Origin of the sequence: Vibrio sp. SCSIO 43135 (assembly GCF_023716665.1) — a bacterium.
In the GTDB taxonomy this organism is placed as follows: domain Bacteria; phylum Pseudomonadota; class Gammaproteobacteria; order Enterobacterales; family Vibrionaceae; genus Vibrio; species Vibrio paucivorans.
The window spans coordinates 1321893-1783265 of sequence record NZ_CP071859.1; the positions used below are offsets into that span (position 1 = coordinate 1321893).

Below are 461373 nucleotides of genomic sequence, written 5' to 3' on the forward strand. Positions count from 1 at the left end.
TCGCGAATTAGACCATCCTCAGTCACCTCACGTGAATAGGTCGCTTCAACGTCTGTCACAATCGAAGTGATTAGGGTCACCATGTCTAAGTTACTCGCATGAAAATCCTTTGCGACTCGGGCAACATACTCTCGGCTTGGATTAGACGTCACCATTTTCTGGATAAAGAATTTGCTGACAAAAGGGGCGGTATTTGGGTGCTTACAGAGCAAACCAATAAACGCATCCAGATCTTGTTCACCGCTCAGGCCCGCAGGAATGGTATCCCCTAGTATAGTTTTGGATTGGGTATTATGAGCCGACTCGTTCATGGTCATCGGCCTGAGCCAGTCATCGTTATTGAGCGACCACCCTGTCATCACTTTTGCCGCTTGTTCTATATCTTGCTGAGTGTATGAAGGTATCGGTCGGTCGTTTGAGTCCTCAATTATTGAACCGTCCATGCGCAGCAGATTTGGCCCAATGGAAAACAACTGCATGACTTCGCGGGCAAAGTTCTCATCAGGAGCAATCCCTTCGACATGATCGTTTCCAAGATAGGTCAGGTATTGGCCCATGACTGGTGAGGTCGACATGACCTTGAGTAATGTGGGGAAGTTACTGAAGCAGTGCTCTGACAACCCATCGTAGTATTTAGAGAATGCCAGTCGCCGGTCTTTCTTCTTCAGCTCAGGGTTATTGTTACTGACGACAAACAACTGGGTGAGTATGTAGCTTATGCGGTGGCGAAGAATATCATTTCGGTTAAGCAACATATCTGTGTATGCAATGTTGAAGTGTACATCAGTCCAATTTTCATTGTGATGTTGTTCTTGCATATGATTCTGGCGGTTAACTAAGCTTGTTCGAAAAACATCGTGAACTTGCTCGTCAATCCAACTTTCAATGCTGCCTGCCTCCTGTACGTTTTTGATGTCGTGATATTTAAATCCCATCGTTGCTTGCAATAACAACTGCCTAGCGCGTTTATCGCTAATAGTGTTCATACCATCTGCCTTTTCTTTTATTAGATTCGAGTAAAAGATAGCGGCGGATTTTTAGAGCTTTATTGCTGGTATGTAAGCGCTTTGTCTGGCATTTCATTTCTTGAATCAAGGTAAATGAAAAAGGGAGCTTGTTGTTGCTGTTAGCAAAGTAAAATGAATAAAAATCATAAAGTTACCAATGGTAACAATAAAGTTTGATTAGGAAGGTCTGCGATAGTTGTAGCTAAAATCACCTGAGACAATACCTTTGATTAGTGGAGTGTCTCAGGCGAATAAGTGGAACTATGATTGGTGATTTTTGCTAGCGGGTAAGTTATGTAAACCCAGAAGTTGTTCAATGTTGATTAGCTCAAAATTGTGCTGTTCTAGAAAGGTTTTAAACTCCAGTGAGCTGACAATATCTAAATCAGTCTGGCGACATTGGGCTGCCCAGCGTGATACCGGCTCTTCAGGTAACGCTAGGGCATTTTGCTCTTCGTTATCTAGGGCGCAGTGGCAAATGACATGGTATATCCCTTCTTCGTAGCGAGAGAGTCTGCCTGTAATCTCTTCATAAGAAAGGTGGGTCATAGTGAAACTGTCATCAAAGTACTTCAATTTTCCATTTTCGACCGCGTAGGTGTAGATCAAACCGTATTCATTGGCGACTTGATCGACTGCGTCGGCAAGAGATTGGTATACCTCTGAACCTTTGAACAACAACTCTGGCAACATATGCGTTTCAACGTGAGTGGGCTGAACGCCACTCTTAATGACTCTATCGATTTGCGCTCGATACTCTCGTTTTACATCCTCGATGTTGAGAGTATCTAGCAGTTCTTCGTAACTGGCGTAAAAATACCCTAGCTCATTACTTAAAGAGGGCGCTGCGGTTATTGGACCACACGACATGTTGGTCCACTCACAAGTGAGCGTTAAGTGCACCCCAATAGGTAGGTTATGTTGTTTGGTCAGGCGAATGGCTTCAGGTAACCACGGGCCAGACGCCATGAAATTGGAACTATGCAGTAACCCTTTCTGAAAACCTTGCAAGATACCTTGGTTAACACTGTGGCTGATTGCAAAATCATCGCTGGTGATAAGTAAATATTTTTTGGTCATAAAACGGCCGAATAGTGATTCGTAGTGAGTAAAAAAGGCAGTGGTTGATCTGAGTTATTTAGTCAGTCGATACACATTGCCATTGTCGGTGCTAAAGAAAATATTGCCGTCAGGAGCGACTTCGATGTCGCGAATTCGTTCACCTAGGTCTTCTAGTAGTCTTTGCTCATCAACGGCATTGCCATCGGCGTCAAGTGTGACGACATTGATGTGAGTGAGTTTAAGTGCGCCAGAAAGCAGCTTTCCTTTTAGGCTGGGAAACTTGTCGCCTTGGTAAATGACTAGGCTGCCAGGAGCTATGGATGGAACGTATACTTTTACCGGGGACTCTATCCCGTCTTTTTCTTTGGCCTCTCCAACGCTAATTGGCCCCCAGTATTCTTTACCGTGAGACGTTATGGGCCAACCGTAGTTGGCGCCTTTCTTAATTAGATTGATTTCATCCCCACCTCTTGGTCCATGTTCAATTGACCAAAGTCTTTGGGTTTTAGCGTCGTAAGCAATTCCTTGAGGGTTTCGATGACCAAAGCTCCATATTTCATCCAATGCGTTACTGTCTTTGATAAAAGGGTTGTCTGTCGGAGTGCTGCCATCTGGGTTGAGTCGAACAATTGTGCCTGCGTGGGTTTGTCGATCTTGCCCGTTATCACGCTCGCCTCTGTCGCCAATAGTGAAGTAGAGGTATTTCTCGTCGAATGCGATTCGGCTACCAAAGTGCCGTCCGCCACCGGATTGTGATTGAGTAATGAGGAGATCCTGCCAATCTGAAAGTGTTCCGTTTTTGTACTGGGCCGTCGCGAGCGTTGTGGCAGCATCGCCATCAATATCCTTACTGTAAGTAAAATAAACGGTATTTTCATCGAAGGGGGAAAGTGCAACATCGAGTAAACCACCTTGTCCCTTTGCCCAAACATCACTGACCTGAAGAATCGGTGTGTGCTCTCCACTGGCGATATTAAGCTGTTTAATCACGCCATTCCGCTCCGTGACCAACATGGTATTTTGGTCAACATAAGCAAGCCCCCAGGGGATAATAAGGCCACTTGAAACCTTTTCGGCTTGCCAAGCAAAAGCGTTAAAAGACGCACATATCGAAAGGGTTAGGGCACTTAAGCGTTTGATGTATCTCATGGGGCAAAGATCCTCTGGCGACTTCATCGCCGCGGTAATTACGTCTTATGGGGTATAAACGGGTATGAAATACTAGAGAAGAAGCCTGTTCCTTCGACTTCCTCATCTAGCCTAACTGAATGTTGTTATTATAGTTTGTTGTATCTTCCTTGAAGGGATTTGTCACTAGGACTTTACTTTGCAGGGAGTTGTCTAGTTAACCTAGGCCTGATTCGCCGATCAAGACATTGGTTCTAGCGATTTGTTCTCCTCTGGGTATGGGTGGTCAGCGAGTGTATCTAGATAGAGTTGATAGGCATCGTAAGTGCAATCACCAATGGCGTGTCGTGGACAAATATGAACATTGGCTCTATCTACCAGTTCCGTGTGGCAGTTTGGGCAGTACTTTTCCATCATTACCTCCAGATTTGCTAACGTTTCTCCAAGTCGGGATTAACTTGGTGATTAAACTTTAGTCAAGGATTTCGATCTGGAACAGCGAGAAAACGGGTTATTAATCTTTGTTTACACTTTGTGTGAACTTGAGCCCAATACGGCCGTTTAATACCTTTGTTTTATTTAGAGTATGAATGCTTTAAGTTGTTGAAAATAATCGGTAATTAGGCGTGAAACTTATAAGGGCTGAAAACTAATAAGCCCCGAAAATATCGGGGCTTATTCATTGTATTAAGTGTTATTGAGCAACGACAAACCGCTTGGCAGCGCATCGCCAAAGATGCGTTTTGATTCATTCGCAGACAGCTCTTTGACTTGCTCGACAAGATCAACCCATGCATCAGGAACTTTGCTCTGCTTGAGCTTATCAAGCACCTGTTGACGGTAATCATCGGAGATATCAAACAGACGATCGCCTGTGCGGCGGCAAATCATGACGGCAGCAAATGCGATCATCGGTTCTTTTTGCCAATTTTGTTCCAACAACTTAGGCAACCACTGCTCTGCCTGTTCCCTTGGAATAACACTGTGTTGGCTTCCATAGAGAGGGGTGCGCGACGCAAGTCTGCCTAGTGCCCACCAATGTGCTTGCTCAAATTGATTGTGGTTGATGGCTTTGCTTAAGCACCAAGTAGAGAGCAGTACTTTATCTTCTACTTCCAAATGCTCAAGGGAGGCGGCGAGCCGAACCATAGATTCATAGCCCATGTCCTGAGCTACTTTAGCTGATTGCGGGTTTTTCATTGCCCCTGGGTGCAAGTATTTAGCAATGTCGGCAAGGATGGTTTCTTGCTGCTCTTGGCTCAGCCCACCTGCAATACGGCGCCAGAAGACCCACCAGTCAGTCCATCCTTGGTGGTTCTTAAATTGAATACCTTGCTGGTACAGCCCCCATACTTGCTCAATGCGCCACGAGTCGGTGGCATCACCAAACCCTGGACGAAGTGAGAAGCCTGCAAGGCGTAACCAGTTTTTCTCGTGTGCTTCAGAGCGGCGTCGACGTTTACGGCCCAATGCGAAGGTATCAAAAAGCTGACGCAGGGTTGTAAAGTCCCACTCATCACGCTTACCGAGCTTCTTCTCTAGCTCTTTGGTGAGCGTTTTAATCTCTTTTGAATCTGCGCTTTTTTTGTTGCCACTGTAGATACGCGCAATCAGTTCCTTACACTCAGGCAAACGAGGATGAAGGCTTTCTTGTTCGTTCTCTTCTGATTTCTGGTTTCGTACTTCGAACTCCAAGGCCCAGCGTTTGCTGTCATCGTCGACATGTACACACTCCATTTTGAGCGTGCCGACTTCTGTCAGTTGGCATGCAAGCTGAACTTCAACACGCTCTTTTTGGTTGGCTTGAAGCTCGACACCTTCTCCTTCTAGGGTTGAAATATAAGGAGGAAGCGGTGCGAATAAGTCTGGGTCAACATCCACCATAACGCCGTTTTGTACCGCAGTGTTATTGGAGAGCGCATCGTGTGTGGTTGTCAGAAGATTAAAGCGAACGGGCTCTCCCAAGGTTAGGGAAAAGCGTCGACCACTCAAACGGATCTCTTGGCCTTCTTCTGTCCCTTTTGATAGTAGGCACAACGCCTTGCCCATCTTGTTTTTTTCTTGGAGATGTAGGAAGTATGAGCGGGCTGCGCCGCCACCAATCTTCAACTGCGCTCCGCGTCGAGCTTTGCCAAATGCGACGGCACCTAACGCCACCGACCAATCAGGGTGTGGGTTATCTAGCACTGTCACCGGCTCGCCGCGCCATTTCTCTAGCAACTGAGTGACTCGCTCTGTCACGAGTTCACTGTTGAACACACCGCCGTTGAGTAGCAGGCCGACAGGAATTGCTGGTTTGCTGGTGTCTCCTTGGCCAAGCGCAGAGTAGGACACTTGCTGGTGTTGACTCAGGAACTCAGCTACGTGCTTACTTACTGCTGGGTCGGCGACATAAGGCAAACCAAACTCAACAACCGCACTGCGCCTTTTATCTGGAGTTTGGCTAAACTCGGTAGTCGGGAAAAAACCATCTAGCGCAATTTGATGCACTTCTTGTTTGGTTAACCCAATGCTTTTTGTTCCGCCAAGTAATTTCGAGCCACTACCCAGCATGGTGATTTTTACTTCATCGGGGGCATTGGCCGAAAGCAAGTTTTCCTTTGCTTTACGAGTCTGTTGAATCAGTTTGGTTAAGCTGGCAGCATTAAGCTTTTTGCTTTGACTAAAGCGCTGCTCAGCCAAATGAGCCAGTGCCAAATCGAGGTTGTCACCACCAAGCATTAAGTGTTCACCAACACCAATACGATCGAGTGATAGTTCTTCTTGCTGGTACTTGGCCTCGATCAAACTCAAGTCCGTAGTACCACCGCCGACATCGCAGACCAAAATGAGCGGCAGTTCTTTGAGTTCATCGGCGGCGGTTTGTTGGTGGCGTGCATACCAGTCGTAACAGACCGCTTGTGGCTCTTCGAGCAGAACTATTTTGCTCAACCCAGCGAGCTGCGCGGCCTCTAAAGTGAGTTTACGTGCGGTTTCGTCGAAGGACGCCGGAACGGTGACCACTACATCTTGGTTTTCTAGCTTGTTGCTAGGGTTACGATAATTCCAAGCGAGACGAATATGATTTAAGTAACTGGCACTGGCGATAACAGGGGAGACTTTCTCGACATCCGTTGCGCCTGCCCATGGAAGAATCTCGGAACTTCGGTCTACGGCTTGGTGAGACAGCCAACTCTTAGCACTGGAGACTTGCCGACCTTCAACTTTAGCACCCAGTTCACGTGCCCATTCACCGACGATAACGTGTTCGATATCACCAGTAACAGGTTTGTCGTCCCACGGTAGCGTGAGGTCAGAAGGGGATATTTGCCCTTGTGCTGGGTGATAACGGAATGAAGGTAGCAAAGGTTTGCGAACCACTTCACCGGGGCCGATTAATTGATCGATTTCAAATAGTGAAACAGGTGACTGTTGCAGTTGATCGGTGATTTCACAGAATGCGACAACCGTATTGGTTGTACCTAAATCTATACCGACTAAAAAACGAGGAGATGCCATATAACAAAACCTTATTTATCATGGAAAAACGGCACCGATAGGTGCCGCAGGATTTTCCGTATTTAAATTACTGTACTTGCTCTGAGCTAGAGTTTGCGTCTTCTCGCACATCAAACTCAACATGCCATTTTTGACCGTTGTCTGAGGCAATCGCTTCCAAGTAAAGAGTCCCTAACTCTGTTACTCGTGACGCTAAAGTAACTGGAACGACTTCGCCTTCACGTCGGCCTTCAGAAACGGGCAGGGTCACTTGAATTTCTGGTAGTTCTTCAAGTTCTTCTGGTGCCCAATGATCTAGGTGAGTACCAGCAAGATCTTCTCGGCGAACGGTAGAGCCAAAGAATTGGAAGTTTACCGGTTGACCAATGATTAGGCCAAACTCTTGGCTAGGAACATCAACACTCGATCCTTCTTCCATTCCAAATGGTGCAACACATAGCGCTTCCATCGGTGGCGCCATGCCTGGGATTGCCGGCATAGCACTTTCAATCCCAACGTAGTAGCTAGAGGCGATACCGCCACGAATTCGTACGCCCTGTCCACGGCGAACTGCGCCGTAGTAGGAGGCGCCACTTGCAACGGCAAGGTCAAGATCAACCCCAGTTAGACGTTGTGCCATTTCGTTGTCGGCATCAATCAGCCACTCGTTGATGGTTTCTTCTAAGCGGTTCGCGAGCAGGGTAGATTTCAGTACGCCGCCGTTAAATAAAATAGCAGTAGGTTTGATGAAATCGGCACTCGCCGTTTCTCCGCCCATCCCCGGCATGTTGGCAAACGGGTTGAAGCCTTGCTCTGGTTCGTTGAGAGCTGATGAAGTGCTTGAAAGTGCATTGGCTTGCTTGGTCAAGAAAGCTGCGATGTGGCGAGTGATGCCTGCATCTTGAGCGTAAGGTAGGCCCATTTGAGTCAGTGCCCCACGATTACGTTGAACTGGATGTTCAGATACGGCAACTTTCGGGAAGAAACCGTCTACCAACGTTTGCTGAACCTCTTGTTGAGTCAGCTCAGTCTTTAGAGTTGCACCAAGTAGTTTAGAACCTCGGCTTGGAACTACAATCGGCACAGACTGAAGTTCGCTATCGTTCAGAAGTGCTTCTTTAGCATCACGACAAGCGTGAGTCATCGCCTGAACTTGCCATGGCTGAAGTTCTTTACCTTCTTGCGCGAGTTTCATTTTCAAGCGGTAAGCTAGGGCAAGATCCATATTGTCGCCGCCCAGCAAGATGTGTTCGCCGACCGCAATACGATTGAGGGTTAGGTTACCTTCATCTTCAGTTACTTCTACAAGAGAAAGGTCAGTTGTACCACCACCAATATCGACCACGAGAACAATATCACCAACAGCGACTTCATCGCGCCACTTGTCGTTGCTGTTATCAATCCAGTTGTAAAGAGCGGCTTGTGGTTCTTCTAGCAGAGTTAGGTGCGCAAAGCCGACATTTCGAGCCGCTTCAGCGGTTAAATCTCGCGCTGCAGGATCGAAAGAGGCTGGCACTGTGATTGTCACATCTTGCTCTGATAGAGGCGTTGACGGGTTTGCGTGATCCCATGCTTGCTTTAAGTGCTCTAAATACAATTCGGTCGCGCGAAGTGGAGATACTTTTTCCACCTCTTCAGGGCTACCAGCAGGTAGAAAGGCATCGCGACGATTGACGCCACCATGGCACAACCAAGACTTTGCACTGGCAATCAGGCGAATTGGCGTTTTCGCACCAAGGTTACGAGCAATCGAACCCACAAGAGCCGTTGGCTCAGAGGACCAAGGTAGCACGCGCGATGCTGGATTCATTTCGTGCTCATGTGGTTGATACAAGAATGAACCCAGTTGGTTACGAGTTTCTACCGTACCCGGAGCTGTTAGCTGCGGGATTGCCATCACTTCTACTCGGGCATCTTCACTGGTGGCATCTACGTAAGACAGCACACAGTGAGTGGTTCCTAAGTCGATACCAACACTGAATTTTGGTGATTGAGACTCGTGATTGGCGGTGTTGTGGTTTTCCATTACAGCTCAACCTCTGCTGGTGCAATGATTGATGCGTCGTAGTTCTCTGCAAGTTTTGGCAGGTTCATTGAACTTGCTTTCCAGCCTTTGTGAACCAAAGTACCGTTGAATGGAGCGTTACCCGTGACATTCCCCGTTAGGCGAACTTCTTGTGGGTTGAAGCCTTCTTCGACGGTAATACGTGTTTCTTCGTCTTCGCTACGAACGTGCTCTAACGAAACGTAGTCTGCCAATACTTTTTGGCCACCAGTGTGAATAACGCGAGCCGCTGCGCCGACTTCTTCGTCTGAGAATGACGTTAGGTCTTCTTTCAGGAAGTCAATCAGGCGAGCTTCTTGCTGCATGATAGACAGAAGCTGCATGGCTGAGTCAGTCGATGCAGTCGCAAGCTTAGATTCTACTTCAACCACTTTCTCGATGACTTTTTCTACTTCGACGACTTTCTCTACTTCGACGATCTTCTCAACGGGTTTTTCTACTTCAACAATTTTCTCTACTGGCTTCTCAACCACTTTTTCAATCACTTTGGATTTTCGAGACACAGCAATGAGCAGAAGTAACACGCTAGACGCGGTTAAACCAGCATGCAGCATATCGAATGTTTGAGGGATCATTTGTAAATCGAAGTTCATATCGAATTCTCTTTAGGTCGTAATATTCAAAAAGAATAGATTGTTTGTGGCGCAAGTGAGATTTCCCTTACACAGGAACGCGCCATTCTTGTTCGTTAAATTGGGGCGAATAGTACCACATTCAAGGGATAAGGCTCGTAGAAAACGAGTATTCACGGGTGTTCAACAGTTTGAGTGGCGGCTTTTTAGTCAGCATTCGTGACGAATGGAGAGTATTTCCTGAACCTTACGGAAAATCGGTGGATTTAGCCTGAAACGTCAGTCGAGTTTTGTGCTTAACTGAGGTAGAATCTGGCGCTTTCAACGGGTTCACTCAATATTTAGCGGGTAACAAAGGCAAGAAATGAATTATAACCGAGTAGTTTGCTTCGATCTGGAAATGTGTTGTTGGAACGTCGATGGCGTTGGCACTACGGGTGAGATTATTGAAGTAGGACTGGCTGAAATTGATTTAGCGTCTGGTGAAATCGTTAAACGTGCTCAATACTACGTTAAGCCGGAGCACGACGAAGTGTCTCTATTTTGTGCGGAGCTCACTGGTATTACGCCTCGTAAGGTAGAGAAACAAGGCCGCCCGCTGGCGTCAGTCATTCAATCGATAGTGAAGAACTTTGGTGGCGCGAATAAGATTTTTGCATCGTGGGGCAGAGATGACCTGATTTTGCTCAACGAATGCCAAGAGAAAGGCATTGATGCACCTTTCAAAGAGTTTCTTAACCTAGCAACGTTGTATCGCATTCAAAATCGCCTGAAAGATAAGCGTATCGGACATCGAGCTGCGCAAGAAGAAAAGGGCATTGAATGGGAAGGTCGTCAGCACTCTGGTTATGTGGACGCCTACAACTTAGCAAAGTTGGCGCTGACAATGCTATAGGGCGCTAAATGAACAGCGTGATATCTGACATGGTTGGATAAAACGAACTGGGCTGTAAATAATGCAATAAATAAGGGTACGCAATGCGTACCCTTATTTGTTTAGTGTCGTTGATGGCCTCGCCTCAACTTACTCTCCTGTCACCGACAACTTCGCTCTAATGAACTCACTGTGGTCGACATAAAGCAATTCTGCGGCTTTACGAATGACGGCATCCTCTAGAGGGTCTATGTCTCCGTCTGCATGTGCAACTTCCCACATGGCTTTGATAAGTTCAAAACGCGTTTCTTGCGAAAGCTCCCTCAGTTGAGACGTAAAGTCGTAGAGAGACGCGGATTCTTTTACTTTCTCTTCCGCGTTACTTAAAAGCGCCTTTGATTCTTGCTCTGAAATACCTAATAAGCGAACTAATAGATCTTTTTTGGCGGTTTTCTCTGCATCCCCGATTTGGTGATCTGCACCGGCGACCTCGCACAGCAGGGAAGCAATCGCCAAATTTGGATTACTGGTTGGGTGTTTTCCTAGGTCTTGTCCGTCAAGCAACTGCTTGAACAAAGATGTAATGGCGTTGAACATAATTTGCTACCTAATGCGTGGGGCTATAGTTCTTATTTAGTGGTGCTCCCGCAAAATAACAAGTCAATATTATGTAAAACATTAATAAGGACGGTTTCTAGTCGCTGTCTGTCGGTAAGAAACCAATGACTTTTCCTGACGCGGTTAAGATAGAAATCTCACTTGGTTTACCATGATCGTCGAGTTTCAGTTCTCCGATTGCACTTTGGTTCACTAAACGTTTAGCGCCTGCAAATTCAGGCTCGCGCTTGGTGATTCTTAAACGCTTACGCTTGGTAAATAGGTTTAAGAACGAACGGGGAGAGTAGAGCATGCGATCCAGGATATCGCAGATACTAATAAGTGGCTCGGGGAACTGGTTTTTGAAGCCGCTACAGGTAATTTGGTAGATATTTGGGCTGTTGCGTCTAAAACGAAGTTTTATGTCATAGGCGAAAGAGTAATGGACGTCTCCCGACAAGATGACGAAGTTTGTTGGCGTTTTTGTATGCGTAAAAATGCTCAACAAGGTGTTAGCGCTGCCGGGGTGCGCCATCCAGTTTTCAGCGTCAATCAATAGCGGTTGCCCTGCCCAAGTCATGCCTCTTTGCAATGCTTCGATAAACTTGACCCCAAACATTGGGGCTGCTGACACCACAATCACTTTATCTTGATGCATCAGTTCTTGCTGGAATTCAATCAACGCTTCCCAGTCCATTAAACCAGACGGTTTGTTCATCTTTGACTCAGATCGCCATCTACGGGTTCGAGTATCTAACACAACGACTTTCGGTGAAGTATGAATGGTATAGTGCCATTGTTCGAACTTGTACAAGTGTTGCACAAAATCATCTTGAGCTTTGGGTTCGAGCGTCGTAATCGAGTTGTATGCTAAGTCCAAAAACTCTTGGTTAAAGTTGTCTGGTTCATTACCCCAACCTTGGCAAAGCCAGTAAGACATCAAGCCATTACCAATAATGCGGTGAGCAAAAGGGTTCCCATATGCGGCTTTTTCCCAACCGATGGTGAGGTTCCAATCGTCGGTGACATCGTGATCATCAAACACCATGTAGGTGGGAACATGAGCCATCAAACGTTGCACATTGCCCAAGCCTTGAACAAAGTTATCAATGATAGGTGCTTCTTTTTGCCATTGCTGCTGCCATTTTAATGGAAGAGTGGTCCCCGCAATTTGATAGCTTTGATTTGGAATGCGTTTAGCATCAATGTAGCGCCATAAAGTGGGTGACCACACCAGCAAGTACATGACAAAAAACTCGGCGAAACTTATTAGGTGATTTTCACTTTCGCGAGAGCTGAAGATTGGTCTTCGACGACTCGGTAGCCACTTTCCAAGCAGGGACTCATTGCTTGCATCGTGTGGAAGAATCTTATCTCGACCAAAATAACAATCAGGGTGAGCATACAGCGAAGCGCTATCTGGAACAGGCGCATTAGGAAGAACTTCGTTAGGCATTCCCAATAGCTCAATAGCTTGCTCAATGGCGTCTAGCGTGGGGCCAGCAACGTGATCGGCGTAGATTTGGTCACCGCTCATCATCAATAAGTCGGGTCTTTCTAATATACTCTGTGCCTCGACTTTTCTGTCTGCTGTGACTAGCGCATCTTCGCTAAAGTGGTGTGGATTTCGACATGAGCCGTGAAGAATGTAATCGGCTTTGGTCGAGATTTTAAATGTTGGGCGTTGTTCGTCTTGGTAGGTTAAATCAGGCACTAATTCAGACAAACCGCCGTGGGGCGTTACGAAGTCATAGCTTAGTGCTTGGTCTTGCGGGAACTCACTTTTGAATTGAGCAAGGACGACATAAGCATGTTCACCCACTTTTATTTGTTGGCACTTGGCGAGCGGTGCTTGGTAGATAGGCATTGAGTTGGTGTCGTCGTATAAGTGAAACTCACCCTGTAGCGGCTTGCTGGTGGTTAGCCAAAATACAATCTTGTTTGGAGTAGTTTTTCTTAACAGGGGGCCCGCCAAAATGAGCGGTAGTTCATTAGACAACTCAACTTTCCTCTACAACAGTGCCGTTAAGGCATGGGGCTATCTATCATCTGGTTGTGATGGCTCGTCTGGTACTTCTGGGTCTTCAAGCACTTCAATAATATCTGAGCTTGAACATTCGTGGCCCATCAAGAACAGCGCCAGCATAGCATCGGCTTTAGTTTTTGTATCTGTGGCATCATCTAGGATTTGCTCAAAGCGGTGACGAATCATCTCGATTTCGTGCTCGACAAATCCACGGCCTTCTTCATCACCTTGAGTTTCCTCTGGCGCATTATCAAATTCTAGAAACAAATACTCACCATCTAAACGCGCATTTGTTAGGCGTTCAGGCAACCATTCTTCTCCCATTACGACATCAATATCGCTATCATCAGGGAGTGAGTTTAGAATTTTTTTTAAATCAGATACTTTCACAATTTGTATACTTAAGCGATCATATATTCTTATTGTAACGGCGAAATACCTTTAAACATAAGAAATCCTTACTGGTAATCGAAAATAACAGCGATATCAAGTAGGAACAAAGAGAATTAACAGAATGATGAACAAAGCAGTTTGGTTAGCAGGTATCGCATGTACGGCGACGGTTTCCTATCCGGCGTTTTCCTCCGCGCAAGAAAGTGAACCTGTGAAAGAAGTAGAGCAGACCGTCACAACGAAGAAAGTGTCTGAGCAAAAATGGGGGCTAGCAGCCGTATCTCGGACGGCGAGCATTCCTTTTGAAAACGAAATTGGTGACGATTCAGTTACGACTTTCATCCCGATGATGTTTTTCGAGAACGATTACTTCTTCCTAGACGGGATTGAAGGTGGTGGTTTTCTGTACAAAGAAAAAGGCTCTCCTTATGAGCTAAGCGTCCTTACGCGTATGCGCTTTGTCGATATACCTGCGTCTATTCAAAATGAGTATGAAGGTGATACGGCGGACATCGGTATGCGTCTTCGCTACCATATTGATGAAACCTGGCAGGCAGACTTAGAGTTCATGTCTGACAGCAACTTCGATTGGCACAGTAACGCTAGAATTGAAGCAAATTATGAGTTTGGTGATTGGGAACTGAGTCCACACGCCAACTTACGCTATAAGAGCTCTGACTTTAACAGCACTTATTACGCGTTCGAGCAGTACACCAACGATCGAATCGGTGCAGGTTTCGATGCGACAGTCGGTTTAGGAGCTCGTTATCACGTATTCTCTAACCTTTACTTACTTGGCTCGGCGAATGTGACACGATTGGATGATAATGCCTACGATTATGAAGGTGTTAAAGAGCGCTACCAAGGCGAGTTATACCTGGGCTTCGGTTTCTTCAACGACAAAGCCAAAGCGCCTAAATCTGAGTTGTCGAACCCTCGTTACATTCGAATTGCCCATGGTTGGGCGACACCATCCAATATTGGTGACATCTTTAAGCTCAACTCAGAGAAAGACGAATTTAATAACCAATTGACGTCATTCTTCTATGGTCATCCCCTAACGGATGAACTGTTTGGTTGGCCAATTGATATCTACTTAACTCCGGGTGTCGTACACCACTGGTCGTCTGATGTTCAATCGTCAAGTACCGAATACGTGGCTGCGATTAAGGCTTACTACACCTTTAACTGGCCAACTAAGTGGCGCTTTGGTGTAGCAGAAGGTTTATCTTACATCGATAAAGTCACCTATATTGAAGCCACTGAGATGGAAGAGAAGAATAAAGTACCAAGCAACCTGCTTAATTACTTAGACTTCTCATTCGATGTGAATGTAGGTGATTTGTTCAATCAAAACGATCTTAACAACATGTGGGTGGGTTACTCGTTACACCACCGTAGTGCGATTTTCGAGAAAGCCTCTCAGTACGGCCGTATCAAAGGTGGCAGTAACTACAACACTATTTACGTTCAGTTCGATTTTTAGATTTAGATTCTAAAACAAAAGGCCGCAGGTAAACATTTACCTGCGGCCTTTTTCGTTTTTGAAGACGCTTTAGAAGTGGAATTCTGCGCTTAGGGCGTAGCTGTTTTCAACGACTTTTGCTTCATATTGAGTGTACTCTAGGGCCACTCGCGCAGGGCCAATTTTAACGCCAGCACCCACACCATAGTATAGGTCGTTGGTATCTTTAACATTGTTTTGGAAGTGACCCACACCCACTCGGCCATATAGGTCGAAGATAGTGATTGGTAGTGAAACTTTCGCACTCGCTAGCCAAGCGTTTGAGTAAACGTGCTCGAAATCTTTGTGAGTATCGACGAAATCAGCGTATCCACCTTCAATAGAAAGCAGAGAATTAAACGCGTAACCCGCGTATAGGTTGTATCCGCTGTTCGTGTCGCTTAGGTCAAGCGAGTCACTTTTGACTTGATAATCGGAATATAAATAGCTAGCACCGATGTACGGGTTAGCTAACGTTTGAGTGGCGAAAAGGATGGCTGCAATAGGTAGTAATTTAGTTAGTTTCATCATGTTTTTCAAAGTAGTAGTTAATGTTTGTATCAAAGAGTTTTAGTTGAATAGGAACAGAGGTTTCCCTTGTTCGATACGCATCATGTTGAGCTTGAACTTCGTATCTTCTATTCGTTTGCGTTGCTCCCTGCTGGCCGCCAAATTCCTTTTCTTTCTTATCCGGCCCTGAAGTGAAGAGATGCTTTCCAAAATATCTCTTGTTTCATCATCTGTCATAACTGACTCTGCTTTAGGGTTGTTACTTGTTAACGTGCAGTGAGAAGAGGACTTATTTCCTTCCCAAACGGACGGCGCTTATAGTCGTTTGTGATGTGGTGAGAGACATAAAATGAGAATCAAATAAATATAAAGAAGAGATAAATTGCATAATAAACAGATAAATATCCTTTATTATCAATTGTTTATTCTTTTCTAGTTTTTGTGTGAGATTCGGTCCATAAAGATTGTTTTTATTCCACAAGGCTGAAATTAATGTGAACTTTACCGTGCGCCACAGTTTTGGAGAGGTAGTTGAGTGGGTAAACAACTGTTCTAACCGATTTTATTGTGAGGTGTGATACAATCCGCGCAGTTTTGTAGACAGTAAAAATAGGTAATGCTTTGACTTCGTCACAGCCAGAAAATAATAAGCCGCAAGCCGATAATCATGGCCAAGTTGCACAAGCCAATAACGCAGCTTCGCTTCGCAAAGCGCTTAGCGAGTGTATGTTGCGAGATAGATTTCGCTTGAGTAAGCGTATTAGCGGTGCAAGTAAAATTAAAAAAGAAGCATCCAGAAATGCCGTGTTCGATGAAATCGCACTCGATATCGCCAAATCAATGATGGAAGTCGAGCAGCGCAGTAATGCTCAGCCAACCATTGAATACCCAGACATTCTGCCGGTTAGCCAAAAAAGAGACGACATCGCTCAAGCGATTGAGCAGCATCAAGTGGTGATCGTTGCTGGTGAAACCGGTTCGGGTAAAACCACTCAGTTACCAAAAATATGTGCAGAGTTAGGTCGTGGTAAATACGGCTTAATCGGGCACACGCAACCGCGTCGATTGGCTGCACGCTCTGTTGCTAATCGAATTGCCGAAGAAATGGAAACCAAACTGGGAGAGTTCGTCGGCTATAAGGTTCGTTTTAACGACCAGATTTCTGACAATACTCAGGTTAAGTTGATGACAGACGGTATCTTGTTGGCTGAAATTCAACACGACCGTTTCTTAAACCAATATGACACCATCATCATCGATGAAGCGCACGAGCGTAGCTTAAACATCGATTTTATTTTGGGATACCTGAAAGAGCTGTTGCCACGTCGCCCTGATTTAAAAGTGATTATTACCTCGGCGACGATTGACCCAGAAAGATTCTCTAAGCATTTCAGCAATGCTCCGATTATTGAAGTCTCTGGTCGAACTTACCCTGTAGAAACACGCTATCGTCCACTTCGTGGTGACGATGACGTGGATCGCGATCAACTTGAAGGTATATTCGAAGCGGTAGATGAGCTCTGCGATGAAGGTCTAGGCGATATCTTGATCTTCATGAATGGTGAGCGAGAAATTCGAGACACAGCGGATGCGTTGGGTAAACGTAATCTACGAGATACTGAAATTGTCCCGTTGTACGCGCGCCTTTCAGCGAGTGAGCAAAATCGTATTTTCCAACCTCATGCGGGAAGACGAATCGTTCTGGCGACCAACGTTGCTGAAACGTCTTTGACGGTTCCGGGCATCAAGTATGTTATTGACCCTGGTACCGCGCGCATTAGTCGTTACAGTTACCGTACTAAGGTACAGCGTCTGCCTATCGAGCCTGTATCTCAAGCGAGTGCAAACCAGCGTAAAGGCCGTTGTGGTCGTGTGGAGGAGGGGATCTGTATCCGCCTCTATTCTGAGGAGGACTTTGATTCTCGCCCAGAATTTACCGACCCAGAGATCCTAAGAACCAACTTGGCCTCGGTTATTCTTCAGATGACCGCGCTAGGGCTGGGAGACATTGAAGCGTTTCCTTTCGTGGAAGCTCCGGACAAGCGCAATATTCAAGATGGTGTTCGACTACTCGAAGAGTTGGGAGCGATTAACGAAAAGGCCAAAGATCCTAAGAAGCGCTTAACTGCGATTGGCCGTCAGCTAGCACGTTTGCCAATCGACCCTCGACTGGCACGTATGGTGTTAGAAGCACCTAAAAACGGTTGTTTGAAAGAGTTGATGATTATTGCGTCGGCGCTATCGATCCAAGACCCGCGAGAGAGACCTTCTGACAAGCAGCAATCTTCTGATGATAAACACCGTAGATTCTTCCATGAAGAATCGGACTTCCTCACATTTGTGAATCTATGGGACTACATTCAGAAGCAGCAAAAAGCATTGACAGGAAACCAGTTCCGTAAGCAGTGTAAGCAGGATTACCTCAACTACCTGCGCGTTCGTGAGTGGCAAGATGTCTATTTCCAAATTCATCAAGCCATGCGAGAGATGGACTTTAAGCTGAATGATGAAGCTGGTAGTTATGACAAAGTACACAGCTCAATACTGGTTGGTTTGTTATCGCACATTGGCGTGAAGGACCAAGAAAAAAATGAGTATCAAGGTGCTCGCAACGCGCGTTTCCATATCTTCCCTGCGTCTGGTTTGTTTAAAAAACAACCGAAGTGGATCATGTCGGCTGAGTTAGTTGAAACATCGAAGCTATGGGGACGGATTATTGCCAAAATTCAGCCTGAATGGGTTGAACCGATTGCTAAACATTTAATCAAGCGTAGCTACAGTGAACCTCATTGGTCGAAAAAACGTGCTGCTGTCATGGCTTATGAAAAAGTCATGATTTACGGCGTACCTATCGTGCCAAAGCGCCTAGTGAATTACAGTAATATCGATTCGACATTAAGCCGAGAAATCTTCATTCGTAGTGCATTAGTTGAAGGGGAGTGGGAAACCAAGCACGCATTCTTCAAGCAGAATAGAAAGTTGCTACAAGAAGTCGAAGAGCTAGAGCATAAGTCTCGTCGTCGTGACATTTTGGTTGACGACGACGAACTGTTCGATTTCTACGATCAGCGCGTGAGTACTGAGGTCGTCTCTGGTCGACACTTTGATACATGGTGGAAAAAAGCCTCGAAAGACAACAGTGAACTGCTGAACTTTGAAAAAGAGATGCTGTTCAAGGGCGATGCAAGCCATGTAACAGACTTGGATTACCCTAACTTTTGGCATCAAAGTGGGCTGAAGTTAAAACTGAGCTACCAGTTCGAGCCCGGTGAAGACAGCGATGGTGTAACCGTTCATGTCCCTCTGCCAATTTTGAACCAAATCGACCCTGTTGGATTTGACTGGCAGATCCCTGGGTTAAGGCATGAGTTAGTGGTGAGCTTGATTAAAGCACTGCCAAAAACATTGCGTAAAAACTTTGTGCCAGCACCTAATTATGCTGATGCGTTTCTAGCGCGCGTGACGCCAATGGAAATGCCCTTGCTGGATGCGCTTGAAAAAGAATTGCGTCGAATGACTGGTGTTGAAGTGCTCCGCGAAGATTGGAACCTAGATCAAGTGCCGGAACACTTAAAAGTGACATTCCGCGCGATTGATCATAGAAAACGCAAACTGAAAGAGAACAAAGATCTGCATGAGCTCAAAGAGAGCTTGAAAGATAAAGTTCAAGAAACACTCTCGAAAGTGGCAGACGATGACATCGAACAGCAAGGTCTGCATACGTGGAGCTTTGGCGAGTTACCTCAAGTGTACCAGCAGAAGCGTGGTGGTTTTGATGTTAAAGCATACCCAGCACTGGTGGACGGTAAAGACAGCGTCGAGATCAAGTTGTTTGAAACCGAGCAAGAGCAAACGACAGCAATGAAAGCGGGTCAGCGCCGCTTGATCTTGTTGAATGTGCCTTCTCCAATCAAGTATCTGCACTCGAATTTGCCAAACAAATCGAAGCTAGGTTTGTACTTCAACCCGTATGGCAAAGTGCTGGATTTGATCGATGACTGTATTGCATGTGGCATCGATAAACTGATCGAAGAGAAGGGTGGTCTTGTTTGGGATTCAGATAACTTTGAATCTTTGAAAGAGCATGTGAGAGCAGAACTTGGAGACACCGTTGTCGATATTGCACAACAAGTGGAAACGATTCTGACAACGGCGTTTAACATCAACAAAAAGCTTAAAGGTAAGATCGACTTTACCATGGCTTTTGCGCTGTCTGATATCAAAGCGCAGATCGAAAGTTTGATATTTAAAGGGTTTGCCACCGAGTGTGGTTGGAAGCGCTTGCCAGATATACTACGTTACATGAAAGCGATCGAACGTCGTATGGAGAAGTTACCGATTGACCCGAATAAAGATCGCTTACATATGCTGAAAATTGAATCCGTTACAAACGATTACAAAGAGCTGCTTAACAAAATTCCGAGAGGAATGGCAGTTCCAGAGAACGTCAAGGAAGTCCGTTGGATGCTAGAGGAATTGCGAGTGAGTTACTTTGCTCAGCAGCTAGGGACACCTTATCCGGTTTCGGATAAACGAGTTAAAAACGCTATTGATGCGTGTTAGTTGTAGGCACAGTGCTTGCATACTGTAAAAGCATCTTTATAATTTTGTCGCAATACGGCAACAGTGTGCCTTGTAGCGCTGTTGTGGGATAACACTTAGAAGGTTTAACATGAAAAAGACATTACTGGCACTAGCGTTAATTGGTGCATCTGCTACAGCTTCTGCGGACTCTTGGATTTATGGTGGTGCATCAGTTGGTCAATCTGATCTGAACTCGGAAGATGCAACAACATTCTCAATTCATGCTGGTACCGGTATTCTCCCGTTCATTGGTGTTGAAGCGGGTTACAACAACTTTGGTGAGTTCGACTTCGGTAACGGTACAGTAGAAGCTTCTTCGTTTTACGGTGCGATCAAGCCAAGCATCAACTTTGGCCCGCTACAGGTATACGCTAAAGGTGGTCTGCACTTCTGGGATCAAAAAGCAAATGCGAATGGTTACCAAGATGAAGACGATCTTGATTTAATGTGGGGCTTCGGTGCGGATTACGCAGTATTCGGCCCACTTTCGCTAGGTGCCAACTACATGAACTACACCATTGGTGACAACGATATCGGCACAGTATCTCTAACAGCTTCACTGAACTTCCTATAAGTTGATAAGCCAATGTTTAAAGGCCAGCTCATTGAGCTGGCCTTTTTATTATTGACTTAAGGTTATCCCCGCAGTATCCAATCGAGCAGAAGTAGGCTGCTGTTTGGACTGATACCATTCTTTAGGCATGGATTTTTCAAGGCCAAGTTTCTTTAGCGTGCCAAGTTCAGAACGGGTGATGACGACATAGTGCAGTTGACGTCCTAGTAATTCGCTTAATGCTTCAACTGTTAACTCACCATCTCTTTCTAACGCTTTGATTTGGCCAACTAACACTTCTTCTGGAAGCATTGGGACTAACAAGCCATCCTTTCGCTGAGCAAGATTGCTAGAGGCTGAGCAACGTTCGCGTGCGACCTCCCAACTTGGTTTGCCTTGTGAAGTGACAAAACCATTCTGATAACAGTAATATGGCAGAAAAAATCGCGAGATAGAATGCCAGCGCTGAAAGTTCGCTTCTAAGTAAATGTGTTGGAGTTCGAGTTGGTTATCGTTCATAAAAGGCCTACTGCCCATCGGAATGAATACCAAACAAAGATACCTTAGGAGTGTTTACAAGGCGAATGGATCCGCTATGGTAAATGATTACATTTTCGCCAATTGGATGAGTTTTGCTGATTATGGATAATCTTGCTCCTATTCTTTATCACCTATCAACCAGTAATATCCCTGAGCAGCAGGAAAAAGGTGGATACCTCGTTACGACCGCGCCGTTTATCTTCAAACATTGGAAAGAAAGCAACTCTACTTTTCGTGTATTTGAAAGCTGGAAGGAGGGGCCAGTATATTTACACCACGTGACGTGCAGCGGTAGGTGTCTCGAATTTCACGAAGATAGTCATAACGATATCGTTTCGAGCATAACGTTTGACGAATACGGGATTGAAGAAAGTGTAGATAGCGTACAGAGTTGGAACCTGTCTGATCTTAACGAAGTAGAGCAGCTTTTTGACTCTGACTTTGATGGACGATCAGGCCGGGCGTTGTTTTCAGACTCTACAGACTTTTTGGTGACGGTCATTTTAGCTTTACCCCAATCTGATATCGTTCCATGGGCAGAACAAAGCGAAATCGCTGAAACACGTAAACTCTCTTCCATCAAATTTGCTTCGGAGCGAGCCTTTATTAAGGTGGTCTCGGTTATCGATGTCGACCCCACAGTGTTGTATCAGTTAATTAAAGTTGATACGGAATGGTCGTCCTTAGTGGGACTCAGTGATTCCGATTTAGCTAAGGCGTTTGATAACAAATCCAGATACTCGGTGCTATCTGAGTCGCGACATGTCGTGGATTGGTGCCTCAGCGATTCGTTCACGTCGAGATTGGCGAGATATCCGTTACTCACACAGCGACTATTTGATTGGCAACTGGTCGTCGACCTAGAATCAGCAACGAGGCCGATTCTCGATGATGTGGAGCTATTTGTAACGTCAGAGTTATTGGTGTGCATGCTCAGGCTTGGTCGAACCGCGCAAATCATCGATTGCTTGGAGCGAAACCCGAATTTATCGTTACCGTCTTGCTCTGGTGAGCTCATCGCAGCGTGCGTGATATATCAAGATCATGTGATGCTTGAGTATCTGGTTAAGCAAGGCTTCCTAAAGCAAAAGGAATTCGCATATCAGATCGCTAGTATCTGTTTGTCGGCGCATGGGAGCTATTTCGCTGATTCCGCTGTTCCACTCCCTTCTGTAACAGACTTAATGAGTTGGCAGAGTGAGCAGAGCATAGGTGACTTAAAGCAAGCTGTGAGCAAAGGGTTGTCGTTACGTTGCCACGCGCTATTGGAATCTGGCGGAATCGACCAAAGAGAGTTAGATGCAGCCATTGTTTTAGCAGCAGAAAATGGCTTCACAGAACTGCTAAAACTACTCTACGATTATGGGGCTTCGTTAAGTGCTGGTGGATATTGGCCAATAAAATACGCGAACAAATTTGGACACTTAGCCATGCGAGACTTCTTGCTTTCGAAAGGGCAGCCTAATAAAAGCTTTAACTAGCTCGCTTTACCACTTGGGCAAGGAATTTGCTGATGATCTTGGCCCTCAAGGGCGAAATGGAAGCCAATTTGGGAAACAGCATCGAGGCCGCAATACTGCTGAGAAAGTATGTGCACCGACGGATTTTCGTTGTTCTCTATTAATGCTTGTGCTTTAAAGCTACCGCTCATAAAAAGTGAGGCCATAAAAATCGTGATAAACGTGGCTAACCCTGCAACCAAAATTCTAACATCTCCGGTTTGGGGTGTTGTTTTGGGTAATTTTAAAGCTTTAGACATGACAAATACTCAAGTGGTCACTCTGGATTGAGTGCATACGTTTATTGTACAAATTGGCCACAATCCATTGCTACCTAGTTACGCCTTACTAAAACGTTGGGACGTGATGAGCGCTGTAGTATGAAGTGCAATTGTTGTGATATCAATCACGATTTGCGATTTTGTTCATAAAAATTACGCTTACTAATTAGTTATTTATAAGTATTTGTTTGGTAAATGAAATGATCTCAATTAATTTCCTTGGGTTATTTATTCTTGTTGGTGGTTGATAACTAACCGCTAAATTAATGGTTGCTAATTTACTGTTTATTAAAGAATTGTTACGTGTCAACTCTCCTTACTTCCGAACAGCGGCCCTACGGTTTACTAATTTGCCTCTGTTAGTTCCTATCTCTATCTTTCTGATGCATTTGTATTACATGTTCAAGGATAGAAAAGATGAATAAAACTCTATTAAGCGTCTTGCTAGGTGGCTCGGTTGTATTGGCTGGTTGTGGGGGAGACTCTTCGAGTTCTTCAGATTCTTCCGGTTCTGGTTCATCAGGATCTTCGACAACTGCGCAGACTGGTCAGTTTATTGATGCCGCGGTTGCCAATATCAATTATGAAACAGAAACGTTGTCTGGTGTGACTGACGAAAATGGTAACTACCAATACGAAGAAGGCGAAACAGTCACTTTTTCTATTGGATCAGTGACTTTTCCTCCTGTATTAGCTTCAGGTGTTGTCACACCGCTCGATATTGCTGATAGTAACGACACCGAGGATGATCAGGTTGTAAACATCATTCGTTTCTTGCAAACTCTCGATACGGATGGCGACCCGAGCAACGGCATTACGATTTCCGATGATGTGAAAACAGCGGCAACAGAAGATATCGACTTTGATGTCAGCAAAACTGATTTTGAAAGTGATAGTGAAGTATTAGCGGTTATTGCTCAAGGTGGGCAAGAAAGTACGATCAGTGCGTTGATCGATGAATCTGATGCACTTTCCCACTTTGAAGGATCGTTGAACAGTTTTGATATCACTTTTGGTAAGTTCGTAGGCACTTGGCTCATCAGTGGTGACAACGAGAATGAATTATTGTTGTTTACTTTCTTTGAAGATGGCACTTACCTCCATGCTGAAATCGATACTGATCTAGAAAATGCCGAAAACCCTGATGAAATCAATGGTATGGAGTGGGGCGAATACGAAGTTAATGACCTAGAAGAATTCTTTAGTGAAACAACTTACTTCGATGAAAATGGCGATACAGGCCTGACTGATATCATTACCTCTGACTTAACTGACTCTCAAGATGGTGCAACAGTCGTATTTTCTTTCAGTGACGATGGTTTGACCCTCACGTTTAACATCACCGAGTATGAAAATGACGTTAACGTAGGCACTGACACAATGACATTCACTAAGCTAACCAGCAATGGCATCGTGGGCACTTGGTTGATTGCGGGTGAGAATGAAAATGAGCTGCTGATGTTCACTTTCCTTGATGATGGAACCTATGTCCATGCTGAGGTTGATACGGACTTAAGCACTGCAGAAAACCCAAGTGAAGACAACGGCTTGGAGTGGGGTAGCTATGAGCTTAACTCACAAACTAATGAAATGACGATTTCGTTTGATTCTCTGGGAACAGACTTGAATGGTGATACAGGTCTATCGGATTTTGCAGACAGTTCAGACAATCAACTGTTCGTTACAGTATCTGGCGATGTAATGACGGTTCGAGTCGTTGAGGGAAGCGATGAGGAGACGCTAACTTTCTATCGTCATTAAACATAGTGAGTTAACTGCATAGCAAAACGGCCACGCAATGCGTGTCCGTTGTTTGTTTAAGCCGACATTTGTATCTCTTAAATAGGCACGACCAAAATATCGACTGGAGATTTATCGATTAGATGTTTTGAGTAGGACACAATACGACTCCAAAAGTCGTGGTGGTGACCACAAACCAGCAAGTCGACATCATTCTCAACGATGGTCGCTTGTAGCTTACCACTCAAGTCACCGGTACCTACCAAAAACTGCTTCAATGGATGGTCGGCATACGACATAAAGCCACGTAACTGCTCCATCGCTTCGTTGTTTAGTGGGCCATCATCTGTACTTTGCTGCAAATCGATGAGTTCAGGATAGATTTCGCCATGGGTTCCATCAATATGGACAAATGAGAGTTGGGCACCCAACTGCTTGGCAAGAAATACGGCTCTATCGATGACGACATGGCTATCTTCTGACAGCTCGAGTGCAACTAGTATATGGTTATATTTCATCACAATACCCTCATGGTTGATTCACTCAATTTAGGATAGCGACATAGACATTTAATAGTGTTGAACTGCTCCCATAAAATCAAAAATGCTAGATTGTGCTGGATATTATGGGATCTTGTTCTTATTTTGTCCTCATTAGTGGCCGCTGGTCGCTAAGGAATGCTCTTCAACTTGTTGTGATATCAATGTTTGAAGACGTTGTGGCTAGGTATAATACCTAGCATTCTATTTCTAATTAGGCTGTTATGGCTCAAATACCTATTCAAGACACGATTGCTAGCTTTACTTGTATCGAAGAAGCTTTGGACTACTTTGAGATTGGTTTTGACCGACAATTCATAGAAGAGTTTCGCGAGCCGCTTACCAAACGTTTCGTTGGCAATTTATTGTTAGCCAAACCTGATGATTGGTTTTCTGCTAGAAGAGCATTAAAGAATGCCTATTGTAAAATTCAGCGCGGGCGCCTCGATCGTCATACACGCTCAGCATGCCGTGGTTGTACGACGTGCCAAAGGCGCTAACCGATCCGTGAACAATCATAATACCTTGTGGAGTAATGCTGGTTAGTACCTAAATCCAGTTGTAGATTTAGGTCATATTTCTATTTTAAATCAGCTTGTTACCTTGCAGATCCTCAAAGCATGTACCAACCTTATTTCATAACGTTTTATAAGGACTGGGTATGCGCTCCAACACTCTTAAGAACAACCAAGTGGTGGCTAAGGTTTTACTGCCATCACTACTTATTAACCTCCTTTCCTTAGCTGTTCCACTTACCGTCTTGCAAATCTACGATCGTATACTGCCAAACCAAAGTTATGGGACGGCAACCTTGCTACTTATTGGGGCAGCTGTAGCGGTTGGTTTAGAAGCGCTGATCCGTTTTGTGCGAAGTTGGATACTGTCGGCAGCGGCTAACAATACTGAAAACATGACGTATCAGCGGTTGATAGAAAAAATTGGCTGCGCGGAACCATCACAACTTCGTCATGCTGGAGTTGGTGGTGTTGAAGAAGGGCTAGGGTCGGTAAGCCGCGTCAAAGAGTGGTATTCCGGTGGAATAATCGCAGGGTTTATTGATTTACCTTTTGCCATCATATTTTTGGCATTGGTGGCCTACATTGGTGGAGAGCTAGTGCTGGTTCCAGTGGCAGTATGGCTCGCGACATTAGCGATAGTGTGGATTTCGTCCCAGAAAGCAAAATCGTTAGGGGAGCAGGCTTCCCGGTACGAACAAGATCGTAAAGGGTTTCTATTGCTACTTAGTCAAACCTTGCAAGGTATCAAAAGACAAGCGGTAGAGTCGCGAATATTCAGTCAATTCAAACGCTTGAACTATTCTCGCTCACTGTCGAAAGCGCGAGAGGAAGAGCAAAATGCGTTCGCTCAGGAGTGTATTCAGCTAGCGGCACTGGCGACGTCGGTTACCCTTGTAATCGTTGGAAGCTTGTGGGTATTGGCGGGAGATCTAACAACAGGTGGTTTAGCCGCTTGTTCGATTCTTTCCGGTAGAGCGGTGGCACCTCTTAGTGCACTTATCGGCGTTAGGGTAAAACTCAATACGATTCACACAGCCAACCAAGCGATAGAAAAACTAGAGCATTTAAGTGAAAACCACTTAGTACCGCAGCTAGCACAATCACTGGAAACATTGACGGTCAATAACCTTGTTGGCGAGCGCTATGGCAACCTGTGTGATGTCGGTTTTACTGCAAGCAAGGGGGACTTGGTACTGTTGAGCAGTGACGCTCGGCATGTTGACAGTTATGTCTTGGCGTTATTGGCTGGCATCGATGAGCCAAGCTCAATAGAAGTGCAGATCAATGAACAAGTTTCGTCCCAACAAAACCTTAGGAGCGAAATGGCATATTGTGGTGCAAAAGGGCAGTTAGTTGCGGGCACTTTGCTCGATAACTTATGTGGTTTTAATCCTGAAAATACCGAGCGAGCCAATCAGTATTCATTTGGATTAGGGTTATCGGCACAAATAACTCGGTTACCAGACGGCCTAGAAACGAAGATCGGACATACTCCATCTTCACCGCTTAGTATGGGGAGTATCAAGCTTTTAAATATTGCAGCGCAGCTTGCGACGTCAAAGACAGTAGTGCTGTTAGATAAACCCGATGCCTCACTTGATCTAGACAGCTTAGCAAAATTGGCTCAGGTCTTAGAACAGGAAAAAGCAAATGGCCGGATCATCATCATAGTGACGCATCATCCTAGTTTGCAGCAACTCGCGACAAAAACGGTCACGGTAGAGTCGAACATTGAGAAAGGAGAAGCCGCATGATGCCACTAGAAAAGCTTGGCCTTTCATTACTAAAAGAACTGGAAGTAAACGCCAACGTTCAGCTGTTTGCGAAGCAGTGGGTAGAAGAAAACAGTGTCACGACAATAGATGAGTTGTTTGCTCTGTTTGACAGGATTAACTTGCCTTACTTGCTAGCGCCTAATGCCAAGGGGGTAACGAAACACAAGAAAGTCATTGCCGTTTACAATGAAGGACGGCTTGAAGTCGGGGTATTTGAGGGCGGGCACTTTTTGTCTCCAGATACAGGAAGCAACAACGACACGGCTCAGTTTTATATTGTGATTCTCGATGTGCCATTGGAAAGTAATGCGAGTGATTGGGTAGGCTCTCGCTTGCATGCATTCAGGCCAATGATTCCGAAGTTGCTGCTGGTGAGTTTTCTCACTAACTTATTTGCATTGCTAGTGCCGTTTATCACCATGTCTATTTACGATCATGTGATTGGTGGTGATGCCGGGCATGAGCTGCAGGGTATCGCCATTGGTGCATTGTTGCTATTTCTGATGATGGGATGGTTGCGTACTCTCAGAAGTCGTGTGTTTGCCAGTGTCTCAAATCGCGTCAGCCGTGAAATATCACAAAGTTTGGTGCAGAAACTTCTCAAAAATAGCTATGCCTATAATCAGCAGATTTCCTCTTCGAGCCAGCAAAATCAATTGCTGCTTTCTGAGCGTATCTCGGGTGTGTTGGCTGGGCCACTCGGGAATGCCTTGTTCGATTTACCATTTATGATTTTGTTTATAGTTGCGATTGGTGTGCTTGGTGGTTGGTTGGTACTGGTTCCGATTGTGTCTTTACTGCTTTATTTTACTCTGGCAAAGCGCTCGATGAAGGTCAATACGCAGAGTGCTCAGCAATCGACAGTAGCAGGTACCAACCGACAGAATCTGACCAATGAATTCTCATCAAAACTTGTGTTTATTCGAAGTGCAGGCATTTTGCCGTATTGGGTACAAAGGTTCAAAAAGGCAAACTTGCTTGCCTCTAGAATTGGCTTTACTCAAGCAGTAAAACAAAATCGATATACATCCCTCTACTACATGATTAATGTGGGCTCAACACTTGCGGTTATGGGGCTTGGTATTGGCCTTATCTTTGAACAGGTGTTGACACCCGGTGGCCTGATCGCATCGATGATGCTTATTTCTAAAGTGACCGGGCCTGCGCAAATGCTGGCAAATAGCGCATTACGATTTACCAGTTTTAGGCAATCAAAATTACAGATCAATCGGCTGCTGTCTCAACCATCAGAGCGTGACTTTAGTTATCAGCACCAAGCACTTCCTCAGCAAGCTCCTAAGCTGAGATTGGACCAAGTCACTTTGCGTTATCCAAAGCAGAGCCGTCCTGCATTAAGTGGGGTGTCTTTTGACATTGAGCCCGGCGAAATTGTGGCGATTACGGGACCATCAGGCAGTGGGAAATCATCGCTATTGGATGTTGTTGCTGGGCTACATGATGTTCCGAATGGTATTGTTGAGCTCAATGATGTAAACCTTGCTCAGTATGATCCACAACTGTATCGGCACTGGTGTTTTATCCGTGCGGCCTACCCAGATTTGTTGACCCTTTCGGTGCGAGAGTGGTTGTCCGACGGACATGACGTAAGCGACGAAAAAATGATCGCTTGTTTGTCCAAAGTCGGTGGCACAGAGTGGTATTCCACTTTGGAACAAGGGCTGGATACTCAAATAAGCACACTTACACCAGATAGCTTGTTTGATTTACTTTCAGGTACGGTTGCGCAAATTCTCATTGATGCTAAAGCGTTAGTTTATGACTACAAGCTGTTCATTATGGATAACCCTGTTCCAGATTATCACCCTCGAGCGAAAGCCGTGTTTGGTGAGTTTTTAGCCAGTAAGCGCTCTCATGCCACCGTTATTTTCTCCTCTCATGACCCAGACTTAATCAAGTTGGCTGATAAAGTTGTTGTGCTCAATGAAGGGGCTGTGGTGTATGCCGGATCATTGGAGCAGGACGAAAGCGAACCGGAGGTAGTGAATGGACAATAATGTATACGGAGAGCTCGTTGAGTCTCAAACAACCGCTCGTTCGCTCAGAGTCGCGACTTGGTCAGTTGCTTTGTGTGTGCTGGTATTTGTGACTTGGTCTTTGGTGACTCAGGTAGATGAGATAGCAAAAGCGAAAGGCGCTGTGATCCCTGAAGGAGAACGCCAAGTTTTGCAAAGTGACATCGGCGGTAAACTTAAGCGCATTTTAGTAAAGGAAGGTCAGTTAGTGGAAAAAGGTCAGCCTTTGGTTGAGTTTGATGCCACATTTCAGCAGACCGCGTTGGAAGAGCTGAAATCACAACAAGTGACCTTACAAGCAAGTATTGAACGCATGAACGCTCTATTAGATCAAAGGGAGCCAGATTTCGCTCAATACGAAGTTGAGTATCCGGAGATTGTTAGTCAGCAAAGAGCTCAATTGAACGCGCAGAAAGCTTTGTTCTACCAAAAACGGATCGTTCTAGAGAAAGAAAGCGAACAAATCGCAGAGCAGTTACACAGTATTGAAAAAGCGTTACCTGCTTATGAGAAGCAGCTGAATGCAACAAAACAAGAACTCGCCATTTTGGAAAAAGGTTATAAAGCCGGGAATATATCGCGTTTACGTGTACTCGAAATGCGTCAAAAACTCGCGAGTATAGAGCAGCAGATAGAAGAGGCGCGAGGCAAACGATCGGTTCTACTAAAGCAGGCAGATGGAAACGAACAGAAAATAGAACAATTGCTGGCGGAAGCGAAAGTTGCGGTGAGTGATGAGCGCTCTAAAGCGGTTTCGGATTTATCTGCGTTGAACGCTCGTGTTCGTTCTAGTCAGGCGAAATTAAGTAACACGGTTATGCTTTCCCCTTTGCAGGGCTTAGTTCAGAGTATTCCAAGCACAAAAATCGGAGCCGTAATACAGCCTGGGGGAACTGTGGTCGAAATCGTTCCCATTGGTGGAAAGGCAGACTTTAAGGCGAGGCTGTCACCAAGAGATGTGGGTTTTGTGAGTGTTGGCCAAGCAGCAAGAATCAAAGTCGATGCGTTTGATTACAGCCGGTTTGGCGCTCTAAAAGGTTCTGTTGAGAGTATTTCACCAACAACCAGTCAGAATGAAAAAGGTGAGATCTACTATGAAGTCGTCGTGTCCGTCGATAAACCGTACTTTGGTGGTGATCCTGAAACATTCTCGATTTTGCCAGGAATGACAGGTGAAGCAGACATTACCACTGGGGAGAAATCTGTTTTCCAATACTTATGGAAGCCAATCTATACCAATGTGAGTGTGGCATTTGGCGAGAGGTAGCCAACCTGCTAAATAGTGAAAAGGGACAGCGTATACTGTCCCTTTTTTATTGAGCTATGAGTGATCAATAAAGCTGGATGGATCATGATGATTGTCTTGGTCATCAGGGCTGATCATATCGTGTTCATGCTCGTGCGAATCTGATGCTTCATGAGTGAGTGCATCCGACATATCGTGGTCGGTGTGAGTGCTCGCAGCTAAAGTATCACTCTCAGAAAGCACAATATCGATATCATCCGGTAGTGGAGCAGTTGTTAGGTCATGCTGCTGAACAACCGATGGAGCGAGCCCAAGAGCATGTAAGTACGCAGCTGCTCCGTGGTGCTGATCTTGATTGGTGTGAGCGAAAGAATCCAAAGGATTTAGATGTTCGTCCACACTGTCTAATGTGGCAAGCGACTCTCCAGCTATTGGTGTGCTTGTATCCGCCGGTTCATCCGATTGAACAAACTGTGGTGGGGGCGGCGGAGGTGGAGGGGCCAATGGGGCAACATCAATACCAGTCAGGGTGGTCATATCGATATGGTGTCCGCTATGGCCATGTACCGACTGTGAGTGAAGATGCAAGTGAACTTGTACTTGAGAGTTTTGAGTGCCCGCAAGTGTTAGAGTGAAAGTGTCTGTCTCATCAGTTCCAGAACCGTATGCCCCTCCAGTATGGGTTTTGATGACACCAGAAGATGCGTGGTAGTCGTAGTCTAATTGGCCGGTTTGAGCATTGACATGTAGCGTGCCGAATTGACCATGAAGGCTAGAGACAATGTGTCCGTTTCCGGTCAAAATTCCCCATCCTGTTTGTAAGTTAGGTGTTGCATGAGGCAAAGTTGGAGGTATGCCCAATGAAGCATGTAAATCTTGATGTCCTGCACTTCCCGTGATTTGAGCCGGAGCTACAATCGTAGGTGTTGGTGGCGCGTCTGTATGTCCGTTTATTACCATCTCAATGGCTTTTTCAACGACTCCACCTTTACCGTCGCTAACCAGTAACGAAAATGTATCTTTTAGTGTATCGCCGTTATTAAGTGCATTGACCGCAGGGTTATTATTGTTTAACGAATAGGTCCATGTGTGGGTTGACTCCTGAAAGCTGACGCTCCCATAGTGCGGCTGATGCTGACTAGAGACTTGTACTGAGTGTTGGTCGCTGTGATCAACGTCAGTAATGAGAATCTGCCCCTGCGCGGTGGCAATGCCATCTTCATCAACTGAATGAAGCGTTGGCGAGTGACCAGACTGATTGACCTCTGATACCTGTGGGATGTCGTTACTACCAGTTACAGTGATAGTTAAATGTTGGGTCGAACTCTGTTGGTGCTCGTCAGTGACTGTGACTGGAATATCTAGCGTTTGTTGCTCTCCCAAAGCTAAATGTTGATAACTGGAGTGGCTTGGATCGAAGCTGAAGCTTCCGTCATGGTTAAAGGTCAGTCCATCAATATTTTGTGCTATTCCGTAAGAAAGTTGCGCCCCATGGTCGATATCTTGACCTTGCATTTGTCCGGATAGAATCGCACCGTCTTCGCTGACTGTGTGGGTTTGAGCTAAGATAGTCGGCGCATCGTTGGTCCCCATAATGCTAATAGAGATAGTGTGAGTATCACCTCCCTGACTTTCAACCTGATATGTGATGGTTTGGGTTTCCCCTTCAGCAAGGTGTTGGAGGTTGGCGTTGGGTACACTGTAAGCCCAATCTCCGGATTTTCCGATAGTAAGAGTTCCGCCGTAAGGGTCGTTGACAGGGTGAGCATGTAAAGTGGCATGAAAATGCTGTTCGCCAGCATCTGGGTCCACTATGTTCAGCACACCAGTAGTGTATACAGTGTGCTGTGCATCTCCTTGAACGTGGTGATCTTCTTGAATTCGTCCGGTACTTTGGCCGGTAATTACCGCCGCATCGTCAGTGCCTTTCACTAGTACTTCTATGTGCTGTGTCGCCCGTGAACCATCGCTTGACACTGCGACGATGTCAAACCCTTCGGCTTTGCTATCACCGGCGCGAAGCGAGTTGGCTTTTGCGTGGTCTAAGTCGTAACGCCATTGGCCATCAGCATCAACATGTAAAGTGCCATATGACCCGATTTGTTGATTGGTTGAGTTGGCGAGTTCGAAATGTACTGTGTCTGCGCTATCGAGGTCGTGAGCTTGAAGTTGGCCACTAATAGTTGTCTTAGTATCTTCGATAGCAACACCTAGAGCCGCGGTAGTGGCTGCGGGTGTGTCGATGACAACATGGTCGTCAGTGCCGTTGATTGTCGCGGTGATTGGAATCCGAGTACCATCCGCAGTAATCAACACCATGGTATCGTGTAGCGAGTCACCACTCTGTAACCCTTGGATATCTGGATTGGTATTGTCGGCGGTGTAACTCCACTTATTGTGTCCATCAGTACTGTGTGTGGTACTGAAATAGCCATGATTCGCCTGCATGCTTAAAGCAAAATCTTTAGGAACGTTGTGTGTAACCCCATTAACTTCGATTTGAACTATGTTGGCTTCTTGTGGCCCATCCGGGTCCTGAGTATCTAGGTTGGTCCACCCCGACCATAGACGGTCTGTTCCTGAGACTGTATGGTCCTCGGTGACGGAAGCACTAGCCAAATTTGATGCTAGGGTACTGGCATCATTATTTGACGCTAAAATTGACGTTGCTCCGGTATGAGTGACCCCACTATGGGCATCTTTCACGTCATACGTAAATTGAACTTTGCCATTATAGTTGTGGTCGGGAGTAAAGGTGTAGGTACCATCTTGATTGTCACGAATAGTACCATGGTCAGCATGTAAGTTAGCGATGCTAAGTAGCCCTTTATCGTTGGCATCGACATCAACCGTATTCGCGAGCAATTCAGTGGTCGTGAGCGTTAGGGCCGTATCTTCTTTGCCCGATTGTAGCTGAACTTGTGAAGATATATATGGGGCATCGTTGTCACCATGGATGGTGATGACGATGTCGTGGCTAGTACCATCTTTTGAATACACAGTAATAGTGTCAGTTAATATTTCCCCTTGCCCCAGTTGGTCTATCGCTGTACCTCGTGTTGTACTCAGACCGCCAGTACTGCGTACTTGCCCTGTATCAGCATGGTAGAACCACGTTCCATCTTGCCTCAGAAGTAAATCGCCATACTTGCCTGCATAAGTAAATCCCAAACCGTGCGGATCAAATTCAGCCTCGCCGGCGTCTGGGTCCGTGATAGTAAGCTTACCGCTTGCATCGATAGTGCTCCTGACGAGGTGTGCCATACCTGGTTGAGCTTGATCGGGAGACATGTTGATGCCCGATTGATTCTCGTGCACATCACCGGTATCAACACCACCAATAGTCGCTGCATCTTTAACTGGAGCGATATGAAGAGTGTTACTGGTTTCAGCGGAATCGGTATGTCCATCGTTAACGGTATATTTGAAGGTCATGTCGCCATTAAAGTTTGTGGCTGGGACAAACTGTAGCTTAGTGATATCGGTAACTGACACTTGTTGACCCGCGGCTAGATCGTGGCCATTGAGAACAAACTTGCCTTGAGAAGCTGGTGGTAGATCTGTAATCGCAATGGAATGGAGTGTATCGCCCGTGTCGATGTCATGGAACCCGAACTGGCTTTGCTGCATTTGATAATGCGTATCCTCTAATCCATCGCTGAGAGAGACTTTTGTAGCTGTCGGTGCATCGTTGGTGCCTATCACATCTATATGCAACACGTAAGGTGTACCGTCATAGCTATGGACACGGTACACGACAGTCTCAGTTTGCCCCTCAGCAAGGTGTTGAATTGAGGCATTATTGACGCTGTAACCCCAGTTTCCAGCGCTATCTATTCTTAACGTTCCGCCGAAAGGGTCGCGAATGGCGGTTTCGCCAAATTGACTGAATTGAAACTTGTCTTCTCCGCTATCAGGGTCAATGACTTGAAGTTGTCCGTTTGCTAGTTGCGTTGTGACCCCCATGTTATGAGTATTATGTGGGCCATCTTCAACAATCTGGCCCGTAGAGACCTCGGATATTGTCGCCCGATCGGGTACGGCAACAAGAGTCGTTGTTGCAGACGTTGTAGTCACACCGCCATGTGCGTCAGTGACATTGTATGTGAACTGGACCTTACCATTGAAATTCGAGTCAGGCGTGAAGGTGAATGTACCGTCGTGGTGGTCGACTATGGTGCCATGGTCGGCTGATAGCCCCGTTACGGATAGCTGCCCTTGATCGTTGTGGTCTATATCGCTGGCGTGGGCGAGCAATTGTTGTTGCGTGATGGTAATCGAAGTATCTTCAGTACCGTCAGGAAGTTTTACCTGCGCGGTAACAAGTGGTTGATCGTTGGTTCCGTGAACAGTCACACTGACAGTTTTTGACGCGCTGCCATCTTTCGATGTGATAGTGAATGATTCAGTAAATGTTTCTCCACTGCCTAGGTTTTGCACCGCAGACAAGTGATTGTCAATGGTATACGACCAGCTACCAGAAGTACTTACGTTGAAGTGACCACCATGCGTTGTGGTTTCACGGTGTGCTATAGCTTGAGCCTCACCATGGTCAGGGTCATGGACGCGAACTAAACCCCCTGCATACAATACGTTGGGGTTACCTTGGCTGGTGTTATCTTCAGTGACATTTTGATGCGCTGGCAGCCACTTAGGATCAACGACTTCTAGATAGGCTTGGTTGTCAGTCCCGTGAATGGTAACCGTAATGTCTTTAGTTTGACCGTCGGTAGTCGGAATTTGGAAATGCTCGGTTAATGTTTCACCAGATTTGAGAGCAGCCACGGTGTTGTTTGCATGGTGGTTGCGGGCGGGGTCTACATAGTATCGATACTGTCCATCCGGCCATACCGTTAAATAGCCGACATTCTGAGACCCTTGTTCAATACTAAATTGAAACTGAGTCTTATCATGGGTATCGGGATCTTGTAGGGACAAGTTGCCCGAAAGGCTGGTGATGTTTTGGTAACTTTTAAGCGCTTCTGGCTCACTAATATCGATATTTGAAGAGACCAGTTGGGCTTTGTCGTCCGCGCCAACAATAGTGATGGTCGCCGTTTGAGCAGTGCTACCGCCATGGCCATCAGTGACTTGGTAATGGAAGGTCACCACTTCTTTCTCTCCTGCAGAAAGGTGCTGGAAGATTGGGGAAGTGGAGTCGACGATGAGTGTATGCCCATCTTTTGCAAAGCCAATGCCATTAGGTAGAGCCCCAGCATGACCTTGGTAGATGCACTGAATGTGCGATATTGAAAGAGTATCCCCTTCAACATCGGTTGCCCCTTGTAAGAAGTCGACCTGGTGATGGGTGTCCGTATCCTCAGTGACACTATCTGTTATCGGTGTGACTTTTGGTGCGTCATTGGTGCCCACCACCGTAATCACAAGGTTGGAGTGCGCAGAAGCATGGTGTTCATCAGTAACGGTGACAGGGACGGTGATTGTGAGAGTTTCTCCGTCTTTGAGATATTGATAGCTCGCATGAGATGGATCAAAGCTGTAGCTTCCATCAGAGTTGAATGTCAGCCCGTCGATTGAGGTTCCAGCGCTGTATGTAAGAGTAGTGGCATGATCGATATCTTGGCCTTGCAATTGGCCAGTTAGGTGCTGTCCATCTTCGTGGACGGTTTGGTGCTGTGCACTCAAGGTTGGGGCATCGTTGGTACCATGAATATCAACTTTGATGGTAAATGTTGTGCCGTCTTTTGCACGGATAATACACTCATCGGTGATCGTCTCACCTTGCTTTAGGTTTTGCACCAGTGGCTGATGATCTCGGATAGTATAGGTGTAGTGCCCGTCACGCATTAACAGAATGTGGCCACCTAGTTTTGTGTCATAACCAATGCCTTGATAGGTCTGAGGTCCTAAGTTGATATCGAACTCAGCTTCACCTTTATCTGGGTCGACAATGTTGAGTTTGCCATCAAAGTGCAGATTGTCATGGGTATCAATGTAGTTTCGGTCTTCAGTGGCGCCACTATGATGGTGGTCTGTTTTGTCATATGAAATTTGTGCGTTGTCTGCTGCTGGATTGAGTGTTGTTGTCGCGCTGGTGGCCACACTGCCACCGTGAGTATCGTTCACGGTATAGGTAAATCGCACAGGGCCGTTGTAATCTTTTTCCGGAATGAATTGATAACTGCCGTTGTGGTTATCAACGATAGTGCCAGCAGAGCTACCATCAGGCTTGATTGCGGATAGGTTACTAACTTGCAGTAGGGCAGCATCGCCATTATCAATATCTGTTGCGTTGGCAAGTAAATCTGAGCTGTGCAGAGTGTAAGGGGTGTCTTCCTTACCCGATGCGAGTGACACCGTAGAACTGACAACCGGGGCATCATTAGTGCCTACTACGTTGATTTGCAAATCTTTTTGGACGCTTGCACCTGCACTGTCAGTCACAATGACTTGAGCGTGTATCGTCTGTGTTGATCCCTCTGCAATCGATTGATAACTCGAATGGCTTGGGTTGAATTCGTAACTGCCATCTGGGTGGAAAGTCAGGCCATCAATGGGCTGCGAGAGCGTAAACTGCAAGGTGTTTTGGTCAACGCTATCTACATCAGTTGCAACCATCTGACCATGTAATACTGCGCCATCTTCTTTTACGGTTTGAGTCTGAGCCGACAGCGTAGGGGCATCGTTGGTACCTTCAACATTAATCGTCAGGTCTTTTCTTACAGAAGCACCAGCGGAGTCCGTTACTGTAACGGTTGTATGAAGCACTTTCACATCGCCAACGCTGAGATACTGATAACTCGAATGGCTTGGGTTGAATTCGTAGCTGCCATCGGGGTGGAAAGTCAGGCCATCAATGGGCTGCGAGAGCGTAAACTGTAAGGTACCTTGGTCGACGCTATCCACATCAGTTGCAACCATCTGACCATGTAACACTGCGCCATCTTCTTTTACGGTTTGAGTCTGAGCCGACAGCGTAGGGGCATCGTTGGTGCCTTCAACATTAATCGTCAGGTCTTTTCTTACAGAAGCACCAGCGGAGTCCGTTACTGTAACGGTTGTATGAAGCACTTTCACATCGCCAACGCTGAGATACTGATAACTCGAATGGCTTGGGTTGAATTCGTAGCTGCCATCGGGGTGGAAAGTCAGGCCATCAATGGGCTGCGAGAGCGTAAACTGTAAGGTACCTTGGTCGACGCTATCCACATCAGTTGCAACCATCTGACCATGTAGCACTGCGCCATCTTCTTTTACGGTTTGAGTTTGCGCCGACAGCGTAGGGGCATCGTTGGTGCCTTCAACATTAATCGTCAGGTCTTTTCTTACAGAAGCACCAGCGGAGTCCGTTACTGTAACGGTTGTATGAAGCACTTTCACATCGCCAACGCTGAGATACTGATAACTCGAATGGCTTGGGTTGAATTCGTAGCTGCCATCGGGGTGGAAAGTCAGGCCATCAATGGGCTGCGAGAGCGTAAATTGTAAGGTACCTTGGTCGACGCTATCCACATCAGTTGCAACCATCTGGCCATGTAATACAGCCCCATCTTCTTTTACGGTTTGAGTTTGCGCCGACAGAGTAGGGCTATCGTTAGTGCCTTCAACATTAATCGTCAGGTCTTTTCGTACAGAAGCGCCAGTGGAGTCCGTTACTGTAACGGTTGTATGAAGCACTTTCACATCGCCAACGCTGAGAGACTGATAACTCGAATGACCTGGGTTGAATTCGTAGCTGCCGTCGGGGTGGAAAGTCAGGCCATCAATGGGCTGAGAGAGCGTAAACTGCAAGGTGCCTTGGTCGACGCTATCCACATCAGTTGCAACCATCTGGCCATGTAATACTGCACCATCTTCTTTTACGGTTTGAGTTTGCGCCGACAGCGTAGGGGTATCGTTGGTGCCATTGATGACAGTAGTCACTGTGTGTGAGGTGCCATCTGAGGTATGAACCGTAAATTGCTCTTGCAACTGCTGGTTGACGCCAAGTTGCTGAACTTTGGAAAGAGTATTATCTAGGTCGTAAGTCCAACTCCCATCTTGATTGAGATGAAACTGCCCGTACTGACCTGCTATTTGTTCGGCTTGAAATTGGTTTTCGCCCACGTCTGGGTCGGTGACTAAAAGCTGCCCGCTAACATGTAACTGGGTGTCTTCTACGACGATACCGGAGTCAACACCGGTTACCAATGCATTGTCGTTGTCTCCACCGACTGTCATGTTCAACGTTTGAGCAGTACCATCGATAGTATGGATGACGAAACTTTCGTGAAGTTGAGTATTAGTAACCAGGGCTTGTATGTTAGTTTGCGAGTTATCGACTTGATATTGCCAATGGCCGTGAGAATCAATCGATAGCGAACCATATTTCCCAACAAGCGTCTCTGGCTGGACGCCACTTTCTCCCTGATCAGGGTCAAGGACGTCTACTTTACCTGATGTAGTCAGTAACCCATGCTGATTCACATTGTTGTCTTCAATTACGGAGCCCGAGAAGTCTCCGGTAATTGTCGGGGTATCTTGTTTACCTACCACCGGTATTTTCACTTCTAGTTTGTCACCATTCGTGAGGTGCAAAGTAAAATGATCGGTACCCGTTTGCTGGTGTTTCAGAAGAATATATTCCGGTGAGGTCGGGCGTAGGGTGAACGTGTAATGTCCATGATTGTCGACATGCAGTTCGCCAAATTTACCGACGAGAGTCTCTGCAATAAAGCCCACGGGTGCTTGTGGCTTAGGAGCATGAGGTGACTGCGGTGCTTTTGTCGGTTCAGGTTTATCCAAGTCTGGCATACCTAGCGCAGATGAGTATGGGCTGTCGGGTTTGTCTACACCTGGAAGGCTAGGTGCTTGAGTTGACGCTACATAGCTTACTTGTGGGTGCGCGGTCGGGAGTAGGTGGTGTGCAGGCGCTGCCGAGTGGGAAACTGACGTTGTGTAAATATGCTCTTCATCGGTTAACTCTTCCTGTGGGGCTACCGATTTAGCTGGATTCTCCATTCTGCTTTGTTGTGCATCGCCAGAGCTGGTTGTGGCACTTTGCGGCGTTACTTCGATAGCGATACCTGATCCAGATGACGTCTGTTTGGCTTCACCACCTGTTTCCTCATGCTCTGCGGAATGAAAAGAGGGTAGGATCAGCATTAGAGATTGAGGGACTGGAATCGAGATATTGAGCGCTGAAAAAAGGCGAACTTTTTTGGGCTCGCTTCGTCGCAGCTTAGGTTGGCCAGCTTGTTGCTGGTGACTAGTGATATTTTTAGTATTAAGAGTTTGTTTATTCTTATCTTTGTTGCTAGCCATATTCCTGATCCATAGTTGCATACTGTGCTCAATTTAGTTAAGTACACCGCTAAAGAATCTGCTACCTAATTAGATAATTTTTATGGAAAAAATCGATGTTTGCCGTCAAAAAGTGGCTAAGTGTTTTGGAAAAGTCCATATGGCGTTTTTGTCGGTTGAGAAAAACGTTAGATATTCACTAAATCTATTGAATATAAATCCTCTGTACCAGAAATGAATATTGTCCTTCTCCAGATTTGACTAAATAGAGCATAAACTCAAAACTCACTCTTGATGAGATTCGTTCTCATATAAAAAAGACAATAATCAATAAAGAAGAGTGAACTATGAACAAAGCAATAACGTCAGTTGGGGCTATTCTATTGCCGATCAGTTTAGCGGTTGCAGCCGAAACTCAACCTATGCAGGGGCTATCTCCTGAAATGGTGACCGCTGCTCAGGTACGAAGCGTCCAGTCAAAACAGACCTATACCTACGTCCGATGCTGGTATCGAACGAGCTATTCCTCAGACGATCCGGCGACTGACTGGGAATGGGCAGAAAACTCCGATGGCAGTTATTTCACTATCGATGGATATTGGTGGAGTGCAGTGTCATTCAAAAATATGTTTTACACCAATACCTCGCAAAGTGAGATACGAAAGCGCTGTGAAGAAACGTTAGATCTAGCCAATGATAATGCTGATATCACTTACTTTGCTGCTGATAATCGTTGGTCTTACAACCATACGATTTGGAGCAATGACTCCGAAACACAACCAGAAAAGATCAATAAAGTGGTCGCGTTCGGCGACAGCCTGTCGGATACCGGAAACATCTTTAATGCATCGCAATGGAAATTTCCAAACCCTAACAGCTGGTTTTTAGGCCACTTTTCTAATGGGTTGGTTTGGACTGAGTACATCGCTAAAGAGAAGCAGTTACCAGTCTACAACTGGGCGGTTGGTGGAGCTGCGGGTGAAAATCAATACATCGCCCTTACAGGTGTAGGGGAGCAAGTATCGTCTTATCTCACTTATATGAAAATGGCGAAAAACTACTTACCAGCTAATACCTTGTTTACTTTAGAGTTTGGCTTGAATGATTTTATGAATTACGGACGCAGTGTTGCTGAGGTGAAATCAGATTATTCGGAAGCCATGATTCGATTGACTGACGCAGGAGCCGAAAACTTACTATTGATGACGTTGCCTGATGCAACTCGCGCCCCGCAGTTCAAATATTCTTCGCAAGAGGAAATCGACAAGATTCGAGCGAAGATTTTAGAGATGAATGCTTTCATCGAATCACAAGCGCAGCACTACATCATGCAGGGGTACAAGATCACCTTGTATGATACATATACCTTGTTTGAGTCGCTTACTTCAGCCCCTCAGCAGCATGGATTTGTGAATGCCAGTGAAGCCTGTTTGGACATTAATCGTTCATCGGCAATCGACTACTTGTATCGTCATGGATTGCGAAATGAGTGTGCGAATCAGGGGGCCGACAAGTTTGTATTTTGGGATGTCACACACCCAACAACCGCGACACATCGTTATGTTGCTGAGCAAATGCTTGAATCAAGTAAGCAGCTGATGCGACATCCATTCTAACCAGTTCGAACTGCAAAGGTCCTCCATATGTGAGGGCCTTTTTAGTCTCTTCAATTAATTAATCACTAGGTTAATTTTGTATGAATTAAGTTTCTATTATTAAGCATATTGAAAGCGCTATTCTATAAATTCATTGCAATACAATAGTGTGATCGGCTCGCGCCTTACCTGATAAACTGAGGTCTATATGAAACGGCTTTTGATTTGCTCGGCATTTCTCGTCTTACTTACTGCGTGTTCTCCAAATGACTCTTCACAAGCGCTAGGTACTCTTGAACGAGACCGAGTGACTTTCACTGCGACAGCAAATGAAATTATTCGTGAGTTACCAGCGATAGAAGGGTCTGCGGTCCAGAAAGGTGATGTATTGGTAAGGCTCGACACGACAAGTCAAGAAGCGGTGCTTGCACACGCTGTTGCTGAGCAAAGTAAAGCCGAAGCCTATCTACTGAAGCTAACCAATGGTGAGCGCCCAGAAGACATCGCAGCCGCGCAAGCAAGCGTGAATCGCGCCGCTGCACAACTAACCGAAGCGCAAAAAAACTATGCTCGTAAAGCCGAATTGGTTGAGAAAAAGCTGATTAGCCAATCTGAAAAAGACACGGCTTTGGCGTCTCGAGACTCAGCGAAAGCCGAATTAGAATCTGCGAATGAAGAATTTAGCAAACTGACGGCGGGTTCGCGCCCTGAAGACATTGAACAAGCCAAGGCTCAGCTAGATGCCGCGCTAGCGGATGTTGCACTGCAGAAGCAAAAACTCAGCGAACTCACCATTGTAGCTACTCGTGATGGCATCTTAGATAACTTGCCATACAACCTAGGTGAGCGAGTTCCTGTTAATGGCGTGGTTGCGGTGATCCAAGCCAGTCGAGTTCCTTATGCTCGAGTCTATGTTCCAGCAAGTCATCGGATTGATTTCGTGCCTGGAAAATCCGTGCTAGTTAATGTCGATGGGCTTGATGCGCCAGTCGCTGGAAAAGTGCGTTGGGTAGCAACGGAACCCTCATTTACCCCTTACTATGCATTAACTGAAGATGAGCGTTCTCGCCTTATGTATTTAGCTGAAGTCGACTTGGAACCTTCGGCGCAAAATCTCCCTTCTGGTGTACCAGCCCAAATTGACTTAGCGGGAGAATAATAACGATGGAGTACGCAATTAAAGCGCACAATGTCGTTAAAAAATTTGGTGACTTCACCGCTATTGATGACATTACGCTCAACGTGCCAAAAGGCAGCATCTATGGTTTCCTCGGGCCAAATGGCTGTGGAAAATCCACGACGATTCGCGTGTTGACTGGGCTTTTGAGCCCGTCAGAAGGGGAAGTCGATGTATTAGGGCTAGAGATACCAAAACAATCTGAATTACTTCGGTTAAAAATTGGTTACATGACACAAAAGTTCTCGCTTTACGATGATCTCACCGTTGAAGAAAACTTGGAGTTTATTGGCCAGATATTTGGCATGGACAACCGGTCATTGAAGCAACGTATTCAAGAGCAGCTTGAGACATATGGTTTAGATCAGCGCCGTAAGCAGCGAGTCGGTGGAATGAGTGGAGGACAAAAACAACGTTTGTCCCTCGCGGCAGCCACGATGCATAAACCCGAACTTCTTTTTTTGGATGAACCGACATCAGCGGTGGATCCTGAAAACCGTCGAGACTTTTGGGAGCAGCTGTTTGACTTATCTGATCAAGGCACAACTATTCTGGTGACAACTCACTATATGGATGAAGCGGAGCGGTGCCACCGTTTAGCCATTATGGAAGCCGGGCGCATACGAGCGGATGGTGAACCAGAACAGTTGATGGCGGACATGGGAGTGAAGATTGTTGAAGTTAAGGCCGATAACTTAAGGGCATTAAAAGAGAAATTACTTCAGAGCCAAGAAGTTCGGTCTGCTGCTCAACTTGGTATTCGCCTAAGAGTGCTTATCCATCAGCATATCGAAGACCCGATTGGTTGGTTGCGTGAAAGCTATCCTGAGTTAGTCGATGCGGAGATGAATCTCGCGAGACCAAGTCTTGAAGACGTGTTCGTCACTGTGACAGGGGAGGGACGCCAATGATTCAGTCATTTGCTCGTATGAAAGCCATCATGATAAAGGAAATTCGCCAGCTCTCCCGTGACAGGATCACGTTTGGCATGGTGGTGATGATTCCTCTGATTCAGTTGCTCCTATTTGGCTTTGCCATCAATACCGACGTACGTGACATCCCTATCGGGGTAGTAGACCAAAGCCAAAGTACCGCAGGGCGAGTGATTACTGAGTCGGTTAAGGTTACGCAGGTTGTAGATGTAAAAGCCACGTACTCGACCGCTGAAGAAGCAGAAGTCGCGATTCAAAATGGTGAGGTTCGCGCCGCCTTAATTCTGCCTTCCGATCTCACACAACGTATGACGCAAGGTCGAGTATTAGGGCAGTGGATAGTGGATGGTTCAGATACCATGATCAGCTCTTCGATCTTGGCGTTGCAGAATATGCCGTTGACGGATTTCGATTTTGATATCCGTCCGGCACAAGCTAAGACGTTTGAAGTCGCACTATTTTATAACCCAAGTCGCCGCTCAGCTGTAAATATCGTACCGGGTTTGCTTGGGGTTATTCTTACTATGACAATGATTCTGTTTACCAGCGCGGCAATTGTACGTGAGAGAGAACGTGGCAATTTAGAGCTGCTGATTACTACGCCGATTCACTCGTTTGAGTTAATGGTGGCGAAGATAGTTCCGTATATCTTTGTCGGTTTGATACAGGTGTTCATCATCCTGGGCTTAGGTAACGTGATATTTGGTGTGCCAATTAATGGAGCCATAAGCCAGATATTGTTCGGCACCTTGCTGTTTATTTCTGCCAGCCTAACTTTGGGCTTGGTGATCTCAACCATTGCTTCTACCCAGCTACAAGCGATGCAGATGACGGTGTTTATTTTGCTTCCTTCGATTCTACTGTCTGGTTTCATGTTCCCTTATGAAGCTATGCCAAATGCGGCTCAATGGATATCGGAGGCATTGCCAGCGACACACTTCATGCGCTTGATCCGTGGCATCGTATTAAGAGGTGCTGATCTAAGTGGGATGTGGCATGACACGCTTTGGCTCGCATGCTTCACTGTAGTTGGATTGGTTGTCGCTTCCGCGCGATTCAAGAAGTCCCTCGATTAACCCGCTTATCTTATTGAAGATATTCAACGAACGCCTCACATCACACTGCCGATTTGGGGCGTTTTTTTGATAGAGAGCCCAGTTGAACAAACTCTGACAATTCTTAGCTGGTGTGCAAAGCGCACTCGTTATAGATCAAACAGAGTATTGAATTAACAACAAGTTAAGGTGAGTACCATGTTGGGCTTAGACTATTTGAGCAATAAGAACGTATTGGTGACAGGCGCGACATCAGGAATCGGTAAAGCTCTAGTAATCAAGTTGATTAATGCTGGGGCGAACGTCGCGTTTTGCGGACGTTCGGCCAGCAAGCTAGACGACCTAGTGAGTTTGATCTCAGAGAAAAATAATCAACTGGTTTATGAAGCGTTTGATATTACCGAATATCAAAAAGTCAGCGACTTTATTGCGCGCTCTAACACTCAGCTTGGCGGGATCGACTATCTGGTCAACTGTGCAGGTGTAAACTCTGCAAGAGCTGCAGTGAACGAGATTGAGTTGGGCGACCTAGAATGGATGATCAAAGTTAACATACTTGCTCCATTTGCGTGTATGAAAGAAGTGTTCAATCAGGCTATGCTGCCACAGGGAGCCGGCTCTATCATCAACGTGATGTCTACGGTATGCCTGTTCTCGAATCAAGGAATTGGGGCGTACACTGCTTCTAAATCAGGATTTGATGCATTAACAAAGGTGTTTCGTAAAGAAGCAAGGCAGCATGGTGTTAAGGTATGCAACATTTATCCTGGTGGAGTTGATACCCCATTTCGTGAAGCGGATAGGCCAGAATACTTAGCCGCTGATGATGTAGTCAGCGCAATTCTCACGATGATGCTACAATCGCCGTCCAGCTGCGTTGATGAATTTGTAATTAGACCGATGGTAGAGAGTAACTTTAGCTAACCTTTTGGTTTACATGCCCTTTTTAACTTTAGTGCCCAAATTTCTAGGAGAAATTTACAACTCAAATTGATTGATTTGGAAAATGCCAAGTTGATAAAGATATTTTGGTTGTGTATTAATGTTGGCGTTACTTCAGTTAGGAAAGGAAAGCCAATGAAGCGTACGTTAATTTGGGTATACATGTTGGGTGTCATAAGCTTATCCGCCGGAGCGAGCTCTTTTGATTCAAATTATAAGACCAAAGAATTTAAGCAGTATGTCTTTGAGACAGAAGCTGGTTGGAAATATTCTGTCTCCAGCCGGTCAACCGATCATTTTTCCGTATGTACGGTGTCTTTAAACGACGGGTTCGGGGCATTCGCATTTGCCGTGTTTCCAAGAAAAGAAACAGATATCGATGTGATTTATGAAGACTATGAAGGGGACGATGACTACGAAACTGCATATCGAATTGAATGTTTCCAGTACGAAATAGCTGATACGTTATCCATGCAGTCTGTTAAACGGTGGAAGGAAAGTATGGGGGACATGCGGTCTCTATTAGGTGAGTCGGGTGGTGTTCAGTCTGGTCGTAATCTTGAAGATAAACTTAACGACGACCTTTCTTACGAGGATGTCATGGATCTTGAAGTTGACGAACAAAATGTAGGGAACATTATTCGGCTTAGTAACGTGAACAAAGATACGCTTTATGTTTGCGCTGTTGATACAAGTAATACGTCAGATACTTTATACCTAATGCTACTTCCCAATACCTTACAAACGTTTCAAATTATGGCGGCCAAAAATGGTGACTGGTCAGCCAATGTTAAGGGCTGTTCAACGTTTAGCGTTGATATAGGCTACACATATCAAGAAATACGAGAACGAGTAAACAAGCAACTATAGGTTGAAAGATTGTAGTTCCCCACAAGGCAGCGAAGAGTATGCACGAACAATTTATGCTTAAAGCTTTAGAAACATCAAAGCGAGCGTTACCTGAATGCCAGCCTAATCCGCCAATAGGGTGTGTGTTAGTCAAAAATGGAAAGGTTGTGTCAGAAGGTCATACTCAAGCTATTGGCGGTAATCACGCTGAAGTGGAAGCACTGAATAGTTACAAAGGCTCACTAGAAGGTGTGTCGGCCTATGTCACGTTAGAACCATGCTCATTTGTTGGTAGAACGCCAGCGTGTGCGAGCACATTAGCGAATGCTGGTGTCAGGCGTGTGGTGGTTGCAATGCTTGACCCTGATCCACGTAACAATGGTGCAGGCATCACTATGCTAAGGGGAGCCGGCGTTGAAGTTGAAGTCGGCTTGTGTGGTGAGCAAGTGGCAGCTTTTCTGAGACCTTACTTAGGAAAGTCCTAGAGCCAAAAAGTAATGAGCTCCAATAGGAGCTCATTAACGTTACGCTTTAATGATGATGTCTTCGTTTTCTGTCGTAAATAGTACGGCTTTGTTCTGTTCGATGAGCTGAGAAGCGGATGATGGCGTGACGGCATGAATTTCTCCTTTCGCCCGAATGCTCAACGATTCCCAAGCTCTATCCCTGTATTTCCCTGTTTTTGTGTATTGAATTAGCACTTTCATGGTTTTCTCACTCTTAACATCTGCTAAATGTACTTCTAACATTAATCGCTTGATTTAGGTTGCGCACCTGTTAAAAATGAAACGTTAGATTAACCAAATCGTTGTAGAGACTGACTCTGCGTGTAGAGCTAATTGATTTAAAAGGTAATAAATGGAAGTTGAAATCTACCAAGTAGACGCTTTTACTAGTGAACTATTCAAAGGCAACCCTGCCGGCGTGTGTATCACCAAAGAGCCATTATCTGAACCTTTGATGTTATCGATCGCCAGTGAAATGGCATTATCTGAAACGGCTTTCCTGACGTTAAGTGATATGCGCTTGCGTTGGTTCACACCAGAAGTGGAAGTGAAACTTTGTGGCCATGGTACCTTGTCTGTCGTTAACGTAATGAAGGAGCAAGGGCTGGTTCAAGTGGGAGACACCATCGCTTTTCAGACCTTATCTGGCGAGCTGATAGCTAAGGTAGGGGAGTCGAGCACTGAGCTGGATTTTCCAGCGCCCGAACTAGATTTTACACTACCGGTTAATGAGGACTTATTGAGCAACTTGGGCCTTAGTCGGGATGATGTTGTAGCGTACTGTGGGTTTGCATCGAAGGTGTTAATTCAAGTGAAATGTGAGCAGGTAGTACACGACATAAAACCGAATTTTAGTGGGCTAAAGAGCATAGAAGGTAGGGGGGTTGCGGTTACTGCGTCATCAGAGCAATCTAGTTTAGATTTTGTTTCTCGTTACTTTGCACCTTGGGTGGGAATTGATGAAGATCCAGTGACTGGGTCTGCGCATTGTGGGTTAACCCAGTTTTGGGCTCAGGCGACGAGTCGAACTCAGTTTTCTGCGTACCAAGCGTCTGCTCGAGGTGGTTACTTATCTACTGAACTTACGCCAAATGGTAGGGTTAAGCTGGTGGGTGATTGCCGGACAATACTACGCGGCACGATGATCGTTGCGTAACTTAGATATTTAAGGCGAGCCAAGTGGCTCGCCATTTTTATGAAGCTTAGCCATCATGCTTGTCGGCGTCTTCTTTCTTAAGCACCTTGTGCCCGTCTTCGGTAACGCCTTTTTTCCAGTAACTACTTAGGTAGATGTTTTCACGTTCTACCGACTTTTCATTACGGAAGTATGTTCGCATTGCACGCATTGAATCAAATTCACATGCTGCCCATACCGATACGCTACCGTCTAGCCATGGCTGGTTACGAACTGTCTCAATCAAAGAATCCTGCTCGGTGACCCAGGTAACAGTCAGGCTGCTCGGTACCTGTAGGTTCTGAATATCGTCAGGGCTAGTCACCTGAATGACAGCATAGCCCTTAGCATCGCTGGGTAGAGCACATACTTTTGCAGACAGTGCAGGTAATGCAGTCATATCGGCAACCATAAAGAACCAATCAACATCGATATTAATGTCTGTGATTGCCCCTGGCCCAGCAATATTGATGGTATCGCCTATCTTTGCATTGATTGCCCAGCGAGCAGCAAACCCACATTGCAAATCTTGCGTTAAGTGGCGAACGAAATCGACAGTAATAGAGCGTTGCTGTTTGGAAAACTGTCGAATTGTGTAAGTGCGCATCGCAGGGCGAGCGTCTTCTTCTAGGCTTGCTAAGTTGGTTTCACCAGATTGGTTGAAAAGAAGTTTGATATAGCTGCCTTCGCAGTTTTCAGGGAATTCCGATAGGCCTTCACCGTGGAAAACAATGCGTTGCATATTTGGAGAGATTTGTTCGGTACTAGTGACAGTAAGCTGTCGAAATGTCGGCTTTTTCATAGTTAATTCATGATAATAGTTATCTTTTAGATCTAGATTAGCACCAAGTAAGCAGCGAAGATATTATCTTTAATAAATTTTACGTTTGTTACCGTCAAATTAGAAAAGCAGCCGGTGTCATGGCTGCTTTGTTTGATAGGAACTAGTTGATCAATAAAAGCCACCGTTTTTCATGTGCGCGAAGAGCAGTACTGAAGCAATAACCACTTCCAGTAACAGTGGAGGGATTACAGCTTTATCGAATCCGTCTAAGGCTAAGCCGACGACTCTTCCTACCGCGACGGCGAGCATGATAATTGCGACGAAGAAGTAGCCCTCAGTATCGCCGGAAATTAACCCTAGCGCCAGCATCGTTACACTCGCTAGAAATAGGCCACCGATAACAGAGCGAATGGTGTTGAGGCCTGCTTTACCCACGGGTTCTAGCGCAAAGTTGGCAATCATCTTGTGCGGGGCAAACATCGACATGATGCCAAGTCCTGTTAGCATTAGCGTTGCCAATCCAACTAAAATTTGAAGTGTCATATCCATCATTTTTCTCCTCTGGGTATCGAAATAAATCTAGGTAAATTGTTGAATTGCTTGGTGGGCATTGTCCTGCGCAAACGCATCACCAAATGAAGGGTCGATAGTGATCTGATCCACAACGGGGCCAGTTGGAGAACCCGCATGGCTTGCATAGAAGTGACCGCTTTCAAAGCGAGGATCAAACAGGCCATCTAAATAGCGCTTTGCCCCTTTCTCTACGCTGTGCATCATGCCAAGCATGGGCATTACCAGCCCGCCAACATATTTGAAAAAGACTTTTTTTAGGAAAGGTAGGTCGTCCATTCCGTTAGTACCCGTTGTGCCACCAGGGCTCATGGTCACGAAGCGAAGGTGTGGGTGTTGCCTCGCCATTGATGCCATCCATAACGTCCCCGTCAGCTTGATGGTTCCATAGATATCTAAAGGGTCGGCATTACTGTTGAACTTGCTACCGTCGGCGATAGAGGCAAATTCGTCGACGGACGATGATGCTAATTCAGGTTTCGCAACACCCATTTTAGGAATGCCTCGAGCAGTTTCTGACCCAGCATACAGGATGGTTGAAGTGACCAATTGGTGCTTAATCAGCTCTTCTACTAGAACTACGTGTCCGAGCACATTGGCTGCAAAAATGGTCGTCACGCCATCGCTGGTGAGTTGGTGGGGTGTACGTCCGCCTGTGCCGCCTGCATTGAGAACCACAGCATCGATAGGTGCGTTTAGAGTAGTGACGGCGCTGCGTACCGAGCTTGAATCAGAAACGTCTAGGATTAGGATCTCAAAAATACTCTTCCCAGTGAGAGCTTCGAGTTGAGCTTTGGCTTCTCTTGCTTTTGTTAGATTTCTGCAGCCTAGAATGATCTTGTTTATGCCGTCTTGTTGAGCAAGTTGTCGAGCTGACTCAAAACCAATTCCGGCATTCGCGCCGGTAATCAATACCGTTTTAATTGTTTTCATGTCTTTCTCCAATGGTGTGATTGTTGACATGGGATTAAGTTAACATGATTGAAAAATGGCCTGTATACGGGTAAAAGTGGACATGGTGTTTCAAAAATGAACCATGAGGATGCGAGCATGAGAACAGTCAGATTTGGCGCTAAGCATGTATAAACGGTACGCAGGGTTCGGCAATAGAAAGGTGGAGTGAACACGTGATAAGTAATGAAAGTTATGCGTTTAACTGGGATGATCTGAAGTATTTTCTAGCGATTGTTCGTGCTGGAACACTGCGTGGTGGGGCAGAGAGCATCGACGTGAACCACACCACTCTGACACGTCGAATCTCTGTCATGGAGGAAAAAGTCGGCAGCCGATTATTCGACCGTTCAAAGCAGGGATTGGTTCTGACCCAAATAGGCGAAGAGCTACTGCCTTATGCAGAGAGGGTTGAAGACGAAATGATATCGGCGTCGAGAATGATCATTGGCCGGGATGCCGATCCTGTTGGGACGGTGTATGTCTCGTTACCGCATGGGATCGCGATGACGTCTTTGATGGATGATTTTGCACTGTTTGCTGAGCGTTACCCAGACATCACTTTGAACCTGCAGTTTGGTAATGAAATTGCTAACTTGAACCGTCGTGAAGCCGACGTATCGATTCGTGTGGCCAATGAAGTGTATGACGACGCGGTAGGGCGTCGACTAGTACAAATGTCGCAAGCGGCGTATTGCACTCGCGAATACGCAGAAAAAGTAAAAGATAACGCAGGAGAGGGGCTCAACTTTATTGGCTGGCATGAACCAGAAGGCGATGTATCAGCAAAATGGTTGAAAGAGAGCTTTTATCCTAAAGCGACGCTAAAGCATCGAGTGTCCGAATTAGTGCCACTGATTTCGCTGGCAGCCTCAGGTTTGGGTATGGCATATCTTGCTTGTAACTTAGGAGACAGGCACCCGAATTTGGTTCGAGCGCCATTTCAAAAGCCGTTGCCTTATCGAAGCATTTGGTTGCTGCTGCATCGAGATCTACGTCGTACGGCTAGGATTCGTTGCTTTGTCGACTTTTTAGCAGAGCAAGTTCAGTCGAGAGAGAATGAGTTCTGGGTGGCTGGGACGGTTAAAGATACGTCACGTGTCTAGAGCACAACCTTTTGAGCCAAACACGATACTGCCACCACACATGCTAGTTTAGAGTGCCAGCAGCAAGGCTAACTGAAAACCGCAACGCTTTGTCGGCTAATCGCGACAAGCTCGCCTGTGTCGTTCCAAATATCAGCCTCTAAGTGGGCGTAGCCATTCCCGGCTTGGCGCGTAATCGCTTTATAGGCAAACCATTCTTTAGGGTCAACCGGCTTATGAGGGTGAATGAACTCTAGGTTCCACATCATAGTGCTCGCTGGTGCTGGCCCTTTCATCATTTGCAGCACCGCTGGTGGCCAAGCGTCAATTAGGCAGATCAAGTGAGCATCTGAGATATGAGTTGGTGGCTCTTTGAAGCGCATCCAACCATGCACATGAGAGTCTGGCTGCCCAGTATAAGGCATTGCACCTTCTTCAATCGCTAAATCGATATTGCCGATAAAACTTGGTGTCACGGATGGGACAAAAGGCACCAGTGGTAGTGAATTTGGCTGACTAAGGTTATGTGATTCTGAGTTAGCGACTTCAATTTCAGAGAAACGATCGATACCAAAACTAGCTTGCTGCATTACGGCCACGTCGCCATTCTGAACGAGACGGGCAGTGAGTTGGGAAGCATTTTTCCCTTCGCGCAGAACTTCCACTTCAAATGAAAAAGGTGTGTCGGAAAGCAGTGGGCCAACAAAGTTGGTCGTCAGCGATCGCAGAGGGCGGTCCGGTGCCACTTTGACTTTCATTGTGGTGTAAAGCAATGCAGCGGAAATGCCACCAAATGCTGTTCTTCCTTGAGCCCAGCTTTGGGGGAAAGTCATGGTCGTGCCGTTGTTAACGCAATCTTCGGCTTGTTGGAGTAGTTGATCAATGTGCATAGTGAGACTTTGTTATCAGAATGTAAAAATTGACATTAACTGGTCTAACCAGGTAGTTCAATCCATACCTTTATCTCTAAGTTGAAACTGTTAACTCGGTGGTAGTGACCGAGTTAACAGTATCTAGTTATTCAGTAACTAGGTCAGTTCCTTGCTGGTGAGATGAACGTGAATCGAGCTTTCCACTCAAACGAGTTAGGCATAAGGCAAGAAGAACAATCATCGCACCAATCCAAGGCGTGTGCATTAGGCCAACATTGGCAACGATGAGGCCACCTCCCCATGCTCCCAGTGCAATACCAACGTTAAATGCAGCGATATTGAGGCCGGAAGCGACATCGACCGCGTCTGGTGTGTATTGCTCTGCCAGCTTAACGACATAGACTTGAAGGCCGGGCACATTTCCAAATGCAAACGCACCCCAAATCAAGATAGTCATCACGGCGGTGATTGGGTTTACAGCCGTAAAATTAAACACCACCAAAATCGCGGCAAGGCCAGAGAAAATCACAGTTAGTGCTTTAATTGGCCCCATTTTATCGGCCATCTTTCCGCCCCAAATATTGCCAACAGCAACGGACACTCCGTAGACCAGCATGATCAAACTGATGGCATTGGCATCAAAGCCTGAAATACTCTCTAGGATAGGCGCTAGGAAAGTGAATGCTGTAAATGTGCCGCCATACCCAAGTGCAGTGATGGCATAAACCAACAATAACCTTGGCTGAGTGAGTACTTTGATTTGTGCCGACAGCTTTGCTGCGGGTGGCTGTTTCAAGTTACTAGGGACCAGTAATGCGCTGCCGATTAATGCGATGAGCCCCAAAATAGCGACGATTAAAAAGGTCGATTGCCAGCCAAATGTCTGTCCAATATAAGTACCGAGCGGTACACCAGTGACAAGTGCGACGGTTAAACCAGTAAACATTATAGCGATGGCACTGGCCGCTTTATCTTTAGCAACTAATCCCGTAGCAATGGTCGCTCCTATAGAAAAGAACACTCCATGAGCAAGGCCCGTCAATATTCTTGCGGTCACCAGTGTCGTGTAGCCCGGTGCTTGCCACGCTAGAATGTTACCCGCAACGAAGAGCGACATTACGGCGAGTAAAACATGTTTACGATTCCACTTTCCAGTGAGTGCCGTGAGTACAGGCGCTCCGACTGCAACACCTAGTGCATATAGGCTGACAAGCAATCCTGCTGAAGGAATGGATACGTTCAAATCGGCTGCCATAGTAGGAATCAATCCAACTATGACGAACTCTGTGGTTCCAATGGCAAAGGCGCTGAGCGTCAATGCTAGAAGTGCTAAAGGCATAATTTCTCTCTTTATTATCATCATCGCGAGCGGCACAAATTGGAGCTCATGTGCGTGAACGCGATATGTGCTGAACTTGGCGAGCATTATGCGCAGTTAGGTGGTTGCTAAAAATGGTGGTTTTAACAAATGACTTTTGTAGAAATTGCAATAAAATAAGTTAAGTACTTTATACGATACCGAGAGAGCTGATGAGAACACGTTCCGATGATCTGGAGATATTACTGACCGTGGTGGACAGTGGAGGGTTTTCTGCGGCGGCAGAGGTTCTAGATATCCAAGTTGCTCGTGTTTCGAGAGCGGTGAGTAAAGTAGAGAAGCAGCTTGGGGTTTCATTGCTCAACCGTACAACTCGACGTGTAGAAATGACAGATGAAGGTCGGCAGTTTGTTAAAGCCGTTAGAGAAGGCTTAGTTAAGATCCAGCAAGCCGAGGAAGAAGTGGTTTCGCGAGGCGAGTTACCTAAAGGGCGGTTAAGGGTCGATGCGGCTAGTCCATTTGTCTTCCATCAGTTGGTACCTTTGGTTCAGTCGTTTAATCAAGCGTACCCAGACATTCAGCTTGAACTGACGTCGAATGAAGGCTTTGTTGACTTGATAGAGAAGAAAACCGACCTCGCCATTCGCATTGGCAAGCTAGAGGATTCGACATTATATGCTCGTCCACTGGGAAAAAGCTTACTCTATTTAGTGGCATCGCCGGATTACTTAGCTCGCCGTGGTATTCCTAAATATGTGGCAGAGCTGAATGCTCACGATACGATAGGGTTTTCATCGCCCAAAACCCTAAATCACTGGCCGCTAAAAGGATTTGAAACCTTGAGTCCAACGTTCACCTCCAGTAATGGAGAGACAGTGAGAATGCTCGCGCTGGCTGGAAATGGTATCGCTTGCTTATCGGGGTTTATGGTCAAAAAGGACATTGAGGAAGGGCGTTTAGTGCCGATATTAGAAACCGAAAAGCTTTCCAATACCGACAGAGAGCAGGTGAATGCGGTCTACTACAAGTCTTCTTCTGTCGCGAAACGAATTTCCGCATTTATCGATTTCATTCAGCCTAAATTGACTCTATAACCCGAGTAATCTTACGGTGCATCGCAATGCTCTTTAGCCATTTGTGCCAAACACTGGCCTCAAAAGACCAGCGTTTCCCCGTCTTTAGGGATTAGGACTTTATCAGATAAGCCATGTGTCTCCAGTGAACGACGTAAAGTACCTCGATCAACCGGACAATGATTAAGCGCTTCCATATGGTTGGCGATGACTTTACCCGGTGACAAGCGAATGAACTCGAGCACTTCATTGGTTGGCATCAGCAAAGGTTGGCCAACATCCATTTGTGCTTGACCTGCTGCAACCACGGTGATGTCTGGTTTAAGTTCCGTTAGCGCGCGCTTGACGTCTTCGGTTAACACCGTATCACCGCTAATGTAAATGCTTGGTTCATTAGGAAGAGTTAAGAAGAAACCGCTACCGTTAGCCATGACTTTGTGAATCCAACCGTGCCCATGTTGAGCTGGTACTGCAGTAATCATCCCACCTAGGAACTCAGTAGCTTTCCAATCTTCTAATCCATGCGAAACAGTAATGCCATATTTCTCTAAATAGCGCTTGTCTTTGCTTGGCGTCGCTACCGGAATATTTCTCTCCGTGAGAAAGTTTTCGCCCGCAGCGTCTAGATGATCGCTGTGTTGCAAAGGTTTAAAGCCAAACGTTTGGCTATGAGTTATTAAAGTATGCGTCACTTTCTCTAGCAACTCATTGGCGATATTGGGCAAACTGACAGTAGGGTTACGCTCGAGTTTGAATCGCACCATTGAAAAGGGAGGGAGCGAACCTTTTTCGCCAAGCATTGGATCGATCAGTATGAAATGTTCATTGGTTTCGATGATAAAAGTTGCGCTGCGTAGGTGGTGAATTTTCATGCTAGTGCCTTCGTGATTCGAGTGGGTAGGAGTAGTATGCAAGATGAAAAATGTGTGCAAAACTGTCCTTAAGGACATCTAGCGCTCAAATCGGGTCAAAATGGGTATACCTAAAACTTACAAAGTTGCTCTGGTGGCATTTGAAGGCATCAGCGCTTTTCATTTGTCGGTACCTTGCTTAGTTTTTCAAGACGTTTTCATCGATCGTCGAGCACTGTTCGAGCTGGAAATTTGTAGCTTGAGCCAATACGATATTTCAAGCGCTTCGGGGTTTGATATTGTTGTGAAACATGACATCCAGATTATAGACAACTCGGATATCATCATTATCCCAAGTTGGCCTAACGCCTTACCTGATGTGCCGGCCAACTTAATCGAAAAGTTGCTTGCCGCGCATCAACGAGGGGCGACAATCGTTGGGCTGTGTTTGGGCGCTTTCGTGCTGGCACACACTGGTCTATTAAACGGTAAAACGGCCACAACCCATTGGGCGTTTTCAAAGCAGTTCGAACAACGTTTCCCAAACGTAATCTTTGATAATCAGCCTTTGTTTATCGACCATGGCCGACTGATTACTTCTGCAGGAACGGCTGCTGCGCTGGATTGCTGCTTACATATCGTGAGAAAGCTATGTGGTAGTGAAGTCGCGAGTGAGTTAGCTAGAGTGATGGTCACAGCGCCATTTAGAGCGGGCGGGCAGCAACAATATATCCCTACACCAATCAGCCCAAGGCCTGAAAATCCAACAAGCTTTACTCAAGTGATCGAACAAGTCGAAAGCCAAATAAATCAACAGCACAATATTGATACGCTAGCAGAGCGCTGTGCGATGAGCCGCAGAACGTTTACTCGCCAGTTTAAAGCCAACTATGGTTGCACGTTTGGCCAGTGGCTAATGAATCAGAGGCTTCAATTGAGTCAACGGCTATTGGAAAGTAGCCAATATCCCATCTCCCAAGTCGCCGAGCTATCGGGGTTTGGCTCGGAAAGCGTCTATCGCAAACACTTCAAAGCAGCATTTCAACTTTCCCCCTCACAATGGCGTGCCAATTTTAGTGGATAGCGAACGACATTAGGCTTCATTTTTCATTCCATCGTTATTGACTTATTAAGTTAACATTATTAAGTTATTGCCATTAACTTAATAATATTAACTAATTTAAGGCGACTAACAGTGAAATCGAACAAAGGGCGACCTGCACAAATTTCAAAAGAAGATGTAGTGAATGGGGCCCTGAGCATTGGTCTTTCAAGTGTCACAATGAACTCACTGGGTAAGCAGCTTGGTGTAAGTGCAACTGCTTTGTATCGGCATGTTAGTTCCAAACACGCGCTTATCTTGATGTGTAGCGACATGGTATTAGGCAAAGTCGCATTGCCAGAAGAGAGTGATTGGGAAGGCTACTTATACACATTCGCGGAACGATTTCGTCAAGCGCTACTATCGATGCCAGGTTCTGTCGAGTTTGTTCGTCATACGCAAGAATTTACACCTGCAACAAACGTGCTAGCTAACGACGTATTAAGAGTACTTGGTGATGCCGGCTTTGAACCTGAAATCGGGTTTATGGCCTTTGCGAGTGTATATACCCGAGTGACAGATCTTGTAGAGCACCAAGAAAGATCATCTATGGTGAAGGCTAATGAAACAAGTTCACAAGAAAACTCTGAAATGCTTTCTCAGCTGGATGAACTCCCATATCTGGCGAAGCTGCTGAGCAACACTCAGCCATTGGATTACGACCAGTATTTTAAAGACGGAATTAAGATAACCATTGAGGGTTTAAAAGCAGTGTACTGCTAACCCCTCAAATTTCTCCGGAGGCAATGATGTCACTATTTATTGATAACGCGATTGGAGGATGGATTCGCAACGCGGAAAAAACAGGGGAGTTGAAGAACAATGCATATAACGGCAAAGAGCTGGATTTAGAAGATTACTTCAAAACACCGGCGGAGCATCGTATGGGGATGAAAATCCTGAAAGATGCTAACGGTTTACCGCCGGCTGTAGAACTAATGAAGCAGATTGAGAAGAAGAAAGAACAGTTAAGTAACGAAAGCGGCCTTCAGACACAAGAGCAGCTGCGAAAAGAGATAACTGCACTAGAACTGAAAAAATCGCTATTGTTAGAGAACAACTAATTCATCCGACGACAGGTAGCTGAAATGAATCATGACGAGTTCAACCAATTTTGCAGCGCTTTAATTGCCACAACGCACGTGGTGCAGTGGGGCAATTCGGAGGTGTGGAAAGTTGGGGGTAAGGTATTTGCGATTGGTTTTCAGCTATCGGATGGAAAACCTGCCTACACATTTAAAGTCTCACCCATGAATTATGATTTCCTCAAAGAATACGATGGATACCGTCCAGCGCCATACTTCGCCAATCGAGGAATGAAGTGGATTCAACAGACAGATACCTCCGGCAAGCTGGACGATGACTTAAAATATTACCTTTCTGAGTCTTACCGAATCGTCGCCAGTGGATTAAGTAAGCGTAAGCGAGAAGAGCTAGGAGTGTCCATTTAAACTGAGCCAGATGACTTGGTGCGTTATTCGCGGTAATCGAGGTTCATTTAGTAACACCACTAAATGATAATAGTATTCAATTGCAGTTCACAATATCACAGTGTTCGAATATGATAGCGCCCTCCAAGCTCAGACGGCCCTGAAATCGATGCACCTCCTGACCCATAAAGACTATTTAAAAATTGCGTTTCCTTTCATTATTTCAACGGTGACCCAGCCACTACTGGGCGCGGTAGATACAGCGGTTATCGGCAAGCTAGGAGTGGCAGAGTTAATTGGTGGGGTTGCGATTGGCACAGTCGTTATGAATACCCTCTATTGGCTTTTCGGCTTTTTCCGAGTGAGTACTACTGGTCAAAGTGCGATCGCACTGGGTAAGAATAATCATGCCGATCAGGCCAGCAGCTTATTTAGACCATTTGTGCTTGCGCTGTGTGTCGGGTTAGCTTTTATCGCTTTGCAATCCGTGATTTGGAAAGCGGCAGCGTGGGTCATCTCACCTGATGCCGTTGTCGGACAAAACGCTAAGATTTACTTTGACATCATGATCTTCGGTGCGCCATTTGTTTTGCTGAACTACACCATTATTGGTTGGTTAATGGGGCAGGCTAAGGCTAAGGAGACCTTGTTCACTCAAGTATTTGGTAATGTACTGAATATTGTGTTGGATCTGGTGTTCGTTCTTTATTTGGATATGGGTATTGCTGGCGTAGCCATAGCGACTCTCATCGCCCAAATCACTACATTCGCAATAGGCGTGGCTTTTGTTCTGAAGACTTGCCAGTTCTCGCTTTTTGAACATATTCGCACCGCGAAAATGTCACGAAAAGACCTTAAGGTCATAGTCTCTTCGAACATCGATTTGCTGCTACGGACGGTATGCATTTTAGTGTTTTTCAATATGATGGCACGCGTGGGCTCTCAACTTGGGCCTGACGTACTCGCCGCAAATGCTATCCTAATGCAGGTAACGTTTCTTGTTAGCTATATGTTCGACGGTGTGGCGAATGCGTCGAGTGTATTTGCAGGTAAAGCCGTAGGGCAGAAGAATCCGACATTACTCGATAACGTGATTAAGTTGAACACGCAGTGGACAACGGGATTTGTTGTTGTTCTTACGCTACTGACTTTCCTATTCAATCAGTCAATTGTGACGCTGTTTACTACCTTACCTGAACTCGTAGATCTGTATTTGGACATGAGTGCTTGGTTGCTGGTGTTTCCGTTAGTCGCGGGTTATGGCTTAACTTTCTACGGAATATTCACAGGAACAGGTACCACTCGTCCAGTACGCAACTCGAGTTTTATCACGCTATTAGTGTTCTTAATAACGCAGTTTATAGCGGTTCAGCACTGGGGAAATCATGGTTTGTGGTTGGCGTTTACCTTGTTCTATGTTGGACGTTTTGTTTTCTTGTATCCATATATCGATCAAGTTAAGCAAAAGTGTGGTTAGTTTATACTCAAATTGTTTGTTCCATTACTCCGCCGCCCAGGGCGGAGTAACTCGCCTTCGAAGCTAAATTAAAGGGAACGGCGTTTAAATAACCCCTCTGAGTGGTTTTATTGCGCTAGCTCACATGCTACTATTTGTGATGTTATATTATTACATTTAGCTTGTTGTTGTGACTTCCTTGCCAATACTCTCTGTTAATCATCTCAGCCTTACAGACTCAGAACGTACACTTTTCAAAGACATTTCTTTTGAGCTGTTTCAAGGTGAAATTCTTGCCATTATGGGGCCTTCCGGCATTGGTAAATCCATGTTGTCGAAAGCCGTCGCAGGTTTTTTGCCGTCTGATGTTTGGGTGGGCGGAAGTATTCAGATCAACGGTAGTGAAGTGGCACAAACTGCCATGCTGCAGCGCAGTCAGTCGCAGCGACCTGCGGTCATTTTCCAAGATGCACTTAAAGCGCTGAACCCATTGGCGTCTGTCGAACAACAACTGTGTTTGGCGTTGACAGGCAACAAAACACGCTTGTCTTCAGCAAACCTAGAAACGGTGACTGCCTTGTTGTCTCAGCTCGGATTTGCGGATCCAAGAGCTGCATTGGCACAGCACCCAAGTCAGCTATCTGGTGGTCAGCGTCAGCGTATTTGTATTGCGATTGCGTTGCTTGGTAGTGCCAACTTGATCATCGCTGATGAGCCCACTAGTGCGCTCGATCCAATCACCGAAGCCGAGATTCTTGAGTTGTTTCGCAGTAGTGTTCAGCAACGTAACATCAGTGGTTTGTTGATTACGCACGATCTATCTGCAGCTTTAGCGTGCGACAAAATCTTGGTAATTGCGGATAACACCATGGTGGCGTATGGATCACCATGGCAAGCCATTCATCAAAGTTCACATCCTTTTTGCCAACAACTTGCGCAGCTACTGCCTTAACCTCATCTCTGGAGCCTATTTTGACTAAGCACAATTTGAGTCAGCCTAAATCGGCGGAGGTTCGTTTTGAGCAAGCCTGTGTCCACTATTACTCCAAACCCAGTTGGTTAGGGGGTAAACCATTTAAAGCGCTTGAGCAATTGGATCTGGCAATCGATACACAAAACATTGCGATTGTCGGGCCTTCTGGAGCGGGTAAGTCAACTTTGATTGAGCTGCTATTTGGCCTTCGCAAATCCACATCAGGAGAAGTCTATGTGTGTGGGTATCCGTTATCGCGTAGCTCGGCTAAACAACGTCAAGAGTTGTGTCAGCACATTCAATTGATTCCGCAAGAGCCTCAATCGAGCTTGAATCCGTATTACACCGTTCGCCAGATCTTACTGGAACCGCTAAGCAATATTGGTTTAACGCAAGGGTTAAACGATAAGGTGGAAAAAGTATTGGCGGATGTCGGTTTGGATCTCACCTTGTTGGATCGTAACGCGCAGCAGTTATCGGTGGGGCAAGCGCAACGTGTTGCTATCGCCAGAGCTTTGATTGTCGAACCTTGCGTGTTGGTTGCCGATGAGCCAACCAGCAGCCTAGACCCCGTCAGTCGTAAACAGATTCTCGACTTGTTGGCAGGCATTCAAAAGAGTCGTCAGATGCGCCTGATTTTGGTGACACATGACCTCGATGCTGCACAAACCCTATGCGATGAAATCCTAGTGTTAGACAAAGGGCGAGTCGTAGAGCACGGCACAGCACAAAGCGTGGTAAATAACCCATCGCACTTGATTACGAGAGCTTTGATGAGCGCTCAACATAAAAGTAATGAATTCACAAAAACCATTGGAGAGGTTTCTTATGCACCTTAGTACTCCCAAGTTAGCTTTGTCGCTGGCTTTAAGCGCACTGCTGACGGGTTGTTTCGACTCCGGCGAAAGTAAGCCAGAAGCGGAAAAAGCAGCAGCACCACAAGCGACGGAAATTCGCGTTGCAATGATGCAACCGCCACGCACAGGCTTGTCACCACTTTCAGATGACGCATTCAAGTTATCACGTTGGAGCACGGCAGAAACGCTGGTGAATCTAAACGACCAGTCGGTTGCAGAGCCTATGCTAGCAACAGAGTGGGAACAAGTTGACCCGATGACGTGGCAATTCACAGTACGTAAGGGCGTGAAATTCCACGATGGTTCTGACCTTGATGCCAACGCGGTTGTAAACTCTCTACAAAAAGCATTAGATGCAGCACCTAAGCCACGCATCTTGGACGGTATCGAATGGCAAGTTCGCGCATTGGACGACTTCACTGTTGAAATCAAAACGACCTTTAACGATCCATTGTTGCCAAGCCGTTTATCTAGCCCGCAATTAGCTGTTCTTTCTGGTGCTGCTTATCAAGAAAATGGTCGAGTTGTGCCAATCAATGCCGGTACAGGGCCATTCGTACTGACAGAAATCAACGGTACAACCAGCGCGAAACTGAAGCGTTTTGATGGTTACTGGGGTGAAAAAGCGAAAGTAGACAGCATCTTCGCTGAATACGTACCAAATGGCTTCGCTCGTGCTGCAGCACTGCGCACTGGTGAAGCAGATGTGGTTGAAGCAGTTACGGTATCGCAAATCGCGATGATGGAATCTTCACAGCTGCACGAAGTAGCTATGCCACGTACCAACACGCTTTACCTAAACAACAAATCAGATGTGTTTAGCCAGTTCGGTTTGCGTAAAGCAGCGGCTCAAGCGGTCAACCGTGAGCAAATCATCAAAACGGTTTACGAGAACCACGCTGATTCAGCGAAGGGCCTGTTAGGTCCTGCATTGGCTTGGGCTCAGCCAATTCGTGATGCGAACCCGCGTATGGAAACGATGGAGATGCGTTATGCAGATGGTGAGAAGATAACAATAGGAACTTTCACTGACCGTGCAGAGTTACCAGAAGTAGCGGTTCTATTGAAACAACAACTTGAAGCGGCTGGTTTTGTAGTCGAGCTTGACGTTCGTGAATACGCACAAATTGAAAACGACGCGCTAGCGGGTAAGTTTGATGCCTTCTTGCTATCACGTGCAACAGTACTGGATTCGGGTGATCCAGTGGCGTACATGCAAAGTGATTTCAGTTGTAAAGGATCATACAACCTCGGTCAATTCTGTTCTGACGAAGTGGATGCTGCACTGAAACATGCTGATCTTCAGCCATTAGGCGAGAAACGCCAACAAGCGATCATCGAGGCAGAAAGCAAAATCCTTGAGCAATATGCTGTGATTCCACTGCTGCACGAGCGTGTAATTCAAGGTGAGAGTAACCGCATGAAGAATGTACAACGTGACCCGCGTGAGCGTCGCCTGATCGACCAGTTTACTCAGGTGAACTAACGCGATGTTGTCTGTTGCCAACATGCGCTCTCGTTTGAGTGCTTGTATGCCTGAGTGGGTTACGCGCTTTTTGTCGCGTGTCTTGTCACTCGCTGTAGTGGTTGTGCTGGTGGGGTTGATGCCAGATATTGCTGGTATCGATCCAAGCCAATCAATTCTCCGTGCCCGCGCGGGTGCTCAGCAATTACTGACGGCAGAAGCTCTGCAAGCGATTCGAGAAGATCTTCAACTCGACCGCAGCGCTGCTGAGCGACTGTGGGATTGGCTGACGCTTGCCATGCAAGGTGACTTGGGTGTCTCTTGGGTAAGCGGTGCATCTGTGATGGAGAGCGTTCAGCAAACCGCAAAAACGTCGTTGTTACTTATGGTAACAGCGCTAGGCATGGCATCTGTAATGTGCATGATAGGTGTGCTTTATACAGTGCGTCGTTGGCAACAGAATCGTCTAGCTACTGAAGGTTTGGGGCATCATGACACGTTTAGCTCTGTGTTGGTCTCACTGCCTGAGTATGTAATTGCTTCATTGCTTATTATGGTGTTCTCCATTTGGCTAGGATGGTTCCCGCCATATGGTTGGCAAGGTACACAGAACCTTTGGTTACCAAGTTTGGCAATGGCATTGCCTGCTGCTGGTTTATTTGGTCGTTTACTCAATGACAGTTTGAAGCGTGTACTGGACGAGCCGTGGGTCATCACTTGGCTATCGGCGAACGTGAGTAAGTTCCAGATATTACGTTTCGCATTATGGCGTGCTGTCAGTAACTTGATTCCACAAATTGCTATGACGGTAATTGGTCTGACTGGCGGTGCAGTTGCTGTGGAACAAGTGTTCTCCATTCCGGGTATCGGAAGATTGATCTTAGGGGCTGCAAAGTCACAAGATTTGCCAATGTTGCAAGGTGGTTTATTGGTGCTATTAGTGTTCTCAATGTTGATCAGTAGTACGAGTATCCTACTGCAACGTTGGTTATTGGGGCACAGTGTCACCAGCGGCAAGCTTATCAGCAGTCATAGCACGTTTCGTTTCACGCAAAGCACTACCAAACGTATCATCAGCGCAACTATTTTTGTCTTGTTAATTGGTTGTGCCGGTTGGGCATTAATGCGAGATCCTTATACCATCCAATTTACTCGCCTTGAGTCGCCGAGTTTAGCTGCGCCCTTTGGTGCTGATGCTGTTGGGCGAGATCTACTTGCTCGAGTTGGCGGCGGTATGATGTCGACGATTAAGATGGGCGTTATTGCAACCTTCTTAAGTTTAGTGGTTGGTTTGCTTTTGGGTTTTGTAACTCGCTTTAGCCAAGGGCTAATCGAGATCACCAAAGGCGTACCATACATCGTCGCGGGCCTTCTGATCGCGGGTCTTACAGGGATGAATCCGAACAGCGCTCTTATTGCGATTGTTCTCGTTTCTTGGGCACCGCTTGCAGCGCACTGCGCAAGTTTGTTAATGGAAGCCAAGGCGCAGCCGTACACGCATCTAGCGCCAATTTGGGGAACCAGTCAGTGGCGAGTACTGCGTTATTATTTGTTGCCTTATGTGCTGCCGCCGCTGTTGCGTCATGCATTCCTACGTCTTCCGTACATTACACTCAGCCTAACTTCTTTGAGCTTTATTGGGCTTGGTGTGAAGCCACCAGAACCTGAGTGGGGTTTATTGATTGCTGAGAACTTGCTTTATATCGAACGTTCACCGATAGGGGTGTTAATGCCTATTCTCGGTTTGGTCATGCTGTCTATCGCAGTGAACCTGATGTTTGACGACTAGGAGCTCAGGACTCTTTAAAGCTTGCCTATATTATCAGTCGTCACTTTATGCTTACTCTCGTACTCGTGATTAAGTGAATCACACCGTATAGGTATACGACTGCTATTCCGACGCTGACAACCCTCAGTTGAAAGCTGTCCAAAATACTAAAGCCAACATTGTCTGACTGAATGAGCAATATCGCATAGGGAGAAAGCATGAATTTGCCGAGAGGCTTCCAATTAGAGCAGTAGATAATGACGCCCAGTATCAAGGTAAACATGAATGTTAAACACAGCTCGATGGCGACGCTAGGACCGAACTTAAGGCTAATCAAGGCATATGAGTAATAACCTAGCACGGCAAGCCCACCACCAATCAGGTTAGCATATACATAACGTAAGCTGTCTTGCCTAATTATTGCTAAATCTGGTGTAAGCGTTAGAACACAAATTGCGACTAATACGACATAGTAATGCGATAGGTCAAACAGAATAAAAGAGAAAGCTGCGGGCAAAAATATCGCAATTGCTTGCCATTCATTGGAGAAAAGTTGAGGAGTGGAGCTCACCTGGGTGTTTGTAGTGTTTGCCTCATCATTAGGTGTGAGCCGCCGCGTTACGTAGGAAAATGCTTTGTCTAACGCGAAGCATAATGACATCGCAAACAATAAGTTAGCGACTAGGTAATAGCTAAAGTCCGCAACGATCGAATGATTTGCAAAAGTCACTGCACAGACAAGAGCAAAGCTAAGCACTCCTATTGCAGTATGAAGTTGGTTATGGCTGTATCGTTCCCACCAATACAGCAAAAACAATACTAACGCAGTGGCGAGCACAAATAGAAGCGTGGAAGTGGAATAGAGTGTGCTGATTGCCAGCCCTAATGCAATACCGCCTAGGGCAACCAGAAATAATGATGCATACTGCTTGACTGAAAGTTCGGTTAACTCGTTATATCGGATGTGCAGACACAACAGCGGAAAGAAAAACGCGTAGGGCCATGTATAGAGATAAAGGACTCCAACCGCAATAGTAAAAGTCACGGCTAAGTGAATGGTGTTAACTAGGCTTTGCTGTTTTATCACATTCTATCCAATAGTCTCGCAAATATGGCAACCTAGAGCCAATACTGACTCTAGGCTAAACAGCGGCCGACTAACGAAGGTATCTGTTTTTTAGGTGTGTTTTGAAGTACTCGGCATTGAGGGTTTCACCAGTTGCACCTTTCACCAGCTCATCCGTCGTTAATAAACTCCCTTTACTCCAAATATTATCAGACAACCAAGTGAATATTGGGCTTAGATCACCACTTTGGATTGCCCCATCAACATCAACGGTTTTCTGCATAGCTGCCATAAACTGAGCCGCGTACATTGCACCAAGCGTATAGCTTGGGAAGTAGCCAAATGCGCCGTCTGTCCAGTGAATATCCTGCATACAACCGTTTTTGTAGTTGCCTTCGGTACTTAGCCCCAAGTACTGCTGCATTTTTTGGTTCCAAAGCTCTGGTACATCGGTATGTTTGATCGCACCGTTCATCAGATCGCGTTCGATTTCGTAGCGAAGGATGACGTGAGCAGGGTAGGTGAGTTCATCAGCGTCCACTCGGATGAAGTCTTTCTTCACTCGGGTATAGAGTTTTTGGAAGTTCTGCTGCGAGAATAGTTCGGCATTGTGACCATTAAAGTGCTGGCCCGCTAAATGAGCAAGGTGTTCGATAAACGCATCACTACGTCCCACTTGCATCTCAAAAAAGAGCGATTGTGATTCATGGATACCCATCGAACGCGCTTCACCCGACGGTAAGCCTGAAAGGCTCTTTGGGAGGCCTTGCTCGTAACGAGCATGACCCGTTTCATGTACGATACCCATCAACGACTGAACAAACTCGCTTTGATCATAGCGAGTAGTGATTCGTACATCACTTGGCACACCACCACAGAATGGGTGAACACTTTCGTCTAAGCGCCCGTGCTCAAAATCAAACTGAAGCAGTTTCATGACATCGAGGCCAAGCGCTTTTTGTTGCTCGGTCGCGTAAGTGCCTTGAGGTTGAATAAACTGCTCACTCGCCTGCTTATCAAGCGCCTGGTCGATAAGGTCGGGCAGCCAGCTTTTCACATCGTTGAACAGAGTATCTAGAGACTGTGAGCTAGTCCCAGGTTCATAGATATCAAGCATGGCATCGTATGGCGACAACCCGGTTGCTTCTGCGCGAATCTGCGCTTCTTCTTGAGAAAGCTTAACGACCTCAGCCCAGTTTTTTTCAAAACCTTGCCAATCGTTGTCACCACGTTGTGTTCGCCAAGCATGTTCACACTTTGATCCCGCAAGTGATTTTGCTTGAACCAAAGATTCTGGTAGTACATTGGCTTGTAGCCATTGGCGCTTAAGTTCGCGAAGTGTGGCGCTATCTTGTGTTGAAAGCGCTTCGCTTTCTGCTTGTGCAAACCAATCGCTGAGCTGAGGTTGAGTCAATAGTCCATGGATATGAACAGAGAGCTCGGCCATTGCTTCAGAACGAGCTTGGTTACCACCTGCAGGCATAACGGCTGCTTGGTCCCAGCCACAAATAGCAGCTAAGTGATTAAAATGAGAGATTTTTTTAGAATGTTGTACTAGTTTGTCGAATGCACTCATAAGAAGCCTTCCGTGACGTATAAAGGTTCAATGAGTGTATCAATATCATTGGGCGGAAAGCTATAGCCAAATAGCGGCTAACGTGTTGTTAAGCCAGAACTTGGTAGAGCAGGGCAGACAGCCCTGAACAGCGTCTAAATTGATTACCTAGACCATCGGTGATGGTTTGGCAGTCGTTAAATCCAAACAGCAGCGCCAGTGCAGTCACTATGATGAAAGCGATGAAGATCAATTTTAACACAGGGATTTCCTAAGGTTTCGTGCCGCTAAACGAGTTATGGGATTACTTGATGACTGAGCGGGTAAAAAGGAGCCACACCACGAGAGTTCAAAGAAACCGGAAATAGGATGTCGTGAAGTGGAGTGTGGCTCAATAGGGGGCGGTAGTGCCGCGAAACTTAGCTTAGTTTAGTGCTACGTATTTTTTATCGACCATACAGTTACGAAGTACGGTTTTGTATGATTCTAGGTTTTGCTGCTCGGCCGCTTGTGCGCCACGGTTACCTTTGACGCGTCCGCCAACAACACCAATTGCTGCACCTGTTTTTGCTGCATCAGAACCTGAACCACCGCTGATAGCACCGATTGCTGCGCCAGCCGCGGCTGCTTTAGCTGCACCACGTACGCCGCTACCTTTACTGCTTTCTACTGGTTGCTGAGTGCTCTGTGCGAGAGTTTGACACTCTTGAAGCTCGGCTTGTGCTTGTTCTTGAGTCACGTTGTCGTAATCGAAGATCAAGTTAGTAGTCGGGTCAGTCACCGCACCACCTTGGGCAAAAGCGAATTGGCTTACTAGTGCGAGTGATAGGCAAGTTAGGGTTTTCTTCATCGGAAGTACCTTAGTGTGAAGCTAAATTTAGTAGGCGGTATTCAAACAAATAGATGAGCTCAGTTTTGATAATGCTTATTATCAGCATTGAGTTTTAGGCACTAATCACCAAGACGCTGGTAATTTTATAATGATGGCGTTACCTTGAAGGTTACGCCTAGTGGGCGGTCTACTGCCTAGAGTTGGCAGTGAAATGATTTAGGGACGAACATGCTTATTCAAAACTTCGAAGCGTTTATTATCGCAATCACTATTCTTACGCTCACCCCAGGGTTAGATACCGCACTGGTTATTCGCAATACCTCGCGGGGCGGTTTTGTTGATGGTGCCGTCACCAGTGTTGGCATTTGTAGTGGCTTGTTTGTTCATGCTCTGTTCTCAGCCATTGGTATTTCTGCGATTTTGGCTCAATCAGCCGAGCTGTTTAATGTCATCAAGTGGATTGGTGCGGCGTATTTGATTTGGTTAGGGCTATCTAGTTTGCGTACAACACTCAAGTCTTCGAGTGGCCTTACCATCCAAGAAGGTTCACAACACACATTCAGTGGTAGAAGATCGATGCGTGAAGGGTTTCTATCTAATGTATTAAACCCTAAAACAGCGGTGTTTTATCTCGCGTTCTTGCCTCAGTTTATTGATCCAGCAGGTTCTGCGCTGATGCAGTCGATGTTTATGGCGGGGCTTCATTTTGTTATTGCGATGCTTTGGCAGTGTGGCCTTGCGGGCGCTTTAAACAAAGCGAAATCGCTGTTGAACAACGGCAGTTTTATGCGTTGGATGGAAGGGACAACGGGCGCTGTACTCGTGTTGCTGGGCGTTAAGTTGATGACGGAGGACAACCCAGTTTAGTCCGGCTGTTATTTCGCACTTATTATCTGAAATCGGGTCTTTACAAAGAGAACATCAGCTAGTTAAAGCATGAAAGAGCAGTTGGCTAGCTGGTGGCATATTTTTCATTGATACCCAACGCCACATCAAGGTTATCCAATAAAGTGTCGACGATGTGGGTGTCTAAATGATTGCCGCGCGATTCTTTCAATACTTTAATCACATCTTCAATTGGCCAAGCAGGTTTGTAGCATCGTTCGTGAGTGAGCGCATCAAACACATCGGCAACAGCGATAATCCGTGCTTCGATACTGATCTCGTCACCTTTTAGCCCTAAAGGGTAGCCACTGCCATCAACTTTTTCGTGGTGTTGATGAGCAATAGTAGCCGCGGTTTGTAAAATCTTACGCTTAGAGCCCGCCAGAATGTTATGCCCGATCTCGGAGTGGGTTTTCATCACTTCCCATTCTTCGGCATCGAGTTTTCCCGGCTTGAGTAGCACGGAATCAGGAATCGCAATTTTACCGATGTCGTGCATAGGTGCGGCTTGACGAAGCAAGTTTGCCCGCTCTTCTGAATAGCCAAGCAGCAAGCATAACTCGTAACTGAGTTCCGACATTCGGCGCACATGATTACCCGCTTCCTCTGAGCGGGATTCAACCACATCACCAAGACGATAGATAAGCTCACCCTGGGTATCGATGATTTCTTGGCTAAGGGAGATGTTTTCAAAGGCGAGGCTAACACTGTAAGAAAATATAGTAAGGAGTTGGCTTTCTAACTCGGTGATCTTTCGCGCCCCTTTTAAATACAGCAGGCTGACTGCACCAGAGCTAGTGGCGAAGTAACCAACAAAAATATCACCATCGATAATACTTTGTTTCTTGGCGATCGCTTGATCGAGATACTCACGCACTGCAGGATCAACAGTGCCTTCTTGGTCTTGACCTATATGAGCGAGTACTCGATAGCCTTCATGGGGCTGTTGAATCGTAGTAAGCCCTTTTACACTGACCAGCATACTTTGATCGTTCATCCTTAATAGAGAAAGAACTTGCTGCAATATCCCATTTGAGAAAGTGTTTAGAGTGTGTTGTTGGAATATGACGGAAGTAGACTGAATGACACGTTCTAGTCCAAGGCGATAATTAGTTTCTAAGTCTCTCGCGTGCTCAATCTGCATTATGTCTCGATAAGAACGAATTGCTGTTAATACAGTGGTGAAGAGCTTTTGGCTAGTGAGTTCGGTTTTCTCTTTATAGTCATTGATGTCGTAATCGGTCACAACAGATTGCTCAGGAGCTTGCCCGGGCTGCCCGGTGCGAAGAACGATTCGGGTTTTGTGGTTACCGAGATCTTGTCGTGTCCAACGCGCTACTTCCAACCCAGCATCATCGGTTTCCATTACAACGTCGAGAAAAATCAGCGCGATATCATCGTGAGTAGAAAGCTTTTCTTTCGCTTCTATCCCGGAATAGGCGTGTAAAAACTCGAGTGGTCTATCATCCAACTTGAAGCGTTTTAGTACCAGCACGGTAACCTGATGAATGTCGGCATCATCGTCAACAATCAGCACTTTCCATGGTGGTTGGCTCGGTTCATCAAGCTCTCTAAGCAGCTTAAGTGGCATAGTCCTCTCCCGTTGTTCACTCCAAAGCAGGACAAAGATCCGAATTTTGTCCCTCAATAGTTAGGGTATAGGCAAGGTTTAGGCGATTTACAAGTTACTCAATAGTCAAGCTTCGTTAATGATTTTTGGGAAATTAATGGTGTACGACAACCCCTCCCCAGGGGCGGTTTTAATCTCGATATTGCCTCTCATTTTACGGGTTATCAGTGTATGGATAAGATGCGTCCCTAGGCCACTGCCACCTTGATTGCGTTTGGTGGTAAAGAAAGGATCGAACAGACGTTTTGCGTCTCCTTCCTCTAGGCCTTTTCCATCGTCTTGGAATTGAATTTCCACTTCGTTAGTGCGGTTTTCAATTCGAATATTGATATTGCCTTTTTGTTCGGGGTGAAAGGCGTGAATAATGCTATTCATAATCAAGTTGGTAAAAATCTGTGAGAGTGTCCCGGCGTAGGACGAGCAATGCACCTCTTGCGGGCAGTCTACCGTAATGGTATGCGGCACTTTTTTGAGCTGAGGACGAAGTGAGAGCATGATTTCTTCAAGGTAATGTTTGAGTTCAAACTGACGCAGTTCATCGGAAGATTGGTCGACCGCAATGCGTTTGAAGCTGCTGATTAACTCAGACGCTCGTTCGTTGTTTTTATGGATGATCAGCGCTGATTCATCACACAGTTCGAGAAAATCTAACAGGTCTTGCTCACTCAGTTGTTCACTACTGTAGGCTTTTTTCAGCGCTTTCACTTCTTCTTGCAAATTGGATGACGCCGTAACACAAATCCCAATCGGTGTATTGATTTCGTGCGCAACCCCAGCGACTAGTCCACCTAATGACGCTTGCTTTTCTTTCTCTACCAGTTGGCTTTGAGTTTGTTGCAATTTGCACATGGCGTCTTGCAGCTCATTGGTTCGTTGATCGACTAGGGTTTCCAGCTGCTCGTTGTATTCTTGTGCCAGCAGTTCTTTCTCTTTGGCGTAATTGAGCTGTTGCCTTAAATGGAGAGGGTTTATTTTGAGCTGGGTAAGCAGTTGGCTGTAGGTTTGTTCGAGTTCATTCATCTCTTCTTCAGTAAAGAGCAAAGAATCTCGAATCAATACGTGTGCCATCGCTGCGCCAGTTGCACCGCTTAAATGACGCTCGGCTGCTTTCTCCAAATTAGCAAGCTCTAAGGTAGTAATTTGGCTAGCATCGCCAAGTTTTGCATCGATAAGGCTATATTCCAACTTCTGCGCGGCTTCGGTTTTAGGGAAGTAGCGCTCGAATAACTCGGTGAGAATTGCTGTTTTTGGTGCTAGCTCAATACTTTTTGGTAAGTCTAACGCGACCACATCTTCTTCCGACTGATTTTGCGTCATGGTGTCGATGAACTCGGCGTTGTAGCGTGTCTCTTGTTTGCTTTCTTTACAGAACAAACTGCCGAGCACGACACCGGAAATATTCGCCAGCATCGACCAAAACGCCCCGTGAGTCACACGACTCATACTGCTACCAAATAGGTGCTCTGGATGCAGCCACATGATTCCGAAAGGCCCAGCTTGGAGCAGACTATCGTCTATCCAGCCACTTTTCATCAGGGACGGGATGAACAAGCAGTATGCCCACACAAGGAAACCCGCAGACAGACCGATGACTGCTCCTTTTGAGTTGACGTCTTTCCAGTACAGACCTGTGAGCATCAAGGGTAAAAATTGAAGCGCAGCACAAAAGGAGATCATTCCCATATTGGCCAGCAGATACGACTCTCCAAGGAAAAGATAGAACGCTTGTCCTGCACCAAGCACTAAGAACACAGCAAACCAACGTATTTGTAGCAAGTATTGGCCAAAGTTACGTTGTGGCGAATAGCGTCTCAAAAGGGGCAGGGCAAGGTGGTTACAAAACATGGTGGAGAGCGTCATACCCGATACCATTAGCATCGCCATTGAAGCGGAAAATCCGCCGATGAATACCAGTAAAGTCAGTGCGAATTGTCGCTCTGACATCGGCAACGCCAACATATACGTATCAGGGCTATCCGGCCCGAGCAGCAAAATGCCCGCTGCGGATATCGGCATCACGAACATCGTCATCAAAATGAGATAGATGGGCAGTTTCCACTGAGCTTGGCGAATGTATTTGATTTTTGGGTTCTCGATGACCATTACGTGGAACTGGCGAGGCAACAAGAAGAAAGCTGAACCTGCCAGTAATAGGTAACTTATCCAGGTCATGAAATCGGGAGTTTGTGCCATGGCTTTGGCTGCTTCGGGTTGCTGCATTTCCAACATGCTAAAGATCTGGCTTGGGGAATCAAATAATACAAAGCATACAAACAGCCCAACAGCGAGCATCGCGAACAATTTCACTAAGCCCTCAACTGCAAGCGCAAGCATCATCCCTGGGTGGCGTTCGGTTGGGTCGATATGGCGAATACCAAATATGATCGTAAACAGCGCGACGCCAAACCATATCACCCAAGTGATCGCAGCACCTGTAGTTTCGGTGCCCAGAACGACCATTATGGTGTTGTTGATCGACTTGAGCTGCAATGCAAGATAAGGGACGATACCTATCATAGCAACAATTGACGTTACCCCGGCTAAGTACAAACTGCGATTAAAGCGAGCAGATAAAAAGTCAGCGATACTATTTACGTGGTAGGTCTGTTTGATGAGCAGAATACGCCGCATTAACGGCCACAGCATTATCATGAGCAGCGTTGGGCCGAGATAGATGGTGTAGACAATAATCCCGCTTCGAGATGCTAAGCCCACACTGCCATAGAATGTCCAACTGGTGCAGTAAACAGCAATGGAAAGAATATACACCGTGGCACTTGAAGACCAACGTTTTGCCAATGGGCTAGAAGACTCAGCCCAGTTTGCAATGGCGTAGAGCACCCCAATGTAGCCCACAATGATAACGATCAGCGTTGTGGTGCTGAACATGGCTTAACTACCGTGACAACCCGATAAGCGTTGCCACCAAAACCAACCAAATGCCTAGAACCGTAGCGGTGATGGAAGCGACAGTAAATGACGAGCTGATCACCACCGGCCAAGATACCAGAACAAGAGCGAGCGTCAGCAGTAACAAGCGAAGAGATAATTGGTTCTGAATCGGTGCCTGCATATAGAATCCTTACGTCTTTGGATTAGTACTAGCATAGGACATACTACAAAAGTTTAGACATGGATTATTTTGTCATTGCTCATCGAGCGACGAGGAATAAAAAAGCAGCCCCGTTATGGACTGCTCTTTCAAGTGTTTAGCTAGGCGTTAAATGACATCAACAACCTTGTTAGTATGAGGTTATGACGTCATCTAACAGCGATTAAGCTCGACTTAGTGTCATTTTGTCTGCGGCTACTTGGCTGAAGTAGCGCTTGGTTTCTTCAATCACAACTTGGCGTAAGGCGATTAAACCAATTAAATTTGGAATTGCCATAAGCCCGTTCACGATGTCGGCGATAATCCAAATTAAGTCCAAATGCAGGAATGCGCCAGATGCCACTAGAGCAACGAATACCACTTTATATGGCAGTACCGCTTTGGTACCAAACAAATACACCACGCAGCGTTCACCGTAATAGTTCCACCCTAAAATGGTCGTGAATGCGAAAAACATCAAACCAATAGACACAGCCATTGGACCAAGTGTGTCGGAGTTCAACCCTTGTGCGAACGCGTAGGTTGTCATGGCGGCGCCCGAGAAATCACTTTGCCAAGCTCCGGTTAGAATCAGCGCTAGACCGGTCATGGTACAGATGATGATGGTATCGAAGAAAGTTCCTGTCATCGAGATAAGGCCTTGCTTCACGCAAGAATCAGTTTTTGCCGCAGCCGCAGCCATTGGGGCGCTACCTAGGCCTGACTCATTGGAGAACACACCGCGCGCAATACCAGACTGAATCGCTAACATGATGCTCGCACCTAAGAAGCCACCTGTTGCAGCCGTTGATGTGAACGCTGAAATAATGACCAGTTCAAAGGCGTCCACGAGTTTGTCGGCGTTTAAGATGATGACGCTGGCACATGCCACAACATAGAACACAGCCATTGCTGGCACGACTTTTCCTGCAACATTTGCAATCGACTTGATACCACCTAAGGTGACGAAAGCAACTAACAAAGTCAGAACGGGTGCAGAGAATTCACGAGAAATACCAAATGAAATTTCGCTAGCATCCAGAATAGCGTTAACTTGTGGAAAGGTGCCGATACCAAAACAGGCAACGCCTAAGGCAAATACAGCAAACATAACGGCAAGGGCTTTAGAGCCTACACCGTATTGAAGGTAGTACATTGGACCACCGATCATTTGGCCTTTGTCATCAACTTTACGGTATTTTACTGCCAGTAAACATTCGGCGTATTTGGTCGCCATGCCGAATAGGGCAGCCAGCCACATCCAAAACAGCGCTCCTGGGCCGCCGAGTTTGATCGCAGTCGCAACACCAACAATATTACCGGTACCGATAGTGGCAGAAAGGGCAGTACACAGCGCTGCAAAGCTAGAAACATCCCCGTGAGTGGATGATGATTTATCTTTACTAAACACCAACTTCAACGCAGTTGGCAGGTGTCTAAATTGAAGTAAGCCTAAGCGAAAAGTGAAGTAAATACCGGTTCCCACGAGCAAAATGAGTAGTGGTGGACCCCAGACAAAGCTGTCGATGGTTTGTAGCAAAGATTGAAGGTTATTCATGGTTTCGGTTTCCCCTTAATAAAACCAATTCCATCAACTATTTGTCCCAATTTATTTGATCAAAATGATTCTTGAACAGACGGTATATCTGAACAAACTAGGAGCACATAATTAATAGCGTTGGTATAAACAACATATAAGGAGAAGAGGGAAAGGGATCGCACTGCCTAAAAAGCAGCACAATGGCCAATGGTACTCGCAGTAAGAATCTGCCAGAACACGATCAGATTGATTTGTAGCCTTTCACTCCTCTGTCCTTTTGCCTGAGAGTTTCACTTTACGTAGCGTAAAGCTTGCTCCTTCGGCGACCGATTTCTACAACGAGGTAGTACGGTTCTCTCCAGAGGTTCCTCCAACTACAGTCCTTACTTTTCCGTACGGAATAAAGCACCTGAAATAGTTAATTCTTCGGCGGGTAATGCTAACCAAAATGTTAAGGTTTGGTTAAATACCACTCTCCTGTAGCCTTCATTGGAACAATTACCTATTTATCTAGGTAATCTGTAACGCGGATATTAGCGGAAAAAAGAATGTGATGTCACCCTCAAAAAGACTGTTTGCGCAAATAAACGCCAAAGGGATTCAAAAAGACAGTTTTTCTGACTCATTAGAAATGAATTAATGATATAAAATGAAACAATATCTGCAGCATTAACCCGTTCATTTGGTTCATAATGTATGTAATACCAATGCGTATTGCATGGTGTACAACAAAGGAGTGGTTATGACGAGATTAGTCGCGATTGTGTTTTTAAGCGCACTGGCTTTTTTATTGATCCGCTATCGAGCGAATGAAAAAGTGCAAAAAGGTGTGGTATTGACCTTGGTCGGAGGCTTTCTAGTCTATGTTGCGACATTAATGATCGCTGAATTGACTCGCTAAAGTTGTCACTGGGAGCAAAAACGTTGAATAAGCAAACTGAAATCGAAGAGCACGACGACGATGTTGTTGTTATCGAGGAACGAGATAAACGCACGCATATTTACATTGCTCTTGCGGGAGTACTGGGGCTAGCGTTGGGCGGCCTTGGTGGCTCTATGATGACAGCAAATAAGTGGGAGACCACATACAACAAGCTTGAAGAAAAATACCAAACTGTTCAGCAGGATAAAAAGCAGTTAGTGGTTGAAGTCGAAGAGAAAGTTGCGAAAGTCGATCACCAACTTGAGCTCAAACTTCAAAAAGCGCTTGAAGAAAAAGACGCAGAATACCAAGAGAACTTGGCCAAAATGGAAGCACAGGTCAAAGAGCTAGAAACGGCGAAAAGCAATCTAGAAGCGCAGATTGCGGAGCAGAAAGATCAATTAGCGCAAGAGTCTGCGCAAAACAGCAGGCTTAATCGTCAAGCCGATATGCAAGCAACGATGCTAGAGCGCTCACGTGAACTGTTTCAGCGAGAGCTGAAGATCAAACAAGAATTAGCGTCGCTAGAAAAAGAGCGAGAAGACTTGCTACCGAAAATACAAGCACTGAAAAAACAGTGTGATGTCTATCTAGAAGGGACATCTTGGGATGCCAAGTCTGATTCATGTGATAAGCAAGATGAAGCCAACTCGCGCATTAGCCAAATTGATCAAATGATCCAAGTGCATAGAATGGACTTGAAACAGATCGAATCATTATCTGAAGATATCGGCCTGTAACGTAAATCTTTCGAAAAGCCTCGCCAATGCGAGGCTTTTTTTTCATGTAACCTACCAGTACTCAAGTGTTTGATAATTAAGCACTCGCGCCAACCTTTCAAGAGCAATCTCCATTTTTGATCTACCGATGCAAAATGTTGAGTATAGATAAACAGTTTTTCATACGGTAACATTGACAGGGTTAGATGTGAGGTTTCTGTGTTAAAGACAATGAGCTGGGTAGAAAATCGATTCGATATGCGTTATCTCGCTTACGGGGTGTTTGCGCTGTTTGTCTCTCTGGTGACGTATACTTTAGTCTCGGAACATTCCACAACGCGTTGGCTTTTCACTTTCTATCCTTTTCTAATGTTCGCCGCATTATTTGCTAATAAGAAGGCGTATAAATCGCGTTTTGCCGTTGCATCATTAGCCATACTACTGGGTGGTGGAATGATTGAACCATTTGAGTTGGATGCGGTAGAAGAAGCCTTCATTCTCATTCCTCTTAGTTACGTGATGTTGTTTCCTGGTTCGCTGTGGCCGATCGCCAGTGCAGTGTTGCTTTGTTTGAGCTATCTCTATCAGTTACCTGAAGAAGACTTTGACGAGTTTATCGAAGATGCCATAGAGTTGGTGGCCATTACGGTGTTTGCGAGTCTGATGGTTTACTATCAGGTAAAACTCAAGCTTCAGATGGAACGCTATCAGCGCGATAGCTTCACCGATTTCTCTACGGGTGTACTCAACCGTACCGCGTTTTATCATCAATTGGACATCATTCAGCAAAAAGACGATGCAGACTATGCGCTAATGCTGATTGATGTTGATGACTTCAAATACGTCAATGATAGCTTGGGTCACTCTACGGCCGACAAAATCCTGATTGACTTAGCTCAACGCCTTAAGAGTCTGCTTCCAAGCTATGTGACGCTCTATCGTCTAGGAGGCGATGAGTTTGTGGTTCTAGTCAAAGGGGAAGGGCTTCTGGGAGATAGGCTGAGCTGTGTTGAGTTTATATTTCGCAATGACTACATCGCCAAATATCCAGTAAATAAGGCCACGTACAAAGTCACTTTTAGTACCGGTGTTGCCTTACTTGAAGACGCATCCAATGATGTCGAGTTGTGGTGTAAAAACGTCGATATTGCGCTGAAACGCGCTAAATCTCTTGGCGCTGGATCTATTCAATGGTACGACTCGGATATGCTAAGCGAAACTGTGCGTGCTCATCAGATTGAGAAAGAGATTACTTACGCCATAGAAGAATCGCAATTTAGTTTGGCTTATCAGCCTAAGGTCAGCACGGATACCAATCAGCTAATGGGAGCTGAAGCATTGCTGCGTTGGGTGCATCCGGAACTTGGCGTTATTTCTCCTGTAGAGTTCATCGCAATTGCTGAAAAGAGCACACAAATTGTGCCGATTGGACGTTGGGTGATAAATGAAGCTTGTCGGCAGGGAAAGGAGTGGTTGCAGCAGGGGCATCAGATTGCTATTTCAATCAACGTATCAACGGTGCAATTTGTCCATGACGATGTATATAAGGTCGTGAGCGAAGCATTGGTAAAACACGCATTTCCTGCCCATTTTCTGGAAGTGGAGATTACAGAAACCACCTTGATGAAACAGTACGATAAGGTAGTAGAAAACTGCAATAAGCTGCGTAAATTAGGTGTCACCGTGGCAGTAGATGACTTTGGCGTTGCGTACTCGTCGTTAAACTACCTGAAACGGCTGCCTATTGATGTGCTGAAAATCGACAAGTCATTTATCGATGAATGTGTGGAAGTTCATACCGATCATATGTTGGTTAAAACCATCATCCAAATGGGGCAGAACATGGGCAAACGTGTTGTCGCAGAAGGGGTTGAAACAGCCAAGCAGCTATCTTTGTTGCAAGAGGAACAGTGTGATTGGTATCAGGGATATTTGTTCTCTAAACCGCTTTACCCTGATGAGTTCTCAAAATTGCTCGATAGTGCATTTATAAACAATATTATGAGTGGTTATCAATGACACTAAAGAGTCAAAAAGACTGTGTTTTCATGTGTGTCATTATGACTTTATTTCGATGTTGTTTTTATATAATATCAATAAAAACAACAATATAAAAACTTGGCACGTATCCTGATTATAAGTAAGAAAAACAATCATACTTATAAGAGGTGCATTATGCCTGCTCAACAAATTCGATTCTTCAAACGCCTTCTTTCAGTCTCTAATGGAGCATTATTTCTAACCACACTAGTGCTGGTTGCGAGCATCATTATTTCTTATCCACTTGCGGATCATTTTACGCTAAATCAGCAGATAGCGGCTCATATATCGACCATTATTATCGCAGCGTTTCTCAAAATCAGTTATGTAACACGTTGTTTAGCCCAATATAATCTAGGATTAGAAGTACGTTAGTGCGCTAGTCAGTAGTGGGAGGAGGGCGTATGGAGCAAGTTCCTCGCGACTTGGTATTAGGCCAAGTCGTCGATAAGGTCGACTGGAAGCCAGGGTTGTTTAGCCTGTTTGTTAAAGCGGATATTGGCAGTTACCAAGCTGGTCAGTTTACTAAGCTCGCTTTGCAAGAAGAAGATGGTCGCTGGTTAAAACGAGCCTATTCGATGGTATCCAGCTTCAAATCATCTGGGCATGAATTGGAGTTTCTTGTTGTAACGGATCCAACAGGTCGGTTATCTCCGATGCTTGAAGCACTTAATGTGGGCGACGATCTCTATGTAGGACAAACCGTATCGGGCTTCATGACCGCCGATGAGTTACCCGACTATGCGAAAGAGCTATGGTTACTTTCGACCGGTACGGCAGTGGGCGCATTTTTGTCGCTACTTCGAGAGCCCGAGAAACTGAATCATTTGGATAGAATCGTTTTGGTGCATGCCGTTCGCTACGAAGGGGATTTAGTCTATCAAGATTTGATCAAATCGATGGCGGAGCACTATGGAGAGAAGTTCGCTTATGTACCTATCGTGAGCAGAGAATCGATAAATGGCGCGCTCCAAGGCCGTATCCCAACGCTATTATTGGATGGGCAGTTGCAGCAAAGAGTGGGGCTTCAAGTAGAGCCAAACCGAAGCTTCGTCTATTTGTGCGGTAACCCTAATATGATTCATGACGCATCCGACGCTTTAAAGGAGCTCGGTCTCACCAAACATTTGCGTAGAAAGCCGGGTCACTTTGCTAGCGAAAACTATTGGTAGTGCCTAGGGTTTAGCCGAATATATTTAACAAATAAAAAAGCCGCTTACTGAGCCTGAGTAAGCGGCTTTTACCTTTATCAGGAGTGGGGGATTAGCGAACGATTAGGCCAAGTAGGATACCTACAGCACCGAAATCTGCGTCACTAAAGGTTGTGTTAGCAAAGCCTAGGTCGCCAAGAACTGGCATTAGGAATACTGGTAGGAACGTAATCAGCAAGCCTTGAGCAAATGCACCTAAGATTGCACCGCGACGTCCACCTGTAGCGTTACCAAATACACCTGCTGCAGCGCCCACGAAGAAGTGAGGAACAACACCTGGGATGATGACAGTTAAGCCCATGATGTAAAGTAGGAACATACCGATAAGACCAGCGGCAAAGCTCGATAGGAAGCCCACTAGTACTGCATTTGGTGCGTATGGGAATACCACTGGACAGTCTAGAGCAGGCTTCGCGTTTGGCACGAGCTTGTCTGAGATGCCTTTAAATGCGGGTACGATTTCCGCGATAACCATGCGCACACCTTGCAGGATAACGTACACACCACCAGCGAACGTGATTGATTGCATGAGTGCGAACATAAACCAGTGCTTACCACCGCTCACTTCACGAACGAAATCACCGCCAGCGAAAATACAGGTCACCATGAAAATGATACCCATAGTAAACGAGATAGCGACAGGTGTATCACGTAAGAACAGTAAGCTCTTTGGTACATTCATCTCTTCAGTAGAATGCTCTTTGTTACCAAACTTGCTACCGATGAAGCCAGCTAGTACGTAAGAAAGCGTAGAGAAGTGACCAATTGCTACGTCGTCTGAGCCTGTTACTTGCTTCATGTATTTATGAGCAATCGAAGGGAAGAACACCATAACTGAACCAACAACGACAGAGCCTAGCGCAATCAGTGGTACACCGCTCATGCCGCTTGAAGACAAGATTGCCGCAACCATCATCGACATAAACAGGGTGTGGTGGCCGGTTAGGAAAATGAATTTCCAAGGTGTTAAGCGAGCAATTAGAATGTTCACCAGCATCGCGAAGAACATGATCATCGCCATCTCTTTACCAAACGCTTCTTGCGCGATAGAGACAATGGCTTCGTTGTTTGGAACTACACCCGTGATGCCGAATGCTTCTTGGAAGATCGTTGCAAAGTCACCGAGTGAACTAACAACAAGACCAGCACCAGCACCAAGAATGATGAAACCAAGGATGGTTTTTACCGTGCCTTTAATGCACTCGGTGACCGGTTTCTTTTGGGCAATCAGGCCGATAAGAGCGATCAAACCTACCAGAACCGCCGGTTCGGATAGGACGTCGTTCATTAAGAAATTGAAAAATTCCATCACGCTCCCCTTATAGTGCGCCTAGCTCTTTTAGAGCGACAGACAAGCGTTCTTTCATTGCAGCTTTGTCTACCATGTTGTCTAGGCTAACGATCTTAGGTTCTACACCTAATGACTTTAGCTGATCCGTGATGTCGTTTGTGCCGATAAAGATATCGCAGTCTGTACCTTTAGCAGAGCCAAGGTCGATATGATCAACATTCGCATTGATTTCCAGTTCCTTAACAATGCTCTTGATGCTCATTTCCATCATTAGGCTAGTACCAAGACCGTGACCGCAAACAACCATAATTTTCATAATTCGTACCTTTTTGTTTCTAAATTGAGTTCTTGTTTTAGTAGTGTTTGATGATGTTCATGACATCATCGACATTTTGTGCGTTGCAGATCTGTTCAACGTGTTCGTCGTTCATAAACAGCTCTGCCAGTTTAGATATTGCGCCAACATGGCTATCGCTATCTGTTGCGGCAAGCGTTACCAGCATTTTCACTGGGTCATTACCGTCAGAGTCGAAGTTCACCCCTTGCTGAATCACCGTGATGCCAATAGACAAACGGTTTACACCATCTTCTGGGCGAGCGTGTGGCATTGCCATACCCGGCCCAACGACATAGTAGGGGCCTAGCTCTTCATGAGATTTGAAAATCGCGTCGACATAGCGAGGTTCGATCGCTTTGGTATCGATAAGCGCTTGGCAAGATTTGCTGACCGCATCTTTCCAATCGTCCGCTGTAGCATGGACACGAATAACTTCTGGAGTAATCAGTTCACTTAACATTGTATTGATCTGCGTTATTGGTTGATGGCGCTACTTTACTGATCAAATTGTCAGAAAAACCGGACTATGATCACAAATGGTAGCGCTATCTGATAGCGCTATCATAAATTGTGATAGCGCTACCATTTTCGTATTTCAAACAGTTTCATACCGATGCCGTTAACAAGTTATGCGCTAATATGGAAAAACCTACTCAGTGCTGTGTTAAGATGGCGCCGCAAATAAATGGATAGTATTTAAGAACTAATGAGCGAACCGCGTAAACGCAGAAGTACCGGGAAAGTCACCATCGCTGATGTCGCAAAGAAAGCGGGCGTGGGGACAATGACCGTTTCGCGTGCATTAAGAACACCGGATTTGGTGTCAGAAAAGCTAAGAGAAAAGATCCAATTAGTGGTCGATGAACTCGGCTACATTCCCAATAAAGCAGCAGGAGCTTTAGCCTCTGCAGAAAGCTACTCGATTGCCTTGATTCTTCCATCGTTGGTGGAAAAATCGTGTGCTCATTTCTTACCAAGCTTTCAGCAAGCACTCAACAAAGCTGGCTATCAACTGTTGCTTGGTTACAGTGATTACTCGCTCGATCAGGAAGAGAAGTTGCTGTCGACTTTTCTAGAAAGCCGACCTGCTGCGATGGTTCTGTTCGGTAGCGAACATAGCGAGCGTAGCCATCAGTTGTTGCAAGCATCCAACCTGCCAGTAATGGAAATCGCTGAGCTTACCGGAGAGAGCCATTATCTCAATATTGGCATCGATCATTTTGAAGTCGGCAAGTCTTGTACTAAGCATCTTGTCGATGCCGGTTACAGCAATATCGGCTTCATTGGAGCGCGTGGAAATCATTCGGTATTACAGCGGAAACTTCACGGCTGGCAAAGTGCGATGATCGAAAACTATTTAACGCCTGATCACTTCCTAACAACGCATGAAGCGCCGTCTTCGCAATTGGGCGCAGAGGGGTTAGCGAAGTTGTTACTGCGTGATTCGACATTGGATGCCTTGGTGTGCAGCCATGAAGAGGTGGCAATTGGTGCGTTGTTTGAGTGCCATCGACGCTTGATTAAAGTGCCAACCGATATGGCCATCATCTGTTTAGATGGAACCGCAATGTGTGAACACGCATTCCCAAGTTTGTCTTCTGCTCAAGTCGATTACGAAAACATGGGCGCTCAAGCGGCTGAAAAACTGCTTCGCAGTATTAAGCAGGAAGAGGTTGAACCTTCTACTGACATCGGTTTCTCTCTGTCTTCTCGCGCTAGTACGGTTAAACGTTAATTGATGAACAACGAGCCTTTGACCATTGCACTGCCTTCCCTGATACACCGTATTGGTGGGAATGTGGTTAAGCGAGCCAAATTATCCGCTGCTGAGCACGGCTGTGAGCTTAAGCGAATTCGCCGCTCGCGAAACTGGCAAGCAATAGGCCAAGCAACCGATATAAAGTCCTGGTGTCAGTGGCTCACCCGCGAAGAGCCAGAAACGACGCGCTTTTTGATAACTAAGTTAGAAACCGCTTTGGCTGCCAATCCAACTATGCTCGAAACCATTGAAGAAAAGCTGATCAAGCTTGTTCTAGCTGATCCTAATATCACCTTAGCGAACCTTATGGAGCAAACCAACTGCACTCTGGCACAAGCTAGAACCGCACGCTTTGATGCAGAAGTGCTTTAGCGGATGTAGGAAACATCTTACTTCAGTGTCGAGGTTTTTAGGTGAAGATCACAACAGATTGTAAATCAAGGTAAAGCGACTCCTTCCACTCATCTACAAAGCTGATAATCCTGTTGAACGACATAAAAATAATAAACTGGAGTAGATTATGAAAAAGGTGGCGTTAGTCATATTGGCGGTGCTTGGCTTAATGGCTGGAACTGCCTATGCGTTTGGTGGTTGGAATGGCCATTTAGGTTGGCATAACCATGGAAGTACATCGGATTTTAATTTGTTCGATGATACTCATGGAAAACATGGCGAAAATTGCCTTAGTTGCTCACATCATTAGAGAGCGCTGTTAACGACTATAAATAAAAGCCGCTACTGAAAAGTAGCGGCTTTTTTGTATAGATATGGTTATGTTCTTTAAGTGATTATAGCGTTTTAAGAACGGTGCTGAGTCGAGATACTGCTTCGACTAACTCGTTTGGTTCGGCGTTGGTGAAGTTTAATCTTAGAGCCGGAGTAGCCTGAGATTCGTCTGGGTAGAAAACTGGGCTAGGGACAACGGCAACGCCGTTCGCCAGCAGTTGTTTCGCTAGTGCAAAGGTGTCGCATTCAGGTAGCGTCACCCAAACGAACATACCGCCATCAACATCTTTTACTTCACAGCTTTCTGGCAGCTGTTTCTTCAGCTCTGAGTTCAATACTTGGTAGCGTTCGTGGTATAGCGCCTGAATTTTTGACATGTGCAGCTCAAAGTTGTCGTGCTTTAACAGGCCATGAAGCAATGCTTGCATTGGTACGCTGGAATGCAGATCGGCACCTTGTTTTACTTTCACCAATGGCTCTAGGTAGCTTACTTTACCTGTCACGGCACCAATGCGTAGGCCCGGTGAGGCAATCTTAGAGAAAGAACGTAATACGATAGAGTGTTGCGGGCAGAAATCTGACACCATTGGTAGCGCTTCACCACTGAATCTCAGCTCGCGGTAAGGTGCGTCTTCAATGAAGGCAACATTGTATTGCTCACAAAGTTTGGCAACCGCTTTACGTGTATCTAAAGACCAGCACACCCCTGTTGGGTTATGGAAATCGGGTACGGCGTAAAACATTTTTGGTACTTCTGCTCTGAATGCTGATTCGAGCGCTTCTAAGTCTGGACCGAACTCGGTTTGCGGCACTGTCACCATATTCGCCTGCACCAAGCCGAAGACTTGCATCGCACCCAGGTAACTCGGCGCTTCCATAATGACGGTGTCACCCGGGTTAATGTAAGCACGAGCGATAAGGTCTAGGCCTTGCTGCGAGCCTGTCGTGGCAATAACCATGTGGCTGTCAGGTAGCTTGAACGTTTGTGTAAGGTGTTCTAACAGTGGGCCGTAGCCTGCAGTTGCACCGTATTGGAATACTTCAACCATATCTGGCATCGCCTCAAGCGTTGGGCGCATTAAGTCGATTGGAAACGTTTTTTCATCCGGCAATCCGCCTGCTAATGAAATGACATTTTTGTCTGTGGCAGCGGCTAAAATCTCTCGAATATAAGAAGACTGAATCTGTTGCAGTGAGTGTGCGATTTCCATGTGTATTCCTGTTGAGTTTTTTATTTTGTTTTTATATCCCCAGCAGCACTAAATGCGGACAAAGTAATTTAATGAGCAAAAGGGCAATACAAATACTAACGTTGGTTGAGTTTAGTTGTTTGTCCATTTATGCTTATAGATATGTCCATTTATGCTATTTAGAGCGATGAACCAGCATCACATATCAAGAATCAATGATGTGTTATTTCATATTCATCAAGACATTAGTAAAGAGTTACCAGCGAAAGAGTTGGCGAAAGTCGCTGCGTATTCGGAGCAGCATTTTCACCGTATCTTTAAACAGGTGGTGGGGGAGTCGATCCATCAGTATATTCGCCGAACCAGAATGGAATATGCTGCAAATCAGTTAATGTTTGATACCAAAGCTTCGGTGTTAGATATAGCCAATAATTGTGGATTCAATTCATTGTCATCTTTTAGCCGAGCGTTTAAATCAACCTTTGACATGTCGCCCGGCGAGTGGCGTAAGCATGATTTGCAGATTTCTCACAAACCTTATCTGTACGATGAAGAGATCGCTCGGGGTTATGAAAGAGCGGCGAAAAAGACATTACCTCAACCTAAGATTGTTGAAGTGCCAAAGCGGATGGCTGCGTATGTTCGACACACGGGTTACAACCGTTCGATACGTAATGCTTGGTTGATCTTAAAAGCTTGGGCAAACAGTGAGAATCGAGACTTTTCGACTCAGTTCGGCTTGCACCATTCTAATCCTGCTTGGGTCGCGCTGGATAAGTGCCGATACGTGGCATGTATCGAGATTGCTCGCCCGCTTAAACTGCGTGGTGTGGTGAATCAAATGGTGATACCGGGAGGGTTGCACGCTGTTTTTCGTTTACAAGGAGTATACGGAGAGTTGCTTCCTCAAATCAGCCAAGTGCTGGAAAAGTGGTTGCCTGAGTCAGGTTTCAAATTGCGCTCAACGCCGGCCTATGTGCATTATCACGACAACCATTTCGTCAACGATACTGAAGTGTTTGATTTGGACTTCTACTTGCCGATTGGTTTCTTCTAATATTACCTATCAAATAAAATCGCCAGCATTAAGCTGGCGATTTGAAAATGGATTAAAGTTACTGAGCAAGCCCGCCTTTTGTTAACTTACTTGGGTCGAGAAGTTGTTCAAGCTGCTCACGACTTAAATCGGTTTCTTCCTCTGCAACATCGACAATAGCTCGGCCTTGCTTATAGGCTTTCTTAGCGATGTCAGCCGCTTTCAAATAGCCAATCACTGGGTTAAGTGCTGTGACCAAAATTGGGTTCTTAGCTAACGCCACATCGAGGTTATCTTCCCGCACGATAAATGTTGCGATGGCTTTATCAGCCATAGCAGTGGCACTGTTAGTCAGTAGCTCGATACTCTCTAACACATTGTGTGCGATAACAGGCAGCATAACGTTCAACTGGAAGTTACCGGATTGCCCTGCAACGGTAATTGTGGCGTCATTACCAATAACTTGGGCGGATGCCATGGCAACGGCTTCAGGGATAACGGGGTTTACCTTGCCAGGCATTATAGAAGAACCCGGCTGTAAGCCTTGCAGTTCAATTTCACCTAACCCAGCAAGAGGGCCTGAATTCATCCAACGCAGGTCATTGGCGATTTTCATGAGTGCGACAGCTGTGGTTTTTAGCTGACCGGAGAGAGCAACAATGGCGTCTTGACTGCTGAGGTTAAAGAAGAAATCTTCACTCGGTGTGAATTCAGTTCGAGTGACTTGCGACAAGTTATCTGCAAAGGCTTTTGCAAACCTTGGATCGGCATTTATCCCGGTACCAACCGCGGTTCCTCCTTGTGCCAGTGCTTTCACTGCCGACAAACTGTGTTCAATTCCGCGAATCGCGTGCTCAATTTGAGACTGCCAACCGCGTAGCTCTTGGTTAAACGTAATTGGCATCGCGTCCATAAGATGGGTTCGGCCAGTTTTGACGAAGTGTCCCACTTCATCTCGTTTGTGGTTAAGTGCTTCGTTGAGGTGTGACAGGGCGGGCAGAAGTTTCTGTTCAACGCTCAATGCTGAGCTCACTTGAATTGCCGTTGGAATCACATCATTACTGCTTTGCCCCATGTTCACGTGATCGTTTGGGCTAACGTCATCCCCAAGTTTTTGGCTTGCTAGCGTTGCAATCACTTCGTTCGCATTCATGTTTGAACTGGTCCCAGAACCGGTTTGGAATACGTCGACAGGAAACTGGCCTAGGTGATGTCCCTCGATGATTTCATCAGCGGCTTGTTCAATTGCATTGGCAATATCCCCCTCAATGAGCCCGAGTTGAGCGTTGGTTTGCGCTGCGGTTTGCTTTATGTATGCCAATGCCTGAATGAAACTTACTGGCATGGTGTGTGAGCTGAAATGGAAGTTGTCGACCGCACGTTGGGTCTGAGCTTGGTAAAGGGCATCTTTTGGGACGTGTACTTCTCCCATACTGTCTTTTTCGATTCTAAATTGTTGAGTCATGAGGTCATCCTCTTGGGCTTATGCTTATTTTAATAGGGCGCTTTGATGCGCTGTAATTGTAGTTGTAGGGGTAAAAATTTGGCGTCACCATCCTCTTGCTGGTAATAGTGGCGTTTTAAACACATCAATGGCGTATATACAGAATCAAGGCAGACACGTCGAAAGGTGTGGCTTCGCTTAGGATCTTGAATCGCGTCGAGAAGGTGAAAATACACCTGCCTCAGGTACAACTCACACAGTAAAGGACTTTCGTGTTCCGCACCTGTCTCATACAACGACGACAACATCATTCCACTGTGTATGTAATCGTAGATCACATCAGGTTCAAAACCTCTTTCTAGGTACTGGTAGAGAAAGCGATCCTGAGCTTTGAAATACAAGTTGTAGAGTTGCTGTTGGCAGTCCATAAGTGAAACCTAGATGTATTTAATTTGTAATGATAATTATTATCATTTAATTATCGCCAACACAATACGTTCGAGTGGCAAGAGCGAGAAAAGTGGTAAATCTGTTCAATCTAAAGCGATTTCTGTAGCGGAATGGATAAATCTTGTTGAATTGTGGAATTTTGTGGCAGAGCGACCACACTTATTAACAAAACACGCAATAGATAATTGCACGCCTTGTAATCAAGGCACTCAACTTATTGAGGCAACGTTAATAACAAGGATGACACGATGAGAAACTTAGGATTCAGGAAACTATTGCTGATCGCCATCATAGGTTTGGTGGTGGCATCAGTATCGGTGTCGGGTTACGTCGCTTACATCAAAGAAAAAGAAACTATGGTCGAGTTAATCACTAAGGCCAATCAAGATTATGTGAAAAACAAAGCCGAGCAAATCGCGAGCCAGCTGAATGAGAAAGTCCAAGGGTTAGATAAGCTCGGTGGGCAGTTCGACAATAAACCCATGTTGGGTACTGCCGACGACTTCATTGAGTGGACGCATATCTTTTCTAAAGCGATGAACTTAAACAGTTCAGTCGTCGCATTCACTAATGGGGACGCCTACTGGAACCAAACCGCGAAGACTTGGCCGAACCACAAATATAATGGTGATGTGACGACTCGGAGCTGGTACCAATTAGGGCGACAAAGTCCATCCGCTGCAATGACTGAACCGTATCTGTCTAGCGATGGGGATGTCTATTGGGTTTCTATTGTGCGTAAAACCATGAGCGGCATGATTTCCGTCGACATGCAGTTAGATTTCCTCAACGAAGTAGTGAAGAGTGCTAACGAGATCCCCGGTGCAGTTGCGATTATTTTGAATCATGACAAAACGGTATTGGCCTATTCCGATGAAGGTGTGAAAGCAGGGGAGAAAACGGATAGCTACCCTTGGTTAAATGACGTCGCTAACATTGCATTAGGTGATGTTGATGTAGTGTTTGATGGGTATCTTGGTGACAAAGAGAAACTGTATTTCTCCCACCAAATCAGTGTTGGTAGCAAGAAATGGTATGTGGTTATTGGTTTAGAGAAAGACGTTGTGTTTGCTGCGTTAAGTTCTGCCAAACAAGCCGCTATTACAACGGCTCTTATCGCGACCATTATCAGTAGTATCCTTGCTGTTGCCATTCTTAATGTGCTGTACCGACCAATTCTAGTATTGAAAGAGACTATTTCGGGTCTAAGCCAAGGCGATGGCGATTTAACGCAGCGTATAGAAGTAAAAACCAAAGATGACTTAGGTGATATTTCAGAAGGGGTGAATGCGTTTATTGTCAACCTTCAAGCAATGATGCTGGAGATTCGTGAAGTGACGGATCATCTCAATGAAAACGTCTATCGGATGAAAGACCAAAGCCAGAGAAACAGCGATATTTTACAAAACCATGTGCAAGAAACCGAGCAAGTCGTTACGGCGATAGAGGAAATGAACTCGACCGCGGAATCGATGGCAACGGATGCGGCAAATACCGCAGATTTAACCCATCAAGCGAATGAGGCAAGTGCAACCTCTAAACACACTGTGACTCAAGCGCAAAACAATGTCCAAGAACTGGTGAACGATGTGAGTACCGCTTCGGACAACGTAAATAATATGGCATCTGAGACTGAGGGCATTAATACCATTTTGAGTGTGATTGGCGATATCGCAGAGCAAACTAATCTATTGGCACTTAACGCCGCGATAGAAGCTGCGCGCGCTGGTGAGCAGGGGCGTGGCTTTGCGGTGGTGGCTGATGAGGTTCGTAACTTAGCAAGTCGCACCAAAACCAGCACCGAAGAGATTGAACAAGCGCTGCAGAGCTTACTGCGTGGAAGCCAATCTGTAGTTGATTCCATGGATTCGACCAAACAGAAATGTGCGCAAACCGCGGACGGTGCAGGTGAAGTGGCTACTAGCTTGGATGTTATGACGCAGTTCGTGACTGAAATTAACGATCTCAGCACTCAAATAGCGACAGCGGCAGAAGAACAAAGCAGTGTGACACAAGAGCTCAGCCGGAACATGACGGCGATAAACGACATTGTCGGAGAGTTAGACAGTAACGGCCAACAGGCCTTGGAAGAAGCGAATAATATTTCAGAAATGAACCAGAAACTGACCAGTATAGTAGGGCGGTTTAAACTGTCTTAAACAGTAAAATACGAAAAAGCCCTCAAGCTACGTTAGCTTGAGGGCTTTTTAATTAGGTAAGGTTTATAGGGTATTTTTGAAAATCTTACCGTCTTTCATGATGAGATCCATTTCAGTTAGGTGAGAACCGTCTGGTTTGGCATCGTTGGTTAGCCATGTCTTACGACCACCGATTAGCGTGATGTCTTCTAGCGGGTTACCGTCAATCAGAAGGATATCGGCGTACGCGCCAACCTCTATTACACCAATCTTGCCGTCTGAGTACGGGTTGATCCAATCTTCCATCAGCTCTGCGGAAATACGACCGCCAGTCGACGTCATGGCGCGAAGTGCTGAGAAGTTGCCGAAGAATTTCGCATTTAAATAGATTTCATGAGAAATCTGCTTGGCACACATATCGGCGTAACCCACACAATCGGTGTTAAATGCACGGTAGTCTGGGTCGAGCTTTTGAATATTTTCGACGTAACTACCAAATGCTGCTTGTGCTGACTCTAGCTTCTTCTGAATACTTGGGTCTTGAACCACTGGGATTTTTGCGAGCTCAGGAGAAAACGCCGTTAAGTTTGTCACTAGGAAAGCGCCATTTTCTTTAAACTTCTTATGGTGGTTCTCGTTGAACATGAAACCATGCTCAATAGACTTCACTCCGGTATCTAGAGCTTGGTGAAGTGCTTTATCAGAATAAGCGTGCGTAGCAACATAAGAACCGTACGTCTCAGCAATGTCGACCGCTGCTTTCAGCTCTTCATCAAGTAAGGACTGGTACTGCCATGGGTCAAATTTAGACGACACACCACCAGACTGAAATACTTTGGTAAATTGTCCACCTTGGCGATAGTTGTAACGAGCTTGCTCATGAATTTCAGCAACGCCAGCAGGGGTCGACATAATGTTGAGTAGCTCTAGGTTTTGAGGGGAATCGCTCAAACGGCGAGACTGTAGACCTACATCTGAGTGTCCGCCTACAGGAGCGATAGGTGCACCTGATACGTATGTGCGAGGGAAATCAATTTTGCCTTGTTTCTCTAATTCAGTCCAAACACCGTCTGCACCACCAACGTCGCGAATAGTACCGAAGCCTAGATCCAGATACATTTCGCCAAAACCTTGGGCGTGAACCGCAATTTCAGACCAGCGCATATCGTTAGTGCCTAACAAACCTTTAGGCAGAGTTAAGTGCATGTGTGCTTCCACCAAGGCAGGCATTAGGGTACGGCCTTCACCATCAATCACCTTAGCGTCTTTCGGTACGTCGGATACTCCTTTGCTAATTGCGGTTATTTTGTTTCCTGTTACGACGACAGAATGATTTTGATACAGCTTATTCTCAGTTCCGTTGAAAATATTCACATTCTTAAACACGATAACTTGTGGCGCTTCAATAGCAGTAGGTGCTGCCTCTTGAACAGGTGCTGGTGCGGCAAACGCGCAAGCAGCAGTGAACGCTAAAGATGTGGCAATCAGTGTTTTCTTGAACATAAAGTACTCTCTTAGTTAGTAGTGGTGTTCTGAAATCTGGTGCCATAGTAGCTATTTAGATAATCAGTTAATTGCCATTTAGTGACATTTGGTTTGCAAAGTGTGCTTGCTACAACTGCTGCTATGAGTAGCCACTAGAATGAAATGTTTTAATATGGTCGCTATGCTTATCTATGTGTTCCAGTTGCTCGGATATCACATGAGAGTTCTTTTTTACTTGTTAGCATTGGCATTTCCCTTTACTAGTTTTTCGTCAGACCAGGTGATACCTGTGACCATTTATTCGGATGATGGCTATCCACCGTTCAGCTACAGTGTTCAGGGAAAAGCGGCAGGTATCTATCCAGATATCGTGCGTGAAGTGGCCTCCGCCATACCGGAGTTTGAGGTAACTATTAAGCCGATTCCTTGGCGTCGAGGTTTAATGTTGCTCGAGAACGGGCAGGGCTTTGCTTTGCTGCCACCTTATTCTTTCCCTAAGAAGAGGCCTTATATCGCTCCGTATTCTCAGCCTATTCTTGCCGAAGCCGTAGTGGTGTACTGTCACCAACAAGTTTCGGAAAAACTGAGTAAGCCACTTGATTGGCCAAGTAGTTTCGAAGGACTAAGAATAGGAATTAACAGTGGTTACGGTTTGGGGGGAAAGGCATTCTGGAAGATGGTACAAGACGGCAAAATAAAAATCAGAGAAGCAAAAGACACCAAAGCCAATTTATTAATGCTCGAAGCTAGGCGCAGCGACTGCTATTTACATGTGGATTTATCCGTGAAATGGGTGATGAAGCAGATCATCGTTCAAGATGAATTGAACAGTGCGAGTTGGTTAGTCGCTGCCATGGAAGTGGATTCGCAACACGGGTATTTGGGTTACACCGCGATAGCGGAGAATTACCCGTACAAGCAGGCATTCATTGAAAGGTTTAACCAAGTTCTTCTTGAGCAGCAACAAAATGGCGTGGTAGAAAAAATAGTTGGTACTTATTTGAATTAGTCATTAGAACTCATAAAGAAGGTTACTGAGTTCTAATGACGGATATTAATTGACTATTGTACTTTATAGCGATTCAGTTTTAGTTGAAATCAAGTCAATGAATAACCTTGAGACTTATTTACTTAACTATATTAGTTCAGACTAGATCTGACACTTCAATTTGAAAAGAAGAGAGTTACCCACTTTGATTAAAGGTGCTTAGTCATCAATCAAAGACAATAAGAGGTAACTCTCATGCTCATTCACGACAAATAAGCCAGTTTCTAAGTCTCAATCTCGTGGAGGTATTTGGTACAAAGTGGGCAGTGTTTACCACGATAAACAAACTTCGTTTGCCAGGCAGTTCCTACCTGAGACTGACCTAATGTAACTTTTTTCCATTGAGTTTTGTCGCTTCCAATTGAGGGAAGATATCACCTGCTTTGAGTTTTTGTGAGTATGTCATCTCGGCACCCTCAGCAACATTATGTTCATCAGAGTTACCAGTGCAGCTAAGTTCAAGCGACCTATAGCGCGTTCAAAGTACTCGTAATTGAACAGATAGATTATATTTTACTGACCGTATTAATTCTCTCTATCAGCCACTTAATATCAGGAGTTTCCCCAGCTCTGTCCCAAATGAGATAGTTACTAATAGGTTGATAACGAAATTCTAGTTTAGTGTGACCGATAGGAAAAATATTAGAGTATTGATCTATTAACTTTGTAGGTAAAACTGCTACGAGATCTGTTTTCGAAATAATGGCTATGATCGAGAGAAGTGAGTCGCCAACGAATTGAGTTTGTCGACTAGGGATTGGCGTTTGAGAGAACTCGCGTATGTGCATTTTGCTCTTATTTAGAGTTGCGTGTTTGAGAGATAGATACTCGTTTTGACTTACTGTTTTCTTCTTTAATATCGGGTGGTTAATGTTCGCTGCGAGTGCAACTTGAATCCTTTCCAGTTCCATGCTGTTTAAACTAGGGTCGGTGCTAGGCCTTGGGCTTATTACGCAATCCAAGCGTTTCGATTTTAGTACATCTCGAATACTTTTTTCTCCCTCTGATATTTGTTCATAAATACAGCATGTTAGCTCGGGTGAGCTCTCGTTGTGAAAAAACTGTACTAAAGGTAGAGCGTAGTATTCAGGGCAAGCGATATTGAAGGTTCTTTTTGTAGTTTTGGCGTCAAAGTGTTTGAGATTGGTTAGTTCATTTTGAAGTGAACATAGTTTGGGGGAAATTGTTTTGTATATTCTTTCTGCATCATTGGTTGGCTGGATCCCTCGCCCTTTCTTACTAAATAACGGCATACCATAGAATTCGCTGATGCATCTGAGGTGATTCCTTAGTGTGGATTGTTTGATGTTTAGCCGCTCAGCAGCTTTTTGCATGCTGCTTTCTTCGAATGTAACTAAGAAAGATTGTACGTGGTGTAGGTCTGGAAACATTTCAATAGTGTCAGTTAGGGGTTAGTAATAAAGGCCTAAAGTGGCCTTTGTTTGTTGTTATAAGGCTAGGATAATGTTCTCACAATTTCAAAGAGGAATAAAAATGAACTTGAAGCATGTAACAACAAAAGTCGCTATCGGTATCACAATAGTACTTGCATCCAACACCTTTGCATCAAACTTAGGTTTCGATGTAGATAAAGTTCAATTTGAACCTGTCGAATCTGTAGATGAGTTTCGTGAAGATCTATTCTATATACGTGCGTTTGAGGTTCTGAATTTCTATCGACCAGCTTCTCAAATGTGGGCGACGATTGATGAGCTAGCTAAGCACGATGTTCATGAAAACGATATTGCTTACATGGGCAGAATTCAAGATTCAGATTTTAAATGGCCAACGGCAAACGGAGCAACTCAGTTTGCACTTGGCTCATGGGATTTGGAAAATGGCCCAGTTGTTGTCGAAGTGCCTAAGTCAGGTGAGGTTGGTATTTTTGGAGTCCTAACTGATGCTTTCCAACGTCCAATGGTTGATATTGGTAATGATGGCGTTGAAGGTGGTAAAGGTGGTAAGTATTTCCTATACGCGTCAAACTATAACGGTCCGGTGCCAAAAGGATACATCCCAGTACCGTCTAAAACTTACACTGGCCACTCAGCAATTCGTCTGCTTGTTCCATCGCTAACGGAAGAGAACCAAGCGAAAGCTGTTGAGCACGCTAAGAAGATCAAGGTTTACCAATATGGTAAGAAAGAAGAGACAATAGGTAAGCACGTCGACTTAAGCCGTAAATTGCTAAATCTCTACGAACCATTAGGTTTCAATTCTTTCGAGCAGATCAAACGCATTATCGACAAAGAATTGGTTGATTCGACTGACAAGGGCATCCTAGGTATGGCATCTGAACTGGGCCTAGAGAAAGGCCAGCCTTTCAACCCTTCAGATAAAGAGGTCGCACTGTTTAAGAAGGCGGCAGACGCTGCACAAGACCACTTCCGTCACCGTTACCTTTTGGATATTCCTCCTTACTATGAAGGTCAGAAAACATGGCGTGCAACCTTTTCTGATGACATCTATGAGACGCGTTGGCAGTGGGAACATCCTAACCGTCTAGAGTACGAAGAGCGTGGGGCGATTTACCAGTACATCTACGGTTCAATCACACGTATTGCAGGTGTTAATTGGTACCTAAACGGTTATCAAGACAGCGATGGTGAGATCCTTGACGGTGGTAAGAGCTACAAACTAACGGTACCAGCGAACGTTCCAGCTCAACGCTTCTGGTCGACAACGCTAACTGATGATCAATTTGGTGTCTTCCTTGATACGCCGGAGAAAAAGCAAGCGGTTAATTCATACGACCAAGGCCTAGAGATCAACCAAGATGGCTCAACGACGATTTACTATGGTCCTAAAGCGCCGAAAGGTAAAGAAGCGAACTGGGTACCGACCCAGCCAGGCGTAAACTACTTTGTCATGTTCCGCTTTTACAACGCTGAGGCGCCAGCGACTGACAAGTCATGGAAGCTGAATGATATCGAAAAAGCGACTTGGTAAGGTGTAGTCAAAATATAAAGTACGGTACTTAGTGCCGTACTTTTAGTGTTGCCGTTGAGTATATAGTGCTGGAAAGGGGGCGAATTTAGCGAGTTAAGGACATCTACTCAACAAATTGCTTGTGATTTTATGTGAGTTTTAGCTGACGTTTAAGGTTAAGTCAATAATGTCATTCGGCAAATCAATGCTTTTATTAAACGCCTCCTTGATTCGAGACGAGACAAAGTTTATGCAAGAGAGTTTTGGAAATGCGTGATAAGTTTAATTATAGCTTGCTACCTTATGTGGTTATTTTATACGAGGAGCGAAGTACGGTTAAAGCTGCTATGCGCTTAGGTGTTTCTCAGTCATTGGTGAGTAAGTCCATTAAACGCTTGTCGGAATATTATTCTAGACCTTTGTTTCATCGTGAGGGGCAGATTATGGTCCCGACTGGCTTTACCGAATCGATTTATCCCAAGCTAAGATCTGGATTGAAAGACTTGGATTCGCTTAAAGTAGATTTGAAGCGATATAATCCTCAGAAGGTTGCTACTAAATTTAATATAGGCGTTGCTCCCGGTTTAAACCTGAATCTCGCTAGTTATTTTGCAAACTTGATTGAACGAGAAGCATTGGCCATGTGTGTAAACTTTAAATTGGTTGAGTCTACAGATGCGGAGCGATTGTTGAGTCAAGAACAGATTGATGTGATGGTTGACCTAAGCTCTCCAATATATGGAATGTTATCTCAAGATATTCTTTATTATGAACAACCGGTACTCTTACTTTCTGGTATGTCGAATAAGTTTTTAGAGCATACATCGATTGAGTTGTCAGACTTGTCAGATCAATTACTTATTGGTTTTTCTCGCCCTGCCATGGTTGATGGTGGAATTGAATTGCCAGGGTTGACCTTTCAACTAATTCAGCGTGTGATTGCTGATGGAGTTTCAGTCGAAGATGGTTGTCGAGCGATTGAGGAGACTGGTTGTATGGGGGTGGCGTTATCCCGCACGGCGAGTAGGTATGTATTAGGCCTAGGTCTCAGAGTGCTGTCTATTAAAGGAGCGCAGGACATCCCTATCATGATGTACACCCATAAGCGAATGAAAGGAGCAGCGCATATTAAGTGGCTTAAGGAAAAAATGGTTTCAGCGATAAAACTTTCCTGTTAAAAATTTATCTCGGTCAAATGTTATGATGACTCCTTGTCTGAGTTAAATATGGGAATACATCTAACCTGATTAGTTGAGAGTGTGTTCTGAAAGTTATGATATTTCACCCAAGTCGGCTAAAAGTTGACGCTAATCCCTTTATAAACACTGCAACATCATTAGATGTTGCAGTGTTTTTTAATTCGGATTGGATAGTGCTTATCTGGGTCTCGAATACATGCTAAACCTGTGTAAGAGCTCTGAATTCTGGCCTTATAAACGGGTTGTTAGATAGGTCAACTCCATGAAGCTTTCCATGCTCATTTACGACAAATAAGCCAGGTTCGGCGAAATTGTGGTCGGTCTCCTTGTCCGAGCGTGATACTGAGATATACACACAAAGAGTCTTCATTTCTTGTTCAGATAAATCGTAAGTTATTGGGAAGCTAATGTTGATCTGTTCTGGGTGTTGCTCTAATTGTTGATTTGAATCACCTGAGACTGCCAGAATATCGACGCCTGCATCAATGAAAGCCTGTATATAGGTCTCAATCTCGTTGAGGTATTTGGTACAAAGTGGGCAGTGTTATTGAACGATAAGCTGCTAAAGGTATCGCGTGCACTGAATATTTTCCGGTCTGTTTATCGATATTCATAACAATATCAAAAGCCCATTTCTATAAACGTTACGCATAGGTGCTAAAAAAGGGTTATACCTAATCTTATGTTGTTCAACGCTTTGCAAACCCAATGACGCTGAGAGAAATCCTTCACGTTCCAAATGTGCGCTACTTTTTGATGTTTCGTAGCAGCTATTTTGCACGCTTTTACTACCCAGTTTTTACATTGTTGTATTTGGACTACGGGTTAACACTTTCCCAGTTCGCGATGCTCAATGTGGTTTGGGCTGCCACTATTGTGCTGGCCGAAGTGCCTTCCGGCGCATTTGCCGACACTTTGGGGCGCAAGAAGTTAGTAGTCTTGTCATCGATTGTGATGTTTATTGAAATTGCGATGATTGCGTTTGTACCAACTGGAAACCCGACGCTGGTATTCGTGGTATTTTTGGTTAATCGGGTATTAAGTGGCTTGGCAATGGCACTTGCGAGTGGTGCGGATGAAGCATTGGCATACGATACGCTCAAAGAGCAAGGGCAAGAAGAAGTGTGGCCGCGCGTGTTACAAATTCAGCTACGTATTTCATCGACGGTGGGCATCTTTGTGACGCTTATTGGTGCGGCGATGTACGACGTAAACTTCATGGCGCACGTGTATCAGTTTCTTGGGTTCGCAGCTCCAGAAAGTACTCAGGATATTATGCGTATCCCCGTATACGCCACCTTGTTTGTCGCATTGATTGCTATGTACTCAGCTTTCAATATGAGAGAGGAGAAAAAGGGTCTGCCTAGCGCGAGCGGCAAGCTGTCGACGACGATTGCAAGCCTTAAATTGACGCTAAACACGGGGAAGTGGGTGCTTTCTACTCCTTACGTTCTGTTTATATTGCTGTATTACAGCCTGTTCGAACACACCTCACGAATGTTTCTTACGATGAACAGCCAGTACTACCGCGCCATCGATATTCCGATCATTTACTTTGGGCTTATTGGAGCGGGGATCAGCTTGTTGCAAATCGTTCTCGCGGGTCAAAGCCGCAGGCTAGCGGAAAGCATGCCACCAAAAAGTTTTATCTTAGTCATGGGGTTAGCCACCATAGCGACGTATTTTTGGATAAGTTTAGGTTGGTCGATTTACGGCGTGATACCAGCATTGATCTTGATTTTTATCATCATGACGATGAACATTTTTATTAGCTATCACCTGAACAAGACTACTGAATCACACAACCGAGCGACGGTGCTGAGCTTTAAAGGGCTAATGTTCAACCTTGGCTATGGATTGATTGGTGTGTTATACGCCTATTACTATAAGTTGGTGTCAGAGCGCTATACAGAAGAGCAGATTGAGCAACATATTGATTTTATTGCCTCGCTGTCATCATTTTTCTATTACTTTACGTTTCTATTCGTTGCCATCAGTATCCTGTTTTATGTCAAAGATCGGAAAACGCCGATCTTATAAGCGTGTAGAAAAAGAGGCATCAATGGATGCCTCTTTTTGAGATGGATAACTGCTTGTAATCACAAGTGTTTGGAATTACAAACTCATCGATTTCGTCATTCCCGCTTCAGCGTGACCAGGAATATTGCAAGCGAACTCAACGTTATTATCACCGTGGAAGTGCCATAGTAGCTGCTTCGCTTTGCCTGGCTTTACCGTGACTGTAGAACCGCTGTCGTGAGCGTGGGTGGGCATTTTCTTCATCATTTCACGATGTTCAAGCTGCTCTGTCGCTGAGCCAATCGAAAACTCGTGGTCGATTTTGCCTGTATTCATCACCACAAATTGCACTACATCGTTAGGTTCGATGGTGACGTCATTTTTAAAGCTAATGCTCATATCGTCGGCAAGGATCACGTGAACGACTTTGTCTGGTTTCGCCCCATTGGCTGGCATACCGACCTCAGACATGCCTTCCATATTCATCATATTGGAGTGGTCCATTTTGCTCATGTCCATCTTACTCATATCCATTTGACCATGGTCCATTTTGCTATGGTCCATTGTACTGTGATCCATTTGTGCAAAAGCTAACGGAGTTGAAAGAGTAAGAGCCAGTGCGATAATTGTTTTTTTCATGGTATATCCTTGTATATGTAATCGGGTAAATCACCTCTTAACGCTGTAATAAACAGCACTAAGAGGTTGTAAATTAGGGTTAAAGTTCTCGTTTTTTCCAAAGCTTAAACACGGCAGGAAGTACAAGCAGGGTGAGAAGCAGGGCAGACGCCATACCGCCAATCATTGGCGCTGCAATCCGCTGCATCACTTCCGATCCCGTTCCTTCGCCATACATAATTGGTATTAATCCGATGATGACCGTCAGTACCGTCATCATCACTGGTCTAACACGTAAGCCAGCGCCTTCTTGGATTGCGTGGGTCAGATCGTCTGCGTTGATGGACTGGTTGTTTTCCTCTGCATCGACTTTCTTGTAGTGCCATGCTTGGTTTAGATACACCAACATGATCACACCAATTTCGACGGCAACCCCCGCTAGCGCAATAAAGCCAACACCCACGGCGATAGAGAAGTTGTAGCCCAAGTAGTGCATTAGCCATAATCCACCAACCATCGCGAGTGGCAGGGTAGCCATAATGACCAGCACTTCACCAATGCGGCGAAAACTGAAGTAGAGCAGCAACATAATGATCATTAGGGTGATTGGTACAACTAAACTCAAACGCTCTTTGGCGCGTTCCATGTACTCGTACTGACCAGACCAACCCAGTGAGTAACCCGCAGGTAGCAGCAGTTGCTCGGCAACGACTTGCTGGGCTTCTTGTACATAAGAGCCTAAATCTCGGCCTTCGATATCGACAAAGACCCAGCCATTCGGGCGTGCGTTTTCTGTCTTAATCATTGGAGGGCCATCTTCGTAACGAATGTCGGCTACATCCGCTAGCGCGATACGCGCGCCATTAGGCGTCACCAGTGGTAGGTTTTGCAGTTTGACGACAGAGTCACGGTAGTCTTGAGGGTAACGAACGTTAATAGGGTAGCGCTCGAGACCTTCGACAGTTTCACCAACATTCATACCGCCCACGGCAGTGGATATCACCTGTTGAACATCTTTAATGCTTAAACCGTAACGGGCTGCTTGCCTGCGCTTAATATCGATGGTGACATACCGGCCACCGGCAACGCGTTCCGCGTAGACAGAAGCAGTACCATCAAGCCCGTTTAGAATTGGTTCAAGCTCAGCGCCAATTTCTTCGATGACCTTTAAATCGGCCCCCGCGATTTTGATACCAATTGGCGTTTTGATACCGGTTGCGAGCATATCGATACGGGTTTTGATTGGCATCACCCAAGCATTAGTTAAGCCTGGAAACTGAATCAGTTCATCAAACTCTTTACGCAATGACTCAGTAGTGACGCCGTCACGCCATGCGCTTTTCGGTTTCAACTGAATCACGGTTTCAATCATAGTCAGTGGTGCTGGGTCGGTGGCGGTTTCAGCACGGCCGATTTTGCCCCAAACAGTCTCGACTTCCGGTACGGTTTTGATCAGTTTATTGGTTTGCTGCAGTAGTTCGCGGGCTTTACCAATAGAGATACCCGGATAGGTAGTCGGCATATACATCAGGTCGCCTTCATCCAGAGGTGGGATGAACTCGCTACCCAGTTTGTTGAGCGGGTAGTAGGCCGATGCCATTAATGCCAGTGCGATAACAATCATCGACTTTGGGTATTTCAAGCTCAGATTGAGCAATGGGCGATAGAGTGCTACCAGCCCCTTGTTTACTGGGTTTTTGTGCTCAGGTAGAATTTTACCGCGAATGAAGTAACCCATAAGCACTGGAACCAGTGTGATGGCTAATCCAGCCGACGCCGCCATAGCATAGGTTTTGGTAAAGGCGAGTGGCGAGAACATCTTGCCTTCTTGCCCTTGCAACGCAAACACAGGAACAAAACTTAACGTAATGATCAACAGGGAGAAGAACAGCGGTGCGCCGACTTCTTCCGCTGCTTTACCTATCACTTGCCAGCGGTTTTTGTCAGTAAGCGGAGTACGCTCTATGTGCTTATGCACGTTCTCTATCATCACAATTGCACCATCGACCATGGCACCAATGGCGATGGCGATACCGCCCAAAGACATAATGTTGGCGTTGATCCCTTGCCAATGCATCACGACAAAAGCCGACAAAATACCCACGGGCAAACTTAGTGCGATGACTAAAGACGAGCGGATATGGAACAGGAAGAGTGCACATACCAAGGCAACAACAATGAACTCCTCGGCCAGTTTCTTCCAAAGGTTGTCGACAGCCGAATCAATCAGGGTTGAGCGGTCGTAAGTCGGTACTATTTCCACACCATCGGGCAGGCCACGCTCCAGCTCCGCCAGCTTCGCTTTGATATTGGTAATGACCTCACTGGCATTTTCACCAAAGCGCATGACGACGACACCGCCAACCGCTTCGCCTTCACCGTTTAACTCAGAAATACCACGACGCATCTGTGGACCCAAGTTGATATCGGCTATGTCGCCCAACAACAAAGGTGTGCCTTTGTCGGTAACGCGTAGAGGCAGAGATTTGATGTCTTCGACATTGGTTAAGTAACCAGTCGTTCTCACCATGTGCTCGGCTTCAGCGACTTCAATTACGGACGCGCCCGTTTCTTGGTTACCGTTTTGAATCGCTTGATTCACTTGTTGCAGGGTTAAGTCGTAAGCGCGGAGCTTTGCTGGGTCAATTTGTACTTGGTACTGTTTAACCATGCCGCCCACGGTGGCGACTTCTGACACACCATCCACGGTTTGCAATTCGTACTTTAGGAACCAGTCTTGAAGGCTACGCAGCTCTGCTAAATCGTGCTGACCTGTTTTGTCCTGCAATACGTAACTGTATATCCAGCCTACACCAGTTGCATCTGGGCCCAGTGTTGGTTTCGCACTGGCTGGCAGATTGGGTGCAACTTGGCTGAGGTACTCTAATACTCGAGAGCGAGCCCAATACATGTCAGTATCATCGTTAAAAATGATGTAGACATACGAGTCACCAAAAAATGAATAACCACGTACGGTTTCTGCACCAGGGACGGCAAGCATAGCGGTGGTAAGCGGGTAGGTAACTTGATCTTCCACTACCTGCGGAGCCTGTCCTGGATAACTGGTTTTGATGATGACCTGAACATCGGATAAGTCAGGTAACGCATCCACTGGCGTGTTTTTAACGCTGTAGAGACCCGCTAGGGTGAGAAATACTGTTGCGACCAACACTAAAAAGCGATTGTTGATCGACCAGCGTATAATGGCGGCAATCATTGATGACCTCCATGCTGCTCTGCGTCAGCGGGCTCGATTTTTTTCAAGGTCTCGGTTTGCTTCAAGGTCTCGACTTGTTTCAAGGTCTCAATTTTTTTCAAGGTATAGTCTGAACCGTCTTTCGCGACTAGAAACCGAACCTGTTGGCCTTCCTTCACTTCTGAAAGTGACACATCATCGCTGGTGGAGAAGTTCATCTCACCTGCATCCCAGCTCCACTGTGCAACGGGTAAATGCTTCACAGTGACCATACCAAAGTCTGCCATCAGCATAGTGATTTCACCTTCAACCCATACCTCGTTTGCAATGACGGTGTCATCAGCTTTGAAATCAACAATTTCATATTGGCCGGATGGGGATTTTTGCATTTCGAATTGTATTGATTTCCCTTTAGTCAGGGTTTCCCACTGCTTGTCGGAAATATCAACGGATTCCGCGAACGTAAAGTTCATCACCATACCTGGCCAATCCCATTCAGGAACAGGTTGGTGGTTAATCGTCAGCATTCGGTGGCCTTGCATTACGTCGGTAATTTCACCTGTTGCCCAAGCGGTTTCCGCAGCGGTTATTTCAGGGCCATTAATACGGCTTAAATCAGCGGTTTGGCTGGACTCTGAATCGAGCATGAAGTGTGCAGACGTAACGACTGTGTCTTCCTCTGCTAGCCCTTCAAGTACTTCCACCTTGTTATTGGCTTCGCGACCAGTAAGTATTCGAGCTGAGCGGTATTTCCCATTGCCTTCAGACAATACCACTCGGCTGATACCTCCAGAGCGAATCACGGAAGAAGATGGGACGGTGTAAACCATGTCTTCGGAGGTAGGCTGTAGCGTGATGTTGGCGAACATGTTGGGTTTCAGCTCGCCACTTGGGTTGGCGAACTTAAGCCTCATTCTTAGAGTTCGAGTGCTTGGGTCAAGGATCGGGTAAACGTAATCGACGCTGCCTTGCCACTCTTTACCGGGAACGGCATCAAGGTTCATCACGGCATCACTACCTGAAGTAATCCAGTGCGCTTGGCGCTCAAACACTTCAGCATCGACCCAAACTTCGTCGAGTGGGCCTGCACTAATCACGGCTTGAGCCGGTGAAAGGTAGCCACCTTCACGAATGTTTAAACTCGCGATAACGCCATTGGCGGGCGCTTTAACTTTGATGGTTTGCTGCGCTTTGCCTTTTTTACGTATTTGAGTGATTTGGTTTCTATCTACTCCCAGAGAAACAAGGCGCTCAGTTGCGGCTTTAACCAGTGAGTTACGGCCTGTGCGATACGCATTCAGTAGCTCTTCTTGGGCTTTTACCAACTCAGGAGAGTAAAGTGTGAATAGAACGTCGTCTTTCTTTACGACTTCGCCTACTGCATTGATGTAGAGTTTTTCAACCCAACCGCTGACGCGAATATTGGTTTGCCACAGTTTACTTTCATCGAAGGCGATATAGCCCACTGTATCAATGTTCGGCGACATCTGCTCCTTAGTGACAGGCGCCGTTTTAACGCCAAGGTTATTTTCGACCGACGCGTTGATAGTCACAGTGCCCGCTGGATCTTTTTCTCCAGCTAAGTCATCGGCATAGACAGGAATTAAGTCCATTCCCATTGGTGACTTGCCGGGCTTATCGCGTTGGTAATTTGGATCCATTGGTGCAACCCAGTACAGCGGCTCGTCACTATTTGAGCCGGCAGATTCACTTGCCATTACTGACATGTCGTGGCTAAACAAGTATTGATTGGCTGCAAAACCTAATGCGGCACCCACTAGCAAAGTAAGGCTCGCGACTTGGAATGTTTTCATGTGTTCTCCTATTACTCGCTAGTGTCTGAGTTTTGGTTGCTGGAAGGTTGGCGATTTACAGGCGTAGCAGCCTGATTCAGATTGAACTCGGGAGTATCCACCTGATAATCAAAGCCATTGAGCAGGTAAGCTAAATTGCTGTAGGCAATATTGAGATCGGTTTGAATACGGGCCTGTTCTAGCTGTAACGCCAGCTCGTCACTGGCCGCGGTGATAACGTCATTGAATTGGGCTGTATTGTTTTGGTATCCACGTTCAACCGCTTGGGTTCTTGCGTTGGCTTGAGTGAGTAGGGTGGTTTGGTAGCGGTCTAAGCGCTGCGCCAAATTGGTTTTGTCGACCAGAAGTGCATTCACTTTGGCATTCATTTGCGCCAGTAGCTGATCTTTTTGAAGCTTAGCCGCCCCGACTTGATATTCCGCAGCCGTGTAGCTTCTGTCTTGGCGATTGCCCGTAAACAGAGGAATGTCCATGGTGACGTACGCACTGACGAGATCCGATGCAGGTTCGCCCATCATGTTGTTGGCTTGTCGGTACGCGTACATGACTTCGACACCGAACTGAGGGTTATAGGCCTCTTGGGCAATGTCGACTTGGGTTTGGCTTGCCGCAATTGAAGCATCGGAAATACGAACCATCGGGTGAGTGGACAAGTGTTCATAGTGCTGAGTTAAGCCCTCTGAACTGCCCAACATAGCTTGTACCGAGCTCCAGTCGAGCTGATTACTCGCTTGTGTGGTTTGAGCGTGAGTATTGAGCCACTGATCGCCTAACCATTCTGAAAGCTGAGAGTAGACTCGGTTTTGCTGCTGTTGGTTAGCTTGTAGCTTTTCTTCTAGCTTGCTGACTTGTAGCTGAGCTTGCAGTAAGTCCTGAGCTTCGCTTTTACCAATTGCGTAATTGGTTTCGATAAAGCTGACCATTTCTTCCATCAGCTGTCTGTTTTGAACCAGTACGTCGCGTGCAATTTGCAAGTAGCCTAATTCCAGCCACAGCTGCGTCATGGTATTGGCGACTTCTAACTCGCGATTCTCAACTTGCAGCGCAATCGCATCGGCTTGCTGGTTGGATTTTTGTTGTTGCAGCTTGAGCGTAGAGCCTCGTTCGAACTGCTGCATCAATCCAACTGAGATATTGGTCATTGGGTCTTCGTCGAACTTGAAACTATCGACAGGCAATCCGCCAAAGCCTACTTTTAGCTTAGGATCCATCAGTGTTGCGCTCGCCACACCTGTTTCTCGCAATGATTGAGATTGCGCGTAGTACTGTTTGCGGCTTGCATCGTTTTGCAACGCTAACTCAATTAGGTGAGTTAGTGAGCTATTTGTCAGCGAATTTTGTGAGTGGGTGTTTTCTTCCAGTGGCTTGCTTGAATCAGCAATGGCTGGAATAGAAAACATGCTCACGGCACTTATAGAAAGTGCTAGCAAAGATTGTTTAATTTTCACGGGTGTTTCCAATCTAGATCGTATGGACAAAGCCATAAAGGCGAGATCCATAACGTTAAAATCAGTCACGAAGCTGAAGTTCAAGCTTTGGCCAATTCAATTTGAAGCAAAGGTTGAGCAAGCATAAACGGCGCAACAAAGAGCGGCGAAGATTGACAGCAACGTGGGTAATTTAGAGTTGGAAACTAGGCGATGGGAGGCCGAAATAGTGAGCGGGTAACGTTAACAGCGTTAACATGCGGTTCTAAGGGGATGAGTGCTAATTTGTAGGTGAGTGCAAATGACGAAAGGGGTTGTTTTGGGAATGCCAAAACATTGATACATGCAGCTAAGCAGCAGTGATGCATCGTTGAGTCCATCTCCGAAACACAAGAAGTAGGGCTGGATTCACTGACTTTCATGTCGTGATACATCATCGGACTGTTCATTCCGCTGTGGCAACTCATTGTCGTCATGCTCGAACCGGATTCGGCCGAGAGCATTTGGAATGTCATCAACGGTTCACTGGATGCGACAGTCGATAACAGTAACGCGAGTCCTGCTAGAGCTGAGATCCAAATTGTACGAAGTCGAGACAGATGCATCGTAATTCCGTTGATAGGATGAACAGGGTAAATATACACCTTACCCCTAGGGGAAGGTCAAATGGATTTCACATGATTTTTCATTCTCAGTGTTGATTTGAAGAGAAAATCACCAATCCCTGTCGCTGTCTCAAAGCCTGTTTCTACTTGTCCCGTCAACGTCTTTACATGGTTTCGGTTTCTTCGATCTTCTCATTGCCTAAGTCGGTGAGGTATTTGTTCAAAGTTTCAAACAAACGATGCGGTGTGACGGGCTTAGATAGGAAGTCATTCATTCCCACATCAAAACAGCGTTGTTTGTCCTCACTGACTACGTTAGCGGTGAGGGCGACAATAGGCACATCTTTGGCCCAAGGGCATTGCTTACGAATTTGTATTGTAGCTTCGTAACCATCCATAACAGGCATGTGGCAGTCCATCAAAATGGCGTCGTATTGGTTGTTTTTACACATATTCAATGCAATTTGCCCATGTTCGGCGATTTCGACTTTTAGCCCCAGCTTACCAAGCATGATTTTAACCACTTGCTGATTGATTCGAGTGTCTTCGACCACTAGAACCGTGTATTTGGAGGTGATAGCGAGGGTTTCTTCGATTCGCTCCATAGAGGTATGGCGAGGGAAGTCGCACACATTTGGCTTGTTTGATGATTCTGGCAACGTGTACTTAGTGCCATCTTCAGGCGGTTGCTTGGAAATCGGTAGTTGGATATTAAAGAAGAAGTTACTGCCTAAGCCGATAGAGCTGACAACCTCTAGCTCACCACCCATAAGTTGGACTATCTGTTTGCTGATCGCGAGGCCAAGTCCTGTGCCGCCGTATTTACGTGTGGTGCTACCATCCGCTTGCTGGAACTTTTCAAAGACATCTTGCAGTTTGTCTTTATCGATACCAATACCTGTGTCTCTTACGGAGAACAAGAGTGAGACATGCTCGGAGTGCATGGCAGACATTCTCACATCAAACGTAATGGCACCTTGAGAAGTGAACTTAATGGCATTGCTGAGTAAGTTGATTAATACTTGGCGCAGCCTTACGGAATCCCCAATAAGCATATTAGGGATGTGTTCGTCGACAGAGCATTCAAACAGCAGGTTTTTCTCTTTGGCGCGTACATTGAAAATGTCAGATTGCTGCTGGATAAGCTCATGCAAATCGAAAGCGGTATGCTCGAGTTCGAAGTGCCCAGCTTCGATTTTCGAGAAATCGAGAATGTCGTTAATGATGTCTAGTAAGGTATTGGATGAAGTAGTAAGGACTTGTAAGTATTCTTTTTGAGTCTCGGTCGCATCTTCGTCATCGAGCAACGATGCAACACCTACGATGCCATTCATCGGAGTACGGATCTCGTGACTCATGTTGGCAAGAAATTCACTCTTCTTCTGGTTAGCCACTTCGGCGCGAAGTTTTTCAGCCATTAAGGCGTTGTAGTTAGATTCTAAGTGATCTAAGCATTCGTTGTACTTTTGAGTCAGCATGGTGACTTCATCGTTAAACGTACGCTTGGGATCTGGCATGCGGCTAGGAATTGGACCGTCACCAAATTCGGCCATTGCAGTCGAGAGCGTGGTGATTGGCTTAACGACAAGTTTCATGGTGATGTACAGCAAGCAAGCGACAATCATAAAGGTTTCGACGGCTTGCATGAGCAATATGATTAAAAAGCTATTCCATAGTTTGGCATAAACAGGGGCGAGGTCACTTTGAATAGTAAGTGTGGCAAGGTGATAGGTTTTACCCCCCATTAGATGTTCCAGTTCCCAGTCTCGTTCGAGACTTTCCCCTTTGACTGGTACTCCTAATTCGACGATGGTGCCCAAATCGTCCTGAATTTTCAGATAGCTGATCTTAGGATTTTTCATTACGCCTTCAGAAAGAGTCTGCAGCTGCTCACGATCTTCGACCCATAAACTGGCGCTAAAGCTGGAGATATTACTTTCTTCCAGTTGAGTTAATTCGGCGTCGAGTTGAGCCCACTCTTCTTGGTAATCAAGATAGAAATTTAATGAGGCATTTATCAATGCAAAGACGATGCTAACAAGAACCGTTAATCCTACTAATTGCTTATCGATACCGAGTTGACGTTGTGTTCTATTTTTTTGAGTCATATGCAATCGTGTTTTTATATTTGCTGCTACTTTTAAAGATAGCCGCTATTGAGAAATAGTAAACACGTTGTTGAAACATGGAGGTTTTATGAGATTTAAGCAGTTAAGTTTGGTGGCTTTGGGTGGGTTGGCATTGAGTGCTGGGCTTAAAGCTGAAACCATTAACTACTATGTTATATCGCAACAAGCGCAGCCATTTCAGATAGAAGAGCAAGGCTCCAACCATTCAGGAATCGTAACCGATATCGTCAAAGCTGTTTTCGATGGCAGTGACTATGAACTGGCTTATCACACCTATCCATTTAATAGAATGATTACGGTATTGGAAGCCGGTGGTGAGGAGAATTGGGTCACTTATGGCAGCCCTAATTGGGGCAGTGTTCAGGCTGAAAATCTGTCCGATAAACCGATTTACACCGTAAGGCACACCTTAGTGACGAGTACAAAGTCGCCATTCAACTTTGCTGACATGAGCTCACTCAATGGTAAAGGTGTTGTGTTGTTACACGGTTTTGATTACCCAGAGTTGATCCCTTATATCGAGAAAGGGGACGTCGCCGAGATTCGCGTGAAGAACTACCAATCGGCTTTTCGTGTAATCCAAAGAACAGCCGGCGAAGCCGCGTTTGTCGAAATGTCTTCGCGCGTGAGTTACAACCTAGATAAGTTACAGCTTGATAGAGACTTGTATCGGATGGAGCCGTTTAGTCTGGTCATTCCCGATTACTACATCCATTTGGCGTTTTCGAAACAGATGAAGCCAGAGATTCAAGATTTTATTAATGATCGTTTAGAGGAAATGCGCACCTCCGGTGAACTGGACGACATTATTGGTAACTACATCTAAAACCCGACATAAGCTAGGGCCTGTGCCTTAGCTTTTGACCTATTCTCAATTCAAAAGAAAGCGCCAGCATTGCTGGCGCTTTTGGGTTGTACCGCTTTGGATGGATTTCAGCGTTACGATCATTATTTGATGAATGAGGCATCAAACATATGACCTAGTTTGGTCGCTTTAGTTTGTAAGTAGTGTTGATTATGTGGGTTGTTTCCCTCTTGTAATGCTACGCGCTCAACAATATTGATGTTGGCTTTTTGCAGGGCTTTCACTTTGCGCGGGTTGTTAGTCATTAAACGAACCTGTTCTATTCCAAGGTAACCTAACATGCCTTGGCAGAAAGTGTAATCGCGCATGTCAGCTGCGAAACCAAGTTGCTCGTTGGCTTGAACGGTATCGGCTCCATGGTCTTGGAGGTTATAGGCACGTACTTTGTTGACTAAGCCAATACCGCGACCTTCTTGACGTAAATACAACAACACACCGGCACCTTCAGCAACGATATTTTGTAGCGCACGAGAAAGCTGGAACCCACAATCACAACGTGCGCTGAATAGGGCATCACCGGTTAAACATTCGGAATGGAGTCGTATAAGAGGCGCGGATTCCTGCGAGATGTCACCGTACACAAGAGCAAGGTGCTCCTTATTGGTTTTGTGCTCGATGAACGCGCACATTCTGAACTCGCCCCATTGTGTGGGTAGCTTGGCTGATTCGATAAAAGTGACCAAATTATAGGGAGACTGTTGTTGTAGCTCCTGACGCACCTGCATCAGGATCTTGCCAAGAATGTTCTGTCCTTTTCCATCACCGCCATCGCCCCAGAAAGCATCTTTGTGTGAATGCTCTTTTAAATCTCTATCACCGGTGTTAACCAGGTAGTGAGCAAGCTGAGGGTTTTGGTAAAACTTCTCCTTCACGATTTTTTCCATGACTTGCACTCGAATATCATACCAATCGGCACGAGTATCTAGCTCGTACTTGCGGCTGAGCTCGAAAGCAACGTCTGGGGTCTCTGCCGAGAGGATTTCTTGTTGTAGTTCCGCAGAGATGAATTTTTGCGCTTGATAATAGTGTTCACTAGTTGGCCAACTGACGTCGTCGATTTTTATTTTTGAAGGGTAGAAGTTGGAAAGAAATCCATTTGAATCAAACGGTTCGTAGAATAGGATTGAATTGTCCATGATGATCTCCTGACGTCCTGTAGAATATGCAGCACATTTATATGCGCCTACATCAATAATGCTAGTTTGCATGCATATTGCCGTCAAACTGAGACAAGGTTCTCATCAGCGATTTTCATCCCAACTAAAAAGCCCGTAAGAACGGCATTTAATTTAAGTGATTGTTTAATCAAATCCATCAGGTCATCACACCTTCTATCTGAAGGTGAAAATTAATTGATAAATTTGTTAGGGTCTGTTGATCTTTCGCGGTTAAATTTTGTTCGAGCTAAAATCGTTTTAGGCGAGGCGAAGACTGTGTAGCCTAGTCATTCTAAGCCAATAGTCTTCAACGAAGCATAAAACGATTTTAACGGGGGCGCCTAGCTCGAATCCTTCGGGCAGCCTTTGTGGTTCATTTCTACTGCGTTATCAGCTTCTCATGTAGGCTAGCTACACATCAAAGCCTCTGCCTTGTAGAAATTTCCCACAAAGTGCTGCAAAAATCAGCTCGAAAGATCAACAGACCCTAGTCACATGGCCGTGAGGTGGCAAAACTTGAGCTTTGCGCACGGTATGTAGAGGTTGTGTATCAGTATTGTTTCCGCTCATTGATTGAAAGGTGCGGTTATGAACAAGGAACAGTTAAGACAGCAATCCCAATTGGAGTTCAGCGAAAGCGGGATAGACATCGTTGTTGGCAGCTTAGACGGTGTGGGTATTGATGTGGAAGAGCTCAAGGCAATATCGCGTGACTCTAGTTATGTAGAGCAGGTGTTTGATAGTGGACTCACCGCCGTTGTCTACAAACTCCGGCTAGCGGGCAAAGCTTGGACGCTCAAGTTAAAACGACCAACCAGTTTAGTTAAAAATATTGATGGCCAAACGTCGTTTCTTAATGAGGTGCAGCGTCGCAGGGACTTACAGCGCTTGAAAGCAGACAACCAAGACGCATTTCGCCATATTGTTGATACGCAATATGCCTCGTTTTTAGATGGAATCATCCTTTCTCCTTGGATAGAGGGTCAGCCTATTGAAAAACTCGATGACAATTTGTTTGAGCAAATCTTTTTTACGCTTTGTGAGTTAGAGAAGGCTGGTCTGTTTGAGTGGGATCTTTGCCCTGGTAATTTACTTTTGAACGATGAAGGGGAGCTGAAACTGTTCGACTTTGGCTATATGTATACCTTTGATCCTTTAACCGAGTTCAATAGTAATGGTATGGCCACGCCACTGTTTCATGGCGTCGAACGTTTTGAAACGCGCTTTCTGTTTACCTTATTACTCAGTCAGCAGGACCTCAGTGAAGATGAACAGTTTGAGTTGTACACGAAAATGAAAAAGGTTGCCGTGACGGCGTATCAACACAAACGGCAGGTTCTAGCTCAAAAGGGTGCTTCAAATGAAGTGCTACAGTGGTTAGATAATATAGTGGGAGAGTGGCGACAGGGCCTCTCGAGCGAAGGTGGGTTACGCAAGCTGTATCGAAAAGAGCGTTTTCGCTCTACCTTGCTGGATCTGCTTGATGATGTGCACGGAAAATCCTGTAATTCCGTTACGCTTAGCAAAGCGGACTACGTAATTGACGCTATAGAACGGCAGTACGATACACTGTTGGCACAAGGTGGATTGTTCTTTGGTGATGAAAAGCTGAGCCAAGAAGGCTTAGTCGCGAAATACCAAAAAATTAGAGCTGATGCAGTTCGCTATCAGCTCTAATTGATTTTCAATGCATGGTTAAGCGCTGAACAGTTATACCGTTAGATAGTGCTTAACGAACTCTGTCACTTTCACCATATCATCAATGGCGATGTACTCTTCTGTGGTATGCACCTTCGCCATGCCAGTAGAGATGTTAACCGTTGTTAGGCCTTTCGCATTAAAGTTGTTAGCATCGCTACCACCGCCGGTTCCTTTCGTGAAAGGTTCCGCGCCGATGGCTTCAAAGGATGCTTTCACTTCTTGGATATGCGGATGATCGTCGGCAATCACGAATGCGTTGTATGCTCGAGTCGACTCGATTTCCACTTCTGCACCATGCTTTGTCGCCGCTGCTTGGAAAGTTTCAATCATATGGTCAACTTGTTTGGTGAGCTTGTCGTCGTTCAGAGAACGAGCTTCAGCTACAATCTTGAGTTCTGGCATAACGATGTTGGTTGCCTGGCCACCTTCAACCACACCAATATTTGCCGTGGTTTCTTCGTCGATGCGAAGTAGGTTCATTTGCGTAATGGCATCTGCTGCAACGCTAATTGCGCTGATGCCTTCTTCTGGCGCTAAGCCAGCGTGTGCTGGGCGGCCTTTGATCGTTGCAACGATTTTTTGCTGGCCAGGTGCGGCATTTACGATAGTGCCAATTGGGCCACCGGTATCAAGAACAATGGCTTTGTTTGCTTGAATGTAAGACATATCGAAGTGCTCGGAGCCGAATAGGCCACCTTCTTCGTGCACGGTGAACGCAAGCTCAATGGTTTTATGATCGAGGTTTTCAGCTTGAATACAACGAACCGCTTCCATAATTGCAGCGATGCCCGATTTGTCGTCGCCACCTAAAATGGTGTTGCCTTTTGAACGAATGATACCGTCTTCGATAACCGGCTCAATGCCGTTGCCTGGAGTCACGGTATCCATATGGCAGCTTAGTACGATGCTGTCATCCAATTTACCGTCTAAGCGCGCGTAGACATTGAAGCCGTTAGAAACCTCTTCAGGTACAGGGAGTTTATGAACGGTAAAGCCCATCTCACCAAGTTGTTCAGCCAGCGTTTCTGCAATTTGTTTTTCGTAGCGAGATTCGCTGTCAATTTGGATTAATTGAAAGAAGTGGTCGACGAGTCGTTGTTGGTTTATTTGTGTCATTGTAATACCTCTTAGGGAACAGAGGCAGTTACCATAGCGCTTGTTACACGGGAGATTCCCTGAGTTAAATCAAGAAACCTCCCGATAGGTATCTATGCTAGTTGGGATATTTGGTTGAATATTCTCTACTCGATATTAATAGGGTTGGTGGTATCGAGCGAAAATTCATCGTCAGATTTGGGTTTAATTAGCGGCAGCACATGACGAAGTGTCATCGGTTTAAAATGATAGTAGCCTTGCTGATAGGGTACACCTTTCGCGACGAGATAACTGTGTTGCTCAGAGGTCTCAACACCTTCAGCGATGGTTTTTACATCAAGGTTATTAGCGAGTTCAATGATCGAATTGAGTACCGGTGCATTAACTGACGTGACGCCAATCGTATCTATGAAGCATTTATCAATTTTAAGATAATCAAACCTGATGTTCTGCAGTACTGAAAGGCTTGTGGTACCTGTACCAAAGTCATCGATGAGAATATCGATTCCAAGTGAATGCAGATCGGCGACGGCAAGTTGTCCTTGCTCATTGAGTAACTGCCTTTCGGTAATTTCCACACCCAGCTTGATGTTCAACGCAAGTAACTGGCTCTTAAAAACCTGCAGCCTTTTTAGGTTCTCTTCATCTGCAAGGTAACTTGGTGGAACGTTGATTCCAAGGTGCAGCAGCTTGTTCAAGTTAGTGTGTTTGAAGTCTGTCAACGCGCGCTCCAACACATAGTCAGTAACCGTGTTGATTAAGCTGCTTTCTTCGGCGATAGGAATAAAGATATCGGGCCGTACATACCCAAAAACAGGGTGCTTCCATCTCAGTAGGGCTTCGACACCACATACTTCATTCGTTTCGCTGGTAATGATGGGTTGGTAGACCAGAAACAGTTCTCTTTTTTTGAGCCCTTTTTCTAAGTGAGTTGCCATGGAACGATTGCGTTTTAACCATACTGCGATTAGACAGTAAGTTAGAGAAATAGTGACTGATATTGGCAGTGAGCCGAGAATAAATATTCCTAGAATTCGCCAAATGTAACTGGAGTTCGCTTCTATCGAGATTGAGTAATTGTATCGCTGAGAGCTCGCTTTAAATATCGTTGGTGACCATTCTTGTCGCTCGGTAGGGAGCTGTGAGTATCGATGCAAATGGAAGCTGAACTTCTTAACGCGAAGATCACTTGAATACCCTAATAGCGCGCGGAAATAGTAGCGGTCGACTGTAGACATCGCGCTCCACTCCGGATTGGTAGGGTTTGTATCTAATACAATGTAGTTTTGAATATGGTATTCGTCAGGAATGTTGAATGTGTATATACCAGATTCTAAACCAGCACGAGGACGGTACGCGGAGACTCGCTGACTGATTTCTCCCTCAAATGAAGAGCAGGTGATTCGGTCTTTGTTTACCAGAATAAGCTCTTCAATGGTGCTGGAGTAGCGCAGCGATTTCTGTATTTGCTCACAATTTCCAATGTTGTTGAGCGCCATTTTATTTTCCCGATGCATGTTGGTGACAATGACATCGATATGCGCGACATACCGTTCTATTAGAGCTCGGTATTCAGATCCAATATACAAGACAGAAACGATGCCACTTAGAAGTATCATCAGCGGGATAGGGAATATTAACCAGAATAGGCTGAACTGATTCGGTAATGCTCTATGGTTTTTCTTCATTGAATATTGATAGTGAATCCACTTCTTAATAATTCTATCAATGTCTCTTTCCTGAGACTTACCACCTTACGCCAATTTTGAGAGGCACACGCGAATTCAGGTTCGTTGGTTTGTTACTGATGAAAATTTGCACTAAATCTGTGAGCTGTAAACATAATGTTACTGTTTGAGGCGGATTTTACAGATGTAAAAGTTCTTTGAAATACAGTGCTGTAAACGCTTTTCTCTATTCAACGGCCATGGTGATGGTTAAATGTAATGAAAATGTTACTAAAATATAGATTAAGAGTAACGTTCTGAAGTTCTTCGATTCTATTTCTTTTTTGAACGAGATATTTCAAGTTAATAAAACGACGTGACGCACAGTGTTTATCGAAAAAGTGTCGTTGCTGGAAACAACGTTAATGCGAAAAGAATATGAAGCACTCAAGGAGTAGAGCATGACTGTATCGTACAACCCACTAGGTACTGATGGATTTGAATTTGTTGAATACACAGCGGCAAATGAAAAGGGGATTCAGGATCTAAAATCGCTATTTAGTTCGTTAGGTTTTGCCGAAGTGGCCAAGCATCGTTCTAAGGAAGCATGGCTTTATCGCCAGGGAGACATCAGTTTCATTGTGAATGCTCAGCCGCACAGCCAAGCCGAGGAATTTGCTAAGGTGCATGGGCCTTCTGTTTGCGGTATGGCCTTTCGTGTTCATGATGCGGCTGTGGCAATGGAACAAGCATTGGCAAATGGTGGCGAAGAGTACAAGACCGAAATTGGCCCTATGGAGTTGAGCATTCCCGCTATTTACGGAATTGGTGAGAGCCTGCTCTATTTCGTTGACCGCTACGGTAGCAATTCAATCTATGATGTGGATTTCAAATTTTACGAAGACGCCAAAGAGCGCCTTGCTGCTAAAGATGTCGGCCTTTACGAGATTGATCATCTTACGCACAACGTAAAACAGGGCAATATGGATGTATGGTCGGGTTTTTATGAGCGCATTGGTAACTTTAGAGAAATCCGCTACTTCGATATCGAAGGCAAATTAACAGGCTTAGTCAGCCGAGCGATGACAGCTCCTTGTGGCAAAATCCGCATCCCAATTAATGAATCTTCGGATGATAAATCGCAGATCGAAGAATTCATTCGCGAATACAACGGTGAAGGTATTCAGCATATCGCATTAACCACAGACGACATCTACGAAACAGTGAAAACGCTGCGTGATCGTGGCATGGACTTTATGCCAACGCCAGACACCTACTACGAGAAAGTCAATTCACGAGTTGAGGGCCATTCTGAGGACGTAGATAAACTGAAAGACCTACGTATCCTTATTGATGGTGCACCAATGAAAGACGGCATTTTGCTGCAAATCTTCACCCAAACGGTGATTGGCCCAGTGTTCTTTGAAATCATTCAACGCAAAGGGAACGAGGGCTTTGGTGAAGGTAACTTTAAAGCGCTGTTTGAATCTATCGAGGAAGATCAAATTCGACGCGGGGTGTTAAACGATGCATAAGTGGATTGCATTTCCTCATAAGGAAGGGGTGTGCTCTAAGCAAGCACACGCCGATTTTCCTGAAGAGGCTATTTATGAGCGCGAAGCGGGCAGGGAGGGCTTTTTTGGTCCTGCTGCTCACTTTCATCATCAACATGCGCCAACTGGCTGGAGTGAATGGGAAGGTGAACTCCGCCCTCGAGCATTCAATTTTAACCTAGTTGAGAAAGCGGTTCAGGTTTCACCATGGATTGTGCCAAATCTATTGCACAATGCCGATTGCAAGATTCGTGTTTGGCGCATGGACCAAGCGATGGACTTTTTGGTACGAAATGCCGATGGCGATGAGCTACTGTTCATCCACCAAGGGCAGGCCGACCTTTACTGCGACTATGGCCACCTTGAAGTCAAAGAAGGGGATTATGTAATGATCCCTCGTTCGACTAACTGGCGTATCGAACCAAAAGAACCGATGTTCATTTTGATGGTTGAAAACACAGGTTCTGCTTATTCATTACCTGAAAAAGGGCTGGTGGGTAATCATGCGGTGTTTGATCCAGCAGTACTGGAAGTCCCGTCTATTAACGACAAATTTAAAGCGCAGTATTCTGAGCAAACGACACAAGTGCAAATGAAGCGCCATGAGCAGGTTAACGTAATCACTTATCCATTTAACCCTCTAGATGCGATTGGCTGGCATGGCGATTTGTCGGTCGTAAAACTGAACTGGCGTGATATCCGCCCATTGATGTCGCACCGTTACCACCTACCTCCATCCGCACATACTACTTTCGTTGGTAAAGGTTTCGTGGTGTGTACGTTTGTCCCTAGGCCAATAGAAAGCGATCCGGGGGCGTTGAAAGTGCCGTTCTACCACAACAATGACGATTACGATGAAGTGCTGTTCTACCACGCAGGGGATTTCTTCAGCCGAGACAACATCGAAGCGGGTATGGTGACATTCCACCCGGCGGGCTTTACCCATGGGCCACACCCGAAAGCATTTCAAGCTGGGCGTGAGTACAAGAAGAAGTTCACTGATGAAGTGGCAGTAATGATTGATACTCGCAATGCGCTTAACTTCGCTGACGAAGCTCAGCAAGTGGAAAATAAAGAATACGTTTACAGTTGGAAGCAGCCTTAGCCCTTAGCGCAGGTCCAGACAGTCGTTTAATACGGCAGATTAGAACAACAGATTGAGCAAGGAAGTAATATGAAGTTAGCCACATTGAAAAATGGTACCCGTGATGGTGTGCTCGTTGTAGTCAGTAAGGATCTGTCTAAGTGCGTTGCTGTTGCCGAGATTGCAGGCACGATGCAGCAAGCTTTAGACAATTGGCAGCAGACTAAACCGTTACTCGAAGAAGTGTACTTGGGTTTGAATGAAGGGATCTTGCTACAAGAGATGCCATTCGACCAAGCTAAATGTGAGTCCCCGTTACCGAGAGCCTATCAGTGGGCCGATGGCTCTGCGTACGTTAATCACGTTGAGTTAGTGAGGAAGGCGCGCGGTGCTGAAATGCCACCAAGTTTTTGGACTGATCCGCTGATGTATCAAGGAGGTTCAGATGCGTTCATTGGTCCACGAGATGATATTCCACTGGGCAGTGAAGACTGGGGCATCGATTTTGAAGGTGAAGTTGCTGTGGTAACGGGGGATGTGCCGATGGGGTGTGCCTACGAGACGGCGGCAGATTCAATCAAACTTCTTATGTTGGTTAATGACGTTTCACTGCGAGGGTTGATTCCAGCCGAACTCGGTAAAGGGTTTGGCTTCTTCCAATCAAAACCCTCCTCAGTGTTTTCACCTGTCGCAGTGACACCTGATGAGCTTGGTGAGTCTTGGACGGAAAACAAAGTGCATTTACCGCTGCTTTCCACCTACAACAACAAACCATTTGGCTGTCCAAATGCGGGCGTAGATATGACGTTCGATTTTGCACAATTGGTCGCACACGCGGCCAAAACGCGTCCACTTTCAGCGGGGGCGATTATCGGATCAGGCACGGTGTCGAATAAACAAGGTACAGACTTTGGTACTGCGATATCAGAAGGTGGTGTTGGCTACTCTTGCATTGCGGAAGTACGCATGATTGAAACCATCCGAGACGGTAAGCCAAGCACTCAATTTATGCGCTTTGGCGATACTATTAAGATGGAAATGCAAGATCAACATGGCCACAGTATTTTTGGTAGCATCGACCAAACGGTCGTGAAGTATTCATAGAGCCGTTTGTAATAGGGAGATTAGATGTCTAACTTGACTCTTTATGGGTACTGGCGGTCTTCGGCCGCCTATCGAGTGCGCATTGCGCTAAATTTAAAGCAGCTCGATTATACCTCGGTCCCCGTTCATCTGGTGAAAGACGGTGGACAGCAGCATGCCACAAGTTATAGCAGTATGAATGCCAGTGAACTGGTCCCTGTCTTGGTTGATGGGGATCTACAACTGAACCAGTCCCTGTCGATCATTGACTACCTCGATGAAAACTACGCGGGGCCACTTTTAACACCAGAGAGTGGTGACCGCCGTTATTTGGTTAAGTCTTTGGCACAAGATATTGCTATAGATGTTCACCCCATTAATAACCTCAGAGTGATGCAGTACCTTTCAAAGGAAGTTAATGCAGACGATAACCAAAAGCTTAACTGGACAAGGCACTGGATTGAACTAGGTTTTCACGCGTTAGAAAAGAAACTGGCTTCCGCGAGTGGCACTTATTGTGTTGGCGATGAGATTTCGTTGGTCGATGTGTGTTTAGTACCGCAAGTTTACAACGCAGAACGTTTCGGCGTAGACATGAGTGCTTTCCCTATTATTCAACGAGTAGTGGAAGTACTGCGAGTGAATCCTGCTTTTATTAAAGCGGCACCTGAAAATCAACCCGATGCGGACTACTAGGCAGTATTAAAGGAAATAAAAAGGCCCTTATCTCGCAAGAGGTGAGGGCCTTTTTTCATGTTGTATATATTGAGCAATCTAGCTGTGGGGCACAGCTTGAACGTTCAAGTCTGCTGGTAGTTGAGCCTTATTGGTGTAAATACGCTCAAAATCAGCCAAAGGAGCGACTTTGATGGCGGTGGTTCTTTCCCATTTGGTTGCATCGGCGACCAGCCAAGTTTGGCGGCTGTTTCGCATGATAGATTGAGACAAGTCAGATTCTAACTGTTCGTGTTCCATCGCATAGTGGCTGCTGGTGACAGACGCACAGCCACAGATGCCCACATCGGCTTCAAACCCTGCAAAGAAGTTGACCGCGCTGCTGCCGACGAGATCTTGGTGCTCTCGGCGAAATAGTCCGCCTGCAAGATACACTTCGATATTCTGATTGGCCTCCAGAATCTTCGCAACTTGCAGGTTATTAGTCACCACACGTAATGTCGATTTGCCCAGCAGAAACTGAGCAATTCTTGTCACCGTTGTGCCGATGCCAATCATCACGGTTGCACCATCTGGTATCGCTTCGGCGACGGCGAGAGCAATGTCGTCTTTGGTTGTCGACTCCACTTCAGAGCGAAAACGGTAACTGGTATTAGTAAGAGTGGCAGGTAAACTGACCCCGCCATGAACTCTTCGCGCTAGCCCTTGTTCGCATAAGTTGTTCACGTCGCGACGAATGGTTTGAGTGGTCACAGAAAACAGCTCGGCCAATTGGTCGATCTGAACATCTTGATCCACTTTAAGGGTGGCTAGGATTTGTTTTTGGCGCTGGTTCAGTTCCATAGTCACTACTAAAATTCGTTTGGTTTGTCCGTGATGATGTAGTCAACACCTAAGTCATAGAAATCTTGTGCTTTCTCTGGCGCATTAAGAGTCCAGATTTTAAGCACGAGTCCCGCCTCTTTGATGGAATTCGCTATGTCGGCATTCAGAATCTGGTGGTCGATATGAACACTGAACAAATCCAATTCTTGCAGCGATTCTAAGCTGAAATCATTCCAAACTTCGCAAATGAATCCGCGTCGTACTTGCGGCAACTGAGCTTGGCAGATGGCTAAGGCGTCTTTGCTAAAACTGGAGAGTAGCAGCTTGTCTAGAGGGTAATTCTTCTGCTTTACCACACTGACAACCTGTTCAACCAACGTATCGATGGTTTTGTCATCGTAGGTTTTCAGTTCTAGATTCAATGTCAGATCGAGCTCGACACATTTATCCAGGGCTTCTTCTAATGTCGGTACTTGAGTCCCTTCAAACTGATTGCCAAACCAATTGCCCGCATCGAGGGTCTTAAGCGTTTCAAGGTCGAGTTCGGACACTTTACCTTCGCCGTCAGTGCAACGGTTTACCGTTTTGTCGTGAATAATGACGGGAATGTTATCCGCACTCAGTTGAGTGTCGATCTCTACCCAAGTCGCGCCCGACTGAGCTGCTTGCTCAATGCTTACCAGTGTATTTTCTGGTGCTAGCGAAGCGGCACCGCGATGGCCTGTAATCATAGTGTACTCTCAATGTTCATTTGAAAACCAAAGTGACAATAGCTTGGTTTTATTACAGTTTTATTATTGGTGGTTTGTTGTGCATTAATCTAGCTGAATTTCTGGGCTAGTGGCAACGTTTAATTGTCAAAAAGCAATAGTGAGATCTTATTCAAACTATGTTCATCTTAATGATGCAAATGTTCATATGAATGTAATAATTCACTCGCATACTCTACAAAAATTAAATATCACTCTCTACTTAAGTAAAAACAGCCATTAATAAGGTACTGAAAATGAAAAAGCTATTAGGGACAGTAATTACATCCGCTGCACTGCTACTTGCAGGTTGTGGGGAATCCGATAAACCTGAAGCTGCGGCGACGGCCGATCCGATCAACATTAATATGAGCCTTGTGTTCTCGCAAAACGAGCTGCTAACGCAAGAGCTGATTAAAGTGACCGATAAAATTCGTGAACGCAGTGAAGGTTCAGTAAACATCAAAGTATTCCCAGGTGGTCAGTTGCCTGTTTATAAAGACAACCTAGAGCAAGTTGTAAACGGCGCAAACTGGATTGCTGTTGAAGACCTAACGTACCTAGGCGATTACGTGCCAGATTTTGCAGCACTTGCTGGCCCTATGCTTTACAACACTTACGATGAATACCTAGCAATGATGGACACCGAGTTTGTTGCTGGGCTAAAAGAGAAAGCAGAAGAGAAGGGCATTAAAGTTCTAAATGCGGACTATATGTTCGGCTTCCGCCACATGATCACTAACAAAGAGATCGTGAACTCTGAAGATATGAAAGGCATGCGTATCCGCGTACCACAAAGTCAGCTGTTCATTAGCACGCTATCAGCGATGGGTGCTGCTCCAGCTTCACTTCCATTCCCAGAAACCTACGCAGGTGTTCAGCAAGGCGTAGTGGATGGTCTAGAAGGTTCTATCCTGACTATGTACTCAACTAAGATCTATGAAGTTGCGAAAAACATGTCTTTGACTAAGCACTTCCTAGGTACTGTGGGTATCTACATTTCACCTAAGCTTTGGGACAAGTTCACTCCAGAGCAACAGCAAATCATCAACGAAGAGCTAGAAGCGGGTGCACTTTCAAACACATCTGAGCTAGTGAAACTGGACGTTGAGTACACGCAAAAGCTAGAAGAGCTAGGCGTAACGTTTAACGAAGTTAACTCAGAAGAATTCAACCAGTTAACAGCAGATGTTTACAACCAGTTCCCTGCATGGAGTGAAGGTATTCACGCAACCATCATGCAAGAGCTAGAAACGATTCGCGCTGCTCAGTAATTCCACAAACAGTGACTAACCCAAATACGGCCTGAATTATTTCAGGCCGTATTGTTCCTAAATTATCTATTGTTTATGTAGATAATTTATTGGAGAAGATTTTTGTTTTTATTAAGAAATATTGAAGAGATCCTCGCTTCCATCGCTATTTCAATCACGGTACTGGTCGTGATTGTGAATGTGGTTTTACGTTATGGTTTCGGCTTTGTCGTGCCTTGGAGTGAAGAACTCTCTGTGATCTGCTTTATCTGGGCAGTGTATTTAGGTATCAGCTCTTGCTACAAACATAAACTGCATATGGGCGTTGATGTGATAGTGGCTATGCTGCCAACTAAGGCAAAACCTGCGTTCAAGCTATGTGTTTCAGTGTTCTTACTGGCACTGAATATTTTGATGGCAGTGTTGAGTTATCAATACCTGATGCTTTCCAACAAAGTGACGCCTGTTATGGGCTTATCGTACTTCGCCATTAATGGCGTGCTACTGCTTTGTTTTGTTCTTATGGCTATTCACACAGTGAAGTTCATTGTGGATGACGTCGCGTTGCTTAAGCGTTCACATAAATAGGTTCTGTCGATGGAAAGCTATCTGCCGATAATCATTCTTTTTGTTCTCTTTCTACTGAATATTCCCATCGCGTTTTCGTTGATCGCGTCGTCGATGGTGTACTTCTTATTCATCAACGATTCGATTCCTGTCAGTTTGGTCATGCAGCGTTTTATCAGTTCTGCTGAATCATTCCCGCTGTTGGCTATCCCGTTTTTTATTATGGTTGGTTCGGTGATGAACTATGCCGGGATTAGTCGCAGTTTGCTGGCGTTTGCAGATTCAATAATTGGCCACAAAACGGGTGGTTTAGCGCAAGTTAACGTTGCACTCAGTACGTTAATGGGCGGTATCTCTGGTTCGGCCAATGCCGATGCGGCGATGCAATCAAAAATCCTCGCGCCAGAAATGACTAAACGAGGTTATGATCTTCCGTTTACTGCTGCTGTAACTGCAGCTTCTTCGAGCATTAGCCCTGTTATCCCACCGGGGATCAACCTGATCATTTTCGCCTTACTTGCGAACGTTTCAGTACATCAGATGTTCATCGCGGGTTATGTCCCAGCATTTTTGATGGCTGCATCTCTGATGGTGACCATTGCATTTATCTCGCGTAAGCGTAAGTACAAGCCGTCTCGCTCGGAGCCTGCCACCGCCAAAGAGCGTTTTCATTACTTCCTAAAAGCAGTACCTGCGTTACTGATTCCATTTGGCATCATTTTGGGTATGCGTTTTGGCCTGTTTACGCCAACGGAAGCTGGGGCGATTGCGGTTCTGCTATGTATCATCATCGGTGCGTTTGTGTACCGTGAGTTAGGCTTTAAACACATTCCACTGATTTTGCGTGAAACGGTCCAAGGGACGAGTAGCGTAATGTTCATCATTATCGGGGCGATGGTGTTTGGCTATTACATGACGCTTGAGCAAATCCCACATAACGTTGCATCAGCATTGATTGAACTGACTGACAATAAGTTGATGCTGCTACTGCTTATCAACGTGCTTCTGTTGGTCGTGGGGATGTTTATCGAGGGTGGCGCTGCGATGATCATTTTGACGCCATTACTGCTTCCTGCTGTGTTGAATTTGGGTGTTAACCCAGTTCACTTCGGCATTATTGTCATTGTAAACATCATGATTGGTGGTGTTACGCCGCCGTTCGGTTCAATGATGTTCACTGTATGCTCCATTTTGAAGGTGCGTATGGTTGATTTTGTAAAAGAAGTAGCTCCGCTGTTACTAGCGCTGCTTACGGTGCTGATGTTACTGACTTTCTCGGAAAGCTTAGTAATGTTTTTACCGAATTTGCTTTAACACTTTGTTTTTAAAGAATTAGCTTTAAAAAAATTGTTTTTAAGAGATTTTGAGGTGTAGGAATGAATTCGGTAACGAATGAATTAAACCAAGATTGGAAACACGTTGACTGGGTTCTTACGGACGTAGACGACACACTCACGTGGGAAGGCCGTTTGCCACCAGAAACATTGATCGCACTACAGAAACTGCGAGATTCAGGAAAAAAAGTGGTTGCAGTAACGGGGGCATGTGCTGGTTGGTGTGATCACATCGCTCAGCTGTGGCCTGTGGACGCCGTGCTTGGTGAGAATGGTGCATTTATTATGGAGAAGAAAGGTGGCTACCTTACGTTACGCTCCGATGTGTCACTTGAAACGATTCGTCAGAATCAGCAACAGTTAAAGGGGCAAGTTGAAGAAATCCTACAGGATTACCCTGAGCTCGGGTTAACGCTAGATCAGTCTTATCGTTTGTGTGAAGTAGCGATTGATATTGGCCAAAACCGCCCACGAGTTGATGACGCTGTGATCGAAGAGATTGTTGCCAAAATCCATGCGTTGGGTGCTCACGCAACTGCAAGCTCAATCCACATTAATGCATGGTATGGAGAGCATTCCAAAAAGGCGACAGCGACGGCGTTTTTGGCAGAGAAAGGGTTGTCTCGCGAAGAGATGACCACCCGCGCATGCTACGTTGGTGACTCAATGAACGACCAATACATGTTTGAGATACTGCCAAACAGTGTTGGTGTGGCGAACATCAAACATTATTGGGACCGCTTGGCATTTCATCCTTCGGTTGTAATGGATCAGCCAGGTGGTTACGGTTTTGCTGAGTTTACCGAAAAACTGCTAGCAGCCGAGTAAGCGCTAAGTAACAAGTCTTGTATAGAAAAAGCCCCAGCAACACTGTGTTGTTGGGGCTTTTATCTTCAGTAGTCGCACGAATCCGTTGGTTTATCGACCGCGACAAATAACCAGCTCGGTATCATGAATTTGGCACAGTTGGTTAATGGTACTGTTTGGTTCATCGACAAACAGTCGCTGAATTTCACTCAACTGGCCGCTCACCACCGGCGCATATCGGCCAAGTTTAGTGGTGTCTGCCACTAACCAACACTGTTGGCTTTGTTGGATGATCGCTCGGTTGAGGCTGGCTTCATCGGGGGTAAAATCCAACAACTGGCCATGTTCACCTAATCCGCCGACCCCAAAGATGCCAATTTTGATATTGAATTGGCGATAAAACAGCGTAGTTGATTCGCCAACAGTATCTTCATCGGACGAACGGACCGCACCTCCTGCTAAATGAACCGAAAGGTTAGGGTTTCGACTTAATATAAGGGCTGCATTGATATTGTTCGTCACCACAGTCAGCCCTGGATGGTCGAGCAGAGCGTGGGCGACATTTTTGGGTGTGGTGCCAATGCCCAAAAATATACTGGTGCCTTCTGGTAGTGCTTTCGCGACTTGCTTAGCGATGCATTGCTTTGCCGAAAGGTTCAACATGTCGCGATTGCTGAATGATAGGTTGTCGTTTGCACTGGGCAGGCATATCCCGCCATGAACTCGGCGTACCATACCTTTGTCGCTCAAATCATTCATATCCTTGCGAATGGTTTGAACGGAAACAGAGAATTGGTGAGATAAAATGGCGCTTGAGAGCACGCCATTTGATCGCTCTAGATAGGTCAGTATCTCTTTTTGTCTGGAAGATAGACTCACATTTTGTCCTTTATCTCGATGTCTCGTTGCTCATCGTAATGTCTTCTATCTCGCTTAAGCGATGGCTTGCTGTGCATTCACAACAGGGCATAGTCGGTGCCCATTTGAGTCAAATAGGTGCAAATTGTCCTGACTTACATGCAGAGACAGTGGCTGACTAATATCGAACGAAACTTCTGCAGTGACTGCGATAAAAGGTTGTTTAGCAACAGAGCCGTGAACCAATTGATTTGGCCCGAGTGGTTCAATGACATTTATTGCCATTTCTAGAGCTAAGGCATTATCAATATGAGAGGTACTTGCATGCTCTGGACGAACGCCAATCATCACATCTTGGCTGACCACATTACGGTATTGGGCAAGGTAGAGCTGTTTGTCACCAAACTCTAAGTATCCCTCGTCGAGCGTCGCAGGGATGAAGTTCATGGCCGGGCTGCCCATAAAGCTTGCAACAAACTGGCTTGCTGGCTGGTGATAGACTTGGCTTGGTGTACCCACTTGTTCAATTTTGCCTTGATTCAGTACCACGATACGGTCTGCCAATGTCATTGCTTCGACTTGGTCGTGGGTGACATAGACGCTGGTTACTCCTAACTCTCTCTGCAGCTTTTTGATTTCTAGGCGCATGTGCGCGCGTAGCGCTGCATCTAAGTTCGATAAGGGTTCATCAAACAAAAACAGTTGTGGGTCGCGTACGATTGCTCGCCCCATTGCAACACGCTGTCTTTGGCCGCCTGAGAGCTTCGCCGGCTTTCGGTCTAGGTATTCTTCGATTTTAAGCGTCTTTGCTACTTTGGTGATTTTGGTCGCGATGGTTGCTTTATCAACCCCTCGGTTCTTTAAGCCGTAGGCTAGGTTGTCGTAGACACTCATGTGAGGGTAGAGGGCGTAGTTTTGGAATACCATCGCGATGTCGCGCAAGGCGGGTTTTACGGTATCGACACGTTTGCCCCCAAGGTGGATTTCTCCACCAGTAATCTCTTCTAAGCCTGCAATCGAACGTAAGATAGAAGATTTACCACAGCCGGATGGCCCCACAAGGACAATGAACTCACCACGCTTGATATCGAGTGATACTCCTTTAACTGCCTTGTGGCCATTTTCATAGGTCTTAACCAGTTGGTTGAGCTCCAACATGCTGAACTCCTGCTGTGCTTGATTCACTGAAATAGATTGGATGTTTTGGTTATTTTTCACTTTCGACTAATCCTTTTACAAACCAACGTTGAAATACCACGACCACAATGACTGGAGGAAGCATGGCAAGAATGACCATGGCAAATGCGTAGTCGTAACGAGGCGTACTGGTTTCGTTTATGCTGTTGAGTACTTGTTTTATGCCCATCACGATGGTGTTGTAACTTTCATCGGTGGTCATCATGATTGGCCACAAGTACTGGTTCCAACCCACCACGAACATGATGATGAAAATAGCCGCCATCATGGTTTTAGATAGGGGAAGTAAAATATCGATGAAGAATCGAATTGGCCCTGCGTTGTCTAACTGAGCCGCTTCCATGAGTTCGTCGGGTATGGTTTTAAAAAACTGACGGAAGAAAAAGGTCGCGGTGGCAGAAGCAATCAACGGCAGTATCAGTCCCGTATAGCTATTGAGCATGCCAAGCTTTGATACCACTTCGTAAGACGGAATAATGCGAACTTCCAGTGGAAGCAACAGGGTGATGAAGATTAGCCAGAACCACGCCGATGCGTAAGGTAGCCGGAAGTAGACTAGAGCATAAGCGGCGAGCAGAGCGATAAGGATCTTACCAATTGAAAACCCAAGGCCCATGATGAGTGAATTTATGATCATGGTACGAGCGGTAACATCGCCTGCAAAGCCTAAGCTACGGTTCCAAGCCTCGTGATAAACCGCGGAAAAATTGTCGCCGATCCACCACTGTAAACCTTCGCTGATGATTGTGTTAGGTTGATGCGTTGAGCTGGCAAATATCAACCAAATAGGTACCACCATAAACATCGCGCCAGCAATCAGAATTAGGTGGTCGGAAAGTTTGTTACTTTTCATGGTCTTTCCTTAGTAGTGAACGCGTTTTTCGACGAAACGGAATTGGATGAAAGTGAGGCTGAGAACAAGCAACAGCAGCACAACAGACTGAGCAGAGCTTCCACCTAAGTCGGCACCTACAAATCCATCGCGGTAAACTTTGTAAACCAGTGAAGTTGTGTTACCACCAGGTCCTCCTGAAGTCATGGTGTCGATCACACCAAACGTTTCGAAAAATGCGTAGGTCAGGTTGATAACCAACAGGAAAAAACCAGTCGGTGCCAGTAGTGGGAAAGTGATGGTCCAAAAGCGTTTTGAGTCGCTGACGCAATCGAGCATTGCTGCTTCTCTTACTGCGAGAGAAATCGATTGAAGCCCTGCCAAGAAGTACACAAAGTTGACGGCAACCTGCTTCCAAACAGAGACTAAAATCAGTGCCAAAGTGGCATCAACTGGGTCAGTTTGGAAGCTAAACTCCCAACCGATGTAGCTGAAGAAGTCGCTCAGCACACCAATATGAGGGTTAAACAAAAAGGCGCCAATAATGCCCGCTACTGCAGGAGCAACGGCGTATACCCAAGTTAACGTGACCTTGTAAGGACCTTGGCCGAGGATGATGTTATTGGCTTTGACTGCCAGTAACAGAGCAATCGCGAGCGAGAAAAATGACACGACAACCGCGAAGAGTAACGTAAAGCCAATTGAAGCGATGTAGTCGCTAGATTCGAACAAAATCTGATAGTTTTCGAACCAGACGAATGTAGACGAAAGCCCCCACGGGTCTTCTAGCATAAAAGAGAGATAGACAGCTTGCGCTGCGGGGTAGATAAAAAACACCGCAATGATGACGATTTGAGGCGCTAAAAAGAGATAAGGCAGCGCAGAGTGATGAAATTGTTGACGACGTTCCACAACAGTATCCAAATGATGATGAAAGTACAGCCCTTGAGTTTCCCCAAGGGCTGGGAGAGGGGATTATTGAACCGTGCGAGCAAAGCGTTTCAGAAGCTGGGTACTTTCTACTTCAACTTTGTCTAGGCTATTTTCCACGCTAGAGCGTCCCGCGAAGATGTTGTCGAACTCGCGGTGCATCACTTCTCGGATCTGCGTGTAGTAACCTAAACGGTAGCCTTTCGTCCATTCACCAGATGTGAGGCTCAACTGCTTAATGCCAACTTCAGCATCTGGTTGTTCTTTGTAGTAACCCGATTGCTTGGTTAACTCATAAGCTGCGTTAGTGACTGGTACGTAGCCTGTTGTTTTATGCCAGTACATTTGTGTGTCTGGTTGAGTGAGGTACTCAAAGAAGGCCGCCACGGCTTTGTCTTCGTTAGATTTGTGGCCGTTCAGAGCGAACAGCGCTGCGCCACCAATGAAGGTATGGCCTGCATTAGGGTTAACCGATTCCCAGTAAGGCAGGTAAGTGGTACCCAACTCGAATTGTACTCGGTTTCTTAAACCACCAAATGAACCTGATGAACCCATCCACATTGCGACTTCTTGGCGTTCGAAAGGTGTTTGGTTTGCGTCCCAGTCACTGCCGTAATACTTGTAGTAACCTTTGTCTGACCACTCTTTTAGCTTCTTGACGTGCATCAGCATGTCTTCAGTATTGAACATGATCTTGGTTGGCAAACCATCGTAACCGTTTTGTTTGTCTGCCAGCGGAAGGTTATGACGCGATTTAAAGTTCTCGAACATGATCCATGGCGTCAGCGATTGTGAAAAGCTTGCATAACCTTTGTCTTTTAGCTTCTGCGCTACCTGCTCAAGTTGTTCGTAGGTTTTTGGCGCTTCAACGCCGACTTTAGCTAGGATGTCTTTGTTGTAGTAAAGAACAGGCGTAGAGCTGTTAAATGGCATACCGATCATTTTGCCATTGTTATCGGCGTAGAAGTTTCTCACGCCAGCAAGGTAATCCTTCGACTGAAATGGGTAGCCAGACTCTACCATGATGTCTTGTACAGGCTTAGCAACGCCCGGAGCTGTCATGATGGTTGCAGCGCCAGCATCGAAGACTTGTAGAATGTTAGGCGCTTGCCCTGCACGAAAAGCAGCAATGCCTGCTGTCAGTGTTTCGGTGTAAGAGCCTTTATAAACTGGTGTGATTTTGTAGTCGTCTTGTGAAGCGTTAAAGTCAGTAGCGATTTGGTTTACGGTATCGCCTAACTGGCCTCCCATCGCATGCCACCAAGTAATTTCAGTTGCAGCAAATGTTGTCCCAGAAACAGTTGCTGTCAGTAAACCAGCCAACCATTTATTTCTAAAAGACAGTGACTTAAACCCGAATGTTTTAGCACCTGGTTTTTTAGAACATAGCTTTTTCATGTCAGTTTCCTTGTGAGTTTCGAACGAGACATTCTGTGTTTCGTTTGACGCTATGTTGGTGGAGTTTTATTGCAGATTCGTGAGTGTAAAATTTCATCTGTATGAAAGATTTATGGATCGCGTTACATAGGTCACGTTAATAGGTTTTATTAGTGACGGATTTCACAGTGATTATTTCGGATGATGGCAAATGGAAACAATGCGACATTATCAATGAATGAGTGCGAAGTTTGTCGCAACTATTGTGCAAATTTGGCATGATGCAACAGCGGTTTCTGACTGCAATGATTGTGATATTCCCGCTCTCTATCCTATTGAGCGTACAACTTCCCGAGCGTAGACATTGAATACTGAACGTAAAGCTGCACTTATCTTAGTGGCCACGACTCTGTTGGCTGCATTTGGTTGGATTTTCTCGAAAGAGGCCATTCAAGGATTGCCTCCTTTTGGTTTTATCGGCTTACGTTTTCTGATCGCTTCTTTGTGTTTACTGCCATTATGTTTTAAGGATCTGTTGCGAGCTAAATGGAAGGATATTGGTGCAGCGGCGCTAGTTGGCTGTCTCTTAGCTGGTTCTCTGATGAACTGGATACACGCCATTTCGATCAGCGATACCTTGGGCGAGGGCGCTTTTATCATCAGTCTTTCCATGCTGATAGTACCTATTGTCGCTTGGGCACTGTTTCGTGAAAAACCAAAACGTATTTTTTGGTTTTCAATGCCTATCGCGATTGCTGGATTAGCGTTTTTGTCGCTCTCTGGTGGCTGGCAACAATCGAGCAGCCAATTTTGGTTTATGGGATGTGCGGCGATGCTGGCGCTTCATTTCAACGTTAATAGTAAGTTCTCTCAGAAGCTGCCAGTCCTTTTGCTTACATGTATTCAGTTGTTTGTGACAGGTTGCCTCACCTTAACATTGTCGTATTTTACCGAGCAGTTCCCAGAAACAGTGTCTGCGTCGATATGGGGGTGGTTTGCGCTAAGCACTTTACTTGCAACCAGCCTTCGTTACGTGATGCAAACGATGGGGCAAAAAGGGCTTACTCCAGGTAATGCGGCCTTGATTATGTTACTAGAGCCTCTTTGGACGGTGATATTGAGTATTCTGTGGTATGGCGAAGTGCTGTCGACCAGTAAAGTGGTGGGCTGCAGTTTGATCTTACTGTCTTTGATCCTATATCGAACTGATGGACGTTTACTGCCAAGAAAACGTTTGACTTGATACTTGGAGCGCTAGGGCATCCTATTCCCAGTTAATTGAGTTGTACTTTCTTTATTTACTAGCTCTAAATGCCAGTAAAATTCTCTAATGCAAAATTAAATTAGAGTAATTGGCAGATTTGTTAGTAAACTATTATCTTTGAAAGGTGATATTGCCTTCCTTAGCAGCGTGTTTGCTGCGTTTAAAGAGACTCAAGGATAGAAGATGAAAATTGGTGTGATTGGCGCGGGAGCCGTTGGTGTTGGGATCTGCAATTACTTACTGACTTTAGGTAGTGTGAGTGAGTTGGTTTTATTGGATCAGAACCTTGATAGAGCAGAAGGAGAGGTATTTGATTTTCGTCATACCGCCGCCCTCACGTTTTCGAAGAACACCCATATAGTACCCACCGATGACTATTTAACCCTAATTGGTGCCGACATTGTCGTCATTACCGCTGGCGCGCAGATTAAACAAGGTCAAACTCGTATGGACCTTGCTGAAATTAATGCCAAGATTGGTGTTGATATTGCGAAGCAAGTAGAACGTGTTGCACCCAATGCGACACTCATCGTTGTATCTAACCCATGTGACATTGTTACCCATTTTATTGCTAAGAATACCCAGCTCCCAGCATCTAAAGTGATCAGCAGTGGTTGTGTTATTGATACTGCTCGCCTTATGTCGATAGTGGCAAACCGAGTCAATCTGGACCCTAAAAATGTGTTTGGCTATGTACTAGGCGAACACGGAGCCCACTGTTTTACTCCAAAGAGTTTAATCAGCATTGCTGGGCAGCCTGCAGATTACTACTGCGATACCAATCATATCGAGCGTATCTGCGCGGATGAATTGCTTGAATCCGTTAAACAAGCAGGTTACGAGATTTTTAAGCGTAAACAGAATACTACCCATGGGATTGCTGCAAGCGTGTTTCGTATCATACAAGCGATTAAAATTGATGAGCGCTCAGTATTGCCTGTCGCTACGCTATTGAATGGTGATTATGGTTTGAAAGATGTTGTATTGAGCTTACCAACAGTGGTGGGGGCTCATGGAGCGGAATCGATTCTGCATCACCCGTTTAGTGAAGACGAGTTAGCGACACTCAATGCTATCGCCGCCAACGTGGCCAAAGATGTGGAAGCGGTGGCGACAGCGACGGGTTTAGCCAAGTAGCTAAATGATGTCCGCGCACAACGAGGTGCAGTCTAATGTTAGAGTACAGGCTAATAGTAGAAAGGGGCGTGTTATCGCCCTTTGTTGATTTGAAAACAGAACACTACTTCTTGTAGTAGTCAATTTCCCAGATGTTTTGGTGCAAAACCATACGCCGATAGTTGATCTTGCCTGAAGGGGACACATCAAATTTCAACAGTACGCCATAATCTCTGTTTTCAAGCTCGAAGTCGCTTAGTGGTGACAGTGCTATAGCAGGTTGCCCTGTCCATTGTGCTTTTAGCTGTTCTCCATCGATAAACAACTTAGTATCGACACGCCAAGTGTGGGAGTAAAACTGTCCAACAAACTTCTCTAGCTCACTTTTAGTCAGTTTAATGGTTGGCCTATCGTAGTTAGGGATCTCAACCTCTTTACCAACATACAGGCCAATGATGGTTTTCATGATCTCGTTGACTTTGGTGTTGAGCCCGTTGGCATTGAATGCGATCGCTATATCTAGGTGATCGATGTAAATCAATTGCGAATGAAACCCTTCTATTAGCCCGCTATGACCCCATGCATGGTGGTGAAAGTAGGGAATGCTCCAAATGCCTTTTGTCGATCCATATGGGCTGGTTAGTCCTTTCATATCTTTCAGTGATTGCTGAGAAATCAGCTCTTCGTTAAACAGCGCGCGCATAAAGACGGTTAACTCACTGGGTGTAGAAATCATGGCACCAGCTGCGACTGATACGGTTGGAGACCAACGTGGTAGTGCTTCCCACTGGCCAGCTAAGTAGCTATAAGAAACGGTTTGATAGCCGCATTCAGTGTAATCAAGACACAGCATGGTGGATGTTAGTCCCAGCTTGTCAGTGATGTTGCGGCGTAAGTTTTCTTGATAACTTTTGCCCGTGACCTGCTCGATAATGAAGCCAAGCAGAACGTAATTAGTGTTGGAATATTCTTGATGAGTATTGGGTGGAAAGTGACCCGGGTTCTTCAGCAAGTGTTTAATGAGCTCTTGTTGCGACAGAGTTTGAGTGTAGTAAGAGTTGAAACTGGGTGAGTCGGTGTAGTTAAACAAACCACTTCGATGCGACAGCATCATTTCGATGGTAATGTCATTCGCGTTTTCAAACTCAGGAAAATACTGACTAAGCGGCGTACCTAATGACAGCTTACCTTGTTCAATTAACTGAAAAACTAAGGTAGCAGTAAACATTTTGGTAATCGAACCAATTTGGTATTGGCTACTTTCGTTTGCTGCTATGGGTTCATCGCTAGAAAACCAATGCTTTTCTTCATAGATAAACCCAGATTGCGCCTGATATGTCACACGCCCTTTATCGTTAATCACAAGGCTAAACATGGCTTTGTCATGTGACTCGATGCTTTCAACATACTGTTGGATGCTGTTGAGGTCTGGCACTTGTTTGCTGGCTGGGGCGTGTTGAGCAAAAGATGTTGCCGAGACGATCCAGCTAGCCACTATCAAGAGAAACGGAGCGATGCGTGGGTGGTAATAACAAAATAACGTATTGTTTTTCATCGGCTTACCTATGCTATGTGTCTAATCTCTATACTAGTCGTTCTGTATCAAACGTATAGGTGGCATTTATAGTTCTTTTTGGCCAATTGTTGCTATTTTTGACCTGCGTCGAGATTAATGTGGTGTCGTTGACGTGTCACAGAGTTGTGGTTGAGATTTTGTTGAAAGGGAAAAATAGTGCTAACTTGAACTGGTCTGATGAGGAGTTCGCAAGGAAGCGCAGTGCAAGTTCATACGATAAAAGGCTACATTCAAACGATTTATTTGGTGGAGTATCCCGATAAGCTCATGCTACTCGACGGGGCAAGCCGAGCCGATATTCCCTATCTAAAGCTGTTCATTGAAGAGACCTTACAGCGCCCATTTACAGACTTAAAAGTGGTGGTGGTGACGCATATGCACCCAGACCATGCTGGTGGGGCTCACCTATTGCGTAAGAAAACGGGATGCAAATTAGTTTCAGCAGATAAAGACAAAGATTGGTACTCAGGTTTTGATGGCTTTCTGATGCACCTCACCGATCTTGCTCTCGCGAAATGGATGGCTAATCGAATGGGCGCCAGACGCACCTTACTGTGGTACCCACGTAAGCTTAATCCGGATTATAAAGTGACCGATGGCGATGCGATTCCTGGGTTCGAAGATTGGTGTATTATAGAAACGCCCGGCCACACAGACCGGGATCTATCACTCCATTGCCCATCACAGGGGATGGTTTATATTGGCGACCTAATGGTGATGGTGAAACGAAAGTTAATTGCGCCTTTTCCTATCTTTCATCCCAACAAGTATCGTCAGTCTTTACAGCGGATCTACGACCTGAATTCGCCTAAAGTTCTTGCCGCACACGGAGGAGAAGTTTCGTTCGATCATGAAGCTTTGACTCATCTTCTCGATACTGCACCCCGAAGGCCAATCACTCATTGGCGAGTCACTAAAATCAAAGCGAAGCGTTTAGTTCGTTCGGTATGGCTGCTCGGCTTCCTCAAACGGAAACACTAGTTGCTCCGATTTGAACCCAGCTTGCTCGGCGATTCTTAGGTATTTATTCATTTTGTAGTCGGGCAGGTGGCTGGTACGGGACAATAGCCAGAATTGGTCGTTGTCTCCTGTCACTAAGGCGGTAGAGTAATCGGGCTCTAAATAAAACACGACATATCGGCCGTAAAATGGGCCAGAGAACGATACGTGCAGCTGTCCGACGGTTTGATCTTCTCCCAGTCTTACCTTGCCAATGGCTTCTTTCCATTGCTGACTTTCATCACTCCAACCACTGTTTATTACTCTAATATCGCCATCTTGATCGACGACGAATTGGGTTCGGGTGTGAGTTAAACCTTGAGCGTAGCGGCTATCTGATCTGGCAACTTCATACCAAGTGCCCATATAAGCGGCAATGTCGAACTTTTCTACCGGCATCAGGTATTGAGAAATACTGCTACAACCCAGGGCTAATGCACTTAAAAAACAAGCGACTAGAAACTGATTTAGTTGTCTCATCACAATCTCCTTAATGTATTGGGCAGGGAGGCAAAGTAAACGTAATGATTTGAGATGCATTTTTAGCGCCAGATTGAGTAATAAACAAACAGTGTTGCGACATGCTTCACCGTAAGCGGTTTATCAGCATTAATGAAAGATTGTGAAGATTAAATTTAAAAACTTTCTTTCCGATATGTAATAAAAGCACACAAAACGTATGTGTATTTCTAGTTGGAAAAAGCGCATTGATAACCATTACCATCAATATTTGTTGAATTCGTGTTATTTAGTACACCTTTTGAGCTATCCATCTACCCCTTTGGGGTAGTTCAAGTTCGTAATTGATTTACATCATGTATTCATTTTCTTTCACATTTGAAAATGGCGTCAGTTAAGCAACGTTTCCTTACGGAAACGGTTGCTAAGAAAAATAACCGTCAGGAATTCCTATGAGCAATTTGAAGCTAGTCGTTATTGGTAATGGTATGGTAGGCCATCGCTATATCGAAGATTTAGTCGAAAAAGCCGATGTATCTAATATGGATATCACGGTCTTTTGTGAAGAACCTCGAGTCGCGTACGATCGTGTCCATCTTTCTTCTTACTTCTCTCATCATACTGCTGATGAACTGTCTCTAGTTAAAGAAGGTTTCTACGAGAAACACGGTATTAATATTCTAATCGGTGAACGTGCGATTAATATTAACCGTGAGAAACAGACTGTTTACTCGAGCACAGGTCGTGAAATCCAATACGACAAGCTAATCCTTGCCACTGGTTCTTACCCATTTGTCCCACCAATTAAAGGTAACGAAAGCAAAGACTGCTTTGTTTACCGTACCATCGAAGACCTAAAGTCGATTGAAGCTACGGCGAAGAAAAGTAAAAGCGGTGTTGTTATCGGCGGTGGCTTGCTTGGCTTAGAAGCGGCGGGTGCGCTTAAAGCTTTAGGTGTGGAGACTCACGTTGTAGAGTTTGCACCAAAGCTGATGGCAGAGCAGTTAGACCAAGCGGGTGGTGATCAACTTCGTCAGAAGATTGAGCGCATGGGTGTTAAGGTTCACACCAGCAAAAACACGCTGGAAATTGTTCCAGAAGGTGAAAGCGCTCGTAACGTAATGCGATTTGCTGACGGTACGGAACTAGAAACTGACTTTATCGTTTTCTCGGCGGGTATTCGCCCTCAAGATAAGCTAGCGCGCCAGATGGGCCTAGGTATTGCACCTCGTGGTGGCATCGAGATTAACGACTTCTGTCAAACTACCGATGAAAACATTTATGCAGTCGGTGAGTGTGCTTCTTGGAATCGTACGTTCTACGGCTTAGTCGCGCCAGGTTACAAAATGGCAACGGTTGCAGTTGATCATCTTGTTGGTAACGAGAGTAAGTTTGAAGGCGCTGATATGTCAGCGAAGTTAAAACTACTGGGCGTTAAAGTTGGCTCAATTGGTGACGCAAACGGTCGTACACCTGGTTGTAAGAGCTACGTTTATCAAAACGAAGAGCAAGAAGTCTACAAGCGCTTGATTGTTTCTGAAGACAACAAGAAGCTTCTGGGCGCAGTAATGGTTGGCGATACGTCAGATTATGGCGATTTACTTCAGCTGATGCTCAATGAAATCGAATTGCCAGAACACCCAGACACATTGATCCTTCCTGCTCACGCTGGTGCAGAAAAGCCAACATTGGGCGCGGATTCACTGCCAGAATCAGCGGTTATCTGTTCATGCTTTGATGTAACGAAAGGCAAAATTGCTGAAGCGGTAGCTCAAGGTCACCACACTATTGGCGACATTAAAGCCGTAACAGGTGCGGGTACCGGTTGTGGTGGTTGTATCCCATTGGTGACATCAGTACTTAATGCCGAGCTTGCAAAAGCGGGTGTTGAAGTGAAAAACGATGTGTGTGAGCACTTTGCATACTCTCGCCAAGAACTGTTCCACTTGATTCGTATTGAAGAAATCAAAACATTCGAAGAGTTACTAGAGAAGCACGGTAAAGGTTATGGCTGTGAAGTCTGTAAACCACTTGCTGGTTCAATCTTAGCGTCTTGCTGGGGTGAGCACATTCTAAAACCTGAGTTGGTTAAGCTGCACGATACCAACGACAACTTCCTAGGTAACATGCAAAAAGACGGGACTTACTCTGTAATCCCTCGTATGGCGGGTGGTGAAGTGACTCCTCAAGCACTGAGCGTATTGGCTGATGTTGCGGCAGAATACAACCTTTACACGAAAGTGACGGGTGCTCAGCGTATTGGTTTATTCGGTGCTCAAAAAGACGACCTTCCAGAGATTTGGAAGAAGCTGATTGCTGCGGGTTATGAAACAGGCCAAGCGTACGCAAAAGCACTTCGTATGGCGAAGACATGTGTTGGCTCAACTTGGTGTCGCTACGGCGTTCAAGACTCAGTGGGTCTTGGTGTGATGATCGAAAACCGTTACAAAGGTATTCGTACTCCTCATAAGATGAAGTTTGGTGTATCTGGTTGTACTCGTGAATGTGCGGAAGCACAGGGTAAAGACTTGGGTATCATCGCTACCGACGCAGGCTGGAACATGTACGTGTGTGGTAATGGTGGTATGAAGCCGCGCCACGCTGACTTGCTTGCGACTGACTTAGACCAAGAAACGCTGATCAAATACATTGACCGTTTCATGATGTTCTACATTCGTACGGCTGCGCCACTACAACGCACGTCAGTTTGGATGGAAAACCTAGAAGGTGGTGTTGATTACCTGCGTGAAGTCATTATCGACAACAAGCTAGGCATCAACGAACAGCTAGAAGCAGATGTAGCGAAGCTGGTTGAAGAGTACCGTTGTGAGTGGACTGACACTATAAACGACGAAGCACAGCTAAAACGTTTTGCTCACTTCGTTAACTCTGAAAAGCGTGATGACAATGTCGTGTTTGTTCAGGAGCGTGCTCAGCACCGTCCTGCAACATACATGGAAAAACACTCAGACGATATTGCTTTGAAAAACCAAGGCGACATCATCCACGTAGAAACGGTTTAATAGGGAGTCGACATCATGGCATTTACCAAAGTATGCAAAATTGAAGACATCATCCCGGGTACTGGCGTGTGTGCGCTGGTGGACGGAGAGCAAGTCGCAGTGTTTCGCCCCTCTCAAGCTGAAGAAGTGTTAGCGATCAGCAATACTGACCCATTCTTCCAATCAAACGTACTATCTCGTGGTTTGATTGTGGAACATCAAGGTGAGCTGTGGGTGGCAAGCCCGCTTAAAAAGCAACGTTTCAACTTGAGCACGGGTGTTTGTATGGAAGACGAACAGTTTAGCGTTAAAGCCTACAAGGCCCGCGTAAGCAAAGGCTCGGTAGAAATCGCTGCGTAATAAGATTTGATAGTTCAAGGGTTCTAGCTTCCTTAATGCTAGAGCCTTTCCCTATCCGATTTTAACTTTTAATTTTTAAACTTTTAGTAAGGACGCATTTATGTCTGCTTTAAAACCTGTTGAATTTGTTCAAACCATGATTGATGTTGGTGAGGCCAAAACCAAAACCAGCACTCGTGATCTCATATTACGCGGCACAATGGCAGGTATCATCCTATCTCTAGCGGTTGTTGTAGCGATTACTACCATTGTTCAAACGGGTATCGGCATTGTTGGTGCTTTGGTATTCCCTGTCGGTTTCGTTATTCTGAGCTTGATGGGTTATGACCTAGTAACTGGTGTATTTGGTCTAGCGCCGCTGGCTAAATTTGAAAACCGTCCAGGTATCACTTGGGGCCGTATCTTCCGTTGTTGGGGACTTGTGGGATTAGGTAACCTAATTGGTTCACTGATTGTCGCTTTCTTAGTCGCCGTTTCACTAACGGGTAACTTTTCTCTAGAACCAAGCGCAGTGGTTAACAAGTTCATCGCGGTTTCAACGGCACGTACAGTTGGTTTTGAAAACATGGGCATGGACGGCTGGATTACGTGTTTCGTACGCGGCATTTTCTGTAACCTAATGGTGTGTCTAGGCGTTATCGGTAATATGACGGCTCGCACTGTATCAGGCAAAGTAGCGGCGATGTGGTTACCTATCTTTATCTTCTTCGCTCTAGTGTTTGAGCACACTGTAGTAAACATGTTCCTATTCCCACTAGGCATGATTTTGGGTGCTGACTTCGGTATTGCAACTTGGTTGAACTTCAACCTAATCCCAACCATCCTTGGTAACATTGTTGGTGGTCTACTATTTACTTGTATCCCGCTTTACCTAACACACGCAAAAACTGCACCTTCTATTGATAGTGAAGTGCTAAGCAACCAAGCTGAAGAAGCAAACGCAGAACCAGCTCTTGCAACCAAGTAAGGTTCATCTTACTTACCCAAGATAGATTAAGCCTCAAGTGACCGCTTGGGGCTTTTTAGTTTGGATTCCACGCAGATAGATCGTTTTGTTATAAATATTTCTTTCTTAATCAGAATTAAGTGTGAAATCCTGATAATCTAAACCAGCAGTCAGGGCAGGGTTTCTTTGAAAGCCTTGCGCTAGAAATAATTGAAGATTCGGAAGGTATCGAATCGTATTCGGAGCATAGCATGTCAGAAGTGTCGCAATCGGACGTTCAAAGAGCGGAAAAAGGATTTGTATCTTTGGTTGGAGCGGGGCCGGGTGATCCGGATTTATTGACCGTAAAAGGTGCTCGCATTATTCAACAAGCTGATGTTGTTGTTTATGACCGTTTGGTCTCGAAAGATATCTTAGCGTTGGCAAATGAAAACGCTGAAATGATATACGTTGGTAAAAAGCTCGATTTTCACTTTGTCCCACAAGATAAGATCAACCAACTACTGGTCGACAAAGCGAAAGAGGGCAAACATGTTGCACGCTTAAAAGGCGGTGACCCGTTTATATTTGGTCGTGGTGGAGAAGAGTTAGAAGAGCTCGCTGAAAATGGTGTTCGTTTTGAAGTCGTACCGGGCATTACAGCAGCAGCGGGTGCTACCGCATATGCAGGCATTCCACTGACTCATCGTTCCCATGCTCAGAGTGTTCAATTTATCACTGGGCATTTACAAAAAGATGGTCAGCAAATCGAGTGGCCGTCATTAGCTCAATCGAACAACACCCTTGTGTTTTATATGGGACTGAAGCAGTGCCCAGTGATCACTGAAAACTTGATGAAGCATGGCCTATCGCCAGATATCTCGTGTGCCATCATCGAGAAGGGTACTCGAGCTGAACAGCGCGTTTTTACCGGTGCACTGAGTGAGTTGCCGTCTCTAGCTGAGCAAGCAATCAGCCCAGCCTTGATTGTTGTGGGCAGTGTGACGTCTCTGCATGAGAAATTAGATTGGTTCAAACCGCAATAGGCGCTAGCTCGCTGGTGACTTGAACAGAAAAGAGGAGCTTAGTGCTCCTCTTTTTGATCCCGCTGGTGGTTAGCCTGGAATCGGCATCGGAATCAAGTTTGAAGATACGATAAGGTTCGCTTCGGTATGTGACTGAACGTCTTCAACAGAAAACTCAGGGGCAAGCTCTATAAGCTCCATCCCTAGTTCAGTGATTCTGAAGACCCCCATTTCAGTAACAATCAAGTTGACTTGCCCAGTTGCCGTGAGTGGCAGAGTGCAATGCTTTAGCAACTTCGCTTTCCCTTTCGCAGTGTGCTCCATTGCTACAATGACTTTCTTTGCCCCAACGACTAAATCCATGGCACCACCCATACCGGGCACCATTTTCCCGGGTATGATCCAGTTGGCAAGATTCCCCTGTTGGTCCACCTCCAGCGCTCCAAGTACAGTAGTGTCTACATGTCCACCGCGAATAATGGCAAACGAGTCTGCACTATCAAAATAACAAGAGCCCTGTATTGCAGTAATGCTTTGGCCGCCAGCGTTGACTAGATCAGTGTCTGAGTCTTCTTCACTGGCGAGCTTATCGATGCCGAGCAAGCCGTTTTCAGCTTGCAGTAGTAGCTCAATATTCGAATCCACTTCATTTGCTACTAACGTTGGTAACCCAATACCGAGATTAACAATGTCGCCATCTTTCATTTCTTTCGCAACACGCCAAGCGATCCTGCGACGAATCACGTCTTTATCGAGTTGTATTGTCATTACTGATTCTCCATAAAGATGTAATCTACATATAGGCTAGGGGTGTGCACTGCTTCAGGCATGATGTCGCCAAGCTCGACGATCTGTTCAGGTTCTACGATGACAATGTCAGCTGCTGTGGCCATTAACGGGTTAAAGTTTCGGGTGGTTTTGCTGTAGAAAATATTGCCTCGTTGGTCGACTTTAGAACCTCGAATTAACGCTAAATCGGCTTTTAGCGGCTCTTCGAGTAGGTAAGGTTTACCGCCTACTTCAACGACTCGCTTGTTCTCTGCGACTACCGTGCCCAATCCTGTTGGGGTCAACACGCCTCCTAATCCTGCACCAGCGCTACGAATACGTTCTGCGAGCGTGCCTTGAGGAACCAGCTCGACGCTCAGTGTTCCTTCGTTCATCTGTTTGCCGGTTTCTGGGTTAGTCCCAATATGCGAAGCATACAGCTTGGTTACTCGCTTTTCGGCAATAAGTCGGCTCGATCCACGCCCCGGAGAGCCGGTATCGGTTGTGATTAGAGTGATGTCTTTAATATCGTTTTTGATCAATAAGTCGATCAGGCGTTCGGGCGCTCCGTTAGCCATAAAACCACCAATCATAATGGTCATTCCATCGCGTAGTCGTTGCGAAATTTGTTCCGATGTCGCTGCTTTGTTCATGATTTAAACTCCCTGACAGCGCTTTAAAATTAAAGCTGTGCCCATACCGCCGCCGATACACAGCGATGCTAAGCCGTAGTTTTTGGCTGTACGTCGCAGTTGATAAACTAAGGTTGTAACGATTCGGTTGCCGGAGGCGCCAATAGGGTGGCCAAGTGCAATAGCGCCGCCACTAAGGTTAGTTCGATTCAGTAACCAATCGGGGGCGACTTGGTGCTGTTCAGAGAGAGAATGAACGACACCCAGCGCTTGCGCAGCAAAGGCTTCGTTCAGTTCGAACACTTCGATGTCTTTTAGAGATAGTTTTGCTTTAGTCAGTGTATTCTCGATAGCGGGGACAGGGCCTAACCCCATGAGCTCTGGGGAAATAGCGCCTTGGCTATATTCTACCACCTCTGCAAGAGGGGCTAGGTTGTAGCGCTTGACGGCGCTTTCTGATGCGAGCAATACCGCCGATGCACCATCGTTGATTCCGGACGAGTTACCTGCTGTCACACTACCTTGCTGATCAAATGCAGGCCGAAGTGCTTGCAGGCCTTCAATGGAACAATCGGCTTTTGGGTACTCGTCTACCTTCATATCATATTGATGCTTTCTATCTTCAACTGTTATAGGGGCAATTTCAGCATCAAAGTGACCATTTTCAATTGCAGCAATTGCCTTTTGCTGACTATTCAGTGCGAAGGTATCCTGGCTTTGGCGAGAGATTTGAAACTTTTTTGCGATGTTTTCGGCCGTAACCCCCATAGGGTAACCGTGAAAGGCGTCGGTTAGGCCGTCTTTGAGGATGCTATCTTCTTGAGTCTGATGACCTAGGCGGTAGCCACGACGAATTTCGCCACTCGAGACAAAAGCGGCGTTCGACATACTTTCCATACCGCAGGTCATGATCACTTCTGCATCACCAGCACGGATATGGCTTGCTGCGTCCAAGATAGCTTTCATACCACTGCCACAAATCATGTTGAGGGTATACGCTGGCACAGACTCGGGGATAGCTGCTTTCAGTGCCGCTTGGCGCCCAGGGCCCATTCCAATGCCAGCGGTGAGCACACTGCCGACGATCACTTCGTCAATAATCTCGGGGTTTATGTTGGCTTGCTGCAATGTTGCCTTCATCGCGTGAGCGCCTAATTCAATGCTGGAGAGTGGGGCTAAAGAGCCATTGAATTTTCCAATCGGTGTGCGCTTCGCTGCGACAATGTAGATGCGTTCCATAACCTTGTTTACTCCGTAATCGTGGTACAAGGTTCAGTGTAAAAAGTGCAATGAAATTGTTATATAGCGAAGATTTCAAACCCGCTTTGCAAAAATGCAAAGCGGTGGTGAGAGAGCGTTCAGGGTAAAGTCTTTAAAGTAAGGTTCTTGTAGATAAGAGGGTTTATCAGAGGAAGCTAGCCATGCAATAAAAACTCTTTGAACTTAATTGCGACTGGAGACGCTTTTTGAGGTGCGTGGTAATAAAGGTTCAAGCTCCAAAGGCTAGTTTCGTACTCGTTAAGTAGGGTGATGAGGTCACCTTTGGCAACGGCTTCTTCGACCACAAACTGGGGAAGGTAGGCAATTCCAGCGCCTTTTAGTGCGCCGCTTAAGAGAAGATCGCTGTCATTCACTTCGATGGTTTTAGGCACTTTCAAAATCAGGTTTTCTTCCGTTTGCCTGAATATCCAATCGTTGCTGCCCGTTAACGTTGTGGCCACGAGACAAGCATGGTTTTGTAGCTCTTCTGGCTTAGTTGGTGTGCCATGCAGGCTGAGATATTGAGGGGAAGCGACGACGGTAAATGGACAGTTCATCAACTCACGTTTAACCAACATGAGATCTTTTTCGCGGTAGCCTTGGAAATGCGCGTTGGCACTAATCATTACGTCGCTGCTACTTGCATGGTCGAGCGCCCAAGGCGTGACATTAATATTGAAGGTGACTTTGGGATTGCGCTTGGAATACTCTGCCAACTTATCCATTAAGTAATGATTGGCGTACACAGGCGTGCAAGCAATGTTTATCTGACCCTTTTCGCTGTCTTGAAAGTCTTCCAACTGACGGCTGATACGCTCCGCGCTATCGACTAATGGGGAGAACTCCTCATACAAGGTTTGTCCTGCCTGCGTCGCTTCGAGTAAGCGGTTGGAGCGATGACATAATGTTGTGCCGAAGTGCTGTTCCAGCTCTTGTAACCAGCGGCTACCAGCAGACACCGATACGTTGAACTTGCGTGCCGCGGAGGAGATAGAGCCATAACGGATTACATATACAAAGAAGGCCATCTTATCGAGCATGGGTTATCTCCGGAGTTAAAGGTCGTTTTCACTGCTGTTGAGAACAATAAGTGCAAGGTCATTTTATACACGTCGCTTGAACTCACTGCCAGCGAAGGCCTAGCAATATGAGAGGCTAGAACAAGTGGCAAAAAATTTGGGGAGCCTTTATAGCTCCCCTAAACGTATCTCGCTTATCAGTAGTCAGGACTATGAAGCTTTATTGAGAATTTCAAGGCCTGAATCAAAGTCAAACTCCTCCAGTGCATTGGTGAGCTGAACAAATTCGCCATTGTTTAACCCTATCACCGAACCAGACTTTAATTCGCCCAATATGGATAGTGCTTGAGTGTCATTTTGTTCAATGGCTTCTCTAAGTGCGGTAACAATCGAAAGGTCTATGCCTTGGTCTGAGTTATCTTCCGTTTGCTCTGTAAGCGGGGTAATCGCTTCGGCTATCCGCTTGGTGAGAGCCTCTAGTTGTTGAGTTACTGTAGCGATAAGTTTTTCGTCTGATGGGGTAGCCTCCAAGCTAACACATAACTCATGTAGCTCAGTTGCCCCAATGTTACCTGTCACGCCCTTGAGCGTATGCACGTAGCGTGTGGATTCCTCTGAGCTTACGTCGTCACTTGATTTTATATTTCGCACCACATTTTCACCGTCAGAGTAGGCGGCTACAAAACGATTAAGCAGTTTGAGATACAGCTGCGAGTTTTGGTTGGCTCGAGTTAATCCGAGTTTGATATCCAGACCTTCTACTTTAAGCGCGGCCTCTATGTTCGGGATATCATTGTGTCGGGTTTGTTGTTGGCTAACGGTTGAAACCGGGGCGGATGGTGTTATCCATTTTGCCAAGGTACTGAACATAGAACCCACATCGATTGGCTTGGCGATTATGTCGTTCATACCAGCTTCTTTGGCTTTGGTCTTATCTCGCTCCATTACATTAGCGGTCATCGCGATAATAGGGATTTTCTTATCATCGAGCTTGGTACGAATGAACTCGGTTGCTTCATAGCCATCCATAATCGGCATTTGGCAATCCATTAAAATGCCGTCAAAGTCTTGTGCTTTATACATATCAATGGCTTGTTGGCCGTTCTCAGCAATCGTGACTTTAATCTGTTGACCTTCGAGTAGCTCCGTTGCCAGCTCTTGGTTAATTTCATTGTCTTCAACTAATAGCAAATGAGAGCCAGCAAGTTGCTGAACGTTAGCTAGTTGCGTTTGTTCTTCGATATCACTTCGGCTAACACGGCCACTTTCGATGCCATAGAGGCTAACGATGGCATCAAATAAGTGTGACGATGTCACAGGCTTATCGAGAATACTCGTGGTCGGCAAGTTGCGCAGTGCCAGTGCTTCAGCCAATTCTTCGCGACCATACGCGGTAAGCATAAGGATGTTTGGCTGCTTGTCTGTGAATTCTGTCTGGATGGTTTCGACCAGATCGATACCGTCTTTACCCGGCATTTGCCAATCAGAAATGACCAGACCATAAGGTTCTGAATCCAATGCTTGCGTCAGTTCTTGCATTGCTTCATCAACACTTGGAACCGCATGGCATTGGAAGTTTAGTGATTCAAGAATGTCGTTGACGATGATACGGGCACTAGCGTTGTCATCCACCACAAGGATTTTAAGATTCCCGAGCGAAGTTGGGACTTTGATAGTTTCTTGCGTCAGAGCTTGGCTCACTTGGAGTTGGGTAGTAAACGTAAACGTAGAACCTTTTCCTTGCTCTGTTTCCACTGAAATGGTTCCACCCATCAGTTGACACAGCTCTTTACTGATAGCTAAGCCTAAACCAGTCCCACCGTATTTGCGGGTAGTGGAGGTATCCGCCTGAGTGAATTTACTAAACAGCTTAGCGGCTTGTTCTTGAGTCATCCCGATGCCGCTGTCAGAAACTGCGAACTTCAGGGTGATGTTATCTCCGTCCCGTTGTTCTACAGCGATAGAAATTTTCACTTCGCCTTTCTCTGTGAATTTCACCGCGTTATTGGCGAGGTTAATTAAGATTTGACCTAAGCGAAGAGGGTCGCCGACGAGGGTAGTGGGCACGTCGCGTTCGATGTGAATGAGTAATTCTAATCCTCGCTCCGAAGCACGCAGACCGACTAAGTTAGAGATGTTGTCGAGAACGTTCTCTAAATGGAAATCTACGGCTTCAATATCCAGCTTACCGGCTTCGATCTTAGAAAAATCTAGGATGTCATTGATGAGGCCAAGCAGCGAATCAGCCGAGAGCTTAACTTTGTGAATATAGTTTCGTTGTGCGCGAGACAGATCTGTTTTCAACGCTAAGTAACTCATACCAATGATCGCGTTCATTGGTGTGCGAATTTCGTGGCTCATATTAGCCAAGAAGTCCGATTTAGCTTGGTTGGCAGAATCAGCTTCATCTCTAGCAATTTCTAGCTTATCGGCAAAGCGTTCTAGCGCCGAGTGGGATTTATTTGCCAGCAAGCCGAGTAATAGTAAGGTGGCTAAGAACGTAACACCGCCAATGGCTAGGTACGTGGTGATGCTGCCAGAAGATTCGACCACACTTAATTGTGTTTGGTAGGTAGGTAAAATGAGTGAATCTAGCTGCTGATAAACGCTGTCTAGCTTCGCCAATTGAGTATTGGTATCTTCGCGTTGGCTGATTAGGTTTTCAAATAATGCTAGGTACTGTGATGTATTGTTTTCAATGTCTTGTAAAGTGGTCGCACCCACATCGTCGTGAGTTTGATTTCCCAAACTAGCGGTAAGTTTTAACACATAGTTTAGATAGCCGATCACTTCTTGAGAGTATTGGCGTTGGCTAGTCGCGGTCAGTGATAAGGAGTAATCTCGGTCGGCCTGTTGAGCGTCGCTGATGAGAGATTGAATCGACAATAGGTTGGCGCTAAATGCGAGCTGGTTACTGATCTCTACTTGTTTATCGGATACGTTGCGTTGGTATTGATCCAGTAGTTCATGTTGATATTCACGCAGTGCACTTGCTGAGCGGTTAAATTCTGCACCAGCCCTGTCGACGTGGCCGAACATGGTCGCTTTCATTTTATCATCCATGCTGCGAATACCACGCAGCGACACTAACGATGTCAAATAGCGGTTTTTGGCGTTGATGACTAGCGCCATTTTTTGTTGGCTTACAGGGTCAGTGAGTAGTGGCTGTAGTTCTTCGACGAGTTGCTCTGCTTTGTGCAGTTCGAACTGAATTTGACCGTAATCGTTCAAGTCGTTACTGAGCAAGAAAGCTTTCTCGTGATACTGTACGTTAGCGATTTGGCTAACCAGCTTTTGAGAAAGTAGGGTGTGCTCCGAGCTTTGAGTGACTTTACCGCGCAAGGTACTGACCTCAGCCATTTGTTGCTCAGTATGTGTTTCGTAATGCTGACGCATTTTTTCGATTGCGTCAGAAGCAAGTTCACCGTTAGCCGTTATCTCTAAGCGACTGTCTGCCTGCGCACGGTCTAACTCAATGTATTGAGAAAACTGCTGCTGGTATTGGTCGATCAGGTTAAGGATTTCTTCATCCATCCCTTGCTCAACGACTACACTAGCAGCTTGACGCGTTTTTTCTAACGTATCGAATGTCTGTTTCGCAATGGTAGGGTCCGAGAGCCGAACGTAACTTTGTTCATGGATCTTAACTTCATCGAGAGACGAAATTAGCTGCGCATTATTGGCATAATAATCCACAGCATCGAAGCGTTGGTTTAGGTTATACCAGCCTATGCTTCCAGCAATGACCAGCAGTACCGAGGCTAATATAAAGCCCGTTAAAATACGTTTCGAGTCCCACGCGTAATCTTGAGTCTGGTTCATTAAAAACCTCGATAGTTAAAACTTATCCTGGAAAGAGTCTCTTATTACCAATAGCTCATCGAGCTTATCGATGAAAATCGGCACTAAATTCGGGTCAAAATGTTTTCCGGCTTCTTCTTGAATCAGCCCGATTGCTTTTTCAATAGGCCATGCTTTTTTGTAAGGACGTTCACTAGTCAGTGCATCGAAAACATCGGCAATGGCGACAATTCGAGCACTAAGTGGAATGGCTTCGCCTGAAAGGCCGTGAGGGTAACCGCTACCGTCCCATTTTTCATGGTGATAGAGCGCGATTTCTTGTGCCATCTGAAGTAACAGAGAGTCGCTGTCACCGATGATGTCACCACCGATTTTTACGTGCTGTTGCATGACTTCCCACTCGTCGCCATCGAGTTTGCCAGGTTTACCGAGAATATTGTCGGGTATACCAATCTTCCCAATGTCATGCATCGGAGCAGCCTGATAGACCAGCTCTACCCAGCGTTTGCTGACATCGAGTTGTTGGGCAAGGATTTTGGCATAGTGACTCATGCGAATGACGTGCATGCCGGTTTCGTTATCTTTGTACTCGGCGGCGCGACCTAGGCGCTGGATGATTTCCAAACGGCTTTGTTCGAGCTGCTCAGTACGCTGTTGAACTTTGATAGACAGATCTAGGTTTTGGTCGTACAGCGCGATGTGTGTGCGAACACGTGCTTTCACAATCGGCGGGCTAATGGGTTTGGTGATGTAATCCACTGCACCCATTTCAAAGCCTTTTTGCTCATCAACGACTTCTGCTTTAGCGGTGACGAAAATAATCGGTATATCCGCGGTGAAAGGGCTAGATTTCAATTGTTCACAGACTTCATAACCATCCATTTCAGGCATCATGATATCTAATAGAATGAGGTGAGGTTTTGGAGTGCTATTTGCAATTTTAAGTGCACGAGCACCACTGGTCGCGGCTTTAATGGTGAAATCATCAGACAATATGCCTGAAAGGGTGTGTATGTTGTCTGGAATATCATCCACGACTAGTACTATCGGCTTAGCTTGATTTTCGTTGTTCATCGACTGCTCAATCCTTTGAAGCAATAGCTTTGTTTTATAGAATAGTTAGCAATTATAGTAATTTGTGTTGAATGTTAACAAATATTTAATTGATGAGAGGTCTGTTTACTTAGTAGTGCGTGGATCTTGACAATGGAGCGTTCTAGGAAAGGATAAAACGAAGGCATTAAAAAACCAGCCTAGGGCTGGTTTTTCGTTATTTCTGCAGCGATTGGCAACTAAACTCCGCACGCCACAACAATGTTTGGCCATCCTGCATGGTACTGAGTAACTCTCGACCGGACATTTGTGGATAGGCTTGCATGACTTTCACATCTTCACTTTGCTCGATAGTCTCGTAAGCTCTGACGTGAGTAAAAGTCGTTGTAAGATTGCGCGACAGCATGGATTTAGAAAGGCAAATCCCAAAAGTATCCCTTTGCATGGTGTATCCCTCTAGCATTGTCGTTCCTCGATATGAGTGAACGTACTGGCGTTACCGACAACGTATTAGGTTTTGTTTTAGGTCGTTGTTCGTAGGTTGCTCCCTTTGGCTGATTAAACATTATACGCCGATGTATAGGGCTTGTATAAAAAACAAACTAAATTTGATGTGATGAAGATCATATATGCAACTGTATTCTTTGCTGATGTTTCTTGATGATTTTGGTTGTGGATTAACCGCCTGCTTACGCTTTATCCATGCTATTCAGCAATATAGTGATTTCTTTAAATATTCTTCACAGATATCAGGTGCTTCTTTCGCATGAATACTGATTAAGTGTTAATTTTGTCAGAAGTAGTGTCCGCCACAACATTCACTGGAAGAATCACGGCGATGAAAGGAATCGATTAAAAGCAAATCAATGAAAGAACGTATGCAATGGAAAAACATCAGCTTTCGTAAACGGATGCTGATCATAATGACGCTTTCAGGCTTGATAGAACTGTTGCTTTTGGTCGCAGCAGGCTTTGTTTACATCAAGCATGCTCAAGAAGAAGAGATGGGGCTAAAAGCCTTAGGCGTCGCTACTTTCCTTGCAGATTCTCCTTATGTTCAGGAGTTAATAGAAGAGCGCAATATTGCCCCCCAACAACGCTTTCGCAATGTGACGGAAATGATTGGTGCCGCTTTCATTGTTATTGGTGACAAGAATGGTATCCGTTTGGTTCACCCGCTAGATGAGCGGATTGGTAAGCCGATGAAAGGTGGAGACAACCAACGCGCCTTAGTGAAGGGGGAATCTTATGTGTCTTTCGCCCAAGGCTCTTTAGGTTATTCCGTTCGTGGTAAGACTGCTGTTTTCAATGACAAAGGTGAGATCATTGGTGTTGTGTCGGTTGGCTATTTAGTTGAGCGCCTTCAAGACAAAGTCGAACCTTTCTTAGCCTTCTTATTATTTATGGCGCTACTGGTGGTAGCAGCCAATGCCATTATCTCTAGTTATGCTTCTCGTCGTTTTCAGAAAGCTATTCTTGGCTTTGAACCTGAAGAAATAGGCCGTTTGTACGTTGAGCTCGACGTAACCATGAGCACGTTAAAAGAAGGGATCTTGAGTATTGATGGCGAAGGACGACTGCGTTCTATAAACAAAAGTGCTTGCGACATACTTAATATTGACAAGAATTCAGCGCTAAACCAACCGCTGAGTAAAGTGATCCCAGAGAGCGATTTAGCGACAGTCTTAGTGACTGGCTCAACCGACCAAGACATCGACCTTTACCTAAACAAGCAGCGACTTATTGCCAACCGGAGCCCGATTATTGTAGAGGGTAAAATTGTCGGCGCCGTATCGAGTTTCCGCTTGAGAGATGAAATCAATGAGCTCACCGAGCAGCTTTCCCAAACCAAAGCCTATGCTGAAATGCTACGTTCGCAAACGCATGAGCACAGAAACAAGCTGAACACCATTAGCGGTATGGTTCAGATGGGCGAGCTGGAATCTGTCCAGCGACTCATTGGCCAAGAAACGGCACATTATCAATCACTGATTGAATTCTTACGTGAAACCGTAAAAGAGCCACTAATAGCGGGCATGTTGTTAGGGAAAACTGAACGTGCGCGAGAGCTGGGTTTAGAACTCATCGTTGAGGAAGGCTCGCGCTTGGAGGAACTTCCACAGCGAATTAACGCAGACGATGTAGTGACGATTCTAGGCAACTTAATAGATAACGCATTTGATGCCACGATGTCGGCAATTAAAGCAGAGCAACATTTTGCTTCGGAACGGCGCATGGTCGAAGTGTCGATTAGTGATTACGGCAACGAAATGATTTTAGAAGTAAGCGATCAAGGGGTGGGGCTACCAGAGCAAATTGCCCCTGAACGATTAATTGAAAAAGGGATTTCGAGTAAAGCCGCCAACAATCGTGGCGTAGGGTTATATTTAATTAATCAGCTTGCAACTCGTTATCACGGCCAGTTAGAGATGACGGAAAATAAGGAATTTGGTACCAGAATGACGGTATACCTACCCAAGGAAGAACAAATATGAGTGCGATGACTCGAGTAATGATTATTGAAGATGATTTGGCTATCGCAGAGCTGCATCATCGCTATCTTACTCAGATGGGTGGTTTTGAAGTCATTGGCATTGCCACATCAAGAGCTGAAGCAGAGATGCAATTGGAGGTGTTAAAACCTCAATTGGTGTTACTAGACGTGTATTTGCCCGACGGGACAGGCCTAGACATTTTGCAAAAAGTACGTGGCAGTAACCAAGGCTGCGATGTGATTCTAATCACCGCTGCGCGTGATGTCGAAACCTTACAACAGGCTATGCGCGGAGGCGTTGTCGATTACCTGCTAAAGCCTGTGATGTTCCCTCGTCTAGAAGCGGCACTGAAGAAATATCAAGCACAGCAGCAGGAGCTTGATAACGTAGCGGATTTAGATCAAGGCCTGGTGGATAAAATGCTGCAAGCCTCTAATTCGCAAGACAACAGCGCCAAACGGTTACCAAAAGGCATCGATAGCGTAACACTGGATAAGATCCGAGCTCTATTTTGCGAGCCTGTGAGCCTGACAGCCGATGAGGCTGGAGAGAGTATCGGTGCGAGTAGAACAACCGCGCGCCGGTATTTGGAGTATTTGATCAGCTCTGGTGAGCTGGAGGCAGACTTAAATTATGGAACTGTAGGTCGGCCTGAAAGAAGCTATAAAAAGATCAGTCGATAACCACGTATAGTAGGCGTATTCAAGCCCTTCAAACCGAACTAGGGCAAAGTTGAAAATCCCGCTGTGACTGGCTAGACGCCAGCCGTATCGCTACCTACCTTTAATGATAGATGTATAAATAGTCATTAGGGGGTTCTATGCGTACGTCGTCTGTATTGATCATGCTTTTTGCGCTGCTTTTAAGTGGTCAAAGCATAGCTAAACAACTGAATGAACTTACATATTTAACAGAGGAGTACCCTCCGTATAATTTTACCGAGGGAGCTAAAGTAAAAGGGATTGCGGTCGACTTATTACTAGCGGCGTCAAAAGAAAGCGGTAACGCAATCAACATTGACGATATTCATGTGCAGCCATGGGCGCGAGCTTATCGTTCGACCTTAATCAAGCTAGACACAGTGCTGTTTTCAACCACTCGTACTCAACTGCGAGAGCATTTGTTTCAATGGGTTGGCCCGCTTAGTACCACCCGTATAGTGGTGATGGCGAAAAACAGCACGGGTATCACCATTGATGAACCACGTGATTTGATTAAGTACCGTATAGGTGTCATTCGTGACGATGTGGGTGAGCAACTGTTACTGGAGCTTGGTGTCCCGAGAGATTCCATGCAGGAAAGCTCCTACGCCAAGACGTTAGCAGAACAACTTCAAAAAGAGCGCATTGATTTGTGGGCTTATGAAGAGAACGTTGCAAAATGGTGGATATTGCAAACAGGCTATAATCCAGATGAGTTTTCGCCTGTATTCGTTTTGCAGGAAGGTGAATTGTATTACGCTTTCAATAAAGATATCGACAGAGCACTCATAGATGAGTTGCAACAAGCTATAGATAAAGTAAAAATCACGGAAGATGATAACGGCGTAAGCCAATATCAAGCTATCGTAAACAAATATAAATAATACGAAGATGTATCAGCATGAGTCATTCTAGCAGCACAATTTTGACAGAGAGCGGCACTAACGAGCTCGAAATCATAGAGTTTCACCTGGTAAAACACTTACCAGACGGTAGTACCAAAACCTGTTACTACGGGATCAACGTTGCCAAAGTACGTGAAGTGATTCAAGTACCTGAAACGACGGATTACCCGAATGCACAACCTCACATGATTGGGGTTTTCTCGTCTCGAGATATTCTAACGCCATTAGTAGACCTAGGCGGTTGGTTGGGTGTACCAACAAGCAAAGAGTTAGACAGGAAGTTTGTCATCGTGACCGACTTCAACCGTATGACGAATGGCTTCTTGATAGATAGCATTAGCCGTATCCACCGTATTTCTTGGAATGACGTGGAATCACCAAGTCAATTTTTAGAGGCTGGTGAGCAAGATTGTGTCGTGGCTGTGGTACGTAAAGATGGCAACCTGATTATGATCCTCGACTTCGAGAAGATCATCGCTGACATCAACCCAGAACTGAGTATGGAAAAATACGATGTGAAAGGGGACAGAACCGTTGACTTGAACCAGCAAATGGTCACCAAGCGTAATGCGAAAACCATTATCGTTGTCGATGACTCTGCCTTTATCCGCAGTTTGATTCAAGACACTCTGACTTCAGCGGGTTACAACGTTATTGCGTGTAAAGATGGTGGTGAAGGGCATGACAAGCTGATGGAAATTGCAGAATATGCGAAAGCCGAAAGTTTGCCGGTGCACGAATTGGTGAATGCCGTAGTCACTGACGTTGAAATGCCGCGTATGGATGGCATGCACTTATTGAAGCGTTTACGTGAAAGCGATGCATATCAGACCACACCAATTGTTATGTTTTCCTCTCTTATGAGTGATGACAACAGATCGAAAGCATTAGCACTCGGTGCGAATGACACCATTACTAAACCAGAAATTGGTAAATTGGTTTCGATGATGGATAAATACGTATTCAACTAATACAAAGCACCATAGCGAACAACGCCACCCACATGGGTGGCGTTTTCGTTTCTAGCGCAAACCGAAACAGCAACTATATTTTTAAATGGGATAGCTAAAACGGGAGCTACTATGAGGTGGCTGGTATTGTTCTCATGTTTGCTTGTAAGTGTCGCTTGGGCGAAGCCTGCGTCAATCACACTGACCTTAGCGTCACAACAAGACAATGGTCATATGTATTACCACGAATTGCTTAAAGAAGCTCTGGCTGCGAATGGGATTGAACTGATTATCGAAACACCAGCGGAGCACATCCCGCAGAAGCGCGTGGTAAAAATGGTTCAAAACAATCAGTTGTCTTTAACTTGGTTGATTGAAACCAAACAGCGTAATCGCCAGTTTATTCCAATTAATGTCACGTTAACCAATGGCCTGATTGGACAACGCGTTTTATTAATACCAGACGGTGCTCAAGAGCTATTTGATGAAATAGAAACGTTAGAGCAACTAAAGGCCTCGGGTTTAGTCGCAGGGCTAGGCAAAGAGTGGTTCGATGTGGATGTTTGGCGTCATAACGGGTTAGGTGCTTACCTTCAAGATGGTGAATGGCGCGAACTGTATGCCAAATTGAGTGAGGATGGGGAAGTGAATTACTTCCCAAGAGGGTTTACAGAAATCTATTCAGAGGCACGTATTTACAGCCATTTAGAAATAGAAAAGCGTTTGCTGCTTGTATACGAACGAGACTTTAAGTTCTATCTCAGCCGTGAAGCAGCAATGCATAAACCGATGATTCAAGCGGCACTTAAAAAGGCGAAAAAAACGGGGTTGATGGACCGATTGATTAAAAAATATTGGTACGACTCATTTATCAAACTCGATCCGGATAATAGAACCGTTATCTTTTTGGACCTGCCTGATTAGTACGACTAACGAATGTCTAGGCTACTTACTTGCCGCTCTAAGCAACGCAATCAGTTCGCTTTCCGTTTTGGGCTCCCGTGCTAGCTCGAGTTTTGGTGAAGAGCCACCTTTGAGTACATATGCGTCAGTGCCACAATGATCGTAGTGATACCAGTAGCCATCGACACATACATCGGTGTAACAGCGTGGATCTTGTTTTAATTCCATTTTACAGCTCCTTGTTTTTTACACTTGTGTAACAGTTACGACACTAAATCATCACTCTCGGCTGGAAAATGATCTAAATCAATAAAGATTCTATTCAACGGATGCGATTTGGATAAATTCAGAGCGCTTATCTCTCATAAACTCAATCAGAGATAGCAAAAACCTCGAACTTCATATATTAATTAGTAAGTTATCTAGCATTGAGAATTCGAGACTAAATGGAAAACATTTTCATCATTGTTGTATTGCTGGTCGTGTTTTTTTTCTTCGTTCAAAAACGGCTCATCAAGACGGAAACGTATAAAGACTGCAAATACAAACGCAAAGGTGCTTTGCTTAACTCACAAGAAACGGCGTTTCTCAATGCATTGAAAACGGCGGTGGGGGAGCACGGTGTTGTGTTGGCAAAAGTGAATATGGCCAATGTAATTGCACCTGTTGCAACCAACAAAAAACAGTGGTTTGTGGCAAATTCAAAAATAGCCAAAAGTTACTTTGATTTTTTAATTTGTGACCCTCGCTCGTTAGAGCCTAGAGTGGCGATTGAATTGGACAATGGTAAAGAACTAGACAAAGGCAAAATGGAACGCCAGAAATTGCTGATGCACGTTTGTAAGTCGTCGAATGTCCCTCTCATTGGTGCGTCGATCAAACACAGCTATCAAGTAGGTCGTTTAAGACGTTTGCTGGCGGCACACATTGATTTGATAGAGCCAGATAAAGAAGTTCGTTTCTGTAAAAAATGTGGCAGCCCGATGGTGATCAAGATTGCTAGTCAAGGCGAGTTCAAAGGTCGACGTTTCTTCACTTGTAGCCGTCAGCCTCAATGTACTTACACCGAAAACTACAACGTTGTATTTGATGAACCGGAACCAGAAAATCCAAACCCAAATCAAATTGATTGGTCTTGAATGAAAAAAGCTCGCTATTGCGAGCTTTTTTATTGAGCGGATTGTGTTTGTTCTTTCAATGGCTTACTCAGCTGAGAGGCGCAAACCATAACCTGATTTCGCCCGTTCTGTTTGGCTCGATAAAGCTCACTATCTGCCTTAAGTAACACATCCTCAAGCTCTGTGATGCCATCACAGGCACACACGCCGATACTCACTGTCAGATTGATGGCTTGTGAGCCATGATGAAACTGATTAACGGAGACTTCATGTCGAATTGCTTCAGCAACCGCTTCAGCTTGTTTGAGATCAGTGTGCTGTAATGTGATACAAAACTCTTCTCCACCGATACGGAAAACTTGAGATTCTCCAACAAACTTTTGTAACAGTAAGGCTGTTTCGATAAGTACCTTGTCTCCAACAGAGTGGCCAAATTGGTCGTTTACTTGCTTAAAGAAGTCGATATCTAGAATCAACAAGCACAGCGGGGCGCTTTCTTTACGTTGAAGAACGGGAAATTGATAAGTGAGGGCCAATCGGTTGTACGTATTGGTTAATACATCCTTAGAAGCCAGAACCCCTAGGCTGACTTCCGCTTTCTTCCTGTTGGACTCAAAGATATGAGAAACCACCCAAATACTGAGGTAGCAAAATAGCAAGTTCAGGATAAGTGGAGTACCAATGAAACTTGTACCAAGTTGGATTTTGTATAGCACCACAGCTATCTGAATGATCGCCATAAAACCTGTCGCGAGCAGGCCGTTCTTCTTACCTAACAGTAAATAAAAGAAGATGGGGAAGAAACAGGTCCAAATAAATAGTCCACTTTCTAATGGGCGATTTAGTGTGCCGCCTAACACAATGACGGCCAAAAAGGCGACAAAGAGAATTATCGAAAGGTAATTGTGAGCCCGTTTTTTAGCTGCGGAGTATAACCAAAATGAGTAGACCGCAAACAAGGCTTCAGAGATCACAAGGAACCAGCCTGTCCCAACTGCGTAGTTGTACACAGCAAAACCGCTGGCGATAAAGCCAAGTGTAATACTGATCCAAGTTAGGATCGCTGCTCGCAACTTATGTGAGTTGCTCAGTACGTCTAAGTCCATGACTCAAGTTCGGTTAGGAAGCCTGTTTCCGTAAAGCGATTGGTAAAGTGCATACTAATCCAATTTGCATAATAAGCAATATAAAAGTGGAATCAAAATCACGTTTGTTTATGTTTTGTTCCGACAATGTAGGATCGATCAAATCAGTTTTGGGTTAAAAGTTCATCGCTTTGTCTATATCAACGCCAAACAGTTCAAAAATAGAGAATTTGCACTTGCGCCAGCAAAGAAGTCTCGCTAATATCGCCTCCGTTCCAAAGGAATGCGTCCGTAGCTCAGTTGGTTAGAGCACCACCTTGACATGGTGGGGGTCGGTGATTCGAGTTCACTCGGACGCACCATTCCTTACTGCTTTTAAAGCAGTGACAAAATTTGGGTCCGTAGCTCAGTTGGTTAGAGTACTACCTTGACATGGTAGGGGTCGGCGATTCGAGTTCGCCCGGACCCACCAAATTTAGTTCTTCGTGAACAATCAAAAAAGCCCGCTTATCGCGGGCTTTTTTGTATCTATTCATTCTCTATCGTGACAAACAGCTGCACCTAACAACTTCATCAGCCTCCACCGATAAGCGATGACATTCAAGTCTTAAAAACTTTACCTGTAGATTATTCCACCCCCAACAATCATTACTTTGTGATTCGGTGGTTTACTTCATTCCCAATATTTCTTAGTGCTAGCGAGCGAAATGTTCGTCTTTTCTCAAGACTCATCGTCTTACCATTGCGTTTACAAATTTCAACCGATTTTGGTGGGCGACTTTTTTGAACTTACAGCACATTTTTGTCATAAATTTTATTGATTGTTACAAAATGTAAACTGAGATCTTGGTTTTAAATCCATATTAAAATAGTGGTTAAAAGGTGCTGGAAATCTCATTTTGTACCACTTAAGGGGTGGTTTGTGGTTGTTTTTTGCCCGATATTGGCGGTTTAGGGTAGTTAACAATAGTTTACTGAATATTGTTTTAATACTTAAGGGGTAGTAATCTGAGTTCGTTAAGTAAACTTTTGTAAACGAAGATTATGAACCTAAAACAAGTCACTTTTTCGCAGCAAGACAGAGAACTTCTCGATAACTATTTTCGTATCGCAGACACCATTGCGGATCTGATTGGCCCACATTGTGAGGTGGTGATTCACTCGTTTGAAAGCTTTGAACAGTCGGTCGTGAAGATAGTGAATGGCCACCACACCGGCAGGGCAATTGGATCTCCAATCACCGATCTCGGTTTAAAAATGTGGAGCAACTATGAGAAGACAGGTGAAGTGTCGCCAAAGAGCTACTTTACCAACAGTAGCGATGGCTCTTTGCTCAAATCGACAACATGTATTCTTGCCGGCGCAGACAACAAAGCCATAGGCATGCTGTGTATCAACATGAACTTGTCTTTCCCATTCCCTGAAATTGTAAAAACGCTCATGCCAGATGTGTCGGTAGCGACATCTGTTGTGAATGAAAACTTCAGCACTAACGCGAGCGATGTCATTAATCAGGCTTTAACTAGTGCGATAGACGACATAGAAAAAGACGACTCGGTGAATACAAAAAGCCGAAATAAAGCGATCACAAAGCGTCTATATGACAACGGTGTTTTTGAATTGAAAGAGACCACGACACTTGTCTCTGAAAGGCTCGGCATTACTCGCCAAGCTGTCTACAAATTTCTACGCGAGTTCAAAGCTGAATTCGCGACCAACTAATTTTTTAAAATAGGGTGAAACAATGAAACAAAAAATCGATACCAAAGCAGCTCCAGAAGCCATCGGACCATATTCTCAAGGCATGATCTTCTCGGATTTGGTGTTTACCTCGGGTCAGTTACCGTTAGTACCTGAAACGATGGAGTTTGTACAAGGTGGGATCACGGAACAAGCAAGACAATCACTAGAAAACTTAAAAGCCGTTCTAGAAGAAAGTGGCGCGGGAATCGATACAGTGATTAAAACGACTTGTTTCCTGTCAGACATGGAAAACTTTGCAGCATTTAACGCGGTGTATGCCGATGTGTTCGGAACGGAAAATGCGCCTGCTCGTTCATGTGTAGAAGCAGCCAGATTACCAAAAGATGCATTGGTTGAAGTTGAAGCCATTGCGTACAAAAAATAACAATTTTCAGAATTTAAATGGGTATCAATAGGAGATTCTCATGAGCTTGTCATTCATTGGATTAAGCGTACTGTTTTTCGGGTTCTATGCGATATTAGCGAACTTCAAAAAACAAAAGAAAACCTTTAACTTCCGAGTGCTTAGCGCTCTTGCTGCCGGCTTGATGTTTGGTGGTGCGATTCAACTTGTATTTGGTGTGGGTAACGAAGCAACAGCAGGTTTTGCTGAACTGATTTCTGTGTTCGGTAAAGGCTACATCAAACTGCTACAAATGATCGTAATCCCACTAGTATTCGTGGCGATGATCTCGTCGATCATGAATGTAGAAGGTGGCGGTGCACTATCACGTATCGCGCCAAAAATCATCGGTATTCTACTTTTCACTTGTGCAATCTCAGCAGCTGTTGGTATCGCAAGTATTTACCTATTCGGTATCGATGCGAACGCGCTAGTCAGCACAATTGGTACTAACAGTGCGATTGAAGCACGTGGCGATTCATTGGTAGCAACTCAAGATGCAATGGCAAGCAGTGGCTTGTCTGGAATGGCACTATCAATCATCCCAACCAACATCTTTGACATGCTAACGGGCTCTCAACGTACTTCGACACTATCGACTGTATTGTTTGGTATGTTCCTTGGCTACTGTATCCTGCAAGTGAAAAACCGTAAGCCAGAGAAAGTGCAAAACTTCGTTGATTTCATCAATGCAGCTAAAGAAGTCGTACTTTCAATGGTACGTGAGATTCTTAAGCTGACGCCTTACGGTGTATTCGCTCTGATGACTACGTTCATGATGACCAACGATTTATTCGCTCTAGCAGAAATGGGTCGTTTCCTACTAGCAAGCTATGTGGCGATCGGTGTAATGTTCGCTATCCACTTCGTGATGGTGTCTATGTTCGGTCTGTCTCCAGCGAAGTTCATGAAGAAAATCTGGCCAGTGTTAGTATTCGGCTTCGGTTCTCGCTCTAGTATGGCGGCTATCCCACTAAACGTTGAAACTCAAACTCAACGTCTAGGTGTGGACGAAGAAACAGCAAACATGTCAGCAACATTCGGTACCAGTATCGGTCAGAATGGTTGTGCGGGTATCTACCCAGCAATGCTAGCAATTATGGCGGCTCAAGTGATGGGTATGCCAGTAGATTTAGGTTTCATCATTCAGTTGATTGCCGTTATCGCGATTGCTTCATTCGGTATCGCTGGTGTTGGTGGTGGTGCAACGTTCGCAGCAGTAGCGGTACTGACCATCATGGGCCTAGACATTACGGTTGTTGCGATTCTGGTTTCTATCGAAGCTCTGATTGACATGGCTCGTACCGCGCTTAACATCTCAGGCTCGATGTTGTCAGGTGTGTTAACCGCGAAGAAGAATGGCTCACTAAATGCAGAGCAATACAACGCTGATGTTGCAGAAACAGTATCAAAAGAAGCGGCTGTATAATTTCCAAACTTAATAAAGAGCACCCAATGCGGGTGCTCTCTCGTTTTTCCTGAGTTCAGGTTATTTAGGTAATAAATATGAAAGTTGTTGTCGTAGGCGGAAGCGCTGCAGGTATGAGTTTCGCAGCAAAATACAAACGTAATCAGCCATCGGATGAAGTGATTGTGCTGGATAAGCGTGATTACATTTCATTCGGTGCATGTGGTTTACCTTACTTTGCTGGTGGCATGTTCGATGACACCGAGCGCATGATCTCTCGCACGCCAGAACAAGCAATGAAATCAGGTTTGGATGTGCGTATCGAAACTGAAATGGTGGCACTAGACCGCGCTAAAAAGCAGATCACCGTTTGCCAGAAAGGCGAAGAGAGTAGTATCGACTACGATATGTTGGTGATCGCCACAGGTGCGCGTCCAATCGTTCCTTCATTCGGCGAGTTCAACCCAGAGCGTGTGTACACGCTAACCAGCATGGAAGATGGCTTGGCAGTAAAAGAAGCGCTTAAGGACAGCAACAACCAACGCGTATGTGTGATTGGCGGTGGCTTTATTGGCCTTGAAGTGTTCGATGCAGCGCATGAGCTAGACAAGCATGTGACTATCATTGAGCGCGAACAGCATGTAATGAGCCGCCAGTTCAGCCCTGAGATGATCGAAGTGGTCGAAGGTGCGATTCGTGAGTCAGGTGCTGAGTTAAAAACGGGTACCAGCGTATCGGCTATCCGCGACGCAGAGCAGGGTGGCTATATCGTAGAGACGGATAACGGTACAGTTGAAGCCGATGTGGTGATCATGTCACTTGGTTTCAAACCAAATACAGAGGCTTTCGAGTTACCAAAAGCCGCTAACGGCGCTCTACTCGTCGATGAGTTTGGTGCTACGGAAGATGCACACATATTTGCTGTTGGCGACTGTGCTGTTGTCCATCATTTAGCGCTTGGCAAATCGGTTTACGTTCCATTAGCAACGACCGCAAACAAACAAGCACGTATGATGGCTGACAAACTTGCAGGCAAAGACACGTACATGAGTGGCTTTCTAGGTTCATCGTGCCTGAAAGTTCTGGATTATGAATTAGCGTGCACGGGCGTCAATGAGCTTCTGGCAAAAGAGCACAATTTGGACGTCAAAGCTTCTACCATTTCTGATAAAAACCAAACCGATTACTACCCAGGCCAAGAAGACATCAAAGTGAAACTGGTTTATCACCCAGAAACTAAGGTGTTACTTGGTGGTGAAATCGTCGGTAAGAAGGGGGCAGTAGGCAGAATCAACGCCCTTGCAGTTGCTATCACTGCGAAGATGACCACACAGCAGCTAGGTTATATGGACTTTTGCTACGCGCCACCATTTGCGCGTACATGGGACGCCCTGAACGTGGCAGGCAACGTAGCAAAATAAGCATGTTGTCATTACTAAAAAGCCAACCGTAAAGGTTGGCTTTTTTGCATCTGGATTCTGGCAATACGCTTCGCATGCAAACGACTAACGAAACAAATAGGGGAAAAGTTTTCTTTGTTCTTCAGCGGTTAGAGATTCAACTCGAGCGATATTGGTATCTGGAATGGCTTCAGGATTCGGGTAGTGCTTAAGCACCTTTTCCATACTTTCTTCACGAATCAAGTGGAAGACAGGATAAGGAGAGCGATTGGTTAAGTTTTCCGCATCTTCTGGCTCTGTGCCCCCAAAACAGTAGTCGGGGTGAAAAGTTGCAAGTTGATAAACACCTTCCCAGTTTTGCTGCTTAATCAGTGCTTCTACCCAATCTATAAAAAGATTGTAGTCGTAAAAGTCAGCGAGCATATTAGGTGAAACCACCAATGTGGTCTCGAGTTGCTCTGCGGTGTGTTGTTCTAGATTGAGCAATTCGTTCAGTATGTCTTCCAGCAACTGTTCTTCAGTGACGGCGTCACTCACAAAGATCTTTATCTGTTTGTTACGTTGTGGCTTGGCGGCAAACGGGCATAGGTTCAGGCCGATCACAACATCGTTCAGCCATTGATTGACTTGTGATGCGATTTCATCGTTGTTAGGTGTTGAGCTTTCAGTAGCCATGGTTTTATCTGGTGCTATTGCTTTTGTATGTGCGGGCAAGAATAGCAGAATCCTGTGACGAATGATGACTCTTTATTAGCTGTATTCACCTACATTACTTACACATTTGAATGTCTATGGTCTCGACTTCTGCTTTGTCCCTTTGCTCAATTCTAGACAATACGTAACAGAGTACGAATATTATCGCATACAGAATCAAACCACCGGCTACAACCGCAGGCCATTGGCCGTGTTGCCAACAATAAATCAAGAAGAACCCTCCTAGGCTTCCCCCAGTGTAGTAGTGAACCAAGTAAAGCGCCGTTGCTGTTGCTTTAGCGTGTGTGGCGTTTTGGCTAACCCAAGCATAGGCAAGAGTATGAGTGAAAAATGCGCCAAAACTTATCAGTGCCAGCCCAATTAACATGAATGGAATAGAGTCGACCAGTGCAACCAACATTCCTAGCATGCTGATGATGGTACCTGTGACCATACCTGAAATTGGGTTTTTACGTTGTGTCCAATTTCCGGTTAGTTTAGAACTAACGGTTCCAGCTAAATAACAAACAAAGATCAATGACGCTAGGCCAATAGGCAGGTTGTGTGGCTCACTCACTAATCTAAAGCCCATCACCGAATACAGGTTTACAAACAATGCGAAATTCACACCACCAATGAGCATTGCAGTCCAGATGGTTTTGTTCTTAATGTGTTTGATTAGAGCACGGTTATGGTGGAAAAAAAGGCCTCGTTGAGGGGTGAAGTTTTTCTGCGCAGGCAACATATAGTTGACCAACAGCGCGCAAACTAGGGTAAACACAGCCATAGATGCAACGGCAACTTCCCAGCCATAGGCATCGGTGAGTATGCCCCCAGCGATACGTCCAGCTATTCCACCCAATGAATTCGCCGCAATATAACCTCCAATGGCTCGCGCGAATGCTTTAGCGTCCAGTTCTTCCACCATATAGGCGACCGCAACTGAAGCAAACGCTGCTATGGCAATGCCCATTAATGCCCTTGCCGCAACAAGCAACCACAACTGTTGGGTTATTAACATTAAACCGCCTACTATTGGCATTGCAAACAAGCCGATTAACATGACTTTTCGACGACCAAACGATTCTGAACCTACTGCCCATGGAACTAAGCACAGGGCGAGCGCAAGAGTAGATGCGGCGAGAAGCCAGTTAATTTGGGTTTCGGACACAGTAAAATGCTGTGCCATAAATGGCAGCATTGGCTGGAACAGGTATAAGTTACAGAAAACCAGAAAGGAGCCGAGTGCCAGACTCCATGTGACTTTCTTATACTCAATACTGCCATATTCAATCATGTTGCTTCTTCTTATCGTGTGACTGCGTATTTGTAGCCGCAGATGGTGGGGATGTGATCAAATTATCAGTTGCCTCCTGATTAATGAAATATATTGAAAATATCAACCTCATATATTTTGTTAATGGCATGGATATACGTCAATTAAAGCATTTTGTAGCTGTCGCGGAACACGGTCATTTCACAATGGCAGCGAAGTCGTTGAATATCGCCCAGCCTGCATTGAGTATCTCGATTAAGAAGTTTGAGCAGCAACTTGGTGTTCAACTGTTTAAACGTTGTGAGCGACATATAGAACTTACGTCAGAGGGAGAGGTTTTATACCCTCACGCAAAGCGCATACTTCAGCAGATCGATGATGCGAAGCTCGCGATGGACGAGTTAATTGGCCTAGAGAAAGGAGAGGTGAGGCTGGGGGCTCCTAGTATGATGGGGTCGTATTTTTTCCCAGAAATACTAATGGCGTTTAAGACTCATTACCCAAACCTTAAACTTACGCTTATTGACGCGGGTACCCAGTCGATCAGGAAAATGTTATTAGCTGGTGAATTAGACATTGGCGTGATTGTTGACCAAGACATTCCTGATGATCTTGAAGTGGATCATTTGGTGGATGTCGAAATGGTAGGGGTGGTTGGCGAACATCATCCGTTGGCCCAGAATGAATCAATCTCATACGCCGACTTCTTTGCCAATGAATTAGTGATGTTTAAGCCCGGTTACTTTCATAGAGATTTTATCGATAAGGTGTCTTCTGAATATGGATACACACCGAGGTTGTCGTTCGAAACAAACTTAATCCCCATGATTTTGAATATCCTAAAGCGTGAGTTTGCTATTACGGCCTTGCTCAAACTAGTGACAGACAATGAAACTGGTATCGTTGGAATACCGTTTGAAGAGAGAGTAGAGCTTGGTTTGGCATTAGCGTGGCGCAAAGAAGGTTATCAATCCAAAGCCGATAAAACCTTTATCGACTTTGTTAAGCAGTATGTGTGATAGAAAAGGCACGGGAGTTAAAAGCGCAGCCCAATACCAATGTTGAATGCACTTGCGTCACCAAAATCTGCATCGATATTTTTATAGCTCGCGTCAAAGAATACCTTGGTATTAGGGATAGAAGCTTGAAGGCCAACACCGTAGCTCAGGTACATTTCAGAATCACTATCTGGCGCTGTCGACGTCACATTACCTTTAAAGACTGAAGCGCCAACCATCGGGTAAACTCTCAGCCAATTCAGTTTCTCTGGGCGGTAAACGATCCCACCCATTACATCGTAGTAGGAAGCATCTAAAGCACTACTTGAAGAAGAGGCGTAGTCGGCGAGCAAAATCACACCAATCTGTTGACGCCTTTCAAATCGGCTGTAAGTAAAGCCAACACCATCCATTTTTTCGCTTTCAGATGCGTAAGACGCGTCTACTTGGGTATAACCCAGCGATAAGTAATGATCGAAGCTATTTGCCAGTGTGCTCGAAGAGAGTAACGCAGTGGCTAACGCAAGAGTCTTTTTCATGATGTGCCTCGTAACTGTCTGATTCAACGATGGTATATCAAGTGACTCTTAAGTGCACTTCGTTTGGTTATCCAATTGTAAGCGTTTAAGAGCGATAAATTTTATCGAAGTTACCAGGGTTCCAGCCGATCATGACACGATCGCCGATTTTCAACACAGGAACAGAGCGAGCACCTAATGCATCGAGCTCTTTTCGGCCACGTTGCATTTTTGCATTACACAGACGGTACTTAATGCCTTTTGACTCTAAATAGCGTTGTGCATCTTTGCAGTGAGGACATTTATCTTTGACATAAAGAACGACGCGTTTCATATGAGGCTCAATTTATAGGTTATGGCTAAATTATCGCGCGAAGTTTAACGGAAAACGTTGATTGGGAAAAGTATGGGTAAATCACTGGAAGAGCGTTAGGACAATAAACGCTATGATTCAGTAATTCAATTGGGCTAAACTTAGCGCCTTTCTACGCTGCTACGGTGATTTTTATGCACGCATTACTGCGTTACGTTCAAGGCTATCCAGAAAATATCGTCTCCCAAATTGATACATTAATTAGCAGCAACAAGTTGGTACCCTGGTTCGAGGCTCGTTATCCCGAAAATCACACTATCAAAAGTGAGAAGGCGTTATTCGAGTATTCGATTGAGATTAAAAATCGGTACATGAAGAAGACGGCACCGCTGAGTAAAGTGGTGTACGACAACAAAATTCACCTAATCAACAACGCGCTCGGGCTTCATACTTATGTGACAAAAAATCACGGTGGAAAAACCAAGTCTAAAAACGAAATTCGTATCGCAAGTATATTTAAGGAAGCACCAGAGCCACTGCTGCGAATGCTAGTCGTTCACGAGTTAGCTCATATCAAAGAAAAGAACCACGATAAAGCGTTCTATCAACTGTGCTGCCACATGTTACCTGACTATCACCAGTTAGAATTAGACGCACGATTGTTTATGATTTATCAAGAATTAAAAGAGAGATAACAGCTTGTCATCAGCAAAAAGATTGAAAGAGTTTACTAAGAAAAAGCAAGGCTCTAAGCCGCGAGACTTGAACGCTCAGGCTGCTTGTACAAAGGTGACTACCGTTAAGTCCAAAGCTGGCTTACACCCAAAGAATAAACATCATGGTCGTTATGATTTCAAAGCGCTAGTTGCGGTCTCTCCTGAACTCGAATCGTATGTCATAAAGAATCCAAAAGGCGATCAAAGCATCGACTTTTCCGATCCTATTGCAGTTAAGTTGCTCAATAAAGCGCTACTTGCGCTGCATTATGATGTGCAAGAGTGGGATATCCCTCAAGGGTATTTGTGCCCGCCAATTCCTGGTCGTGCAGACTATATTCATCGAGCGGCAGAATTGATCTCTCAAGAGTGCAGTCAAGTAAAACACGCTCTGATACGCGCGCTAGATATTGGTGTCGGTGCTAACTGTATTTATCCGATTGTCGGAGTAACGGATTACGGCTGGCAGTATGTTGGCAGTGATGTGGATCCGGTTTCCGTCGAGAACTCACAGCGCATTGCCGATGCAAACTCCACATTGGCGACCAATATAGACTGTCGTTTGCAATCGGATAGTCGTCATTTTTTCAAAAATGTCATCCGTGAAGGCGAGCATTACGACATCACAACCTGCAATCCACCTTTTCACAAGTCTCTTGAGGAAGCGCAGCAGGGCAGCTTACGTAAGGTGAATAATCTTGCGGCAAATAAGAAAAAACGAGGTCAAAAGGTCGATAGCCGTTCCATGGCTACAAAGGCGGAACTAAACTTTGGCGGCCAAAAAGCAGAGTTGTGGTGCCCTGGCGGCGAAGCGAGCTTTGTTAAAAACATGGCCTTTGAGAGCCGCGAGTTTGCTAAGCAAGTACTTTGGTTTACCACACTTATTTCCAAGAAAGAGAACGTTCGATGGCTGAGGAAAAACCTAGAAAAGGTTGGGGCATCCGAAGTTAGAATTGTCGAAATGAGTCAAGGCCAGAAGAACAGCCGATTTGTTGCTTGGACATTTAAAGATGAAGAAGAGCGACGTGAGTGGTTGAAAATCAAATGCTAAGCTTGTTGTAGGCATGGTAAGAGGGAAGAGTTATGGAGTTTGAAATCTATCTTCCCTGCAACCCAGAATGGGTATGCGACATCCTACTGTATGGCTTTGCGGGTGTGTTTGGCTTGGTGGTATTGGTGGTCGTGGCGTATATCATTCGTGAATACCGTGTGATTCACCGAGTGCGTGTTGTTCGTCGCCGAAAGCGAACGCGCCGAAAATAGGTCAACACGCCCTTGTATCAACTCACTTCCATCATTTGATCGAGTTGGTTTTGGTATTTTATCTGCAGTGATTTGTTACCTGCCGCTTTCTCTAATTGTATTAACAGCTGAAGTGATGGTTTCTGCAGGCCGTAGCGCTGGTGGATTTGCATCAATTTTATTCTCGCCTCCGTATACTCTCCGGCTTCAATTTCCAACTTTGCCAACTGTAAGATAGAGCGGACACGATTTGGATCGTGGTCGATGGTTCTTGCGAAGTAATATTTGGCTTGGTCTGTCTGGCCAGCTTTCAATGCACAAAAGGCCGCATTTTCATAGCTGGCTGATACTAAGTAGTAATAAGGCTGCTCGATGGCTTTATTAAAGTACTTATCAGCTTGTTGGTATTCGCCTTGTTTACATAGAAAAGTACCGTAATTGTTGAGTATGTTGCCATTCTTTGGGTGCTGACGAAGGGCTTTTCGATAGGTATTTCGTGCTGAATCCAACTCTCCAACTTGTTCGTAGTAGTGAGCCATAGAGAGTTGAGCTCGGTAGTAGGACGGCGCATGTTTTAGCGCAATTTCTAAGCTTTCTCTCGCTTTGAGCATGTTGCCTTGTTCTAAATAACCCAGCCCCAAGGTGATTCGTGATTCAGCCATATCAATTGGATCGGATTTAACTTCTGGTTTCCCATCTTGAGTGACCGTGACACAACCGAACAGGTTCGCAAGTAGAAAGAGGACCGCTGCGCGTTTCATTGGCAACACCTTTATTTGGGTAAGTTCATGATATTTCGCCCAATAATGGCGACAGCTTAGCTAGAAAAACAATGGCTCGCAGAGGGAATGCGATCGAGTTGGCAATAAAAATGGCCGCATACAGCGGCCATGATAAAGAGTCGAGACAGACAACAGATGTTTCCGTTGAGCTTTTGCTTGATAGAAACAGTCGTTGCTATAGATCTTTAGTGAACTTGTCTTCACTGAAGTGTTCGAGATCGTAAGGCGTTTGTTGGTAAACGCAGTAATTCAACCAGTTTGAGAACAGCAAATGTCCATGGCTTCGCCAGCTCGCGCACGGTTTGTTGTCTGGGTTGTTGTTTGGATAATAGTTAATTGGAATAGCAGGCTCCATACCTTCGCCCAAATCTCGAATGTACTCGTTATGTAGAGTCAATGCATCGTATTCTGGGTGGCCAGTTACAAACACGTTTCGTTTGTCTTTAGTCGCTGCCAGATAGACGCCTGCGATGTCCGAGGTGGCTAGAATATCGAGGTCGGTATGCTCTTCTAAAAATTCAGGTGAGAAGTCGGCATATCGAGAGTGCGGAGCAAGGAAAGTATCGTCAAAGCCCCTTAGAACAGGGTGGTATGGGTGATGAATTTGATGGTGATATACGCCTGACAGCTTCTCTTTTCGAGTTCGCTTAGGTAAGTCATAGAGCAACTTAAGGCCGGCTTGCGCCGCCCAACACACATACAAGGTTGAAGTCACATGTTCTTTCGCCCAATTCATGATGGTTTTGAGGTGATCCCAATACATCACATCTTCGAACTGAACTAAGCCTAGTGGAGCACCGGTGATGATCAGGCCATCGAAATTACGGTTTTTAACCATATCGAACTGGCGATAGAAGTTGTCGAGGTGCTCAGTTGGCGTGTTTTTGCTTGGTCGATCATCAATACGTAGTAACTCAACATCCACTTGCAGTGGGCTGTTGGAAAGTAGGCGTAAGAATTGCGTCTCGGTTTCAATCTTCTTAGGCATAAGATTTAGGATCAAAACCTTGAGTGGGCGAATCTCCTGAGTGGAGGCTCGTGACTCGGGCATCACGAAGATATTTTCTTCGCGTAGTACATCGGATGCAGGTAGTTGATCGGGGATCTTAATTGGCACAGCTTTCTCCCTAAGCTTTCTGGACGTCTATACATCCAAACTTAACTCAATAAGATTCAGATGTCGATAGCTATCTTTGATACAATTGAGGCTGTTTTTTCACTCGGTGTTGTTTATGTCATTAACACTGACTCTAATTCGCGGGCTGCCAGGCTCGGGAAAATCTACGTTGGCCAAGACCATGGGTGTTGCTCACTATGAAGCCGATATGTATTTCATTGATGCTGATGGTAACTATGTGTACGACGCCGCAAAAATCTCTCAAGCGCATGATTGGTGCCGTCAACAAACGGAACAAAGCTTACGATCAGGTAATAGCGTGGTAGTGGCCAATACGTTTGTACGGTTATGGGAAATGAAAGCCTATCGTGCGCTAGCCAAGCGCTATCGCGCTGAATTAAAAGTGGTGGAATGTACTGGGCAGTACAGCAACATTCATGGGGTCGCGGAAGAAACCATTAACAAAATGAGAAAGAGGTGGCAAACGTGGCCAAGCGCTCAGCAATCGTAGAAATGACATCCTACGGTGTGTATTCCACTTGGGATTCCAAATCCAAGCATCTACCTAAGATTCAAGAGTTCACCACAGACGTGTATGCGGAAGTGGATGTAGAATTTGGGTTCATCGTTAACATCAAGAAAGCGAAAGGTGCCTTGATACGTTACTGTATTGAACATCCTGGAGTATTAAGTAAGAAAGGGCAGGTGCTGGCCCCGTTTGACGGTGAGGAATATGTTGGCAGTAACGATTGGGATTTCTATCTAGGTGATACGATCCAACTTCTTTGCCCTGAAAATGGTTTGGAATCTAACATTGGTCATTGGCGAATGTCGATAGAGTTAGAGGGCAAAGAAGTTGCAGTAAAAACCTTTAATGTGCTCGCCAAAGACGAAGCACAGTTTTGGAAACATCGCGGGTTTTAATCTAATTTAGAGTCTTTGAACACCTGTTGTAGATCCGCAATGCCCATTGGTTTATAGAAATGATAACCCTGAAGGTATTGAACATCGAAGCCTGCTAGGTACTCGGCTTGCTGGGCGGTTTCTACACCTTCAGCAACAACCTTAACCTGCAGTTTATGCCCAAGTTCAATGATTGTAGTGAGTACTGGTGCATTAACGGTTTCTAAACCAATGGTATCAACAAAGCACTTATCAATTTTTAGATGATCAAACGCTGTGTCTTGCAAGATAGATAAAGACGTATGGCCAGTTCCGAAGTCATCAATAGAGATGATTAGCCCGCTGTCTCGCAGTTCTTTCAGTACGTCTCTACCGAGTTTATCGAGCATCTGCCTTTCTGTTACTTCGATACACAGCTTAATCCCAATGGCCTCAAACTGTTCTTTGTAGTGCGTCAATTCACTTACGCACGTCGAGGTATGTAAATAAGCAGGGGGAACATTGACCCCTAGGTGAATGTCGTTATCAGGCTGGAGGCTAGCAAGGTCGTAGAGTGCATGTTGCAATACATAGTCTGTTAGCGGAATGATCAAGTTTTGTTCTTCAGCGAGAGGAATAAACACATCAGGCCGCACTAATCCTAGCGTTGGGTGATTCCAGCGGATTAACGCTTCGACTCCGCCAATCTTATGGCCTTGGCTAGTGACGATGGGTTGATAGGCTAAGTAAAGCTCACCACGTTTTAGCCCTTTTTTTAAGTCATCGACCAATGAGTCGCGTCGTTTGAGTAGTCGGTTAGCGGCAAAAATCAGCAGGGAAATTAAAAGAGAAACTGGGACGCTGCCTGTTGCTGTGTAAAGCAGCCTAGCGTTGATGTAGTCTTCACTCGCTTCTGCAAGCATCGAAAAGCCATACTTTTTCGAAGTGTGGATATAGTGGTAGGTGTCGGATGTGAAAGTGGTATTCGCTGGGTAAACACGTGGCCCAAACTTTACTTTAACGTAACTGAGCCTGTCGCTTTCAATTCGTCCTAGCCTTTGTAGCAGGAAGTTTCGGTCGACAACAGAGAATGCACCAGAAAAACCATCTCCTTCAATGGTATCAACAATTACTATGGTTCTTTGAGTTGGGTCGCCATTGATATCAAACAAGTACTCGCCAGTTTTAGTCCCTTTTTTGCCGATGAGAAGGGATAAGTCTTGGTCAATTTCACCACGTTTAGACGAACAAATAGCGATCCCATCTCGCACGATGATCATTTCTCGCACTAGGCTTTCAAACAGTAAATCTTCACGGATCAGACCACAGCTATCTGGATGCTGCATTGCTTGTTTGTTTTCGCTGTGGAGTTCTGAAATGATATCGTCAACGCGGGTGCTGTAGGTATTCACAGTAGAGCGCAGGTTTGCTTGTATACCGTCGACGGCAACATAAAAAGAAGCGGGTAAAACGATCAATAACGGAATAATAAACACCGCTAGGAAAGACTTTATTTCAATAGTGAGTGTTGATCTAGAACTGCTGCTTTCCATAGATACCGCGATTTTAATTGCTTTAGTTATTTATTTTATGAATCAATTAATGATAGATGACAATAGTAAACTAAGCATTACAAAAAATGCGACCAACTTCATGATATATAACAGAAGTCTTACAAAGGAGAGGGCAAATCCGGGTGATAGATAAACGATTAAGCGCTCTTTCGAGCGCTTAGTGAATACGTAGCGAGCGACAGCCAGCCGACCGCTTGTAGCCATAGAGTAGAAAACTCTTGGCTGATTTGCTGCCATGATGCCCCCATTTGATTGGTTTTAAGAAAACCTTGAATGGCTGGAGTACTTGGAAATAACTGAGCAAGCCAATTAATGGGAGCTGGGATCATCTCCGTTGGCCATATAAAACCCGCCGAGAAAATGAGCGGCATTGAACTGATTAGGACAATTAGAGTGACGAGCTCTCTTCTCGGGGTAATTTGCCCTAGCCAAATCCCAATCGCACAAGAGCTGAGAAGGAAAGGAAACAAAAGCGCCAACAGTTGGGAAATATTGGCCAGTTGGTTAATACCATGCGAAGTAAAACTTGCGCCAAAATAGTACATGGAGAGCAAAGTATAGATTCCGCAAAACACTAAGCTTCTAATCAAGACAAGTTTGATTGCAGAAAGCTGGCTCCAATACCCAGTACCAAATTTTTGGCTGCCGCCCATTAGTCCAGACGCCATCGCTAGTGTTTGTTGCAATATCAGTACGAACACTGCGGGTACAACGTAATTAACATAACCCATGTTCGGGTTGAACGTTGGTTTCATATTTAAAGAGAATGCAGCGTAATGGTTGGATGCTAAAGAAAGCGGTTCTCCCTCAACTAACAGCTTGGATACTTTTGCTTGCGCGGCGAGCGTCCCACCTGTTTGGGCTAGGCCCTCGACTATTGTTCCATATACCAAGAAATAAGACGCATCACCTGCATACGCCAAAGTAGGGCTCTTACCCAACATCAAATCCTTGTAGAAGTGTTCTGGGATGACTAATAAACCCGTGATGTCCCCGTTTAAAAACGCTTGTTTGGCCGCTTCAATGGAGTGATCTCGCTGTACAACTTTTATTTGCGGTGTCGCATCCACCATACGTTCAAGCTGATAACTCACTTGGCTTTTATCAAGGTTCACCACACTAATCATCTGCTCACGTGGCGTTTGATTGGAGTATGGCAACGGATACAGAAACGAGTAGAAAATCACTCCACCAAATACGGTTAGTAGAACAACTGGATTTGATAGTAGCGCAGCTACTTCCGCTTTTATCGCTTGGACGAGGTTCATGATAGTTCCTCTGGCTGACTGGTTGTTTTTGGCTTTTCGCTCTTTATTGGTTGGCGAGTGTTGAGTTGCTCATTAGTCCAGTGTTTTTTAATCAGTAACACAGTTAGCCATGCGGGTAGGGCGTAGCCCAACATAGGAACGAGATGACTCAACGAAGCTGCGGCGCTAGCTCCGTAACTGACTTGGCTAACTTGTACCTCGATGTAGTGGCTGATAGGCAATAATGCTCGCCAAATCTGCGCTAGGTTATTCATATCTGTCACGGGAAAAGTTATGCCCATGAAGGCGAAACTCGGAGCTGTATAAGCACCGGCAAAACTCATGGCTCGAGCAGCATCAAGTGTGATGAAAAAGAAAAAGCTTCCCATGATCATGCAGGCGATGGTGGTGATGAGTTGAGCAAAAATGAGCGGTGCAAATGTGCCGTTCATCGGCCATTTCATCCCGTAATAGAACCAGCATAAAAAGGCGATGCCCTGCAGAACAAAGAGGGGTACATAGCCCAACAAGGTTCGGCTTACATTAACAACGTAGCGTGAACCTAGCCACTGTGTTAAACCGTAATGCCGATAGTTAGCGCTCAAAATCATGATCGTTGAGACGACAATGACCACTTGCCACAATGCCGGAATGATCGCAGACACCAAGAACTGCGCATAGTTTGAATTTTTATTAAACAATGGTGTGATTTGAGTTCGAACCGGTAGGGCTTGCCCGATGGCACTGAGCGGTGTGGAGTTACCCTTTGCCAGATCTTTTATGGTTTCGATTTGTGCGTTGAATGTCCCTTGTGCTTGCACAATGGCAGAGTTAATCAGCTTACCGATGAGAATGTATTGGCTGTTATAAAACACCGAAACTTGCGGTCGCTGAGCACTAAGAACCTGCTTATCAAACTGGCTTGGAATGATGATATAAGCGTAGATGTCGCCTGAAATTAAGGCATCTTTGGCCTGGCCAACGTCACTATAGTTATTGCTGATCTTAAGCGTTGAGGTGGAATCAATATAAAAGCTAAGCTGCCGAGACATTTGACTGTGGCTTAAATCCACTACGCCCACAGGCAAGTTACGCGCTATACCTTGAGAGAAAATCATCCATATCGATAGGGCTAACACCACTGGGACCCACGTTAAACACGACAGCAACCACTTGTCATGACGTAGCAATGGCGTTTGTGAATGTAGCCATAGCGTTTGTGCGTGGGATGTTGAACGCCGCATCAAAGAGCTCATGATTTACTTCACTTCTACTACTAAGCTCATCCCCATGCGTAGTTTAACGCTTGGGTCTACTGGACGCGCTTCTACTTCAAAGGTTCTAAGATCGAATCCTTGAGAAGAGTCGGTAGAGCGCCAAGTCGCAAAATCACCCATTACCGCAACATGGCTCACTTTAAACTCTAAGTTTCGGTCAAGTGCAGGTAAGTAGGCGTTGAACACGGCATCTTTTTCAAAGTGCTTTAACTGATCTTCTCGAACGTTCAACATTGCCCATGAATCTTGAGTATCGATGACGGTAACCACAGGGAAACCTTGTGGTGCTAGCTCACCGCTTTGCAACAAGACTTGAGATACCTCGCCATCGAACCAGCTTTCGATTTTAGTATCGGCCGCATAGGCTTCGACTTCCGCAACAGCACCAGCGGCCATGCGTGCTTTTTCCGCCGCAGCAGTTTTTGTCTCGCTACGAGCCCCTTCTTTGGCCATTTGATACATCTGGAATGCGGCACTTTCAGTGTATTTGGCTGCCTGCCACTGCGTTTGTGCTTCGTCACGCTTTTGCTCTGCCACCACACCATCGTTGAATAGGTTATTCACACGCAAGTACGTTTTCTCCATTAGTTCAGAGGCCGCTTTTGCTTTTTGCCATTGATCTTTGGCGGCTTGTACTTGTTGGTCACGTGCTCCTTTCTCTGCTTCTTTAGCGAGTGCTCCTGCGGCTTTTTGACCAGCAATGGCTTGAGCGAGTTTGGCATCTATTTCAGGGCTATGTAGTGTGAAGACCAAATCGCCTTTGTGGATTTCATCGCCTTTGCGAACCATGACTTGGTCAATTCGTCCCGGTACTTTGGACGAGATGCTGTATTGCTGTGATTCGATTTGGCCTTGCAGTCGAACTGGTTTTGGTTGGTAGGCTTGAAAAAAACTGAAGCCAACCCATAAAGCAATAGCAAGCGTAGAGACGGCAATAATGGCAGGTTTAACACGGTTCATGAGATATCCCTTAGTTTAGGTCGTTCTTTTGGTTTTATTGTTGGTCTAGTTGCTAATTGCAGTGGATTGATATTGGGTGAAAGTGTCCATCTCGCTAGTTAAGGCGAGAAGCTTTGTCAGTGATAATAGGTAATTGAAGCTCGCTGCGGACTGTTGGGTTTTTATACTGGCCAAATAGAGCTCGGCATCGACCACTTCCAAAGACGTTGATAGCCCTTGGGAGAAGGCTTTTTTACGCAGGGTAAGGTTTTCTTCCGCTAAATTAATGCTAGACAGCAATCCCTTTACTTCTTCCTGTGATTGTTCAGCTTCTAAATAGGTTTTCTGTACCAGCACTTGCAGGTCTTGCTTGGCTTGCTTACGCAGGTACTTCACCTGTGACACTGCGCTGTGCGCCGCCTTAACGTTTTGGCTGCGACCGCTCGATTCGATTAGCGGGATGTTAACGCCAACGCCAACTAGCCAATCAGGCTTCATTTGGCTGGCTAGAGAATCTTCTTCATACAGGCTGTAGTCACCGTATAGGTAGACTTCAGGATAGTATTTGCCTTTTTCTGCTTTGATTAAGCTGCTTGCTTGTTTTTCTTTGGCATCGAGTAAGTCTAACCCAGGGTAAGTCAGTAAGGTTTGATCGACGAATGCACTCAGTGGAGGCAGATTGTCGTTGATGAACAAGGTACCGTTTGGTTGCACTATCTCGCCAGTATTGAGTATTTGCGTCAGTGCTGACTGGGCTATATCCAGCGATTTCTGAGCTTTTTTACGTTCTACAATAGCTTTGTCTAATGATGCCTCTGCCTGCAAGCGTTCGACACGTGCTATCTGACCTTGTTGCTCAAGCTTAACGGCACTATCTCGGTGTTTCGTTAAGCCTTTCTCGACGGCTTGTCGAGTTGAAAGCACATCCTGAGCGAGAAGCACACTGAAGTAATACTTGCTGAGATCTTCAAATCGCGCTTGAGTTTCCATAGCAAGCTGGCTTTTTGCTTCTTCGGTTTTGCCTTCTGCAGCAGATTGAGCTGCGCTAATGCGCCCACCAGTAAAGATCGGCCAGATGGCGCGAATTGAGGAGGTAAAAACATCGCGTTCAGTAATGGTTGAAGTGACATCATTAAATAGCGGTAAGATTGCCGCGCCGATAGGGGAAACATTGCTTAACGAGTCACTAAGTTGCTCGCCAGATAATGTTACGTCTGAGTCGAGGCGCGTGTAGTTGGCACCAATACTTACCGAAGGGAGGTTGAGGTTGTCGGTAGCACTTTGCATATGCTGATAACGTTCAACGTTGGCACGTTGCGCCGCTAATGAGTTGTTGTCTTTTTGTAGGATCTCCCACGCCTGTTCAAAGCTAATAGGAGCGGCGGCAATACTCGAACTAATGAGTAATCCGCAAGTGAGGGTGACAAGAGGGCGAAGCTTCATATGGGTCAAACCTACAAAAAATAAATTAGAGTATATACTCTAATTTATTAATCATCAATTGACGTTGTTTCCCATAAGACAAAAAGTTTAATTGAAGAAAGGTTTAATCAATGAAGCCGTTAACGAAAAAAGGAGCTCGAAAGCTCCTTTAGATTGCCGGAATCAACACTGATTCGTTACTGCGATACTTTTACTGGTTGCGCTCTAAAGCGTTGGAACAGCTTAACGAATATCGGACTCGCCAATACCAGTACTGCTAATACGGTGAACGTCAGTGTAATAGGACGCTCCCATAAGAAGCTTAGTTCTCCATCGCTGATCATCAGTGCACGGCGTAAGTTTTCTTCCATTAGTCCGCCAAGGATAAAACCAAGCAATAGCGGGGCAAGTGGGAAGTTAGCCAACCTCAGTGCAATGGCTGCCATTGCTACCAACAACATAATGAAGATGTCCATAGTATTGAAGGATACTAGGTAAACACCAGTGATTGAGAAGAACAAAATCATTGGAAGAAGAACCGTCCTTGGTACTGCCAATAGTTTTGAAATGTATGGGATAAGCGGTAGGTTCAAAATCACCAGTACGATGTTACCAAAGTACATAGAGATGATGACTGACCAAAATACATCTGGGTGTTCAACGAATAGGCGAGGGCCAGGTTGAATACCGTAAGCGATCAATGCACCAAGCATGATGGCTGTTGTACCAGAGCCTGGAATACCCAACGTTAGCAGTGGAACAAATGAACCACTTGAAGCGGCGTTGTTTGCAGATTCTGGGGCAACTAGACCACGGATACTGCCTTTACCAAATTCTTTCTTCTTGTCTTTTGGCGCTAGGTTACGCTCCATACCGTAGCTTAAGAATGCTGCAATGGTTGCACCCGCACCAGGAAGTACGCCGGTAAAGAAACCTAAGATAGAAGAACGAATCGATACTGGAGCGACGTCTTTAATCTCTTCTTTAGTTACCTTCATGCTGCCGATGTCACTCATTTTTTGCTGTTCTTCGCCGCGAGTATCTTCAGAAGGTTTTAGTACACCCATTAGAGTCTCGCCCAGAGCGAACGTTGCCATAGCAAGGAGTAGGAAACTAAAGCCATCCATTAGGTCGGTTAGGCCAAATGTGAAACGCTCAACGCCAACACCTTTGTCGATTCCCACGGTAGACAACATCAAGCCAAGAACGGTCATCATCCAAGCTTTGATGACTTGACCTGGGCCAGCAAATGCGGCAACTGCCGATAGACCTAGTAGCATCAGTGCAAAGTAGTCTGAAGACTGGAAGCTCAACGACACGCTTGCAAGAGCCGGCGCTGCGACTAGAAGCATGATTGCAGATAGCGTACCACCGGTGAAAGAAGAATAAGCCGCTAGCGCTAACGCTTTACCAGCTTGGCCTTTTTGTGCCATTGGGTAGCCGTCGAAAGCGGTAACAACCGTTGAAGAACAACCTGGAGCATTGATTAAGATTGATGATGTTGAACCACCAAATACTGCGCCGTAGTAAACACCAGCCATTAAGATTAAGCCAGACGATGGATCCAACCCGTAAGTGATTGGAATCATCAGTGCAATAGCAGAAATAGGGCCCAGACCTGGAAGCATCCCAATGAATGTGCCAACGAAACACCCAACGATCACCATCATGATGTTCATTGGCATTACTGCCGTAGACAGTCCTTGTAAAATTCCATCTAACATAATACGTCCTACCAGATAGTGAAGATTAAGCCTGGCTCAAGATAGATGTCTAGGCCTTGAGTAAGTAACAGGAAGAAAGCGATAACGAATGGGAAAGATGCGCCAAACAACACTTTCTTGCGGCGTTCGCCAAGTAAATAAAACCCAGCTAATAAGAAGAAGCTAGTTGCGATAACAAAGCCAACGTAGGTGAGGCCAATGCCGTACAACGCCATCAAAGCAATGAATGAAAGAAGAAGCTTCCAGTTAAAACCGACGACGGCACCACTTTGAGTGTCTGGTTGTCCTGTCACCAGCAATAGAATGGATAATCCAATACCTGCAAATGTGAGAAGAGTGGGCAGCGTTCTTGCTGTGAATGGTTCGTACTCGTCACCCGGGAATAACGGGATCAGTGAGGTTTGATAGCCATAACAAAGGCACACCAAAAGGAAAATCATTGCGCCGACTCGGTCGCGACAAAGAAGGTTTTCCTTGCTAAAGAATGAACTAGTTGGCAAATCCGACATATCCAACTCCATTTGCATAGTTTGTTTAAGAGGGGAAGAAAAAGGCCGTATAAAAGAGAGTTAATGAGTAGTTGTCAGGATATTCATCAACGTGAGTTTGCAGGTTTTACCTTCTATTTCATGTTGGGGGTTATTCCTATGAAACGGTCCGGTAACGGGGCAACCTCGAAAGTAAGCTGATTGCTGCTAGTCAAATTGGCTTACATGTTTATTTTCAACAAGCCGTGCCCAAAAAGCGTGGCTAAATAAACAAAGGAGTTTTTATGGACTCTATCTTAAACCGCAAGATAGAACTCTTTAATACGGCAAAACAGGGATGTAGGGTCGATTCCTCGACCCTACAGGGTCTTACTTAAGGAAACCAAGCTCACGCATTAGGTCACCCATTTGCTTCTCTTGATCTTCAAGGAAAGCGTAAAAGTCTTTATCGGCTTTGTAGTTGTCGATCCAACCGTTACGGTTACGAACAACTTCCCACTGATCGGTTTTGTACATTTTGGTTAAAGCCGCGTTCCACTCGTCGATTTTCTCTTGGCTAGCACCAGGTGCTGCGAAGAATCCACGCCAGTTTGCGAATACTGTTTCGTTACCGTATTCAGTAAGAGTAGGAATGTCTGGCGCTGCTTCTAGGCGTTTAGGAGCCGTCACTGCAAGGATTTTTACTTGGCCAGATTTAGACATCTCTAGCACTTCACCTAGGCCAGTTGAAAGCAGTTGCGTTTCACCAGAAAGCAGCGCTGCCATTGCTTTACCGCCTGCATCATAAGCGATGTAGCGTACTTTCTTCGCATCAAAGCCTTCGCCTTTAAACGCAGCGGCTACAACTAAGTGGTCCATACTGCCGCGTGCCGAGCCGCCTGCGATCTTCACTTTACGTGGGTTAGATTCGAATTCTTTAACCACATCTTCCCACGTGTTGTATGGAGAGTCTGGCGACGTAACGATGGCACCGTAGTCAGCGATAGTTGCTGCAACAGGTGTTAAGTCGCGGAAAGATTGAGGGAAAATTCCGGTAAGTGAGCGAACCACGATAGGAGTTGAGTTAACCATTAGCGTGTCTTCTTGACGCTCTGCTGTTTCAATTAGGTGAGCAATTGCTTTACCACCACCGCCACCAGAAAGGTTTTGGAAAGAAACATTTTCTACGATGTCTTCTTTAACGAGTACATCACCAGTACCACGAGCTGTCATGTCCCAGCCACCGCCAGCACCACCTGGAATTAAGAAGTGGATTTTCTCGACGTCTGCAGCAAAAGCGCTGAAAGAAAAGGTCGCTGCAATAATCGATGCGGCTAGTGTTGGTTTCATTACCTTAAACATGATTCACGTTCCTTATGTAGGCGCACCAAAGTTCGTGATGGTGCGTATTGTTATCATTTCACTGCATTGATGGGAAGGGACTCATCAATGAAGATGTGTTTAAGGTTAAATAAGTGTTAATAAAGTGTCTCTAATGCGTAGATAAAAAGAATATTGAGCATATTGGAGGTTTTGTTCATAAAGTTCACGCTGGTATGAAATGCTTTTATCCATTCAGGTTTTTGATATGCATCCGGTTTTCTGCTTAATTTGAGTTCTACAATAGATTCGATTTATAGGATGTTGTATTGATATATAAATCGTTGAGTTTAATAATCATTATGAATCTCGGGATTGAGATGTCAGTCGGATTGGAAATTGCCATGGAGGCATAAGGATGAACACACCGCTTAAAGGGCGTCGTAAGTATTCAATAAAGTTTACTGTCGGCAGTATGTTCTTGTTTGCGACAACAGTGACTGCCTGTGTGGCGATTGGTATGCAATACTATTTTGGTAAGCAAATGTCCCAAGAAGCTGTTTTGTCCAAACTGACGAGTGCCTCCACCAACGTAAGCGAGTATCTACAACAGGTGGAAACCAATGCGACCAGCAGCGTTAAAATACTCCGCGGCGTCGCAACCAGTATTGAGCACGCATTTACCGAAGTCGAGATACGAGACATTTTCAGCCAAATCCTTTCTGATAACCCACTTTTCTACAGCCTGTATTTCGGACGCAATGATGACCGGTTTTTTCAAGTCATCAACCTAGAGTCTTCGCCTATTGTTCGAGAGCGAATAAAAGCTGCGCCTAACGATAGGTGGGTAGTTATCAAGATCTTCAACGAGGATGATAAACGCACGCGTATTACCAACTACTACACAGACGACTTTTCGCTGACCAAAAGTACTACTGAAGAAAGCAACTATTATCCAACCCGCAGGCCTTGGTATGTTGGAGCGGAAGGTACAGATGTTTTCAAAACGGAACCTTACCTGTTTAAGCACTTGAAGATCACCGGTCAAACCTATTCGATTGGTAGCCCTAAAGGGGCGATAGGGATTGATGTGGTTTTGTCGGCAGTAAATCAAAAAATCACAGCGACACAACTTGGTCTGGAAGAAGGGACGGACGCAGAATCGTTCATTTTTAACAGCAAAGGGGAAGTGATCGCTTCTAATCGTCAACTGTTTAATGAAGTGTTGATTCCTTCATCGGCACCTTTAGCAATGAGTGAGGAAGAGCGTGCACTGATTGAGCAGTCTCCACCATTACTGGTGTCGAATCAAAATGACTGGGGCCCATATGATTATGCTCAATCGGGTATGCCAAAAGGGTATGCCGTTGATGTGCTAGAGCTGATTGCCGACCAGACAGGACTTACTTTTGAATTAATTAATGGCTTCACCAGCGTTGAACTCGCCGAGAAATACCGGATAGGCGACCTCCAGATATTGCATTCTGTTCCGGCAAACTCCGTAACACCAGGAATTAAGAGCGATTTACTGTTTGAAGGGCAACTGGCCATTGCTGCAAAAGTGATTCGTAAAATACCTAAAAATTTGAACTCGCTGACGTTTGATAGGATTGGAGTAGTAGGCGGGTTTGGTATGAAGTCATGGTTACTAGAGCGATACCCTAAACTGAATATCGTTGAACTGGCGAGTCTCGATGAAGCGAAAGAGTCACTGATGAGTGGAGAGCTGGATTACCTTATCGATACTTACCACACTTTGAGTGAACTCAACGAGTTGGTTGTTGAATCGACAGTTTCTGTGACTGGGCTAAGTCAATCGGACCCTATTTCATTTCACCTCTATATGAAAGAGGAAAACCAAGCGTTAATAGCAGTTATCAACCAAGCGATCGCCGCAATTTCGCCTCAACAGCGAAGAGCCTTAAAAGCAAAATGGCTAGATACGAATCAATGGCGTGGTAGCTTCGTTCCCTATCCAGAGTTGTATCAGGTCACTCAACAACAAATCAACCATGACAAGATGATTGAAATGGAAATCGAAGGCGAGCGTCGATTTGTGTTTGTCACTCAAATGGGTTCGGGTGAATTTGGATATGAATACTTTGCGGTCGTTGTTCCGAACTCAGTAGTCACAGAACAAGTGATTCCAAAGTTAATGACTTCCATCGCAGCTACAGCACTAGTCATGTTTGCGTTAATGCCACTTGCGTGGCGCTTTAGTGCGCCAATCGTTAAGCCTATTCGTGCATTGCGGCTGGAAACCAAGAAGGTAAAAGCGCGTAAGTATAGTGATGTTGGCTTAGTTAATACGCGAATCAAAGAGGTGTATGAGCTGTCGGAGTCCATCGCCAAAATGGGTGACGAATTACAGCAACATGAGAAGCAGCGAGAAGAATTTGTAGAGGCGTTCATTAAGCTCATTGCGCAGGCGATCGATGACAAGTCGCCGTACACTGCAGGGCATTGTAATCGCGTACCTGAAATCGGCATGTTACTCGCAAAGGCCGCAGAAGAGAGCAGTGAGGGTAAGTTTAAAGACTTTTGCTTCGCGAATGATGCTGAACGAAGAGAATTTAGGATAGCCGCTTGGCTGCATGATTGCGGTAAAATTACCACTCCGGAGCACATCGTAGACAAAGGCACCAAGCTAGAAGCGAACTACAATCGCATTCATGAAGTTCGAATGCGATTTGAAGTGCTATTGCGCGACGCGGAAATTGAATATTTGAAGACCCTGCAGGAAGGTAGCATCGATAAAGAACAAGCGTTGTCACGTTTGAACAAGACTAAAAAAACGCTACAAGATGACTTTGAATTTATTGCTCGTTCAAATGTAGGCGGAGAATTTATGGGCGAGGCGGAAGTTGAGCGTATACAAGCGATCGCACTTAAAACTTGGAAGAGACATTTTGACGATAGCATTGGCTTATCACCATTTGAGGAAATGAGCAAAGTTAAAGCAGACGTGACGTTACCAGCAGGGCAGTCGTTACCTGTCGAAGAGCCACTCCTTTCGGACAAGCCTGAACATATTCACCGGCGTGTTCACCCTCTGGAGTTTGAACCGCATTTAGGTATCAAAGTAGATGTCCCTGAATATCAGTACAATTTGGGTGAAGTGTATAATCTCTCAATTTCACGCGGTACGTTAACAGCCGAAGACCGATTTAAGATTAATGAACATATGATCAGTGGGATCAAGATGCTTGATGCACTGCCATTCCCTCCGGAGCTGAGTCGGGTTCCTCGCTATGCCTCCACCCACCATGAAACTCTCAAAGGGACGGGCTACCCACGTAAGCTAAGTGGTGAAAGTCTATCTATCCCAGAGCGAATTCTGGTGATTGCCGATATCTTCGAAGCGCTGACGGCAGCTGACCGTCCGTATAAGAAGGCTAAGCCTATAAGTGTCGCCATCGATATCATGCACAAAATGGCACTGGATGAGCATATTGATAGGGACTTGTTCATTTTGTTCTTAGAGAGCGGTTGTTACTTAGAGTATGCCCATGCGCATTTGCCAAGCGCTCAAATTGATGAAGTCGATATTAGTCAATATGTGTCGCCCAGCGAGGTTGCCTAACTCCATAATCGAACTGTCGACACTTTGGTTGTTAGTAGTAGTGTTAGCTTGAGCGAGAATGAAAAGGCCAATACACATGTTGTATTGGCCTTTTTGTTTAAAACCCTTGTATATAAGTAGATTTCGCCACAAGTTTCCATAGCGGGCCCACCAATTGAAAAATCATAGCGACTCATACCTTAGTCTAAATTGTCGACAGTTCACTTGATTGTCGACACATTAATAGTCTATTTTATATTCAAGTTAAGGAATTGTTGACAATCTAATGAGTCAACACAATAGGTAGCTTGATTATGAATACGATGCTTACTTCCTCTGTCGAGGGTAAAAGCGACAAAGAAAATACTAAGTCTGAAAACCTGACCGAGTATTTGATTGAAGCGATTGTTGGCGGTGATATTGAACCAGGAAGCAAAATATCAGAGCCAGAGCTTGCCAAGCGATTTGAAGTCAGCCGCGGCCCACTGCGCGAAGCCATAATGCGCGTTGAAGGCTTAGGTCTTATCGAACGCATTCCACATGTCGGTGCCAAGGTCATTACCTTTTCAGCGGAAAAGCTCCTCGAATTGTATTCCGTGCGCGAAGCTCTAGAGGGTATGGCGGCACGACTAGCAGCAAGGCACATTACTGAAGAAGAACTCAATGGGCTTGAAGACGTTCTTTTTCGTCACTCAAAACACATTGATGACGTGGAGGGGGCTTCATACTTTCACCAGCATGGAGACTTCGATTTTCATTATCGAATTATTAAAGCGAGCAGAAACAGCAAGCTGGTTTCACTGCTATGCAATGAGCTCTATCACTTACTACGCATGTATCGCTACCAATCTCCACGCGCTCAGTCTCGGCCAAAAGAAGCCTTAAGGGAGCACGAATTTATTCTTCAAGCGATTAGAAATAGAGATGAAGAGCTGGCTGAGATGCTGATGAGAAGGCATATCTCAGGCAGTCGTAAGCTAATAGAACAACAGATATCTATGTAAATAAGAGACTAATGGACTAGAGGGAAAAACTATGAGTCATTCTCCGGGGGCGAAGTTCCGACTCGCTGTAAAGAACAATGATCCACTGCAAATTGTCGGCACGATCAATCCATACTGCGCCATGATGGCAAAGAACTTAGGTCACCAAGCGATATATTTATCCGGTGGCGGTATCGCCAATGCGTCGTATGGCTTACCTGATCTAGGTATTACAACCTTAAACGATGTGTTGGTGGATGTTGACCGAATCACTAACGCTTGTGACTTACCGTTGCTGGTGGATATCGATACTGGATTTGGTGGCGCATTCAATATTGCTCGGACAATCAAAGGTATGGAAAAGGCGGGCGCTGCTGCTGTTCATATGGAAGACCAAGTAGCGCAAAAGCGTTGTGGACACAGACCTAACAAAGCGATCGTAAGCCAACAAGAAATGGTCGACCGTGTTAAGGCCGCAGTAGATGCTCGTAACGATGAGGATTTTGTGGTGATGGCTCGAACGGATGCGCTAGCGGTTGAAGGCATCGATAGAGCTATTGAACGTGCCATTGCTTGTGTTGAAGCCGGTGCCGACATGATCTTCCCTGAAGCAATGAACAAGTTAGAGCAGTATGTTCAATTTTCGACAGCACTTGAATCTGCGGTCGGAAAGCACGTTCCCATCTTAGCCAACATCACCGAGTTTGGGCAAACACCGCTCTATAATTGCAGCGAGCTGGCCAAATCGAAAGTGGATATGGTGCTTTACCCGCTAAGTGCGTTTAGAGCCATGAATAAAGCGGCAGAGAACGTCTACAAGCATTTGCTAGTTGAGGGAAATCAGGAAGCGTTGCTAGAGACGATGCAGACTCGTAAAGAGCTTTATGAGCACCTGAACTACCACGATTACGAAGATAAACTTGATCGATTGTTCGCTGAAGACAAATAGACAATAGAAGCCCAAGAATCTTCTTACTTAGATATGAAAAATTATAGATAAACCTAATCCAATAACGTGAAATCAGTTTGGTTACAACCGTTCCAAAGAGAACACAGCCAAACGAAAAGGAGTTCAATCATGCCTAACCAAGCATTAGGTGGCGCAGGCCTTCGCGGGCAAAGCGCTGGAAGCACAGCACTGTGTACTGTCGGTAAAACGGGGACGGGTCTAACCTACAGAGGTTACGACATCACTGATTTGGCTAACAATGCTCAATTTGAGGAAGTTGCGCACTTGCTGTTACGTGGTCACTTGCCGAATCAGAAAGAGTTGGATGATTATAAGACTTTGCTGGTGAGTTTACGTGGCTTACCAAAAGCGCTTAAAGAGGCGTTAGAGCTAATTCCTGCCGACGCTCACCCGATGGATGTTATGCGTACAGGCTGTTCAATGTTAGGGAACCTTGAGCAAGAAACTGACTTTTCTATGCAGCAAGCCGCGACTGAACGAATGCTGGCATTATTCCCAGCCATCATTTGTTACTGGTATCGATTTAGCCATGATGGCGTTCGTATTGATACGGAAGATCAATCTCAAGACTGTATCGGGGGCTATTTCCTAAAGCTATTGACGGATAAAGAGCCAAGCGCATTACACAAGCAAGTTATGCACTGTTCGCTGATTCTGTACGCAGAGCACGAGTTTAACGCCTCAACGTTTGCTGCTCGAGTGTGTGCTTCGACCTTATCTGATCTTCACTCGTGCATTACCGCGGCGATTGGCACATTACGTGGGCCACTACACGGCGGCGCGAATGAAGCGGCAATGGAAATGATTCAAGATTGGCAAACCCCTGAGGAAGCGGAAAGTAACATCATGCAGATGTTAGCGAACAAAGACAAAATCATGGGATTTGGTCATGCAATTTACCGTGAGAGTGATCCTCGCAATGCATTGATTAAGCGCTGGTCTAAAGAGCTTTCGGATGCGGTTGGTGACAAAAGCCTCTATGTGGTGTCAGAAAGAGTTGAATCGGTGATGAAACGCGAGAAAGGCCTATTCTGCAACGCGGATTTCTTCCATGCTTCTGCCTACCATTTCATGGATATCCCAACCAAATTGTTCACACCGATTTTTGTAATGAGCCGGCTGACAGGCTGGGCTGCACACGTTTATGAACAGCGTGCAAACAATCGAATAATCAGGCCGAGCGCAGATTATGAAGGACCTGATCACCAAGATTGGGTTCCAATCGAGCAAAGATAGCCAGCCTTTTTATCGAGGCTCTGTAGAGCCTGAAATAGGGCTCTTCAGAGTCCGCTGTACAAAAATTCATGGATGAAAGTTATGACGATATCCAATGTAAACATTCCCTCTAACTTCAATCAGTACCGCAAGCGTCTGCCTGACTCCGACTTAGAGTATTACGACGCTCGTGAGGCGGTGAACGCACTCAGCGAAGGCGCATACGAGTCTTTGCCGTACACTTCACGAGTGTTGGCGGAACAATTGGTGCGTTGCTGTGATCCGAGCCAGTTAGAGCAATCGTTGCTGCAGCTCATCGAGCGAAAACGAGACTTAGATTTTCCTTGGTATCCTGCTCGCGTAGTTTGCCACGATATTCTTGGCCAAACAGCGTTAGTTGACCTTGCGGGACTGCGTGATGCAATTGCCGATCAAGGCGGTGATCCATCAAAGGTCAACCCTGTGGTAGAAACACAGTTGATTGTCGACCACTCGCTAGCAGTAGAACATGCAGGCTTTGATCCCGAAGCTTTCGAGAAAAACCGACAAATTGAAGAGCGACGTAACGAAGACCGCTTCCATTTTATTGAGTGGTGTAAAACCGCGTTTAAGAACGTTAGCGTTATTCCTGCTGGGAACGGCATCATGCACCAAATCAACTTAGAGAAAATGTCCCCTGTGGTGCAAGCCAAAAATGGTGTCGCTTTTCCTGATACCTGTGTTGGTACCGACAGTCATACGCCACACGTAGATGCTCTGGGCGTAATAGCTATTGGAGTCGGTGGACTAGAGGCTGAAACGGTGATGCTAGGTCGGCCTTCGATGATGCGCTTACCCGATATCGTTGGTGTTAAACTGACGGGGAAAAGACAGCCTGGGATTACGGCAACTGACATTGTATTGGCGATTACAGAATTTTTGCGAGAGCAACGAGTCGTATCCAGCTACTTAGAGTTTTTTGGTGAAGGCGCACGCGATCTTACTATTGGTGATAGAGCAACGATCTCAAACATGACGCCTGAGTATGGCGCGACAGCTGGCATGTTTTATATCGATGAGCAAACTATCAACTACCTGAAACTGACCGGGCGTGAGCCAGAGCAAGTCGAACTTGTCGAACGTTACGCGAAACATACAGGCTTATGGGCGGATGATTTAGAAACGGTTCAGTACGAACGTGTGCTTGAGTTTGATTTATCCATGGTTCAGCGCAACCTAGCTGGGCCGTCGAATCCACATCGACGCCTCCCAACAACAGAGCTCGCTGAACGTGGTATAGCTGGTAAGTGGGAGCAAGAAGAGGGCTTATTGCCTGATGGTGCTGTGATCATTGCCGCGATTACTTCTTGCACCAATACCAGTAATCCTCGAAATGTTGTTGCCGCAGGCTTGGTGGCGAAAAAAGCAAATGCACTGGGCTTGACCCGAAAATCATGGGTTAAGACTTCATTCGCACCAGGCTCTAAAGTGGCGAAGCTTTACTTGGAAGAAGCGGGGTTATTGCCTGAACTTGAGCAGTTAGGGTTTGGAATCGTTGCTTACGCTTGCACGACCTGTAACGGTATGAGTGGGGCGCTGGACCCCGATATCCAAAAGGAAATCATCGAGCGAGATGTATATTCCACGGCGGTGCTTTCTGGTAATAGAAACTTCGACGGACGTATTCATCCTTATGCGAAACAGGCATTTCTCGCATCACCTCCATTAGTGGTTGCCTACGCTTTGGCTGGAACCATTCGTTTCGATATTGAAAAAGGCAGTTTAGGTAAAGATCGCGACGGCAATGATGTTTTCCTGAATGATCTATGGCCAAGCGATGAAGAAATTGATGCGGTTGTTAATCAGCATGTAAAACCTGAACAGTTCAACCAGGTCTATATTCAAATGTTCAATCTTGATGACCAGAGTGAGAATACTAACCCACTGTATGACTGGCGACCGATGAGTACTTATATTCGCCGCCCTCCATACTGGGAGGGGGCTCTTGCCGGAGAAAGAACCTTAAAAGGCATGCGTCCGTTGGCCATCCTAGGCGATAACATCACGACAGATCATTTATCCCCTTCAAATGCGATTTTGGCCTCCAGTGCGGCAGGCGAATACCTAGCCAAAATGAAGGTGCCTGAGGAGGATTTTAACTCCTATGCGACTCACCGCGGAGACCACCTGACGGCTCAGCGAGCGACATTTGCGAACCCGAAACTGTTCAATGAAATGGTGATTCAAAGTGGAGAAGTACAGCAAGGCTCCTTAGCGCGAATAGAGCCAGAAGGCAAAGTGACAAGAATGTGGGAAGCGATTGAAACCTACATGAATCGAAAGCAACCGCTCATTGTGGTGGCAGGCGCCGATTATGGTCAGGGTTCATCGCGCGATTGGGCGGCTAAAGGAGTCCGATTAGCAGGAGTAGAAGCGATTGTTGCCGAGGGCTTTGAACGAATCCACCGGACTAACTTGGTTGGAATGGGTGTGTTGCCTCTGCAGTTTTTATCGGGAGTAAATCGTAAATCATTGAAATTGGACGGCACCGAACTTTATGACGTGTCTGGTGACATAAAGGCTGGTGGTGAGCTTAGTTTGATCATCACTCGAAGTGATGGTTCGCAGGTAGATGTCCCAGTGTTATGTCGCCTGGACACAGAGGACGAAGTGAGCGTGTATCGAGCGGGCGGTGTGCTACAGCGTTTTGCTAAAGATTTCTTAGCGCAGTAGGAGGGAGTGATGGAACACGGAAAACAGATCAAAATCCCGGCAACCTACATGCGCGGTGGAACCAGCAAAGGTGTATTTTTTAACTTGGCGGATTTGCCGATGGAAGCGCAACAAGCGGGAAGCGAACGAGACCGTTTGTTGCTCCGAGTAGTTGGAAGCCCAGATCCTTATGCCAAACATACAGATGGCATGGGCGGAGCGACTTCAAGCACCAGTAAAGTTGTCATTGTCTCAAAAAGCGAAAGAGCTGATCACGATGTCGATTACCTTTTTGGGCAGGTTTCTATCGATTCACCGTTTGTAGACTGGAGTGGTAACTGCGGCAATCTCTCGGCGGCTGTTGGACCATTCGCAATTCACAGTGGTTTGGTCGACAAAGATAAAATCCCGCATAACGGCATTGCTGAAGTAAGGGTTTGGCAAGCCAATATCAGTAAAACCATCGTGATTCACGTTCCAGTTCATGAGGGAGAGGTGCAAGAGCTAGGTGACTTTGAGCTCGACGGAGTGACATTTCCGGCAGCAGAAATACAGGTAGATTTCGAAGACCCTGCAGACGGCGAAGGTGCAATGTTTCCAACCGGAAATATCACAGACGTATTGGAAGTACCGCTACTGGGAGAGTTAGAGGTCACGCTGATCAATGCTGGAATACCGACTATTTTCGTTGATGCGAGTGCGATTGGTTATCTGGGAACTGAGCTTCAAGGTGACATTAACAGTGATGAAGATGCGTTAGCACGTTTTGAGTCAATCCGCGCTTACGGTGCGGTGAAAATGGGCTTAATCGATAGCATTGAACAAGCAGCATCACGGCAACACACACCAAAAGTCGCTTTTGTTGCGCCAGCAAAAAGCTATCAAGCCTCCAGTGGTAAATCGGTCGATGAGAGCGACATAGACGTGCTGGTTAGGGCGTTGTCAATGGGGCAACTCCATCATGCCATGATGGGTACGGCAGCGGTTGCTATAGCATCGGCAGCAGCTGTTCCCGGAACAATAGTCAATAGAGCATCAGGTGGTGGTGAAAGAGAGGCGGTAACATTTGGTCACCCATCTGGAACGCTGAAAGTTGGGGCAAAAGCTCAGATGTGTGAAAACAGCTGGAAGATAGAGAAGGCGATTATGAGTCGTAGCGCCCGAATACTAATGGAAGGGTGGGTACGTGTACCAAAGCACGCTACCTCATAATGTGAATGGAGAAGCACTATGTCTGCTTATCAAACTGAATATCAATGGGCACTAAACGAACCAGAGCAGTTCTGGAAAGCCCAGTCGGAAAAAATTGATTGGTTTACAGCGCCAAAAACAACGTTACAGCCTGATGAAAATGGTATTGAACGATGGTTCCCCGATGGTGAGCTCAATACTTGTTGGTTAGCTTTGGATTACCATTGTGCCAACGGTCGAGGAGACAAAACGGCCCTGATTTACGACTCACCGGTAACCAAAACCAAACAGCAATATACATACAAAGAGTTAAAACAGAGAGTAGCCCAAATCGCTGGAATGTTAGTAGAGCAGGGCGTTGGCATGGGAGATCGAGTCGTGATCTACATGCCGATGATTCCAGAAGCTGCAATGGCGATGTTGGCTTGCGCACGAATTGGGGCAATTCACTCTGTTGTATTCGGTGGGTTTGCACCCAATGAACTCGCAGTAAGAATTGAAGACGCTGAACCCAAGGTTATTATGACGGCATCTTGTGGCATTGAAATCAACAAGGTGATTCCATATAAACCTTTAGTTGATAAAGCCGTAATGGATAGCCGATGGAAGCCAGAACAAGTCGTGGTGCTTCAACGGCCGGAATGTAAAGCGGATTTAAATCAATCTAGAGACCTTGATTGGCATAGCGCCGTACAGCAGGCGCAGCCGCATGATTGTGTTCCGGTGCGTTCTACACATCCGCTATATATACTCTATACCTCTGGTACCACAGGAAAACCAAAAGGTGTGGTGCGAGATAATGGTGGTCACGCGGTTGCGATGAAGTATTCCATGGGCACGATCTATAACATGCCCCAAGACGGTGTATTTTGGGCAGCCTCCGATGTCGGTTGGGTTGTGGGCCACTCCTACATTGTCTATGCACCTCTAATTCATGGTTGCGCTACTGTGCTGTTTGAAGGTAAGCCTGTTCGAACGCCAGATCCGGGTGCTTTCTGGAGAGTGTGTGAAGAGTACAAGGTAGACGTTCTGTTTTCGGCACCAACGGCATTTCGCGCGATTAAGAAAGAAGACCCAGAAGGTGAACTGCTGTCGGATTACAATTTATCCACTCTCAAAACCATATTCATGGCTGGTGAAAGGCTAGATCCTCCAACACTAGAGTGGGTAGAAAGCAAAACAGATAAACCTGTTGTTGACCATTGGTGGCAAACAGAAACTGGTTGGGCAATTGCCAGTAACCCTACTGGGTTAGAGCTTATGCCGATAAAAGCGGGGTCTGCGACTAAACCAGTGCCAGGTTATCAAGTCGAGATTCTTGATGAGTTGGGTGAAGCTGCCCAACCCAATCGACAGGGCTTTGTTGCTATTAAGCGTCCTTTGCCGCCGGGCTGCTTGCCAACGGTATGGCGTAATCATGATCGTTTTGAAAGTGGGTATTTGACGCAGTTTCCTGGGTATTACGTGTCGGGTGATGGTGGGTACCTAGACGAAGACGGTTACTTGTTTATTATGGGGCGTATTGACGACGTGATTAACGTTGCTGGGCATAGGTTATCTACTGGTGAAATGGAAGAGATCGTAGGCGGACACCCCGCTATTGCCGAGTGTGCAGTGGTAGGGGTTCACGATGACTTGAAAGGGCAGTTACCACTAGGGCTAGTTGTTCTCAAAGACGGTGTAAAAGTCGATGACATAGAGTTAGAGGGGGAGCTAGTCGGCAAGGTGCGTGAGCAGATCGGAGCGGTAGCTTGTTTTAAGCATGCTCTAGTTGTTGAGCGGTTGCCTAAGACTCGTTCGGGCAAGATTCTGCGTAAAACAATACGACAGATTGCGGATGGCGAGCAGTACACGGTGCCATCAACGATTGATGACCCAACGAGCCTTGGCGAAATTGAGCGAGTACTCAATGAATCTTAAATGAAAATTTGTCAAAAAATATTAACTTAGCCCCTATTTGTAGGGGCTTTTTTATTAAAGATTCTATACAATCAAGCCAATTCAATAGTTTATTCGTGAAGCGAATATATCATGTCGACGATAGCGATTACTGCAGCTCAAGCTAAAGATCTCGAGACTCTCAACGAGCTGATGTTCGATTTGCATAATGAACACCATCTAGCTTGCCCTGAACATTTCAAAACGGCGGAAGAGATCGAGCAAGAAAAGAGTATTGCTCGCTACTTGGATGATCCGGAGTGTTTGGTATTAATCGCGAAAGTCGACAATAGAGTGATTGGTTTCATTACTGGGCATTTTTGTGAGCTTGTTTCCACAGTCAGCAAACCAATCCCAATGGGGAGTATTGATGAGCTTTATGTTGCTCCCAAATACCGTCAACATAAAGTGGCACACAGGCTGTGCCGACAGTTGGAACAGCGATTTAAGGAATACGGTGTTCAGCAAGTATTTGTTGAAGTTTGGAACTTCAATCAAGTAGCGATCGATTTTTATAAACACAGTGGTTTTGAACATCATATTCATTGGCTAAGAAAAGCACTGTAATTATTTGTTTTAAGGTTTTCACGTGATATCACGACTATTCGTACTGGCAGTTGGATGTATTTCATTACTTTTTTCTACTCTATCCACTGCAAATGAAACTGCTTTACCTGAAGGAATTAAGGGCTCTCTTTGTATTGTGAGAGCGGATGACCGACTAGTGTTGGTCAACGAAATTCTAACCAAACAGATCTCCCTTCCAGGAGGTACCATTTCTTCTGGTGAAGATCCAAAACTGACGGCACAACGAGAAACTTGGGAAGAAACCGGTTTGGTCGTGACGGTCGGTGATGTTCTTGGCTACAGTGAAACCGCAGTCATGTATGACTGTGTATCCGACTCCGATGTTATCGCCTACGATTTCAATAATGCATTAGACGCGCACGAATTACCTATTTGGTTTGCACCTCACTATGGTGTTGAAGTCTCAGGAGCGATGTTACTGGACCCTAGTAAGCTAAAGGATTCTGATTACCGTTACCCTGAGCAGTGGCCTGTAATCAAAGAAATGTACAGCCGTGCGTCAAATCAATCGGTAACCTACGTTCCACACCTTATCGATGCTGCCCCTCAACTTAACCAAACGGAGTTGAATTGGATAACCGGACTGCAACAGTGGGTTTCTGGGGCTCCAGCACCTATCAAATCTACATTGCTGGGGCTTAATCTCGCGTTAAATCAATTAACGCAACCGCTGATGCTTATCTTTTTATTCCCTATATTGTTTTGGCGTTTTGGCAAGGAATTCACTTACAAAGTCTTTTTTGCCCTAACGGTCACTTCTATTTTGAGCCTAGTGGCTCAGCAAGGGTTTGCTCTGCCAAGGCCTCATGTTTATATCCCTGCATTGGAGCTCGCGCCAAGTTATGGCTATAGTTTTCCAAGCTTGCCAATTGCTGTTTGGTTTACGGTTGGAACAATTGTTTTGTTAGCGCTGGAAAAGCTTTCGATTAATCGCTACTCGATGAGTTTTCTAGGGTTGATGTTTTTGGTGGGGTTAACCAAGTTCTACAGTGGTTCAGCGTTTATATTGGACATGATTGTTGGAGCGCTACTAGGAGCATTAGTCGCTTGGCATATCATTAGGCTTGAGTCTAAGCCCGATCTCAATGTATCTGAACTATTGAGCTCTAAAGGTGTGTGGATCGCTTTATCTGCAGGTATGGTAGTGTTAACGGTGATTTGGCCAATTCCGACTTTTACTGCATGGCTGGCTGTTGTTATTACGGCGTCGGGTCTGGTGATGACATTTAAGCCGAACGAAACTCAACCTGCTGTACGCGATATAGTCTCGATTGTTGTAGGTCTCTTGTTTATATACCTATTGATTAGCTATATCGGCAGCTTCGTCTCTTACAGTGGCATCATGTCGCTAGTAATCGAATCGGTTCGTTACCCAATATTGATGCTGGCATTTGTGTTGCTAAGTAGAAAGTTCGTCCGCTAACCAACCTTCATTCATTACCAAAATTAAACGCCTCGATTATTGAGGCGTTTTTTCTATTAGTTGAGCAATCTATTAGCACCAGTTGTCAGAACTTAAATCGGTCACGCACTTAGCACGATTGAACTAAAAATGAGTTTGATGTTTCTTGTTATTCAAATGTTAAATGTAATAATAGATCCCTGATTACATTACAAATATGTGCGGTTACACGCTTTCGGCACTGTGAATGATAAGGAAGACAGTCAAATGGCCAAAACGGACTTAGAACGATTCAATCAAGGAATAGGGGCCTTACTTACTTTAGGCGCTAAAAATCCAGCGATCTACAAAGCTTATTTCGGTGTTCTCGAATGGATGCAGGCACAGCAAGATGTTCCGAGAGCGAAGGAGACTATTGGCGCAAAGTTAGCGTTAGGTGGATATGCCCTTCATACTGAGAATGCTAAAGCACACCGGAATGCAGTGCGAGGCTACATGTTGCTGATGGCCACGCGCTACGCCAACACTGATGATCAGCTGGCGACAATAGCCGAGGGACATAAGTCGTATAGTAATGCTCAAAGCACTCAAACAGTGGTCAATAAAATTGTAGAAAAGTCGACAGGTATTATTGTTGCTCAAGGTGGTATCGTCGTAATGCCTGAGGTCTATGATGTTGGGCAAGAGAAAGGACTAGCAGGCGAAGCGTTAACTCGGAATATACGTAAGTCCAGAGATGAAGCGAAGCGCATTATCCAAGCTGGCTTATCTAATATTTCGCTCAAGGATCCAGATGAACATATGAAGCGATGGTTCGGAGCTTTGAGCAATCAGCAAAAAGCACAGTTAAAGCAAAATCTAACCAATATGCTGGATGGGCTGAACTCGAAATCTATTCAGTTTAAAGTAGCAGTTAAGAAAAAAACGTATGGGACAGCATCCCCCCAAAGTTTTGAAAGTTTGATGCAGCAGCAGTACATCAGAATCAATCTTGGACATTACTTCTTCACCAGTTCGGGCGACCATTCAAACCAAACAGTGCATGACCAAGCTTTTTACGACAGAGTGCTAGGTACACATATGGCTTTAAAAGACGAGCGTGCTGAAGTCCAAAGTCAGTTCTTTAAAGATATTAAGGGGAAATCTTCAGCGGAGGTTGATGTGTTACAGCAAGAATTCGATAGAGCATCGAAAGAGATCAGAAGAAAAATCAAACAGAATGCTGCGCAACTTCCAACAGAAAATGATTCAATTATTTCGTATGCTGGCGTGGTCGTACACGAGGCCACGCACAATATGATAGAAACGGAAGACGTGACGGTCAGTGGACACATGATGTACGGACCTAACTCTTGTTTTTGGCTAGCAGCTCGTCACCCGGACAAGGCACTGAACAACGCGGACAATTATCGCTTGTACTGTGAATGCTTTCTTTGATTGGAAGCGGTAAAGGGGTAGGGATACTACCCCTAATTATTTCAAGTATTACTGTTCAGAGAGTATGAACTTCTCAATCACCTTCGCTACGCCGTCTTCATCATTAGTTGAGGTGATGTAATTGGCTAGTTGTTTGGTTTCTTCCATTGCATTTTCCATGGCGACACCAAGGCCTGCAAACTCAATCATGTGGTTATCATTTTCAGCGTCGCCAACGCAAATGACTTCGTGGGCTTTTATGCCTAAGTGATTGGCGATTGCTTCGACGGCAATGCCTTTATTGGCATTTAGACTCAGAAACTCTAGAAAAAATGGGGCACTTTGCACCACAGTAAATCGAGACTTAATCTCTTGAGGTATCTTTGTTACAGCTTGGTTTAGTTTACTTGGTTCACCGACGATCATCGATTTTATAATAGGATGATTGTCTTCGAGCGATTCAAAGTCTAACTCGGTTAGCTCAAGCTGATTAAATGAAACCTCGAGGTGGGTGTATTCATTGTTGCGAGGGCTAATTAGCCCATGTTCAGTGCTAAAGGCATGAGTAAACAATCCAAATTGTTGAGCGAGACGAGCAACTTCCTTGGCGGCTTTCCCATCAATAATCTCATTATGAATTACTTGTTGTGTACCTAAGTCTTTCACTAAAGCGCCATTGCAATAAACGACAAACTCATCGCTGCCCGCAATGTCGAGTTGATCGAGCTTACTTTGCATTCCCTTAAGTGGCCTTCCAGATGCGAGCACCACCTTTACACCCGCTTCTCTTGCAGCGGCAATCGCTGCTTGGGTACGTGGAGAAATTTGCTTTTCACTGTTGAGAAGCGTGCCATCCATATCTAATGCAATGAGTTTGTACATGACTTACCTAAACAATTGTTGAAGAGAAATTAGCTTATTGAAATTTATCGGCTAATGCTAGTTGTTAGGTAGCTTTAGACACTTTTGGAGAGGGTTTTGATTTGACCTTGAGCGACTTGTCATTTAAGGTCTCGTTCCTAATTTAAAAGCTCAGGTTTTACAAAGTTGTACAAGATTAATGAAATGTTCGAAACCATTCAGGGGGAAGGTGTATTTACCGGCGTTCCTTCGGTGTTTGTTCGTCTACAAGAATGCCCTGTGGGATGTGCTTGGTGTGATACTAAGCAGACATGGGAAGCGGAGCCTGAACAAGAGCGACCATTAAATGAAATCTTAGTAAAAACTGAAGACAGCCCTACGTGGTGTTCGGTCACTGCAGACGAGATCGTAGAACAGTACCGAAAATCAGGTTTTAATGCGAAGCACATCGTGATTACTGGTGGCGAACCCTGTATTTACGACTTGAAACCACTTTCTGCTGCCTTTGAAGCTATCGGTTGTCAGTGTCAGATCGAAACGAGCGGTACGTCAGAAGTGCGTACGTCTGACGCAACATGGGTTACGGTGTCACCAAAAGTGGCCATGAAAGGTAAGCTCCCAGTGCTAGATAGTGCAATGATTCGTGCAAACGAAATTAAGCACCCTGTTGCGACTCAAAAAGACATCGACCATCTAGATGCGCTGTTAGACAAAGCAAACGTGGGCGAAAGCACTATTATCGCTTTGCAACCAATCAGCCAAAAATCACGAGCAACGCAATTGTGCATCGACACTTGTATCGAGCGAAACTGGCGTCTCTCCATCCAAACCCACAAATACTTGAGCATTGCCTAGGTAGATTAAGATGAAAAAAGCGGTTGTAGTATTTAGTGGTGGTCAAGATTCGACTACCTGTCTGGTTAAAGCTCTCAAAGAGTTTGATGAAGTTCATGCGATTACTTTTGATTACGGTCAAAGGCATCGATTAGAAATTGAAGTGGCAGAAAGCCTAGCGAAAGAGCTTGGTGTAGCCGCACATAAAGTCATGGATGTTACTTTACTTAATGAGTTGGCTATAAGCTCGTTAACACGAGACGATATTCCTGTGTCTCATGAACTTCAAGACAACGGGTTACCGAACTCATTTGTACCGGGAAGAAATATTCTATTTCTCACGTTAGCTGGTATCTATGCTTATCAGATTGGTGCAAACTCGGTTATAACGGGTGTGTGTGAGACAGATTTTTCTGGCTATCCTGATTGCCGAGATGAGTTTGTTAAAGCAATGAATAACGCTTTGGTCCAAGGCATGGACAGAGACCTTACCATCGCTACTCCATTAATGTGGTTAAACAAGGCGGAAACATGGGCGATGGCGGATCATTACGGTGCACTAGACCTAGTGCGTGAGAAAACGCTGACGTGTTATAACGGACTGATCGGTGATGGCTGTGGTGATTGCCCTTCATGTGATCTACGCCGAGCGGGTTTAGAGGATTATCTAAATAACCGTGAAGCAGTGATGGTTGATTACATTAAGAAGTCACAGCCATAGACAATGTAATTGGATCTTTGTAAGCATCGACAATACAGTTTCGTCCGTTAGCCTTTGCTTGATATAAGGCTTGATCCAATATGGCATAAAGTTCATCGAAGTCGCTGAGCGAGCGAGGGGTTGCAATAAAACTCATGCTTGCTGTGATGCTCAGTGACTCCTCTGTTGATGTTTCAAATACACAATCCGAGATGCTTTTATGTATTTGTTCGACCCGACTTCGAACATCAATATCTTCTACATTGTGTAGGTAAACAATAAACTCCTCACCACCAAGTCTGCCTAGTGCATCTCTGTCTTCTAGTTGCTCGGCAATCGCCTTGGAAATTCTTCTAAGGGCTAAGTCCCCAGTAGGGTGGCCATGCTCATCATTCACTTGTTTGAATTTGTCTAAATCTAGCAGTATCAAAACATTATTTCTGTTGAAGTGTCGTGTAGATGGCTGGCTTTTGATATGACGAATAGCAGCACCCCGGTTAAAAGCGTTGGTTAAGCTGTCGATACGGGCTCGTGCTTTATTTCGTTTTTGCGAAAAGTAAAGTAAAGCGAGGCAGATCAACAGTGAGAAAATCACCAGATTATAAATTAAGCGGTACTGACGAGCTGAGTAAAGTGCATTCTCTTGCTCTAGTGTTTTATTTTTAAGTTGTTCGTACGCTAACTGCTGTTGAAAATTGTTTTTTTCAATTTGTAACGCTTCGAACGATTTTTGATTCTCAGTGTTTCGAATACCGATTTCACTTTCGCTGTATTGGCGAAAAAAGGCTAATGCGCTCTCAAAATCTTTGTTTTGCTCTGCTATGTCTGCCAGCAAGCTGAGCGAGCGCGCACGTAGGCGTTCACTGCCTATTTGCATGGCGAATTGCTGTGCTTTCTCTGCATAGTCTTTCGCGGGTGAGAGTTGCTGCTGTTGTAAGTATTGTAGGGCCAATACGATGTAGATATCACCACGTAAATTATCATTGTTCTGAATTTCGGTGAGCTCCAGAGCTCTAAGCAAGTAAGGCAGTCCTTTGTCGAACTGACCATCTTGCACTAGCGCTTTGCCTAAACCGAGATTGACATAGGTTAGGCCATACTTGTGGTCCTGCATTTTAAGAATTGCGAGCGACTGTTCTAAGTAATCGATCGCTTTAGTGATGTTGTCTTCAGCGAGGTAAACATCTGCCAAACTGTGGTAAACCTGAGCCTGTTTGAGTGGCTCTGATTTTTGTTCACGGATATCTAGAGATTGGTAAAGATAGGTTTTGGCTTCATTCGTTCGACCGAGCTCTTTTAACAGCAGGCCAATGTCATTATATAGGCCTGAAGGGTCTACATATTCAGGCATTAGTGACAGTGTTTGCTGATAAGTGTCTAGAGCGGAAGCGTACTCACCGAGGAACTCCTGATTATTACCAACAATACGGTAGCCTCGATATTTGGGGAACAGGGGAGCTTTTGTATCGTCCAAGCTGCCTCTTAATGCCGAGCAATAGTATTGAGCTTGGTGATATTGACCTTGTCGATTCAGCAACCGACATAAATGGTATTCGAATAGAGTTCTAGCTTCTAGATTATGGGCTAAGTTTGCTTCATTCCACAGTTCTTCATAGCTTGAACGAGCTTGCTCGAAGTTAAGCCGTTCTTCGTCGTTAAGTGCAGATATAAATGTGTGTTCTTGCTCTGCGTAATCACTGTTTCGAATGCTAGCACTTCCATGAAACGGTTGGCCTCTTAAAGTCATGAAACCATGAATCTTGGAACTCACATAGAGCTTTTCAGCACTTGGTGGTAGTGAAGCATATCTTGACTGCAACATCTGCAGCGCACCAGATTCATCGTTATTTTTTAGCTTATTAGTATAAATCGATTCCCAGTTACCACTCTCTGCCGCTGTGACGGAAAATGATGACAGCAATGTGAATGAGGCAATAGCAATTTTAAAATGCGATAACATACTGAAAGCTCTGAATAAATCTAAGAACACAAGACACTATATCTATAAAACTAACAATGAGCTTGGTTCAAATGAACTCACAAGCAAGTTTTGTGAGTTGACTCATAACCGCTGAAACTATGAACAAATTAGTGCTGATTCAATGAGGTAGAAGATAGAGAAACGCCGCTGAAATAGCGGCGTTTAGAAAGGTATGAGCTATGAAATTAGCTTAGGTACATTTTTGCAAGATCTGAAGGCTCTACTTCTTTACCTTCCAACGTCTCGTTCCAGTTCGTACCAACAAGAACACCGTCCTCTGCAAGAGTTAGCAGCCAATCTTCTACAAAAATATCCAGCGGAATTTCTAGCACTTCAAAGTCAGCCCACTCTTCTACATTGTGAGTTACCGCATCTTCTTTCGCTGACCAAAACGGCATTACTTCGCTTTGCTCAAACTCAGTAGAATCAACAGCAAGCCATCCTTCTTCGTTACGAAGACCCCAAACAAGCTTAGTTTCCTTAGTTTCGGCAACAAACAATTCCAAGTTCTTTTGGATGTCTGAAGTTAATTTGCTCATAGCATTATTCTCTGTAAGTTAGACGCTGTAAGAGTAGCATTTTAAACGATGTATCACACTCAATAATCAATAAAAAAGGGCGCTAAGCGCCCTTAAGAAAAGTTAAGACCTTTATTTTTCGATCTTATTGAATATGGTCCATTCTTCTTTGACGGAGCCTTTGTGTCCAACCACTGTTGCAACAACTTTCCGGTTCATCGCATGGCTAACTTCGTCGTCGCCAAGTTCTTCAAGGTTGGTGTCACCAAATCCAAGAATTTGGATTCGAGAATGACTGATACCATTGTTGATAAGTGCCGACTGAACTTCTTGCGCGCGCTTTTCAGACAGCTTTTGGTTGTACTTATGATTACCAACTTTACTTGCGTAGCCTTGGAGTTCAATTGAAGTCGATGGGTAATCTTTAAGGAATTTTGCCATTGAGCGAATTTGACTCAGAAATGCAGGATTGATATTCGATGAGTCGTTAGCGAACAAGATGTGCAATTGCATTGTCTGCTCAGTTTTCACGTAGGTTGCACAGCCGTCGTTATCTATCTCAGCTTTCAGTGGTGTTTCTGGACACAAATCTCGTGCATTGATAACGCCATCACGATCATCATCAATAAGGTCGTCTATTTGCTCTGCGACAGGAGTCTCGAGGTATTCAAACTCATCAATTGAAGTGTCACTCTCGGCAGAGGCCACATTACTGGCTAGCAATAAAATAGTTAGAGGTAAAATCGCTGTTTTCATTTTAGTACTCCACCTCTTTGTTCCATTCTTCTGGCGTATCGACGCGCAGCGACTCTAACAAACTACCTGTCGCATTCATCACACGATACTTAGCGTACTGTTCAGAATATTTGGCATCTAAATAGCCTTTACGAGCTTCGAACAGTTCATTTTCGGTGTTGAGTAGATCGAGTAGAGTTCGTTTACCTAGTTTGTATTGCTTTTCATATGCGATAACCGTGTCTGATGCCGAGTCTACGTGGTCAGCCAAAAACTCTTTTTGTTGAACGGTTAGGTCCAAAGCGCTCCAAGATAATCTCAGTCCTTCTTCAACCGTACGGTAAGTTCTGTCTCTCAGGTCTTTTGCTTTGTTAAGTTGGTATGCAAAACTTTCCGCACGATCTGAGTCTGAACCGCCGTTATAGAGGTTATATCTCATACGAAGCATCGCTGTGGTTTCATCACTGCCACCTTCGATGCCTCCAGCATCATCACGCCACGTCTGAGCTGCCTCAATAGAGAAAGTAGGGTAGTTGACCCCTTTTGATTGTTTATATTGGAACTTAGCTGAATCGACATCTGCTTGCGCGATTTTGATTACAGGGTGGTGGCTGAATGCTTGGTTAAGAGCATCATCCACGGTGAATGGAATCATGTTTTGATCAGCTCGTGGGAAGATTAACCCTTGAGGAGACTGGCCAACAATTCTTTTGAACTGAGTGTGAACATCGTAAAGGTTGTTCTGCGCAGCGAGAAGGTTACCGTGTGCTTTAGCGATACGCGCTTCAACTTGAGACATATCCGCGGTTGAACCAATACCTGAATCTACTCGCCTTTTGATGTCTTTGTATATCTCTTTGTGTATCGCGAGGTTACTCTCGGAAAGTGCTAAGACTTCATACGCTTTAGTGGCGTCTAGATAAATCTTGGTGACTTCCAGTGCAATATCTTGAGCGTCTGATAGCAATTGAAAGCGAACTGATTCAGCGTCTGCCGACGTACGATCCATATCGTTTAGCGTTGCAGAGCCATCCCAAAGAAGTTGAGTCAGAGTGATAGTTGCTTCTTTACGAGTGAGCTCATTTTCGGTACCGGAAGCGAGGTCGACCGCTTCATAACCAATTCCTGCGTCTAAGTCTATACTTGGTAAGTATGCGCCACCTGATGCATCTGCTAAGTAGGATTTACTTACAAACTCATTAAAAGATGCTTTGATTTCAGGGTTTGTTTTTAACGTGTGCGCTACAGCTTGTTCTAGGGTTTGGCTGTGAGCAGGAAAACTCAAAGCTACAAGGCAGCTTAGTGTTTTCAGTCTATTCCAGTTCACTCTGTCTCTCCTTGGACAAATTCTTTAGAGGGTGATACTACGAGATTGCTTGTCTCATTATTGAGATGAAGGTATCGAAATCGTCAATAAAGTAACACAGAAAAATAAAAACACTAATTAGTTTGTACCAGAATTTGTAACGCAATCGTTAACGGAATTCTGTGTTGTTTATTGAGTTCATTTAGAGCAAATTTAATACTTTGGATGAAAATACATCAGAATTACGTGATCTTGCTTCATGGAATAGTTGTGATCAGTGTCATTTAGTGGAGTGAATTTGTTGCTGTCAGGTTACAGATTTCTTCTGTTTGACATTCGAAAATGATAAGTTATCACTAGGATTAATGATAATTAATGAATTGCCAAGAAATTGACATAGTTCTTTAGTGGCAGTTCACATAGGTTAGAGGCTCATATGGGATTTGGTGCTCTTATCGCTGCAGGCAACTTAGCAGCAGGACAAGTAATGGTTATTGATGTAAATGGTAACCTGAAAGTACTAGAGGAAGGTCAGGCACTTCAGCCTGGTGAGGTGCTGCTAAATGCGGATGGAACATTCGACGCGGACACTCAACCAGATATAACCGTTCAGCTTGCTGATGATAATGGTATTCCTCAAGACATCACTGATGAAGTCGACGATATTCTTGCGGCGTTAGAGCAAGGGGAAGACCCGACTCAGCTTGGAGATGAATTTGCAACTGCCGCAGGTACTTCGTCTGGCTCAAGTCTTACCGACTCTGCTAGTGTTGCTAGAGATGGCACCGAAACCATAGCCGAAACTGATTTCGCGACCCAAGGACTAGAAAGACTTGGCTTATCGCAAACTCAAAGTTTAACCCTACTGGAGCAGTACCAACAATATTCCCCGGTCTTTGTGGATGCAGCGACCAATGAACTCGGCAGCGAACTTGGAATCGATACGGACGAAGATATTCCTTTAACAGGGCAACTCCTTGCTACTGACTCCAATAATGACTCTTTAATATTTAGTGCTTTGGAAGGCCCAGAGAACGGTGTACTAACTCTTGACCCCGATGGTTCATGGGTTTACACACCTGATGCCAATTACAATGGTTCCGATAGCTTTACTGCTCAAGTAAGCGACGGTACGGGATTTACCGATACCATAACCATCCAAATTACCGTTAACCCTGTTAATGACGCCCCTGTCTTAGTCGATGAGAATAGTATACCTACTGGCGAAGAAGAGTCGGTGACCACGAAGGAAGATTCTTCAGTTAGTGGAAAAGTCCAAGCAGAGGATGTTGATGGAGATGAACTGACTTACGCGATCTCAACACAACCTCTAAATGGTACTGTCTTATTAGATGGAGCGGGGAATTGGGAATACACGCCGAACGAAGAATACAATGGCTCAGATCAATTTGATATTCAGGTAAGTGACGGTAACGGTGGATTTGATACGGTAACTGTCAATGTTGATGTATTACCTGTCGCTGAACTTACCGTAGTCCCGCAAGATCCTGTTGTTGAAGCCGATAACGCTTACCTTGGTTTTACAATCAACTTAGATCAAGCAGTTACTGAAAATGTAGCGCTTGAACTAACGCTTGGCTCCGATAGCGATACTGCTACAAAAGGTGTCGACTACCTTGATGGCCTCTTTGTCGAAGATGGCAATGGTGGTTATAGACCTATCACAGATAGCGATCTCGAAATAGTATCGGGAGAGACACAGCTAAGCATCTATGTTCAGGTCATAGATGATAAGTTGCTCGAAAACTCTGAAAGTATTTCCTTATCCGTCACAAGCCCTAGTGAGTACCTTGAGAATAGTGAAGCAACAGGGGCAAATACTATTGTTGATGAGTCGGAGCCTGCGGCCGAAGACACCGTCTACGCCCAAATCTCGGTGGATGAAGCCAGCATTGAAGAAGGCGGTGCACTGACGTACACCGTCACGCTGGTTGATGCAGCGGGTAATGCGCTGAGTGATTTACCAAACAACACGTCTGTGGAAGTCGAACTCAACTGGAGCGGCGCTGCGTCTTTAGGTGACGATACCAATTCGTTACCGAACTCAGTGCTCGTGGGTAGCAGTGGTACCGCAAGTTTTGTGGTGCAAACCACCGATGACTTCTTAAATGAAGGCAGTGAAGAGCTTAGCATTGCTTTAGGTGAAGTAGCGGACAATAACAGCAGCTTTGAAGCGGTCGATGCGTTATCTGGCAGTGACTCTGCATCGAGCCAAATTGTTGATGAAGCCGTTCAAGGTGAAGAAGATACTGTCTACGCACAAATCTCGGTGGATGAATCCAGCATCGAAGAAGGCGGTGCACTGACGTACACCGTCACGCTGGTTGATGCGGAGGGTAATGCGCTGACTGATTTACCAAACAACACGTCAGTGGAAGTTGAACTCAACTGGAGTGGCGCTGCGTCTTTAGGTGATGACACCACTACGTTACCAAACTCAGTGCTCGTGGGCAGCAGCGGTACGGCAAGTTTCGTCGTTCAAACTACCGATGACTTCTTAAATGAAGGCAGTGAAGAGCTTAGCGTGTCATTGGGTGAAGTAGCGGATAATAACAGCAGCTTCGAAGCGGTCGATGCGTTATCTGGCAGTGACTCTGCATCGAGCCAAATTGTTGATGAAGCCGTTCAAGGTGAAGAAGATACTGTCTACGCACAAATCTCGGTGGATGAATCCAGCATCGAAGAAGGCGGTGCACTGACGTACACCGTCACTCTGGTTGATGCAGCGGGCAATGCGCTGACGGATTTACCAAACAACACGTCTGTGGAAGTTGAACTCAACTGGAGTGGCGCTGCGTCTTTAGGTGACGACACCAATCCGTTACCGACCTCAGTGCTCGTCGGCAGCAGCGGTACAGCAAGCTTCGTCGCTCAAACTACCGATGACTTCTTAAATGAAGGCAGTGAAGAGCTTAGCGTGTCATTGGGTGAAGTAGCAGATAATAACAGCAGCTTCGAAACGGTCGATGCGTTATCTGGTAGCGATTCTGCATCAAGCCAAATTGTGGATGAAGCCGTTCAAGGTGAAGAAGACACCGTCTACGCACAAATTACCGTGGATGAGTCACGTATTGATGAAGGTGGTGAGCTGACTTACACCGTGACACTAGTCGATGCCGACGGAAACCCACTGACGGACTTACCAAGTGATACTTCTATCGACGTAGCGCTTGATTGGAAAGGCAAAGCGTCGCGTGGTGACGATACTGAAACATTACCAGACAGCATCACCATCAATTCTACAGGTGAAGCGCAGTTTACTGTGCAGACTGTCGATGATTACCTCAACGAAGGTACCGAGAAGCTTAAAGTCGAAATTACGATGTTGATGATGTGAAAACAGCTTTGAAGCGGTGGATGCACTGGATGGTGCAGACAAAGTCAAAGTGAAGATCGACGATGAAGATACGCTTGGCACAGAAGATACTGTCTACGCCCAAATCTCCGTGGATGAAGCCAGCATTGAAGAAGGCGGTGCACTGACGTACACCGTCACGTTGGTTGATGCAGCGGGTAATACGCTGACGGATTTACCAAACAACACCTCAGTGGAAGTTGAACTCAACTGGAGTGGTGCGGCTTCTTTAGGTGACGATACCAATACGTTACCGAGCTCAGTGCTCGTCGGCAGCAGCGGTACGGCAAGTTTTGTGGTTCAAACCACTGATGACTTCTTAAACGAAGGCAGTGAAGAGCTTAGCGTTGCTTTAGGTGAAGTAGCGGACAATAACAGCAGCTTCGAAGCGGTCGATGCGTTTATCTGGTAGCGATTCTGCATCAAGCCAAATTGTGGATGAAGCCGTTCAAGGTGAAGAAGACACCGTCTACGCACAAATTACCGTGGATGAGTCACGTATTGATGAAGGCGGTGAATTGACTTACACGGTGACACTAGTCGATGCCGACGGAAATCCACTGACTGACTTACCAAGTGATACTTCTATTGACGTAGCGCTCGATTGGAAAGGCAAAGCGTCGCGTGGTGACGATACTGAAGCATTACCAGACAGCATCACCATCAATTCTACAGGTGAAGCGCAGTTTACTGTGCAGACTGTCGATGATTACCTCAACGAAGGTACCGAGAAGCTCAAAGTCGAAATTACCGATGTTGATGATGTGAATAACAGCTTTGAAGCGGTGGATGCACTGGATGGTGCAGACAAAGTCAAAGTGAAGATCGACGATGAAGATACGCAGGGCACAGAAGACACTGTCTACGCCCAAATTTCGGTGGATGAAGCCAGCATTGAAGAAGGCGGTGCACTGACTTACACCGTCACGCTGGTTGATGCAGCGGGCAATGCGCTGACGGATTTACCAAACAACACGTCTGTGGAAGTTGAACTCAACTGGAGTGGCGCTGCGTCTTTAGGTGACGACACCAATCCGTTACCGACCTCAGTGCTCGTCGGCAGCAGCGGTACAGCAAGCTTCGTCGCTCAAACTACCGATGACTTCTTAAATGAAGGCAGTGAAGAGCTTAGCGTGTCATTGGGTGAAGTAGCAGATAATAACAGCAGCTTCGAAACGGTCGATGCGTTATCTGGTAGCGATTCTGCATCAAGCCAAATTGTGGATGAAGCCGTTCAAGGTGAAGAAGACACCGTCTACGCACAAATTACCGTGGATGAGTCACGTATTGATGAAGGTGGTGAGCTGACTTACACCGTGACACTAGTCGATGCCGACGGAAACCCACTGACTGACTTACCAAGTGATACTTCTATCGACGTAGCGCTTGATTGGAAAGGCAAAGCGTCGCGTGGTGACGATACTGAAACATTACCAGACAGCATCACCATCAATTCTACAGGTGAAGCGCAGTTTACTGTGCAGACTGTCGATGATTACCTCAACGAAGGTACCGAGAAGCTTAAAGTCGAAATTACCGATGTTGATGATGTGAATAACAGCTTTGAAGCGGTGGATGCACTGGATGGTGCAGACAAAGTCAAAGTGAAGATCGACGATGAAGATACGCTTGGCACAGAAGATACTGTCTACGCCCAAATCTCCGTGGATGAAGCCAGCATTGAAGAAGGCGGTGCACTGACGTACACCGTCACGTTGGTTGATGCAGCGGGTAATACGCTGACGGATTTACCAAACAACACCTCAGTGGAAGTTGAACTCAACTGGAGTGGTGCGGCTTCTTTAGGTGACGATACCAATACGTTACCGAGCTCAGTGCTCGTCGGCAGCAGCGGTACGGCAAGTTTTGTGGTTCAAACCACTGATGACTTCTTAAACGAAGGCAGTGAAGAGCTTAGCGTTGCTTTAGGTGAAGTAGCGGACAATAACAGCAGCTTCGAAGCGGTCGATGCGTTATCTGGTAGCGATTCTGCATCAAGCCAAATTGTGGATGAAGCCGTTCAAGGTGAAGAAGACACCGTCTACGCACAAATTACCGTGGATGAGTCACGTATTGATGAAGGCGGTGAATTGACTTACACGGTGACACTAGTCGATGCCGACGGAAATCCACTGACTGACTTACCAAGTGATACTTCTATTGACGTAGCGCTCGATTGGAAAGGCAAAGCGTCGCGTGGTGACGATACTGAAGCATTACCAGACAGCATCACCATCAATTCTACAGGTGAAGCGCAGTTTACTGTGCAGACTGTCGATGATTACCTCAACGAAGGTACCGAGAAGCTCAAAGTCGAAATTACCGATGTTGATGATGTGAATAACAGCTTTGAAGCGGTGGATGCACTGGATGGTGCAGACAAAGTCAAAGTGAAGATCGACGATGAAGATACGCAGGGCACAGAAGACACTGTCTACGCCCAAATTTCGGTGGATGAAGCCAGCATTGAAGAAGGCGGTGCACTGACTTACACCGTCACGCTGGTTGATGCAGCGGGCAATGCGCTGACGGATTTACCAAACAACACGTCTGTGGAAGTCGAACTCAACTGGAGTGGTGCTGCGTCTTTAGGTGACGACACCAATCCGTTACCGAACTCAGTGCTCGTGGGTAGCAGTGGTACGGCAAGTTTTGTGGTTCAAACCACCGATGACTTCTTAAACGAAGGCAGTGAAGAGCTTAGCGTTGCTTTAGGTGAAATAGCGGACAATAACAGCAGCTTCGAAGCGGTCGATGCGTTATCTGGTAGCGATTCTGCATCAAGCCAAATTGTGGATGAAGCCGTTCAAGGTGAAGAAGACACCGTCTACGCACAAATTACCGTGGATGAGTCACGCATTGATGAGGGCGGTGAACTGACTTACACCGTGACACTTGTTGATGCCGACGGAAATCGACTGACTGACTTACCAAATGACACCTCTATCGACGTAGCGCTCGATTGGAAAGGCAAGGCCTCGCGTGGTGACGATACTGAAGCATTACCAGACAGCATCACCATCGACGCTACAGGTGAAGCGCAGTTTACTGTGCAGACTGTCGATGATTACCTCAACGAAGGTACCGAGAAGCTTAAAGTCGAAATTACCGATGTTGATGATGTGAATAACAGCTTTGAAGCGGTGGATGCACTGGATGGTGCAGACAAAGTCAAAGTGAAGATCGACGATGAAGATACGCAGGGCACAGAAGATACTGTCTACGCCCAAATCTCCGTGGATGAAGCCAGCATTGAAGAAGGCGGTGCACTGACTTACACCGTCACTCTGGTTGATGCAGCGGGCAATGCGCTGACGGATTTACCAAACAACACGTCTGTGGAAGTTGAACTCAACTGGAGTGGTGCGGCGTCTTTAGGTAATGACACCAACCCGTTACCGACCTCAGTGCTCGTCGGCAGCAGTGGTACAGCAAGCTTCGTCGTTCAAACTACCGATGACTTCTTAAACGAAGGTAGTGAAGATCTTAGCGTCACGTTGGGTGAAGTAGCGGACAATAACAGCAGCTTCGAAGCGGTTGATGCGTTATCTGGTAGCGACTCTGCATCGAGCCAAATTATTGATGAAGCCGTTCAAGGTGAAGAAGACACCGTCTACGCACAAATTACCGTGGATGAGTCACGCATTGATGAAGGCGGTGAGTTGACTTACACGGTGACACTAGTCGATGCCGACGGAAATCCACTGACTGACTTACCAAGTGATACTTCTATTGACGTAGCGCTTGATTGGAAAGGCAAAGCGTCGCGTGGTGACGATACTGAAGCATTACCAGACAGCATCACCATCAATTCTACAGGTGAAGCGCAGTTTACTGTGCAGACTGTCGATGATTACCTCAACGAAGGTACCGAGAAGCTTAAAGTTGAAATTACCGATGTTGATGATGTGAATAACAGCTTTGAAGCGGTGGATGCACTGGATGGTGCAGACAAAGTCAAAGTGAAGATCGACGATGAAGATACGCAGGGCACAGAAGATACTGTTTACGCCCAAATCTCGGTGGATGAAGCCAGCATTGAAGAAGGCGGTGCACTGACGTACACCGTCACGTTGGTTGATGCAGCGGGTAATGCGCTGACGGATTTACCAAACAACGCGTCAGTGGAAGTCGAACTCAACTGGAGTGGTGCGGCTTCTTTAGGTGACGACACCAATCCGTTACCGAGCTCAGTGCTCGTCGGCAGCAGCGGTACGGCAAGTTTCGTGGTTCAAACTACCGATGACTTCTTAAACGAAGGCAGTGAAGAGCTTAGCGTCACGCTGGGTGAAGTTGCGGACAATAACAGCAGCTTCGAAGCGGTTGATGCGTTATCTGGTAGCGATTCTGCATCAAGCCAAATTGTGGATGAAACCGTTCAAGGTGAAGAAGACACCGTCTACGCACAAATTACCGTGGATGAGTCACGCGTTGATGAAGGCGGTGAGCTGACTTACACCGTGACACTAGTTGATGCCGACGGAAACCCACTGACTGACTTACCAAGTGATACTTCTATCGACGTAGCGCTCGATTGGAAAGGTAAAGCCTCGCGTGGTGACGATACTGAAGCATTACCAGACAGCATCACCATCAATTCTACAGGTGAAGCGCAGTTTACCGTGCAGACTGTGGATGACTACCTCAACGAAGGTACCGAGAAGCTTAAAGTTGAAATTACCGATGTTGATGATGTGAATAACAGCTTTGAAGCGGTGGATGCGCTGGAAGGTGCAGACAAAGTCAAAGTGAAGATCGACGATGAAGACGTGGCGGACGTAGTCACGGTATCGCTGTCTGGACCTTCGATAGTGCTAGAAGGTGAAACAACAGATCAATTTGAAGTGACGCTAGATCAGTTTGCTCCTGAAGGTAGTGTGGTTACGTTAGCATACACGTATACGAATGCAGATGATGAAGACATTACTGAAGTTCACACCGCTACGGTTGGGGCTGATGGTGTAACTGCCACGTTCACTATAGATACCATCAATAATGATGTGTACGAAGAAAATGAATCTTTTGAAGTGTCTGTTGTATCCGTTACAGCTCCTGAAACAGATGAGAATGTATTTGAGGCGATTGATGTTTCAAGTGCCAAACAATCGGTAGTGATTGATGACAGACATGATAACCCGCCCGAATCAGAAGACTTTACGGTTGGTGTTGCTGGCAATGGGCGCACGCAAGTTATCTTCGATAGTGCGGATGAAAGCCTAGATCATATTTCAGACAATGAAGATGATGCGACTGGAGCACAAGTCGGTGTAGTCATCACTGAGCTACCTGAATCTGGTACGTTGTTTTACAAAGGCGTAGCTATTACAGCCGCTGATTTGTATAGCGAAGGTGATGATGATACTCAGTACACAGTGTTTGATCCGAACTTCATCGAATATCAAGCGGACTCCAACTCTGAGGGCTTCTCTTTAGGACTAAATAGCCAAGTGGAGGTCTCTCCACTTGGTGAGGAAGATCAAAACCCAAGTCAGACTGACTTCTATAACTGGGGTGAGAAAGTAGATAGCCATACTCGCGAGTTGGAGCTAGATAACGGTGACATTGTCACGATATCAAGCCCTGATGGTAGACTTGTGCAATACCGTGGAGATGAAAATGAAGGTCATGTAGGGCATGGTATTGGGGTCCAAAACAATAAGGGAATAAATAGTGATGAGACGCTGTCGATCGAGTTTTCAAGTCGTCCAGCTGATTCTGTCACTTTAGGCCTAGACGGTTTGGGTGCTTTTTTCTACGAAGGCACGAACAACGGATTTGAGTCTAGTGTCCAAATTACGGTGTTCTTCGAAGGTGGTAGCGAGACATTTGAATACCAAAAAGAAAGTCCTGGTGATGCCAATCTGTTACACGAAATTGTTATCCCTTCAGACGACTTCGAGTTGCCAGATGGTGCTGAAATCACTCGAGTAGATGTCTCAACCGTTGGTAAAGGCAACTGGGAACTACGTTATTTGGAAACTGATAATAACGACTCTTTCGACTACCGTGCTATTGATGCCGACGGTAACGTGAGCGAAGAATCGACCGTCACGATTGATGAGCAAAACCAAGCTCCAGTGGCAGTCGATGATCCTGTTGGTTTCCAAGTAAGCTTAGGTTCATTTAACAATGGCTCTTGGGATACTGATGGTGCATCTATTAGTGCTAGTTACCAGGATGAATCCAGAGATATCACGGAGCAAGGCGTTAAGCGCGGCGTGAGTGGTCATGAAAACGGTGGTGTTGCTGCTCAAATTCAGTACAACCGTGAAGATGGTGAATCAGAAAAATTCGAGATACAACTAGATAAGCCCGCGACTAAGTTTTCGTTCGAAGTCTCCAACCTTTTCCTAAACGAAGGTGGTTCAGGTAATGATGAACAAGGTATGTGGGTTGCGTATTTGGATGGTGTCCCTGTATCCAGCGGTTCATTTGTTGCTAATCAAGGAAGTAATAAAGGTAGTTACGATATCGACTTAGACGGTACGGCTTTCGACAGTATCGTATTTGAAGCGATTGAATTTGATAATGTTCCTGCAAGAGGAAACGATTCATCAGATTATTTCCTAACAGGCTTCGAAGCATCTAATGAAGAAGGCGCTTACGCGGTTAATCAAGGTGGCGTACTTGCTATACCTGTTGATGAACTGCTAGCTAACGATACGGATGCAGATGGAGATTCGTTGCGTATCACTTTCGTATATGGCGAACAAAACGGCGAAGCTTATATCGAAGACGGGATAGTGTATTTCGATTTGGACGATTCGTTTGTTGGTACCACAGAGTTTAGCTACCAAATTACCGATGATAAAGGTGGTTTCAGTGAAGCGTCAGTTGATGTGATTGTAAACCCTCTACCAACCTCTCCTGATGTAAGTGGAATTGAATTGCTGTCCAACAGTGTTCAAGAAGGTGAATCTCTGGCCTATAAAGTTTCTCTAGATGGCGGAGCATTAGTTGAAACTAGATATCCTTTGGAGCTTGGTTCTAGCCTGATTGATTCTGCTGGCGAACAGGATGTAGACCTTTCTCAAATCGTGTTCACCAATGGTGTGAAATACGACGAATCAACTAAAGAGGTAGTTGTTCCAGTTGGAGTATCGGACTTTACGGTATTAATCCCAACTGTGGAGGATGGTATTTACGAAAATACCGAGACGTTCACCATTGTAGTTGATGGGCATAGTAAGTCTGGCTCTATAGAGAATATAGATATTCCAACTATTGAAGTTCAAAACTCCTCAGATGTTAGTGAAGGTAGTAGTGCAGTCTTCGACGTGACTTTATCCAAAGACACAGAAGTACCTGTCACTATCAATGTTACGGTAGTTCATGGTTCCACTGATGCACAAGATTTGGGTAATACTGAGGTACAGCACTTCCTTAATGGCAGTTGGACCAAGTTACCGATAGAGAATAATGGGGATGTCGTCATTCCTGCTGGCATTACAGAACTACGAGTTGTTGTAGAGACAGTAGACGATAGCGGAGCGCCTATTTATGAAGGCGTCGAAGATTTCTCGATTGTGGCTACTGGTGTCGTTGGTGTTCAGGGACAAGATACAGGTACGGCTATTGTTAAAGATGATGGTAGCATCGACCCTGATGGTAACGGGCCTGAACGCGCTGATGACGACAGACCGTTGGTTGAGGCGATTGAGGATATTAGAGTTGAAGAAGGCCAAGTTGCCGTGTTTGACGTTCAAATTTCGAACCCAAGTTTGTCGTCTACGATAGTTAATCTATCTTTGGCTGAGCATTCAGCGACTTCACCAGAAGACTTTAATTCCGCTACTGTTCAGGTCGTAATTGATGGCGTGGCGGAAACATTGCCTGTGGTTAACGGCCAGTTTGACGTTGAACTACCGCCACAGGTTACTTCCTTTGAGGTTCACGTAGTAACAAGCGATGACTCAGTTATGGATGATGGTGAACGCTTTACACTTTCAGCTTCTACTGCTCATCAAACGGCAATGGTTACTGGTGTTGCAACCATTGTTGATAACGAGAAGCCGACCATCGATCTTGATGGAAGTGAGTATCAGTTTGAGTTTGTTAGCGAAAGCGCAGGTTACGACAATGTGTTTGGCTACTATGTGTGGGATGAAGCGTCTCAAACCCAAGAGCTTCATGTGTTGCTAGAAAACTCGCACGACGTGTCAGAGCCGAATCTGGGCACAATCAACTCATTGGATAATGTAGGGTATTTCTTGATCCCTAATGGCGCATCGCTTATCAGTGGCTCAAGCAAACTGGAGGTTAACTCAGACGGTAAACTAGTTGTTGACTCGGTTGTTAAAAACGTCGAAGTGTTTACCAGCCATGATGAAGAAGGTCAGATTCGTATTTCAGCTGACGAACACGGCGACACCATTATTGGCTTCGACGATCAAAGAGGTATTGCACAGGATGACAATGACTTCAATGATTTAGTGATCAAGCTAAGTAAAGTTGATACGAGTGATAGTTTTGAAACTCACTATGAAGAAGGTGATGCCGGTGTCTCTATTGCAGCTGCGAATGCTGATATCTTTGATGATAAAGACTCAATTTCTTCGCTGACCATATCGCTTACCAACAAACAGGAAGCAGATAGTCTTTCTTGGGATAATACACTCGGTTTTGATGTTCAAGTAACTGAAGACAGCGGTTCCATTACGTTAGTGATTACGCATCAAACCGAAAGTGAAGTATCAGCATCAGGTTTTGAAGCTTTCCTTAACTCGGTGACGTTTAGTAACAACAGTGATAGTCCATCAGAGCAGCCTAGAGAAATCGAGGTGAGTGTTGTTGATGGGAATGGGCTTCCATCTAACACCGCGACTTCAACTATCAATGTAAATGGTGTTGACGACATCATCGTGACAGAGTCCTCTGTTGGTGCAGAAGATAGCAAGATTGAGGTTTCTGTTGAGCTTCCTGATAGCTCGTCTGTGAGCCAGTTGCTCGTCGCTTCAATCCCTTCTGGAGCTAAATTATTCCTTAACGGTGCAGAAGTCCCAGTTTCTCAAGGTGAAGCTACTATTTCGTTCAGCAACGGCGACAAATTAGAAGTTCAACCACCAGAAGATAGCGATGAAGATTTCGGACTTATCGTCCAAGGCCTTGATTCAGATGGTTCAGAAGTTGAGACTGCTCAGGTTGTAAATGTAGAAGTGACACCTGTTGCGGACATGCCATCCCTATCAATTTCAGATCCTACGGTAATTTCGTCAAATGACTTTGAGCATATCGATTTGGGAAGACGCTCGTGGCGCGGCAATGTATCTGAAGATGAGTTAACTGATGGTGCAGTTGGTGATTGGGGCACAGAAAATGCGAGTTCACGTGTAGAAGTAGGTAGAGAAGGTGTCTATTTAGGTAGAGATGCCGACGACCGACAAAATAAGCTGTTTGAGATCGAAGGCGGCAGAAACGATACCACTTTATCAACTGAATTTACTGGGCAGGGTGGCTCTTTCTACACTATTTCATTTGATATTGCTGCACGAAGAGTCGGCTCTTCTCCAGTCACGTTATTGCTCGTCGATTCCGAAGGGAATGAAACTACTGTCTACGATTATGAAAACCAAGTCCGAGAATGGTCGACAGAGACGGTTACCTTTGAAGTTCCTGAAGATGGTGATTACAAACTGGTATTCCAATCATCTCAGAGCGATACCTATGGCGCGTTGCTGGATAATATTGAACTTACTGAAGTTGATAATTACGGCTATGAAGATACGTTTATTAACTTAAGTGATCTTGTCATTGGGGCGTCTAAAGATACCGATGGTTCAGAAGAACTGTCGGTGATACTTGAAGGGTTACCAGAAGGTTCTATCGTCCGTACTGTTGGTGAAGAAGACATTGTCGTTGGCGCTGATGGTGCTGCGGATATCTCTGATTGGTCTGACTTCGTCAACTTACAAGTGCTAATCGAAGAGCCTGGGGATTATCCGGTTACCGTTACAGTGACTTCAACCGAAACGGATACGAATTACGATGTACCTAGTGCGGAAGTCAGCAATGTCATTAATGTTACTGTATTGCCAGTGGCTGTGGCTCCAGATGCGCTGAGCAAAGAGATTAGTGGAGATGAAGATACCGCTATTATCCTGAGCTTGGATGACTTTGGGGTTACTGATGTGGCAAGCCAAGTAACACTTCAGTCACCATTAGATAATGGTGTATTACAACTCAAAGATGGTGACAGCTGGGTAGACATTACGGCAGAGCAAACAATTGACGCCACAGTGATTCGCTCGGGAGAGTTAAGGTTCGTACCAGAACTTAATGAATCTGGGACTAACGAATACAATTCTGACGGCTCTGGTGACCAGTTGAATGACTACGTCGTTATCGATTTTACCGTAAGTAAAGATGGTGTTTCATCTGATGTGAAACAGCTTACTATTGATGTTACGCCGATAGCAGACGACCCCGTTGTTTCTATAGAGCTCGGACAATTAGAAACAAGCTATGTAGCACCTGAGTTCTCAACTGATCGCGATTCTATTATTGATGACTTCAACAATGGTGGAGTGCTGGATGTAGATGGTGACCTATACCGAGGTAAACACGAAGTAGGCGCAGGTGAATCTAGTGACTTGTATGTAGCTCAAGACACCTATCCAGGCGCTCCGGGAACGCCAGACGCTGCACATCAAGTAACATATACTGGGACGTATAACGGTTCGGATGTATTCGTTGGTGGTGGCTTAAACGACACTTTCCACGGTGCACAGACTTCTTTAGACCCAACAAACGCAATTGACACGGTGATTTACGAAGGTTCTATAGATAACTTTGAGATAACTTGGTTTGATAAAGCAGGCGGTGGTTATTGGCAGGTCGTTGATAAGACGCAAACTGAAACCAAGAGTGACAATGTCACACCTATTAACCAAGGTGATCACCTGTACTTTATTGAACAGATTGTTTTTTCTGACGCTATCATTCAACTGGACAATGAGAACCACGAGTATTCAGTTGCTACTGAGCAGAGAGTTACTGTCACTATCGATGTTTCATTGTCCGATACGGATGACAGTGAACAGCTTGATGGCCAAAGTGTTGTAGTGTCAGGTATCCCTGAAGGCCTATCGCTGTTCGTCGGTGGTGTGCTGATTTCACCGACGAGCACTGCTAATGGGTTAAATAGTTATCTCATTCCAGTTGCGTTGGATGTGAGTAAGTCGGGCACAATAGACGATGCCTATATTTCGATTCCACCTGACTACGCTGGCAGCCTTGATTTGAACGTAACAGTGACTGCGGTTGCAAACGAAGTCGTTGATGGACAAATCGTTGATAGTGCTTCGAATAGTGCTTCAGATAGCGCTAGCTTACGCGGTTACTCTTCTACCACTGGTGAAGCCGGAGATGATGTAATTGCCACTGCAGGTGATCACGATGTGATTATTGGCGATGTAAGTGGACTGCAGGTCATACCGGGCGAAGATTATAATATAGCGTTCGTGTTTGATACCTCTGGAAGTATGCATCAAACGATTACCCCTGCGAAAGCAGAACTGCAATCCGCATTTGATCAATTGTTCGATGCAACTCAGGGTGCCAACTCAGGTACGGTCAATGTACTGCTTACTGAATTTGGCTCAGAAGCATCTCGCGTCATTTCAATAGACCTGTCGGAGCCTAATCCTAAATTGGCGTTTGCTAATGCATTGAGCTCCATCGAAGATGATTATTGGGGAATGACAAACTACGAAGCAGGCTTTGAATCAGCGGTCGAATGGTTCAATAGTGTGTCGTCAGATAGTGCGACAAACCACAGTTTCTTTATTACGGATGGGTACCCTAATAGAGCTGTTGAAAACGATTTAGAGGCGGCAGAGTTCTCCAGTTTTTGGCTGTACGTTGATAAATCTACAGGTTCTGTTGAGTCTCTAGGTGATGTACTAGGTGATAACTTTGATATCGGTTCACTACAAAATAGTCCAATCACACGTGATGGAAATAATGTGGTGGTCTACGATGATGGTGAAGCTTTAGTCTATTCGCCATACACTGGTGAATTGTTAGGAACATTATCCGTAGATGGTTCTTCACTTGAGTTTGAAGATAGCAACTCAGAATCTGAAAATGTGACAGTTCAAGCTCAGCATATGTATCAAGTGCTTGCCAATATGTCGACGGTACAAGCTATCGGTATTGGTAGTGGCGTGGATGCTAATACACTCAAAGCATTTGACACGGATGGTGTAGTTGATCAGAACATCAATGTAGATCAATTGGCGGAAGCAATATGGGGCCATACTCAGGACGTTGATGCTGGTAAGGACACGATAGCTGCGGGTGCTGGCGAGGATGTTATATTCGGAGACAACGTTCAGTTCGATGGTATTGCAGGGCAAGGTATACCGGCTCTTCAAAGTTATGTCTCACAGCAGCTAGGCAAAGAATTAGCAGATGTTGATACAGAAACTATCCATAACTATGTTCGCGATAATGCCGAGTCTATAAGTAATGCATTAGTATCTAATCCAGCCAGCCAAACTGGTGATAAGGATGATGTTATATCAGGTGAGGCTGGTAACGACATCTTATTCGGACAAGAAGGCGATGATACGTTAATTGGTGGTATCGGTAACGATATATTGATTGGTGGAGACGGTGACGACATCTTTAAATGGGTAGATGGAGATCAATTCTCAACTCATGAAGATGTGGTTGCAGACTTTACTAAGGGCGAAGACCGAATCGATATCTCTGAGTTAGTTGATGTTGATGGTGGTGAAACTATGGAAGACTTGCTTAACAGTATCGACATCACCGTTGAAGATGACGATCTGAAATTGACCATGGAACATGGTGGGGAAACGCAGGTCATTGTTCTTCAGGATGCGGCGAGCCAGTTTGATAGTTTGCCGCAAGATAGTGCAGCATCGGTGGACTTCTTGAAAAACTTTATCGTGTCGCAAGACACCTAGAGATTAAGCGTTGATAAACAAAAAGGGCCAATAGGCCCTTTTTTATTGAATTCGATAAGTGAATTATAGGACTTTGCACGCAAAGCCCTTCAAGTAGAAACCTTCAGGGTAAGCAGAATCGGTTAAGTGATCCGCTGCTTGCTCAAATCGTTCTACAAATTTAACGCTACGGCCTGCATCTAGTGCTGCGTCAGCGATCACTTTTTGGAATAGATCTGCGCCCATTAGGCCAGAGCAAGAGTAAGTAAGTAAAGTACCGCCAGGTTTCAATATCTGCATGGCCAGCATGTTGATATCTTTATAGCCGTTTGCGCCAGATGTTAAGTTGTTTTTGCTTGAAACGAACTTCGGTGGGTCCATTATCACGACATCAAATTTAGTACCTTGGTCACGGTATTCACGTAGCAGTTTGAAGACGTCAGCGTTAAGGAAGACAGCTCTCTTTTTCGAAATATCAAACTCGTTGATTTGAGCATTGTGCTTAGCTGTGTCTAATGCAGGTTGGGATACATCTGCGTTAATAACACGCTTAGCGCCACCTTTTAGTGCATAGAGGCCAAAACCACCGGTGTATGAAAAACAGTTGAGCACTTCTTTGTCTTGAACGTATTTCATCGCTTGTAGTCGGCTATCGCGTTGATCTAGGTAAAAGCCAGTTTTATGACCATTGACGATATCAACACTGATCTTAACGCCGTTTTCTTCAATCACAACAGACTCTGGTGGGGTAGAGCCGTGCAGTACACCAACCGTTTCTTTTAAGCCTTCTTTTTTACGTACAGCAACGTCTGAACGTTCATAGACATGACAGTTCGGGAAGCACTCTATTAGAGCTTCAACTAACAAACTTTTGTTGTATTCCGCACCTGCACTTAGTAATTGGCAAACGAGGTAGTCTTGGTACTTATCAATTGTGATACCAGGAAGGCCATCTGACTCAGCTGCGATCAGTCTGTAGCCTGTAAGCCCATCACGTTTGATAATGTCTTCGCGAAGTAGCTGAGCATCTTGGATGCGTTTTACAAAGAATGATTTATCTATCTCAACGTTTTCAAAGCTCCACACGCGCGCTCGAATTTGAGAATTTGGTGAGTACGCAGCTTTCGCTAACCAACGACCATCTTTAGTCAATACGTCGACTGTTTCGCCCAGTTCTGGAGTACCTTCGACTTTGCTAATACCGCGAGAAAAAATCCAAGGGTGTTTACGTCGTAGAGATTTATCTCTGCCTTTTTCTAAGTAGATTGCCGAAGTCATTACTGTGCTCTATTGGTTTTGAAAGGTGGGTATTGTCGGGGAAGGGAGGGTGAATTGCAATTAAAGCCAAAATAAAAAGGCCACTAAGTAGTGGCCTTGGGTTCGTTATGCTTTAAGTCCAACCAAAAGTGATTCCATACGGTCACTTTGACTTCTTAGTTGATCAATATTGCTGTTGGTCGCATTGATTAAAGAGCACACATTGTCGGCTTGCACTCTTACTTCTTCGACGCTTGCGGCGATATTGTCAGCTACAACGCCTTGCTCTTCTGCTGCTGTCGCTATTTGAATGCTACTGTCGGATATCGACTGATTCTTATCTGCTAATGAACCTATTTCAGCATTGACTTCTGACATTAACGTTTGGCCTTCATTAGCATTGCTTACTGTCACATCCATCAACTTGGTTAGCGCTTGGCTATTACGCTGTAGTGATTCGATCATTGATTGAATTTCCACAGTGGCCTGTTGAGTTCGGCCTGCAAGAGCTCGAACTTCATCCGCAACCACTGCAAAGCCTCGGCCTTGTTCACCAGCACGAGCCGCTTCAATAGCTGCGTTCAAGGCGAGTAGGTTAGTTTGCTCCGAAATCCCATTGATGGTTGTGACCACTTCATCAATCTGAGCCGCGTTTGAATCCAATTCCCCAACTGCCTGAGAGGCCGATTGGATCTCACTTGATAGGCTAGAAATCGACTCTAATGTATGACTTACTTTCGATTGCCCTAGTTGAGCAACACTTTTCGCATCTTCAGTTTGGGTACTAGAGTCATGAGCAAGCGTTGCCACTTCACGAATGGTTGAAGCCATTTGTTCTGTTGCACTCGCTAGCGAGTTTAGATGCTCTTGTTGGGTGTTTGACATATCCGAGCTTTGTTGAGTTGAGAGATTAAGCTCAGAGCTAATTTGTTGCATTAAAGCAACCGATTCTTGGATAGATTGAACCAACGTCTGTTCGCGCTCTGCTACTTTATCAATAGTAATTGCGATCGTGCTGAATTCATCTCTCACTTTGAAAAAGTTCATTCGACTGGTTAAGTCGCCATCAGCCAATGTAGATAGCGCTTTGTTCATGGTAAACATGGCGCCACCGATAAAGGTCATAATGTAGTAAACACCTAAAGCGATTAAGCCAAGTGTAACTAAAACGACTGTTAGATGCGTCGTGGAAAGAGAAGTCCAGATATCTTGCTCATGGTTTGAAATAAGGCTAAAGGCGCCGTTGGCGACCGATATCGAACCTTCTCCGGATCCAATTTTGATGGTATCTGAATTGGCGATGAGCGCGGACACTTGTTGTTGGCTTAAATTGCCTGCTTCGATTAGACCTTTCATCAGAACCAGCTCATTTTTGTATAGGTTATCGAGCATAGCGTCAGATGAACTGTCTAAAACTAATGTAAGAACGGCGAGAGCAATGATGGGTAGAATAAAGAGAAGATAGAATTTTTCTTGTATTTTTAAGTGAATGAGATATTTGTCGATCCAGCGAAATGGTATTTCTTTCATAATAATTGTACTCATTGAGAAACCCTCTTTCCATTGAGGGTGGGAATAGAACTGGGGAATATATCACCCTAATGAAATGAGAGGTATAGATATGAATAAAAAGTGCGAGAAATTCACGGTATCTGGGAGGGTGCAGGGTGTCGGGTTTCGCTACCATACTTCACATCAAGGGTTGAAGTTTGGGCTGACGGGGTACGCTAAGAATTTAAATAGCGGTGATGTTGAAGTAATGGTTTGCGGAGAGAGCTTGGCGATTGAACAGATGGCAAACTGGCTTGAAGAAGGCCCCCGTACAGCCGCAGTCGAAAGTGTGCAGCGAGAAGAGGCCATAATGAGGGAGTTTAGAGGGTTCGAGATACTCTAGTCATTTTTATAGACATTTAGCTGGCTTAGGTAAGCCAGCAAGTTTTGTTGCTTGCTTCGCTGGACCTTTTTTAAACAGCTTAAATAGGTATTTGCTATTCCCTTTTTCAGGGCCATGAGCTTTTTCCATCGCCTTTACCAACATTCTTACCGCTGGTGAAGTGTTGAATTCTTCATAAAAGTCACGAACAAAATGTATCACTTCTAGATGAGCGTCGGTTAATTCTATGCCTTCATCTTCCGCTAAGATATTTATCATTCCTTCTTCCCACTGGGTGTGGTCAAGAAGGTAACCTTGCTCATCAGTTTCAATTTGCTTGCCGTTATATTCGAACATGTTGTTTGGCTCTAGGTGTTAAGGAACATGAATAGGTTAGCGTGCACGTCGGGCTGCTTCAATAGAGCAGAAATAAAAAAGCCCAAAAGCAAGAGCTTTTGGGCTTTCTTTAAACAACTAAACGAGATTAGTCGTTGTTCATAATACCTAGAATACTTAATAGGCTGATGAAAATGTTGTAGATAGAAACATACAGCGTGATAGTTGCTGAGATGTAGTTAGTCTCGCCACCACGGATAATGCCCTGTGTTGTCATAAGAATAGCCATTGTAGAGAACACAATGAATAGGCTGCTCAGTGCTAGGTGCAGTACCGTAGATTGGATAAAGAAGCTTGCAATCATACCTACAACAAGAACAACGAATAGTGACAACATTAGGCCACCCATCATTGAAAGGTCACGGCGCGTTGTCAAAGCGTAAGCTGAAGCGGCCATAAACGATAGTGCAGTACCACCTAGAGCAGTAAGAACAACATCGCCCATGCCAGCGCCAATGTACATGTTTAGCAGAGGACCGACTGTGTAGCCTAGGAAACCAGTGAACAAGAACGTGAACACAAGACCCATGCTATTGTTGCGGTTTTTCTCTGTTAAGAAAAGCAGGCCGTAAAAGCCAACAAGCATTAGGATGATGCCAGGACGAGGCAAGTTCATTGCCATTGAAACGCCTGCTACGACAGCAGACCATAGTAAAGTCATTGAAAGTAGAGCGTAAGTGTTACGCAAAACTTTATTTGTTTGGATTGCACTTTCTTGTGTAGAAGTGCGGCTAAACATAGGGCTGTTCATAATCTTCCTCATGAGGGTTTATGTTTATAAGTACATTTATGGGGCTGAATGTAACAAAAATCAAGCCCTGCGTACTATCTTTCTACTTAAAATAATAATGTAAATATGCACTTAAGTATTTTCTAAGATGTAACACAATATAACAACTAAAAAGAGGCGATAGAATCGCCTCTTGGTTCAGTGCTTTAGCTTTAATGATGGAGGATTTGTGCTAAGAAGTTTTGAGTTCGATCGGACTGTGGGTTCTCAAAGAAATCAACTGGGTTGTTTTCTTCAATAATCTCACCTGCATCCATGAATATGACTCGGTCAGCGACTTCTTTCGCGAAACCCATTTCGTGTGTTACACACAGCATTGTCATCCCTTCTTCTGCAAGTTCAACCATTACATCGAGTACCTCACGCACCATTTCTGGGTCGAGTGCTGATGTTGGTTCATCAAACAGCATTACTTGAGGGCTCATACATAGAGAACGTGCGATAGCAACACGTTGTTGCTGACCACCAGATAGCTGACCTGGGTACTTATCGGCTTGATCTGGGATCTTAACTCGCTCTAGATACTTCATCGCGATGGCTTCGGCTTCCTCCTTAGGCATTTTCTTTACCCAAATCGGAGCCAGAGTACAGTTTTCTAGAACCGTTAGGTGAGGGAACAAGTTAAAGTGCTGGAAACACATGCCTACTTCACGGCGAACTGCTTCGATGTTTTTAAGGTCTTCGGTAAGTTCATTACCAGAAACAATAATTTGGCCTTTCTGATGTTCCTCGAGGCGGTTGATACAGCGAATCATGGTCGATTTGCCAGAACCGGAAGGGCCACAAATTACGATTTTTTCACCTTTACGGACATTAAGGTTGATGTTTTTAAGTACGTGAAACTCACCGTACCACTTGTTCATATCCTTAATTTGAATCATCGGTTCTTGTGAATCATTCGATTGTTGTTGCGTCATAATACGTCCTTGAGCTTTCTATTATCGTTTGTGACCGGTATGAAGTTTGTTTTCAAGCCATATCGAGTACCTCGACATGCCAAAACAAAATACCCAGAACACTAACGCGACAAATACATAACTTTCTGTTGCAAAGCCTAACCACTCTGGGTCGGTGTTTGCAGCTTGACCTATACCTAGTACATCAAACATACCAATGATTAGAACTAGACTGGTATCTTTAAATAGACCGATAAAGGTATTTACGATTGAAGGAATTGTGATTTTTAAAGCCTGAGGCAAAATAATAAGCCCCATTTTTTTCCAGTAGCTTAACCCTAGAGCATCAGCTGCCTCGTATTGGCCTTTAGGGATCGCTTGTAAACCGCCGCGAACCACTTCTGCCATATAAGCGGCACTGAACATCACCACACCGATTAGTGCACGTATCAGTTTGTCAGTTTCTGAACCTGCAGTTAGGAACAGTGGCAACATTACTGAAGCCATGAACAGAACAGTAATCAGCGGAACACCACGCCAAATTTCAATATAGACGGTACAAATACTACGGATGATCGGCATTTCAGAGCGTCTACCAAGTGCAAGTGCAACACCGATTGGCAGAGATACCACAATACCAACGAGAGCGATGATTAGTGTAACGAGTAAACCACCCCACTTATGTGTTTCCACAACCTCTAGCCCGAATACGCCACCGTAAAGTAACCCGGCGATAATGAACGGATAAATGTTGACGAAGAACAACCAAATCCAAAGTCTTTTTGGCGTTTTTTCATACGCCAGCAATACGGTGAATATAGCTAAAGTGATGTAGAACAGGCGAGGGCGCCATAACTCGGCCTCTGGGTAGAAGCCGTACATAAACTGCTCCCAGCGCACGCTAATGAACACCCAGCATGCTCCTTCTCGAGTACAAGCGTCGCGAGTTGTTCCTACCCAGTCTGCATTGAGAATAGCCCAGTCAAAGATGTACCATGCTAGAGAAAAGGCAAAGTAACCTAAGACTAAAGTTACTATTGAATTTACCGGCGTATTAAACAGGTTTTTACGTAACCAGCCTACAACACCAACAGTATTTGCTGGAGGCGGAAGATCTGGCTGAAATTGATGTATGCTCATCGTTATCTCTCCACCAAGGCTACTTTACGGTTATAAACGTTCATCAATGCTGAAGTTAGCAAGCTCAGCGTTAGATAAACCCCCATCGTCATAGCGATAATTTCTATTGCTTGACCGGTTTGGTTAAGCGTTGTTCCTGCAAATACAGATACCAAATCAGGGTAACCAATTGCCATCGCCAAAGACGAGTTTTTGGTCAGGTTTAAGTATTGGCTCGTTAGTGGAGGAATAATGATTCGCAAGGCTTGCGGAATCACGACCAGTTTCAGCGTTCTTGAGCGGGGTAAACCCAGGCTCATTGCCGCTTCAGTTTGGCCATGGCTTACCGCATTAATACCAGATCGAACAATCTCCGCGATAAATGATGCAGTATAGATAGACAGTGCGAGCAACAATGCTGCTAACTCTGGAATAATGCTTATACCGCCGCGGAAGTTAAATCCTTTCAGTTCTGGCATTTCTGCACTAATAGGTGAACCCATTAAGAAATAAACGACAACCGGTAGGCCAACGCATAATCCAAGAATAATACGTCCCATAGGAGTCTGTTGACCGGTCAGTCTTTGCTTATTATTCGCCCAGATATTAATGACGATAGAAGCGATAATACCGAAAACCAATGCAGCGATGACTATCCCACTGCCTTGTTCAAAAACAGGAGCAGGGAAATAAAGTCCACGAACATTTAGGAAAACAGCTTCACCGAGACTCATACTTTGTCTTGGAGACGGGAGTGCCTGCAAAACTGCGAAGTACCAGAAAAAGATTTGTAAAAGTAGGGGTACGTTTCGGAAAATCTCAATGTAAACCGCAGCGAGTCGACTAACTAACCAGTTAGATGATAAGCGAGCGACACCCATCACGAAACCAATAACGGTAGCCAGAATAATACCTAGGAAAGATACTAGGGCAGTATTGAGTAGGCCGATAACGAAAGTACGTCCGTAAGAGTAGGTTTCATCGTATTCAATGAGCGTAAGGCCAATCCCAAAGCCAGCTTCTTGATCAAGGAAACCAAAACCAGTGGCGATACCACGAGCGTCTAGGTTTGTAAGGGCGTTATTAACAATGGTGTAGAAGAAAAAGATCAGCGCTAAAATCGCAATGATTTGAAAAACGACAGATCGAAAGGTGGGATTGTATATAAGGCTTGTGCTTTTGGCTGATCCGTTATCAGCCTGAGAAGCAACAGTATTAGTAGGTTTCATACAGCTATAACCTCAAATCCATTTTACAAAAAGGGCGGCCTAAACCGCCCAATTTTTATTTAGATGTTGCTTAATTAACGGATTGGTGGCGCGTACATGAAGCCACCAGCATTCCACAGTGCGTTAACACCTCGTGAAATTTGTAGCGGAGAGCCAGTACCAACAGTGCGCTCGAAGCTTTCACCGTAGTTACCAACTTGTTTCACTACTTGATAGCCCCAATCGTCACGAATGCCTAGGCCTTTACCTTTAGGGCCATCAACACCTAAGATACGCTTAACGTTTGGATCTTTTGATTTAAGCATTTCGTCGGCATTCTTCGAAGTAATGCCGTACTCTTCTGCGTTAATCATTGCGTTAAGTGTCCACTTAGCAACGTTAAACCACTTGTCATCATCTTGGCGTACAACTGGGCCTAGTGGCTCTTTAGAAATGATTTCTGGAAGTACGACTGCTGATGAAGGATCTTTCAAGTTAAGGCGAAGTGCATATAGACCTGATTGGTCAGTTGTTAGTACGTCACAACGACCGGCATCGAAACCTTTTGAAGTTTGCGCTGCTGTATCAAATACAACCGGCTTGTATGCCATGCCTTGGTTACGGAAGTAATCTGCTAGGTTTAGCTCGGTTGTTGTACCAGACTGAACACAAACAGATGCGCCGTCGAGCTCTTTAGCGCTTGAAATACCAAGATCTTTCTTAACCATGAAACCTTGACCATCGTAGTAGTTAACGCCTACGAAGTTTAGGCCTAGTGCAGTATCACGGTGAAGTGTCCAAGTGGTGTTACGAGATAGAACGTCAATCTCGCCAGATTGTAGGGCTGTAAAACGCTCTTTCGCTGTTAGCGGAACATATTTAACTTTCGTTTTGTCGCCAAGAACCGCTGCTGCTAGAGCTTGACAATACTCAACATCGATTCCTTCCCATTCGCCTTTAGAGTTAGGGTTAGAGAACCCTGGCAGACCAGTACTTACACCACAAGTTAAAAAGCCTTGTTTTGTTACTTTGTCCAGGGTGCTTTCTGCTGCTGATGCAGATGTTGCCATCATTGCAGTAGATGCAGCTACGACTGAAGCAAGAATTGTTAGTTTATTTGCCATTTGTATCCTTCCTGTATGATCCGTGTTAAACCAGGTGACCCCTGATACAACTTACTCATAAATGTTGTGTTTTATAATTTGTCGGTCAACTTGGTGATTAGTAACAATCAACTAAATCAACCATTTATAAGCGTAGGTAAGGATTTGTGTTTTCTCAAATGTATAATTTAAAAAGATTTTTGATGGAACTCACAAACCCAAACTGTAATTAGAATGACGAAATGTTACGCGAATGTAAATAGTGCAACAGTTCACACTATTGGGGCAAAAGGATTTATCGATAAAATTAATAATTAACACTTGTGTAACATTTTATAATGGGTAGTTGTGTTGGAAGTATTGACTAAAGATCGTATTAATTTTGGTGAATAATTGTATTGATACGAATAAATAGATGATCGTGGTGCCCCAATTTTGGTAGCATGTTATTGATAGTGTTTTGAATTAACTAGGGACGTAGATGCAGTATTTTCCGCTTTTTATGGATTTGTCCAATAAGCCAGTTCTGGTTGTTGGTGGCGGTGAAGTCGCGAGCCGTAAAGTCGACTCATTGATTCGGGCTGGTGCACAGGTCACTATTGTGTCTCCAAATATCGAGCCATACCTAAGAGAGTTGGTTGACAATAAGCGCTGTACATGGGTACAAAACTTTTATTCAAGTGATTTACTTGATAAGTGCTTTGTTCAGGTTTGGGCGACGACCGACAATCCAGAGCTCAACCATAAAGTACATAAAGATGCCAAATCTCTTGGGCTATTAGTTAATGTGGTTGATGATCTTCCGTATTGCGATTTTATAACTCCCTCTATGATCAATCGGGGGCGTATTCAGCTCGCCATATCAAGTGGTGGCGCTTCTCCTGTACTCGTTCGCAATATTCGAGAATTGCTAGAAACGGTTCTTCCGCAAAACTTGTCGCTGCTCGCTGACTTTGGTGCTTCGAAACGCAACTCGATAAAAGAAGCGTTACCGAATGTAACTCTAAGAAGAAAGTTCTGGGAGCAATTTCTACGTAACCCTGAAGTCGAAAATGCAGTCTCGCGCGAGGCTCTCGAGGCACTTTACCAACAAGCACTCAACACTAAACTGGAAAGTGAAGGCAGTTGCAGTTGGTTGGAATATGGTGACGATGTTGAGCGTTTGTCTCTTAAAGCTCTGCGTCTGATGCAGAAAGCTGAAATCGTTCTTCATGAGCAGCATTGCCCATTTGACTTTGTAGACTTATCTCGAAGGGACGCAGAGCGCAAAAGCTTTAAAGATGCGGTTGAGCTGTCGGATATGCTGACTAAAGCGAGAAAAGAGAACTTAAGAATTGTTGTATTTGTTCCGTCAAATAAGAGTGACTTTACCTTATTGATAAACAATGATGCTTATTTGAAGCTTGCTGAAGTCTTGTAGCTGATATTGAATTGACTTTGAGACAATAAAAATCCCGCTTTATTAGCGGGATTTTTGTGTTTAATGCTAATTAGGCAGCGTGATTAGTCACGGAAATTTTCAAATTGGAAAGGTTGGCCCAATTCGGCAGACTTCACCAACGCCATAACTTGTTGCAAGTCATCGCGCTTTTTACCTGTTACGCGTACTTTTTCGCCTTGAATAGCGGCTTGTACCTTAATTTTGGCATCTTTGATTGTCTTTACGATCTTCTTGGCTGTGGCTGCATCAACCCCTTGCTTAAACAAAACGTTCTGATGCCAGTTTTTACCAGTTTGCTCAGCATTTTGAGATTCCATCGCATTGACGTCTACACCGCGTTTGGTCAAGTTGCCGCGTAGAATATCGCGCATCTGCTTGAGCTGAAAATCACTCTCACAACTTAGTTTTACGGATTCGTCTTTAGTGACTTCAAAACTTGCTGTTACGCCGCGAAAGTCGAAGCGAGTCGACAATTCACGTGAAGCGTTGTCTACTGCGTTACGCAGTTCAACCGTATCAATTTCAGAAACAATATCAAAAGAAGGCATTTTTGGTCCTCGTATCCTTTATTGGCGAGCTTTTACAGCGTCGGCTAACATATCAAGCATTTCTACCGTGTCTTCCCATCCTAAGCAAGGATCGGTAATCGATTGACCATAAGTTAAGTTATCTAAATCACACATCGGCTGATTGCCTTCGATGATAAAACTTTCTGCCATGATGCCTGCAATATAGCCTTTGCCTGATTTAATTTGCTCACACACATCTTTAGTCACTTCTAACTGCTTACGATGTTGCTTTTCGCAATTAGCGTGGCTGAAGTCGACGACAAGTTTCTGTGGCAGGTCGAACTGTTCTAGTTGCTTACATGCTGCTTCAACAGATTGCGCATCGTAGTTTGGACCAGTGTCTCCTCCACGCAGGATGACATGTCCATACGGGTTGCCACTTGTGCGGTAAACCGTCATTCGTCCATTCTTGTCTGGAGAGTAGAAATAGTGTGATGCTTTTGATGCGCGAATTGCGTCGATTGCGATTTTGATGTTGCCGTTCGTACCGTTCTTAAATCCAACAGGGCAAGAAAGAGCAGAAGCCATTTCACGGTGGATTTGAGATTCAGTTGTACGAGCACCAATTGCGCCCCAAGTGATTAGGTCAGCAATGTATTGGCCCGTAATCATATCCAAAAACTCAGTCGCTGTTGCAAGGCCAAGTTTGTTGATATCAAGTAGCAGTTTACGCGCTTTGTTTAAACCTGTTTCTAATGCATATGAGCCGTCTAGATTTGGATCCGTAATTAGGCCTTTCCAGCCAACAACAGTTCGAGGCTTTTCGAAGTAGGTACGCATGACCACAAATAGCTGGTCTTTGTATTGCTCCTGAATGGCCGCGAGTTTACCCGCGTAGTCCAATGCTGCATCAGTATCGTGTACAGAGCACGGACCAACAATAACAAGAAGGCGATCGTCTTCTCCGGTTAAAATACTTTCAATTTGTCTACGCGACTGAGCTATTCGCTGCGCTACATCATCAGTAATTGGGTGCGCGCCACCTAACTCTGCAGGTGTTGGCATTGGTCCCAGTGGTTGTGTTCTTAATTCATCTGTTTTTAATGGCATGCGAAAGCCTGTACTTTTTATTGCGAAGCGCTAAAGATAACGGAATTGAGCAGAGGAATAAACTCCTTATCAATAAACTTCTCTTATCATAGCGGCTAGATTAAAAATTTATGCAGTTCAATGAGCTAAATATGCTCGATTGGGCTTGTATTACGTGCTGCCAATGGTATTTTCGTTTACAAAGACGATTATAATTTTGACACGGAGCAGTAATGAATCTCGATAATAACAACCGTTTGCATCCAGAACTCATATTAGGTGATTCAATTCCTTCATCTGAGCAGGAAATGGCGGGACCACATGTCTATATTTCGATAGCGGATTTGATTGCTGAGAAGGTGTTTTATCATCCATCAATCTCACAAGTGCAAGACTCCCTATCTGCTATAGAAGCGTCTTCGTTAGAGGCAATATTGGGCGGCAATGATGTAGCTGAGCATTTTGTGTCGGTATTAGTTGCCGAATTATCTGCATCTATCCAACCATCTCACCAAGCAGTACGTGTTTGTCTAAGCAATACCGATAGTGCAGGTTTTTCTGCCTTAATAGGAGGGAAGGTAGAATCGGATGAAGTTAACCCTGCATTAGGCAGCCGAGGCGTGATTCGCTATGCGTCAGAAGCATACAACCCTGCTTTTGCGCTAGAGTGTCAGGTGATCAAAGTGCTACGTGAGCAAGGTATAAACGTCGAAGTTGTCGTTCCTTTTGTTAGAACACTTGCAGACGCAGCGACAATTATCGATAAGCTGGCTGAGCAAGGCCTACCACGTGGTTTGAATGGGTTACGCGTACTATTCTCTGTTGATGTGCCGTCATCTGCATTACTGGCTGAACGTCTGCTTCACTATTTCGATGGTGTAGTGATCAACCTAGACAACTTAGCGCAATTTACATTGGGAATTGATAGAACATCAGCAGAACTTGAACAAAGCTTCGATCCCGAGAATGAATCAGTTATTCAGCTATTGGACATTACGGTATCCGCAGCAGCACATGCTAAGAAGCCGTCACTTGTCGTATCGCATGGTTTAGAATCGAGCCCTAAAGTACAAGAGTACTTGTTGGAGCATCGCAACGTAGCCGCTGTAACTGGCGCTTAATATGTCTTTAGCGTAATCAGTTTTAGTACACAGAAATTTCACTCTTACTCGGCGCTTTTCTGCGCCGAGTCTCTTGTTTGTTAACGAAATGTTGACATCTACTCATGTTTTATATGAACTGGTCTGACTACTTTTGCAGCTCATAGGTTGTTTCATGTTGTCACCACTACAGAAAGCAAACTTTTATCTCAATATGTTTGGCTTTTTCAAAGTTCCTTTTATCTGGCTATCGCGCCCTAAAATTCTTCGTTTGGACGAGCAAGCGGTCGAAATCAAAATCCCTTTGAAACGTCGTACTAAGAATCATCTGAACAGTATGTATTTTGGTGTATTAGCCGTAGGTGCAGATGTAGCAGGTGGCTTTATGGCGATGAGCAAAGCTCAAAAGCGAGGTGAGAAAATCTCATTGGCGTTCAAAGCCGTTGAAGGGCAGTTTTTAAAACGACCTGAATCGGATGTTCATTTCGTTTGTCATGATGGTGAACTGATTGATGAGATGTTGGATGAAACCATCGCTACTGGCGAACGTGTGAATAGGGCGGTTAAGATTACCGCCATCTGCCCTGAGTTACACGGTAACGAGGCGATGGCGGAATTTATGCTTACTCTGTCTCTAAAGCGGCTCTAGGCAAGGTGGTTTCAGCGAGCTCTATTTGTTCAATAGCCACGATTTTGCTTCGATTGAGGATGATCTTCCATCGATAAAAGTTGACTTCACCTTTATGGTTGTCTTCCTTAACAATCATGTTGAGCAAATGTCTTTTCTCTACCGATTCTTTGGTCACTTGGCCGTTGTTGTGTTGATAAATCTTGTTAGAGCGCTTATCCATCAGGCGCGTTAGCGCACGCATGTTAACTTGAAGCGTTTCTCGTGTCTCTTCGTAGCCACTCATAAACCGCGACGTTGTCATTTCAGTTTCAGAACGATAGTGCAAAACTTGTTCTTCACGCTGAACGACACGTTTTTTACGGATTTGAGTAATGCGATCGGGGAGCTTGCTCAATGAAGTATAGTCAAGCCATTCGAGCTTTTGTCCGACTGCTTTATTTGTTGTCGGGTCGATGTAACGGCGTCGCCATTTAGGTTTCCCTTTGCGGATCACTCTCCATAAAACATCGCGCAAGTCATCTTTGAAGATTTCTCGTAAGGCATACAAAAAAGACATCGCAATAATAAATGAGGCGGTGATTTCCCCCCAATAATCGCGTGCCATGATTGCTGTAATTGTAACGAATACCATCACTAAGCCGGTCGCGATGCCTTTTACTGCTCGCTTCATGTTTTTGCCCAGCGAAGTCACCTTCTCATTAAGTACGATAGGGTGCTCGATCAAACGGCGTAACAGGCGCATTTTGTTACTCATCCTCGTTACGTCGTCACGTACTTTCTTTGAGTTATAGTTGTTGAGCTTTCGATGTGCGGTTTCTTTCTCTACGATAGCAAGTAAGCGCTCTTTTAAGGTTTTGTAATCACCTTCACGAGGCATATGGGCGATTAAAGAGAGAAACTTTTGGCCGGTATACCAAGATAAATAATTATCTATGTTCGCGTAGTAACGCTTTAAGCTCTCTTCAAATGGAATTGCTCGGCGCAGTCGTTTCAAAATATCGAGTGCTAGCTCGATAACTTCGTCAACTTCTTCTGTCGTGATGACGTCTTTTTCATGCTTGTTCAGCTCTGCGACAGCTTTGTCTAGGGCAATTACGTATTGGTAAGCAAACAAACTCAAACTTACTCGGTATTGAGTCGTAGAAAGTCGGCCGCGTTTGGCGAGTCGGCTATGGACGAGTGGCAATAGCGTTTTGTCACTGAAATAGGCCCGTTTTTGATGAATTGAGCTGTAATAAAAGGCACTTTCGCTCATGACTTCGGGGGTTAATCCGAGTTCGCCAGGGACAAAAAGGTAAATATCTAAATCGGACTTTTTGGTCGCTGCCATCGCATGGGAAATTTTTAGAGTTATAGCGTCTTGTTTGTCGACCGAGACCAAGAAATGCTCCTGATAATAAAGTTAAATTTCTTTGTAGATTTACGGAAAGAATAACAGAGTTTGGTTATAATCTCCGTAAATTTAAAAAGAGACAGATGAAATGATTAAAGTTGGTCAGATGAACCGCTTGGAAATTGTAAAGCGGGCTGATTTCGGCATTTTTTTAGATGCGGATGACTTTGGGACCACATTATTGCCTAACAGACATGTACCAGAAGGTGTCGAAATCGGCCAGTACATCGACGTATTTCTTTACTTTGATTCAGATAATCAACTTGCAGCGACTACAGAATCACCGATTGCCAAAGTGGGTGAATGGGGAATGATGAAAGTTGAAGGTGTCAATAGCACCGGTGCTTTCGTAAGTTGGGGAATCAAAGAGAAAGACTTGCTAGTCCCATACAGTGAGCAGCGTGGTCGTCTACGTGAGGGGCAGAACATTCTTGTGTATGTTTACACAGATAAAGCGTCCGGGCGAATTGTTGGTACCACTAAATTCAATAAGCTATTAGATAAAACGCCAGCGAACTATAAGCAAAACCAGCAAGTAGATTTGATCATTGCAGAGAAAAGCGACCTAGGTTACAAAGCGATTGTAAATGGGACGCATTGGGGAATGATTTTTCCATCTGACGTGTTCGGTAAGCTTTTCATTGGTAAACAGTTGAAAGGGTTTATTAAAAATGTTCGCGATGACGGCAAAATAAACTTGTCGCTACAGAAGATTGGCACCGCGAAGATGGATGATCTTAGCTCGAAAATACTGGATTTGTTGGAAAAGAAAGAGGGTTTCTTACCACTGAACGATAAATCGTCGCCAGAGGCTATCTTTACGGCATTTAGAACCAGTAAAGGCACCTTTAAGAAAACGATTGGTGGCTTGTTCAAACTGGGCAAAATCACAATGGAAGCTGATGGTATCCGTTTAAAGAAATAGCCGCAATTTGTTTAGACTGCACACCTAAAAAAGTGGCCCAACACTTCCTGTATTGGGCCAAGGGGAAGGGCTCTTGAAGAGCCTGCGCTAATCTCAGAACTACAATAGCTGTATACCTCTATTGTAGTTCATCATAGCGTCTAGGCGACTAATCTATAGAATTTCATACTATAGTCTTAGGTGTCAGAATAGATTTTTATCTCTGACTAGCTCTCTAGGAAGGCCATTCTTAATTCTGTTTCCAACCCATTTCCCTAGTCCAATCACATCGTTACCCAGTTTTACTAGCACTTCACCTTTGCCGCTAAGTCCCTCTGGACGTACATCTCTACCCATGAACCACTCACGAGCATCATCAACAGAAAGTGCTATGGATTGGCTTTCATTTCCTGACGCCAAGGCGGTAGCGACTTGGTGTTGCCAACGGTAGCCTTTATTAAAACTCTCGGCGATTTTGATTCCCATACGAGAGAAACGCAGCTCGCCAAGCATAGGTTCTAGGTTGTTTGGGAATAGCCAAACGTCTTTATCTCTAATCCAAACAGAGCTATCTTTTGGCAGAGATACCCCTAGTGCCTTAAATAGTTGCTCAGCAATGTCTTTCTGAGTTTTAGCGGGCGCTTTTTCAAACGGAAATTTGCCTAGTCGCTTCTTAACGGTTGGAGCAGGTACTGAGCCCGTCTTCTTAATCTTAGCGACAAAGAATCCTTCGCAATCGTATGTTTGAGGGAATATATGTAGAAAGCCTTCTTTTGTAATTGAGAGCTCTGCTTTATCAAATAGGTTTTCCAGAGTTTCAAATTCTACGTTATCGCCGAACGTTTCTTTCAAATGTAGGCAAACGTGCTGGTTTTCTTCAACGCTGAGTGTGCAAGTAGAGTAGACAAGAGAACCACCCGGCTTCAGAGCGTGAAAGGCACTTTCAATGAGATCTTTTTGCGTATTAGAGATAGACAGAACGGAAGCTTTACTCCAGTTCTTCATGGCATCCGCATCTTTGCGGATAGTGCCTTCACCAGAACATGGCGCATCGATCAATACGGCATCGAATTGTTCCGGTAGCCAACCACCAAAAACGCGCCCATCAAAGTTGCTTAGTGCAGTATTTCTAACGCCACACCGCTCTATATTGGCATGCAGTACTTTCACCCGACTGGCGGAGAACTCATTTGCAACCAGTACGCCGTCATTTTTCATCAGAGCAGCGATTTGGGTGGTTTTTGAGCCTGGAGCCGCTGCCATATCAAGAACGGAATCGTAAATGATACTGTCGTCTTCAAACAGTGCTGATACAGGCATCATGGAACTGGCTTCTTGGATATAGAATAGCCCAGCCATATGTTCTGCGGTATTGCCTAATGGAACGGTTGACTCATCAGCCTCAATCCAGAATCCAGTAGGGCACCAAGGTACAGCTTCAAGTATCCAGCCCTTATCATTTGCACGTGTTTTAAACTCTTCGACGCTAATTTTAAGCGTATTCACACGGATACTTTTGCGCAGAGGGCGCTGACAGGCTGCGACGAAATCTTCCATATTGAGATGAGAGGGCATAATGGCTTCCATCTCACTAAGAAATTCAGCTGGGAGTGTAATGTTTGAATGCAAGGGAGAATCTCGGTGGTCTTTGTTTATCGCGGGATTATAGCGGAGATAAACAATAAATATAAAAAAATGCAGCGTAAAGCTGCATTTTTCTTACTTTGAGACTGTGCTATGGCCGAGGAATTGGGGTTCGCCACTTTTTCCAGTCGTCTTGAGCAGTCGCATACAGGTAGAAGGACTGTTCTGGCTGAGCTGGTGGCTGTAGTTGTTTTTCCTCTGGTGTGGCGAAAGTAATGCCGCCTTTGACTATGCTGTCTATTGTACCAGAGCGGATATTCGCCCCTGATAAGCCAATGGAAACATCAAGCCCTGAGGTATTCCAGAAAATACTATTTGAACGCACTAAATAGGCATACTCGCTATCAATCACAATGGTTGAAATGACGCGATCTGAAAACTCACCAAGCTTAACATCGGTCACTTGTCCGACGGTCATGTCACGGAACAAAATTGGTGTACCCACTTTAATTGAGCCTCGAGTTTCACTCTGTAAACTGAATACCGTGCCCATTTCCTTAGCTGGTGCGTCTGTTAGGGCAAACTCATAATGAGGCTTTCCTTTGCCTGGGGTCACATTAATTGTAGGGCTAATGATGTTCTCTAAGTTGCGCACACCCGATAGCCCTATCTCTGGTTTAGCGACCCAAAAATGACTTCCTTGTTTCGCGATTTTTTGTGCGTATTCAGGGAGAATACGTACTTTTATCTGTACTTTGTCACTGTTGAAATCTGGCGCGACAAGAGTTACTTCACCTACTTGAACACCGTTGTATTTGATAGTGGTACCAACAGCGGCATTGTTGGCGGTGTCAGCGGTAAGAGTAATCACATGGCCAAATTTTCGGGCGTCTTGGAAGTCTTTGTATAGCTTCCAGTGCTTATTGATTTTGTTTTCCACTCCAGCCAGTGAGTCAAAGGCAATACCACCTTGAACTAGAGTTTTGAGTGGTGCTGCTTTGACACTGATGCCACTTAACGACGCATCGACTTCAACACCTGAACGATTCCAAAATACCGATTGTTCGGTGATAAGGTGCTTGTACTGATTCTCAATAGTCGCATGGATGAGTACGCCACCATCTCTCAGTTCGAAATCGGAGATACTTCCCACCTGTAGGTTTCGATATAGAAGCGGGCTACCTTTTGAAATTGGAGGCAGTTCGTTGGCAAACATTGAGATTTTCATGGAGCCTGATTGATTATACTTGGCTAACTCGGCAAGTGATTTACTCGCATAAAGTGAGTAACTTTCTTGGGCATTGTTAGAACCTTCGCTTACAAAGCTAATGGAACCTGTAAGAAGTTGCTTGGCGGGTGGTACAGAAATACTCAGGCCGGATTCAGTAAGTTCTGCGGTAGCGCTGCCCGTTACGTAAAAACGGTTGTTTGATTTAATTAATTCGGAATAGGTGTTATCAATCAACGCTGAAAGGTGAACCGAGTCGTTCACAAGGCTAACTTGAGTGATCGAACCGACTGGAATCCCTCGGTATAAAATATTAGCGCCCACGTCCAATCCAAATGAATTATCCGAAACAAGAGTAATCGCAACAGAACGTTCTTGCTGTTCGTTGAATTCATTTTTGCGAACGGCTGTAAAGTGTCGAGAACGATCACCGTCACCAGGTACTAAAGTTAAGAAGTTACCTTTGACAAGGTTGGCGATGTTTTCCACACCTGATAGGGAAACCTTAGCCTCTTCTAGGACAAACCGGCTCTGCGTCGTAAGCATATCGCTGAATACAGGTTGGATTGCGGCAGAAGCGACAATGTCTTCACGGCCTTCACTTAACCTTACGTTGGTCACTTGGCCGATCTCAATGCCGCGATAGACAATAGGGGCTCCAGAAGCACTGATCTTGCTGTCATCTGGTAAAACGATTTGAATAGGAATACCACGACCTGCCGTTTTGAGGTCTCGATATAATCGAAATTGGGTATTATCCGCAACAGGTTGCCCTCCATCTGGAGAATCTACTGCTATAGACCCACCAATTAATGCGCTTAAGCTTTCTAGGTGGACATCCACGCCATCAAACCCGATATTTGCACCGATACCGCTTACATTCCAAAAACGGCTTTCGTCGGTAATGATTTTGCGATATTCGTCTTTGATCGACGCTTGGATGATGACGTTTTTGGCGTTGCTGTCTAACTGGTAGTTGTATACTTCACCAATCGGGATTTTTTTGTAAACAATTTGAGAGCCAATCGAAATTCCACCCAAGTCGCGAGCACGAAGAGTGATATTTAGGCCTTTATCCGCCAACAAGTCGGGCGGGGCGCTTTCTAAAGCAGTAAACTTAGTCTCGAACTCCGCACCACTATCGCTAGGTTGTATCGCAATATAGTTACCTGATACGAGAGCGTCTAAACCAGATATCCCGGAAAGGCTAGCGGTTGGTTTGACCAACCAAAAGCGAGTGTCTTCAGATAGTAATTTTGTCGCTTCAGGGTATATGTCGGCATCCACGTATATACTGCCCAAGTTTTTAGACAGCGTAATGTCGCGCACCATACCGACCTCTAGGCCTTGATATCGTATGGTTGTTCTACCAGCGACCAGTCCTTGAGCGTTAGAGAAATAGATTTGAATCCTCTGTCCTGCATCATGGATTGCCTTTGCGACTAACCAACCGGCGAGCAACATAGTGAGAATAGGCAATATCCACAGTGGCGAAATACCACGATTGCGTTTCACTTTCGGTGAATAGGAAGTTTGAGGGGATAACTCGTCACTCATTAATTAACTCATCCTTAGAAGGCTCGCGATAATTAGACCAGATAAACCTTGGGTCTAAACTCTCTGCTGCAAGCATAGTAAATACGACGACTAAGCCAAATGCGACGGCGCCGTAACCTGGAGTAAAATTCAAAATCTGCCCACGATCAACCAGTGTGAGCATGATAGAAATTACGAACAAGTCCATAACTGACCACTTGCCAATCCAGCGGACTGCGAAGTAAATAAACATGCGTTGGCGGTGGTAGACTGCTCGCTTAAAGCGAATCGCAAGTAAGATGTAGCCTAATCCCAAAATTTTGGCGACAGGTACGACAATACTTGCGACGAATATAATTAAGGCAATGCCTTCTTGCTCAGTATTCACCAACGACGCTACACCCGACAAAATGGTGTCTTCTAAGCGCTGCCCGTTAGTGATAAGAATCGAAATCGGAATGACGTTTGCTGGAACGATGGCAATACTAGCAGCAATCAGATAAGCCCAAGTCTTCTGAATTGATCTAGGCGTTTTGTGGTGGATTGGTTGGTGACATCGAACACAACGTTCACCATTAGGTTGAGACAGGTGACAATTGTGGCAATGAATCTCTTTTACTGAGAACGCATGGTTGCGCTCTGGGTCCCACATTTCCCAATAGCGACGAACACTGACTCGGCTGATCAACAAAACGGTAAAGATTTGTAGCAGAATCAATCCGAATAAGCCCGGGCCAACAAAAATGTCGGAATAATCCTGAAGCTTGAAACAAGACACCGCGACGCTAACAAGGAAGACGTCAATCATTACCCAGTGTTTAAGGTGTTGAATCGTCGTTAGAGAGTATCGTAATCCAGTAAATGACTTGAAATGCAGGCTTAAATGCGCACCAACAACTGAGGTACAGACGAGCAGTGGGGCGATAGAGCTACAGAACAGAATCAGTAGTGCCAAAGCAACAAAGCCTTCTTGCATCATAATGATAACGCCTGAAGGCAAAGTGGCGGGAATCATCACTCCTACAAGTCTGATACTAATAAAGTCGAAGAAATGAGACGGAATAAAAAGAAGTAGGCAGGTTATAGCTACTGCGAGGTTTCCTGATAATGAGGGTTTGCCGCCACGATACAGTTGAGTACCACATCGTGGGCAATAGGCGCTTTTGCCATCTTTAATTTCGATAACATCGACGGGGAGCTCACAGCCCTGACAAAGCCGGACATGTGAAGATTGCGCCTGATGTGCTTCCATGTGCTTACAAGACACGGCACAACCTATTGATGCTAGTTACAGGGTCACTATTAAGCGTTCGACTGCAAAGTTCCATATAATGTTTGATATAAACCTTCTTGTTCAACCAGTTCTCCATGTGTCCCTGTTTGGCTAACCTGTCCATCTTCTAACACATAAATCATGTCGGCTTGTTTTACTGCTGAAAGCCTGTGAGCGACAATCAATGTCGTTCTTCCTTTAAGGAACTCAGTCAGGGCTTTATGAAGTGCTGACTCCGTAGCAGTATCTAATGCAGATGTTGCTTCGTCCAAAATAACAAACTTAGGATCGGTTAATACCATCCTAGCAATTGCTAGCCGTTGGCGTTGCCCACCCGAAAGGCGAATTCCACTTCGACCGATTTGAGTTTCAAGTCCGTCACTAAGCTGAGAAATAACATCATGCATTTGAGCAACTTCTAGAGCACGCCAAAGTGACATGTCATCGTAGTCGCCGCCGAGGGTCAGATTATGCCTTAAGCTATCGTTAAAGAGTATAGGTTGTTGTAAAACAACGGCGATTTGCTCACGAATGACATCAAAACTTATGTCGTCAGATGATTCTCCATTGAAACGAATGATGCCTGAGCTCTGGCGATAAACGCCTATCAGCAACTGTATGAGTGTCGACTTACCACCACCACTTGCACCTACCAACGCGACTTTTTTCCCTGCTGGGATAATAAGGCTCAAGTCGTTAAGTACCTGACTTTCATTATTGTAGGAAAAATTGACATTCTCGACTCTGACTTCGACTTCTCGATCAGAAGTGAATGGATTGACTTTACTTACTGGGCGATACTCTTCTTCAAGAGTGAGAAGGGTATTAATACGGTTTAGAGCTGCTTTGGCGCTATACCAAGAAAATTGAATCCCTAACAATTCTTGTACTGGCCCAAGCATAAACCAAAGGTAGCCAAAGACTGCAAAGATTTGGCCTATCGTCAGGTCACTGAACAGCACCATTAGCATAGCCACAGCGCGGAACAACTCGAAGCCAAGCAGGAACAATAGAAATGATAGACGGCCTGCAGCTTCTGATTGCCAAGCATATTTGTCAGCATCAACACGGATCTGGTCGGCTTGGCCTTTCAGCTCCCTTAGAAACTCGCGCTCTTTGTTAGCTGCACGGAGTTGATAGATGCCATCCAGTGTTTCAACTAAGCGATTCTGAAACCTTTCAAAAGATTGATTTTCTCTTTTTTTAAGGTGCTTTACACGGCTACCCAGTTTACGAGAAAAGTAGATAACAACTGGGTTTACCAACAAAATAAACAGCCCTAGGCGCCATTCGAGCCATAGAAGTACAATTGCGGTACCGAGCACTGTGAGTAGGCTAATGATGAACTTAGACAGTGTACTGCCAATGAATTGATCGATCGTTTCTATGTCGGTAATGAGATGGGCGTTAATACCGCCGCTTCCTTGAGTCTCGTACTGCTTAATACTAATGCGGCCGAGCTTATCTAGCATTTTCGTTCGCATTTTGTAGGTAATAGTTTTGGATACAAGGGTGAACTGCCTGCCTTGGAGTATGTTCAAACCTTGGCTTACGGTACGCATTAAGATAACGAGCAATAGAGTTAAGGCAATATAACCAGTAGGAGTTTGAACCGAATCTGGCAACAGCATATTCATGTACTCAAGCCCAGTGCCAGGCTGGTTTAAAAGCACTTCATCAACCATTAGAGGCATTAATAATGGGATAGGGACACTAATTAGTGTGGCGAGTATGGCTATAGCATTAGCAAACAGAAGCTTAGACTTGTGCTTTTTTACTTGTTTTAGAAGCCAAGAGCGGCTAATAGTATCACTTGAATCGAACATTTTGATGAGAATGCATCCTATTTGTATTTTGTGGGCATTGTACGGATAACGATGATGTATGTCTCTAATTTTCAAATGGAAGTAATAATGAAAATAGAACATTACCACCGACTAACCAAACAAGCAGTTGCGCTTTTGGAATCTGAAACCGATCTAGTTGCTAATCTTTCTAACTTATCGGCACTTCTCAACATGGAATTAGAGGAACTAAACTGGGTTGGTTTCTATCTAATGAAAGAAGGGGAGCTGGTGTTAGGTCCATTTCAAGGAAAACCTGCGTGTGTGCGTATTCCGGTTGGGCGTGGTGTGTGTGGAACAGCTGTCGCTACGAACACTGTTCAGCGTATTTACGATGTACATGAGTTTGAGGGGCATATTGCTTGTGATGCTGCGAGTAACTCCGAATTAGTAATCCCTTTCTCAATTGGGGGAGAAGTCGCGGGGGTACTTGATATAGATAGCCCAAATATTGGTCGATTTAGCGAGATTGACGAGCAAGGTTTGACATTTTTAATGGTTGAAGTAGAAAAGCTGCTTAATTCGCATACTAACAAAGCATAAAATGACTCTTTACTGTGGTTTTTCGCTTGCAGGTCACTATAATACCTGAAATATTTATCTTAATGCCTGCGGACAAGCTAACCGCAACAACCAGGAATCCTCATGGAAAACACTGAAAAGTTAAAAAACAGCAAAGAAGTTATCGCATACATTGCTGAATGTTTCCCTAAGTGCTTTACTTTAGAAGGTGAAGCAAAACCTCTGAAAATTGGTATTTTTCAAGATCTTGCTGAGCGTCTTAGCGAAGATGAAAAAGTAAGTAAGACTCAACTTCGTGCAGCGTTAAGACAATACACGTCATCTTGGCGTTACCTACACGGCGTTAAACCTGGTGCCACTCGTGTGGATCTAGATGGCAACGCATGTGGTGAGTTAGAAGAAGAACATGTTGAGCATGCTAAAACTGCACTAGCAGAAAGCAAAGCTCGTGTACAAGCTCGTCGTAAAGAGCAAGCACAGAAAAACCGTGAAGAAGCGAAAGCAAACAAGCCTAAGGCGAAAAAACCTCAAGCTCGTCGTGCTCAGCCTAAAACACAAAAAGCTCCAAGTAAGCCAGTTGAAACACGTGCTCTGAATGCCGACGAAGTTACTGTTGGTAATCAAGTAAATGTGAATATGGGCAAAGGAAACATGGCTGCGACCATTGTTGAAGTAAATAAGGAAGATGTGCGTGTTCAACTAGCAAACGGCCTGCAAATGGTTGTGAAAGCGGAGCACTTACGCGCATAAAGGAGACACTCCTACGCATGAAATGCCGTTCAAGATTGACTCTGATAGCTGCTAGCCTTTGGCTGGCAGCTTCATCAGCTCAGGCTCTAGAAGCCAAACTTACCAAAGAGGACTTACCGGTTCTCGCTCCAGAAGTTCAGCATGAAACCGCAAGCAAGCGGATCACATCACGCTTTACTCGTTCTCATTACAAACACTTCACTCTCAACGATCAGTTCTCTCAAGCTATTTTCGACCGTTATATCGAAATGCTGGATTACAATCGTAATATCTTCACCCAAGCAGATATCGATTCATTTCAAAAATGGTCGGTCGGTATTGATGACCAATTAAAAGCGGGTAACAACCAAATTGCTTTTGACGTTTACAACCTTTCGATTCAGAAACGTTATGAGCGTTTTAAGTACGCGTTATCCTTGCTTGACGAAGAGATGTCTTTCGATATCGATGAAACGATAGAGTTAGATCGCTCAGAAGCTGCTTGGCCGAAAAACCAAGACGAAGTGGATGAGCTATGGAGAAAGCGCGTAAAATACGATGCGCTGAATCTAAAACTAACGGGTAAAGAGTGGCCTGAAATTAAAGACGTGCTTGGTAAGCGATACAACAACGCGATTAAGCGCATTAGCCAAACTCATAACGAAGATGCGTTTCAGCTGTACATGAATGCATTTGCCCGAGAAGTTGATCCGCACACGAGTTATTTATCACCACGTAATGCAGAGCAATTCCAGTCTGAGATGAACTTGTCTTTAGAAGGTATTGGTGCCGTTCTCCAAATGACGGATGACTACACCGTGATTCGCTCTTTGGTCGCTGGTGGTCCAGCTTCAAAAAGTAAGCAACTCGGTGAAGGTGACCGCATCGTAGGTGTTGGCCAAGATGGCAAAGAAATTGTTGACGTTATTGGTTGGCGCTTAGACGACGTGGTTCAGCTAATTAAAGGGCCTAAGGGCACGAAAGTTAAGCTACAAATCTTGCCTGATGGTAATGATGTGAAAAGTCACGTTGTCACAATTGTCCGAGACAAAATTCGTTTAGAAGATCGTGCAGTTAAGTCTGAGCTCATTGAAAAAGATGGCAAGAAGATTGGTGTTTTAGAAGTTCCTAGCTTCTATGTCGGATTGTCTAAAGACACTGACAAGTTAATCACTGAACTGAAAGAGAAAGAAGTTGACGGTATCATCGTCGATCTTCGTAACAACGGTGGTGGTGCGTTAACTGAAGCAACATCTTTATCAGGTTTGTTTATTGAAAGTGGCCCGGTTGTCCAAGTTCGTGATAGCTACGGCCGAGTTAATGTAAACAGTGACACAGATGGCAAGATCTCTTACCAGGGGCCGTTAACGGTTCTAGTGAATCGCTATAGTGCATCAGCATCAGAAATTTTCGCCGCAGCGATGCAAGACTATGGTCGTGCGATTATTCTAGGTGAAAACTCTTTCGGTAAGGGGACTGTTCAACAGCATCGCTCTTTGAATCACATCTATGATTTGTTTGATAAAGAGTTAGGTTACGTGCAGTACACGATTCAGAAGTTCTATCGAATTGATGGTGGCAGTACGCAAAACCGAGGTGTGGTTCCTGACATTCCATTCCCAACGCCAATTGAACCTAGCGAAACAGGTGAAAGTGTTGAAGATAACGCACTCCCTTGGGATCGCATAGATCAAGCGAAGTTTAGCCCGCTGAAAAGTAATGAAGAACTGATTCAGCAACTAACAACGAAGCATCAAGCTCGTATCGCCAACGACATGGAATTTGGTTTTATCCGCGACGACATTGCGAAGTACAAGGCAGAAAAAGACGAGAATACGATTTCTCTCAATGAGAAAACTCGTAAGGCTGAAAGTGATGAGGCAGACGCCAAACGTCTTGCGCGGATCAATCAGCGTCAGAAAGCCGAAAATGCAAAAGAGTTTAAGTCATTAGATGATGTGCCAAAAGACTATGAGGTACCTGATGCGTACTTAGACGAGTCGGTTGCCATCATGGTTGATATGCTCAACTAACCAGCCAATTTACAGTGTAATTTAAAGCGAACTCGAAAGGGTTCGCTTTTTTTATGACATTAAATAACGTGATTTAGATCAAAAATTTCGCGTTATTGTGAAAGCAATCCTAAGCTTAAAGAAAAAAGTGAGGAGTGCGCTATGAAATGGATGGTAATAATACTCGCTTGTTTCAGCTTTACAGTATCAAGCAATACCGTAGTCGAAGAGGCTACTAAAGACACTGATAAATCGAACAGTGCCGATTTAACACAGTTTGATCTGCCATTTCTTCTTGGCGATTGGTATTTGATTAATCCAGATCCGGAAAACTCCTCTGAGAATTTTGTAGCGATTAAACTTACTCTAAATTCCAATTATTCATTTCAAATAGATATTCAGAAGAAAGATTACAGTGTCGACCATTGGGAAGGGCTCTACGCTGCAAACGAAGATACCATTATTCTAGGACTGAATACCTCTCAACCTCAGGTCTATAACTACGAAGGCAACCACAATTTACTAAATATGAACGGTGTTACGTTTACCAAAGCGTTACCAAATGCACTGGCGGGTATGTGGTCGAGTGAGTCTTTGTCTGGCGACGATTTGCTTGCTAGCAATGTGAGCCAGATGGACTTGGTATTGCAGCCAGATTTTGTCTTTTTGTTTAGGGTGAGTAATAGTGATGGAGAAGAGGCAGTACATAAAGGTGTCTACTATACAGAGGGCAATAACTTGGTACTGCTTTATGAAAATGGTGAGCACAACACAACTTACACGCTGCAAAATGACCGGTTAACCCTTGAAGAGGAAGGTGGCGGCATGTTTGCCGTACTCAATCGAATCCGATGAAACGATTAACTGACCAGTCTATCTGAATTAGCTGATTGTATATTTATTGTTTATTAATTCAGCACTTATACGAGGTATTTAAGGCAAATACCTCGTATTTTGTATTTAGGAGTTGTATCGTAACCGTTAAATCATAAAGTGATATTTCACTCTTATCTCTCGTCAAAAGGATCAAGACAATGGCTCAAACTCCTACGGCCAAGTACCGCAAAGATTATCAAACTCCGTCGCACAGTATTTCAGAAATAGATCTAACCTTCGACTTATATGATCAAGCCACAACTGTGACTGCTATTTCTACAGTAAAGCAATTAGGCGAGCAGAATGCGCTAGTTCTAGATGGAGAAAGTATCGAACTAAAGTCTCTGAAAGTGAATGGAACAGACTGGGCAAATTATACTTTGCTTGATTCTAAGCTAGAGATCAAAGATCTGCCTGAGCAGTTTGAGTTATCAATAGAAACGTTGGTTAATCCTGAAGCGAACACGGCTTTGGAAGGCTTGTATAAATCTGGTGGAGCATTCTGTACTCAGTGTGAAGCAGAAGGTTTCCGAAGAATTACATACTACCTAGACCGTCCCGATGTCTTAGCGAAATACACTACGAAGGTGATTGCCGATAAGCAGCAATATCCATATTTGCTAAGTAACGGAAATCGAGTGGCTGAAGGTGATTTAACAGATGGTCGTCATTGGGTTCAATGGCAAGATCCGCATCCTAAACCAGCGTACCTGTTTGCATTGGTGGCAGGTGATTTTGATGTCTTACGCGATCAATACAAAACACAATCTGGACGAGACGTAGAGTTAGAGATCTTTGTCGACAAGGGAAATCTTGATCGAGCAAATCATGCAATGGTGTCTTTAATCAACTCCATGAAATGGGATGAAGAGCGATTTGGACTCGAATACGATTTAGATATTTACATGATTGTAGCCGTTGATTTCTTCAACATGGGTGCAATGGAAAATAAAGGCTTGAACGTATTTAACTCTAAGTACGTGTTAGCCAATGAACAAACGGCAACAGATACCGACTACCTTGGTATTGAAGCTGTGATTGGGCACGAGTATTTCCACAACTGGACGGGTAACCGAGTTACTTGCCGTGATTGGTTTCAGCTTAGCCTTAAGGAAGGGTTAACTGTTTTCCGTGATCAGGAATTCTCTTCTGATTTGGGTTCACGTGCCGTAAATCGAATTAATAATGTACGCATTATTCGTGGTCCTCAGTTTGCTGAAGACGCGAGCCCGATGTCACACCCAATTCGTCCTGAAAAAGTGATTGAAATGAATAACTTCTATACATTGACTGTCTACGAAAAGGGCAGTGAAGTTATTCGAATGATGCACACGCTTCTTGGTGAGGAAGGTTTCCAAAAAGGCATGAAACTTTATTTTGAACGCCATGATGGAACGGCAGCGACTTGCGAAGATTTTGTTTCAGCAATGGAAGATGCTTCTGGTGTTGATTTAGCTCAGTTCCGCCTTTGGTACAGCCAATCAGGAACACCAACGTTATCGGTATCCAGCCAATACGACTCTGAAGCAAATACATATACACTTAAAGTGAGCCAACATACAGAAGCAACTCAAGACCAATCTGAGAAGCAAGCCCTTCATATTCCATTTGATGTTGAGCTGTATGACTCCAAAGGCCAAGTCATCGCGCTTCAATCTAATGGCCAGCAACTCGATAACGTTCTTAATGTGACTCAGTCTGAGCAAACATTCATTTTTGAAAATGTTCAAGAAAAGCCAGTGCCTTCAATGTTGAGAGAGTTCTCGGCACCTGTGGTTCTCGACTACGGATATTCTGACGATGAGCTTATTTTCTTGATGGTCCATGCGAAAAACGAATTTGCTCGTTGGGATGCTGGGCAAATGTTATTGGCGAAATACATTAAGAGTAATGTTTCTCGCGTACAAAATGGTGAGTCAATAGAGCTTGCTGAATCCGTCATCGATGCATTTAGAGGCGTACTGCTCAGTGAATCCTTGGAACCAGCATTCATTGCTGAGATGATGGCGCTGCCAAGTCACAACGAAGTATCTGGTTGGTATAAGCAAGTTGACGTAGATTCTATCGCAATGGTATTGAAGACAATAAAAGTGAACATAGCTGAAGCACTTGAAGATGAGCTTAAAGCGGTTTACAACCACCATGCCCAAGAGAGCTACACAATTGAGCATGCAGCGATTGGTAAACGCGCATTACGCAACATTTGTTTGTCATATCTGGCATTCACATCTGAAGGTAATCAGTACGCGCAAGCCCAGTATCAAAAAGCTAACAATATGACTGACACGATTGCTGCTATGAATGCAGCCAACAGTGCGAAACTCCCTTGCCGTAGTACATTGATGGATGATTACAGCGAGAAGTGGAAGCATGATGGATTAGTCATGGATAAGTGGTTTGCGCTGCAAGGTACCAACCCAGCAGATGATGTTTTAAGCATTATAAAAGACACCATGAACCATGAGGCGTTTAGCTTAAAGAACCCGAACCGTACACGAAGTTTGATTGGGGCTTTCCTAAATATGAACCCGGTTCAGTTCCATGCTAAATCAGGAGCAGGCTACCAATTTGCTGGTGAGATCTTAAGGGAGCTTAACAACAGTAACCCTCAAGTGGCTTCGCGCTTGATTGACCCACTGCTCAAATTCCGTAAATACGATGATGAGCGCCAATCTCTGATCAAGAAAGAACTTGAGTCTCTGCAGTCTTTAGATAATCTTGCGAAAGACCTGTTCGAAAAAGTAAACAAAGCGTTAGAGTCTTAGTCAATAAAAGAGGTGGTAGCCACGAGCTACCACCTCATTACCACTGTATAAAATTCCAGTAAGAGTATGAACCAGTACTATTTCAGTCTTAACATCAGCTATCAAAATTTTGTTGTACATTACTCTGGTGCAGCGAGCCAGGTGCAAGTCATTACAGACAATGGTTTGAGGCTACAACTACCCGCAACCCGGTTTAGACCTTTTCTTAGCCAAATTGGCGTAAAAGGGCGCTTTAGGCTAACAACTGACCAAAACAATAAGTTTCTAAAGTTAGAAGTTCTGTGAGTAACTGATTTCATAGATGTTTAAATAGAACTTTAATCACATTATCAAACATTTCACCTCTTACCACCTGTAAAACAATTAACTATTTATCAATAAAGCTTTTACAATAACTCTGCATTACCCGAAGTAGGCACTATGCTTACACCATCCCCTACAAAAAACATACAATTCTAATTGTGGAGTGTGAATATGACCGCGCGTGAAACTTTAATGCCGGTTCTGCTTGAAAAAGTGTATAAGCTTATTCAAGACAAACTCGAGCTTGCTCATCAACCTTTAGTTACACAACTCGCTCAGCATCTTTTTAGCAATATTGCACAAGATGACCTGATGGAAAGAAACGAATCGGATTTATACGGTGCGGTTGTCAGCCTTTGGCACCATATCAATGAAAAGAATCCGGAAGAGATTTCTGTACGAGTATTCAATCCAACAGTTAGCCGCCAGGGTTGGCAGTCAACACACACAATTGTAGAAATGGTCGTTCCAGACAGCCCATTTCTAGTCGATTCAGTAAAAATGGCACTCAGCCGTTTAGATCTTTCTTCTCACTTAATGCTTCATGGTCCAACTCAAATAGAGCGTGATGATAAAGGCGTCATAAAAGGAATTAACTCAGGGGAAGGTGGTTTCCAATCGCTGTTCCACGTTGAGGTTGACCGTCTAAGTAGCAAAGAAGAAATGGCTTCGCTGAAAAACGAACTTCTTAGTATCATGAACGATACGGGACTGGTTGTTAAAGATTGGTTGCTGATGGTTGAAAAGCTAGAGCAAGTGACCAACGAAGTCGAAGCACAAAAAGACAAAATTTCTATTGAAGGTGATCACTACGAAGACACCGTCAAGTTCCTACGTTGGTTAGGAAATCACAATTTCACCTTCATGGGCTATAAAGAGTACGACTTAGTTTCAGTCGATGGTGATACCGAGTTAAGGCCAACGAAAGATAAAGGCCTTGGTTTGTTTGCCAATGAGCGTCGAGTCCGTAGCGTAAAACTATCAGATTTCCCTGATTCTGCTCGTTTAGAAGCGAAAAAGCCTTTCTTGCTTATTGTTACCAAGGGCAACACTCAGTCACGTATCCATCGTCCTGCATACACCGACTACATTGGCGTTAAGAAGTTCGATAAGAACGGCAAGGTGATTGGTGAGCATCGATTTACTGGCCTTTATACCTCAGCAGTCTATAACCAAAGTGTTGAAAGTATTCCACTGATCCAAGAGAAAGTAGAACGTATCTTGGAGTCGAGTGGTTACCGAGACGGCTCATATTCATACAAAGCACTGCACAATATTTTAGAAAACTACCCACGAGATGAACTGCTACAAGCTAAAGAAAACGAACTGCTTGAAGTAGGTATGGGTGTCGTTCAAATGCAAGATCGTGACTTGCTTCGTTTGTTTGTTCGCAAAGACCCATTTGGACGTTTCTTCAGCTGTATGGTTTATGTAACGAAAGATCGTTATAACACGGAACTTCGTCGTCAAACCCAGAGAATCCTAAAGCAGTACTTTGGTTGTGAGCAAGAGGTTGAATTCACAACTTACTTCTCTGAAAGTCCACTAGCAAGAACTCACTATATTGTTCGTGTTGATAACAACAACATGGACGTAGATGTAAAAACAATCGAGCAAAACTTAATGGAAGCATCTTCTACTTGGGATGATCGTTTATCAGACGCGATTATCGCAAACTTTGGTGAAAGCAAAGGGTTACCACTTTCTAAAGAATATTTGCGTGCATTCCCTCGTTCGTACAAAGAAGACATGATGCCAGGATCTGCGGTTGCAGACATTGAGCGCTTAGAATCACTAAGTGATGATAACAAACTTGGTATGCTGTTCTATCGCCCACAAGAAGAGGCGGCGGATTCAAAAGCGGTGCGCTTGAAACTGTACCACCGTGATGAGCCAATCCACCTTTCTGATGTAATGCCTATGCTTGAAAACCTTGGCTTACGTGTGATTGGTGAATCTCCTTACCAAGTGAGTAAAACAAATGGCCAAACTTATTGGATCCTAGATTTCTCAATGCTTCATAAGAGCGAGAAAACTGTGGATCTACGTGAAGCTCGTGATCGATTCCAGCAAGCATTTGCTGCAATTTGGGCTGGCGATCTAGAAAGTGATGGCTTTAACCGATTGGTATTAGGCGCTTCATTAACAGGACGTGAAATCTCAATTTTACGTGCTTATGCTCGTTATATGCGCCAAGTTGGCTTCCCATTCAGTCAACAATACATTGAAGATACGCTGAGCCATTATCCAGATCTAGCAAAAGGCCTAGTGGATCTTTTCGCTAAGCGCTTTGAACCTAAATCGAAAGGCAGCCAAAAAGGTCAAAACGATCTTATTAAGAAGATTACCGAGCAGCTTGATCATGTTGAGAGCTTGGATGATGACCGTATCATTCGTCGCTATATGGAAATGATCACTGCGACTCTTCGTACCAACTACTATCAGTTGGACGATAATAAGCAGTATAAGCCTTGGCTATCGTTGAAGATGAAACCAAGTGATATTCCAGAGATTCCTCAACCGGTTCCAGCGTTCGAAATTTTCGTTTATGCACCAGACATTGAAGGTGTGCATCTGCGTGGTGGTAAGGTTGCGCGTGGTGGATTGCGTTGGTCAGATCGTCAAGAAGATTTCCGCACGGAAATTTTAGGTTTGGTTAAAGCACAACAAGTTAAGAACACCGTTATTGTTCCTGTTGGGGCGAAGGGTGGTTTCGTATGTAAGAGACAACATACTCTAACAGCACGTGATGAGATCTTCGCTGAAGGTCAACGTTGTTATAAGCGTTTCATCAGAGCATTACTCGATGTGTCAGATAACATCATTGAAGGTGAAGTTGCACATCCTAAGAACGTCGTGCGTCATGACGAGGACGACCCGTACTTGGTCGTTGCTGCTGATAAAGGCACAGCGACATTCTCTGACTTGGCTAACTCTGTTTCAGAAGAGTACAACTTCTGGCTAGGTGATGCATTTGCGTCGGGTGGCTCTAACGGCTACGACCACAAAGCTATGGGTATCACAGCGAAAGGTGGTTGGGAATCGGTTAAACGTCACTTCCGTGAGATGGGAATTAACTGTCAGACAACTGATTTCACGGCAATCGGTGTTGGTGACATGGCTGGTGACGTATTTGGTAACGGGATGTTGTTATCTAAGCATATCCGTCTGCAAGCCGCGTTTAACCATATGCATATTTTCATCGATCCAAACCCAGACTCAGCTTCAAGTTGGAAAGAACGTGATCGTTTATTCAAGCTGCCACGATCTAGCTGGGAAGATTACGATAGCAAGCTAATTTCTAAAGGCGGTGGTATTTTCTCTCGCCGCGCGAAATCTATTGCTCTAACACCAGAAATTCAAAAAATGCTTGGTACCAAGAAAGCGTCAATGGCACCAAATGATTTGATCAAAGCGATTCTTTCTATGGAAGTGGATCTACTTTGGAATGGTGGTATTGGTACTTACGTTAAAGCAGCATCAGAGACTCATACTGATGTAGGCGACCGTGCGAATGATGTACTTCGTATCAACGGTAGTGATCTGAAAGCGAAAGTGGTTGGGGAAGGTGGTAACCTTGGTATGACTCAACTTGGGCGTATTGAATATGCTCTAGCTGGTGGCCGTGTTAACACTGACTTTGTGGATAATGTTGGCGGTGTAGACTGCTCGGATAACGAAGTAAATATCAAGATCTTCCTAAATGGTTTGGTGACTAATGGTGATCTAACTGTTAAGCAGCGCAATAAGATCCTTGAGTCTATGGAAGACGAAGTAGGTGAAATCGTTCTAGACGATGCGTATTGCCAATCTGAGTCTATTTCTGTTACAGAACATCAAGGCGTTTCATTGGTTAAAGAGCAAATCCGCTTTATTCATACAATGGAAAAAGCAGGGCACCTTGACCGCGCATTAGAATACATTCCTGATGATGAGACCTTGTTAGAGCGTGAAAAACTTGGATTAGCGCTAACTCGTCCAGAGCTTTCTGTACTTATTGCTTATGGCAAAATGGTTCTGAAGGAAGAGTTGGTTCACGATGACATTGCTAATGATGAATTCCACGCTCAGAAGCTTATCACTTACTTCCCAACTGAGTTACGCCGTAACTATTCTCAGTACATGGACAATCACCCTCTTCGTGCTGAGATCATAGCGACAGTTCTTGCTAATCAAATGGTTAACGAAATGGGTTGTAACTTTGTCACTCGTCTTCAAGAAGAGACAGGGGCAAATGTTGTCGACATTGCTAATGCCTACGTCGCATCCCGTGAGATCTATGGTTTAGGCGATATTCTGACTCAAATCCGTGCACTTGATAACGAAGCGAGTGCTCAAACTCAATACGATGTGATGTACTACGTAAGACGTACATTACGCCGTCTGTCTCGTTGGTTACTTCGCAACCGTACAGGTAAACAGTCGGTTAATGCATTAATTGAGTTATACCAAGCGGACGTTAACACGATCAAAGCTAACTTAGATGATATGTTGGTTCCGGAAGAAGTCGCGGAGCACAATGAGATGGCCAACCGCTGGATCGAGCAGGGTATCTCTAGTGACATCGCAAACTATGTGGCTCGTCTGTCTAGCTTGTATTCAGTACTGGATATTTCAACAGTATCTCGAGAGAAAGGTAAAACAATCGAGCAAACAGCGAAGCTGTACTACAATTTGGGCGATCGTTTATCACTGCACTGGTTCTTGAAACAAATCAACGGCCAAGCTGTTGACAATAACTGGCAGGCACTGGCAAGAGCTGCGTTCCGTGAAGATCTTGACTGGCAGCAGCGACAACTTACGGGCCAAGTCCTAAGTTGCAGTTGTACGCCTGAAGAGCTTGATGTGATGAAAGCGCTTGATGATTGGATCTTAACCAATGAGCTGTCATTACATCGTTGGGAAAACATTTTAAACGAGTTCAAAGTGGGCTCGGTGCATGAATTTGCAAAATTCTCCGTCGCTTTACGGGAATTAATGCTATTAAATTTGAATTGTGCAGCAAATGAGTAAATAATAAGGCCCCGTTTATACGGGGCTTTTTTCTTTCGGAGGCACAATGCTTTACCGTCTAGCCAGGACTGGCTTTTTCCAACTTGATGCCGAAAAGGCACATGATCTAGCAATTAAAAATTTCAAACGATTCACCGGTACACCCCTCGATCTTCTCTATCGTCAACAGCTTCCACATCGTCCTGTTGAATGTATGGGACTTACCTTTAGAAACCCAGTTGGCTTAGCTGCCGGCCTTGATAAAAATGGCGAGTGTATCGAAGCATTTGACGCAATGGGTTTTGGTTTTGTCGAAGTGGGTACAGTAACTCCACGTCCACAAACTGGAAATGATAAACCGCGTTTATTCCGTCTTGTTGAAGCGGAAGGCATTATCAACCGAATGGGCTTCAACAATCTCGGGGTTGATAATCTAGTAGAGAATGTAAAGAACTCAAAGTTTAACTGTGTACTTGGTATTAATATTGGTAAAAACAAAGATACGCCAATTGAGAAGGGTGCAGAAGATTACTTGATTTGTATGGAGAAGGTGTATCAATACGCAGGATACATTGCTGTCAATATTTCTTCTCCAAATACTCCGGGGCTTCGCTCACTACAATACGGTGAGGCGTTAGATGAGCTGCTGTCAGAGCTGAAAGTCAAACAGAGCGAGCTTGCTGAAAAGCATGGTAAGTATGTACCTTTAGCTCTGAAGATCGCACCGGATCTAAGTGACGATGAAATCAGTCAAATCTGTGATTCATTGATCAAAAATAACATCGATGGTGTTATCGCAACTAATACCACGTTAGATAGAACCGTCGTTGAAGGAATGAAGCATTCTCATGAAGCCGGTGGTTTGAGTGGTCGACCTGTTCAATCGCGTAGTACAGAAGTTGTTCGTCGACTTCACGAAGAGCTTGAAGGCAAACTACCTATCATTGGTGTCGGTGGGGTAGATTCATTTGTCGCCGCTAAAGAAAAAATGATGGCAGGTGCAAATCTCGTTCAGGTCTACTCTGGTTTTATTTACCACGGACCAGCACTGGTAAGAGACATCGTTAAAAATCTTTAATTATGAGTGACATTGTCACAACTAGCTCTAGGCCAATAATTAGATGATATTGAGAGGAAATGAGTATTCATTTCCTCTTTTTTTTTGACTTATCCCACATAAAATTACCAAATCAACAGAAAGGTAATTAAGCGTTTACCTAGTTACTAACCAGAATAGAGATTGGAACGATGCTTAAACCCAGTGACAAATGGACTTGGTATTATGACGACAGGGAAGGCTATCTTATGCTGGACCTGGGTCAAGACATGGTATTCAAAACCAACTTATCTCGTAAACTTCTTGTCGATTGCGCCCTCGCGATCAACGAATTCTCTGTTGACGATGCTGCAGCGTTCGAAATTTTTCGCGAACAGCTATCCTATCTTTCTTTATCTGAACCTCGCCAAGCCGAACTTGCTCTATATTGTGTGGCTGCCAAACGGTTCCACAAAACGGTGCAGCCAAAGAGTTGGTTTTTTGATGGTCTAAGCTCTGGGGATGAATCACCGAAAGAGGGTGATTTAATACGTATGAGAAACGCCCACAGCGACGGTTATTTTATTGTATTAGAAGTAGGCGAGTCAGCTAGCTTATGTGCATGTATTGATTTAGACGGATTCAATCTAACCAGCACCAAATCACTAGTATTTGGTCAAGCAATTAAAGTCATGCATGACAGAATTTCTGTCGCTAACCACGAATTTCTAAGCCATCCAATTGCTATGGTAGGTTAGCGAACCACTCACATTATTCGTTCCTTCGTTTCATTAGAACTTTCTATCGGCCAATAGGCCGATTTTTTTTGTTCAAAATTCGGTGTCGCTAATTAGTTATCAAAGTTTTATTTGTGAGATTTATAGCGATATAGAAATTTTTTTGCCTCTCAACGGCGATTAAAAGTTGGCCTAAAGATGGCCAGTATCGCCATTTATTCCTCCTTTAATGCGTTTTTGTAAGTCAATTACAGTCAATATAAGTGTGTGGTATAGACCAATATTACCGAGAATAAGTATTCACTTCGCCTGTAGGCAAGTAAAAATGTAGATATAGAAAAACGGTAAAGACTATAAAGGCTAAAAAATAAATGAATAAATGCTGAGCAGTTAGCGGCGAAGAGTAAGAAAATTCGTTCTATCGTTTACTCTCAATAAGGATTGTCAGGTATAATGTGCAGTCATTTTTCAAAACTAAAGAACGCTATGCATCAATATCTTGCGGTAACCTCTAATGGTTTAGAGAACCTGTTAGCTGAAGAGCTTAAGAATCTTGGGATCACTAACGCTAAGCCTGTCCAGGCAGGGGTGAAATTTAAGGCTTCCAATGAGCAGATTTATCGCTGCTGCCTGTGGAGTAGGCTTGCCTCACGCTTTGTACGCGTTCTGTCTGAGTTCACGTGTCAAGACGACATGGACTTATACCTATCAGCTACGGCTATTAATTGGGTAAATCACTTCCATAGTAGTAAGAAGTTTGTTGTTGATTTCAATGGTACAAACCGTGAGATCCGTAACAGCCAATATGGTGCGATGAAAGTTAAAGATGCTGTAGTCGATTGTTTTGAAAAGAAAAATCTACCTAGACCTTCGATCAGTAAAGATCGTGCAGATCTTAGAATCCATGTTCGTCTTCATAAAGACAAAGCTTTGCTGGGCATCGATATGGTTGGCGGAGGCTTGCACCAACGTGGTTATCGTCCTGAATCAGGTCGCGCTCCACTACGTGAAACCTTAGCGACAGCTATCTTACTAAGAAGTGAATGGCAACATGATAAGCCATTGCTAGATCCTATGTGTGGTTCTGGTACCTTGCTTATAGAAGCCGCTATGATGGCTGCAAACATGGCTCCAGGAGTCAAAAGAGAGCGCTGGGGTTTCGAATCTCTAGAGGATTTTGAGCCTGAACTTTGGGCAGAGATTAAGTCGGAAGCCAAGGTACAAGCGAGAAGGGGCGTCAAAAAAGTTGACGCTAAATTCTACGGTTTTGATAACGACGAAAGAGTAATTAAAACGGCTCGTGATAACGCACGTAGAGCCGGTGTGGAATCTCTGATCGAATTCAACGTAGGTGACGCAGCAAAAGTAACGCGTCCTAGCGAGTTTGAGAATGGCGTAATTGTAAGCAATCCACCTTATGGTGAGCGCTTAGGTACTCATCCTGGCCTTATCGCGTTATACACCGCATTTGGTGCACAGTTAAAGGCTGAGTTTGGTGGTTGCTCGGCGTCTATCTTCTCTAGTTCTGATGAGCTATTAAGCTGCTTAAGAATGCGTGCCGATAAGCAATTTAAGCTTAATAATGGTGCGTTACCTTGTCACCAAAAGAACTATTCGATCTCTGAACGCAGTGGTCAGCAAGCTGGAAATCCAGATGCGTCTATCGAAATAGCACCTGACTTTGCTAACAGATTAAAAAAGAACATCGCGAAAATAGGAAAGTGGGCGCGTAAAGAAAAACTCGATTGCTATCGTATTTATGATGCTGACTTACCAGAGTACAACGTAGCAATAGATATCTATTTGGACCATCTTGTCATCCAAGAGTATGCAGCTCCAAAGAACATCCCAGAAGAAAAAGCGAAACGTAGACTGACTGATATCATTCGTGCGGCGATCCAAGTAACTGAAACTGATGCTAACAACGTTGTTCTCAAAGTACGAGAAAAGCAGAAAGGACGTTCACAGTATCAAAAACTGGCTCAGCAGTCTGAGCGACTAACCGTGAATGAGTATGGTGTTAAGTTGATAATCAACCTTCACGATTACCTAGACACGGGGTTGTTCCTCGATCACAAAATCACTCGTCGTAAGTTGGGTGAAATGGCGCAAGGCAAAGACTTCTTGAATTTATTTGCCTACACCGGTTCTGCTACTGTTCATGCAGCTTGTGGCGGTGCTAAGTCGACTACGACAGTCGATATGTCGAACACTTATCTTGAGTGGGCGAAAGATAACATGAAACTTAACGGTCAGGTTGGACGTCAGCACCAGTTTGAACAAGCTGATTGTTTGCAGTGGCTGGCTAACTCGAAAGGCCAATACGATCTTATCTTTATCGATCCCCCAACATTTTCTAACTCGAAGAGAATGGAACAAACATTCGATGTTCAACGTGACCATGTCACGTTAATGACTAACTTGAAACGTTTACTAAGAGAAGACGGTACTATCGTGTTTTCAAATAATAAGCGTCATTTCAAAATGGATAACGCAGCTTTGGAGGAGTTAGGCTTACAAGCTAAGAATATTTCTTCTCAAACACTGCCTTTAGATTTTGGTAGGAATAAGCACATTCATAATTGCTGGGTTATTACTCACAAATAAGATTGAAAGGATTCTATTTTGTTAACGCTATACAGCACTGAAGGGTGCCATTTATGCGAAATGGCTTTGGAATTGATCACAGAGGCTGGGTTAAAACGCAGCGTTGAAGTTATTGATATCGCAGGTAACGACGAGTTGTTTATCCGTTACGGTGTCACGATACCTGTAGTAAAATTTGAAGCGAATGAGCTCAATTGGCCATTTGATTTAGAACAGTTAAAGAATTGGTTGGATAATAATGGCATTACTTACAGTACATAACGCGCAGTTGGCATTTGGTGATCACCCATTACTCGATCACGCCGATTTTGCTTTACAGGAAAATGAACGTGTTTGTCTTGTTGGGCGCAATGGGGCCGGCAAGTCAACAATGATGAAAGTGCTGTCTGGAGAAATTGTTCTAGATGACGGCAAGATGCAAGTTACTCAGGATGTTGTTGTTTCTCGCCTCGAACAGGATCCACCGAGGAATCAAGAAGGCACCGTACTTGATTATGTTTCTGGCGGCTTAGCTGGCATAGGCGAACAGCTGAAGATCTACCAAGATCAGCTGGATCTGGTTGCTGTTGACCCTTCAGAAAGCAATATGAACAAACTGGCTCGTATTCAAGAGTCATTAGAACACGCCGGCGCTTGGCGTTTTGAAGATAGGATCAAAAACGTACTCGGGGCTTTGAAATTAGATGGGCATACTAAACTAACGGATTTATCCGGTGGTTGGCAGCGCAAAGCTGCGTTAGCTAGGGCTCTTGTATGCGACCCCGATGTTCTACTACTTGATGAACCAACCAACCACTTGGATGTCACCACAATTGAGTGGCTTGAAACCTTCTTAAAAGATTTCAGAGGTTCGATAATCTTCATTTCTCACGACCGTACTTTCATCAAGTCAATGGCAACGCGTATCGTTGATCTTGATAGAGGCAAGCTCAATTCTTTCCCTGGTGATTATGATAACTACTTAACCGAAAAAGAAGAGTTGCTCCGAGTCGAAGAAATGCAGAATGCGGAGTTCGATAAAAAACTTGCACAGGAAGAAGTGTGGATTCGTCAGGGTATTAAAGCTCGTCGAACACGTAACGAAGGCCGTGTAAGAGCGCTTAAAAAGCTTCGACAAGAGCGTAGTGAAAGGCGAGAAGTACAAGGTAAGGTAAATCTACAAATCGATGATGCTGCTCGGTCAGGTAAAATCGTGTTTGAAGCAGAGAACCTTAACTATACGATTGAAGGACAGAAGATCGTCGAAGACTTCTCCTTTAATATTATGCGTGGTGACCGTATCGCACTGATTGGGCCAAACGGCTGTGGTAAAAGTACATTACTAAAGCTGCTTCTTGATCAGTTAAAACCAGACTCTGGCCGCTTACACTGCGGAACTAAGCTCGAAGTCGCGTACTTTGACCAATATCGTGAAGTGCTCGATCCTGAAAAATCAGTCATAGACAACTTGGCTGACGGCAAGCAAGAAGTGATGGTTGGTGGTCGTGAAAGGCACGCATTAAGCTATCTACAAGATTTTTTGTTTGCGCCCAAACGCGCGCGTACTCCTGTAAAAGCTTTATCCGGTGGTGAGAAGAATAGGCTTTTACTTGCTCGAATTTTCCTCAAATCGAACAACCTGCTGATTCTAGATGAACCAACTAACGATTTAGATATAGAAACTTTGGAACTTTTAGAGGATTTGCTTGCCAACTATCAGGGAACGTTGTTATTGGTTAGTCACGACCGTGAGTTTGTAGATAACACCGTAACAACGAGTTGGATATTTGAAGGTAACGGAGTAATTGAAGAGTTTGTCGGCGGTTATCACGACGCTCAACAGCAAAGGGCTCAGGTAAAAGCATCAAGAGGTGTGCAATCTGCGCCAAAAGAGAAAAAAGTCGTTGAGGAAACTCCCAAAAATGCGCCACTAAACAATAAGCCAAAGAAATTGTCTTATAAACTACAGCGCGAGCTCGAATCACTTCCTTCGCTTTTAGAGGAATTGGAAGTTGAAATTGAAGCATTACAAGGCGAGGTTAATACCCCTGAATTCTTTTCAAAGCCTGTAGAGCAAACACAAACGATATTAGATAAGCTGTCTGCTAAAGAGCAGGAGCTAGAAATTGCGTTCGAGCGCTGGGAAGAGCTCGAAGCGATGCAACAGGAAAGTTAAGTACCGATGAGTAGTAAGTTATTTAAAGTTTCAGCAGTCGCAGCTACAGTATTTACTGCGCTGAATGCAAATGCGGCGTTGTATCAAATTGTCGAAGTCGCCCCTGAGGGGATAAGCGACGGCGAATATAGCGAAGTACATGGCGTTGCGATTCAGCCAAGTACTTTTGGCGGTGATATGGGTTGTTTTGGAACATCATGTTCAGCGTCTCAATTCAAGTTAGGTGGCGAAACATGGGTCGATGTTGAAGGCAATAGCTATCGTGAGGAAGTGCCGTGGGCGATGGATCGGACATTTGCTTATCTTGACGAACGCGGCGACTTTGAAAGCTATTGCTACCGAGAGTTACTTTACTCTACTTGTGAGTCGTGGGCTGATCAGCATTGGAAGGTGTGGGAAAGAGAACTAAATGGGAACCAGACTTCTAACGTGTTAGCGTTTGTAGAAGACGACCCTAGCGCATATGACAATGCCTTTAATAACGTTATCAATAGCCTTGCCGCAGATCCAACTGACCCAGCTAGTGCAGTATCACCGGTAGGTAACCAAAGTACAGCGCCTCAAGACTGGAATCAGCAGAACTCTGGCACTCGAAACCGCATCGTATCTCCAGTAACGCCTGATGGTGTTGCTCCTAATGATTGGTATCAGGGTAGAGCTTGGGCAGTAGATAGCACTAATACTTATGCTGTGGGAAGTATCGCAAGACAAGTAAGCAACGAAAATGGTGAACAGCATTCTTCGAAAGCTTCCATATGGAAAAACAATGAATCACCTGTCCAAATAGGGTGGGCTTCTAATGTCCCAGAAAAAGACGGTGAACTGATTGCACAGGGCAGCTTGCGTGATATCGTTGTAAAAGACGGAAAAATTTATGCGGTAGGCTACAACACCTACAGAGATGACAATTATTACAATGCTACTATCTTTTCTGTTACCGAGTCTGATTACGCGACCGCTAGTGCTTGGTCTAAGCGTGAGATTGACAAAGTTCAATCTAAGATCGATGGTGACTTCATCCACAGTAACTCAGTAGCTTCAGCGATTAACGATAACTTAGTTGTTGTTGGTACTGCAAAGCTATCTGGCAGTAAACCTCAAAACGGGGCGGCGGGTAACAAGATATTTGTTGTTGATGACGCATCAAGCTCAAGTCCGAAAGCAAGCTTCTTAAGTGGTGGCATCTTCTTTGATGGTGCTGGCGGTAAAGTAGGGGCTATCAACAACTATAACGAGATCGTTGGGCAACTTGACGCCGAAGATACCCGTGAGAATGATGGTAAGCCAAGGCGCAAGCGTGCATTCATTTATCCGTATAACGTTGATACTGATCGCAGTGCAATTATTGGTAATCAAGCTCAATTCCTCGATAACCTAACTAATGGTGGGTCGTATTCTGATTCAAACAACGAATATCGTATAATCGATGCTACTGACATCAATGACGCAGGCGTTATTTCAGGCACAGCCATCAAATGTGAAGGTGGATACGATGACACGACTCACAACTCATATTGTGGTGGTGGTTCACAAACAGAGACGATGGTTGCGGTAAAACTGATTCCGATTCAAGGAGCGAGCAATAGTGATATCGAACCTCGCGGTATTGATGATCCTGTTGTCGAACGTAGCGGCGGTTCTCTTAGCTGGTTGATGTTATCCGTACTTGGATTGCTAGGGTTCCGTAGAAAATAGGTTAAATTTTCATCTAGGGCACAACTTCACACTTTTGGAGTTGTGCCTTTTTTAATGCTTGTGAAAGGACGTTTTTTGATCGATTCTTAATTGTGGGTTAATAAAAGATCCACATAATTTTAATAGTAGTACGTTAGAACAAATTTTATGTATGAGGACGACACTATGAAGAGACAAAAGCGTGACCGCCTAGAAAGAGCGCAATCTCAAGGGTACAAGGCAGGGCTTAACGGACGTTCATCCGAAACGTGCCCTTACCAGCAGATGGATGCTCGGTCCTATTGGTTAGGTGGTTGGCGTGATGCCAGAGACGATAAACAAGCTGGCCTCTACAAATAACACAACCCTCCACATACAACAGAAGGAGAGCCCCTGATAAAGGGGCTTTTTAGTAAATATCTAATGCACTATAACTAAATATATTGAGAACAAAAAAGCGACTCAAATGAGTCGCTAATATCAATACATCATTTAGAACGCAGAAGTATCTTGGAAAAGACCTACTTTCAGGTCTTTAGCTACGTAGATTTCTTTGCCATCTACCAATACGCGGCCATCTGCTAGGCCCATTACTAACTTACGATTCACAACACGCTTCATGTGAATTTCATAAGTCACTTTTTTGGCAGTAGGAAGGATTTGCCCGGTAAATTTAACTTCGCCAACACCTAGTGCGCGGCCTTTACCTTTGCCTCCAACCCAGCCAAGGAAGAAGCCAACAAGTTGCCACATCGCATCTAAGCCAAGACAACCAGGCATTACCGGGTCTCCAGGGAAGTGGCAGTCAAAGAACCATAGATCCGGAGTAATATCTAACTCAGCCAAGATTAGGCCTTTACCGTAGTCGCCTTCCGTTTCCGACATTTTAGTCACTCGGTCCATCATAAGCATATTTGGCGCAGGAAGCTGAGGGTAACCAGGGCCGAACAACTCACCTTGGCTTGATGCTAGTAGATCGTCACGGTTATATGAATCACGTTTGTTTTGCATTATCAATTACTCCAATTTTTGATACGAGCATGTTAGTGAACAGGTGTACGCTAAACAACTCCGATCAGTGAGATCTAAACAAGTTTTTTAACTTGTCTAACACCGTGGGTGGATGCTCAAGTCTTTCAAAGTTTTCAATACGTTCCGCTATTTTGGCAATAACACTGTTCTCGTCTTCTCCACGGAATGGTTTATCCAACAATATTGGGGTCGCTTCATCGACATTGGAGACTGGCCACAAATGGAAGTCACCATTCTTTATGCTTTCAATGACATCTTTATGAAGTGCTAAATGCTTTAGGTTACTACGCGGCAAAATAACGCCTTGTGAACCAGTTAGGCCTTGGTGTTTGCAGACGTGATAAAAGCCTTCGATCTTTTCATTCAAACCGCCAACAGCTTGGACTCGACCGAATTGATCTACTGCACCTGTAACCGCAATCTGCTGATTAATTGGGTATTCTGAAAGTGCGCTGACAAAACAGCAAAGCTCTGCAAGTGATGCGCTATCACCGTCGACTTCACAGTAAGATTGTTCGAAAACGAGCGAAGCAGAGTAGGGTAAAGGCTCATCAAGATTCAGAGCACTGCTTACAAATGCTTGCATGATCATCATGCCTTTTGCATGTAGATTGCCAGCCAGCTCAGCTTTACGTTCAACATCAGAGACGTCACCATCGCCGAAGTGAATCACACAAGATATTCGAGCCGGCTCTCCGTAAGATTGCGGGTGACCAGGAACATCGATGACGGTTAATCCGTTGACCTGACCAACTTGCATACCTTCCGTTTCGATGATTACCTGGCCATCAAGGATATCTGATAAAGCTCGCTCAGGCAGATAAGATTCACGATAGAGTTTTTGGTCTATTGCTTGGTCAATATGTTGATATTCAATGTCACGCGTTTTTGAGACGAGAGCAGCTTCTTGTATTAGTGCGAGATGCCACATCAGGCAAAGTGGCGCATACCTTTGATCCTCTGTATATCTTGCGCCAGCGACCAGTAAGCGGTCTATCGCAGAATGGGTAAGAGTAGGGAGCTGATATTCTTTTACGAGCCACTTGAGGTATCCTAAATACAACTCTGTATTGGCGGCACTCAGATTGATCTCTAATTCAACTTCCCCAAACAAACAAAGACCGGTATGGATATCGGCATCAAGATAATCTATTTCTGCAAGCTGAGAACGATCCCCTACAATAATGATTTTCAGATCATAGCGACGGCCCTGAATACTCTGGCCAATTGCCTTAGAATCAACATTTATTGAAGAAACAGCTTCGCCTAATAACGCAGACTTTAACTTTAACCAACTTACTGGGTTGGACAATATAAAATTGGCAGACAAAATCAAGTAACCACCATGGGCCTTATCCAATAGCCCATCATGTTGCTCAATCGAACCACCTTCCATCACTTTGTATCGCCCGAATACCTCTAAAGGATCGAGTGTTTCACTCGCTACAATAGGTTTGTTGCCTATAATCTGGATCAACTTATTCGCAATAACTTTACGATAGAGCGCATTGTCCGGCGAATTCACCATCATTACGCGTGAAATACCGAACAACGAAACGAAATGCTCTAGTGCACTACACAATCGAGGTTGTGTTTGCATAAACTCGTTAGATTCGATCTCTTCAAATCGATTTAGAACAGACTGTATTTCATTGTATTGAGGGGTAACGGCGCGCCAGATCTCTTGATTCATGAAAACTTCAAAGTGATTTAAAAGGATGCAAAGTATAGCGGAAAAATGTAAACCGCTATATAGATAAATGATCTCTCTCCGGTTTTTGAAGTCGCAGATTGAACATCAACAAGGTATGGGTTACGCTGTCACCATAACTTGCAAGGAAACCATCATGAAATACCAACAGCTTGAAAATCTAGAGTGTGGCTGGAAATGGCAGTATCTAATTAAAAAGTGGAAAGACGGTGAAGCAGTAACTCGTCACATCGACTCCAGCGAAGTAGAGGCAGCGGTAAAGTTACTCCAAAAAATTGAACACGAACCGACTCTTGTTTTGGAATGGATCGACAACCATATGTCGCTAGAACTAGACAACAAGATGAAGCAGGCTATTCGTGCTAAGCGCAAGCGTCACTTTAATGCAGAGCAAATTCATACTAAAAAGAAATCCATTGATTTGGACTACCGTGTATGGGAGAAGCTTTCGTTTCGAGCTAATGAGTTGGGGTGCACGTTATCCGATGCTATCGAATATCTGTTATCAGAGGCTTCAAGAAGTGAAAAAGCAAGCAAGGCTGTAAGTAATTTAAAAGAAGACCTGAGTAAGCTATTGTCTGATTAAGGAGCAAGTATGCTTTATGTAATTCTTATTGCAGCGATCGTGGTTTTTTGGCTAGTAGCTGTAGATAGACCTGTCCTTAAAGTTAAGTTCCAAGCTGGTAAGATCGTAAAGGTCAAAGGGCATTTCCCACCGAAGTTTCGCCATAACGTTGAAGAAATTGCCGATATCGTCCCATTTGACGGAATATTTAAAGTTTATCAACAGCGCACTGGTATGAAATTGGTTTTTTCTGAAGCTGTACCAAAGAAAGTTCAGCAACGTATTCGAAATGTTTTTCCTCACCAAGGGTTTTCAAGCAAGCCAGGCTCAAAAAGAGCGTAATCTGGTGTTTGCAAAGTATGAAAGAAGCCAGGGCTGCTCGTGAAGGATTTAACTTAGATTGAGCGTATGGTAATACTTACTGATAATCGACCTCTAAATCTGGAGGTCGAATTGTATGAAGCTAATATTATTTGTACTGGTGTTCATTGGTTTTTCATTGCCAGTTCAATCCGACGACGCCGAGCACAACATTGCCGCTAAAACGCTTAAAAAGAAAGTAGAGCGTTATATAGATAAACGGCAACTCGTTCAGTTTGGTTACTGTGACATAACTTTCCAAATGGAACACAAACAGAACAAAGCTGTGGTCAAACGCATTCAAACTCGAGGAAGCACACAGCTTTGCAAACTCAGTAAGAAAGCCGTTAAGATTGGCCAAAAAGTGAAATATGAAGAGCCAGAGAAGTTCATTAGAATCCATATATCGACGAATAACTAAGGTTATAGTTGGTGCGCATTATGTATATTATGTTAAATCAAGTGTAGCATTTCATAGTATTACAGTCCGCCCCTCTATTTTTTAATATAACCGCCCTAAGCATTAAACATAAACGGATTTACCATAAAATACCTAATAATCAGTTAGTTAATCTTCGATTCTCAACTGATTATTAGCTTACAACCATCTTTATCGCTTTATGGATTTCTTTGCTTCTTATAGGTTTAGATACAAATGCGTTCATCCCTGCGTCCAAACACTTTTGTTTATCACACTCCATAGCATGAGCCGTTAACGCGATCACGGGCGTTATATTACACAACTTACGGATGTGTCTTGTCGCGGTCACACCATCCATTATTGGCATCGACATGTCCATTAAAATTAAGTCGACACTTTTTATGTTCCCTTTAAGATAGTCGAGCGCTTCCTGGCCATTGTTTAGGGTTATGACGTTGTAACCACTTCTTTCTAGCAGCAATTTGATAACCATCTGATTGGAATACGTATCTTCTACGACCAGAACATTCAGATTACTGCTTAACTCTATGTCAGGCGTGAATCTGATTGGAGAGCTTTCAATTGGTTTAGAGACTACAGGAAGTGAGACACTAAACTGCGAACCCTTGCCTTTCACACTCGAAACAGAAATATCACCATTCATCAATGTAGTGAGGTGTTTAGTGATAGACAAGCCCAAACCACTACCACCATACATACGTGTAATTGAGCTATCGGCCTGTTTGAAAGGTGTAAAGAGGTGCTCGAGCCTATCTCGTTCGATACCAATTCCACTATCTGCAACTGAAATTCGTAAGACATCGTTGTCGAGCTTTCCTTTGATAGAGACATATCCTTGCTCTGTGAACTTCACTGCGTTACCCACTAGATTAAACACTATCTGTATGACGCGAGTCGGATCGACCCATAACATTTCCCGTTCCGAGAAACTCAAATCCACATGAAACTCTAGGCCTTTATCTCGTGCGAGTTTTGAAAAATGTTCCAACATCACACTCAATTTACTGTGTAATTCGACCCACGTTTTTTGAATTGGGAAGTTACCGGATTCAATTCTAGTCAAATCGAGAATATCGTTGATCAATACCAACAATAGCTCAGCTGAAATCTCCATTTTGTCCAGAGCTTCCAAGTGTCGAGGGGTTTGGATATCTTCCTGTAACAAGTCTATAAAGCCGAGCACTGTATTTAATGGAGTACGTAATTCATGACTCATCATGGCAAGAAAGCGAGATTTAGCTTCGTTTGCTGTCTCTGCTTTTTGCTGCGCTAACTTAAGCTCTTGTGTTCTGAGCTCGACCAGTTCCTTAAGGCTTTCTTTTTGTTCTATATCTATGATTGCTCGCTCAAGCAAAGGCCTAAAACGTGACAACGTATCGCGCGTCTCTAAACTAAACTGCCCTTTCTTCGCTCCAAGTAGAAGTATGACCGATTCAGATATCGTCGTTTTAATGCCAGTGAGTAACACGCTCTGTATATGGTCTCTCAAGAAGTGATTTAGTTTGCTAAAACCCTGAAGTTTATTGGGCTCAAACAGGATTGTGCATTCACCATCAAGAACGCGTTCAAACTTTGGAGACTGCTCCCATTGCGCGTTAACAAATGCAGAGTTAGAAGTAAGAAAAGTTCGATATAAATCTTCTCCCTGAGTGCGACTAAGTACCACAAAGTCAGAAAAATCTATATGCAGAGAAAGCACGCGCTTCAGTTCATGAAAGATATGGTGCTTGTTATCCGCCCCGGTAATACTCGAAATTGCATCAAGAATCGCTTGGTTCTCTGCCGCTAGTTGCTTCTCTCTTTCTTGGCTTTGTTTGAGCTCTATAAGTGCTTCAGCCAATTCTTCTTTGTCTTTCAAACGCATAAATGCACCACTAAGAATAAAATACGACTGAGGAGATCATTAAATTACCATGAGCGTTTTCCCCACCGATGAAACGGCCCTGCTCACCAAATGTGAAAGGACAGATAAAAGGGGTATCTCCTAATTCGTCTACAATCATCGATTGAACTCGGTGAATGTCTTCACCTAAATACAACATTGGGCCAGCACAGAATATACTGAGTGCACCTGCAATCTGATCGCGTCTAAGTGAGTTCCTTTGCGCTTCTTTTAGTACGCGCGTTGCTCGCCCTACTAGCTTGTCTCGGTCCCCAGACATAAGTGTTACTTGATCACCTTCCGAAATATCACTGAATAGCAATAGCCCCTGCTCTTCACTAAAGCTGATCGGGTGAGACAATTTATAGTAAGGCTGTTCGTATAACGAGCCTGCAATGCGCCCTAGTGGATACTTAGTTACTAGTTCGAATACAAAGTGCTTAGGTACTTCGACACCAGCATGGTCACATACCCATTCTCGGTAGATCTGCTGCGCAGGTATATGATCAATCTCTAACAGTTCTCGTTGATTTGCACGGGTGACTGTTCCCACGAACTCGGTTGGTGAATAGCCAGCACTGAACCCGGTTGATAACGAACTGGAGGGAAAGAACACTTGCAACGCCACACCTTGTACGGTGCTTAAATCCTCATTAAATATCGACCAGTGTCCCTTAATATGATTATCTGCAGAGCTTCCACCTATAATCGGGACTTGCGTATGAAATGTATCATCAATGCATGCAATGATTTCTTCTTCGAGTCCAGGGGTCGCATGTAATAAGACAAACCCAGGTACTTCCCCTACTCGATCTGCTTTTTCAAGCGCTTTCTCTATCGCTAATTGCGTGGAGGTGGTGACATTGTCACAAGGTGCAATTGTAACGGTTGCTGTCCCATAAGAACTTACGCCGGAATCATAAATAGCCATAATTCCGATTACACAACCAAAGTGAACCCCTTTCTCAGTCATAACCCCTTTGCACGTTGATGCCCCCATAATAGGAACTCCTGGGAAATTATGACTTAATAGACTTCTTAACTTGTTTGCCGAATGATCCTGGGTGTAATAACACACTAGCGTCGTAAGGTGTTCGCGGTCTATTTCTGAAGCTAGTTCAGCAACTGCGTCAGGTTCATTGAGGGCTACGGAAATGTGGGTACTAAAGTGCATTAAAGATCACGTCGATTACTCGTACTGGTTCATAGTTTAGAAATCTATCACTTATAGTTTGTTAGCGCGAAATTTTCTTGTAAATACATTCAATTAAAACCTTATTTTGACATTGACTGCTTTGTTATCACCCAACTCAATTTGTAAAGGTAACTCCTTTAGAGCTTCTGGATAAGAAAACCTAACAACACGGTCATTTTTCTCAGTTTTCACTCTGGCATTTGAACTATTTACGCGCCATTCAGGCGGAAAATTATTGATTGATAATGTGCCACTTTCCAGACGTGCCACAATCTGATTTTCGTTTACATAAAAAATACATTCCTCTTTAAGAGAACATGTAACGATTTGTTCCTCTTGAAATGTAAAAGTTTTCCAAAAAAATGCCCCGACAAGGATCGATAACATGATGATTATTTGAACAAATCGTCCAGTTGTCAGCCGTTCTGCAGCCATGTGTTCAGTTTCTCCGTGTAACAAAGTTCAAAGTTTTGAAATAAAAGGCCAAAACCAGATGGAGTGTAAGGTTACTACTCTGTCATTGAAATGTTAATTCAAGTATAGTTGTCGGCTGAAAATGCCACTTTTATTTAAAATCGAAATGGAAATCGAATTTTCTGTAAAGATTTCAATTTTCAAGGGATTTGGGTGGCATTACGACATTTGTCGTGTTGGAAGTAAAGTGTAGTTAATTAAAAATTGGAAGCATGCAAATGAGCCAAGAAAAGCAGCTTGAACAAAACTACAACTATACGGTCGTTCGTCAGTTTACCCTCGTTACTATTTTGTGGGGAATTGTCGGTATGGCTGTTGGTGTTTTGATTGCCGCTCAATTAGTTTGGCCACAGCTAAACTTTGATACGCCGTGGTTGACGTACAGTCGCTTACGTCCTCTGCATACTAATGCGGTTATTTTTGCGTTTGGTACAAGTGCACTATTTGCAACATCTTATTATGTTGTACAGCGCACCTGTCAAACACGTTTATTTGGTGGCCCTCTTGTCGCCTTCACCTTCTGGGGATGGCAAGCGATTATTTTAGCCGCTGCAATCACACTACCATTGGGTTACACCTCTGGTAAGGAATATGCAGAGCTAGAATGGCCGATCGATATCGCTATCGCTATAGTTTGGGTCGCTTACGCTGTGGTGTTCTTTGGAACACTTATCAAGCGAAAAACCTCTCACATTTACGTAGCAAACTGGTTCTTCGGTGCCTTCATTATTACTGTTGCAGTTCTTCACATTGTAAATAGTATGGCTATCCCTGTTTCTTACGGGAAGTCTTACTCCATTTACTCAGGTGCAGTCGATGCAATGGTTCAATGGTGGTACGGTCACAACGCGGTAGGTTTCCTACTGACAGCTGGTTTCCTAGGTATGATGTACTACTTTGTACCTAAACAAGCAGAACGTCCGGTATACTCTTACCGTCTATCTATTGTCCACTTCTGGGCTTTAGTTTCTCTATATATTTGGGCTGGCCCTCACCACTTGCATTACACAGCGTTACCAGACTGGACTCAGTCTTTAGGTATGGTGATGTCTTTGGTTCTATTCGCTCCATCTTGGGGTGGTATGATCAACGGTATCATGACACTGTCTGGTGCTTGGCATAAGCTTCGCTACGACCCTATTCTACGTTTCCTAATTGTTTCTCTTTCTTTCTACGGCATGTCTACTTTTGAAGGCCCTATGATGTCGATTAAGACAGTGAACGCTCTATCTCACTACACAGACTGGACTATTGGTCACGTTCACTCTGGTGCGTTAGGTTGGGTTGCAATGGTATCTATCGGTTCGGTTTACCACTTAGTTCCACGTTTGTTCGGTCAAGAGCGTATGTACTCTGTTGGCCTAATCAACACGCACTTCTGGTTGGCAACGATTGGTACGGTTCTTTACATCGTAGCAATGTGGATTTCTGGTGTTATGCAAGGCCTAATGTGGCGTGCAGTTAACTCTGACGGCACACTAACGTACAGCTTTGTTGAATCTGTGCAAGCGTCTTACCCATTCTACTTTGTACGTTTCCTAGGTGGTTTCATCTTCCTAGCAGGTATGTTCCTAATGGCATACAACACGTACAAAACTGTTACAGCGCCAAAAGATAGCCTTAAAGCTATCCAGCAGCCAGCTTAAGGAGATTTAAGAATGAGTTCTAATTCGAATAATCGCCATGAAATCGTTGAACGTAACGTTGGTCTGCTAGCAATTCTGATCGTATTTGCAATCAGCTTAGGCGCACTTGTAGAAATCACACCACTGATTTTCCAAAAACAAACGACTGAGCCTGTAGAGAACCTACGTGCTTACACAGCGTTAGAAATGGAAGGTCGTGATGTTTACATCCGTGAAGGTTGTAACGTTTGTCACAGCCAAATGATTCGCCCTTTCCGTTCGGAAACTGAACGTTACGGTCACTACTCTGTTGCAGGTGAGCACGTTTGGGAACACCCATTCCTATGGGGTTCTAAGCGTACAGGTCCAGATTTAGCACGTGTTGGCGGGCGTTACTCAGATGAGTGGCACCGTGTTCACCTACTAGATCCACGTGAACTAGTACCTGAATCAAACATGCCAGCGTTCCCTTGGCTGGAAGAAAACGTATTGGATGGCAAATTGACTCAGAAGAAACTTGAGATCTTCCGCAATCAATTTGGTGTTCCATATACAGATGAACAAATCGCTAATGCGTCTAAAGATGTAGAAGGTAAAACCGAGATGGATGCCATCATCGCTTACCTTCAATCTCTTGGTCACGCAATGAAGTAAGGGGATGGTTATGGATATAGGTACTATTCACAGTATTTGGACCATCGTGTTGTTCGTTAGCTTTATCGGTGTTGTTTGGTGGGCATATGGCAAGAGCCGTAAGTCGCGCTTCGACGAGGCCGCTAATCTAGTCTTTGCTGACGAAGAACAAGCACCCTCAAAAGAAAAAGGAGTGACTAAGTAATGACTACTTTTTGGAGTCTTTGGATCATCGTAATCACCGTTGGTACATTACTTGGCTGTGCAGCAATTCTCCTTTGGTGTCTGAAAGATAAAACAGGCGTTGAAGAAGGTGCAGACATGGGCCATGAGTACGATGGTATTCGTGAGCTAAACAACCCACTACCTAAATGGTGGACGTATCTTTTCGTAAGTACATTTGTATTTGCCGCTATTTACCTAACGCTCTACCCTGGGCTAGGTAACTATAAAGGTCTATTGGGCTGGCAAAGTTCAGATCAGACTGTTCGTTCTTTAGAAGAGTCAAAAGCATCTATTGCTCGAGCTCAAGAGAACAAACAGCTGGTTCAGTATGCAAAAGAGCTAGACGATGCCGACACGTACTTTGGTGAAGCATTTAAGAAGCTTGCGTACCAAGAAGATGGCGAAACACTTCGTTCTCTTCCTGAAATCGCAGAAGATTCTGAAGCAGTAAAAGTAGGCCAGCGCCTATTTTTGCAGAACTGTTCTCAGTGTCACGGTTCTGATGCTCGTGGTCAGAAAGGTTTCCCTAACCTGACTGATGACGCATGGTTATATGGTGGAGAGCCAGAAGCTATCATTACCACTGTAATGCAGGGTCGAATTGGTCAAATGCCTGCGTGGAAAGATGCGCTTGGTGAGCAAGGCGTAAAGGAAGTGGTAAGCTACACGCTTAGCCTTTCAGGCCGCTCAGTGAACGCGCGTGAAGCAGAAGCAGGTAAAGCTCGCTTCGTCGTATGTGCTGCGTGTCACGGTACAGATGGTAAGGGTAACCCTGCAGTTGGTGCTCCTGACCTAACAGACCAAGACTGGTTATTTGGCGGTTCTCGTGCAGAAGTAACAGAAACAGTAATGAACGGTCGTTCTGGTGTAATGCCGGCATGGAAGGACATCCTAGGTGAGGATAAAGTTCAACTCGTCTCTGCCTATGTCTGGAGCCTCAGTAACTCAGATAAAGAGTAACATAACAATAACAGCCCCTTTTTAAGGGGCTGTCTTTCTTTTACAGTTAAAGCCTTAAGTATTTGTAAAACATTAGTTTTATTTCATTGTATATATTGAGAATAATAATATGGAACAGCCTTGGTATAAGCAGTTTTGGCCCTGGTTTTTGCTCTTCCTAACCGTTGGTGTTTCGATGCTAACGTTGGTTCGAGTCGCGATACTTACTAACCATTCAGTTCACCTCGTTACTGAAGATTACTACAAGAAAGGTAAAGGTATTAATGTCGACATCTCAAGAGTCAACGTTACGAAAGAGCTAGGTCTTGAAGCAGAAGTCCGTTCGGACGGTAACTCAGTTGTAATTCAGTTTGATAAAGGCGAATTAGAGCACTACCCAGCGATCACCGCTATGTTTGCGCATCGTACCCTTCCAGATCATGATTTCACTAAGCTTGTTACGTCAGATGCGCGTGGTCAATATCGAATTACCCTCGATAACGAACTTCAGGGGCCATGGTTTATTGAGCTTACCCCACACGATGAACAGTGGTTAATTCAAGGCCGTGTTGAGTTTCCAACGCAGTCAGCCGTGCAACTATCAAACTAAGAAACGTCTATGTGTAAATCGTGTTATCACTGCGGTGAAGAAGTACCAGTCAACACGGACTACAATGTTGAAATCCTGGGTGAGCTAAGGGACATGTGTTGCCCAGGGTGCGAAACGGTCGCACAAACAATCGTAGAAAGTGGATTAGTCTCTTATTATCAATACCGCACGGCACCAGCAGAGAAAGCTGATTTAGTGCCTGAGCAACTTCAAGCTCTAATTCATTACGACAACGAGGAAGTCCAATCCGAATTTGTCCGCAATCAAGATGACCAAGTAGAAGTTACGCTTTCTTTAGAAGGTGTATCTTGTGCCGCATGCGCATGGTTGATAGAAAAACAAGTCGCCAGTAAGCCTGGCGTTTTGTCGATTCGCGTTAATACCACAACTAACCGAGCCATTCTGGCTTGGGATAAGAACAAAACACGCTTAAGTGAACTTCTCTCCGTTATCCACCGACTAGGATATAAAGCCGCTCCTTTTGAAGCTGACAAACAAGAAGCTGCCTATCACTACTCTATGAAGCAATACCTATATCGACTCGGTATTGCAGGCCTTGCGACTATGCAGGTCATGATGCTAGCAGTGGCTCTATATTTGGAAGTATTTGGTGACTTAGAACCTGAGTTTAAAAACTACTTTCGCTGGGTCAGCTTAATATTTGCTACGCCAGTAATGCTCTACTCTGCCCTCCCTTTCTACATCAATGCTTGGCGAAGTCTTCGAAGCCGAACGCTAGGAATGGATGTGCCCGTGTCTCTCGCAATGATATTCGCTTACTTTGCAAGCTTAGTTGCAACGGTTACTGAACAAGGCGAAGTATTCTTTGAATCCATTTCGATGTTTGCCTTTTTCTTGCTCGTTGGCCGCTTCTTGGAAATGCGTGCGAGAAGAAAAGCCGCCGCAGCGAGTGGCAACCTACTTAAATTGGTGCCTGCGATTGCAAATACCCTTGATGGCGAACAGATCGCGGTACGTTCTCTTAAAGTCGGAGATAGAATTCGAGTCTTGCCAGGCGAACACATTCCTGCTGATGGCAAAATTATCAGTGGCCGTGTTCACATCGATGAATCCATGCTGACTGGTGAGTCAGTGCCTGTTGTTAAACGGATTGGCGATGCCGTCTTTGCCGGGACCCTTAACGGTGAAGAGTCCTTTGAACTCGAAGTGAGCTCAACTAAAGCAGATTCGATGATATCAAATATCGTTAGGCTTCAAGATGAAGCTCAAATGTCCAAACCTAAGATCGCTGAGATTGCAGATGTCGTTGCCCGTTATTTCGTGGCAGTCATTCTCGTGATCGCGGCATTTACGTGGTATTTCTGGCATGAGACTAGGCCAGATGACGCTTTCTGGATCATGCTGTCTGTGCTAGTCGCTACTTGTCCTTGTGCCCTGTCATTAGCCACGCCAACTGCACTAACTTGCGCCACGTCACGAATGGGCAATTTCGGAATCCTGCTGCGTAAGGGGCATGTCTTTGAAACTCTTTGTAAGGTTAATCACCTTATTGTTGATAAAACCGGCACACTGACCCATGGCGATATCGAAATTTCGAACGTTGATACATTTGCAGACTTGGATGAGAAACAATGTTTAAAGCTCGCTGCAGCTCTTGAAGCTCATGCAAACCACCCAATAGCTCGTGCGTTCCGTGAGTACGATGATAAGTCGACACAATTGGAGAATGTACAAAATATCATTGGTTCTGGCCTGCAAGGCGAGTATCAAAATAAGTTGGTTAAGATTGGTAACGCTGCTTTTGCGCTCACCTCTCCAGTAAGCCCAGAAGCGAATAGTGTTTACCTATCTATTGACGGTGTTCACACTGCTACTTTTGTGTATCGAGACCCAATCCGCTCAGAAAGTGAGAACTTCATTAATCAGTTCAAAGACGCAGGGATCAAAATATCGTTACTAACTGGTGACTCTGAACGCAATGCAAACTACGTCGCCGAAAGTATTGGTATCGACAATGTCATTGCCAATGCAAAGCCTAATGATAAGTTGGCTTACCTAAAATCACTCGACAGCAAAGAAGTCACCATGATGATTGGCGATGGTATCAATGATGCACCTACGCTAGCTGGCGCACACCTGTCGGTAGCAATGGGTGGCGGTACTGATGTGGCTAAAGCTTCTGCTGACATGGTTTTGCTTGGCGATAGGCTTGATCGTATTCTGCAGGCGAGAGAACTGGCGTTAAAGACACGAAAAATTATCCGTGAGAACTTGGCTTGGTCTTTAGGATATAACCTGTTGATCTTACCGCTAGCGGTTGCGGGTTTTGTTGCTCCTTATTTTGCGGTTGTAGGTATGTCTGCAAGCTCAATTATTGTAGTATCTAACTCTCTTCGCTTACTCAAAGAACAAGGAAAATAAATGGAAAGCCTGTACATCCTGATACCCATTGCAATTGTACTCGTCTGTGTAGCTGTTGCGATTTTCCTTTGGGCTGTGAAAAGTGAACAATTCGAGGATCTTGAGCGTCAAGGTCACAACATCTTGTTTGACGAAGACGACAAACAACCCGAGAACAAAAAGTAATGTCTGCAGATTGGCTAGCAGCATTTGGTATCGGATTAATTGGTGCTGGACATTGTGTCGGTATGTGTGGAGGGATAGCATCAATGCTATCCCTTGGCCATGCGAAGCCCAACAAATGGACACCTTTGTTCTATAACATTGGCCGATTAACAAGCTACATGATTGCAGGTTTAGTCGTCGGTAGCGCCGTATCAACTTTAGCCCAAGTCAGCCAGTTATCCCACTCCCTCGCTTGGCTCCGCCTCTTTTCGGCTTTGTTCATGATCGCACTAGCTCTGTACATTGGCCGTTGGTGGTTTGGATTACTGCATGTCGAAAAGCTAGGTAAATCGCTTTGGAAATACCTTTCCCCTATCGGTGGTAAGTTCTTACCACTGCGTTCTCCGGCTCATGCCATTCCATTTGGTTTTATTTGGGGATGGCTTCCCTGTGGCTTGGTGTACTCGACATTGACTTGGGCAGCCGTGTCCGGAAGCGCTTTTGGTGGAGCTATGGTCATGCTTTCTTTTGGACTAGGAACACTACCAGCAATGTTGTTTGTTGGTTATGGTGCGGAAAAGATCAAGTCACTCCAACAGTCAAAGTGGTTCCGTAATATTGGTGCACTTTGTATCCTTTTGTACGGTGTTTACACCGCATTCGATTCTTTGACCATACTATCAGTAAGTTTTTAACTCGATGACTCTACATACTTTTTTTCACTACCCTTTAGGGCTAATGAGTGTTAAAATATTGATGTATATCAAATAGTGAAAGGTTGTTATGATTTCTGAAAAACCTGCTACAAAACGCATCCAATCGGGTGGTTGTGCTATCCATTGTCAAGACTGCAGTATTAGCCAACTTTGTATCCCGTTCACGCTAAATGAGTCCGAATTAGACCAGCTCGATCAAATTATCGAGCGTAAGAAACCTATTCAAAAAGGACAAGAGCTTTTTAAAGCGGGCGATGAACTCAAATCACTTTACGCTATTCGTTCTGGCACAATCAAAAGCTACACAATCACTGAACAGGGTGATGAGCAAATCACTGCATTCCACCTTGCGGGCGATTTAGTGGGCTTCGATGCTATTACGGGTGATGCTCACCCTAGTTTTGCTCAAGCGCTTGAGACATCAATGGTCTGTGAAATCCCATACGAGATTTTGGACGACCTGTCAGGTAAAATGCCGAAGCTTCGTCAACAAATCATGCGTTTAATGAGTAACGAGATTAAAGGTGACCAGGAAATGATTCTTCTGCTTTCGAAGAAGAATGCAGAGGAACGTTTAGCTGCTTTCCTTTACAATCTTTCAACTCGTTTTTCTCAACGAGGCTTCAGCCCACGTGAATTCCGTTTGACAATGACACGTGGCGATATTGGTAACTACCTAGGTTTAACCGTAGAAACAATCAGCCGCTTGTTAGGTCGTTTCCAAAAATCTGAGATTTTGAGTGTGAAAGGCAAATACATCACAATTTTAGACCACCCAGCTCTTATGGAACTTGCTGGCGTATCTACAGAATCATAAGTAACTTCAATGATGTAGCTCTAAAATGAGCTACATCATACTTCTCCTAGTTTTCCTTTCTTTTTTCTAATACTCTCGATCTAATTACGCTACATTAGGTATATAAACTCCTCAAACCTTAGGAGAAATGATGAGTATTTATAGCAAAATCCTAGTTGTCGCCGACATCAATCATGACGAGCAGCCTGCGCTTGCTCGAGCTATTCAACTTGCTCAAAAGAGTACTTCGACCAGCAAGGTCACTTTCTTCCTTTCGATCTACGATTTTTCCTATGACATGACGTCAATGCTTTCTATCGACGAAAGAGATGCGATGCGTCGTGGAGTCATCCATCAACGTGAGCAGTGGATGAGAAAAGTTGCTGAGCCTTACGTATGTGATGGTATCGAGTTTGATGTCAAAGTGGTTTGGCATAACCGTCCGTATGAAGCCATTATTGCAGAAGTATTCGCCGGTTCTCACGATATTGTAATAAAGGGAACACGTAAACATGATGTGCTTGAATCGGTCATCTTTACACCTACAGATTGGCATTTATTACGCAAATGCCCTTCCCCAGTACTGTTGGTTAAAAACTCAGATTGGCCAAAGGATGCAAATATCATTGCGTCTGTTCATGTAGGCTCGGAAAACGACACTCATATTGATTTAAACGACCGTATGGTTGAGCAGCTAAATAGCTTGAGTTCTCGCCTCAATGCCTCGCCTTACTTAGTGAACGCCTACCCGGTTACTCCGGCGAATATTACCATCGAGCTACCTGAGTTTGACCCAACGACCTACACTGATGCTGTTCGCGGTCACCACTTAACTTCAATGAAAGCACTCAGACAGAAACATGGCTACGATGAGGAAAAGACGATTGTAGAGCAAGGTTTACCAGAGGATGTTATCCCTGAGGTGGCAGAGAAGCTCAATGCCGCAATGGTGATCTTGGGAACCACAGGCCGTACGGGGTTATCTGCAGTGTTTATTGGTAACACAGCCGAGCACGTCATTGATAAGATCAATTGTGATGTACTCGCGCTAAAACCAAATGGCTATGTCAGCCCACTCGATCCACAAACAGCAACCTAAATCGCTGGCGAGATTAGTCGAAAAGAAAAAGGAAGATAGTTTTGCTATCTTCCTTTTTAACTTTATACGTTGGTAACGTCGATAAACAGTGATTCATCAATATTGGTTGATGATACCGTTGCCTCACTGAATTCGTATTCTTCCCTCTCACCTTGCCTATCTAGTGGTAAGTTAACGAAGTCGAACAGTTCTTTATCTGCCAACTGACTCGGGCTAACGTTTTGAATCGATTTAAAAATTGCTTCAACACGCCCTGGCGTTTTCTTATCCCAATCGATAAGCATTGCTTTGATGGACTGACGCTGTAAGTTTTCTTGGGAACCACATAAATTACATGGAATGATCGGAAACGCTTTATGTTCAGCGTACTTGATGAGATCTTTTTCTCGACAATACGTTAATGGTCGAATAACTACGTTTCTGCCGTCATCAGAACGCAATTTCGGCGGCATTGCCTTTAAGCGTGAACCGTGGAACATGTTCAGAAACATAGTTTCTACAATGTCATCCATGTGATGACCAAGTGCTAACTTAGTTGCACCAATCTTTTCAGCGAATGAGTACAGTGTGCCACGACGTAGTCGAGAACACAGACCACATGTCGTTTTCCCTTCTGGAATTTTCTCACGAACAACGGAGTATGTATCTTTATCTACGATGTAGTAAGGAATGTTAAGCGTTTCAAAGTAATCAGGAAGGATGTGTTCAGGAAACCCTGGTTGCTTTTGATCTAAGTTAACCGCAACAACTTGGAACTTAATCGGAGCCGCTTTCTGTAAGTTAAGCAGAATATCCAGCATCGCAAATGAATCTTTACCACCACTGATACATGCCATGACAACATCACCTTCTTCGATCATGTTGTATTCTGTAATGGCATTACCCACATTTCTTCTTAGACGCTTTTGAAGTTTGTTGAATTCTAGGGTTTCTTTTCTTGTATCTACTTGGTTCATTGCGAGCTCTCACATTGCCATAGATGGCAGTATGACTTCCTAACATGGTTAATTGGGGCGTGGATTATACGAGCTTTTTTCTTAGGATTAAATGGCTGGGCTTGGTAATCACTCGATTATTTGCCCTACCATTGATTTGGCGTAGCTCATACCTGCTTTTGTACCAGCAACGCATCTAATGAAGTAAACGATTTGTAAACAGTTAAACTAGTTGAACCTAGTTAGAAAACTTCGTATATTTCGCTTGTCCTTCGGGCACACCCTACAATGTACGTCGCCATCCCGCTTCCATTGGTACATTGATATTGGTGTTTCTATCTTCATGCAAAACACACCTACATACTTCACTCGTTTTTATAAAGAATCGGGCGCTTTACTTCATCTGTCTATCCCTATCATTTTGATGCAACTCGCGACGCAGTCCATGGGATTCGTTGATACAACAATGGCTGGTCAAGTCAGTGCGGAAGACCTCGCAGCCATCGCCCTTGGTACTAGCCTTTGGTTACCGGTTTCATTAATCCTTCGCGGTATCATTATGGCTCTAACTCCGGTTGTTGCGTACCATCGAGGAGCTCAGAAGACAGATAAAATTCGAGCAGCCGTGATTCAGATGTTGTGGCTTTCATTCTTTGTTAGCGTCTGTTTGATTGTCTACTTGTCCTCTGGAGAGTTCATTCTTACTAGTTTGGGCGTTGCTAATGAGATCATTCCTATCGCGAGTGATTACGTAGTTGCCCTCGCCTTTGGTGTACCAGGTATTGCCTTGTTTTACACCCTCAACGGCTTTTGTGAAGGAATGAACAATACCCGTGCTCCTATGATCATTTCCGTTATCGGCTTGCTTGTTAACATTCCGGTAAATTACATTTTGATCTATGGTGAATTTGGGATGCCAGCCCTTGGTGCAGTTGGTTGTGGTTGGGCAACAAGTTTGGTTTATTGGATGATGTCTGGGTTGCTGTTTGGACACATTAAAGGCCATCATCATTATAAAAAAGTGATTCACTTTAAGCAGGCAAAACCATCTTTTGCCCAGATTATGCAGCTATTGAAGCTGGGCATGCCTATCGGGTTGAACATCGCAATCTGTGGCAGTATTTTCGCGGTGATTGCGCTTTTGATTGGTAGAATCGGGGCCGAAAACGTCGCAGCTGCGCAAATCGCTCTCAACATATCCAGTATGACTTATATGATACCGATGAGCCTTTCATTTGGTATCACGATAAGAGTTGGGCACGCTCTTGGCGAACAAAAACAATCTCTTGCGTCTGAACGAAGCAAAGTCGGTGTTATTACTGCTGCACTTATGTCATTAATTTCAATCGTAGGGTTTCTACTCTTCCCTGATTGGATTATTCGCTTGTATACCACTGATCCTGCTGTGTCAGCGACCGCGGCGACCTTGTTAGTATTCACAGCTATGTACCAGTTTAGTGACGCCCTGCAAACATCAGCAAACGGTGCTTTACGTGGCTATAAAGACACTAAAGTACCCATGATTTTAGCGGTCCTCGCATACTGGGGATTAGCATTACCACTGGGTATGATACTGGGCCTAACAGACTACATTGTCCCAGCGATGGGCGAGCAAGGGTTCTGGATTGGTATTGTGACCGGTTTGTCGACAGCAGCGATTGCAATGCTGATCCGGTTAGCCTCTATCGTTAAGCGCAACCAAGATATGACTACCCCTGCGGTGGCGACTTCTTAAGAGCAAATACAATACAAGTAATAATAGAAAGGGCCGCATTCAGCGGCCCTTTTTATTTAGTTTTCTTTCGGAATATAGGGTAAAACACGAATCGTCGCTTCAGGAAGCGTCATTGTTCCGCCCTCACCTAATTCTGCTAACGCGACTTGAACTTTGCCATCAACGATTGCTTTGGTTTCGCCGCTCGAAAGTTTAATCGATGAGTTTAGGTTATCGGCAAACTCCAAAGTTACGCCAGTGACATCCGGGGTAAACCAGCTCGCAAACATACCTCCTAACTGCTCAAGCATGACTTGCATTTGTGGCAGTAGGCTCTCAACTTGTTCGTAACTGACTTCACCTTCCATCGCTTCTTTAGTCATCACAACCATAGAAAAATCACATTGCTGGTTATCTGGAGTATGCACAAAGACCAGTGGGTTCGCCGATCGAAGGTTGCTATCTAGTGGCACAATAACTTCATTTGAAGGAGATATTTTCAACTCTTCATAGTGCTCTTCTTTTTCCATCCACGCTTTTTCAATGCTACACAACTGCTGGCTTACAGGGTCAAGAAAGAAAAAGCCAACCTTAACATCATCGTGGCCTTCTTTTGCATTCTGTTTCATGTGTGTATAAAGCTTCGAATACGTGAACATGTATTCTTGGGCAGACGCCGGCATCGCAGACGCTAGACTTACCGAAGCTGCCAGTAACATCGCTGGCAGCGTCTTTTTTATTATCATTATTGTTGTGTCCAATATTTGTTATTGTGGCGAATCATCGCTTGTAGGTCGTCGACATAGTCTTGTCCGCGTTCAGAGTAAGCTAATAAGCCGTCTGTAAGTGCAGTTGCAGTCGCTACGCTGAGCAAGTCTTCTCCTGCTAAATGCCTTTGATAGCGTATTTCACGCAAATCGTGGTACGCAGCGTTGCGGTTTACATTCATGAAGTAACCATGAATTGACTGTTGGACCGAGTCGAATTTAGCCACTTCATGCGTCATGCCTTCGCTACGTTGTAACGGGACAAGACCACAGCCTTTAGAATAACACCACTGACCAAAGTAGTTGTTGGCCTGCTCGGCAAAACGAGAAGTTCCCCACGCCGATTCGTTTGCAGCCTGCGTGAGAACCAGAGCTTCTGGTAATACGTCAACACGGTGTAGCATCTTATCGACCCATTCACCATCGACCCCTGAAGCTGGGACGTTAACCCGATACAACTTACCTAAACGCTTAGCATAGGCGTTATCTTCAGCGTTGAGCTCACTATCTAATAGGTGCTGCTGAATTTGCTCTAACCTTTTTCGTTCTTTGAGAACTCGTTGGTTTTCTAGTTCAATACCAGGCCTTAGGGCGGAGAAAAATCGGGATTTCTTCTCATCTACACTAATAACGGGTTCTGCTTTCTCAACCACCTTTGGTTGTTCTGGCTTTTCAACCTGTTCTAATTTCTGGGCTGCTTTTTTCTTTTCGCGCTCTTCGGCATATCGTTCTTCGTAGTCTTGTGCAATATACAAACTACCACCAACAAACAGACCGGCAGCGGCGATACCAATTACTTTACGCATCGAACACCTGTGAAGATTTATTGTTATTGTTTTGGTCATCATCGTTAGACTGATCGCTTGCGACAATCTTCAACTTAATTCCGAACATGTTTCGGTAAACAATACCTTTTACATGGAAGAAAAATGGCACAACAAAAATCAATCCGATTCCATAGAACATGGCAGCCACTACAAACATCAAAGTGACCATCAGATAAATGCCTGCCAATACCAAAATCTTCTTATTCACCGCGCGCAGTGATAGCAGCAAAGACTGCATCGGTGGAATGCGTTTTTCACAAATCAGTAGAATTGAGTTGCTGAATGCCAAAGACAAGTACATAGAGAGGAATGGCAAAATCATACCCGCGATCCCCTGGAGCATCAGGCTAAATAGCGTTGCTAAAATGACAGGGATAGTGAACTGCAGCCCTTTAGCAATATGTCGTGGTTTGGTTTGTAGCCCCGCAGCGTGGCTCATAGCCATTAGGCTCACACCCGCATAGATTGGCGCACTGACCACTTCATAACTAAAGTTAGCAACGAAAATCGCCTCTACAATTCGAGAATCAAACGCTTCAGGGTTTGTCAGGGCATCTAGAATCACCCCTGGGTTACCCAACTGCAATTTAAGAGCAATGTAGAAAATACCTAACTGTACAAATAGCAGCGCAATAATTGCTGGAGAAAAAGACAGGAAGTTTTTAATGGTGTAGCCCCAAGCCTCTTTAAATACGTCTCCGGCTTTTAGTTCGTAATCCCCGGATAAGGCTCGCTCTACACTACCGCCTAAGTTGAAATCTTTCTCGATGTCATTATTCATTATTGGGTCCAAGGTCAATCTTCTTTAGAAGAGCCCTAAGTTGTTGATAAAAAATTGGAGTCATTATACTCAATTGTCCTAAACACTAAAATCCGATTACTTATATCGGCTTGCTTTATCTCTTAGTTGGCTGATAATTAACCACTAAACTAACTTAATAAAGCGTAATTTGGGCATAAAATCAGTATGGTAAAAAATGTTTACTTTTACCTGCAAAAAATTTTCTGTTTCAAGATAAGAAAATGCTTTGAATTCACACTTTTGGTGATTATGATGCGCGCCTCAAAAGTGTATAACTACAGGTCACAATTTGGGGTACCCAAAAGACCAAGGTGGAGAAAAACAGACATTGAACGCTAAACAAAAAGCAGGACAACCTGTTATTCGATTAACAGGTATCAGTAAAAGCTTCGATGGTAAGGAAATCATCGGCAATTTGAATCTTGATGTTAACCATGGTGAATTCCTAACCATATTAGGCCCATCTGGTTGTGGTAAAACTACGGTGCTTCGAATGATCGCCGGATTTGAGTCTGCAGACAGCGGCCAAATCACCCTAGCGGATCAAGATGTTACACAGCTACCTGCTGAACAAAGGCACGTCAATACTGTTTTTCAGAGCTATGCGCTTTTCCCACATATGACCGTTTTTGAAAACGTCGCGTTTGGATTGCGCATGCAAAAAGTGCCAAACGACGAGATCGAGCCTCGTGTGATGGAAGCATTACGCATGGTACGTTTGGAAAAAATGGCGCAACGTAAACCACATCAACTTTCAGGTGGTCAACAACAGCGTATCGCGATTGCGCGAGCTGTGGTCAATAAACCAAAAGTACTACTACTTGACGAATCACTTTCTGCGTTGGACTACAAACTGCGCAAACAGATGCAAATCGAGCTTAAACAGTTGCAACGTCAGTTGGGTATTACATTCATCTTTGTAACCCACGACCAAGAAGAAGCACTGTCCATGTCAGATCGCATCATCGTAATGCGTGAAGGTGTGATCGAACAAGACGGCTCACCACGTGAAATCTACGAAGAGCCTAAAAACCTGTTTGTTGCTCGTTTCATTGGTGAAATTAACGTATTCAATGCAACGACTATCGAACGCATTGATGAAAAGCGAATTAAAGCCAGCATTGAAGGTGTTGAGTCTGTGGTATACCACGACAAGCCAGTAACAAGTGGCGATAAGCTACAAGTATTGCTTCGCCCTGAAGACTTGCGTATAGAAGAAATCAAAGAGTCCGAAGAGAAAGGCATTGTTGGTCACGTAACCGAGCGTACTTATAAAGGTATGACACTTGATTCGGTCATCGAACTTGAATCAGGTATGCGTGTGATGGTGAGCGAATTCTTCAACGAAGATGATCCTGATGTGGACCACTCTCTCGGACAAAAAGTCGCAATCACTTGGGTCGAAAGCTGGGAAGTGGTGCTAAAAGATGAGCAACAAGTTTAATCTACAAAATGCCATTATCGCGCTGATTGTCGGTTGGCTAACACTGTTCGTGTTAGTTCCAAACGTCATGATCATCGGAACAAGTTTTCTGACTCGTGACGAAGCAAACCTTATCGAGATGACGTTTACGCTTGATAATTACGCACGATTAATGGATCCACTCTACGCTAAGGTTCTGTGGCATTCGTTCTACATGGCTATCGTAGCGACACTGCTGTGTTTAGTTATCGGTTACCCGTTCGCTTATATCGTTGCGAAAATGCCAGTGAAATGGCGCCCTATTATGCGGTTTTTGGTGATTGTTCCTTTTTGGACCAACTCACTTATCCGTACTTATGGGCTTAAAATCGTACTCGGTACACAAGGCGTACTTAACAAAAGCTTATTAGCATTAGACATCATCGAGAAACCGATGCGTCTTATGTACACAGAGACAGCAGTGATGATTGGTTTGGTATACATCTTACTGCCTTTCATGATTCTGCCTCTCTACTCAGCGATTGAAAAACTGGATCATACCTACATTGAAGCCGCTCGTGACTTAGGCGCGAACAAGTTGCAAACGCTCACTAAAGTCATTTTGCCACTGACAATGCCTGGCATCATCGGCGGTTGTTTGCTTGTGCTGCTGCCAGCGTTGGGAATGTTCTACATTTCAGATTTATTAGGCGGCGCGAAGAACCTATTGATCGGTAACGTGATTAAGAGCCAAGTACTCAATGCTCGAGATTGGCCATTTGGTGCTGCGACAAGTATTGCACTAACGGTCGCAATGGCAATCATGCTGTATGCCTACTATCGAGCTGGTAAGTTGTTGAATAAGAAAGTGGAGCTGGACTAATGGGACGTACGATTAGATTTAGCTTTATGACATTGGTCTACGCGTTTCTTTATTTGCCAATCATCGTGCTGATTGTTAACTCATTTAATGCCAACAAATTTGGTATGAAATGGGGCGGCTTTACCACGAAATGGTACGAAACATTAATTAATAACGATAGTCTAATGCAGGCTGCATGGCACTCTTTAAACGTTGCCGTATTCTCTGCAACTGCGGCGACCATAATTGGTAGCTTAACGGCCGTTGCCCTATTCCGTTACCAATTTAAAGGTAAAGGTGCCGTAAACGGTATGCTGTTTGTTGTGATGATGTCTCCAGATATCGTAATGGCCATCTCGTTGTTAGCACTGTTTCTCGTACTGGGTGCTCAATTAGGTTTCTTTACTTTGTTGATTGCGCACATTACGTTCTGCTTACCGTTTGTGGTGGTCACGGTTTACAGCCGGCTCAATGGTTTCGACGTCAAAATGCTAGAAGCGGCGAAAGACTTAGGTGCCAGTGAATGGGTAATCTTGAAGCAGATTATTCTACCCCTTGCCAAGCCAGCGGTTGCTGCAGGTTGGCTACTAAGTTTCACCCTGTCACTCGATGATGTAATCATCAGTTCATTTGTGACTGGGCCAACATATGAAATTCTACCGTTGAAGATTTACTCAATGGTTAAGGTGGGCATTTCTCCAGAGGTGAATGCTCTTGCAACAGTGATGTTGATTGTTTCTCTTATCTTGGTCATAACGTCTCAGTTATTGGCCAGAGACAAAGTTAAGTAACGCAATAATCACTGTAATGACAAGACAGAATGGCCAAGGTCATTCTGTTTTTCTTTCTTATGCTTATAACAATAAGCAACGCTTGGTTTGGAGCTAACGTAAATGAAAAAATGGGCTACTTTATTAGCTGGTAGTGCATGTGCGCTTTCTTTGTTCTCAGGAACAGTGTCAGCGGACGAAAATAAAGAATTGGTGTTCATGAACTGGGGACCTTACATCAACAGTAACATCCTAGAACAGTTCACTGAAGAAACCGGCATCAAGGTTATCTACTCTACTTATGAGTCGAATGAAACCCTTTATGCCAAGCTAAAAACGCATAATAAGGGTTATGATCTTGTGGTTCCTTCAACGTATTTCGTCGCTAAGATGCGAGACGAAGGGATGCTACAGAAGATCGACAAATCTAAGCTAACCAATTTTAGCAACCTAGATAAAAACTATCTTGATAAGCCTTACGACCCAAACAATGACTACTCTATTCCGCATGTCGTCGCTATCACTGGCTTAGCAGTTAATACAGATATGTACGACCCAAGTGAATTTCGAAGCTGGGCTGACTTATGGAAACCTGAACTTGAAGGTCAGCTCATGCTTATGGACGACACTCGTGAAGTGTTCCATATCGCATTGAGAAAGCTTGGCTACTCAGGTAATACCACCGATGAAAAGCAGATTGATGAAGCCTATGCGGAACTGAGAAAACTTATGCCAAACGTATTGGTGTTTAACTCAGATAACCCAGGGGCACCATACATGTCTGGCGAAGTTGGCTTAGGTATGCTTTGGAACGGTTCTGCAGCCGCCGCGCAGAACGAAGGGTTACCAATCAAATTGGTTTTCCCTAAAGAAGGTGGCATTGGATGGGTAGATAACTTCGCAATCAGTTCGGGTGCACAAAACGTAGATGCTGCGCACAAGATGATCGACTTCCTACTGCGTCCAGACATCGCTGAGCAAATTTCTCGCGATACAGGCTACTTAACCGCGGTTGAAGAATCCAACGCTAAGTTCAAAGATATCGAGCCTTTGTTCCCGTCACAAGAGGATCTAGACAGAGTCGAATGGCAAGATGCCGTAGGCGACAAAACAGTGAAATACGAAGAATATTTCCTACGTTTGAAAGCTGGCCAATAACGCCATCGCAAACCATTGATACGAAAAATAGGCAGCCTCGGCTGCCTATTTTGCTATATGGCTGATATACTTAACCGTTGCGACGTTTATATTAATCTGCCCAGCTATGTGGGTCTAAGATGTTTAGGTATAGACGAATCTCACGCCTTGTCATACAAGCCTTAGTGCAATAACAAACAAGGCCCATGCAAAGTAAAAACGGAAAAGTAATGAAAAGTAAACTGTATGCTGGCGCACTTTGCGCTGCGACTCTATTCACTACCCCTGCGATGGCCGCTGATCAAGAACTCTACTTCTACAACTGGTCGGAATATATTCCTAATGAAGTACTAGAAGATTTCACTAAAGAGACTGGCATTAAAGTCATCTACTCAACTTACGAGTCTAACGAAAGCATGTACGCTAAGCTTAAGACTCAAGGTTCAGGTTACGATCTAGTAGTACCGTCTACTTACTTCGTATCTAAGATGCGTAAAGAAGGCATGCTTCAAGAAATTGATAAGAGCAAGCTGACTCACTTTGCAGATCTCGATCCAAATTACCTAGACAAACCATTCGACCCTAGCAACAACTATTCTATTCCTTACATTTGGGGGGCGACTGGTATTGGTATCAACGCCGATATGCTCGACAAATCATCCGTATCTAAATGGGATGACTTCTGGGATAGCAAGTGGGAAGGCCAGCTAATGCTAATGGACGACTCTCGCGAAGTGTTCCACATTGCACTAACTAAGCTTGGTTACTCACCCAAACACGACGAACCCTGACGAAATTAAAGCCGCTTACGAAGAACTGAAAAAACTGATGCCAAACGTATTAGTATTTAACTCAGACTTCCCAGCAAACCCTTACCTAGCAGGTGAAGTATCACTTGGTATGCTTTGGAATGGTTCGGCTTACATGGCGCGTCAAGAAGGTGCATCGATCGACATCGTATGGCCGGAGAAAGGCGCTATCTTCTGGATGGATAGCCTATCTATTCCATCTGGTGCTAAAAACGTAGAAGCGGCCCACAAGATGATCGACTTCCTACTTCGCCCAGAAAACGCGGCTAAGATTGCTTTGGAATCGGTTACCCTACTCCAGTTAAGACAGCTTACCCATTGCTACCTAAAGAGTTCGCAAATGACCCTAGTATCTTCCCTCCTCAAGAAGTGATGGATAGCGGTACATGGCAAGACGAAGTCGGTGAAGCTAGCGCGCTTTACGAAGAATACTTCCAGAAGCTAAAAGTAGGCAATTAATTGTCTATTCTCGAGAAAGCGACCTTAGGGTCGCTTTTTTTGATCTAAACTTTGGGTATTTAGTCACTACAAGGATTGTAGATGTACCGACTTAAAGTACCGGTATACATTCTTTCATTTATGATCGTGGGTTCGATCATTTTGATGTTACTCGGGGTTAGGGCTGAAGTAGATTCAAAGTACGACGTACTCTTTGAAAGTAACTCGTTAATGATCGTCACCTACATCTACTTTATCTCGCGAAAGCAAATTGGCTCCAATTGGAAAGTACATTGGGGAGCGTATCTTCTTATTTTTAATAAGCTTTATGATGTAGTGACTGAAATCGCTTATCTCGATGCCCTATCCGACCAATATGAGTTTATCGATACGGTAATCGAAGACGGATTCGCCCAGGTTGCGATCTTAATGATTGCACTCGGTGTTACTGAAATAACCTCAAAGCTTCACTATCAAAGCACTATCGATGAGCTGACTGGTTTATACAATCGCAAAAAGCTCGATGCCATTAAGCTGGTTCGCTTCGATCTCATTTACTTTGATATAGATGGATTAAAAGCAATCAACGATAGCGAAGGCCACTCTGCAGGCGATTTAGTCATTGTTCGGTTCGCTCAAGCGATAAAACAATCATTAGATAACTCAGAACAAGCTTTCAGGATTGGTGGCGATGAATTTTTGGTGATTGTAAAACGAAAGCGTGCGCAGAGGTTTATTAACGCACTACGATCTGATCTTAAAACTGAAAACATCCATTATAGCTATGGTGTGGAAAGTACTTCTATCGATGAGTTTTATGAAGCTCTGGAGAGAACCGACAGAGCCATGTATGAAATGAAAAACTCTCGACGACCTGACACCGAGAGTTCCTAATTACGCTTTACGCTTGTTGCTGCGTAGGTTGCTGTAAATCCAAAAGCTCTTCAACTAACTTGGCCACCTCTATGCTGGCTTTCCCGTAGCGTTTCTCTTCAAATTCACTTTCAACGGCACTTGGTTCTAGATTGATTTCAATGGTGTGCGCGCCGTGCATTTTCGCATCATGAACAAAGCCTGCTGCGGGATACACTACGCCAGATGTTCCGATAGAGATAAACAAGTCGGCCTCTTCTAGCGCCGAGTAAATGTCTCCCATGCGTAGAGGCATTTCACCAAACCATACAATGTGAGGGCGCATTTGAGACGGGATCTGACAACAGTGGCACATCTCACCAGTTTCAATATCGCCCTTATTTTCAATTACTTGATTAGACTCACTGCATCGCGCTTTTAACAACTCACCATGCATGTGAATGACGTTTTCACTGCCGCCACGCTCATGAAGGTTATCGATGTTTTGAGTGATGATAGTGACTTTACCATCGAGTTCTTGTTCTAACTTACCAAGTGCTTTGTGTGCAGCATTAGGCTGGATTGATTCCAACTGAAGTTTACGGCGACGTTGATTGTAAAACTCTTGTACTAAGTCAGGGTCACGCTGAAACCCTTCCGGCGTTGCAACGTCTTCAATTCGATGATTTTCCCATAGTCCATCTTGAGCACGAAACGTCTGAATACCTGATTCAGCTGAGATCCCTGCACCACTCAATACAACAATATTACGATATGGAAATTTCATAACTAGCCCCTTCCTTTGGCGTTTTCTAAAGATTAGCATTATTGAATTAACATCAGAAGAAGTAAGGGTTAGACCATAGTCGCAAGTCATAATACTAAGCAGCTATTCTGTGACATGAAACCAAAAAAGAGCAGCTAAGCTGCTCTTTATATGGAAGATATTTGAATTGGCTTAGTCTTCATTCACGGATGAGATCTTATGAATGGCTAAATCTGCTCCATTAAACTCATCTTCTTCGCTCATTCGTAATCCTGACACTTTATTCAAAATGCCATAGACGACAATAGAACCAGCCACAGCGACAACGATGCCAGCTAGCGTGCCGAGAAGCTGTACAGTCAAACTCACCCCACCAAGGCCACCTAATGATGCCTGACCAAAGATACCCGCAGCGATCCCGCCCCACGCACCACACACGCCATGTAATGGCCATACACCAAGTACATCATCAATTTGGGTTTTGTTCTGTAGATAAGTAAATAAGTAAACAAATAGTGCTCCGGCGACGCCACCCGTTACCAATGCTCCTAATGGGTGCATAAGGTCTGAGCCCGCACATATAGCGACCAAACCTGCTAATGGCCCGTTGTGGATAAAGCCAGGGTCATTCTTACCAGCAACTAACGCAGCAAGGATACCCCCGACCATAGCCATTAATGAGTTCATTGCGACCAAACCACTGATGCCGTTTAGCGTCTGAGCTGACATTACATTAAATCCAAACCACCCTACACAAAGGATCCAAGCTCCTAGTGCTAAGAATGGAATGTTCGATGGTGCAAAGTTGGTATGCTTGCCTGCTCTAACTCGGCCTTTTCGCATGCCTAAGAAGACAACCGCTACCAACGCAATCCATCCACCAACGCCGTGCACCACAACTGAACCCGCAAAATCATGGAACCCATAACCAAACCGAGTTTCAAACCATGCTTGAAGCCCAAAATTGCCATTCCAAATCATGCCCTCGAACAAAGGATAAACCAGACCTACGGTAAAGAATGTTGCGATAAGGATTGGATAAAAACGCGCTCTTTCAGCAATCCCGCCAGATACAATCGCTGGTATTGCAGCGGCAAACGTCAATAAAAAGAAGAACTTCACAAGCTCATAACCATTGCCCTGGGATAGCGTTTCTGCGTCTGCAAAGAAATTAGCGCCATAAGCCACCCAGTAACCAATAAAGAAATACGCGATTGCAGATACGCCGAAGTCAGCCAAGATCTTAACCAACGCATTCACTTGGTTTTTTCGCCTTACCGTACCCACTTCAAGAAAAGCAAATCCAGCGTGCATTAGGAACACCATGATGGCGCCTAATAGCAGAAAAAGTGTATCTGAACTTTGGGTCAGGGTTTGAACCGCTCCATGGACCTGACTTACAGTTTGACTCATTGTGATTGTTCTCCATTTGTTCGTGGCGCACTTATCCTGTGCGACAGACTTTTCCCTAGTCACCAAAACAGGGAAATCCAAAATTTGAACAGTGTGGAGCAAGATACATTCCAACCCATTGATATATTAGTTAATACTCAAAATAGAATTCACTTAATAAATAAAAACAACAAGTTATCTACTAATCAAACTTCACGCGTCGGCTTTAAGTAAAAGGAGTGCTGAAGAGTTATTGCACCGTTACAGGGAGAATGCCCCATAATAGGACGCACCAATATGGGGTTCGGTACTGCAGGAACAAAAAAGCCAGCACTCTAATGTGCTGGCTTTGTTAGTGTAATCACTATTACAGATTTGGGCCTTTAGAAAAGCTAAATGGTTGGTTCTCTTTTAGCTTTTTCATACCCTGGAACATACGTACGAACCAAATAAAGATGGCAATCAGGCCAAACAACATGCCCACATAAGGTATGTAGTAAGCAATGTCATCAATAATATGGTTTCGATACCAGTAGTCATTCACACCAATCAAGACACCATTAGCTGTCGCTACAGTGATAATAAGCACAACAAAGTACGTCAGATTGAGGAAAAAAGTACGAATGAGGCCGTAGTAATGAGAATCAACGACTTCTCCATCTTCGCCTTTATCTAATCGATAACCAGCATAGACAATCGCAATAACACCGGAAATCAAGCATGTAAATGGCGTTAAACAACTCAGAATGTAAGCAATCCAAATGCCCTTTTTAGGCTTGTTCATTGGCTTTAACTCCTTTCGGTTGTTCGATTGGTTCACTTATCTGCTCACCTTTTTCTTTTGCCATCACCTCTTCATACCAAATATCGTGATGTTCTTTCGCCCAAGTCTCGTCAACTTCCCCGGTAACCATACCTTCTAATGCCCCTTCCATACCAAACAAACCAATATAAATATGGAATACAAAGCCACAGATAAGGATCAGTGCAGCAAGCATATGAACTAAATTAGACAGCTCCATGTCGCGTCGAGTTTGACCAAAGATCGGAAAATCGAGAACCAAACCGCTTAACGAAACTACGGTGCCCACTACAATGAGCAGCCAAAACAGCGCTTTTTCACCCGCATTGGAGAACTCCGCAGAAGGATGAGATCCTTTATGTTTACCGACCATACCTCCTAGCTTCATAAACCATGCGATATCGACTTTCTTGAAGATCGACTTTCTCCACCACTTGATGAGAACACACATCAATAGAACGTAGAAAATCGGGCCAATATAATTATGGTATTGCTTGGCGAGCATAATAATGAATCCCCACAACTCGGTAGGAATATACGGTTTTAAGAAGTGTTTTCCATAAACCAACATTAAGCCGCTGAATGCCAAGGTAAGAAATGTGAACGCCATACTCCAGTGAAGAGCTCGGTCTAGCCTTGACCAACGTTTGATCTTGCGACCCGTACGCGGCGCGCTTAGCATCAAAGGACCAATTGCGATATACATCAGCGTCACGAACGCAATGCTGCCGAAGATCGCGACTGCACCAGCTGGAGACATCCATTTTTCTTTCAAGATGTACCATGTCTGGCCGGGTGTACTAATCAGCACTCCATGTTCTGCGGATTGAGAAGTTGTGTACCCTTCCTCTCCATCTCTGACTTGACGCCAAAAATCCGCTCCGGCCAGCTGCGTGATTTCACGCTCTGCCGTGTTAGCTTTAGTCTCAGATGCATGACTCATTGGAGACAGCATTATCAATGCTGCCATCAAAGGCAGCATGATAAGCGAGAGACGTTTAAACAATGAAAGCATACGTCTCTCCCAACTTAGCTCTTAGTCGCATCGTAAGAAAGATCGTTGCCATCAGTCCAACCTGCACCTTTCGCACCACGCTCAACCACACGTTGACGGAATACGTCAGATACTTTGTTTGCATCACCAGCCAACAAAGCTTTGGTTGAACAGAGTGAAGCACACATAGGCAGCTTGCCTTCCGCGATACGGTTTGCACCGTATTTTTGGCGTTCTTCTTCTGAACCTGCTTCGGTTTCAGGACCGCCAGCACAGAAGGTACATTTGTCCATCTTGCCACGTTCACCAAATGCTTCCTGCTTAGGGAATTGAGGTGCACCAAATGGACAAGCAAATAGACAGTAACCACAACCGATACAAAGATCTTTGTTATGCAGTACGATGCCATCTTCAGTACGTTCGAAACAATCTGCAGGGCAAACTGCCATACATGGCGCATCGGTACAGTGCATACAAGCAACAGAAATCGAGTTTTCACCCGGCTCACCGTCGTTAAGAGTGACAACGCGACGGCGCTGAATACCCCATTCTAATGCATCATCGTTTTCGTTCTTACAGGCAGTGACACAACCGTTACATTCGATACAACGTTTGGTGTCACATAGGAATTTCATATTAGCCATTATCCGACTCCTTACGCTTTACGAATATTACAAAGGGTGACTTTCGTTTCCTGCATTAAAGTAACAGGGTCATAGCCATAGGTTGTCGCGGTGTTCGCCGCTTCACCTATCACGTATGGGTCAGTGCCTTCTGGATATTTCGAACGTAAATCTTCGCCTTCAAACTTACCGCCGAAGTGGAACGGAATGAATGCTAAGCCTGGTTTAACACGACGAGTGACCATCGCTTTTACCTTAATTCGGCCTTTTTCTGCACCTTCAACCCAAACCTCGTCGCCATCTTTAAAGCCAATGTCATTGGCATCTTTTGGGTTCACTTCCACAAACATTTCTTGTTGAAGCTCTGCAAGCCATGGGTTTGAACGCGTTTCTTCACCACCACCTTCGTATTCAACCAAGCGACCAGATGTCAGGATGATTGGGTATTCACCTGACTTGTCTTCTTCTTGGATCGATTTGTAGAGCGTTGGTACACGGAAGATCGCTTCTTTGTCATCCCATGTCGGATAATCAGTGACAAGGTCACGTCTTGGCGTGTAGAGCGGTTCACGGTGTAGAGGCACACGGTCTGGAAACGTCCATACGATGGCACGTGCTTTTGCATTACCAAATGGGATACAGCCGTGTTTGATCGCAACACGCTGAATACCGCCAGACAAGTCTGTTTTCCAGTTCTTACCTTCCGCTGCGGCTTTTTCTTCAGCGGTTAAGTCATCCCACCACCCTAATTGTTTCAGCAGTTTGTCGCTGAATTCAGGGTAACCATCTTTGATCTCACTGCCTTTCGAGTAGCTGTCTTCTGCCAGTAGGCTCTGCCCCTCGAACTCAACACCGAAACGAGTACGGAAGTTGCCTCCGCCTTGAGCAACAGGTTTAGAGGTATCGTACAGAATATGAGTACCAGGGTGCTTCATTTCTGGCGTACCCCAACAAGGCCAAGGCATACCATAAGTATCACCGTTTGCTGGACCACCCTCTGCTTCAAGCGTTGTTTTGTGGAAAGTGTGCCAATTTTGTTGGTGTTCTTTCAGACGCTCTGGGCTCTGGCCTGTATAACCAATCGTCCACATACCTTTGTTAAACTCACGGGTAATGTCTTCGATTAGCGGTTGGTTATTCTCAACACGAATGTTTTTGAACAGCTTGTCTGCATAACCGAGCTTCTTACTCAGTAGGTACATGATTTCATGGTCTGGTTTGGAATCGAACAGCGGCTCAACGACTTTGTCACGCCACTGAATAGAGCGGTTAGACGCCGTCACACTGCCGTAGGTTTCAAACTGGGTTGTTGCTGGTAGTAAATATACGCCGTCAGTGCGGTCGTTCATCACGGCTGCTACTGTTGGGTATGGGTCAACAATGACCATCATATCCAGCTTCTGCATCGCTTTTTTCATTTCTGGGCCACGAGTTTGCGAGTTTACCGCGTGTCCCCAGTAGAACATGGCACGAATGTTTTCGCGTTGGCGGATGTTGTCTTTATCTTCAAGAACACCATCAACCCAACGAGAAACAGGGATACCTGCGCTGTTCATTGGTTTTTGACCGCCGTAGGCATTGTCGTCGAAACGGCTTTTCACCCAATCAAAATCGACATCCCACACTTTCGACCAATGACGCCATGAACCTTCAGACAGGCCGTAGTAACCCGGAAGCGTGTCGGAGAGAACGCCTAAGTCTGTAGCACCTTGTACGTTATCGTGACCACGGAAAATATTTGCGCCACCGCCCGATTTACCAATGTTACCGAGCGCGAGCTCAAGCACACAGTATGCACGAGTATTGTTGTTACCAGTGGTGTGTTGAGTACCACCCATACACCAAACGATACAACCCGGGCGATTTTCGGACAAAAGCTTAGCGGTTTGGTAAACATCGGCTTCGCTTACACCCGTAACACGTTCAACTTCTGCTGGTGTCCACTTCGCAACTTCGGCACGGATTTCATCCATACCAAAAACACGCTGACGAATAAACTCTTTATCTTCCCATTTGTTCGCAAATACATGCCATAGCACGCCCCAAATAAATGCGACGTCAGAACCTGGGCGTAAAGAAACAAAGTGATCAGATTTAGCTGCGGTTCGAGTACGGCGAGGATCCGCTACTACGATCTTACAGTTGTTCTTCTCTTTAGCGATCAAGATATGCTGCATTGCAACGGGGTGCGCTTCTGCTGGGTTCGAGCCAATAAACAGCATCGACTTACAGTTGTGCATGTCGTTGAAAGAGTTAGTCATTGCACCGTAGCCCCAAGTATTTGCAACACCGGCTACTGTGGTTGAGTGACAAATACGCGCTTGGTGGTCAACGTTGTTCGTGCCCCAAAGCGACGCCATCTTACGGAATGCGTAAGCTTGTTCGTTACTGTGTTTTGCACTGCCTAAGAAGTAAACTGAGTCAGGGCCAGATTCTTCACGCAACTGAAGCGCCTTATTACCGATTTCTTCAATTGCCTGTTCCCATGAAAGCTTCTTCCATTTACCGTTTTCAAGCTTCATTGGGTATTTTAGGCGGCGCTCACCATGACCATGTTCACGAAGTGCTGCACCTTTCGCACAGTGTCCACCAGCATTGAACGGGTGATCAAATGCCGGTTCTTGCCCTGTCCAAACCCCATTTTGTACTTCGGCGTAAATACCACACCCTACCGAACAGTGAGAACAGATAGTACGCTTCACTTCTGTTTTCGCGTCAGGGTCGACCGATTTGGCTTGTGCTTTCTTCATCATACCCGGTGCAAACAAACCGGCACCAACCACAGCACCACCAGCAGCGAGTGAGGTATTTTTCATAAAAGATCGGCGAGAGACGCCAAGCTGATTAGTTTCTTTGCTCACACTGTCGGAGCGTTTGACAAGTTTCATCCTTTATCTCCTAAAGTGTGTCGTAGTAATCACGAATATGTTGAGTTTCGCGATAGCCAGTCTTGTTTGTTTCTTTTTCTATTACTTCAACTGTTTCTGAAGCGGTTGCCACTTTGGTTGTGCCAGCGACAACTGCACCAGCAACGGCTGCAGTCGTTAAGCCTTTGAGTAGATCCCTACGGCTTGTATTCACTTCTTTGTTATCTTTCATCATTGCTTCCTTACCTTACGGTAGATCTTTTTGGAGGCTTACTGCCTCTCTATCGATATGATCGAGTACTGCTCGATTACTCGTAATCAGTGACGTTTTTCACATCAATTTTTAATTTGTGTTTTGCGCTTTTTGTGTTCACACTGAAGCGAACCTGCTCTAGCGTTAAGAATGCTTGGCACAACTGCGAAGCTGCGACATAAAACTTCGCGCTTTCCGCACGACTTAGTTGATCAGTGAATGAACTAAACCACGGTGCGATATGCTTGTTGAAAACCGCTTGTTGCAAAGCTTCTTCTTCCGTTGTGAGCATTGCCATCACTTCACACAGTGCTGCAATATGATCTTCAGGTTCTTTCACTTGATCACTACGCTCAATACCAAGCAGCTCTAAGTCGTGTCTGATATCCGCCAGCGGCTTTTCCATCATTGAGCCGGTGCGGTGCCATGAACCAAAAGGCACCACCTCGCCACGACCAATACCAATAAACAGCTCTTGGTACTCTTCTTCCAAGGCTTGCTGATCAGAATCGCTAGCCGCTCGCTGAATAGCGAGCCACGCCTTTTGCATTTCACTTTCTGCTTGCTCAACGTCCAGATAGGTTAAAAAGCCAATCATTTCTTGCGTAGGTGCGTTACGGAAAAGCGCAGAAAGAACCAAGTAAATCTCGGTTCTTAATGTCTGTTCATGTTCTTGCTTTTGATTGTTTTCCAACACAAGCTCCTAATATTTCAATTGCTTCAATGGGTCTTGAGCCATTGAGTCAAACATGTCGATCACACGGCAGTCCTCACACATCGCAATGCGGTTAATGGCTGCTTCATCAGAGAAATGAGAGTGACCGCGTAACTTATCTTGCAGCATATCAATCATCGATTGAGGTGCAAATGGCTTGTGGCAGCGAATACATTCAGCGGCTTTTTCTTGATGAATCACCACCGCCTTTTGTCGCTCCTCTTTCACCCAATTCATTCGTGGTGTAAGGCTAAGTACGTTTTCGGGACAAGCCTTTTCACACAGCCCACATTGAACACAATCTTGCTCAACGAATTTGAGCGACGGTGAAGTGCCATCTGTATGAAGTGCGCGCGTAGGACAAACCGCTACACAACTCATACATAATGTGCAGTCTTTGCTTTCACACGTCACATTACCGTACGGCGCATTCGCAGGAAGCGGAACAATGTTCTCAACCGGAATGCGTGACGCAGACATGGCATCTAAAGCACTGAACAAGCGCTGACGCTTATTCCCCTGCAAATCGCCAAGAGATAAGTCGAATGAGTCAGTGCATAACGTCGGCGCACCTTCACGCAGAGATTCTAGATAGAGAATATCGATTGTCTCTTTTGCAATCCCGAGTTGGCCGAGTAGCTCTTGAGCAATGCCAACTTCACTGTTAAGTACTCGAATAATGGTTTGTGGCATAAAACGAGATGCAGCAAATAGCACTTGAGTTGCGCCATTAACCAAAGCCGCAAACCAAGTATCAATTCCAATAGATGGAAGCTCTTCCACGACAACTGGAATCACGTTCTCTGGTAGCGCCTTTAATGCCATTACGTTGTATGACTCATGACGAGAGCTACAAATAAGAACGATAGGATCAACACCACCGGCTTGTTCATAGTTAGCTAACGTGCGCTCAATAAACTTTTGCGTATCGTCTGGATTAGGTAGCGCATAGTGAATGGCTTCGGTTGGGCAGCTGGTCGCACACGTTCCTACCCCTTGACACAAATACGGGTTTATTTCGATTTTGTGCCCCGTTCTGTCACTGCCTTCACTGGTTAACGCACCAGCTGGACAAGCATCAACACAACGCTCACAGCCTTTCACGCCACGAGAGCTGTGCGCGCACAAGTCGGTATCAAGGCGGAAAAACTTCGGCTTATCAAACGTGCCCATTAAGGTCGGAATCTCTTCCAAGGCTTCAGCAAGCTTCGGATAACCGCGTCCAACGGGGTAATATCCCGGGACAGGCACTTCCTCAGTCATGCAACTGCTTAGACATAAATCCAATACCACATCAAAGCAGTCATGATTAATCGCGACTTTAGCTAGATTGCTCGTACTGCCCTTATTTTCGATCAGCACTTCAAAGGTGCCTAAAAAGCCAGACACTTGAACTGAATTAGCGTAGTAGATTCCTGTTTGCTCACCTTTCTGCCCGTCAGTAGACAAGAGCGTTAAACTGGTTAACTCAGGAAGCTGTGCCGCAGCGCTTTCAATGATAGCCGTTGGGCCGATAATCAGCGTGTTACCACCACTTTCATAGCTTACCGTTGGTGGAATCAAATTGGTTAGCTCAACCGTATTCTCAAACGCATACAGTCTGGCTTGGCCATTTTTGGAAGTTGCTTCTTGTAGTAATTCTTTAAGCATTGCTCAGTTCCATTTGGGTATATGGATATTCTGTTCAACCTTCAGTGTAGTTAGCGTTAAGAAACTTGCTGAATAATCAACTGAGTAACGCTTGATTATTATGCACTCGATCGTGTTGCTAACTTACCTTAAAGTTGGTACTGAACAGCAATTTGCAATCTACGTGCCAAACAATATTTATTGAATATTCAATAAGATAGTGAAGAATTTAAGTATGACATGCATATTAAAAAGCCACTTGAGACAAAATGTCGCAAGTGGCTTATTGGTAATTCAGTCAAAATGTACCTATTTTTCGTGTGGTATATTTTGTCCCAAACTAACGCTGCCGTGTTGGCTTGTTATACGTTCTTGAGCAAGTAAAGTGTCTGAACCCTTAGGTACTGTGTTTTTATACAGACCACCTACCTTTCCCGTGTCACCAGCGCCTTCGTCACCCTCTACTACCGGTAAATCATCAGTATCACCATGCTCGGCTGACTCCTCTTTCGCCACCATGGCTTCTTCCACTACAGTGTCTTCATTTGGTGATTGTGCACTTTCTATTGACTCTTCAGGCTTGTCTTTAACCCAGTCTCTAAGTTTATCGGCAACACCCTCAGACAAGGATTGTAAATTGCTGTAATCGTCATCGTAATCATCAAGCCCATCGCGAACGTTAAACTCCTCAGACAAAAATAGCTTTCTCAATGCCGCTTTTTTGATGCTCTCAGAAGCTTCTGATGTCAGTAGGCTTGCCACAGACATTTGTTCCTCTGGTTCAGTCACCTCAGAAGCAATGGACGAGTCTACTGGCAGTTCAACATCAGTATTTGGCTCGACGGTATTAGCTTGCAAGCTCTCATCTTGCAGGTCGCTTTCTTCAGCAAGCTCGTTTGAACGTTCTTGAGGATCTTCTAACTTGCGCTGAGACCAGCGACTAAAGAAATTAGTTGCCATTCGCGCGCCCAGCCCCTTTGCGTTTTTTACGCCTTACTTCTAGCAATTCACCATGACGACCAATAAACGCTTCCATCCAAGCTTGTACCGGCAGAGGCATATCGAACGACAGCACTTGGTTGTCACCATCCATATATTGGCCAGCAACGGTTTGTGAAGCGGTGAGAAGCTGTATGATAGGCGTCTCGCCAGAATCTACATTATCCATAACTAAAAACAGCTTGGGTTGTTGGGAGCTAAGGTTAAAGCGGTAGTCTGTTCGCTCGTCTCTGTGCAGTTGCAATAAACACACATCTTTAGTGTCGCTGGTTGGGGCTAAATTGAATCCCGTTAACTGCCATTGAGTTGTTACCCAAATACCTGTCTTAATTTCCTGTTCGACACGTTGAACCCCGATGTCCCAAGTAGTGTCAGTTTTCTCGTATTGTCTTTCGATTTCGTTAGTTTCAGACATAGCCCTTCCACTTTCGGTTTTCAAGACCGGTTTTCGAGACAGATTGCGATAGGACATTCTGTCTTATTGTTTGGTCTAAAAGTTACTCTTTACTAGTACATAGCAATAACTACGCCACTGTCTTAATCAATGAAAAATTCGCCTGAACCCGCTGCATCGCATGGGCAAACGGGTTTACCTCTCACTTTTATTTGATAAATTTTAGAATAGTTCGCGGTTTTCGCCGTCTAGATTATGTTGGAATAGGAATTGCTACTCGCAAATAACGAAAATCACGCCCAGCACGAATCATCAAATAGGATATGAATGTGGTAAAGCCAAATATTATCAAAACCAGTGAAAACCCTCTCCAGACAATCGAAGTCGAAGTATTTGATGAATATGGCGAAAGACTAACAAAGCAAATCGCCTGTGAACGCCCATTGACAGTCATGCTCAATTGGAAAGAGATCGTCACGCTGATGACTTTAGGTTCACGCCCTGAAGCATTAGTTCTTGGCTACTTAAAAAACCAAAGCTTCCTTTCCGATCCTGAAGCCATTGAATCAGTCATTATCGATTGGGAGACACACAGTGCTGCAGTCGTTACCAAAGAAAATACCGACCATCTTGAAAAAGCGCTGAAAAAGAAAACTGTCACATCCGGCTGCGGACAAGGCACTATGTACGGGAATGTGATGAAGCAACTTGAGAACTACCAAGTGCCTCAAACGCAGATCAAACAATCTGAGATCTACGCTGCTCTTGAAGCGTTAACCCACTACAACGATACCTATAAAAAAGCGGGTGCGGTGCACGGATGTGCGATCTGCAGAGACGATGAAGTCCTTTCCTTCGTCGAAGATGTGGGTCGCCATAATGCAGTTGATACACTTGCGGGTGAAATGTGGCTTAACCAAGAGACGGGCGAAGACAAGATTTTCTACACCACTGGCCGCTTAACTTCGGAAATGGTTATCAAAGTCGCTCAAATGGGCATTCCTGTCTTATTATCGCGATCAGGTGTCACACAAATGGGACTCGACCTCGCAAGAAAATTCGGCATAACAACCATTGCTCGAGCGAAAGGCCTTAGATTCCAAGTCTTTACCGGAGCTGAAAAGATTCAGTTCGATGTAAAAGGTGAATCTAACCAAAATCAGTAATTTGCAAAACACCTCTCATAAGCTATTAGTTTTATAACCGCTGAAATAAAAAGTTCACATAAGATTCATATTCAGCGCAATTAGACGTCATTGGCTAAATGGGAGGTGTGCATGACCCGCTCACCCGATACTCAGCGTTTCTCGCTATCTATTCGAACTAAACTCGTACTTATCAACCTAACGCTTTTGCTTGGGGTTGTTCTTTATGCTTACTACGAACAAACCAGCCTCAATAAACTCGACTCTCTTGAGCACGCCGCAAACGAAAACTTAAATGCGTCGGTCGATCTCTTAATGCTCCGCCGTCATGAGAAAGACTTCTTAGCCCGCAAAGACAATAAGTACGTCTCTCGCTTCGATAGCACTTTCGAACAGCTCGATAAACGTATTGGCCAATTGGCCAATACCCTCACTCAACATGAACTCAATGTCACGCAACAAAGCGAAAAGATTTCATCAACGCTTAGCCAATATCAAAACCAGTTCCACCAATTAGCAAACCAAGTCAATTTGCTCCATGGTCCAGACTCGAGTTTAACGGCGTCATTGGCTACATCGCGAGACGAGCTCAAACAAACAGTTGCTACAGAGCAAGATTTCCTACTAAAAGTAGCACTTTTGGAACTCATTGAAGCCGATTTGAGCTACCTTGCTACCCCAACAAGCGAATCTATTTCAGATTACCGCAATGCTCGTAAACAGTTCTCACTCTATAGTGGTTTACCCAATTCTGTACTTAGCGCGTTCGAGCTGTATCAAAACGTGTCAGACAAACATATTGAAGCCGTTCAAGTACTTGGGTTAACCGCCAACAAAGGGCTACGCGGAGCATTGAGAAATAACGTGCATGTAACAGAACAAGCGATTTCCGAACTTCAGCAAGATATTACGGTCGCAATACAATCTGCTTCTGCCTCAATTAAGAACCAACTGCACTTAATCGGTGGTGCTATTGTCTTGTTGCTCAGCTGCCTACTCTATCTGATCGGCAGAAGTATCTTGGGCCGCATTAAAGCAATTAATGTGTTGATGAAGCAAATTGCTAGCGGTAACGGAGACCTCACCGTTCGCATGAATGCCAAAGGCAATGACGAACTTGCACAGCTGGCGAACTCTTTCGATATGTTTATCTCGTCTCTGCATGGACATATAAAAGAACTGGCTGGTGTAATGCATGTTCTTACCGAAAGCTCGTGTAGCTCAGAAAAAGCCGCTGTGCATAGTATGAAGAACGCTGAGCAGCAAAAAGTGGAATCAGAATCGGTGGCAACTGCGGTCAATGAACTGGTTATGACGACAAATGAAATAACGGCCAACATTGAGTCAGCTGCTCAGAATACCGAGCGCGTGACTGCAGAAGCGCAAAAGGCACTGGATATGACTCATGCAACTGGTGACAGAATCGATAACCTTGCGGTTAGCATTGAGGATTCTCAGTCGCATATCATGGAGCTAGAAGCTCAGAGCCGGGAGATCAATCAAGTAATTTCTACCATTCAAAGTATCGCCGAGCAAACTAATCTACTGGCACTCAATGCTGCCATAGAAGCAGCCCGTGCAGGTGAAAGTGGCCGCGGCTTTGCGGTAGTAGCCGATGAAGTGAGGCAGCTTTCGGTCATGACAAACGATTCTACTCACCAGATCGAATCAACCATTCAAGGTCTGACTCAGGGGATTTCAGACACAGTGTCGAAAATGCAGTCCAGCGCCGACCAAGCGAGAACAACGAATACTCATACCCATCAAGTAGTCGAAGCCATTGAAGGGATAAGTGCCCAGATCAGTGAAATATTCGACATGAACACCCAGATTGCTACGGCTTCGGAAGAACAGTCCATGGTATCGGTAGAGATTGACCGTAATATTACGCAGATCGCTCAACTTGCTGGTGACACGTTTGAAGTGGTTTCTGGTTCTGTAAAGTGTAGCGAGCAGGTGTCAGGAGTAAGCCACAAACTTGAATCCATCGTCGGACAGTTTAAATACTAGGCTCGCGTCTCCGTACACGTTAAACAGCAAGAAAATAAAATATAAAAGGCCTCAGACACACAATCTGAGGCCTTTGCTTTAGGCTATTTACCAGTTAACTTGAAACGAAGTTACCGTTGTTCAAACAAACGTTATTCAGCTAGCGCCTCTTCGATTAATCGAGTTCGCTCGTTAGTACCACGGTTGCGCACTTCATGCATAATGAACGTCTTAACTTCACGAGTCCAAGCCTGCCCCGATTCTGGATCATACTCATGCGGCAATTCGATACCCGCTGGGGCGTATGCGTCAATACCGAAATCTTTCGACGTATTAATGGTTCTTAAGCTGTGTTCATAAAATCCAACCACTACCGTTTTGCCCAGATCACCACCAGACATTTCTACCGCCGTTTCTGCCACACCAATGGTGCTCAAATAAGTTAACGAGCCATCTTTTGCAATCACAGGGTTAATGGAGTGAAGATCTTTTGCTGGAATTCGATCTCCAATAGACTGAGCAATTTCCCACTGGGCGTACACAGGTTTACCAGTTTGTTCGTAAATCTCTACGACGGTATCTGCTAACGCTTCATTCATTGGACCCGGTACTTGATTACCATTTGGCATTAGACGATTGCCAAATGCATAAGCAAGGATGCTATCAGCTTGGTCTAGGGGCAGCTCTTCCCCTTTCCAAGTCAGCAAGTTATTCATGATAAATTCAGCGGTGTATTGCGCCGCTTCTTTATTCTCTAGTTGAACTTCCAACTTTTTCACCATAGCCGCTTCTAGTTCAGCGTCAGTAAGGGCAAAAGCTGGGGCAGCGAAAACCGTAGCAAGCAAAGTAGGTAGAAGTAATTTTTTCATTATTAGTCGTTCCGATTGATTATTCGTGACGGGGTGGTCACCCTTCGAAAGTATCAATCCGTCGGACTACTTAAAAGCGGTTCAATCCGTCAAAGTTGATTTGTGTGAAATTCTGCCAACATGTGAAAACTCTGGCGCTTTACTGATTTAGACTTGATTGGAATCAATACAATCCCCCTACTGATGCCAGACACCATTTGATTGATTTTTAGAATGAGTTTGTCTTAGAAAACTCAAGACTAGAGCGCTTCAAACAACCGGAAAAACAAAAAGGTCCAGCACGATGGCTGGACCTTTTAGTAGTATCAATAAAGCGAGTTAGCCGTCGATTCCGCGTGCTTTTAGGAACTCTGCGTACGTGCCTTTAAAGTCAGTAATCTTGTTATCTTTAATTTCGATAATGCGCGTTGCTAGCGAGTCAACAAATACACGGTCGTGCGATACGAAGAACAAGGTGCCTTTATATTGCTCTAGAGCCGTGTTTAATGACTCAATCGACTCCATATCCATGTGGTTAGTTGGTTCATCCATCAGCAACATGTTCGGCTTATGCATCATTAGCTTACCTAAAAGCATACGACCTTGTTCACCACCTGAAAGCACTTTTACTGATTTTTTGATGTCATCTTGACCAAATAGCATGCGACCTAAGAATCCGCGAACAGTTTGCTCATCATCACCTTCTTGGCGCCATTGACCCATCCAGTCGGTTAGATTCATGTCTTCTTCAAAATCATGAGCATGATCCTGCGCGTAGTAACCAATATTGGCATTATCAGACCACTTAAATTCACCGGTTCGTGGTGCTAGCTCACCTGCCAGTGTATTAAGTAGAGTCGTTTTGCCGACACCGTTCTCACCAATGATCGCAACACGCTCGCCAACTTCAAAAATTGCGTTGAAGTTATTGAACAAATCCTCTTCGTAACCTTGGCTTAGGTTCTCTACGATAAGCGCGTTACGGAATAACTCTTTAGACTGTTCAAAACGAATAAACGGGTTTTGACGACTTGAAGCTTTAACTTCGTCCAACTGGATCTTATCGATTTGCTTAGCACGTGACGTTGCTTGTTTTGCTTTTGATGCATTCGCAGAGAAGCGAGCAACGAACGTTTGAAGTTCAGCAATCTGCGCTTTCTTTTTAGCGTTATCCGCAAGTAGGCGGTCACGCGCTTGAGAAGCCGCTGTCATGTACTCGTCGTAGTTACCAGGGAACAGGCGAAGCTCACCGTAATCCAAGTCAGCCATGTGCGTACATACTGAGTTTAGGAAGTGACGGTCGTGCGAGATAATGATCATTGTGCAGTTACGCTGGTTTAGCGTTTCTTCCAACCAACGAATCGTGTCCATATCCAAGTTGTTGGTAGGCTCATCAAGTAGCATGATGTGTGGGTCTGCAAATAGTACCTGAGCAAGCAGAACACGTAGTTTCCAGCCAGGAGCGACTTCACTCATTAAACCGTAGTGCTGCTCTTCTGGAATACCTACAGCAAGCAATAGTTCACCAGCTTTGGCATCTGCCATGTAGCCGTCCATCTCAGCGAACTGAACTTCAAGATCAGCCACCAGCATGCCTTCTTCTTCACTCATTTCTGGTAGAGAGTAAATACGGTCACGTTCTTGCTTTACTTCCCACAGCTCTTTGTAACCCATGATAACGGTATCAATAACCGTGTACTCTTCGTAGGCAAACTGATCCTGGTTCAGTTTAGCCACACGCTCATTAGGATCGTAGCTAACGTTACCGCCAGTCGGCTCTAGTTCACCACTTAGGATCTTCATGAACGTCGATTTACCACAGCCGTTCGCGCCGATTAAACCGTAACGGTTACCTTCGCCAAACTTTACTGAGATGTTTTCAAAGAGTGGCTTAGCGCCGAATTGCTGGGTGATATTCGCTGTGGAGATCAAAACCGTTACCTTAAATAGACAAAATCATTGTACAAAACCGCGCAACGGTACTGGTTCAGGCCCATAACTTCAAGTGTTGATTTCATTTATTCACTTCCCCGACGAGTTCCTACACCAGCAAACGTATCCTACTTTTGTGATCTAATGAGCTCAGTATCAATAATGAAACACTATTCATTAATGACATTTCATTGACATATGGAATGATGTAAGGTTTAAAGTATTGCGCTTTGTGTATAGGTGGCAAGTTTAATATTCAGAGTTCGCATAACGCCGCAAACCAACTACACTAACTCTAACCTTTTAAGTTATAAGAGATTTTTATGCATTTACTCATTCGAGTAGTCATCGCTATTAGCCTTTTGGTCGCTCTTCCTGCTCAAGCGCAATGGGAGTATGACTTCAAACCAGTACCAGAGGCGCAAGATATAGCGAAAGACATCGCTCAAGAGGTTTCCTCTCTGCCCGACCCGTTATTCATGAGTCCTCAAGATCGAAGTAAGGTGCGTCAGCTCCTAAATGCGGTGCTTGCCGAGCAAAAAAAGCAGATTGATATCTTCGATGAGCGTTTGAACCATTATCGTGATGATGCCAATGAGCAAACTTGGTTTGACACCGAAACCAGTTACCTGACGCTAAACAGCATCAGTTTAAGCAAGCAACGTCTTCTTGAGCTGACTTCAGCATCAAATCGCGACAAATTAACCGGTTTTGGCCCTTTTGGTGTTACCCAGTTTAAACAAGAATGGTCGCTGACAAGACTCAATGGCGAATACCTACTGTATTTTCAATTACGCAGCTTCAAGTCGCTTGTAAAAGACATCTTTATCTCGCCTATCCCGGTGATTTGGGCTGGGTTGAAGGTTTTCATTATTTATTTGGTATTAGCCTGGTGGCTGCGAAACGCACAAAGGATCATTACTCTTTTTCGCGAGAGCCAATTAGATAACGCAGCTCGACCGCCAATATGGATTCGTTTGATTTGGTATGTCAGTCGCGCACACCGTGCTATCGCATGGTTAATTGCCATTACGCTTTCACTTCGAGTACTTTCAGCTATTCCAAGCCTACAGCATTTGATCTTCCTAGAAATTTTTACTTGGTGGATTTTGGGTGGCTCGATTGCCATTAGCTTTATCTTAGAGTTTACCTATCGCAATAGTCGCAGTTCTAACCCAGAAGTGCTGGCACTGCGTTTATCAACGGTACGTCGCTACGTATGGAGCATCATTGTCGCAGGCGTTATTTTACAGATTTCGATGCGCACTTTAGGCAAAGGAACCATTTACTACTGGATTTATAGCGCCCTATTCTTCTGGTTTGTGCTCGTGACGATTTCAGTACTCAGAATTTGGCGCAACAAAGTGTTCGAAGTTGCCGAGAAGTTGGCCGATCGACCTGTATGGGTTAACTGGGCTATCAGCCGCAAAGACGTTTACATTGTCAGAATTGTCGGTACGGCCATCGCCGCACTATGGATTGCAGGACATACCTTTAAACACCGCATTGTCGCCATGCTGTCTCATTACACCATCTTTAGCCAAGCTCTAGCGTATTTATTCCGTATAGAGGTGGCCAAACAAACCGGTAACAAAAATGAGCAGCACAACCTGGTGCGTGTTAAAGGAGATGCCACATTCGAGTACGTACTGCCTGGCACGCACGACAGCGAGTTGTTCGACTACGCCACTGATGAATTTAAGCAACTGTCGCAATACTTGCTTAGCGACAGCCCTGCTATCTGTGTACTATCTGGAGAACGCGGTATAGGCACCACTACCATGCTCAAATCGATTTTGAACAAGGTGAAAAATGCCGAGCCGGTTTATCTAAATTGTCCTTATTCCGGATATCAGGAACTGCTGACACACCTTGCTGTCAGTCTTGGCTTAGACGAAGACGCAACAGAAATACAGATCCTCTCTTTCCTTAGAAAAAGTGATACTCGCTACCTAATTGCTGTTGATAACGCACAACGCCTTGTTAAACCTATGGTTGGCGGTTTAACTAGCCTTATTAAACTCACTAACTTATTACGCCGCTCTAAGAAGAACCACCGCGTGGTAATTGCAATCGAAAAAGCGAGTTGGCGATTTGTGGACAGAGCGCGTGGTGAACGCCTACTGTTTGATTGGGTTTCCTTCATGCCTAAGTGGAGCGAAAAACAAATTCAGCAACTGTTGGATAGCCGCGTCAATCAAGACATTGATACCCCACTTTCATTCGATGGCTTAGTGGTACCAAAACAGTGGGACCAAGAAGAAATCACTGAAGAAGAGCGCGCAAAGCAAGGCTTCTATCGAATTCTATGGCATTACTCAGATGGCAATCCAACCGTTGCCCTGCGCTTCTTTAGGCAATCGTTGCAGCGAAACAAGGAAACCGAGCAGGTCTTTGTAAGGCTATTCCGTGCTCCAGAATCACAAGAGTTAGAGAAAATGCCAAAACCCATGCTGGCGGTTTTACGCTCTATCGTCCAACTTGAAATTGCTTCGACTGAAGAACTATCCGAATGTACCCAGTTAAGTGTCGCCGAAGTACTTGGGACATTGCGCTATTTCCAAAGCCGTGGATTCATCGAATGGAGTGAAGATAAAGCTCGAGTATCCGATCACTGGTTCAGACACATTACCAATGTACTTGACCGTCAACACCTATTGGTGAAGTAAGATGATGAGACTATTTGTATTTCTAGTAACCCTAATCGCTAGCAGCTCTGTTTTTGCAACGGAAGAAATTGCCAACGTCGAGAACATTACTCAATTCGCTAGCTTGATCCGCTGGAGCGGCGTGTTCTTTTCTGCGATTGTGGTCGCGGCCACTTGGCTGTTACTCAAGTTCATGAACTCCATGGTGGAGAGCATTGGTAGTCAGTTTGTGCAGTACCGAATGCTGCTGCAAAAGCTTCAGTCCTTCATGCAGTTCTTCATCTATATGTCAGCGGGCTTGTTGGTGTTTATGATGAGCTTTCGCATTAACGACCATATCCTTACACTAATTGGAGGTACGCTTGCTGTATCAGTCGGCTTTGCACTCAAAGACCTTGCCGCATCCTTCATCGCTGGTATGACAGTTATGATCGACCGCCCATTCCAAGTAGGCGATCGAGTCACATTTGAAGGCAATTATGGTGACATTGTCACAATTGGGTTGCGCTCAGTCCGCATGCGCACCCTTAACGATGACATTATTACCATTCCAAACAACAAATTCCTTAATGAAGTCACCATGAGTGGTAACTATGGTGCACTGGATATGCAGGTGGTGATCCCATTCTATGTTGGAATGGAGGAAGACATTTCACTTGCCAGAGATTTAATTCAAGAGGCCGCTTCGTCCAGTCGTTATATCCACTTGCCTAAGCCTGTTGTTGTTTTGGTAAAACAGACCATCACCGATAACTATTTAGCGATTCAATTAACGTGTAAGGCATATGTAGTGGACACCGCATACGAGAAGCTATTTGAAACTGACATTACTCTGCGAGTAATGAAAGAGTTCAAAAAGCATGGCATCAACGCACCTAAAATTGCTTTAAGTTCTCAGTAAATCTTAGATGCAGCAAACAAAAAGGCCTCACCATAGGATGAGGCCTTTTTTATTGTCACGATGAGTTAGAAAAACAATTAAGAACTGGAAGAGACAAGAAGTTCTACTTCCGCTTTTTTCGGCAAATAAACGCTAAAACAGCTGCCTTTGCCATACTCAGATGTTGCTCTGATTTCTCCCCCCGTCTGGCTCAAAATACTTTGAGAGACAGAAAGTCCCAAACCAGTGCCATCTCTTTTGGTGGTATAGAATGGGTCGAAAATACGTTTAAGTTGCTCAGGCTTAATGCCACACCCTTCATCTTGCACATGGATCACCGCGCCAATTGCCTCGCCACTTTCTATCCAGTCTTCACTCGAGATTGTTAGCCTGCCCTCGCCGTTCATCGCATGAATCGCATTCATCTGTAGGTTAACTAAGATCTGCAGTAGCTGGTGGCGATTAACCTCAACCGAGGTGTGTGCATCAAGCCTAGAAATGAATTCCACATTGCGCTTTTTCGAGCCTGTTTTCACTAGCGTGATGCTCTCGTCAACAATCGGGTTAACATGTTGCCATGTAATTTCATCTTGCACGCCACCTTGCCTACTGTATTGCAGCAAGCTTCGAGTAATGTTTCTAATGCGATCAATCTGAGCCATGATGGCATCAATCTCTTCTTCCACTCGGCTTGATTCATCGCCTAATTCAAAACGCATCAATTCGACATTACCTAAAATTACCGCAACTGGGTTATTGATTTCGTGTGCAATCCCCGCAGTCAGTTCACCTAACGCTGCCAGCTTTTCATTGGTCACTAGCTTGTTACGGGTTTGATTTAGTAGCTTAATGTGGTGCTCTAGCTGCTCTGTTTTCTCTTTTAAACTCGCCGTTCGGTGTTGGACCTTGCATTCTAGTTCACCTGCGGCTGTTTTGATTTCTTGATTACGTTTATCAAGCAAATCGAGCATGTTATCGAACTGCTTGGCTAACTGAGCAAGCTCGTGCTTTTCATCGAGCCCTAGCTCCCCGATCCGCTGCTTTTTGCCGAGTTGAACTAACTTAACAACGCGGTGGATTCGCTCGATTGGGTGAAACAAATCTCGAGAACCGCGGTAAACCATCAACCCCGACACGAGTAGAAGAAATAAAGTGGTGATACTGATCTCAACAATATTCGTCAGATAAGCTTTAACGAACGGCCACATTAAATAGCCGGTGTACAACATACCAATCACATTGTCATATTGGTCTTTTATCGGCTGATATGCCGTGATGTACCAAGCGTCATATACAAATGCGCGGTCAACCCATTCGTTGCCTTCAACTAAAACTTCTTGATAAACCTCTTTTGATACGCGAGTACCAATTGCTCGGCCGACTCGACCAGAGCTGTCTAAAGGTACGTTGGTACTGACGCGAAGATCGTCGAGAAATACAGTGAGAGTGCCTACAGGGCGTAGGCTATCGTGCTTACCTGGGTAGATAAGATCACGAATTTGATCAACCAGTTGGGTACTATTGTTGAGTAATATCCCGCCATCGAGAAAGCCGATAATATCGTTATACTGATTCTTTACCGGTACCACTGTGCGGCTGATCAAACCACGCGTTTCAATCTCATCATCGCCCAATATTGGCGTTTGTGCTCGACGAGCCAAATCAGGGTCAAGCTGATTGAGTTGGTGTTCATCTAATCGGTCAAAAAAGGACTCGCGCTTTGTCAGATCCATAAACTGGAACTTCTGCTCGATAGTATCGACTCGGTGAAAACGCAGAAAGTCTAGATCATATCGATTCTTCTGTTGAGACACCCACTTCTCAATAGAAGTCGATGGATCACCATCGACCACTTTCTTGCGAAAGTCATATGATTCCGAAAATGCTCTAACATAGTTCGCCTGCTTTTGCTGGATAAGAACGATACTGTTGTTTGCTACGCCCAAGCGCTCTGATACATCGACCAGGGCGCTATTCCATGTGTAGTGAATCGACCAATAGATAGTGATGGCTATCAAGGCGATTAGAGTCAGGAAAATCGGCGCTGACGTTAAAAATAGCAGCCGATAGCGAACCATAGATTTAAATCTATAACGCCACTTTTGCCACAGTCCATAATCACTCGGCATAACTTGGCTCCTCGCCATCCCACTCTTTGTACTTGCGTTCTAACGTTTTTCTTGCCACGCCCAGCGTTCTAGAAGCCGCTGATTTATTCCCATCATGGAAGTTAACCACTTGTTGAATGTGTGATTTTTCAACATCTTTAAGTGTCCAGTTATTCGGATAGCCTTCGCCAAAATCGACTTTTCCTTCAGGAATCGATGGTATTTCTGCGCCACTGGAAACCGTCATTGAGACATGTGTTGGTGAAACACCACCGTTCAATTCGCGCCAATAATGCGCAGGTGGTTTCCCGAGCAAAATGCAACGCTCAATTAGGTTTTTAAGCTCTCGAATATTACCTGGCCAGTCATAGTCATTCATGGCCGAGATATCCTCATGAGCCCATTTTGGATCTGGCATCGCAAGCTCAGAAGTTAGCATCTTGGTAAAGAAAGGAACCAACTCAAGCAAATCACTCTTACGCTCTTTAAGTGGGGGCACTTCGATACGAAGTACATTGAGCCGGTAGTATAAGTCCGCTCGAAAATTACCCTTATCCACTTCCTCTTGTAGGTTGCGGTTAGTCGCTGCGACAACACGAACATCAACACTGATCTCTCTTTCTGAACCAACCGGGCGAATAGTTCGTTGTTCTAAAACACGCAACAGAGCGGATTGCATAGATAACGGCATTTCCCCTATTTCATCTAGAAACAACGTGCCACCATTAGCAACGCGAAAAAGCCCTTCACGGTTTTTCTTTGCGCCGGTGAAAGCGCCAGAAGTATGGCCAAACAGCTCACTTTCAAGTAATTCAGGTGCGATCGCACCACAGTTCACTGGCACAAATGGTCCTTTGCGTTGGCTTGCTTCATGAACACCACGAGCAACAAGCTCCTTACCCGTGCCCGATTCACCTTCCACCAAGACAGATGCTCGAGACGGCGCAAACTGAGTAATCAATTGCTTCAACTGCTTCGTTTTTTCTGATCCACCGACAATATCGGTTGTGAAGTGGCGTTTAAAGTCATGTTTAAGCGCAAACTGCATGCGCTCATTCAGGCGCTTGTCCATACAACGCTGAACCGCTTGTAGCATTTGGTCTAGGTTGAATGGCTTTAAAATAAAGTCCGATGCGCCAAGTTTTAAAGCCGAGATAGCCATCTCCAAATCGGCGTAACCGGTCATAAAGATCACATCACTTTTTCTCTCCGAATCATTGAATGCTTCTTCCCATTCAATACCAGAGCGACCAGGTAAATTGATGTCTAAAATAATAAGGTCATAATGACTAGAAACCCTGAGTACTTCAGCATCTTCGATACTGCCTGCCGTATCGACTTTGCTAAACCATTTACCGAGTGCCTTCTTTAAAATGGCTTGCATTCCCGCCTCATCGTCTACGACGAGCACTGAAAAAGCTTGGTATTGGAGGGCATGTTTAGAATCGATGGAAGGAGACATAATGTTCTCTTGGCTATCAAAAAATTGGGACAGAGTGTACCAACTAAATTTTTTTTAGCTTGTGCTAATGTGCGACATTTTGTCCTAACTCAAATTTTGAAGGGAATAAGTCGCTGATATATGGATCAAATTGACGGGGAAAGCCATTATTACAGTTGGCACTATGCTTGCTATACCATGTGTGCAATCCGGGTATCGATTGATACGGGCTGTCTATTGTCCATTACATAACGGAATAATAATTACATGAAAGCGACACATTTTACTTTGGCAGCAGCAACGCTAGCCTTCGTCAGTTTCACCGCCTCTTCTTCTGAAGAGTCCCAACACGTGCGTCTTGCGACCACAACAAGTACCTACCATTCGGGGCTGCTTGATTACTTACTCCCTAAATTCGAACAAGACACCGGCTATAAAGTTGATGTTATTGCGGCAGGTACCGGTAAATCACTTAAAATGGGTGAAAATGGCGACGTCGATTTAGTGATGACCCATGCGCCTAAAGCAGAAGCAACGTTCGTTGACAAAGGATACGGAGTATTACCCCGCAAATTGATGTACAACGATTTTGTCATCGTTGGTCCACAATCTGATCCAGCTAAAGTCTCCAATTCCCAAGATGTGGCAGAAGTATTCAAAAACATTGCTAACGCTAATGTCACGTTTGTGTCTCGTGGTGACGATTCTGGTACTCACAAAAAAGAAAAAGGTATTTGGGAACAAAGCAAAATTGAACCTAATTTTGGTGGCTATCGCTCAGTAGGCCAAGGCATGGGCCCTACACTTAACATGGCGTCTGAGATGCAAGGCTACACCATTACCGACCGTGGAACTTGGTTGGCATACAACAATAAACTAGACCTTTCTGTGCTATTCCAAGGCGACAAGAAGCTGTTTAACCCTTACCAAGTTATCTTAGTGAACCCAGAGCGCTACCCGAGTATTAATTATCAGGGGGCCAAAGTATTCAGTGACTGGCTCGTGAACCCGCGAGGCCAAGAACTCATCAACCAATTCAAACTCAATGGCAAACAACTGTTTGTTGCCAACGCAAACGAGAAATAACGCTCTATGAGCCTTTGGCAGACAACCTTAGAAGCACTCGCACTGCTGTTTAATTTCGACAAAGATCTTTGGCAGATCGTCGCGGTATCCTTTAGCGTTTCGCTATCGGCAATTTCGCTGGTCCTCCTGCCATCGATTCTTCTCTCGTTTATCCTTGCGTATACCGAGTTTCGTGGAAAATGGCTGCTTCTTTCAGTCATTAATACGTTACAAGCAATCCCAACAGTGGTGATTGGCTTACTTCTTTACATGATGCTTTCTCGCTCTGGCCCCCTTGGCGATTGGCAGATGTTGTTTACTCAGAAAGCCATGATTGTCGGCCAAATGATCATTTGTTTCCCTGTTCTTGTCTCCATGATGCACGGTGCATTGCAGTCCAGCGATCGCCGTGCCGTGGAAACATCTATCACTCTTGGGGTTTCCATTCCACGTGTTGCCGCAACCATGATATGGGAAACACGCTTTCCTCTAATGGCAGCAACCATCGCGGCATTTTCTCGTATCGTAACGGAAGTGGGCTGTTCAATGATGGTAGGCGGAAACATTATGGGCATGACACGTAACATTCCTACTGCTATCGCAATGGAAAGTCATAAAGGCGCTTTCGCACAAGGCGTAGCGTTAGGAATTGTTCTATTATCTCTTGCACTTATACTGAATTTTCTACTTACCAGTATGAGAGGCAAAGGTTATCTTCGTACTTAAGGGCGTTGTATGACGATCAAAATTACAGCTCAACAACTGTCGATGCGTTTCAAAGAACGCGTCCTGTTCCACATTCCAGAGTTATCCATTGGTCCGAACGACGCCATCTACCTTAAAGGCGACAACGGTGTAGGGAAAACAACGCTACTCAAAATACTGTCAGGATTATTAAAGCCAACGACAGGAAAGATAGCGCAACCTACTTCAAACTGGCTCAACCGCTTTTCAATGCGCACAGGACGCAAAGATGTCATCTATCTTCATCAGTCTCCGTATCTGTTTGATGGCACTGTCTATCAAAATATTGTGTACGGTATTCGCTACCAAAAAGAGTCAGCAAATGATAAGCGAGCTCAAGTTATCACGGCTTTGCGTATGGTAGGATTAGAAACTTTGGCAGATGAACACATATCAGTGCTATCTGGCGGAGAAAAACAGCGTGTAGCCATGGCCAGAGCTTGGATTCTCAAGCCTTCGATATTATTAATGGATGAGCCAAGTGCCTCACTCGATCACGAATCAATAGATAGGTTGGTCGTAATGGCAAAAGATCTGCTAGCACGGGGCTCAAGCCTGGTAATCACGAGCCACCAAACTAACGCGCTGACCGATTTATGTAGGAAACAGTGGTGGATAAAAGACACGACACTCGTCGAATCACCACTGCTTCAAGTAATTAAAGATACTTCTCAAGAGAAAACGTATGCTACTTCCAACGCAAACTAGTTGGGTTATTTTAGCTGGAGGCCAAGCCAGCCGCATGGGTGGTCAGGATAAAGGCCTTATTGAGTTAGACGGAAAGCCACTGATCGAGCACGTTCTGGATCGGCTTTCTCCTCAAGCATCTTCCATCACTATCAACGCAAACAGAAATCAACAACGCTATAAGCAGTTTGCTCCCGTTATCAGTGATACTTTCCCTGATTACCCAGGCCCGCTTGGCGGCATTCATGCAGGGTTGCTAAACAGTGAAACTGATTGGGTCGGCTACGTGCCTTGTGATAGCCCACAGATAAACACCGACTTGGTCGAGCGCTTCTGCTCTCAAGTTCAGCCTGACAGTGACATACTTGTTGCCCACGATGGTGAGTTTAAACAACCTGTTTTCACTCTTTTCCACAAACGTGTATTGCCAAAGTTAACCGCTTTTTTAGAAAGCGGCGATCGAAAAATCATCCTTTTGTATAAAGGCTGTAATACCAGCTATGTCGACTTTAGCGATTCACCTCAGTGCTTCGTCAACTTAAACACCCCGGAAGAACTTGCCCAGTTTGGCACGGTTCAATCGTAAAGAATCAAAGAGATAGTATTTGTTGCTATGAGTATTCAAACTCCTAATATCCCACTTCTTGGTTTTGCGGCCTACTCAGGTACAGGTAAAACTACCCTACTCGAAGCCTTACTTCCTAAGCTGACCGAAGCAGGGTTAAAAATCGGTGTGCTTAAACATGCTCACCATAACTTTGATGTCGATATCCCAGGGAAAGACAGTTATAGATTGCGTAAAGCCGGCGCGTCTCAGATGTTGATCTCTTCTCGAAATCGCCACGCGCTAATGACGGAAACGCCAGACTCAGAAGCAGAATTTGAATATCTTCTTACTCGTTTTGATACTCAAAAACTGGATGTCATTTTAGTTGAAGGTTGTAAGAATATTGAATTTCCTAAAATAGAACTACACCGAGAGGAAGTTGGAAAACCGTGGCTTTACCCAAATGATAGCAACATTATCGCCATCGCCGCCGATACTTCGGTAGAAAGCGAACTTCCTCAAATGAGTATCAACGACTTAGATGCGATTGCTCAATTCATTCTTAATTACGTTGCGAAAGGCACAACCAAAAAAGTATCTGAAGCGGCATGTTGTGACACCTTATCCCCTGCTTTCCTATCAGTTCAGCAAGGGCAAGATAAAATTCTCGCTGAAGTTTCTGCAGTCCAGTTGGTAGAACCTACTCATATTGCTCAATCATACGGCCGTATTCTGGGACATTCTGTAGCATCGCCAGTGAACGTTCCGCAGTACACGAATTCAGCAATGGATGGCTTTGCGATTCGTAGTGACGACCTAGGCCGTACAGAGTATCAAGTTGTTGCAGAGATTTTGGCTGGATATAGCTACGACAAACCTTTAGAAAAAGGCCAAGCGGTTAAAATTATGACCGGCGCGCCGACACCTGAGCATGCTGATACCGTGGTCATGCGAGAACAAGCTAGTGCAGAAGGTGACAAGGTCACATTCGGTGACGCAGTGATTAAGGCGGGTCAAAATGTACGTCAAGCCGGTGAAGACTTAGCTCTTGGCCAAACCGTGTTTGATGTTGGCACTCGGATAGAGTCTCCTGAAATGGGCATGCTTGCCTCATTAGGCTTTGAGCATTGTGACACGATTCGTAAGTTGAAGGTTGCCGTATTTTCAACCGGAGACGAAGTACAAGCGCCGGGAACACCGATTAAGCCTAACTCTATCTTTGACTCGAACCGATTCACGATCATGGGGTTACTAGAAAAGCTAGGGTGTGAAATTTTAGATTACGGCATTATTGAAGATAACGAACAGAGAATGGTAGAAGCGCTGGAAAAAGCAGCCACTGAAGCCGACCTGATTATGACTTCTGGTGGCGTGTCTGTCGGCGATGCTGATTACATCAAACTGGCTCTAGATAGACTTGGAAAAATCGATTTTTGGCGCATCAATATGCGCCCTGGCAGGCCGTTAGCGTTTGGTAAAGTGACTGGAAAACCGTTTTTCGGTCTACCTGGCAACCCAGTGGCTGTCATGGTGTCATTCATCAACTTCGTTGAACCTGCAATACGCAAAATGCAAGGTGAAGCGAATTGGCAACCATTGAAAGTGAAAGCGGTAGCAACAGAACCTCTGCGTTCTCGTCAAGGGCGTACTGAATTTAGCCGTGGCGTATACAGTGTTGATGAACATGGTCAACTGGTCGTAAAGACAACGGGTAAACAGGGTTCCGGCATTCTCCGTTCAATGAGCGAAGCCAACTGCCTAATTGAGGTCTCCCCTGCTGTCGACACCGTTAAAGTCGGAGAAAGCGTGACAATCATTCCGCTTCAAGGCAGAATCTAGACCAATTACTAAATTAAAGGCCAGTTCACTGGCCTTTTTCTTTGAGAAGACAAATATGGCTCGTACAATTCTTTACACGTACAAAGATGAAGAAAAGACCCTAACTTTTTCATATCAACAGCATAGAAACATCCACGAAGCCGTTGCAGAGGCTGAAGGCATCGATATTTCGGACTACCTTAAAATGGAACAACAGATTGAGGCGGTTTCTGACACTAAAGCAGTACGTAATTACCGCGACAATCACTTTCGTAAGTTAGGGTTTAGTAAGATTACGCTTCAGCAGAAAGAAAACCTTGGCGTGGGTAAAAAGAAGTAATCTCTCATTCAACGAAAAAGGGCTCGTAAATACGAGCCCTTTTTATTAGGTCAATTGGCACCTGCTACTTGATATTCAAGAACGCAGCACCACGTACACCACCTGAATCACCGTGTTTAGCTTTGATGATCTTCGGGCATTTAGCCACTGAAAGGAGATGTTTTGGTATACGCTTAGGCATTTCTTCGTAGATAAGTTCGAAGTTAGATAACCCGCCACCTAAAGCAACGACATGTGGATCGTTTCCAGTAAAGATATTTGCAAAACAAATCGCTAGAAGCTCCATGAATCGCTCTACATGCTCCACCGCTTTCTCTTCGCCTTCCGCATGAGCTTTGATGATCTCAATCGCTTTCTTCTGTTCACCAAAGTAATGCTCATAAATCAGCTCAAAACCACGGCCAGAAAGGTAGCTGTCTAAACAACCTTTTTTACCACACCCACAGCCTAGTAAAGGCGCATTATCTCCTAAATGGAACCACGCATCCAAAGGTAGGCGCATATGGCCAAGTTCACCCGCGACATTGTTACGGCCAGAGAAGACTTTACCGTCGTAAATCAGCCCGCCACCAAATCCAGTCCCCAAGATAAGGCCCATTACAGACGCTTCATCTTTAAGCTCATCATCCCACGCTTCTGAAAGAGCAAAACAGTTAGCGTCATTTTCAATCTTAACGCTACGACCAATCTTAGCTTCAAGGTCAGCGCGAAGTTGTTTACCTTTTGCAGCTGGAACATTTACAGTTAACACTTCTGACGTATCGGCATCTTCCATACCTGGTAGACCCAAGCCAATTTTGCCTTCACAGCTTAGTTCCGCATCGTACTTGTTTACTAAACCTGCAATGGTCTCAACCAATAGGTTATAGTCATCCGTTGGGGTTGGAACGCGTTCCGTTGCAACACGCTCTAGTTGTTCATTGAAAGCACCAAACTCAATTTTAGTGCCGCCGACGTCAAAGCCGTAATACATGCAAATCTCTCCTAGAAAAAGGTTCCAAAGCTAGAACCAAAAAGCATAACTTTGGGCATTATCCATATAGCTACGCCTACAAACCGTGACGTATAACATATTTATCTTGTAGGTAACTGCAACCGACCAATTGCTCACCAACTGATTACCATTTCTTAGAGGTGCTTCTCGCTTTTAGAATACTCCACGAAACGTTTCAGAAACGGGCGTGTTAAGTCGTGTTTCAAGCGAGTTTTACTGAGCAAGTAGCTTTCCCTAAATGCTTCGAACCAAAGCTCAAGCGTCTTCGAGGCTTGAGTTTCACCCGCTTGCTCTAACACTAAAGCCGCAACTTCTGCCGTTGACAAATGGTCTTCGTTCATCGACTTACGCATCAAGTATTGGGAAACACTATCTGGCTTAATCGATAACACAGGTAAGCCCGTTAAATATTCCGACTTTCTGAAAATCTTTCGCGCTTCACGCCAGCTACCATCAATAAAGATAAATAAAGGCTTACAATTTGGGGCCTTTTCTTTACGCAAATTAGTCGGTTCAAGGCTTGTTGAGGTGATGAGCCGTTGTTTATCATCAACATAGTCTTCAGGAAATACGATGATTGGTAGGTAGCTGGGGTCACTCAGCACCTTTAGCATTTCTGCGTCTGGTTCTGTACGGTTCCACTGATAAACAAACGTATCTTTAATCACATCCGCGATTAACTTACCCGTATTGCTTGGCTTAAATACCTCGTTGTCCGATACAATCAACATGGTAGCAATATTCGTATCGATGTCAGGCTGAAACTCACAAATGCAATGCTGGCTTGAGACTTGGCAATATTGGCAGCGGTTTACTTTCGCTCCTCGAGCATTGAATGCTTTGGTCGAGATAGATTGGCGGTATTGGAAAAGTCGGTGGAACGCGTGAATTCTCATGAGGCTACATCTGCATTAAACTGTGGACGTCTTTCGTTGTGGCGGCATTGTACTGACCACAGGTTAAGAATCAAATGGAGTTACACATGAATAGCCCAGAAACCATTCGTCTAGCCATATTCATAGCGGTACTTTTGCTATGTGCAATCTGGGAATTCACTTCACCACGTAAAGCCCTTACCCAAAACAAATTTCAACGCTGGCTGAGTAATTTAGGCCTAGTCGGATTTAACAGCATATGTATCAGCCTTTTGATGCCGCTCGTCGCGTTTCAAGCTGCTATAAACGCCCAAACAAGTGAGATCGGGTTGTTTAACATGAGTCTCTTTAATTCCGAAACGCTCCCTACTTTCGCAATTGTTATTCTATCCGTCGTTATCTTGGATTTTGCGATTTATATTCAGCATGTGGTGTTTCACCGAGTACCTTTGTTGTGGCGCCTGCATCAGGTTCATCACGCAGACCAGGATATTGACGTCACCACTGGCGCGCGTTTCCATCCGATTGAAATTATCCTGTCGATGTGGATTAAGATTGGTATTGTCGTCGCATTAGGGATTCCACCTGAAGCAGTACTGTTGTTTGAAATTATTCTCAACGCGAGTGCAATGTTTAACCACAGCAATGCTTTCCTAAACCTAAAAGTAGATTCTTGGCTAAGAAAGGTCATTGTGACACCTGACATGCACCGAGTTCACCACTCGATAAAAGTGAAAGAGACACACAGCAATTTTGGTTTTTTTCTATCGGTATGGGATCGTTGGGGTAATACCTACCGAGAACAGCCTGAAGACGGTCACGATAAGGTGACTATTGGTGTACCTTTGTTTCGCACTTCTCGTGAACAGTGGCTAGATAAAATGCTTACCCAGCCATTTAGAATCAAAAAGCGTTAGGAAGAGTCCGGACGGAAACTAGACCAATCTACACTACGTATTTGTGCAACATTGCCTGCTGATGACCAGCTATATCCGCCACCTGTTCGGAACTCTCGACCATTGAATCAAGCTGCAAGCGAGTATCTTCACCCTGCTCTGAAATATGAGCGATGGCACGGCTTACGTCTGCAGTTGCTCGCTCCTGTTGCTCTGTTGCCACAGTAATTTGCTCTATTCGAGCACGAATATGATTCACCGCGTCTTCAATACCTTCAAATGTCTGCTTAACTTCATGGCTTGAAGCGAGTGCATTCGACATCTCTTTCCTTGAATCCGCAACTGCCTCACGTGATTTCTCCGCAGCCGCAATAAGCTCACTCATTCGCTGCCTTATGTTTGACGTCTGTTGAGACGTTCCACTGGCTAGTTGACGAACTTCATCCGCCACCACTGCGAAGCCTCGCCCCTGTTCTCCTGCCCGAGCAGCCTCAATCGCAGCATTTAACGCCAACAAGTTGGTGTTTTCTGCAATGCCCGAAATGAGATCAACCATTGCACGGATTTGCTTAACCCGGTTGTCTAATTCCAGCATTGACTGTTCGTTGATATTTAGTGTTTTCTCGAGCTTTTCTAGGCTTGCATTATTCGATTCAACGACACTAACACCTCTCGACGAAGCTTCCGATGCGGTTACTGACTCAGAATAAGAACCGTTGGTCACCGTGGCGATTTCTTTGATAGAAGCCTCCAATTGAGTCACTGTCGCCACCATGCTATCTAACGAGTGGTTTTGTGTTTTGAGAGTACTTTTCGATTGCTCTGCCGCTTGATGGCTTACTTCAGCACTTTGATAAAGAGTTTCACAATTACGAGTGACGGAAGAAATGGAATCCCGCGTAGTTTCGATAACAGTGTTTAGATTGCTAGACAATATCTGAAGCTCCTTCGGGCCTTGAAGCTTTGCCGTTAGGCTGTAGTCGTAGTTCGTTAAAGCCTTAAGGCTATGGGTGATACCTTGTAGACCTCGGTTGATCCATGCTCTTAGCCCCAACCAACAAGTCAGAACGATACAACCAATCACTAGCCCCACTACAACCAATGTATATTTAGCCGACTCCATTACACTATCCACCACCATAGCCCGCTCGGTAATATCAACCTGTGCTCGCGTCGAGATTTCGTCAAGTAACGTAACCGTTTGATTAGCAACCGTAACTGCGTTGGACACCTTTTCTTGTAGTAATTCAGAATGCTGGAGTTTGTTTAAAATCTGCTTCAATACACCTTGTTCTTCAAAACCTTTCTTCACCATTTCATAAGGGGTAATTAGACTTGCAAATTCAACGACATCTGGGTGCCACTCCAAAAAGTCGTCGTACGCTAAGTTAATACCGGCCACACGATTACGCATCTCTTTGTATTCGAGTTCGGCTTTTTCGAGATCCGTTTGCATCATCAGCATTAAAAAGGTGCTTTCCATAGAGCTTGCACTGGCAATAAAACGGTTCGCTGCATCCGTTGACACGGGGTTATCTACCGAAAGAAAAGAGCTGATTCGATTCATTTCAGGACCAATAGAACTTAGCCCATATCGAAATCCCGTTACTTCGTCGGAAATCTGTTGTTGCATCTCAAGTAAGGCCGCTTTTGACTCCAAGATGGCCATTGAAGATTGGTTTAATCGCCCTATTTGCTCTTCAAGTGATTGGTGTTGAGCAAGGGCGTTTTCACCAAATACTAACCTATGGCTGTCATTCAAGAGTTCTTGATTAGTTTCAATAACTTGTGCAACAGAACCTTCGATCGACTGCAGCTCCGATGTCGACGTAGCTTGCGTACCGTAGCTCAATAATTTTGCTTGTTCGAGTATTGATTGAGTCAACTTTGCATTGTTTAGCGCTTGAGGAAGGGCTTGAGTTGATAAGGCTTCAAAGTTATTGCCTATCCGCTCAATGCTTTTAATACTGGTAAATGAAATCACTGCGACAAAAACTGTTATAGTGATGAAGATAGCGCTGATTGTATGAATCAGTGATAAAGGGCGTTTTGTTTTAGTTTTCATGATGAGTCTAGCCAATTGAAGCAATTGTTTGCTTGATGCTATTGCGCTTCAATGACAGATTCATTTCATTGATATTTCACTTGGGTTACATATGGATAAGATAGCCGTATTGGTGTTGGGTTTACTGATAGCAGGGTGTTCTACTGCGCCAAGCACTGTGGTAACTGGCTCAAAATCTGTGGTGGAAGGCCAACCGACATCTCTTCAGCAACGCAAGTTAGTCGAATCCTTTCTTACCGTTTTTGACCAATGGGAAGGAGCACCTTACCAACTTGGTGGTAGCAGCTTAGCAGGCATCGACTGCTCTGCGTTTGTTCAAATAGCCTATAGTTCAGCTACACAGCAAAAACTACCTAGGACAACCCTAAAGCAAAGCCAAGTCGGAACATACGTGAACTACGATCAAGCTGAAATTGGTGACTTAGTTTTCTTCAAAACGTCACGCACGACTAGGCATGTTGGCGTGTATTTAGGTAGCAAGCAGTTCATGCATGCTTCCACATCCAAAGGCGTAATCATATCTAGGATTGATAACCCGTACTGGGCTTCAAAATTTTGGCAGTTTAGGCGAGTAGCTAACTCGCCTGAAAAGATTTAAGAAAATCGAAAGGTGTGTTTGATTAGTCGTACGTCGCTACGGCAATATCGAAAAGGTTTTTTACCAACGCGATGTATTCATCCAGAAAGGTAATTTGTTCATTGGTGGCTGGCTTGGTCCAAACGCCAGCAAGCACTTCAGATAAGTCTTCTACTACCGAGTCGGCTTCTTTAAGTAGTTGAAAACGCACGCTTGAATGCAGCTCTGGATTCTGTTCGAAAATCGCCATGATATTGCTCGCTACCATATCAGTAACCACATCTTCGACACTTTCCGCGCCCGTATCACTGGTATCGGACGTAAATACATCTAAATTGAATGCTAGGTGCTCGATTAGAGCTAAGTATCCATCGGTTTCTACAACCACACTAAATTCTCCGCGTTACTGCTTAACTGGCTAGCGATAAGTATTCCTTCACTAATACTAAGACATATAGGCAGACTTTAACAATATACCCGCTCTCAGTTGGCTTTTTTTTACTCATAACCTGAACCAACTAACGCTTTTTATGGTTCAAGTCACACTCTAACTCATCACCAATAAGCGTAAAGTTTCATGAGCTTACTAAGTGTTTGCTATTTGAGAAATAGGAGCTGTACATATCGAAGCTAAGGTAAATCATTTATGATTTGGCTATAGAGGAATATCACACTTTGCCTAATATGTTATATGAATACGTGTGAATTAAATGAATCTTTGAAAAACGAATCAGATTTCCTCTTTGTCTTGTCCTAAACTTATGGCAAATAAGCATTTACTTGGCGGAGAATACTTATGTGGCAAGCTCTATCCCAACAGCTATCTGAAACTCTAATGTTTGATTTCAACATTAACGAACGTTCAAAAGTTCACGGAGGAGAAATTAGTGAGTGCTACATGATCAGTGATGGAGAACAGCGTTATTTTGTAAAAACCAACACGAGGGATTTTTTGCCACAATTCCAAGTCGAAGCGGAGAACATTCAAACCCTTCGCGACACCTCCACCGTATTCGTTCCCGAGCTAATTCTAACTGGCACCAGCAAAGACCACTCGTTTATCGTGCTCAATTACCTTGCGACCAAACCGCTGGATGACAATAAGCTCAGCTTCAAATTCGGTGCTCAGTTGGCCAAGTTGCATTTATGGGGTGAGCAAAAAGAGTTCGGTTACGATCAAGACAACTACATTGGAAATACACTTCAGCCAAACAAATGGGATCGCAAGTGGCACCGATTTTTCTCTGAGCAACGTATTGGCTGGCAATTGCAATTGCTACGAGAAAAAGGCATCGAACTCGTCAATATTGGCGAATTTGTCCAGTTAGTTGAAAGTCGGCTCGCCAGTCACACCCCCCGCCCTTCGCTTCTCCACGGCGACCTTTGGCATGGTAATGTCGCTAAATCCGCATTTGGTCCCATATGCTACGACCCTGCGTGTTATTGGGGTGACCGTGAATGTGATATTGCAATGACGGAGTTATTCGAGGGCTTCCAACCTGAGTTCTATCAGGGGTACGAAAGCGTTTTACCGTTAGACTTTGGTTATGCTGAGCGCAAGGACATTTACAACCTTTATCACGTACTGAACCACTACAATCAATTTGGTGGCCACTACCTTGCTGAAGCTGAATCAATGGTTGAGAAAATACTAAGCTATTAATTAATTCACAACAAAAATACACAAACCTCAAAACAGACGCCTAACTTATGCGTCTGTTTGTTTTTTCTGGGGCAAATCAAACTTTGTACTTAATTCACAACCATAACTAACTTGGCGGCTTACTATTGAAGTATCTCAAACATGAAGTAAGGAGATAGGCATGAGAAACTACACGGAACGAAAGGTAAAATGCCCTCACTGTGGTCATTCAATCGGTATTACGCTGGATGCGTCGAATGGAAGCCAAGAGTTTTATGATGATTGCCCAGCATGTTGCCACGCTATTCACCTCAATATGACGGTCGATGAAAGGCATAATAGTATCGAACTCTTTGTCGATGCCGACGATGAACAAGTCTTCTAAAATTTTCAAAAAGCGCCCTTTATGGGCGCTTTTTTATTAGCTCCACTTTTATTTTCATAACGCAGAACAAATCACACCACACCAAAACATTTGAAATAAAATCACTTTCTTACTTGATGTGCGATTTCTTTTAATTAATCATTAACATTAATTAAGGCGTACTTATAAAACTTGTTGACTTCATTTGCGCCTCAACTTCACAGGGATGTATATGGCTGATCAGTTTTCACCTTCAGCAAGTTCGATTTCTGCTGTCGACTCAAGTAATCAAGAACACAGTGTTACTGAATTTTCTGTTTCACAGCGTCTTTCCGAACCTTTTGTTATCGAGCTCATTTTGGTCTCGAAATCCTTTGATTTAGAAGCCCAGTTAGGCCAAAAGCTTACTGTGAGTCGTTATAATAACGAATCAGGGAGCCTTTCACTTTCCCGTTCATACAATGGTGTCATCACTCAGATACAGCATTTAGGCTTAGACGCCAACCTACAGTTTTCTAGCTATAAGGTTGTGCTAAGACCTTGGTTCTGGCTCTTGACTCATACCCATGGTTTTCGTGTTTACCAAAACCAATCGACCAAAGACATCGTTAGCGATATTTTCACCAATGCGGGTTTCAGTGGTTCATTTACCGCTAGTAATTTGCCTTCTACTAAACGTGAGTACTGTCTTCAATACAATGAGTCAGATTTTGACTTTGTTACTCGTTTACTGTCAGAAGAAGGGGTCCACTACTATTTCGAGCATTCTTCTTCTGATCATAAAATGATTCTTCAAGATGCTCAGACACCCTTTTCTAAAGCAAGTACTTCTAAGTTTGATATGGTCGAAGTTCCTTCGGGAAGTAATCCACTTATTCACTCATGGATGCCTCGCTCTGAGTTTCATGGTGCAAGTGTAGAATTGACTAGTTACGATTACTCACAAAGCAAACTTATTTCCAGCAAGGTGAAGAAATCCAGTCATACCATTTCGAACAATACTAAACTTACGCAAACACACTACCCTCCGTTAGGAATAAGTCGAGATCGCACTGACCTCGCAAGTAACTTGGTTAAGCGCCGTATTGAACAAATAGAACAGAATTACCAAAGTGTCATCGCAACAAGTCATTCTGACGAGTTTGAGCTAGGATCCTGGTTTTCTCTCGCGAATCACCTAGATAAGAACCAATTGGGTGATTATTCCGTCATTGGAATGACCGCTGCTTATAACAGCGAAGGTGAGTGCACGATAGAGATAGAGCTGATTCCACAAGCGACACCCCATTATCCTCCAGTGCTAAACAAACCCGTGGTTAATGGCTTACAAAGCGCACTGGTCGCAGGCTCAACGGCTGGTGATATAAACCAAGACGAACAAGGCAGAGTAAGAATACAGTTCCACTGGGACACTGAAACCTCTGGCGACAAAACAAGTTGTTACGTTCGAGTTGCACAGATGCTCGCTGGCAGCGGTTATGGTAGTCAATTTGTACCTAGAGCCGGGCAAGAAGTCCTTGTGGCTTTTATTGATGGCGATCCTGATCAGCCTGTAATCACTGGTAGTGTATACAACAGTAAGAACGCCCTCCCGTACCCAGAAGCCAATAGCACTAAATCTGGTTTTAAAACTAAACTTTCTGGGCAAAGCAATGAATGGTATTTCGATGACAAGAAAGACAACGAGTTGTTTTACGTGCACGCAGCAAAAGATCTTACCCAAGAAGTTGAAAATAACGTCACCGAAACGATTAAGGGTGAAGCCAGCCAAACCGTCACTAAGCAGGTGACGGTATCCACTGAAGATAATTACAGCCTCTCAGTCACTAAGGCACTCAGCCAAAAGGCAAAATCTATTTCCATCGAAGCCGACGACTCGATAGAGCTCACAGTAGGATCAAGCAAAATCAGTATTTCCTCATCTTCTATAAGCATAGAAGCTAGCAGTATCGAAGTTAAAGCATCCAACTCTCTATCGTTGCAAGGCACTAGCGTCGAAAGTAAAGCGACCTCTTCCAATAAGATAAGTGGCGCCACTACGGCTGTTGAAGCAACAAGCTCAAATAGCATTAAGGGGATGAGCGTTGCAATCGAGGCCCAAACTACGCTTAGCGCACAGGGGCAATTGAGCGCAGAGTTTAAGTCAGGGTTAAAGGCGACGTTTGATGGCGGTGTTATGGGCGAAGTAAAAGGTGCAATTGTAAAGGTTAACTAATGACGTTTAAAAAGATTCCGTACAATAGTAGTGCTCAAATACTACCTCGATTTAAAATTTCGGATGATGCGGCTGCCCTTATTGAGGAGGAAGCATCCGTTGAACAGACAATTCAAGTTCTTAATGATAATGCCCTATATTCAGACCTAGTTCAGTTCTTAGCTCATGCTCTGCCCGTCAGAGAAGCCATTTGGTGGGGGGCACTATGCCTCCAAACCCGTCAAAATGATTGGTCACCCGTACAGTTACAGTGCTTAAACTCCGCAAAAAACTGGGTCAAAGGGCCATCTGAAGAGCTACGCCGAAAATGTGAACTATACTCAAATCGCTTAGAGCTCAACTGTGGACCTTCATGGCTTGCTCAAGCCGTCTTTTGGAATGGCTCAGGAAGCATTGTATCGCCGGAGCTTCCAGCAGTACTGCCCGACCCGTTCCTGTATTCCAAGGCCGTTGCTGGCGCAGTTAACCATTCAGCCGCACTACCCGAATGGGACAACTACCAAGGATATATTGAATATGCCATCTCGACTGGGCTAGATATTGCTCGTGGCGGTAACGGAAAAGAGGATTAACTATGACATTAGCAGCTAGATTAACCGACATGCACGTGTGTCCCATGCAAACTCCAGCTGTTCCTCCCGTACCACACGTAGGTGGGCCGATAACAGGCCCTGGAGCACCAACTGTTCTCATTGGCAATATGCCGGCCGCAACAATGGGAGATATGTGCGTTTGCGTAGGCCCCCCCGACTCCATTATTAAGGGAAGTGCTACCGTTTTAATCAATAGTAAACCGGCAGTTAGGATGGGAGATACCACCTCTCACGGTGGGAGTATTGTGCTAGGAATGCCCACAGTTATGATCGGGGGTTAGTAAATATTTTCATTTACCTTTCACATTTAGCGTGACATCAGTCCAGTTTTTTAGATGAAGTTCAAAGTTTTTGGTAAATAATTATTTTCTCGAAGACATTTCATAAAAAAGTCCTAGAATTAACAAATGTTAATAAACCTTTAAACCTATTGATAATCATAATGATGCGTAGATTTTAACCACCACATTATCGATTAAGTTAATCATCAGGAATCATATGGTAGACACGGACAGTTTGCTGACGCCAATTTCGGAATCCGAGCCTTGTGGCGTATATTTAAAATTAGATCGAAGTGCCTACAGAGGCATTCGAAATGCATACAATGCATCTCAATCCTCTTTCCGTCAGTTAGTAGAAACACCTGATGCCTCATCTGATCAAGCTATTGTTGATAGCAATGAAGCCAACTGGCAATCTTTGCGTGAAATCACTGAAGACGCACTAAAAACAAAGACCAAAGATTTGGAGATACTAGGTTGGTACATCACCAGCCAACTGTTCACAAATCAGCCTTACGAAAACCTTTCCAGTTCTATCAGCCTAATTAAGTCCTATGCAGACACTTGGTGGGATGATCTGAACCCTAAAATGCCAGCGGAAAAGCTCAAGTCATCTGACGAAGCGGGTCAACAAAAAGAACAAGCCGAATTTAAGATTAAGCCTTTGCTCCAACTGGTAGGTGAGTCAAATGAGTCCACCTCCTTGTATATTCCGTTGCAAATGCTTGGCCTAGTGGATGACATTACATTTGCTGATTACCTAAGAGCTGAGCGACAAGGTGAAATCGCAAGCTTAAAGGAGAAAGCGCTAGGTTTATTTTCTTCCGATACTCAGCATACGTTGATGGCACTTTCCGACTGTTACGTGAACTTGGTAGAGGCAGAAGCGACCATTTCCACAAAATGTAATGAAATCGGCGTTTCTGCAATTAGCTTCAGGTTTATAAAGCAGAACATTGCTGACCTAATCAACGCAATTCAATTCTTGGTTGGCGACAAGTTCGCTATTTGGCCGTTAGATTCAAACTATCAACCTAAAGGCGATGAGCCTGAAGCAGAGCAGCCTGTTGAATCGGTGCAACCACAAGGCCCTGCACCTACTGCGGAAACAAGCAATGCTAGTCAACCGCAATCAACTAGCACACCAGCAGGTTCTCCAACACCAGCTGTCACCTCCTCAGTTAATGCGGTCACAACCAATACACCTATCGCTACAGGGCCAATAGCAAGTCGCGAGCAAGCATTTCACGAAATTCGCAAAGTTGCTGAATTCTTCAAAAAGAATGAACCGCACAGCCCTATCGCATTTTTACTCGAGCGCGCCATCCGTTGGGGACAACTCAGCCTACCTGAACTTTTACAAGAAATGGTCGGCAATGATTCATCGGCGTTAAATCACATCAACCTACTAACGGGTATGGACAACTTAGAAACAGCAGAGCTCGGTACCTATACAGCCCCTGCTGTTCCTACAATGAATTCAACAGAAGAAGTAAAGCACCAAGATGTTGAATCTCGTTCGAATCCATCGAGCGAGAGTACTGAAACTATGCAAAACACAGTTAACCAAAACTCTGAACCATCAAGTCAAGACTCAGGAAACCTGACAGATTTCGAATGGTAAGGAATTAATGCTAGCTAGCAAAGGAGAAAAGAATGGCTTCTATTTACATGAGAATTGACGGTACTACCCCTAAAGGCGCAGCAACTGTTGAAAAAATTGGTGGTAAGGACGGTTTTTTTGCAATTGGTAATGTCTCTTGGAGTGCTGTACGTGGTGTAGGTATCGACGTTGGTAACGCGAACAACGCAGACCAAGGTATGGTTGCATTAGGTGAAATCAACGTAAACCGCAGCTGTGATGGTGCGTCACCTTACTTGACGACTTTCCTTTATGCACCTGGTGCAGAAGGTAAAACAATTGAGATTGTTATGACTAAACCAAACCGCGAAGGTTCTGGTGCAGATCCATACCTAATCCTTACTCTTAAAGAAGCTCGTATGGCGAGTTACAACATGGGCGCAACTGACGGTAGCCTTCCAAGCGAGTCATTTAGCCTGACATACACTCAGATCTCTAAGGCCTACTACATCGAAGGTCAAAACGGCAAGATCGAGAAAGGCCCAGAAGTCGGATTTGACGCTACAACAGCGAAAGTGACTTCAACAGCGTCTTAATGTAATTAAGGAGAAGTACTGTGGCACTGAATTCCCAACATAAACGCGTAAGTAAAAACCGCGTAAGCATTACCTACGACGTCGAAACAAATGGCGCAGTAGAAACTAAGGAACTCCCATTTGTTGTGGGTGTGATTGGTGACTACTCCGGTCATAAACAAGACAAAGAAGATATTGAAGATCGCACGTTTTACAACGTAGACAAAGATAACTTCGACACGGTAATGAAGCGTGTTGGCCCTGAGCTATCGCTCAAGGTTGACAATGTTCTCGCTGACGACGACAGCCAATTTGAAGCTAGTCTAAAATTCGATTCGATGAAGGACTTCGAGCCTGAAGCCATCATCGATCAAGTAGAACCACTTAAAAAATTAGTTGAAACACGCAATCAGCTAAAAGTGCTTCTATCAAAAGCAGACCGTTCTCGTGACCTAGAAAAACTACTCAAAGAAGTCCTACAAAGTGCAGATACCATTAACGCTTTGTCTGATGAGCTTGGGATTAAGAACGAAGGAGCTGAGTAATGAGTGCAGAAACCGAAAATCAAGCGCAACCCGAAGCAGCAGAGGGTGCACTGAGTTTCCTTGACCGTGCCATTGAAGCAACAACTCAAACCCCTGCTGACACTACAAAAGAGTTGTTTTCCGTATTAGCTGAGCAAGCTTTGTCAGGAACGGTGACTTGGGACAAAAACTTAACTAAAACAATTGAAAATGCCATTTCAGAGATCGACAAAAAACTTTCTAGTCAGCTCTCTGAAGTCATGCAGCAAAAAGACTTCCAAAAATTGGAAGGTTCTTGGCGTGGTATTCAAAAGTTGGTTAAAGAAAGTGAGCTTGGCCGTGACCTTAAGATTAAAATGGTCGACTTCACGCAAGATGAGTTGCTAGAACAATTTGAAGATGCTCCAGCAATCGATCGCAGCCCATTATTCAACGCGGTATACCAAGGTGAATACGGTACTGCAGGTGGTGAACCATACGGTACTTTCATTGGTGACTACGAGTTTAGTGCTAAAGATGAAGACGTTGCCCTACTTCGTTACATGGGTGAAGTTGCTGCCGCTTGTCACGCGCCATTTGTGGCAGCTGCAAATGCTGAAATGTTCGAGTTCAATGACTTCACGACCTTTGATGAAGGTAAACCAGTAGCGGCAGGCTTTGATTCTCCAGCTTACGCTGCATGGAACTCTTTCCGTGAAAGTGACGATGCACGCTATGTCACACTGACTCTACCAAGAACACTAGCTCGCCTACCATACGGTGCAAAAGGTTTGGGTACGGAAGTCTTCGACTACGAAGAACTTGGTACTGATATGGATGGTAATCCTAAGCCGACCAGCAATGATCAATTAGTATGGTCAAACGCAGCTTACGATCTAGGCCTGAAAATGACTCAAGCCTATACCGCTTCTGGTTGGTGTACATCCATTCGAGGTTTAGACAATGGTGGTAAGGTTGAGAATCTACCTAACCTAACATACAAGTCTGAAGCAGGTGATTTACTTCAACAGTGTCCAACTGAAGTTAACCTAACCGACGAGCGTGAAAAAGAGCTAAGCGATCTTGGTTTCCTACCTCTAGTTCACTACAAAAACTCTAACTACGGTGTATTTATCGGCGGTCAAACGACGCAAAAACCGAAAACATACACAGACCCAGACGCTACAGCAAATGCTGCCATTTCTGCTCGTCTGCCATACATCATGGCAAGTAGCCGTATTGCGCACTACTTGAAAGTTATGGGCCGTGACAAGTTAGGTTCAAACCTTGAAGCTCCAGATATCCAAAGAGAACTACAACTTTGGATCGACCAATACACCAATGCTGGCGCGATTGGCAATGAGCAACGTGCGAAAACTCCTCTATGTGAGTCTCGTATTGAAGTAGTAGAACAACCAGGTCGCCCTGGTTCTTACTCTGCTGTTGCACACCTAAGACCTTGGCTACAACTGGAAGAACTGACTACGTCTGTTCGAATGGTTGCTAAGATCCCAGGTTAATGAGATTGGCCGGAGCAATCCGGCCTTTAATTTGTATGAAGTTAAATACAGATTGGCAAACCGCATTCAACCAACTAGACAGTAAAGACAACGCCTTTTTGAAAGAAGCGTTATCTTTATTTTCTGAATTGGACTCGAGCGCGCTTAAAAATAAGCAACGATTGATCACGAGTATCGCACAATTGATTGCGGCTCTAGATAAACAGCTTTCAAGTCAACTTGATGAAGTACTACACCACCAAGATTTTCAATTACTCGAAAGAAATTGGCGTAGCCTTAAAAACTTGTCTGCGCTACCAATAAACTACAACCGCACTAAGCTCAAAATGTTGGACATGTCTTGGGCAGAGCTTTCGACAGACCTAAACCAAGCTTACAGCACTAAATCGAGCGACCTGTTTAACAAAATTGGTAACCGAGAACTCAATACTCTCGGTGGCCAACCTTTTGGCTGTATCGCGTTTACTCACTCGATAAGCATGGATATTGATTTCGACTCTGAGTACGACGATCTGTTCACTCTAGAGCTGCTTTCCAAGCTGGGTGAAGCTACGTTATGCCCAATGCTACTCTCTCCAGCGATAAACTTCTTTGCTAACTCCGGTGCAGATTGGCTTTCAGATATCGGACGTATTGAAAAAATACTTGCTGGCCCAGATTATCAGGCATGGCGTGATCTGCGGGATAAGGCAAGCTCTCGGTTCCTTGGTTTGGTCATGCCTCAAGTTCAGCTCAGAGCGCCCTATTCAAATAGAAAGTCAGGATTTGTGTATAACGAGGAAGGTCAAGGGCTATGGGGAAATGCTGTTTTCCCTTTTGTATCTACAATCATGCGTGAACACCATAGAGTTAACTGGTTCGGTTTCTTGAAGTCACGTTGGAATGATAAGTACCAAGGTGCATTAGTGAATACACCACCCACGCACCGCACTACCCCTAGTTACTCTGAACCTATTGTCGATGTGGCTTTGTTTGGACAAATTTCTACATTTTATGCTCAAAGTGGGTTTATCCCATTAACTCGAAGTCCTTTAACCAACAAGTACTACTTTAACGGCAATAATTCTGCCTGGCAGCACGGTTCAGGGGACAATGAGAAAGTACTCACTCAAATTCAAACAAGTTTGATGTCTTGCCGTATTGCCCACTATTTAAAGGTCCAAGTCCGAGAAATGATTGGTAGTTTCAGCACAGCGGCTGAATGTGAGTTGTTTCTGACCCAATGGATAGAAAAATTCTCTAGTAACGTGTCATTTGCGAACGAAGAAACTCTCGCTCGTTACCCGCTGAGCTTCGCCAAGGTCAGCGTGCATGAGTCAACACACCAGCCGGGAAGTTACTCTTGTACGTTACGTATCGTTCCACAATATCAATACGATCATTTTAGCGGCGAAGTGGTGCTTACAACCGAAGTTGATGAGGTGGCGTAATGAGCTTTTGGAATACTTTTTTGTCTCCGAACACGGTTAAAGACAATCACATAGACGACATTAAATATCATCTGACCAAGCTGTTTGAAGCAGAAGCATCTTTGGTCGAGATCGACAACCGTTTAGGCGAAGTAAATCGCTCCAACTTTAGGTTTGGGATCGAAGATATTCAGTTATTGAGCGCTAGCCTCGACCAAACTCAACTAGCCAGACGCATCGAATCTTGGATTCAAAACTTTGAGCCGCGCTTGAGTAATGTATCGGTCGAGTTAATCGAGCGAAAAGAAGGCGAAAACGCCCTTTCATTCAATATCATCGCGAAAACAAAAACAGAATATGGGGACCAAGAGCTCGTATTCGATTCGAAGATTGCACTCAATGATTTAAGCACTTCATTGGATGAGGATAGTTATGACTGATCCCCTATTACGTTATTTTGAACAAGAGCTAGCATTTGTACGCCGCTCACTTGGGCAATTCGGCTCAGACTATCCTACTCACGCGGAAAGCCTGAACATTCACCAAGGAAAAGTTGAAGACCCAAGCATGGCACGCTTGCTCGATGGTGTGGCTCTGCTCAACGCAAATCTAGAGAAACAGCTTTCCGATCAACTACCTGAAGTGGTTGAAGGGCTTTTAGATGTGTTGTACCCATCGTACGTACAAACCGTCCCAAGCGTGGCCTACCTTCACCTCAATGACAACGAACCTATTACTGAAGCAGTTTCCTTACCAAAAGGGAGTCAGTTTGTCGGTTTAGCCAAAGGTGAAGAATGTATTTTCACAACGGTTGATAAAATAGAAGTATCACCATTTAGCATTGTTGATATTCAGGCTCTAAGCGCTCCTTTTAGCTTCAATAGACCGCAGAATGCGGCACGCACTTCTGCGGTGATTCAAATCTCTTTGTCGACGGGTGATCCTGAAGTGTTTTTTAGTCAGCTAGACATTGGTGACTTCGACTTTTTTGTTCAGGGTTTTGAAAACAGTGCTGATTCATTGGTCGAGCTACTTTTGAGTAATGTTTCAGCGATATCTCTATCCGATTCAACGTGTGAGAGTCATAGAGCTATTGAGAGCAACAACCTTAAAAATCGAATCAGTGATTTGGAGTTCAAGTTTTTACCCCAACACGGTAATCAGTTTTCAGGGTATCAATTACTTAACGAATACTTCTTCTTCAAAGAAAAACGGCAGTTCTTCCGCTTAAAACGATTTGGAGACTTTGCTAAACAGTTTTCCGAGTCTGAAATTATCGTCAATTTGTTTATGGATTCATTGCCATCTGAGTTCATTCGACTGTTCGATAAAGGAGTATTCAAACTTAATGTAGTGCCCGCTGTTAACTTGTTTGAACAGACTGGCGAACCCATTAACTATGACAATCGTAAACTGAGCGCTCCAATCAATGCTGACGCCCACAGTGATTCGACCATCAATGTCGTTGAAGTTAAAGAAGTCTATGAAATTACATCACAAGGTGAAAAAAAACTAACACCCTTGTTCAGAGACAAGTACGGTCAAGGCTCTTCAACTGATTATTGGCAATGCAAACGTGACCATGGCGATACACTGCAACTCTCCGTTAGCTTGTCTGATCCCAATAACATCGATTTTAACAAGTTATATGGAACTCGGTTACTGTGTACCAATGGTAAACAAGCCTGTGCAGCCGAAGGTGAATTTGAATGTATTGAAAGCATAGACTTACCTGCGGCTTTTTCGGCTATCTATCCGCCCTCTGCTCCTATTGAGCGTGAAAGAGATCAACACATGCACTGGCAGTTTGTCGGGCTATTAAACTGTAACTTTTCGTCCCTATTACAATCTCCAGAACCAGAAAATGAACTAAAGCAAATGTTGGCACTGTGCAGCCGAAGCCAAGTATCGTCATCGGAAATTCAGATGATTCGTTCTGTCAACTTTCGTTCTCAAGTCTCTGCGATTCGAATTATGGGTAAAAACGTATTTTCCCCAGGTACCGAGATAGAAATTACGCTTGATGCGAAAGGCGCTTACCACGTGTTTAGTGACGTATTGAATCGTTTCTTCCAACAATTTTGTAGCTTTGACCGCTATGTTCGCTTAAGTGTTCGAGTATACGGGCGCGATGGCATCGCCAAGCAGTACCCGAAGGTTCACGGGAGTCAGCTATGTCTTTAAATCTTGAAGTGTTTATAAACCTAGATGAGCTTGTAAATCTAGATAAGTTTGTACACCAATGCCCTAGCGTCCAATTAGAGGAGAGTCATTAATGAGCTTCATTCATGATATGTCTTCTCAGCCAGAGAAATACGATTTCGTTCAGGCGATGCGTTTGTTGAACTCGCTAGTGAAAGCGAACCCTCGTCATGTAAAAGTTGAGCTTAAAGCAGAGGTAATGCCTACCGGTGCACCCAATGAGATTCAGTACTTTTCGTTTAAAAACAGTAAAGCCAAGATCCGCCTAGCGAAACAAGCTCTTTCTGGCGTCAAAGGAGTGATTCCAAACTACATTTATGAAGAGTTACTCATCGCCCTTCACAAAGAAGATCATGCGCTGAAAGATTTCCTAGATGTGTTTAATCAACGTCATTTCGAGTTGGTGAATAAAGCCGACAGCCAACGTTGGTTACTGCTAGAAAATGAACTTTCCCCAGAAAAAACTCGCTTATTGAACCAGCTATCGGCGTTAAAAAGTAGCCATGGTCGATACTTTCAATACTCCATGTTGCTTGGCCACAAAACACGCCATATCGGCACATTAAAACAGATGCTGAACGACTATTTTCCTTACCGGATTGATGTTGAGTGTAATCCAAGTGAAAAACGTCAGTTACCGACCGATTCGCTAACTCGCCTTGGGAACAACGAAAAGTACAACTGCCGTATTGGGCAAGGTTTTTTGCTTGGCAAACACTGTGAGGCTCAATTCAATCATATTTCGATTTACATCGTACCAAGCAGCCGTACTCAGTTCACGCAAGCCCAGCAAGATGAACAACTCGGTCGGGAGGTACTCCAGCTTGCCGAACATTTTATTCGAGATAACACCCCTATCTCGATTTATCTAAGTGTGAAACGAACTTACCTAAACCAACCTGTACTGTCATCAGACTCGAAACAGGCAGCAAGGCTTGGTGAAGTAGATTGTCTTTCTCCAGAAAGAAAACCAAATGAAATCGTTAGAATCCTGATCAACTAACATCAACAAAAGAATGCTTAAAACCGTTCGATACAACCAGTATTAGCTACGCTGTTCTGCTTACTGAGATACAAGGAAATTTAGTATGACTCAAGTAACCCTCACCAACCTCGTTGGTAAGCTCGCTCCCGAGCTAAAACAAGCCTTAGAAGTCTCTGCCGGTGCAGCCATGAACCAAGGTGTGCCTGCGATTGAAGTTGAGCATTGGCTGCTACAGCTCATCTCTCAAAGTGATGCAAAGCTGCAAGCTCTGTTCGACTCGCAGAAGATAACGCAAGACACGGTCGTAAACGAGCTAACGACCAAGATATCGCGTCTACCAAAAGGAAGTGAAGGTCAACCAACACTCAGCCACTCTCTCACAGAGCTAGTTAAAGATGCTTGGATGATCGCTTCGGTAAACTATGGGCACGGCGAAATTGTCAGCTTGCACCTTGTTCAAGCTCTTATTCAACAAAACGTCATGGGCGTTAATACGTTACAGCTTGATAGCTTAAAGCCGGTATCTTTGGAATCACTGCAAGGTTTAATCTCGAAGACGCCAATCGCTCGCGCCAAATCTTCTTCCTCTCAAGCTGGCGGATCTGTTGATACCACACCATCGGGTAATGATGCTCTAAGCAAGTACACGATCAATCTTACTCAGCAGGCATTAGACGGAAAGATAGACCCTATTTCCGGTCGTAATGCAGAAGTACGCAAGGCTATCGATATCTTGTGCCGTAAGCGTCAAAACAACCCTATCATGGTCGGTGAACCGGGCGTTGGTAAAACCGCAGTGGTTGAAGGTTTAGCACTTCGAATCGCTGCTAATGAAGTCCCAGGTGCGTTGCAAGGCGTGCAAATTCACTCTTTGGATTTAGGCTTACTGCAAGCCGGTGCCAGTGTTAAAGGCGAATTCGAGAATCGCCTTAAAGACGTCATCAATGAAGTGAAAAACTCTGAAGAACCTATCATTGTATTCATTGATGAGGCACACACTCTCATCGGTGCGGGCGGCGCAGCTGGTCAAAATGACGCGGCTAACCTACTTAAACCTGCACTAGCGCGTGGTGAGTTCAAAACCATTGCAGCGACTACGTGGGCTGAGTACAAAAAATACTTCGAAAAAGATCCTGCACTAACACGCCGCTTCCAAGTCGTCACAATTGAAGAACCAAACGCAGAAGATGCGATGCAGATGTTGCGTGGTATTGCTGCTTCTCTTCAAAATCATCATGGCGCTTTCATTGCCGAATCTGCTATCGAAGCAGCCGTTAACCTCTCTATTCGCTATCTGCCAAGCCGACAGCTACCTGATAAAGCCATCAGCCTTCTCGATACAGCCAGTGCGCGTATCGCCCTGACTCAAGGTGCGAAACCAGAAGTAATAGAGACGTTAGAGCAAAAGATCCGCTATCAAGAGAATGAAAAAGTGGCGTTAGAAAAAGAAGAGGCACTTTTCTCTAATAGCGCAGAAGAGATTGAAGAGCTCACAGAGGAAATTAAAGCAAATAAACTCCGACTCGAGCAGTACCAGACTCAATGGGAACAAGAAGTTGAGTTGGTCGATCAAATTAAGGTCGTCCAAGAAGAAATCACTCAGCAACAAGAGCAAGATGCGGTTGAAGAAGCGAAACAAACACAGCTTACTGATCTAAGAAATAAGCTTTCTGCTCTGCAAGGCGAGGACCCACTGGTACATGCAATGGTAGACGACAATACCATTGCTCAAATCATCGCTAACTGGACAGGCATTCCAGTTGGAAACATGATGAGCGACGAAATCGCGAAGCTACTCACCCTTGAGGAAGAGTTGGATAAACGAGTCATTGGACAGAATGTTGCCAAGCAAGAGCTCGCGAAAGCAATTCGAATCTCGCGCGCGGGTTTGACCGACAGCCGTAAGCCTATCGGTGTCTTCTTAATGTGTGGTCCAAGTGGTGTTGGTAAAACTGAGACAGCAATGGCGCTTGCTGAGCAGCTTTACGGAGGAAGCAATGACCTTACTATCATCAACATGACTGAGTTCAAAGAGGAACATAAGATCTCGATGTTATTGGGCTCTCCTGCTGGTTATGTTGGTTTTGGTGAAGGTGGTGTGCTTACTGAAGCCATTAGACGCAATCCATACTCAGTACTTCTACTAGATGAGATGGAAAAAGCGCACCCTGGTGTGCATGACTTGTTCTACCAAATCTTTGATAAAGGGCATATCAAAGACAGTGAAGGCAGAACTGTCGATTTCAAAAATACCATCATCATCATGACGTCAAACGCCGCCGACCAAGCTATCTGTGATGCCTGTGCCGACTCGGATGAGCGTATGGAGAACGAAGAACTTCTCGAAGCTATTCGTCCAGACTTACAGCATTACTTCAAGCCCGCTTTCTTAGGCCGTACAACTATAGTTCCTTACTACCCACTTAATGATGAAGAGCTGTCTAAAATCACAGAGATTTCTCTCAACAGAATTAAGAAAAAACTTGCCGAACAATATCAAGCAACCTTTACGTGGGATGAGGGCTTCGTTCAATTTGTCGTGGGCAGAAACACCGACCCAACCACTGGCGGCCGTGCTGTAGAGCAAATCATTAATCGCTCACTGATGCCAAAACTTGCCGAAGAGTGTATTGGTCGATTAAGCCGACAAGAGCCAATCACACAAGTACGCGTAACAGCAGAAGATTCTGCACTTGGCTTTGCTTTAGAAATTGAATAGGTAATAAGAAAATGAGCAAGATGGACCTTGTTAACAACGACAAACGCAAATTTAGCTTCAGCTTAAGAGCAAAGCTATCGTTTGCCATTTTGTCTGTCTTGCTCTTTTCAATAAGTCTAAATACGGTACTCAATTACCTTAACTTTGAGAAGCGTATCGTTCAAACATCAGATTCAATCTACGACATTGTATTGGAGGAAACTGAAAACGATATCAATCAAGCTATTAGCCTTGGTTTACCTTTATCTGCGATCAGTAACATTCAAGCGTTGCTTGATAGGCGTATAAGTCTGGCACCTGGCATAACGTCAATTTCCGTTGAAGCCGCAAATGGCGCTGTACTATTTCAAGCTACGACACAAGAAAGCGAGTCCGACCGGGAACTCACCTCTACGATTACCAACACTTTTGGGGTTGTTGAAGGAAGACTAAAACTCCACTACTCAATTGATCAATTAGAAAAACAGACCGCTTTCATATTGAACATGCAGCTGTTTTACGCGTTGTTTTCGGTATTGGTAGCGTCTATTTGCGGATTTATTTTTCTTAAAGTGTTACTAGCGGGTATATCGAATCGCGTTAAAAAAGCCGACTCGATTCTAGCAAGCAGTGAAAACGTCACAGTAGAAACGCTGCAAGATGCTCACCGAGCATTATCGTTCAGTCAAAGTAAAAGCAAATGGAATCAAAAAAGAGAGAAACACTTCCCTTTGTTTGTGATTGTCCTGGCGATAGTACTGACTATCTCAGCCAATGTGACATCGTCGTACTTATCTCTTAACAAATTTTCGCAGCTTTACGAACTTAAACTTGAACAGAAATCGAATTTAATTGGAGACGCGCTGACAACAATGGTCGATAGACTTTTGTCTCAGGGAGTACCCATTGATCGCCTTCAAGGCCTAGAAGAAGAATTCGCATTCTACACCGAGGGACATGAAGAAATCACCGCAATTGCCTTGAGCAACGAGGATGCACATCTGTATCACTACCCAGAAACGACTGGTGATCTTTCCAATGCTAGTCATATCGAAGTTGGTAGCCGTAGTCAGATCCACTTAAATATATCGACCGACGAAAACATACTGTTGAAGATGCTGAAAGAAAGCCTGATGGATATGCTCACGGTGTTGGTTGCATCATGTTTGGTGGTAAGTGAAATCATTCTCTTCATGTGTAACTTCATGATCATTTCGCCGTGGCATCAAGTCAAAAAAGTCTTTATGACTATCAACAGAGACATTGTTAGCCATGTGGCTAAAGTGACCTCACGGGACGAAATTGGTCAATTACTAGAGCGGGCTAACTCGGCAATAGTAAAGCTTAACCCAGAACAAGAAACAAAGTTAATCGAGTCACAAGATTATCGATTCATTCGATTGCCGCTCTTCATGCTAGTTTTCGCCGAGGCGGCTTCTCTGGCGTTTTTTCCAAACTATGTGTCCTCACTTGAAAACTCTTATGGATGGATTCCTGAAAACTTAGTGACGAGCTTACCTATTTCTCTGTTTATGTTGTGCTGGGCACTCTCCCTGCCCTTTGCCGGATACTGGTCAGATAAAGTCGGCCGACGACACTCATTAATGGTCGGAGGCATCATCACCGGCTTGGGATTGTTTGGTACGGCAATCACTCAATCTCTAGAGATCCTACTCGTCACACGTGCCATTACCGCCGTTGGCTACGGTATCGTATTTATTTCTGCTCAAGGCTATGTTTCAGATACCACCAATGACAATAGTCGTACCAAAGGCATGGCAACCTTCTTATCTTCATTCTTTTCTGGTTCATTGTGTGGTGCTGCAATTGGTGGGATTTTAGCGGATAAACTAGGTTACTCCGCAACGTTTATATTTGCTGGCCTGCTGGCATTTGCAAGTGTTGCACTAGTATCTGTTTTCTTTGAGCGGACCAATGTAAATAACAACAGCCAACCCGTGAAGCTGTCCGATTTCAGTATACTGCTAAGCAACAAATACTTCGCGTTGATCACTATATGCAGTGCAATCCCCGCCAAAATCGTACTGACAGGTTTCCTCTATTACATATGCCCGGTTTACTTGCAGTTCTTAGGGGAAAGCAGTGCAGCCTCCGGTCGGGTCATGATGGCTTATGGTCTGGCAATCATTATTATCTCTCCTATCAGTGCCATTCTGGTTGATAAGTTTAATAACAAGATCGCGTTCATCTTTATCGGCGGCCTGATCTCAGCCCTTGCGTTGCTTAATATCTATTTTGTCCAAGGAACGTTGGGAATACTGATGATCGTAATCTTTATTGGTATTGCACATGGTGTATGTGTCTCACCACAAATACCCTTGGTCATTGAGCTTTTATCTAGTCAGGGAATCAACCGTGGCAAAGTCATCGGTATATTCCGCCTGACGGAGCGCATTGGCAATATTGCAGGACCGATGCTCGCAGGTTTAGCTTTGAGCGTTTTCGGATACAACTTCACAATCATGCTATTCGGTGGTGCACTGTTAGCAAGCTCCCTCGCTCTGCTGCTGTTTTTCTTTACCTTTACTCGTTTAGACCAAAAAAGTTTAGAGGTGTCATCATGAAAAAGTGGCTAACTTTTATTGTTATCACCTTTGCGTGTAATTTCATGGTTCAAGCCAGTGAAGAAAAGCACGTGGTCATGTTGTTATGGCGCGGTATTACAGAAGCAGAAAAAGGCTATATGAGCTATTTGTCTGAACGAAACTCTGTAAAGTTTACTGTTCTGGATGCAAATAGAGATAAAGCGACGTTGGCTGCACATATCTCTTCGCTTGAAGAGCATCAGGCGGATGTCATATATACGTTTGGAACAACGATTACTCGTACTCTACTTGGAACGGTAGACAATCCTTCTCCCTTTAGCCTAACCAGTTCTACGCCTGTCGTATTCAGTATTGTTACCGATCCTGTAGGGTCACGAATCACAGACAGTTTAAATAGCGACCATCGTAATTTTACTGGGGTGAGTCATATTGTTCCGCACAATGTTCAATTAAAAGCAATCAGCCAATTACCTAACGTAGATATTCTAGGCATCATTTACAATCCCCTCGAAAATAATGCGGTAATAACTGCAAACAATATTGCTGCGCTCGGCAGGAAGTTCAATATTCAAGTAAATTTGTACCCACTTGATATTGTCGATGAAAAGCCATCTGCTGGGTCGGTTGATATTATCAGTAGCAAAATGGCAGAGGATGGCGTTGATGTTGCTTATCTGCCACCGGACTCCTATATCATTGCTCAAGGTGGGGTTATCGTAGATTCTATCCATAATCAGGGAATACCAACCTTTTCTGCAACCGAGTCACCAATACGAAATTATGATGCACTGTTCGGTATAGTCAGCCGATATTACAATGTAGGACAATTTGCTGCATATAAAACTGAACAAATTTTGAATGAATCGATGAATATTAGTGATATTCCGATTGAAGCATTAAGCCAGTATTCGTATATTGTAAATATTAACGCAGCCAAACAGTTAGATTATTATCCACCCGTTTCTATTTTGAAGATTTCCGAAATTATAGGGAAGCAACAATGATGTTAGGACAGACCATAAATAAAAGACATCATGCTGTATTATTGCCTTTCCTCATACTATGGTCTGCTCACTCTTTCGCACAAAGCTCTGGCCTCTCAAGTCACGTAGGTCCAGCTCGGCTACAGCTCACCACACAAAATTGGGCGCCTTACCAAGAGTATACCGGCGGCCAAATGCACGGTATCGCGTTAGACAAAGTAAAATGTGCGTTAGGAAAAATGGGGCAACCATACCAAATCACGATGACCAGTTGGTCTGATGCTCAGCTTCGTGTCCATAGTGGCTCTCAGCACGGTTTTTTTGTGGCAACACAAACTACCGAGCGTGACGAATACGCAACGCTTTCCGATCCAATCGCTCAACAAAAACTCAGTTGGTATTTTGGCCCTGGCGTTGAGCCGAAGATTGATGAGTTGTCAAAGGTAAACCTTAAGTTTTCTGCCAAATTTGGGTCCAATAAATGGTTTTGGCTAAAACGTAATGGTTTTAACGTAGTCAAACAGCCTCGTGATGCTAAAGTATTACTAAGGCTTTTAAAACAAAGGGAAATTGATATTGCCTTAGAAGATGAGCTTGTGTTCAAAACTGAACTTCAGCAAGCCCTGCTTCCAGCAGATTTCTTTCGTTCTGAATTGCTCGATACAAAAGAGATGGGCGTTTACTTTTCTAAACGTTTTCTCAACCAATACTCAGGCTTCCTAGAAAGCTTTAATGCCGCTGTAGCACAGTGCAAAGGATAAAGATAATGCGAGGGATAAGTTAGTGGCAATCAGTGTTCATTTGATTTCTGTACCCGCTGAAGAGGTTGTTACCTCTCGTGTCGTATATCTACCGGAAAACGGTGGAGAATTTGGGCGCTCGCCATCCTGTGATATCGCCCTGCCCGATCAATCAAAACGCATTTCACGTGTACATGGTAAAATCGTTTTAAAAAACAACGCCTACTTTGTCAAAGATACCAGCAACAATGGCGTCCTGCTCAATGACAAACCGCTTGCTAAGGAAAGAGAATATCCGCTCAACGATGGTGACGTGCTCAAAATCGAAAGCTACACCATGTTAGTCAGTACATTAACCAGTACAACCAACGTTACTGAAACCAGCACAGCAACCGATGATGACCCATTCTCTGAAGGTTTCTCGCTAGATCTTAATGATGAGATGGATTTCTTAGAAGACAGTAAACCGATAGAAGTCGATAAAGAACCCGCTCAGTTTTCTAAACAGAACGTGCTTAGCGACGACCCTTTCTCTGCAGATCCGTTTGAAGACCTAGATCAAGATAAAGTCGTACCTAATATCGAGATAGACGAAGTTGAAAGTATTGATACGAATGGTAATTCCAGCAAAGAGCTAGAGTATTTACCTGTACATACTGAGCAGAACAATAGTCACATTGAAGCTTCCATCGATAAGCTTATCCACCTAACTGAAAAGAATCAGCGTTTCTTGCAGAACCCTCAGCTACAGCATGAAGCACTATTCAATGCGCTTGAGCAAACTGTGGAACAGTTTCTAAACGAGTTCGCTCCAACAAATCTAGAGAGTCAGTTTAGTGAATATGTCTCGTCAGGCATGTTTACCAGTAAAGATAAGAAATATTGGCGCATCTACCGTAAGCACTTTCAGCATCGACGCGATAACGGAGATTTCCGTCGTCAGTTTAAAGCGTTGTTTATGGAAAACATGCAGAAGCAAGGAGAAGAGCAATAATGGCTAAATGGTTTGTTGCTGTCGCGTTGTTTCTTGCAGGGTGTTCTTCAGACCCTGTGCCAGTAGTGACCAAGCATACCTTTAGTATCAAAGCCGATGCGACATTGAATACGTATCAGGGTAACCAAGCAAACCCCGTTATCGTTCGATTGTACCAACTGACAGACAAGCAAATGTTTTCTCAGTTAGCCTTTATCGATCTATATAACCAAGACATACAGTTGCTTGCCGCGAACTTAGTATCAAAACAAATTTTGCCAGCGGTGTTACCCAACTCTAATCAAACCATCGAAATTGATGTGAATAAGAATACCCAATACCTAGCTGTATTGGTCGAGTTTGCGGACTATCAAAACAGTGAAGCAAAGTCTGTAACCATGTTACCAACCGACGAAGATCAGTATGTAGAACTCTACTTGTCGGGAATTAAAGCTCAGCTCAACATCATCACGCCCGACTCTAGTTGGTGGCAGGTATTTTAATAAGAATAAACTATAGGGATATCACGTGGACGCGTTTAAAAAAGTAGTATGGCAAGAAGGGATGTTCATAGCCCCACAGCATTTTCAACAACAAGACCGCTACGTTCAAAACTATATTCGTCAAAATGTAGAAACTCTCGCTGGATTCTCTCCGTTTTATGGCATCACAGATTTTACTATCAACCACGACTTGCTAAAAATTGGCAAGTTGGCGCTACCGAGTTGTGCTGGCGTTTTTCCTGATGGTACTCACTTTGAAGTTAACAATGAAATCCTATTGGAAATTCCTCAGGGTACAATTGAGACGGTGGTATATATTGCTTTACCGATTTCGCTACAGGGTAACAACGACTACAGCGAAAATGAGCAAGATCAAAGCCGCTATCTCACTCACCCTATTAATGTCTTTGACACTTCAACGTCTGAGAACGCAAGCGTAGAAATAGATGTTGCGCGACTTAATATAACGTTGAAGCTTGAGTCAGACGACACTTCAGGCTTTACCCTTATTCCTGTATGTAAAATCCTAGAAAGTAATGAGTCTGGCGAGGTTGTATTAGACAGAGCATTTATTCCTGCTTGTTTACACTATGGCGCCTCAGCATTTCTAACCGAGCGAGTAAAGGAAATACACGCCCTGGTCAGTAACCGCGCGCAAAACCTTCTGAAACGGATTCAAGCAGGCCAGGGGCAGAAGAGTGCTCAGTCCTTAATGCAAGACTATCTATGGCTGCAGACACTGAATACATGGATGCCTTGGTTCGATCTCACGATTGCAAATTCAAAGCTTCAAACTCATCAGTTGTACAGCAAACTCAAACAGTTTGAAGCGCAAGTAATGGCGTTAACTCCTGCTATTCCAGATACTTGTGAGCCACTTAAATACCATCGTTTATACGATAGTTTTAACCCACTCTTTTCTAGCTTGCGAAATATGCTCACACTCGTCCAGCAAGACTCAGTGATAGAGTTCAATTGGGATAGTTCGCTGTTTGAAAAACGCCGCCTATTAAGAACAATCATCAAAGATGCAGCGAGCGTTGCAAATAGGCGTTTCGTTCTCAGCGTTAAATCTTCCATCAGCACATCCGATTTAAATGAGCTGTTCCCTATTTCTGCGAAACTGAGTAGTAATACTCGCATCGTTGAGCTAGTGCGTAACTCTTTGTCTGGTATCGCTTTATCTCCTCTTCCTCTCGCCCCAAGCGAACTCAAACCAATGCAAGGAGTGGCCTACTTTGAAGTCGATACCTCTGATAAAACATGGAAAGATATGCTTGAACAGCGTGATGCTATAGCACTGCACGTAGATGCGCGTATTCCAGAGCTCGAAGTCATGCTTTATGCGTTGAGGTAGCCTAGATGGACTATGTAGATGAAGAAACGCTCGTTTGGGATAGAGACACAGGCCAAGTTCAAGATGAAACTGATGGCCTTTCTCAGGTTAAGCAATCTCACGTAAAAGCCTCCAGCGCTCAAGTGGAGTTTCTGAGACACTTTGATAAAGCAGAAAACCAACTGATCAACATCAGTAGCGAATTGTTGTCTACCACTTTAAAAATCTCAACACTACCTGAGCCCGAAGATTTATCAGTTCTCCGCGAGCAACTGATTCAGAGTATCAACGATATCAAAGCAAAAGGCGCAGAACTTACCTACCCCGTGGCGGTTATAGATAAGCTTTGCTTCTTGTACGCTGTCGTTATCGACGAGTTCATTATTTATACTGAATGGGGCGAAAAGCGTGGCTGGGAAAACAAAACCTTATTGAGCCAATTGTTTGGAATGCGTAACGGTGGTGAGTTGTTTTTCTCAGTAGCGGAAAAAGCGGTAAGGCAACCACATAAGCTTATCGATTTGCTAGAGGTTATCTACATTTTCCTCAATATTGGATTTAAAGGCCAATATCGTGACTCTGGTAACGACCAATTAAAAGCCTTTGTTCATCAGCTCGAACAGGTTGTCAGCCAATACCGTCAAGGCAGTGGTATTCATTGTAATATCAAAACTAAAATGCCAAAGACACGTAAACCGACACGTCGTAAACGCTACCTAGTCACGACACTGTTTTTCGGCTGTCTGATTGCCACCAGCATAGGGTTAACCTATTTTTGGTACGATAAAACACACCCTCAACGCGCTCGTGATTTCAACTACCTTCAAGACTTCAGTCAACGTTACGTTCTTTCAGGAGAAGTAAACGATATTGTTTTCATTAGCAATGATCAGGATCTCGACGTACTCCCACAACGAGCAAGTAAAGTTGAGCTCGTTGATACTCCAGCGCCTCAGTCTCTTGCTACTAGCCAATCAAATTGGTTGGTTCAATTGGCAACATTCTCAGCCAAGAGCAATGCAGAAAATTACCTAAGCAATCTTTCGGCGTCTAAGTACGAACCGGTTATTGATCAATACAAAGCCTACTACCGCGTGATTGTACGAACGAAAACAGCGCAGCAAGCAAGAGAAATTAAAAATTGGTTTAAGGAAAACAACCAAATTAACGCCATCATCGTTCGCAATGAAAAAGCGCTACCTAGTGAAGAGAGTAAGTAAACTATGTCGTCAAATAGTCAGTCTTCAAGTAAAGATAGCAAGCAGCAAAAGAAAAGCGGCAAACTAAAAGCAGTCTTAGTATCTCTACTCATTTTCGTATTGGTATATGCACTCACTTCGGGTGGGCTTTGGTTTACTTCTTTCCAAGATCAGCTTGCAGCATTGTTAATCATTGGCTTTGTCACCGCCCTGATCGGTGCTTTTGTTACCTATTGGTTAATGACTAAATCAAAGCGAAAATCGGAAACTAATTCTCAAGAGCGAATCCTAATCGCAAAGCGTAAAAAGCTTTTAAGTCAGCATTTCGCACGCATGCTTAAACTTCAAAAGCGCAAGAAGCGCCTTAACAGCCGCTACGACCAACCTATTTACCTTATGTTGAGCTCCGATCCCCAGCAGGACAAAACGGTCATTACTCAGATGGGTTACGAAGCCTACAAGCTCGACGACTTTGGCAATGACATTGAGTTTCCTATCCTCTTTTGGCTAAGTGAACACTCGATCCTAATCTCAGTAAGTACTGGCGAAGATCAACATCCAGAATACCTTAAGACCCTTTGCCAATGTTTAATGAAGTGGCGTCCAAGACAGGCTGTCAACGGTGTATTACTCACTACTGAAGTGTCTCTATTACTCGATTCTAACGAAAGTATTTCGCAATATGCTGACGAAATGAAGTCGGTCATCACTACATTCAATCAGACCTTTGGGCTTTCACTACCTGTCTATAACGTGGTAACAAACTTGGGAAGCATCAGTGACTTCTGTCAGTTCTTCTCCGGTTTTGATGAGTCAAAACGTGACGATGTGTTCGGCGCAACTATCCCTTACCAGAAACATGGCGGGATCGATGCTAACTGGTTTAATGAACAATATGACCATTTGATTGGCCAGCTAATTGCAAATATGAGCAATGCTCTTTCCGGGCAACTAAACCAAGAATATCGAAACTCGATTGCTAGCGCGCCTTTTCAATTCGGACTTCTCAAACAAAATCTATGGCAATTGTTGCAGCGCCTGTATCGTGGAGAACAGCTGAGTGACGGTTTAATGTTTCGCGGGTTTTATTTCACCCACAACGGCCAAGACCATGAACAAAATGATCTGCTGGCAAGTACCATCAATTACTCTCTAGGCAATGAGTCATTCCAACAGCACGAGCAGATTCCAGTACACCAAACCTTGTTTGCGCAGCACTTGATGTCCCATGTTGTCCTTAATGAACACGAATTGGTTGGCGTCAATAAACGCAAAGAAAATTCCCTACTTTTTGCTCAAGTAGGCTACACCTTTGCGTGGGTCGGCCTTTTTGCTGCGACGCTCGCTGTACTTAAGCTCGACTTTGATTATCAGAGTCAACGTGAAGCACGAGCAGACGCAATGCTGGAGCGTTATAAAGAGGCCATCTCAGCTTCTCCTTATGACATTGAAAATATGGCTGGGAATATTCCTAATCTTTATTCCTTACATACAATCTACTCGCTATACCTTGAACCAGACCCTTGGTACACACTGCCCTTTATGCCAAGTTCGAGTATTAAAACTGACGTAGAAGAAGCATATTTTACTGAACTCGAGCAAGTACTTGTTCCATCCATGGAGAACACGCTAGAGAAAGACCTGTTTGTTTACGTGAATTTGGAAGATCAGGCAAAAACCCTGTCTTTGCTAAACAACTATCGTCTGCTGTTCAACGAAAAGCGAACCAATATCGAAGAGCTAAAAAACTACTTCGTAAACTCTTTGAAAGATCAAGGTGAAGCAGACAGTGCGAATGTTGCTCAATTGACTATCCTGCTTGATGAAGTTTTCGCTAGAAACCTTGTACCGATCAAAGCAAATACTGACTTAGAAAGTTTAGCGAAAAAGGTCATCAATCAAACGGGCGTCGAGACGCTGCTTTACGACCACATTCTAAATTCAGATTCATTTTCCAATCGTATCGACGTTAGAAGTGAGCTAGGTAGTAACTTTCAAACTCAATTCAGTTTCTCTCCAGAATACGTCGGCTACCTTGTCCCACATATTTACACTCCAACTGGATTTAATGAGTTAGATCTCTCTGTTGATTCACCAATACTTAGAGAAGCACTCCAAGCCTATGAAGGTGTAGCAGGAGCCTCTCCGAGTGCAGCTGAGTTGCACCGCATCAGTAGAGATTTGAAACAACAGTATCAAAACGACTACATCAATTATTGGCGTGATTTCGTGCGCCACATTGAAGTAACGCCAGTTACCACACCAAGCGATCTCAATAGAGCGGTCAATACGCTATCTATCGCCTCTGATAACCCACTCAGCAACCTGTATACAACCGTAAGTAAGTACACTTCTGTTGAGATCATGGCTCCGCAACCAGCTGACGCTGCGAACCCAGACGCGCCGAAAGAAGAACAACTTCAAGACGTTGATAAGAAAGAAGCCGCAAGACAAATCACGCTTAGCTTCCAGCACTATCACAAAATGATTAAACCCAATGAGCAGAATCAGAAGCCGATCGATATTTTGCTTGAATACTTCACCGCCAGTCAGAAATGGTTAACCAAGTTCTATGAATCGAACGAGCCAGAAAAGCTGGCTTACCAAACCCTGTCGGCAACACTAAAAGCAGAAAACCCAATTTTGGTTCTCTCTCAACAATCTTCAGGGCACCAAGAGGTTATTCAACAACTCATAAAGAACATAACCAACCAAGCTAATGAAATGGTTCTCTCACTTGCTCATGAACACCTGAACAGCTCATGGAAATCGGAAGTATATTCACCGTACCAGCAAACCCTTGCTTCTTTTTATCCATTTAATAGAAGCTCAAAAATTGATGCGAGTGTCGCGGATGTAAAAGCATTTTTTGCCAATGAGGGGACAATAGACACCTTCCACAATACGCGCCTGAAAGGTTTTGTTATTCAAGAAGACAACACGCCGTTTCTAGCGGGCCTTCTCGATAATAGTGGTTTGGCACTTGACCCAGAACTGTGGCAAATGATCGACAAAGCTAAAGACATTCGTCAGGCACTGTTTCTTTCCGATCCAAACAACGTGACGGTTCAGTTCAAACTAAAAGCAACCAGTATGAGCCCAAATCTAACAGAGTTTTCAATCTCTGCTGATAAGGCCATTTTTACCTATCGCCACGGCCCAACACTATGGAGTGAACAAGCATGGCTGGGTGACGCTCAGCTTGAAGAGAAGCTGAGTATTAACCTAAAAGCGCAAACAGCTTCAATAGCTAACGAAGACTATAGCGGTAATTGGAATTGGTTCCGTTTGATCGAACCACGAGTGAAAAGCGCCAACGCACAAAATACTCAAGTCGAGTTTGAGTACGGCGACAGTAGCGTAAGCTTATCGATTAAGACGGCAGGCCAAGCTAATCCATTTGTCCCTGGGTTCTTTTCCGGCTTTACGTTGCCAAATGATATCTAGCACCCCACCATTTAACGACGGGCCCACCGGAAAAACAGAAGTGAATAAGGAGCCGCCTTTTCAAACTATACGGGTACAGATTGAAAAGGCAGGCTACCAAATTATGGGGCAGCTCAAGCCTCATATTTGGTGCGCTAATCACAAAGCATATGGCAATGTCGTTATCAAACTGGCCTCAACACGATTGCAAAAGCTGCAACTAAAGCAAGAAGCCGAATTCTTAACCCGACATCAATCAAATCACTGGGTACCGATACTCGAATATGAACATTATTCGTTAGTAGATTGGGCCGTGTTACCACAAATAGATGGAATCAATTTAGGTTACTTCAGCCGAAAACATAAGCTTTCTAATAAATTAATCCGCTCCATTGAACGGGGGTTGCTCTCATTGCATCAATACGGTTATATCCACGGCGATATCAACCCAAGCAACATCATGGTATCTGCTGAAGACAGAGCAATGCTGATTGATTTTGGCGGAACAATGAAGCTAAACGCTCCCTACCCTAAATACGTGGCTGGTAATCCTAAATACTCTCGCTTCACCCACGTGATTGCGGACGATCAGTACCCTACAATTGAGCGTGATTGGTTTTCACTCGCTGTCACGTTAGCAAGCTGCACAGCCTCGCACCCATTTGGTGGCAACGAAATAGACACTGTCATTAAAAAAGGAATGCAGCCTCAAATGACTAACATTCCTTCAAGATATCAAATGATCTTGTTAAGTGGCATCAAAGCTCGAACTTAACCTAAGGCTAAACTAAAGAAGCTTAGTCTCTATCTGTTGCTTTCGACTATCTGCTTAGCGGCTAAGACTCGCTCAACGGTATCAACAATTGCTTGGGTTTGAGGATCAAACTCCACATTGATGTGATCGCCTACTTTTCGGTGGCCAAACAACGTGCGCTCCAGTGTTTCTGGAATCAAGTGGACGCTGAATCGGTTTTGTTCCACTTCCCCAATCGTTAGCGAACAACCATCCAAGCCAATGTAACCTTTGGCTAACACGTATTTCATCACATCCATTGGTAAAGTAAACCAAATGGTGCGATTGTTCGGCGTATCAATGACATCACTCACTTGCGCCTGAAGCGAAATATGACCAGACATACTGTGTCCGCCGATTTCGTCACCAAATTTGGCAGCACGTTCAATATTTACCGCGCCCCCTTCCTTTAGCTCACCTAAATTGGTAAGTTTGAGTGTCGCTTGCATCAAATCAAACGAAATAAGCTCACCATCTATCTTTGTTACTGTTAAGCAACAACCATTATGCGCGACCGACGCACCAATGGTTAAGCCCTCACTCATGCTGCTTTCCAGCCTTACTGTATGAGTTTGAAAATCTTGCTTTTTGTCGATGGCAACAACCGTAGCCATTCCTTGAACAATTCCAGTAAACATTTGAATAATCCGTGAGTTTTTGATGGTGCTTAGTGTGACATTTCTTTATTATGCCGAGCAACACCAAATAGCATTTTCTCACTTGGTGTCTCTTTTTACTCACTACCCTCGTGTCAACATCGATTGATTTCTTCCTGGGTCATATATAGGAGAAACGTGTGCATCGTTATAAAAAAGAAGCATCAAATCTAATTAAACTCGCCACGCCAGTACTCATTGCTTCGATCGCACAAACAGGGATGAGCTTTGTTGATACCGTAATGGCAGGTGGAGTTAGCGCAACCGATATGGCAGCTGTGTCAATCGCGGCTAGTATTTGGCTTCCTTCCATTTTATTTGGTGTAGGCCTTTTGATGGCGTTGGTTCCAGTTGTCGCTCAGCTAAATGGCTCCGGCCGCCAAGTTAAAATACCATTCGAAATTCACCAAGGTATTACGCTTGCCTTGTTAATCTCATTCCCAATTGTTGGCGTTCTAATGCAAACCCAAAATATTATGGGGTTGATGGATGTTGAGCCATTAATGGCTGAGAAAACCAATGGTTACATGGACGCCGTTATGTATGCTGTACCGGCATTCTTACTGTTCCAAACCCTACGTTCTTTAACTGATGGTCTGTCGATGACCAAACCAGCAATGGTGATTGGCTTTATTGGTTTGCTTATCAACATCCCGCTTAACTGGATTTTTGTATACGGCAAGTTCGGAGCACCTGCACTAGGTGGGGTCGGCTGTGGTGTTGCTACTGCTATCGTTTACTGGGTGATGTTTTTCCTAATGCTGGGCTACGTGCTGACTTCAAAACGAATTGCCCACATTAACGTGTTCAGTCAGTTCCACCGTCCACAATTCAAGGCCGTTAAACGCCTATTTAAGCTAGGCTTCCCAGTAGCAGCATCAATCTTTTTTGAAGTAACCCTATTCGCAGTTGTTGCCTTGCTGGTCGCTCCACTCGGCCCACTGATTGTTGCTGCCCACCAAGTCGCAATTAACTTCTCTTCACTCGTATTCATGTTACCGATGAGTATCGGTGCCGCAGTTAGTATTCGTGTTGGCCATAAACTAGGAGAAGAAAGCATTGAGGGTGCTAAAATTGCGTCTCATGTGGGGATCATGGTTGGTCTTGGAGCCGCGATGTTTACCGCTGTACTGACTTTGATCTTCAGCGAACAAATCGCACGCCTGTATACCGACAATGGCGCTGTAATCGCATTGGCGGTGCAACTACTCGTATTCGCAGCGGTTTACCAATGCACGGATGCCATTCAAGTTGTAGCAGCAGGTGCGCTGCGTGGTTACAAAGACATGACCGCGATCTTTAATCGAACCTTTATCGCCTACTGGATTCTGGGCCTACCAACAGGTTATATCTTGGGTATGACAGATTGGGTGGTTGAACCAATGGGTGCACATGGTTTTTGGATAGGCTTCATCGTCGGCTTGTCCTCTGCAGCACTAATGCTAGGTATCAGGCTGCGTTGGATGCACAAACAAGACGACAGCACCCAACTCGAATTCGCTGCTAAGTAGAATCAAAACTCAAACCCAAGTAACGATAAAGGCCAGTAACTCATGAGTTACTGGCCTTTATCATTGCATTCGAGCGGGCATTAGTACGTCACGCGCTCTCTAACATACCGAGCAAATTTGGGGACACCGTTTTGGGTTAGCCCGTTATAACGAAAAGTGATCACACTGCCTATCTTAGGTGGGTTTTGCCTTTCTAGCTCAGAAAAACCACTCCCAATATAAAACTCCAATCCCGAGTCCAGCCGAACTAATAGTGAGCCCATCATACCCGCAAACTTACCGTTTCCTACTTTATACCCCACCACGGTTGCTTCCGTATCTTGGTGTTTTTTAAGCTTTAGCATATCGGTACTTCGCCCTGCTTGATAACGGCATGAAATCTTCCGCAGCATAAGGCCTTCACCTTGTTTGTCGGTAATATTATCGAGGTGATGAAATAGCTCCTTCTCCGATAGTATCGGGGTGTGTTCAATATATTTGATGTGAGCTTCATCCACTTGCTCTACCCAATATACAATGTTGTAGTAGCGCTTCTGATAGTCTCCCGCAGCTTCTGGCATATCAAAGATCATAAAATCAATCTGCTTCCAGAGCGTATTATTTGGGTACTTATCTAATACCGTCTGCTGAACCACATGGAAATTTCCACGCCCAGCCCAAAGCTCACCTTCAAGAGGATAATTTGGGAGAGACTCTGTAAACCACAAGGGCGCAAAAATCCGATGACCGTTGCGAGTGACCAGTTGGCTTCCGGTCCATATCGCACGAATTCCATCCAGCTTTTCACTCTTCCAATAATCTAAAACGTTGATGCCCGCCTGATAACTCTTAGCATTCATGACAGCGAGATCATAACCGAGCTCTGCTTCCGAATGGCTAGGCAGAGCAATAAGAAGTGCAATGGATAATGTCGACAGTCGTAACCGCATAACAACCCTAGTGGTAATCAAATACCTGATTATTTTGCTTGGTTATTGGCCAAACTCAACCTGATTCCAACCCGATTGCGACTCACCTCTGATGGTTGCACCACTAACATACGCTTGTGTTTCAAGGGTAAAACATACCTTTCTCAACATTGAAATTTTCATTCTCAATTTGAGAATTTCGATATTTCAATTTGAGAAAACTCTCCAGACCACTCCTATCACATTGATTTTAAACACAATAATTAATGGCACAGAACCTGCTCCTAACCTAGAAACAACATAGGAGATACCATCATGGAAATGCGAAAAATTGAAGCAAGCGACACAATCCTAACTCTTGTCATCAGCGGTAATTTAGATGCCGACGGAAGTCGAGATGCTCAGCCCCATATCGACGACGTGATCGCGAGAGATGAACACAATGAAATCGAACTAGATTTCCGCGAAGTCGACTTTTTGGATTCATCTGGTGTCGGTGCACTTGTCTACCTATACAAGCGTTTAGTCGAGCGTGAACGTAATATGCGTATCGAAAACGTGCGAGGCCAACCATTAGAAATCATTAATCTATTGCGTATCGGCCAAGCAATCCCTGTTAACTCAAAAACGCACTGATCGCACAGTACAAGAATAACTATAAATCACTAACAGGGGACGTTGGCATGAACTCATTTATCACACACATAGCCCTAACTGTATCCGTAGCCACTTGTATTGGTTGTACTAGCCATGCAGAGCACGGTACGGGGGGATTAGCTGAACAGTACACTGCGGCAGACTTCTCACCAGTAATGCCTGATGAACCGCTAGGTCCTGAACACGGTTTACGTTTTGATTGGCAGCTCGCCAAGCTACACCTAGATTCACTTATCCGTGAAGGTGCGAAATGGTGCTTCCCAGCAGCAGTCGTTCAAGCTTTGGAAAAACAGAATCGAATTGCACGCGAACTTGAAGGCGGATTACTACTCGATGCTGCAAACGACTTAGTCATTCAGCGTAAACGTCTAAACGAACTAGAGCTGCAACTTGACTATGTGACTTCTCAAACACGCTGCCAACCTCCGATGAATCAAAGCCAGTTCCAAATGCAGCTTGCCATCATCGATCAGCTTTTTGACCTACTGAATGTCGATAACCAGTTTGCTTATGACTCGACAGAAATTAACCCAAAATACATGGGAAAACTGGCTCAAGCGTCCAATATTTTGCGTGAACACCCGACTCTCAACTTGTCCGTTACCGGCCATGCCGATTCCACAGGTGACGAATCATACAACCAAAAACTCGCCATGGGACGTGCTAAACAAGTAAAACGCTACCTAACAATCTTTGGCTTAGAACCTAACCGAATCAAAACAAACTCTCTCGGCTCAGCGCTTCCTCTGTTCGAAGGCGATACCCCTGGAGTTCACTTAACCAACCGTAGAGTAAGCATCGAAATTATCTCTACTCAGGACCACGCAGCGCAGCAGCAAGGAGGTCGTTATGAATAAGCTAAGTTTGCTACTGATTTTACTGTTCACTGTATTTGTAAATACCACCAATGCTGAGCAAGTAAACATGTCAGATAAGACTGTGGTTCAGGTTGGTGACCTTATTCAAGTTAACTTACCTGGTGAAAGTACCTTGAATCGCGGCTTCCAAGTTGATAAACGTGGCCGTATTAACCTACCGGAAATTGGCCCACTATTCGTTGCAGGCTATGACGAAGAGCAACTAGAAGTGAACGTCATCCGCGCACTAAAAACTGTATTTCGTGACCTGTCTAACGCCAGCGTTTTCATCGCAGAACAGCAAATCCTAATTTCGGTTCAAGGCTATGTGAAAAAGCCGGGGGAATACACGTTACCAAACTCTGCTGATGTGCAAATGGCTTTGCATGCTGCTGGCGGCTTACGCTCAGGTGCTCAGTTAAACAATATGTTGCTTAAACGAGGTGGAGAGAAAACTAACTTTAACTACAAAGCCTTTCTAGATACTGGCGACGAGTCCCAATTACCGCCACTACAATCTCTGGATACATTATTTGTCCCTGCCTCCCCACTCGTGAGCAATATCGAGCAAACCTTTGATCCAGCGAAGCTCGCAGATTCCGGTGACAGCTCAGATAGCCGCAGTGCGATTAAAGTGTTTGGTGAAGTCAACGCACCCGGTTCGTTCTCTTACAAAGAAGGGACTGACCTAGTCGATATTCTTATGCGCTCAGGTGGTGTAACCCGTTATGCCACGGTAGAGCAGATCCGAGTCATTACCAACAATACGCCTAAACTATTCAACTTAAAGCGCTACCTTGATAGTGGAGATGTAAGCCTATTACCTGAACTTACTCCTGGAGCCACCATCTTTGTACCAAAGCAAGAAGAAGAAATTAAATCTGGATCCAATATGGTTTACGTCATGGGCGAAGTGGCTAAACCAGGCGCATTCGAAGGCAAAAAAGGCGCTACCTTTATGGATATCCTTGCTAACGCTGGTGGCCCTACCCGTTTTGCAGAATCTCGCCAAATTCGTGTGATCAAAGCCAATGGTCAAGTTATTCGTTTCGACCTAACGGCTTATACAGAGGGTCTTCGAGGTGGACGTGTACCAACTATCGAACCTGGCGATGCGATATTCGTTCCTGAGAAAACAGACATGAACGAGAAGTCTTGGCTTAAAGTCGCACCTGATCGCGCCGTCAGCGTAATAGGTGAAGTGGTTCGCCCAGGGCGTATCGAGTGGTCAGATGAAATGGATTTAATTGACTTACTTGCACACGTTGGTGGCCCTACTGGCCGAGCAGACACCACCCGAATTGAAGTTGTGACCGCCAGCCGAAAAACTCATGTATTCGACTTAGATAGCTTCATTCAAAATGGTGCTCAACCCAGCGAACTACCACATATCTCTGCAGGCGCAATAGTCAGAGTTCATGATTTGCCACAAGATCCGTCTGACAACAAAGCACAATGGGTACGTCAAAGCTCTGATTCTTCTATCTATGTGTTTGGCCAAGTTAATGCTCCTGGACGTTACAAGTTTACTAAAGAAATGCATTTCCTCGACATTCTGTCTGCCGCTGATGGCCCGACCAAAGACGCCGATATTCACAACATCCGCGTAACTCATCGCGACAAAACTTACTCGCAAGTCAGTAAGCTAAACCTTTCACTTTACTTTGAAACGGGTGATGAAAGCCTACTGCCCAAAGTGACCATGGGCGACACTATCTACATTCCAGAAAAAGACCGCAATTGGCTAGACGACTCTAAGGAATCTACCGTCAGAGTCCTTGGTGCCATCAACAAGCCTGGCCGCTACAGTTTTGACGACAATATGACCATCTTAGATATTCTGGCTGAGGCCGGCGGCCCAAGCGACAATGCTTATTTGGAGAAAATTTCGGTTGTGAACATGTCGTGCTGTCAAGGACAAGCTCGCACCTTCGATTTAATCAATTTCAGTAAAACTGCAGACATCTATCAACTGCCAGTCATTAGAGCCGGAGACACCATCTACATCCCAGATCGACGTGAAAGCTTTATAGAAAAAGCGCGAGTTGGCCTAGAAGACATTCTACGCCTAACCACCACCATCGTATTGATAGGAGCTCTGTAATGACTATTCCAGCGACCCATGCAGAAATCGAGCAAATCTATCTAGCCGCTGAGTTAGCAGGATGTCGCTCACTGTGTATTACGGCTTGCCAATCTGGTGACGGCGTCACCTCTATCGCAAGTGCTTTAACAGAGCGTTACTTGCTCGCAGGCCATAACACATTGCTTGTTGACCTCAACATGTTCAACCCAGCCTTTCGCACGCTTGAACTCAGCGAAAGTGATGACCAAAGCCAAGCACTTTGGATTGAGCACAAAGAGTCGCATCAATTGTTTACCGGCGTAGCAATACCCAACGACCGCTCTACTCAGCTTGCTTATAAAGACCCTGCATTAATGGCTAAAGCCGTCACCGCATGGAATCAACAGTATGACCGCGTGATTGTTGACACTTCACCACTATTGCAAGTTAACAAAGGAAATATTCCCGCACAAAGCGTTGCAAGCGCATGCGAAAAAACCGTGTTGGTCGTACGTGGCGGCGTCAATACCACCAGCCAATTACAAGCAGCAACCGAGCTACTCAATTGTGGAAATATCGAGTTGCTTGGAAGCATACTGAACATTAAGGATCAGCCTTCACTCAGCTTAGAGATCATCCGTGAAATCAGGAGAATCCCCCTACCTCAGAAGCTACGTCAGAAAGTTGAATCGTGGTTCTCACGTAATGAGTTTCTGTCCCAATCCGCTTAGCAAGGAGCCCATGATGAAAGCACACCTAAGCCTATTATTGATGACGTTCCTTAGCCCTATCGCGCTGGCAGACCACATAACATTTGGTATCGTGCCACAACAGTCAGCACAGCGACTGGCCGAGCAATGGTCTCCGATCATGCAACATCTGTCAGAGCAAACAGGACATACCTTTACCTTTGAAACCGCGGCGGACATCCCCACATTTGAACAGCGGTTGAAAGACGGATATTACGACTTTGCCTATATGAATCCGTACCATTACACGGTATTTAGTGATACCCCGGGCTACAAGGCCATTGCTAAAGCGAAAGACAAACAAATAAAAGGCATCATAGTGGTCAGAAAAGACTCCAACCTCGAGAACCTCGAGCAACTTGATGGTGCAACACTCGCTTTCCCATCTCCTGCAGCATTCGCAGCATCAGTGCTTCCTCGCTCAGAGCTGAATGCTAAACAGATTACCTTTAAGCCCGACTACGTTTCTTCTCATGATTCCGTATATCTAGCCGTCGCTAAAGGGCTCTACCCAGCAGGTGGCGGCATTAAACGAACCTTTAATTCACTCGAACCCAGCATCCGTTCTGAGCTTAAGGTTTTATGGACAACACTAGGCTATACCCCCCATGCCATCGCTGTTCATCCAAGAGTCGCAACAGCTCTCGCAACCGATACTCAAGCCCTTCTTGCACAGCTACACACCACTGATGTTGGCAACAAGCAGCTTCAATCATTGAAGATACGTGCGTTTACCTACGCACAAGACAGCGACTGGAACGATGTTCGTGAACTAAATATCGATTTGATTAAGAAGTAGACTTAACTAAGGAAGGCAACAATGACTTTTCGCACTAAAACAATCGTAGGCATTGCGCTCATTGAAGTAGTGTTACTCATGGTGCTGGTGTTTAGCGCTATGTCTTTCCTTAAGCAATCCAACGAAAAACAGTTGATACAGCGGGCGAACTCGACTGCCACCATGTTCGCACATGCGGCGAAGGATGCGGTGTTGTCGACTGATATCGCTACATTGGAAGACCTTTCACGGGATTTCATGCAACTAGAAGATGTCCATTACGTAAAAATCGTTCGCCATGACGAAGTGCTCGCATGCGCGGGAGACATGGAATTATTGGAACGCACCATGAATGTCGACCAGAACTTAGGCAGTGTTGATGATGGTGTGTTTGATACTCGCGTGAATATAACCAGTGGTGGCATTCAATACGGTTACGTAGACATGGGCTTTGGCACTTCAGCAATCAGTGCCATGCTAGATAGTGCAAAGCGTTCGATTGTCGGCATCGCTTCAATCGAAGTCGTGTTAGTAGCAATTTTCTCATTTGTCCTAGGAACTTACTTAACCAAAAGCTTAGTTAGGCTCACGCGCGCAACTCATATTCTTAGAGAAAAAGGGCCTGGCTTCCAACTAAATGACAACTCAAAAGACGAGTTTGGAGAGCTGTCCAAGTCATTTGATTTAATGTCTCTACAACTCAAACAAAGTTACGAAGACCTCAAAGCTGCTCGCCAAGAGGCTGAGCACGCCTGTGAATCAAAAGGCCGATTTTTGGCTTCAATGTCCCACGAAATCCGCACGCCTATGAATGGTGTATTAGGTATTTTATCTCTGTTAGAAGAAACCAAACTCTCCAAAGAACAACAACAACTCGTCACTACTGCCACCCAATCTGGTGCATTCCTGCTCTCAGTAATTAATGACATCCTCGACTTTACGCGTATGGAGTCCAACACTCTACGACTCGAGCACCAACCTTTTGAACTAAAAACCTGCATTGAAGACGTCGTCGATAGTTTTGGCCCAAGTGCAAAAGCGAAAGATTTAATACTGCATAGCTATATTGAAGGTGACGTCCCTTCGTTGGTTGAAGGCGACGTCAATCGCGTTCGCCAAATTTTGCACAACCTCATCGGCAACGCACTCAAGTTCACTCAAGAAGGCAGTATCACAGTCAAAGTATCCGCTATACCGGCTTCTAACCAGCAGACCACCATCACTTGCAGCGTAATAGACACAGGTATTGGCATAGAGCAAAGTGCAATGGAATATCTGTTTGATGAGTTCACTATGGTTGACCAAACATATTCTAGAACGCAGGAAGGATCAGGACTTGGATTAGCGATATGTAAACGCTTGTGTGAGCTCATGGACGGCAACATTGAAGTCAACAGCGAGCCAAACCAAGGCAGTACTTTTACGTTCCAAATCACCCTTAACCTCGCCCAATCACTGACAAGTAACGTAGAGCCTAGCACGCATCAAATGGCATCCGCTTTGAGTGGTATCCGGGTTTTAGTAGCAGAAGATAACAAAGCAAATCAATTGGTTATCAAGAACATGTTTCTACATGCTGGTATTCAGATAGATCTTGTTGAGAATGGTGTACAGGCCGTTGAGCAAGTTCAAGAATATTCTTACGACATCGTGTTTATGGACATCTCCATGCCCCAAATGGACGGAATGACAGCTACACAAAAAATACGCGCACTAGACGACCCTACAATCTCCACGTTGCCGATCGTTGCACTCACAGCTCATGCCTTAACCGGAGATAAAGAACAATTTTTAAAAGCGGGTATGTCTGACTATTTGTCAAAACCTGTGCGATTATCACAACTAATTGAGAAAATTGAATTATTCTTAGTTAATGAAGAAAAAGAACCAGTAGAAGACACACATAGTAATAAAACGTTAGAGCCAATGGATTCAACTCCAGCTCCCGTTCAAAATACTTGTGTAGAGCAAAATAGCCACGCGACGGAAACAGAGCCTCACCACGGAGAAGCTGATTTGAATTTAGTTGATGAATCCATCCTACAACAAATGATTGAAGACACTAGCGCCGATGTCATCCCTTTACTGATTGACCACTATGTCGAAGAGTCCAAAGATCGACTCTCTAAAATACATGAGTCAGTCGCAGAGCAAAATGGCGACCAACTAGAGTTTGAAAGTCACACTTTAGGCAGCTCTGCCTTAGCACTTGGAAATCGACAGCTATCGAGCTTGGCAAGAGAAATAGAAAAGCTCTGCCTTGAAGGCAATGTTAGCGAAGCGTTTGCTCTCGAGCCTCAGCTCCAGCAGCTGGCTCAACAGTCCATCGACGCACTGCTCGTCAGGAAAGACCAAGGATTTGAAACTCCATCAAGTTCAAACATTTAGACGGAATACTTATCTTTTGCCACAGAGCTATGTTAAACAAAATAAGTAAGGCGTTTCATATTTAATTAAGGATGAGCTAATGAGACCAAAAGTATTATTAGTAGAAGATTCAACATCACTGGCTGTGCTCTACAAACAATATGTAAAAGATGAGCCATTTGATCTCTTTCATGTTGAAACCGGACGTGAAGCCATCGCGTTTATAGAGCGAAACGTACCTCAATTAATCATCCTTGATTTAAAACTGCCAGATATGTCAGGAGAAGACATTCTAGATTGGATTGCCGAGCATCAAGTTCCAACGGCAGTTGTTATCGCCACCGCACACGGCTCGGTCGACATTGCAGTTAGCCTAATTCAAAAAGGTGCAAAAGATTTCTTAGAAAAGCCGATCAAGGCTGACCGACTTAAAACGTCTATTGCACTTCACCTCAAACAAGCCAAACTCGAACACCTAGTTGAAGACATTGAAGCTAAGTTCGACAGAAATCGTTTCCATGGCTTTTTGGGATCTTGTTTACCAATGCAAGCGGTCTATAAGATCATCGACTCTGTCGCGCCCACCAGCGCGAGTGTATTCATTAATGGCGAAAGTGGTACGGGTAAAGAAGTCTGTGCAGAGGCTATCCACCAAGAAAGCCAGCGTAACAAGAAGCCATTCATCGCGATAAACTGTGGTGCTATTCCAAAAGATCTAATGGAGAGCGAAGTATTTGGTCATGTTAAAGGAGCATTTACTGGCGCAACAGCAGACAGAAAGGGTGCAGCCTCTTTAGCCGACGGCGGAACCTTGTTTCTTGACGAGCTGTGTGAAATGGACTTAGAAATGCAGAAAAAGTTACTGCGTTTCCTCCAGACTGGCACCTTTACGCCCTTAGGCGCGACGAAAGAAATGAAAGTCGATGTTCGTATTATCTGCGCGACCAACCGAGACCCATTGAAAGAAGTAGAAGAAGGCCGATTCAGAGAAGACCTCTATTACCGAGTGCACGTGGTTCCGATTGAAATGCCGGCATTGCGAGAACGCGGCAACGACATCGCCTTACTCGCTAATCATTTTCTTAAGATGTACGCCAAGGAAGACAACAAAAAGTTTTCAGGGATCAATCGCGATGCCGAAGCTTTACTTAAGAAATACAATTGGCCTGGGAATGTAAGGCAACTGCAAAATATCATTCGCAATATCGTGGTATTAAACGATGAAGCAAAACTGTCAGTATCTCACCTGCCAGAGCAAATTCTAAAACAGAGTGCATCAGCTCGGTCAAACCATACTCCGGCAGCGACAATTGCAGCGCGTGAAGTGATTGCGCCAACTATCAATGAGCAACCTATTCCAACAGAGTTAGAATCTTCACCACAGGCGATTGAAGCGGCTCCAACCGCGAACAAACCTCAAACGATTCGTCCAATGTGGCAAATTGAACGTGAAGCTATTCAAAATGCGATCGATTATTGCGATGGCAATGTACTCAATGCCGCAGTGCTGCTAGAGCTAAGTCCATCTACCGTTTATCGTAAAAAGCAAGCGTGGGAGTCAGAGGATGAAACCACAGCGAGCTGATACAAATTCTCCCCATTCGGTGTGGCTACTTATCGACAGCCTCACCTATGGTGGAATTGAGACTCACGTACTTGAGCTTGCAAAAGGATTGCAGGCTCATCAAGTCGCGACAACCGTTGTTTTTGTCGCACACTATCAAACCACACCACTGCTACAGACAAAGCTTGAGCACAACGGTATTCCCCACTTTTACCTTGACCAGTCATTTCCCGCACGCTCTGCACTGCATTCTTTAAAGTTGGCAATCGACACCCACAAACCAGCGTTAGTTCATGCCCATGGATATAAGGCAAGTTTGTATAGCCGCCTTATCAAATACGTATCAAAAAGCCGTTTCACGCAAGTCTCCACGTACCATGCTGGCGAAACCCCAAAAGGAAAAGTATGGCTATACGATTTTATCGACCGCTACAGTGCTTCTTTTTCCGATGCGTGTTTGGCTGTCAGCGCTTTGATTCAAAATAAATTGCCCTCGCGCTCGTATATGGTGAACAACTTTGTGTCTCTCGATGACGACCACCAACAACACGGTGAGCAGATAGCTTTCGTTGGGCGCCTTAGCCATGAAAAAGCGCCAGATAGATTTATGGATCTCGCTTTAAAATTCCCGTCGCAAACATTTCATTGCTACGGCAGCGGGCCGATGGTGGCTCAACTAGAGCAAAACAAATCGGACAACCTGATATTGGAAGGCCATCAGAACGATATGAATCAAGTCTGGGCAAAAATTGGGTTGCTGGTTATCTCTTCTCGTTATGAAGGCTTACCGATGGCCGCACTGGAAGCGATGGCAAGAGGAATACCGGTTATCGCGATGAATGTCGGACAACTACCGACTCTAATCAGTCATCAAAACAACGGCTATCTAGCCGATTCCCTTCAATCTTTGGAGCAATCTCTAAACGATTGGCTTGCATCTTCACCCACGCAACAAGCTCATATGCGTTCACTAGCCAAACAAACCGTAGAGCAACAATACTCACCTCAAAGTGTCATTCCCCAGCTACTTTCCATCTATCAAATCTGATTCTCATTTTGAGAACAGCTCATCCCCTTATAACTACCAAAATAAAATAACTATACCTTTCAATTAGATACAACAACCCCTACTAATTGGCACTGCTTTTGCAACGTTTATTGCATCGAGTTATTGCATCAAATTACTGAATCAAACAGTCGTCGTTAGAAAGTTGCATGTGAAGTGCTAAGGGGAGTTACCATGACTAAACAGAAGAACGTACTTTTCGTTCACTATGGTAATGAAAATATGCGTAGCAGTGAGCAAAGTTTATTGGATCTTATGACCAGTCTAGACTCACGCCGTTTTCGCCCTTTTTTATGGACCAATAATCCTGACCTGCATGCCCATGCTCAAAACCAAACCATACACAGTCAGCTTGATGAGCTAAATGTGCTATTTACTCAAGCAACCTCTCGTCTCAATTTAATGGCTTGGAGAAAGCAGATCCGCGCCGCACATACCTATATCGAAGACGCTGACATTGATCTTGTGCACGTCAATGGTGGCGAAGCCTGCCAATGGATGAGTATTGCAGCTAAATCACGCAATATCCCAATGGTTACGCAGTTGCATCGTGACTATTCATCGAGAGAAACACTCGCCTATGGCTTCCACTTCTCTCCTCGTGTGATCACCGCTAGCAGACCGATTGCGAGAGCACTCATGGCCGACTGCTACCCACTACAGAGATTGTGTGTTGTTCCTAGTGGTATCAACGTTCATCGTTTAAACCAGCATGCTCCGATCGATGCCAAAGGACACTTGGGTATCCCGATGAAAAGCTTTCTATTTGCCACATCAGGTTCGTTAAATCATACGCGCGGTGTTGACCGAGTGCTGTCTGCATTGAGGCACTTAACGCTTGAATACCCACATGTTCATTTGTTGGTCTTGGGTGATGGTCCGGCTCGCCGTCAATTAGAACTCATGGCCGAACACATGCACCTTTCTGAACATGTGCATTTTGTCGGTAACCAACACAATACCCATCGTTGGTTACAATGTGCAAATGCGTACATTTCTGGTGTTCGACATGCGCCTTATGCCAAAGATCTCGCTTATGCATCATTGGCTGAGCTTGCCATTGTCGCTCCTTGCGAAGGAAGTATCCCAGAAATTATCAAACACAAGAAAAACGGCTTGCTGTACAAAAACGCCGGTATTGGCCCAATGGTCAAAGCAATGCGAGCAATTATTCAGAACCCAACATTTTCCAAAGCGATTGCGGTAAGAGCGAAGGCCCACGTGCTCACCCACTACACCACCGCTCATACCACGCGCAGAATCGAGCACTTGTACCAGAAGATGACCACAGAGCCTGTTAGGCCACAAACGCCTTGGTGGCGAGGGCTATCGCCACTTAAATCAATGCTGACCGAACGTGTGGCCTAGCTACAGCTTAAAGCAATAACCACCCTGGCCCGCTGCTATGTATTGCAGCGGGCTTTTTACTTCCACAAGCCCCTTAGACTTACAGCTATCCCCACTTCTTCCAATTTCAGTTCACGTATTTACTATTTCAATTCGCTCAACGGCTTTGCAATTCGGTGGTCAAATTGAAATTAAGCCTCATGCAAATTTATTCTCAATTTGACACTCAACGGCTTAAATCTAAAAACCAACACCTAACCAACTGATTTTTAATGTTTTATATTTTGGCACAGTCTGTGTAATAGCTATCCATAACAACAGTAACAGAACCGAAAGGTGGTAATTATGGCTAGTCGTGCAAATGAACTGAAAGTTTGGTTACAACATCATCCAAACCCAAGCTATAGGAATATATTTCTGACACTCAAAAAGATTCGTCAGTTTGAAATCCCAACACCAACGTTTTACAACAAGTGTCTCTACTCACTGCACTCTCTCGCTTTAGCACTATGGCACGCTCCAGTGAGAACGCTCTACTCCACACCGGCTTTTAAAGGTCGAGTGAATCGCTGCGGTAAGCGTCTCTACTTATATGGCGGTGTGCCTTACGTTTCCGGTCCTGTAGAAATCAACCTTGGAAATGACTGCAGAATATCTGGACATACGACTTTTAGCGGCCGCCCTATGAGTGACAACCCAACACTAACGCTTGGCAACAACATAGATATCGGCTGGCAAACGACGATTGCTGTCGGTCGTAAAGTGACAATTGAAGATAATGTTCGTATCGCAGGCCGCGCTTTCTTATTCGGCTACTCTGGCCACCCACTCGATGCAAGACGCCGAGCGATGGGCGAAGGTGACGACGAAAGCCAAGTCGGTGATATTGTTCTTAAACGCGATGTCTGGCTAGGTACTAACGTTACTGTTCGCCAAGGCGTCACTATTGGTGAAGGTACAGTCGTCGCGGCTGGCAGCGTTGTCACCAAAGACCTCCCCCCTTATGTCATCGCTGCGGGTAATCCAGCGAAAGTCGTATCGACCGTTAAGCCACGCGCAAATGGAGGGTTTAGTCATGCATGATTTAATCGTATTTGGCGAAGACTTTGGCGGGCTTCCGTCAAGCACCCAACATTTAGTAAAACGCTTAGCTTCGCAGCGTAAAATTGTCTGGGTCAATTCGATTGGGCTTAGACAGCCAAAACTCAACAGTGGTGATATCAAACGCGCATTCAACAAGCTATTGGGCAAACAAAAAAGCGGATTTGGTCGAACCGGCACTACCAACGCGAATCACAACATGACCATTGTGGATCTAAAAACTATCCCAGCGCCTGACAGCGCATTCGCACGCCAAGTCGCCAAAGAACTCATGCTTCGTCAGCTGTTACCTGTAATTAGAAAAGCACAGCTACGCCAGCCTATATTATGGTGCTCACTGCCAACTGCAGCTGATTTGTGTGGCCATTTAGGAGAATCCGCTGTGGTCTACTATTGCGGGGATGACTTTGAAGCTTTAGCAGGTGTCGATCATCACATTGTTGCTAAACATGAGGCAAACCTAGTAGAGAAAGCCGATCTCATCTTTGGCGCCAGTGAAGAAATCTGTCGCAAGTTCCCTGCAGCCAAAACCCAATTACTACCACATGGTGTTGATACGGAGTTGTTCTCCTCTCCTGCGTTAAGAGCACACGATCTACCCAACAATGGCCGCCCAACAGCAGGCTTTTATGGAAGCCTCTCCGAATGGTTGGACTATGAGATGCTGCACGCAGTGGTTGAACAAAATCCAGAATGGAATTTCGTGTTCATTGGTCCTCAAGAACTGTCGAAAAGCCAATTACCAACGGCCACTAACGTGCACTACTTAGGCCCTAAACCTCACCACGAGTTGCCAGGTTACAGTCAGCACTGGGATGTCAGCTTACTTCCGTTTAAATCTAATCGCCAAATCGAAGCCTGTAGCCCGCTTAAGTTGATGGAGTACCTTGCTGCGGAAACACCTATCGTATCAACACAGTTCCCTGCTCTGGCTCCATTTAAGCGCTACGTACATGTGGTTGATGGCGCAGAGGAGATGACGGCAGCCCTTAAGCATGCACGCTATCAGCCTCGCCTACCTAAAGGCATCGTTACTCAGCACAGCTGGGATTCACGCAGCGAGTTTGTCAATTGGATGTTGGAGCTACTATGAATGAGCTTAAGTCGAGATTAGTGATCATCCTTGCCGGTGCATGGCGCAGGCGTTACCTGATTTGCATGCCGATTCTGGTTTTACCTTTTATTGGGTTTGGTATTGCAAAGCTGGCACCGACTACCTATCACTCACACACCAGTATGTTGATTCAAGAAACGGCCAAAATGAATCCATTTCTTGAAGATATTGCTGTCTCGACAATGTTGAAGGATCGGATTAACGCATTAAGCACGCTGCTAAAAAGCCGCCACGTGCTGTATTCAGTTGCTATTGAGCTAAACCTCATCAACGACCAAATGCCAGATGCCGAGCGAGACACCATCATTCAAGAAATCTCTCAGAGCTTAACTGTGACTCAACTTGGAAAAGATTTCATTAAGATACAGTTAGAATCCCAAGACCCTCAGGGCATGCAAGCGCTGCTCCAATCAGTCAGCAATCATTTCGTCGAACAACTGTTAGCGCCAGAGCGCTCATCCATCCAAGATTCAAGTGAGTTTTTGGCCTTTCATATTGATAAAAGAAAAGCGGAGTTAAGCGCAGCTGAAAACGCTTTGGCAGAATACACGAACGCGAATGCCACCGTTACCCCTGAAATTCAAGCACAAAGCCTTAACCGACTTGCGTCTTTGAAGCAAACTTTAGCGGAAAAAGAAGCGGAATTAGCAGGGGTTGAGAAGAGTCTCGGCAGCTTGGACCAACAATTGTCACGCACCAACCCTGTGGTCGGTAAAATAGAAGAACAGATCATCGACATTCGCAGTGAACTTACATTGCTGCGCGCCAAATACACCGACACTCATAGTGCTGTTCAAGCGAAAAAACGCGAGTTAAGCCGCCTAGAGTCAGAACGTGCAGAGCTTATCAAAGTCGAGCAACCTAGCCTCAACTCCGACCAACTTTGGGACATCGCCAGCAGCAACACTCTTGGGGATATTACTGAAGTCCAGCCACTGTTAGTCACTCAGCTGCACAGCTTACAATTAGTGCGCGGTAAGTATGAATCGCTCACCGAAGAGACGAAAAGCCTGCGAGAAATGATTACTGATTTAGAGCAAAAGGCGAACAACTTTGGTAACAACGCAAAACAAATGTACCGTCTACAGCGTGAAGTAAAGATTAAACGTCAACTCTATGATGAACTGACCGAACGCTATGAAATGGCGCAGCTCACGGGTTCATTAGGTGTGTTCGAGCAAAACAAACGAGTCAAAATTATTGATTTACCTTATACGCCTAGTGTCCCTTCCAACTTCCCGCCAATCGTATTTGTCATTGCAGGCTTATTCGCGGGGATTGGCCTTGGCGTTGGCTTAGCGATCGTCGTTGAACTGTTTGATACCTCAGTGCGACGCAAAGACCAACTAGAATCAATCCTAAACGCACCGGTAATTACCGTCATCCCCAACGTTCACCGTTAAGTGTGAGCCAAAATAGCAAACCTAGTCTCTAAAGATAACGCAGCCATTTTAGGCTGCGTTTTGTGTATATAACCAAGTGGCGCTTGTATTACTCGCCAACTCTTTCGTTTTTTGAGCGATACGATTTTTAATCTTTACGCACCTCTAACTCTGAATACAGCAATTTTTAGAAGCGCTAACTTTCAAGCTTCATTATGTCATTCATATCGATTCTCAATTTGGAAAATCCACCCAAAGCATTCGTAAGCACCTGTATTTAAACGAAATAAAACTTGGCACGCTCAATGCTTAGTACAGCTTAGATGGAAATATTCAGAGCAACACCCGTTGCGGGCTAACGTCAAAAAGGAACGATTATGAACACAATCAATAGAAGCTTAAAAGCAAGCAGAAACGTGGTACACGTCGTTCAACATTTGGCACCCGGTGGATTAGAAAGCCTTGCTCTGGATCTACTTACATTTGCAAATCCCGCCGACAAAGTGCTGATCATTAGTTTGGAAGGCAACAAAAAAGATGCTATCGAGAATTGGCCCCGTCTCGCTGAGTTTTCCAAGCAAATCATCTTTGTCGACAAGAAACCAGGAATTCACTTTCAAACGGTGCTTGCACTGAGCAAATTGTTTTCCTTAATCAAACCAGACGTCGTACATACCCACCATATTGGCCCCCTACTTTATGGTGGGTATGCTGCGCGTCTTTCTCGTGTGCCTGTACGTATCCATACCGAGCACGATGTGTGGCATCTCAATAATCAAAAACACAGAAACCTTCAAGCGCTCGCATTACGTATAGCCAAACCAACGCTAGTGGCCGATGCAGACAAAGTGGAACTTACCCTTAAACGCCATTTCGGTTACGAAAATACCGTCACGATTAAAAATGGTATCGACTGCGAAAAGTTCACGACCGGTAGCCAAATTCTTGCAAGGCAAAAACTAGGGATTACTATCGACAAAACCATAATCGGAACCGCAGGCCGTTTAGAAGTTGTGAAAGGCCATGACCTTGCGATTAAAGCCATGTCCCTATTACCTGATTCGTACCATTTAGTCGTCGCCGGTGACGGTAGCCAGCGCGCCAAGTTAGAACAACTTGTGCAACACTTAGGGCTTCAAGAACAAGTAACTTTCCTTGGCTTAGTGAGCGAAATGCCACGCTTTTATCAATCACTCGATCTGTTTTGTATGCCTTCCCGCTCAGAAGGCTTTCCCTTGTCACCACTCGAAGCACAAGCTTGTGGCATTCGTGCTGTCGTAACCGATGTTGGTGCTTCCAGTGAAACGCTTTGTCCTCAAACGGGCAGCGTCATGCAGCCAGAAAACATTGTTGCGATTGCAAGAGCTATCGCTAACAGCATGAACAAACCGAGCAATGTCAGCCCAAGGCAGTTTGTATTGAACAACAATGATGTACGCCAAATGGTTAAAGCTTATGAGCAATTGGCAACGGAGGTATTAGCATGATTGAACTAATGTTGATTATGGTCTGTGTCGTGAGTGGCTTGCTGATTATCTACCATCATGTTGGCTATCCACTGCTTCTGAAATGGTATTCAAGAACTCACCCTATCACGCCTTGTAAAAACGTATTGAGAGGGTATCGTGATATTCGAGCCGACCGCGTGCGTCCTTCCATTACCATTGTTGTCCCTGCATATAATGAAGAACGTTGGATCAGCGACAAAATTCGCAACTTAGCCAGCTTAGACTACCCTCGCAGCCAGCTAAAAATCATCATTGCATGCGATGGTTGTACCGATAAAACGGTTGAAATTGCACAAGACACAATCCAAGAAGCGATTTGCTGCGACACCCATTTTGAAGTGCTAGATTTCGCGGAAAATCGTGGCAAAGTCGCGATGATCAATCACGTTATGCTATCGGTATCGAGCGATATTACCGCACTGAGCGATGTTTCAGCGCTGATCTCAATTGATGCACTTCTTATCGCAGAGCAAAACTTTAGAAACCCGAAAGTCGGCGTGGTAAACAGCCGTTATCATTTACTGGAATCGAATAATGCGGGGGAAGCTAAGTATTGGCATTATCAAAGCCAACTTAAGCAAAATGAAGCATCGCTAGGCTCAACCCTTGGGGCTCATGGCGCACTATACTTCTTCCGAACTCACCTTTTTGCTCCGCTGCCAACCAACACCATCAATGACGACTTTATTCTACCAATGGAAATCGTTAAACAAGGCTACCAAGCCGCTTACGAAAGTCGAATGATGGCTATCGAACTTGAAGCAACCAATGAAAGCAGCGACTTCAAGCGACGCCTACGCATATCTGCTGGTAACATGCAGCAAGCGATACGATTAGCCAGTTTGTTTAGTCCCAAATACAAGGGTGTGGCGTTCGCATTTATTTCAGGTAAAGGGCTTCGTCTAATGATGCCTTACCTAATGATTATCTGCTTAGTGGGCTCAGTCGTACTGATGGATAATCCGCTATTTTTCGCAGCCCTAGTCGCTCAAATCGTGATTTATGCGTTGGCAATGCTAGGCTTTTTATTTCCTCACATTTTCAATTACAAGATTTGTCGACTTATCACCTACCTAGTCGCTGGACACTACGCCAATTTCATTGGCGGGTTACGCTACTTATTGGGTCTTGAATCTGGTCGCTGGACGCGAGTAAATCGTTAAGGAGAATGCTATGACTACTAACAAATCAACCCGTGCTTCAATCTGGTGTGGTAAACGCTTATTTGATTTAACAGCAGCCTGCTTTGGTTTACTGATTCTATCTCCAATCATGCCGCTGGTAGCGTTAGCCATCAAAGTAAACTCACGTGGCCCAATCTTCTATAAACAGTTGCGAGTGGGCAAATCAACACCGGAAAAAATGATGTTCTTCGAAATCATTAAGTTTCGCACCATGTATCAAGATGCCGAAGCTCGTTCTGGCGCCGTGTGGGCAACAGAAGATGATCCTCGAATTACTCCAGTAGGACGCTTCTTACGTAAAACTCGATTGGATGAAATCCCTCAACTGTTTAACGTTGTGAAAGGTGAAATGTCGCTAATAGGCCCGCGCCCAGAGCGCCCAAGCTTTTACAATAAGCTCGAAAATGCCATCCCATTCTTCGCTGATAGAACGTATGGTGTAATGCCGGGCATCACTGGCTTAGCACAGGTTAACCAAGGATATGACACCTGTATCGATGATGTACGCCGTAAAGTGGGCTTCGACCACAGTTACGCCCTTTCACTTTCTTCTGTGCGTTCTTGGATTGCAATGGACCTCAGCATCATGACCAAAACCATCGTGGTAATGGTCGATGGTCGAGGCCGTTAACCGCAGCACAAATTATCGGCATACTGCTGTAAAACACTGGTATGCCGATAGCGACTCTCCCTTTGCTTTGTTACTATTGCGTCATCGTGCGAATTATCGCTAAAAACAGAATTGACGGACTAAGCAAATGCACTTATCCAAGCTAACTCAAGAAATCTTCGATCACCTGTACCGTGATATCACTGAATTCCGTAGCACTTTCGACCTGCCAGTAGCAGACGTAGCCAGCCTAGATGCAAAAGCCGATACTCTGCACACTTCTCTAGCCATTGAAGAGCTGACAGAACTTGCAGAGGCAGACACCAAAACCGAGCAAGCAGATGCTATCGTCGACAGCGTGTATGTTTTGATGGGTCGCTTAGTTCACTTAGGTGACGCGAAAGTTGAAGACAATCTAGCAATCAGCTACCTCATCGACTTGCTGCTTAACGTGTCTGTAAACCGTGGTATCGACTTCATTCCTTGTTGGGACGAAGTTCACTCAAGCAACATGAGTAAAGTGTGCCGCAACGAAAGCGAATACGCAGACACCGAAGCGCACTACGCTAAACAAGGCATTAAGCTGATGGCTGTACAAAAAGGTGACTACATTATCGCTAAATGTGCAGAAGATTTTGTATCTGAAGGCAAAACGATTCGTCAGGGTAAAGTTCTTAAGTCGGTTTACTACCGCCCTGCAGACCTCGCGCCACTGACTAAATAAGTAACCGCAGTAGATATAAATAGAGCGTACATACTGTATTGGTGTGTACGCTTTTTTATGCCTGACGGATTAACAAGTATTTAAGGAAATGATCAAGTAAAGATACTAAAGCCCCGTCTGATGGTTGCGCTATTTAGGCTAGTAAGCACTAGGAAAAGTCATGCTAACGCCCATATTTTCGGCTGGTTTGGAGCGCGGCAGAAAACCAGCCAGACGACATGTGCTTGTTAGCAATAATAATTACCATCGCTCTCCTAACTCCCCATCTCTCAAATAGTACTTTTTCCCATCTAGGATACTTTTAAGTACTGCTTGGATGTGGATAGGTTGATTTGTAACATCTATTTTTCCAGCTTGATCTCTAAGCTTTTCTAAATCAATAACATCACCAAAAGTTTGTTCATCAATCTGAACATAAGGGCCATTGATAGAGTCACTGCCAGAGTTACCAATTATTTCAGCCACTCTAATTATGCCATTCTCACCACTCATGATGGCATCCATAAATTCAGATGTTTTATCTTTTGAGGATCTTTTTAACTCATAGAAAATGCGTGATTCAAGATGATTGTTAATATGCGTCCTATCGGAAAGGGATTTAATAGCCATCTTTTGATAGTCAACCTCAAGCTCATTCAGCTGTTCTTCAGAGACCCATGGTTCATCATAGCTTTCTCTGTAAATTTGAGCTCGAACTTTGTACAGAACGTCAGCAGCCAAAGGAGCACTTTCTTCTCTTCCAACAAGATTTTTTATCAGTGTATATTTATCGTCACTTTCAGAGATCACCTTATTTGTAAGCCAATTCATCTGGCGATAAAGATCCTTAGACATAAAACCATGATTACTTTCTAGAGACGATATTAGCTTTTCAGAGTTGAGAAATGCATCATAAATGCTAATCAATATATCAAAACTATTGCCCTTGCACTCTTTTGCATAACACGTCATCATTTCAAAGAATCGATCATCGGCATCTTCAGAAGCCGCTCGACTAAGAAACTCATCTCTATCAATGTTTCCATCAATAAAATCGAGAATCTCTTGATCCGAAAAATACCCCGTTGGAGTTTTATAATGAAACGCAACATGAAGCCTTTGCGGAGCTGAAACCCTGCCAGCAGCATCAGCATCCGAAACACCATAATGTGAATAACCACCAGAGTCTATAAGTGGAAAAATATCTCCCAGAAGCCCCTCTAATAGCTTACGCTCCCTTTCACTGAATGCTTTTAAAATTTGACTCCGATCTTCATTAAATGATTTTACCACTTCTTCAGGCTTGTCCATCATAAGGCCGTCATTTGAAAACCTTTTTCCGATATAAGCTTCTGGCGTCTTCTTGACATGTTCGTATATCGCATTGGCTTTTGTAGCAATTATTGATAACGAAAAAAGATCAGAAAAACACACTTGGCCTTCAACCTGCTCCAATACAAACCTCAAGTGGTTGAAAAACCTTTTTAATTCCCTAGGGTTCTTAATTAAATGCTTGAAGTAATGATGATAAATCCAGCTTAATCTCTCTTGGTCACTTTCAAATCTATCTGTTAAATTTTTGTCGCTTAGATTATCCAGCTCGACATTGGCAAGCTCATTCATCCCTCTTTCAGAAATTACAGGAAGGGGCACTCTGAGCTGTATTACCTTATTGATATATTCCGAAGCATTAACGATGTCATTCTTGTCCAAAACGGAGACAAGGTAGCTTGAGTCAAAAGCTAATAGAAACGACGTTCCAGAAAAATCTGCTACAGCCTTTACGAGGCGCAAAACTTGAAATGTTTCGGATGGGGTTAGCCTATCAATATCGTCAATGACTACGATTATCGGGGTTTTGATCTTTTCAATAGCAGAAACAACCTTTTTCTTTCTTCCTAAAAGGTCAAGTTTTTTTAATTCTGCAATCTTCTTAGTTGAACTTCCAAACTTAGAGAATACTTTTTCAACGATTGATGCCCATGGCTCTGCTCCAGGGACAAGCTTTGCGACACTAAAAAGACTAGAGTATGCAATCAGCTCCTTAGAAGCTTTTAGTGCCACCTCAGAGTTATCTTTAATATTAAGTTGAGATGAAAATTGTAGTAAGAAATCTTGAATTAACGACTCAGGCTTACCAGCCAGCCAAGGGTTATACTCAATGATGATAGGAGCAGCTTCTTTTTCATTTAAAGCTCCTTTGACAAGGTTTATTACTGATGTCTTGCCATACCCCCATTCCCCTTCCAAAGATACAGTTAGACAATCATCATCATGATTTAATAGAAGTACGTTTGCTAGGTGGTTAGCAAAATCAAGTCTATTTAGTAAGTCAGGGTCATTGAGTCCACCCTGTATCGGTTGGTCGTTATGGTAAGTTCCCATTCATAGATCCATTGTTTGTGGAGATTGCTAACTTTTGAATAGTGCCTATGCACGCTTTCCAAACCAATTATTTATTTTTTGAATAGCTAACTAATTGATATTAAAGCCCAAAAATTTTATGACAAGTGTGAGCGTGCACAGTTTTGATGATTGTTTGATAAAATATGAACTAAAATAAATAGCTTATTTTTCAAACGGAATTTCATCCATGATAAACATCAAGTCAGTAGAGCTATCTAAGATAACGAAAAATAATTAGAAACTAGATAAATAATTTATTAATGAGTGATTGCTTTAACAAGGTTTAGGGCATCACCAACCTACTCAAAAATCAGATATGGCTTGCCATTAATATCGACTTTTTGCACTTCTGTTCGATACACTTCAGAAAGCAGCGTTGGGGTCAGTACTTCGTTGACAGGCCCCACCTTTTGTAACACCCCATCATTAAGCAGCATCGCAGTGTCGGCATGGCGCAAGGTTCGATTGAGATCGTGGTTTGCCATAATGACACATAGCCCTAATCTCGCGACCTCATCAATCAACTTATAAAGCAGCGTTTCCTGCCCAATATCCAAAGGCGCGCCGGGCTCATCTAGCAACAGTACTTTCGCGTAAGGGTTAATCGTAGGCCAGACCTGCAAGCAGATCGCCGCTAGCCTGACTCTCTGCCATTCTCCGCCAGATAAATGATGGATTGAACGATGCAGCTTATCTTCAATTTCTAGCAGTTCGGTCAGTTGTCGGATCACGCCTTGAACTTCGGCATCTTCAATGGAGCAACAGCTCGGGATAGACAGGGCCAAATACTGAAATACTTCGATGTTAAATGCAGGCCTATCGCTTTGGCTCAAGTAAGAACGATGAAGTGCTAGTGTTGCGAGTGGGGTTTTGGCGACGTCTAACTCATCAAGACTCACATCACCTAAAAAATCCTGAACACCGGACAGTGCATTTAATAGCGTGCTTTTCCCGCTACCGTTAGGGCCTATGATGTGCATCACCTGCCCCGCCTCGCACTGAAACGACAGAGGCAGTAACCGCGAGCCAACATTGAGTGAATTAACGCGAATCATGATTCTTCACTAACATCCAGATAAAGATAGGTGCACCAATCGTGGTGGTGACAACCCCAAGTGGTAACTCCGCCGAGTCCAGCGCAAGCCGAGCAATAATATCGGCAAAGACAAGTAACAGCGCCCCACTCACGGCAGAGATCGGTAATAGGTATTTATTCTCGGTACCAAACGCTAACCGAAGTAAATGCGGAACCACCAGCCCAACAAAACCAATCACACCACCCAACGCTACAGCACCGCCTACTAAGACTGAGACAGCGACAATTAACTTCCAGCGAATGGCATCAACATCGACACCCAGCTGCTTCGCGTGAGTCTCTCCCATCATGAGTTTATCGAGCGCTGCCCCTTGAAAGCATAGCCACACCACCACAGGTAGCATCACAATAGTCACTAGGTGTTGGTACCAGCTTAACCCTCCGATGCTGCCCATCAGCCAATACATCAATTGACGTAGGCTAAGGTCATCGCTGAAGTAAAAAGCCCAAGTCACCACGGCACCAGACATAATGCCCAACGCAACGCCAACAAGTAATAGCCTTGCGGTTGTTAACTTCATCGCCCGAGCCATGCCAACCAATATCAAGGTAAACAACAGCGCGCCCAACACCGCTGCCAGCATAAATGCTTGAGGCGATGCCAATGCAGGGAACATGAACAGCACGATGACCATACCTAAGCTGGCACCGCCTGAAATACCCAGCACACCCGGCTCGGCAAGTACGTTGCCCAACAACACTTGCAGTACAGCGCCGGATACCGCTAACGAAGCACCAATAGCAATTGCGGCTAATAATCTAGGTAAACGTAATTGAGAAAGAAGCTGTAACTCGAGTTGGCTAAGATCACCAAATGGAGAAATGAATAGCTCACCAACCATAAGGTAAGCCGCACTGGTGACAAAGAGTGCGAATAGAAGGATGAATGCGTAGCGCATCCAGCGCTGATGCTTTTGGTGAAGAAGCTGAGAAAAATCCATGATCCAATATAGTCGATGGTTCAACCAATCTGTGCTGTACACAAGCGCCAGATACAATAATGGCTTAACCATAACGTTAAGCCATTAAATAAGCTATTAAAAACCACTCAGTTGAGACTAATCGTAGACAACTTGCCCATCTTCGTAGCGAATCGCAACTTCACAGACCATCAAAGCAGCTCGCTGCCCTATCGCAACATGGCGATTCGGGAACACAATGGCTTCGTCTTCATTTTTCGCCATTAGTGGTTTATCACCATCGTGGCCAAAAACTTCACCATGCTTAAATACCGTGAAGTTCTCTACATCATCTGAGAATAAGAAATCAAAATCTTCGTGTAAGCGCACGACCGTTCTGCTTACTCGGTACATGATTGCTTTCTTCGGCAGGTGTTCTGCTTTGGTATCACCAATTAGATCACGTAGGGACAGGTCAAATGCGACTAGCTTATCGAGTTCATTTTCACCAATGCGTGCGACACGGCCAAGTTCCATTGTCAGAGCCTGCGCGGCAAAGTTTTCAGCGCTATACCAGCTGAAAGTACTTGATGGCGCGTTAGATAACAGCACCGCTTCAACGTGGCCACTTTCTATAAATTCAAACAGCTCTTTACTGCGAACTGGATGTCGGGTTTTAGGGCTAACCGCAAACGAATAATGCTTTGATAATCGAATCGCACAGTGAAGATCTAAGTGCCAACGGCTCTCTTCGCTTGTACCTTGGTAGAAGTCAGTAACCAACAACTTTAGGTTGTCAGCAATAGCGACTTCTTTATTAGATTCTCTGGCTTTATCGTCGAACAATCGATTTAGGTTCTCTTCGATAAAACGCGTATGTTGATTGGTCGCTTCTGGGTGAGCGATGATAAATAAGCAGCGATGCTCAATGGTTTGAAAACCGGATAAAACGTCGTCGACGATTTTATCGACCAACTCCATTGGAGCGGTTTCATCACCGTGGATACCACATGAAATGATGATGTTTTTGCTTTCATCGGACTGCTGAGCCGGAATAATTTCAAGTACACCACGTTGGTGTACCTTCAATGATAGGCCACTAGGGAGGGTTAACTCACCCGCTGGCATATCTTGTTGTAAATCTAAGCTGTCTAAAAGAAAAGATTGGCGAAAGAGAGATTTCGTCATGCGCTACTCCTTTATTGCACAGCGGTATGTTAATGAATTGTACTGGCAATTTATGTAGCTGCGATCCCACTTATTGACAGGAATCGCAAAAATCATTGCCATGAATACGCCACTGAACAAAAAACAAACCGAGCATTGCTGCTCGGTGATAACTTTTTCTATAAGGTAATAATTTAAAGGGATTTTACCATATTTTGTAGGGTGTTACTTTTGATCTAGAAGGGATTCGAACTGATCTATTTTCTCTTTGACCATATCAATACTTTGCTGCCAGAAATCCGCTTGGGTTAAGTCCATACCCAGATGTTTTTCAACCACTTCCTCTGCCATCATGCACCCTGTATCACGCAGCAGAGCAACGTAATCTTTGTAAAAGCTGTCGCCTTTGCTATCGCGCTGTGCATAGACTCCTTTGCTGAACAAGTAGCCGAATAGATACGGATAGTTGTAGAAACTCACTTCCGAAATACTAAAGTGCAGTTTGCTTGCCCAGAAGTAGCGATCGGCTTCTTCCATTGAGTCGCCATACCATTCTTTCCAATGAGCACTCATTAGTTCGCATAGCTGCTCTGCTGTTTGCTCACCTTCAATTCTACGCTCATAAAACGCCTTTTCGAACTCGAAGCGAACCGGAATATTCACCATCAACGCGTAACACGTCGAAAGCTCTTCCCACAGCATTTCTAATTTTTCTTCGCGGCTTTGGGCCTGTTTAAGCAAGCTATCACGCACAATATTCTCTGCAAAGATAGAAGCCGTTTCAGCTAGCGTCATCGGGTAGCGAGTTTGACAAAGCGGCATATCCCGCATGATCCAGTTATGGAAAGCATGGCCAAGCTCATGAGCCAGAGTCATCAAGTCTGATCGGCTTCCTCCCCATGTCATAAACACTAGTGGAGAACGCGTCGCAGCGAATTTCGTACAGTAAGCGCCGAGTCGACGATTGTCACTTGGGGCAGCATCAATCCAACCATTTTCAACCATCAAGTCGACAAAATCCGCCATCTCAGGGCTGACCTCAGCAAATGCCGTTCTAATTACGTCTATCGCCTCTTCGAACGAATACACCTTGGCTTCGGCACTGCCTAAAACTGGCATCGCAGCCATATGATTCCATGGGGCCATGGTCTTTTGACCATGAACTTTCGCCATCAGGTTGCCTGCTTTTTGGCCTGTTGAACGGTTTTCTTTGGCCACCGACATCATTGCGTCCAAGGTCTCACTGGAGATCCGACTTTGATGTAAAGTTGGATCCATAAAGTGAACGTTTTTCACTGATGATCGCTTTTGATATTCGGTATGACGCCAGCCCGATAGAGCATTAAGAATCGCGGCAAAGCTTTCTTGATGAGTCTCCATAGCCTTTTGAATCGCTTTCCAAGCCGGCTTTTGTTTATCGAAATCAGCGCCATAAAGAAGACTTGCTGCTTGGGAAAAACCCATCGTTTCAGTGCTGCCGTCGTCATGTTCGAGCGTCACTTGCAGTGAACCCGTCAAGTTATCATACAACCTACCCCAAGCATCACGGCCATCCACCTGCATGGCAGAGAGCAATTGCTCTTCTTCTATCGACAACTGGGTCTCAGCTTCTTTCCTTAAACAGGCCAATTGAAAGCCTTGCCCAGCAACATCACCGCTGTCATGGTCTAGCACCTCTGCAATAAAGCTTTCTTCGGCGTGAGCCAATACGTTCTCGTATGGAGTGAAAGCTTGAGCAAGCAGAGAGTTTAGCTTAGCAATTTTACCCACCATCGCTTTGGCAGCTTCGTCAGTTGCGTTTACTGAAGCATGACACGTTGCAAAAGTATTGATGGTCGCTAGCAGTGTCCCTGCCGCTTCCGAAGTCTGAATCGCATTTTGCATTGCCAGTACGGTTTGGCGTTTATCAACATGCAGATGGAGTACTTCAATGCACTGCTCAATAAGCGCAATGTCTTGTGAAATCTTTGGGTCGTTCAAACTGCTGTAGGCAATAGTAAGGTTCCAACTTGGCGTTGTCATAGCGCGTCCTTTTGTAAATTGAGCAGTTCTCCGATCGATTGAATACGCGGGTGAATCTGCTCAGATTTTATAATCTGAATATGGGTAACTGATTGGTTTCTAATATTTAATGTCGAATATAATCGAGGGTTTTTCCAATCTAGGTTGAGTATATGAGCCAAAATCATTCTGATCGTTCCACCATGAGCAATCACTAAACAGTCCGACTCCTGATTCTCGATTAGAGCCTGCCACGCCCGTGAAACGCGTTGGTTGAAGCTCGCTAATGACTCACTCCCCTTAAATGAACAGCCAGCTGGATTTTGCCAAAACTGCTCGAGTTCTTCCCAGCGATCTTCAAGCTTGTTAAAGCTCACACCATCAAACTCGCCAAAGTCCATCTCTTGAAATTGTTCGTTAATCGAAACTCGCTGAGAAGAGTCTTGCTGACAAATCAGCTCAGCCAATTCGCGGCAACGCTTCAAGGGAGACGAGATGATGTGATGGCATGGTAATCCTAGTTCAAGCCACGCTTTAGCAATATTGGCTTGCACGTCAGGGTCTACACATACATCGGTGCGACCATTGAGTGCGGGTTCACCTAGCGTTTTTCCGTGTCTTAATAAATAGATGTTGATTGGCTTCATTTGTCACCCTTCATCACCAGAGGCAAGCCAGCTGCAACAAATTCCACTTTGTGCGCCGCTCTTGCGAGCGCTTGGTTCATCCAACCAGCATGATCAACAAACAAGCGTGACACTTCCCCCATAGGAACCACGCCCAGCCCGACTTCATTAGACACTAACAGTATGCTTGCGTCCGATGATTCAAGGGAAGTCACTAGGCCGCTTACCTGAGACTTAATGTCTTCATCGCTTGGCGTTGAAGTTCCGTTCGCAAAAATGATGTTATTGAGCCAAAGCGTTAGGCAGTCAATCAACACCACATCGTCTTTACCAAAAGTAGCAATTAGGTTGGCAAGCTCTGTCGGACATTCATGCTCTATCCAGCCAGTGCCTCTACTCTGCTTATGATGTTCGATTCGAGATCGCATTTCTTCATCAAATGGCTGGGCTGTCGCAACATAATGCAGGCGTCCGCTTTTCTTGTTCGCTAGTGACGTCGCACTTTGCTCTGCATGGCTTGATTTGCCAGAGCGAGCACCACCAAGCACTAATTGAATGGTCATGTGAGGTCCTTTTACCTAAATCAGTCTGGTTTACTGATCGTTTAGATGTAGTAATTAAAGAATAATGCCAGCAAAACAAGGTAGATAAGTAGCTCACTTAGCTGCTGAGCTGCGCCTAAACAATCTCCAGTAAAGCCTCCAATACGCGCCATCAACCAACGCTTAAAGCCAAAGCGAAATACAGTCAGTATCGCCAGCAAAATTAGGCCTGCAAAGGCTGGCAACCATATTAGCGACAAGCAGCCTGTCACGATCAGGAAAATGAGTTCTCCTTTACTTTGTCTGTTGGCAAGTGGCTTGCTTTTACTGGTGTCCAGATCGCTTACATAAGGCATATCGAAAATCAAAGAAGCAGCAACGGCACGGCTTAAGGTGTAAGCGGTGATAAGAACCAATACGAGCGGAGCTAAGGAATGCAGTTTAACCAACAGAATAAACTTCGCTAACAACGCCATGATAAGTGTTGCTGCACCATAAGTACCAATGCGGCTGTCTTTCATTATTGATAGACGGCGCTCTGGGGTCATGCCGCCACCGATTCCGTCCGCCATATCGGTAAGGCCATCTTCATGAAATGCACCGGTAAGCAGCAAGCTAAAAACCATCGTTATCAGAATGGCGATGGTCATGGGCAAAAATAACGACATTAAGCTGAACACGGCGGCACATAGCCCACCAAGTAACGCGCCCACTAGAGCAAAATAGCGGCCACTTCGATTCATGCGTTCTTCATCGTATGGTGTCGATTTTGGAATAGGAATACGCGAGAAAAAGCCAAGCGCTAACCAAAATAGTTCGACTTGATACCGAATTGCACGCACCATTAGACGGTGACTCCAGCATCTTCAAAGCTTGCCATGGTGTTGTAAAACTCGGCAGCGGCACGAAGTAACGGCATGGCCAGTACAGCACCGGTTCCCTCGCCTAGCCTTAATCCCAAATCGAGTAACGGCTGAGCGTCCAGCTTGTTCAAAACAAATTGATGCGCTGCTTCTTCAGACTTATGAGCAAAAATCATGTAATCGCGACATTGAGGATCAATCAGCGTTGCTACATAAGCTGCCACACTGACGATAAATCCATCCACCAACACAGGGGTTTGTCTTTTACCCGCCGCTAAGAACGCACCGACCATCTGAACGATCTCGAACCCTCCCACTTCAGCCAGTACTTGCTGTGGCGTGGCTGATTTACATCGCTCAACCCCTTTCGAAACCACATCGACCTTTTTGGCTAACTGCTGTGGATTAATTCCCGTACCTAAGCCGACCGCATCTTGTGGCTTAATATCACCTAACGCACAAATGATTGCTGACGCACTACTCGTGTTGCCGATGCCCATTTCACCAAACATGAGAATGTTTGAGCCAGAATCGATAACGCGTTCTGCGACCGATTGTCCAAGCTGTAAGCCACGCTGTACTGTCTCTGGTGACATTGCTGATTGATGAGCAAAGTTACTGGTTCCTTCCCCCAGCCTTTGTTCAATTAGCCGAGAAGAATCTGTTTGTATTAGTGACAATATGCCAGTATCAACCACCCACATATCAACATCGTTACTACGACAGAAACAGTTGATCGCCGCGCCACCAGCAAGGAAGTTATAAACCATTTGTTGAGTGACAGCGCTTGGCGCGATACTCACGCCTTCTTCAGCGATACCATGATCTCCAGCAAACACCAGAATCGTTGGTTTCGTCAGGCTAATATTTGTGACAGCATCACGTTTACCCTGACTTTGGATGAGTGCTAAATGGTGAGCAAGCTTCTCTAGTTGGCCTAACGCGCCTATTGGTTTGGTTTTTTGATCAATACGGTGCTGAATCACTTCAGAGTGAATGGTATCTAACATGCTATTTAACTTATGCGGTAAGAAATGGAGCCAAAGCACTATGCCACTACACTATGGCGTTATTCACCAACATAAGCCGATGATTCATAGTGCTTCCTTATTCTATGAATAGCTTGAGTCTAACGCGAAACCAAGATGTTCTCTAGAGGAACAACAAGGCTCAACACACTGAATTTCGTTTATGTTCTCACCTGGCTTGTCATTCTGAGTGTCAAAATAACTTGGCTAATATGAAATTTATCAACTAAGGTTTTAGATACCATCATAACTCATTCATTCTCAAACCTTTCTTGTAAACGGCATAGAAGATGCTTGTTTAGATTCACCATTAGACGCTTTCTATGTCGGTAACGTCTCTTGATGAGATAAGGAGTCACGATGTTTGCTAATCAAAGAGCGAAAAGTACAAAACGCACTAAACAATCAACAAACAAAAGTCAGAAAAAAGTCCCTCTTTCACTCACATAGCTCTGATGTTTAAACCAGCCAAATGACCTCGCATCGCGAGGTCATTGCGTTTCTGTAGTTCGTTGTGACAGTAAGTAACGGCTAAAATGAATTTCCTAAGCAACATTTATCCTAAATCACAGAAACTTCGGTTAGATTTGAGCTATCTTCAAATTCTGGCGATTAAAAAGGCATTTGAATGAGCATTATTGGTGACAACTCTACGGTAATCATTGCCGGAGGCAACGGCCTCGTCGGTTCTGAGCTTACAAAACTATTGCTCGAGAATGACCCTATTTCAAAGGTGTATGCACTTGTACGCCAGCCCCTCCCTTTCTTTCATCCTAAGCTCGACGCAATTCAAGATGATCAATTACGCGTACTGGAATGGAATGAAGAGCAGCCTATTCCTGAAATTGGCTTTATTTGCTTGGGAACAACAAAGAAAAAAGCGGGTTCGAAAGCCGCTTTAGAGAAGATCGACTATGAGCTTGTATGCGATGTCGCTCAATCTATGAAAGTGCTTGGTGTAAAAAAGATTGTTGTCGTTTCCAGCTATGGTGCATCGGTTCAATCGCTTTCACACTATTTGAAGTGCAAAGGGAAGATGGAACATGCAATATCCCGTTTGGATTTTGAAAATACCGTCTTCATCAGACCCGGTCCTCTGCGTGGGATCAGAGATGAGCCCCGCAACGACGAGCTCGCATTACAAGTCATCATGAAAGCGATTCGCCCATTGATGATAGGTAAACTGCGTAACCTCATTCCAATTGATGCCACTGATGTGGCGACAGCTATGCTCTACAGCGCATTCGATAACTCGCTCGGAAAACATAGCATCTTAACCACTGTCCAAATGCGTGAGCTGCTCGAAAAATATCTGCCATCTAATCACTAGATGGCAGTACGGAACTCATAACCTAACTTACTGTGGCGTTACTCTCTAGGCGTTGACGAGCTAGCTTTAAGGTGAGTAAAACCACCATAACACTAGTGAAGCCAACCAACACCATACCCAAGCTTTGCACCTTAGCCGCGACAAATAAGCCTAACCCAATCATTAGATAGTACATCAACCCAAACAGTGCCCCTGCACTACCAACCGCGTCTTTATAGCCAATAAGTGCACGACTCAGAATATTTGGAATTCCAATTCCAAAGCCAATCACAACGAGAATCATGGGTAGCAGAAACACTATGCTGCTTGATAGCGTATGCACTCCAATGGCTCCACACATAGATATGGCGACAGCAATAACAATTAGCTTGTTACTTTCTATACCAAGTTTTATTAATTGCTTGTTGGCAATGCTACCTGCAAACGTTCCTATCGCTAGAGCGATTCCACTATGGCCAAAATCGACAGAACTGAGCCCCAAAGATTTAAACATAAACGGGCCTTGGAGATAGTAACTGAACAAAGCAACGTTAAAGCATGCAACCAAACCAGCACTAAACCATATATCCATGTCGCTAAATAATTTCTTAGCAAGAAAACCAAGATTTAGTTTCGATAACTGGCTTGGTTTGGTCTCTGGTAGCTTAACAAAGCACGCAGCACCTAAAGTTAACGCCAATAAACACAGCGCAAAAAACACCGCCTGATAGCCATTCCAATCAACCAGATAACCGCCAAGTCCCATACCTAGTACAGGACTAATCGAAAGTCCGATTCCCATATAAGAGAAAACTCGGCTCAAATCAGGTCCTTGATAACTGTCTCGCAATATCGTTTGGCTTACTACCGATCCAACTGCAGCGCCAAATGCACTAATGACTCTGCACAGCATCAATGCGTCAAAGCTTGGGGCTAACAGCGCTCCAATTGCCGCCAAACCATATACAGCTAACCCTAAAAGCATCGTCGCTCGGCGACCTAGATAATCAGATAACACACCCCAGACAATGACACCAACAGCAAATGCGACGAAGTATATCGACAGTGTTTGACTTGCCATGCTAATCGATACCGAAAAGCCTTGGGCTATATCTGGCAAAGCTGGGCTATATATAGTTTCAACGATCTGCGGAAACATCATTAACGCAACCATCAACCCAACAGAAGGAGAAGTTTTCATACATCATTCCTCAATTGATTCAAAGTGCGCGCAGTGTAGTGTTATTTGCTATAGTCCCTATAACAACATTAAAACAATAAATATCGAATTTAGGACAAATGGCGATCATTGATGAAACCACCCGTTTCGATGCCGACAAGCTAGAGGCAAGCGTTATTGGTATTGCGGCAGAGGTGGGCAAGCACGATTCAGGTATGCACTCACACGGTAAAGCGCAGTTATTGTTTGCGCCGCAAGGTTGCATGACGATCACGCTGGATAACACCCAATGTATACTCCCTCCTACACGAGCTGCTTGGATTCCTGCTGGAGTCAAGCACTGTGCGAGAATGAACAACGTTGTGGCGTACCGCTCGCTTTACTTCGATCAATCTGTGAGTCCTGAACTCGAACATCAAGTTAAGGTATTCGATGTGAGCCCGCTATTCGTTGCTTTGATAGAACGAATGGCATTTTGGCCTTGGGATATTCCTGACAAACAAACGGCTAATACTGTTGCTCTATTTTTTGAAGAGCTGGCAAGCTTAAAAGAACAGCATTTGTCTCTACCTATGCCTACAGACAGACGCCTCGTGCCCTGGCTATCTCATTTGCAAATTGGCGATGCCATCGCCCCACCACTTAACACGCTAAGCCAAACCATTGGGGCAAGCAGTAAAACCATTACTCGAATTTTCGCCAAAGAAACGGGCATGCCTTATCAAAACTGGCGACAACGCTGGCGACTTCAAAAGTCGATAGAAATGCTCTCATCTGGGCTTCAAGTCAATGACGTCGCTTATCAACTCGAATTTTCCAGCGACAGTGCGTTCATTGCTTTTTTTAAACAGCAAACTGGGCTAACGCCACTGCAGTACTTATCGCCGAAGTGAACGGTCCCCTGCTGTCTGATACTTGGAGGGAAGAATCTTAGGCGACAGAATCCTTGCTGCAACTAAAACGAATTTTTCTCTAACAAAACTTAACCGGGAAAAGGCAACACACCTTAGGTTTGGTAGTCGAAAACAATGATGTCTTCGAGCAGCGGCCTAAACACTTCTTTCAATGCTTCATGCTCTCGGTGAGGAAGGTAATGTTGTCTGCCGGCCTCGTCCAAGAAGGTCATCAATACCGAATGAGTGTAACCTTTATTTTTTCCTTCTGGGCTATCGTTCTCACCCCACTCTACCGATACCACACCATCAACTTTATCGGTCATGGCTTCGAATAACCTCTGTAGTTTCGTAATCTCGGCATTTGTTGCCTCCTCTTTAAACTTGATTAGCAAAATGTGTCTGATCAATGTATCTCTCCTAGCTTGGTTCTGGGCTTTGCGACGACTAACAAGAGCTAAATACCCCCACACTCTATTTTCGCGAAGAATATGTACGTTAGAGCACTACCATCCCACCATTAAGTGACTGTCGCGACAGTACAGTTCTAGTAATATATTCCGCTAACATCAGCCTGAATACTGATTTTTATACCCTAAGTACGCGAATCTGTCTGGATTTACCTTGCTTTCCTATCCACGATTACGGGATACTTACAGCACTAGTAACCATGTTCACAAGCCTTTATACGTCAACGTATTAGAAGATAATTTTCTTTCTCTCGGAACCAAACTATTTGTGTGTTCCGCCGTGTAGCAAACTGCAACGCCAACAAGAACTTCTTACACGGCTACTAAGTCGTATGATCGTTACGTAACTAAAGAGCCACTGCCATGGTCGGTCATCTTTAAAATTTGGATATCAAAGCGCGGAAAGCATGAACAATAGCGAACAACCCACTTTTTTCTTCTTCGACTACGAGACTTGGGGCACCAGCCCAGCTAAAGATCGACCAAGTCAGTTTGCTGGAGTTCGAACCGATGCAGATTTTAATATCATCGGTGAACCGCTCGTCATTTATTGTCAGCCGCCTTCCGATTACCTTCCCTCGCCAGAAGCGGCACTCATCACCGGAATTACTCCGCAGAAAGCGTCATCGCAAGGGCTTCCTGAACCCGAATTCATTGCTAAGATCCACGCAGAGCTTTCCAAGCCTAAAACCACCAGCCTTGGCTATAACAGTATTCGGTTTGATGATGAAGTCACTCGATACACTTGTTATCGAAACTTTTTCGACCCTTACGCTTGGAGCTGGCAAAACGGGAACTCACGTTGGGACTTACTTGATGTCATGCGCGCTTGTCATGCCCTACGCCCAGAAGGCGTAGTGTGGCCTGAAAATGATGAAGGTTACACTAGCTTTAAGCTCGAACATTTATCCGTCGCCAACGGCATTGAACACGAAAATGCCCACGATGCGATGGCAGACGTTATCGCTACCATCGAAATGGCGAAAAAGCTAAAAGCAGCGCAACCAAAATTGTTTAACTATTTCTTAGATATGCGCCACAAGCGAAAGCTGAACGAGCTAGTTGATATCGTCAACATGACTCCACTCATGCATGTATCTGGAATGTTTGGCCGCGACTGTAATTACACCAGCTGGATTGTGCCTGTCGCATGGCACCCTACTAATCAGAATGCAGTGATTGTTGTCGATCTGGCTAAAGATCCACAGCCTTTAATCGATTTATCGGTAGAAGAATTACACACGCGACTTTACACCAAACGTTCCGAGCTTGGGCAAGATGAGCTGCCTGTGCCAATTAAACTGGTACATTTAAACAAGTGCCCGATTCTTGCGCCTGCAAAAACACTGACTGCCGAAAACGCTGAAACAATTGGAATCGACCGCGAGCAATGTCTTGCCAATTTGGCCATCATACGTAAGCACCCAGAAGTACGCGAAAAGCTGATTGGCTTATACAACATTGAACGTGAATACGAGAAGAGCAGCGATGTTGATACGCAGCTCTACGATGGCTTCTTCTCACCAGCAGATAAAGCCTCGTTGGATATCATCCGTGAAACTGACCCAAATAATCTAGCGGCACTGGATATCACTTTCAGTGACTCTAGAATCCAACCTTTGCTGTTCAAGTATCGCGCTCGCCACTATCCATGGACACTCGACGAAAGTGAACAGAGCCGTTGGGCAAACCACTGTCGTGAATACTTCGAGAACAACATTGAAAACTACATGCTGAACCTAGAAAACTTAGTTCACGAGCATGAAAGTGATGAAAAGAAGATTGCTGTTTTAAAATCGGTCTATCAATACGTTCAAAAGCTAACATCCTAATTAATACGCGGACCCATCGGTTCGCGATTGTGCTCCAATAACTTAATACATTGTCATTTATGGGTAATAAAATTCTAAAGTACATCGTCTCTATGGGGCTTATATTCCTCTGCCTCTTCGCTGGAACCGCTCTTCAGTCACTACTCGGAGTCTCGGTGCCAGGAAGTGTGTTTGGTATGCTAATGCTGTTTGGGCTTATGGCATCGGGACTTGTACCTGTCGACTGGGTTCAACCAAGCGCGAGTTTGTTTATCCGATTCATGATTTTGTTATTCGTTCCTATCAGTGTCGGCTTGATGGAGCACTTCGATATGCTTATCGCCAATGCTTTACCGATCTTAGCCAGTGCAGTTGGCGGTACCATTATCGTTATGGTTTCATTAGGCTTGTTCCTCGATCGTTTTTTAAAGAAGGGGAACAAGTAAATGTGGTTACTCGTTACCATCATCGTTTTTTTCTTTGCCCGTTGGGTGAGTCAAAAGTTCAATAACCCAATCTTGAACCCTCTACTCATAAGCGTTGCGATTATCATTCCGACACTCATCTATTTAAAAGTTCCTTTTGAGACGTACTACGCCGATAACACATGGATTAGCTACCTGCTTCAGCCCGCTGTAGTTGCGCTCGCCTACCCTCTTTATGAGCAGTTACCCCAAATACGAGCGAATTGGCGTATCATCATGCTCGCTTGTGGTGTGGGATCGATTATGTCTATGCTCACTGCCAGCATGATCGCCGTATCCATGCAGGTGGATTTAGAACTTATCGCCAGTTTGCTAGGTAAATCCGTTACGACACCTATTGCCATGGAAGTATCCAGCCACCTTGGTGGAGAACCTGCGATTGCTGCAATATTGGTGTTAATTGTCGGTTTGTTCGGCGCAATGTTCGCTTATCCGATCTATAACCTGTTAAACATTACCCATCCGATTGCCAAGGGCTTAACAATGGGGACAGTATCCCACGCACTAGGTACCGCTACCTGTGCAGAGAAGGATCCTAAAGATGCAGCGTTCAGTTCTCTTGCGTTAGTCGTGTGCGGTGTTATTACCTCAATCATTGCTCCGAGTGTTTTCGCACTGTCTGTCTGGTTACTTTCTCTATAAAGAACAACCTCTTTATCGCAAATCTCTTTTCAAACACGTCGAATGACTAGCCCCCATTCGACGTGCTTCACTTAATCTCGCAATGAAATCGATATCATGTGTGATCTCACTCTAATCATGCAACTTGAAAATTCATTACATTAATTATTGTGATTAAGATCTCAGCAATGTTTCATTTGTGTCATAGAATAGAGTTCAACGCTTAAATAAGGATTTCTAATGAAGAGCCGCATTGAACAGGCGCTAAAAGACGCGCCAAAGCCTATTACTGACTTTTTAGGTCCGATCCTATTAGCCGATGACTTTGACGCAACACTGTCTGCAGAGCAGTTCAATCAGCTTCTTAAAATCTCTGGCCTAGACGATGCGGAACTACGCGTAGCACTACTTCCATTCGCTGCGGCTTATTCTTACGCCCCTATATCTAAGTTTTACGTTGGTGCGATTGTACGCGGCTTGTCTGGTAAGCTTTATTTCGGTGCTAATGTTGAGTTCTCTGGTGCACAGCTAGGCCAAACGGTGCACGCCGAGCAATGCGCAATTAGCCACGCTTGGATGAAAGGTGAAAAAGGCATTTCTGATATCACCATCAACTTCAGCCCGTGTGGTCACTGCCGCCAGTTTATGAACGAATTAACCACTGCAAATGAGTTAATTGTTCAATTGCCTGAGCGCGACGAAATGACTCTACAAGAGTATTTGCCAGAATCATTTGGCCCAGCAGATCTAGGAATTGAATCAGGGTTAATGGCTGAAATCCACCATGGCAAAACGTGCGATGATCAAGATGAATTGGTTACGCAGGCACTAGCTGCCCTTAATCGCAGCCACGCCCCATACACGAAAAACCTTAGCGGTGTTGCACTCCGTTTAAATAATGGGAATTCTTACCATGGCGCATATGCTGAGAACGCAGCATTTAACCCAAGCCTACCTCCTCTACAAGTTGCTTTAATTCAGATCCTAATGGACGGACAATCGTTCGATAATATTGAATCAGCGGCCCTAGTAGAGATGGCAGACGGTAGCATTAGCCACCTTGCGGATACCCAATCGACGCTGGAAGTCATCAACCCAGATATCCCAGTATCTTATTTAGCTGTATAAATAAGCTTAGAGAAATGAAAAAACGCCTAGCAATTGCTAGGCGTTTTTATATCAGGAATGTATATCACTTTATTAGTTAGCACTTTCTTCAATACTCTCAATCGATATGCTATTCACAACATCTCCGAGTGCAAAAACCGCATCACTACCCAATACGACCTTAGTTTCATCGTCCATCGAGAATTCGAAATTTCCTGAAATCCAAACTCCGTTAATTTGCACACTACCACTCTGGATATACATATCAGCGGTACACACCTCACAAGAAATTCTCTTTATTTCAGCTACTTTCCAGGTAGCATCAGAGGGGACAGTATGCAAACCTTTGTTATCTAGTACTTCAGCAGAAACAGGTAACGGTATGATTGCCGACAGTACTAACAAACAGGCTATTTTAAGTCCCATGTAATGAACTTCATCCATTGCTAGTAATAAGCGCAATTTTGTAAAACACTCGATTCGCTATATAGGTCCGGTCCTTTGGAGCCAATTTCATTCCACGTGTATTTCACTGTTTCTCTATCCCAAAAACCTTTCCAGTGGATAACAAAGTCTCGTTCATTAACTCTTTCCAAAGTAAACATTGGATGTTTCGTACTGAAACCATTCCAATTTAAATATGCGCCTGCACGACCAACGGTATCTACCGACTGATAGAAAAACTCGCTATAATTTTCAGCTTTAACTTCTTTGGCTATTACGTAGATTTGGTTCGAGTTCACCTCAACCCGTGCCGTACCATTAGCTTGAAACGTTATCGAGAAATAGTTAACGCTGTTTGGTGCTTCTAAGTTACAAGATGCTTGTAGTTTGATCGGAGCGGAGTGAACCGAAAATGCTAAACCGCAAAGTACGATAAATAACTTGAGTTCTGGCATTACTTATATCTCGAGTAACTTCATTAAATCATGATTGGTTCCACGCTCTTTCGACAACAAATCATGCGATACGTTACTTTGCAAATTCCTCGCAAACATATGAAGCTTGCGCGATAGCAACATATCTATCACCATAAAGCCTGATAACAAAAGGGCTTTGAGCATTGTAGTTACCTTGCTTAGCTCGATCTAAAAAGCACACATGTATATCCGCACCTTTTTCTTCCATTATTTTTATCGAGTACAGCCAATATTCGTCTTCAATCTTTATCTCTTGGTCCAGATACTCTGGTTGTGGGAGCTGCTTAAAGTCTGAAAAGAGAGTTTCATCACTTACTCGCATAGGGCGCAAAGAGCTGTTAAAGCTCGTTATATCAAGTTTTTTGTATATATCTTCCAAGTTCGCTGCAGACGTAAATGTAGAAAACAACGCCAACAAAGCGACAAACATTTTACTCATAATAATTCCTTAATTCTTTTTGCTTCTTTTGTTCGCCTTGAAGGAAACTGATCTTCGAAATCCATTAGATTTGCATACATGGCTTCCCAATCTTGGGTGATTGCCTGCTGCCAGAACTTCGCTGCTCGCCTTGGTAAATACCCATACTGATAAGAAACAGACGCAATAACCGTTTGCGCTTGTTTAGGTAAGCACTCAAACTTGGTCGTACTTGAAGATGAGTTAAAAACGCTCACTATCTTTTCAGTTTCCGCTTTTTTCACCACCTCATTAACGATGGTAAGTTCTTCATTTGTAATAGTCAGTGGATTAGCTTCCAGCCGCTCCATTGCCTCATACCTTTTTAGCCCCAAATAAGGAGTAAATCTCACAACAAGGTTTTCAGGGAGACCTAAATTGACCAAGTCAGATACAGAGCGAGCGCCTAAATCAAACCCCGTAGCGATAGTGACTCCACTTTGGCTGATATCAGGCTCAGGAACGTACCCTTCTAACTTACTTCCTTCGAGTTGTTGGATAAACTCGTGATCAATATCTAACTTACATTTCGTTTCATACACCCAACCATCAACGAGCGCTTCGTCTAAACCAAGAATCGTGCCTTGGCCGACTATGCCATCGACGGCACCAACTTCGTAAGCTAGATGTGTGGAATGCGAAGGTTCATAACTACCTTGGAACAGCTTCACTTGCTTCTCGGTCATGGAGCCAAAATCGCCATCTGCACCTGCAGTGCCCAAATCGAAGCCGAGTTTAACTAAAGCTTGTTGAATATACTCCACTTCCTCGCCTTTAGCGCCTTTCTTGTATGAACCAGATTCACGATTTGCCAATTTATCTAGAGTAACTGATTGTTTTAACAATGAAGATTTCAAACGTTGAGATTCTTCCGTTAGTTCTTCAGTATCTTCTGGCCCATCTTGCGATGAAGAAGTCGATGCTGCACCTTCGTCCGTACTCATTGTATTTGACGTAGTGCTTCCACCTTGGTTAGAGAATGGAACTGACGAGTTGCTTGGCTCAAGGTCGGTAATCACATTTTCGGTGGCGGATTCTAAGGAAGCCTCTGCATTACTTGGCTCTTCGTGTAAAGACAGTGTATTGGGAACCAAGGCCGTTGGTTGCTCAGCCAATAAACCAGAAAATCCACTACCAACACCTGGGCTTCCGCCAGAGTTCAAGTTGACCCCACCACCGACTAAATGTACGCCAGCCGGGTCCACTTTCAGAAAACTACCCGCCGCTTTGACTGTAATTTCTGAACCTGCTTCGAGTACCACTTTATTGCCCGATTTAATGTGTATTTCCGAGCCTGAGTCATTTACCCAAACGGATCCGCTCATCAACTGCAAAGAACCATCAACGATAAGTGATTGGTTGCCCGTTACTGTGCTTCGTTGCTCTCCGTCGATGGTCGAATGGGAATTGCGTCCAACTCGGTCATACACATCATTTTCGATTGACGAATGTAGGTCGTTTGTGACGTGTAACGTGTCATCGTTCTGAACCAGTTTCTGCATGTCTTTCTGGGCATGTACATAGATTTGCTCTTCACCCGCTTGATCCTCAAAGCTGAGTTCGTTAAATCCAACACCTTGGTGGGATTCTGTTCTCAAAACGGTTCTCGTTTTGTTGTCCGGCAACGAATAAGGCGGAGTGTTAGTCGCATGGTAAGTACGACCGGTAACAATAGGTTGGTCTGGATCTCCATTTAGAAACTCGACAATAACCTCATGACCAATTCTGGGAATCGCCATCATGCCATATTGGGAGCCTGCCCAACCTTGAGCAACTCTCACCCAGCAGGAGCTGTTTTCATCTCCGTTACTGTATCGGTCCCAAGGGAAGTGCAGCTTTACTCGGCCATGTTCATCACAGAAGATTTCTTCTCCTTCCGGCCCTACAACCGTGGCTATCATTGGCCCATCAACTAATGGTTTGTTCTGAGGCTCCGACTGCCAGTTCTTGTCACCCGGAATCGCTACAAACTCGTTTGAATAGGTAGTAGCACCGCTCCCAGCCTCCTCTTCTAGAGCTTGGGGCTGTTTGCCCTGATGCAACACTCTGACCGCGACCCAATCTCGATTCATTTCTGCATCTAGGTGATCACATAAATCGAATTTAGCGCCCGCTCTAATTAACGCCTGATCGCTTTTTCCGTTTGCGGTATGTCCTTGACGACGCAAGTACTCCAATCGAACTTGACTGATAAGTTTGCCTGCATCATCCGATTTGTAACGCCCTGGATAATCATAATGTTGATAGGCTCGAGAGACGCTTTCCCCCGTTTCGCTTGATTGGGTTTGCGCCAGAGAATAGCTAGGCTTTTTAAAACTATAGTCGGTAAGGGAAGCTTGGTTTACTTCGACTCGTTTACTTGCTTCCCACGCACTGATATAGGGTGAATCAGCGTTTCCTCCCGCTTTCGCGTTATATGAGATAGGTGTAGCAAGCTTCTCTATAGTCTCTGACGCATCGTTAAAGATAAGAGTGTGCTTAGCATCATCGTGAGTAAAGTAATAGGAAATTCCCTCTTCCGCGATAAGACGGTGGACAAAATCCAAATCTGTTTCTCGATATTGAACGCAAAACTCTCGTTGCACGAGTTCATTTTTTAATGAAAAGGCATAGTCTTCGATCCCCATTTCTGAGAGCAAAAGAGAAACGATTTCTTGAGTTGTTTTTTGTTGGAAAATTCGGCTATTTTGACGAAGTGATAGGCGCTCAAGAGAAGGAACGATGACAAGAGAGTAGAAAGTATAGGAATGGCCTGTATCGCCTTTATCAAAACGTCGAACAATGCCATGTGTCTTCTGTACTGGCTCGCCGTTTCGCTTCACCGTTAACATGACACGTTTATCGATGATGTCTTCGGCAACAATCGTATGCTGGCGGCTAGCGATATCTACACAATAGCGAAAGCCGCTATAGCTTTCTCCCAAATCAGAGACACTCGCCGAGACAGATTCGTTACCCGTAAATTCTCTCACGACGAACGTGCTGCTATCGATTCCCTCAACAACTAAGTCAAACTGCAGTGTTGCCATCACTCGTTCCTTTGTTCTGTTACCAACTAAGCCAAATACGCTAAGTACTTTATGTACACATGAACGTATTTGGCTTAGTTAGAAAAAAGGCTCCCGCATTCTCGGAAGTGGTGTAACGCGAAAGCCCAAAACCATTAATTTACATAGGTCTTCAAAGCTGAGATAAGCTCTGAAGCCCTATGTGTTTCAGCAAATTAAGCTTCTACTGGTTTACGCCAGTCATCTGCACCAGATGTGCCAGCGTTGATGTGATCCCAGATGATTTTTCGGTACGACATCGATACCGTGACGTTCTGAGTAAAATCACTGTTAGTTGGGTCTTGGCAATGAGGCATTTCGCATTGAATATCAACAATTGACGCGTTTTCTAGGCTGGTTGTGAAGAAGTTTTCCTGCTTACCTTCCACTGAAGTACGGTACCACTTCAGTTCAACTGATTTCATTTTTTCACCTGAAGACAACGCGTTGTATAGCAGCGGAACCGCTTTGTTTAGTGCAACGGTGAACTTAAATGGTTTGTGTACACGTTGACCTGATGGCTGGCCAGATTGAGGGTCAGTAGGAACAGTGACAATATGGTCAAACTGCTGAACTAACATTTGATCTTCATGGCCTTCAACAAATGCATCACCGATAGAGTCTGTAGATAGTGCACCAGCAGTGATTAAGCCCTGAGTTTCACCTTCGATTGAGATATAACATGGAGTTGGCATGGGTAATTCCTTTTGTGTAGATTCTAGTGTGTTTTAATCTACAGCTAGAGAGCAAAGAACATTCCAACACCGAGCTCGTTATATATCAGACACTTAAGTTAAGTTTTACGTAAACCCAAGCAACAATTCATTACAAACGAGCAATAAATTGCTCAAACTCCCTTTTATTGCCTAAATTTGTGGCTGTACTCACCCCACTATTTCCCTCCTTATTTGATGACTCTGTCAAAAAACCCTGATAGGTTAAAAACATAGAAGCATAAGGGGAAAAGGAAACAGGATGTTCGAGCAAGTCGTAAATATACTTTTTCCTGTTATTGCGCTTGTACTCGTAGGTTTTAGTGTAGGCCGGTGGCTCAAACCCGACTTTGCTCCAATCAATAGAATCAATATGGACGTTTTCGTCCCTGCTCTAGTTTTTTCTTCTCTTGCCAGCATGCCCTTGAGCACAAACGAATTACCGCTTATTTACGCTGCGCTAGTCGCTTTACTCCTACCTGGGCTAGTCATGCTGCCTATTTGTCGTCTTACAAAGCTAAACTACAAAGCGTGGACACCGCCCCATATGTTTAGAAATAGTGGTAACCTCGCCATTCCACTATTTACTTACACTTTTGGCGAAGCAGCACTAGCACCCGCCGTTCTGCTGTTTGTTGTTTCAGCATGTATCCACATCACTGTTGGCCTAGCTTTGCTCAGCAACGGAAATCCATTCAAGCAAATTATTAAGATGCCTGTATTTCTAGCAACTGCGCTGGCAATGAGTTTAAACCTTTCCGATATCTCCGTCTGGACACCACTTTACGAAGCAACTTCCTTACTGGGTCAGGCTGCAGTGCCTGTCATGCTTCTCGCCCTTGGTTCGCAAATGTGTAATTTGAGGCTGAGTGGCTTAAAGGTTGGGATCTTGTGTTCGTTGCAATCCCTATTTACCGGTATGATTTCATTCGCCGTTATTTACTACCTAATCCCTTTACCGACACTCCAACTGCAAATGATGGTGCTGTTCGCTATGCTTCCTCCCGCAGTAATGAACTACCTGTTTGCAGAACGCTTCAACATCGAACCTACCAATGTCGCTTCAATGGTCCTATTTGGAAACTTTTTCGCCATATTCTCACTACCAATTTTGCTTGTTTTTGCACTCTCGCTGTAGATCCACACCCCCTCTAAGAGAAATAACCGTACTTCTGCCCTACGCTTACTAATAAAAAATAAAGTGAGCAAATGGAGTGAAGCATGAGTAAACCCGTGGTAGCCGATACTAAACCCATCAAAGTTGAACTCGTTGAAGGTCAGGATTATTATTTTTGCGCCTGTGGCCGTTCCAAAAAACAGCCATTTTGCGATGGTTCACATGCCGGAACGGCTTTCAAACCTATAGCATTCACCGCAGAAGAAAGCGGCAATGCTTATCTATGCCAATGCAAACACAGCGCGAATACGCCTTATTGTGATGGTTCACATAAACAGTTCTCTGCTGATGCAATTGGTAAGGAAGGGCCGGGAGTTCAAACTATTGCAGGCGATATCCCTATCGCAACCGCAACAACCGAAGAACCAACCGTTGAGTTTATTCATCAACTAGCTCGTGAAGGCTTATCCAAGTTAGGCCACCACGGCCCTATGACATCAATGGGAGTGCCCAGACATACACTCCCCCATTGGGACGACATTCAGATTATGGTCGCACAAATGGCAACTAAGCCATTATTGGAGCATGAACCAGTAGCAACAGAACTTGTCATTGGCCCTCAAGCGAGAAAACCTCTTACTTTGAACATTCCACTTTTTGTTTCCGACATGAGCTTTGGCGCTTTGTCTGAAGAAGCGAAAATATCATTAGCCAAAGGCGCAGAGCTTGCCGGAACTGGCATTTGTTCTGGAGAAGGAGGCATGCTACCCGAAGAGCAAGCCGCCAATTCACGTTACTTCTATGAACTTGCAAGCGCTCAGTTTGGTTACGACGAGTCAAAATTGAAGAACGTTCAAGCATTCCACTTTAAAGGCGGGCAAGGAGCCAAAACTGGTACTGGTGGACACCTTCCAGGAAACAAAAACATTGGCAAAATTTCACAGGTTCGAGGCATACCAGAGGGTGAGCCAGCTATCTCCCCACCGACATTTAAAGACTTACACACCGCTGCAGACTTTAAAAAATTTGCCGATCGGGTCAGAGAAGTGACTGGGGGCATTCCTATTGGTTTTAAGCTAAGCGCCAACCATATTGAAGAAGATATTCAGTTTGCCTTGGATGCCAGTGCTGATTACATCATCTTAGATGGTCGCGGTGGTGGTACTGGTGCCGCGCCCGAAATGTTCAGAGATCACATCAGTGTCCCAACAATACCCGCCCTAGCAAGAGCGCGCCGCTACCTTGATCAGCAAGGTGCATCTGGGCGTGTCACTCTCATTGCGACAGGTGGTTTAAGGGTGCCGATGGATTTTGTCAAAGCAATGGCATTAGGGGCAGACGGTGTGGCGATTTCGAACAGTGCTATGCAGTCTATTGGCTGTGTTGCAGCAAGAATGTGTAACACCAATAACTGCCCAGCAGGCATTGCGACTCAGAAGGCTGATTTAAGGCAACGACTCAACGTAGAAAAAGCCTCTAATCAACTTAAAAACTTTTTCTTATCTTCTGTAGAACTGATGCAAGTGATGGCTAGAGCCTGTGGGCATCACCACTTAAACCAATTTAACTCAAAAGATCTTGCTACTTGGAACACAGATATGGCGCGCTTGTCCGGCATCAAGTATTCAGGGTTGGAAAAACTGTGATAGTTTCCTGTACATTAAGTGCCAAAGGGAACGCAGCATGATTCAGTTTCAGCGCCTACTTATATCATTAATCGCAACGAGCAGTTTTGCCCATGCAAATGGGCAAGCTGATTCACTTCTGATCAATGCAAACATTTATGGGCACCCAACAGCGAACAGTGTAGCCATTACGCAGGGAAAAATTAGCTATATAGGCAGCGCAGATGGCGCTGCGACACTAAAAGGATCAGAGACTGAAATCATTGACCTCGGCAATGCATTCTTGTTACCCGGGTTCATTGATAACCATAACCATGTGTTTGAAGCAGCTTCTGAAGCCGGCGGTAGTTGCGAGTTATTAGAAGGAGGCACTCTTTCCGAACAGGTTCCTTATCTAAAAGATTGCCGGGAGATGAGCCCAACATCGGGTTGGATTACTGGGTACGGTTTTACTATCGAAAACCTCCTTTCCAGCCAAGACGAAACTACACCTCTGGAAGTACTCGATTCTCTTTTCCCAAATCAACCCGTTGTGTTTATGGAACAGACGTCTCACTCCATGTGGGTGAACTCTTTAGCATTTGAGTTATCTGGGTTTAACCATGAATCAATCGACCCGCCGGGCGGCAAAATTCTGAAAACAAAATCTGGAAAATTCAACGGGATATTACTCGATAACGCTGGTGATATAGTGATGGAAACCGCGTGGAATTCACTGCCTAATCAATTTGACCAAAGTTACCAAGGGTTGATGGCTGGGTTGGAGGAAGCGGCCGCTCATGGGATCACAACCATTGGTGATGGCCGGCTATACTGGAAACGCGGTTGGCTGGAGGTTTGGAAAGCCGCGGAAAAGTCGGGGGACTTAACTGCACGTGTTTCACTTCGCCCATGGATTTATCCAGAGGTAGGTAAGAAAAACCAACTTGAGTATCTAGAGAGTATTTACACTGATGACCACTCAAATCTTTTGTTGGTGAATCAGGTCAAGATGTACAGCGATGGCATTTTAGTCAATGGTACAGCAAAAGTGCTGGCCCCCTATCTGACGACCTACATCCCAAATCAACCTTACGGCCTTAACTATATTTCACCCAAAGATATGACGAACTGGCTCTCAGAATTAGCTCAGATTGGGTATAGTGCACACATACATGCTATTGGTGATGGCGCGGTCAGAGAATCCCTAAATGCAGTTGAAGCCATGAGGGAAAAGGGTCAGAAGCAACGTTATACTTTTACTCACGTAGAACTTGTCGATAAGGCCGACGTCCCTCGTTTTGCGAAGCTCAATGTGACTGCCGACTTTCAAGTGGGATCAGATTATGTCGCCTACAACGACCACACATGGGCAGAGGCGATCATTGGGATTAAGAAAGCCAAGTCGATGATGAACCTGAGTACCATGTTCGATCATCAGGTTAATGTTACTTTAAGTAGTGATTGGAATGTGCATGACATCAACCCGCTGGTAGGCATTGCCAATAGCATGAAAATGAAACCCTATGGTCTACCTGATATCAATGCCGCTATCGACGCCTACACCATCAACGCCGCTTACAGCCTTGGCTTAGAAGAACTCACTGGTTCCATCGATCTGGGTAAATCGGCAGACTTCGTGGTGCTCAGTGACGACATTACTAAAATGCGACTAGAAAGCATCCCTAATTCCCGTGTCCTAATGACTGTCCTTCAAGGAAACGTAATCTACAAATTCGAGTAGCTTTAATACACCCTTGCAATTATACGACTTTGTTCTTCCGCATTGACACGCCGCTAACAAAGGCACACAACTGTTATAAAGCCATCAAAGTAAGACCACTCTTGGTGATAGTTTTGTCATTCAGCGTCAATATCAAAGCTCTACCTCAGCGATACATCATCTCAATAGGATAAGGGAACCATTTATATACAATCCCATCCAACGGTTATTTTTGGATAAAATCATGAAACGTATATTAGGTCTATCTAGCATTATTGCGCCACTTTTACTAATTGGCTGTGGTAGCAACGACAGTAACGAAACACATCAAACTAATGTCTCTTTTTTGGTCTCCGATGCGCCCGTTGATTCTGCGGACGCGGTGAGTATTGGTTTTTCTCAAGTAGAACTCGTCCCTTCTTCTGGTGAATCTATCTTTTTGGATGTCGTACCCAACAACCCAAGCGACGACTATGCCCAAATCGATCTGCTTCAGTATCAAGGTACAGACTCTGCGCTAATTGTTAGCCAACAACCAGTTCCTGCGGGTCAGTATAAAAATCTTATTCTTCACATTACTAAAGAAAGTAACGTGAATTATGTCATCGACAATAATGGCCAACAGCCACTCAAGCAGCCTAGTAACAAACTTCAGTTGGGCAGTTTCAGCGTTGATGAACAAAATACACAAGAGTTCACAATAGAATTTGATTTACGCCAATCTCTTGTGATGCGAGGAAATGAGAATAGTAACAACGGCTACATACTGAAACCTCATGGCGTTACAATTTTGGACAACGATAATGCTGCCAGCCTAAGTGGAACGGTTGATCCATCTCTATTTTGCGCTGATGGTGCGGAGTCGGGATATGTCTACTTATACTCTGGCCTTGACTTAGCGGCCTCCATGCTAATCGACTTAGTCGATGAGCATGATTCAGAGTTTGATTCATCCGTACCAGTTCCAGAAGGTTCACACACGCCCGTCGCATCTACAGGGGTTGATGACTCAGGAGCTTATTCATTTGGGTACCTTTCTTCTGGAAACTACACTGCTGCGTTTGCGTGCGACGCTAAGGGTGATGACCCAATTCAATATGATGCGATTCCCATCGCGAACCCAGATGGTAGCGTGCATGAAACGACCCTAGAAACAGGGAAGAGTCACATATTGGACTTCAGCTAAACACCGCACAGGGCAAGCTTTTGAGCTTGCCCTTTTCATAAGTTCAATTAGAGAGCTACAGCCCCTGCGCAAACGTTTGCTTTTTAGAAAAACTTAAGTATCATGCCTGCAAATTTACTGTTCCCCTTTCAAAGTTTAAGGATTTTGTATGTTTGGTACTGCTACCCGTAAAAGTGCTACCCGCGTGCTGCTGCTTGGTTCCGGTGAATTAGGCAAAGAAGTAGCGATTGAATGCCAGCGTCTCGGCTTAGAAGTTATCGCCTGTGATCGCTATGAGAACGCACCAGCAATGCAAGTTGCTCACAGAAGTTACGTACTCGACATGCTTGATGGTGAAGCTCTGCAAGCTATCATAGAAAAAGAGCAGCCGGACTATGTTGTACCTGAAATCGAAGCCATCGCGACAGGCAAGCTAGTAGAGCTAGAAGCGAAAGGCCTTAACGTTGTTCCTACTGCTAATGCGACCAAACTCACCATGAACCGTGAAGGTATCCGCCGTTTAGCAGCAGAAAAGTTGGAACTAACTACTTCTCCATACCAGTTTGCTGACAGCTTTGAACAATTTGCTGCCGCTGTTGAACACGTAGGCATTCCATGTGTATGTAAGCCAGTCATGAGCTCTTCAGGTAAAGGCCAAAGTGTCATTAAATCTGAAGACGATATTCAAAAAGCATGGGACTACGCACAAGAAGGCGGACGTACGGGCGCAGGCCGAGTTATTGTCGAAGGTTTTATCGACTTCGATTACGAGATCACTCTACTTACTGTACGTGCCGTGGATGGTGTTCATTTCTGCGCACCTATTGGTCATCGTCAGGAAGATGGCGATTATCGTGAATCATGGCAACCGCAGGCGATGTCAGACATTGCACTCAAAGCTGCAGAATATACGGCAGAGCAAGTCGTTAACGCATTAGGTGGCTACGGTATTTTTGGCGTCGAGCTATTTGTTAAAGGTGACAAGGTCATCTTCAATGAAGTTTCCCCCCGCCCACATGACACAGGCCTAGTCACACTCATTTCTCAAGATACCTCTGAATTCGCGCTGCATGTTCGAGCTTTCACAGGAATGCCAGTTAACGCGATTACTCAGTACGGCCCTTCTGCATCTGCTGTTGTGCTTGGTGAAGGTAAATCTAACAACATCCAATTCGATGGTATGACAGAGGCCTTAGCCGCACCACAAACTCAGCTGCGCCTTTTTGGCAAACCAGACATTGATGGCCGACGTCGACTTGGCGTATCTCTAACACGCCGAGCATCGATTGAAAAAGCGGTGGAAGATGCCGTTGAGTGTGCGAGTAAGATTAAGGTTATCTACTAAAAATAAAAGGGCTGATTAATCAGCCCTTTTTCATTCCATTGTGCCGTCCTGAAATGTGTTTACACATTAAGAACGAATTATGACAATAGATGAGAATTAATCACTCTATTAGCCACACCTCTTCCGCAAAACGGCTCAACACTTTGTTTTTCGGTGGGATTGCGTTTTTATCGTCGCGATTTAAGTTCGTCACCTTATAGCCTTCGAACAAGGCTTCTATCTCTGCTTTAGGTACACTGAATGGAGGCCCCGACATTTCATCTTGTGGGTAATCTAAAGTAATCAGCAAGATACGCCCTTCCGGCTTTAACAATCCTTTGATTCTTTCTGCGTATTCGACGCGCATATCTTCAGGTAGAGCAATCAGTGCTGCGCGATCATAGATGATATCCGCACTTTGCAATGGCGCAGTGAAGAAGTCTCCCGTATAAATCGACAGTTCATCAAACTGATACAGTTCATGCTGCCCATTTAATGTGGTGACGGTTGGTGTATAAAAGTGCTCGGAGAAAAATGAACGTACAGCAATATTGCTTAGTTCAACGCCTTGAACCTCATTGTGCTTAGTGGCAAGCCATACTAAGTCTTCCGACTTACCACACAGCGGAACTAACACATTACTCTCTCTAGTAGGACGAGTGGCTTGCCAAAATTCAATCAGTAGCGGATTTACGTCTTCTAAATGGAAACCAATTTGGTTCGCTGCCCACTTATTGTGCCAAAATTCTTGGTCTCTCATTGCTGTACTCTCTTGTTGACCGTTGTGGACATAGCCTAACGGAAAATACCTCATCACCCAAGTCGATTTAAAGATGAATAGAACCGTTCATTTTGTATTAATCTTCGTTGGTTATAATTGCTTACAAGTTATGAGTGAACTTACTCACTATATGTCACTCAAACTAGTGTGAAATCAATATGTGATTGAGCGCAAGAATTTAAAATACTCGGGTGTTCAGAGGTTGTTTTGCTAACTTTGAACCCCATAAATTGAATAGCAACTCTTATTTGTAATGTTATTGGCGTCCTTTAAGTACTCCTTTTAACCATGACACTGCAAGTTAAGGAGAGTGAATGAGCTTATTTCTTCGTACTACAGCACTGATGCTATTGGTACTAAGCCGTGCACCTGCATTCGCAGCGATTCCAACCGCCCCAAGTGGTGAGCAAAACCGTTCTACGACAAGCCAGAACGAAGTCTGCTCTAAGCTATTCAAACACAGCTTGAGCGGTCTTTACGGCATTCAATCAACCGATGTTACACCTCTTCAACCGTATTCTGATTTCGATATTCTTTACAGCAAAGCTCACCAAGCTCAGCATGAGCTAGAAACTATTTGTAAAAGTACTGCGCTACTGACTTCTACTGATGCCTATTTCGCTGGTGTTAAATCTCAAAAGCGTGCAGAAGAAAAAATTCAGCATGAACTTGGCGGTAAACCAGAGCGAATTACAGACTTAGCTCGCGCAACAATCGTTGCTGACGATGTGGCAAGTTTAATGGAAGTTTATGAAGTGCTTAACCGAGAAACAACTGTAGTCAAAGTGAAAAACCGTTTTAAAAAGCCAGGTGATTCAGGCTACCGTGACTTAAACTTGCTGGTTCAACTTCCGAAAACCGACATCATTGCAGAAGTGCAGCTCCACTTAAAAGCGATCGCTGATGTTAAAAATGGTCCAGAACATGATTTATATGAAGTAATTCAAACCATTGAACGTAAAGCGGCGGCTGAAAACCGAACCTTTACTGAGTTTGAACAAGCTCAAATCGCCAATATGCGCCGTGAGTCTCGCGAACTATACCAAAACGCGTGGCAACCTTATATCACCACTCACTTACAAGCAGCATAGAAACGAAAAGCGGCCTACTGGCCGCTTTTTTTATGCGTTTTCGCTGTCATCCTAAGTCACTAGAACCAAGTAGCAGAGACAAAAAGACCACGCGCTGCGTGGTCTATTGCTTGGGCTACTTCTCAACCTTAATGTTTTCTACTCGGGCTTTTAGTTTTTGTCCCGGGCGGAATGTCACTACTCGTCGAGCAGAAATCGGAATGTCTTCACCAGTCTTAGGATTTCGACCCGGACGTTCATTCTTGTCACGAAGATCAAAGTTACCAAAACCTGACAGTTTTACCTGTTCGCCACTTTCGAGTGCCTTACGGATTTCTTCGAAAAACACTTCAACCGTTTCCTTGGCATCCCGTTTACTGTATCCAAGCTTTTCAAACAGGTTCTCAGCCAATTCGGCCTTTGTGAGCGCCATAAAACTTCCCTCAAAGCTGTGTTAAACATTGCTGTCTAAACGACAGCGCCAAAGCATTTCGCCTAGCCAATCAACAACATATCGGCTTTACCTTGGAAAGTGTATGCCAAGCTTCTGATTTTCGCCAACTTTTTTCTTGGGCGATTGTATATTAGCCAGCAAAAACAACCACATAACCACACAATAATTCAGTATAATATACTCACAATACTCTGATTTCACTGTCATTTTCAGACCATTCATCGGCTACTAATACATATATCAGCAAAACACTCTTACAGACTTTGTAGCAATATTTTTTTGCCTAGTTCACAAATAAATCCTAAAAACCTTAATAAATCAGTAAGTTGATGCTGACTTTAATATTAGTGTTGTTTCAGTTATATTCCTTTCACATTACGACATTTTATGCGTTTCTTTCGGGACCTCTAGGTACTTACGGCCATGACGACAATTTACCAAATTAGTGACTGCCATTTAGGTGATGAAACAAGTTATCGCAACCTTGCCCGTGCTCTAAAGCTGGCTCAAGATGATGCTGAATGTACACATATTCTTCTCACGGGTGATATTTGCTGTGGCCCCAAAGTAGGAAGTTACAAAAACTTAGTTAGCTTCATCGATGAATACATACAAGACAAAGTGATCATCGCAATCGCAGGTAACCACGATGATGATCTACTAATGAGAGTTGAGCTAAAGGGCTCTTCTATTTCCATGCCCAGCAAAACCAATATATCTGGCCGACAATTTCTATTTCTTAATTCCAGCAATAAACCAATCGATAATACCCATCCGTTGGGCTCGGGGCGTTTGAACAACCGAGATTTTGCAACGTTCAAAAAGCAACTTCGAAAATCGACCAACCCTGTCGTGGTCATTCACCATCCTATTATTCGAGTGGGCTCTGAATGGATGAAAGCAATTTGCTTGGAAAACGATACTGAAGTTTTCCAAGCACTTCAGAAGCATCAAGTTGAAGAGGTCATATGCGGCCATGGACATGATGAGATTGTAGAAATGCAGCAAGGAGTGACTCAATATATGGCGCCTTCCACCGCATATGGATTTGATCATTCCGTCGAGAAGTATAATCGAACAGAAAATATTGGAGTCAGCAGAGTTGTGGTTGCCCCAGGCAGACTCCATTACGAAGCCATTTATTTATAGGCACCGACAGACGACCTGAAAGGCCTGAAATAAAGCGAGGGCCATAAAAAAACCCTGCCGATTGAGCAGGGTTTTTACTATCTAATCAGAAATAATTAGTCACGAAGTGACGCACCAAACTTCTCAGATACGTGAGCAACGATAGCATCAACCGCGCCAGCGATATCTGCATCTTCAAGCGTACGCTCTACAGATTGTAGTGTTAGCGCGATAGCTAGGCTCTTCTTACCTTCTTCAACGCCTTTACCAACGTAAACGTCGAACAGTTTCGCATCTTTCAGGAACTCGCCACCTTGCTCTAGACACGCTGCAACGATGTCGCCAGAAGCCACTGCTTCATCAACAACTACGGCGATGTCACGACGGTTTGATGGGAACTTAGAAAGCTGTACTGCTTCTGGAATCACTTTAGTGTTGATTGCAGTCCATTCCACTTCGAATACGATAGTACGGCCGTTTAGACCAAACTTACGCTCAAGCTCAGGGTGAACTGTACCAATCACACCAACTTGCTTGCCATCAACGATGATAGCTGCAGATTGACCTGGGTGAAGCGCTGGGTTCGCTGCTTTATCTTCAGCAGAAAGCGCTGCGAAAGAGTACGCTGCTTCATTTGCTGTTAGCTCAAGAACCGCTTCTAGATCGCCTTTAAGATCGAAGAAATCAACGGTGTTAGTTTCAATGTCCCAGTGCTCTTCGCTGCGAGTACCTGCGATAACACCTGCAAGCATAGGCTCTTGGCGCATACCATTTTCAGCAGACTCACATGGAATGAAACGTAGGCCGTATTCGAATAGACGAACGCGTGGCTGTTGACGTTTCTGGTTGTGAACCACAGTGTTTAGTAGACCTTGGATTAGGCCTAGGCGCATTGCTGACATGTCCGCAGAGATTGGGAATGGCAGGATTAGTGGCTCAACACCTGGAACAACAAGCTTTTGCTGCTCTGGCTCAACGAAGCTGTAAGTGATTGCTTCTTGGTAACCACGGTCAACCAATAGGTTACGAACGCGTTTTAGCGGAATGTTCGCTTCAACGTGGTCGTGCATCTTAAGTGCTGCCGCTGGGTTCTGATTAGGGATGTTATCGTAACCGTAGATACGACCTACTTCTTCAATTAGGTCTTGCTCGATTGCGATATCAAAACGCCATGTTGGTGCTGTTGCAGTCCAACCTGCGTCAGTCGTTTCAACCGTTAGGCCAAGACGCTCTAGGATTTCAACAACATCGCTGTCTGCAATGTGGTGACCTAGTAGGCTGTCTAGCTTAGTGCGACGTAGTGATACTGTGTTTGCTTTTGGTAGGTCAGCTTCTGACTCTACTGCAACAACAGGTGCTACTTCACCACCACAGATCTCAACAAGAAGTTCTGTTGCACGCTCCATTGCGCTTGTTTGTAGTGCGAAATCGACACCACGCTCAAAACGCATTGAAGAATCTGTGTGTAGACCATAGCTACGTGCGCGACCACGGATGTGGTCTGGTGCGAAGAACGCACACTCAAGTAGTACGTCTTTAGTTTCAGTGGTTACACCAGACTCTTCACCACCGAAAATACCTGCGATAGCAAGTGCTTTGTTGTGGTCTGCGACAACTAGAGTATCAGCGTTTAGCTCAGCTTCGTTACCGTCTAGTAGAGTTAGCTTCTCGCCCTGCTCTGCCATACGAACAACGATGCCACCTTCAATCTTAGCAAGATCGAATGCGTGCATTGGCTGGCCTTGCTCTAGAAGAACAAAGTTAGTGATGTCTACAACTGGATCGATAGAGCGGATACCACAGCGGCGCAGTTTCTCTTGCATCCATAGTGGTGTTTCAGCTTGAACGTTTACGTTCTTAACCACACGGCCAAGGTAACATGGACATGCTGCAGTCGCTTTCACTTCGATAGAAACTGTGTCGTCGATAGCTGGTGCTACTGCGTTTACTGCAGGCTCAGTTACGTCAGCACGGTTTAGAACGCCAACTTCACGCGCCATACCACGGATGCTGAAACAGTCAGCGCGGTTAGCCGTTAGGTCTACGTCTACTGTTACGTCGTCAAGACCTAGGAATTCGCGGAAATCAGTACCGATTGCTGCGTCTTCTGCTAGCTCCATGATGCCATCAGATTCAACGTCGATGCCTAGTTCAGAGAATGAACACAGCATGCCGTGTGATGGTTGACCACGTAGTTTTGCTTTTTTGATTTTGAAATCGCCTGGTAGAACTGCACCAACAGTCGCTACAGCAACTTTGATACCTAGGCGACAGTTAGATGCGCCACAAACGATGTCTAGAAGTTCTTCAGCACCAACATCTACTTTAGTTACACGTAGTTTGTCAGCGTCTGGGTGTTGACCACACTCACTCAACCACTTTACCTACTTTAACGCCAGTGAAAGAACCAGCAACAGGTAGTACGTCGTCTACTTCTAGACCCGCCATTGTGATTTGGTGTGTAAGTTCGTCAGTCGATACCGCAGGGTTTACCCACTCACGAAGCCAAGATTCGCTAAATTTCATAGTGATGTATCCCCTGGATTACTTAAACTGTTTTAGGAAACGAAGGTCGTTCTCGAAGAACGCACGAAGATCGTTTACGCCGTAACGAAGCATAGTTAGACGCTCAACGCCCATACCAAATGCGAAGCCAGAGTATTTCTCAGGGTCGATGCCTACGCTGCGAAGTACGTTAGGGTGAACCATGCCACAACCTAGAACTTCAAGCCATTTGCCGTTTTTACCTTTCACGTCTACTTCTGCTGAAGGCTCAGTGAATGGGAAGTAAGAAGGACGGAAGCGAACTTCAACTTCTTCTTCAAAGAAGTTACATAGGAAGTCGTGCAGAATGCCTTTAAGCTGTGCGAAGTTTACGTTCTCGTCTACTAGCATGCCTTCCACTTGGTGGAACATTGGCGTGTGTGTTTGGTCATAGTCGTTACGGTAAACACGACCCGGAGCGATGAAGCGGAATGGTGGTTTACCATTTTCCATCGTACGGATCTGAACGCCAGACGTGTGAGTACGTAGCATTAGATCTGGGTTAAAGAAGAACGTGTCGTGGTCAGTACGCGCTGGGTGATCTTCTGCGATGTTTAGTGCATCAAAGTTGTGGAATGCATCTTCAATCTCAGGACCAGACTCAGTGTTAAAGCCTAGCTCACCAAAGAACTGTTCAATACGCTCAACAGTACGAGTCACAGGGTGTAAACCACCGTTCTCGATACGACGACCTGGTAAAGTCACGTCGATTGTTTCCGCTGCAAGCTTCGCTTCTAGCTCTGCACGTTGTAGTGCATCTTTACGAGCTGCGATCGCTTGTTGAACAACGCCTTTTGCTTTGTTGATCTCTTGACCAGCTTCACGGCGCTCTTCTGGTGGTAGTTTACCTAGGCTTTGAAGTTGAGCCGTTAGCTCACCTTTCTTGCCTAGATACTGAACACGCACTTCATCAAGTGCGACTAACGAATCTGCTGCTTCAATTGCTGCATTCGCGTTAGCAATGATCTCTTCTAGATGTTGCATCGTTTCCTCATCTACCTATGTTTGCACATAAGTGGTAGTGTCCATAAGGTTCCCGCAAGGGATTCTTGGGTATTTTCAAATAGCTGTACATAGTAGCGAAACCCGCCTACAAAGCCAAATTGAAATACGGTCACAAATGCCTAATGTGTAAAAAATCGCCTCTATTTCATCGAAACTTAATGAAACACAGCATTTTGATAATAAAACCCGGTGATTAACATCCGTATTCGTAAAATTAGATGGGAAAATTGAGCGCTTGTTGCAGGCCAGAGGATTGCAAATAATCCCCTAGCCTTTTGTTCTGGATAAGATCAAAAATAGTACTCTAAGGATACTTCAATAAAGTCGTCCTTACGGGCAAAATACAGTAAGTCATCTGGTGTTTCGTTTTCAAATAACCAACCATCCACTCTCCACTTCAGTTGATTAGTGATCCTGCTAGAAGCTTCCAGTTTAGCGCTATAGACATCGCTGTTATCCAAATCTTGAGTGATGCCTGTTAACACTTCAGTTCCATCCTCATCATTCAATGCGAACCTGAGTCCAGCAAACACATCATTCTGTCCTACAGATTGGGCATTGTTGCCTCGACTGTCGTATAGGTATTCAGCAATGAAACCGACATCCCAATACGATTCGAAAGGGCCAACCCAAGTGTATTCGAAACCTGTTACTACACCAGTATGGTTGTCGTAGCTATCTCGATAGATGGATTCAAGCTTCAATAGCCAGTCTCCCACAATGCCTTGTACATCCACGCCTACCTGCTGCATCTGAGCATAATATGGGTCTAAGCTGAATTGGTTACCTTCGCTCTGGTTCAAAAAGTAGTAAGGATCGCGGTTTGTCCCATTGAAATAGCTTACGCCCACATCCCAATCGCCAAACATTTGCGCATAGCGTAAAGCAAAATCCACATGCTGCTCCTCGCGAGATGACTCATAAAGCACTCGGTCTGATACAGGAATTGTGGGCCTCAGCCTTCCATCAACGCCAGCGAACGTTCGTTCACGAAAATACGGCAACACCATCGCATCAACTGTCCCCCAATCTTTGATAGCAGTGAAATGTACCATCGGTTGGCCCAGTTTATCTTCACCGTCTAACGCTTCTATTGCATCAGTCTGATTCACAACATCGACCAAATGCGCCGACTCTGTGACACCCCAAAACACTTTACCAACGCCAACTCGCAACTCATAATCATCCCAGTAGGTTAAGTAGAGTGCTTCACGAATGTCACCATGGCTACGTTCATCGTCCATGCTGTCAAAACGATAGAACGGAGTGAATGTGAAGCTACTCTCTCCTTGGCCAAACTCCCAATACAATTCGGGCTCTAGAACAACAGAGCTTTGCCCCTTGTCTTGGCCTTGTAACCCGTCCGAAATGAACTGCCGATGCTCAAGGTTAACTTGCCCACCTAAAGCCACAGCGTGACATTGTAACGACAACAAAGTTGCCACTACAATACCACTTGTGACTCCCACCTGAACCAATGTGTGCTTCCAACCATCCATACCCGGTTACCTTACACGCTTAAGCGTGTTTTTCTGGAAGTCACCATCATCTAACCCAGTTTGAAACGCTAACTCACTCGTCGTCAGTACAGTACTCTTACCCGTCTGATGATTCTGCATAGCCATTGTATGAGCTCGCCAGTATTGGTCGAGATACTGTTTATAGTCACTGAATGTCAGTGTTTTTAATAGCGAACCTTTACGGTCATAAAACTCAACTTTTAGAGGGCGATATTCTTGCTTCTCTAACCACACCAATTGCTTGGTATATCCCGAATTTTTGTCGGTTGGGATTTGCTCCATCACAAACACTTCTTGACCGTTGACCGTGTCATCCTTTAGGTAGTTAAAGGTATACTTCTCGAGCTCGAACGAACTTAAGTCTTCATAAGCAAATTCACTGCCCATGAAAGGGCCTGATTTGTTACGTGACGAGATACGCTTTACTCTTTTCAAAGCAGGCAAGTACAGCCACTGATCGTCCGATTTTACCGTGTGTGAGTGGTTAAGAAACGCGGTGCCTTTAACATCACGTGGCTCATCGAAAATCGTCAGGCCTTTGTCACCATCATCTTTCACTTCCAACGATTTCAATCGCATCAGCCTGGTACTGCTCTCCCCTTGAGCATTTTTAAGTAGCATCTGCATAGTAGCTACAGAATCACCCCAACCTTCGTCTCGAGCTTTTCGTTCTTTAGCTATTTCCAACCCTTTATCGGCGTCCGCAAATGCAGAGAAAGCACTCCCTGCCGTCAACGCCACCAACAAAAAGATTCCAGTGATTTTTTTCGAATATTGTATTGTCATCATCAGCTCCTTGAGCTCGTACATGTATGAGCGAAATTAGGTATTAATAAGCGGCTTGCGAGTAAGGTCGTCAGCGTCTTGTTTTACTTCGCTTTCAACCTGATACTCTTTTTTGTCAAACATCATCAGTAGAGCTGGTAGGAATAAGAAATCGACTACCAGCGCAATAAAGATCACCATCGCACTCAGTGAGCCCATGTCGGCATTAAGTCTGAATGTCGACATTGCAAGCACCGAGAAACCGGCTACTAACACCACAGTGGTGATCCAAAGTGCTCGTCCAACGGTATGAAATGCATAACGCACTGCTTCTACCGCAGACTGACCTTGCTTGCGCGCTCTTTGGTACTTGGATAGGAAGTGCACGGCATCATCGACGACAATCCCAAGCGTTAGTGTTACAACAACAGATAAGCCTAGATTGATTTCACCAGACACTAGCGCCCAAAGGCCAAAACCAATCACTGCTGGTGCAATGTTTGGCACCACACTTATCAAGCCAAGTCGAAGTGAGCGAAGTGCAAAAATCATCAATGCTGAAACGAGGATGAGTGTGATTGGCAGCGTTGATAACATACTCGCCATGTTCGTTTCCCCGATATGGGCAAACATTAGCGACGGACTCGATGCAACGACGTCATACTGAGGCGCGTACGTGGCAAACCATTGATAGATGCGATTCTCTAGCTCGACAAGTTCCACACTGCCCAAGTTATCTATGGTTAACACCATTTTGATTGACGATTTATCAACATTAATTTGGTTGTTTAGATCCAACCCGTACGGTAGAGACATTTCATACAGCAGCAGATATTGTGCGGCGAGCTCTCTATCCAGTGGCAGCTTGTAGTAGCTTTCATCGTCGGCGTGCATGTTTTTGTTTAAACGCTTATAAACATCAGAAAGCGTTGCAACATGATCAGTTTCAGGCTGCGCCCTTAGCCACTCTGTAAAATCGCCGATGGCTTGCATAAACACTGGATCAGCAATGCCTTGCGACTCATTGGTCTTTACTGCAATACTGATGTTGGTCATGCCGCTGATGCGGGCTTCCATAAAGTCGGCCGCTTGGCGGAAATCACTCCGAGAATCGAAGTATTTCACTGATTCATCATTAACTTTATTGAGTGGGATAAGCGCAGCTGATAATGCGATCACCGCGACAGAAAGAGGTAGCAATGGCTTACGATGCCTAACAACGAAATCACCAAGTCCATCCATAAATCGGTTCGAGGTAGTTTGTTGATTCTCCTTCACTTTCACAGGCAACCATTTAAGCAGCGCAGGTAACAGTGACACCGAGAGGAAACAAGCAATCATGACACCCAACGCTGCTAGATTACCGAAATCTCGCAGCACCGGAGAATCTGACATGTTCATCATTAAAAAACCGATTGCCGTGGTCACAGAAGTGATCAGGATAGGCATGAAGTTCACGGAAATGCTGTGGTCGATAGCGTATTGCTTTGAATAACCGTTTTGCATGTTATGACGCATTGTGGCAATCACATGCACACAGTCCGCAACCGCTAGAGTCATAACTAAAGTTGGAATATTTACCGTAGCCGTACTTAGAAACATTCCCGCCCAGCCGGAAAGCCCCATCGTTGCAGCCACAGAACCAATGATCACAATAAGAGTCGCAATCACACTTAAAATCGATCGCAGCATCACGGTCAAGAAGACTAAAACTACCAACAACATCGCAGGAACCAGTGTTGAGGAGTCTGACTGTGCGGCTTCCATGAATGCATTGTTCATCGCAATGATACCCGCTTTGTGGAATTCTACCTCTGGATACAAGCTCTGATACTTTTCAACTAATGCATTGACGCTTGCAATCACCTCCTGAACTTCAGCGGTTTTATCCACTTCCGGCAACTGAACAGTAATGTTCACAACCGTTACATCGCCTTTATCTGAAATCAGAGAACGAAGTAACACAGGCTCGGAAAGCGAAACCTGCTTAACTTTGGCAATTCTTTCGTCTGTCAGCACATATTCATCAAGCAATAGGTCTTCGACCAGTAAGTCATCTTCAGTGGCTTCAGTGTGTTGATAGTTCGCCAGAGAATCCACTCGGCTCGAGTAAGGGACTTGCCATGCATCGCTTGTCATTTGCTGCACCAAGGTCAACGTTTCGATATCGAACACATTCTGACTTTTTGGTGCAACCACAATCGCTAGGTTGTCTGTTTTGGCGAACGTAGTTTGAATTTCATCGAAGGCTTGAAGCTGCTTGTTCGTGCCCTCAAAAAAGATGTTGTAGTCACCGCGAAAATAGAGGTTCTTGGCCCCCATCGTTGCTGCGATAAGTAGTGATAACGTGGCAAGGACAACCCAAAACGTAAAACGTGTGGGCATCGTTAGCCAAGGGTTGAGGTTATTTGGTGGTGGACTAAGTGGTTTCATCACATTCTCCATTTGTGACGTTTCGTCAACTATTGCTCTAAAAAACCAGTAACTCACTGGCGATTAAGCAACACTTTGATATCAAAAAAGACCTACTAAAGAACTAGGTTTATTTTGACGATTCGTCATAAATGGTGATTTAAAAAGCCCAATTAATTGGGCTTGCCTGCGATTGACTTCACTTACTGATTGCAGTTAGCAACTAAATCCGGTAATACAAAACTATCGGCCAACCTGAGCCAAGTATTCCAGTTCTTGTTGGAACAATTCCTGTTCTACTCGTTGCCACGTTTTGCGGTAATCCCACTCTGTAGAAAGTGGTTGCCACGCGAGTCCATCTAGCAACATATTCGCATTGTGCAGTACAGTGTAAGGGTCTTGTAAGCGTTGAATACAGTGACTATTGGACGCATTTTGAGTGAGCGCGTTAGAACCAAAAGCAATAGACCAGTTAGCAAATACAATTGCATCTGAGCCAATACCAGGTGAAAACTTCAAGTCACCCTGTTCCACTGCATGATTCACGAGTTGATCCGCATGGCCGATAACCATTTCTTCTAACTCATTTAGCTCTTTCACTCGCTCTGGTGATGCTTTTTCTAATACCCATGGGCTTTTTGCCATGATGGCACAAGTCGATAACACCGGCTCCATACGAGCATATATCCGATAACCAACGTGCATTGCAATAACTCGTTCACGTGAGTGACCTTCAAATTCCGCCGCACGAGCAAATAAGATCGCCTCACTTTTCAGAGAATGAATACACAAAGCGATAATCACATCTTCTTTGCTCGAAAAATGATTGTATATCGTACCTTTAGAATAGGCACTGGCAGACGTTAACTTGTCCATTGTCAAGTTACTCCACCCCTGCTCTTGCACCAGAGATTTCGCTAACATCGTTAGTTCAACTTCTCTGTCTGCAATGGCTTGCTGCTTTTTGGTCATGCCAAATGAGCAACCTTGCCCTTCTTTCTTATCATTTTTCTTACAACCAAAACCAAACATGATTACCCAGTCCGTATCAAGCTTTACTCCCTTAATCTCAATATTGTAACACGAATACGAATAACGTGATAAATACCATTTATGACGCTTCGTCATTTTTGACACATCGTCATAATAGATCAATCATTGAGCATATCAAGTGTTTTTACAAAAATAATTAACTAGAGTTATAGGTTTAATATTACAAAGCCAAACCACAAGATTACTGATACTCTTTCCTCACCATAGTCAGTTGAGATTAACTTAATGAATACTGAGAAATTTTCATCCATTTATGCTCGAGCGGTAGAACGTAAAGGTGGTGTTCAGCACCTTGAAGCGCTGGTGAGAAAACCACTCTCGTCTAAAGAAGTTGCAGTGATACCCGATGACCGCTGGCTAGCAGCGTTCACCGAGAAGGTATTCCAGTGTGGGATCTCTTGGGAAGTCGTTCGTAAAAAGTGGCCGAATTTTGAAGAGGTCTTCTTTCAGTTCAGAGTTGAGCCTTTGCTAATGCTCTCGGATGAGATGTGGGAAGATAAAGCAAGGGATCCACGCATCATACGCCACCTCACTAAAGTGATGTCGATTCCTGCTAATGCCATGATGATACACTCAGCCAGGCACGAATTCGGTTCTTTTGGTGAAATGGTTGCTCAGTGGCCGAGTAACGACATCACGGGTTTATGGGAGTTTCTAAAGAAAAACGGTAAACGCCTTGGCGGTAACACGGGAGCATACTCGTTAAGGCAATTGGGCGTGGATACATTTATTCTTTCCTCGGATGTTGAAAACCACCTACGCAATTGCGGCGTAATTGATAGTGGTCGAAACACTAAACGCGCTATGCAGGCGTCTAACCGTGCCTTTATTGATTGGCAGCAAGAGAGCGGTCGCTCGTTGTCGGAAATCAGCCAAATCGTTGCTTATAGTTGCGGCGATAATCGGGTTCAGTGATAGGTTCGCTTAGTTCTCCAACACAGTAAAATGAAAGCGGCGAATAGGTATACCCTATTCGCCGCTTTCTTACGTTCAATTTTGAATTTACTTATTGGCGTGTTTATCGTAGACACCCGCTAGATAGCTGTCTTTCTCTTTCCATACGCCATTTAGCCAGTTGTGGAATCGACGCTTAAACGCTTTGTCTTTAAAATAGTCGCCACTGACATTCTCATCCATTGGATGCAGCTTCACTCTTACAACAACACAAGTCAGCTTGCCTTTGAGCATATCGATGAATGGAGATTCTTGGTTCTCTGGATAAGCCAACGTAACGTCTACAATCCCATCTAATAGCTCTCCCATTGCATCAAGAGCGAATGCAACACCACCTGTTTTTGGCTTAAGCAAATTATCGTAAGGTGTTTTGGCGGTTTGCAGCTTTTCCTGACTTGCACGTGTACCTTCAACAAAGTTAACCAAGGTAGTTGGTGCTAAGCGGAACTTGTCGCAAGACTTATTGATCGCATCAAAATCATCATTTCTACGTTCAGGGTGGCGCAGTAGATACTCACGAGAGTGGCGCTTCATGAAAGGCATGTCCAAACCCCAGCAAGCAAGGCCAACAAATGGAACGTACAACAACGAGTGCTTTAGAAAAAACTTAGTCGCTGGGATCTTGTCTTTTAGTACCGAAGATAGAATCACAATGTCCGCCCAACTGATGTGATTCGACATCATCAAATACCATTGAGATTTAGACAGGCCTTCCCCACCTTCAATTTCCCATTTGATGTTGTTGTTCGCATTCAGCATCCAAAGGTTCAACGTCGCCCAAAACCAAAATTGGCAGTTAGCTAAACGCGTGAACAACGCACGAGTGGCACGAAATGGCAGAATCAGTTTTAGCAGTGCTAAAACACTGACAACAAAAGCTGTCCAAGCGGTGTTTAGCGTTACGAACAACACATAGGCCGCTAAACGTAGGTTATCTAACATGGGCGTATTTTCTAAAGCAAAAGCGCGCAGTATACAGACTTGTCGGATAAATCTGAAAATTAATTGCAAAGATTACGAAAATATTAATAAACGTATCAATATATTGCACACTATCCCTCGGTAGCATCATCAAACGCTTCCATCGCTTGGCATTTATTGATTGATGTTTAACGGTAAACCCATCAGAATGGCCCACTTTTTCTTGGTTAGCGCTACTAAGTGCTATACCTAGAGAATCCCAAACTATTAACCAATCGAGAATCATATATATGGGTTTTGCCTCATTAGGTCTTTCTGCGCCAATCCTTAAAGCTATCCAAGAGCAAGGATACGACACCCCTTCACCTATCCAACAACAAGCGATCCCTGCGGTCCTTGAAGGAAAAGACGTCATGGCGGCGGCTCAGACTGGTACAGGCAAAACTGCAGGTTTCACATTGCCAATCCTTGAACGCTTAAGCCAAGGGCAAAAAGCGAAAGGCAACCATATTCGTGCACTAGTGTTAACTCCAACTCGTGAACTGGCCGCACAGGTTAATGAAAATGTGGTGAACTACAGTCGCCATTTACGCGTTAGTTCTAATGTTGTGTTTGGCGGAGTAAAAATTAACCCTCAAATGCTTAAACTACGCAAAGGTAGTGATGTATTGGTTGCTACGCCTGGGCGCCTGCTCGACTTATACAACCAAAACGCGGTTAAATTTTCTCAACTTGAAGTTCTGGTGCTGGATGAGGCCGACCGCATGCTGGATATGGGCTTCATTCGTGATATCCGTAAGATTTTGGATTTGCTGCCAAAACAACGCCAAAACCTTCTGTTCTCAGCCACCTTCTCAAATGAGATTCGCGACTTGGCAAAAGGGCTGGTGAACGACCCAGTTGAAGTGTCAGTTAACCCTGCTAACTCAACAGCGAAAACGGTAGAACAGTGTATCTACCCAGCCGATAAACGTAAGAAAGCACCTATGCTGGTAAAATTGATTCAAGACGGTGACTGGAAACAAGTGTTGGTATTTAGTCGAACTAAACACGGTGCCAACCGACTTTCTTACTACTTAAACGACCAAGGCATTACTGCGGCCCCAATCCATGGCAACAAAAGCCAAGGCGCGCGAACAAAAGCATTGGCTGATTTTAAATCTGGTGATGTTCGTGTGCTTGTTGCAACAGACATTGCTGCACGTGGCATCGATATTCCGCAACTACCTCAAGTCGTGAACTTCGACTTACCGCATGTTTCAGAAGATTACGTACACCGCATTGGCCGTACCGGGCGTGCAGGTGAAGTGGGCCGCGCGATTTCACTGGTTTGTGCCGATGAAGCCAGCGAACTATTTGGCATCGAACGACTAATTAAGCAATTGCTACCTCGCCACGAACTAGAAGGCTTCAAGCCGACTAATATCTTGCCAGAGTCTAAGCTCGATACTCGGCCAATCAAGCCCAAGAAACCGAAAAAGCCTAAGAAGCCAAAAGTTGATCATGCGGATGGTCAGCGTTCGGGTGACAACGCTCGAGGTCACAAGCCAGCAGGTAAAAACAAGCGTCACTTTGGTAACAAACCAAACACCAAAGGTACGAATGAAGGCCAAAGAAAATCGAGTAATGGTGGCAAGCCAAACGGTAATAATGCGCAAGGAAAGAAACCTTCGGGCGCTAAACCGAATCGAAATAAGCCACGCAGACCAAACGCTTCTGCGAACAAATAATCAAAAATCAACACGTAAAAAAAGCCGCGACGTTCGCGGCTTTTTAATGCTAGCAACTTGTATTAGCCCAAAGCAAACTCAGGAAACTTAAAGAGTCAAAACTCTATAGCTTGGTGAAGAGACAAAGCCAATAGCTGACCAATGCCTAATGCGCACCAGCTACATTCGCTATAAGTTGCTCGCATTCGTCTTGCTTCATGTACCTTGGCACGGGGTAGTTCCATTGCGCTTCCAATAATGCTTGTTTGGCAATGTCGGTAATGTGCTCGTTAAGAATATTGTCGAAAGACGCCGGTAGGCTGAGTTTTCGCTGTAGGTCACGAACATAGTCAATAAATGCTTGCGCTTTCATCTCTTGGCTAAGTTTCCCATCACAAGCACCCACTGCATCCGCGAGTTCCGCTAAACGTTCACTCGCTTCCTCTTTAGAAAATTCTAATACGTAAGGAAGAACAACGGCATTTGCCAACCCATGTGGCGTGCCATATTTTGCCCCCAGTGTGTGAGCGATGGCATGAACATAACCTAAACTGGCCTTAGTAAAAGCAAGGCCTGCATAGTAGGAAGCCAGTGCCATGTTCTGCCTTGCCGTTGTGTTCTGGCCAAACAACACCGCCTTTTCCAAGTTTTCGTTGATCAATTTAATCGCCGCTAGAGCGTATCGATCGGTTTCGGCCGTCGCATTACCTGAAATATACGATTCTATCGCATGAGTTAATGCGTCCATTCCTGTTTGGGCGGTAATTGCCGGAGGCAGAGCCAGCATCAATGAAGGGTCGAGAGCCGCTGCAATCGGTACGAGTTTAGGATCGACTAACGGGGTTTTAGTGTGTGTCACTGGGTCGGATACCACCGCAGCAACCGTCACCTCGGAACCGGTTCCCGCTGTTGTAGGCAATACAAACAACGGCGCTGGTGCTTTCCATACTTTCAGTAAACCCGTCAGCCGTTTAATCGACTTGTTGTTGGTAACGCGTGCGGCTATCACCTTGGCACAGTCTATTGAAGAGCCTCCACCAATAGCCACTATCCCATTGCATCGGTTTTGCTGATATAAAGACAGCCCCGCTTCTACTTGATGGTAAGTAGGATCAGGTATTACATCACTGTATACCACACACTGCACTCCCACCCTTTCAAACTCAAAGGTGAGCCGCTTAGCAAAGCCGAGTTGTTCGATACCTTTATCTGTCACGACTAAGACTTTATCGACACCCATGATGGCTACACTGTGACACAGCTGTTTCAGTGAATCTTTCCCAATAAAAAGAGTGGGTTTCGAAATAGGCAACACCTTGGCCGCAATTTTTAGCCCCTTCATGTAGATCTTATGCAGCAGGTAGTAAAGCCTCTGTTCCATCTTCGGCCTCAGATTTCCATAGTTGATAAGGTTAGACTAGGCAATACAACAGCTTATCTCTAGTTCACACCTCAAAGTTTTAAAACTTCGCTATACTTTTCTTATGGAGTTCAAATAAGGACAAGCACGCTATGGAACCTCTTGATAAAAATTACTTTGTCGCACCAAGCCATTGCCCTCAACAGGAAATTCGCAGCCTGTTTTCTGATCTCACCAATAAAGTACTCCATCACATCGACTATGGCAGCGATTTAACAGGCGCTAGAAAAATCGTTGAGCAGATCCTGCAATATGAGCGCTACCAAAACCTCGATGAGCCTATTCAACAACGTCTCGAAAACGACCTTCTCAGTACATGCCATTACTGGGAAGAGCTATATCGTTACGACCTCTGTTGGCCGATCATTCGTACGCTCTGACACCCGCTTCACCTCGACTTTGGTTGCTTAAATGTACGCTACAAGCATTGCTCGTTCAGCAATCTTTGTAGCATGCAGAGCCAACCTGGTTCATTTCAACGCCAGATTCCTATCCCGCTCGCTAAACGGTTTCCACATTCATTTAACCTTACTATGAGTGTTATTTTATTCTGTTTATTTGGCCAATACGCAGCTAAATGCACTACATATAAACTCTGAATATCTAGATAGATATTCAGAATTAGACCGTTCATCCTCCCCAAAAACACCCATTAATTGAATCAATAGATCAAATCAATTCATTTTTATCGCAAATTTACAAAACTTACGCCAGGTCAAAATTTCAGCGAAACATTTTGCGCCCAGCGTTTTATTCCGAATAATGCAAAACGTTACAAAAATGTAACCAAACGCAACATATTAAACATAAAAGATATAAGTAAATGGTTTTATATAACCAATTTCAGACAGGATGAAATATGAATAATCGATTATTACTCGCCTTATTGGGCAGTAGCTTGGCAACCAATGCTGCCGCTGAAGGCTTAGATGAGAAAATTAACGAAGTCGTCGCACCTATCGTCAACCCATTTGTAGGAATGATCTTCTCGACCATTCCTTTCCCTTTTACTGACGTACAGGTGCCTTGGATCGTTTTATGGCTGGTTGTCGCTGCACTGTTTTTTACCGTGTACCTAGGCTTTATCAACGTACGTGGTTTCAAGCATGCGTTGGAGTTAGTCTCTGGTAAGTACAGCAACCCTAAAGCCAAAGAAGATGGTGAGGTGTCACACTTCCAAGCGTTGACCACAGCACTGTCAGGCACTGTAGGTTTAGGTAACATCGCAGGTGTTGCTGTTGCTGTCTCTATTGGTGGTGCAGGTGCAACCTTCTGGATGATCCTTGCCGGTTTACTGGGTATGTCTAGTAAATTTGTTGAGTGTGCATTGGGTGTTAAATACCGTAATACCAACCCTGACGGTACGGTATCGGGCGGCCCTATGTACTACCTAAGTAAAGGTCTTGCGAAACGTGGTAATGCTGCGTTTGGTCGTACACTTGCAGTCCTCTTCTCCGTGTTTGCTATTGGTGGTGCGCTGGGTGGCGGTAACATGTTCCAAGCGAACCAGGCGTTCAAACAAGTGGTTGGTGTCACCGGTGGTGACGCATCTTTCCTTGCGGATAAAGGCTGGTTATTTGGTATCGTGTTAGCGGTCATCGTTGGGATCGTAATCATCGGCGGCATCAAGTCTATCGCGAAAGTCACCGAAAAAGTCGTGCCGTTTATGGCTGCGATCTATGTAGGTGCTGCACTCATCATTATCGCGATTAACTACGACCGTATTGATGATGCATTTGGCGCAATCTTCCACGGAGCATTTACTGGTGAAGGTATTGCGGGCGGTGTAATTGGTGTACTTATCCAAGGTTTCAAACGTGCGGCATTCTCGAATGAAGCTGGTGTAGGTTCTGCTGCGATTGCACACGCTGCTGTTAAAACCAAAGAGCCACTTTCGGAAGGCTTCGTGTCGCTGCTTGAACCGTTCATCGATACCGTTGTAATTTGTACGATGACAGCCTTGGTGATCATCATTACTGGTTACCTAGATACCGATACTGGCCTTGCAGGTGTCGAACTTACTTCTGCTGCATTTGGTAGTGCGATCAGCTGGTTCCCATACATTCTTGCAATCGCAGTTGTTCTATTTGCCTTCTCCACCATGATTTCTTGGTCGTACTATGGCTTGAAAGCATGGACTTACCTGTTCGGCGAAAGCAAAACAGCAGAACTTATCTTCAAAGTGAAATTCTGTGTGTTTGTGGTAATTGGCTCAGCAATGAACCTAGGCCCTGTTATCGACTTCTCTGATGCGATGATCTTCTCGATGGCATTGGTGAACATTATTGGCCTATACATCCTGGTACCAGAGATCAAGCGTGACCTTGCAGATTACTTAGCACGTCACAAGGCAGGGAAAGTTTACAACGTGACCCCTGTTAGCGACCAAGCTTAACAAAAGTTACTTATACCTATAGATAGGTTCAGTTATCTGAAATAACACAGCAGGCCAATTGGCCTGCTGTTTTTTATCCTAGTTTTTTTGGCCACTGGAGCTGTTGCCGATAACGGCTCGGAGTTAGCTTTTTATGCGCTTTAAAGTGGCGGTGAAACAAACTTACGTTGTTGTAGCCTGATTCATTGGCAATCACATCAATGGGTTTGGAGGTACTTTGCAGCAAGTAGCATGCATACCCTATCCGTAAATGTTGAATGAACTGCGAAAAACTCATCTGCATCGCTTTCTGAAAATGGCGCTTCAAACTGGCGCAACTAAACCCCGCAGCGATGGCGACTTGCTCTAATGACACTGGCTGCTGGTAGTGTCGGCTAATATATTCGATCGCACGAACTAACCTCGAATCATTTACCGTTGCCCCAATCTCGGCGACGTTACCTATCGACTCCGCATGGGTATCCTGCGTTAGGTAATGTAGAAGCTGAACAAATAAGGCAAAACGCAGCAAAGGTTCTTTTTCTTCACACAGAGCTTCAATAATAGGCTTAGCTCGCTCAATACACCCTAAACTGTATGACATGCCAGATTGACAATGATTAAAGTAGTCGATAAGTGAGTCAAACTCACCCAGTTGCGAGCGCCCTAGCCTATCAAACCAGTCACTGGGCACCATAATTATGTAGCTAGAAACCTCTGTATTCGGCAATGCCTTTGCATTCCATGTATGTAAAGTTCCAGGCCGAGTGAGCAGTAAATCGGCCCTTGATATTGGATGAATTTGCGTGCCAACGTACCTTTCCCCACTCGCATTCAGAGTCAGGGTCAGCTCCCAGTCTTGATGGTAATGCCAGTTAAACGTCAGAGAAGTACGCGTCTTTTTATACGCGGTTAAACTCAACCCATAGGGATATGTTTGTATTTCTTGTAGCGCCAATTTAAGCTCACCAAAGATATGATATTGAGCTAATAATACATAGATTCGCACTAATGCGAAAACTACATCGCTGGTGAGTTGCTATTGTCTATGTGTCACCCACAAACGAGATCGAACATGACTAAAATTCTCTTTTTGTGTTCTGGAAATTACTACCGTAGTCGTTTCTGCGAACTGTACTTTAATCACCTAGCCGCTCATCATGCACTGCCACACAGAGCAAGCTCTGCAGCACTGCTAAGGGATTTAGACAACACAGGAAATGAAGGCGCCATAGCCAAAGAAGTGCTCAACAAATTGAAAAGCTTAAACGCCCAGTTAATAGACGCCCATCGAATGCCGCGCATCGCCCATAACGAAGATTTAATAAACGCTGATTTAGTTTATGCCGCAAGTGAATCAGAACATCGCCCCATGGTGGCACAACACTTTCCACATATGGTGAACAAAGTGCACTTCTTCCAAGTCGAGGATGTACCAATCATGACACCAAACGAAGCATTTGCATTATTAACTGCAGAAGTCGACCAGTTAATTCATTCACTTCGTTCGGTGTAGTGAACGGTTAGAGTTGAGAGCGTTACGCTCTCAACTTAGTGAATGTTCTAAGTGTGCCAGTATTCGATTTCTCATTTTGGCTTTACTCTCTTCATCAACAAAACTCGCCTCAACGGCATTCAGTGAAAACTGAGCGAGACTTGCTGAGCCTAGCGAATGGCTTTGTGCTACAGCGATAAAATTATCGTTCATATAGCCACCAAAATAGGCTGGATCATCAGAGTTGATGGTTACGCATAACCCCTTTTCGAGTAACTCGCATACATTGTGTTGATCCATGGTATCGAACACTTTCAACTTGAGATTAGAAAGTGGGCAAACCGTTAGCGGCATTTGCAACTCCGCCAACTTTTCCACCAGCAAGGGATCATCAACACAGCGCACACCATGGTCAACTCGAGCAACATGTAGCAACGACATTGCGTTGCGTATGTTTTCCGACGAACCTTCTTCCCCTGCATGTGCCACGGTTAAAAACCCTTCCTGACGTGCTTTTTCAAACACTCGCTGAAACTTCTCTGGCGGGTGTCCTTGCTCCGAAGAATCTAAGCCAACAGCGATGATCTTATCTTTGTACGGCAGTGCTTGCTCTAGCGTCTCGAATGCTGCCTGTTCATCTAGGTGCCTTAAGAAACACATAATGAGCTGACTAGTTATACCGAGCTGAGATTCAGCATCACTCAGTGCCTTTGTTATCCCATTGACCACGGTTGAAAACGCAATACCTCTATCAGTATGAGTTTGAGGGTCAAAAAATATTTCAGTATGAATCACATTATCTTGCTGACAACGCAATAAATACGCCCATGTCAGATCATAAAAATCTTGTTCGTGGATCAGAACCTGAGCGCCTTGATAATAGATATCAAGAAATGATTGTAGGTTGCTAAATTGATACGCCGCGCGCACTTCTTCAGGGGATTGGAATGGCAAAGGTATTTGATTGCGTTTCGCCAGTTCAAACATCATCTCTGGTTCTAACGAACCTTCTATGTGTAAATGAAGCTCAACTTTTGGTAACTGACGAATGAAGTTTAACTGTTCCATGTACTTCTCCTCTCTCCATTCAAGCATTGCATAATGCAAATAACTTCAATGATTTATTGTTATTTATTGAAGATAGTATACGGCTGTAAAATTGGCGATACCTGAGCCCCAAATAACCTCAAGTTCCATATTTCATCGCGAGATGCTTTGCAGCTAAACTGCTCTTGGCGACACACAGCGGCAATAAAGCCTCGATGATCTTACTCAATCATCGAGACTTCAGGATTACTTCTGGCTAGCAAACCCTTGAACAGGTTTAGACGCAACTTTCGGGGCCCATACAATCAGCAGTATTCCTATTAAGAACATCCCACACGCTGCCATTTGAGCGGTCGATAGCAGTTCGTTATAAAACACATAACCACTCAGTAAACCAAATACTGGCACGAGTAAGGTTAACGGAGCCGCTGTGCTGAGTGGATACTTAATCAACATTTTATTCCACACCCAGTAGCCAAACAGTGTGGTGGGGTACGCTTGGAACATTACGGCGTAAGTGGTGTTCCAATCCCATGCAGAATAAGCCTGAGTTACGACCTCGCTGCCGTGGAGTAGCATCGCTAACATCACGAGTGGCACAGGTGCGAACAACATTCCCCAGATGTTAAATGCAAATGCTTGTTTTACTTTGGATGCTTTAACAATCACACCAATCAACGTCCACGACATGGCGCTAATCAAAATCAGCATTAAGCCAAATGAGGTCACATTACCATTAGTGCTCAATATCGAAATCAGAAGCCCAATTAGAGCCAACGAGACACCGACCTTCTTGCGTTTTGAAAGGACATCTTTGTAAACAACGATACCAACCACGATGCTAAATAGCACATTAGTTTGCAGTAACACCGACGACATCCCAGAAGATACGCCTGCCGTGATTGACCATGAAGCCATGCCCCAAACTCCAACACCGAACACCACTCCGTAGCTAATGATGTAACGCCAAGCCACATCGGGTTTGCGTACGAAAAAGACCAGAGGTATCACCGCGAGCGAAAAGCGTGCAGCAGTCATAATCAAAGGGTTTACCTCGGTTACACCCAGTTTGATCATTGTAAAGTTGAACCCCCAAATCAGCATCACCAATGCGGACAGTAAGAAATCCTTCTGAGTCATATTTCTCTCCCATTTCTCAAATTCTGACTAGAGTGTGACTTGTTCAGGCAAATCAATACAGATACAATTTTTGAAATAAAAAACAGTACAGTTAATTTAATCATGGCCAGATACAAACAACTTGCCGATAAGTTCGTCGAAGACATTCAACAAGGTGTATTGGCGGAAGGCAGTCAAATGCCCTCTTTACGCAAGCTCGCTCAACAACACTCCGTCAGCGTATCTACCGCCGTTAGCTGCTATCAAGAGCTTGAATCACAAGGCTGGATAGCATCACGTCCTCAAGCTGGGTTTTATGTCGCTTCTTCAAGAACTCAGCTCGCTTCACCGCAGTGGAGCCAGTTCGAAAGTAAAGTCTCTAATCCCGCAAACACGGTATACACAGGAACAAGCTACACTGGCCCGCTTGGTGTCTCGAATTCCACCATCGACAGCCTCGCTTTAACTGAGCTTGAGAAAAGTACCCGTCGGGTGGTTAAACGGATGGGTGCTAGACTCAGCCACTACCCTAGCCACCAAGGAGAGCCAACATTAAGACAAGCGCTTTCAGAACACTTCACTCAGTTAGGCTTTGGATTTCAATCCGACGCTCTTGTAGTAACGCACGGCTGTATCTCAGCGGTTAAAGCGGCATTAGAAGCATGCACTCAACCCGGAGATGCAGTCGCGATTAGCTCTCCATGTTTTAACGGGTTGATAGAGTTACTGGCTCAAATGGGGCGCAAGATTGTCGAAATTCCTTCCGCTAAAGATGGGATCGACTTACAACAACTGGAAATGCACCTAGAGCATGGCACCATTCAAGCAGGTTTGTTTTGTACTTCTCATATGAACCCGCAAGGGATAAGTATGACGGTTGAACAAAAGACCAAGCTTGCTTCTTTAGCCAACCAATACCAAACCCCAATCATTGAAGATGACGTGTATATCGAACTCTCACACAGCAACCATTTCCCTCTCCCCGCGAAGTATTACGATAAGGGAGGTTACATTATCTGGTGTGGTTCCGTCTCAAAGACGTTATCAGCCGGGTATCGGTTAGGTTGGTGTTTACCGGGAAGGTATATGCAGGCTTATCGTGATAAGTTCGCATCAGGCTGCTTTGGGGTGTCTACACCCATTCAATTAATTGTGGCCGACTTCATTGCGACAGGTCAGTACGCTAAGTATCTTCGCCGTAAGCGCTTCGATTTACTCAACTTTCGCCGAAGCTATATGGATTTTTTGCAACAGCATCTGCCCGCTAAAGCTCGTATCAGTAGTCCACAAGGTGGGCTGGTACTCTGGATTCAAATTCCAGGATTAAAAACCGACGCGTTCGCCCATGACATCGAGCAAAAACAAATTGATATTCGATTGGGTCAACTTTTTACCTCTTTACCTCTATACCGAGACTGCTTGAGAATCAACACCGGCCACGACCTCACAGACGAAATCAAATCCGAGTTACGAACCTTAACCCAATTAATCCATCAGCATTCTTAGCGTAACAAACTAAAACGCGCTGACTTTAAGTCAGCGCGTTGATATCGATTAGCTCAGACGTTTTCTGCGGCAGGTACCGAATAACCCGACCAAGCCCAACATAAAGAGTGAGACTGAACCACCGGAGCCAGAAGAAGAGCCGGTGCTGCGTTCACTTGACGTTTTGAAGTTCTTAACATAAACCGTATCGTCATTAGCGCTATCACTCGAGTCTTTTTGGTATACGAAAGTGACGGTATTGGTCTCCAAACCTAAATCCACGGTATAGCTCACATAGTCATTATCCTGACCAGACACCTGCTCGGTAGCAACACCATTCACATATACATACGCGATATCGAAGTTTTGCTCGCTAGACACTTGCATATCAAAGCTTAAGCTCCCTTCTCCTAAGCCCGCGATATGTAAAACAGAGGACTCACTGTGAGAGATACTGCCCGCTTGAACTGAGCTACCATTCACAACCCATGGGTTTTCGCTGACCAGCACTTCTTGCCCAACACCCACCAGCGAGGCGAGATCGCTACTAGCTGCATTCAATCCTTGGTAATACAAGGTGGTTGAGAAAGATGACACTGAAGAATGATCCGTTGTGTAACTCACTTCCGTCGACTCATACGCTAAGCTTGCTGTGTACTGCACGGTAATTTCACATGACTCATTCTGCGCGAGGGATGAAGTACAGGTGTTGTCCGTAATCGACGAGCCATTGGAGGCCGTTACATTTAACACATTAAACGTTTCAGAGCTGTAGTTACGAATCGGTAATGTAACCGTATGGGTACCGGTCGAAACGTAACCTAAGTAGTCGTTTTGAGTGTAACTCACACCTGATGTTTTATCAGCGATCCAGCCATTGTTGCTGAAGTAACCAACGTTTGCATACACACCGTACGCGTCGGCTTGCGCACAACCGTCTCCCCAACTGACTACCCCAATTTGTTTCGTTATGCCGTTGTCGTCATACACCAGCGGTCCACCGCTGTCACCTTGACAGGAGTCCTTACCGCCATAGGAGAAGCCCGCACAAATCGCATCATCGGACACGTTACTGTAGTTACCACCTAGAGCCTGACAAACGCCACGGTCTACGTACTCTAAATCGACTTCATATAGCGTTTCAGGATAAATAGGCTGACTATAAGAGTCATCTTCTTGATTACCCCACCCCATTACCGTGACTAAGTCGCCAGCATTAATAGCGTTCAGCTCAGCTTGCGTCGCCAAAGTGACTGAAGTGGCATTCACAGCATCAGCCAGTTCCAAGATGGCAATATCGTTAACGGTTGTAGACGCATCATACTGCTCGTGTGCATAGATAGTTTGCAGAGCAACACGTTGACCTTCAGATGCTTCATTAGTCAAATCATGAATCCCAATGGACACATCGAACTCGGCAGCGTTTTTTCCATCGATACAGTGTGCTGCAGTTAATATATATCGATCGCCTATGAAGCTTCCACCACATATCTGGCCATTAAATGCATCTTGTCCTTTTTTGATCAGAGCGACCATGAATGGCCAGTCGTTTTTTCCGGCCTCCGCACCGTTAATAATGCGTGTGGATGGAGAATCAACATCTGATGCAAATACCGATGTTGGGAGAGCCATGCTAACCAATAGCGCTGTTATAGATTTCTTCATGCTTAATACCTTTGTAATTATGTCTTTATAAGCAACAGAAACCATACACATCACAAAAAACTATGTAAGACAGAATGGCATTCATTTTTAAAATATTTCGTATAGATCTCGTCTTTACCACTTGCGGTTCGATATATTCCTCTTAATTTCAATACCTTAGAGATTTCTGATGTAGAAGTAGCTAAATGAGTCACCTCTAATTCACACTTTATTTAGTCAGACACAATAAAAAAGCTTCAGCCTTTTCAGGCTGAAGCTTTTTTATATTTCAGATAGGTTTATTGCGAGTTTTGTCAGCCTTAGAAGCTACCCGATACCATCAAGCCTAACGCCCAAATTGCCAGTAAAGTCAGTACGAAAACGCCTACTTTTTCTTTTACAGAAAAGATCACTAGCCCTCTTTCTCGCTTGGCTTTGATGTAAAAATACAAGCCTGGAAAATACAGTAGTACCGACATCAACAAGTAGCTTAGACCCGATGCATACAGCAGCCATACTCCATACAAGCTTGCACACAACCCAACCAACAACAATCCACCACGATTTTTTTGCTGGAGTGCCAGTTTCAGTGTGTAGGCCCCAACCAACAAATATGGCACCAGAATCATTTCAGAGGCGATTACCAGCAATGTATCGTAAGTGCTGCCCGCATACATCACCAATACCAGTGAGACCTGAATACAAACATTGGTTAACGTGAGCGCTTTAACAGGACTGCCCGCTTGATTCAATTTGCCATAGCTTTCTGGGAATACTTTATCTTTTGAGCCCAAATAAGGCACCTCAGATGCCAACACCGTCCAACTGAGAAATGCACCACATACGGAGATAATCAACCCGAAGCCAATCACGTACTTGCCCCATGGACCAACAATCGAAGTCAGCACTTTGGCCATAGAAGGATTTTGAAGTTCAGCTAACTCTGTGGGCTTAATAACGCCCATTGAAAGTAACGTCACCAACACATAAATGGAGATAGCGGTCAATAAGCCAAGTATTGTCGCGCGCCCAATATCTTTTCGGTATCTCGCTCGGCTAGAAACAACGACTGCACCTTCGATACCAATAAACACCCACACCGTAATCAGCATGGTCGACTTTACTTGATCCCACAGCCCATGTTCAGAGCCAAAATGCACGCCAGAGAAATCAACGGTAAAGGTGTCCCACTGAAACGCAAACAGCGCGAAGATAATGAACAAGATGAGGGGAACCATCTTGGCAAAGGTAGCAATTAGGTTAATGAACGCTGCGGTTTGAACCCCTCGAAGTACCAAGGCATGCACCATCCAAAGTAGCGCTGACGCACCTAGCATAGATACCCAAGTATTCCCTGCCCCAAACAGTGGCGCATCGGGGGAATCAAACAACATTCCCAATGTACTGAACACGATCACCAAGTACGAAACATTGGCAACCATGGCGCTAAACCAGTAACCCCATGCAGAGCAGAAACCCGCCAGATCGCCAAACCCATGCTTAGCGTAACCAAATACACCACTGTCTATTTCTGGTTTATTGGTCGCGAGATACTGAAACGAAAGCGCAAGAAAAATCATACCGATGCCGGTGATTAGCCAACCAATCATCACTGCTGCAGGGCTGGCAACTGCCGCCATATTTTGAGGTAAACTAAATACACCCGCGCCGATCATCGAACCGATAACCAACGCCGTCAACGAGCCAAGCCCGAGTTTATTATTCATGAGAGTTCCGAAGTCAATCAGCCTGAAGGCAGCAAAGGCGGCATTTTAAATGGAATTAGAGAAAGGTGCTGCTGGAAAATAGACAAGATTGAAGCACAGCTGCCACTGTTGGACAGTTCATTGTTGAAGATCAAATAGAAATGGAGTTTTTATTCAAAAAAATCGCCTAAAACAGGCGATTTTTTCATGATGTTAAATGTCTCTAATATCCAACTCATTTTGAATCAGAACAATACACTGAGAAGCAAACAACATTTTTGGTCCTAGGCTGATTTTTTCAGTGTTTAGGCGTTTAAGGCTATTAATGGTTTTCTTTGGCATCGGAATATGGTCAGTCAATAGGAAACACACGTCATTTGGCATTTCTATATCGCGCACTGACTCACCTTTCTTATCAAGCAAATACAGTTGATACGTTTCAGAAAGTCGTTTAACCAGTTTTTCAAAGCTAGTCGTTTCAACCGTTACACCAGATTCGACTTGTTTACTTTCTTCTTTGCCCATCCCTACCGATTTCTCTAGCGCCGTCGCAATCTTGCTGATGAGAGCCGCTTCATGGAAGCCACCTATATTACGTAGTTCATTCGACTCAAAACAAATGGTACGAGAGAAGTCTTTCGTACTTTCTAGAACTAAGTACACCACTACATCATCGCGATGCGATTGGGCAGTGAAGATAGCGTTCATCAACACATGAGCAAGGATTTCTGTGTGTGCCTCCTGCCCAACAGACGCCAAAAACATATCTTTATCGGTAGAAGCAGCACGCGCTCTGACAACAAAAGCTCTCATATTAACTCTTAGAAATTCAATTAGAAACGGGGGTTCGCCAACACCCTAAACAGGGGCTACACCATACACGGAAATTGAAGTTTCATCATTAACAATTGCAGCTATTCTATCCTCAGGTGGCTCTTAATCCTTTATCAGTAAATTGGGCTAGGCTATTGGCTCACTCTGTACGTAACTTAAACTGCTGCATACTCAGTTTTAAATCGTCGACCAACGACCCCATATCATCCACTAACGATTTAGATTGATGAGAGCTAGTTTGGACTTCCTCTCCGGTATCTCGTATCGAGCTAAGGTTTTGGTTTACCTCTTCGGCGGCTACCGACTGCTCTTCGCTGGCCGTTGCTATCTGGGCACTCATTTCACTAATACTGATCAGCATCTGAGATAGTGACTGAAATGATGTACCGGTATTTTCAGCTAGCCTTAGACCTTCACTAGAGCTGGTGAAACTGGATTCAATCTCAGAGACTGACGAAGACGCGTTCTCTTTGAGCTGTTCAATTAAAGCTTCTATTTGCTGAGTGGCCTGCTGACTTCGATTCGCTAACTCTCTAACTTCATCTGCAACCACCGCAAACCCGCGCCCTTGTTCTCCCGCTCTGGCAGCTTCTATCGATGCGTTCAGTGCTAATAAATTTGTTTGGGCTGAAATTTCGCTAATAGTGTGTACGAAACCCGATATCGCCTCGGTACTTTCACTTACGGAGCTGATGCTTCCTTTAGAAGACTCCATTTGATGAAGCAAGCTCTCTGAGGCCGACACATTACTGCTTACAACATCGCTGCCGGACGCAACCTGAGCATCAGCTTGATCAGTTAATTCACTCGCGCTCGCAGCACTGCTCGCTACTTCTGTAATCGCCGACGCCATTTGATTCATAGCAGCCGCGACCAGTTCTGTTCTTTGAAACTGTTGGTCTATAAGCACAGTGTTGTTTTCAGATTTGTCTGCAACTTGGGCCATAGCACTTTCGAGATGGGCAGTGTTCGCCAACACCACGCCAATAGAGTGATTGAGTTTGTCCGACATACTGCTCATGGCATTAATAAGATCGCCAATTTCATCTCGGCTACGGCTCTTAAAACTGTGGCTGAAATCGCCATTTGCCATATGGTTAGCCGCGGATTTGGCTAGGTTCAAACGTGTCGTGATATAGCGACTAACACCAAGCCCCATCACCAGCCCAGCAACCACAGAGATGACTGCAATGATGATCATCATTCTTAATGCCGCTTTCTCTTCTGATTCTGTAAATAGGATGCTTTGTTGAGTAACATTCTCAAGCTCCATGAGAAACGATTCTAAGTGGTGATTAAGTTGGTCTTGCTCACTTTCTAACGCTTTAAAGTCAGCTTCATTGTTCTCACCACGCATTAATGCACTTAGAACTTCAAATCCATGTACTTCGTAGTCTTTGTGCTCTTTGATTATCTCATCCAGTTTGGTCAACAGAATTAACTCATTCTGGCGAATTTCCTCTGTTAGAGCATGCTCTAGCGCGAGCTCGAGTAATTTACGAGCTTCAATAAACTCTTCATCAACGTGTTTACTGAGTTGGTGAAATTGCTCATCAATTTTGCTTAGATCCAAGCGATCATTGGCATCACTTGAACTGCCGAGTCGCAATGCTTTTTCAATTAGGATTGCTCCTTCTAGCTGCTTGATAGTGACATCACTGGTCAATTGAACGAGTGGAATATTTTCGTCGGCTATTCCGGAAAGCTCCTCACCAATTACGTTCATTTTGTAAATACTAAACCCAGCCATAATCGTCAGTAAGAAGATAAGAAAGAAAACCACGCCTAAGATTTTGAACTTGATAGCTAAGTGTTTGAACCAATCCATTTGTTATTCACCCATAAGCATATGATTGCATTAATCATAGGTGATATTCACGGAGTTACTAAATTAAGAAAATATTAAAGATAAATAGAAACTAAAAGAGCCGCTGAATGCGGCTCTAGGGTGGTTAGTGTTGAACGCCCGTAGGATTGGTTCCAAACTGCGACTGTTCGTAGACTTCTGCAAGTGTCTTCACTTTTTTACTCTTGATTGGTTTTTTAAGGGCTATATGAGTGCTTTCTACCTCTGATTTCAGCGCACTTTCATGTTCTTTAGCCGAATCAACAAACTCTGGATTGGCTAAAGCCTCTTGGCGTAAGCGGTTAACGCGTTCTAATGTTTCCCAAAACATACTTCACCTCCAGTCATTACTGTTTATACATCCAGTATAAACATTCTAACCAAGAGATCAAATTTTTACTGTGTTTTTATACAGCATTAAGTTAATGCCGTTTCTGAAAGGTCAAGTCAGAATAGAGTCAAACCTTGTAAAGTTTCCGACTCACTCGCAACTCTTTGCCACTAGCTGATGGCTAGCCTGAAACTATTGCGAATCAGCACATTATTGAATAGCAAGTTATGGTGAAATCGCGTTTTCTCTTGTGACCTGCCGGAGCTCACCGACATGCTAGATTTCAATGGTATTTGGACCCTATCTTCCCCTCAACACCCTGAGATATCAGTGCCCATGACGTTTCCAGGCGATCAATACTCTGCCCTAATTACGGCGGATATTATCCCTGATCCGTATTACGCTTCAAACGAGCAACAGGTTCAATGGGTAGGGTTGTGCGAATGGCGAGCTTCAAAAAGCCTAACCGTCACTGAAAATGATTTGGCCGCTGACAAACTTATACTCACAGTAAGCAAAGTCGATACATTTGCTACGTTATACATCAATGGCGATATCGCTTTAACTTGCTCAAACGCTTTCCAAATCTATCAAACTGATATTCAACCATTGTTAAAACTTGGCAGTAATCAACTCGAGTGGGTATTTCAGCCTACAGCACAAGTAGCGAAAGATCGTGCTAATAAGTTGCCATTCCCTATTCCTTGGGCAGAGGGAAATAATCAAATTCCATTCATGAATACAGTCAGGAAACCACAGTGCCATACCGGATGGGATTGGGGAGTCTGTCTGCCAGTATGTGGGATATTTTCCTCAGCTAGCCTGACTCCTATCAAGAGTGTGTATTTCGAACGAGTAGACGTTGACCAGCATTGGACCTCGGACACAAGTGTCACTCTCAAGCTGCGTTTACATCACTCCAACGGTGTAAGCCTGCCTTTTCATATCGAGGTTGATGGCAAGCACTACGAGGGTTCAACGCTTGCAGGCTGTAATAAGACCGAGTTTGAATGCGTGCTCAATAACCCTAAATTATGGTGGCCAAATGGCTATGGCGAACCACACTTGTATGAGCTGTCGGTACGTGTTGAACAACAGATCATCACAAAAGCGCTTGGGCTTCGCCGATTGAGCCTGAGAACGAATGCCGATGCTGTTGGCAGTGAAATGGTGTTCGTCGTTAATGGCAAAACCATCTCGTGCAAAGGTGCAAATTGGATCCCAATGGATGCCCTACCGCAGCGCACTCATCCTCATCGTTATGAACAGCTGTTAGGTGCCGCGAAAGATGCCAACATGAACATGATTCGAGTTTGGGGCGGCGGAGATTATGAGCACGATAAGTTCTACCAAACCTGCGACAAGCTAGGCCTGCTTGTCTGGCAAGATCTGATGTTTGCCTGTGCGCAATACCCGTCGACAACAGAGTTTTTGGACGACGTTAAGCAAGAAGTCACTCAACAAGTCCAGCGCCTTAAACATCACGCTTGTATCGCGCTATGGTGCGGGGATAACGAAGTCATTGGATCACTAAACTGGTATCCAGAGTCTCGCCAGAATCGAGAAAAATACCTAGTCAACTACGATAGGCTCAACCGCTCTTTAGAGCAGTGGTTACATGAACTGGATCCAAGCCGCCGATTTTGGGCCAGTTCGCCTTGCAACGGCGAGCTCGATTTCGGTGATGCATGGCATGACGATAAAAAAGGAGACATGCACTTTTGGGATGTATGGCATTCAGGCAAGTCATTCGACGCATATACTGAAGTAACGCCGCGCTTTTGCTCCGAATTCGGCTATCAATCATGGCCGTCGTTTAGCGAACTGACTAAATTCGTCCCAGAGGAAGACTGGAATATTGGTGCGCCTCATTTTGAAAACCACCAGAAGAATGCACGTGGTAATAGCATCATCACCGAAATGTTCACCCGCTATTTTCGATTCCCAAGCGACTTCGAACAAATGTTGTATTTAAGTCAAGTTCAGCAAGCATTAGCGATAAAAACCGCCGTGGAATCTTGGCGCTCAACTTCTCCCACTTGCCAAGGGATCTTGTACTGGCAGCTTAACGATAACTGGCCAGTCAGTTCATGGTCGAGTATCGAATACTCTGGCCGCTGGAAGCAACTCCACTATCATGTGAAACGCTTTTTCGAGCCAACTCTGGCGTGTTTTGAGCGCAGCGATATTGCCCTTATTTTACGTATTATCAACGACTCACCAGACGTTCAAAAATTATCAGGTAAGGTCCTCCAATTAGATTGGGATGGCAAAGAGTTGAATCAATGGAATATAGACTGTACGGCCGAACCCGAAAGCAACCAATCCGTTTGGCAGATTCCTTTCGACTCACCAGCAAGCCAACAAGGTGCATTTTACTATGTCGATAGTACAGATTCTCAACACAACTTCTGGCTACCCGATATTCCAAAGAAATTACCTATCAAAAAAGCGAATATAGATGTTAGAGTCGAGGGCAATGAAGTCTACCTTACTAGCGACAAACCTGCTCTGTTCGTCCATTTAGAGCACCCTGCCATACTGAGGTTTTCTGATTCCAGCTTCTTCTTGCTACCTGGCATCGAGCGAAGGGTCACTTATCAAGGAGAGTCAATCGATGCCGAGGGCTTAAAAGTCTACCAGCTCGCAGAAAGGTAAAGCCCTAAAATAAACCCAATCTACGCACACCGGATTCACTCCGGTGTGTGAGATCTGTACTAAACTCAACGTTAGCTATCCCAAACGAACGTGAGTAGGTGTGCGATGTCAGACGAGCCAAAGGAATTCAGACACTTCCAAACAGACCATCGCCTTTTTGTGACCTCTTTCCTGCTCAGCCTACCGCTACTATGTTTTTCTCCTCAAGTATTCTCAAATGAGGCCACTCCTGAAGCCGATGCGCTGGTTAATCAGTTTGCGGAACATTTTTCTTCATCAACCTTGCCACTCGCGGAACGTGAGCGCGAACTTAAGTGGTTTCAAAACGCTGCACAACCCTATCAAGGAATTAAGATCACTGTCGTATCAGAAGATATTCCAACCCACAGATACGAATCTTCCGAACTAGCTCGTATGTTCACTCAGTTAACGGGAATCCAAGTCGTCCACGAAGTTGTCGGTGAAGATGACTTAGTCAAACGACTACAGCTTCACATGCAAACAGGCATCAGTATCTATGATGGCTATATCAATGATACCGACTTTATTGGTACACACATTCGCAGCCAAAAAGTCATTCCCATCTCTCAGTTTGTAGATAAACAGTGGAAGCATGTCACCCTTCCGACATTAGATATCGACGATTTTATTGGCATTGAATTCGCTAAAGATGCACAAGGCACCGTATATCAATTGCCTGACCAACAGTTCGCCAACCTGTATTGGTATCGCCACGATTGGTTCAACCGTCCGGATCTCCAAGCTCAGTTCAAAGAAAAATATGGTTACCCACTAGCAGTACCTCAAAACTGGAAAGCCTACGAAGATATCGCGCATTTCTTTACACATGACGTCAAAACCATCGATGGAAAGAGGATTTGGGGTCATTTCGATTACGGCAAGTACGAACCTTCTTTGGGTTGGCGGATTTCAGATTCTTGGCTCAGCTTAGCTGGAGTCAATGATGTCGGCTTACCCAGTGGCCTCCCCGTTGGAGACTGGGGTATAAGGGCGGAAGATTGCATACCAGTAGGTTCTAGCGTTGCTAGAGGTGGAGCCCTTAATAGCCCTGCTGCTGTATATGCTCTCGAGAAGTATAAGTTTTGGCTAAATGAATACGCGCCACCTGAATCCAAAACGCTGACTTTCAGAACTACTGCTGATTTTCTTGCCCAAGGGCAAGTCGCACAGCAAATTTTCTGGTACAGCGCATTTATACCTACATTACTTGGCGAGAATTCTAAAGTGGTGGATGAAAACGGAGAGCCGGTATGGCGACTTGCCCCATCGCCACGTGGAAAATACTGGCAACCAGGAATGAAATCAGGTTATCAAGACGCCGGCTCATGGACCTTCCTCCACTCTACGCCAGAAAAGCAACGTGAAGCCGCGTGGCTTTATGCTCAGTTTACCGTTTCGAAGACGGTGAGCTTCGACAAGTTGTTAAATGGCTTCACGCCCATTCGCCATTCCGATATCCAGTCAGAAGCCTTTAGCCAGCTTAAACCCCAGCTAGGTGGTTTAGTCGAGTTCTACCAAAGTCACGCCAAACACGTCTGGACGCCATCGGGGGTCAACATCCCTGACTATTCGGTGATGGCAGCAATGTGGTGGCAACACATCGGAGACTACCTCTACACAGATATCAGCGCTCGCCAGACCCTCGACCAACTGTCAGGGAAATTCGATCAACACTTAGCTGCCCTTTCAACCGATAACTCACTGCGTTGTCGGCCTCAACTCAATAAAGAAAAGCCTGAAGATTATTGGTTAGCCCAGCCGGGATCTCCTTGGGCTGAATTAACCGATAAAGCCCAAGGGGCAACTCTCCCACTTTCCGAGGTTTATGCAGTATGGAATACATCAGAAAACTGATCGGGGTTTTCGTTCTATTCCACTCTTTTGCCTACGCCGAAAACATTCGGCTGATTACGTTTTATTCTCCGCCATTGGTTAATGAAGAAACCAACCCAAATGTCGGCGATACCTATGACACTGTCACTTTGATGTTTCAACGTGCTAGCGTGAACTTTGTTATTGGCCACTCTCCTGAACCACGAGCCATGAAATCAGCTCGCCTGCTCAGCAATGTGTGCTCCTTTCCAGTTGCACGCTCTCAATTGGTTGAAGCCGATTTCAACTGGGTTGGCCCCATCGCAATTAGCCAATATGCCCTCTATCAAAAGCGAAACAACGCCCCGCAACTATTTTCTCTGCAAGATGCAGCTCCGTACAAAATTGTGGCTTACGAAGGCTACGCGATCTCTCAACAACTTAAAGAACAAGGCTTCAACATAATGATGACGAAGGAAATCGCTGATGGACTTAAGATGCTCCGACGAGATGGCGTTGACTTATGGCTGTCGGATACTCGTTCAGCCATCGCACTCTCAGATGAGTTAGGCATCGAGCTCGCTAATCAGCCATTTATTTTTCTTACAGACATAAAATACTTGGCATGTAACAAGTCCGTCCCCGCAGCCCAAGTCACCAAGCTTCAACAAATCGTGAACAACATGATTAAGGCTGGCGAAATCAATATCTCTTTACGCTGACATCATAAAAAAGGCCACGAGCGAGTCGTGGCCTTTCATTTATACGTATTCGTGAGTGTGTTTAAGAGCCCTAGCCTAGCTCTACCCGGCCTTTTTTATTTCAGGGTCCGCGGCATGATCAACGAAGATTTCCGCAACGGCACTTCGTTCCAGCTCACCTTTCAGATTACCCTCTTCATCAACGACTGGCAGAGAATAGTCACACGCCATCGTTTCTGGGAGTACCGTTTCGATGGCAGCATCAGGCGATATCTCAGGAACGGTTTCGTAAATATCATCGCTAAAGCCATCCACCGACTTATCCAGTGACGCATCTTGCAGGCTCTCCTGCGTAACAATACCCTGATAACCGTCTTCAGTTACGTGGTAAGCATAATCACCTTTAAGCTTCTTCATTTGAACGAGCGCTTCGTCTATCGTTTCCGCTGTGATTCGATAAGCTGGTGGCTGCATAACGGTTTCGACCGTCAACGCGCGAGCTCGATTCACATCTTTAACAAACGCCTCGACGTATTCATCAGCTGGGTGAAGCAAGATTTCATCTGGAGTACCTTGTTGTACAAGCTCACCGTCTTTTAATATCGCGATGCGATCGCCCAGTCTCAGCGCTTCATCTAAGTCATGGGTAATAAAGATGATTGTCTTGTGAAGCTTCTGCTGCAACTCAATCAACTGATCTTGCATTTCGCTTCGAATCAATGGGTCTAACGCCGAGAAGGCTTCATCCATCAGCAAGATCTCAGCATCAGTACAAAGTGCACGCGCTAAACCAACACGTTGCTGCTGACCACCTGAAAGCTGGGATGGATACTGCTCACCGTAGCCATTGAGCCCTACTGTCTCTAGCCACTGGTTTGCCTTACTTAAACGGTCTTGCTTCGATAGCCCTTGAACTTCTAATCCATAAGCCACATTGTCGATAACATTACGATGCGGCATCAAACCGAAGCGCTGGAACACCATCGACATTTTGTGGCGCCTGAACTCTTCCAGCTCTTTGACACCAAACTTCATCACATCGGTACCTTCGACCAAGATCTGCCCCTGAGTTGGGTCTATCAAACGGTTAAAGTGACGAATCAAGGTCGATTTACCAGAACCAGAGAGCCCCATAACAACAAAGATTTCGCCCTTATTGATGCTTAGATTGATATCCTTGAGGCCAACAGTATGTCCAGTTTCAGCAAGGATTTGATCTTTGCTGTCGCCAGCTTGGACACGATCAATCACCGACTTAGGTTTGTCACCAAACACTTTGTATAAGCCACGGATTTCAATAAGTGGTTTAGTCATGCTTGATATCTCCTAGGTGTGCCTGAGTACGCTTTGCATAAGCTTGAGAAGCTCGGTCGAACAAAATCGCAAGCGCTACGATGGCGAAGCCATTCAGTAGTCCCAAGGTAAAATATTGATTGGTAATAGATTTGAGCACCGGTTGACCAAGGCCTTTTACCCCGATCATAGACGCAATCACGACCATGGACAGCGCCATCATGATGGTTTGGTTGATACCCGCCATGATCGTTGGCATCGCAAGTGGCAGTTGCACGCCGAGCAATCGCTGGCGCGTACTTGCACCAAATGCCGTCGCTGCTTCAAGCACCTCTTTGTCCACTAGTCGAATACCCAAGTTGGTTAATCGAATCACTGGTGGGATGGCATAAATAACCACCGCAATTAATCCAGGGATCTTACCAATACCTAGCAGCATCACCACTGGTATCAAGTAAACAAAAGCAGGCATGGTCTGCATGACATCAAGCAAAGGGGTCACCACAGATTGAACGCGGTTTGACCTTGCCATCGCTATACCGATCGGAATACCCAAACATATCGACAACATGGTACACACAGTGATGATACTGAGCGTTCTCATGGTGTCTTCCCACATGCCAAAATAGCCAATCAGCAACAGAGATACTAAGCACCCTACCGCCAACTTCCAAGAACGGCTCGCGACATAAACCAAACCGGTACAGATAGCCAGAACCAGCCACCATGGAGTAGAGATTAAGAGTTTTTCAAACCACACCAAAAATGAAAGTAGTGGGTCAAAGAATGACTCGATCAGATCACCATACTCTCGAGAAAAGTCTCGGTATGCGCCATCGAGTGTTTTACGGATACTTCTTAGATCAGAACGATCCATTTCGGGGAAGCTGGTCAACCAATTACTGTCAGCCATGGGGAATTCCTTTTTAGCCCAAGGCAAGACTAACGCCTTGCCTTGGTTTACAACTTAATACGGTGTTCCAACACCGTTACAACTGAGTTCTGCTATACCGCAGTTTTAGAGTGGCCTCTATTTATAGTGCACTTTGCACTTTCTTAGCCACATCTTCCGATACCCAACCTTGCCATACCGCTGGGAACTCGCTCAGGAAGTGGTACATACCTTCTTCACCGTCTGCTTGGTTATCTTCCATCCAAGCAAGTAGTTGGTTCATCTCATCATTAGTGAAACCACGTGTCGTTAGGTAGTCGTACGCTTGAGGAGAGCGAGAAGCAAATGCTTCCGTTGTCACTGTGTGAACTGGTGATGGTGGGTACATCGTTGCTTTAGGATCAGCACAATCTTCTTGAGTGGTACAGCCTACAAACTCTTCAAGGTTCACACCGCTGCCGAAATCTACCTTCACCATATCGTACTTACCAAGCACGGCTGTTGGTGCCCAGTAATAACCAAACCAAGCTTCTTTGCGCTCGTACGCTTTTGCGATCGAACCTGACAAGCCAGCACTTGAACCAGGGTCAACAATTTCGAAACCGGCACTTTCTAAATCCAATGCTCTAAATAGATTTCCGGCACTGATTTGGCAGTTCCAACCAGCCGGACAGCTGTAAAACGCTGATGAATCTTTGCTCTCTGGGTGTTCGAAGAGTTCCGCATGTTTAATGACACCATCGATCTTCGCCATTTCTGGATACTGCTCAACAAGATACTTAGGAACCCAAAATCCCTCTTCGCCACCATTAACAAGTGACTTACCTGCATAGCGAAGTCGCTTCTCCGCAACACCTTTATCAAGCGCATCTTTTAGCGCGTTACTCCAAAGTTCAGGGGCGATATCTGGTTGGCCTTTTTCGATCATTGAAGTGCCTGTTGGCATAGTGTCGCCTGGAACTAGCTCCGCGTCGCAGTCATACCCGTGTTCAAGGATAAAACGGTCAATATTGGCAATCAGACTTGCTGAACTCCAGTTCATGTCTGCGATGGTTACCGTACCACACTCATCGGCTTGTACCGTTGTAGACGCAGCCATCAAAGCTAAAGCGGCCATTTTGATCTTCATAGAGTTTCCTTCTCTCTTTTAACTATTTTATGCATCATGCGAGCACAATAATTTAGAACTCAAACCAAGCAAATTACTGCACCAGTGCGTAACTTATCACATTATTTAATCAGAATAGACGAAATTATCTTAATTTGTAGATAACAGGCTGATTGTTCGCCTATTTATGTTAACAAATTTAGAGTATTGCACACCATATCACGGATTTTATAGTTAGAACTCTAACCATTAGTGTTAGTAAGGATTTAAGAGCAGGGAAAACGAAAAAGGAGAGCCTAAGCTCTCCTTTTCTTTTGTAACGTTCTATCGTTAGGATACTGTTATTGCATCTGAATCAAATGTACGAGTCGATTTGCTCTGAAGCTGCTGCTTTTTCCTTAATTGAATGTGGCATAGCTCTAGAACCAATCCAAATGCCATCGCGAAATAGACGTAGCCCTTGTTAATATGCAGAGCAAAACCTTCTGCCATTAGCAATCCACCGAGTAGCACTAGAAACAATAGCGCTAAGGTTTTGAATCCAGGGTAGTCAGTCACCAAATTATTGATCTTCTCTGCTGTTAAGACCATGACTACAGCAGAAGACAGAATCGCGGCAACCATGATTGGAACTTCACTCGTTAAACCCACAGCGGTTATGACTGAGTCCATGGAAAAAACCGCATCCACAGCGACAATCTGCAATAGTACAATTGCCATGCCAGACGTCACTTTTGCTGAGTGACTAATTTCAGTGTGATTCAACCACCCCCACAACTCTTTCAAGCTTTTGAGTAGCAAGAATGCACCACCAGCGATCATAATCACATCGCGGCCAGTAAACTCGAAAGCACTAAACGAAACAACAGGCGCAGTTAGCGACATTACCCAGGCGATCGAAAAGACTAAGCCAATACGTGCGGCAACGGCCAAACCAATACCAAGGTTACGGGCAAGCTTTCTCTGATGTTTTGGCAAGCGTTCGCACAACACGGAAATAAACACGACGTTGTCTACACCGAGTACCACTTCTAACGCAAAGAGTGTGGCGAATATAGCCCAGGTTTCAGGCTGTAAGAATAGTTCTATCATGATGACGGCTCCTGAGAATGGGAACCAAAGGAAGTGTTCAGTCGACTAAAGGGGTCGTCCATTTAATGTGTATACCTCTGTTACTTAGGGATTTACAGTAGACCACTAATTTTCAGAGTCAGCAATAGCGCTATTTGTATCTAAATGTAAGCACCATTCACAAGTTTTCATGACCTGCATGCCGGTAGATGAACAGCCAAAGATTAGCGTTAAACTTCGTAGAATGGAGCAGGATCGAAGCTCAATGAATTGGGTGAGATCGCTTTAGCGATCTTAGCACCGCCACTTTTCAAATTGACAAAAGCCACATCAGTAAAGCGTTTAAACTTGTTTGAGTAAAAGCATTTCACTTCCGGCTTGAGCGATTCTTTCTCGTTAGAACTCCAAACTATCCCTACTCGCCCGTCATTTAACTCAACTAGAGAGCCTACAGGGTACACACCAATGCAATTGATAAATTTATACACCAAGTCTTTATCTAGATGGAAAGGCGTAAGGCTCAGAATGATCTTGAATGCCTCTGCGGAATTCATGCCTTTTTTATAACAACGGTCGGCCGTTAAAGCGTCGTATATATCGACAATACCACTCATCCGCCCATGGACCGGCATTTGCTCAGCAGTAAGGCCCAGAGGGTAACCGTTGCCATCCAGTTTCTCATGGTGCATCAGACAAACATCTCGACTGACCTGGCTTAAACCATTTACATTTTCGATGATGGCTTCTGCGTACACCTGGTGAAGCTTCATATGCTCAAACTCTTCTGGGGTCAGCTTACCTGGCTTATGCAGTACCTTGTCATCGACTTTAATTTTACCAACATCATGAATAATGCCGCCAATCGCCATCTGCTTCAGCGTTTCTTTTTCCATACCGAGAAAACGACCAAACGTCACCAACAAACAGGCAACGTTCACTGAGTGTTCCAGTAAATAGGCATCTTTTTTACGTAGTGCTGAAACACACTGCAGAGCATCAGGATCAATCAGCACGGACTCAATCATGTCGTCCGCCCAATCTTCAATAATATCCACTTCAATGACTTTGCCACTGAAAGTCATATTCATCAGCTTTTGAGCGAGGCTTCGCGCTTCAGTGATTAACTTTTTGGCTTTCTTTTGGTGATTATCGCGGTTGTAGCTTTTAGGCTTTTTAACGACGTCAGTAGAACTAGGAACACTGCTTGAACCCGCAGTTATGGCATGTTCTTGTTCACTTTGTTCAGACTCTCCCTCCGCTACAGGCACGAATTTACAACCTGCCGCAGAGAGGCTGACGTCAACCCATGCGAATTTAACGCCATTATCAATTAGCTGATTCACTGCTTTCTGATTTGATACTCGCCCAGCGTTGGCTAGGTTGACTCGCTTGTTATCCTCAATACCAGTAACAAACATCCCTATTTCTAGGTTGTGAATAGATAACTTGATGGAGTCTTCAACATTGAACTGCATGGTTAATAAAAACTACATTATTTGTTAATACAATTATCATTATACTGAATGAAATCCTGAGTGCACCTCAAATATTTTAATTGATTAGCCCTTTATCTAAAGCAAACTTGGCCAGCTCCGCCGTCGAGTGTAGATCCAGCTTGTGTTTAATGTTCTGCCTATGAGTTTCAACAGTTCGGTAGCTAATGTTGAGTAAAGTCGCGATTTTCTTGCTGCTGTTCCCCTCCGCTACCAGCTTAAGTACCGCTTCTTCTCTGCGACTTAATGGGTTAGGTTTCTGTGCAGCCGGCACCACTTCTTGGTTAAACAGCGTTTGCGTGACGGATTCACAAAAATAAGTCGAGCCTTGATTCACTGTTTTTATTGCTTGAACCATTCTGCGTGAACATATCTCTTTTAGCATGTAGCCCACTGCACCAGCCTGCATGACTTTCATAATGTATTCACGATTATCGTGCATGGTCAGCATCAATACTTTAGCTTCAGGGTGCTCTTCTCTGATTAGTCGGGTCGCGTCTATGCCATTCATCAGTGGCATACTGACATCCATTAAAATCACATCTGGTGTTAACTCGTTAACCACATCGATCGCTTCCATGCCATTACTGGCTGTTCCGACAACCTCTATTTCTGGCTCAAGCTCCAGACGAGCGATAAATCCATCCAATACAACTTGGTGGTCATCGACAATTACCACACTAATTGGTTTATCCATAAACGAGTCCATCTAAATTAAGTAATACGATTATCTCTGTGCCAAATCCAGGCTCACTCATGAGTTCAAAATCTCCACCGATAAACTCTACGCGCTCACGCATGTTACGTAGCCCAATACCTTGTCTACCACCTTGTGAGCCTCTAGCCTTAAACCCTACTCCATCATCTCGAATCATCAACTGCAGCATGTTACCCATCTGCTGTAAGATGATCGTGACTTTATTCGCATGCGCGTGCTTTTCGATGTTGTTCAATGATTCTTGAGCTACTCGATAAAGCGTAGTGGCCGCTTCTGATTTTAGCTTCCCTTTTTGCGTATCAAACAAGGTTTCGATTTCTATCCCTGAGTGCGAACGAAAATCCTGTAGCAATGTCGTGAGTGCAGCTTCTAGACCAATATCATCTAACGCACTTGGCCTTAGTTGATGAGAAATGTGGCGAACTTCATTAATAGCCGTCATTAACGAGTGCTGCGATTTATCTAAGTGAACTTTAAGGGCATCATCTTCTAGTTTATGCCCAAGCAGCTCTAGATGACACTTGCTCGACACGAGTAACTGATTAATTCCGTCGTGCAACTCACGCGCTAAATGTTTCTTTTCGTCTTCTTGAAACATCACTGTTTTATGCGCCAGCTCTTTGAGGTTTTTGTCCGCGACTCTGTGTTCATGCAGATTAATTGCTAATGTCAGTACGATGATGACCGCAACAGTCACCACTAAAATCACCACAATCGAAAAGAATGTTGTCTCTATGTTGTTGTTTATCGCCGCCTGCATATTGGCGACTTCTAAGCTAACATCTTCAATATATAGGCCAGTTCCAATCATCCAGTCCCATTTTTCCAACCAAGCCGCGTAGCTGAGTTTGGGTACAGTCTCGCCAGTTGAGGGTTTTTGCCACAAATATTGATGAAACCCACCTCCCGTTTTCGCCTGATGTAATAACTGCTCGATCAAAAAGTCTCCTTCTTCATCTTGAATGTGCAGCAGGTTCTGCCCAACAAGTTCAGGCAAGATTGGATGAACCAAATTTGTCCCAGTTTCATCGTAAGCAAAAAAGTAACCATCAGAGCCATAACGCAGTCGAGTCAAAATAGCTTTAACTTCCGCCTTAGCTTCTGCTTCTAGCGCATCGGGATCATTGTAGACATAAGAAATCGCATCAAACGCTAGATCAACGCTGTCTTTAAGTGCCGACTCTCGAGATTTAATGAGGTTATCCCGAAAAATCTCGACTTCTTTTTGGCCTAGCGTTTTCGCTTGATAAATGGAGATCCAACTGATGCTGATTGTCACAATCAGTAGTGGCAGCAGGGTCAGCAGTATCAGTTTGGCTTTTAGAGGCATTCCGTTTCCTCAATACAAAAACAGCTTACTCAACATCAAGTAAGCTGTTTCACTGTATCAACTCATTGCGCTTCAATGAATCCAGAAGATCACAATAATTACATTCCGTAGAACTCAGGGAAGACGAGAATCGAAATCAGGACGAAGATTTGGATCGCAATGAATGGCATGACTCCGCGATAAATATCTTGGGTGGTCACCCCTTTTGGTGCAACACCTTTTAAGTAAAACAGGCTAAAGCCAAAAGGTGGGGTCAAGAAAGACGTTTGAAGGTTCATCGCTATGAGAATAGCAAACCACGTCATATTGATACCCATCAACTCAGCGACTGGCGCAATAATCGGAACGATAATGAAACAAATCTCTACGAAATCGATGAAGAACCCAAGAATGAGTATCACCAACATCGTAATGATCAAAAAACCCCACTTTTCGCCCGGGAGTTGTAGCATCCACTCTTCGACTAAGTAATCACCGCCAGTGTAAGTAAATGCCATCGAGAATGCCGTCGCACCAAGTAAAATCGCGAACACCATAGCCGTTACTTTTACAGTTTCTTTCGAAGCCGCGTAGATCATCGACCAGCTAAACTGGCGGTACATCAATGACAATACGATTGCACCAGCACCACCTAGCGCAGCAGATTCCGTTGGCGTAGCGACACCAGCAAAGATGGAACCCAATACCACAACAATTAGCGCAAGAGGTGGAATAACAGCTTTAAGAGCAGTGATGACCTCTTCTTTACGGCTGATTGATTCATCGCGTTCGATCGGTTGTGCTGCCTGCGGGTTTAGCTTAGCGTAAATCAAAATGTATACGACATAGGCGCCCACCAGCATCAGTCCAGGCCATACGGCTGCAGCGAACAGATCACCGACCGGCACACCAAGTACATCACCCAGTAAAATGAGAACGATAGAAGGTGGGATAATTTGTCCTAAAGTGCCAGACGCACAGATAGTGCCGCAAGCAAGGCCCTTGTCGTAGTTGTACTTTAGCATCACTGGCAACGAAATGAGTCCCATCGCAACAACGGATGCGCCTACCACCCCCGTAGAGGCTGCGAGAAGTGCGCCAACAAGTACGGTAGAAATTGCGATACCACCACGCACACCGCCAAACAGCCTACCCATCGACTCTAAAAGTTGCTCCGCCAAGCGCGTTTTCTGCAGTACTAAGCCCATGAAGACAAATAGCGGTACAGCCATCAATACAGTGTTTTCCATGATTGACTGAATTCGATATGGCATAAAGGCAAACATTTCAATGCCTTCTGCCCACACACCAAATATCAGTGCGATACCACCAAAGGTAAAGGCGACTGGAAAACCAAGAAGTAGCGCAAACAAGGCTACAAAAAACATTACAATACCGATCATCTTGGAATTCCTTTTACGACTTATCCATGGACTGAGCGTGAACAAGGTGAGGGTTAAATATCTTGTTCAGAGAATGAAGCATTAAGCCAATACCACTGATGGCCATTAAGAAAAACGACAGTGGAATCATTGCCTTAATAATCCAGCGATAAGGTAAACCACCAGGGTCACCTGAAGTTTCGCCTAAGGAGTAACTTTCTTTGGCAAAATCGATACCAAACCAAGCGACTAACATACAGAACGGAAGTAGGAAGATTAATGTACCCAGTAGGTCTATCACTGCTTGAGCTTTGTTAGAAAGACGCTCATAGAAGATATCCACTCGAACATGGCCACCTGCTTTAATTGCGTAAGGAACTCCCAACAAAAATACCGCAGAGAATAAATGCCATTCCATTTCTTGAAAGGCAATCGACACGTCGTTGAATACGTAGCGCATAACTACGTCATACACGACGTTGGCGAGTAATAAGATAAATAGGATGCTCGATAACCATCCTAGGGTATCCCCTATTCGGTTAAACAATCGCTCGATATAGATAAGACTTCTCATTCCCGACTCCATGGAACGTTAAGTGTGTGCAGCGTATCGATTGGCTCGACCGCTGCACGTTATTTAGAATAGATTTCTTGGGCTTCTCGGTGAGCGCTACTCACCGAATTTTTATTATTTTGTTGTATAGGTACTTATTAAACAAATAGTGGTTTTATTGAGCACTGCTGTTTAGGTACGCACGGTGTGAAATATCCGTCCAAGAGCGAACCTGTTTAAGGTAGTCAGCTTGAGATTTTTGAATCTCTTTCGCCAGTTCATCTTTTTCAGCATGCTTAGCTAATAAGCGATCATTGGCTTCTTTAAGTGCAGACATTACTTCTGGTGGGAAGTCCTTAACTTGAACATCTGGATACTCAGACTTCATAGACGCCCAGTTCTTGCCACTTTCATGCGTCGCTTGGGTATACATGTCATACGCTGCTGTTCTCATTGCAACACGTAAGATTTCTTGAAGATCTTCAGGTAGACGATCCCAAGTACGCTTGTTCACTAAGAACTGAAGCTCTGAGCCAGGCTCATGCCAACCTGTGTAGTAGTAAGGTGCGATTTTGTGGAAACCCATACGCAAGTCGAGTGATGGACCAACCCACTCTAATGCATCAATCGTGCGGCGCTCTAGAGAAGTGTATAGTTCACCCGGTGCAATGTTCGTCGGCTTAGCACCTAGCTCAGCGAGGATTTCTCCAGCAAAGCCCGGAATACGCATTTTTAAGCCTTTAAGGTCGTCGACAGAGTTGATTTCTTTTTGGAACCAACCGCCCATCTGAATATCAGTGTTACCACCAGGGAAAGACATCAAGTTATGTGGAGAGTACACCTGCTCCATTAACTCCATACCACCACCATGATAGAACCATGCATACTGCTCTGCCGGAGTCATACCAAATGGCATAGACGTAAAGTACAGCGTATTGGGTACCTTACCTTTCCAGTAGTAAGAACCAGAGTGGCCCATGTCGTACTGGCCCGATTTAACCATATCAAACACGCCAAGTGGCGCTTTGTGTTTGTTGGCTGAGTCGATACGAATTTGTAGGCGACCATTCGACATTTTTTCTGCCATTGCGGCCATATTTTTTGTCGCATCACCAAACACAGGGAAGTTTGGTCCCCACGTTTCAGCAAGTTTTAGTCGATATACTTTATCAGCAGCTGTAGCCGAAGTCGCCAGCATAGCAAAGCAAGCTGCCGCGACGACAGCCGTTGTTTTCATGACTCTTTTTAGCGAGTTTTTGAATAAGACTCATTGTTCACGTCCTTTGTTTGATTCATGCCGTTATCAAATGGCACCGATGTTCCAAGACAAAGATGTGCGAGTTTTCTATGTTTGAAAATCAGCGTGAACACGCAGAAATTTACCTACCCTATTCTTTGTTCACACTTAAGTTTTACGTATAACTACGTAGGAATAAGTAGATATATTAAATTTAATTATTATTATTCATTAAGTTATGTTTTCTAAACTCTAGTGGAAAACAACAAAGATACGTACGGGATACTATTCACCAAGTTATTAATAATAGATTTCATAAATGTGACGAAGCACCAAATTGAATGCAGTGGTAACGATTTAAGCAAAGTATGTAATTGTTGGTTCAAGAATCGCTGACAGGCTTTGCACAGACGCACATTGAAGTGGCTCTACAGTGTATTTACGCTCTAATTTACGAATATTCCCCGAAACAAAGCAAACGTTTGCTTTTTATGTGGAAGCGGGAAAAAGTTCTGGTATGATGCCCACATATTCGAGCTCTAGTCGCATCAATTTAGCCGTGTACTAGAGGTACTCTCTGTTTGACGTTTTACAAAATAGGAATGTCTAATGAGCCTTGCAGATCAAGTTTTAGCCGTCAACGACGACCTTCCAATCCGCACAAATAAGCCAGTACACAGTGGTAAAGTACGCTCTGTTTACTGGTTGACTGAAGAAGATAGCCAGCGCCTTATCAAAGAAAAAGGCTACGATGTATCTCCAGATGCACCGCTAGCGATTATGGTTATTAGTGACCGAATTTCGGCATTTGACTGTATTTGGCACGGTGAAGGCGGACTGAAAGGCGTACCCGGTAAAGGTGCAGCGCTCAATGCTATTTCGAATCACTGGTTTAAACTGTTCAAAGAAAACGGTTTGGCGGACAGCCATATCCTAGACATCCCTCACCCGTTCGTATGGATCGTTCAAAAAGCCAAACCTGTCATGATTGAAGCGATTTGTCGCAAGTATATTACAGGCTCAATGTGGCGCGCGTATGAAAAAGGCGAGCGAGAGTTCTGTGGTATTGAAATGCCAGAAGGCCTAGAGAAAGACAAACAGTTACCAGAACTTCTTATCACTCCATCAACCAAAGGTATTCTAAAAGGTATTCCTGGTGTGCCTGAAGCGGATGACGTGAACATCACTCGTAAGAATATCGAAGAGAACTTCGCAGCGTTTAATTTCACCAAAGCAGACGACATAAACGTCTATGAAACGCTATTAAAAGAAGGTTTTGGCGTCATTAGCGAAGCATTAGCGCGTGTTGAACAGACGTTCGTCGACACCAAATTTGAATTTGGCTACGTAACAGATGCCGCAGGTAATGAAAAACTGATCTACATGGATGAAGTCGGTACGCCGGATTCTTCACGTATTTGGGATACCAAGGAATACAATTCAGGAAACATCGTAGAAAACTCAAAAGAAGGGTTCCGCCAATTCCTACTGAACCATTTCCCTGATCCAGATATCTTGCTCAATAAAGAGCGTATGCCTGAACGTGAAGCACTAGCGCGCGACAACGTGTTGCCACTAGATGCGCTAATGGATATTTCTAAGACCTACACAAGCATCGCAGAAACCATTACTGGTCAGCCAGTTGTTCTTAGTGATAACCCTAAGCAAGAGATCATCGATATCTTGAGCAGCCAATATGGTCTAATTGATTAACCTCGACTTCCATTCGTCATAAAAAACGCCAGCGTAATGCTGGCGTTTTTCGTTGGTCGCTTTTATGTCTTACAGTTTAAAGCGGCTAATTTCTTGCTCGAGTTCGTGCGATAGAACCGAAAGCTGAGAGGCTTGGTCAGCCGCTTCGTGAGCTTCGTCAGCTAATTCATTCGATACATCACGAATACCCACGGTATTGCGAGTGATTTCAGAAGTCACAGATGCTTGCTCCTCCGCAGCTGACGCAATTTGTGTCGCCATATCACTAATACGCTCAACGACTGTTTGAATCTGGATCAGGCTTGCCGCCGCGCTATTTGCATCATCAACACTCTGCCCTGCAAGCTGACGGCTGTCGTCCATAATACCCACGGCTTTACCCGTTGTACCTTGCAGAGTTTCAATCATGTTTTGAATCTCTTTTGTAGACGCGTGTGTGCGTTGGCTTAGAACGCGTACTTCATCTGCCACAACAGCGAAACCTCTACCCTGCTCACCGGCTCGAGCGGCTTCAATCGCGGCATTCAATGCAAGTAAGTTGGTTTGCTCAGCTATGTCTTGAATAGTTGAAAGGATTGTACTGATGCTGTTGCCGTGAGCTTCCAGCTCTTGGATAACGCCAGTCGCCACTTGCACTTCTTGCTCTAGGTTCTGAATAGAGCCCTGCGTTTGTGTCACTTGCGCTGCACCATGCTGACAAGCTGTAACTGCTTCCCCAGAGTTTTGTGCAGTATGATCAGCATTACCTGCAATTTCTTGAGTAGCTGCCGCCATCTCGTTAATTGCGGTTGCCACCATATTGATCTCGTCTTGTTGCAGGCGAATACGCGCGCTTCGCTCCTCTGCATTCGACGCTGTCTGCTTGGCCTGAGCAGAAAGAGAAGCCGACACTTCACCTAGCTTGCTGACCATGGTGTGCATATTACCCACGAATACATTGAAGTTTGTCGCCAATTGACCAACCTCATCATTGCTGCGCGGCTCTAATCGCTGAGTAAGGTCACCTTCACCTGATGCGATTTCTTCAAGTGCTTTTGATACACGAGCAAGATCTTGGAATAGGTAGTTAACTAAAAGTGACACTACAGCAATCACGATGAGAGTGATGACAACGGCAGTGATAACAAGGTCGGTAAGAAGCTCGGCGTGACCCGCTTCTTCTGTCGCTTGATCCATTTCGATGGCAAATACCCAGCTTGTGCCTGGTACTTTGTCAAAATAGAACAGCTTGTTCTCACCACCTACCACAAATGTTTCAATGCGTTCGGCATCGGCTGCTGATTGAATCCTATCAATCGTCAGTGATTCCGACAGTGAGTTGATAGGCTTCAATGAAAAGTTTTTATCTGGATGCGCGAGGAAAGTGCCATCTTGGGTATCTATCAGCATCGAGTAAGCATTCTTACCGACTTTTAGGCTAATCACGTCATTAATCAACTGGTCTATCAGTACATCTGCACCAACAACGCCGATGTACTTTCCATTTTGTCGAACAGGTTCAGCAATGGTGACAAGCAGAGCACCAGTAATGGCATCTTTGTAAGCTGTAGTAATAATTTGAGAGCCAGCTTTGTCAGCGTCGATGTACCACGGACGCTGTCTAGGATCATAATCTGCACGGTTGCGTTCTGGGTGTGAACGATACATTGCGCCTTCAGGTGTGCCTAGGAAAATGTCGTCAAACCCACCCGCTTTACGAGCTTGTTGTAAAAAGGGAACCACATCTGATTGTTGGCTGTAATCGTTAAATGCGGTAGCAATATCTTTGCGTATGTTTACCCAGTCAGAAATTCCTACTGTAGCAGTAGTCGCAATACTTACCGCTCGTGAATGAACACTATTCTGAGTTTGCTCATACAGTTGATCGGCAGACAACCAAGTCAATATCGTAGCCATGACCACCACTGCGGACAGGCTCGCCCCTATCAATTTTTGTTTTAAAGTCAGTTTCATCATTATTCTTATAAAATCCGGAACATTGGAAGCGCAGATATTAACCACATTTATAGAATCTTGCACGAGAAAGTTCGATTAGTGAGATCTATACTAACCTCATGTAATGTAAGGAAAATGTTACGACCATTTATTGACAGTCGACAAAAATGTATCGGCACTTTTCTAATGAATTACTAGCGCTATTTTTCCAATATTTATCCATTAGATTGAGATTGGTGTACTATGTAAAAAACAATGGATCTGGAGTCCTAAATGGAAGCCGAACTGCTTGAAATACAGAACTTTCTATCACAACACCCTCCCTTCGATGAGCTGCCGGAAGATGCATTAGAGCTCGCCACTCGAAATGTTGAAATATCCTACTATCGTCAAGATACGCCGATTATTCACTTCGGTGACAACATTCACGACCTCTACATTGTTCGAAGTGGCATCGTTGAAGTGTATAGACGTAAAGGTGAGCTTTATAACCGCCTTGATGAAGGAGCATTGTTCGGCCAAATGGGCTTACTTACCAATAATAAGGTGAGATTTCCAGCTAAAGCAATTGAAGATACTCTGCTCTACTGTATTCCAGAAGCAACGTTCCAAGAGCTGTACGATAACCATGACAGCTTTGCCGACTTCGTAGAAGTGGAAGACAACGCGCGTTTACGCCAAGCCGTATCCAGTACGAATGAGCAAAACGACCTCACCACTTCCAAGGTACGTACGCTACTCACCTCCGAAGCACCCACAATCGCC

General features: G+C 44.8%; 379 protein-coding genes, 2 tRNA genes, 5 pseudogenes and 1 riboswitch (2 of these 387 running past the window's edge). Of the genes and pseudogenes, 209 read left to right on the forward strand and 177 right to left on the reverse strand.

Annotated features, from left to right (window positions below; translation table 11 throughout):
• From J4N42_RS06085 to J4N42_RS06115, 7 genes are all read right to left on the reverse strand, one after another.
• A protein-coding gene (locus J4N42_RS06085; protein ID WP_252030517.1) for a DUF1800 family protein crosses the window boundary here: on the reverse strand, positions 1-986 show its 5' portion. 517 nt of this gene lie to the left of the window's left edge; only the first 986 of its 1503 coding nucleotides appear in the window; its start codon is at positions 984-986; the stop codon falls past the left edge of the window.
• Positions 987-1268: 282 nt separating this feature from the next.
• Positions 1269-2087 (reverse strand): carbohydrate deacetylase, encoded by an 819-nt coding sequence (locus J4N42_RS06090; protein ID WP_252030518.1) that lies wholly within the window; start codon positions 2085-2087, stop codon positions 1269-1271.
• Positions 2088-2141: 54 nt separating this feature from the next.
• Entirely contained in the window at positions 2142-3218 is a 1077-nt protein-coding gene (locus J4N42_RS06095) for a PQQ-dependent sugar dehydrogenase (RefSeq protein WP_252030519.1), read from the reverse strand.
• 219 nt (positions 3219-3437) lie between these two features.
• Positions 3438-3614 carry a hypothetical protein gene (locus J4N42_RS06100; protein WP_252030851.1) on the reverse strand — a complete coding sequence of 59 codons (177 nt, stop codon included), beginning with the start codon at positions 3612-3614 and terminating at the stop codon, positions 3438-3440.
• Positions 3615-3884: 270 nt separating this feature from the next.
• On the reverse strand, positions 3885-6695 hold the full coding sequence (locus tag J4N42_RS06105; RefSeq protein ID WP_252030520.1) for an Hsp70 family protein: 2811 nt from the start codon (positions 6693-6695) through the stop codon (positions 3885-3887).
• Positions 6696-6762: 67 nt separating this feature from the next.
• Positions 6763-8700, reverse strand: coding sequence for an Hsp70 family protein (locus J4N42_RS06110; RefSeq protein WP_252030522.1), 1938 nt, complete (start codon positions 8698-8700; stop codon positions 6763-6765).
• Complete coding sequence (locus J4N42_RS06115) at positions 8700-9332, reverse strand: DUF2760 domain-containing protein (RefSeq protein WP_252030523.1); 633 nt, start codon at positions 9330-9332, stop codon at positions 8700-8702. Before J4N42_RS06115 ends, J4N42_RS06110 begins: the two co-directional genes overlap by 1 nt.
• Positions 9333-9675: 343 nt before the next feature.
• Between J4N42_RS06115 and J4N42_RS06120 the strand changes: the two genes are divergently transcribed.
• Positions 9676-10206 (forward strand): 3'-5' exonuclease, encoded by a 531-nt coding sequence (locus J4N42_RS06120; protein WP_252030524.1) that lies wholly within the window; start codon positions 9676-9678, stop codon positions 10204-10206.
• A gap of 129 nt (positions 10207-10335) precedes the next feature.
• Here the strand turns inward: J4N42_RS06120 and J4N42_RS06125 are convergent, their stop codons facing one another.
• The 3 genes from J4N42_RS06125 to J4N42_RS06135 form a co-directional block, all read right to left on the reverse strand.
• Positions 10336-10782, reverse strand: a complete 447-nt coding sequence (locus J4N42_RS06125; RefSeq protein ID WP_252030525.1) for a tellurite resistance TerB family protein — start codon at positions 10780-10782, stop codon at positions 10336-10338.
• A 97-nt stretch (positions 10783-10879) separates the two neighbouring features.
• Positions 10880-12781 (reverse strand): alkaline phosphatase D family protein, encoded by a 1902-nt coding sequence (locus J4N42_RS06130; protein ID WP_252030526.1) that lies wholly within the window; start codon positions 12779-12781, stop codon positions 10880-10882.
• A gap of 39 nt (positions 12782-12820) precedes the next feature.
• Complete coding sequence (locus tag J4N42_RS06135; RefSeq protein WP_252030527.1) at positions 12821-13198, reverse strand: VC1380 family protein; 378 nt, start codon at positions 13196-13198, stop codon at positions 12821-12823.
• Between the two features lie 127 nt (positions 13199-13325).
• Between J4N42_RS06135 and J4N42_RS06140 the strand changes: the two genes are divergently transcribed.
• The gene (locus J4N42_RS06140; RefSeq protein ID WP_503034760.1) at positions 13326-14687 is read left to right on the forward strand and encodes a MipA/OmpV family protein; all 1362 of its coding nucleotides are present in this window, start codon (positions 13326-13328) and stop codon (positions 14685-14687) included.
• Between the two features lie 69 nt (positions 14688-14756).
• Here the strand turns inward: J4N42_RS06140 and J4N42_RS06145 are convergent, their stop codons facing one another.
• Together J4N42_RS06145 and J4N42_RS06150 are read right to left on the reverse strand one after the other, a co-directional pair.
• On the reverse strand, positions 14757-15233 hold the full coding sequence (locus J4N42_RS06145; RefSeq protein WP_353505352.1) for a porin: 477 nt from the start codon (positions 15231-15233) through the stop codon (positions 14757-14759).
• Positions 15234-15275: 42 nt separating this feature from the next.
• Complete coding sequence (locus J4N42_RS06150) at positions 15276-15452, reverse strand: hypothetical protein (RefSeq protein ID WP_252030531.1); 177 nt, start codon at positions 15450-15452, stop codon at positions 15276-15278.
• Positions 15453-15836: 384 nt separating this feature from the next.
• Here J4N42_RS06150 and hrpA point away from each other — a divergent pair, with 384 nt between their 5' ends.
• The gene (hrpA, locus tag J4N42_RS06155) at positions 15837-19778 is read left to right on the forward strand and encodes an ATP-dependent RNA helicase HrpA (protein ID WP_252030532.1); all 3942 of its coding nucleotides are present in this window, start codon (positions 15837-15839) and stop codon (positions 19776-19778) included.
• A 109-nt stretch (positions 19779-19887) separates the two neighbouring features.
• Positions 19888-20373 (forward strand): outer membrane beta-barrel protein, encoded by a 486-nt coding sequence (locus J4N42_RS06160; protein ID WP_252030533.1) that lies wholly within the window; start codon positions 19888-19890, stop codon positions 20371-20373.
• 48 nt (positions 20374-20421) lie between these two features.
• Here the strand turns inward: J4N42_RS06160 and J4N42_RS06165 are convergent, their stop codons facing one another.
• Positions 20422-20871 carry a hypothetical protein gene (locus tag J4N42_RS06165; protein WP_252030534.1) on the reverse strand — a complete coding sequence of 150 codons (450 nt, stop codon included), beginning with the start codon at positions 20869-20871 and terminating at the stop codon, positions 20422-20424.
• Positions 20872-20993: 122 nt separating this feature from the next.
• Between J4N42_RS06165 and J4N42_RS06170 the strand changes: the two genes are divergently transcribed.
• The gene (locus J4N42_RS06170) at positions 20994-22373 is read left to right on the forward strand and encodes an ankyrin repeat domain-containing protein (protein ID WP_252030535.1); all 1380 of its coding nucleotides are present in this window, start codon (positions 20994-20996) and stop codon (positions 22371-22373) included.
• On the opposite strand, the gene J4N42_RS06175 is transcribed toward J4N42_RS06170, so the two are convergent.
• On the reverse strand, positions 22370-22651 hold the full coding sequence (locus tag J4N42_RS06175; protein WP_252030536.1) for a hypothetical protein: 282 nt from the start codon (positions 22649-22651) through the stop codon (positions 22370-22372). The genes J4N42_RS06170 and J4N42_RS06175 overlap by 4 nt on opposite strands.
• 438 nt (positions 22652-23089) lie before the next feature.
• On the opposite strand from J4N42_RS06175, the gene J4N42_RS06180 reads away from it, so the two are divergent.
• Entirely contained in the window at positions 23090-24433 is a 1344-nt protein-coding gene (locus tag J4N42_RS06180; RefSeq protein ID WP_252030537.1) for a hypothetical protein, read from the forward strand.
• A 77-nt stretch (positions 24434-24510) separates the two neighbouring features.
• Here the strand turns inward: J4N42_RS06180 and J4N42_RS06185 are convergent, their stop codons facing one another.
• Positions 24511-24930 carry a universal stress protein gene (locus J4N42_RS06185; protein WP_252030538.1) on the reverse strand — a complete coding sequence of 140 codons (420 nt, stop codon included), beginning with the start codon at positions 24928-24930 and terminating at the stop codon, positions 24511-24513.
• A 245-nt stretch (positions 24931-25175) separates the two neighbouring features.
• Between J4N42_RS06185 and J4N42_RS06190 the strand changes: the two genes are divergently transcribed.
• The 4 genes from J4N42_RS06190 to J4N42_RS06205 all read left to right on the forward strand — a co-directional run bounded on the left by J4N42_RS06190 (position 25176) and on the right by J4N42_RS06205 (position 30544).
• Positions 25176-25451 (forward strand): nitrogen fixation protein NifW, encoded by a 276-nt coding sequence (locus J4N42_RS06190; RefSeq protein WP_252030540.1) that lies wholly within the window; start codon positions 25176-25178, stop codon positions 25449-25451.
• Between the two features lie 161 nt (positions 25452-25612).
• The gene (locus J4N42_RS06195) at positions 25613-27223 is read left to right on the forward strand and encodes an AAA family ATPase (protein ID WP_252030541.1); all 1611 of its coding nucleotides are present in this window, start codon (positions 25613-25615) and stop codon (positions 27221-27223) included.
• Positions 27220-29259, forward strand: coding sequence for an ABC transporter transmembrane domain-containing protein (locus J4N42_RS06200; RefSeq protein WP_252030542.1), 2040 nt, complete (start codon positions 27220-27222; stop codon positions 29257-29259). Before J4N42_RS06195 ends, J4N42_RS06200 begins: the two co-directional genes overlap by 4 nt.
• Complete coding sequence (locus J4N42_RS06205; protein WP_252030543.1) at positions 29249-30544, forward strand: HlyD family type I secretion periplasmic adaptor subunit; 1296 nt, start codon at positions 29249-29251, stop codon at positions 30542-30544. Before J4N42_RS06200 ends, J4N42_RS06205 begins: the two co-directional genes overlap by 11 nt.
• Positions 30545-30598: 54 nt before the next feature.
• Here J4N42_RS06205 and J4N42_RS06210 read toward each other — a convergent pair whose 3' ends face one another.
• Positions 30599-39787, reverse strand: coding sequence for a VCBS domain-containing protein (locus J4N42_RS06210; RefSeq protein WP_252030544.1), 9189 nt, complete (start codon positions 39785-39787; stop codon positions 30599-30601).
• Positions 39788-40113: 326 nt separating this feature from the next.
• Between J4N42_RS06210 and J4N42_RS06215 the strand changes: the two genes are divergently transcribed.
• From J4N42_RS06215 to J4N42_RS06245, 7 genes are all read left to right on the forward strand, one after another.
• Positions 40114-41382, forward strand: a complete 1269-nt coding sequence (locus J4N42_RS06215; RefSeq protein WP_252030545.1) for an SGNH/GDSL hydrolase family protein — start codon at positions 40114-40116, stop codon at positions 41380-41382.
• Positions 41383-41569: 187 nt separating this feature from the next.
• Positions 41570-42520, forward strand: coding sequence for an HlyD family secretion protein (locus J4N42_RS06220; protein WP_252030546.1), 951 nt, complete (start codon positions 41570-41572; stop codon positions 42518-42520).
• Between the two features lie 5 nt (positions 42521-42525).
• Positions 42526-43449, forward strand: coding sequence for an ABC transporter ATP-binding protein (locus J4N42_RS06225; RefSeq protein WP_252030547.1), 924 nt, complete (start codon positions 42526-42528; stop codon positions 43447-43449).
• Complete coding sequence (locus J4N42_RS06230) at positions 43446-44546, forward strand: ABC transporter permease (RefSeq protein ID WP_252030549.1); 1101 nt, start codon at positions 43446-43448, stop codon at positions 44544-44546. Before J4N42_RS06225 ends, J4N42_RS06230 begins: the two co-directional genes overlap by 4 nt.
• 177 nt (positions 44547-44723) lie before the next feature.
• On the forward strand, positions 44724-45449 hold the full coding sequence (locus tag J4N42_RS06235) for an SDR family oxidoreductase (RefSeq protein WP_252030550.1): 726 nt from the start codon (positions 44724-44726) through the stop codon (positions 45447-45449).
• 153 nt (positions 45450-45602) lie between these two features.
• Positions 45603-46337: a hypothetical protein gene (locus J4N42_RS06240; protein WP_252030551.1), complete on the forward strand. Its 735-nt coding sequence runs from the start codon at positions 45603-45605 to the stop codon at positions 46335-46337.
• Positions 46338-46375: 38 nt separating this feature from the next.
• Complete coding sequence (locus tag J4N42_RS06245; RefSeq protein ID WP_252030552.1) at positions 46376-46801, forward strand: bifunctional diaminohydroxyphosphoribosylaminopyrimidine deaminase/5-amino-6-(5-phosphoribosylamino)uracil reductase RibD; 426 nt, start codon at positions 46376-46378, stop codon at positions 46799-46801.
• Positions 46802-46840: 39 nt separating this feature from the next.
• Here J4N42_RS06245 and J4N42_RS06250 read toward each other — a convergent pair whose 3' ends face one another.
• Positions 46841-47023 (reverse strand): hypothetical protein, encoded by a 183-nt coding sequence (locus J4N42_RS06250; protein ID WP_252030553.1) that lies wholly within the window; start codon positions 47021-47023, stop codon positions 46841-46843.
• 151 nt (positions 47024-47174) lie between these two features.
• On the opposite strand from J4N42_RS06250, the gene J4N42_RS06255 reads away from it, so the two are divergent.
• Positions 47175-47978, forward strand: a complete 804-nt coding sequence (locus tag J4N42_RS06255) for a PhzF family phenazine biosynthesis protein (protein WP_252030554.1) — start codon at positions 47175-47177, stop codon at positions 47976-47978.
• Positions 47979-48024: 46 nt separating this feature from the next.
• On the opposite strand, the gene J4N42_RS06260 is transcribed toward J4N42_RS06255, so the two are convergent.
• From J4N42_RS06260 to J4N42_RS06270, 3 genes are all read right to left on the reverse strand, one after another.
• Positions 48025-48798, reverse strand: a complete 774-nt coding sequence (locus J4N42_RS06260; protein ID WP_252030555.1) for a siderophore-interacting protein — start codon at positions 48796-48798, stop codon at positions 48025-48027.
• A gap of 150 nt (positions 48799-48948) precedes the next feature.
• Positions 48949-49332, reverse strand: a complete 384-nt coding sequence (locus J4N42_RS06265) for a DUF4345 family protein (RefSeq protein ID WP_252030556.1) — start codon at positions 49330-49332, stop codon at positions 48949-48951.
• A gap of 27 nt (positions 49333-49359) precedes the next feature.
• Positions 49360-50283 carry an SDR family NAD(P)-dependent oxidoreductase gene (locus J4N42_RS06270; protein ID WP_252030558.1) on the reverse strand — a complete coding sequence of 308 codons (924 nt, stop codon included), beginning with the start codon at positions 50281-50283 and terminating at the stop codon, positions 49360-49362.
• Between the two features lie 194 nt (positions 50284-50477).
• Here J4N42_RS06270 and J4N42_RS06275 point away from each other — a divergent pair, with 194 nt between their 5' ends.
• Entirely contained in the window at positions 50478-51407 is a 930-nt protein-coding gene (locus tag J4N42_RS06275; protein ID WP_252030559.1) for a LysR family transcriptional regulator, read from the forward strand.
• Positions 51408-51475: 68 nt separating this feature from the next.
• On the opposite strand, the gene J4N42_RS06280 is transcribed toward J4N42_RS06275, so the two are convergent.
• Positions 51476-52276 carry an acyl-CoA thioesterase gene (locus tag J4N42_RS06280; RefSeq protein WP_252030560.1) on the reverse strand — a complete coding sequence of 267 codons (801 nt, stop codon included), beginning with the start codon at positions 52274-52276 and terminating at the stop codon, positions 51476-51478.
• A gap of 127 nt (positions 52277-52403) precedes the next feature.
• Entirely contained in the window at positions 52404-53597 is a 1194-nt protein-coding gene (locus tag J4N42_RS06285; RefSeq protein WP_252030561.1) for an MFS transporter, read from the reverse strand.
• 191 nt (positions 53598-53788) lie between these two features.
• On the opposite strand from J4N42_RS06285, the gene J4N42_RS06290 reads away from it, so the two are divergent.
• Entirely contained in the window at positions 53789-54670 is an 882-nt protein-coding gene (locus J4N42_RS06290) for a LysR family transcriptional regulator (protein WP_252030562.1), read from the forward strand.
• A 59-nt stretch (positions 54671-54729) separates the two neighbouring features.
• On the opposite strand, the gene J4N42_RS06295 is transcribed toward J4N42_RS06290, so the two are convergent.
• On the reverse strand, positions 54730-55521 hold the full coding sequence (locus J4N42_RS06295; RefSeq protein ID WP_252030563.1) for an MBL fold metallo-hydrolase: 792 nt from the start codon (positions 55519-55521) through the stop codon (positions 54730-54732).
• Between the two features lie 100 nt (positions 55522-55621).
• Here J4N42_RS06295 and J4N42_RS06300 point away from each other — a divergent pair, with 100 nt between their 5' ends.
• The 9 genes from J4N42_RS06300 to J4N42_RS06340 all read left to right on the forward strand — a co-directional run bounded on the left by J4N42_RS06300 (position 55622) and on the right by J4N42_RS06340 (position 64572).
• Positions 55622-56584 carry a GlxA family transcriptional regulator gene (locus J4N42_RS06300; RefSeq protein ID WP_252030564.1) on the forward strand — a complete coding sequence of 321 codons (963 nt, stop codon included), beginning with the start codon at positions 55622-55624 and terminating at the stop codon, positions 56582-56584.
• 111 nt (positions 56585-56695) lie between these two features.
• The gene (locus J4N42_RS06305) at positions 56696-57325 is read left to right on the forward strand and encodes a TetR/AcrR family transcriptional regulator C-terminal domain-containing protein (RefSeq protein ID WP_252030565.1); all 630 of its coding nucleotides are present in this window, start codon (positions 56696-56698) and stop codon (positions 57323-57325) included.
• 23 nt (positions 57326-57348) lie between these two features.
• The gene (locus J4N42_RS06310) at positions 57349-57666 is read left to right on the forward strand and encodes a DnaJ family domain-containing protein (RefSeq protein ID WP_252030567.1); all 318 of its coding nucleotides are present in this window, start codon (positions 57349-57351) and stop codon (positions 57664-57666) included.
• Positions 57667-57690: 24 nt separating this feature from the next.
• Entirely contained in the window at positions 57691-58053 is a 363-nt protein-coding gene (locus J4N42_RS06315) for an MmcQ/YjbR family DNA-binding protein (RefSeq protein WP_252030568.1), read from the forward strand.
• A 148-nt stretch (positions 58054-58201) separates the two neighbouring features.
• Positions 58202-59509: an MATE family efflux transporter gene (locus J4N42_RS06320; RefSeq protein WP_252030569.1), complete on the forward strand. Its 1308-nt coding sequence runs from the start codon at positions 58202-58204 to the stop codon at positions 59507-59509.
• A 169-nt stretch (positions 59510-59678) separates the two neighbouring features.
• On the forward strand, positions 59679-60440 hold the full coding sequence (locus J4N42_RS06325; RefSeq protein ID WP_252030570.1) for an ATP-binding cassette domain-containing protein: 762 nt from the start codon (positions 59679-59681) through the stop codon (positions 60438-60440).
• Positions 60441-60460: 20 nt separating this feature from the next.
• The gene (locus tag J4N42_RS06330) at positions 60461-61300 is read left to right on the forward strand and encodes an ABC transporter ATP-binding protein (RefSeq protein WP_252030571.1); all 840 of its coding nucleotides are present in this window, start codon (positions 60461-60463) and stop codon (positions 61298-61300) included.
• Positions 61290-62804 carry an ABC transporter substrate-binding protein gene (locus tag J4N42_RS06335; RefSeq protein WP_252030572.1) on the forward strand — a complete coding sequence of 505 codons (1515 nt, stop codon included), beginning with the start codon at positions 61290-61292 and terminating at the stop codon, positions 62802-62804. Before J4N42_RS06330 ends, J4N42_RS06335 begins: the two co-directional genes overlap by 11 nt.
• Positions 62805-62808: 4 nt before the next feature.
• Positions 62809-64572 (forward strand): ABC transporter permease subunit, encoded by a 1764-nt coding sequence (locus J4N42_RS06340; protein WP_503034690.1) that lies wholly within the window; start codon positions 62809-62811, stop codon positions 64570-64572.
• 40 nt (positions 64573-64612) lie between these two features.
• Here J4N42_RS06340 and J4N42_RS06345 read toward each other — a convergent pair whose 3' ends face one another.
• The 4 genes from J4N42_RS06345 to J4N42_RS06360 all read right to left on the reverse strand — a co-directional run bounded on the left by J4N42_RS06345 (position 64613) and on the right by J4N42_RS06360 (position 68022).
• Entirely contained in the window at positions 64613-65638 is a 1026-nt protein-coding gene (locus tag J4N42_RS06345) for a hypothetical protein (protein ID WP_252030575.1), read from the reverse strand.
• Between the two features lie 70 nt (positions 65639-65708).
• The gene (locus J4N42_RS06350) at positions 65709-67193 is read right to left on the reverse strand and encodes a carboxypeptidase M32 (protein WP_252030576.1); all 1485 of its coding nucleotides are present in this window, start codon (positions 67191-67193) and stop codon (positions 65709-65711) included.
• Between the two features lie 88 nt (positions 67194-67281).
• The gene (locus tag J4N42_RS06355) at positions 67282-67434 is read right to left on the reverse strand and encodes a hypothetical protein (protein WP_252030577.1); all 153 of its coding nucleotides are present in this window, start codon (positions 67432-67434) and stop codon (positions 67282-67284) included.
• Between the two features lie 162 nt (positions 67435-67596).
• Positions 67597-68022, reverse strand: coding sequence for a glycine zipper family protein (locus J4N42_RS06360; protein ID WP_252030578.1), 426 nt, complete (start codon positions 68020-68022; stop codon positions 67597-67599).
• Between the two features lie 210 nt (positions 68023-68232).
• On the opposite strand from J4N42_RS06360, the gene J4N42_RS06365 reads away from it, so the two are divergent.
• On the forward strand, positions 68233-68871 hold the full coding sequence (locus J4N42_RS06365) for a LysE family translocator (protein WP_252030579.1): 639 nt from the start codon (positions 68233-68235) through the stop codon (positions 68869-68871).
• Positions 68872-68956: 85 nt separating this feature from the next.
• Here J4N42_RS06365 and J4N42_RS06370 read toward each other — a convergent pair whose 3' ends face one another.
• The 4 genes from J4N42_RS06370 to J4N42_RS06385 all read right to left on the reverse strand — a co-directional run bounded on the left by J4N42_RS06370 (position 68957) and on the right by J4N42_RS06385 (position 75168).
• Positions 68957-70480, reverse strand: a complete 1524-nt coding sequence (locus J4N42_RS06370) for a DUF3369 domain-containing protein (protein ID WP_252030580.1) — start codon at positions 70478-70480, stop codon at positions 68957-68959.
• Positions 70481-70585: 105 nt separating this feature from the next.
• On the reverse strand, positions 70586-73408 hold the full coding sequence (locus J4N42_RS06375) for an ATP-binding protein (protein ID WP_252030581.1): 2823 nt from the start codon (positions 73406-73408) through the stop codon (positions 70586-70588).
• A 7-nt stretch (positions 73409-73415) separates the two neighbouring features.
• Positions 73416-73592, reverse strand: a complete 177-nt coding sequence (locus tag J4N42_RS06380) for a hypothetical protein (protein WP_252030583.1) — start codon at positions 73590-73592, stop codon at positions 73416-73418.
• 202 nt (positions 73593-73794) lie between these two features.
• Entirely contained in the window at positions 73795-75168 is a 1374-nt protein-coding gene (locus J4N42_RS06385) for an alanine/glycine:cation symporter family protein (RefSeq protein WP_252030584.1), read from the reverse strand.
• A gap of 241 nt (positions 75169-75409) precedes the next feature.
• Positions 75410-75522, reverse strand: a riboswitch (glycine riboswitch).
• Between the two features lie 370 nt (positions 75523-75892).
• Between J4N42_RS06385 and J4N42_RS06390 the strand changes: the two genes are divergently transcribed.
• The 5 genes from J4N42_RS06390 (at position 75893) to J4N42_RS06410 (ending at position 80003) form a co-directional block, all read left to right on the forward strand.
• Positions 75893-76051 carry a hypothetical protein gene (locus J4N42_RS06390; RefSeq protein ID WP_252030585.1) on the forward strand — a complete coding sequence of 53 codons (159 nt, stop codon included), beginning with the start codon at positions 75893-75895 and terminating at the stop codon, positions 76049-76051.
• A gap of 23 nt (positions 76052-76074) precedes the next feature.
• Complete coding sequence (locus J4N42_RS06395) at positions 76075-76812, forward strand: chromosome partitioning protein ParA (protein ID WP_252030586.1); 738 nt, start codon at positions 76075-76077, stop codon at positions 76810-76812.
• Positions 76813-77010: 198 nt separating this feature from the next.
• Positions 77011-78810, forward strand: a complete 1800-nt coding sequence (locus J4N42_RS06400) for a putative bifunctional diguanylate cyclase/phosphodiesterase (protein WP_252030587.1) — start codon at positions 77011-77013, stop codon at positions 78808-78810.
• 156 nt (positions 78811-78966) lie between these two features.
• Positions 78967-79206: a hypothetical protein gene (locus J4N42_RS06405; protein WP_252030588.1), complete on the forward strand. Its 240-nt coding sequence runs from the start codon at positions 78967-78969 to the stop codon at positions 79204-79206.
• A 29-nt stretch (positions 79207-79235) separates the two neighbouring features.
• Entirely contained in the window at positions 79236-80003 is a 768-nt protein-coding gene (locus J4N42_RS06410; protein WP_252030590.1) for a ferredoxin--NADP reductase, read from the forward strand.
• 91 nt (positions 80004-80094) lie between these two features.
• Here the strand turns inward: J4N42_RS06410 and ulaA are convergent, their stop codons facing one another.
• The 3 genes from ulaA to J4N42_RS06425 are packed head-to-tail and all read right to left on the reverse strand — an operon-like array spanning position 80095 to position 82130.
• Positions 80095-81351 carry a PTS ascorbate transporter subunit IIC gene (gene ulaA / locus J4N42_RS06415; RefSeq protein WP_252030591.1) on the reverse strand — a complete coding sequence of 419 codons (1257 nt, stop codon included), beginning with the start codon at positions 81349-81351 and terminating at the stop codon, positions 80095-80097.
• Positions 81352-81361: 10 nt separating this feature from the next.
• Entirely contained in the window at positions 81362-81649 is a 288-nt protein-coding gene (locus tag J4N42_RS06420) for a PTS sugar transporter subunit IIB (protein ID WP_252030592.1), read from the reverse strand.
• Between the two features lie 37 nt (positions 81650-81686).
• Entirely contained in the window at positions 81687-82130 is a 444-nt protein-coding gene (locus tag J4N42_RS06425; RefSeq protein ID WP_252030593.1) for a PTS sugar transporter subunit IIA, read from the reverse strand.
• Positions 82131-82376: 246 nt separating this feature from the next.
• Here J4N42_RS06425 and J4N42_RS06430 point away from each other — a divergent pair, with 246 nt between their 5' ends.
• The 3 genes from J4N42_RS06430 (at position 82377) to J4N42_RS06440 (ending at position 84132) form a co-directional block, all read left to right on the forward strand.
• Positions 82377-83405 (forward strand): LacI family DNA-binding transcriptional regulator, encoded by a 1029-nt coding sequence (locus J4N42_RS06430; protein ID WP_252030594.1) that lies wholly within the window; start codon positions 82377-82379, stop codon positions 83403-83405.
• 3 nt (positions 83406-83408) lie between these two features.
• Positions 83409-83801, forward strand: coding sequence for a ribosome recycling factor family protein (locus J4N42_RS06435; RefSeq protein WP_252030595.1), 393 nt, complete (start codon positions 83409-83411; stop codon positions 83799-83801).
• Positions 83802-83949: 148 nt separating this feature from the next.
• The gene (locus tag J4N42_RS06440) at positions 83950-84132 is read left to right on the forward strand and encodes a hypothetical protein (RefSeq protein WP_252030596.1); all 183 of its coding nucleotides are present in this window, start codon (positions 83950-83952) and stop codon (positions 84130-84132) included.
• An 85-nt stretch (positions 84133-84217) separates the two neighbouring features.
• On the opposite strand, the gene J4N42_RS06445 is transcribed toward J4N42_RS06440, so the two are convergent.
• On the reverse strand, positions 84218-85366 hold the full coding sequence (locus tag J4N42_RS06445; protein ID WP_252030597.1) for an aminotransferase-like domain-containing protein: 1149 nt from the start codon (positions 85364-85366) through the stop codon (positions 84218-84220).
• Between the two features lie 166 nt (positions 85367-85532).
• Between J4N42_RS06445 and J4N42_RS06450 the strand changes: the two genes are divergently transcribed.
• Positions 85533-86402 (forward strand): AraC family transcriptional regulator, encoded by an 870-nt coding sequence (locus J4N42_RS06450; protein ID WP_252030792.1) that lies wholly within the window; start codon positions 85533-85535, stop codon positions 86400-86402.
• Positions 86403-86460: 58 nt separating this feature from the next.
• Here J4N42_RS06450 and J4N42_RS06455 read toward each other — a convergent pair whose 3' ends face one another.
• Both J4N42_RS06455 and J4N42_RS06460 read right to left on the reverse strand, forming a co-directional pair.
• A complete protein-coding gene (locus J4N42_RS06455) occupies positions 86461-87846 on the reverse strand; it encodes a class II fumarate hydratase (RefSeq protein WP_252030599.1) in 1386 nt (461 codons plus the stop codon).
• Between the two features lie 29 nt (positions 87847-87875).
• The gene (locus J4N42_RS06460; RefSeq protein ID WP_252030600.1) at positions 87876-88253 is read right to left on the reverse strand and encodes a hypothetical protein; all 378 of its coding nucleotides are present in this window, start codon (positions 88251-88253) and stop codon (positions 87876-87878) included.
• Positions 88254-88523: 270 nt separating this feature from the next.
• Here J4N42_RS06460 and J4N42_RS06465 point away from each other — a divergent pair, with 270 nt between their 5' ends.
• The gene (locus tag J4N42_RS06465; RefSeq protein WP_252030601.1) at positions 88524-90434 is read left to right on the forward strand and encodes a methyl-accepting chemotaxis protein; all 1911 of its coding nucleotides are present in this window, start codon (positions 88524-88526) and stop codon (positions 90432-90434) included.
• Positions 90435-90497: 63 nt separating this feature from the next.
• Here the strand turns inward: J4N42_RS06465 and J4N42_RS06470 are convergent, their stop codons facing one another.
• On the reverse strand, positions 90498-91916 hold the full coding sequence (locus J4N42_RS06470) for an amidohydrolase family protein (RefSeq protein WP_252030602.1): 1419 nt from the start codon (positions 91914-91916) through the stop codon (positions 90498-90500).
• A gap of 271 nt (positions 91917-92187) precedes the next feature.
• On the opposite strand from J4N42_RS06470, the gene J4N42_RS06475 reads away from it, so the two are divergent.
• Entirely contained in the window at positions 92188-92907 is a 720-nt protein-coding gene (locus J4N42_RS06475) for a substrate-binding periplasmic protein (RefSeq protein ID WP_252030603.1), read from the forward strand.
• A 266-nt stretch (positions 92908-93173) separates the two neighbouring features.
• Here the strand turns inward: J4N42_RS06475 and J4N42_RS06480 are convergent.
• Together J4N42_RS06480 and J4N42_RS06485 are read right to left on the reverse strand one after the other, a co-directional pair.
• Positions 93174-93352, reverse strand: a pseudogene (locus J4N42_RS06480) (thioredoxin peroxidase); the annotation flags it as partial.
• A gap of 100 nt (positions 93353-93452) precedes the next feature.
• Positions 93453-94337, reverse strand: coding sequence for a LysR family transcriptional regulator (locus tag J4N42_RS06485; protein WP_286036665.1), 885 nt, complete (start codon positions 94335-94337; stop codon positions 93453-93455).
• A gap of 103 nt (positions 94338-94440) precedes the next feature.
• Between J4N42_RS06485 and J4N42_RS06490 the strand changes: the two genes are divergently transcribed.
• Together J4N42_RS06490 and J4N42_RS06495 are read left to right on the forward strand one after the other, a co-directional pair.
• Positions 94441-95895 carry a DUF1214 domain-containing protein gene (locus J4N42_RS06490; protein WP_252030605.1) on the forward strand — a complete coding sequence of 485 codons (1455 nt, stop codon included), beginning with the start codon at positions 94441-94443 and terminating at the stop codon, positions 95893-95895.
• 248 nt (positions 95896-96143) lie between these two features.
• On the forward strand, positions 96144-97052 hold the full coding sequence (locus J4N42_RS06495) for a LysR family transcriptional regulator (protein ID WP_252030607.1): 909 nt from the start codon (positions 96144-96146) through the stop codon (positions 97050-97052).
• 158 nt (positions 97053-97210) lie between these two features.
• Here J4N42_RS06495 and J4N42_RS06500 read toward each other — a convergent pair.
• A pseudogene (locus J4N42_RS06500) lies at positions 97211-97617 on the reverse strand (peroxiredoxin family protein); the annotation flags it as partial.
• A gap of 164 nt (positions 97618-97781) precedes the next feature.
• Here J4N42_RS06500 and J4N42_RS06505 point away from each other — a divergent pair.
• Complete coding sequence (locus tag J4N42_RS06505; protein WP_252030608.1) at positions 97782-99113, forward strand: MFS transporter; 1332 nt, start codon at positions 97782-97784, stop codon at positions 99111-99113.
• Between the two features lie 75 nt (positions 99114-99188).
• On the opposite strand, the gene copI is transcribed toward J4N42_RS06505, so the two are convergent.
• The 6 genes and pseudogenes from copI to J4N42_RS06535 form a co-directional block, all read right to left on the reverse strand.
• On the reverse strand, positions 99189-99731 hold the full coding sequence (gene copI, locus J4N42_RS06510; RefSeq protein WP_252030609.1) for a copper-resistant cuproprotein CopI: 543 nt from the start codon (positions 99729-99731) through the stop codon (positions 99189-99191).
• Between the two features lie 79 nt (positions 99732-99810).
• Entirely contained in the window at positions 99811-102927 is a 3117-nt protein-coding gene (locus tag J4N42_RS06515; RefSeq protein WP_252030610.1) for an efflux RND transporter permease subunit, read from the reverse strand.
• 80 nt (positions 102928-103007) lie between these two features.
• Positions 103008-104720 (reverse strand): annotated as a pseudogene (locus J4N42_RS06520) (efflux RND transporter periplasmic adaptor subunit); the annotation flags it as partial.
• Positions 104721-104731: 11 nt separating this feature from the next.
• Positions 104732-106204, reverse strand: coding sequence for a TolC family protein (locus tag J4N42_RS06525; protein ID WP_252030611.1), 1473 nt, complete (start codon positions 106202-106204; stop codon positions 104732-104734).
• A 149-nt stretch (positions 106205-106353) separates the two neighbouring features.
• On the reverse strand, positions 106354-106752 hold the full coding sequence (locus J4N42_RS06530) for a hypothetical protein (RefSeq protein WP_252030612.1): 399 nt from the start codon (positions 106750-106752) through the stop codon (positions 106354-106356).
• Between the two features lie 164 nt (positions 106753-106916).
• Entirely contained in the window at positions 106917-108860 is a 1944-nt protein-coding gene (locus tag J4N42_RS06535; RefSeq protein WP_252030613.1) for an ATP-binding protein, read from the reverse strand.
• A gap of 88 nt (positions 108861-108948) precedes the next feature.
• Here J4N42_RS06535 and J4N42_RS06540 point away from each other — a divergent pair, with 88 nt between their 5' ends.
• Positions 108949-109707, forward strand: a complete 759-nt coding sequence (locus tag J4N42_RS06540) for a substrate-binding periplasmic protein (RefSeq protein WP_252030615.1) — start codon at positions 108949-108951, stop codon at positions 109705-109707.
• Between the two features lie 122 nt (positions 109708-109829).
• Here J4N42_RS06540 and ribA read toward each other — a convergent pair whose 3' ends face one another.
• The gene (gene ribA / locus J4N42_RS06545; RefSeq protein WP_252030616.1) at positions 109830-110882 is read right to left on the reverse strand and encodes a GTP cyclohydrolase II; all 1053 of its coding nucleotides are present in this window, start codon (positions 110880-110882) and stop codon (positions 109830-109832) included.
• A 609-nt stretch (positions 110883-111491) separates the two neighbouring features.
• Between ribA and J4N42_RS06550 the strand changes: the two genes are divergently transcribed.
• The gene (locus J4N42_RS06550; protein ID WP_252030617.1) at positions 111492-112580 is read left to right on the forward strand and encodes a protein kinase family protein; all 1089 of its coding nucleotides are present in this window, start codon (positions 111492-111494) and stop codon (positions 112578-112580) included.
• 33 nt (positions 112581-112613) lie between these two features.
• On the opposite strand, the gene J4N42_RS06555 is transcribed toward J4N42_RS06550, so the two are convergent.
• A complete protein-coding gene (locus J4N42_RS06555) occupies positions 112614-113720 on the reverse strand; it encodes a M20/M25/M40 family metallo-hydrolase (protein WP_252030618.1) in 1107 nt (368 codons plus the stop codon).
• A 125-nt stretch (positions 113721-113845) separates the two neighbouring features.
• A complete protein-coding gene (locus J4N42_RS06560) occupies positions 113846-115387 on the reverse strand; it encodes an EAL domain-containing protein (protein WP_252030619.1) in 1542 nt (513 codons plus the stop codon).
• 440 nt (positions 115388-115827) lie between these two features.
• Here J4N42_RS06560 and hppD point away from each other — a divergent pair, with 440 nt between their 5' ends.
• From hppD to maiA, 4 genes are all read left to right on the forward strand, one after another.
• Positions 115828-116901: a 4-hydroxyphenylpyruvate dioxygenase gene (gene hppD, locus J4N42_RS06565; protein WP_252030620.1), complete on the forward strand. Its 1074-nt coding sequence runs from the start codon at positions 115828-115830 to the stop codon at positions 116899-116901.
• Positions 116894-118024 carry a homogentisate 1,2-dioxygenase gene (locus tag J4N42_RS06570; protein ID WP_252030621.1) on the forward strand — a complete coding sequence of 377 codons (1131 nt, stop codon included), beginning with the start codon at positions 116894-116896 and terminating at the stop codon, positions 118022-118024. Before hppD ends, J4N42_RS06570 begins: the two co-directional genes overlap by 8 nt.
• A 69-nt stretch (positions 118025-118093) precedes the next feature.
• Complete coding sequence (locus J4N42_RS06575; protein WP_252030623.1) at positions 118094-119107, forward strand: fumarylacetoacetate hydrolase family protein; 1014 nt, start codon at positions 118094-118096, stop codon at positions 119105-119107.
• A 24-nt stretch (positions 119108-119131) separates the two neighbouring features.
• Positions 119132-119782: a maleylacetoacetate isomerase gene (gene maiA / locus J4N42_RS06580; protein ID WP_252030624.1), complete on the forward strand. Its 651-nt coding sequence runs from the start codon at positions 119132-119134 to the stop codon at positions 119780-119782.
• Between the two features lie 78 nt (positions 119783-119860).
• Here maiA and J4N42_RS06585 read toward each other — a convergent pair whose 3' ends face one another.
• Both J4N42_RS06585 and J4N42_RS06590 read right to left on the reverse strand, forming a co-directional pair.
• The gene (locus J4N42_RS06585; protein WP_252030625.1) at positions 119861-120604 is read right to left on the reverse strand and encodes a DeoR/GlpR family DNA-binding transcription regulator; all 744 of its coding nucleotides are present in this window, start codon (positions 120602-120604) and stop codon (positions 119861-119863) included.
• A gap of 8 nt (positions 120605-120612) precedes the next feature.
• Positions 120613-121317 (reverse strand): glycerophosphodiester phosphodiesterase family protein, encoded by a 705-nt coding sequence (locus tag J4N42_RS06590; RefSeq protein ID WP_252030626.1) that lies wholly within the window; start codon positions 121315-121317, stop codon positions 120613-120615.
• A 275-nt stretch (positions 121318-121592) separates the two neighbouring features.
• Here J4N42_RS06590 and J4N42_RS06595 point away from each other — a divergent pair, with 275 nt between their 5' ends.
• From J4N42_RS06595 to J4N42_RS06610, 4 genes are all read left to right on the forward strand, one after another.
• Positions 121593-122609, forward strand: coding sequence for a C4-dicarboxylate TRAP transporter substrate-binding protein (locus J4N42_RS06595; RefSeq protein WP_252030627.1), 1017 nt, complete (start codon positions 121593-121595; stop codon positions 122607-122609).
• Between the two features lie 102 nt (positions 122610-122711).
• Entirely contained in the window at positions 122712-123176 is a 465-nt protein-coding gene (locus tag J4N42_RS06600; protein ID WP_252030628.1) for a TRAP transporter small permease, read from the forward strand.
• Positions 123177-123185: 9 nt separating this feature from the next.
• The gene (locus tag J4N42_RS06605; RefSeq protein ID WP_252030629.1) at positions 123186-124469 is read left to right on the forward strand and encodes a TRAP transporter large permease; all 1284 of its coding nucleotides are present in this window, start codon (positions 123186-123188) and stop codon (positions 124467-124469) included.
• Between the two features lie 62 nt (positions 124470-124531).
• Positions 124532-125317 carry an HAD-IIB family hydrolase gene (locus J4N42_RS06610; RefSeq protein ID WP_252030631.1) on the forward strand — a complete coding sequence of 262 codons (786 nt, stop codon included), beginning with the start codon at positions 124532-124534 and terminating at the stop codon, positions 125315-125317.
• Between the two features lie 90 nt (positions 125318-125407).
• Here J4N42_RS06610 and J4N42_RS06615 read toward each other — a convergent pair whose 3' ends face one another.
• The 5 genes from J4N42_RS06615 to J4N42_RS06635 form a co-directional block, all read right to left on the reverse strand.
• Positions 125408-126175 (reverse strand): DeoR/GlpR family DNA-binding transcription regulator, encoded by a 768-nt coding sequence (locus J4N42_RS06615; protein WP_252030632.1) that lies wholly within the window; start codon positions 126173-126175, stop codon positions 125408-125410.
• A gap of 54 nt (positions 126176-126229) precedes the next feature.
• Positions 126230-127372 carry a sn-glycerol-3-phosphate ABC transporter ATP-binding protein UgpC gene (gene ugpC / locus J4N42_RS06620; protein ID WP_503034725.1) on the reverse strand — a complete coding sequence of 381 codons (1143 nt, stop codon included), beginning with the start codon at positions 127370-127372 and terminating at the stop codon, positions 126230-126232.
• The gene (gene ugpE / locus J4N42_RS06625) at positions 127362-128204 is read right to left on the reverse strand and encodes a sn-glycerol-3-phosphate ABC transporter permease UgpE (RefSeq protein ID WP_252030633.1); all 843 of its coding nucleotides are present in this window, start codon (positions 128202-128204) and stop codon (positions 127362-127364) included. The genes ugpC and ugpE overlap by 11 nt, the downstream gene beginning before the upstream one ends.
• Before the next feature lie 9 nt (positions 128205-128213).
• The gene (locus J4N42_RS06630) at positions 128214-129095 is read right to left on the reverse strand and encodes an ABC transporter permease subunit (RefSeq protein WP_252030634.1); all 882 of its coding nucleotides are present in this window, start codon (positions 129093-129095) and stop codon (positions 128214-128216) included.
• Positions 129096-129158: 63 nt separating this feature from the next.
• The gene (locus J4N42_RS06635; protein WP_252030635.1) at positions 129159-130511 is read right to left on the reverse strand and encodes an extracellular solute-binding protein; all 1353 of its coding nucleotides are present in this window, start codon (positions 130509-130511) and stop codon (positions 129159-129161) included.
• 343 nt (positions 130512-130854) lie between these two features.
• Here J4N42_RS06635 and J4N42_RS06640 point away from each other — a divergent pair, with 343 nt between their 5' ends.
• Both J4N42_RS06640 and J4N42_RS06645 read left to right on the forward strand, forming a co-directional pair.
• Positions 130855-131733 (forward strand): DMT family transporter, encoded by an 879-nt coding sequence (locus J4N42_RS06640; protein ID WP_252030636.1) that lies wholly within the window; start codon positions 130855-130857, stop codon positions 131731-131733.
• Positions 131734-131937: 204 nt separating this feature from the next.
• Entirely contained in the window at positions 131938-132891 is a 954-nt protein-coding gene (locus J4N42_RS06645; RefSeq protein WP_252030637.1) for a lactate/malate family dehydrogenase, read from the forward strand.
• Positions 132892-132994: 103 nt separating this feature from the next.
• Here J4N42_RS06645 and J4N42_RS06650 read toward each other — a convergent pair whose 3' ends face one another.
• Positions 132995-134425: a serine hydrolase domain-containing protein gene (locus J4N42_RS06650; RefSeq protein WP_252030638.1), complete on the reverse strand. Its 1431-nt coding sequence runs from the start codon at positions 134423-134425 to the stop codon at positions 132995-132997.
• Between the two features lie 222 nt (positions 134426-134647).
• On the opposite strand from J4N42_RS06650, the gene J4N42_RS06655 reads away from it, so the two are divergent.
• A complete protein-coding gene (locus J4N42_RS06655; protein ID WP_252030639.1) occupies positions 134648-135427 on the forward strand; it encodes an MBL fold metallo-hydrolase in 780 nt (259 codons plus the stop codon).
• Here J4N42_RS06655 and J4N42_RS06660 read toward each other — a convergent pair.
• On the reverse strand, positions 135380-135925 hold the full coding sequence (locus tag J4N42_RS06660) for a lipocalin family protein (protein WP_252030641.1): 546 nt from the start codon (positions 135923-135925) through the stop codon (positions 135380-135382). The genes J4N42_RS06655 and J4N42_RS06660 overlap by 48 nt on opposite strands.
• Positions 135926-136356: 431 nt before the next feature.
• Between J4N42_RS06660 and nirB the strand changes: the two genes are divergently transcribed.
• The 4 genes from nirB to cobA all read left to right on the forward strand — a co-directional run bounded on the left by nirB (position 136357) and on the right by cobA (position 141237).
• Positions 136357-138927 carry a nitrite reductase large subunit NirB gene (gene nirB, locus J4N42_RS06665; protein WP_252030642.1) on the forward strand — a complete coding sequence of 857 codons (2571 nt, stop codon included), beginning with the start codon at positions 136357-136359 and terminating at the stop codon, positions 138925-138927.
• A gap of 15 nt (positions 138928-138942) precedes the next feature.
• A complete protein-coding gene (nirD, locus tag J4N42_RS06670; protein WP_252030643.1) occupies positions 138943-139266 on the forward strand; it encodes a nitrite reductase small subunit NirD in 324 nt (107 codons plus the stop codon).
• Between the two features lie 100 nt (positions 139267-139366).
• Positions 139367-140233: a formate/nitrite transporter family protein gene (locus tag J4N42_RS06675; protein WP_252030644.1), complete on the forward strand. Its 867-nt coding sequence runs from the start codon at positions 139367-139369 to the stop codon at positions 140231-140233.
• A gap of 230 nt (positions 140234-140463) precedes the next feature.
• On the forward strand, positions 140464-141237 hold the full coding sequence (gene cobA, locus J4N42_RS06680; protein WP_252030645.1) for a uroporphyrinogen-III C-methyltransferase: 774 nt from the start codon (positions 140464-140466) through the stop codon (positions 141235-141237).
• 69 nt (positions 141238-141306) lie between these two features.
• Here cobA and J4N42_RS06685 read toward each other — a convergent pair whose 3' ends face one another.
• The 7 genes from J4N42_RS06685 to J4N42_RS06715 all read right to left on the reverse strand — a co-directional run bounded on the left by J4N42_RS06685 (position 141307) and on the right by J4N42_RS06715 (position 150194).
• On the reverse strand, positions 141307-141984 hold the full coding sequence (locus tag J4N42_RS06685; RefSeq protein WP_252030646.1) for a 3-oxoacid CoA-transferase subunit B: 678 nt from the start codon (positions 141982-141984) through the stop codon (positions 141307-141309).
• Positions 141984-142637 (reverse strand): CoA transferase subunit A, encoded by a 654-nt coding sequence (locus tag J4N42_RS06690; RefSeq protein ID WP_252030647.1) that lies wholly within the window; start codon positions 142635-142637, stop codon positions 141984-141986. Before J4N42_RS06690 ends, J4N42_RS06685 begins: the two co-directional genes overlap by 1 nt.
• A gap of 3 nt (positions 142638-142640) precedes the next feature.
• Positions 142641-143855: an acetyl-CoA C-acetyltransferase gene (locus J4N42_RS06695; RefSeq protein ID WP_252030649.1), complete on the reverse strand. Its 1215-nt coding sequence runs from the start codon at positions 143853-143855 to the stop codon at positions 142641-142643.
• Positions 143856-144031: 176 nt separating this feature from the next.
• Positions 144032-144916 (reverse strand): LysR family transcriptional regulator, encoded by an 885-nt coding sequence (locus J4N42_RS06700; RefSeq protein WP_252030650.1) that lies wholly within the window; start codon positions 144914-144916, stop codon positions 144032-144034.
• Positions 144917-145105: 189 nt separating this feature from the next.
• Entirely contained in the window at positions 145106-148717 is a 3612-nt protein-coding gene (locus J4N42_RS06705; protein WP_252030651.1) for a response regulator, read from the reverse strand.
• 15 nt (positions 148718-148732) lie between these two features.
• Positions 148733-149770, reverse strand: coding sequence for a response regulator (locus tag J4N42_RS06710; protein WP_252030652.1), 1038 nt, complete (start codon positions 149768-149770; stop codon positions 148733-148735).
• A 196-nt stretch (positions 149771-149966) separates the two neighbouring features.
• On the reverse strand, positions 149967-150194 hold the full coding sequence (locus J4N42_RS06715) for a hypothetical protein (protein ID WP_252030653.1): 228 nt from the start codon (positions 150192-150194) through the stop codon (positions 149967-149969).
• Positions 150195-150627: 433 nt separating this feature from the next.
• Here J4N42_RS06715 and J4N42_RS06720 point away from each other — a divergent pair, with 433 nt between their 5' ends.
• The 5 genes from J4N42_RS06720 (at position 150628) to J4N42_RS06740 (ending at position 155724) form a co-directional block, all read left to right on the forward strand.
• Positions 150628-152244, forward strand: a complete 1617-nt coding sequence (locus J4N42_RS06720) for an ATP-binding protein (RefSeq protein WP_252030794.1) — start codon at positions 150628-150630, stop codon at positions 152242-152244.
• The gene (locus tag J4N42_RS06725; protein WP_252030654.1) at positions 152241-152927 is read left to right on the forward strand and encodes a response regulator; all 687 of its coding nucleotides are present in this window, start codon (positions 152241-152243) and stop codon (positions 152925-152927) included. The genes J4N42_RS06720 and J4N42_RS06725 overlap by 4 nt, the downstream gene beginning before the upstream one ends.
• A gap of 137 nt (positions 152928-153064) precedes the next feature.
• The gene (locus tag J4N42_RS06730; RefSeq protein WP_252030655.1) at positions 153065-153829 is read left to right on the forward strand and encodes a substrate-binding periplasmic protein; all 765 of its coding nucleotides are present in this window, start codon (positions 153065-153067) and stop codon (positions 153827-153829) included.
• Between the two features lie 17 nt (positions 153830-153846).
• Positions 153847-154821, forward strand: coding sequence for a chemotaxis protein (locus tag J4N42_RS06735; RefSeq protein ID WP_252030656.1), 975 nt, complete (start codon positions 153847-153849; stop codon positions 154819-154821).
• Between the two features lie 111 nt (positions 154822-154932).
• Entirely contained in the window at positions 154933-155724 is a 792-nt protein-coding gene (locus tag J4N42_RS06740; protein ID WP_252030658.1) for a hypothetical protein, read from the forward strand.
• A 21-nt stretch (positions 155725-155745) separates the two neighbouring features.
• On the opposite strand, the gene J4N42_RS06745 is transcribed toward J4N42_RS06740, so the two are convergent.
• Positions 155746-155931, reverse strand: coding sequence for a hypothetical protein (locus J4N42_RS06745; protein WP_252030659.1), 186 nt, complete (start codon positions 155929-155931; stop codon positions 155746-155748).
• A gap of 218 nt (positions 155932-156149) precedes the next feature.
• Between J4N42_RS06745 and J4N42_RS06750 the strand changes: the two genes are divergently transcribed.
• Positions 156150-156842: a DUF2726 domain-containing protein gene (locus J4N42_RS06750; protein ID WP_252030660.1), complete on the forward strand. Its 693-nt coding sequence runs from the start codon at positions 156150-156152 to the stop codon at positions 156840-156842.
• Between the two features lie 29 nt (positions 156843-156871).
• Here the strand turns inward: J4N42_RS06750 and J4N42_RS06755 are convergent, their stop codons facing one another.
• A complete protein-coding gene (locus tag J4N42_RS06755; protein ID WP_252030661.1) occupies positions 156872-157927 on the reverse strand; it encodes a GGDEF domain-containing protein in 1056 nt (351 codons plus the stop codon).
• 264 nt (positions 157928-158191) lie between these two features.
• On the opposite strand from J4N42_RS06755, the gene J4N42_RS06760 reads away from it, so the two are divergent.
• The 6 genes from J4N42_RS06760 to J4N42_RS06785 all read left to right on the forward strand — a co-directional run bounded on the left by J4N42_RS06760 (position 158192) and on the right by J4N42_RS06785 (position 162881).
• Positions 158192-158268, forward strand: a tRNA-Val gene (locus J4N42_RS06760).
• A gap of 33 nt (positions 158269-158301) precedes the next feature.
• Positions 158302-158378, forward strand: a tRNA-Val gene (locus tag J4N42_RS06765).
• 572 nt (positions 158379-158950) lie between these two features.
• Positions 158951-159628: a helix-turn-helix transcriptional regulator gene (locus tag J4N42_RS06770; RefSeq protein WP_252030662.1), complete on the forward strand. Its 678-nt coding sequence runs from the start codon at positions 158951-158953 to the stop codon at positions 159626-159628.
• Between the two features lie 22 nt (positions 159629-159650).
• On the forward strand, positions 159651-160034 hold the full coding sequence (locus J4N42_RS06775) for a RidA family protein (protein ID WP_252030663.1): 384 nt from the start codon (positions 159651-159653) through the stop codon (positions 160032-160034).
• A gap of 40 nt (positions 160035-160074) precedes the next feature.
• A complete protein-coding gene (locus tag J4N42_RS06780) occupies positions 160075-161481 on the forward strand; it encodes a cation:dicarboxylate symporter family transporter (RefSeq protein WP_252030664.1) in 1407 nt (468 codons plus the stop codon).
• A gap of 77 nt (positions 161482-161558) precedes the next feature.
• Positions 161559-162881, forward strand: a complete 1323-nt coding sequence (locus J4N42_RS06785) for a CoA-disulfide reductase (RefSeq protein WP_252030665.1) — start codon at positions 161559-161561, stop codon at positions 162879-162881.
• An 84-nt stretch (positions 162882-162965) separates the two neighbouring features.
• Here J4N42_RS06785 and J4N42_RS06790 read toward each other — a convergent pair whose 3' ends face one another.
• Both J4N42_RS06790 and J4N42_RS06795 read right to left on the reverse strand, forming a co-directional pair.
• Positions 162966-163535: a DUF1415 domain-containing protein gene (locus tag J4N42_RS06790; RefSeq protein WP_252030666.1), complete on the reverse strand. Its 570-nt coding sequence runs from the start codon at positions 163533-163535 to the stop codon at positions 162966-162968.
• A gap of 94 nt (positions 163536-163629) precedes the next feature.
• Positions 163630-164850: an MFS transporter gene (locus tag J4N42_RS06795; protein ID WP_252030668.1), complete on the reverse strand. Its 1221-nt coding sequence runs from the start codon at positions 164848-164850 to the stop codon at positions 163630-163632.
• Between the two features lie 128 nt (positions 164851-164978).
• On the opposite strand from J4N42_RS06795, the gene J4N42_RS06800 reads away from it, so the two are divergent.
• Positions 164979-165848, forward strand: coding sequence for a LysR family transcriptional regulator (locus J4N42_RS06800; RefSeq protein WP_252030669.1), 870 nt, complete (start codon positions 164979-164981; stop codon positions 165846-165848).
• A 17-nt stretch (positions 165849-165865) separates the two neighbouring features.
• On the opposite strand, the gene J4N42_RS06805 is transcribed toward J4N42_RS06800, so the two are convergent.
• The gene (locus tag J4N42_RS06805) at positions 165866-166366 is read right to left on the reverse strand and encodes an outer membrane beta-barrel protein (RefSeq protein ID WP_252030670.1); all 501 of its coding nucleotides are present in this window, start codon (positions 166364-166366) and stop codon (positions 165866-165868) included.
• A gap of 85 nt (positions 166367-166451) precedes the next feature.
• Complete coding sequence (locus J4N42_RS06810) at positions 166452-166679, reverse strand: glutaredoxin family protein (RefSeq protein WP_252030671.1); 228 nt, start codon at positions 166677-166679, stop codon at positions 166452-166454.
• A 173-nt stretch (positions 166680-166852) separates the two neighbouring features.
• Between J4N42_RS06810 and J4N42_RS06815 the strand changes: the two genes are divergently transcribed.
• Genes J4N42_RS06815 through J4N42_RS06825 form a run of 3 tightly spaced genes read left to right on the forward strand, consistent with a single transcriptional unit; the run spans position 166853 to position 168637 of the window.
• Complete coding sequence (locus J4N42_RS06815; protein WP_252030672.1) at positions 166853-167353, forward strand: YgjP-like metallopeptidase domain-containing protein; 501 nt, start codon at positions 166853-166855, stop codon at positions 167351-167353.
• Between the two features lie 22 nt (positions 167354-167375).
• Positions 167376-168425 carry a 23S rRNA (adenine(1618)-N(6))-methyltransferase RlmF gene (gene rlmF / locus J4N42_RS06820; protein WP_503034761.1) on the forward strand — a complete coding sequence of 350 codons (1050 nt, stop codon included), beginning with the start codon at positions 167376-167378 and terminating at the stop codon, positions 168423-168425.
• A gap of 32 nt (positions 168426-168457) precedes the next feature.
• Positions 168458-168637: a hypothetical protein gene (locus tag J4N42_RS06825; RefSeq protein WP_252030673.1), complete on the forward strand. Its 180-nt coding sequence runs from the start codon at positions 168458-168460 to the stop codon at positions 168635-168637.
• A 17-nt stretch (positions 168638-168654) separates the two neighbouring features.
• On the opposite strand, the gene pilW is transcribed toward J4N42_RS06825, so the two are convergent.
• Positions 168655-169377 carry a type IV pilus biogenesis/stability protein PilW gene (gene pilW / locus J4N42_RS06830; RefSeq protein ID WP_252030674.1) on the reverse strand — a complete coding sequence of 241 codons (723 nt, stop codon included), beginning with the start codon at positions 169375-169377 and terminating at the stop codon, positions 168655-168657.
• Between the two features lie 196 nt (positions 169378-169573).
• Positions 169574-170515, reverse strand: coding sequence for a homoserine O-acetyltransferase MetA (metA, locus tag J4N42_RS06835; RefSeq protein ID WP_252030675.1), 942 nt, complete (start codon positions 170513-170515; stop codon positions 169574-169576).
• A gap of 115 nt (positions 170516-170630) precedes the next feature.
• Here metA and J4N42_RS06840 point away from each other — a divergent pair, with 115 nt between their 5' ends.
• Together J4N42_RS06840 and J4N42_RS06845 are read left to right on the forward strand one after the other, a co-directional pair.
• Complete coding sequence (locus J4N42_RS06840) at positions 170631-171026, forward strand: ATP-binding protein (RefSeq protein WP_252030676.1); 396 nt, start codon at positions 170631-170633, stop codon at positions 171024-171026.
• Positions 171002-171439 carry a DUF3859 domain-containing protein gene (locus J4N42_RS06845; RefSeq protein ID WP_252030677.1) on the forward strand — a complete coding sequence of 146 codons (438 nt, stop codon included), beginning with the start codon at positions 171002-171004 and terminating at the stop codon, positions 171437-171439. The genes J4N42_RS06840 and J4N42_RS06845 overlap by 25 nt, the downstream gene beginning before the upstream one ends.
• Here J4N42_RS06845 and J4N42_RS06850 read toward each other — a convergent pair.
• The 8 genes from J4N42_RS06850 to J4N42_RS06885 all read right to left on the reverse strand — a co-directional run bounded on the left by J4N42_RS06850 (position 171436) and on the right by J4N42_RS06885 (position 181409).
• Positions 171436-172950 (reverse strand): EAL domain-containing protein, encoded by a 1515-nt coding sequence (locus tag J4N42_RS06850; protein ID WP_252030678.1) that lies wholly within the window; start codon positions 172948-172950, stop codon positions 171436-171438. The genes J4N42_RS06845 and J4N42_RS06850 overlap by 4 nt on opposite strands.
• A gap of 158 nt (positions 172951-173108) precedes the next feature.
• The gene (locus J4N42_RS06855; RefSeq protein ID WP_252030679.1) at positions 173109-174239 is read right to left on the reverse strand and encodes an ABC transporter permease; all 1131 of its coding nucleotides are present in this window, start codon (positions 174237-174239) and stop codon (positions 173109-173111) included.
• The gene (locus J4N42_RS06860; RefSeq protein ID WP_503034744.1) at positions 174236-175474 is read right to left on the reverse strand and encodes an ABC transporter permease; all 1239 of its coding nucleotides are present in this window, start codon (positions 175472-175474) and stop codon (positions 174236-174238) included. Before J4N42_RS06860 ends, J4N42_RS06855 begins: the two co-directional genes overlap by 4 nt.
• Positions 175475-175477: 3 nt before the next feature.
• Positions 175478-176455: an HlyD family secretion protein gene (locus J4N42_RS06865; RefSeq protein WP_252030680.1), complete on the reverse strand. Its 978-nt coding sequence runs from the start codon at positions 176453-176455 to the stop codon at positions 175478-175480.
• A gap of 45 nt (positions 176456-176500) precedes the next feature.
• Complete coding sequence (locus J4N42_RS06870; RefSeq protein WP_252030681.1) at positions 176501-177877, reverse strand: TolC family protein; 1377 nt, start codon at positions 177875-177877, stop codon at positions 176501-176503.
• A gap of 176 nt (positions 177878-178053) precedes the next feature.
• A complete protein-coding gene (locus J4N42_RS06875; protein WP_252030682.1) occupies positions 178054-179580 on the reverse strand; it encodes a tripartite tricarboxylate transporter permease in 1527 nt (508 codons plus the stop codon).
• A gap of 8 nt (positions 179581-179588) precedes the next feature.
• Positions 179589-180089: a tripartite tricarboxylate transporter TctB family protein gene (locus J4N42_RS06880; RefSeq protein ID WP_252030683.1), complete on the reverse strand. Its 501-nt coding sequence runs from the start codon at positions 180087-180089 to the stop codon at positions 179589-179591.
• 348 nt (positions 180090-180437) lie between these two features.
• Complete coding sequence (locus J4N42_RS06885) at positions 180438-181409, reverse strand: tripartite tricarboxylate transporter substrate binding protein (RefSeq protein ID WP_252030684.1); 972 nt, start codon at positions 181407-181409, stop codon at positions 180438-180440.
• Between the two features lie 376 nt (positions 181410-181785).
• Here J4N42_RS06885 and J4N42_RS06890 point away from each other — a divergent pair, with 376 nt between their 5' ends.
• From J4N42_RS06890 to J4N42_RS06935, 10 genes are all read left to right on the forward strand, one after another.
• Positions 181786-184950 (forward strand): HD domain-containing phosphohydrolase, encoded by a 3165-nt coding sequence (locus J4N42_RS06890; protein WP_252030685.1) that lies wholly within the window; start codon positions 181786-181788, stop codon positions 184948-184950.
• Positions 184951-185243: 293 nt separating this feature from the next.
• Positions 185244-185933: a GntR family transcriptional regulator gene (locus tag J4N42_RS06895; protein WP_252030686.1), complete on the forward strand. Its 690-nt coding sequence runs from the start codon at positions 185244-185246 to the stop codon at positions 185931-185933.
• Between the two features lie 31 nt (positions 185934-185964).
• Positions 185965-186861, forward strand: coding sequence for a methylisocitrate lyase (prpB, locus tag J4N42_RS06900; protein WP_252030687.1), 897 nt, complete (start codon positions 185965-185967; stop codon positions 186859-186861).
• Positions 186862-186990: 129 nt separating this feature from the next.
• The gene (gene prpC / locus J4N42_RS06905) at positions 186991-188118 is read left to right on the forward strand and encodes a bifunctional 2-methylcitrate synthase/citrate synthase (protein ID WP_252030688.1); all 1128 of its coding nucleotides are present in this window, start codon (positions 186991-186993) and stop codon (positions 188116-188118) included.
• An 81-nt stretch (positions 188119-188199) separates the two neighbouring features.
• On the forward strand, positions 188200-190809 hold the full coding sequence (acnD, locus tag J4N42_RS06910; protein ID WP_252030689.1) for a Fe/S-dependent 2-methylisocitrate dehydratase AcnD: 2610 nt from the start codon (positions 188200-188202) through the stop codon (positions 190807-190809).
• A gap of 9 nt (positions 190810-190818) precedes the next feature.
• Positions 190819-192000, forward strand: coding sequence for a 2-methylaconitate cis-trans isomerase PrpF (gene prpF, locus J4N42_RS06915; RefSeq protein ID WP_252030691.1), 1182 nt, complete (start codon positions 190819-190821; stop codon positions 191998-192000).
• An 18-nt stretch (positions 192001-192018) separates the two neighbouring features.
• The gene (locus J4N42_RS06920) at positions 192019-193899 is read left to right on the forward strand and encodes a propionyl-CoA synthetase (RefSeq protein ID WP_252030692.1); all 1881 of its coding nucleotides are present in this window, start codon (positions 192019-192021) and stop codon (positions 193897-193899) included.
• 111 nt (positions 193900-194010) lie between these two features.
• Entirely contained in the window at positions 194011-194484 is a 474-nt protein-coding gene (locus J4N42_RS06925; protein WP_252030693.1) for a GNAT family N-acetyltransferase, read from the forward strand.
• A 22-nt stretch (positions 194485-194506) separates the two neighbouring features.
• A complete protein-coding gene (locus tag J4N42_RS06930; RefSeq protein ID WP_252030694.1) occupies positions 194507-195928 on the forward strand; it encodes a bifunctional NUDIX hydrolase/phosphatase PAP2 family protein in 1422 nt (473 codons plus the stop codon).
• Positions 195929-196174: 246 nt separating this feature from the next.
• Complete coding sequence (locus tag J4N42_RS06935) at positions 196175-197344, forward strand: M35 family metallo-endopeptidase (RefSeq protein ID WP_252030695.1); 1170 nt, start codon at positions 196175-196177, stop codon at positions 197342-197344.
• A 48-nt stretch (positions 197345-197392) separates the two neighbouring features.
• On the opposite strand, the gene J4N42_RS06940 is transcribed toward J4N42_RS06935, so the two are convergent.
• Positions 197393-198205 (reverse strand): Cof-type HAD-IIB family hydrolase, encoded by an 813-nt coding sequence (locus tag J4N42_RS06940; protein ID WP_252030696.1) that lies wholly within the window; start codon positions 198203-198205, stop codon positions 197393-197395.
• A gap of 183 nt (positions 198206-198388) precedes the next feature.
• Between J4N42_RS06940 and queE the strand changes: the two genes are divergently transcribed.
• Both queE and queC read left to right on the forward strand, forming a co-directional pair.
• Positions 198389-199039, forward strand: coding sequence for a 7-carboxy-7-deazaguanine synthase QueE (gene queE, locus J4N42_RS06945; protein ID WP_252030697.1), 651 nt, complete (start codon positions 198389-198391; stop codon positions 199037-199039).
• Between the two features lie 10 nt (positions 199040-199049).
• Positions 199050-199739 carry a 7-cyano-7-deazaguanine synthase QueC gene (queC, locus tag J4N42_RS06950; protein ID WP_252030699.1) on the forward strand — a complete coding sequence of 230 codons (690 nt, stop codon included), beginning with the start codon at positions 199050-199052 and terminating at the stop codon, positions 199737-199739.
• On the opposite strand, the gene J4N42_RS06955 is transcribed toward queC, so the two are convergent.
• From J4N42_RS06955 to J4N42_RS06970, 4 genes are all read right to left on the reverse strand, one after another.
• Positions 199720-201678 carry a diguanylate cyclase gene (locus tag J4N42_RS06955; protein ID WP_252030700.1) on the reverse strand — a complete coding sequence of 653 codons (1959 nt, stop codon included), beginning with the start codon at positions 201676-201678 and terminating at the stop codon, positions 199720-199722. The genes queC and J4N42_RS06955 overlap by 20 nt on opposite strands.
• A gap of 206 nt (positions 201679-201884) precedes the next feature.
• On the reverse strand, positions 201885-202238 hold the full coding sequence (locus tag J4N42_RS06960; protein WP_252030701.1) for a DUF2750 domain-containing protein: 354 nt from the start codon (positions 202236-202238) through the stop codon (positions 201885-201887).
• 111 nt (positions 202239-202349) lie between these two features.
• Positions 202350-202973: an OmpA family protein gene (locus J4N42_RS06965; RefSeq protein ID WP_252030702.1), complete on the reverse strand. Its 624-nt coding sequence runs from the start codon at positions 202971-202973 to the stop codon at positions 202350-202352.
• A 1-nt stretch (position 202974) separates the two neighbouring features.
• Positions 202975-204279: a TolC family outer membrane protein gene (locus J4N42_RS06970; RefSeq protein ID WP_252030703.1), complete on the reverse strand. Its 1305-nt coding sequence runs from the start codon at positions 204277-204279 to the stop codon at positions 202975-202977.
• 415 nt (positions 204280-204694) lie between these two features.
• Between J4N42_RS06970 and J4N42_RS06975 the strand changes: the two genes are divergently transcribed.
• From J4N42_RS06975 to J4N42_RS06985, 3 genes are read left to right on the forward strand one after another with little or no spacing between them, the layout of a single operon-like run.
• Complete coding sequence (locus tag J4N42_RS06975) at positions 204695-207616, forward strand: Ig-like domain-containing protein (protein WP_252030704.1); 2922 nt, start codon at positions 204695-204697, stop codon at positions 207614-207616.
• 16 nt (positions 207617-207632) lie between these two features.
• A complete protein-coding gene (locus J4N42_RS06980) occupies positions 207633-208046 on the forward strand; it encodes a hypothetical protein (protein WP_252030705.1) in 414 nt (137 codons plus the stop codon).
• Positions 208030-220566 (forward strand): Ig-like domain-containing protein, encoded by a 12537-nt coding sequence (locus J4N42_RS06985; RefSeq protein ID WP_252030852.1) that lies wholly within the window; start codon positions 208030-208032, stop codon positions 220564-220566. Before J4N42_RS06980 ends, J4N42_RS06985 begins: the two co-directional genes overlap by 17 nt.
• 63 nt (positions 220567-220629) lie before the next feature.
• Here the strand turns inward: J4N42_RS06985 and J4N42_RS06990 are convergent, their stop codons facing one another.
• On the reverse strand, positions 220630-221823 hold the full coding sequence (locus J4N42_RS06990; RefSeq protein ID WP_252030707.1) for a class I SAM-dependent methyltransferase: 1194 nt from the start codon (positions 221821-221823) through the stop codon (positions 220630-220632).
• Between the two features lie 105 nt (positions 221824-221928).
• A complete protein-coding gene (locus J4N42_RS06995; RefSeq protein WP_252030797.1) occupies positions 221929-223332 on the reverse strand; it encodes a methyl-accepting chemotaxis protein in 1404 nt (467 codons plus the stop codon).
• 91 nt (positions 223333-223423) lie between these two features.
• Here J4N42_RS06995 and yccX point away from each other — a divergent pair, with 91 nt between their 5' ends.
• Positions 223424-223696 carry an acylphosphatase gene (gene yccX / locus J4N42_RS07000; protein ID WP_252030708.1) on the forward strand — a complete coding sequence of 91 codons (273 nt, stop codon included), beginning with the start codon at positions 223424-223426 and terminating at the stop codon, positions 223694-223696.
• Positions 223697-223702: 6 nt separating this feature from the next.
• Here yccX and J4N42_RS07005 read toward each other — a convergent pair whose 3' ends face one another.
• The 6 genes from J4N42_RS07005 to J4N42_RS07030 all read right to left on the reverse strand — a co-directional run bounded on the left by J4N42_RS07005 (position 223703) and on the right by J4N42_RS07030 (position 229208).
• The gene (locus J4N42_RS07005) at positions 223703-224032 is read right to left on the reverse strand and encodes a TusE/DsrC/DsvC family sulfur relay protein (protein WP_252030709.1); all 330 of its coding nucleotides are present in this window, start codon (positions 224030-224032) and stop codon (positions 223703-223705) included.
• Positions 224033-224159: 127 nt separating this feature from the next.
• A complete protein-coding gene (locus J4N42_RS07010; protein ID WP_252030710.1) occupies positions 224160-224822 on the reverse strand; it encodes a Bax inhibitor-1/YccA family protein in 663 nt (220 codons plus the stop codon).
• A gap of 191 nt (positions 224823-225013) precedes the next feature.
• Positions 225014-225778: an amino acid ABC transporter ATP-binding protein gene (locus J4N42_RS07015; protein ID WP_252030711.1), complete on the reverse strand. Its 765-nt coding sequence runs from the start codon at positions 225776-225778 to the stop codon at positions 225014-225016.
• Between the two features lie 21 nt (positions 225779-225799).
• Complete coding sequence (locus tag J4N42_RS07020) at positions 225800-226897, reverse strand: amino acid ABC transporter permease (RefSeq protein WP_252030712.1); 1098 nt, start codon at positions 226895-226897, stop codon at positions 225800-225802.
• Positions 226898-226899: 2 nt separating this feature from the next.
• Positions 226900-228105 carry an amino acid ABC transporter permease gene (locus tag J4N42_RS07025; protein ID WP_252030713.1) on the reverse strand — a complete coding sequence of 402 codons (1206 nt, stop codon included), beginning with the start codon at positions 228103-228105 and terminating at the stop codon, positions 226900-226902.
• Positions 228106-228179: 74 nt separating this feature from the next.
• Positions 228180-229208: an amino acid ABC transporter substrate-binding protein gene (locus J4N42_RS07030; protein WP_252030714.1), complete on the reverse strand. Its 1029-nt coding sequence runs from the start codon at positions 229206-229208 to the stop codon at positions 228180-228182.
• A 460-nt stretch (positions 229209-229668) separates the two neighbouring features.
• Between J4N42_RS07030 and J4N42_RS07035 the strand changes: the two genes are divergently transcribed.
• Positions 229669-230607 (forward strand): NAD(P)-dependent oxidoreductase, encoded by a 939-nt coding sequence (locus J4N42_RS07035; protein WP_252030716.1) that lies wholly within the window; start codon positions 229669-229671, stop codon positions 230605-230607.
• Between the two features lie 83 nt (positions 230608-230690).
• Here the strand turns inward: J4N42_RS07035 and J4N42_RS07040 are convergent, their stop codons facing one another.
• Positions 230691-231176, reverse strand: a complete 486-nt coding sequence (locus J4N42_RS07040; protein ID WP_252030717.1) for a YajQ family cyclic di-GMP-binding protein — start codon at positions 231174-231176, stop codon at positions 230691-230693.
• Between the two features lie 18 nt (positions 231177-231194).
• Positions 231195-232247 (reverse strand): 3-deoxy-7-phosphoheptulonate synthase, encoded by a 1053-nt coding sequence (locus tag J4N42_RS07045; protein WP_252030718.1) that lies wholly within the window; start codon positions 232245-232247, stop codon positions 231195-231197.
• Between the two features lie 212 nt (positions 232248-232459).
• Between J4N42_RS07045 and J4N42_RS07050 the strand changes: the two genes are divergently transcribed.
• Positions 232460-233347, forward strand: coding sequence for a putative PEP-binding protein (locus J4N42_RS07050; protein WP_252030719.1), 888 nt, complete (start codon positions 232460-232462; stop codon positions 233345-233347).
• Between the two features lie 154 nt (positions 233348-233501).
• Entirely contained in the window at positions 233502-233975 is a 474-nt protein-coding gene (locus J4N42_RS07055; protein ID WP_252030720.1) for a PaaI family thioesterase, read from the forward strand.
• Here the strand turns inward: J4N42_RS07055 and J4N42_RS07060 are convergent.
• Entirely contained in the window at positions 233950-235338 is a 1389-nt protein-coding gene (locus J4N42_RS07060) for a hypothetical protein (protein WP_252030721.1), read from the reverse strand. The genes J4N42_RS07055 and J4N42_RS07060 overlap by 26 nt on opposite strands.
• Before the next feature lie 100 nt (positions 235339-235438).
• On the opposite strand from J4N42_RS07060, the gene J4N42_RS07065 reads away from it, so the two are divergent.
• Positions 235439-236275 carry a CvfB family protein gene (locus J4N42_RS07065; RefSeq protein ID WP_252030722.1) on the forward strand — a complete coding sequence of 279 codons (837 nt, stop codon included), beginning with the start codon at positions 235439-235441 and terminating at the stop codon, positions 236273-236275.
• 183 nt (positions 236276-236458) lie between these two features.
• Here J4N42_RS07065 and rsmF read toward each other — a convergent pair whose 3' ends face one another.
• The 4 genes from rsmF to J4N42_RS07085 all read right to left on the reverse strand — a co-directional run bounded on the left by rsmF (position 236459) and on the right by J4N42_RS07085 (position 243701).
• A complete protein-coding gene (gene rsmF, locus J4N42_RS07070) occupies positions 236459-237883 on the reverse strand; it encodes a 16S rRNA (cytosine(1407)-C(5))-methyltransferase RsmF (RefSeq protein ID WP_252030724.1) in 1425 nt (474 codons plus the stop codon).
• A 106-nt stretch (positions 237884-237989) separates the two neighbouring features.
• Complete coding sequence (locus J4N42_RS07075) at positions 237990-240623, reverse strand: MlaD family protein (RefSeq protein ID WP_252030725.1); 2634 nt, start codon at positions 240621-240623, stop codon at positions 237990-237992.
• Positions 240616-241854, reverse strand: coding sequence for a paraquat-inducible protein A (locus J4N42_RS07080; protein WP_252030798.1), 1239 nt, complete (start codon positions 241852-241854; stop codon positions 240616-240618). Before J4N42_RS07080 ends, J4N42_RS07075 begins: the two co-directional genes overlap by 8 nt.
• 50 nt (positions 241855-241904) lie before the next feature.
• Complete coding sequence (locus J4N42_RS07085; RefSeq protein ID WP_252030726.1) at positions 241905-243701, reverse strand: ABC transporter ATP-binding protein; 1797 nt, start codon at positions 243699-243701, stop codon at positions 241905-241907.
• An 87-nt stretch (positions 243702-243788) separates the two neighbouring features.
• Between J4N42_RS07085 and msrC the strand changes: the two genes are divergently transcribed.
• The 14 genes from msrC (at position 243789) to rmf (ending at position 264487) form a co-directional block, all read left to right on the forward strand.
• Positions 243789-244262, forward strand: coding sequence for a free L-methionine (R)-S-oxide reductase MsrC (gene msrC / locus J4N42_RS07090; RefSeq protein WP_252030727.1), 474 nt, complete (start codon positions 243789-243791; stop codon positions 244260-244262).
• Positions 244263-244364: 102 nt separating this feature from the next.
• Positions 244365-244991: an RNA chaperone ProQ gene (proQ, locus tag J4N42_RS07095; RefSeq protein WP_252030728.1), complete on the forward strand. Its 627-nt coding sequence runs from the start codon at positions 244365-244367 to the stop codon at positions 244989-244991.
• Between the two features lie 17 nt (positions 244992-245008).
• Positions 245009-247003 (forward strand): carboxy terminal-processing peptidase, encoded by a 1995-nt coding sequence (prc, locus tag J4N42_RS07100; RefSeq protein WP_252030729.1) that lies wholly within the window; start codon positions 245009-245011, stop codon positions 247001-247003.
• A gap of 141 nt (positions 247004-247144) precedes the next feature.
• Entirely contained in the window at positions 247145-247837 is a 693-nt protein-coding gene (locus J4N42_RS07105; protein ID WP_252030730.1) for a hypothetical protein, read from the forward strand.
• A gap of 179 nt (positions 247838-248016) precedes the next feature.
• Entirely contained in the window at positions 248017-250623 is a 2607-nt protein-coding gene (gene pepN, locus J4N42_RS07110; protein ID WP_252030731.1) for an aminopeptidase N, read from the forward strand.
• A gap of 66 nt (positions 250624-250689) precedes the next feature.
• A complete protein-coding gene (locus J4N42_RS07115) occupies positions 250690-250908 on the forward strand; it encodes a DUF2835 domain-containing protein (RefSeq protein ID WP_252030733.1) in 219 nt (72 codons plus the stop codon).
• A gap of 189 nt (positions 250909-251097) precedes the next feature.
• Complete coding sequence (locus J4N42_RS07120) at positions 251098-255939, forward strand: NAD-glutamate dehydrogenase (protein WP_252030734.1); 4842 nt, start codon at positions 251098-251100, stop codon at positions 255937-255939.
• 46 nt (positions 255940-255985) lie between these two features.
• Positions 255986-256996: a quinone-dependent dihydroorotate dehydrogenase gene (gene pyrD, locus J4N42_RS07125; protein ID WP_252030735.1), complete on the forward strand. Its 1011-nt coding sequence runs from the start codon at positions 255986-255988 to the stop codon at positions 256994-256996.
• Between the two features lie 170 nt (positions 256997-257166).
• Complete coding sequence (locus tag J4N42_RS07130) at positions 257167-257712, forward strand: cell division protein ZapC (RefSeq protein WP_252030736.1); 546 nt, start codon at positions 257167-257169, stop codon at positions 257710-257712.
• A gap of 465 nt (positions 257713-258177) precedes the next feature.
• Positions 258178-260298, forward strand: coding sequence for a bifunctional 23S rRNA (guanine(2069)-N(7))-methyltransferase RlmK/23S rRNA (guanine(2445)-N(2))-methyltransferase RlmL (gene rlmKL, locus J4N42_RS07135; protein ID WP_252030737.1), 2121 nt, complete (start codon positions 258178-258180; stop codon positions 260296-260298).
• Positions 260299-260316: 18 nt separating this feature from the next.
• Positions 260317-260559 carry a glutaredoxin family protein gene (locus J4N42_RS07140; RefSeq protein WP_252030738.1) on the forward strand — a complete coding sequence of 81 codons (243 nt, stop codon included), beginning with the start codon at positions 260317-260319 and terminating at the stop codon, positions 260557-260559.
• Positions 260537-262453 (forward strand): ABC transporter ATP-binding protein, encoded by a 1917-nt coding sequence (locus tag J4N42_RS07145; RefSeq protein WP_252030739.1) that lies wholly within the window; start codon positions 260537-260539, stop codon positions 262451-262453. The genes J4N42_RS07140 and J4N42_RS07145 overlap by 23 nt, the downstream gene beginning before the upstream one ends.
• A 6-nt stretch (positions 262454-262459) precedes the next feature.
• Positions 262460-264148 carry a DUF3466 family protein gene (locus tag J4N42_RS07150; protein WP_252030740.1) on the forward strand — a complete coding sequence of 563 codons (1689 nt, stop codon included), beginning with the start codon at positions 262460-262462 and terminating at the stop codon, positions 264146-264148.
• A 165-nt stretch (positions 264149-264313) separates the two neighbouring features.
• Positions 264314-264487, forward strand: coding sequence for a ribosome modulation factor (gene rmf, locus J4N42_RS07155; protein WP_252030741.1), 174 nt, complete (start codon positions 264314-264316; stop codon positions 264485-264487).
• A 132-nt stretch (positions 264488-264619) separates the two neighbouring features.
• Here rmf and fabA read toward each other — a convergent pair whose 3' ends face one another.
• Both fabA and J4N42_RS07165 read right to left on the reverse strand, forming a co-directional pair.
• The gene (fabA, locus tag J4N42_RS07160; RefSeq protein ID WP_252030743.1) at positions 264620-265138 is read right to left on the reverse strand and encodes a bifunctional 3-hydroxydecanoyl-ACP dehydratase/trans-2-decenoyl-ACP isomerase; all 519 of its coding nucleotides are present in this window, start codon (positions 265136-265138) and stop codon (positions 264620-264622) included.
• 64 nt (positions 265139-265202) lie between these two features.
• Positions 265203-266852, reverse strand: coding sequence for a S16 family serine protease (locus J4N42_RS07165; RefSeq protein ID WP_252030744.1), 1650 nt, complete (start codon positions 266850-266852; stop codon positions 265203-265205).
• Positions 266853-267006: 154 nt separating this feature from the next.
• Here J4N42_RS07165 and matP point away from each other — a divergent pair, with 154 nt between their 5' ends.
• The 3 genes from matP to J4N42_RS07180 all read left to right on the forward strand — a co-directional run bounded on the left by matP (position 267007) and on the right by J4N42_RS07180 (position 268216).
• On the forward strand, positions 267007-267456 hold the full coding sequence (gene matP / locus J4N42_RS07170) for a macrodomain Ter protein MatP (RefSeq protein WP_252030745.1): 450 nt from the start codon (positions 267007-267009) through the stop codon (positions 267454-267456).
• Between the two features lie 9 nt (positions 267457-267465).
• Complete coding sequence (locus J4N42_RS07175; RefSeq protein ID WP_252030746.1) at positions 267466-267777, forward strand: DUF3634 family protein; 312 nt, start codon at positions 267466-267468, stop codon at positions 267775-267777.
• A gap of 115 nt (positions 267778-267892) precedes the next feature.
• Entirely contained in the window at positions 267893-268216 is a 324-nt protein-coding gene (locus tag J4N42_RS07180; RefSeq protein ID WP_252030747.1) for a hypothetical protein, read from the forward strand.
• Positions 268217-268388: 172 nt separating this feature from the next.
• Here the strand turns inward: J4N42_RS07180 and J4N42_RS07185 are convergent, their stop codons facing one another.
• From J4N42_RS07185 to J4N42_RS07195, 3 genes are all read right to left on the reverse strand, one after another.
• On the reverse strand, positions 268389-270101 hold the full coding sequence (locus tag J4N42_RS07185) for a response regulator (protein ID WP_252030748.1): 1713 nt from the start codon (positions 270099-270101) through the stop codon (positions 268389-268391).
• A 10-nt stretch (positions 270102-270111) separates the two neighbouring features.
• Complete coding sequence (locus J4N42_RS07190) at positions 270112-271224, reverse strand: FIST signal transduction protein (RefSeq protein WP_252030799.1); 1113 nt, start codon at positions 271222-271224, stop codon at positions 270112-270114.
• Positions 271225-271386: 162 nt separating this feature from the next.
• Positions 271387-271749: a hypothetical protein gene (locus tag J4N42_RS07195; protein WP_252030749.1), complete on the reverse strand. Its 363-nt coding sequence runs from the start codon at positions 271747-271749 to the stop codon at positions 271387-271389.
• 257 nt (positions 271750-272006) lie between these two features.
• Between J4N42_RS07195 and ccoN the strand changes: the two genes are divergently transcribed.
• The 10 genes from ccoN to uspE all read left to right on the forward strand — a co-directional run bounded on the left by ccoN (position 272007) and on the right by uspE (position 280957).
• Positions 272007-273434, forward strand: a complete 1428-nt coding sequence (ccoN, locus tag J4N42_RS07200) for a cytochrome-c oxidase, cbb3-type subunit I (protein ID WP_252030750.1) — start codon at positions 272007-272009, stop codon at positions 273432-273434.
• A gap of 12 nt (positions 273435-273446) precedes the next feature.
• The gene (ccoO, locus tag J4N42_RS07205) at positions 273447-274067 is read left to right on the forward strand and encodes a cytochrome-c oxidase, cbb3-type subunit II (protein ID WP_252030752.1); all 621 of its coding nucleotides are present in this window, start codon (positions 273447-273449) and stop codon (positions 274065-274067) included.
• A gap of 10 nt (positions 274068-274077) precedes the next feature.
• The gene (locus tag J4N42_RS07210; protein ID WP_252030753.1) at positions 274078-274251 is read left to right on the forward strand and encodes a cbb3-type cytochrome oxidase subunit 3; all 174 of its coding nucleotides are present in this window, start codon (positions 274078-274080) and stop codon (positions 274249-274251) included.
• Complete coding sequence (gene ccoP / locus J4N42_RS07215; RefSeq protein ID WP_252030754.1) at positions 274251-275231, forward strand: cytochrome-c oxidase, cbb3-type subunit III; 981 nt, start codon at positions 274251-274253, stop codon at positions 275229-275231. The genes J4N42_RS07210 and ccoP overlap by 1 nt, the downstream gene beginning before the upstream one ends.
• A 109-nt stretch (positions 275232-275340) precedes the next feature.
• Positions 275341-275820, forward strand: a complete 480-nt coding sequence (locus J4N42_RS07220) for a FixH family protein (RefSeq protein ID WP_252030755.1) — start codon at positions 275341-275343, stop codon at positions 275818-275820.
• Between the two features lie 9 nt (positions 275821-275829).
• Complete coding sequence (locus J4N42_RS07225) at positions 275830-278202, forward strand: heavy metal translocating P-type ATPase (RefSeq protein ID WP_252030756.1); 2373 nt, start codon at positions 275830-275832, stop codon at positions 278200-278202.
• Positions 278203-278367 (forward strand): cbb3-type cytochrome oxidase assembly protein CcoS, encoded by a 165-nt coding sequence (ccoS, locus tag J4N42_RS07230; protein WP_252027168.1) that lies wholly within the window; start codon positions 278203-278205, stop codon positions 278365-278367.
• Complete coding sequence (locus tag J4N42_RS07235; RefSeq protein WP_252027169.1) at positions 278367-279041, forward strand: sulfite exporter TauE/SafE family protein; 675 nt, start codon at positions 278367-278369, stop codon at positions 279039-279041. The genes ccoS and J4N42_RS07235 overlap by 1 nt, the downstream gene beginning before the upstream one ends.
• 88 nt (positions 279042-279129) lie before the next feature.
• A complete protein-coding gene (fnr, locus tag J4N42_RS07240; RefSeq protein WP_252027170.1) occupies positions 279130-279879 on the forward strand; it encodes a fumarate/nitrate reduction transcriptional regulator Fnr in 750 nt (249 codons plus the stop codon).
• A gap of 130 nt (positions 279880-280009) precedes the next feature.
• Positions 280010-280957 (forward strand): universal stress protein UspE, encoded by a 948-nt coding sequence (gene uspE / locus J4N42_RS07245; RefSeq protein ID WP_252030800.1) that lies wholly within the window; start codon positions 280010-280012, stop codon positions 280955-280957.
• 62 nt (positions 280958-281019) lie between these two features.
• Here uspE and ttcA read toward each other — a convergent pair whose 3' ends face one another.
• Positions 281020-281913 carry a tRNA 2-thiocytidine(32) synthetase TtcA gene (ttcA, locus tag J4N42_RS07250; protein ID WP_252027171.1) on the reverse strand — a complete coding sequence of 298 codons (894 nt, stop codon included), beginning with the start codon at positions 281911-281913 and terminating at the stop codon, positions 281020-281022.
• A 322-nt stretch (positions 281914-282235) separates the two neighbouring features.
• Between ttcA and J4N42_RS07255 the strand changes: the two genes are divergently transcribed.
• Positions 282236-283627 (forward strand): MATE family efflux transporter, encoded by a 1392-nt coding sequence (locus J4N42_RS07255; protein ID WP_252027172.1) that lies wholly within the window; start codon positions 282236-282238, stop codon positions 283625-283627.
• A gap of 56 nt (positions 283628-283683) precedes the next feature.
• Here the strand turns inward: J4N42_RS07255 and J4N42_RS07260 are convergent, their stop codons facing one another.
• The 3 genes from J4N42_RS07260 to J4N42_RS07270 are packed head-to-tail and all read right to left on the reverse strand — an operon-like array spanning position 283684 to position 285981.
• Entirely contained in the window at positions 283684-284325 is a 642-nt protein-coding gene (locus J4N42_RS07260) for a DUF2987 domain-containing protein (protein WP_503034762.1), read from the reverse strand.
• Between the two features lie 26 nt (positions 284326-284351).
• Positions 284352-285179, reverse strand: a complete 828-nt coding sequence (locus J4N42_RS07265; protein WP_252027174.1) for a glucosaminidase domain-containing protein — start codon at positions 285177-285179, stop codon at positions 284352-284354.
• Positions 285172-285981 (reverse strand): DUF2189 domain-containing protein, encoded by an 810-nt coding sequence (locus J4N42_RS07270; RefSeq protein ID WP_252027175.1) that lies wholly within the window; start codon positions 285979-285981, stop codon positions 285172-285174. The genes J4N42_RS07265 and J4N42_RS07270 overlap by 8 nt, the downstream gene beginning before the upstream one ends.
• A gap of 310 nt (positions 285982-286291) precedes the next feature.
• Here J4N42_RS07270 and potA point away from each other — a divergent pair, with 310 nt between their 5' ends.
• The 6 genes and pseudogenes from potA (at position 286292) to J4N42_RS07300 (ending at position 292314) form a co-directional block, all read left to right on the forward strand.
• The gene (potA, locus tag J4N42_RS07275; RefSeq protein WP_286036636.1) at positions 286292-287446 is read left to right on the forward strand and encodes a spermidine/putrescine ABC transporter ATP-binding protein PotA; all 1155 of its coding nucleotides are present in this window, start codon (positions 286292-286294) and stop codon (positions 287444-287446) included.
• Positions 287430-288287 carry a spermidine/putrescine ABC transporter permease PotB gene (gene potB, locus J4N42_RS07280; RefSeq protein WP_252027176.1) on the forward strand — a complete coding sequence of 286 codons (858 nt, stop codon included), beginning with the start codon at positions 287430-287432 and terminating at the stop codon, positions 288285-288287. Before potA ends, potB begins: the two co-directional genes overlap by 17 nt.
• On the forward strand, positions 288287-289057 hold the full coding sequence (gene potC / locus J4N42_RS07285) for a spermidine/putrescine ABC transporter permease PotC (RefSeq protein WP_252027177.1): 771 nt from the start codon (positions 288287-288289) through the stop codon (positions 289055-289057). Before potB ends, potC begins: the two co-directional genes overlap by 1 nt.
• A gap of 102 nt (positions 289058-289159) precedes the next feature.
• Entirely contained in the window at positions 289160-290194 is a 1035-nt protein-coding gene (locus J4N42_RS07290; RefSeq protein ID WP_252027178.1) for an extracellular solute-binding protein, read from the forward strand.
• 209 nt (positions 290195-290403) lie between these two features.
• A pseudogene (locus J4N42_RS07295) lies at positions 290404-291441 on the forward strand (extracellular solute-binding protein).
• Positions 291442-291522: 81 nt separating this feature from the next.
• The gene (locus J4N42_RS07300) at positions 291523-292314 is read left to right on the forward strand and encodes a GGDEF domain-containing protein (protein ID WP_252027179.1); all 792 of its coding nucleotides are present in this window, start codon (positions 291523-291525) and stop codon (positions 292312-292314) included.
• A gap of 7 nt (positions 292315-292321) precedes the next feature.
• On the opposite strand, the gene cobB is transcribed toward J4N42_RS07300, so the two are convergent.
• The 11 genes from cobB to J4N42_RS07355 all read right to left on the reverse strand — a co-directional run bounded on the left by cobB (position 292322) and on the right by J4N42_RS07355 (position 303727).
• Positions 292322-293098 (reverse strand): Sir2 family NAD+-dependent deacetylase, encoded by a 777-nt coding sequence (cobB, locus tag J4N42_RS07305; RefSeq protein WP_286036637.1) that lies wholly within the window; start codon positions 293096-293098, stop codon positions 292322-292324.
• Between the two features lie 132 nt (positions 293099-293230).
• A complete protein-coding gene (locus tag J4N42_RS07310; RefSeq protein ID WP_252027181.1) occupies positions 293231-294451 on the reverse strand; it encodes an ammonium transporter in 1221 nt (406 codons plus the stop codon).
• Positions 294452-294797: 346 nt separating this feature from the next.
• A complete protein-coding gene (locus J4N42_RS07315; RefSeq protein WP_252027182.1) occupies positions 294798-295214 on the reverse strand; it encodes a hypothetical protein in 417 nt (138 codons plus the stop codon).
• Positions 295201-296247 (reverse strand): formate dehydrogenase subunit gamma, encoded by a 1047-nt coding sequence (locus tag J4N42_RS07320; RefSeq protein ID WP_252027183.1) that lies wholly within the window; start codon positions 296245-296247, stop codon positions 295201-295203. Before J4N42_RS07320 ends, J4N42_RS07315 begins: the two co-directional genes overlap by 14 nt.
• Positions 296248-296261: 14 nt before the next feature.
• Entirely contained in the window at positions 296262-296870 is a 609-nt protein-coding gene (gene fdh3B, locus J4N42_RS07325) for a formate dehydrogenase FDH3 subunit beta (protein ID WP_252027184.1), read from the reverse strand.
• 11 nt (positions 296871-296881) lie between these two features.
• Complete coding sequence (locus tag J4N42_RS07330; protein ID WP_252027185.1) at positions 296882-299737, reverse strand: formate dehydrogenase subunit alpha; 2856 nt, start codon at positions 299735-299737, stop codon at positions 296882-296884.
• Between the two features lie 10 nt (positions 299738-299747).
• Positions 299748-299948: a twin-arginine translocation signal domain-containing protein gene (locus J4N42_RS07335; protein ID WP_252030802.1), complete on the reverse strand. Its 201-nt coding sequence runs from the start codon at positions 299946-299948 to the stop codon at positions 299748-299750.
• A 76-nt stretch (positions 299949-300024) separates the two neighbouring features.
• The gene (locus tag J4N42_RS07340; RefSeq protein WP_252027186.1) at positions 300025-300663 is read right to left on the reverse strand and encodes a TorD/DmsD family molecular chaperone; all 639 of its coding nucleotides are present in this window, start codon (positions 300661-300663) and stop codon (positions 300025-300027) included.
• Positions 300664-300672: 9 nt separating this feature from the next.
• Positions 300673-302334, reverse strand: a complete 1662-nt coding sequence (locus J4N42_RS07345) for a 4Fe-4S binding protein (RefSeq protein WP_252027187.1) — start codon at positions 302332-302334, stop codon at positions 300673-300675.
• Between the two features lie 288 nt (positions 302335-302622).
• Positions 302623-303273, reverse strand: a complete 651-nt coding sequence (locus J4N42_RS07350; protein WP_252027188.1) for a DUF3306 domain-containing protein — start codon at positions 303271-303273, stop codon at positions 302623-302625.
• On the reverse strand, positions 303263-303727 hold the full coding sequence (locus J4N42_RS07355; protein WP_252027189.1) for a DUF3305 domain-containing protein: 465 nt from the start codon (positions 303725-303727) through the stop codon (positions 303263-303265). Before J4N42_RS07355 ends, J4N42_RS07350 begins: the two co-directional genes overlap by 11 nt.
• A gap of 308 nt (positions 303728-304035) precedes the next feature.
• On the opposite strand from J4N42_RS07355, the gene fdhD reads away from it, so the two are divergent.
• Both fdhD and J4N42_RS07365 read left to right on the forward strand, forming a co-directional pair.
• The gene (gene fdhD / locus J4N42_RS07360) at positions 304036-304872 is read left to right on the forward strand and encodes a formate dehydrogenase accessory sulfurtransferase FdhD (RefSeq protein ID WP_252027190.1); all 837 of its coding nucleotides are present in this window, start codon (positions 304036-304038) and stop codon (positions 304870-304872) included.
• A 111-nt stretch (positions 304873-304983) separates the two neighbouring features.
• Positions 304984-306861 carry a methyl-accepting chemotaxis protein gene (locus J4N42_RS07365; RefSeq protein WP_252027191.1) on the forward strand — a complete coding sequence of 626 codons (1878 nt, stop codon included), beginning with the start codon at positions 304984-304986 and terminating at the stop codon, positions 306859-306861.
• 131 nt (positions 306862-306992) lie between these two features.
• Here the strand turns inward: J4N42_RS07365 and J4N42_RS07370 are convergent, their stop codons facing one another.
• Positions 306993-307709 carry a hypothetical protein gene (locus J4N42_RS07370; protein ID WP_252027192.1) on the reverse strand — a complete coding sequence of 239 codons (717 nt, stop codon included), beginning with the start codon at positions 307707-307709 and terminating at the stop codon, positions 306993-306995.
• A 318-nt stretch (positions 307710-308027) separates the two neighbouring features.
• Entirely contained in the window at positions 308028-309620 is a 1593-nt protein-coding gene (locus J4N42_RS07375; protein WP_252027193.1) for an ABC-F family ATPase, read from the reverse strand.
• 323 nt (positions 309621-309943) lie between these two features.
• Here J4N42_RS07375 and J4N42_RS07380 point away from each other — a divergent pair, with 323 nt between their 5' ends.
• Both J4N42_RS07380 and J4N42_RS07385 read left to right on the forward strand, forming a co-directional pair.
• A complete protein-coding gene (locus J4N42_RS07380; protein WP_252027194.1) occupies positions 309944-312289 on the forward strand; it encodes an ATP-binding protein in 2346 nt (781 codons plus the stop codon).
• A gap of 1 nt (position 312290) precedes the next feature.
• Positions 312291-313169, forward strand: a complete 879-nt coding sequence (locus J4N42_RS07385) for a mechanosensitive ion channel family protein (protein ID WP_252027195.1) — start codon at positions 312291-312293, stop codon at positions 313167-313169.
• 77 nt (positions 313170-313246) lie between these two features.
• Here the strand turns inward: J4N42_RS07385 and J4N42_RS07390 are convergent, their stop codons facing one another.
• On the reverse strand, positions 313247-315277 hold the full coding sequence (locus J4N42_RS07390) for a sensor histidine kinase (protein ID WP_252027196.1): 2031 nt from the start codon (positions 315275-315277) through the stop codon (positions 313247-313249).
• On the reverse strand, positions 315267-316718 hold the full coding sequence (locus J4N42_RS07395) for a sigma-54-dependent transcriptional regulator (RefSeq protein WP_252027197.1): 1452 nt from the start codon (positions 316716-316718) through the stop codon (positions 315267-315269). Before J4N42_RS07395 ends, J4N42_RS07390 begins: the two co-directional genes overlap by 11 nt.
• 246 nt (positions 316719-316964) lie before the next feature.
• On the opposite strand from J4N42_RS07395, the gene J4N42_RS07400 reads away from it, so the two are divergent.
• Genes J4N42_RS07400 through J4N42_RS07425 form a run of 6 tightly spaced genes read left to right on the forward strand, consistent with a single transcriptional unit; the run spans position 316965 to position 321898 of the window.
• Positions 316965-317783 (forward strand): ABC transporter substrate-binding protein, encoded by an 819-nt coding sequence (locus J4N42_RS07400; RefSeq protein ID WP_252027198.1) that lies wholly within the window; start codon positions 316965-316967, stop codon positions 317781-317783.
• 6 nt (positions 317784-317789) lie between these two features.
• A complete protein-coding gene (locus J4N42_RS07405) occupies positions 317790-318488 on the forward strand; it encodes an ABC transporter permease (protein WP_252027199.1) in 699 nt (232 codons plus the stop codon).
• A gap of 9 nt (positions 318489-318497) precedes the next feature.
• Positions 318498-319214, forward strand: coding sequence for an energy-coupling factor ABC transporter ATP-binding protein (locus tag J4N42_RS07410; RefSeq protein WP_252027200.1), 717 nt, complete (start codon positions 318498-318500; stop codon positions 319212-319214).
• Positions 319192-319779, forward strand: coding sequence for a molybdenum cofactor guanylyltransferase MobA (gene mobA, locus J4N42_RS07415; RefSeq protein ID WP_252027201.1), 588 nt, complete (start codon positions 319192-319194; stop codon positions 319777-319779). The genes J4N42_RS07410 and mobA overlap by 23 nt, the downstream gene beginning before the upstream one ends.
• Positions 319780-319806: 27 nt before the next feature.
• Positions 319807-321579 (forward strand): bifunctional molybdopterin-guanine dinucleotide biosynthesis adaptor protein MobB/molybdopterin molybdotransferase MoeA, encoded by a 1773-nt coding sequence (locus J4N42_RS07420; RefSeq protein WP_252027202.1) that lies wholly within the window; start codon positions 319807-319809, stop codon positions 321577-321579.
• A gap of 55 nt (positions 321580-321634) precedes the next feature.
• The gene (locus tag J4N42_RS07425) at positions 321635-321898 is read left to right on the forward strand and encodes a DUF2960 domain-containing protein (protein WP_252027203.1); all 264 of its coding nucleotides are present in this window, start codon (positions 321635-321637) and stop codon (positions 321896-321898) included.
• A 64-nt stretch (positions 321899-321962) separates the two neighbouring features.
• Here J4N42_RS07425 and nagK read toward each other — a convergent pair whose 3' ends face one another.
• Both nagK and J4N42_RS07435 read right to left on the reverse strand, forming a co-directional pair.
• Positions 321963-322871: an N-acetylglucosamine kinase gene (nagK, locus tag J4N42_RS07430; RefSeq protein ID WP_252027204.1), complete on the reverse strand. Its 909-nt coding sequence runs from the start codon at positions 322869-322871 to the stop codon at positions 321963-321965.
• A 155-nt stretch (positions 322872-323026) separates the two neighbouring features.
• Positions 323027-323788, reverse strand: a complete 762-nt coding sequence (locus tag J4N42_RS07435; protein ID WP_252027205.1) for a tRNA-uridine aminocarboxypropyltransferase — start codon at positions 323786-323788, stop codon at positions 323027-323029.
• Between the two features lie 86 nt (positions 323789-323874).
• Here J4N42_RS07435 and J4N42_RS07440 point away from each other — a divergent pair, with 86 nt between their 5' ends.
• Positions 323875-324684 carry a sterol desaturase family protein gene (locus J4N42_RS07440; protein ID WP_252027206.1) on the forward strand — a complete coding sequence of 270 codons (810 nt, stop codon included), beginning with the start codon at positions 323875-323877 and terminating at the stop codon, positions 324682-324684.
• 28 nt (positions 324685-324712) lie between these two features.
• Here the strand turns inward: J4N42_RS07440 and J4N42_RS07445 are convergent, their stop codons facing one another.
• Positions 324713-326728 carry a methyl-accepting chemotaxis protein gene (locus J4N42_RS07445; RefSeq protein ID WP_252027207.1) on the reverse strand — a complete coding sequence of 672 codons (2016 nt, stop codon included), beginning with the start codon at positions 326726-326728 and terminating at the stop codon, positions 324713-324715.
• Positions 326729-326819: 91 nt separating this feature from the next.
• On the opposite strand from J4N42_RS07445, the gene J4N42_RS07450 reads away from it, so the two are divergent.
• Complete coding sequence (locus J4N42_RS07450; RefSeq protein ID WP_252027208.1) at positions 326820-327326, forward strand: NlpC/P60 family protein; 507 nt, start codon at positions 326820-326822, stop codon at positions 327324-327326.
• Between the two features lie 22 nt (positions 327327-327348).
• Here J4N42_RS07450 and J4N42_RS07455 read toward each other — a convergent pair whose 3' ends face one another.
• A complete protein-coding gene (locus J4N42_RS07455; protein ID WP_252027209.1) occupies positions 327349-327693 on the reverse strand; it encodes a DUF3802 family protein in 345 nt (114 codons plus the stop codon).
• Between the two features lie 408 nt (positions 327694-328101).
• Here J4N42_RS07455 and J4N42_RS07460 point away from each other — a divergent pair, with 408 nt between their 5' ends.
• From J4N42_RS07460 to J4N42_RS07570, 23 genes are all read left to right on the forward strand, one after another.
• Positions 328102-328968: a fructosamine kinase family protein gene (locus J4N42_RS07460; protein ID WP_252027210.1), complete on the forward strand. Its 867-nt coding sequence runs from the start codon at positions 328102-328104 to the stop codon at positions 328966-328968.
• 160 nt (positions 328969-329128) lie between these two features.
• Positions 329129-329332, forward strand: coding sequence for a CPXCG motif-containing cysteine-rich protein (locus tag J4N42_RS07465; RefSeq protein ID WP_252027211.1), 204 nt, complete (start codon positions 329129-329131; stop codon positions 329330-329332).
• 211 nt (positions 329333-329543) lie between these two features.
• Positions 329544-331526, forward strand: coding sequence for a type VI secretion system Vgr family protein (locus tag J4N42_RS07470; protein WP_252027212.1), 1983 nt, complete (start codon positions 329544-329546; stop codon positions 331524-331526).
• Positions 331526-332098 (forward strand): DUF6931 family protein, encoded by a 573-nt coding sequence (locus J4N42_RS07475; RefSeq protein ID WP_252027213.1) that lies wholly within the window; start codon positions 331526-331528, stop codon positions 332096-332098. The genes J4N42_RS07470 and J4N42_RS07475 overlap by 1 nt, the downstream gene beginning before the upstream one ends.
• A 2-nt stretch (positions 332099-332100) precedes the next feature.
• On the forward strand, positions 332101-332400 hold the full coding sequence (locus J4N42_RS07480) for a PAAR domain-containing protein (protein ID WP_252027214.1): 300 nt from the start codon (positions 332101-332103) through the stop codon (positions 332398-332400).
• Between the two features lie 217 nt (positions 332401-332617).
• On the forward strand, positions 332618-334024 hold the full coding sequence (locus J4N42_RS07485) for a type VI secretion system protein TssA (RefSeq protein ID WP_252027215.1): 1407 nt from the start codon (positions 332618-332620) through the stop codon (positions 334022-334024).
• Positions 334025-334056: 32 nt separating this feature from the next.
• Complete coding sequence (locus J4N42_RS07490) at positions 334057-334578, forward strand: type VI secretion system tube protein Hcp (RefSeq protein ID WP_252027216.1); 522 nt, start codon at positions 334057-334059, stop codon at positions 334576-334578.
• 20 nt (positions 334579-334598) lie between these two features.
• The gene (tssB, locus tag J4N42_RS07495) at positions 334599-335102 is read left to right on the forward strand and encodes a type VI secretion system contractile sheath small subunit (protein ID WP_252027217.1); all 504 of its coding nucleotides are present in this window, start codon (positions 334599-334601) and stop codon (positions 335100-335102) included.
• Positions 335102-336580 carry a type VI secretion system contractile sheath large subunit gene (tssC, locus tag J4N42_RS07500; protein WP_252027218.1) on the forward strand — a complete coding sequence of 493 codons (1479 nt, stop codon included), beginning with the start codon at positions 335102-335104 and terminating at the stop codon, positions 336578-336580. The genes tssB and tssC overlap by 1 nt, the downstream gene beginning before the upstream one ends.
• Positions 336581-336615: 35 nt before the next feature.
• A complete protein-coding gene (locus J4N42_RS07505; RefSeq protein WP_252027219.1) occupies positions 336616-338010 on the forward strand; it encodes a type VI secretion system contractile sheath domain-containing protein in 1395 nt (464 codons plus the stop codon).
• Positions 338010-338429, forward strand: coding sequence for a type VI secretion system baseplate subunit TssE (gene tssE, locus J4N42_RS07510; protein WP_252027220.1), 420 nt, complete (start codon positions 338010-338012; stop codon positions 338427-338429). Before J4N42_RS07505 ends, tssE begins: the two co-directional genes overlap by 1 nt.
• Positions 338422-340173 (forward strand): type VI secretion system baseplate subunit TssF, encoded by a 1752-nt coding sequence (gene tssF / locus J4N42_RS07515; RefSeq protein WP_252027221.1) that lies wholly within the window; start codon positions 338422-338424, stop codon positions 340171-340173. Before tssE ends, tssF begins: the two co-directional genes overlap by 8 nt.
• A gap of 91 nt (positions 340174-340264) precedes the next feature.
• Positions 340265-341194: a type VI secretion system baseplate subunit TssG gene (locus J4N42_RS07520; protein ID WP_252027222.1), complete on the forward strand. Its 930-nt coding sequence runs from the start codon at positions 340265-340267 to the stop codon at positions 341192-341194.
• A gap of 85 nt (positions 341195-341279) precedes the next feature.
• The gene (gene tssH / locus J4N42_RS07525) at positions 341280-343895 is read left to right on the forward strand and encodes a type VI secretion system ATPase TssH (protein ID WP_252027223.1); all 2616 of its coding nucleotides are present in this window, start codon (positions 341280-341282) and stop codon (positions 343893-343895) included.
• 20 nt (positions 343896-343915) lie between these two features.
• Positions 343916-346459: an MFS transporter gene (locus tag J4N42_RS07530; RefSeq protein WP_252030803.1), complete on the forward strand. Its 2544-nt coding sequence runs from the start codon at positions 343916-343918 to the stop codon at positions 346457-346459.
• Entirely contained in the window at positions 346456-347445 is a 990-nt protein-coding gene (locus J4N42_RS07535; protein ID WP_252027224.1) for an ABC transporter substrate binding protein, read from the forward strand. The genes J4N42_RS07530 and J4N42_RS07535 overlap by 4 nt, the downstream gene beginning before the upstream one ends.
• Entirely contained in the window at positions 347445-348185 is a 741-nt protein-coding gene (locus J4N42_RS07540; protein WP_390903514.1) for a transporter substrate-binding domain-containing protein, read from the forward strand. The genes J4N42_RS07535 and J4N42_RS07540 overlap by 1 nt, the downstream gene beginning before the upstream one ends.
• Before the next feature lie 22 nt (positions 348186-348207).
• Positions 348208-349158, forward strand: a complete 951-nt coding sequence (locus J4N42_RS07545; RefSeq protein ID WP_252027226.1) for a type VI secretion system-associated FHA domain protein — start codon at positions 348208-348210, stop codon at positions 349156-349158.
• Positions 349158-349640, forward strand: coding sequence for a type VI secretion system lipoprotein TssJ (tssJ, locus tag J4N42_RS07550; RefSeq protein ID WP_252027227.1), 483 nt, complete (start codon positions 349158-349160; stop codon positions 349638-349640). The genes J4N42_RS07545 and tssJ overlap by 1 nt, the downstream gene beginning before the upstream one ends.
• 25 nt (positions 349641-349665) lie before the next feature.
• Positions 349666-350997 (forward strand): type VI secretion system baseplate subunit TssK, encoded by a 1332-nt coding sequence (gene tssK, locus J4N42_RS07555; RefSeq protein WP_252027228.1) that lies wholly within the window; start codon positions 349666-349668, stop codon positions 350995-350997.
• 5 nt (positions 350998-351002) lie between these two features.
• Entirely contained in the window at positions 351003-352196 is a 1194-nt protein-coding gene (icmH, locus tag J4N42_RS07560) for a type IVB secretion system protein IcmH/DotU (protein WP_252027229.1), read from the forward strand.
• A 3-nt stretch (positions 352197-352199) separates the two neighbouring features.
• Entirely contained in the window at positions 352200-355622 is a 3423-nt protein-coding gene (tssM, locus tag J4N42_RS07565) for a type VI secretion system membrane subunit TssM (protein WP_252027230.1), read from the forward strand.
• Positions 355623-355662: 40 nt separating this feature from the next.
• Positions 355663-356376, forward strand: a complete 714-nt coding sequence (locus J4N42_RS07570; protein ID WP_252027231.1) for a protein kinase domain-containing protein — start codon at positions 355663-355665, stop codon at positions 356374-356376.
• Between the two features lie 29 nt (positions 356377-356405).
• Here J4N42_RS07570 and J4N42_RS07575 read toward each other — a convergent pair whose 3' ends face one another.
• On the reverse strand, positions 356406-357032 hold the full coding sequence (locus tag J4N42_RS07575) for a riboflavin synthase subunit alpha (RefSeq protein ID WP_252027232.1): 627 nt from the start codon (positions 357030-357032) through the stop codon (positions 356406-356408).
• Between the two features lie 158 nt (positions 357033-357190).
• Here J4N42_RS07575 and J4N42_RS07580 point away from each other — a divergent pair, with 158 nt between their 5' ends.
• Positions 357191-358561, forward strand: a complete 1371-nt coding sequence (locus J4N42_RS07580) for an MATE family efflux transporter (RefSeq protein WP_252027233.1) — start codon at positions 357191-357193, stop codon at positions 358559-358561.
• Between the two features lie 80 nt (positions 358562-358641).
• Here J4N42_RS07580 and J4N42_RS07585 read toward each other — a convergent pair whose 3' ends face one another.
• Positions 358642-359490 carry a DNA ligase gene (locus J4N42_RS07585; RefSeq protein ID WP_252027234.1) on the reverse strand — a complete coding sequence of 283 codons (849 nt, stop codon included), beginning with the start codon at positions 359488-359490 and terminating at the stop codon, positions 358642-358644.
• 294 nt (positions 359491-359784) lie between these two features.
• Between J4N42_RS07585 and J4N42_RS07590 the strand changes: the two genes are divergently transcribed.
• From J4N42_RS07590 to J4N42_RS07665, 16 genes are all read left to right on the forward strand, one after another.
• Positions 359785-360105 (forward strand): STAS domain-containing protein, encoded by a 321-nt coding sequence (locus J4N42_RS07590; RefSeq protein WP_252027235.1) that lies wholly within the window; start codon positions 359785-359787, stop codon positions 360103-360105.
• 47 nt (positions 360106-360152) lie between these two features.
• Positions 360153-360983 (forward strand): OmpA family protein, encoded by an 831-nt coding sequence (locus J4N42_RS07595; protein ID WP_252027236.1) that lies wholly within the window; start codon positions 360153-360155, stop codon positions 360981-360983.
• Positions 360984-361050: 67 nt separating this feature from the next.
• Positions 361051-363087, forward strand: coding sequence for an SLBB domain-containing protein (locus J4N42_RS07600; RefSeq protein ID WP_252030804.1), 2037 nt, complete (start codon positions 361051-361053; stop codon positions 363085-363087).
• Positions 363087-363779 (forward strand): AAA family ATPase, encoded by a 693-nt coding sequence (locus tag J4N42_RS07605; RefSeq protein WP_252027237.1) that lies wholly within the window; start codon positions 363087-363089, stop codon positions 363777-363779. The genes J4N42_RS07600 and J4N42_RS07605 overlap by 1 nt, the downstream gene beginning before the upstream one ends.
• A 10-nt stretch (positions 363780-363789) precedes the next feature.
• Entirely contained in the window at positions 363790-364596 is an 807-nt protein-coding gene (locus tag J4N42_RS07610; RefSeq protein ID WP_503033502.1) for a phosphate/phosphite/phosphonate ABC transporter substrate-binding protein, read from the forward strand.
• Positions 364597-364617: 21 nt separating this feature from the next.
• A complete protein-coding gene (locus J4N42_RS07615; protein WP_252027238.1) occupies positions 364618-366963 on the forward strand; it encodes an ATP-binding protein in 2346 nt (781 codons plus the stop codon).
• 79 nt (positions 366964-367042) lie between these two features.
• Entirely contained in the window at positions 367043-368527 is a 1485-nt protein-coding gene (locus tag J4N42_RS07620; RefSeq protein WP_252027239.1) for a sigma-54-dependent transcriptional regulator, read from the forward strand.
• Positions 368508-369554 carry a glycosyltransferase family 4 protein gene (locus tag J4N42_RS07625; RefSeq protein WP_252027240.1) on the forward strand — a complete coding sequence of 349 codons (1047 nt, stop codon included), beginning with the start codon at positions 368508-368510 and terminating at the stop codon, positions 369552-369554. The genes J4N42_RS07620 and J4N42_RS07625 overlap by 20 nt, the downstream gene beginning before the upstream one ends.
• 192 nt (positions 369555-369746) lie before the next feature.
• Entirely contained in the window at positions 369747-370940 is a 1194-nt protein-coding gene (locus J4N42_RS07630) for a glycosyltransferase family 4 protein (protein ID WP_252027241.1), read from the forward strand.
• A gap of 321 nt (positions 370941-371261) precedes the next feature.
• Entirely contained in the window at positions 371262-372002 is a 741-nt protein-coding gene (locus tag J4N42_RS07635) for an acyltransferase (protein WP_503034763.1), read from the forward strand.
• Positions 371995-373113, forward strand: a complete 1119-nt coding sequence (locus J4N42_RS07640; protein ID WP_252027243.1) for a glycosyltransferase — start codon at positions 371995-371997, stop codon at positions 373111-373113. The genes J4N42_RS07635 and J4N42_RS07640 overlap by 8 nt, the downstream gene beginning before the upstream one ends.
• Entirely contained in the window at positions 373110-374537 is a 1428-nt protein-coding gene (locus tag J4N42_RS07645; RefSeq protein WP_252027244.1) for a GumC family protein, read from the forward strand. Before J4N42_RS07640 ends, J4N42_RS07645 begins: the two co-directional genes overlap by 4 nt.
• Before the next feature lie 356 nt (positions 374538-374893).
• On the forward strand, positions 374894-376003 hold the full coding sequence (locus J4N42_RS07650; protein WP_252027245.1) for a glycosyltransferase: 1110 nt from the start codon (positions 374894-374896) through the stop codon (positions 376001-376003).
• A complete protein-coding gene (locus tag J4N42_RS07655) occupies positions 376000-377187 on the forward strand; it encodes a glycosyltransferase family 2 protein (RefSeq protein WP_252027246.1) in 1188 nt (395 codons plus the stop codon). Before J4N42_RS07650 ends, J4N42_RS07655 begins: the two co-directional genes overlap by 4 nt.
• A gap of 10 nt (positions 377188-377197) precedes the next feature.
• Positions 377198-377839, forward strand: coding sequence for a sugar transferase (locus J4N42_RS07660; RefSeq protein WP_252027247.1), 642 nt, complete (start codon positions 377198-377200; stop codon positions 377837-377839).
• 127 nt (positions 377840-377966) lie between these two features.
• Entirely contained in the window at positions 377967-378542 is a 576-nt protein-coding gene (locus tag J4N42_RS07665; protein WP_252027248.1) for a nucleoside triphosphate pyrophosphohydrolase family protein, read from the forward strand.
• A gap of 240 nt (positions 378543-378782) precedes the next feature.
• On the opposite strand, the gene J4N42_RS07670 is transcribed toward J4N42_RS07665, so the two are convergent.
• From J4N42_RS07670 to cobT, 9 genes are all read right to left on the reverse strand, one after another.
• On the reverse strand, positions 378783-380906 hold the full coding sequence (locus tag J4N42_RS07670; protein ID WP_252027249.1) for a KAP family P-loop NTPase fold protein: 2124 nt from the start codon (positions 380904-380906) through the stop codon (positions 378783-378785).
• Positions 380907-381226: 320 nt separating this feature from the next.
• Positions 381227-381982, reverse strand: coding sequence for a vitamin B12 ABC transporter ATP-binding protein BtuD (btuD, locus tag J4N42_RS07675; RefSeq protein ID WP_252027250.1), 756 nt, complete (start codon positions 381980-381982; stop codon positions 381227-381229).
• Positions 381969-382964 carry a vitamin B12 ABC transporter permease BtuC gene (gene btuC, locus J4N42_RS07680; protein WP_252030806.1) on the reverse strand — a complete coding sequence of 332 codons (996 nt, stop codon included), beginning with the start codon at positions 382962-382964 and terminating at the stop codon, positions 381969-381971. The genes btuD and btuC overlap by 14 nt, the downstream gene beginning before the upstream one ends.
• 117 nt (positions 382965-383081) lie before the next feature.
• Complete coding sequence (locus J4N42_RS07685; RefSeq protein WP_252027251.1) at positions 383082-384110, reverse strand: succinylglutamate desuccinylase; 1029 nt, start codon at positions 384108-384110, stop codon at positions 383082-383084.
• Positions 384111-384314: 204 nt separating this feature from the next.
• A complete protein-coding gene (locus J4N42_RS07690; protein WP_252027252.1) occupies positions 384315-386111 on the reverse strand; it encodes a M3 family oligoendopeptidase in 1797 nt (598 codons plus the stop codon).
• Positions 386108-386737, reverse strand: coding sequence for a histidine phosphatase family protein (locus J4N42_RS07695; protein ID WP_252027253.1), 630 nt, complete (start codon positions 386735-386737; stop codon positions 386108-386110). Before J4N42_RS07695 ends, J4N42_RS07690 begins: the two co-directional genes overlap by 4 nt.
• The gene (gene cobU / locus J4N42_RS07700; RefSeq protein WP_252027254.1) at positions 386734-387279 is read right to left on the reverse strand and encodes a bifunctional adenosylcobinamide kinase/adenosylcobinamide-phosphate guanylyltransferase; all 546 of its coding nucleotides are present in this window, start codon (positions 387277-387279) and stop codon (positions 386734-386736) included. The genes J4N42_RS07695 and cobU overlap by 4 nt, the downstream gene beginning before the upstream one ends.
• Positions 387280-387320: 41 nt before the next feature.
• Positions 387321-388103 carry an adenosylcobinamide-GDP ribazoletransferase gene (locus tag J4N42_RS07705; protein ID WP_252027255.1) on the reverse strand — a complete coding sequence of 261 codons (783 nt, stop codon included), beginning with the start codon at positions 388101-388103 and terminating at the stop codon, positions 387321-387323.
• Positions 388103-389131, reverse strand: coding sequence for a nicotinate-nucleotide--dimethylbenzimidazole phosphoribosyltransferase (gene cobT / locus J4N42_RS07710; protein ID WP_252027256.1), 1029 nt, complete (start codon positions 389129-389131; stop codon positions 388103-388105). The genes J4N42_RS07705 and cobT overlap by 1 nt, the downstream gene beginning before the upstream one ends.
• Positions 389132-389777: 646 nt before the next feature.
• Between cobT and J4N42_RS07715 the strand changes: the two genes are divergently transcribed.
• Positions 389778-390479 carry an NAD(P)H-binding protein gene (locus tag J4N42_RS07715; protein WP_252027257.1) on the forward strand — a complete coding sequence of 234 codons (702 nt, stop codon included), beginning with the start codon at positions 389778-389780 and terminating at the stop codon, positions 390477-390479.
• Between the two features lie 22 nt (positions 390480-390501).
• Here the strand turns inward: J4N42_RS07715 and J4N42_RS07720 are convergent, their stop codons facing one another.
• The gene (locus J4N42_RS07720; protein ID WP_252027258.1) at positions 390502-391659 is read right to left on the reverse strand and encodes a multidrug effflux MFS transporter; all 1158 of its coding nucleotides are present in this window, start codon (positions 391657-391659) and stop codon (positions 390502-390504) included.
• Between the two features lie 98 nt (positions 391660-391757).
• Here J4N42_RS07720 and J4N42_RS07725 point away from each other — a divergent pair, with 98 nt between their 5' ends.
• The gene (locus J4N42_RS07725) at positions 391758-392531 is read left to right on the forward strand and encodes an AraC family transcriptional regulator (protein ID WP_252027259.1); all 774 of its coding nucleotides are present in this window, start codon (positions 391758-391760) and stop codon (positions 392529-392531) included.
• A gap of 113 nt (positions 392532-392644) precedes the next feature.
• Here the strand turns inward: J4N42_RS07725 and J4N42_RS07730 are convergent, their stop codons facing one another.
• Positions 392645-392941 (reverse strand): Dabb family protein, encoded by a 297-nt coding sequence (locus J4N42_RS07730; protein ID WP_252027261.1) that lies wholly within the window; start codon positions 392939-392941, stop codon positions 392645-392647.
• A gap of 467 nt (positions 392942-393408) precedes the next feature.
• Here J4N42_RS07730 and sbcB point away from each other — a divergent pair, with 467 nt between their 5' ends.
• The 4 genes from sbcB to cdd all read left to right on the forward strand — a co-directional run bounded on the left by sbcB (position 393409) and on the right by cdd (position 397046).
• The gene (gene sbcB, locus J4N42_RS07735; protein WP_252027262.1) at positions 393409-394833 is read left to right on the forward strand and encodes an exodeoxyribonuclease I; all 1425 of its coding nucleotides are present in this window, start codon (positions 393409-393411) and stop codon (positions 394831-394833) included.
• 59 nt (positions 394834-394892) lie between these two features.
• Positions 394893-395258 carry a CidA/LrgA family protein gene (locus tag J4N42_RS07740; protein WP_252027264.1) on the forward strand — a complete coding sequence of 122 codons (366 nt, stop codon included), beginning with the start codon at positions 394893-394895 and terminating at the stop codon, positions 395256-395258.
• Entirely contained in the window at positions 395259-395939 is a 681-nt protein-coding gene (locus tag J4N42_RS07745; protein WP_252027266.1) for a CidB/LrgB family autolysis modulator, read from the forward strand.
• Positions 395940-396158: 219 nt separating this feature from the next.
• On the forward strand, positions 396159-397046 hold the full coding sequence (gene cdd, locus J4N42_RS07750; RefSeq protein WP_252027268.1) for a cytidine deaminase: 888 nt from the start codon (positions 396159-396161) through the stop codon (positions 397044-397046).
• A 72-nt stretch (positions 397047-397118) separates the two neighbouring features.
• Here cdd and J4N42_RS07755 read toward each other — a convergent pair whose 3' ends face one another.
• The 5 genes from J4N42_RS07755 to J4N42_RS07775 all read right to left on the reverse strand — a co-directional run bounded on the left by J4N42_RS07755 (position 397119) and on the right by J4N42_RS07775 (position 402144).
• Positions 397119-397451 (reverse strand): hypothetical protein, encoded by a 333-nt coding sequence (locus J4N42_RS07755; protein ID WP_252027270.1) that lies wholly within the window; start codon positions 397449-397451, stop codon positions 397119-397121.
• Positions 397452-397471: 20 nt separating this feature from the next.
• Entirely contained in the window at positions 397472-397924 is a 453-nt protein-coding gene (locus J4N42_RS07760; protein WP_252027271.1) for a hypothetical protein, read from the reverse strand.
• Between the two features lie 73 nt (positions 397925-397997).
• Entirely contained in the window at positions 397998-398384 is a 387-nt protein-coding gene (locus J4N42_RS07765) for a hypothetical protein (protein WP_252027272.1), read from the reverse strand.
• Positions 398381-401431 carry a type VI secretion system tip protein TssI/VgrG gene (gene tssI / locus J4N42_RS07770; RefSeq protein ID WP_252027274.1) on the reverse strand — a complete coding sequence of 1017 codons (3051 nt, stop codon included), beginning with the start codon at positions 401429-401431 and terminating at the stop codon, positions 398381-398383. The genes J4N42_RS07765 and tssI overlap by 4 nt, the downstream gene beginning before the upstream one ends.
• A gap of 194 nt (positions 401432-401625) precedes the next feature.
• On the reverse strand, positions 401626-402144 hold the full coding sequence (locus J4N42_RS07775; protein ID WP_252027276.1) for an Hcp family type VI secretion system effector: 519 nt from the start codon (positions 402142-402144) through the stop codon (positions 401626-401628).
• A gap of 280 nt (positions 402145-402424) precedes the next feature.
• Here J4N42_RS07775 and J4N42_RS07780 point away from each other — a divergent pair, with 280 nt between their 5' ends.
• The 5 genes from J4N42_RS07780 to purT all read left to right on the forward strand — a co-directional run bounded on the left by J4N42_RS07780 (position 402425) and on the right by purT (position 409116).
• Complete coding sequence (locus J4N42_RS07780) at positions 402425-403300, forward strand: AEC family transporter (protein ID WP_252027277.1); 876 nt, start codon at positions 402425-402427, stop codon at positions 403298-403300.
• Positions 403301-403383: 83 nt separating this feature from the next.
• Positions 403384-404925 carry a glutamate synthase-related protein gene (locus J4N42_RS07785; RefSeq protein WP_252027278.1) on the forward strand — a complete coding sequence of 514 codons (1542 nt, stop codon included), beginning with the start codon at positions 403384-403386 and terminating at the stop codon, positions 404923-404925.
• A gap of 37 nt (positions 404926-404962) precedes the next feature.
• Entirely contained in the window at positions 404963-406627 is a 1665-nt protein-coding gene (locus J4N42_RS07790) for an amidohydrolase (RefSeq protein ID WP_252027279.1), read from the forward strand.
• A 223-nt stretch (positions 406628-406850) separates the two neighbouring features.
• The gene (locus J4N42_RS07795) at positions 406851-407792 is read left to right on the forward strand and encodes a DUF4382 domain-containing protein (RefSeq protein ID WP_252027280.1); all 942 of its coding nucleotides are present in this window, start codon (positions 406851-406853) and stop codon (positions 407790-407792) included.
• A 148-nt stretch (positions 407793-407940) separates the two neighbouring features.
• The gene (gene purT / locus J4N42_RS07800; RefSeq protein WP_252027281.1) at positions 407941-409116 is read left to right on the forward strand and encodes a formate-dependent phosphoribosylglycinamide formyltransferase; all 1176 of its coding nucleotides are present in this window, start codon (positions 407941-407943) and stop codon (positions 409114-409116) included.
• Positions 409117-409216: 100 nt separating this feature from the next.
• Here purT and J4N42_RS07805 read toward each other — a convergent pair whose 3' ends face one another.
• Positions 409217-409855, reverse strand: coding sequence for a thiopurine S-methyltransferase (locus J4N42_RS07805; RefSeq protein WP_252027282.1), 639 nt, complete (start codon positions 409853-409855; stop codon positions 409217-409219).
• Between the two features lie 335 nt (positions 409856-410190).
• On the opposite strand from J4N42_RS07805, the gene J4N42_RS07810 reads away from it, so the two are divergent.
• A complete protein-coding gene (locus J4N42_RS07810) occupies positions 410191-410967 on the forward strand; it encodes a RelA/SpoT domain-containing protein (RefSeq protein ID WP_252027283.1) in 777 nt (258 codons plus the stop codon).
• Between the two features lie 115 nt (positions 410968-411082).
• Here J4N42_RS07810 and ihfA read toward each other — a convergent pair whose 3' ends face one another.
• Complete coding sequence (ihfA, locus tag J4N42_RS07815; RefSeq protein ID WP_053309362.1) at positions 411083-411379, reverse strand: integration host factor subunit alpha; 297 nt, start codon at positions 411377-411379, stop codon at positions 411083-411085.
• 444 nt (positions 411380-411823) lie between these two features.
• Here ihfA and J4N42_RS07820 point away from each other — a divergent pair, with 444 nt between their 5' ends.
• Positions 411824-412549 carry a metallophosphoesterase family protein gene (locus J4N42_RS07820; protein WP_252027284.1) on the forward strand — a complete coding sequence of 242 codons (726 nt, stop codon included), beginning with the start codon at positions 411824-411826 and terminating at the stop codon, positions 412547-412549.
• Between the two features lie 95 nt (positions 412550-412644).
• Here the strand turns inward: J4N42_RS07820 and pheT are convergent.
• From pheT to J4N42_RS07850, 6 genes and pseudogenes are all read right to left on the reverse strand, one after another.
• Positions 412645-415054, reverse strand: a pseudogene (pheT, locus tag J4N42_RS07825) (phenylalanine--tRNA ligase subunit beta).
• A gap of 18 nt (positions 415055-415072) precedes the next feature.
• The gene (gene pheS, locus J4N42_RS07830) at positions 415073-416056 is read right to left on the reverse strand and encodes a phenylalanine--tRNA ligase subunit alpha (protein WP_004413586.1); all 984 of its coding nucleotides are present in this window, start codon (positions 416054-416056) and stop codon (positions 415073-415075) included.
• A gap of 311 nt (positions 416057-416367) precedes the next feature.
• Positions 416368-417576 (reverse strand): hypothetical protein, encoded by a 1209-nt coding sequence (locus tag J4N42_RS07835; RefSeq protein WP_252027285.1) that lies wholly within the window; start codon positions 417574-417576, stop codon positions 416368-416370.
• Between the two features lie 6 nt (positions 417577-417582).
• Positions 417583-418386 (reverse strand): outer membrane lipoprotein-sorting protein, encoded by an 804-nt coding sequence (locus J4N42_RS07840; protein WP_252027287.1) that lies wholly within the window; start codon positions 418384-418386, stop codon positions 417583-417585.
• A 33-nt stretch (positions 418387-418419) separates the two neighbouring features.
• The gene (locus J4N42_RS07845; RefSeq protein ID WP_252027288.1) at positions 418420-420795 is read right to left on the reverse strand and encodes an efflux RND transporter permease subunit; all 2376 of its coding nucleotides are present in this window, start codon (positions 420793-420795) and stop codon (positions 418420-418422) included.
• Between the two features lie 222 nt (positions 420796-421017).
• Complete coding sequence (locus J4N42_RS07850) at positions 421018-421806, reverse strand: TetR/AcrR family transcriptional regulator (RefSeq protein ID WP_252030807.1); 789 nt, start codon at positions 421804-421806, stop codon at positions 421018-421020.
• Between the two features lie 246 nt (positions 421807-422052).
• Between J4N42_RS07850 and J4N42_RS07855 the strand changes: the two genes are divergently transcribed.
• On the forward strand, positions 422053-422742 hold the full coding sequence (locus tag J4N42_RS07855; protein WP_252027290.1) for a DNA-3-methyladenine glycosylase I: 690 nt from the start codon (positions 422053-422055) through the stop codon (positions 422740-422742).
• An 87-nt stretch (positions 422743-422829) separates the two neighbouring features.
• On the opposite strand, the gene yihG is transcribed toward J4N42_RS07855, so the two are convergent.
• The gene (gene yihG / locus J4N42_RS07860) at positions 422830-423723 is read right to left on the reverse strand and encodes a 1-acylglycerol-3-phosphate O-acyltransferase, YihG family (protein WP_252027292.1); all 894 of its coding nucleotides are present in this window, start codon (positions 423721-423723) and stop codon (positions 422830-422832) included.
• Positions 423724-423992: 269 nt separating this feature from the next.
• On the opposite strand from yihG, the gene J4N42_RS07865 reads away from it, so the two are divergent.
• Positions 423993-425432, forward strand: a complete 1440-nt coding sequence (locus J4N42_RS07865) for a DEAD/DEAH box helicase (RefSeq protein ID WP_252027294.1) — start codon at positions 423993-423995, stop codon at positions 425430-425432.
• A 145-nt stretch (positions 425433-425577) separates the two neighbouring features.
• Here J4N42_RS07865 and J4N42_RS07870 read toward each other — a convergent pair whose 3' ends face one another.
• Complete coding sequence (locus tag J4N42_RS07870; RefSeq protein ID WP_252027295.1) at positions 425578-426792, reverse strand: iron-containing alcohol dehydrogenase; 1215 nt, start codon at positions 426790-426792, stop codon at positions 425578-425580.
• Positions 426793-426923: 131 nt separating this feature from the next.
• Between J4N42_RS07870 and J4N42_RS07875 the strand changes: the two genes are divergently transcribed.
• Both J4N42_RS07875 and J4N42_RS07880 read left to right on the forward strand, forming a co-directional pair.
• Positions 426924-427211 (forward strand): hypothetical protein, encoded by a 288-nt coding sequence (locus tag J4N42_RS07875; protein WP_252027297.1) that lies wholly within the window; start codon positions 426924-426926, stop codon positions 427209-427211.
• Between the two features lie 479 nt (positions 427212-427690).
• Positions 427691-429226 carry an alanine/glycine:cation symporter family protein gene (locus tag J4N42_RS07880; protein WP_252027299.1) on the forward strand — a complete coding sequence of 512 codons (1536 nt, stop codon included), beginning with the start codon at positions 427691-427693 and terminating at the stop codon, positions 429224-429226.
• Between the two features lie 73 nt (positions 429227-429299).
• Here J4N42_RS07880 and J4N42_RS07885 read toward each other — a convergent pair whose 3' ends face one another.
• Positions 429300-430163, reverse strand: coding sequence for an AraC family transcriptional regulator (locus tag J4N42_RS07885; protein WP_252027300.1), 864 nt, complete (start codon positions 430161-430163; stop codon positions 429300-429302).
• Between the two features lie 117 nt (positions 430164-430280).
• Here J4N42_RS07885 and J4N42_RS07890 point away from each other — a divergent pair, with 117 nt between their 5' ends.
• Complete coding sequence (locus J4N42_RS07890) at positions 430281-430721, forward strand: arsenate reductase/protein-tyrosine-phosphatase family protein (protein WP_252027301.1); 441 nt, start codon at positions 430281-430283, stop codon at positions 430719-430721.
• Between the two features lie 30 nt (positions 430722-430751).
• Here J4N42_RS07890 and J4N42_RS07895 read toward each other — a convergent pair whose 3' ends face one another.
• Positions 430752-431768, reverse strand: coding sequence for an adenosine deaminase (locus J4N42_RS07895; protein ID WP_252027302.1), 1017 nt, complete (start codon positions 431766-431768; stop codon positions 430752-430754).
• A 225-nt stretch (positions 431769-431993) separates the two neighbouring features.
• Entirely contained in the window at positions 431994-432887 is an 894-nt protein-coding gene (locus tag J4N42_RS07900) for an EamA family transporter (RefSeq protein WP_252027303.1), read from the reverse strand.
• A gap of 102 nt (positions 432888-432989) precedes the next feature.
• Here J4N42_RS07900 and J4N42_RS07905 point away from each other — a divergent pair, with 102 nt between their 5' ends.
• Positions 432990-434372: an aminotransferase-like domain-containing protein gene (locus J4N42_RS07905; protein ID WP_252027304.1), complete on the forward strand. Its 1383-nt coding sequence runs from the start codon at positions 432990-432992 to the stop codon at positions 434370-434372.
• A gap of 48 nt (positions 434373-434420) precedes the next feature.
• On the opposite strand, the gene J4N42_RS07910 is transcribed toward J4N42_RS07905, so the two are convergent.
• The 5 genes from J4N42_RS07910 to J4N42_RS07930 form a co-directional block, all read right to left on the reverse strand.
• A complete protein-coding gene (locus J4N42_RS07910) occupies positions 434421-436016 on the reverse strand; it encodes a S1 family peptidase (protein ID WP_252027305.1) in 1596 nt (531 codons plus the stop codon).
• A 299-nt stretch (positions 436017-436315) separates the two neighbouring features.
• Positions 436316-437722, reverse strand: coding sequence for a basic amino acid/polyamine antiporter (locus J4N42_RS07915; protein WP_252027307.1), 1407 nt, complete (start codon positions 437720-437722; stop codon positions 436316-436318).
• Positions 437723-437914: 192 nt separating this feature from the next.
• Positions 437915-438514 (reverse strand): tRNA (pseudouridine(54)-N(1))-methyltransferase TrmY, encoded by a 600-nt coding sequence (gene trmY / locus J4N42_RS07920; RefSeq protein ID WP_252027308.1) that lies wholly within the window; start codon positions 438512-438514, stop codon positions 437915-437917.
• A gap of 160 nt (positions 438515-438674) precedes the next feature.
• A complete protein-coding gene (locus J4N42_RS07925; RefSeq protein WP_252027309.1) occupies positions 438675-440363 on the reverse strand; it encodes a methyl-accepting chemotaxis protein in 1689 nt (562 codons plus the stop codon).
• 124 nt (positions 440364-440487) lie between these two features.
• Positions 440488-440712, reverse strand: coding sequence for a hypothetical protein (locus J4N42_RS07930; RefSeq protein WP_252027310.1), 225 nt, complete (start codon positions 440710-440712; stop codon positions 440488-440490).
• 273 nt (positions 440713-440985) lie between these two features.
• Here J4N42_RS07930 and J4N42_RS07935 point away from each other — a divergent pair, with 273 nt between their 5' ends.
• The 3 genes from J4N42_RS07935 (at position 440986) to J4N42_RS07945 (ending at position 445925) form a co-directional block, all read left to right on the forward strand.
• On the forward strand, positions 440986-443370 hold the full coding sequence (locus tag J4N42_RS07935) for a beta-mannosidase (RefSeq protein WP_252027311.1): 2385 nt from the start codon (positions 440986-440988) through the stop codon (positions 443368-443370).
• Between the two features lie 105 nt (positions 443371-443475).
• A complete protein-coding gene (locus J4N42_RS07940; RefSeq protein ID WP_252027313.1) occupies positions 443476-445245 on the forward strand; it encodes an ABC transporter substrate-binding protein in 1770 nt (589 codons plus the stop codon).
• Positions 445224-445925 (forward strand): transporter substrate-binding domain-containing protein, encoded by a 702-nt coding sequence (locus J4N42_RS07945; protein ID WP_252027315.1) that lies wholly within the window; start codon positions 445224-445226, stop codon positions 445923-445925. Before J4N42_RS07940 ends, J4N42_RS07945 begins: the two co-directional genes overlap by 22 nt.
• Positions 445926-446006: 81 nt before the next feature.
• Here the strand turns inward: J4N42_RS07945 and J4N42_RS07950 are convergent, their stop codons facing one another.
• The 10 genes from J4N42_RS07950 to J4N42_RS07995 all read right to left on the reverse strand — a co-directional run bounded on the left by J4N42_RS07950 (position 446007) and on the right by J4N42_RS07995 (position 456960).
• Positions 446007-447218: a quaternary amine ABC transporter ATP-binding protein gene (locus tag J4N42_RS07950; RefSeq protein WP_252027316.1), complete on the reverse strand. Its 1212-nt coding sequence runs from the start codon at positions 447216-447218 to the stop codon at positions 446007-446009.
• Positions 447211-448110 (reverse strand): ABC transporter permease, encoded by a 900-nt coding sequence (locus tag J4N42_RS07955; protein WP_252027317.1) that lies wholly within the window; start codon positions 448108-448110, stop codon positions 447211-447213. The genes J4N42_RS07950 and J4N42_RS07955 overlap by 8 nt, the downstream gene beginning before the upstream one ends.
• 121 nt (positions 448111-448231) lie before the next feature.
• Positions 448232-449218 (reverse strand): ABC transporter substrate-binding protein, encoded by a 987-nt coding sequence (locus J4N42_RS07960; protein WP_252027318.1) that lies wholly within the window; start codon positions 449216-449218, stop codon positions 448232-448234.
• Positions 449219-449527: 309 nt separating this feature from the next.
• Positions 449528-450289 (reverse strand): TerC family protein, encoded by a 762-nt coding sequence (locus tag J4N42_RS07965; protein ID WP_252027319.1) that lies wholly within the window; start codon positions 450287-450289, stop codon positions 449528-449530.
• A gap of 209 nt (positions 450290-450498) precedes the next feature.
• A complete protein-coding gene (locus J4N42_RS07970) occupies positions 450499-451743 on the reverse strand; it encodes a cyclic di-GMP phosphodiesterase (protein WP_252027321.1) in 1245 nt (414 codons plus the stop codon).
• A gap of 76 nt (positions 451744-451819) precedes the next feature.
• Entirely contained in the window at positions 451820-452458 is a 639-nt protein-coding gene (locus tag J4N42_RS07975; protein ID WP_252027322.1) for a response regulator, read from the reverse strand.
• Entirely contained in the window at positions 452451-453809 is a 1359-nt protein-coding gene (locus J4N42_RS07980; RefSeq protein WP_252027323.1) for a cache domain-containing protein, read from the reverse strand. Before J4N42_RS07980 ends, J4N42_RS07975 begins: the two co-directional genes overlap by 8 nt.
• A 98-nt stretch (positions 453810-453907) precedes the next feature.
• Entirely contained in the window at positions 453908-455191 is a 1284-nt protein-coding gene (locus tag J4N42_RS07985) for a TRAP transporter large permease (protein ID WP_252027324.1), read from the reverse strand.
• 13 nt (positions 455192-455204) lie between these two features.
• On the reverse strand, positions 455205-455744 hold the full coding sequence (locus tag J4N42_RS07990) for a TRAP transporter small permease subunit (RefSeq protein WP_252027326.1): 540 nt from the start codon (positions 455742-455744) through the stop codon (positions 455205-455207).
• Between the two features lie 154 nt (positions 455745-455898).
• Complete coding sequence (locus J4N42_RS07995) at positions 455899-456960, reverse strand: TRAP transporter substrate-binding protein (RefSeq protein ID WP_252027328.1); 1062 nt, start codon at positions 456958-456960, stop codon at positions 455899-455901.
• A 609-nt stretch (positions 456961-457569) separates the two neighbouring features.
• On the opposite strand from J4N42_RS07995, the gene J4N42_RS08000 reads away from it, so the two are divergent.
• The gene (locus tag J4N42_RS08000) at positions 457570-458673 is read left to right on the forward strand and encodes a phosphoribosylaminoimidazolesuccinocarboxamide synthase (RefSeq protein ID WP_252027329.1); all 1104 of its coding nucleotides are present in this window, start codon (positions 457570-457572) and stop codon (positions 458671-458673) included.
• A 69-nt stretch (positions 458674-458742) separates the two neighbouring features.
• Here the strand turns inward: J4N42_RS08000 and J4N42_RS08005 are convergent, their stop codons facing one another.
• On the reverse strand, positions 458743-460626 hold the full coding sequence (locus J4N42_RS08005; protein ID WP_252030808.1) for a methyl-accepting chemotaxis protein: 1884 nt from the start codon (positions 460624-460626) through the stop codon (positions 458743-458745).
• A gap of 255 nt (positions 460627-460881) precedes the next feature.
• On the opposite strand from J4N42_RS08005, the gene J4N42_RS08010 reads away from it, so the two are divergent.
• A protein-coding gene (locus tag J4N42_RS08010; RefSeq protein WP_252027331.1) for a DUF294 nucleotidyltransferase-like domain-containing protein crosses the window boundary here: on the forward strand, positions 460882-461373 show its start. Its footprint extends 1395 nt past the window's final position; 492 of the gene's 1887 nt are visible here — the first part of the coding sequence; the start codon lies at positions 460882-460884; the stop codon falls past the right edge of the window.

Excerpts from the sequence above, each read along its gene's own strand:
- J4N42_RS06090 (WP_252030518.1), bottom strand. The coding sequence starts at position 2,087 with ATGACCAAAAAATATTTACTTATCACCAGCGATGATTTTGCAATCAGC.
- J4N42_RS06095 (WP_252030519.1), bottom strand. The coding sequence starts at position 3,218 with ATGAGATACATCAAACGCTTAAGTGCCCTAACCCTTTCGATATGTGCG.
- J4N42_RS06100 (WP_252030851.1), bottom strand. The coding sequence starts at position 3,614 with ATGATGGAAAAGTACTGCCCAAACTGCCACACGGAACTGGTAGATAGA.
- J4N42_RS06105 (WP_252030520.1), bottom strand. The coding sequence starts at position 6,695 with ATGGCATCTCCTCGTTTTTTAGTCGGTATAGATTTAGGTACAACCAAT.
- J4N42_RS06110 (WP_252030522.1), bottom strand. The coding sequence starts at position 8,700 with ATGGAAAACCACAACACCGCCAATCACGAGTCTCAATCACCAAAATTC.
- J4N42_RS06115 (WP_252030523.1), bottom strand. The coding sequence starts at position 9,332 with ATGAACTTCGATTTACAAATGATCCCTCAAACATTCGATATGCTGCAT.
- J4N42_RS06120 (WP_252030524.1), top strand. The coding sequence starts at position 9,676 with ATGAATTATAACCGAGTAGTTTGCTTCGATCTGGAAATGTGTTGTTGG.
- J4N42_RS06125 (WP_252030525.1), bottom strand. The coding sequence starts at position 10,782 with ATGTTCAACGCCATTACATCTTTGTTCAAGCAGTTGCTTGACGGACAA.
- J4N42_RS06140 (WP_503034760.1), top strand. The coding sequence starts at position 13,326 with ATGAACAAAGCAGTTTGGTTAGCAGGTATCGCATGTACGGCGACGGTT.
- J4N42_RS06145 (WP_353505352.1), bottom strand. The coding sequence starts at position 15,233 with ATGAAACTAACTAAATTACTACCTATTGCAGCCATCCTTTTCGCCACT.
- J4N42_RS06150 (WP_252030531.1), bottom strand. The coding sequence starts at position 15,452 with ATGACAGATGATGAAACAAGAGATATTTTGGAAAGCATCTCTTCACTT.
- J4N42_RS06160 (WP_252030533.1), top strand. The coding sequence starts at position 19,888 with ATGAAAAAGACATTACTGGCACTAGCGTTAATTGGTGCATCTGCTACA.
- J4N42_RS06165 (WP_252030534.1), bottom strand. The coding sequence starts at position 20,871 with ATGAACGATAACCAACTCGAACTCCAACACATTTACTTAGAAGCGAAC.
- J4N42_RS06170 (WP_252030535.1), top strand. The coding sequence starts at position 20,994 with ATGGATAATCTTGCTCCTATTCTTTATCACCTATCAACCAGTAATATC.
- J4N42_RS06175 (WP_252030536.1), bottom strand. The coding sequence starts at position 22,651 with ATGTCTAAAGCTTTAAAATTACCCAAAACAACACCCCAAACCGGAGAT.
- J4N42_RS06180 (WP_252030537.1), top strand. The coding sequence starts at position 23,090 with ATGAATAAAACTCTATTAAGCGTCTTGCTAGGTGGCTCGGTTGTATTG.
- J4N42_RS06185 (WP_252030538.1), bottom strand. The coding sequence starts at position 24,930 with ATGAAATATAACCATATACTAGTTGCACTCGAGCTGTCAGAAGATAGC.
- J4N42_RS06190 (WP_252030540.1), top strand. The coding sequence starts at position 25,176 with ATGGCTCAAATACCTATTCAAGACACGATTGCTAGCTTTACTTGTATC.
- J4N42_RS06195 (WP_252030541.1), top strand. The coding sequence starts at position 25,613 with ATGCGCTCCAACACTCTTAAGAACAACCAAGTGGTGGCTAAGGTTTTA.
- J4N42_RS06200 (WP_252030542.1), top strand. The coding sequence starts at position 27,220 with ATGATGCCACTAGAAAAGCTTGGCCTTTCATTACTAAAAGAACTGGAA.
- J4N42_RS06205 (WP_252030543.1), top strand. The coding sequence starts at position 29,249 with ATGGACAATAATGTATACGGAGAGCTCGTTGAGTCTCAAACAACCGCT.
- J4N42_RS06210 (WP_252030544.1), bottom strand. The coding sequence starts at position 39,787 with ATGGCTAGCAACAAAGATAAGAATAAACAAACTCTTAATACTAAAAAT.
- J4N42_RS06215 (WP_252030545.1), top strand. The coding sequence starts at position 40,114 with ATGAACAAAGCAATAACGTCAGTTGGGGCTATTCTATTGCCGATCAGT.
- J4N42_RS06220 (WP_252030546.1), top strand. The coding sequence starts at position 41,570 with ATGAAACGGCTTTTGATTTGCTCGGCATTTCTCGTCTTACTTACTGCG.
- J4N42_RS06225 (WP_252030547.1), top strand. The coding sequence starts at position 42,526 with ATGGAGTACGCAATTAAAGCGCACAATGTCGTTAAAAAATTTGGTGAC.
- J4N42_RS06230 (WP_252030549.1), top strand. The coding sequence starts at position 43,446 with ATGATTCAGTCATTTGCTCGTATGAAAGCCATCATGATAAAGGAAATT.
- J4N42_RS06235 (WP_252030550.1), top strand. The coding sequence starts at position 44,724 with ATGTTGGGCTTAGACTATTTGAGCAATAAGAACGTATTGGTGACAGGC.
- J4N42_RS06240 (WP_252030551.1), top strand. The coding sequence starts at position 45,603 with ATGAAGCGTACGTTAATTTGGGTATACATGTTGGGTGTCATAAGCTTA.
- J4N42_RS06245 (WP_252030552.1), top strand. The coding sequence starts at position 46,376 with ATGCACGAACAATTTATGCTTAAAGCTTTAGAAACATCAAAGCGAGCG.
- J4N42_RS06250 (WP_252030553.1), bottom strand. The coding sequence starts at position 47,023 with ATGAAAGTGCTAATTCAATACACAAAAACAGGGAAATACAGGGATAGA.
- J4N42_RS06255 (WP_252030554.1), top strand. The coding sequence starts at position 47,175 with ATGGAAGTTGAAATCTACCAAGTAGACGCTTTTACTAGTGAACTATTC.
- J4N42_RS06260 (WP_252030555.1), bottom strand. The coding sequence starts at position 48,798 with ATGAAAAAGCCGACATTTCGACAGCTTACTGTCACTAGTACCGAACAA.
- J4N42_RS06265 (WP_252030556.1), bottom strand. The coding sequence starts at position 49,332 with ATGATGGATATGACACTTCAAATTTTAGTTGGATTGGCAACGCTAATG.
- J4N42_RS06270 (WP_252030558.1), bottom strand. The coding sequence starts at position 50,283 with ATGAAAACAATTAAAACGGTATTGATTACCGGCGCGAATGCCGGAATT.
- J4N42_RS06280 (WP_252030560.1), bottom strand. The coding sequence starts at position 52,276 with ATGCACATTGATCAACTACTCCAACAAGCCGAAGATTGCGTTAACAAC.
- J4N42_RS06285 (WP_252030561.1), bottom strand. The coding sequence starts at position 53,597 with ATGCCTTTAGCACTTCTAGCATTGACGCTCAGCGCCTTTGCCATTGGA.
- J4N42_RS06290 (WP_252030562.1), top strand. The coding sequence starts at position 53,789 with ATGAGAACACGTTCCGATGATCTGGAGATATTACTGACCGTGGTGGAC.
- J4N42_RS06295 (WP_252030563.1), bottom strand. The coding sequence starts at position 55,521 with ATGAAAATTCACCACCTACGCAGCGCAACTTTTATCATCGAAACCAAT.
- J4N42_RS06300 (WP_252030564.1), top strand. The coding sequence starts at position 55,622 with ATGGGTATACCTAAAACTTACAAAGTTGCTCTGGTGGCATTTGAAGGC.
- J4N42_RS06310 (WP_252030567.1), top strand. The coding sequence starts at position 57,349 with ATGATGTCACTATTTATTGATAACGCGATTGGAGGATGGATTCGCAAC.
- J4N42_RS06315 (WP_252030568.1), top strand. The coding sequence starts at position 57,691 with ATGAATCATGACGAGTTCAACCAATTTTGCAGCGCTTTAATTGCCACA.
- J4N42_RS06320 (WP_252030569.1), top strand. The coding sequence starts at position 58,202 with ATGCACCTCCTGACCCATAAAGACTATTTAAAAATTGCGTTTCCTTTC.
- J4N42_RS06335 (WP_252030572.1), top strand. The coding sequence starts at position 61,290 with ATGCACCTTAGTACTCCCAAGTTAGCTTTGTCGCTGGCTTTAAGCGCA.
- J4N42_RS06340 (WP_503034690.1), top strand. The coding sequence starts at position 62,809 with ATGTTGTCTGTTGCCAACATGCGCTCTCGTTTGAGTGCTTGTATGCCT.
- J4N42_RS06350 (WP_252030576.1), bottom strand. The coding sequence starts at position 67,193 with ATGAGTGCATTCGACAAACTAGTACAACATTCTAAAAAAATCTCTCAT.
- J4N42_RS06360 (WP_252030578.1), bottom strand. The coding sequence starts at position 68,022 with ATGAAGAAAACCCTAACTTGCCTATCACTCGCACTAGTAAGCCAATTC.
- J4N42_RS06365 (WP_252030579.1), top strand. The coding sequence starts at position 68,233 with ATGCTTATTCAAAACTTCGAAGCGTTTATTATCGCAATCACTATTCTT.
- J4N42_RS06370 (WP_252030580.1), bottom strand. The coding sequence starts at position 70,480 with ATGCCACTTAAGCTGCTTAGAGAGCTTGATGAACCGAGCCAACCACCA.
- J4N42_RS06375 (WP_252030581.1), bottom strand. The coding sequence starts at position 73,408 with ATGTTCAGCACCACAACGCTGATCGTTATCATTGTGGGCTACATTGGG.
- J4N42_RS06380 (WP_252030583.1), bottom strand. The coding sequence starts at position 73,592 with ATGCAGGCACCGATTCAGAACCAATTATCTCTTCGCTTGTTACTGCTG.
- J4N42_RS06385 (WP_252030584.1), bottom strand. The coding sequence starts at position 75,168 with ATGAATAACCTTCAATCTTTGCTACAAACCATCGACAGCTTTGTCTGG.
- J4N42_RS06390 (WP_252030585.1), top strand. The coding sequence starts at position 75,893 with ATGACGAGATTAGTCGCGATTGTGTTTTTAAGCGCACTGGCTTTTTTA.
- J4N42_RS06405 (WP_252030588.1), top strand. The coding sequence starts at position 78,967 with ATGCCTGCTCAACAAATTCGATTCTTCAAACGCCTTCTTTCAGTCTCT.
- J4N42_RS06410 (WP_252030590.1), top strand. The coding sequence starts at position 79,236 with ATGGAGCAAGTTCCTCGCGACTTGGTATTAGGCCAAGTCGTCGATAAG.
- ulaA (WP_252030591.1), bottom strand. The coding sequence starts at position 81,351 with ATGGAATTTTTCAATTTCTTAATGAACGACGTCCTATCCGAACCGGCG.
- J4N42_RS06420 (WP_252030592.1), bottom strand. The coding sequence starts at position 81,649 with ATGAAAATTATGGTTGTTTGCGGTCACGGTCTTGGTACTAGCCTAATG.
- J4N42_RS06425 (WP_252030593.1), bottom strand. The coding sequence starts at position 82,130 with ATGTTAAGTGAACTGATTACTCCAGAAGTTATTCGTGTCCATGCTACA.
- J4N42_RS06430 (WP_252030594.1), top strand. The coding sequence starts at position 82,377 with ATGAGCGAACCGCGTAAACGCAGAAGTACCGGGAAAGTCACCATCGCT.
- J4N42_RS06435 (WP_252030595.1), top strand. The coding sequence starts at position 83,409 with ATGAACAACGAGCCTTTGACCATTGCACTGCCTTCCCTGATACACCGT.
- J4N42_RS06440 (WP_252030596.1), top strand. The coding sequence starts at position 83,950 with ATGAAAAAGGTGGCGTTAGTCATATTGGCGGTGCTTGGCTTAATGGCT.
- J4N42_RS06445 (WP_252030597.1), bottom strand. The coding sequence starts at position 85,366 with ATGGAAATCGCACACTCACTGCAACAGATTCAGTCTTCTTATATTCGA.
- J4N42_RS06450 (WP_252030792.1), top strand. The coding sequence starts at position 85,533 with ATGAACCAGCATCACATATCAAGAATCAATGATGTGTTATTTCATATT.
- J4N42_RS06455 (WP_252030599.1), bottom strand. The coding sequence starts at position 87,846 with ATGACTCAACAATTTAGAATCGAAAAAGACAGTATGGGAGAAGTACAC.
- J4N42_RS06460 (WP_252030600.1), bottom strand. The coding sequence starts at position 88,253 with ATGGACTGCCAACAGCAACTCTACAACTTGTATTTCAAAGCTCAGGAT.
- J4N42_RS06465 (WP_252030601.1), top strand. The coding sequence starts at position 88,524 with ATGAGAAACTTAGGATTCAGGAAACTATTGCTGATCGCCATCATAGGT.
- J4N42_RS06470 (WP_252030602.1), bottom strand. The coding sequence starts at position 91,916 with ATGTTCAAGAAAACACTGATTGCCACATCTTTAGCGTTCACTGCTGCT.
- J4N42_RS06485 (WP_286036665.1), bottom strand. The coding sequence starts at position 94,337 with ATGTTTCCAGACCTACACCACGTACAATCTTTCTTAGTTACATTCGAA.
- J4N42_RS06490 (WP_252030605.1), top strand. The coding sequence starts at position 94,441 with ATGAACTTGAAGCATGTAACAACAAAAGTCGCTATCGGTATCACAATA.
- J4N42_RS06495 (WP_252030607.1), top strand. The coding sequence starts at position 96,144 with ATGCGTGATAAGTTTAATTATAGCTTGCTACCTTATGTGGTTATTTTA.
- J4N42_RS06505 (WP_252030608.1), top strand. The coding sequence starts at position 97,782 with ATGACGCTGAGAGAAATCCTTCACGTTCCAAATGTGCGCTACTTTTTG.
- copI (WP_252030609.1), bottom strand. The coding sequence starts at position 99,731 with ATGAAAAAAACAATTATCGCACTGGCTCTTACTCTTTCAACTCCGTTA.
- J4N42_RS06515 (WP_252030610.1), bottom strand. The coding sequence starts at position 102,927 with ATGATTGCCGCCATTATACGCTGGTCGATCAACAATCGCTTTTTAGTG.
- J4N42_RS06525 (WP_252030611.1), bottom strand. The coding sequence starts at position 106,204 with ATGGCTTTGTCCATACGATCTAGATTGGAAACACCCGTGAAAATTAAA.
- J4N42_RS06530 (WP_252030612.1), bottom strand. The coding sequence starts at position 106,752 with ATGCATCTGTCTCGACTTCGTACAATTTGGATCTCAGCTCTAGCAGGA.
- J4N42_RS06535 (WP_252030613.1), bottom strand. The coding sequence starts at position 108,860 with ATGACTCAAAAAAATAGAACACAACGTCAACTCGGTATCGATAAGCAA.
- J4N42_RS06540 (WP_252030615.1), top strand. The coding sequence starts at position 108,949 with ATGAGATTTAAGCAGTTAAGTTTGGTGGCTTTGGGTGGGTTGGCATTG.
- ribA (WP_252030616.1), bottom strand. The coding sequence starts at position 110,882 with ATGGACAATTCAATCCTATTCTACGAACCGTTTGATTCAAATGGATTT.
- J4N42_RS06550 (WP_252030617.1), top strand. The coding sequence starts at position 111,492 with ATGAACAAGGAACAGTTAAGACAGCAATCCCAATTGGAGTTCAGCGAA.
- J4N42_RS06555 (WP_252030618.1), bottom strand. The coding sequence starts at position 113,720 with ATGACACAAATAAACCAACAACGACTCGTCGACCACTTCTTTCAATTA.
- J4N42_RS06560 (WP_252030619.1), bottom strand. The coding sequence starts at position 115,387 with ATGAAGAAAAACCATAGAGCATTACCGAATCAGTTCAGCCTATTCTGG.
- hppD (WP_252030620.1), top strand. The coding sequence starts at position 115,828 with ATGACTGTATCGTACAACCCACTAGGTACTGATGGATTTGAATTTGTT.
- J4N42_RS06570 (WP_252030621.1), top strand. The coding sequence starts at position 116,894 with ATGCATAAGTGGATTGCATTTCCTCATAAGGAAGGGGTGTGCTCTAAG.
- J4N42_RS06575 (WP_252030623.1), top strand. The coding sequence starts at position 118,094 with ATGAAGTTAGCCACATTGAAAAATGGTACCCGTGATGGTGTGCTCGTT.
- maiA (WP_252030624.1), top strand. The coding sequence starts at position 119,132 with ATGTCTAACTTGACTCTTTATGGGTACTGGCGGTCTTCGGCCGCCTAT.
- J4N42_RS06585 (WP_252030625.1), bottom strand. The coding sequence starts at position 120,604 with ATGGAACTGAACCAGCGCCAAAAACAAATCCTAGCCACCCTTAAAGTG.
- J4N42_RS06590 (WP_252030626.1), bottom strand. The coding sequence starts at position 121,317 with ATGATTACAGGCCATCGCGGTGCCGCTTCGCTAGCACCAGAAAATACA.
- J4N42_RS06595 (WP_252030627.1), top strand. The coding sequence starts at position 121,593 with ATGAAAAAGCTATTAGGGACAGTAATTACATCCGCTGCACTGCTACTT.
- J4N42_RS06605 (WP_252030629.1), top strand. The coding sequence starts at position 123,186 with ATGGAAAGCTATCTGCCGATAATCATTCTTTTTGTTCTCTTTCTACTG.
- J4N42_RS06610 (WP_252030631.1), top strand. The coding sequence starts at position 124,532 with ATGAATTCGGTAACGAATGAATTAAACCAAGATTGGAAACACGTTGAC.
- ugpE (WP_252030633.1), bottom strand. The coding sequence starts at position 128,204 with ATGAAAAGTAACAAACTTTCCGACCACCTAATTCTGATTGCTGGCGCG.
- J4N42_RS06635 (WP_252030635.1), bottom strand. The coding sequence starts at position 130,511 with ATGAAAAAGCTATGTTCTAAAAAACCAGGTGCTAAAACATTCGGGTTT.
- J4N42_RS06645 (WP_252030637.1), top strand. The coding sequence starts at position 131,938 with ATGAAAATTGGTGTGATTGGCGCGGGAGCCGTTGGTGTTGGGATCTGC.
- J4N42_RS06650 (WP_252030638.1), bottom strand. The coding sequence starts at position 134,425 with ATGAAAAACAATACGTTATTTTGTTATTACCACCCACGCATCGCTCCG.
- J4N42_RS06660 (WP_252030641.1), bottom strand. The coding sequence starts at position 135,925 with ATGAGACAACTAAATCAGTTTCTAGTCGCTTGTTTTTTAAGTGCATTA.
- nirB (WP_252030642.1), top strand. The coding sequence starts at position 136,357 with ATGAGCAATTTGAAGCTAGTCGTTATTGGTAATGGTATGGTAGGCCAT.
- nirD (WP_252030643.1), top strand. The coding sequence starts at position 138,943 with ATGGCATTTACCAAAGTATGCAAAATTGAAGACATCATCCCGGGTACT.
- J4N42_RS06675 (WP_252030644.1), top strand. The coding sequence starts at position 139,367 with ATGTCTGCTTTAAAACCTGTTGAATTTGTTCAAACCATGATTGATGTT.
- cobA (WP_252030645.1), top strand. The coding sequence starts at position 140,464 with ATGTCAGAAGTGTCGCAATCGGACGTTCAAAGAGCGGAAAAAGGATTT.
- J4N42_RS06685 (WP_252030646.1), bottom strand. The coding sequence starts at position 141,984 with ATGACAATACAACTCGATAAAGACGTGATTCGTCGCAGGATCGCTTGG.
- J4N42_RS06690 (WP_252030647.1), bottom strand. The coding sequence starts at position 142,637 with ATGAACAAAGCAGCGACATCGGAACAAATTTCGCAACGACTACGCGAT.
- J4N42_RS06695 (WP_252030649.1), bottom strand. The coding sequence starts at position 143,855 with ATGGAACGCATCTACATTGTCGCAGCGAAGCGCACACCGATTGGAAAA.
- J4N42_RS06700 (WP_252030650.1), bottom strand. The coding sequence starts at position 144,916 with ATGCTCGATAAGATGGCCTTCTTTGTATATGTAATCCGTTATGGCTCT.
- J4N42_RS06705 (WP_252030651.1), bottom strand. The coding sequence starts at position 148,717 with ATGAACCAGACTCAAGATTACGCGTGGGACTCGAAACGTATTTTAACG.
- J4N42_RS06710 (WP_252030652.1), bottom strand. The coding sequence starts at position 149,770 with ATGAACAACGAAAATCAAGCTAAGCCGATAGTACTAGTCGTGGATGAT.
- J4N42_RS06715 (WP_252030653.1), bottom strand. The coding sequence starts at position 150,194 with ATGCAAAGGGATACTTTTGGGATTTGCCTTTCTAAATCCATGCTGTCG.
- J4N42_RS06720 (WP_252030794.1), top strand. The coding sequence starts at position 150,628 with ATGCAATGGAAAAACATCAGCTTTCGTAAACGGATGCTGATCATAATG.
- J4N42_RS06725 (WP_252030654.1), top strand. The coding sequence starts at position 152,241 with ATGAGTGCGATGACTCGAGTAATGATTATTGAAGATGATTTGGCTATC.
- J4N42_RS06730 (WP_252030655.1), top strand. The coding sequence starts at position 153,065 with ATGCGTACGTCGTCTGTATTGATCATGCTTTTTGCGCTGCTTTTAAGT.
- J4N42_RS06735 (WP_252030656.1), top strand. The coding sequence starts at position 153,847 with ATGAGTCATTCTAGCAGCACAATTTTGACAGAGAGCGGCACTAACGAG.
- J4N42_RS06740 (WP_252030658.1), top strand. The coding sequence starts at position 154,933 with ATGAGGTGGCTGGTATTGTTCTCATGTTTGCTTGTAAGTGTCGCTTGG.
- J4N42_RS06745 (WP_252030659.1), bottom strand. The coding sequence starts at position 155,931 with ATGGAATTAAAACAAGATCCACGCTGTTACACCGATGTATGTGTCGAT.
- J4N42_RS06750 (WP_252030660.1), top strand. The coding sequence starts at position 156,150 with ATGGAAAACATTTTCATCATTGTTGTATTGCTGGTCGTGTTTTTTTTC.
- J4N42_RS06755 (WP_252030661.1), bottom strand. The coding sequence starts at position 157,927 with ATGGACTTAGACGTACTGAGCAACTCACATAAGTTGCGAGCAGCGATC.
- J4N42_RS06770 (WP_252030662.1), top strand. The coding sequence starts at position 158,951 with ATGAACCTAAAACAAGTCACTTTTTCGCAGCAAGACAGAGAACTTCTC.
- J4N42_RS06775 (WP_252030663.1), top strand. The coding sequence starts at position 159,651 with ATGAAACAAAAAATCGATACCAAAGCAGCTCCAGAAGCCATCGGACCA.
- J4N42_RS06780 (WP_252030664.1), top strand. The coding sequence starts at position 160,075 with ATGAGCTTGTCATTCATTGGATTAAGCGTACTGTTTTTCGGGTTCTAT.
- J4N42_RS06785 (WP_252030665.1), top strand. The coding sequence starts at position 161,559 with ATGAAAGTTGTTGTCGTAGGCGGAAGCGCTGCAGGTATGAGTTTCGCA.
- J4N42_RS06790 (WP_252030666.1), bottom strand. The coding sequence starts at position 163,535 with ATGGCTACTGAAAGCTCAACACCTAACAACGATGAAATCGCATCACAA.
- J4N42_RS06795 (WP_252030668.1), bottom strand. The coding sequence starts at position 164,850 with ATGATTGAATATGGCAGTATTGAGTATAAGAAAGTCACATGGAGTCTG.
- J4N42_RS06800 (WP_252030669.1), top strand. The coding sequence starts at position 164,979 with ATGGATATACGTCAATTAAAGCATTTTGTAGCTGTCGCGGAACACGGT.
- J4N42_RS06805 (WP_252030670.1), bottom strand. The coding sequence starts at position 166,366 with ATGAAAAAGACTCTTGCGTTAGCCACTGCGTTACTCTCTTCGAGCACA.
- J4N42_RS06810 (WP_252030671.1), bottom strand. The coding sequence starts at position 166,679 with ATGAAACGCGTCGTTCTTTATGTCAAAGATAAATGTCCTCACTGCAAA.
- J4N42_RS06815 (WP_252030672.1), top strand. The coding sequence starts at position 166,853 with ATGCACGCATTACTGCGTTACGTTCAAGGCTATCCAGAAAATATCGTC.
- J4N42_RS06825 (WP_252030673.1), top strand. The coding sequence starts at position 168,458 with ATGGAGTTTGAAATCTATCTTCCCTGCAACCCAGAATGGGTATGCGAC.
- pilW (WP_252030674.1), bottom strand. The coding sequence starts at position 169,377 with ATGAAACGCGCAGCGGTCCTCTTTCTACTTGCGAACCTGTTCGGTTGT.
- J4N42_RS06840 (WP_252030676.1), top strand. The coding sequence starts at position 170,631 with ATGTCATTAACACTGACTCTAATTCGCGGGCTGCCAGGCTCGGGAAAA.
- J4N42_RS06850 (WP_252030678.1), bottom strand. The coding sequence starts at position 172,950 with ATGGAAAGCAGCAGTTCTAGATCAACACTCACTATTGAAATAAAGTCT.
- J4N42_RS06855 (WP_252030679.1), bottom strand. The coding sequence starts at position 174,239 with ATGAACCTCGTCCAAGCGATAAAAGCGGAAGTAGCTGCGCTACTATCA.
- J4N42_RS06860 (WP_503034744.1), bottom strand. The coding sequence starts at position 175,474 with ATGAGCTCTTTGATGCGGCGTTCAACATCCCACGCACAAACGCTATGG.
- J4N42_RS06865 (WP_252030680.1), bottom strand. The coding sequence starts at position 176,455 with ATGAACCGTGTTAAACCTGCCATTATTGCCGTCTCTACGCTTGCTATT.
- J4N42_RS06870 (WP_252030681.1), bottom strand. The coding sequence starts at position 177,877 with ATGAAGCTTCGCCCTCTTGTCACCCTCACTTGCGGATTACTCATTAGT.
- J4N42_RS06875 (WP_252030682.1), bottom strand. The coding sequence starts at position 179,580 with ATGTTAGATGGAATTTTACAAGGACTGTCTACGGCAGTAATGCCAATG.
- J4N42_RS06880 (WP_252030683.1), bottom strand. The coding sequence starts at position 180,089 with ATGTCGGATTTGCCAACTAGTTCATTCTTTAGCAAGGAAAACCTTCTT.
- J4N42_RS06885 (WP_252030684.1), bottom strand. The coding sequence starts at position 181,409 with ATGTTTAAGGTAATGAAACCAACACTAGCCGCATCGATTATTGCAGCG.
- J4N42_RS06890 (WP_252030685.1), top strand. The coding sequence starts at position 181,786 with ATGAACACACCGCTTAAAGGGCGTCGTAAGTATTCAATAAAGTTTACT.
- J4N42_RS06895 (WP_252030686.1), top strand. The coding sequence starts at position 185,244 with ATGAATACGATGCTTACTTCCTCTGTCGAGGGTAAAAGCGACAAAGAA.
- prpB (WP_252030687.1), top strand. The coding sequence starts at position 185,965 with ATGAGTCATTCTCCGGGGGCGAAGTTCCGACTCGCTGTAAAGAACAAT.
- prpC (WP_252030688.1), top strand. The coding sequence starts at position 186,991 with ATGCCTAACCAAGCATTAGGTGGCGCAGGCCTTCGCGGGCAAAGCGCT.
- acnD (WP_252030689.1), top strand. The coding sequence starts at position 188,200 with ATGACGATATCCAATGTAAACATTCCCTCTAACTTCAATCAGTACCGC.
- prpF (WP_252030691.1), top strand. The coding sequence starts at position 190,819 with ATGGAACACGGAAAACAGATCAAAATCCCGGCAACCTACATGCGCGGT.
- J4N42_RS06920 (WP_252030692.1), top strand. The coding sequence starts at position 192,019 with ATGTCTGCTTATCAAACTGAATATCAATGGGCACTAAACGAACCAGAG.
- J4N42_RS06925 (WP_252030693.1), top strand. The coding sequence starts at position 194,011 with ATGTCGACGATAGCGATTACTGCAGCTCAAGCTAAAGATCTCGAGACT.
- J4N42_RS06935 (WP_252030695.1), top strand. The coding sequence starts at position 196,175 with ATGGCCAAAACGGACTTAGAACGATTCAATCAAGGAATAGGGGCCTTA.
- J4N42_RS06940 (WP_252030696.1), bottom strand. The coding sequence starts at position 198,205 with ATGTACAAACTCATTGCATTAGATATGGATGGCACGCTTCTCAACAGT.
- queE (WP_252030697.1), top strand. The coding sequence starts at position 198,389 with ATGTTCGAAACCATTCAGGGGGAAGGTGTATTTACCGGCGTTCCTTCG.
- queC (WP_252030699.1), top strand. The coding sequence starts at position 199,050 with ATGAAAAAAGCGGTTGTAGTATTTAGTGGTGGTCAAGATTCGACTACC.
- J4N42_RS06955 (WP_252030700.1), bottom strand. The coding sequence starts at position 201,678 with ATGTTATCGCATTTTAAAATTGCTATTGCCTCATTCACATTGCTGTCA.
- J4N42_RS06960 (WP_252030701.1), bottom strand. The coding sequence starts at position 202,238 with ATGAGCAAATTAACTTCAGACATCCAAAAGAACTTGGAATTGTTTGTT.
- J4N42_RS06965 (WP_252030702.1), bottom strand. The coding sequence starts at position 202,973 with ATGAAAACAGCGATTTTACCTCTAACTATTTTATTGCTAGCCAGTAAT.
- J4N42_RS06975 (WP_252030704.1), top strand. The coding sequence starts at position 204,695 with ATGGGATTTGGTGCTCTTATCGCTGCAGGCAACTTAGCAGCAGGACAA.
- J4N42_RS06985 (WP_252030852.1), top strand. The coding sequence starts at position 208,030 with ATGCGTTTATCTGGTAGCGATTCTGCATCAAGCCAAATTGTGGATGAA.
- J4N42_RS06990 (WP_252030707.1), bottom strand. The coding sequence starts at position 221,823 with ATGACTTCGGCAATCTACTTAGAAAAAGGCAGAGATAAATCTCTACGA.
- J4N42_RS06995 (WP_252030797.1), bottom strand. The coding sequence starts at position 223,332 with ATGAAAGAAATACCATTTCGCTGGATCGACAAATATCTCATTCACTTA.
- yccX (WP_252030708.1), top strand. The coding sequence starts at position 223,424 with ATGAATAAAAAGTGCGAGAAATTCACGGTATCTGGGAGGGTGCAGGGT.
- J4N42_RS07005 (WP_252030709.1), bottom strand. The coding sequence starts at position 224,032 with ATGTTCGAATATAACGGCAAGCAAATTGAAACTGATGAGCAAGGTTAC.
- J4N42_RS07010 (WP_252030710.1), bottom strand. The coding sequence starts at position 224,822 with ATGAACAGCCCTATGTTTAGCCGCACTTCTACACAAGAAAGTGCAATC.
- J4N42_RS07015 (WP_252030711.1), bottom strand. The coding sequence starts at position 225,778 with ATGACGCAACAACAATCGAATGATTCACAAGAACCGATGATTCAAATT.
- J4N42_RS07020 (WP_252030712.1), bottom strand. The coding sequence starts at position 226,897 with ATGAGCATACATCAATTTCAGCCAGATCTTCCGCCTCCAGCAAATACT.
- J4N42_RS07025 (WP_252030713.1), bottom strand. The coding sequence starts at position 228,105 with ATGAAACCTACTAATACTGTTGCTTCTCAGGCTGATAACGGATCAGCC.
- J4N42_RS07030 (WP_252030714.1), bottom strand. The coding sequence starts at position 229,208 with ATGGCAAATAAACTAACAATTCTTGCTTCAGTCGTAGCTGCATCTACT.
- J4N42_RS07035 (WP_252030716.1), top strand. The coding sequence starts at position 229,669 with ATGCAGTATTTTCCGCTTTTTATGGATTTGTCCAATAAGCCAGTTCTG.
- J4N42_RS07040 (WP_252030717.1), bottom strand. The coding sequence starts at position 231,176 with ATGCCTTCTTTTGATATTGTTTCTGAAATTGATACGGTTGAACTGCGT.
- J4N42_RS07045 (WP_252030718.1), bottom strand. The coding sequence starts at position 232,247 with ATGCCATTAAAAACAGATGAATTAAGAACACAACCACTGGGACCAATG.
- J4N42_RS07050 (WP_252030719.1), top strand. The coding sequence starts at position 232,460 with ATGAATCTCGATAATAACAACCGTTTGCATCCAGAACTCATATTAGGT.
- J4N42_RS07055 (WP_252030720.1), top strand. The coding sequence starts at position 233,502 with ATGTTGTCACCACTACAGAAAGCAAACTTTTATCTCAATATGTTTGGC.
- J4N42_RS07065 (WP_252030722.1), top strand. The coding sequence starts at position 235,439 with ATGATTAAAGTTGGTCAGATGAACCGCTTGGAAATTGTAAAGCGGGCT.
- J4N42_RS07075 (WP_252030725.1), bottom strand. The coding sequence starts at position 240,623 with ATGAGTGACGAGTTATCCCCTCAAACTTCCTATTCACCGAAAGTGAAA.
- J4N42_RS07080 (WP_252030798.1), bottom strand. The coding sequence starts at position 241,854 with ATGGAAGCACATCAGGCGCAATCTTCACATGTCCGGCTTTGTCAGGGC.
- J4N42_RS07085 (WP_252030726.1), bottom strand. The coding sequence starts at position 243,701 with ATGTTCGATTCAAGTGATACTATTAGCCGCTCTTGGCTTCTAAAACAA.
- msrC (WP_252030727.1), top strand. The coding sequence starts at position 243,789 with ATGAAAATAGAACATTACCACCGACTAACCAAACAAGCAGTTGCGCTT.
- proQ (WP_252030728.1), top strand. The coding sequence starts at position 244,365 with ATGGAAAACACTGAAAAGTTAAAAAACAGCAAAGAAGTTATCGCATAC.
- prc (WP_252030729.1), top strand. The coding sequence starts at position 245,009 with ATGAAATGCCGTTCAAGATTGACTCTGATAGCTGCTAGCCTTTGGCTG.
- J4N42_RS07105 (WP_252030730.1), top strand. The coding sequence starts at position 247,145 with ATGAAATGGATGGTAATAATACTCGCTTGTTTCAGCTTTACAGTATCA.
- pepN (WP_252030731.1), top strand. The coding sequence starts at position 248,017 with ATGGCTCAAACTCCTACGGCCAAGTACCGCAAAGATTATCAAACTCCG.
- J4N42_RS07115 (WP_252030733.1), top strand. The coding sequence starts at position 250,690 with ATGAACCAGTACTATTTCAGTCTTAACATCAGCTATCAAAATTTTGTT.
- J4N42_RS07120 (WP_252030734.1), top strand. The coding sequence starts at position 251,098 with ATGACCGCGCGTGAAACTTTAATGCCGGTTCTGCTTGAAAAAGTGTAT.
- pyrD (WP_252030735.1), top strand. The coding sequence starts at position 255,986 with ATGCTTTACCGTCTAGCCAGGACTGGCTTTTTCCAACTTGATGCCGAA.
- J4N42_RS07130 (WP_252030736.1), top strand. The coding sequence starts at position 257,167 with ATGCTTAAACCCAGTGACAAATGGACTTGGTATTATGACGACAGGGAA.
- rlmKL (WP_252030737.1), top strand. The coding sequence starts at position 258,178 with ATGCATCAATATCTTGCGGTAACCTCTAATGGTTTAGAGAACCTGTTA.
- J4N42_RS07145 (WP_252030739.1), top strand. The coding sequence starts at position 260,537 with ATGGCATTACTTACAGTACATAACGCGCAGTTGGCATTTGGTGATCAC.
- J4N42_RS07150 (WP_252030740.1), top strand. The coding sequence starts at position 262,460 with ATGAGTAGTAAGTTATTTAAAGTTTCAGCAGTCGCAGCTACAGTATTT.
- rmf (WP_252030741.1), top strand. The coding sequence starts at position 264,314 with ATGAAGAGACAAAAGCGTGACCGCCTAGAAAGAGCGCAATCTCAAGGG.
- fabA (WP_252030743.1), bottom strand. The coding sequence starts at position 265,138 with ATGCAAAACAAACGTGATTCATATAACCGTGACGATCTACTAGCATCA.
- J4N42_RS07165 (WP_252030744.1), bottom strand. The coding sequence starts at position 266,852 with ATGAATCAAGAGATCTGGCGCGCCGTTACCCCTCAATACAATGAAATA.
- matP (WP_252030745.1), top strand. The coding sequence starts at position 267,007 with ATGAAATACCAACAGCTTGAAAATCTAGAGTGTGGCTGGAAATGGCAG.
- J4N42_RS07175 (WP_252030746.1), top strand. The coding sequence starts at position 267,466 with ATGCTTTATGTAATTCTTATTGCAGCGATCGTGGTTTTTTGGCTAGTA.
- J4N42_RS07180 (WP_252030747.1), top strand. The coding sequence starts at position 267,893 with ATGAAGCTAATATTATTTGTACTGGTGTTCATTGGTTTTTCATTGCCA.
- J4N42_RS07185 (WP_252030748.1), bottom strand. The coding sequence starts at position 270,101 with ATGCGTTTGAAAGACAAAGAAGAATTGGCTGAAGCACTTATAGAGCTC.
- J4N42_RS07195 (WP_252030749.1), bottom strand. The coding sequence starts at position 271,749 with ATGGCTGCAGAACGGCTGACAACTGGACGATTTGTTCAAATAATCATC.
- ccoN (WP_252030750.1), top strand. The coding sequence starts at position 272,007 with ATGAGCCAAGAAAAGCAGCTTGAACAAAACTACAACTATACGGTCGTT.
- ccoO (WP_252030752.1), top strand. The coding sequence starts at position 273,447 with ATGAGTTCTAATTCGAATAATCGCCATGAAATCGTTGAACGTAACGTT.
- J4N42_RS07210 (WP_252030753.1), top strand. The coding sequence starts at position 274,078 with ATGGATATAGGTACTATTCACAGTATTTGGACCATCGTGTTGTTCGTT.
- ccoP (WP_252030754.1), top strand. The coding sequence starts at position 274,251 with ATGACTACTTTTTGGAGTCTTTGGATCATCGTAATCACCGTTGGTACA.
- J4N42_RS07220 (WP_252030755.1), top strand. The coding sequence starts at position 275,341 with ATGGAACAGCCTTGGTATAAGCAGTTTTGGCCCTGGTTTTTGCTCTTC.
- J4N42_RS07225 (WP_252030756.1), top strand. The coding sequence starts at position 275,830 with ATGTGTAAATCGTGTTATCACTGCGGTGAAGAAGTACCAGTCAACACG.
- ccoS (WP_252027168.1), top strand. The coding sequence starts at position 278,203 with ATGGAAAGCCTGTACATCCTGATACCCATTGCAATTGTACTCGTCTGT.
- J4N42_RS07235 (WP_252027169.1), top strand. The coding sequence starts at position 278,367 with ATGTCTGCAGATTGGCTAGCAGCATTTGGTATCGGATTAATTGGTGCT.
- fnr (WP_252027170.1), top strand. The coding sequence starts at position 279,130 with ATGATTTCTGAAAAACCTGCTACAAAACGCATCCAATCGGGTGGTTGT.
- uspE (WP_252030800.1), top strand. The coding sequence starts at position 280,010 with ATGAGTATTTATAGCAAAATCCTAGTTGTCGCCGACATCAATCATGAC.
- ttcA (WP_252027171.1), bottom strand. The coding sequence starts at position 281,913 with ATGAACCAAGTAGATACAAGAAAAGAAACCCTAGAATTCAACAAACTT.
- J4N42_RS07255 (WP_252027172.1), top strand. The coding sequence starts at position 282,236 with ATGCAAAACACACCTACATACTTCACTCGTTTTTATAAAGAATCGGGC.
- J4N42_RS07260 (WP_503034762.1), bottom strand. The coding sequence starts at position 284,325 with ATGTTACTGGCAGCTTCGGTAAGTCTAGCGTCTGCGATGCCGGCGTCT.
- J4N42_RS07265 (WP_252027174.1), bottom strand. The coding sequence starts at position 285,179 with ATGCGTAAAGTAATTGGTATCGCCGCTGCCGGTCTGTTTGTTGGTGGT.
- J4N42_RS07270 (WP_252027175.1), bottom strand. The coding sequence starts at position 285,981 with ATGAATAATGACATCGAGAAAGATTTCAACTTAGGCGGTAGTGTAGAG.
- potB (WP_252027176.1), top strand. The coding sequence starts at position 287,430 with ATGAGCAACAAGTTTAATCTACAAAATGCCATTATCGCGCTGATTGTC.
- potC (WP_252027177.1), top strand. The coding sequence starts at position 288,287 with ATGGGACGTACGATTAGATTTAGCTTTATGACATTGGTCTACGCGTTT.
- J4N42_RS07290 (WP_252027178.1), top strand. The coding sequence starts at position 289,160 with ATGAAAAAATGGGCTACTTTATTAGCTGGTAGTGCATGTGCGCTTTCT.
- J4N42_RS07300 (WP_252027179.1), top strand. The coding sequence starts at position 291,523 with ATGTACCGACTTAAAGTACCGGTATACATTCTTTCATTTATGATCGTG.
- cobB (WP_286036637.1), bottom strand. The coding sequence starts at position 293,098 with ATGCTAATCTTTAGAAAACGCCAAAGGAAGGGGCTAGTTATGAAATTT.
- J4N42_RS07310 (WP_252027181.1), bottom strand. The coding sequence starts at position 294,451 with ATGAGTCAAACTGTAAGTCAGGTCCATGGAGCGGTTCAAACCCTGACC.
- J4N42_RS07315 (WP_252027182.1), bottom strand. The coding sequence starts at position 295,214 with ATGAACAAGCCTAAAAAGGGCATTTGGATTGCTTACATTCTGAGTTGT.
- J4N42_RS07320 (WP_252027183.1), bottom strand. The coding sequence starts at position 296,247 with ATGCTTTCATTGTTTAAACGTCTCTCGCTTATCATGCTGCCTTTGATG.
- fdh3B (WP_252027184.1), bottom strand. The coding sequence starts at position 296,870 with ATGGCTAATATGAAATTCCTATGTGACACCAAACGTTGTATCGAATGT.
- J4N42_RS07330 (WP_252027185.1), bottom strand. The coding sequence starts at position 299,737 with ATGAAACTTGTCAAACGCTCCGACAGTGTGAGCAAAGAAACTAATCAG.
- J4N42_RS07335 (WP_252030802.1), bottom strand. The coding sequence starts at position 299,948 with ATGAAAGATAACAAAGAAGTGAATACAAGCCGTAGGGATCTACTCAAA.
- J4N42_RS07345 (WP_252027187.1), bottom strand. The coding sequence starts at position 302,334 with ATGCTTAAAGAATTACTACAAGAAGCAACTTCCAAAAATGGCCAAGCC.
- J4N42_RS07350 (WP_252027188.1), bottom strand. The coding sequence starts at position 303,273 with ATGGCAACTAATTTCTTTAGTCGCTGGTCTCAGCGCAAGTTAGAAGAT.
- J4N42_RS07355 (WP_252027189.1), bottom strand. The coding sequence starts at position 303,727 with ATGTCTGAAACTAACGAAATCGAAAGACAATACGAGAAAACTGACACT.
- J4N42_RS07365 (WP_252027191.1), top strand. The coding sequence starts at position 304,984 with ATGACCCGCTCACCCGATACTCAGCGTTTCTCGCTATCTATTCGAACT.
- J4N42_RS07370 (WP_252027192.1), bottom strand. The coding sequence starts at position 307,709 with ATGAAAAAATTACTTCTACCTACTTTGCTTGCTACGGTTTTCGCTGCC.
- J4N42_RS07380 (WP_252027194.1), top strand. The coding sequence starts at position 309,944 with ATGCATTTACTCATTCGAGTAGTCATCGCTATTAGCCTTTTGGTCGCT.
- J4N42_RS07385 (WP_252027195.1), top strand. The coding sequence starts at position 312,291 with ATGATGAGACTATTTGTATTTCTAGTAACCCTAATCGCTAGCAGCTCT.
- J4N42_RS07390 (WP_252027196.1), bottom strand. The coding sequence starts at position 315,277 with ATGCCGAGTGATTATGGACTGTGGCAAAAGTGGCGTTATAGATTTAAA.
- J4N42_RS07395 (WP_252027197.1), bottom strand. The coding sequence starts at position 316,718 with ATGTCTCCTTCCATCGATTCTAAACATGCCCTCCAATACCAAGCTTTT.
- J4N42_RS07400 (WP_252027198.1), top strand. The coding sequence starts at position 316,965 with ATGAAAGCGACACATTTTACTTTGGCAGCAGCAACGCTAGCCTTCGTC.
- J4N42_RS07405 (WP_252027199.1), top strand. The coding sequence starts at position 317,790 with ATGAGCCTTTGGCAGACAACCTTAGAAGCACTCGCACTGCTGTTTAAT.
- J4N42_RS07410 (WP_252027200.1), top strand. The coding sequence starts at position 318,498 with ATGACGATCAAAATTACAGCTCAACAACTGTCGATGCGTTTCAAAGAA.
- mobA (WP_252027201.1), top strand. The coding sequence starts at position 319,192 with ATGCTACTTCCAACGCAAACTAGTTGGGTTATTTTAGCTGGAGGCCAA.
- J4N42_RS07420 (WP_252027202.1), top strand. The coding sequence starts at position 319,807 with ATGAGTATTCAAACTCCTAATATCCCACTTCTTGGTTTTGCGGCCTAC.
- J4N42_RS07425 (WP_252027203.1), top strand. The coding sequence starts at position 321,635 with ATGGCTCGTACAATTCTTTACACGTACAAAGATGAAGAAAAGACCCTA.
- nagK (WP_252027204.1), bottom strand. The coding sequence starts at position 322,871 with ATGTATTACGGCTTTGACGTCGGCGGCACTAAAATTGAGTTTGGTGCT.
- J4N42_RS07435 (WP_252027205.1), bottom strand. The coding sequence starts at position 323,788 with ATGAGAATTCACGCGTTCCACCGACTTTTCCAATACCGCCAATCTATC.
- J4N42_RS07440 (WP_252027206.1), top strand. The coding sequence starts at position 323,875 with ATGAATAGCCCAGAAACCATTCGTCTAGCCATATTCATAGCGGTACTT.
- J4N42_RS07445 (WP_252027207.1), bottom strand. The coding sequence starts at position 326,728 with ATGAAAACTAAAACAAAACGCCCTTTATCACTGATTCATACAATCAGC.
- J4N42_RS07450 (WP_252027208.1), top strand. The coding sequence starts at position 326,820 with ATGGATAAGATAGCCGTATTGGTGTTGGGTTTACTGATAGCAGGGTGT.
- J4N42_RS07460 (WP_252027210.1), top strand. The coding sequence starts at position 328,102 with ATGTGGCAAGCTCTATCCCAACAGCTATCTGAAACTCTAATGTTTGAT.
- J4N42_RS07465 (WP_252027211.1), top strand. The coding sequence starts at position 329,129 with ATGAGAAACTACACGGAACGAAAGGTAAAATGCCCTCACTGTGGTCAT.
- J4N42_RS07470 (WP_252027212.1), top strand. The coding sequence starts at position 329,544 with ATGGCTGATCAGTTTTCACCTTCAGCAAGTTCGATTTCTGCTGTCGAC.
- J4N42_RS07475 (WP_252027213.1), top strand. The coding sequence starts at position 331,526 with ATGACGTTTAAAAAGATTCCGTACAATAGTAGTGCTCAAATACTACCT.
- J4N42_RS07480 (WP_252027214.1), top strand. The coding sequence starts at position 332,101 with ATGACATTAGCAGCTAGATTAACCGACATGCACGTGTGTCCCATGCAA.
- J4N42_RS07485 (WP_252027215.1), top strand. The coding sequence starts at position 332,618 with ATGGTAGACACGGACAGTTTGCTGACGCCAATTTCGGAATCCGAGCCT.
- J4N42_RS07490 (WP_252027216.1), top strand. The coding sequence starts at position 334,057 with ATGGCTTCTATTTACATGAGAATTGACGGTACTACCCCTAAAGGCGCA.
- tssC (WP_252027218.1), top strand. The coding sequence starts at position 335,102 with ATGAGTGCAGAAACCGAAAATCAAGCGCAACCCGAAGCAGCAGAGGGT.
- J4N42_RS07505 (WP_252027219.1), top strand. The coding sequence starts at position 336,616 with ATGAAGTTAAATACAGATTGGCAAACCGCATTCAACCAACTAGACAGT.
- tssE (WP_252027220.1), top strand. The coding sequence starts at position 338,010 with ATGAGCTTTTGGAATACTTTTTTGTCTCCGAACACGGTTAAAGACAAT.
- tssF (WP_252027221.1), top strand. The coding sequence starts at position 338,422 with ATGACTGATCCCCTATTACGTTATTTTGAACAAGAGCTAGCATTTGTA.
- J4N42_RS07520 (WP_252027222.1), top strand. The coding sequence starts at position 340,265 with ATGAGCTTCATTCATGATATGTCTTCTCAGCCAGAGAAATACGATTTC.
- tssH (WP_252027223.1), top strand. The coding sequence starts at position 341,280 with ATGACTCAAGTAACCCTCACCAACCTCGTTGGTAAGCTCGCTCCCGAG.
- J4N42_RS07530 (WP_252030803.1), top strand. The coding sequence starts at position 343,916 with ATGGACCTTGTTAACAACGACAAACGCAAATTTAGCTTCAGCTTAAGA.
- J4N42_RS07535 (WP_252027224.1), top strand. The coding sequence starts at position 346,456 with ATGAAAAAGTGGCTAACTTTTATTGTTATCACCTTTGCGTGTAATTTC.
- J4N42_RS07540 (WP_390903514.1), top strand. The coding sequence starts at position 347,445 with ATGTTAGGACAGACCATAAATAAAAGACATCATGCTGTATTATTGCCT.
- tssJ (WP_252027227.1), top strand. The coding sequence starts at position 349,158 with ATGGCTAAATGGTTTGTTGCTGTCGCGTTGTTTCTTGCAGGGTGTTCT.
- icmH (WP_252027229.1), top strand. The coding sequence starts at position 351,003 with ATGGACTATGTAGATGAAGAAACGCTCGTTTGGGATAGAGACACAGGC.
- tssM (WP_252027230.1), top strand. The coding sequence starts at position 352,200 with ATGTCGTCAAATAGTCAGTCTTCAAGTAAAGATAGCAAGCAGCAAAAG.
- J4N42_RS07575 (WP_252027232.1), bottom strand. The coding sequence starts at position 357,032 with ATGTTTACTGGAATTGTTCAAGGAATGGCTACGGTTGTTGCCATCGAC.
- J4N42_RS07585 (WP_252027234.1), bottom strand. The coding sequence starts at position 359,490 with ATGCGGTTACGACTGTCGACATTATCCATTGCACTTCTTATTGCTCTG.
- J4N42_RS07590 (WP_252027235.1), top strand. The coding sequence starts at position 359,785 with ATGGAAATGCGAAAAATTGAAGCAAGCGACACAATCCTAACTCTTGTC.
- J4N42_RS07595 (WP_252027236.1), top strand. The coding sequence starts at position 360,153 with ATGAACTCATTTATCACACACATAGCCCTAACTGTATCCGTAGCCACT.
- J4N42_RS07600 (WP_252030804.1), top strand. The coding sequence starts at position 361,051 with ATGTCAGATAAGACTGTGGTTCAGGTTGGTGACCTTATTCAAGTTAAC.
- J4N42_RS07605 (WP_252027237.1), top strand. The coding sequence starts at position 363,087 with ATGACTATTCCAGCGACCCATGCAGAAATCGAGCAAATCTATCTAGCC.
- J4N42_RS07610 (WP_503033502.1), top strand. The coding sequence starts at position 363,790 with ATGATGAAAGCACACCTAAGCCTATTATTGATGACGTTCCTTAGCCCT.
- J4N42_RS07615 (WP_252027238.1), top strand. The coding sequence starts at position 364,618 with ATGACTTTTCGCACTAAAACAATCGTAGGCATTGCGCTCATTGAAGTA.
- J4N42_RS07620 (WP_252027239.1), top strand. The coding sequence starts at position 367,043 with ATGAGACCAAAAGTATTATTAGTAGAAGATTCAACATCACTGGCTGTG.
- J4N42_RS07625 (WP_252027240.1), top strand. The coding sequence starts at position 368,508 with ATGAAACCACAGCGAGCTGATACAAATTCTCCCCATTCGGTGTGGCTA.
- J4N42_RS07630 (WP_252027241.1), top strand. The coding sequence starts at position 369,747 with ATGACTAAACAGAAGAACGTACTTTTCGTTCACTATGGTAATGAAAAT.
- J4N42_RS07640 (WP_252027243.1), top strand. The coding sequence starts at position 371,995 with ATGCATGATTTAATCGTATTTGGCGAAGACTTTGGCGGGCTTCCGTCA.
- J4N42_RS07645 (WP_252027244.1), top strand. The coding sequence starts at position 373,110 with ATGAATGAGCTTAAGTCGAGATTAGTGATCATCCTTGCCGGTGCATGG.
- J4N42_RS07650 (WP_252027245.1), top strand. The coding sequence starts at position 374,894 with ATGAACACAATCAATAGAAGCTTAAAAGCAAGCAGAAACGTGGTACAC.
- J4N42_RS07655 (WP_252027246.1), top strand. The coding sequence starts at position 376,000 with ATGATTGAACTAATGTTGATTATGGTCTGTGTCGTGAGTGGCTTGCTG.
- J4N42_RS07660 (WP_252027247.1), top strand. The coding sequence starts at position 377,198 with ATGACTACTAACAAATCAACCCGTGCTTCAATCTGGTGTGGTAAACGC.
- J4N42_RS07665 (WP_252027248.1), top strand. The coding sequence starts at position 377,967 with ATGCACTTATCCAAGCTAACTCAAGAAATCTTCGATCACCTGTACCGT.
- J4N42_RS07670 (WP_252027249.1), bottom strand. The coding sequence starts at position 380,906 with ATGGGAACTTACCATAACGACCAACCGATACAGGGTGGACTCAATGAC.
- btuD (WP_252027250.1), bottom strand. The coding sequence starts at position 381,982 with ATGATTCGCGTTAATTCACTCAATGTTGGCTCGCGGTTACTGCCTCTG.
- btuC (WP_252030806.1), bottom strand. The coding sequence starts at position 382,964 with ATGGATTTTTCTCAGCTTCTTCACCAAAAGCATCAGCGCTGGATGCGC.
- J4N42_RS07685 (WP_252027251.1), bottom strand. The coding sequence starts at position 384,110 with ATGACGAAATCTCTCTTTCGCCAATCTTTTCTTTTAGACAGCTTAGAT.
- J4N42_RS07690 (WP_252027252.1), bottom strand. The coding sequence starts at position 386,111 with ATGACAACGCCAAGTTGGAACCTTACTATTGCCTACAGCAGTTTGAAC.
- J4N42_RS07695 (WP_252027253.1), bottom strand. The coding sequence starts at position 386,737 with ATGAAGCCAATCAACATCTATTTATTAAGACACGGAAAAACGCTAGGT.
- cobU (WP_252027254.1), bottom strand. The coding sequence starts at position 387,279 with ATGACCATTCAATTAGTGCTTGGTGGTGCTCGCTCTGGCAAATCAAGC.
- J4N42_RS07705 (WP_252027255.1), bottom strand. The coding sequence starts at position 388,103 with ATGGTGCGTGCAATTCGGTATCAAGTCGAACTATTTTGGTTAGCGCTT.
- cobT (WP_252027256.1), bottom strand. The coding sequence starts at position 389,131 with ATGTTAGATACCATTCACTCTGAAGTGATTCAGCACCGTATTGATCAA.
- J4N42_RS07715 (WP_252027257.1), top strand. The coding sequence starts at position 389,778 with ATGAGCATTATTGGTGACAACTCTACGGTAATCATTGCCGGAGGCAAC.
- J4N42_RS07720 (WP_252027258.1), bottom strand. The coding sequence starts at position 391,659 with ATGAAAACTTCTCCTTCTGTTGGGTTGATGGTTGCGTTAATGATGTTT.
- J4N42_RS07725 (WP_252027259.1), top strand. The coding sequence starts at position 391,758 with ATGGCGATCATTGATGAAACCACCCGTTTCGATGCCGACAAGCTAGAG.
- sbcB (WP_252027262.1), top strand. The coding sequence starts at position 393,409 with ATGAACAATAGCGAACAACCCACTTTTTTCTTCTTCGACTACGAGACT.
- J4N42_RS07740 (WP_252027264.1), top strand. The coding sequence starts at position 394,893 with ATGGGTAATAAAATTCTAAAGTACATCGTCTCTATGGGGCTTATATTC.
- J4N42_RS07745 (WP_252027266.1), top strand. The coding sequence starts at position 395,259 with ATGTGGTTACTCGTTACCATCATCGTTTTTTTCTTTGCCCGTTGGGTG.
- cdd (WP_252027268.1), top strand. The coding sequence starts at position 396,159 with ATGAAGAGCCGCATTGAACAGGCGCTAAAAGACGCGCCAAAGCCTATT.
- J4N42_RS07755 (WP_252027270.1), bottom strand. The coding sequence starts at position 397,451 with ATGGGACTTAAAATAGCCTGTTTGTTAGTACTGTCGGCAATCATACCG.
- J4N42_RS07760 (WP_252027271.1), bottom strand. The coding sequence starts at position 397,924 with ATGCCAGAACTCAAGTTATTTATCGTACTTTGCGGTTTAGCATTTTCG.
- J4N42_RS07765 (WP_252027272.1), bottom strand. The coding sequence starts at position 398,384 with ATGAGTAAAATGTTTGTCGCTTTGTTGGCGTTGTTTTCTACATTTACG.
- tssI (WP_252027274.1), bottom strand. The coding sequence starts at position 401,431 with ATGGCAACACTGCAGTTTGACTTAGTTGTTGAGGGAATCGATAGCAGC.
- J4N42_RS07775 (WP_252027276.1), bottom strand. The coding sequence starts at position 402,144 with ATGCCAACTCCATGTTATATCTCAATCGAAGGTGAAACTCAGGGCTTA.
- J4N42_RS07780 (WP_252027277.1), top strand. The coding sequence starts at position 402,425 with ATGTTCGAGCAAGTCGTAAATATACTTTTTCCTGTTATTGCGCTTGTA.
- J4N42_RS07785 (WP_252027278.1), top strand. The coding sequence starts at position 403,384 with ATGAGTAAACCCGTGGTAGCCGATACTAAACCCATCAAAGTTGAACTC.
- J4N42_RS07790 (WP_252027279.1), top strand. The coding sequence starts at position 404,963 with ATGATTCAGTTTCAGCGCCTACTTATATCATTAATCGCAACGAGCAGT.
- J4N42_RS07795 (WP_252027280.1), top strand. The coding sequence starts at position 406,851 with ATGAAACGTATATTAGGTCTATCTAGCATTATTGCGCCACTTTTACTA.
- purT (WP_252027281.1), top strand. The coding sequence starts at position 407,941 with ATGTTTGGTACTGCTACCCGTAAAAGTGCTACCCGCGTGCTGCTGCTT.
- J4N42_RS07805 (WP_252027282.1), bottom strand. The coding sequence starts at position 409,855 with ATGAGAGACCAAGAATTTTGGCACAATAAGTGGGCAGCGAACCAAATT.
- J4N42_RS07810 (WP_252027283.1), top strand. The coding sequence starts at position 410,191 with ATGAGCTTATTTCTTCGTACTACAGCACTGATGCTATTGGTACTAAGC.
- ihfA (WP_053309362.1), bottom strand. The coding sequence starts at position 411,379 with ATGGCGCTCACAAAGGCCGAATTGGCTGAGAACCTGTTTGAAAAGCTT.
- J4N42_RS07820 (WP_252027284.1), top strand. The coding sequence starts at position 411,824 with ATGACGACAATTTACCAAATTAGTGACTGCCATTTAGGTGATGAAACA.
- pheS (WP_004413586.1), bottom strand. The coding sequence starts at position 416,056 with ATGCAACATCTAGAAGAGATCATTGCTAACGCGAATGCAGCAATTGAA.
- J4N42_RS07835 (WP_252027285.1), bottom strand. The coding sequence starts at position 417,576 with ATGGATGGTTGGAAGCACACATTGGTTCAGGTGGGAGTCACAAGTGGT.
- J4N42_RS07840 (WP_252027287.1), bottom strand. The coding sequence starts at position 418,386 with ATGATGACAATACAATATTCGAAAAAAATCACTGGAATCTTTTTGTTG.
- J4N42_RS07845 (WP_252027288.1), bottom strand. The coding sequence starts at position 420,795 with ATGAAACCACTTAGTCCACCACCAAATAACCTCAACCCTTGGCTAACG.
- J4N42_RS07850 (WP_252030807.1), bottom strand. The coding sequence starts at position 421,806 with ATGTTTGGTTTTGGTTGTAAGAAAAATGATAAGAAAGAAGGGCAAGGT.
- J4N42_RS07855 (WP_252027290.1), top strand. The coding sequence starts at position 422,053 with ATGAATACTGAGAAATTTTCATCCATTTATGCTCGAGCGGTAGAACGT.
- yihG (WP_252027292.1), bottom strand. The coding sequence starts at position 423,723 with ATGTTAGATAACCTACGTTTAGCGGCCTATGTGTTGTTCGTAACGCTA.
- J4N42_RS07865 (WP_252027294.1), top strand. The coding sequence starts at position 423,993 with ATGGGTTTTGCCTCATTAGGTCTTTCTGCGCCAATCCTTAAAGCTATC.
- J4N42_RS07870 (WP_252027295.1), bottom strand. The coding sequence starts at position 426,792 with ATGGAACAGAGGCTTTACTACCTGCTGCATAAGATCTACATGAAGGGG.
- J4N42_RS07875 (WP_252027297.1), top strand. The coding sequence starts at position 426,924 with ATGGAACCTCTTGATAAAAATTACTTTGTCGCACCAAGCCATTGCCCT.
- J4N42_RS07880 (WP_252027299.1), top strand. The coding sequence starts at position 427,691 with ATGAATAATCGATTATTACTCGCCTTATTGGGCAGTAGCTTGGCAACC.
- J4N42_RS07890 (WP_252027301.1), top strand. The coding sequence starts at position 430,281 with ATGACTAAAATTCTCTTTTTGTGTTCTGGAAATTACTACCGTAGTCGT.
- J4N42_RS07895 (WP_252027302.1), bottom strand. The coding sequence starts at position 431,768 with ATGGAACAGTTAAACTTCATTCGTCAGTTACCAAAAGTTGAGCTTCAT.
- J4N42_RS07900 (WP_252027303.1), bottom strand. The coding sequence starts at position 432,887 with ATGACTCAGAAGGATTTCTTACTGTCCGCATTGGTGATGCTGATTTGG.
- J4N42_RS07905 (WP_252027304.1), top strand. The coding sequence starts at position 432,990 with ATGGCCAGATACAAACAACTTGCCGATAAGTTCGTCGAAGACATTCAA.
- J4N42_RS07910 (WP_252027305.1), bottom strand. The coding sequence starts at position 436,016 with ATGAAGAAATCTATAACAGCGCTATTGGTTAGCATGGCTCTCCCAACA.
- J4N42_RS07915 (WP_252027307.1), bottom strand. The coding sequence starts at position 437,722 with ATGAATAATAAACTCGGGCTTGGCTCGTTGACGGCGTTGGTTATCGGT.
- trmY (WP_252027308.1), bottom strand. The coding sequence starts at position 438,514 with ATGAGAGCTTTTGTTGTCAGAGCGCGTGCTGCTTCTACCGATAAAGAT.
- J4N42_RS07925 (WP_252027309.1), bottom strand. The coding sequence starts at position 440,363 with ATGGATTGGTTCAAACACTTAGCTATCAAGTTCAAAATCTTAGGCGTG.
- J4N42_RS07930 (WP_252027310.1), bottom strand. The coding sequence starts at position 440,712 with ATGTTTTGGGAAACATTAGAACGCGTTAACCGCTTACGCCAAGAGGCT.
- J4N42_RS07935 (WP_252027311.1), top strand. The coding sequence starts at position 440,986 with ATGCTAGATTTCAATGGTATTTGGACCCTATCTTCCCCTCAACACCCT.
- J4N42_RS07940 (WP_252027313.1), top strand. The coding sequence starts at position 443,476 with ATGTCAGACGAGCCAAAGGAATTCAGACACTTCCAAACAGACCATCGC.
- J4N42_RS07945 (WP_252027315.1), top strand. The coding sequence starts at position 445,224 with ATGGAATACATCAGAAAACTGATCGGGGTTTTCGTTCTATTCCACTCT.
- J4N42_RS07950 (WP_252027316.1), bottom strand. The coding sequence starts at position 447,218 with ATGACTAAACCACTTATTGAAATCCGTGGCTTATACAAAGTGTTTGGT.
- J4N42_RS07955 (WP_252027317.1), bottom strand. The coding sequence starts at position 448,110 with ATGGCTGACAGTAATTGGTTGACCAGCTTCCCCGAAATGGATCGTTCT.
- J4N42_RS07960 (WP_252027318.1), bottom strand. The coding sequence starts at position 449,218 with ATGAAGATCAAAATGGCCGCTTTAGCTTTGATGGCTGCGTCTACAACG.
- J4N42_RS07965 (WP_252027319.1), bottom strand. The coding sequence starts at position 450,289 with ATGATAGAACTATTCTTACAGCCTGAAACCTGGGCTATATTCGCCACA.
- J4N42_RS07970 (WP_252027321.1), bottom strand. The coding sequence starts at position 451,743 with ATGCAGTTCAATGTTGAAGACTCCATCAAGTTATCTATTCACAACCTA.
- J4N42_RS07975 (WP_252027322.1), bottom strand. The coding sequence starts at position 452,458 with ATGGATAAACCAATTAGTGTGGTAATTGTCGATGACCACCAAGTTGTA.
- J4N42_RS07980 (WP_252027323.1), bottom strand. The coding sequence starts at position 453,809 with ATGCCTCTAAAAGCCAAACTGATACTGCTGACCCTGCTGCCACTACTG.
- J4N42_RS07985 (WP_252027324.1), bottom strand. The coding sequence starts at position 455,191 with ATGATCGGTATTGTAATGTTTTTTGTAGCCTTGTTTGCGCTACTTCTT.
- J4N42_RS07990 (WP_252027326.1), bottom strand. The coding sequence starts at position 455,744 with ATGAGAAGTCTTATCTATATCGAGCGATTGTTTAACCGAATAGGGGAT.
- J4N42_RS07995 (WP_252027328.1), bottom strand. The coding sequence starts at position 456,960 with ATGAAAACAACGGCTGTCGTCGCGGCAGCTTGCTTTGCTATGCTGGCG.
- J4N42_RS08000 (WP_252027329.1), top strand. The coding sequence starts at position 457,570 with ATGAGCCTTGCAGATCAAGTTTTAGCCGTCAACGACGACCTTCCAATC.
- J4N42_RS08005 (WP_252030808.1), bottom strand. The coding sequence starts at position 460,626 with ATGAAACTGACTTTAAAACAAAAATTGATAGGGGCGAGCCTGTCCGCA.